The 461,373-nt window shown below is 49.7% G+C and carries 400 protein-coding genes, 2 tRNA genes and 13 pseudogenes (2 of these 415 only partly in view); 196 read left to right on the forward strand and 219 right to left on the reverse strand.

Translation table 11 applies throughout. The annotated features are described in order from the left end of the window. On the forward strand, nt 1–657 hold the 3' portion of the coding sequence (locus IPJ88_02035) for a hypothetical protein (protein ID QQR90547.1). The gene continues 624 nt to the left of window position 1, outside the view; 657 of the gene's 1,281 nt are visible here — the last part of the coding sequence; its start codon lies beyond the left edge, outside the window; it ends in the stop codon at nt 655–657. 103 nt (nt 658–760) lie between these two features. Here the strand turns inward: IPJ88_02035 and otsB are convergent, their stop codons facing one another. From otsB to IPJ88_02050, 3 genes and pseudogenes are all read right to left on the reverse strand, one after another. Further along, the gene (gene otsB / locus IPJ88_02040; protein ID QQR90548.1) at nt 761–1,522 is read right to left on the reverse strand and encodes a trehalose-phosphatase; all 762 of its coding nucleotides are present in this window, start codon (nt 1,520–1,522) and stop codon (nt 761–763) included. 74 nt (nt 1,523–1,596) lie between these two features. Further along, nucleotides 1,597–2,420, reverse strand: a pseudogene (locus IPJ88_02045) (3'(2'),5'-bisphosphate nucleotidase CysQ). Continuing rightward, entirely contained in the window at nt 2,398–2,916 is a 519-nt protein-coding gene (locus IPJ88_02050) for a Smr/MutS family protein (GenBank protein QQR90549.1), read from the reverse strand. Before IPJ88_02050 ends, IPJ88_02045 begins: the two are co-directional and overlap by 23 nt. A 95-nt stretch (nt 2,917–3,011) precedes the next feature. Between IPJ88_02050 and IPJ88_02055 the strand changes: the two genes are divergently transcribed. Further along, nucleotides 3,012–4,451, forward strand: a complete 1,440-nt coding sequence (locus IPJ88_02055; protein ID QQR90550.1) for an FAD-dependent oxidoreductase — start codon at nt 3,012–3,014, stop codon at nt 4,449–4,451. 20 nt (nt 4,452–4,471) lie between these two features. Then, a complete protein-coding gene (locus tag IPJ88_02060) occupies nt 4,472–4,615 on the forward strand; it encodes a hypothetical protein (GenBank protein QQR90551.1) in 144 nt (47 codons plus the stop codon). A gap of 332 nt (nt 4,616–4,947) precedes the next feature. On the opposite strand, the gene IPJ88_02065 is transcribed toward IPJ88_02060, so the two are convergent. The 4 genes from IPJ88_02065 to IPJ88_02080 all read right to left on the reverse strand — a co-directional run bounded on the left by IPJ88_02065 (nt 4,948) and on the right by IPJ88_02080 (nt 7,799). Further along, the gene (locus IPJ88_02065; protein QQR90552.1) at nt 4,948–5,241 is read right to left on the reverse strand and encodes an IS110 family transposase; all 294 of its coding nucleotides are present in this window, start codon (nt 5,239–5,241) and stop codon (nt 4,948–4,950) included. Between the two features lie 731 nt (nt 5,242–5,972). Further along, nucleotides 5,973–6,173 (reverse strand): hypothetical protein, encoded by a 201-nt coding sequence (locus IPJ88_02070; protein QQR90553.1) that lies wholly within the window; start codon nt 6,171–6,173, stop codon nt 5,973–5,975. 81 nt (nt 6,174–6,254) lie between these two features. Next, the gene (locus IPJ88_02075; GenBank protein ID QQR90554.1) at nt 6,255–7,004 is read right to left on the reverse strand and encodes an FG-GAP repeat protein; all 750 of its coding nucleotides are present in this window, start codon (nt 7,002–7,004) and stop codon (nt 6,255–6,257) included. A 6-nt stretch (nt 7,005–7,010) separates the two neighbouring features. Next, nucleotides 7,011–7,799, reverse strand: a complete 789-nt coding sequence (locus tag IPJ88_02080) for a hypothetical protein (protein ID QQR90555.1) — start codon at nt 7,797–7,799, stop codon at nt 7,011–7,013. A gap of 146 nt (nt 7,800–7,945) precedes the next feature. Here IPJ88_02080 and IPJ88_02085 point away from each other — a divergent pair, with 146 nt between their 5' ends. Continuing rightward, the gene (locus IPJ88_02085; protein ID QQR90556.1) at nt 7,946–8,269 is read left to right on the forward strand and encodes a hypothetical protein; all 324 of its coding nucleotides are present in this window, start codon (nt 7,946–7,948) and stop codon (nt 8,267–8,269) included. A gap of 187 nt (nt 8,270–8,456) precedes the next feature. Then, nucleotides 8,457–9,839 (forward strand): hypothetical protein, encoded by a 1,383-nt coding sequence (locus tag IPJ88_02090; GenBank protein QQR90557.1) that lies wholly within the window; start codon nt 8,457–8,459, stop codon nt 9,837–9,839. Nucleotides 9,840–10,342: 503 nt separating this feature from the next. Here IPJ88_02090 and IPJ88_02095 read toward each other — a convergent pair. Together IPJ88_02095 and IPJ88_02100 are read right to left on the reverse strand one after the other, a co-directional pair. After that, the gene (locus IPJ88_02095) at nt 10,343–10,756 is read right to left on the reverse strand and encodes a hypothetical protein (GenBank protein QQR90558.1); all 414 of its coding nucleotides are present in this window, start codon (nt 10,754–10,756) and stop codon (nt 10,343–10,345) included. Next, nucleotides 10,753–11,910 carry a hypothetical protein gene (locus tag IPJ88_02100; protein ID QQR90559.1) on the reverse strand — a complete coding sequence of 386 codons (1,158 nt, stop codon included), beginning with the start codon at nt 11,908–11,910 and terminating at the stop codon, nt 10,753–10,755. Before IPJ88_02100 ends, IPJ88_02095 begins: the two co-directional genes overlap by 4 nt. 810 nt (nt 11,911–12,720) lie before the next feature. Here IPJ88_02100 and IPJ88_02105 point away from each other — a divergent pair. The 7 genes from IPJ88_02105 to IPJ88_02135 all read left to right on the forward strand — a co-directional run bounded on the left by IPJ88_02105 (nt 12,721) and on the right by IPJ88_02135 (nt 17,557). Then, nucleotides 12,721–12,894: a transposase gene (locus IPJ88_02105; protein QQR90560.1), complete on the forward strand. Its 174-nt coding sequence runs from the start codon at nt 12,721–12,723 to the stop codon at nt 12,892–12,894. Beyond that, nucleotides 12,854–13,300, forward strand: a complete 447-nt coding sequence (locus IPJ88_02110) for a L,D-transpeptidase (GenBank protein ID QQR90561.1) — start codon at nt 12,854–12,856, stop codon at nt 13,298–13,300. The genes IPJ88_02105 and IPJ88_02110 overlap by 41 nt, the downstream gene beginning before the upstream one ends. A gap of 137 nt (nt 13,301–13,437) precedes the next feature. Next, complete coding sequence (locus IPJ88_02115; GenBank protein QQR90562.1) at nt 13,438–14,136, forward strand: hypothetical protein; 699 nt, start codon at nt 13,438–13,440, stop codon at nt 14,134–14,136. Next, on the forward strand, nt 14,025–15,251 hold the full coding sequence (locus tag IPJ88_02120) for a hypothetical protein (GenBank protein ID QQR90563.1): 1,227 nt from the start codon (nt 14,025–14,027) through the stop codon (nt 15,249–15,251). The genes IPJ88_02115 and IPJ88_02120 overlap by 112 nt, the downstream gene beginning before the upstream one ends. A 280-nt stretch (nt 15,252–15,531) precedes the next feature. Then, nucleotides 15,532–15,795 carry a hypothetical protein gene (locus tag IPJ88_02125; protein QQR90564.1) on the forward strand — a complete coding sequence of 88 codons (264 nt, stop codon included), beginning with the start codon at nt 15,532–15,534 and terminating at the stop codon, nt 15,793–15,795. A gap of 154 nt (nt 15,796–15,949) precedes the next feature. Continuing rightward, nucleotides 15,950–16,384 (forward strand): hypothetical protein, encoded by a 435-nt coding sequence (locus IPJ88_02130; GenBank protein ID QQR90565.1) that lies wholly within the window; start codon nt 15,950–15,952, stop codon nt 16,382–16,384. 993 nt (nt 16,385–17,377) lie between these two features. After that, complete coding sequence (locus IPJ88_02135; GenBank protein QQR90566.1) at nt 17,378–17,557, forward strand: hypothetical protein; 180 nt, start codon at nt 17,378–17,380, stop codon at nt 17,555–17,557. 126 nt (nt 17,558–17,683) lie between these two features. Here the strand turns inward: IPJ88_02135 and IPJ88_02140 are convergent, their stop codons facing one another. Beyond that, complete coding sequence (locus IPJ88_02140) at nt 17,684–18,235, reverse strand: LuxR family transcriptional regulator (GenBank protein QQR90567.1); 552 nt, start codon at nt 18,233–18,235, stop codon at nt 17,684–17,686. A gap of 122 nt (nt 18,236–18,357) precedes the next feature. Between IPJ88_02140 and IPJ88_02145 the strand changes: the two genes are divergently transcribed. After that, nucleotides 18,358–19,641, forward strand: a complete 1,284-nt coding sequence (locus IPJ88_02145) for a radical SAM protein (protein ID QQR90568.1) — start codon at nt 18,358–18,360, stop codon at nt 19,639–19,641. A 398-nt stretch (nt 19,642–20,039) separates the two neighbouring features. Here IPJ88_02145 and IPJ88_02150 read toward each other — a convergent pair whose 3' ends face one another. From IPJ88_02150 to IPJ88_02170, 5 genes and pseudogenes are all read right to left on the reverse strand, one after another. Further along, nucleotides 20,040–20,291, reverse strand: coding sequence for a hypothetical protein (locus tag IPJ88_02150; protein ID QQR90569.1), 252 nt, complete (start codon nt 20,289–20,291; stop codon nt 20,040–20,042). 9 nt (nt 20,292–20,300) lie between these two features. After that, nucleotides 20,301–20,588, reverse strand: coding sequence for a hypothetical protein (locus IPJ88_02155; protein ID QQR90570.1), 288 nt, complete (start codon nt 20,586–20,588; stop codon nt 20,301–20,303). 523 nt (nt 20,589–21,111) lie between these two features. Then, nucleotides 21,112–21,987: a hypothetical protein gene (locus IPJ88_02160; protein ID QQR90571.1), complete on the reverse strand. Its 876-nt coding sequence runs from the start codon at nt 21,985–21,987 to the stop codon at nt 21,112–21,114. 56 nt (nt 21,988–22,043) lie between these two features. Beyond that, entirely contained in the window at nt 22,044–24,290 is a 2,247-nt protein-coding gene (locus IPJ88_02165; protein QQR90572.1) for a hypothetical protein, read from the reverse strand. Between the two features lie 580 nt (nt 24,291–24,870). Further along, nucleotides 24,871–25,115, reverse strand: a pseudogene (locus tag IPJ88_02170) (IS481 family transposase). Nucleotides 25,116–25,181: 66 nt separating this feature from the next. Between IPJ88_02170 and IPJ88_02175 the strand changes: the two are divergent. From IPJ88_02175 to IPJ88_02195, 5 genes are all read left to right on the forward strand, one after another. Then, nucleotides 25,182–25,268, forward strand: a complete 87-nt coding sequence (locus IPJ88_02175) for a hypothetical protein (protein QQR91940.1) — start codon at nt 25,182–25,184, stop codon at nt 25,266–25,268. Between the two features lie 75 nt (nt 25,269–25,343). Continuing rightward, a complete protein-coding gene (locus IPJ88_02180) occupies nt 25,344–26,693 on the forward strand; it encodes a hypothetical protein (GenBank protein ID QQR90573.1) in 1,350 nt (449 codons plus the stop codon). Between the two features lie 38 nt (nt 26,694–26,731). Beyond that, the gene (locus tag IPJ88_02185; GenBank protein ID QQR90574.1) at nt 26,732–27,946 is read left to right on the forward strand and encodes a GNAT family N-acetyltransferase; all 1,215 of its coding nucleotides are present in this window, start codon (nt 26,732–26,734) and stop codon (nt 27,944–27,946) included. Nucleotides 27,947–27,997: 51 nt separating this feature from the next. Further along, nucleotides 27,998–29,329 (forward strand): MATE family efflux transporter, encoded by a 1,332-nt coding sequence (locus IPJ88_02190; GenBank protein ID QQR90575.1) that lies wholly within the window; start codon nt 27,998–28,000, stop codon nt 29,327–29,329. A 66-nt stretch (nt 29,330–29,395) separates the two neighbouring features. Continuing rightward, the gene (locus IPJ88_02195; GenBank protein QQR91941.1) at nt 29,396–29,776 is read left to right on the forward strand and encodes an FG-GAP repeat protein; all 381 of its coding nucleotides are present in this window, start codon (nt 29,396–29,398) and stop codon (nt 29,774–29,776) included. A 1-nt stretch (nt 29,777) separates the two neighbouring features. On the opposite strand, the gene IPJ88_02200 is transcribed toward IPJ88_02195, so the two are convergent. Further along, the gene (locus IPJ88_02200; protein QQR90576.1) at nt 29,778–31,682 is read right to left on the reverse strand and encodes a hypothetical protein; all 1,905 of its coding nucleotides are present in this window, start codon (nt 31,680–31,682) and stop codon (nt 29,778–29,780) included. A 261-nt stretch (nt 31,683–31,943) separates the two neighbouring features. On the opposite strand from IPJ88_02200, the gene cysE reads away from it, so the two are divergent. Then, nucleotides 31,944–32,765 carry a serine O-acetyltransferase gene (cysE, locus tag IPJ88_02205; protein ID QQR90577.1) on the forward strand — a complete coding sequence of 274 codons (822 nt, stop codon included), beginning with the start codon at nt 31,944–31,946 and terminating at the stop codon, nt 32,763–32,765. On the opposite strand, the gene IPJ88_02210 is transcribed toward cysE, so the two are convergent. Then, entirely contained in the window at nt 32,755–33,018 is a 264-nt protein-coding gene (locus IPJ88_02210) for a glutathione S-transferase N-terminal domain-containing protein (protein ID QQR90578.1), read from the reverse strand. The genes cysE and IPJ88_02210 overlap by 11 nt on opposite strands. Further along, the gene (locus tag IPJ88_02215; protein QQR90579.1) at nt 33,018–33,269 is read right to left on the reverse strand and encodes a hypothetical protein; all 252 of its coding nucleotides are present in this window, start codon (nt 33,267–33,269) and stop codon (nt 33,018–33,020) included. Before IPJ88_02215 ends, IPJ88_02210 begins: the two co-directional genes overlap by 1 nt. A 73-nt stretch (nt 33,270–33,342) precedes the next feature. Here IPJ88_02215 and IPJ88_02220 point away from each other — a divergent pair, with 73 nt between their 5' ends. From IPJ88_02220 to IPJ88_02245, 6 genes are all read left to right on the forward strand, one after another. After that, nucleotides 33,343–34,176: a transketolase gene (locus IPJ88_02220; GenBank protein QQR90580.1), complete on the forward strand. Its 834-nt coding sequence runs from the start codon at nt 33,343–33,345 to the stop codon at nt 34,174–34,176. Nucleotides 34,177–34,179: 3 nt separating this feature from the next. Then, entirely contained in the window at nt 34,180–35,121 is a 942-nt protein-coding gene (locus tag IPJ88_02225) for a transketolase family protein (protein ID QQR90581.1), read from the forward strand. 81 nt (nt 35,122–35,202) lie between these two features. Beyond that, nucleotides 35,203–37,011, forward strand: coding sequence for a Flp pilus assembly complex ATPase component TadA (gene tadA / locus IPJ88_02230; protein ID QQR90582.1), 1,809 nt, complete (start codon nt 35,203–35,205; stop codon nt 37,009–37,011). A gap of 3 nt (nt 37,012–37,014) precedes the next feature. Then, nucleotides 37,015–38,046, forward strand: coding sequence for a class 1 fructose-bisphosphatase (gene fbp, locus IPJ88_02235; GenBank protein ID QQR90583.1), 1,032 nt, complete (start codon nt 37,015–37,017; stop codon nt 38,044–38,046). A 35-nt stretch (nt 38,047–38,081) separates the two neighbouring features. Beyond that, nucleotides 38,082–38,555 (forward strand): EVE domain-containing protein, encoded by a 474-nt coding sequence (locus IPJ88_02240; GenBank protein ID QQR90584.1) that lies wholly within the window; start codon nt 38,082–38,084, stop codon nt 38,553–38,555. Between the two features lie 416 nt (nt 38,556–38,971). Beyond that, on the forward strand, nt 38,972–40,273 hold the full coding sequence (locus tag IPJ88_02245) for a hypothetical protein (GenBank protein QQR90585.1): 1,302 nt from the start codon (nt 38,972–38,974) through the stop codon (nt 40,271–40,273). A gap of 283 nt (nt 40,274–40,556) precedes the next feature. Here the strand turns inward: IPJ88_02245 and IPJ88_02250 are convergent, their stop codons facing one another. Beyond that, a complete protein-coding gene (locus IPJ88_02250) occupies nt 40,557–41,132 on the reverse strand; it encodes an AgmX/PglI C-terminal domain-containing protein (GenBank protein QQR90586.1) in 576 nt (191 codons plus the stop codon). A gap of 332 nt (nt 41,133–41,464) precedes the next feature. Between IPJ88_02250 and IPJ88_02255 the strand changes: the two genes are divergently transcribed. After that, nucleotides 41,465–43,111, forward strand: a complete 1,647-nt coding sequence (locus IPJ88_02255; GenBank protein ID QQR90587.1) for a peptidylprolyl isomerase — start codon at nt 41,465–41,467, stop codon at nt 43,109–43,111. Continuing rightward, complete coding sequence (locus IPJ88_02260; protein QQR90588.1) at nt 43,074–44,405, forward strand: insulinase family protein; 1,332 nt, start codon at nt 43,074–43,076, stop codon at nt 44,403–44,405. The genes IPJ88_02255 and IPJ88_02260 overlap by 38 nt, the downstream gene beginning before the upstream one ends. A 68-nt stretch (nt 44,406–44,473) precedes the next feature. Here IPJ88_02260 and IPJ88_02265 read toward each other — a convergent pair whose 3' ends face one another. Together IPJ88_02265 and IPJ88_02270 are read right to left on the reverse strand one after the other, a co-directional pair. Next, complete coding sequence (locus tag IPJ88_02265; protein ID QQR90589.1) at nt 44,474–45,223, reverse strand: hypothetical protein; 750 nt, start codon at nt 45,221–45,223, stop codon at nt 44,474–44,476. 128 nt (nt 45,224–45,351) lie between these two features. Continuing rightward, complete coding sequence (locus IPJ88_02270; protein QQR90590.1) at nt 45,352–45,606, reverse strand: hypothetical protein; 255 nt, start codon at nt 45,604–45,606, stop codon at nt 45,352–45,354. A gap of 162 nt (nt 45,607–45,768) precedes the next feature. Between IPJ88_02270 and IPJ88_02275 the strand changes: the two genes are divergently transcribed. After that, nucleotides 45,769–47,277: an FAD-dependent oxidoreductase gene (locus tag IPJ88_02275; GenBank protein QQR90591.1), complete on the forward strand. Its 1,509-nt coding sequence runs from the start codon at nt 45,769–45,771 to the stop codon at nt 47,275–47,277. Next, nucleotides 47,274–47,909 carry an isoprenylcysteine carboxylmethyltransferase family protein gene (locus tag IPJ88_02280; protein ID QQR90592.1) on the forward strand — a complete coding sequence of 212 codons (636 nt, stop codon included), beginning with the start codon at nt 47,274–47,276 and terminating at the stop codon, nt 47,907–47,909. Before IPJ88_02275 ends, IPJ88_02280 begins: the two co-directional genes overlap by 4 nt. Nucleotides 47,910–47,936: 27 nt before the next feature. On the opposite strand, the gene IPJ88_02285 is transcribed toward IPJ88_02280, so the two are convergent. Continuing rightward, a complete protein-coding gene (locus IPJ88_02285) occupies nt 47,937–49,610 on the reverse strand; it encodes a glycosyltransferase family 39 protein (GenBank protein ID QQR90593.1) in 1,674 nt (557 codons plus the stop codon). Next, nucleotides 49,610–50,461: a hypothetical protein gene (locus IPJ88_02290; protein ID QQR90594.1), complete on the reverse strand. Its 852-nt coding sequence runs from the start codon at nt 50,459–50,461 to the stop codon at nt 49,610–49,612. The genes IPJ88_02285 and IPJ88_02290 overlap by 1 nt, the downstream gene beginning before the upstream one ends. 89 nt (nt 50,462–50,550) lie before the next feature. On the opposite strand from IPJ88_02290, the gene IPJ88_02295 reads away from it, so the two are divergent. Continuing rightward, nucleotides 50,551–51,321, forward strand: coding sequence for a hypothetical protein (locus IPJ88_02295; GenBank protein QQR90595.1), 771 nt, complete (start codon nt 50,551–50,553; stop codon nt 51,319–51,321). On the opposite strand, the gene IPJ88_02300 is transcribed toward IPJ88_02295, so the two are convergent. From IPJ88_02300 to IPJ88_02310, 3 genes are read right to left on the reverse strand one after another with little or no spacing between them, the layout of a single operon-like run. Next, nucleotides 51,294–51,806 carry a hypothetical protein gene (locus IPJ88_02300; GenBank protein ID QQR90596.1) on the reverse strand — a complete coding sequence of 171 codons (513 nt, stop codon included), beginning with the start codon at nt 51,804–51,806 and terminating at the stop codon, nt 51,294–51,296. The genes IPJ88_02295 and IPJ88_02300 overlap by 28 nt on opposite strands. A 23-nt stretch (nt 51,807–51,829) precedes the next feature. Next, nucleotides 51,830–52,867 (reverse strand): hypothetical protein, encoded by a 1,038-nt coding sequence (locus tag IPJ88_02305; protein QQR90597.1) that lies wholly within the window; start codon nt 52,865–52,867, stop codon nt 51,830–51,832. Nucleotides 52,868–52,892: 25 nt separating this feature from the next. Further along, nucleotides 52,893–53,189, reverse strand: coding sequence for a PilZ domain-containing protein (locus tag IPJ88_02310; GenBank protein QQR90598.1), 297 nt, complete (start codon nt 53,187–53,189; stop codon nt 52,893–52,895). A 78-nt stretch (nt 53,190–53,267) separates the two neighbouring features. Here IPJ88_02310 and IPJ88_02315 point away from each other — a divergent pair, with 78 nt between their 5' ends. Both IPJ88_02315 and add read left to right on the forward strand, forming a co-directional pair. Beyond that, nucleotides 53,268–54,098, forward strand: coding sequence for a hypothetical protein (locus IPJ88_02315; GenBank protein ID QQR90599.1), 831 nt, complete (start codon nt 53,268–53,270; stop codon nt 54,096–54,098). Between the two features lie 98 nt (nt 54,099–54,196). Next, nucleotides 54,197–55,315 carry an adenosine deaminase gene (gene add, locus IPJ88_02320; protein ID QQR90600.1) on the forward strand — a complete coding sequence of 373 codons (1,119 nt, stop codon included), beginning with the start codon at nt 54,197–54,199 and terminating at the stop codon, nt 55,313–55,315. A gap of 6 nt (nt 55,316–55,321) precedes the next feature. Here add and IPJ88_02325 read toward each other — a convergent pair. The 3 genes and pseudogenes from IPJ88_02325 to gcvPB form a co-directional block, all read right to left on the reverse strand. Further along, nucleotides 55,322–56,201, reverse strand: a pseudogene (locus tag IPJ88_02325) (mechanosensitive ion channel family protein). Nucleotides 56,202–56,228: 27 nt separating this feature from the next. Then, nucleotides 56,229–56,603: a hypothetical protein gene (locus IPJ88_02330; protein ID QQR90601.1), complete on the reverse strand. Its 375-nt coding sequence runs from the start codon at nt 56,601–56,603 to the stop codon at nt 56,229–56,231. A 49-nt stretch (nt 56,604–56,652) separates the two neighbouring features. Continuing rightward, a complete protein-coding gene (gene gcvPB, locus IPJ88_02335) occupies nt 56,653–58,122 on the reverse strand; it encodes an aminomethyl-transferring glycine dehydrogenase subunit GcvPB (GenBank protein QQR90602.1) in 1,470 nt (489 codons plus the stop codon). Nucleotides 58,123–58,267: 145 nt separating this feature from the next. Here gcvPB and IPJ88_02340 point away from each other — a divergent pair, with 145 nt between their 5' ends. Next, the gene (locus tag IPJ88_02340; GenBank protein QQR90603.1) at nt 58,268–58,651 is read left to right on the forward strand and encodes a hypothetical protein; all 384 of its coding nucleotides are present in this window, start codon (nt 58,268–58,270) and stop codon (nt 58,649–58,651) included. 1 nt (nt 58,652) lies between these two features. Here IPJ88_02340 and IPJ88_02345 read toward each other — a convergent pair whose 3' ends face one another. Further along, nucleotides 58,653–59,564, reverse strand: coding sequence for an ArsA family ATPase (locus IPJ88_02345; protein ID QQR90604.1), 912 nt, complete (start codon nt 59,562–59,564; stop codon nt 58,653–58,655). A gap of 101 nt (nt 59,565–59,665) precedes the next feature. Here IPJ88_02345 and ccsA point away from each other — a divergent pair, with 101 nt between their 5' ends. The 5 genes from ccsA to IPJ88_02370 all read left to right on the forward strand — a co-directional run bounded on the left by ccsA (nt 59,666) and on the right by IPJ88_02370 (nt 63,653). Continuing rightward, nucleotides 59,666–60,310 carry a cytochrome c biogenesis protein CcsA gene (gene ccsA, locus IPJ88_02350; GenBank protein ID QQR90605.1) on the forward strand — a complete coding sequence of 215 codons (645 nt, stop codon included), beginning with the start codon at nt 59,666–59,668 and terminating at the stop codon, nt 60,308–60,310. Next, a complete protein-coding gene (locus IPJ88_02355) occupies nt 60,307–60,615 on the forward strand; it encodes a CcmD family protein (protein ID QQR90606.1) in 309 nt (102 codons plus the stop codon). Before ccsA ends, IPJ88_02355 begins: the two co-directional genes overlap by 4 nt. A gap of 146 nt (nt 60,616–60,761) precedes the next feature. Beyond that, nucleotides 60,762–61,910, forward strand: a complete 1,149-nt coding sequence (locus IPJ88_02360) for an acyl-CoA dehydrogenase family protein (GenBank protein QQR90607.1) — start codon at nt 60,762–60,764, stop codon at nt 61,908–61,910. A 22-nt stretch (nt 61,911–61,932) separates the two neighbouring features. Beyond that, nucleotides 61,933–62,970 (forward strand): hypothetical protein, encoded by a 1,038-nt coding sequence (locus IPJ88_02365; protein ID QQR90608.1) that lies wholly within the window; start codon nt 61,933–61,935, stop codon nt 62,968–62,970. A gap of 11 nt (nt 62,971–62,981) precedes the next feature. Next, nucleotides 62,982–63,653 (forward strand): HAMP domain-containing histidine kinase, encoded by a 672-nt coding sequence (locus tag IPJ88_02370; protein ID QQR90609.1) that lies wholly within the window; start codon nt 62,982–62,984, stop codon nt 63,651–63,653. 4 nt (nt 63,654–63,657) lie between these two features. Here IPJ88_02370 and IPJ88_02375 read toward each other — a convergent pair whose 3' ends face one another. From IPJ88_02375 to IPJ88_02410, 8 genes are all read right to left on the reverse strand, one after another. Beyond that, nucleotides 63,658–64,791, reverse strand: a complete 1,134-nt coding sequence (locus IPJ88_02375; protein ID QQR90610.1) for a hypothetical protein — start codon at nt 64,789–64,791, stop codon at nt 63,658–63,660. 1 nt (nt 64,792) lies between these two features. Next, complete coding sequence (locus tag IPJ88_02380) at nt 64,793–65,338, reverse strand: hypothetical protein (protein ID QQR90611.1); 546 nt, start codon at nt 65,336–65,338, stop codon at nt 64,793–64,795. A gap of 2 nt (nt 65,339–65,340) precedes the next feature. After that, on the reverse strand, nt 65,341–66,609 hold the full coding sequence (locus IPJ88_02385; GenBank protein QQR90612.1) for a FecR domain-containing protein: 1,269 nt from the start codon (nt 66,607–66,609) through the stop codon (nt 65,341–65,343). After that, the gene (locus tag IPJ88_02390) at nt 66,606–67,259 is read right to left on the reverse strand and encodes an RNA polymerase sigma factor (protein QQR90613.1); all 654 of its coding nucleotides are present in this window, start codon (nt 67,257–67,259) and stop codon (nt 66,606–66,608) included. The genes IPJ88_02385 and IPJ88_02390 overlap by 4 nt, the downstream gene beginning before the upstream one ends. Beyond that, complete coding sequence (locus tag IPJ88_02395) at nt 67,256–67,555, reverse strand: hypothetical protein (GenBank protein ID QQR90614.1); 300 nt, start codon at nt 67,553–67,555, stop codon at nt 67,256–67,258. Before IPJ88_02395 ends, IPJ88_02390 begins: the two co-directional genes overlap by 4 nt. An 87-nt stretch (nt 67,556–67,642) precedes the next feature. Further along, a complete protein-coding gene (locus IPJ88_02400) occupies nt 67,643–68,320 on the reverse strand; it encodes a hypothetical protein (protein QQR90615.1) in 678 nt (225 codons plus the stop codon). A 132-nt stretch (nt 68,321–68,452) separates the two neighbouring features. Beyond that, a complete protein-coding gene (locus IPJ88_02405; GenBank protein QQR90616.1) occupies nt 68,453–69,265 on the reverse strand; it encodes a hypothetical protein in 813 nt (270 codons plus the stop codon). Nucleotides 69,266–69,308: 43 nt separating this feature from the next. Beyond that, nucleotides 69,309–70,343: an Mrp/NBP35 family ATP-binding protein gene (locus IPJ88_02410; GenBank protein QQR91942.1), complete on the reverse strand. Its 1,035-nt coding sequence runs from the start codon at nt 70,341–70,343 to the stop codon at nt 69,309–69,311. 232 nt (nt 70,344–70,575) lie between these two features. Here IPJ88_02410 and IPJ88_02415 point away from each other — a divergent pair, with 232 nt between their 5' ends. Then, nucleotides 70,576–71,892, forward strand: a complete 1,317-nt coding sequence (locus IPJ88_02415) for a hypothetical protein (protein ID QQR90617.1) — start codon at nt 70,576–70,578, stop codon at nt 71,890–71,892. A gap of 14 nt (nt 71,893–71,906) precedes the next feature. On the opposite strand, the gene IPJ88_02420 is transcribed toward IPJ88_02415, so the two are convergent. Both IPJ88_02420 and IPJ88_02425 read right to left on the reverse strand, forming a co-directional pair. Next, nucleotides 71,907–72,596, reverse strand: a complete 690-nt coding sequence (locus IPJ88_02420) for a lytic transglycosylase domain-containing protein (protein QQR90618.1) — start codon at nt 72,594–72,596, stop codon at nt 71,907–71,909. 91 nt (nt 72,597–72,687) lie between these two features. Further along, complete coding sequence (locus IPJ88_02425) at nt 72,688–73,119, reverse strand: transcriptional repressor (GenBank protein ID QQR90619.1); 432 nt, start codon at nt 73,117–73,119, stop codon at nt 72,688–72,690. Nucleotides 73,120–73,239: 120 nt separating this feature from the next. Here IPJ88_02425 and IPJ88_02430 point away from each other — a divergent pair, with 120 nt between their 5' ends. The 3 genes from IPJ88_02430 to IPJ88_02440 are packed head-to-tail and all read left to right on the forward strand — an operon-like array spanning nt 73,240 to nt 76,606. Then, on the forward strand, nt 73,240–75,240 hold the full coding sequence (locus IPJ88_02430) for a TonB family protein (GenBank protein QQR90620.1): 2,001 nt from the start codon (nt 73,240–73,242) through the stop codon (nt 75,238–75,240). Then, nucleotides 75,216–75,872: a TonB-dependent receptor gene (locus IPJ88_02435; GenBank protein ID QQR92095.1), complete on the forward strand. Its 657-nt coding sequence runs from the start codon at nt 75,216–75,218 to the stop codon at nt 75,870–75,872. The genes IPJ88_02430 and IPJ88_02435 overlap by 25 nt, the downstream gene beginning before the upstream one ends. Further along, entirely contained in the window at nt 75,869–76,606 is a 738-nt protein-coding gene (locus IPJ88_02440) for a hypothetical protein (GenBank protein QQR90621.1), read from the forward strand. The genes IPJ88_02435 and IPJ88_02440 overlap by 4 nt, the downstream gene beginning before the upstream one ends. 143 nt (nt 76,607–76,749) lie before the next feature. On the opposite strand, the gene IPJ88_02445 is transcribed toward IPJ88_02440, so the two are convergent. The 5 genes from IPJ88_02445 to IPJ88_02465 form a co-directional block, all read right to left on the reverse strand. After that, entirely contained in the window at nt 76,750–77,784 is a 1,035-nt protein-coding gene (locus IPJ88_02445; protein ID QQR90622.1) for a hypothetical protein, read from the reverse strand. Nucleotides 77,785–77,909: 125 nt separating this feature from the next. Next, complete coding sequence (locus IPJ88_02450) at nt 77,910–78,467, reverse strand: FHA domain-containing protein (GenBank protein QQR90623.1); 558 nt, start codon at nt 78,465–78,467, stop codon at nt 77,910–77,912. A 70-nt stretch (nt 78,468–78,537) separates the two neighbouring features. Beyond that, nucleotides 78,538–80,892 carry a PBP1A family penicillin-binding protein gene (locus tag IPJ88_02455; protein QQR90624.1) on the reverse strand — a complete coding sequence of 785 codons (2,355 nt, stop codon included), beginning with the start codon at nt 80,890–80,892 and terminating at the stop codon, nt 78,538–78,540. Continuing rightward, nucleotides 80,873–81,598, reverse strand: a complete 726-nt coding sequence (locus IPJ88_02460; GenBank protein QQR90625.1) for an RNA methyltransferase — start codon at nt 81,596–81,598, stop codon at nt 80,873–80,875. Before IPJ88_02460 ends, IPJ88_02455 begins: the two co-directional genes overlap by 20 nt. Before the next feature lie 12 nt (nt 81,599–81,610). Beyond that, nucleotides 81,611–83,767 carry a bifunctional (p)ppGpp synthetase/guanosine-3',5'-bis(diphosphate) 3'-pyrophosphohydrolase gene (locus tag IPJ88_02465; GenBank protein QQR90626.1) on the reverse strand — a complete coding sequence of 719 codons (2,157 nt, stop codon included), beginning with the start codon at nt 83,765–83,767 and terminating at the stop codon, nt 81,611–81,613. Nucleotides 83,768–84,127: 360 nt separating this feature from the next. Between IPJ88_02465 and IPJ88_02470 the strand changes: the two genes are divergently transcribed. From IPJ88_02470 to IPJ88_02480, 3 genes and pseudogenes are all read left to right on the forward strand, one after another. Then, complete coding sequence (locus IPJ88_02470; GenBank protein ID QQR90627.1) at nt 84,128–84,682, forward strand: hypothetical protein; 555 nt, start codon at nt 84,128–84,130, stop codon at nt 84,680–84,682. A gap of 60 nt (nt 84,683–84,742) precedes the next feature. Beyond that, nucleotides 84,743–86,548, forward strand: coding sequence for a hypothetical protein (locus IPJ88_02475; protein ID QQR90628.1), 1,806 nt, complete (start codon nt 84,743–84,745; stop codon nt 86,546–86,548). 316 nt (nt 86,549–86,864) lie between these two features. Continuing rightward, nucleotides 86,865–87,128, forward strand: a pseudogene (locus IPJ88_02480) (IS110 family transposase). A gap of 151 nt (nt 87,129–87,279) precedes the next feature. Here IPJ88_02480 and IPJ88_02485 read toward each other — a convergent pair. The 3 genes from IPJ88_02485 to IPJ88_02495 form a co-directional block, all read right to left on the reverse strand. Continuing rightward, nucleotides 87,280–87,798, reverse strand: coding sequence for a hypothetical protein (locus IPJ88_02485; GenBank protein ID QQR90629.1), 519 nt, complete (start codon nt 87,796–87,798; stop codon nt 87,280–87,282). Nucleotides 87,799–88,126: 328 nt separating this feature from the next. Further along, nucleotides 88,127–89,026 carry a GGDEF domain-containing protein gene (locus IPJ88_02490; protein QQR90630.1) on the reverse strand — a complete coding sequence of 300 codons (900 nt, stop codon included), beginning with the start codon at nt 89,024–89,026 and terminating at the stop codon, nt 88,127–88,129. Nucleotides 89,027–89,117: 91 nt separating this feature from the next. Then, a complete protein-coding gene (locus IPJ88_02495; GenBank protein ID QQR90631.1) occupies nt 89,118–90,023 on the reverse strand; it encodes a LysR family transcriptional regulator in 906 nt (301 codons plus the stop codon). A gap of 109 nt (nt 90,024–90,132) precedes the next feature. Between IPJ88_02495 and IPJ88_02500 the strand changes: the two genes are divergently transcribed. Next, nucleotides 90,133–90,468, forward strand: coding sequence for a hypothetical protein (locus tag IPJ88_02500; protein ID QQR90632.1), 336 nt, complete (start codon nt 90,133–90,135; stop codon nt 90,466–90,468). A gap of 627 nt (nt 90,469–91,095) precedes the next feature. Here the strand turns inward: IPJ88_02500 and IPJ88_02505 are convergent. The 3 genes from IPJ88_02505 to IPJ88_02515 all read right to left on the reverse strand — a co-directional run bounded on the left by IPJ88_02505 (nt 91,096) and on the right by IPJ88_02515 (nt 92,802). After that, entirely contained in the window at nt 91,096–91,512 is a 417-nt protein-coding gene (locus tag IPJ88_02505) for a hypothetical protein (GenBank protein ID QQR90633.1), read from the reverse strand. Nucleotides 91,513–91,545: 33 nt separating this feature from the next. After that, complete coding sequence (locus IPJ88_02510) at nt 91,546–91,797, reverse strand: DUF4143 domain-containing protein (GenBank protein QQR90634.1); 252 nt, start codon at nt 91,795–91,797, stop codon at nt 91,546–91,548. 156 nt (nt 91,798–91,953) lie between these two features. Continuing rightward, on the reverse strand, nt 91,954–92,802 hold the full coding sequence (locus IPJ88_02515) for a tetratricopeptide repeat protein (GenBank protein QQR90635.1): 849 nt from the start codon (nt 92,800–92,802) through the stop codon (nt 91,954–91,956). A gap of 122 nt (nt 92,803–92,924) precedes the next feature. On the opposite strand from IPJ88_02515, the gene IPJ88_02520 reads away from it, so the two are divergent. Genes IPJ88_02520 through IPJ88_02540 form a run of 5 tightly spaced genes read left to right on the forward strand, consistent with a single transcriptional unit; the run spans nt 92,925 to nt 97,509 of the window. Then, a complete protein-coding gene (locus tag IPJ88_02520) occupies nt 92,925–93,152 on the forward strand; it encodes an ATP-binding cassette domain-containing protein (GenBank protein QQR90636.1) in 228 nt (75 codons plus the stop codon). A 5-nt stretch (nt 93,153–93,157) separates the two neighbouring features. Further along, nucleotides 93,158–93,871: an ABC transporter ATP-binding protein gene (locus IPJ88_02525; protein ID QQR90637.1), complete on the forward strand. Its 714-nt coding sequence runs from the start codon at nt 93,158–93,160 to the stop codon at nt 93,869–93,871. Further along, nucleotides 93,864–94,592 carry an ABC transporter permease subunit gene (locus tag IPJ88_02530; protein QQR90638.1) on the forward strand — a complete coding sequence of 243 codons (729 nt, stop codon included), beginning with the start codon at nt 93,864–93,866 and terminating at the stop codon, nt 94,590–94,592. Before IPJ88_02525 ends, IPJ88_02530 begins: the two co-directional genes overlap by 8 nt. Beyond that, nucleotides 94,592–96,466, forward strand: coding sequence for a Gldg family protein (locus IPJ88_02535; protein QQR90639.1), 1,875 nt, complete (start codon nt 94,592–94,594; stop codon nt 96,464–96,466). The genes IPJ88_02530 and IPJ88_02535 overlap by 1 nt, the downstream gene beginning before the upstream one ends. Next, nucleotides 96,463–97,509 (forward strand): DUF4340 domain-containing protein, encoded by a 1,047-nt coding sequence (locus IPJ88_02540; protein QQR90640.1) that lies wholly within the window; start codon nt 96,463–96,465, stop codon nt 97,507–97,509. The genes IPJ88_02535 and IPJ88_02540 overlap by 4 nt, the downstream gene beginning before the upstream one ends. 28 nt (nt 97,510–97,537) lie before the next feature. Here IPJ88_02540 and IPJ88_02545 read toward each other — a convergent pair whose 3' ends face one another. Continuing rightward, entirely contained in the window at nt 97,538–98,629 is a 1,092-nt protein-coding gene (locus tag IPJ88_02545; GenBank protein QQR90641.1) for a hypothetical protein, read from the reverse strand. A gap of 102 nt (nt 98,630–98,731) precedes the next feature. Between IPJ88_02545 and IPJ88_02550 the strand changes: the two genes are divergently transcribed. After that, a complete protein-coding gene (locus IPJ88_02550) occupies nt 98,732–99,601 on the forward strand; it encodes a hypothetical protein (protein QQR90642.1) in 870 nt (289 codons plus the stop codon). Next, nucleotides 99,592–100,929, forward strand: coding sequence for a hypothetical protein (locus tag IPJ88_02555; GenBank protein QQR90643.1), 1,338 nt, complete (start codon nt 99,592–99,594; stop codon nt 100,927–100,929). Before IPJ88_02550 ends, IPJ88_02555 begins: the two co-directional genes overlap by 10 nt. Before the next feature lie 32 nt (nt 100,930–100,961). Here IPJ88_02555 and IPJ88_02560 read toward each other — a convergent pair whose 3' ends face one another. Together IPJ88_02560 and IPJ88_02565 are read right to left on the reverse strand one after the other, a co-directional pair. Further along, a complete protein-coding gene (locus tag IPJ88_02560) occupies nt 100,962–101,741 on the reverse strand; it encodes a hypothetical protein (GenBank protein ID QQR90644.1) in 780 nt (259 codons plus the stop codon). Between the two features lie 75 nt (nt 101,742–101,816). Then, nucleotides 101,817–102,440, reverse strand: coding sequence for a hypothetical protein (locus IPJ88_02565; protein ID QQR90645.1), 624 nt, complete (start codon nt 102,438–102,440; stop codon nt 101,817–101,819). Between the two features lie 318 nt (nt 102,441–102,758). Between IPJ88_02565 and IPJ88_02570 the strand changes: the two genes are divergently transcribed. From IPJ88_02570 to IPJ88_02580, 3 genes are read left to right on the forward strand one after another with little or no spacing between them, the layout of a single operon-like run. Further along, nucleotides 102,759–103,649: a hypothetical protein gene (locus IPJ88_02570; GenBank protein QQR90646.1), complete on the forward strand. Its 891-nt coding sequence runs from the start codon at nt 102,759–102,761 to the stop codon at nt 103,647–103,649. A gap of 3 nt (nt 103,650–103,652) precedes the next feature. Next, entirely contained in the window at nt 103,653–104,450 is a 798-nt protein-coding gene (gene pssA, locus IPJ88_02575) for a CDP-diacylglycerol--serine O-phosphatidyltransferase (GenBank protein ID QQR90647.1), read from the forward strand. Continuing rightward, a complete protein-coding gene (locus tag IPJ88_02580) occupies nt 104,447–105,880 on the forward strand; it encodes an FAD-binding protein (protein QQR90648.1) in 1,434 nt (477 codons plus the stop codon). The genes pssA and IPJ88_02580 overlap by 4 nt, the downstream gene beginning before the upstream one ends. 16 nt (nt 105,881–105,896) lie before the next feature. Here the strand turns inward: IPJ88_02580 and IPJ88_02585 are convergent, their stop codons facing one another. The 3 genes from IPJ88_02585 to pdhA are packed head-to-tail and all read right to left on the reverse strand — an operon-like array spanning nt 105,897 to nt 109,066. Further along, on the reverse strand, nt 105,897–107,159 hold the full coding sequence (locus tag IPJ88_02585; GenBank protein QQR90649.1) for a pyruvate dehydrogenase complex dihydrolipoamide acetyltransferase: 1,263 nt from the start codon (nt 107,157–107,159) through the stop codon (nt 105,897–105,899). A 3-nt stretch (nt 107,160–107,162) separates the two neighbouring features. Beyond that, nucleotides 107,163–108,212: a pyruvate dehydrogenase complex E1 component subunit beta gene (locus IPJ88_02590; GenBank protein QQR91944.1), complete on the reverse strand. Its 1,050-nt coding sequence runs from the start codon at nt 108,210–108,212 to the stop codon at nt 107,163–107,165. Then, complete coding sequence (gene pdhA / locus IPJ88_02595) at nt 108,149–109,066, reverse strand: pyruvate dehydrogenase (acetyl-transferring) E1 component subunit alpha (protein ID QQR91943.1); 918 nt, start codon at nt 109,064–109,066, stop codon at nt 108,149–108,151. Before pdhA ends, IPJ88_02590 begins: the two co-directional genes overlap by 64 nt. Before the next feature lie 459 nt (nt 109,067–109,525). On the opposite strand from pdhA, the gene IPJ88_02600 reads away from it, so the two are divergent. Next, nucleotides 109,526–110,632 (forward strand): GGDEF domain-containing protein, encoded by a 1,107-nt coding sequence (locus IPJ88_02600; protein QQR90650.1) that lies wholly within the window; start codon nt 109,526–109,528, stop codon nt 110,630–110,632. A 392-nt stretch (nt 110,633–111,024) separates the two neighbouring features. On the opposite strand, the gene IPJ88_02605 is transcribed toward IPJ88_02600, so the two are convergent. Next, nucleotides 111,025–111,348: a hypothetical protein gene (locus IPJ88_02605; protein ID QQR90651.1), complete on the reverse strand. Its 324-nt coding sequence runs from the start codon at nt 111,346–111,348 to the stop codon at nt 111,025–111,027. 565 nt (nt 111,349–111,913) lie between these two features. Between IPJ88_02605 and IPJ88_02610 the strand changes: the two genes are divergently transcribed. From IPJ88_02610 to IPJ88_02620, 3 genes are all read left to right on the forward strand, one after another. After that, nucleotides 111,914–113,224, forward strand: a complete 1,311-nt coding sequence (locus tag IPJ88_02610) for a hypothetical protein (GenBank protein QQR90652.1) — start codon at nt 111,914–111,916, stop codon at nt 113,222–113,224. Nucleotides 113,225–113,385: 161 nt separating this feature from the next. After that, nucleotides 113,386–113,793: a DnaJ domain-containing protein gene (locus IPJ88_02615; protein QQR91945.1), complete on the forward strand. Its 408-nt coding sequence runs from the start codon at nt 113,386–113,388 to the stop codon at nt 113,791–113,793. Between the two features lie 362 nt (nt 113,794–114,155). After that, nucleotides 114,156–114,302: a hypothetical protein gene (locus IPJ88_02620; GenBank protein QQR90653.1), complete on the forward strand. Its 147-nt coding sequence runs from the start codon at nt 114,156–114,158 to the stop codon at nt 114,300–114,302. Between the two features lie 294 nt (nt 114,303–114,596). On the opposite strand, the gene IPJ88_02625 is transcribed toward IPJ88_02620, so the two are convergent. Further along, nucleotides 114,597–115,454, reverse strand: a complete 858-nt coding sequence (locus IPJ88_02625) for a hypothetical protein (protein ID QQR90654.1) — start codon at nt 115,452–115,454, stop codon at nt 114,597–114,599. Nucleotides 115,455–115,704: 250 nt separating this feature from the next. Between IPJ88_02625 and IPJ88_02630 the strand changes: the two genes are divergently transcribed. Then, entirely contained in the window at nt 115,705–117,696 is a 1,992-nt protein-coding gene (locus IPJ88_02630; GenBank protein ID QQR90655.1) for a trehalose-6-phosphate synthase, read from the forward strand. A 27-nt stretch (nt 117,697–117,723) separates the two neighbouring features. Here IPJ88_02630 and IPJ88_02635 read toward each other — a convergent pair whose 3' ends face one another. Together IPJ88_02635 and IPJ88_02640 are read right to left on the reverse strand one after the other, a co-directional pair. Then, complete coding sequence (locus tag IPJ88_02635; protein QQR90656.1) at nt 117,724–118,092, reverse strand: hypothetical protein; 369 nt, start codon at nt 118,090–118,092, stop codon at nt 117,724–117,726. Nucleotides 118,093–118,169: 77 nt separating this feature from the next. Next, on the reverse strand, nt 118,170–118,382 hold the full coding sequence (locus IPJ88_02640) for a hypothetical protein (protein ID QQR90657.1): 213 nt from the start codon (nt 118,380–118,382) through the stop codon (nt 118,170–118,172). Nucleotides 118,383–118,838: 456 nt separating this feature from the next. Here IPJ88_02640 and IPJ88_02645 point away from each other — a divergent pair, with 456 nt between their 5' ends. Next, on the forward strand, nt 118,839–119,078 hold the full coding sequence (locus tag IPJ88_02645) for a hypothetical protein (protein QQR90658.1): 240 nt from the start codon (nt 118,839–118,841) through the stop codon (nt 119,076–119,078). 127 nt (nt 119,079–119,205) lie between these two features. On the opposite strand, the gene IPJ88_02650 is transcribed toward IPJ88_02645, so the two are convergent. The 4 genes from IPJ88_02650 to IPJ88_02665 form a co-directional block, all read right to left on the reverse strand. Next, a complete protein-coding gene (locus IPJ88_02650; protein ID QQR90659.1) occupies nt 119,206–119,433 on the reverse strand; it encodes a hypothetical protein in 228 nt (75 codons plus the stop codon). 538 nt (nt 119,434–119,971) lie between these two features. Continuing rightward, entirely contained in the window at nt 119,972–121,372 is a 1,401-nt protein-coding gene (locus tag IPJ88_02655; protein QQR90660.1) for a hypothetical protein, read from the reverse strand. A 2-nt stretch (nt 121,373–121,374) separates the two neighbouring features. Beyond that, entirely contained in the window at nt 121,375–122,667 is a 1,293-nt protein-coding gene (locus IPJ88_02660) for an outer membrane protein transport protein (protein ID QQR90661.1), read from the reverse strand. Then, a complete protein-coding gene (locus IPJ88_02665; GenBank protein QQR90662.1) occupies nt 122,664–123,998 on the reverse strand; it encodes a hypothetical protein in 1,335 nt (444 codons plus the stop codon). Before IPJ88_02665 ends, IPJ88_02660 begins: the two co-directional genes overlap by 4 nt. A gap of 209 nt (nt 123,999–124,207) precedes the next feature. On the opposite strand from IPJ88_02665, the gene IPJ88_02670 reads away from it, so the two are divergent. Further along, complete coding sequence (locus IPJ88_02670) at nt 124,208–125,122, forward strand: hypothetical protein (protein QQR90663.1); 915 nt, start codon at nt 124,208–124,210, stop codon at nt 125,120–125,122. Nucleotides 125,123–125,342: 220 nt separating this feature from the next. Here the strand turns inward: IPJ88_02670 and IPJ88_02675 are convergent, their stop codons facing one another. From IPJ88_02675 to IPJ88_02700, 6 genes are all read right to left on the reverse strand, one after another. Further along, on the reverse strand, nt 125,343–125,561 hold the full coding sequence (locus IPJ88_02675; protein ID QQR90664.1) for a hypothetical protein: 219 nt from the start codon (nt 125,559–125,561) through the stop codon (nt 125,343–125,345). Then, nucleotides 125,548–126,045 carry a hypothetical protein gene (locus IPJ88_02680; protein ID QQR90665.1) on the reverse strand — a complete coding sequence of 166 codons (498 nt, stop codon included), beginning with the start codon at nt 126,043–126,045 and terminating at the stop codon, nt 125,548–125,550. The genes IPJ88_02675 and IPJ88_02680 overlap by 14 nt, the downstream gene beginning before the upstream one ends. A 269-nt stretch (nt 126,046–126,314) precedes the next feature. After that, complete coding sequence (locus IPJ88_02685) at nt 126,315–127,250, reverse strand: insulinase family protein (GenBank protein QQR90666.1); 936 nt, start codon at nt 127,248–127,250, stop codon at nt 126,315–126,317. Between the two features lie 82 nt (nt 127,251–127,332). Further along, entirely contained in the window at nt 127,333–127,674 is a 342-nt protein-coding gene (locus IPJ88_02690; protein ID QQR90667.1) for an insulinase family protein, read from the reverse strand. Between the two features lie 3 nt (nt 127,675–127,677). After that, nucleotides 127,678–129,033: an insulinase family protein gene (locus tag IPJ88_02695; protein QQR90668.1), complete on the reverse strand. Its 1,356-nt coding sequence runs from the start codon at nt 129,031–129,033 to the stop codon at nt 127,678–127,680. Between the two features lie 77 nt (nt 129,034–129,110). Next, nucleotides 129,111–130,172 carry a cellulase family glycosylhydrolase gene (locus tag IPJ88_02700; GenBank protein QQR90669.1) on the reverse strand — a complete coding sequence of 354 codons (1,062 nt, stop codon included), beginning with the start codon at nt 130,170–130,172 and terminating at the stop codon, nt 129,111–129,113. Between the two features lie 258 nt (nt 130,173–130,430). Here IPJ88_02700 and IPJ88_02705 point away from each other — a divergent pair. Next, nucleotides 130,431–131,350, forward strand: a pseudogene (locus IPJ88_02705) (GDP-mannose 4,6-dehydratase). Between the two features lie 12 nt (nt 131,351–131,362). Here IPJ88_02705 and IPJ88_02710 read toward each other — a convergent pair. From IPJ88_02710 to IPJ88_02740, 7 genes are all read right to left on the reverse strand, one after another. Further along, a complete protein-coding gene (locus tag IPJ88_02710) occupies nt 131,363–132,760 on the reverse strand; it encodes a hypothetical protein (protein QQR90670.1) in 1,398 nt (465 codons plus the stop codon). After that, nucleotides 132,757–133,950: an FIST C-terminal domain-containing protein gene (locus tag IPJ88_02715; protein QQR90671.1), complete on the reverse strand. Its 1,194-nt coding sequence runs from the start codon at nt 133,948–133,950 to the stop codon at nt 132,757–132,759. The genes IPJ88_02710 and IPJ88_02715 overlap by 4 nt, the downstream gene beginning before the upstream one ends. 427 nt (nt 133,951–134,377) lie before the next feature. Beyond that, a complete protein-coding gene (locus IPJ88_02720; GenBank protein QQR90672.1) occupies nt 134,378–134,725 on the reverse strand; it encodes a hypothetical protein in 348 nt (115 codons plus the stop codon). Nucleotides 134,726–134,792: 67 nt separating this feature from the next. After that, on the reverse strand, nt 134,793–134,993 hold the full coding sequence (locus IPJ88_02725) for a DUF2892 domain-containing protein (GenBank protein QQR90673.1): 201 nt from the start codon (nt 134,991–134,993) through the stop codon (nt 134,793–134,795). Between the two features lie 15 nt (nt 134,994–135,008). Beyond that, nucleotides 135,009–136,589 carry a hypothetical protein gene (locus IPJ88_02730; GenBank protein QQR90674.1) on the reverse strand — a complete coding sequence of 527 codons (1,581 nt, stop codon included), beginning with the start codon at nt 136,587–136,589 and terminating at the stop codon, nt 135,009–135,011. A gap of 32 nt (nt 136,590–136,621) precedes the next feature. Then, nucleotides 136,622–137,401 (reverse strand): outer membrane lipoprotein-sorting protein, encoded by a 780-nt coding sequence (locus tag IPJ88_02735; GenBank protein QQR91946.1) that lies wholly within the window; start codon nt 137,399–137,401, stop codon nt 136,622–136,624. Nucleotides 137,402–137,446: 45 nt separating this feature from the next. Continuing rightward, nucleotides 137,447–140,059, reverse strand: a complete 2,613-nt coding sequence (locus tag IPJ88_02740) for an MMPL family transporter (protein ID QQR90675.1) — start codon at nt 140,057–140,059, stop codon at nt 137,447–137,449. 152 nt (nt 140,060–140,211) lie between these two features. On the opposite strand from IPJ88_02740, the gene IPJ88_02745 reads away from it, so the two are divergent. The 4 genes from IPJ88_02745 to IPJ88_02760 all read left to right on the forward strand — a co-directional run bounded on the left by IPJ88_02745 (nt 140,212) and on the right by IPJ88_02760 (nt 144,406). Next, nucleotides 140,212–140,538: a helix-turn-helix transcriptional regulator gene (locus IPJ88_02745; GenBank protein ID QQR90676.1), complete on the forward strand. Its 327-nt coding sequence runs from the start codon at nt 140,212–140,214 to the stop codon at nt 140,536–140,538. Nucleotides 140,539–140,617: 79 nt separating this feature from the next. Further along, entirely contained in the window at nt 140,618–142,054 is a 1,437-nt protein-coding gene (locus tag IPJ88_02750) for a glutamate--tRNA ligase (protein ID QQR90677.1), read from the forward strand. A 591-nt stretch (nt 142,055–142,645) separates the two neighbouring features. Continuing rightward, nucleotides 142,646–142,882, forward strand: coding sequence for a CPBP family intramembrane metalloprotease (locus tag IPJ88_02755; GenBank protein QQR90678.1), 237 nt, complete (start codon nt 142,646–142,648; stop codon nt 142,880–142,882). Nucleotides 142,883–142,963: 81 nt separating this feature from the next. After that, nucleotides 142,964–144,406 (forward strand): glycosyltransferase family 2 protein, encoded by a 1,443-nt coding sequence (locus IPJ88_02760; GenBank protein ID QQR90679.1) that lies wholly within the window; start codon nt 142,964–142,966, stop codon nt 144,404–144,406. A 438-nt stretch (nt 144,407–144,844) separates the two neighbouring features. On the opposite strand, the gene IPJ88_02765 is transcribed toward IPJ88_02760, so the two are convergent. Next, entirely contained in the window at nt 144,845–146,506 is a 1,662-nt protein-coding gene (locus IPJ88_02765) for an amidase (protein QQR90680.1), read from the reverse strand. A 218-nt stretch (nt 146,507–146,724) separates the two neighbouring features. On the opposite strand from IPJ88_02765, the pseudogene IPJ88_02770 reads away from it, so the two are divergent. Next, nucleotides 146,725–147,460, forward strand: a pseudogene (locus IPJ88_02770) (YebC/PmpR family DNA-binding transcriptional regulator). Beyond that, entirely contained in the window at nt 147,460–147,960 is a 501-nt protein-coding gene (gene ruvC / locus IPJ88_02775) for a crossover junction endodeoxyribonuclease RuvC (protein QQR90681.1), read from the forward strand. Before IPJ88_02770 ends, ruvC begins: the two are co-directional and overlap by 1 nt. Here ruvC and IPJ88_02780 read toward each other — a convergent pair. The 10 genes from IPJ88_02780 to IPJ88_02825 form a co-directional block, all read right to left on the reverse strand. Then, nucleotides 147,957–148,799, reverse strand: a complete 843-nt coding sequence (locus tag IPJ88_02780) for a matrixin family metalloprotease (GenBank protein ID QQR90682.1) — start codon at nt 148,797–148,799, stop codon at nt 147,957–147,959. The two genes, ruvC and IPJ88_02780, sit on opposite strands and share 4 nt — an antisense overlap. A gap of 195 nt (nt 148,800–148,994) precedes the next feature. After that, complete coding sequence (locus tag IPJ88_02785; GenBank protein QQR90683.1) at nt 148,995–149,672, reverse strand: rhomboid family intramembrane serine protease; 678 nt, start codon at nt 149,670–149,672, stop codon at nt 148,995–148,997. Further along, on the reverse strand, nt 149,669–150,148 hold the full coding sequence (locus IPJ88_02790; GenBank protein ID QQR90684.1) for a S24/S26 family peptidase: 480 nt from the start codon (nt 150,146–150,148) through the stop codon (nt 149,669–149,671). The genes IPJ88_02785 and IPJ88_02790 overlap by 4 nt, the downstream gene beginning before the upstream one ends. A 5-nt stretch (nt 150,149–150,153) precedes the next feature. After that, complete coding sequence (locus IPJ88_02795; protein ID QQR90685.1) at nt 150,154–150,321, reverse strand: hypothetical protein; 168 nt, start codon at nt 150,319–150,321, stop codon at nt 150,154–150,156. Between the two features lie 9 nt (nt 150,322–150,330). Further along, nucleotides 150,331–152,844 (reverse strand): hypothetical protein, encoded by a 2,514-nt coding sequence (locus IPJ88_02800; GenBank protein ID QQR90686.1) that lies wholly within the window; start codon nt 152,842–152,844, stop codon nt 150,331–150,333. Between the two features lie 102 nt (nt 152,845–152,946). Further along, complete coding sequence (locus IPJ88_02805; GenBank protein ID QQR90687.1) at nt 152,947–154,146, reverse strand: radical SAM protein; 1,200 nt, start codon at nt 154,144–154,146, stop codon at nt 152,947–152,949. Between the two features lie 9 nt (nt 154,147–154,155). Further along, nucleotides 154,156–154,449: a PqqD family protein gene (locus IPJ88_02810; protein QQR90688.1), complete on the reverse strand. Its 294-nt coding sequence runs from the start codon at nt 154,447–154,449 to the stop codon at nt 154,156–154,158. Continuing rightward, a complete protein-coding gene (locus IPJ88_02815; protein QQR90689.1) occupies nt 154,450–155,295 on the reverse strand; it encodes a hypothetical protein in 846 nt (281 codons plus the stop codon). It abuts the gene before it with no gap. A gap of 8 nt (nt 155,296–155,303) precedes the next feature. Then, nucleotides 155,304–156,608: a cyclic nucleotide-binding domain-containing protein gene (locus tag IPJ88_02820; protein ID QQR90690.1), complete on the reverse strand. Its 1,305-nt coding sequence runs from the start codon at nt 156,606–156,608 to the stop codon at nt 155,304–155,306. A gap of 77 nt (nt 156,609–156,685) precedes the next feature. Further along, a complete protein-coding gene (locus tag IPJ88_02825; GenBank protein QQR90691.1) occupies nt 156,686–158,095 on the reverse strand; it encodes a DUF4215 domain-containing protein in 1,410 nt (469 codons plus the stop codon). A 111-nt stretch (nt 158,096–158,206) separates the two neighbouring features. Here IPJ88_02825 and IPJ88_02830 point away from each other — a divergent pair, with 111 nt between their 5' ends. Both IPJ88_02830 and IPJ88_02835 read left to right on the forward strand, forming a co-directional pair. Beyond that, nucleotides 158,207–159,307 (forward strand): DegT/DnrJ/EryC1/StrS family aminotransferase, encoded by a 1,101-nt coding sequence (locus tag IPJ88_02830; GenBank protein QQR90692.1) that lies wholly within the window; start codon nt 158,207–158,209, stop codon nt 159,305–159,307. Further along, nucleotides 159,307–160,086 (forward strand): ABC transporter ATP-binding protein, encoded by a 780-nt coding sequence (locus IPJ88_02835; protein ID QQR90693.1) that lies wholly within the window; start codon nt 159,307–159,309, stop codon nt 160,084–160,086. Before IPJ88_02830 ends, IPJ88_02835 begins: the two co-directional genes overlap by 1 nt. A 67-nt stretch (nt 160,087–160,153) precedes the next feature. Here the strand turns inward: IPJ88_02835 and IPJ88_02840 are convergent, their stop codons facing one another. Then, nucleotides 160,154–161,305: a hypothetical protein gene (locus IPJ88_02840; GenBank protein ID QQR90694.1), complete on the reverse strand. Its 1,152-nt coding sequence runs from the start codon at nt 161,303–161,305 to the stop codon at nt 160,154–160,156. 345 nt (nt 161,306–161,650) lie between these two features. Between IPJ88_02840 and IPJ88_02845 the strand changes: the two genes are divergently transcribed. Next, complete coding sequence (locus IPJ88_02845) at nt 161,651–163,513, forward strand: protein kinase (GenBank protein ID QQR90695.1); 1,863 nt, start codon at nt 161,651–161,653, stop codon at nt 163,511–163,513. A gap of 409 nt (nt 163,514–163,922) precedes the next feature. Here IPJ88_02845 and IPJ88_02850 read toward each other — a convergent pair whose 3' ends face one another. Then, nucleotides 163,923–164,933: a hypothetical protein gene (locus IPJ88_02850; GenBank protein QQR91947.1), complete on the reverse strand. Its 1,011-nt coding sequence runs from the start codon at nt 164,931–164,933 to the stop codon at nt 163,923–163,925. 326 nt (nt 164,934–165,259) lie between these two features. Further along, nucleotides 165,260–167,236, reverse strand: coding sequence for a vitamin B12-dependent ribonucleotide reductase (locus IPJ88_02855; protein QQR90696.1), 1,977 nt, complete (start codon nt 167,234–167,236; stop codon nt 165,260–165,262). Nucleotides 167,237–167,613: 377 nt separating this feature from the next. Here IPJ88_02855 and IPJ88_02860 point away from each other — a divergent pair, with 377 nt between their 5' ends. The 7 genes from IPJ88_02860 (at nt 167,614) to IPJ88_02890 (ending at nt 175,228) form a co-directional block, all read left to right on the forward strand. Beyond that, on the forward strand, nt 167,614–168,342 hold the full coding sequence (locus IPJ88_02860) for a hypothetical protein (protein QQR90697.1): 729 nt from the start codon (nt 167,614–167,616) through the stop codon (nt 168,340–168,342). A 139-nt stretch (nt 168,343–168,481) separates the two neighbouring features. Continuing rightward, nucleotides 168,482–171,496, forward strand: a complete 3,015-nt coding sequence (locus IPJ88_02865; GenBank protein ID QQR90698.1) for a hypothetical protein — start codon at nt 168,482–168,484, stop codon at nt 171,494–171,496. A gap of 220 nt (nt 171,497–171,716) precedes the next feature. Next, nucleotides 171,717–172,007: a hypothetical protein gene (locus IPJ88_02870; protein QQR90699.1), complete on the forward strand. Its 291-nt coding sequence runs from the start codon at nt 171,717–171,719 to the stop codon at nt 172,005–172,007. Between the two features lie 38 nt (nt 172,008–172,045). After that, on the forward strand, nt 172,046–172,870 hold the full coding sequence (locus IPJ88_02875) for a 1-acyl-sn-glycerol-3-phosphate acyltransferase (GenBank protein QQR90700.1): 825 nt from the start codon (nt 172,046–172,048) through the stop codon (nt 172,868–172,870). Next, the gene (locus IPJ88_02880; GenBank protein ID QQR90701.1) at nt 172,867–173,625 is read left to right on the forward strand and encodes a 1-acyl-sn-glycerol-3-phosphate acyltransferase; all 759 of its coding nucleotides are present in this window, start codon (nt 172,867–172,869) and stop codon (nt 173,623–173,625) included. The genes IPJ88_02875 and IPJ88_02880 overlap by 4 nt, the downstream gene beginning before the upstream one ends. A gap of 397 nt (nt 173,626–174,022) precedes the next feature. Then, nucleotides 174,023–174,096 (forward strand) — tRNA-Met (locus IPJ88_02885). Between the two features lie 55 nt (nt 174,097–174,151). Then, nucleotides 174,152–175,228, forward strand: coding sequence for a hypothetical protein (locus IPJ88_02890; GenBank protein QQR90702.1), 1,077 nt, complete (start codon nt 174,152–174,154; stop codon nt 175,226–175,228). Nucleotides 175,229–175,232: 4 nt separating this feature from the next. On the opposite strand, the gene IPJ88_02895 is transcribed toward IPJ88_02890, so the two are convergent. From IPJ88_02895 to IPJ88_02935, 9 genes are all read right to left on the reverse strand, one after another. Continuing rightward, complete coding sequence (locus IPJ88_02895) at nt 175,233–175,463, reverse strand: hypothetical protein (GenBank protein ID QQR90703.1); 231 nt, start codon at nt 175,461–175,463, stop codon at nt 175,233–175,235. Between the two features lie 305 nt (nt 175,464–175,768). Beyond that, on the reverse strand, nt 175,769–176,368 hold the full coding sequence (locus IPJ88_02900) for a hypothetical protein (GenBank protein QQR90704.1): 600 nt from the start codon (nt 176,366–176,368) through the stop codon (nt 175,769–175,771). Between the two features lie 390 nt (nt 176,369–176,758). Continuing rightward, nucleotides 176,759–178,276: a hypothetical protein gene (locus IPJ88_02905; GenBank protein QQR90705.1), complete on the reverse strand. Its 1,518-nt coding sequence runs from the start codon at nt 178,274–178,276 to the stop codon at nt 176,759–176,761. A gap of 17 nt (nt 178,277–178,293) precedes the next feature. After that, entirely contained in the window at nt 178,294–182,313 is a 4,020-nt protein-coding gene (locus IPJ88_02910; GenBank protein ID QQR90706.1) for an SBBP repeat-containing protein, read from the reverse strand. 123 nt (nt 182,314–182,436) lie between these two features. Beyond that, nucleotides 182,437–183,726: a PD40 domain-containing protein gene (locus tag IPJ88_02915; protein ID QQR90707.1), complete on the reverse strand. Its 1,290-nt coding sequence runs from the start codon at nt 183,724–183,726 to the stop codon at nt 182,437–182,439. A 173-nt stretch (nt 183,727–183,899) separates the two neighbouring features. Further along, nucleotides 183,900–184,682, reverse strand: coding sequence for a TonB C-terminal domain-containing protein (locus tag IPJ88_02920; GenBank protein ID QQR90708.1), 783 nt, complete (start codon nt 184,680–184,682; stop codon nt 183,900–183,902). A 41-nt stretch (nt 184,683–184,723) separates the two neighbouring features. Further along, nucleotides 184,724–185,422 carry a hypothetical protein gene (locus IPJ88_02925; GenBank protein ID QQR90709.1) on the reverse strand — a complete coding sequence of 233 codons (699 nt, stop codon included), beginning with the start codon at nt 185,420–185,422 and terminating at the stop codon, nt 184,724–184,726. Further along, nucleotides 185,373–185,681 (reverse strand): hypothetical protein, encoded by a 309-nt coding sequence (locus IPJ88_02930; protein QQR90710.1) that lies wholly within the window; start codon nt 185,679–185,681, stop codon nt 185,373–185,375. The genes IPJ88_02925 and IPJ88_02930 overlap by 50 nt, the downstream gene beginning before the upstream one ends. A 123-nt stretch (nt 185,682–185,804) precedes the next feature. Next, nucleotides 185,805–186,509: a DUF4386 family protein gene (locus IPJ88_02935; GenBank protein QQR90711.1), complete on the reverse strand. Its 705-nt coding sequence runs from the start codon at nt 186,507–186,509 to the stop codon at nt 185,805–185,807. Between the two features lie 104 nt (nt 186,510–186,613). On the opposite strand from IPJ88_02935, the gene IPJ88_02940 reads away from it, so the two are divergent. After that, the gene (locus tag IPJ88_02940) at nt 186,614–187,357 is read left to right on the forward strand and encodes a DUF1295 domain-containing protein (protein ID QQR91948.1); all 744 of its coding nucleotides are present in this window, start codon (nt 186,614–186,616) and stop codon (nt 187,355–187,357) included. Here the strand turns inward: IPJ88_02940 and IPJ88_02945 are convergent. The 6 genes and pseudogenes from IPJ88_02945 to IPJ88_02970 all read right to left on the reverse strand — a co-directional run bounded on the left by IPJ88_02945 (nt 187,272) and on the right by IPJ88_02970 (nt 193,048). Next, entirely contained in the window at nt 187,272–187,961 is a 690-nt protein-coding gene (locus IPJ88_02945; protein ID QQR90712.1) for a DUF2878 domain-containing protein, read from the reverse strand. The genes IPJ88_02940 and IPJ88_02945 overlap by 86 nt on opposite strands. Continuing rightward, nucleotides 187,954–188,984: pseudogene (locus tag IPJ88_02950) on the reverse strand (class I SAM-dependent methyltransferase). The gene IPJ88_02945 and the pseudogene IPJ88_02950 overlap by 8 nt, the downstream one beginning before the upstream one ends. Beyond that, nucleotides 188,981–189,739 carry a hypothetical protein gene (locus IPJ88_02955; GenBank protein QQR90713.1) on the reverse strand — a complete coding sequence of 253 codons (759 nt, stop codon included), beginning with the start codon at nt 189,737–189,739 and terminating at the stop codon, nt 188,981–188,983. Before IPJ88_02955 ends, IPJ88_02950 begins: the two are co-directional and overlap by 4 nt. Further along, nucleotides 189,736–191,004 carry a class I SAM-dependent methyltransferase gene (locus tag IPJ88_02960; GenBank protein QQR90714.1) on the reverse strand — a complete coding sequence of 423 codons (1,269 nt, stop codon included), beginning with the start codon at nt 191,002–191,004 and terminating at the stop codon, nt 189,736–189,738. Before IPJ88_02960 ends, IPJ88_02955 begins: the two co-directional genes overlap by 4 nt. Beyond that, complete coding sequence (locus tag IPJ88_02965) at nt 191,001–191,798, reverse strand: DUF1365 domain-containing protein (GenBank protein QQR90715.1); 798 nt, start codon at nt 191,796–191,798, stop codon at nt 191,001–191,003. Before IPJ88_02965 ends, IPJ88_02960 begins: the two co-directional genes overlap by 4 nt. Next, nucleotides 191,795–193,048, reverse strand: coding sequence for an FAD-dependent oxidoreductase (locus IPJ88_02970; GenBank protein ID QQR90716.1), 1,254 nt, complete (start codon nt 193,046–193,048; stop codon nt 191,795–191,797). Before IPJ88_02970 ends, IPJ88_02965 begins: the two co-directional genes overlap by 4 nt. Nucleotides 193,049–193,260: 212 nt before the next feature. Between IPJ88_02970 and IPJ88_02975 the strand changes: the two genes are divergently transcribed. Both IPJ88_02975 and IPJ88_02980 read left to right on the forward strand, forming a co-directional pair. After that, entirely contained in the window at nt 193,261–194,106 is an 846-nt protein-coding gene (locus tag IPJ88_02975; GenBank protein ID QQR90717.1) for a helix-turn-helix domain-containing protein, read from the forward strand. Nucleotides 194,107–194,403: 297 nt separating this feature from the next. Further along, nucleotides 194,404–195,858, forward strand: a complete 1,455-nt coding sequence (locus IPJ88_02980) for a hypothetical protein (protein ID QQR90718.1) — start codon at nt 194,404–194,406, stop codon at nt 195,856–195,858. Nucleotides 195,859–195,870: 12 nt separating this feature from the next. Here IPJ88_02980 and IPJ88_02985 read toward each other — a convergent pair whose 3' ends face one another. The 3 genes from IPJ88_02985 to IPJ88_02995 form a co-directional block, all read right to left on the reverse strand. Further along, entirely contained in the window at nt 195,871–196,290 is a 420-nt protein-coding gene (locus tag IPJ88_02985; GenBank protein QQR90719.1) for a biopolymer transporter ExbD, read from the reverse strand. Nucleotides 196,291–196,298: 8 nt separating this feature from the next. After that, entirely contained in the window at nt 196,299–197,021 is a 723-nt protein-coding gene (locus tag IPJ88_02990; GenBank protein ID QQR90720.1) for a MotA/TolQ/ExbB proton channel family protein, read from the reverse strand. Nucleotides 197,022–197,104: 83 nt separating this feature from the next. After that, the gene (locus IPJ88_02995) at nt 197,105–197,728 is read right to left on the reverse strand and encodes a TlpA family protein disulfide reductase (protein QQR90721.1); all 624 of its coding nucleotides are present in this window, start codon (nt 197,726–197,728) and stop codon (nt 197,105–197,107) included. Between IPJ88_02995 and IPJ88_03000 the strand changes: the two genes are divergently transcribed. Continuing rightward, complete coding sequence (locus tag IPJ88_03000; protein QQR90722.1) at nt 197,723–199,159, forward strand: PEGA domain-containing protein; 1,437 nt, start codon at nt 197,723–197,725, stop codon at nt 199,157–199,159. The genes IPJ88_02995 and IPJ88_03000 overlap by 6 nt on opposite strands. Before the next feature lie 59 nt (nt 199,160–199,218). Then, entirely contained in the window at nt 199,219–200,613 is a 1,395-nt protein-coding gene (locus IPJ88_03005) for an FG-GAP repeat protein (GenBank protein ID QQR91949.1), read from the forward strand. 326 nt (nt 200,614–200,939) lie between these two features. On the opposite strand, the gene IPJ88_03010 is transcribed toward IPJ88_03005, so the two are convergent. Continuing rightward, the gene (locus IPJ88_03010; protein QQR90723.1) at nt 200,940–201,860 is read right to left on the reverse strand and encodes a transposase; all 921 of its coding nucleotides are present in this window, start codon (nt 201,858–201,860) and stop codon (nt 200,940–200,942) included. Nucleotides 201,861–202,472: 612 nt separating this feature from the next. Between IPJ88_03010 and IPJ88_03015 the strand changes: the two genes are divergently transcribed. Next, on the forward strand, nt 202,473–203,885 hold the full coding sequence (locus tag IPJ88_03015) for a sigma-54-dependent Fis family transcriptional regulator (protein QQR90724.1): 1,413 nt from the start codon (nt 202,473–202,475) through the stop codon (nt 203,883–203,885). Nucleotides 203,886–203,896: 11 nt separating this feature from the next. Here IPJ88_03015 and IPJ88_03020 read toward each other — a convergent pair whose 3' ends face one another. Then, nucleotides 203,897–204,274, reverse strand: coding sequence for a sulfurtransferase (locus IPJ88_03020; GenBank protein ID QQR90725.1), 378 nt, complete (start codon nt 204,272–204,274; stop codon nt 203,897–203,899). A gap of 142 nt (nt 204,275–204,416) precedes the next feature. Here IPJ88_03020 and IPJ88_03025 point away from each other — a divergent pair, with 142 nt between their 5' ends. From IPJ88_03025 to IPJ88_03060, 8 genes are all read left to right on the forward strand, one after another. Further along, nucleotides 204,417–205,403, forward strand: coding sequence for a serine/threonine protein kinase (locus IPJ88_03025; GenBank protein ID QQR90726.1), 987 nt, complete (start codon nt 204,417–204,419; stop codon nt 205,401–205,403). A gap of 42 nt (nt 205,404–205,445) precedes the next feature. Beyond that, on the forward strand, nt 205,446–206,132 hold the full coding sequence (locus IPJ88_03030; GenBank protein QQR90727.1) for a Crp/Fnr family transcriptional regulator: 687 nt from the start codon (nt 205,446–205,448) through the stop codon (nt 206,130–206,132). Between the two features lie 226 nt (nt 206,133–206,358). After that, a complete protein-coding gene (locus IPJ88_03035) occupies nt 206,359–206,745 on the forward strand; it encodes a twin-arginine translocase TatA/TatE family subunit (protein QQR90728.1) in 387 nt (128 codons plus the stop codon). Then, the gene (gene tatC, locus IPJ88_03040) at nt 206,742–207,533 is read left to right on the forward strand and encodes a twin-arginine translocase subunit TatC (protein ID QQR90729.1); all 792 of its coding nucleotides are present in this window, start codon (nt 206,742–206,744) and stop codon (nt 207,531–207,533) included. Before IPJ88_03035 ends, tatC begins: the two co-directional genes overlap by 4 nt. 8 nt (nt 207,534–207,541) lie before the next feature. Next, nucleotides 207,542–208,489, forward strand: a complete 948-nt coding sequence (locus IPJ88_03045; protein QQR90730.1) for a MoxR family ATPase — start codon at nt 207,542–207,544, stop codon at nt 208,487–208,489. A gap of 99 nt (nt 208,490–208,588) precedes the next feature. Then, nucleotides 208,589–209,557 carry a DUF58 domain-containing protein gene (locus tag IPJ88_03050; protein QQR90731.1) on the forward strand — a complete coding sequence of 323 codons (969 nt, stop codon included), beginning with the start codon at nt 208,589–208,591 and terminating at the stop codon, nt 209,555–209,557. Next, nucleotides 209,554–211,695, forward strand: coding sequence for a DUF3488 domain-containing protein (locus IPJ88_03055; GenBank protein ID QQR90732.1), 2,142 nt, complete (start codon nt 209,554–209,556; stop codon nt 211,693–211,695). Before IPJ88_03050 ends, IPJ88_03055 begins: the two co-directional genes overlap by 4 nt. 8 nt (nt 211,696–211,703) lie before the next feature. Further along, on the forward strand, nt 211,704–214,853 hold the full coding sequence (locus IPJ88_03060; protein ID QQR90733.1) for a tetratricopeptide repeat protein: 3,150 nt from the start codon (nt 211,704–211,706) through the stop codon (nt 214,851–214,853). A gap of 24 nt (nt 214,854–214,877) precedes the next feature. Here the strand turns inward: IPJ88_03060 and IPJ88_03065 are convergent, their stop codons facing one another. Next, the gene (locus tag IPJ88_03065; protein QQR90734.1) at nt 214,878–216,215 is read right to left on the reverse strand and encodes a serine/threonine protein kinase; all 1,338 of its coding nucleotides are present in this window, start codon (nt 216,213–216,215) and stop codon (nt 214,878–214,880) included. Nucleotides 216,216–216,421: 206 nt separating this feature from the next. Between IPJ88_03065 and IPJ88_03070 the strand changes: the two genes are divergently transcribed. Genes IPJ88_03070 through IPJ88_03080 form a run of 3 tightly spaced genes read left to right on the forward strand, consistent with a single transcriptional unit; the run spans nt 216,422 to nt 219,388 of the window. Next, entirely contained in the window at nt 216,422–217,087 is a 666-nt protein-coding gene (locus IPJ88_03070) for a ribulose-phosphate 3-epimerase (protein ID QQR90735.1), read from the forward strand. 2 nt (nt 217,088–217,089) lie between these two features. After that, nucleotides 217,090–218,475 carry a sigma 54-interacting transcriptional regulator gene (locus tag IPJ88_03075; GenBank protein QQR90736.1) on the forward strand — a complete coding sequence of 462 codons (1,386 nt, stop codon included), beginning with the start codon at nt 217,090–217,092 and terminating at the stop codon, nt 218,473–218,475. Nucleotides 218,476–218,512: 37 nt separating this feature from the next. Further along, nucleotides 218,513–219,388, forward strand: a complete 876-nt coding sequence (locus tag IPJ88_03080; GenBank protein ID QQR90737.1) for a diaminopimelate epimerase — start codon at nt 218,513–218,515, stop codon at nt 219,386–219,388. Between the two features lie 68 nt (nt 219,389–219,456). Here IPJ88_03080 and IPJ88_03085 read toward each other — a convergent pair whose 3' ends face one another. The 5 genes from IPJ88_03085 to IPJ88_03105 form a co-directional block, all read right to left on the reverse strand. Continuing rightward, nucleotides 219,457–221,166: a hypothetical protein gene (locus tag IPJ88_03085; protein ID QQR90738.1), complete on the reverse strand. Its 1,710-nt coding sequence runs from the start codon at nt 221,164–221,166 to the stop codon at nt 219,457–219,459. A 170-nt stretch (nt 221,167–221,336) separates the two neighbouring features. Further along, nucleotides 221,337–222,917 carry a hypothetical protein gene (locus IPJ88_03090; protein QQR90739.1) on the reverse strand — a complete coding sequence of 527 codons (1,581 nt, stop codon included), beginning with the start codon at nt 222,915–222,917 and terminating at the stop codon, nt 221,337–221,339. An 18-nt stretch (nt 222,918–222,935) separates the two neighbouring features. Further along, the gene (gene ruvB / locus IPJ88_03095) at nt 222,936–223,970 is read right to left on the reverse strand and encodes a Holliday junction branch migration DNA helicase RuvB (protein QQR90740.1); all 1,035 of its coding nucleotides are present in this window, start codon (nt 223,968–223,970) and stop codon (nt 222,936–222,938) included. A 16-nt stretch (nt 223,971–223,986) separates the two neighbouring features. Further along, the gene (gene ruvA, locus IPJ88_03100) at nt 223,987–224,598 is read right to left on the reverse strand and encodes a Holliday junction branch migration protein RuvA (protein QQR90741.1); all 612 of its coding nucleotides are present in this window, start codon (nt 224,596–224,598) and stop codon (nt 223,987–223,989) included. A gap of 80 nt (nt 224,599–224,678) precedes the next feature. Beyond that, nucleotides 224,679–226,559, reverse strand: coding sequence for a DUF2723 domain-containing protein (locus IPJ88_03105; protein ID QQR90742.1), 1,881 nt, complete (start codon nt 226,557–226,559; stop codon nt 224,679–224,681). Between IPJ88_03105 and IPJ88_03110 the strand changes: the two are divergent. Beyond that, a pseudogene (locus tag IPJ88_03110) lies at nt 226,558–227,513 on the forward strand (ornithine cyclodeaminase family protein). The gene IPJ88_03105 and the pseudogene IPJ88_03110 sit on opposite strands and share 2 nt — an antisense overlap. On the opposite strand, the gene IPJ88_03115 reads toward IPJ88_03110, so the two are convergent. Beyond that, nucleotides 227,510–228,448, reverse strand: coding sequence for a TIGR01777 family protein (locus IPJ88_03115; GenBank protein ID QQR90743.1), 939 nt, complete (start codon nt 228,446–228,448; stop codon nt 227,510–227,512). The pseudogene IPJ88_03110 and the gene IPJ88_03115 overlap by 4 nt on opposite strands. After that, complete coding sequence (aspS, locus tag IPJ88_03120) at nt 228,445–230,295, reverse strand: aspartate--tRNA ligase (GenBank protein QQR90744.1); 1,851 nt, start codon at nt 230,293–230,295, stop codon at nt 228,445–228,447. Before aspS ends, IPJ88_03115 begins: the two co-directional genes overlap by 4 nt. A gap of 197 nt (nt 230,296–230,492) precedes the next feature. Between aspS and IPJ88_03125 the strand changes: the two genes are divergently transcribed. Beyond that, nucleotides 230,493–231,014, forward strand: coding sequence for a zinc finger Ran-binding domain-containing family 2 protein (locus tag IPJ88_03125; protein QQR90745.1), 522 nt, complete (start codon nt 230,493–230,495; stop codon nt 231,012–231,014). Between the two features lie 3 nt (nt 231,015–231,017). Here IPJ88_03125 and IPJ88_03130 read toward each other — a convergent pair whose 3' ends face one another. The 4 genes from IPJ88_03130 to rimO all read right to left on the reverse strand — a co-directional run bounded on the left by IPJ88_03130 (nt 231,018) and on the right by rimO (nt 236,153). Then, complete coding sequence (locus IPJ88_03130; GenBank protein QQR90746.1) at nt 231,018–232,001, reverse strand: hypothetical protein; 984 nt, start codon at nt 231,999–232,001, stop codon at nt 231,018–231,020. After that, complete coding sequence (locus tag IPJ88_03135) at nt 231,994–232,929, reverse strand: hypothetical protein (protein QQR90747.1); 936 nt, start codon at nt 232,927–232,929, stop codon at nt 231,994–231,996. The genes IPJ88_03130 and IPJ88_03135 overlap by 8 nt, the downstream gene beginning before the upstream one ends. 168 nt (nt 232,930–233,097) lie before the next feature. Continuing rightward, nucleotides 233,098–234,528: a hypothetical protein gene (locus IPJ88_03140; GenBank protein ID QQR90748.1), complete on the reverse strand. Its 1,431-nt coding sequence runs from the start codon at nt 234,526–234,528 to the stop codon at nt 233,098–233,100. 203 nt (nt 234,529–234,731) lie between these two features. Next, nucleotides 234,732–236,153 (reverse strand): 30S ribosomal protein S12 methylthiotransferase RimO, encoded by a 1,422-nt coding sequence (gene rimO, locus IPJ88_03145; protein QQR90749.1) that lies wholly within the window; start codon nt 236,151–236,153, stop codon nt 234,732–234,734. Nucleotides 236,154–236,429: 276 nt separating this feature from the next. On the opposite strand from rimO, the gene IPJ88_03150 reads away from it, so the two are divergent. After that, nucleotides 236,430–237,197, forward strand: a complete 768-nt coding sequence (locus IPJ88_03150; GenBank protein ID QQR91950.1) for a 3',5'-cyclic-nucleotide phosphodiesterase — start codon at nt 236,430–236,432, stop codon at nt 237,195–237,197. Nucleotides 237,198–237,244: 47 nt separating this feature from the next. Here the strand turns inward: IPJ88_03150 and IPJ88_03155 are convergent, their stop codons facing one another. The 4 genes from IPJ88_03155 to IPJ88_03170 all read right to left on the reverse strand — a co-directional run bounded on the left by IPJ88_03155 (nt 237,245) and on the right by IPJ88_03170 (nt 240,084). After that, on the reverse strand, nt 237,245–237,505 hold the full coding sequence (locus IPJ88_03155; protein ID QQR90750.1) for a hypothetical protein: 261 nt from the start codon (nt 237,503–237,505) through the stop codon (nt 237,245–237,247). 74 nt (nt 237,506–237,579) lie between these two features. After that, nucleotides 237,580–238,767 carry a YHYH protein gene (locus tag IPJ88_03160; GenBank protein QQR90751.1) on the reverse strand — a complete coding sequence of 396 codons (1,188 nt, stop codon included), beginning with the start codon at nt 238,765–238,767 and terminating at the stop codon, nt 237,580–237,582. Then, a complete protein-coding gene (locus IPJ88_03165) occupies nt 238,751–239,338 on the reverse strand; it encodes a hypothetical protein (protein ID QQR90752.1) in 588 nt (195 codons plus the stop codon). The genes IPJ88_03160 and IPJ88_03165 overlap by 17 nt, the downstream gene beginning before the upstream one ends. Nucleotides 239,339–239,388: 50 nt before the next feature. After that, complete coding sequence (locus tag IPJ88_03170; GenBank protein QQR90753.1) at nt 239,389–240,084, reverse strand: DNA alkylation repair protein; 696 nt, start codon at nt 240,082–240,084, stop codon at nt 239,389–239,391. 608 nt (nt 240,085–240,692) lie between these two features. Here IPJ88_03170 and IPJ88_03175 point away from each other — a divergent pair. The 6 genes from IPJ88_03175 (at nt 240,693) to IPJ88_03200 (ending at nt 249,714) form a co-directional block, all read left to right on the forward strand. Continuing rightward, the gene (locus tag IPJ88_03175; protein QQR90754.1) at nt 240,693–241,022 is read left to right on the forward strand and encodes a hypothetical protein; all 330 of its coding nucleotides are present in this window, start codon (nt 240,693–240,695) and stop codon (nt 241,020–241,022) included. Nucleotides 241,023–241,266: 244 nt separating this feature from the next. Continuing rightward, complete coding sequence (locus tag IPJ88_03180) at nt 241,267–243,300, forward strand: hypothetical protein (GenBank protein ID QQR90755.1); 2,034 nt, start codon at nt 241,267–241,269, stop codon at nt 243,298–243,300. Then, on the forward strand, nt 243,282–244,655 hold the full coding sequence (locus IPJ88_03185; GenBank protein QQR90756.1) for a hypothetical protein: 1,374 nt from the start codon (nt 243,282–243,284) through the stop codon (nt 244,653–244,655). Before IPJ88_03180 ends, IPJ88_03185 begins: the two co-directional genes overlap by 19 nt. A 108-nt stretch (nt 244,656–244,763) precedes the next feature. Further along, nucleotides 244,764–247,499 (forward strand): hypothetical protein, encoded by a 2,736-nt coding sequence (locus IPJ88_03190; GenBank protein QQR90757.1) that lies wholly within the window; start codon nt 244,764–244,766, stop codon nt 247,497–247,499. A 94-nt stretch (nt 247,500–247,593) separates the two neighbouring features. Further along, the gene (locus IPJ88_03195) at nt 247,594–248,313 is read left to right on the forward strand and encodes a glutathione S-transferase family protein (GenBank protein QQR90758.1); all 720 of its coding nucleotides are present in this window, start codon (nt 247,594–247,596) and stop codon (nt 248,311–248,313) included. Nucleotides 248,314–248,346: 33 nt separating this feature from the next. Then, complete coding sequence (locus tag IPJ88_03200) at nt 248,347–249,714, forward strand: alanine:cation symporter family protein (GenBank protein ID QQR90759.1); 1,368 nt, start codon at nt 248,347–248,349, stop codon at nt 249,712–249,714. On the opposite strand, the pseudogene IPJ88_03205 reads toward IPJ88_03200, so the two are convergent. From IPJ88_03205 to IPJ88_03220, 4 genes and pseudogenes are all read right to left on the reverse strand, one after another. Continuing rightward, nucleotides 249,647–252,848: pseudogene (locus IPJ88_03205) on the reverse strand (efflux RND transporter permease subunit). The gene IPJ88_03200 and the pseudogene IPJ88_03205 sit on opposite strands and share 68 nt — an antisense overlap. A gap of 16 nt (nt 252,849–252,864) precedes the next feature. After that, nucleotides 252,865–254,022 (reverse strand): efflux RND transporter periplasmic adaptor subunit, encoded by a 1,158-nt coding sequence (locus IPJ88_03210; protein QQR90760.1) that lies wholly within the window; start codon nt 254,020–254,022, stop codon nt 252,865–252,867. A gap of 186 nt (nt 254,023–254,208) precedes the next feature. Then, entirely contained in the window at nt 254,209–254,775 is a 567-nt protein-coding gene (locus IPJ88_03215; protein QQR91951.1) for an ATP-binding cassette domain-containing protein, read from the reverse strand. A 2-nt stretch (nt 254,776–254,777) separates the two neighbouring features. After that, complete coding sequence (locus IPJ88_03220; protein ID QQR90761.1) at nt 254,778–256,094, reverse strand: ABC-F family ATP-binding cassette domain-containing protein; 1,317 nt, start codon at nt 256,092–256,094, stop codon at nt 254,778–254,780. Nucleotides 256,095–256,558: 464 nt separating this feature from the next. Here IPJ88_03220 and IPJ88_03225 point away from each other — a divergent pair, with 464 nt between their 5' ends. From IPJ88_03225 to IPJ88_03235, 3 genes are all read left to right on the forward strand, one after another. After that, nucleotides 256,559–256,795 (forward strand): type II toxin-antitoxin system RelE/ParE family toxin, encoded by a 237-nt coding sequence (locus IPJ88_03225; protein QQR90762.1) that lies wholly within the window; start codon nt 256,559–256,561, stop codon nt 256,793–256,795. Nucleotides 256,796–257,020: 225 nt separating this feature from the next. Beyond that, nucleotides 257,021–257,791, forward strand: a complete 771-nt coding sequence (locus tag IPJ88_03230) for a hypothetical protein (GenBank protein ID QQR90763.1) — start codon at nt 257,021–257,023, stop codon at nt 257,789–257,791. Nucleotides 257,792–257,982: 191 nt separating this feature from the next. Next, nucleotides 257,983–259,434 carry a hypothetical protein gene (locus IPJ88_03235; GenBank protein QQR90764.1) on the forward strand — a complete coding sequence of 484 codons (1,452 nt, stop codon included), beginning with the start codon at nt 257,983–257,985 and terminating at the stop codon, nt 259,432–259,434. A gap of 437 nt (nt 259,435–259,871) precedes the next feature. On the opposite strand, the gene IPJ88_03240 is transcribed toward IPJ88_03235, so the two are convergent. Both IPJ88_03240 and IPJ88_03245 read right to left on the reverse strand, forming a co-directional pair. Beyond that, nucleotides 259,872–260,546 (reverse strand): transposase, encoded by a 675-nt coding sequence (locus IPJ88_03240; GenBank protein ID QQR90765.1) that lies wholly within the window; start codon nt 260,544–260,546, stop codon nt 259,872–259,874. Nucleotides 260,547–260,709: 163 nt separating this feature from the next. After that, nucleotides 260,710–260,967 carry a hypothetical protein gene (locus IPJ88_03245; protein QQR90766.1) on the reverse strand — a complete coding sequence of 86 codons (258 nt, stop codon included), beginning with the start codon at nt 260,965–260,967 and terminating at the stop codon, nt 260,710–260,712. A 178-nt stretch (nt 260,968–261,145) separates the two neighbouring features. Between IPJ88_03245 and IPJ88_03250 the strand changes: the two genes are divergently transcribed. From IPJ88_03250 to IPJ88_03280, 7 genes are all read left to right on the forward strand, one after another. Further along, on the forward strand, nt 261,146–262,318 hold the full coding sequence (locus tag IPJ88_03250) for a trypsin-like serine protease (GenBank protein ID QQR90767.1): 1,173 nt from the start codon (nt 261,146–261,148) through the stop codon (nt 262,316–262,318). A 108-nt stretch (nt 262,319–262,426) separates the two neighbouring features. Next, nucleotides 262,427–262,579, forward strand: coding sequence for a hypothetical protein (locus IPJ88_03255; protein QQR90768.1), 153 nt, complete (start codon nt 262,427–262,429; stop codon nt 262,577–262,579). A gap of 52 nt (nt 262,580–262,631) precedes the next feature. Next, complete coding sequence (locus IPJ88_03260) at nt 262,632–263,192, forward strand: transposase (GenBank protein ID QQR90769.1); 561 nt, start codon at nt 262,632–262,634, stop codon at nt 263,190–263,192. Nucleotides 263,193–263,401: 209 nt separating this feature from the next. Further along, nucleotides 263,402–264,247: a hypothetical protein gene (locus tag IPJ88_03265; GenBank protein ID QQR90770.1), complete on the forward strand. Its 846-nt coding sequence runs from the start codon at nt 263,402–263,404 to the stop codon at nt 264,245–264,247. Nucleotides 264,248–264,613: 366 nt separating this feature from the next. After that, the gene (locus tag IPJ88_03270) at nt 264,614–265,516 is read left to right on the forward strand and encodes a hypothetical protein (GenBank protein QQR90771.1); all 903 of its coding nucleotides are present in this window, start codon (nt 264,614–264,616) and stop codon (nt 265,514–265,516) included. A gap of 254 nt (nt 265,517–265,770) precedes the next feature. Beyond that, nucleotides 265,771–265,965, forward strand: a complete 195-nt coding sequence (locus tag IPJ88_03275; protein QQR90772.1) for a hypothetical protein — start codon at nt 265,771–265,773, stop codon at nt 265,963–265,965. 247 nt (nt 265,966–266,212) lie between these two features. Beyond that, the gene (locus tag IPJ88_03280; protein ID QQR90773.1) at nt 266,213–267,580 is read left to right on the forward strand and encodes a hypothetical protein; all 1,368 of its coding nucleotides are present in this window, start codon (nt 266,213–266,215) and stop codon (nt 267,578–267,580) included. Between the two features lie 565 nt (nt 267,581–268,145). Here the strand turns inward: IPJ88_03280 and IPJ88_03285 are convergent. After that, complete coding sequence (locus IPJ88_03285; protein ID QQR90774.1) at nt 268,146–268,874, reverse strand: DUF4397 domain-containing protein; 729 nt, start codon at nt 268,872–268,874, stop codon at nt 268,146–268,148. Between the two features lie 481 nt (nt 268,875–269,355). On the opposite strand from IPJ88_03285, the gene IPJ88_03290 reads away from it, so the two are divergent. Then, nucleotides 269,356–270,165 (forward strand): hypothetical protein, encoded by an 810-nt coding sequence (locus IPJ88_03290; protein ID QQR90775.1) that lies wholly within the window; start codon nt 269,356–269,358, stop codon nt 270,163–270,165. Between the two features lie 143 nt (nt 270,166–270,308). Here the strand turns inward: IPJ88_03290 and ychF are convergent, their stop codons facing one another. After that, nucleotides 270,309–271,412 (reverse strand): redox-regulated ATPase YchF, encoded by a 1,104-nt coding sequence (ychF, locus tag IPJ88_03295; GenBank protein ID QQR90776.1) that lies wholly within the window; start codon nt 271,410–271,412, stop codon nt 270,309–270,311. Between ychF and IPJ88_03300 the strand changes: the two genes are divergently transcribed. After that, nucleotides 271,393–273,831, forward strand: coding sequence for a TonB family protein (locus IPJ88_03300; protein ID QQR90777.1), 2,439 nt, complete (start codon nt 271,393–271,395; stop codon nt 273,829–273,831). The two genes, ychF and IPJ88_03300, sit on opposite strands and share 20 nt — an antisense overlap. Continuing rightward, nucleotides 273,831–274,913 carry a hypothetical protein gene (locus tag IPJ88_03305; protein QQR90778.1) on the forward strand — a complete coding sequence of 361 codons (1,083 nt, stop codon included), beginning with the start codon at nt 273,831–273,833 and terminating at the stop codon, nt 274,911–274,913. Before IPJ88_03300 ends, IPJ88_03305 begins: the two co-directional genes overlap by 1 nt. Nucleotides 274,914–275,187: 274 nt before the next feature. On the opposite strand, the gene IPJ88_03310 is transcribed toward IPJ88_03305, so the two are convergent. From IPJ88_03310 to IPJ88_03320, 3 genes are all read right to left on the reverse strand, one after another. Next, on the reverse strand, nt 275,188–278,637 hold the full coding sequence (locus IPJ88_03310; protein QQR90779.1) for an efflux RND transporter permease subunit: 3,450 nt from the start codon (nt 278,635–278,637) through the stop codon (nt 275,188–275,190). 46 nt (nt 278,638–278,683) lie between these two features. Continuing rightward, on the reverse strand, nt 278,684–279,817 hold the full coding sequence (locus IPJ88_03315; protein ID QQR90780.1) for an efflux RND transporter periplasmic adaptor subunit: 1,134 nt from the start codon (nt 279,815–279,817) through the stop codon (nt 278,684–278,686). Between the two features lie 204 nt (nt 279,818–280,021). Further along, nucleotides 280,022–280,369, reverse strand: a complete 348-nt coding sequence (locus IPJ88_03320) for a hypothetical protein (protein QQR90781.1) — start codon at nt 280,367–280,369, stop codon at nt 280,022–280,024. A gap of 580 nt (nt 280,370–280,949) precedes the next feature. Between IPJ88_03320 and IPJ88_03325 the strand changes: the two genes are divergently transcribed. Further along, the gene (locus IPJ88_03325; protein QQR90782.1) at nt 280,950–282,284 is read left to right on the forward strand and encodes a serine/threonine protein kinase; all 1,335 of its coding nucleotides are present in this window, start codon (nt 280,950–280,952) and stop codon (nt 282,282–282,284) included. A gap of 135 nt (nt 282,285–282,419) precedes the next feature. Then, complete coding sequence (locus IPJ88_03330; GenBank protein ID QQR91952.1) at nt 282,420–283,232, forward strand: hypothetical protein; 813 nt, start codon at nt 282,420–282,422, stop codon at nt 283,230–283,232. 7 nt (nt 283,233–283,239) lie between these two features. On the opposite strand, the gene IPJ88_03335 is transcribed toward IPJ88_03330, so the two are convergent. The 3 genes from IPJ88_03335 to xseA all read right to left on the reverse strand — a co-directional run bounded on the left by IPJ88_03335 (nt 283,240) and on the right by xseA (nt 287,819). Then, nucleotides 283,240–285,474, reverse strand: coding sequence for a VCBS repeat-containing protein (locus IPJ88_03335; GenBank protein QQR90783.1), 2,235 nt, complete (start codon nt 285,472–285,474; stop codon nt 283,240–283,242). Between the two features lie 121 nt (nt 285,475–285,595). Beyond that, nucleotides 285,596–286,453 (reverse strand): shikimate dehydrogenase, encoded by an 858-nt coding sequence (gene aroE, locus IPJ88_03340; protein QQR90784.1) that lies wholly within the window; start codon nt 286,451–286,453, stop codon nt 285,596–285,598. Then, the gene (xseA, locus tag IPJ88_03345) at nt 286,446–287,819 is read right to left on the reverse strand and encodes an exodeoxyribonuclease VII large subunit (protein ID QQR90785.1); all 1,374 of its coding nucleotides are present in this window, start codon (nt 287,817–287,819) and stop codon (nt 286,446–286,448) included. The genes aroE and xseA overlap by 8 nt, the downstream gene beginning before the upstream one ends. A gap of 85 nt (nt 287,820–287,904) precedes the next feature. Here xseA and folK point away from each other — a divergent pair, with 85 nt between their 5' ends. The 3 genes from folK (at nt 287,905) to IPJ88_03360 (ending at nt 290,373) form a co-directional block, all read left to right on the forward strand. Continuing rightward, nucleotides 287,905–288,438, forward strand: a complete 534-nt coding sequence (gene folK, locus IPJ88_03350) for a 2-amino-4-hydroxy-6-hydroxymethyldihydropteridine diphosphokinase (protein ID QQR90786.1) — start codon at nt 287,905–287,907, stop codon at nt 288,436–288,438. 100 nt (nt 288,439–288,538) lie between these two features. Continuing rightward, on the forward strand, nt 288,539–290,023 hold the full coding sequence (locus IPJ88_03355) for a TIGR02266 family protein (GenBank protein ID QQR90787.1): 1,485 nt from the start codon (nt 288,539–288,541) through the stop codon (nt 290,021–290,023). A gap of 35 nt (nt 290,024–290,058) precedes the next feature. Then, nucleotides 290,059–290,373: a hypothetical protein gene (locus IPJ88_03360; protein ID QQR90788.1), complete on the forward strand. Its 315-nt coding sequence runs from the start codon at nt 290,059–290,061 to the stop codon at nt 290,371–290,373. Between the two features lie 168 nt (nt 290,374–290,541). Here the strand turns inward: IPJ88_03360 and IPJ88_03365 are convergent, their stop codons facing one another. The 3 genes from IPJ88_03365 to IPJ88_03375 form a co-directional block, all read right to left on the reverse strand. Continuing rightward, nucleotides 290,542–291,786 carry a methionine adenosyltransferase gene (locus tag IPJ88_03365; protein QQR90789.1) on the reverse strand — a complete coding sequence of 415 codons (1,245 nt, stop codon included), beginning with the start codon at nt 291,784–291,786 and terminating at the stop codon, nt 290,542–290,544. A 151-nt stretch (nt 291,787–291,937) separates the two neighbouring features. Next, nucleotides 291,938–292,495 carry a hypothetical protein gene (locus tag IPJ88_03370; protein QQR90790.1) on the reverse strand — a complete coding sequence of 186 codons (558 nt, stop codon included), beginning with the start codon at nt 292,493–292,495 and terminating at the stop codon, nt 291,938–291,940. Between the two features lie 159 nt (nt 292,496–292,654). Next, nucleotides 292,655–294,175 (reverse strand): glycine hydroxymethyltransferase, encoded by a 1,521-nt coding sequence (locus IPJ88_03375; protein ID QQR90791.1) that lies wholly within the window; start codon nt 294,173–294,175, stop codon nt 292,655–292,657. Between the two features lie 135 nt (nt 294,176–294,310). Between IPJ88_03375 and IPJ88_03380 the strand changes: the two genes are divergently transcribed. Next, the gene (locus tag IPJ88_03380; GenBank protein ID QQR90792.1) at nt 294,311–295,081 is read left to right on the forward strand and encodes a formyl transferase; all 771 of its coding nucleotides are present in this window, start codon (nt 294,311–294,313) and stop codon (nt 295,079–295,081) included. On the opposite strand, the gene IPJ88_03385 is transcribed toward IPJ88_03380, so the two are convergent. Further along, complete coding sequence (locus tag IPJ88_03385) at nt 295,078–295,440, reverse strand: PilZ domain-containing protein (GenBank protein ID QQR90793.1); 363 nt, start codon at nt 295,438–295,440, stop codon at nt 295,078–295,080. The genes IPJ88_03380 and IPJ88_03385 overlap by 4 nt on opposite strands. A gap of 69 nt (nt 295,441–295,509) precedes the next feature. Here IPJ88_03385 and clpB point away from each other — a divergent pair, with 69 nt between their 5' ends. Next, on the forward strand, nt 295,510–298,131 hold the full coding sequence (clpB, locus tag IPJ88_03390; GenBank protein ID QQR90794.1) for an ATP-dependent chaperone ClpB: 2,622 nt from the start codon (nt 295,510–295,512) through the stop codon (nt 298,129–298,131). Nucleotides 298,132–298,216: 85 nt separating this feature from the next. On the opposite strand, the gene IPJ88_03395 is transcribed toward clpB, so the two are convergent. Next, the gene (locus IPJ88_03395) at nt 298,217–300,031 is read right to left on the reverse strand and encodes an OmpA family protein (protein QQR90795.1); all 1,815 of its coding nucleotides are present in this window, start codon (nt 300,029–300,031) and stop codon (nt 298,217–298,219) included. 335 nt (nt 300,032–300,366) lie between these two features. Here IPJ88_03395 and IPJ88_03400 point away from each other — a divergent pair, with 335 nt between their 5' ends. Both IPJ88_03400 and IPJ88_03405 read left to right on the forward strand, forming a co-directional pair. Beyond that, nucleotides 300,367–302,535 (forward strand): hypothetical protein, encoded by a 2,169-nt coding sequence (locus IPJ88_03400; protein ID QQR90796.1) that lies wholly within the window; start codon nt 300,367–300,369, stop codon nt 302,533–302,535. A gap of 70 nt (nt 302,536–302,605) precedes the next feature. Continuing rightward, a complete protein-coding gene (locus IPJ88_03405; protein QQR90797.1) occupies nt 302,606–305,032 on the forward strand; it encodes a VCBS repeat-containing protein in 2,427 nt (808 codons plus the stop codon). A gap of 20 nt (nt 305,033–305,052) precedes the next feature. Here IPJ88_03405 and IPJ88_03410 read toward each other — a convergent pair whose 3' ends face one another. Both IPJ88_03410 and IPJ88_03415 read right to left on the reverse strand, forming a co-directional pair. Continuing rightward, the gene (locus IPJ88_03410; protein QQR90798.1) at nt 305,053–306,990 is read right to left on the reverse strand and encodes a M48 family metallopeptidase; all 1,938 of its coding nucleotides are present in this window, start codon (nt 306,988–306,990) and stop codon (nt 305,053–305,055) included. Between the two features lie 15 nt (nt 306,991–307,005). After that, nucleotides 307,006–307,593: a LemA family protein gene (locus IPJ88_03415; protein QQR91953.1), complete on the reverse strand. Its 588-nt coding sequence runs from the start codon at nt 307,591–307,593 to the stop codon at nt 307,006–307,008. 226 nt (nt 307,594–307,819) lie between these two features. Between IPJ88_03415 and IPJ88_03420 the strand changes: the two genes are divergently transcribed. The 12 genes from IPJ88_03420 (at nt 307,820) to IPJ88_03475 (ending at nt 323,004) form a co-directional block, all read left to right on the forward strand. Beyond that, the gene (locus tag IPJ88_03420) at nt 307,820–309,121 is read left to right on the forward strand and encodes a hypothetical protein (protein ID QQR90799.1); all 1,302 of its coding nucleotides are present in this window, start codon (nt 307,820–307,822) and stop codon (nt 309,119–309,121) included. A gap of 298 nt (nt 309,122–309,419) precedes the next feature. Further along, nucleotides 309,420–310,325 (forward strand): hypothetical protein, encoded by a 906-nt coding sequence (locus IPJ88_03425; GenBank protein ID QQR90800.1) that lies wholly within the window; start codon nt 309,420–309,422, stop codon nt 310,323–310,325. A gap of 389 nt (nt 310,326–310,714) precedes the next feature. Then, on the forward strand, nt 310,715–311,620 hold the full coding sequence (locus IPJ88_03430) for a hypothetical protein (GenBank protein ID QQR91954.1): 906 nt from the start codon (nt 310,715–310,717) through the stop codon (nt 311,618–311,620). Nucleotides 311,621–312,241: 621 nt separating this feature from the next. After that, nucleotides 312,242–313,057: a hypothetical protein gene (locus IPJ88_03435; GenBank protein QQR90801.1), complete on the forward strand. Its 816-nt coding sequence runs from the start codon at nt 312,242–312,244 to the stop codon at nt 313,055–313,057. A gap of 210 nt (nt 313,058–313,267) precedes the next feature. Next, nucleotides 313,268–313,495: a 30S ribosomal protein S21 gene (gene rpsU / locus IPJ88_03440; GenBank protein QQR90802.1), complete on the forward strand. Its 228-nt coding sequence runs from the start codon at nt 313,268–313,270 to the stop codon at nt 313,493–313,495. A gap of 100 nt (nt 313,496–313,595) precedes the next feature. Further along, a complete protein-coding gene (locus IPJ88_03445; protein ID QQR90803.1) occupies nt 313,596–314,432 on the forward strand; it encodes a MaoC family dehydratase N-terminal domain-containing protein in 837 nt (278 codons plus the stop codon). 74 nt (nt 314,433–314,506) lie between these two features. Next, entirely contained in the window at nt 314,507–314,923 is a 417-nt protein-coding gene (locus tag IPJ88_03450) for a hypothetical protein (protein QQR90804.1), read from the forward strand. A gap of 70 nt (nt 314,924–314,993) precedes the next feature. Further along, the gene (locus IPJ88_03455) at nt 314,994–315,443 is read left to right on the forward strand and encodes a hypothetical protein (GenBank protein QQR90805.1); all 450 of its coding nucleotides are present in this window, start codon (nt 314,994–314,996) and stop codon (nt 315,441–315,443) included. A 180-nt stretch (nt 315,444–315,623) separates the two neighbouring features. Next, a complete protein-coding gene (locus IPJ88_03460; GenBank protein ID QQR90806.1) occupies nt 315,624–316,682 on the forward strand; it encodes an efflux RND transporter periplasmic adaptor subunit in 1,059 nt (352 codons plus the stop codon). Nucleotides 316,683–316,721: 39 nt separating this feature from the next. Further along, on the forward strand, nt 316,722–319,853 hold the full coding sequence (locus IPJ88_03465) for an efflux RND transporter permease subunit (protein QQR90807.1): 3,132 nt from the start codon (nt 316,722–316,724) through the stop codon (nt 319,851–319,853). Then, nucleotides 319,850–321,337, forward strand: a complete 1,488-nt coding sequence (locus tag IPJ88_03470; protein ID QQR90808.1) for a TolC family protein — start codon at nt 319,850–319,852, stop codon at nt 321,335–321,337. The genes IPJ88_03465 and IPJ88_03470 overlap by 4 nt, the downstream gene beginning before the upstream one ends. A 179-nt stretch (nt 321,338–321,516) precedes the next feature. Further along, nucleotides 321,517–323,004 carry a serine/threonine protein kinase gene (locus IPJ88_03475; GenBank protein QQR90809.1) on the forward strand — a complete coding sequence of 496 codons (1,488 nt, stop codon included), beginning with the start codon at nt 321,517–321,519 and terminating at the stop codon, nt 323,002–323,004. Nucleotides 323,005–323,025: 21 nt separating this feature from the next. On the opposite strand, the gene IPJ88_03480 is transcribed toward IPJ88_03475, so the two are convergent. After that, entirely contained in the window at nt 323,026–323,901 is an 876-nt protein-coding gene (locus tag IPJ88_03480) for a hypothetical protein (protein ID QQR90810.1), read from the reverse strand. Between the two features lie 87 nt (nt 323,902–323,988). Here IPJ88_03480 and IPJ88_03485 point away from each other — a divergent pair, with 87 nt between their 5' ends. Beyond that, nucleotides 323,989–325,821, forward strand: coding sequence for a DUF2079 domain-containing protein (locus IPJ88_03485; protein QQR90811.1), 1,833 nt, complete (start codon nt 323,989–323,991; stop codon nt 325,819–325,821). A gap of 49 nt (nt 325,822–325,870) precedes the next feature. On the opposite strand, the gene IPJ88_03490 is transcribed toward IPJ88_03485, so the two are convergent. The 7 genes from IPJ88_03490 to IPJ88_03520 all read right to left on the reverse strand — a co-directional run bounded on the left by IPJ88_03490 (nt 325,871) and on the right by IPJ88_03520 (nt 332,264). Further along, nucleotides 325,871–326,335, reverse strand: a complete 465-nt coding sequence (locus IPJ88_03490; GenBank protein ID QQR90812.1) for a hypothetical protein — start codon at nt 326,333–326,335, stop codon at nt 325,871–325,873. Further along, complete coding sequence (locus IPJ88_03495) at nt 326,224–326,832, reverse strand: alpha/beta fold hydrolase (GenBank protein ID QQR90813.1); 609 nt, start codon at nt 326,830–326,832, stop codon at nt 326,224–326,226. Before IPJ88_03495 ends, IPJ88_03490 begins: the two co-directional genes overlap by 112 nt. Nucleotides 326,833–326,878: 46 nt before the next feature. Continuing rightward, on the reverse strand, nt 326,879–327,646 hold the full coding sequence (locus IPJ88_03500) for a Fic family protein (protein QQR90814.1): 768 nt from the start codon (nt 327,644–327,646) through the stop codon (nt 326,879–326,881). 148 nt (nt 327,647–327,794) lie between these two features. Then, entirely contained in the window at nt 327,795–329,300 is a 1,506-nt protein-coding gene (locus IPJ88_03505) for a HAMP domain-containing protein (protein QQR90815.1), read from the reverse strand. Further along, nucleotides 329,297–329,947: a hypothetical protein gene (locus IPJ88_03510; protein QQR90816.1), complete on the reverse strand. Its 651-nt coding sequence runs from the start codon at nt 329,945–329,947 to the stop codon at nt 329,297–329,299. The genes IPJ88_03505 and IPJ88_03510 overlap by 4 nt, the downstream gene beginning before the upstream one ends. Beyond that, the gene (locus IPJ88_03515) at nt 329,944–331,488 is read right to left on the reverse strand and encodes a BamA/TamA family outer membrane protein (GenBank protein ID QQR90817.1); all 1,545 of its coding nucleotides are present in this window, start codon (nt 331,486–331,488) and stop codon (nt 329,944–329,946) included. Before IPJ88_03515 ends, IPJ88_03510 begins: the two co-directional genes overlap by 4 nt. A gap of 164 nt (nt 331,489–331,652) precedes the next feature. Next, on the reverse strand, nt 331,653–332,264 hold the full coding sequence (locus tag IPJ88_03520; protein QQR90818.1) for a dihydrofolate reductase family protein: 612 nt from the start codon (nt 332,262–332,264) through the stop codon (nt 331,653–331,655). Between the two features lie 777 nt (nt 332,265–333,041). Here IPJ88_03520 and IPJ88_03525 point away from each other — a divergent pair. Further along, entirely contained in the window at nt 333,042–333,164 is a 123-nt protein-coding gene (locus tag IPJ88_03525; protein ID QQR91955.1) for a hypothetical protein, read from the forward strand. Nucleotides 333,165–333,175: 11 nt separating this feature from the next. Here IPJ88_03525 and IPJ88_03530 read toward each other — a convergent pair whose 3' ends face one another. The 5 genes from IPJ88_03530 to IPJ88_03550 all read right to left on the reverse strand — a co-directional run bounded on the left by IPJ88_03530 (nt 333,176) and on the right by IPJ88_03550 (nt 338,109). Then, nucleotides 333,176–334,360, reverse strand: a complete 1,185-nt coding sequence (locus IPJ88_03530) for a hypothetical protein (GenBank protein ID QQR90819.1) — start codon at nt 334,358–334,360, stop codon at nt 333,176–333,178. 431 nt (nt 334,361–334,791) lie between these two features. Continuing rightward, nucleotides 334,792–335,001: a hypothetical protein gene (locus tag IPJ88_03535; protein ID QQR90820.1), complete on the reverse strand. Its 210-nt coding sequence runs from the start codon at nt 334,999–335,001 to the stop codon at nt 334,792–334,794. 289 nt (nt 335,002–335,290) lie between these two features. Next, nucleotides 335,291–336,655: a hypothetical protein gene (locus IPJ88_03540; protein QQR90821.1), complete on the reverse strand. Its 1,365-nt coding sequence runs from the start codon at nt 336,653–336,655 to the stop codon at nt 335,291–335,293. After that, the gene (locus tag IPJ88_03545; GenBank protein ID QQR90822.1) at nt 336,645–337,574 is read right to left on the reverse strand and encodes a hypothetical protein; all 930 of its coding nucleotides are present in this window, start codon (nt 337,572–337,574) and stop codon (nt 336,645–336,647) included. The genes IPJ88_03540 and IPJ88_03545 overlap by 11 nt, the downstream gene beginning before the upstream one ends. 109 nt (nt 337,575–337,683) lie before the next feature. Then, nucleotides 337,684–338,109 carry a hypothetical protein gene (locus IPJ88_03550; protein QQR90823.1) on the reverse strand — a complete coding sequence of 142 codons (426 nt, stop codon included), beginning with the start codon at nt 338,107–338,109 and terminating at the stop codon, nt 337,684–337,686. On the opposite strand from IPJ88_03550, the pseudogene IPJ88_03555 reads away from it, so the two are divergent. Then, nucleotides 338,095–338,873: pseudogene (locus tag IPJ88_03555) on the forward strand (diaminopropionate ammonia-lyase). The gene IPJ88_03550 and the pseudogene IPJ88_03555 overlap by 15 nt on opposite strands. 17 nt (nt 338,874–338,890) lie before the next feature. On the opposite strand, the gene IPJ88_03560 reads toward IPJ88_03555, so the two are convergent. After that, on the reverse strand, nt 338,891–339,742 hold the full coding sequence (locus IPJ88_03560; GenBank protein QQR90824.1) for a hypothetical protein: 852 nt from the start codon (nt 339,740–339,742) through the stop codon (nt 338,891–338,893). Nucleotides 339,743–340,117: 375 nt separating this feature from the next. Then, nucleotides 340,118–340,435 (reverse strand): hypothetical protein, encoded by a 318-nt coding sequence (locus IPJ88_03565; protein QQR90825.1) that lies wholly within the window; start codon nt 340,433–340,435, stop codon nt 340,118–340,120. Between the two features lie 277 nt (nt 340,436–340,712). On the opposite strand from IPJ88_03565, the gene IPJ88_03570 reads away from it, so the two are divergent. After that, on the forward strand, nt 340,713–342,401 hold the full coding sequence (locus IPJ88_03570; GenBank protein ID QQR90826.1) for a hypothetical protein: 1,689 nt from the start codon (nt 340,713–340,715) through the stop codon (nt 342,399–342,401). Between the two features lie 12 nt (nt 342,402–342,413). Here the strand turns inward: IPJ88_03570 and IPJ88_03575 are convergent, their stop codons facing one another. The 6 genes and pseudogenes from IPJ88_03575 to IPJ88_03600 all read right to left on the reverse strand — a co-directional run bounded on the left by IPJ88_03575 (nt 342,414) and on the right by IPJ88_03600 (nt 348,929). Beyond that, nucleotides 342,414–342,875 (reverse strand): hypothetical protein, encoded by a 462-nt coding sequence (locus IPJ88_03575; protein ID QQR90827.1) that lies wholly within the window; start codon nt 342,873–342,875, stop codon nt 342,414–342,416. 80 nt (nt 342,876–342,955) lie between these two features. Further along, nucleotides 342,956–343,912: a hypothetical protein gene (locus IPJ88_03580; GenBank protein QQR90828.1), complete on the reverse strand. Its 957-nt coding sequence runs from the start codon at nt 343,910–343,912 to the stop codon at nt 342,956–342,958. A gap of 328 nt (nt 343,913–344,240) precedes the next feature. Further along, complete coding sequence (locus IPJ88_03585) at nt 344,241–345,959, reverse strand: VWA domain-containing protein (protein QQR90829.1); 1,719 nt, start codon at nt 345,957–345,959, stop codon at nt 344,241–344,243. A gap of 4 nt (nt 345,960–345,963) precedes the next feature. Further along, a pseudogene (locus IPJ88_03590) lies at nt 345,964–346,742 on the reverse strand (CbbQ/NirQ/NorQ/GpvN family protein). Next, nucleotides 346,739–348,127 carry a cbb3-type cytochrome c oxidase subunit I gene (locus IPJ88_03595; GenBank protein ID QQR90830.1) on the reverse strand — a complete coding sequence of 463 codons (1,389 nt, stop codon included), beginning with the start codon at nt 348,125–348,127 and terminating at the stop codon, nt 346,739–346,741. Before IPJ88_03595 ends, IPJ88_03590 begins: the two are co-directional and overlap by 4 nt. Before the next feature lie 25 nt (nt 348,128–348,152). Further along, nucleotides 348,153–348,929 (reverse strand): c-type cytochrome, encoded by a 777-nt coding sequence (locus tag IPJ88_03600; GenBank protein ID QQR90831.1) that lies wholly within the window; start codon nt 348,927–348,929, stop codon nt 348,153–348,155. A gap of 125 nt (nt 348,930–349,054) precedes the next feature. Here IPJ88_03600 and IPJ88_03605 point away from each other — a divergent pair, with 125 nt between their 5' ends. Continuing rightward, nucleotides 349,055–349,792, forward strand: a complete 738-nt coding sequence (locus IPJ88_03605; GenBank protein ID QQR90832.1) for a Crp/Fnr family transcriptional regulator — start codon at nt 349,055–349,057, stop codon at nt 349,790–349,792. A 163-nt stretch (nt 349,793–349,955) separates the two neighbouring features. On the opposite strand, the gene IPJ88_03610 is transcribed toward IPJ88_03605, so the two are convergent. The 7 genes and pseudogenes from IPJ88_03610 to IPJ88_03640 form a co-directional block, all read right to left on the reverse strand. Continuing rightward, complete coding sequence (locus IPJ88_03610; GenBank protein ID QQR90833.1) at nt 349,956–351,221, reverse strand: Glu/Leu/Phe/Val dehydrogenase; 1,266 nt, start codon at nt 351,219–351,221, stop codon at nt 349,956–349,958. 204 nt (nt 351,222–351,425) lie between these two features. Further along, nucleotides 351,426–351,827 (reverse strand): hypothetical protein, encoded by a 402-nt coding sequence (locus IPJ88_03615; protein QQR90834.1) that lies wholly within the window; start codon nt 351,825–351,827, stop codon nt 351,426–351,428. After that, nucleotides 351,802–352,677 (reverse strand): hypothetical protein, encoded by an 876-nt coding sequence (locus tag IPJ88_03620; protein QQR90835.1) that lies wholly within the window; start codon nt 352,675–352,677, stop codon nt 351,802–351,804. The genes IPJ88_03615 and IPJ88_03620 overlap by 26 nt, the downstream gene beginning before the upstream one ends. A 73-nt stretch (nt 352,678–352,750) precedes the next feature. Then, entirely contained in the window at nt 352,751–353,551 is an 801-nt protein-coding gene (locus IPJ88_03625) for a phosphatidate cytidylyltransferase (protein ID QQR90836.1), read from the reverse strand. Continuing rightward, nucleotides 353,535–354,299: pseudogene (uppS, locus tag IPJ88_03630) on the reverse strand (di-trans,poly-cis-decaprenylcistransferase). Before uppS ends, IPJ88_03625 begins: the two are co-directional and overlap by 17 nt. Before the next feature lie 192 nt (nt 354,300–354,491). Beyond that, nucleotides 354,492–356,033 carry a hypothetical protein gene (locus tag IPJ88_03635; GenBank protein ID QQR90837.1) on the reverse strand — a complete coding sequence of 514 codons (1,542 nt, stop codon included), beginning with the start codon at nt 356,031–356,033 and terminating at the stop codon, nt 354,492–354,494. A 212-nt stretch (nt 356,034–356,245) separates the two neighbouring features. Beyond that, on the reverse strand, nt 356,246–357,229 hold the full coding sequence (locus IPJ88_03640) for a DnaJ domain-containing protein (GenBank protein ID QQR90838.1): 984 nt from the start codon (nt 357,227–357,229) through the stop codon (nt 356,246–356,248). A 291-nt stretch (nt 357,230–357,520) separates the two neighbouring features. Here IPJ88_03640 and bioF point away from each other — a divergent pair, with 291 nt between their 5' ends. From bioF to IPJ88_03690, 10 genes are all read left to right on the forward strand, one after another. After that, complete coding sequence (gene bioF, locus IPJ88_03645) at nt 357,521–358,675, forward strand: 8-amino-7-oxononanoate synthase (protein ID QQR90839.1); 1,155 nt, start codon at nt 357,521–357,523, stop codon at nt 358,673–358,675. Between the two features lie 36 nt (nt 358,676–358,711). Then, a complete protein-coding gene (locus tag IPJ88_03650; GenBank protein QQR90840.1) occupies nt 358,712–359,800 on the forward strand; it encodes a thrombospondin type 3 repeat-containing protein in 1,089 nt (362 codons plus the stop codon). A 37-nt stretch (nt 359,801–359,837) separates the two neighbouring features. Continuing rightward, nucleotides 359,838–360,533, forward strand: coding sequence for a dethiobiotin synthase (gene bioD, locus IPJ88_03655; protein QQR90841.1), 696 nt, complete (start codon nt 359,838–359,840; stop codon nt 360,531–360,533). Nucleotides 360,534–360,604: 71 nt separating this feature from the next. Next, nucleotides 360,605–360,677, forward strand: a tRNA-Ala gene (locus IPJ88_03660). A gap of 37 nt (nt 360,678–360,714) precedes the next feature. Further along, on the forward strand, nt 360,715–361,800 hold the full coding sequence (gene serC / locus IPJ88_03665; GenBank protein QQR90842.1) for a 3-phosphoserine/phosphohydroxythreonine transaminase: 1,086 nt from the start codon (nt 360,715–360,717) through the stop codon (nt 361,798–361,800). Nucleotides 361,801–361,927: 127 nt separating this feature from the next. Beyond that, nucleotides 361,928–362,464 (forward strand): response regulator, encoded by a 537-nt coding sequence (locus tag IPJ88_03670; protein QQR90843.1) that lies wholly within the window; start codon nt 361,928–361,930, stop codon nt 362,462–362,464. 380 nt (nt 362,465–362,844) lie between these two features. Further along, nucleotides 362,845–364,092: a polysaccharide biosynthesis C-terminal domain-containing protein gene (locus IPJ88_03675; protein QQR90844.1), complete on the forward strand. Its 1,248-nt coding sequence runs from the start codon at nt 362,845–362,847 to the stop codon at nt 364,090–364,092. Between the two features lie 337 nt (nt 364,093–364,429). After that, nucleotides 364,430–364,957 carry a class I SAM-dependent methyltransferase gene (locus tag IPJ88_03680; GenBank protein ID QQR90845.1) on the forward strand — a complete coding sequence of 176 codons (528 nt, stop codon included), beginning with the start codon at nt 364,430–364,432 and terminating at the stop codon, nt 364,955–364,957. Nucleotides 364,958–365,034: 77 nt separating this feature from the next. Beyond that, on the forward strand, nt 365,035–366,204 hold the full coding sequence (locus IPJ88_03685) for a glycosyltransferase (GenBank protein QQR90846.1): 1,170 nt from the start codon (nt 365,035–365,037) through the stop codon (nt 366,202–366,204). Between the two features lie 9 nt (nt 366,205–366,213). Beyond that, entirely contained in the window at nt 366,214–367,074 is an 861-nt protein-coding gene (locus IPJ88_03690) for an FkbM family methyltransferase (GenBank protein QQR90847.1), read from the forward strand. 21 nt (nt 367,075–367,095) lie between these two features. On the opposite strand, the gene IPJ88_03695 is transcribed toward IPJ88_03690, so the two are convergent. From IPJ88_03695 to IPJ88_03710, 4 genes are all read right to left on the reverse strand, one after another. Further along, nucleotides 367,096–367,962: a phytanoyl-CoA dioxygenase family protein gene (locus IPJ88_03695; protein ID QQR90848.1), complete on the reverse strand. Its 867-nt coding sequence runs from the start codon at nt 367,960–367,962 to the stop codon at nt 367,096–367,098. After that, nucleotides 367,959–369,365, reverse strand: a complete 1,407-nt coding sequence (locus IPJ88_03700; protein QQR90849.1) for a hypothetical protein — start codon at nt 369,363–369,365, stop codon at nt 367,959–367,961. Before IPJ88_03700 ends, IPJ88_03695 begins: the two co-directional genes overlap by 4 nt. Before the next feature lie 79 nt (nt 369,366–369,444). After that, entirely contained in the window at nt 369,445–370,620 is a 1,176-nt protein-coding gene (locus tag IPJ88_03705; protein QQR90850.1) for an N-acylneuraminate cytidylyltransferase, read from the reverse strand. Next, entirely contained in the window at nt 370,602–371,477 is an 876-nt protein-coding gene (locus tag IPJ88_03710; GenBank protein QQR90851.1) for an N-acetylneuraminate synthase family protein, read from the reverse strand. Before IPJ88_03710 ends, IPJ88_03705 begins: the two co-directional genes overlap by 19 nt. Nucleotides 371,478–371,604: 127 nt before the next feature. Here IPJ88_03710 and IPJ88_03715 point away from each other — a divergent pair, with 127 nt between their 5' ends. From IPJ88_03715 to IPJ88_03740, 6 genes and pseudogenes are all read left to right on the forward strand, one after another. Beyond that, nucleotides 371,605–372,507: a glycosyltransferase family 2 protein gene (locus tag IPJ88_03715; protein QQR90852.1), complete on the forward strand. Its 903-nt coding sequence runs from the start codon at nt 371,605–371,607 to the stop codon at nt 372,505–372,507. A 402-nt stretch (nt 372,508–372,909) separates the two neighbouring features. After that, complete coding sequence (locus IPJ88_03720; protein ID QQR90853.1) at nt 372,910–373,608, forward strand: hypothetical protein; 699 nt, start codon at nt 372,910–372,912, stop codon at nt 373,606–373,608. Nucleotides 373,609–373,786: 178 nt separating this feature from the next. Then, on the forward strand, nt 373,787–374,710 hold the full coding sequence (locus tag IPJ88_03725; GenBank protein QQR90854.1) for a hypothetical protein: 924 nt from the start codon (nt 373,787–373,789) through the stop codon (nt 374,708–374,710). A 24-nt stretch (nt 374,711–374,734) separates the two neighbouring features. Then, complete coding sequence (locus IPJ88_03730; GenBank protein ID QQR90855.1) at nt 374,735–375,541, forward strand: glycosyltransferase family 2 protein; 807 nt, start codon at nt 374,735–374,737, stop codon at nt 375,539–375,541. Further along, nucleotides 375,516–377,520 (forward strand): annotated as a pseudogene (gene uvrB / locus IPJ88_03735) (excinuclease ABC subunit UvrB). The gene IPJ88_03730 and the pseudogene uvrB overlap by 26 nt, the downstream one beginning before the upstream one ends. 1 nt (nt 377,521) lies before the next feature. Continuing rightward, nucleotides 377,522–378,463: an alpha/beta fold hydrolase gene (locus IPJ88_03740; protein QQR90856.1), complete on the forward strand. Its 942-nt coding sequence runs from the start codon at nt 377,522–377,524 to the stop codon at nt 378,461–378,463. Here the strand turns inward: IPJ88_03740 and IPJ88_03745 are convergent. The 3 genes from IPJ88_03745 to IPJ88_03755 all read right to left on the reverse strand — a co-directional run bounded on the left by IPJ88_03745 (nt 378,451) and on the right by IPJ88_03755 (nt 381,403). Continuing rightward, complete coding sequence (locus tag IPJ88_03745; protein ID QQR90857.1) at nt 378,451–379,293, reverse strand: methyltransferase domain-containing protein; 843 nt, start codon at nt 379,291–379,293, stop codon at nt 378,451–378,453. The genes IPJ88_03740 and IPJ88_03745 overlap by 13 nt on opposite strands. Then, nucleotides 379,290–380,141: a class I SAM-dependent methyltransferase gene (locus tag IPJ88_03750; GenBank protein QQR90858.1), complete on the reverse strand. Its 852-nt coding sequence runs from the start codon at nt 380,139–380,141 to the stop codon at nt 379,290–379,292. Before IPJ88_03750 ends, IPJ88_03745 begins: the two co-directional genes overlap by 4 nt. Before the next feature lie 332 nt (nt 380,142–380,473). Continuing rightward, nucleotides 380,474–381,403 (reverse strand): RluA family pseudouridine synthase, encoded by a 930-nt coding sequence (locus IPJ88_03755; GenBank protein QQR90859.1) that lies wholly within the window; start codon nt 381,401–381,403, stop codon nt 380,474–380,476. 61 nt (nt 381,404–381,464) lie between these two features. Between IPJ88_03755 and IPJ88_03760 the strand changes: the two genes are divergently transcribed. Continuing rightward, a complete protein-coding gene (locus tag IPJ88_03760) occupies nt 381,465–382,514 on the forward strand; it encodes a J domain-containing protein (protein QQR90860.1) in 1,050 nt (349 codons plus the stop codon). Here the strand turns inward: IPJ88_03760 and IPJ88_03765 are convergent. Continuing rightward, nucleotides 382,509–383,141 (reverse strand): hypothetical protein, encoded by a 633-nt coding sequence (locus tag IPJ88_03765; protein QQR90861.1) that lies wholly within the window; start codon nt 383,139–383,141, stop codon nt 382,509–382,511. The genes IPJ88_03760 and IPJ88_03765 overlap by 6 nt on opposite strands. Nucleotides 383,142–383,229: 88 nt before the next feature. On the opposite strand from IPJ88_03765, the gene IPJ88_03770 reads away from it, so the two are divergent. After that, nucleotides 383,230–384,528 (forward strand): FliI/YscN family ATPase, encoded by a 1,299-nt coding sequence (locus IPJ88_03770; GenBank protein QQR91956.1) that lies wholly within the window; start codon nt 383,230–383,232, stop codon nt 384,526–384,528. Here IPJ88_03770 and IPJ88_03775 read toward each other — a convergent pair. Further along, complete coding sequence (locus IPJ88_03775) at nt 384,525–385,817, reverse strand: matrixin family metalloprotease (protein QQR90862.1); 1,293 nt, start codon at nt 385,815–385,817, stop codon at nt 384,525–384,527. The genes IPJ88_03770 and IPJ88_03775 overlap by 4 nt on opposite strands. 196 nt (nt 385,818–386,013) lie before the next feature. Here IPJ88_03775 and IPJ88_03780 point away from each other — a divergent pair, with 196 nt between their 5' ends. Beyond that, nucleotides 386,014–386,592, forward strand: coding sequence for a Fic family protein (locus IPJ88_03780; protein ID QQR90863.1), 579 nt, complete (start codon nt 386,014–386,016; stop codon nt 386,590–386,592). A gap of 53 nt (nt 386,593–386,645) precedes the next feature. Next, nucleotides 386,646–387,248, forward strand: coding sequence for a Uma2 family endonuclease (locus IPJ88_03785; GenBank protein QQR90864.1), 603 nt, complete (start codon nt 386,646–386,648; stop codon nt 387,246–387,248). A gap of 46 nt (nt 387,249–387,294) precedes the next feature. On the opposite strand, the gene IPJ88_03790 is transcribed toward IPJ88_03785, so the two are convergent. After that, nucleotides 387,295–388,779 carry an alpha/beta fold hydrolase gene (locus IPJ88_03790; GenBank protein ID QQR90865.1) on the reverse strand — a complete coding sequence of 495 codons (1,485 nt, stop codon included), beginning with the start codon at nt 388,777–388,779 and terminating at the stop codon, nt 387,295–387,297. A 162-nt stretch (nt 388,780–388,941) separates the two neighbouring features. Here IPJ88_03790 and IPJ88_03795 point away from each other — a divergent pair, with 162 nt between their 5' ends. From IPJ88_03795 to IPJ88_03805, 3 genes are read left to right on the forward strand one after another with little or no spacing between them, the layout of a single operon-like run. Beyond that, nucleotides 388,942–390,693: a hypothetical protein gene (locus IPJ88_03795; protein ID QQR90866.1), complete on the forward strand. Its 1,752-nt coding sequence runs from the start codon at nt 388,942–388,944 to the stop codon at nt 390,691–390,693. 55 nt (nt 390,694–390,748) lie between these two features. Continuing rightward, the gene (locus IPJ88_03800; GenBank protein ID QQR90867.1) at nt 390,749–392,935 is read left to right on the forward strand and encodes a TonB-dependent receptor; all 2,187 of its coding nucleotides are present in this window, start codon (nt 390,749–390,751) and stop codon (nt 392,933–392,935) included. Nucleotides 392,936–392,976: 41 nt separating this feature from the next. Further along, on the forward strand, nt 392,977–394,092 hold the full coding sequence (locus IPJ88_03805; GenBank protein ID QQR90868.1) for a hypothetical protein: 1,116 nt from the start codon (nt 392,977–392,979) through the stop codon (nt 394,090–394,092). Between the two features lie 31 nt (nt 394,093–394,123). On the opposite strand, the gene IPJ88_03810 is transcribed toward IPJ88_03805, so the two are convergent. The 5 genes from IPJ88_03810 to aguB all read right to left on the reverse strand — a co-directional run bounded on the left by IPJ88_03810 (nt 394,124) and on the right by aguB (nt 400,428). After that, the gene (locus IPJ88_03810) at nt 394,124–395,341 is read right to left on the reverse strand and encodes a DTW domain-containing protein (protein ID QQR90869.1); all 1,218 of its coding nucleotides are present in this window, start codon (nt 395,339–395,341) and stop codon (nt 394,124–394,126) included. A gap of 67 nt (nt 395,342–395,408) precedes the next feature. Continuing rightward, nucleotides 395,409–396,491, reverse strand: coding sequence for a DNA replication/repair protein RecF (locus IPJ88_03815; GenBank protein ID QQR90870.1), 1,083 nt, complete (start codon nt 396,489–396,491; stop codon nt 395,409–395,411). 5 nt (nt 396,492–396,496) lie between these two features. Continuing rightward, nucleotides 396,497–397,615 carry a DNA polymerase III subunit beta gene (dnaN, locus tag IPJ88_03820; protein ID QQR90871.1) on the reverse strand — a complete coding sequence of 373 codons (1,119 nt, stop codon included), beginning with the start codon at nt 397,613–397,615 and terminating at the stop codon, nt 396,497–396,499. A gap of 228 nt (nt 397,616–397,843) precedes the next feature. Beyond that, the gene (dnaA, locus tag IPJ88_03825) at nt 397,844–399,199 is read right to left on the reverse strand and encodes a chromosomal replication initiator protein DnaA (GenBank protein ID QQR90872.1); all 1,356 of its coding nucleotides are present in this window, start codon (nt 399,197–399,199) and stop codon (nt 397,844–397,846) included. Between the two features lie 392 nt (nt 399,200–399,591). Then, a complete protein-coding gene (gene aguB / locus IPJ88_03830) occupies nt 399,592–400,428 on the reverse strand; it encodes an N-carbamoylputrescine amidase (GenBank protein ID QQR90873.1) in 837 nt (278 codons plus the stop codon). 251 nt (nt 400,429–400,679) lie between these two features. Between aguB and IPJ88_03835 the strand changes: the two genes are divergently transcribed. Both IPJ88_03835 and IPJ88_03840 read left to right on the forward strand, forming a co-directional pair. Further along, the gene (locus IPJ88_03835) at nt 400,680–401,555 is read left to right on the forward strand and encodes a cytochrome-c peroxidase (protein QQR91957.1); all 876 of its coding nucleotides are present in this window, start codon (nt 400,680–400,682) and stop codon (nt 401,553–401,555) included. Nucleotides 401,556–401,561: 6 nt separating this feature from the next. Further along, nucleotides 401,562–402,002 (forward strand): hypothetical protein, encoded by a 441-nt coding sequence (locus tag IPJ88_03840; protein QQR90874.1) that lies wholly within the window; start codon nt 401,562–401,564, stop codon nt 402,000–402,002. 6 nt (nt 402,003–402,008) lie between these two features. On the opposite strand, the gene IPJ88_03845 is transcribed toward IPJ88_03840, so the two are convergent. Next, a complete protein-coding gene (locus tag IPJ88_03845; protein QQR90875.1) occupies nt 402,009–403,076 on the reverse strand; it encodes an agmatine deiminase family protein in 1,068 nt (355 codons plus the stop codon). After that, entirely contained in the window at nt 403,067–404,155 is a 1,089-nt protein-coding gene (locus tag IPJ88_03850; protein ID QQR90876.1) for a hypothetical protein, read from the reverse strand. The genes IPJ88_03845 and IPJ88_03850 overlap by 10 nt, the downstream gene beginning before the upstream one ends. Before the next feature lie 208 nt (nt 404,156–404,363). Here IPJ88_03850 and IPJ88_03855 point away from each other — a divergent pair, with 208 nt between their 5' ends. Continuing rightward, nucleotides 404,364–404,639 carry a hypothetical protein gene (locus tag IPJ88_03855; protein ID QQR90877.1) on the forward strand — a complete coding sequence of 92 codons (276 nt, stop codon included), beginning with the start codon at nt 404,364–404,366 and terminating at the stop codon, nt 404,637–404,639. Nucleotides 404,640–404,933: 294 nt separating this feature from the next. After that, nucleotides 404,934–405,998: a phosphodiester glycosidase family protein gene (locus IPJ88_03860; GenBank protein ID QQR90878.1), complete on the forward strand. Its 1,065-nt coding sequence runs from the start codon at nt 404,934–404,936 to the stop codon at nt 405,996–405,998. On the opposite strand, the gene IPJ88_03865 is transcribed toward IPJ88_03860, so the two are convergent. Continuing rightward, complete coding sequence (locus tag IPJ88_03865) at nt 405,995–406,588, reverse strand: NUDIX domain-containing protein (GenBank protein QQR90879.1); 594 nt, start codon at nt 406,586–406,588, stop codon at nt 405,995–405,997. The genes IPJ88_03860 and IPJ88_03865 overlap by 4 nt on opposite strands. Nucleotides 406,589–406,759: 171 nt before the next feature. Here IPJ88_03865 and IPJ88_03870 point away from each other — a divergent pair, with 171 nt between their 5' ends. From IPJ88_03870 to IPJ88_03880, 3 genes are all read left to right on the forward strand, one after another. Next, on the forward strand, nt 406,760–407,890 hold the full coding sequence (locus IPJ88_03870; GenBank protein ID QQR90880.1) for a hypothetical protein: 1,131 nt from the start codon (nt 406,760–406,762) through the stop codon (nt 407,888–407,890). Nucleotides 407,891–408,362: 472 nt separating this feature from the next. Next, on the forward strand, nt 408,363–412,901 hold the full coding sequence (locus IPJ88_03875) for a DUF4215 domain-containing protein (GenBank protein QQR90881.1): 4,539 nt from the start codon (nt 408,363–408,365) through the stop codon (nt 412,899–412,901). Between the two features lie 425 nt (nt 412,902–413,326). Beyond that, nucleotides 413,327–414,352, forward strand: a complete 1,026-nt coding sequence (locus IPJ88_03880; GenBank protein ID QQR90882.1) for a hypothetical protein — start codon at nt 413,327–413,329, stop codon at nt 414,350–414,352. Between the two features lie 181 nt (nt 414,353–414,533). Here IPJ88_03880 and IPJ88_03885 read toward each other — a convergent pair whose 3' ends face one another. Beyond that, nucleotides 414,534–416,765, reverse strand: coding sequence for a polysaccharide biosynthesis tyrosine autokinase (locus tag IPJ88_03885; protein QQR90883.1), 2,232 nt, complete (start codon nt 416,763–416,765; stop codon nt 414,534–414,536). Nucleotides 416,766–416,993: 228 nt separating this feature from the next. On the opposite strand from IPJ88_03885, the gene IPJ88_03890 reads away from it, so the two are divergent. Next, complete coding sequence (locus IPJ88_03890) at nt 416,994–418,835, forward strand: sigma-54-dependent Fis family transcriptional regulator (protein QQR90884.1); 1,842 nt, start codon at nt 416,994–416,996, stop codon at nt 418,833–418,835. A gap of 346 nt (nt 418,836–419,181) precedes the next feature. Continuing rightward, nucleotides 419,182–419,820 (forward strand): hypothetical protein, encoded by a 639-nt coding sequence (locus IPJ88_03895; protein ID QQR90885.1) that lies wholly within the window; start codon nt 419,182–419,184, stop codon nt 419,818–419,820. A gap of 11 nt (nt 419,821–419,831) precedes the next feature. Here the strand turns inward: IPJ88_03895 and IPJ88_03900 are convergent, their stop codons facing one another. The 4 genes from IPJ88_03900 to IPJ88_03915 all read right to left on the reverse strand — a co-directional run bounded on the left by IPJ88_03900 (nt 419,832) and on the right by IPJ88_03915 (nt 422,240). Continuing rightward, nucleotides 419,832–420,575, reverse strand: a complete 744-nt coding sequence (locus tag IPJ88_03900) for a sigma-70 family RNA polymerase sigma factor (protein ID QQR90886.1) — start codon at nt 420,573–420,575, stop codon at nt 419,832–419,834. A gap of 206 nt (nt 420,576–420,781) precedes the next feature. Then, a complete protein-coding gene (locus IPJ88_03905; GenBank protein QQR90887.1) occupies nt 420,782–421,339 on the reverse strand; it encodes a sigma-54-dependent Fis family transcriptional regulator in 558 nt (185 codons plus the stop codon). A gap of 65 nt (nt 421,340–421,404) precedes the next feature. Continuing rightward, the gene (locus IPJ88_03910; protein QQR90888.1) at nt 421,405–421,737 is read right to left on the reverse strand and encodes a sigma-54 factor interaction domain-containing protein; all 333 of its coding nucleotides are present in this window, start codon (nt 421,735–421,737) and stop codon (nt 421,405–421,407) included. Nucleotides 421,738–421,751: 14 nt separating this feature from the next. Then, nucleotides 421,752–422,240 carry a response regulator gene (locus IPJ88_03915; protein QQR90889.1) on the reverse strand — a complete coding sequence of 163 codons (489 nt, stop codon included), beginning with the start codon at nt 422,238–422,240 and terminating at the stop codon, nt 421,752–421,754. A gap of 1,224 nt (nt 422,241–423,464) precedes the next feature. On the opposite strand from IPJ88_03915, the gene IPJ88_03920 reads away from it, so the two are divergent. Genes IPJ88_03920 through IPJ88_03940 form a run of 5 tightly spaced genes read left to right on the forward strand, consistent with a single transcriptional unit; the run spans nt 423,465 to nt 428,970 of the window. Then, entirely contained in the window at nt 423,465–424,880 is a 1,416-nt protein-coding gene (locus IPJ88_03920; protein QQR90890.1) for a tetrathionate reductase family octaheme c-type cytochrome, read from the forward strand. Then, a complete protein-coding gene (locus IPJ88_03925) occupies nt 424,880–425,590 on the forward strand; it encodes a cytochrome c3 family protein (protein ID QQR90891.1) in 711 nt (236 codons plus the stop codon). Before IPJ88_03920 ends, IPJ88_03925 begins: the two co-directional genes overlap by 1 nt. After that, nucleotides 425,541–427,115 carry a cytochrome b/b6 domain-containing protein gene (locus IPJ88_03930; GenBank protein QQR90892.1) on the forward strand — a complete coding sequence of 525 codons (1,575 nt, stop codon included), beginning with the start codon at nt 425,541–425,543 and terminating at the stop codon, nt 427,113–427,115. The genes IPJ88_03925 and IPJ88_03930 overlap by 50 nt, the downstream gene beginning before the upstream one ends. Then, entirely contained in the window at nt 427,105–427,623 is a 519-nt protein-coding gene (locus IPJ88_03935) for a YeeE/YedE family protein (protein QQR90893.1), read from the forward strand. Before IPJ88_03930 ends, IPJ88_03935 begins: the two co-directional genes overlap by 11 nt. Before the next feature lie 27 nt (nt 427,624–427,650). Beyond that, nucleotides 427,651–428,970 carry a YeeE/YedE family protein gene (locus tag IPJ88_03940; protein ID QQR90894.1) on the forward strand — a complete coding sequence of 440 codons (1,320 nt, stop codon included), beginning with the start codon at nt 427,651–427,653 and terminating at the stop codon, nt 428,968–428,970. A 22-nt stretch (nt 428,971–428,992) separates the two neighbouring features. On the opposite strand, the gene IPJ88_03945 is transcribed toward IPJ88_03940, so the two are convergent. Genes IPJ88_03945 through IPJ88_03955 form a run of 3 tightly spaced genes read right to left on the reverse strand, consistent with a single transcriptional unit; the run spans nt 428,993 to nt 431,104 of the window. Next, entirely contained in the window at nt 428,993–429,784 is a 792-nt protein-coding gene (locus IPJ88_03945) for an ABC transporter permease (GenBank protein QQR91958.1), read from the reverse strand. Beyond that, nucleotides 429,781–430,710, reverse strand: a complete 930-nt coding sequence (locus IPJ88_03950) for an ABC transporter permease (protein QQR91959.1) — start codon at nt 430,708–430,710, stop codon at nt 429,781–429,783. The genes IPJ88_03945 and IPJ88_03950 overlap by 4 nt, the downstream gene beginning before the upstream one ends. Nucleotide 430,711: 1 nt before the next feature. Beyond that, nucleotides 430,712–431,104, reverse strand: coding sequence for a hypothetical protein (locus tag IPJ88_03955; protein ID QQR90895.1), 393 nt, complete (start codon nt 431,102–431,104; stop codon nt 430,712–430,714). A 196-nt stretch (nt 431,105–431,300) separates the two neighbouring features. Between IPJ88_03955 and IPJ88_03960 the strand changes: the two genes are divergently transcribed. Next, on the forward strand, nt 431,301–432,074 hold the full coding sequence (locus IPJ88_03960) for a Stp1/IreP family PP2C-type Ser/Thr phosphatase (protein ID QQR90896.1): 774 nt from the start codon (nt 431,301–431,303) through the stop codon (nt 432,072–432,074). 21 nt (nt 432,075–432,095) lie between these two features. Here the strand turns inward: IPJ88_03960 and ggt are convergent, their stop codons facing one another. Then, the gene (gene ggt, locus IPJ88_03965) at nt 432,096–433,883 is read right to left on the reverse strand and encodes a gamma-glutamyltransferase (protein QQR90897.1); all 1,788 of its coding nucleotides are present in this window, start codon (nt 433,881–433,883) and stop codon (nt 432,096–432,098) included. Between the two features lie 223 nt (nt 433,884–434,106). Between ggt and gshB the strand changes: the two genes are divergently transcribed. Together gshB and IPJ88_03975 are read left to right on the forward strand one after the other, a co-directional pair. After that, the gene (gshB, locus tag IPJ88_03970; GenBank protein ID QQR90898.1) at nt 434,107–435,045 is read left to right on the forward strand and encodes a glutathione synthase; all 939 of its coding nucleotides are present in this window, start codon (nt 434,107–434,109) and stop codon (nt 435,043–435,045) included. Nucleotides 435,046–435,212: 167 nt separating this feature from the next. Beyond that, on the forward strand, nt 435,213–435,407 hold the full coding sequence (locus tag IPJ88_03975; GenBank protein ID QQR90899.1) for a hypothetical protein: 195 nt from the start codon (nt 435,213–435,215) through the stop codon (nt 435,405–435,407). A 219-nt stretch (nt 435,408–435,626) separates the two neighbouring features. Here IPJ88_03975 and IPJ88_03980 read toward each other — a convergent pair whose 3' ends face one another. From IPJ88_03980 to mvk, 4 genes are all read right to left on the reverse strand, one after another. Further along, on the reverse strand, nt 435,627–436,922 hold the full coding sequence (locus IPJ88_03980) for a hydroxymethylglutaryl-CoA reductase, degradative (protein ID QQR90900.1): 1,296 nt from the start codon (nt 436,920–436,922) through the stop codon (nt 435,627–435,629). Between the two features lie 16 nt (nt 436,923–436,938). Then, complete coding sequence (locus tag IPJ88_03985) at nt 436,939–437,922, reverse strand: hypothetical protein (GenBank protein ID QQR90901.1); 984 nt, start codon at nt 437,920–437,922, stop codon at nt 436,939–436,941. Beyond that, nucleotides 437,919–438,908, reverse strand: a complete 990-nt coding sequence (gene mvaD, locus IPJ88_03990; protein ID QQR90902.1) for a diphosphomevalonate decarboxylase — start codon at nt 438,906–438,908, stop codon at nt 437,919–437,921. Before mvaD ends, IPJ88_03985 begins: the two co-directional genes overlap by 4 nt. A gap of 67 nt (nt 438,909–438,975) precedes the next feature. Then, the gene (gene mvk, locus IPJ88_03995; protein ID QQR90903.1) at nt 438,976–439,902 is read right to left on the reverse strand and encodes a mevalonate kinase; all 927 of its coding nucleotides are present in this window, start codon (nt 439,900–439,902) and stop codon (nt 438,976–438,978) included. A gap of 115 nt (nt 439,903–440,017) precedes the next feature. On the opposite strand from mvk, the gene IPJ88_04000 reads away from it, so the two are divergent. Then, entirely contained in the window at nt 440,018–441,184 is a 1,167-nt protein-coding gene (locus IPJ88_04000) for a trypsin-like peptidase domain-containing protein (GenBank protein ID QQR90904.1), read from the forward strand. 51 nt (nt 441,185–441,235) lie between these two features. Then, nucleotides 441,236–441,655 (forward strand): acyl-CoA thioesterase, encoded by a 420-nt coding sequence (locus IPJ88_04005; GenBank protein ID QQR91960.1) that lies wholly within the window; start codon nt 441,236–441,238, stop codon nt 441,653–441,655. Between the two features lie 12 nt (nt 441,656–441,667). On the opposite strand, the gene IPJ88_04010 is transcribed toward IPJ88_04005, so the two are convergent. Both IPJ88_04010 and IPJ88_04015 read right to left on the reverse strand, forming a co-directional pair. Then, complete coding sequence (locus tag IPJ88_04010) at nt 441,668–442,492, reverse strand: hypothetical protein (protein QQR90905.1); 825 nt, start codon at nt 442,490–442,492, stop codon at nt 441,668–441,670. 294 nt (nt 442,493–442,786) lie between these two features. Further along, the gene (locus IPJ88_04015) at nt 442,787–443,854 is read right to left on the reverse strand and encodes a hypothetical protein (protein ID QQR90906.1); all 1,068 of its coding nucleotides are present in this window, start codon (nt 443,852–443,854) and stop codon (nt 442,787–442,789) included. A gap of 430 nt (nt 443,855–444,284) precedes the next feature. On the opposite strand from IPJ88_04015, the gene IPJ88_04020 reads away from it, so the two are divergent. Both IPJ88_04020 and IPJ88_04025 read left to right on the forward strand, forming a co-directional pair. Further along, nucleotides 444,285–446,096 (forward strand): DUF2339 domain-containing protein, encoded by a 1,812-nt coding sequence (locus IPJ88_04020; protein QQR90907.1) that lies wholly within the window; start codon nt 444,285–444,287, stop codon nt 446,094–446,096. Nucleotides 446,097–446,346: 250 nt separating this feature from the next. Next, on the forward strand, nt 446,347–447,075 hold the full coding sequence (locus tag IPJ88_04025) for a hypothetical protein (protein QQR90908.1): 729 nt from the start codon (nt 446,347–446,349) through the stop codon (nt 447,073–447,075). A 425-nt stretch (nt 447,076–447,500) separates the two neighbouring features. Here IPJ88_04025 and IPJ88_04030 read toward each other — a convergent pair whose 3' ends face one another. The 4 genes from IPJ88_04030 to IPJ88_04045 all read right to left on the reverse strand — a co-directional run bounded on the left by IPJ88_04030 (nt 447,501) and on the right by IPJ88_04045 (nt 450,276). Further along, nucleotides 447,501–448,358, reverse strand: coding sequence for a hypothetical protein (locus IPJ88_04030; protein ID QQR90909.1), 858 nt, complete (start codon nt 448,356–448,358; stop codon nt 447,501–447,503). After that, entirely contained in the window at nt 448,355–448,855 is a 501-nt protein-coding gene (locus IPJ88_04035; GenBank protein ID QQR90910.1) for a TerB family tellurite resistance protein, read from the reverse strand. Before IPJ88_04035 ends, IPJ88_04030 begins: the two co-directional genes overlap by 4 nt. Next, nucleotides 448,856–449,137: a hypothetical protein gene (locus tag IPJ88_04040; GenBank protein ID QQR90911.1), complete on the reverse strand. Its 282-nt coding sequence runs from the start codon at nt 449,135–449,137 to the stop codon at nt 448,856–448,858. 98 nt (nt 449,138–449,235) lie between these two features. After that, nucleotides 449,236–450,276, reverse strand: a complete 1,041-nt coding sequence (locus IPJ88_04045; protein QQR90912.1) for a polyprenyl synthetase family protein — start codon at nt 450,274–450,276, stop codon at nt 449,236–449,238. 40 nt (nt 450,277–450,316) lie between these two features. Here IPJ88_04045 and IPJ88_04050 point away from each other — a divergent pair, with 40 nt between their 5' ends. After that, on the forward strand, nt 450,317–451,369 hold the full coding sequence (locus IPJ88_04050; protein QQR90913.1) for a type 2 isopentenyl-diphosphate Delta-isomerase: 1,053 nt from the start codon (nt 450,317–450,319) through the stop codon (nt 451,367–451,369). 28 nt (nt 451,370–451,397) lie between these two features. Further along, a complete protein-coding gene (locus tag IPJ88_04055) occupies nt 451,398–451,880 on the forward strand; it encodes a hypothetical protein (GenBank protein ID QQR90914.1) in 483 nt (160 codons plus the stop codon). 18 nt (nt 451,881–451,898) lie between these two features. Here the strand turns inward: IPJ88_04055 and IPJ88_04060 are convergent, their stop codons facing one another. Together IPJ88_04060 and IPJ88_04065 are read right to left on the reverse strand one after the other, a co-directional pair. Continuing rightward, the gene (locus IPJ88_04060; GenBank protein ID QQR90915.1) at nt 451,899–452,936 is read right to left on the reverse strand and encodes a radical SAM protein; all 1,038 of its coding nucleotides are present in this window, start codon (nt 452,934–452,936) and stop codon (nt 451,899–451,901) included. Between the two features lie 193 nt (nt 452,937–453,129). Then, entirely contained in the window at nt 453,130–454,380 is a 1,251-nt protein-coding gene (locus IPJ88_04065; protein QQR90916.1) for an MFS transporter, read from the reverse strand. Nucleotides 454,381–454,485: 105 nt separating this feature from the next. Between IPJ88_04065 and IPJ88_04070 the strand changes: the two genes are divergently transcribed. Together IPJ88_04070 and pgmB are read left to right on the forward strand one after the other, a co-directional pair. Next, the gene (locus IPJ88_04070; protein QQR91961.1) at nt 454,486–456,891 is read left to right on the forward strand and encodes a glycoside hydrolase family 65 protein; all 2,406 of its coding nucleotides are present in this window, start codon (nt 454,486–454,488) and stop codon (nt 456,889–456,891) included. 2 nt (nt 456,892–456,893) lie between these two features. Beyond that, nucleotides 456,894–457,550 (forward strand): beta-phosphoglucomutase, encoded by a 657-nt coding sequence (gene pgmB, locus IPJ88_04075; protein ID QQR90917.1) that lies wholly within the window; start codon nt 456,894–456,896, stop codon nt 457,548–457,550. Between the two features lie 4 nt (nt 457,551–457,554). On the opposite strand, the gene IPJ88_04080 is transcribed toward pgmB, so the two are convergent. Together IPJ88_04080 and IPJ88_04085 are read right to left on the reverse strand one after the other, a co-directional pair. Beyond that, on the reverse strand, nt 457,555–458,142 hold the full coding sequence (locus tag IPJ88_04080; GenBank protein ID QQR90918.1) for a hypothetical protein: 588 nt from the start codon (nt 458,140–458,142) through the stop codon (nt 457,555–457,557). A gap of 41 nt (nt 458,143–458,183) precedes the next feature. After that, nucleotides 458,184–458,420, reverse strand: a complete 237-nt coding sequence (locus tag IPJ88_04085) for a hypothetical protein (GenBank protein QQR90919.1) — start codon at nt 458,418–458,420, stop codon at nt 458,184–458,186. Nucleotides 458,421–458,636: 216 nt separating this feature from the next. Between IPJ88_04085 and IPJ88_04090 the strand changes: the two genes are divergently transcribed. Then, the gene (locus tag IPJ88_04090) at nt 458,637–459,512 is read left to right on the forward strand and encodes a trypsin-like serine protease (GenBank protein ID QQR90920.1); all 876 of its coding nucleotides are present in this window, start codon (nt 458,637–458,639) and stop codon (nt 459,510–459,512) included. Nucleotides 459,513–459,583: 71 nt separating this feature from the next. Here IPJ88_04090 and IPJ88_04095 read toward each other — a convergent pair whose 3' ends face one another. Then, nucleotides 459,584–459,841: a hypothetical protein gene (locus IPJ88_04095; protein QQR90921.1), complete on the reverse strand. Its 258-nt coding sequence runs from the start codon at nt 459,839–459,841 to the stop codon at nt 459,584–459,586. A gap of 407 nt (nt 459,842–460,248) precedes the next feature. On the opposite strand from IPJ88_04095, the gene IPJ88_04100 reads away from it, so the two are divergent. Then, nucleotides 460,249–461,076, forward strand: coding sequence for a Fic family protein (locus tag IPJ88_04100; protein QQR90922.1), 828 nt, complete (start codon nt 460,249–460,251; stop codon nt 461,074–461,076). Continuing rightward, nucleotides 461,039–461,373 carry the 5' portion of a Fic family protein gene (locus IPJ88_04105; GenBank protein ID QQR90923.1) on the forward strand. Its footprint extends 217 nt past the window's final position, so only the first 335 of its 552 coding nucleotides appear in the window; its start codon is at nt 461,039–461,041; the stop codon falls past the right edge of the window. The genes IPJ88_04100 and IPJ88_04105 overlap by 38 nt, the downstream gene beginning before the upstream one ends.

The raw sequence follows: 461,373 nt of genomic DNA on the forward strand, positions 1-461,373 counted from the left end.
CCTGGCGCTGATTATGGAGGCTTCAGCCTCGGGACAATCGAAGAGAAGGTTATCGGCTACGATGCAGTCTATTCCTCACCCCTGATGTCGAACTACACGGATGCTAGTGTGCATGACCCTGACGGAAAAATGGATTTCATTGGTCTACCCATGTTCTCGTCGGTCAAAGACTGCGACGGAAAAGAAGTCTGGAAATTGCTGGGTGTGCTTTCCTACATCAACACTAAAAGCTATAATCCACTCAGATTTTCGAGAATCGACAATATTTGGGAATGGGTCGAGGCAAAACGCTTTTGTATTGAAAGTGGTCGTTGCGAAAGTTCGGCCTCGGCGCCGGATGCATTTACCTGCGGCGGTATCGCCGATGCATTAAACGCAGGTGAAATTTCCGATCAGAAACTGAGCTCCCAAGACGGGCGCTTGGCCTTCCTTGCCTACAACGAAAACGAAGGGCCCAGTGCGTGTCCACCTGTTTCCGCAGACGCGCCCCGTTTTTGCCTGCAAAGCAATCAGACGGATTGTGACCCAGATATACCGAGGGCTGAGTTGCACGAGATCGCTGCATTCACGCCCGATTGGGTCATGCTAGGTAACACCTCCGAGCCCAACGGGACCACTGGTTATTGCATGATTTATACCGGGAAGGAAAGCGACTAAAGGTGTGCCACCAAGCTAGCACTAGGCTATGCTGAATCGCCTTCGCTCATATCAACCAATGTTCCGATGGCAAATTTAGCTCGCTACGCCATCGGCCATGAAACTATTCAAGCAACGCTGTGATCAATTGATGCACTTCGGAAACGCTTTGAAGTATCGCATTTCCAGGGCCTTCTGATCGTTCATCGGAAGAAATAAATACCCCCAAGCCGTCAAGCTCCATGGCTTTCTCAAGTGCGGGAAAATCTGTGATGTCATCGCCAAGGTACACAACGCTTGTCGCTCCAAGCTTTTGAAAAATTGATTCAAGTCCGGCTGCTTTGTTGTGCTGCAAAGCGTCGGCCTCAAACATCATGCGCCCCTCACGCGGATGAAGCCCCAACTGCACTGCCTTATGCCTTGCTTTTTCCAGGATCAAGGCCGCTAACGCCGCATCATCGCGTGCAAGCTTTCGCACATGCACGCCACGCCCGGTGCGTTTTCGTTCCAGCTCAACACCGTCTCTTTTAAGCTCAAGCTGCGCCCAGTTTTCAAATGCTGTTAAACGCTGCGCATCATCTCTACTAAGTTGTTCTTCGTTGTGCTGCCCATCCGGCGCAAATAAAAGTCCGCCGTGTTCTACCGCCACCCAAAGTCCGCTGAAGTCCAGCATCCGCCGTAGCGCCTTTTCATCCCGACCTGTCACAATGGCCACGCAGTAGCCTTCCCGCCCCCCGAGCTTGCGCAACGATGCAAGCAGGTCCTCAGGCACTGTGGTCAAATTGGGATTTTCTGTAAGCTCGACAAGCGTGCCATCGACATCAAAAGCAATTAGTCTCTTCGGTGACAAGGCTTCAATCTTTTGTTTTAGTTCAAGAACCGACACGATGACTCTCTAACTCGATGCCTTTTTCGATTTCGAACCCCAACTCGAAAATCGATACTCCGCATCAACTTGCATTATAATAAGCCTCTTTCTTTAGAGACCCGTTTCACAGTCGGGAGCACGCTATCGAAGGCTGCGGCATTGCAGGCTAAGATACCTTTGTGATTTTTCAAATCCTTGCCACCGTAGATAAATGCATCGCCTGCAAGGTCCGTAAAACGTCCGCCGGCGGCGCGTAAGATGGCTTCAGGACCGCAGGCATCCCACACGCAGCTTTTATCTGAAACGTGGGCATAGAGGTCGGCTTTTTGCTCTGCAATCAAGCCTACTTTGAGGCCGACCGAACCACTCATGGCAATTTCGCTGATACCAAGATCAGCGCAAATGTCATCCACACTGCTGGAGCGATGCGAGCGTGATGAGACAAAGCGTAGCTTTGAAGCTTCAGCTACTTCGCTCACCTTGAGTTCTTTGCGTGCGCCCTGAGAATCACAAAAAGCACCTTCCCCCACAATGCCAGCAAAAAGTTTATCAAGCACGGGTTGATAGACCACTCCAACTTTGGCACTTCCTTCATTGCCAAACCGAGCATCACCGAAAACTCGCCATTCTTGGCAATGAACTCTTTGGTGCCATCCAAGGGATCGACATACCAGCATCGCCCTTTGCGCAAGGCATCGGAGTTATCTTTGCTTTCCTCAGCAACGACACCATCATCGGCAAAGGTCTTTCGCAAGGCATCGACCAAATAGGCGTTGGCTTTGGTATCCGCCACGGTCACCGGTGAACTTCCACTCTTAAACGAAACTGAAAAGTCCGTCTGGTAAATTTCCATGAGAATTGCACCGGCGTCGCGGGCAAACTCGATAGCTTTTTCAAGATCGTACTGATGGTTCATGAAACTTCCGTAATCTAATCGTTAATGCGCCACTTCCGCCCAGCGCGGGATGCGCGCTGCTCAATGCTAAGACATCAGGAGCCGCCGGACCGTGGCAGAAAAAACGAAACACCATCTCAGCCAGAACACCCACACCGTCTTCGCTGTGCAGCCCTTTACCATGAATCACCAGGAGCTGTCGGCGCCCCTGCGCTTTTTGTTGGCCATAAAAGCGCAGCAAAGCGGCTTCAGCTTCTGTCTGCGTCATACCATGCAAATCGAGCCTAGCCTCCGGCCGAAAACTCGAGGAACGCAGCGCCTTTAGTGACTTGGGATCAAAACCTGGTTGATATGCCAAAACTGTCTTGTTTTCATCTCTTTTAATGACAAAATTGGCGTAATTTACTGGATTTCCAGCCATTTTCTTTTGGGATGCTGGCGGGATTTTGCCTGCTCCTTTGCCAAGCGGCTCAACCTCTTTAAGAAAGTCTCTCCAGTCTTTTTTTCTGTCCGACATCTACGCGCAGCCTAGCTCAAAATGGTATAAAGTAAGAACAAGTCGGCCTAGGCCGATTTTCATTCCAAGGCTCTTTAACCAGAAAAGAGGCAAGCATGGCAAAAGTAACCGTTATCGGTGCAGGTTTTGCCGGACACACCGCAGCGCTGTATCTCGGGGATGCTCTGGGCGAATCGCACGAAGTCACCGTGATCAATCTGCACGAATACTTTTACTACATTCCCTCATGGGTATGGGTAGGTATCGGCCGCATGGGTGTAGATAAAACTCGCTTTTTACTTGCGCCAGTCTACAAGAAAAAAGGCATTCGATTTGTTCACGGCAAAGCCATCGCAGTGCATCCTGATAAAGACGATCAGTATGTGGTGGTTGAACAAAAAGCAGACGGAACCAAGGTAAAGGTTCACTACGACTATTTGTTAATCGCCACGGGCCCGAAACTTAACTACGACGGCACCAAAGGCCTGGGTCCAAAGCACGGATTTGTCCAATCGATTTGTACGGCGCCTCACGCCGAGGCCAGCCGGGATGTGTACCTTGAGCAAGTTGCGCGTATGCAGCGTGGTGAACGCGTCAAGATGGTGATTGGCACCGGACACCCTGGCGCCACCTGCCAAGGCGCTGCCTTTGAGTACATTAGCAACATTCACAAAGACCTTGTTCGGCGACACGTACGCGACAAAGCCGATCTGCATTGGCTCTCCAATGAACGTGCGGCAGGAGACTTTGGCGTACGTGGCGTTCAAACCCGCTACCGAGGACAGATGCTTTCAAGCAAAGAGTTTATTGAAGCTGCCTTTGCTGAATATGGCATTAGCTATGAAGTGCAACGTGGCGTGCACGAAGTAAACAAAGACACTTTGTTTTGGGAAAACTTCGAGGGCAAGTACGGTGAAAGCAAGTACGACTTTAGTATGCTTATTCCGCAGTTCAAAGGTGTTGAAATGGACTTTGTCGGCAGCGATCAGCAAGACGTCTCAACCAAAATAGTTAACCAAGCGGGCTTCGTGATTGTTGATGGCATCTATGGTCAGCCCTACGATGTGATGGCTAAGAATCCCAAGTCATGGCCCGGGCTTTATCAAAACCCCAATTATGAAAACATCTTTGCCGCAGGCATTGCTTTTGCACCGCCTGGGCCGATCTCTCAGCCGCATGTCACACCCAATGGCACAAGCATTTCCGCTGCACCGCCCCGTACTGGTATGGTCTCCGGCATCATTGGCCGCATCGTGGCCAAAAACATCATTGATTTAATCAAACACGGCAAAATGACACACAGCGAACGCATGACCGAAATGGCCGCCGCCTGCATTGCATCGATGGGTGACTCTTTGTGGGACGGGCAAGCCGCCACTATCACGGTGTATCCTGTCGTCCCGAACCACGAACGCTACAATAACCCATCGGGACGAGACATGTTTGTCACACACATGGAAATGGGCCTGGCGGGAGCGTGGATGAAGCGCATGATTCACAGCACCTTCATGTACAAACTACGGGCTTATCCTGGCTGGAAAGTAATTCCGGAATAGTTTTTAAAAAGGGGAACACCATGACGCAGCAACCGACACCTGCAAAGTTTACCATCACTGCCAAAGAGCGCTTTTGGATGAACAACAAACTCTACCAATTCTGGCGCTTCATTGTTTTGAACCTAAAAATCCTAAAAGCCGTCGACCGCGCCAAACGCTCTTAGTCGACTACCTTGCTTGGAGTATCCCAGCGACACCTCAAGCAACTCTTAAAGCGTTTTTAAATCTTCGCTAGGGTGAATTTCTCTAGTTCTACAGCTGTCTTTCGAGGAGAAGCTTATGTATCGACACTTCATTTTAGTCGCATCGTTTTTGATCGTCGGCTTGGCAGGTTGTGTTGATAATGAGGCCTGTTTGGCCCAACCACTGCTGCCAGCATCTGTGTTGTTAGGAAAGAGAAAAAAGTGAAGGATTCTAGGTGTTCTGCTCCCGACAGATGCCGTTCAGAATGAGCAGAAGTGTTCACATGCACGCAGTGAGCGCCACTTTGGCAGATTTATGTTTTTCCATGCAGCGGTGATGAAGCGCAGGCAACAGGCCCTTGCTTGCTTCTAACGGCAGCTAAAGCCGCCATGCAGCGCACACGCCTGACTTGGCTTCTGCCACCGCAGGTGCGTCGTTTCCTTTGCGCTTTGCCACCGTCTCTGTTGAAAGGCGCTGCGCCAACGAGCGCAGCTATTTGCCTTCGGCCAAGACTTCCAAGCTCCGGTAATAAACCTAGCAAGGTCATGGCCGTCACAGGTCCGATGCCGTGCACGGAAACCAGGCGCTCTACGCCCAGGTATTCCAAAAGGGGGTTTCTGGCCGAGCCTAGTCATAAGGCGTTGCTGTAAGGAACTGGCCCCGCGATTGCTGAAGCGGGGTGATGCGAGGTGCACCTGCCAAGCCGAGCTACCAACCACGGCGCCTGACTGAAACAGTGCTGTATCAGACAGTTGCGCGTTATTGGCGGGAGTTTTGTGAGCAGCTTGCACTGCATGACAAACACTTACCGGCGTTCGTGCACAAAGCGTTGACTAGGGTCCTTCGGACCCGTCGACAGGCTTGTAACGATGCAGCTACACGGGCTTGCGTCCGTTTCGTGTTGCAACGTTACAACCATGTTTGAGGCATTCTTGAAGTGCGGCTTGCTCGAATACGCCTACGCACGCTGCGTGTGCGAGGATTGCGGTGAGGTGCACAAGGTCGGTTGTTGACTTTTTGATAATGCACATTGCCAATATCGATTTCGTGAATGGCTGCAATGTCTGCTTGTTGTGCCACTATTAGCGAAGCTACCTTCTCTAAAACGGCTTCTGGATCGGTATAAAATAGTACAGGTTACCAATGCTACCCATGTTACCGCAGGTGCCTAAATTGTAAGTCAAGCCTTTCAGACGCTCTTGGCAGCCGGGCTCGACTGGAGACTCATATCCCCCTTTTCCTTTTCCGCACTTACAATCAGTCTTTAGTTTCGGCCAGCAACTCAAGGTCAAGTAGATCCTTGCTTCAACCTGAAGCCTTCTTTGTCGCAATAAAATCTTACTTGCTTAAAACGTCAATACTTGTCACGCCAAACGGGACTTGGAGACGGTGCTCATAACACGCCTCAAACGATGGACCAGGCACGTAAGTAAAGATATCTATTCGTACGGGCTCACGGCCCAAGGTTGCGATGCGGTCATGTTGGGTATTCGGTTTTGGATCGAGGCCTACGGTGTACTGCCAGTGCGTGGGCACCATTTAACAAGTACTCTACGTGATGTTCTATCCGTAATTGTAAGAAATCGTTGAAGTCGTGATGGAGCTTCGGGCCGATTGAATTCAGTTCAGATCCATCACGTATAAACTACCAACATCCTGGGCGGGGGAAGGATCGGTGAAGGGGGCGCCTATCAGAGCCACATCACTGAGCAGAAGAACTTCGAAACCGAACTGATCTGCTCCAGAGTTGCTGGCTTGGGTGTAAATAATGCCTTCTTGCCAAAGGTTGCCGTTGTACTGATACAGATAGGCCGCGCCACCCGTCCCTGATCCCGGCGCGCCCACTAAGAGGGTGTCCCCCCGCAGAGATAGACTAGATCCAAACCCATCGCCGGCGCCAGCGTCGCTAGCGGTGAAAGTTTGGGTTTCGGTCCAGCTGCTGCCATCGTACTCGAAGACATAGACGCGACCGGTTCGGCTTGGTGCATCGTAAGCTGATGCCCCGATAACGAGCCGAGTGCCGCTCAGCGTGATTGGCCAGCCATAGTTGTCGTGATCTTGCAAGAGCGATCCGGTCACGCGTTGCTGCTCGATCCAACTATTGCCAACCCGCTCGAAGAGGTAGACCGCTCCAGCTTCCGAGTTTGAGGGTTGACCATCTCGTTCGCGTTTCTCTGCGCCAATGGCCATCCAGGTTCCATCCATAGCTACGGATGAGCCAAAGGTATCACCTTGATTCGTTTCGGAGGCAACGATAGGACCAACGTAGTTCCAGGTTTCAGGAGCTGTGCGGTGGTAGATGTGAACGACTCCCGAGTAGTTTCCCCCGGTAGGGTTGCTGATGTGCTGCAGCGGCCATCCAGTCACCATCGATGGCTACTCCTGAGCCAAAAAGGCATAGTCGTACATGGGGTTGGGGTTGATGAGATTAGCGACTTCTTTCCAGCTTAAATCGGGCTGCTCTTCGTAAATTACTGCACGGCCGGTGTCGGTAAACCCATTATCATCCATAGCAGAAGCGCCCACGACGAGTGTGCCGTTTTCTAGGGCAACTGCGTTGCCAAACCCATCGTTTGGGGCGCTCGCACTGTATGTGATAGTGCGATCAAAATTGAAGGCGCCAGACTGATCGCGTCGATACACATACACTGCGCCACTGCCGGCGTAGGGCCAAGCTGCAGCTGGCGCACCAACAACGAGTGTATCGTTATCAAAAGCAAAATCATAGGCAAAGGTTTCAGAGCTATTCGCCACAGGACTCTGGAAAAAGGACAGGCTTTGAACTTGGCAGGCAGGGCAGGGTCCACCGCAATCCACACCGGCTTCGTTTTGGTTCTGCGCCCCATCTGAGCAGGTGGGGCTTGCGCAGAGCAAGGAAGGATTGCAATAGCCATTTAGGCAGTCGCTGTTTTGAACGCAAGCCGCGTCATCCGCACAGGCCGGACATTCACCGCCTCCGCAATCCACGTCAGTCTCAGAGAAGTTTTTGATCGTATCCTCGCAGGCAGGGTTCGAGTTGGCATCGGCCGGGGCATCGAGTTCACCACTGTCTGAGCTAGCGTCTGGACCACCGTCGACTTCAGTAATCAACGTCAAGTCGTAGCCGATCCGGCCGCAACCGGATACGAAAAAAAACGCTAGAGCAAGGACGAAACATCTCTTCATGCTTTTTAACTATAGCAGTAACGCTTACTTTCATCACGTACTTATCCGATTGTAGCCTTTGCGGCTATGCTACGAACAACAAAGTGGAGATCAAAGTGTGAGTCAGTGTGCGATAGCATTGGATGATACGATAATTTACTGGCTGAATGATGGAGGCTATCAACTTGCGATTTCATCCTTTGCAATACCTAGGCTTCAGGAAAGAAGCCGAGAAGCTCGCGCAAGAATGTTTGACCGCGATTAAAACACAAGTCGCTGGTCCTACCGCAGAAGGTGGAAGTTTGCCGAAAATGACCATCTCGATCGGCGTCGCCACATTGCGCAGTTGTTTGCGCGAAAAGCGGAAAAGCAAGAGCAATCAGCCCTCGCCGGCTTCACGACTGATCACTGTTGCCGATCGTGCACTGTACCGCGCCAAACACGGCGGTCGGGCCCGCGCCGCATGCGGCAGCAAACGCGATGATCGCTAAGGGCTCCAGAAGCTTGACGCAAAAGCCATGGGTTTCAGAGAGTTGCAAGTGTGTGTCGAATGAATATCGGTTCAACATCGAGTGCAATTCTTGTGGCTCGGGACTTTATCGTTTATATTCTTAGGATCGAGTCTGTGTTTGAAACCACCCTCATTTACTTTGCTCTACGTACGAAGGTGGAAGCTGAATGAAGATTCTTTTGATTTATTGCTGCGGCCTTGTTGCTTTGGTCGCGTGCGGATCGGGATCCATTGGCGCAACCCATGATAGTGGCACTTTCGATAGCGAACTACAGTTTGATGGCTCCGATCTTAGCGACAGTGGACTCGATGGCAGTAGCCCCCCGAATCCAGGACCTGGCGATCAGATGGCCGAGCCGACGATTCCGCCCGGCGATATTCCAGCTTGGATGGAACCTCATGGAATCAACGTCCATGATTTGGTGGGCAATGTACCTGAGGCCCATCTCGTCGATACGATAGTTTCGGCTTTTCCGGGTCTTGGTCGCTACATATCCGGCACACGAAACGGGAGCACCGTCACCATTCGCGTGCGCTACAGCTTGCGTGAAGACGCAAGCGGACAGTTCTCGCAGGGTTCCGCTCCGGGTCAATTGGCTGCGCTTGATCAATGGCCTACCGTTGTCCCGGCCTCGGAACTGCACTTGTACAATGGGACAACCGAGGTCACAGACAAAGTCATCCGATACCGCTGTCGTGCCGCGGGTCTAGTAAAACCCAGTGACAACGCAGCATCGTTGGATCGCTATCCGGTCACTCAAGTCAACACCAACTTGTTCAATGAAGCTGGCGCCCTTGTTTTGCCGGCCAACCGGGGCTGTACTTTTTTATTGAATGGCCTTTATCCAGAACTCATTGGCGAGTCCACTTTCAGATCAAACAATAAAATCCAAGTTAATGTTCTAGGCCAACAGAGTTTCACATTCAAATCTTACATTGGCGTGGGTAACGCTGGAAACCTAACCCCACTTCAAACACAGCTTAGCAACACCTACGCCAGTCGACATGACAAGTTTGATATTGCTCCACCCAACGGAACAGACGTTGTTTTACTTAAATTTCCGCCGGCACCGGTTGACGCATACGGTCCGATAGCGAACATCGCCCGACCAAGCTCAGGAAGCTATCGCTTTGCCAGCACAGCAGGCCCTGGTCTCTCAGTCGATCACATCACTTCGATTGCAATGAGCCCTAGCCTTCAATGGCAAGATGCAGACCAAAGTGGATCAACCACAGAGTTGGTGTTTCTACCTACACTTGGACCTGTAAACAAAATCTCAAGTCCAGAGTATTTTGTCCCTTTCGGTGTTAGCTATAATCCTTGCATGAGCTCGGGCGGCTGTTCCGCAGGGCTGCTCACTCAGATCTACAACGCCACAATGACCATGACGCTGTACTATTATTCCATCGAGCGCACAGGCGATAATCTGTACAAAATTCCTTTACGACAGGTTGGAGTCACCTACACAAGTGCTGCTCCTGGCACCGTCACCACGCACGGTCACGGCTACTTTGACTACCAAGGCAGGCTCGTTGATTTTGAGCCTTAGAAGCTCACCTACATATGACCACCCCCAAAAGCATATGAAGCACGGTTGCGTTATCTTTGCTGACGGGTTCAGGCAAGCTAAAATTGTGGATTGCATTCTATTCTTTCTCGGAGCCCCAGATCGTTCACTTACTTCCTCAGGAGGTTGAGGTTGCAGCAGCCAGCTTGCGTTGTGGTAAGATGACCCACCACTACCCAAGCCCAAACGTACTCCCTGGGCCAAACTGCTCGCCAGAGTCTTCTAAGTCGATGTTTCCGTTTGCCCATCCTGTGAAAATCAAAGAGTTTGCCTGAGCCGAACACGCCGCGGGCATACCCCGTGCTCCGCCAACCCTAGACCGGGTTTCAGCATCGTAGTTTTGAAATCAAGAGTTAGGGGTCACACGGCAGGCTTCTTTAACTAGTTTCTTCAACTTCACAGCAGACACAACTTTTCGGATACCCCAATGTTTTTTTCGAAAAGAGGTAGCATGTTGGGCGGCGGCAATTGGCCTGTGGGTCTGGCTATCCTGAGGCTGAGCATCGGTCTGCCAATACTGTTGCAATATTGCGAAGATGGATCAGATGCGTATCTGCTGAGCGCATCCATTCGGGAGGTGGTGGGCCTAACTTATCGAGACACTCTTGCATACCGATGGGATCATCGAGAAACTCTTTGTAGCAGTTCAAGCGCAGCACGCCGTCCGATCCGCCAGTTGCCGCTAAAAACTCAGATGCAATCGCTCCCAGAACCATCGCCAAAGAGCAGGCCAAGCCACCACCGGTGACGTGATCAAGCAACAAACCCATCAACGCATCTAAAAATGCCTTTAGGGCAGCGATTTCCTCGTCCATTCCCTCTGTGGCTTCAGGGAACATAGGGTTGGATTCTGCTTTCCTTTTTAAAAGATCCAGCAGCCGCGTCATGGCTTCATTCACAATAGTTCCCAGCCGTTCTGCAGCCAGAGTTGGGTCGAGCGGCAACGACTCCCATTGACCCGGCCAGGGCGGCGGCACTTCAATCCCGCCGTCAGCGCCGATGCGCACGCCGCCGATGGCCACTGGCTGAAACAAAAATACAAGGTTGCAACACCACCCACCGCGAGTCCTACAGCTAAAAGCACAAGCCCGGTGCCGCTTATGATTGGCCCGCCGCCTTTGCTGATTGGATCAATACTCGGAAATGCTGTGACAGTAAGTCCGGCGGCAGTCACAACCAGTCCCGCTTGCGCCACTGGATTTTTCGTGAGTTGCGCCACAGTCTGTGAGAGTTTCGATTCCGAAGTGCGGGCCACCAAAATGGGCGATCCTGAAACAAGCTTTTGGCCTTGAATGGCGAAATACCCCGAGTCAACGTAGCCTTGTTCCGGATCCTTGAAACGTTCATCCTCATCAAATACTTCCTGGCCAACATCGGCAAGCTGAACCTGACCATCAACAAACAGCATGCGGCCATAGTCCGTGTATTGCGCCGGAACATACTCTGGATCCGCGAGCGGATTAATCACGCTTTGCTCGGCATCGATGACTGGCCGGCAAAAAACATTACCCACAGGTTCGCCCAAGGTGATGCCTTGAGAGTGAAAAGTCAGAAAATCGTTGAAGGCCTTTGAGACGCTGCCATCTATGGTGCAATCAGCAGTGTTATCGACGAAGGCATCGCTTTGCGCCAAACGCCGACCTATCATGATGCGGCTCACTTGCTTGCTTTGCTGATTCATTACAAACTTGGCGCGTTTGGTGTATTGTACCACTTGTACTCCGTCGGTGTAGGCGCGGTACATGGGACCGCCCACATACTCACCGCAACTCTCAAGGCCACCAGTTGTGAGCATGGCCTCAGTAAAGTGTTGTTTGCTTTCGCTGTTGTACGGCTCAGCCAGTTTATCGAGCTGCGCTTCGTAGTTTAGTCCTGGCCCGACGTATTCCGGTGTGATCAGATAATATTGCCCTGAACCCGTGCTCGCTTTGTTATCGGAGCCAACATCGTCGCCACTCAGTGTGGTGCAGCCGAGACCAAGCACGGAGCTAAAGCACAAGAGCGTTGCCAAGAAACTACTTATACAAGAAACAAAGAACGAACTATTTAACATTACATATACTCCAAAAACTCACTTAGAGAACCTCTTGTCCTAAAAGACTTGCGAAAAACGTGCCACCTACATTGTTCCACACATGGATGCTTTGCGTTGTCAGAAGTCATTGTAAAATCGGCATTCTTTGCTTTCCACAACACAACTGACCTGCACGATCTTCGATAATACTGGTGTTAAGGCTCAATGCAGGTCACTTAAGGCCGCAGTTGATGAGTTTTTTCGGAATGCTAGATAGTTTTTCGTAGGATCCAGGATCATGTCCAAAAACTGAAATGATTAGAGTTTGTTACAGACCTAACCGCGATTTTTTGATTCATGTCTGAAAAGGCACTGTAGAGCCGAGTGTTGGTCTAGTAGCGTGGCGTCTAACTGGTGCCTAAGCTCCAGTCGGACTATGGGACTCGGAGCAATGGTCGCATTGAAGCGATTTTCCTTCTGCGACGAGCATTTATCGCGCTATGGGTCGTAAATTTTTGAATTCTTTTTCTTTTTCGGCACAGATCCTGGATCGACAACGACAACAAAGCTTCTGCTCTTGGGCTCGGCCCCGAGTTTGTCGAAATTAGTGCGATTCTGTAAGCAATTGCCACAGTTGCCGGAGGCGCAGCTTTGGCTGTAGAGCTCGCTGCAGGCACTAAAACTCGAGCTTCAACAGCTTGAAACTAACGCCAGCGACGTTGCTCCCCTAGCTTCCGCTTTTGCTTAGCTAGTTACCCAACCCAAGCTGATAGCGACCTTGGATGACTCGATTGAGGATTCAGCGAAACACCTCAACGATGAAGTGCTGCCCGAAGTACCGATTCGCCAATGGGTGATGACCTTGCCAAGCGCGCACTCGCTCTGTCCTCGGTGGATGAGGCGAAGACGGACTCACTGACTTTCGTGCAGCGCTTTGACAGCGCGTTGCGTCTGAATCCTCATCTGCATGTCTTGATACTTGATGGGGCGCGTATGTGGACGGGGCGTTTCCCCCAACCTTAAAGAACAAACCGTCGTAGCCTACGAGGGTGACAGGCCTGTCTTTGCAACCCTTGCCTCAACAGGGAAGGAAGAATTCGAAACGCCACCAGGTATCTTCCGCATGATTTCAAAGCACGTCAGCACCACGATGGATGATTTTGCATCGCAAGAACTCGCTTACAGCATCGAAGATGTCCCTTGGGTCATTTGCTACAGTGGCAGCTACGCATTGCACGGAGCCTTTTGGCACAACCGTTTCGGGCAAACGCGAAGTCACGGCTGTGTTCACCTCGCTCCGATTGACCCAAGTTGGCTTTTTCAGTGGTCCGAGCCCACGCTTCCGAACGCCTGGCATTCCCTCTTTGCCTCACGCGATCGTCCCGGTACATGGGTCTACGTCGATACGGGTGAAGAACCAAGCAACTAGAAGATCATGGATCTTCTGCTTATGTTCTCGGCGCGAGCTTATGGATCGCCCCAAGGCTCTCACTCATTTTTGACAACAAAGCAAAGATTTCGCATTGCGCTCATCATCTACAGCGCTAATTTAGAGGTAGACACACCATGCTTATATCTCGCTACTTCCTTGCTCTGGCCATGGCAATTCTGTCCTGCCTAGATGTTGCGCACGCGCAAGAAATGCCATCGACGGTCGGCAGCTCTTGGAACTGGCTCGGCCCAAACGCATGGAATACGTACGGGTGGGCCTTTGAAGATAACAACGCATGGGAAAACGAAATCAAACCAACGATTTCGGCCGCCTTAGCCGAACACCTCAGCAACATAAGTGTGCGCAACAGGCCGCAAAGGCGGCATGCGGTGCCGCAGCAGGTCTTCATTCCCGCCTGGGTAGTGTCCTCGGCGAGACTGTCAGCCATCGTGCATCGTTTTTTTGAGATCGCTCAAGAATTTGATGTGCCGCTTATTTTTAAAGTAACTGGGCTGGTTTGGTGGGATTACTCTGGCTGCCCCGCTTGCGGAACAACCTTTAGTTTCCAGAACGACATCGAATGGTGGGGTTGGGCGCAGGGAACCACTGCCGATCCACAGCACTACGTATGGGCCGAAAGCTCCACTCCCTCGCACCGATTTACCTGGCGTGCTTGGGGAAATGTTTTTGAGATTACGATCCCCCACCCTTATTTGACTCGGTGGTTTATCGTAACCGGGCGGAAACAAAACTTCGCGTACTCGCAAAAGCCATCGCTGAGGAACACCAAGCGCTTAGAAGCGAAGGCAAAGGTTATTTGTTTTGGGGTTTGACTCCCGATACAGAATCCGTGATTGGCCACAGTTTTCATTCGATCGATCCCTCGAGTACAATAGGCGTTTCCAATACCTACGGTACCAACACCTATCGACTTCGCCACTGCCCATCCGATGTATTGAACTGTTTGCCGGCGAAACCCTCCAATGTGTCTCGCCAAGCGTGGATCGAACAAAAGTCCAATGAATACTGGCGACCCAATGATTTTTTGAGCACCTTAATCCAAGCAAGCCAAGACTATGCCAGCTGGTTGGCTGAGATTGCTCGCTCCGAAGGCATCCCACGTGAAAAAATCTATTCCCAAGGGGTATTTTTCACGCCCTACATGCATTCCGGGGTAGTCAGCGATTCAGCAGTGGCCAGCATACCATTGAACAACTACTCCGTTCCAAGTTACTCAATCTACACATCCGACATGGACAATTCGTCCATCCTTGAACGTTTGTCACTCATCAAAGCCAGCTATCACGTTCAACGCTTTGCATTTATGGAATACTTTGACGATGGAGCGCCTTCGGAATGGAGCACTCATTTTCAAAACTTTGTAAATAACACAAGTATCCCTCATCTTAGTTATGTTAATGTTCAGAATCCACGCGATCAGCCGCAGCCCGATCGCGCCAATGCCGTGAACTTTATCGCTGGCATCGCCGAACAACGCACGGACTCGGTATGCGGAAATGGGGTCGTGGAAGCCAACGAACAATGCGATACGCTTCCCTCCAATTATTTGAATCCATACGAAGACCCTGTGTTACTCGACGGGGCCACTTGCGGTGAACTCGGTTTTGATACTGGAACACTCGGTTGCGCCAATTGCCTCTATGACACATCGCTGTGCGAACATTTGCCTGTTGATGAACCCGACCCACCACCACTGGCAGAAGATCCCGCAACGGAAGATCCAAACGAAAGCCCAAGTCCAAAACCAACCGTGGCGACGCCCCAACCACTCAATCGAAAGATAACCGGTTCTTGTACCGTGAACTCTTCCGCAACCGATCCCCCGCTCGTTGGGATTTTACATTTTCTTTTCTGGATTGTAGGTCCACTAGTTTGGCGACGCCGAACAAGGCCCCCAGTGACGAACTCCCAGTTAAAATCCGACTAAACAAGCCAGAAATCGCCCGCTCTACCCCTGCATCAAAGCTAACTCAGCTGCTGGGAAGCGAAAACTGGCCGTGTAGCTTTCAAGACCGCTTACGGTTGTATCCAGAAAAAAAGCAGACTAATTCGCGCTGCGTGACAGCGAATCTCCAAAAACAAGGTCCCGCTTGTAGCGGATGCGGAAAATCTGTTGATCCTTTGCGCACAGCACAGGTCATCGCTTTTGAAGAGGGTTTCGCTTTTTTTGTTCGAATCCATGCCGGGAGCAAATCAGCGAAGCCGCCATGCGTAGCCGTTTTGAAGCAATCCCTTCGACTCGCAGCTCGCGATCGTATGGCCGGGTGACTCCGACTGAGGCACACACTCTTCAGCCGACTGCCTTCACCGCAGACGCTCAACGCCCTCAGGTCGATGTGAGTATTTGCCCATCCTGTGGCTGCACCATGAAAATTACCGAGTTTGTCGATGCTCAGGATGCCGCGGGCATACTCCGTGCCCCACCGGCACCAAACTTCGCTCCACAGCTATCGTTGCCCTTTGTGAGCTGATGCCCTCAGCCGCGATCCACCGCAGCGCGCTCAGAAAGATGGGCGCTAGAAGTTTCTTCTGCTACGATAACGTATCCTCCAAAAACGTGGCGACCTCCGCCTTCAGCCACCGAATATCCCTGCGCTCAGCCTGGACTCATCACATTCGCCCGGCTTGAAGACCACGCCTCGCAAGACAATCCCTTTTTTCAATTTCCTATGCGTACCTCATGCAGCCGTTGCTTCGGCGCTACGTGTCTCGCATCTAGGAAGCAACAGCATTGGTGCGGCGGGCTCGCTCAATGCCAATGGAACCGCATGCTCGGGAGGCACGGACTCCTCAAGTTTCCCATTTAGCCTAAGTGCAACACAAGCTCAGTCGTTGCTTTTGTCCCTTGTAGCGATTCGTTATTATAGCTTTACGCCTGGATCGGGATTTGTCGAGTACGAAGCCGAACTCTATGCGCATCCAGAAGTGCCGAACTACAACGGCAATCCTGGGGGAATGGCCATCGCATCACGTCTGGCGGATTCCGTTGGTGCCCAGAGTGTGTTGGGCAGCTTCAATGCCGATGTGGATTTGGCCGTCATTGCGGTGGAACTAAAATAGTAAGCCAAGTTCGGATGACTGGTATGAAACAGCAATTTATTGCTAACATTTTCACATATGTGAAAAGAAAACCCGTTGCGTTGTGTATAACTGCTGAATGCTTAGAAATTGTGAGCTATAATGTCTTGATATGTGGCTTCGTTTTTTGTTTCACTTGATCTTTGGTGTCCTGCTTGCGCTATCGACAGGCTGTGGCGGCGACAATGCTAAGAGCGACGATGCTGGAGTGGATGCTAATGACTGCGCCTTATTCGGTATCTGTGGACAGCCAGACGGAGGTTCGACGCTGGATTGCGGCTTATTTGAGGATGTTGATTCCTGTGGCGCCCAAAGCGCGAGTTGTTTTTGGTGTGAATCGCGGAACAGCTGCCTGGCGAACAGCGCCTATACAAGCTGTGAGAACAATACGGAGTGCTCTGCTCTTTCATTGTCTAGTTGCTCGAGCAATGAATCTTGCTCTTACTGTGAACGTACGGATAGTTGTGCTCAGCAGGGAAGCCCTGGTTGCCTATGTGCGGATATCGACGACGAGACAGCGTGCAATGCCACCAGTCATTGCAGTTGGTGTTCAACCAGTCGCGGTAGCGTTAATTTTCAGGCATGTTTGCGCGAGGATTTACCTTGTCTCAAACCACGCCGCGTATTTGTCTCGACCCGAACTGCTCGAAGCGGAACGGGTACTTTTATGTATAACCCATTGCCGATAGCAGATGCGACCTGCCAAGCAGACGCTAACGATGCAAATCTCAACGGCAATTTTAAAGCCTTCTTGAGTACCACGGATTCTTTTGTCGGAGATCGGTTCTTCAAGTCCTATGTGCCCTATATGTTGGTGAATGGAACGGTGGTAGCTGACAATTGGAATCAATTTACGATGCTCTTTGTGGGCTTGTTGAACGGCAATATTCTATACGCCCCCATCGATCGGCATGCGACCGGAGGAACAAGTGTCAACTATCAGGTGATGACCGGTACCCCGTACGTAAATTTATCATGTCCAAACCCACCGATGCAAAAAACGCCACCTGCAAAGACTACACGACGAACGGCACGGATGGTCAGCTCATCTATGGATGGAGCAGCAAACGCGATCAGGAGTTCGCTCAAGCTTTTCAAACCACGGGCTTGTGTAGCGCGACCTATCATTTCTATTGCTTCGAGCAGTTCGATTAGTCGAGAACTTTGCATGTCTATCGACATGATCGCGCCAGTAGATTAATCTCGGGCGAATGCACTAGCTAGCATCGACGCTGATCATATTCATGCTCAAACGACACCAAATTCAAGCAATATGATATTTCACGATCGCATAACCTCTGCCGTTCCGATCGCTGCAGATGCGTCCTTGAGTTCTACTCCTGATGTTGCCAGTTTAGCAATGGCGGCAGCTCGCGTATGCACACCCAGTTTAGCACGAACGTGCTCGATATGAGTACGCACGGTGCTTGGACTGATGGCGAGCTGGGTTGCAATTTGTCGATTGGTAAGGCCTTGGGCCACAAGACGAATCACGCGTGTCTCGCACGGTGTGAGTGCGTTACGCACAGATGATTCCAAAACGGCAATCACGGCAACTTCATCTTCGATTCTCTCGCAAATAAGGCGAGCGTTGTAGCCATGGATGCTCACTTCTCGATCCAGAAACGCTGTGTTATTTTTGAATAATTTTGAGACGCATTGTGATGAACACACTTCAGATCGCAGAAGATCCGCACAGACTCGGCCTTGGCAGTTGCCCCACCTTAGGTGTGCAACGTGATTCGCGTTCACAATGACGCCATGCGGGTTGACGCGCAGAAGGGCAACGCTCCTTACAGAGTGTACTCGTTTAGGCGTGGTCGTGGCGTTCATTGTTGCTCACCTTCTATCACGATTGGCAATGGTGATGATGGGTATATAGGTCAAATGACCGATATACAAAACTAGCAAAAGGGTGAGTATTTCTTTGTTTTACCTTTCTATTCGGAGAGCCTATGCAGAGCCGTGAAATTCATCCCTCAGATTACTATCGACTCCCCTGGACTTTGAACGACAATGTTCTTTGCTGGCTCGAGCCGACCAAGCGCTGCAACCTATATTGCGAGGGTTGCTATTCGCGCAACGATCCGAAGAGCGATAAGTCACTTGAACGTGTTCGGCATGATCTCGATGTATTCACGCAAAACCGACGTGTAGATAGCATCTCTATCGCTGGCGGAGAGCCTATCGTCCATCCCCATATTGTCGAGCTTGTTCGCATGATTCACGATGACTATCATCTTAAGCCTGTCATCAACACCAACGGTCTTGCCCTTACACCGGAGCTGCTTCGCGAGCTTAAGAAGGCTGGTATCTACGGTTTTACCTTTCATATTGACTCAAGTCAGGGAAGGCCGGGTTGGAAAAACAAGAACGAGCTTGAGCTTTGCGATTTGCGCTTGCATTACGCGAAGATGGTTGCAGAGGCCGGGAATATTTGCGTGGCCTTTAATTCGACTGTTTTTCCGCATACCCTCGACTACGTCCCCGATCTTGTTGAATGGGCAGCCAAGCATGTCGACATCGTACACAACATGGTGTTCATTTTGTTTCGAACCTTACGTTCCAATGAGTTCGACTATTTTGCCAACGGGCAAAAAGTAAAGGCCCCGCAAGATGTGGTCTATTACGACCAAGAAAAGAATCCGAAGCCACTCAACGCTCGTGATATCGTAAGTAAAATTCGGGAGCGTTTTCCGGACTATGAACCTTGTGCCTATCTAGGGGGCACCAAAGATCCTGACAGTTTCAAATGGTTACTCGCTTCTCGGCTGAGTTCCAAGGAGCGCACTTATGGCTACGTTGGAAAGAAATACATTGAACTTGTTCAAAATGCGCATCATATGTTTGCCGGGCGCTATCTTGCCTACGTTCGTCCTTCGGCTTTGCGAAAAGGCCGAAGCATGATGTTTGCTTTTTCACCCTTTGATCGCGGCGTGCGCAAAGCAGCTCGCTCCTTCATGCGGCATGCCTTTCGTCATCCACTACGTGCAGCTTCTCCGGTACATTTTCAGTCCATTACCATCATTCAACCCATCGACATGCTTGCCAACGGTGAGGCCAATATGTGTGATGGCTGTCCCGATATGACCGTCCATAACGATGAGCTCGTTTGGTCCTGTCGTTTAGAAGAGCGCCTTCAATATGGCTGCTTTTTGCAAGCCGTTCCCAAGCTGGAGGAAAGTCCCTGCAAGCAAGAGGCTCTGAAGGTGCACGAGGTCCTTAGATGGCAACAGTGAGCGAAGCATACACGGACCAGAGAAAATCCCAGTTCACACTTGGAGTTGAGGTTGTTTCGTCTTTGGAGTTGGTTTGAAAAAAGAAAGAAGACGCGACCTAGACTCACCGCGGGCGCGAAAATCAAAGTGGGTGGACCTTCGACAAAGGCCCAGCGAAAGCCCAGTTCAGCGTTTCCCTGAAGATACCCGATGAGCCAACCTTCCGGAGCGGGCTCGTTGAGTGTAAGATTATGCGTGAGGCTAACTTCTCCCAGGCCAAGTTGCACATCCAGATTGGCGTAGGCGCGATTGATCCCACCACCCAAGTCTGTTCCAACTGCCAGCCCCGCTCCTCTGAAGCGACCATCGAAAAGAAATTCTTCAAGTACCAAGCCGTCGATATTGACTTGGTAGGGCTTTCAGTACGACATCAGGCCCACTCCAAAATAAAAAGGCAGCTGGGCACGACTCGGATTGTGAACCGCTGATGTCGAATCACTAGACTTATCATAGCGCACGCCCATGACGAGCATTTCGAATCCCGAGACGATTCTAAGCTTACTATCGGACAGTTCGCATTGCTCGAGATCACCCGATGCACCACGGTCCACCACGCACACCGGTCGCGACGGTCGTGTACTTGTATCAAACGCGCGCGGCTCGTAACGCACGATGGGCTCCTAGTGTTTGAAAATGGGAAAACCGATCATGCCAAGCAGCCATGCAGCTTGGGGGATGTACGAGCCCACTTGGGCAATGCTCGGCGCAGCTCCGGTTCTTGGCCCGGATAGACCATTGGATTCGTAGTAGCCTTTGTGAATGTTAAGAAAATCAAAGAGGCGCGCTTGTGCGCTGATGCGCCAGGTCAAGTAGTTAGCCATGCTGATTTGAACGCTGGAGTAACCCTGCGGAAGCCAGGCACGGTATCCAAGCCCAAGTGTAATATCAAGCCCGGAAATTTTTACCAAACCATCGCTTTGGTAAATCGCTTCGCACCGATGGCTGCGTTGTCTTTGCGCTTTTGAGCACAGGAGGCGGCGGCGCGGTGCTTGGCTTTTTCTTTTTGTCCACGGCTGAAGTTTGGGACTTGCGCGTCAGCTTTTGCTGTCTGGCTTTTTCGTTCGAGCGCTCAAATCCTTGTTCAACATGTTCGTGAACACGCTCTTTTAGAGTCTGGGCCTTGACAGTGTGATGACTAGCCACAAGAAAAACAGCGATAACAAAGCAACGCATGAGCGCAGGACCAAGGGGACTTGGATTGCTGGTGGATTCTAGGTGCTCTAGTCTCGGCAGATGGCGTTCAGAATGACGAGATGCTTACGCATGCACGCGGTGAGCGCCACTTTGGCAGATTTATGTTTTTCCATGCAGCGGTGATGAAGTGCTGCAACCGGACCTTGTTTGCTTCTGACGGCACATTGAGCCGCCGAAGCATGCACATCCGCTAAATGTCGTTGGCACCTGCACAAATTGCTCTAGGCTTCTTCGCTCTTACAGGCCCAATCGCCCTAAGAACATGCCGCGGTTTCCGGTCGACGTCACTGGGCCTGGGCCAAAATCCAGCGTGCTGTACAAATCTCCGCCTACATAAGCATGGGTTGTGCCAGCGGCCGCAATGCCTTCACTGTAATCCTGACTCACACCACCGGAGCCCACCGAGTAAAGGTGGTTGCCGTTGGTATCGAGCATCACCACAAAAACAGTAGAAGACGCTACATAGTTAGTCGGTCCGCCGCCGAAATCAACGGATCCATACATTTCTCCGGAAAAGATAATATCATCGTTTGCATTCGATGTTACCCGCCTGGCTTGCTCGTAGGTGCTAGGCGATGCGGAATACATATGCGCCCACCGGTAGGCCCCGGCGGAAGTGTAGCTGGCAACAAAAATCGGATCCGAAGCGGGGCCGGTTACCACACCTCCCCCGAAGTCCATGCTTGCGTTCCCCGCTTTTCCTCCTGCGATTGTAACATTGCCCGAGGAATCAATGGTTGTGCCGTAGGATCCAATCCCGGAGGGCGTGGCATAGTTATTTGCCCACTGGTAGTTGCCGGTTTGATCAAAACATACCAACAACAAATCCCATCCTGAAGGCGTGATAAGCCCGCCACCAAAATCGGTCGCAGCCTTGAGCGTTCCAGCGGCGCAATAAAGTGATCCGCGCGCTGCAATCGAGTTCCAGTTGACGTTGGTAGAGCCGAAAGAGTTGCCCCAACGGTAACTGCCGTTGGTATCGAGGCTGACTAGAATTTGCCCAGCGGCCAGGGCCCCTCCTCCGAAATCTGCGGTGGCACCTGTGGTGACCACCTTGAAGAAAATGTTACCTGCAGAGTCTTCTGCCAAATCATTGAAGGGTCCGATGCTCACACTGGCATTGCCATAACGTTTGGACCAACGATGTGTGCCATTGCTGTCGTAAGAGGCTACAAAGGCATCCCAAAAGTGCCTAAGGAAGTCAGTGTGCCTCCCCCAAAATCCACTGAGCCATCAAACATGCCGCCGATATAAATGTTTCCACTTGAATCGCTGACGATGCGTGAAACATCGACTTTGGCACCGGCCGCTCCTATTCCAAAGGACCACTGATGATTGCCGTTGCTGTCGTATTTTGCAACAACAGTGTCGGTGCTTCCCACAAGAGGGATTGGGGCACCGCCCATATCGGCCGAAGGCCCTTGGAAGGTGCCCGTCAGGTAAATAGTGGATGCATCCGGTGTCGAGATGCCTTTAAGTTTGGCGACCCAAGTACTTCCGATTGCACGGGTCCACGTTGAAGAGGCTGCCGCGGTGCACTGATTTGTGATGCAAAAACCACTCGCGCAGTCCGTTGCCGAATTGCACGATTGGCCCACTGCGCAAACAGCGCCGCATACACCGCCGCAATCGACATCTGTTTCGTCTTGGTTTTGCATGGCATCGCTGCAAGTCGCCGCGCTAGCTTGGCAAATATTGCCAGTGCACACGCCCGAAGTGCAATCACCACCCACAAGACAGGCAAGCCCATCCCCACAACCTCCGCAGATGCTGCCACCGCAATCGACATCTGTTTCGTCTTGGTTGGTAGCGCCATCAGCGCAAGTCGGTGCTTGGCAAACGTTACCAGTGCACACACCCGATGTGCAATCCCCTGCAACCGAGCAACTTTGCCCTGTGGCGCAGGCAGAGCATGTTGAACCACCGCAATCGACATCTGTTTCGTCTTGGTTGGTGATGCCATCACTGCAAGTCGGCGCTTGGCAGATATTGCCGGTGCACACGCCTGAGCTGCAATCGCCGGCCACCGCGCAGCCAGCGCCATCGAAACATGCGCCGCATGTGCTGCCCCCGCAATCGGTATCGGTCTCGTCTTGATTGATCACGCCATCGGCACAGGTTGGCACTTGGCAAACGTTGCCAGTGCACACACCCGATGTGCAATCCCCAGCAACCGAGCATGAGTCTCCATCGGCGCAGGCAGAGCATGTTGAACCACCGCAGTCGACATCTGTTTCGTCTTGGTTGGTGATGCCATCACTGCAAGTCGGTGCTTGGCAGATATTGCCAGTGCACACGCCTGAACTGCAATCCCCAGCAACCGAGCATGAGTCTCCATCGGCGCAGGCAGAGCATGTTGAACCACCGCAATCGACACCTGTTTCGTCTTGGTTGGTGATGCCATCACTGCAAGTCGGTGCTTGGCAGACATTGCCAGTGCACACGCCTGAACTGCAATCGCTGGGCACCGCGCAGCCAGCGCCACCGGCGCAGGCGGTGCATATCGATCCGCCGCAATCGGTGTCTGTTTCATCTTGGTTGGTGACGCCATCGAAGCAGGTTGGCACTTGGCAGATATTGCCGGTGCATACGCCTGAGCTGCAATCTCCTGCAACAGAACAGCCTGCACCATCCACGCAGGCAGTGCATGTCGAACCCCCACAATCGATATCGGTCTCATCGCCGCTAAGCAGGCCATCCGTGCAATTGCTCGCACCGCATAATCCGTTTGTACATAGGTTTGAGTTGCAGTCTCCAGCGCTAGAGCAACCTTGGCCCACTGCGCAACCACCACAACTCCCGCCACAGTCGATATCGGTCTCGTCACCATTGAGTTGACCATCGACGCAGGAAGGGTCAACGCAAGTCCTGTTGCTACAAAGTGCCGTCACACAATCAGAAGCGACATTGCAACCCTGACCTTGAGCGCAAGCCCCACAGCCGCTGCCTCCACAATCGACGTCACTTTCGGTAAAATTTTGGATACCATCACTGCAGTAGGTATCTACGTCCGTATCGTCCGGAACTCCATCGCCATCGCTATCGTTATCTAGGTAGTTTGGGATCCCATCGCCATCAAGATCACCATCTCCCTCGTCTGCATCGAGCAAACCGTCACCGTCGCTGTCGGTATCCAAGTAAGCCATATCACCATCTGCATCGACGTCGAATTCGCCCATGGCTGTTTCATCATCGACTTCACCGCGAGTGGGAATAGTGTCTCCATCGTCATCGTCATCGAAAATATTGAGCAGCCCATCGGCATCAGTATCACCTAGAATTTCCTCACTATCGACTATCCCGTCGTTGTCGCTGTCTAAACGGGAACCTTGTGGAGGCAGCGGATCAAAACCGAGTCGACCGCACCCACAAAGGCTAAAAAAGAGCATTAGCAAAATGAAAGATGTCTTAGACACGGTATTTTAGTATAACCATCATTTTACACCGATGCAACATGTGCCCCAATAGTATGGAAGCTCTTGTGGGATATTTCCAGACAATGGAATGCTTCATAGCTGCATGCCAAACCCATTTAAGCGCAATGCAGCCTCTGCCTAAACCTGCGTATCAAAGCAACGAGCGCCGGAGCTAGGTCATTTCAGACAGCGTCTTCAAATTATCAAATCACCATAAGATGCCTACCCCAACTTCCCACCAAAGGTCGCTGGCACCTTTTTGCCTTTTTTGGGGCTCTGCGCTTGGCAATCGGTGAAACCGAGTCAAGAGAAGTTGGCCTATGGCTTTTTTGAGCCCATGTGCACAAGCAAAACAGCCGCGTTCATCTTTAACTCCAAAAATGCGTTGGAACGGTTATTTCTAGTAGCCGAGACTTAATGGGACAGTCACCCTGATTGGAGAAGTCGTCTGTCAGATGATGTTATACGACCTTTTCGCCTACGTGTTTATCGCTCCAGCCTTGTTTGCAGTCAAGCAAAGTCTGCCAAGGCGTACGTCCACAGCACGTCTTGCTTTGATGGGTTGGTTCTTTGTTGTAAAGCTGTAGGTATCGACAAAGGTTTGCGACCGACGCCCTTCATCGTGCCGACATAAAAAGTATCTTGGGAGCCTAAAAATCCGGGGTATGCGGTGTCGATTTCACCATGGGCTTCGTCGTATTGTTTGCCTTGTTCCATCGCCGCGACTTGCGCTTCGGTAAGAACAATTCCCTCAGAGGCCACTTTCTTTTCCAAGGCATAAAGACGTTTTTTGAAAGTGTGAAGGTCATGGCGGAGCCACACGCTGCACCTGCTTCCAACTCTTTTTGAAGACCTTGATCTGTTTGGCCTCAAAAATCCGTAGCTCACGAAATTAGTCACGTTTTGGGACTCAACCATCATTCAAATCCCACTAACCTTATGTCACCATCGCTCAAAGCAACGGTGTTGCCGAAGTAGACCACTTCCAAGTTAGAGCGATTGCAAATAGTTATTTTTTTCCATCGTTCATGATGTAAAAGATGAGGAGTTCCCATGATTTCCATGCTACCTACGGATCTACGACACTTGTACGACAGCGTCGTGCAGGTGCGCCCTGCTTTGGGCGAACGTTTGAAGCAGTTCGGCGAGCTTCGGTTAAACGAGTACTGCGGTCAACTTGAGCATCAACAAAAGCCAAGTGAAGTGCTGAAGAATATTTTGTTGGAGCATGCTGCTCGTCTGCATAGTCCTGAGTTGGTAGAGTCTTTCAGATGGCAATTAGAGCGGAGCGCATCTCTATGTACTTCAGATCATTGTGGCACATTGTTTCAACCTCTGTGTTTTCAGTCCAATTTGGTCACTGCGTATGCGATGTATTGCAAGCAGCTCAAAGTTGTTCCGGTATTGGCGACAGGTAATATACCCATGAACAACAAAACCGAGCCCAGAGCCATATATTGGGGAAACGAAAAGAAAAACATTATGCCCTCCAAGTACAAAAGAAACCTTGTGTACGGTCATGCCGGGTTTAGCCGTCAGCATTACGAAAATTTGCCGTTAGCAGTTCAGGAAATTGTTCCTTTTTCGAAATTAGAAGGAATGATATTGTCGGATCAATTTTGCAAGCTCAATACTGAACTATGGAAAGCTTTTGGATCTTATATTTCTGGATTTCCAAATTTGGTTTATCTTCATCTAGAAGATGTAGTGATTGATCTTTTGGAGTACTCTTTTGCGCAGCGCGATGAATACTTTCACATTTGTTGTTCTGAAGAGCACAGGTCAATAACGTTAAAGGCCTTGGACGGCCTTGAATACTGTTGGTCAGGTGAAGCCAGAGGAAGTCAGTTGTTTTGGGCGAGAAGTGGCAAAGGGCGAGCCGTACGATTGAAAGTAGAGAGCAACAAGCTTGTAGGGCTAGATTCTGAATTCCCGATGCAAGCAGAAGCTCTATTGCAAGCGCTCCGTCGCTTTGATCTGGTACCTACAAATTTTCTTGCCTTAACCTTACTTATCAAGCATGGAGCCGTACTGCTTGCTGGAGTCAATCAGTGTGAGCGAATGCCGCCACTGTTGGAGCATTGGGTAACAGCTCTACAAACAATGGGCTTTACGGAATCTTCTAGGGTTTTCGAAAGGGCATTACCTACACAACTCGTCATGCCAATTATTGCTTTGTATGCTCAAGATTACTCGATTCACCAAGCTCTTGAAAGCATGATGTGTGAACCTCAGAAGACATTTAGACGTGTGCAAGATTCACTCAAAAAGCAAACACTCAGACAAAACCTGCTTAGCTTCATGTTTCCCTTTTGTTACCACGAAGAGGTTCCTACAGATCTTCAGCGCGAAGACGTTCTTAAGCTGGACACGCCTAGCGTTGCCAGGAAAATGGGTATTTAGAACACATCCATCATTTGTTTGCGTATTTGTTTATAGTGGTGGAATATACGCTTGCGCTGGGGGGGGGCACATTGGACGTTCTTTACAGTCATCGGGAAATTCAACCAGATTGGTGGAATGATCTACACATCACAGATTGCTACCATACCGAGCCATGGATTAAGCTTGGTGAGTCACGATTCGAGCAGGATAGTCGATACATTGCCGTCAAAGATGGCTCTGGAAGAATTCAAGCGTTAGCTCCATGTTGCCGAATAAGAGATCCTCAGATATGGCCCACGTACAATCTCTGGAAACTCTTTACAAAAGCTTCTTTCATCCAGTTTGAAGACCTACCAGGGATCGACCATGCGAAGTTTAGTACCAATGCTGAGTACATCGATGCGGCCGTTGGTGACAAGCTTTTTCCAAACTTGATCTGTACGGCCCCAGAAGGTTTTATGACGGGTCCCATGTATGCTTATGGACTTAGCCCAGAAACTATCAATACCGTAAACACATCGATTGTGGATGGACTAAAGCAGCTCGGTGAAGAACTGGAATGTGCAGCCTCGTCGCTTTTGTATGTAATGGAAGACAGTCCAATACGCTCTTACTTAGATCAAACTGATTGGATACCAATGCAAATGAACCCAATGGCGATTTTAGACATAAAGTGGAAGAGCTTTGATGAATATCTGTCCAGCCTTAGTAGGAAACGGCGCGAGTCAACACGACGTGAAATGAAAAAATTTAAAGAAAGCGGTATGATTGTCAAACAGGAACGCCTCGAAGATTTACCTATAGATCGAACAGCGGAACTTTTTCACAATGTGAATGCTAAGCACATGGGCTTTGACGCTGGGCCGGTTCAGCACGCTCGATACTATATTGAAGGGCTACTCGGTCTTGGGCTAACTCACACGGTTTATGCTGCTTACCAAAATGAAAATCTTGTAGCTTTTTCACTTTTCTTTCTCCAAGACAACACTCTCTTTGCCAGAGTTATGGGCATTGACTACGAGCGTGCCACTGACTACAGCTACTTTAATTTATTGTTCTATAGACCCATTATAGATGCCATTGAACAGGGTGTAGCATGCATCGATTTTGGGGGCATGCTCAAAGCCAAATTAATAAGGGGATGTAAACCACATCGCTCGTTCAGTTATTTTAAGTTCGGATCCGAAGTTTGCAAAGATGCACAAGCTATAAGAGCCATGCGAGAGAATGCTGACATAATCTCGCGCTATCACGATTTAGTGGTGTCCTAAGGGAGTGCATGCTTGAGGGTTCTATTGAATACGACAGAGTCTAGAAGCGACTTGAAAAAGCTAATTCGTTTGGCTGGACCTTTAGTTGTTACGCGCTCGACCTTGGCAGTTACCGGAATCGCAGACGCTGTGATGGTTTCCCCGCTGGGAGAGGAAGCAGTGACTTCTGTTACCGCAGGAGCAGTTGATCTGATCAATTTTGCCATGCTCCCATTGGGAATAGTTCATATGGTGCAGAGCTTTGCATCCCAATATGCGGGAAAAAAAGATATCGTCACCAGCCAGCGTTATGCGGTGTATGCAATTGGGATTGCGTTGCTAGCACAAGTGTTGGCACTAGCGATTCTCCCGTTACTGAAGCCCGCAGTTGCTTTGTCGGACTATACTCTCGAAGTCCAAAGTTTATTGGTCGATTATTTGTGGATACGTATGTTTGGTGTGGCAACGCTTGTTATTACCGAAGCTCTTGGCATGTGGTACGCGGGACAAGGCGACGCCAGAACTCAGATGGTCGTTCAGTTGATTATGACTTTTGCAAATATCTTCCTTAATTGGATTTTAATTACAGGCCATTGGGGTATCCCCGCGTTTGGGGTTCAGGGTGCTGCCATAGCTAGTGTTTTAGCAAGTGCTTTAGGTTCTGTTTTATTGGTGATGGTCTTCTTCCGAAAGAACATTAATAGAGGTTATTTGTCTCGGCGTGAGTTGAAGTCTGAAGAGTTTTATCGCTTGTTGCGATTTGGACTTCCCAATGGGCTTTTATCTTTTTTGGGCTATGGGTCTTGGACGTTTTTCATAAATGTTGCTGTTGCGCATTTGGGCACACAACTAGCAGCGGCTACATTGATTGTTTTGAATATCAACAATCTCTGTTTTTTACCGGCGTTTGGTTTGGGAGCAGCAGGAGCAATCATCGCTGGGCAGTATATCGGAGCAGGAATGCCCGAGCGTGCCCCACAAATTCTTCGCATGACTCTGTCCGTCACAATTCTCTGGGCAGTGTTGCTCGGTGCAACTTACTTCCTCGTACCTGAGTTTTATCTAAACTTATTTGCTATCGGAAAGGACGCGAATTTTAGCCTCGTCGATGTAGGCAGTAATATCTTGAAAATAAGTGCGGCCGTGTTGCTTTTTGACTCAACGGCGACCGTGCTAACTGCCTTTTTGCGTGCAGTCGGCGACACGCATTGGTTGTTTGCTGCGCAACTGGTCATCAACTGGCTGGTGTTCGTGCCTTTGGCCATCATTGGAGTGATGCTAATTGATGGTGGCTATATTGCTGCAATGGGTGCTTTTCTTTTTTGCATGTTCCTAAGTTCCGCAGCGTACTTGGTGCGCATCAGGAGCAATCGCTGGCGCTCGATTGACCTTTTGCACCACTAGGACCAAGGCAAGGGATCAACAGACACCAGGAAGGCCAGGAAGGCTGCCAGCGCGTTTTCCTAGGGTATTAAGTTTAGCGGTTTAGACCCGGGCAGACAGTTTGGACGGACACTAACCTTCATCCCCGATATCAACGGCGATGGCATCGAAGACTTAGCCCTTGCTGAACTGGGTCCAGGTGAAACAACCGGCCGCATCTACATTGTTTATGGAAGAAGATCATGGACGAGTGCTGAGTTTGATTTAGCGACACTCGACGGAAGCAATGGTTTTGCGATTGACGGCGTCTCGGCAGACGATCGACCCGGACGCTCCCTGAGTACCTGCGATCTTAACAAAGACGGCTATTCAGACATAATCTCTGGCGCGTTCTTTACCGATGTCGGTGAAAAAATCGATGTCGGTCGCGTATACGTCGTCTTTGGTTTCGCTAACGGTAGCGCATAATTTAGGGGCAAGCGCGGTTGCAGACGACGATGTTACCAGGGCAGCTTTGGGGCGATCCGCTTCCGCAGCTATCAATGGAACAAGAGCTTGCACCAGTGCAGTTGAGCAAACAGCTTGCGCTTCCCGTGCATCGAACGGTTTCGCAATCTCCGGCGGAGGTACAATCAATCTCGCAATCCGAAGTGCCAGAGCAGGTAACTTTGCATGTGTTAGCATTCGTGCAATCGATGTTGCATTGCGAATCGTCGCTACAGGTGGCATCGCATTCATCACTTGTATCGGTGCAATCAATGTCACAACTGGCGTTGCTGCTGCAAGCAGGTCTGCAGGTTGCCGCATCGGTGCAATCAATGCCGCAAGTCGAATCATCACCGCAACTTGGGTTGCAGTAATCAGAGACACCTGAACAATTGAAATCGCACAAGGCATCGTCGTTGCAATCTGCAAGGCATTTCTCAGAATCAGAACAGTCCACAGCGCATGTTGATGTATTATCGCATTGCATATCGCATGTGCCTGTGGTGTTTGAGCAACCAAGATCACAGCCACAGGAGTTTTCACAATTGAGCGCGCAGCCGCTGCCTCCGCAGTCCTGACTGCAGGAACCTGTCGTGCATGCGGTAGTACAAACACCGCAATCGCCTGGTGCCGTATTGACGTCTTCGCTGCCGTTGCAACATCCATCGCCGCTAAGAGAGCCGCAATCTTGAGGACAATCGCAGGTGGTTTCGCTGGCTCCACAGCATCCATCACCACACACCGTGCTGCTTGCAACATTCTCACACATGTCCGTTAAACCGTTGCAGCTATCCGTTGTGCATGCATTGGAATCGTTGCAGCTTTGTGCTGCTCCATTTTGACATGAACCGCTAGTGCAGGTTTCAGCACCGTTGCAAAACACGCCATCATCACACAAAGCATCTGTGCCTTCGTCTGTGTCGCCATCGCAATTGTCATCCACATTGTTACAGGTCTCAGTCTCTCCGGGATTAACATTGCTGTTGCCGTCATCGCAATCAATCAACGCAGAACTGATGCCTCCAGAGGGCTGCGTGCCGCAACTTGTATAGCCGTCACTGTCGCCATCAAAACCATTATCGAAAATGCCATCGCAGTCGTTATCAAGACCATCGCAGCTCTCAGTGACAGGGAGTTGACCCGAACAAGTCGACCAGCTTCCGTTCTGACAGCTTTGTGTTCCTGCCGTGCACTCGCCGACGTCGCTGCTGCAAGCTTGAGAATCACCGTCTGTGCATTCGCACTCTTCATCGGTCGTTCCATCGCAATCGTTATCAAGCCCATCGCACTGACTGCTATCTTCCGTTTCAGTGTAGCTTGCAGGATAACTGCAAACCCAGCCGTCTTTGCCTGAACAACTCGGTACGCTTCCATCGCAAACACCCATGCTTTTACACGATGTGCTTGGAGCAAGTCCATCATCGACCTCGCCATTGCAGTCATCATCAAAGCCATCGCATGACTGCTCGGTGGCTGTGCACGCACGGAACTCCACATCAGCTGTCGCATCAAGCTCGACGGCACCAGCCCAAAGACGAAGGGTGCTTGTTCCAGTCGTAGCCGAGGAGATATAAGCGATCGTGCTGCCTGTATCGTCTGTTGGATAGGCCGGACCAAAAATCGTATCGACATCGCCACGCGATGAAGTGACTTCGACTTCAACGCCAACCTGGGGAATGCCTTCTTTATTCGTGAGACGAACGCTTATTTTGCCTTTAGCCTGAGCATCCGCTGGCACGGGGCTATCCACGCTAAGCTCTACAACAAAATCGCTGGCACCATCTTGTTTCGATCCGCTACCACTACCGCAAGCACTTGGTAAACCAAGCAAGAGTAATATCATGCCAAGCAACGAGAGTTGCCATGCGTAGTGTCGGTATCCGTTCATGTGAGCCCCCGAATATTAGGACACCCGCGTTAAAATCGATCGCGATCAACACGACGACAAGCCCGCAACCCAAACATGCCCCTAACCTTAACTATACTGAATTGAAGGCAATTAGTCACGGAGTTGTCCAAAAACTACTACGAAAAAGGCTTACATTGTGCGCATCGCAACTTGCTTTGCGCGAAATGGAAGTGGGCATAGCAATCGACATTTATTCCTAGGGAAAAACTTGCTAAAGAGCATGGGAGTTTACCGTCGTTTATGACTTCCACACCCTCACTTACTCCGCCGTCCAATCCCTGTGAGCCTCCTTTAAAACGAGGTCCTCTAGGCCGGCTGCGCGCTACCTTCGCCTGCTATCTCGGAGATATTGATGCAGTGTTCAAGCACGATCCTGCTGCGCGTTCTCGGCTTGAGGTGATCTTTAGTTATCCAGGCTTGCACGCTCTTGCCTGCCATCGTTTTGCGCATTTTCTGTGGCACCATCGTTTTTACTTTTTGGCACGCTTTTTATCCCATCTGAATCGTTTCTTCACCGGCATTGAGATTCATCCTGGCGCTACCATTGGCCGCGGCGTGTTTATCGATCATGGCATGGGTGTGGTGATCGGTGAAACTGCCATCGTCGGTGATGAATGCATTTTGTATAAAGGCGTAGTCCTTGGTGGCACGCACACCGAACCCACTATTCGCCATCCTCAGCTTGGCAAACGCGTGGTTGTTGGATCAAATGCTTGTGTTTTAGGTGCCATTACTATTGGCGATGATGCGCGCATCGGCTCAGGTTCTGTGGTGATCCGACCCGTGCCGGCAGGTGCAACTGTCGTTGGCGTCCCAGGCCGAATTGTGCCCGCCAAGGGCGATAAGGCGTCACGCTTTGAGTCAACGCTCGATCATGCCAGTCTTCCCGATCCAGTTGCTGAAATGGTGCGTGCATTGCGTGATGAAAACGATCAGTTAAGGAAACGCATCGAAAACGTCGAAAACGCCGTTCAAATTTCCCCACCACCTGAAGAAGACTCGCCTCATCTCATCGATGGCGATTTAGCGACTACCGATCTGCCACCTAAAGTTAAAACTTAGCAAAGTTTTTTTCGAGATAGGCAACGATATCGCGTGATTCTGGCATCCAGGTCTCGCCTTGTTCGCTAAAGATGCGCAACACAGGAACGGTACTGCGGCCTCGCGCTGCAATGAGCTCGCGTCGCGACTCAGACTCGATCAAAATATCATGTAGCTCAACATCAACTTGCAACTGTTCAATGACGCTAAGCACCCGCTGACAATAAAAACAGCTTGGATAGTAGTAGAGCGTCAGTTTCGCGGGATAAACCATCAGGGTATCAAGATAGTTGCTGGGCCACAACGCGGCGCAGGCGGACTATTTCCCTGAGCGATCATGCCTGAAGTGCAAACGTATATCTTGTTGCCTTGCAGTACCCACATGCCGCCTGGTCCATCACGCAACGCTGCGGCGCCACCCTCATTTGCCCGAGCGCGCTGTCCAAGACTCTGGCTAGAAAAAAGCAAAGCCCCAGCAAGCACAAACACGGCTGAAATCGCTACAAAAACATCTCTCTTTGTCATATTTCTCCCCGTTTTTGGCAGGATATATCCTGTGTTCCTCGCTGACAATCCGTGCTACTAAGCCGCCACTATTATGAGCAGCATCGATCGATCAACACAAGTGGCAGAGCTTAGCAAGCTCTGCCGTGGTTTTAGGCGTGACATCCTCACCATGCTCACCAAAGCAGGCAGTGGCCATCCGGGTGGCTCGCTAAGCGCTATCGACTTGATCGCAACTTTGTACCAATGCGAGTTGCGACACGATCCGAAAAACGCAAACTGGCCCGATCGCGATCGTTTTGTGCTCTCCAAAGGCCATGGCGTACCCGCTCTTTATGCAGTGCTTGCACAGCATGGCTATTTTGATCGTGACCTGCTTCCAACCTTACGAACTTTGGGATCGCCTCTGCAAGGCCACCCGGTCGTGGGCACAGCGGCAGGCATTGAAGCCTGCACCGGATCGCTTGGACAAGGTTTGTCCGTCGCCCAGGGGATCGCACTTGGCGCACGCCTCGATAAAAAAGATTACCGCGTGTTTTGTTTGATGGGCGATGGCGAGATTCAAGAAGGCCAAGTCTGGGAAGCCGCCATGAGTGCAGCGAAGTATAAAATCGATAATCTTATCGGTATTTTGGACTACAATCGCGGCCAAATCGACGGACCCGTCTCGGAAGTGATGCCCATTGAACCTTTGGCCGATAAATGGTCAGCGTTTGGTTGGAAAACAAAAAGCATCGATGGGCACGACTACGCGCAGATCCTTGATGCCCTCGACTGGGCCAAAAAAGCTGAAGGAAGCCCTAAAATCATTTTGGCTAACACTATCAAAGGCAAAGGGGTTTCGTTTATGGAACACGAGATTGGCTGGCATGGTGTGACCCCGAGCGACGAACAACTGCAGCAAGCCCTTCAGGAGCTAAGCGAGTAAAACATGACGCAAGAACAAAAAGCAAAAGCCACCCGACAAGCTTTTGGCGAGACACTCGCAAGCCTTGGTGCTTCGCATCCTGATATCGTAGTCATGGATGCCGATTTATCGAAATCAACCAAGAGTGACATCTTCGCCAAACAATTTCCCGAACGCTTTTTTGAAATGGGCATCGCTGAGCAAAACATGCTTGGTGTGGCTGCGGGTTTGGCATCCACTGGCAAGCATGTCTTTTGTTGCTCTTTTGCCTGCTTCTTGGCGGGTCGTTTTGAAACAATTAAGATTTCTGTCGCCTATGCCAAAGCCAACGTCACCATGGTGGGCACCCACGCTGGCGTAGGCATCGGTCCAGACGGTTACTCGCAAATGGGTCTAGAAGACTTGGCCCTATTGCGCACGCTACCGGGTGTGCAGGTCTTTCAGCCCTGTGATGAGATTGAAACGCAAGCCATCATGATGCATTTGGCGAAGCACCAAGGCCCCGCTTACCTGCGTCTTACTCGGCAAAACCTGAGCCCAATGCATAGCAAAGATTATGTCTTCAAAGCAGGCGCGTTGGATGTGTTATCCGAGGGAAGCGATATCGCCATCTTTGCGACCGGAGGCACTGTGATGCATGCCCTGCAAGCATCGGAATTGCTCAAAAATGAGGGTATCAGCGCTGCGGTGATCAATGTGCCCTCCATCAAACCACTGAACGCCGGAGAAGTCCGGGCGTGGGCTAAACGCGTTTCGGTCATGCTCTCGGTTGAAGATCATATGGTCGCAGGAGGCATGGGAGGAAGCCTGGCAGAGGCCTTAGGACCCGAGCCTTCAGCCCCACTCATCATGCACGGCATTCACGATGTCTTTGGAGAAAGTGGCTCGCCTTCGGAACTTTATGCCAAATTTGAGCTAGATGCCGCCGGAATCGTGAAACATGCCAAACGAGCGCTTAAGCGCTAAGATTCCGCATCCGAACCAAACTTTCCATTCGCCTCAGGAATTGCTAAAACTCTGGGCGATGAGCACAGTCTCGAGACACACATGATTACCGTTATTTTGGCTGAAAAAGGCGGATCCGAACGCCAAATTGAATTCGACAAACCCGAAATAACCATTGGGCGCATCAAAGGAAACGATATTGTTCTTCCTAAGGGCAATGTGTCCAAGCGGCATTCGCGGATCGTGTTTAAAGACGGTCGCTTTATCGTCGTTGATTTAAAAAGCACCAATGGCACCTACGTTAATGGACGCAAGATCACATCACCGGTCGTGGTCAAAAACGACGATAAAGTCTACATCGGCGATTTTATCATTTCGCTAAAAGCAAACGAAGCTGAAAAAGTTCGCCCAAGCACACCTTCCATCCCAGTTCCAGATGACGAACACTCAAGCGCTGTCACTTCAAACAGTACAGCGGCCAAAGTGCTAAGCGATGCACCTGCTCCTGTAGAGCAAAGCCCTTATGCAAAGTCGGGACGTCCGACCGGATCGCTGCCCCCAGCGCTTCCTCCTAAGGCACCATCATCCGTCCCCCAAAACAAAAATGAAGACGAAGTTTTTGTTCCCAGACCCTCAACGGCTCCTCGTTCACCGGGTGGTCTCGAGCGCAAAGCAAGGCCCTCGGCGCTACCCTGGTCAAAAATCACGCTCGATCTCGACCATCAAAAAGCAAAAGATCTCAACTCAGCATTGCGTTTGCTGATGCGTCACATCTCACGCGTATTTGACGTTGAGAATCCAGATCCCGATGCGATTGGCAGCAATTCACGCAGGCATGCTGCAGAAAAGCACATCGAGAGCACGCTTCATGAGCTTCAAAACCAAGGCCTGATTGATACCGAAGTGGATGGACAGGCCCTCGCCAAAGCTGCCTATCAAGAAGCGGTTGGCCTCGGTCCGCTTGAAACGCTCATGGCAGACACGCAAATCCAAGAGATTTTGATCATGGGACCCAAAAAAGCCTTCGCGGATTTTGGAAAAGGTCTCAAAGAACTCGAATCGATTAACTTTTCCTCAAGCAATGCGGTGATCACCGCTGCCCATCGCTTGATGGGGCAAGCGGGTCTTTCCTGCAAAGTGAATTTGCCTATTCAACAAGGACGACTTGCCGACGGAAGCCAAGTCACCATTTGGCAGCGTGCTGTTGCGCCGCAAGGGCCCATGATTCGCATCAAACGTGCTCAAGAAGGCACGGTAGCCGCAAAAACACTGATTGAAGCAGGTGTTTTATCGGAAGAGATTCTTGAACTCATCGAAGAAGCCATGGCGCGTCGCGTTGGTATTTTAGTTAGTGGACCGCCCCACTCGGGCGTCTCAAAGCTGCTCAGTGCGCTTGCTAACTCGATTCCTCAAGAAGAATGGCTGCTAAGCATTGAAAGCGATGTTGGCTTAAGTTTGGCCCATCCGAAACACATTAGTTTAAATCGAGGCGATGCTGAGGGGCAAGCCGAGACAGCGACAATCTTAGCCCGCGCATCTCAGTTTCGCTACGAATGGCTCATTGTGGACGATATCATTGGCGCCGAGGCCTTTGACCTCATCGAACACATGGTTTCGGGGAGCGCTGGAACGCTGCTTGGTTTTCATGCCTCCGGAGTGCAAGATCCACTGCTAACACTTTGCACCATGGCCAAATTTCATGTTCGCGCTCCCGCGAACATGGCTAATCTCATTGCAGATGCCATCGGCCTAACCATTGAAATGGATGTCGATGAAGAAGGCAAACCTTTCGTGGTCACGGTGCGAGAGCCCACCGGCACGCGCGGCGAGAACATCAAAACCCAAGACCTTTTTGTTGTTGAAGAAGGCGAATTCGTGGCCACCGGAAAAGAAGCCAAGTTTTTAAGTTAATTTATGAATTCCTCTGGGAAATGGCACGCGTCAGCTCAACACCATCTTGGCTGGACGCTCGAACGACACATCCTCGAGCAACAACGACGCTTTCCGTCAGCCACCGGTGATTTCACCTCACTGTTTCAGCAAATCGCCTTGGCAGGAAAAATCATTGCAAGTCGGGTCAATCAAGCAGGACTTGCCGGTATCTTAGGCCTAACAGGCTCCACCAATATCCAAGGCGAAAAAGTGCAAAAGATGGATGTCTTTGCGCATCACACGATCATTCGCAATGTCGAAGCCAGTGGACGCACTTGCGTCCTTGCCAGTGAAGAAGCCGAAGATCCGATTGCAATTCCAGATGAATACCCCACCGGAAAATACGTCCTGCTTTTTGATCCGCTGGATGGCTCCTCCAATATTGATGTCAATGTTTCAATCGGCACGATCTTCTCGATTCATAAACGAATAAGCCAAGGCAAACACGGCACGCTCGAAGACTGCCTCCAAGTCGGCAGCAAACAAGTTGCAGCGGGCTATGTGATTTATGGATCCTCGACCATGTTTGTGTACACCACCGGCGAGGGTGTTCACGGATTTACTCTTGATCCCACAGTTGGCGAATTTTTTCTTTCACACGAAAACATTCGTATCCCCAAGCGTGGACAAGTCTATTCGGTCAACGAAGGAAAAAGCGCTTTGTGGGAAGCATCGACGCAACAATGGCTCGCTTCGTTAAAACAACCTGACAAAAACAAAGGCAGGCCTTACTCTGCACGCTACATCGGAACCTTGGTATCCGACTTTCACCGCACCTTGCTACGTGGCGGCATCTTTGCTTATCCCGGCGAACTCGAGAACCCTAAAGGCAAATTGCGCTTGCTCTATGAAGCGGCGCCAATGGCCATGTTGGCTGAAGCCGCTGGCGGCGCAGCATCCACCGGAACGCAGCGCATTTTAGATGTGATGCCATCCGCGCTGCACGCCCGAGTGCCGCTTTTCATCGGTAGCAAAGACGATGTGGCCGAAGCAGAAGCCTTCTTTAAAAGCTGAGTTTTAGATAGAAAAACCCATAAAGGAAAACGAGCATGAACTATTGGCTCATGAAAAGTGAACCCGATGTCTTTTCAATCGATGACCTCAAACGGGATGGCCGGTGCGTTTGGGAAGGCGTACGAAACTACCAAGCGCGCAACTACATGCGCGATGAAATGAAAAAGGGCGACCTCGTATTGTTCTATCACTCCAATGCCAAGCCTCCTGGCATTGCAGGCCTAGCCATAGTGGACAAAGAAGCCTATCCGGATCCTTTTCAGTTTGATCCGAAGAGCAAGTATTTCGATGATAAAGCCAGCAAAGAAAACCCTCGCTGGGTGTGCGTCAACCTTCGCTTCATCGAACGCTTCGAGCAAGAGTTAGCACTTGATGCGCTCAAGGCAGATCCAAAGCTTGATGGCATGCTCGTCATAAAAAAGGGCTCACGCCTATCCGTTCAACCCGTCGAGCCCAAGCACTTCAAACATGTTCTGAAAAAAGCCGGTGCACGAAGCAAAGCAAATTAGAGTTTCTAGTTTTATTCTGTTCTAGTCTTGCTGGACCGAGGCTGCGCTTTTCGATCTTCACGAATCGTCTGAAACAAGGCGGCCGTACCTCGGGTCAACCGTGAAAGCTGTTCTCAACTGGCATACCATACCCTTTGCCGGCTGAGCGTACTTTCGCCTCAATGCACCACTGCGCGTGGCGACCATCGGCGATGGTATTTTTCTGGCTCCGTTGCGGATAAACCTGCGAAAATTAACTTCACAGGGCTTCGAACTATACCGGCGAAACGAACCAACATAGGAGCTGTCCACTTACCCTCACATGCAGCCACGTTGTATTACAAAAGCGGTGGGGTTCTGAGTCCCTATACCAACTGACAGCCCCTGATTAGTATTGAGCTTTCTTCCGGCATGACTCTTGCATGTAAGCAAAAGTCATGAAGTTCCTAAATTTAATTTTTGGCTGCTTGTTATTAGGCCTGGTTCTTTTCAACTGCACGCTAACGCCTGAAGAGAACAGCTATCAGCAGGACTCCGACGCCATCAGTTATCGCTGGAACTGGTTACGCGATTTCAAGCTACAATCCATTAAAAGTGCGGCGCAACAAGTGGAACAACTTAATGGAGGAAGCCAACAGGCTCGCGATCTTTTGGAACTCCCATACGTCGATCCCGCTCGAAAGAACCATCCGGATGAAATCCGTTTGTACGTCGCCACGCTTGCTGGAAAATGGAATCCAGAGGTCGGCAATAGTCACAAGATAAGATTATACGCATGGCAAGATGAAAATGGTGTTCCCATGGGTGTGACTATTGGTAATGGGCAACACCGAGTCTTAGCTTTGATACACCAAGCTCGGATGCTCGGAGAGCCGGAACCCACGATCGACGATATTCCTTCAGACCTTGTGGAAATCATCTACAATGATAAGCAAAACAGAAACGCCACGCGCGAGAAATTCACCGGCATTGATTTTGAAGCATTGTACCGTGATCTTTTTCTCTCCCCGGAGGAAGCGCTGGCCTTTGAGCATGGAGCCATTGATCGTCAGTTCTTTCACAACGGTGAATGGTTCATTAAAACCGGAAATGGTGTTGAGCTTGTGCTTACTAACCACGGCTGGAAGGTAAACCTTGATTCAGTCGACGGCCCTGCAACGGATGCCACTATCAACGCTGCTTTTCTTGAAAAAACAGATGCATGGTTTGCGCATGGCAACATTGAGAACGACTGGGGTTACACTAGTCCCAATGGCAATTTCAATTTTCACTACGAGTGGACCAATCAAGACCAAGTATTTACCAGAACACCTTGTCCGCTTGGCGATCATGCACGGGCTGGCAAAGAGGATGAGGAATGTTACGATCTGCAACAAATCCAAGGAAAGGTCAGTCGCTTTGAAGTCATCAATCAAGGCGGAAGACTCGTTGAGATCTATAACTTCAATTGGCAGGAAAACCCGGAAGGAAATACCCTTTACGATTGTGGTTATTCCATCTCGCGCTATACAGCCGAAGCAGGAAACAATTTCTTTGTCTCAAGGGCATTGAGTTGTGAGCCTTCTTGGTGGGCCGCTGCAAAACGCGCTGCAACCTACGTCTTTGTCATTGCAACTACTTACTTTGTGGCCAAAGCCTATTTTGCAAAAGAAAGCATCGAAGAAGTTGCACTCGCAATTGTCGAAGAAGCCTTCGAGCGTGCAGTTTCAGGAGAGGCGTTACCAGTTCTTTTTCCTTAGCAGCGCAAAAGCCAGGCGCATAAAAGTAAAGTAATTGACCGGCCCAGAAACTCGAAGCGTAGTCCGCAACCTCGCTGTCACACCACCGACCCCAGGCTTCGAAAATCCATAAGATGCCGGCTGCCCGTCCTCTCAGCAAAAGTTGCTGGCGGCTTATTACCTTGAGAAGTCATGCGCTTCGCCGAAGGAACCAGCTTCGGGAGCAGACCTTCGCTGCGCAGCAACTTTTTGGGCGTCCACCACGATCTTAGCTCTGTGTGGATTTGCTTTGCTTGGCAGCCCGTTATTGTGTCTTGGGCGTCAGATCAAAGGGCTGAGCGATGAGCGCGCAGCTGCCACCTGTGGGCGGAGGAAACTTCCAACGATCGGCAGCATTTTTAACGCATGCCCGAAATGCATTGTCCCGAAGCGTTCCACTAATCTTGGTGCCGGTAACAGCACCAGATGCATTGATACGCAAGGTAAGTTCAGCCGTTCCTTGAAGCAAACTGTCGGTGCGAAGTTGTCGTTCGTAACAAGCCCGTACGATGCGGCCGTTTTCACGCATGAGCTGAGCAGCTTTGCTTCGGTCTACCGCCCCGGTGCAATCCCAAGTCTGAGCCACCCGGCGTACGGTTTTTTTCGGCGCCTCTTCTTCCTCCTCAGGCAACTCTTCCGGGATCTCAAGTTCCTGGTCTTGAGCAAGCGCCGTTGAGCGTGCTGGCTCTTCAGCTTGTGCCTTTATCGGAGGAGCCGCCTTTTCAGTCGATGCTTTTAGAAAAAACCAAGCACCTGCAGCGCCGCCAAGCAGAATAAGAGCAGCAATGATGTATTTAGTATTGCTGCCACCGGAAGTGGGTAGCATCGAATCGGGCGCCATGCTCATTATCTCCTTAACCTAAGACACTCTCTTGGAACACACTGATATTCAATAAGAAAGTTGGTGAGAACTGTGTGTCTGTGCGGCTCTGCAATAACATCTTAAAGCATGATTGCAAGTTCCTTTGGGACCGAAGCCAGACCAATGTGAAGCGAAACAGGACGCCGGGGCTAGTCCTAATTGCCACTTTTGGCATTAAAATGGCGATAAAATAGACAGTATTGGCAACTTTAACCTATAAATAATGACAAAACTGTCAATTTTCAAAGCTTGGCGAAAAGCAACATAGCGAAGTTGCGGGTTTAGCAAGGGTTGATTACAAACTGGGCACTATGCTTCAGCGATTTGCAGAACGTTTTCAAAACTTGGTGCTTGTAGCCTTAGTGCTCCTTATCAGCGCTGTCTTTATTCTTCAGTTTGGCGGACCACAGTCTGCGGGATGCAGTACCGACTCCACGCTCTTTGCTGCGAAGGTGCATGGCACTACTATCACGCAAGGCGATTTGCGCGCGGCGTATGTGCTTGCGGCTGAAACGCGGCTTTACGGTTTCCAAGCGGTCGATCCAAAAGGACTCAAGCAGCTCGTGCTTGACGGTCTTATTGAGCGATCGCTTATGGCCGAGGAAGCTCGCGACATGGGTTTTCGAGTGGCCGAAGACGACATCATGGAAGAGGTCGCGGAGAACTGCAGCATGTTGCTCAGCACAGCGAGCAGTGCCTCTCAGGGCTTCAAACAAAATGCCCTTCCTTTTTCATGCAAAGACAAAGACGGCAACTTTAGCGTTGAGAACGTTGTTAACTTTGTTCAGTATCGACTAAGGCGAAGTCTTAAAGAGTTTAGTGAGTGGCAAATTGAAGAGAAACTTGCAAAAGAATACGCTGATACCCTCACTGCCGGGATTACCGTGGGCGAGCAAGAAGTATGGGACGCCTACGCGCGCGAAAAAGAAAAGGTCACATTAAAGTACCTCCGTTTTTCACCAACCTATTATAAGAACCAACTGAAGCCCTCCGAAAAAGAGATAACCAGCTGGCAAGCTGCAAACAAAGATAAAGTCGATAAACGCTACGAAGAGCAAAAGCAGCGGTATACTAACCTTGAGCCTCAAGTCCGTGCACGACACATTCTTATCAAGGTTGCAGAAGATGCTGACCAAGCAAGCAAAGAAGCCGCTTTTGCCAAAGCTGAAGACTTAGCCAAAAAAGCAAAAACGGGGGCAGACTTTGCAAAGCTTGCTGAAGAGTTCAGCGATGATAAAGGCAGCGCAGTCAAAGGCGGCGATTTGGGCTATAACCCCAAGGGCCGCATGGTGCAAGAGTTTGATAAAGCACAGTTTGCCATGGAGCCCGGTCAAATTTCGGAAGTTGTTGAAAGCAAGTTTGGTTTTCATATCATCAAGGTCGAAGCCAAACGCCAAGGCGACGTTCCAATCGCTGAAGCCAAAGCCGAGATTGCTCACGAGCTTTACCTTGAAACAGAGAGTACAAAGCTCGCTCAAACGCAAGCCCAGGCCATATTGGATCGGCTAAAAAATGGTGAAAACATCGATGTTCTGGAAAAAGAGCTAAAAGAAAAAGCCGAAGCAAGCAAAACGCTCGATCCACTTGCGCCACAAGTGCGCGAAACACGAGCTTTTGACCGCAGCGATACACCCATCCCAGGACCGTTCAACAACCAGCCTCTAGTGGATAAAGCCTTTTCGATGGATACAAATCAGCCCCTACCCGATAAGCCGATGAAGCTTGGAAATGAGTGGCTCGTTTTCAGGGTGCAGGCTCACGATCATGCAGACGTTGCGGCATTCGATGATTCGGAAAAAGAGCGCCTTCGCTCGGCTCTTCTGCGCAATAAACAAAAAGATCTTTTAGCCACACACATCAAACACCTGCGCAAACAAGCAGAAGACAGCAAAGACGTACATATCAACCCGAAAGTACTCAGTGACGGAAGCGACGAGCAAAGCGAAGACGAAGGCTGATAAAAGTTTCTCTCTTTACGACGGGGTCAACCGCAAAACGCTTAAAAATGGTTTGCGTGTGATCACCGTTCCACTGGCTCATCTGCACACAAGCACTGTGTCTGCTTTTGTCCGGGTGGGATCCCGTGATGAAACGCATGAGAACAACGGAATCAGTCACTTTTTGGAGCACATGCTTTTTCGCGGCAATGATGTTTATGAATCAAGCTACGATCTAAACCTTGCCGTTGAAAGCATCGGTGGAGAGCTCTATGCTGCAACCCATGCTGACTTTACCCTCTACCAAATCAGCTTACCTCCAGAGAACATTGTGGAAGGAATACGCATTTTAGCGGAAACCTTACGCACACCCGCTCTGAGCGATACCGAGGCGGAACGCAAAATCATTCGTGAAGAGGTGCTTGAATCCCTCGATGAAAACTATGATTGCATCGATATCGATGATGTATCGCATGCTCACCTCTTTGAAGGTCACCCTCTTGGTTTTCCAATCATTGGCCGTCTGGAAAACATTGAGCGCTTTAGCGCAGCTGAGTTAAAACAGTATCACGCTACCTTCTATCAAGCCGCTAATATTGTGCTCTGTCTTACTGGAAAGCTCGATATGCCCGCGGTCATGAGCGCGGCGGAGCAGCATTTCGGAATCTTGCCGGCAGGCAGTTTACCTAAGCGGCAAGCTTTTATTGAAAAGCCGTCCAAGGCTCAACTTCATTACGTGCACCATGACGACAGTCAATCGGAGCTACGTTTGTCTTTTCGTTGTCCGGGCGAGAATGACGAGAACTTAATTGCCTTACAACTTTTGTGTCGAGTGCTTGACGATGGAATGAGCACGCGCTTGCATCGTCGTATTTGCGAAGAACAAGCGCTGGCTTACGATGTGTTTGCAAGCCTTGAGCTTTATGAAGAGTGTGGTGTCTTCGACGTCGGAATCTCCGTTGAACATCAAAAGATCCCACTTGCATTGCAGGCACTTTTCGATCTTATCCGTGACTTGCGTGACAATGGCGTGTTATCAGCCGAACTTGAAAAAGCACAGAAACGCTTTGTCTGGGATTTGCAAGCTAGCGTCGATGATGCCGAAGATACAGCCTACGTTTGGGGCATGCGTACGTTGCTGGGATGCGACCAAACATCCTTTGATTTTTTGGATCGCGTCAAAGCTGCTAGCATTGAGCAACTGGCAAAACTCTCAGAGAAAATATTTCGACCCGAACATCTGCACGTCACCTGTGTGGGATCCCTTAGCCCTGAGCTTGTCAGTCAAACAGAACAGCTTCTTGCTCAGTTTTAAAGGGCACTTCAAAAAAGGACTTGATGCGTGCCTTGCCTGTGGGTCAGTGTATAATAATCCTACTACAGCTACGGCTCTGATGTTGAGTAGTAACTTTGGCAAAGCTCATCAATTTTTGTTTTATTTGGGACGATTCCAAAATCGGCTAAAGGTGCCAGCACGTCTTCTTTTATGGCATTGATGGCCGTGCGGGCGTAGTTGCTGGATTCCATCCAACCAAGTTCGTGCACATCGTGAAGAAAAAATCCTTCGCTTGTTCTTCCGTCTTTGACCTTGCTTCGCAGGCGACGCCACAAATGACTCATGTTTTTGAGTGTATCTTCAACAACCCTTGCAAGACGTTCTCGCTCTTTGCCGTCGAGTTGCTCGCTTGCCCATTCTAAATAGTGCCAGCCAATCACACCGTGCGGAGCTTCATCGCTCACAATTTGCTTTAGCACAGCGCGAGTGAGCGGATGCTCTGAGCTTTTCATCGATCCGGCCAACATCGGGACGCTAAAAGTTTCGCCGACACAACAAATCCGAACGATAAGTTCGTTCGCGCGCATAAGGGGACTGGATTCACTATTTCGAGCCGGCGGGCTAAGTGCATCGAGATCCAAAACGTACGGAACGCCCCCTCCAAGCTCCATCGCGATGCGACTGGTCAGTTCAACGTGCAAACTCTCATCCACCACAAAATCGCTTGCCATGCCAATAAGATCAATCGGTGCACGCACTTCAAGCAGCGCGCGCTGTAAATCGGCAAAGGCTATCGCTGTACAGTATTCGTTGTGTGCGGCCTCCGTCCAAGCCAAACGCGCACGCTCCACCAACAAGGGTGGATAGTTGCTCGGCTTGAGCGTTCCCCAGGAAAATCGTCAATGCCGGGTCGAATCTTTCGAAAATGCCGCTCGGTTGCGCCACCCAGCCACGAGAGTTCAAAAGGAACTTTCATTGAGAACTCTTACTGCGTTCCGGCATCGTTATAGGTAGCAGCATCGTCGACTTGTGCGTCCTGATCTACTGATGCGTCATCGATGCTCGAATCAAGACCGGAATCATACAAAGGTACATTAGGATTGGACACTTGGTTGCAACCGTAACTCATCCCGCTCAAACTCATGGCCGTAATCACCAAAAGAGGCTTTGCTTTTCTATTTCTCTTTTTTTGATTTGAGCTGCGTTCTCTATTGTGATTTTTGTTTTTGCGATTAGTCATGTAGTCCTTTTAGTAGTGGGTCTACCAAAGCAAAGCAAATTTTATACCAAGACAAAAAGCTCAAGAGAATCACGACCGCTCATTCCCAAAGTATGACAACGGTGTCGGAGTTTCTATAAAAAATTAGTAGGTGCCACAGAAATCATATTAATATCCTAGCCTATGCGCATCCTCAGCAAGTTCACCACCCGATTAAGGAACCCTGCAATTGTTCTACTGCTTGTGTCATGTGCTTCGCAAAAGCCTCAAACATCAAAGTATGTTCTAAATGACATCCACTCCAAACTAAATCCCACGGCACATCGACACATTTACTACCCGGCTACCGTAGAGCAGGTCCAAAAAATCGTCCGTCGTGCCAAACGAATGCGACAAGCCATCAGTATCAGTGGTGGACAACACTCCATGGGTGGACAGCAGTTTGGCACAAACACGCTTCATCTAAGCACAACTCACTTCAATGATGTTTTGCAATTGAATAGCGACGAGGGTTGGGTGGAGGTCGAGTCGGGGATCCAGTGGCCGAAGCTTATTGACTGGCTAGTACAAAATCAGCGCGGCCAAGCCCACACATGGGGAATCCGACAGAAGCAGACCGGGGCCGATCGACTTAGCATCGGAGGGGCACTTTCTTCCAATATTCACGGTCGCGGCTTGCTCATGAAGCCCATCGTCGATGATGTTGAGTCTTTCACTTTAGTCGATGCCGAAGGGCGGATTCTCAATTGCAGCCGAAAAGAAAATACTGAACTGTTTAGGCTGGCAATTGGCGGTTATGGACTCTTTGGATTCATTGCAACAGTCAAACTGCGCCTCGCCCCTCGACAAAGGCTAGAGCGTAGGGTGGAGCTTGTTCAATTGAACGATTTTTATGCCAAGGTAAATCAAGCCCTTCAAGATGGATCAAGCTTTGGGGATCTGCAGTTTTCAATTGATCCGGAAGATCCGGATTTCTTGCAACGAGGGGTGTTCTCGACCTATCGACCACTGCTATCGGACGAGAAAGCCGATGACGAGCACCGCGAGCTCGAAGCGAAACATTGGAGGCAGCTTTACTACTGGGCACATACCAACAAAGCAAAGGCCTATGCCTATTACACCCAGTTCTACCTGCAAAGCACGGGTCAACGGTATTGGTCGGATCGGCATCAGTTAGGCATCTATTTGGATGACTATCACCAGGACCTTGATCGTAAACTTGGATCAAAGGTTTCTGGTAGCGAGATGATTTCTGAAGTGTATGTGCAAAGAGAAAAGCTTGCCAACTTCATGAAAACATTGGCAAATGATTTTCGCCGTATGCATACAAACGTTATCTATGGAACAATTCGCCTCATCAAAGCGGATGATGAGAGTTTTTTGGCATGGGCGAAGAAAGACTATGCCTGCATCGTCATCAATTTGCATGTGGACCATGATGCAAAGGGCATTGAAAAAGCCAAGAAAGAATTTCGCACACTAATTGAAAGAGCGCTGGAAGGTGGCGGCAGCTTTTTTCTGACCTACCACCGCTGGGCAAGTAAAAGCCAAATCTTGCGCGCATATCCGCAGTTTGTAGAGTTTCTTCGTCTCAAGCAAAAATACGATCCGGAGGAGCGTTTTCAAAGCGATTGGTATCGGCACTATAAGCACATGTTCTTAGATGAACTGAAGGAAGCTGCTTCCTTGTGACTCGAAAGCTGATCTACGCAATCTTGGTTGTCGTTTTTATATTGGGCATACCTAGTTGGATTCAGCCGAAGATTATTCTATCCGCAAAACTTTGGATCTTAATAGGCATCGCTATCGTTGGATCCCTTTTCCAACCTCGTTATGATGCCTTTGAACCCTCAAGAACCATTCATGACAGAGGGACAGCGCTTCAAATCATTTGGAGTATCTATGCAGTTCAGTTCCTAACCCTGCTTGAAGCAGCGCTTCGCTATCCAACAAGCATGAAATGGGGCGTCGTTTCGTGGATCTCGTTAGCCTTAATGCTCCTGGGTCTTTGCTTACGCAGCTGGTCATTCATCGTCTTGGGTAAGTACTTCACCTGGCATATTGATATTCAAACGGAGCAAACCATCGTCAACCAAGGCCCCTACCGCCTAATTCGACATCCCAGCTACACAGGGGCTTTTTTAACCTACTTTTTTAGCACAACATTTTTTCACTGTTGGTTTACGGCAATTGGGGCATTAGCTGTTCTAGGACTCGCGTTCACTCGGCGCATTATCCATGAAGAGAAGATATTGCGAATCTCTATATCCGGTTATTCGGAATACGCAAAAATCACCAAAGCGGTAATCCCGTTTTTGTTGTGAAACAAAATCAGCCAGGGCTAAAATAGTTCAAGGTTGTTTGTTTTTTTGAGACAATCGCTTTTGGTTTTTGTAGATGCTTATGATGGGGACGCCGTCGTATAGGAGCAGGTGATCGGGCTTGACGCTTTGGTTTAGGACCCAAGCTTGATACTCGACTTCGGCAAAATGTTGTTCATGGTGAATCAATAGGTAATCAGCACGGGTAAAATCCTGAGTCGCTCGGATGTTGGCAGGGACTTTTCCATCGCGGATGAGCATCTCCCATGCCCCGAAGGTTGTATCGCCTATCCAAACCGTGCCGCCATTTGGAAGTTTTTCTTTAAGATAACTAACAACACTACCGGTAGTAAATCCCCAGAACTGACGGTTCATGCCTTTGCTTGCTGCGCCCTGCACACCGCCAGCCAAGACTCCGTAATGCGAAAGAGCAAAGGGATGTGCATGTTTGGTTTCATAGGCACTTGGCGTAAGAAACAAACACAGCGCTAGTGCAGTCATGACACGCTGCATTAAGGCATTGCCCTTCAGATATGGCGCTAGAAGTTCCTTGCCCACGCCTAAGCAATGACTCAACGTTTTGGCGAAAAACATTGCAAAGAAAGGATAGGCTGTGAGCCAATGCTTTGTTCCACCGAAGACAGGAGAGGAAGGCAAGGCGATGACGATAAGCGGCGCCCATTGCATACCCAACATGAGAAGCTCCGAGCGACAAAGCTCGCATTTATCAGCATCAGGCTTAAACCATGCGAATGCGGCTTTCAGGCTACCTAAAACAGACGGGACCAGAAAAGTAAGCGGCAAGGTGTACGCGGTTAATATGAATGGCAAGGCAATCGGAAAGGGTGGAGAGAAAAGTGTTTTTCCAAAATAGGCGATATTGATGACGCCATGACTCTCGGCATGATGCGTATGAAAAAAGATGTATGAGCCAATACGATGCCAGGTATCGTGCCAAAGCCAAGGCCACAGTGCGATGGCAATCCACGGGGAAAGTAGCAACATCCCGCCGAGTGCCCACGGCAGACTGCTTTGATTGTCAAACTTGAACAGGCGCTCTTTGCCTCGTTGAGCGAGCCAATGGATTAAAAAGATGCCTGGTAAAACCCAACTATTGTGTTTGGTATCAAGACATAGACCAAAACTTAGGACCGTTAGCCAAATCCATTTTCTGTCGCTTAGCGAGCGCCAATAACAATAGGCCACCCAGGTCACCAAAAAGACAATGGGTGCATCAAAGGCATGCAAATGCGCATGGTAGAAAAACCGCGGAATAAGTGCCATACCGAGTGCAGAAAAAAGTCCCGCAGCCCGTCCATACAGAGAGGTGCTCCAAATAAACACCAACCACAATAGTAGACTTGAAAGAAGCATGGTGGGGAAACGAAACGCAAGCGAGTCCGAAGGAAACAGGTGAAAATGCTTTTGAGTTAGCCAAGTTAGCGCTGCTAGGCTTTTCATAAGCGAGGGGTGTTCATGATTGTACGCCCAGTGATGATCGATAGTGCTTTGCTCGAAGGCTTGGTGTGGATTGGTCGCTAGTAATTCAAACCAGTTTCCGTAGCTTTCGGATGCAAAAACATAAAAACTCTCGTCACGACACATAGCGAGATCGTCGGCAGTGTTCCACAGCAAACAGAGATAGAGGCTTGCTAACAATGCAGCCACTGCGTGATTCGTTTTCGAAGAAGACAGTTGAAGCACTACTTTTCCTCCGAAAATCCGGTCCAACAAAAGGTTCTGAGATGTGGCTCTTTGGCCGATACCGAAACCGTGACATCGGCAACGTTGCCTTTGAGGCGATGGGTATCGAGTAGGTAGCGTTTCCAACCCTCACCGTCGCGGTGAACAAAATCCGCCACCTTAACGCCAGCGATTTCGATGCTAAAGTCTAGCGGTGGTCCTGCATGGTCACGTTCATGCATGTAATAAAGTCCACCGTAAAAAACGAGTCTGTCGCTTAGCAGTACACTTGGGAAGGTGCTACGTATCGGTGTCGGACCGTCGGGGTGCTGCCAGATGCAGGCTCGCGCTTTTAGTTCAAGGTCTTCTATAACCGTTTGTCCAACCCAAAGCCAATGCTTCGCTCGACTGCACTGAAAACGCCTTTCAGGTCGCAGGGGCCCCGTATTCAAACCACCACCCAGACTGCCACCTCGCTCATTCCATCGGCAAGGACGAGTCCCTAAACTGACTTCGGCTTCGGAGATATGGCTAAAAAAATCATAGCGTGGCGCGATTGAGCGAAGAGGCCATTTTTTTAACGTTAACGAAGCAAAGTGTTTTTCGTAGCTGGGTGAATGCTTTGGTTCTAACTCATGATGACTTCCCGCAACACTAAGCACCCAAAGATTATTGTAAGCTTTGAGCTCACTGTAACCCGCATCGCTTAGGCTAAGAAGGTCTCCCAGTTTCCATCGCATCAACGGATCCGTCCACAAAGGAGTTGATACGATGAGGTCTCCGCGTCGAAATTGTTGATGCGCTACCGCAGCGGCTTTATCCCATTGCTCTTCGTTCACCTCACCACGGCCAAGCAAAAAAATCCTTGTCATCTCAAGGAAGGGAAGCAACGCAATTGCAATACATGTAAAAATATTAAAATAGCGTCGCAAGATTTTTATTATTCGTTTACTCTGCACGGGTGCCTGCTCAACAACAATCCCTGCCTTTTTACACGAAAACAGCGGAAACAGAGAAACTAATTTCCTATCCGAGCGTCATGGAGCAGGTGATCGAAAAAAACCTCAACAAACTCTTCGATCAGCCCGTATTTGTACACATTACAGACAACCGAAGATTGATGATTTCCTCGCAGCACCGCGGGGGGCATTTGCACGTGCGTCTGCACCATATGTTTCTTAATGCGGATGCAATCGTACTGCGGGCGCTTGGTACTTATCTTAGACGACGTACCCGAAAATCAGCCAGTATCATCGATGATTTTATTGCGTCTCATCGTCACCTCATTCGACAAAATGAACGCAATTGCGAGCTCCGTAGTACTGGTGCTGTTTATGATCTTAGCGCGATTTTTGATGAGCTAAACAGCGAGTGTTTCGAGAAAAAAGCATGTGCAGGTATTACTTGGGGGCAGTTTGCTCGCAGCAAGCCACGGTTGTGGCGCCAAGGTAGCATTCATTTGGGAAGCTATTGCGCAGAAGATAAGCTCATTCGCATTCATCCAGTACTCGATCAAAACTGGGTGCCTCGCTTTTACCTTCGCTACGTGGTCTTTCACGAAATGCTGCACCACATGATGCCCGCCAAGCATATAAATGGCAGGGCCATGCATCATTCACGTGATTTTCGCGAACGAGAGCGTGCCTTTACGGACTATAGCAAGGCACTGGCGTGGGAAGAGCGTCACATCTCAGCGCTGTTGGCTCACAGTGTCCGGCGCCGAAGAGCATAGAATCTGCGAAGAAAAATCAGGAACAACACAAAAAATAAAACAGCTTGTTCTGTCATGGCCATACTGCCTGCCTTAGTCCCTAAACTACATCCGCCTCCGCCAAACGTGTGCTCTGGAAAAGACTCATAGCTCAAACGAAACCATGCATTGCCATCAAGGCTATCTCTGTTCTCAACCGCTAGAAAAAGGGTTGTCCCATCGTGTAGTGCTGAGATTGCTTTTGAAGTCAACGTGACTTGCGTTTCAGCGATCGCGATGTCCCATGACGATACGACGGTGTTTTCAGAAGCATCGACTTGCACTGCTTGTCCATCTCGAAGATGCAAGACAAAACGTCCAGAACCTTCAAGGACAGAAAATTGAAAAGTAATGGCCGATGTGTAGGCCGGAACCTCGATTTTGTAGTGGATAGGAGCTAAACCCGCATTGAGGGTTGTCGGTATAATCTCGCCGCTAAACGCGACGGCCGATTGACCTGGTTGCAATACCTTAATTCGCTCACAATTGACTAAGCCACGTTCGGCAAATAACGATTCGGCGCTTGCACGCGCTTCGATGCCAAGGGTTGTTGTTTTTGTGGATCTTCAAGACCATCAAACATCGTCGCAACAAACGATGAAAAACTCGGCGTCGCTGAAAGATTAATAGCGCTCTCAAAAACCCATTGGTCCATCGCAGCAACATCTGCTGATTCTGACCTCAAAGACCAAAGCGCAGAAGCAAGGATTCGTCCATCGCGATGCCTTTGTCCGCTCAAGTCCTCGGGACAGCTAAGTCTTTGTGATATGTCGCGCAACGCGCCTTTTTCCGGCACACTTCCGATTCCTGCGAAGTGCTCACCAATCTGTGGATCATTACTGATCACCGCGGCAAAATAATCAGCAATCGCTTCACTCACCGCGCCAGCCTCATAGCTTGCACCCAACTCATCTTCACTATAACCAGGATTTTGATTGCGTTCGTCGACAATCGCATGCACGTATTCATGATATAGCAAATCACCATCGTAAGCAGTGCTACGAACCAGACCTTGCTGATCAACCGTTTTCGAAAGCACCACGTAGCCACAGCTAAATGAGCTGCAATCGTTGTATTGATAAAAGGCTAAAGAAGACACCGCTTTTTCTTCGACATCTGGATTGATAAAAGCGTTCAGCACTGGCGAGCCGCAATTGCAGCTCCATCGGCTTTGGTGTTGGTCATTAAAGTAATCAGCTGCACGTTGCAGATGAAAAAAAGCATTAACTTCGGCGAAAGCATCGCTTTCACTGGCTTCATCGGGTTCATAAAAAAAATCACCTTGGGCATCAGCAATGGCGTAGTGCACTGCGGTGCAGCTATCATTGGCCAGCACACAAGTACTGACTTCAATGCTGTTGCCACTAAGAATGAGCGCGTTTGTATCTAAACCATCGAGGGTAACTTCTGAAATCGCTGAGAATGCCTTGTCTGGATTTGGATCGTAAACCCAACCCTTGTTGTCTTGGCCTTGGGCTACCTGCAGAAAAGACAACAGGCTACACACGATAAAAGCAAAGCGAATCATACTGTTTGTGGCAGCGAGCTTTCGCCTAATCCATAAGTTGGTTGATTGCCCAAACATCAATCGCACGCAAACTCCCAAACTGCATGCCAGCCCCGCCATCACCATGCCAGCGTACCACCGCTTCAAGAAGCGACTCGTTTTCCAGCGCCGGAAATTTTACGCGAATTTTTACTAATTGACCAATTGCCGGGACAGGTTCCATCAACACAAACAAGCCACCAAGGCTCAAATTTAACGTTCTAGCGCCATATTCGTCACCGTCCACAAGCACCATGAGCGTGAGCTCTTTTTCGTATCTCTTATGTAGACGGCTGTTCTTCACGGCGACTCTTAGTGTACCATGGCCGAAATGCAAAAATCCACCAAGCTAGCATGTTTCGGATAGACTAAAGCTGCCTTGATGCCCGGACCGTCAAAAATAGGTGAAACACCACTTACCATCGCTTTTGTCGTCGTGGCCATTGCTTCGGCGATTAGCCTTATCGCGCTGCCACGTGAGACGGAGCCAAGTTACACCCCACTGCTTCGCCTGAAACAAAGCGACATCGACAAGACCCTTTCAGCCAGCGCAGAGCTTGCTCGCAAGACTCCCACGAGCAGCGAGAGCAAAGCATTGCAATCACTTTTCAAAGAACAAGGTCTCTCAGAGTCAGGACGTTTAACTCATCAAAATCTACGAGCGGTCGCTTCAAAGCGACGCAAGGTTTTTCGAAAGACCGTTGAAGCACTTATTGCAAAATCAGGAAACGACGCCTTAGCGGCGCTAAGAGCAAAGGCCTTGCAGCCTTTGGAACAGCTCATGGCAACAACTGAAAACTCCAAGCAACGTGATGCTTTGCTTGGATCTTTTCCCCTCATGTTGGAGCGCTATGGCCTGGTGCGCAACGCTAAAGTGATCGCTCCGTTTTTTGTCATCCGAACTTTGTACAAAGCACGCTGGAACTTTATTCACAGCTTGAAAGCCACAGACGGTTTCAACCGTGTTGAATCGCAAGCGTATCAAGGGTGGTTGGCCCTCCAAGCTCGGGATGCTCCGTTGGAATTGCGGCTTGGAGCAGCCGAAGCCTTCGATGCTTTGCATGGCCTCGATCGCGAAGAGGCACTAGGAGCGCTGCTTTTCAAGGCTGGACACTACGAGCGTGCAGCGCAACAATTCGAGCGAAGTTGGCAAGCGTCCCAGAGCATCCGCCTCCGAAATCACATGCTAGCAGCACGAGCGAAGAGCAATTAAGCGAAGCCTTTCTGGCCGTAGACTGCTTGAATCATTGAACAAATTTTCTTTTTGCCCTCAGAATTGCCAGGAGCAGTTCCTATGGTTAAAATACATAGATGTCACTACCTCTTTCCGTTTTCGAGCACTTACCCAAAACAGATTTACACGTTCATCTGGACGGTTCGTTAAGACTTTCCACCATTTTAGAACTCGCTGAGCAATACGGCATCAAACTGCCTTCCGATACGCCCGAAGGACTTGCCCTGGCCTTGCATTGCGGCGAGAACACCGGCTCTCTTGAGGAGTACCTCAAAGCTTTTGGAATCACTTTAAAAGTGATGCAAACGGAAGAGTCTCTTGCTCGGATTGCCTACGAGCTCGCTGAAGATGCTGCCAAAGAAAACGTGCGTTATATGGAAGTCCGTTACTCGCCCATGTTGCATACGCGCGAAGGTCTTCGCCTCACCGCAGTCGTTGAAGCCGTCATTGCGGGTCTTCAAGAAGCGTACCATGACCATGGCATCGAATCGAACGTGATTATTTGCGGCATTCGTAACATCTCACCGGAGTCTTCCCTTGAAATGGCGGAGCTCGCCGTGTCTTACAAAAACCGAGGCGTGGTTGCCTTTGATCTTGCGGGCGCCGAATACGATCACCCCGCCAAGCATCACAAAGACGCTTTTCAACTCATTCGCAACAACAACATTAACTGCACGATCCATGCTGGCGAGGCCTTTGGTCCTGAATCAATTTCGCAAGCGATTCATGTTTGTGGAGCTCACCGCATCGGTCATGGCTGTCGCCTACGTGAAGATGGTGATTTACTTCATTACGTCAACGATCACCGCGTCGCACTTGAATGCTGTCCTTCATCAAACGTGCAAACGGGAGCGGTCCGTGATTTAGCAACCCACCCATTGCGCCTGTATTACGACCTTGGCCTTCGCGTCACGATCAATACCGACAATCGCTTAATTACTGACACGACCGTCTCTAAAGAACTGTGGCTCTGTCATACGAAGATGGGTTTCAGCGTCGAAGAAATCAAGCATCTCGTGCTCAACGGCTTCAAAGCCGCATTTCTGCCATTTCACATCAAGCAACGCTATGTGCGAAAAATTAGCAGAGAGCTTGAGTTTTTCGACTCGGTCACAGGCGAATCAAAAATGCCGCCTGCTCAAGAGCTTGAAGAGCCCCGCATGACGCATAGCTCATCGGCGCCGGCAGAAAACTAAACACGCTCAAGGCAAGACCTCGTCGAGTCGCCTTCCGCCCTTGATGCCAAAATCCAAGGTGCGAATGGGAAAAGGAATCGTAATATCATGCGCATCAAAAGCTTTTTTAATAGCCATCACAGCTAACGAACGAGCTTCAAGAAAATTAGCTTGGCTAGAATGAAGATCAAGCCAAAAACGTAAGTCAAAATTAATTGAGCTTGAACCAAACTCTTTAAAATAGAACTCAACCTCTCGAGAACTATCGCGGTAAGCAATATCTTCGATAGCCTCAGTTGCAACTTGTTTTACTTTCTCAAGATCATCTCCGTAGGAAACGCCAACTTCAATATCCACACGGCGCTCGCCTGTTTGACTGTAATTTACAATCGCAGATTGAAGCACATCTTTGTTCGGCAAAATGACAAATTGACCCGTAAACAAACGAATGACCGTGGCCCTCAAAGTAACGCGCTGAACGATGCCATAATGCCCTTTGATATCAACCAGCGCACCCACAGCAAAAGGTTGACGCCACGCCATGATAAGTCCTGACATGAAATTCGCTGCGATATCCTGAAACGCAAAACCAAGTGCTAATCCAAGCACACCAACACCAGCCAACAAGGAGGTTACTGCTCGTTCCAAGCCCAAGATACTAAGAGCAACAAACAGGCCGGTAAGAATAACCGTAAGTCGAATAGTCGAACTTAATAAGGATATGAGTTGTTTGTTATCGGTAAACCTAAACACACCCCTGCAGAAAAACTTAGAGACCCACTTGGCGCTCAACACAAAAAGAAAAAACAACCAGCGCCAATGCTAAGTCAGGCAGCGTGGAAACACTGTACTCGAGCCATCCATGCACCTTGTTGAACACAAGCTCGGAGATTTTTTTAATTTCCAAAACTACCTCTCAAACCTTCGCTCGTCTCTAGGGCCGAATCTGCTCCGATCCTTGCTCAGCTGGATAGGCCCAGTGTTCTGGAGGTTGGTTTACGACAGAAGATTCGGGACTGGAGGGCTCTGCCCGTTCATCGTCCGGGATATCAATCGATTGACTTTCTACAACAGTAGCATCACTTTTCGGAGCAAACTCGCCGTGACCTTTATAGGACTGCTTTTTTGCTTCGGCTTCTAGAGGCATGCCAAACATTGTTTCGCTTTCTGCTCGCTCTATCTGGCGAGGGGTCGTAGGATCCGTCGCTTTTGAAGCTCCACAACCCACAAGCGTCAGACCAAAGAGTATGGCACCGCTACAGCCAGCATTCATTGAACTTTTTGCTTGCACGATGACTAAGTGCAACATGAAAGCGCCTAAGGTGCAAACCTCCTGATTTTACATAGCTTATTGCTTTTTAGTAACGCAAAACAGGGTTGCGGGCGGCTTGGGTTTCATCAAGACGCTTAAGGCGCGTGTTGTGAGGTGCGGTCTTTACAAGCTCTGGACTATTTTGTGCTTCATCACTAATGGCAAGCATCGCTTCCACAAATAGATCCAAACTTTGCTTGGATTCCGTTTCTGTGGGCTCAATCAACATGGCGCCTTTAACGACAAGCGGCCAATACACCGTAGGCGCATGAAAACCGTAATCCATGAGTCGTTTGGCAATATCCAAGGTGGTTACGCCCGTACTTTTCAAATGCCTATCACTTGCAATAAACTCATGCATGCAAAGGCGATCGTAAGCCAGATCCCAAGTGTCCTTCAACTTAGACCGAAGATAGTTGGCATTGAGCACCGCACCTTCGGTAGCCTCTGCTAAGCCTTTTGCGCCCATCTCACGAATGTACGTGTAGGCGCGAACCATCATACCAAAGTTTCCATAAAAAGAACGAATGCGGCCAATGCTTTGGGCTCGTTCATAATCCAAAGTAAAGCGCTCATCTTCTAGTTTTTTTACGACCGGAATTGGAGCGAAGTCATCGAGGTGTTGTTTATAGGCCACCGGACCACAACCAGGTCCACCGCCACCATGCGGTGTTGTAAAGGTCTTATGCAAATTGAATTGCATGATATCCACACCGAGATCTCCCGGTCTTGCTTTGCCCATCAAAGCATTGAGATTCGCCCCGTCCCCAAAAACAAGGGCGCCTTTGTCGTGCACGAGTTTTGCAATCTCAGGCAGTTGTTGTTCAAACAAGCCAACGGTATTGGGATTGGTGATCATGATGGCAGCTACATCATCGGTGACGTGCTTTTCTAGCTCATCGATATGAATAATACCTTCAGGTGCAGAAAACGCTTTTACGGCTAATCCGTTTAGGGCACAGGTTGCTGCGTTGGTGCCGTGTGCGGTTTCCGGAACCAAAACGGTTTTGGGACTGCGACCCTTGGCTTGGTGGTAGGCACGTATCATCATTAGTGCAGTAAGCTCACCTTGCGCACCTGCAGCAGGCTGCAAACTCACATGATCCATGCCGACGATTTCAGCAAGTGCACGCTCGAGCCGAAACATTAACTCAAGTGCACCCTGAATGTGATCTTCATTTTGATAGGGATGCAAATCTGCAAAACCAGAAAGCCGGGCTGCCCATTCGTTGACCTTTGGATTGTATTTCATGGTGCATGAACCAAGAGGAACCATGCCTGTATCGATTGAAAAATTCTGTTGGCTCAAACGAACAAAATGACGCACCACTTCAGGCTCAGACAGTTCGGGCAAAGAAGCTGAATCGTCTCTAAAAAAATCACCCAAGAATGTTTTGGCGTCGGCCGCATTGGGAATGGTTTCGGTTGGGGCCGAAACTCCGGTGCGGCCCGGGCTCCCTTGTTCAAAGACAAGGGGTTCATTAAAAGCAAAGTCTTGGGTCCCAGTTGCAGGCATGACTGGCACTCTTGCCAGAAAGCCTATCCCCTTTCAAGAGAGGCGTGGAAAATGCCTGCCCGGCCCCTGTGTCATCTTCAATAGTTGGCTAAAAAGCTGTTTTCGCGGCACTTGCCTATCTTGGCAGACAGAGTAAAATTAACGGGTGAAGAATGTATCTCTTTTTCTGGTCTTTTTAACGGGTTGCTTGCTGGAGGGAACCCCACCAGTTTCCTACGTCTACGAGTCCTGCCGCAGCGTCTATGATTGCGAACGCGCAGCCGATGATTGTGTCAGTCTCGCGCTAAGTGATGGTGCTTTTGGCCGTATGTGCAGCAACTACTGCAACCCAGAGGCGAGTGACCCTGATGCGGTCTGCCTCGACGGTGGCGTATGTTACGCTCTGGAAAGCGATATTCCTGCGATCTGTTATGCCCCTTGCACCGATCAAAACGGCTTACCCGACAATCGTTATTGCGATAGTGATTTTGAGTGCGTCGAGATCGTACTCCCTGATGACAGCGTCGACTACATTTGTCTTCCGTACTGATTCATAAATGCGACACCAGTTCATGGAGTTGGGCAGATTTTAAATTAGGGTTTTGGAAACGCGGCAACTTGATGAGAGGAGCGTCGATGGATTCATCGAGAAAAGCGATGATACGTTGCTGTTCCAGTTCGCGCAGCGTACGTCTCTTGCCTGCGCTGAGCAGCGCTTGCAGCGATTTAGATTCCGTTGAAAGCTTCATGAGCAATTCGTGCTCCGACTCATCGAAAATAGTATCGAGCACGCCGTTGACCACAAGAGCGTCTGTTTTGATACCGATATCGTCATCCAGTGCAGTTTTGAGTTCGACAGCTTCATTGGCCGGCATCTCTTCTGGCCATGTCACAAGCACTACCCCACTCTTGGTCGAATCTTGAAACATCGACCACGCGCGTTCGGCATCTTTGCGAAGCAAGCCAGCCGGTGCAACATCTAAGATAATCTTAGGAACCCGCAACATCTCCAAAAGATGCCCAGTGGCGGGCGCATCAAGAATGACAAGGTCATAGCGCATGCGCCCATCGGAGCGGCGCTCGGTCGCATGATAGAAAGCTTTGCCCAGCAACGACCACGCTTCAATGCCCGGAATCGCCCGAAGCAGACCCGTCACCATTCGGTTCTCGAAAATAGCACGCGATAAAACCGGAACCCTAAAGACCAAATCGCCGTATTCACGAAGCGAAAGAGATGGTGACATGTTAACAGCGTCAATATTGGGAAGAATTGGCGTAATTTCATGACCAATAGGCGCAATATCCAGCATATGACTGAGCCGTTCCTTGGCGCGGCACATGGCAACAAGGACTTTTTTCCCCTCTTGGGCAGCTTTGAGCGCCAGCGTCGCGCTAAGGGTACTACGCCCTACGCCGCCCTTGCCGGCTACGATGATAAATCGCTTTTTCAAAACATCGCTCATGGACACGTCTTATGTTACCTTCCGCAAGGTCTATGCAAAAAACAGCCTGCGGCAAGAAATCTTTGATTTGGCTATCGCTCTCGGTTGCTTGTTTACTCAGTATGCTAGCAACCTTATACGCTATTTTTATCATCGCTCCTACCGAAGCTCGTATGGGGATTGTGCAAAAGATTTTCTACATTCATGTGCCTTCAGCATATGCCATGTACCTTGGTTTTTTGCTTTGCGGCATCGGCAGCGCCTTGTACTTGATTAAAAAAGACGAGCGTTGGGACCGCATTGCCTTAGCAAGTGGTGAAGTCGGTTTGCTTTTCTGTGTGGTGGTTCTCATCACTGGGCCTTTATGGGCTCGAAAGGCATGGGGCGTTTATTGGACGTGGGATCCAAGGCTCACCACAACCTTACTTGCCGGTCTTGTTTTTGCTTCCTATTGGGTGCTGCGAAATTTATCGGCAGCGGGTGGCGAAGCTGAAAAAAAATTCGCGGCAGCCTTGGCCGTATTGGGTATCGTTGATCTTCCAGTCATCCACTACAGCGTTCAGCGTTGGAGAGGAACACATCCTGCGGTTATTTCCGGAAAAGGCGGGGGCCTTCATCCAGACATGGTCCCAGCACTATTGCTCGCTTTTCTTACTTTTACTCTGCTTGTCTCGCTACTGATCACTCTTCGAGCACATTTGGAAAAACTCGACCAACAAGCAGAAGCTTTGGAATATGCACTCCAAGAAAGGGCCTTAAAGCAATGAAACGTATCATCTTGCTTAGTGTGCTTGTCACCTCGTTCTACACAACCTCTTCGCTCTGCTATGCGCAAGACAACAACGGCACACAAACCGAACAAGAACAGAGCGTTGCGGACAGTCGCGCGGATAGTTTTCAGACGGTGAGTGGCCCCCAAAAAGACGAAGTCTCTGGCGGAGCTCTTATGCTCGGGGCCTATACCGTTTTATGGGTAGGACTTTTGCTTTACCTTTTAAAACTAGGAAAGCGCAGCAAAACCCTTGAAATACGGCTCGGGCAGTTAGAAAAAGAACTCAACAATAAAGCATAGGTAGGTGTCTCTTTTGCCTTCTTTCGCGCATATTCTCTACATACCAGGTATCCTTCTTCTTGGGATTGCCATTGGTTTTGTGACTGGAGCGCGAGCAGCTCGTGCAGAACTAGGCAAACAGCAACAAAAGCGCAGGGAGTAGAACCATGCTGAATTTTGAACTTAGCGATGAACAAAAAGCACTAGTTGAAACTGCCAAACGTTTTGTAAAGGATAAAATCATTCCTGTTGCCGCTAAATGCGACAGAGAAGCCAGTTTTCCCAAGGATGTCTACAAAGAAGCTTGGGAGCTTGGTTTTGTCTCCTCGACCGTTCCTGAGAACTACGGTGGAGCTGGCCTGGGATCGGTCGACAATGCGCTTTTGCAAGAAGAGCTTGCCTATGGCTGCTCGGGAATTCAAACCAGTTTTGCAGCAAACTGTCTTGCAGCAACACCCATCAAGCTTGCAGGAAATGAAGAGCAGAAAAAGAAGTATCTAGGCATGCTTACCGCCGAGCCTGCTTTTGCCAGCTATGCCACGACCGAGCCTGGAGCTGGAAGCGATGTGGCTGGTCTGCGCACCCTAGCGACTAAGCATGGTGACGATTGGGTCCTTAGCGGTGAAAAGTGTTTCATCACCAATGCGTCATGGGCTCAATGGTACATTATCTTTGCTACGGTTGATCCCAGTGCCGGCCATAAAGGCATTATGGCTTTCATTGTCGATCGTGATTTACAAGGCGTTTCCATCGGCAAAAAAGAAGACAAAATGGGGCAACGTGCCAGCGACACAGCAACGATTGTGCTTGAACAGGTGAAGGTTCCTAAGGCAAATGTTTTGGCTGAGGCTGGAGCTGGCTTTAAACTCGCCATGAAAACGTTCGATACCACCCGCCCAGATATCGGCGCTGCAGCATGCGGCATTATGCGGCGGGCCATGGAAGAGAGCCTACGCTATGCCTTAGAGCGCAAAAGTTTCGGCGTACCGATTGCGCAGCACCAAGCAGTGCAATTTCTGCTAGCGGAAATGGGTATTAAATACGAAGCAACCCGTTTGCTGGTCCATAAAGCCGCTTGGATGCTCGACCAAGGAAGTGGTAGCTCACAGGTCGCCTCCTATAGTAAAGCTTTTGGGGCAGACAGTGCAATGGAAGTTACCACCAACGCTGTACAAGTCTTTGGTGGCAACGGCTATATGCGCGACTATCCTGTTGAAAAACTAATGCGTGATGCGAAAATCTTACAGATTTATGAAGGCACATCCCAAATACAGCGCATGGTTATCGCTAAAAACCTCTTGGCTTCCGCGAGTTAAGTTGTTCTGGAAGTCGCAGAGAGTGTTTTTGTTTCTTTTGCTCGCCTCCTGCTATGAGCCGTGCTCAAATTCAGGCTCTAACGTATCCGGGCAAACACCAGAAACCACCCAAAACACTCAAGCACTCGCCAGCCCCGATAACAAAGGCGACGAGCACATCGACGCTCATTTTTCTTTTGAAGAAACGCTGCAATTTGTAGACACGGAATTAAGTCCACGTGATTTACTCAAGCAACTCGAAGCGCATGCTCATGACGTAAGTAGCTTCAAGCCTGTAGGAACATCGTCGATTGTATTCCGAGTTGAATTAGACAACGATCTTCGTGCTGCCTTTAAGCCTTCTACCGACACGCGTCGCTCTTCCTATCAACGTGAAGTGGCTGCTTATCGTCTTGCTGAGTATCTCGGCATGGCCAACGTACCTCCGGCGACTCTTGTTGCATACGATCGACAAACACTGTCAAAGAAACTTGATCCGGACTACCGCGATATTTGGAAAGATCTGGAAGATCAGCTCATCTGGAACGACAACGACCAGGTGAAGGGAGCCCTCATCTATTGGATTGATGAAATGCGACCCGCAGAGTTCGAGGAAGTTAGCGGCTCAACCGATTGGCAGCAATGGTTAAGCCTCAATGCAAACATTGATCCGGAGGTCCAGAGCCTAGCTCAGGATCTGGGATCCATGCTTGTGTTCGACTACCTGATTGGCAATTGGGATCGTTTTAGCGGAGGCAATTTCAAATTCAATCCTTCGCGCACGCGACTCTTGCTGCTTGACCACAACTCAGCCTTTGGCGTTCCCTTTAAAGACAAAGTGCATGATCGCGTTTTAAAGCGCCTAAAAATGACTCAAACCTTCTCAAAGACACAAATCGGCCTTCTCAAAGAGCTCGATCAAAAGAAACTAAGTGCACTAATGCAAATAGAGCACAACAAGAACTTGTTGCTCAGCGACTGGCAGCTACGAAAGGTTTTAGACCGACGCGCAACTATTCTCAGTTACGTGGATTCCCTTATCACTCTTCACGGAGAGAATAAGGTGTTTCGATTTCCCTAACTAGGATTAAGATGACCGACCGATCTCATGAACAGTTTATTAGCGCAATTGGCCAGTGGGCTCACGACATGAATAACTACGTGGCCGCGCTTGAAATGAATATTAGCTTTCTTCAAAGCGCAAAAGGACTCACGGATGATGAAAAGGAAGCCCTTGAAGACTGCGTTAAATCCTTGTCTGACGAAAAGCAAGCCATGCACAACCTCCGCTACATCCAACGTGAGCTGCTTAGCGAAGCTATCGAAGCTATGCACGAAGCTGACGTGTCTACTGTTTTGTCCGAACTAGTAAAAAAATCTCCAGTACCGATCACGCTCGATGTACCACCCGAAGCACTGCAGATAAAAAAAGCCACTGGGCTTCGACTGTTACTACCCATACTCTGGGAGAACACCCAAAAACATGCCCCTGACTCAGCGATAGACATCACCGTTCGCGTTGAGAATGACCATATCGTGCTGTATTACCACGATGATGGACCTGCTATGTCTGAGGATCTTGCTGAAACAGCTTTTGATCTAGAAAAGCAGAGAGAGTTGTCACGTCATCCAATGGGACGATACAGCCATTCCTTGGGCCTGTGTGCAGCCAAAGCCGTCGCGAATGCGATGGATGCAACGATTGAAATAGAGCAAAGTGGCGATGCACGATTTGTCGCTAAAATTCTATTTAAGATGCGTTAGATGGCTACCTTCCGTCTAAGGTCTGAACGCGTCCCATCGAGAAAACGCTCGGTATCGAGCCATTGTCGGAAGTATCCGTAATAGTATACGAAATTTTGGAGCCACCCGAAAAATAGACACGACCATTTGGGGCTACTACGTGCGTTACTGAATAAGTTGGCAACGAGATCTTTTCTGTACGAATTTTTTTAGCCGCAAGGTCTTTAGTGATGGGGGCTACAGCGATAATCGAAGCATACGAGTCAATCGTAACAATGGTATCACACAACGCAAAGAAATACGTCAAGCCTACTCCACTCGTTTCAGTCCGTGTGGTTTTTCCCGTAGCTTTCCAATCATCAAACATTGCATCGAAAGATCCTGTATAAATGATACCGTGATCATCCACGCTAACAAGGTATCTATCTAAGAACGCCGCGCGATGACTTTGAGCAGAAAGAGGAAGACTTAGTTGTTGCCATGAAAATGCGCCGGCGTATTCTGAAAAGCTTCCAATGAGGACCTCCTTTGAAACTGATCCAAACTCAGTTGTAGCAACGATAGTCGAGTCATAAACTTGAACTAGGTTAGATGAACCAACAGGAAAAGTGCCGTATTCCTGCCATGGATCAAGCGTTCCATCCATCTTTATTTTTGCACCATATACCTTTTCTGAATACGGCCACGCCACCTCGTCCGATAAAATTATACCGGCGATACTAAGGCCACCAAAGACAAAAATGTATCCATTAAGAACGACAGCAGAGTGCTGCTGCAAGGGCAGGGGTAAAGGACGAAGCGTTTCCCATTCGCCCAACACACCGTCATTGCCAATGGGCGCAGCATACACCTTGTCAGATAATATGCTTCGTGCGCTCTGATCGATATTGTCACCATCAGTATATTGTCTAAGCCCACCCAGTATGTATGCATGAGAATCACTTGCCACCATGGCATGATTCTCAAGCCCAACGGGCATGGGCGTCTCATCGCGTGGAATTGACAAACCTATCTGTGACGCTGACAGCTCCGCATAGGAAACACCGCATTGCCCCTCATTTAGCAAATCAGTTTCTTCAATTTCGTAGCATCCCCAAAAAAGCAAAAGGGAAAATAGTTTGGCAGCAAGTTGAATTGTTCTTTTTTTTCGTTTGAACATTTTAGAAATTTTGAAACTCCAATAAAAAAGCTTGTGTGAGATAGGATCTACTTGGCGAAAGACCGCCGATGATCTCTGCCACTAACCTAAGTGAAACTGAATCGCTTTGTATTAAAGACAGTATGCTCGCTCGGAGGTTGAGACCCATACCGCTACTCGCAGGTTGTCCACTATAAAAGTAGTCGTACATAAGAGCAGGTCCCCCGGCAATGAAAAACTTTTCAGAGAACCAATACTGCAATTGGAAGGCAAAGAAATGATTGCCTTGGCGAAACTTGCCCCCATCGACATATTCCTTCGTATTCTGAATAAAACTGTAGCGAAGCATGGCTGCGGTTTTTGGGTTAACAAAACCGCCCATAGCTATCGATATCGGACCCATCCCGATTTGACCTTGGATTGAATTATTTCGACGAAATAGTTCACTGATGCTCAGGCCCAACGAATACTCCGTAGTGACCCCTTTCTTTGAGGCACGTGCTGCCGGTGCCAAGAGAACTAAGTTAAGTAAGCAAGCTAGGATCACAACAGCAAATCGAAAAGACATAGCTACAATAGACCTTCAAGCCAAGCACGGCTTCCGCCCTTGGGAAAACGCAACATATAGATTTGAGCAAAGCGATGAGCCTCTTCGATGCGATGGGCTTTCCATAATACGCGGACGCGCAAAGCAAGAGCACGTTCTTCAACAGCCGAAGCCGGCGCATCAGCCCCCGTGAGATCAAGCACGCGCAAAGCTTCATCGTATTGACTTAGCTTCCAAAAATAGAGGCGTGCCGCGAGATAACCAAACTGTTGGCGCTCCGAGAGGCTCAAACCATCCTGCTCACAAGCTTTCTCATAGCTTTTGATTGCCTCGTGAAAGCGACTAAGACCCCGATACGCATCGCCTTGAAGGATCAACCATGCAGCTGACTCAAGCCCTGAATCGGTCGCATCTTGAGCCATCACAAGAAGTTCTTCGTAGCGTCCATCGAGCAGTAACTGCTTTGCACGTCGAAGAGCGTGACTAAGTCGTGTTGCTTTTGGAAGTTTGGTTACGATTTGCTCAGACTGCTTCGCTTGCTCTTGAGTTTCTGGCTCTACAGAGGAGGTCGTATCCTCTAACTTTTTCTTGCGCAACGAAGCTCGCTCTTGAGCTCGTGTACGCCTCAACACCGCCTTTCGAGCAATCTCAGCTAAAGGCACTTGTTTCGCTACGGTCCCCTTATCGCCCCTGCTGTCATAAAATTCATCTTGCATCAAAGCTAGGCGCTTTCCATGATGAAAAACCTGCACCTTGCCCTCAAACACATTGACAATGGATTGCGTTTTGGAGACCTGTACCGAAAACACAGTACCTTTTACTTCTGCGCGAAGATGCGGCGTTTGCACTACAAAACTTTCATGATCTTGCAGTGCTTTAACATCAAAAAGCACGTCTCCCTTTTTCACGGCAATGCTTCTATTCATGCCAAGCGAGTCAATATTGAAACGAGCTCCGGAAGACAAAGCCAGTTTGTCTCCCGAGGGAAGAGAAAACTGCGTTGTATCAATTGCGACGGGCTCTTGGGCGTTCTGGAAAACATAAAAAAGCAAACTAGCGCTTAGACATGACAAAAGCACAATGGCTGCAAGCGCAACGCGCGCAACATTAAATGACTTCTTTGTTTTGATGCGATAAAAACTATGCTTTTTTAGAAGCTGTCGATCGTGATGCTCAAGCGCTCGAGCAACAAGCTCAGAAGATTTTTCTTCGGAAATTTCCGGTACTTTTTCTTCTCCAAGAGCTCGCGCTAACTCATCGAGTCGAGTGTATTTTTCTTCTTCTCGTCTCATGATTTATCTCCCATAACAAAACCTTCAAGCACAGAATCACCTCGTATTAGTCTTAGAATCTCGCGGCGACTATGTTTTAGACGTGTGCGCATAGCTTCGGAACTAATGCCAACGACCTGTGCTGCTTCGTTTGGTTTCAACCCTTCCACTGCACACAAGATAAACGCGACGCGTCTTTTTTCAGGTAATCGCTCTATGCAGCGCTTAAGACGCGCAATTGCTTCTCTTTGAATATAACGTTGTTCTAGATCATTTTTTTCGTTAAAGATGCCTGATTCGGGAGGCAGCTCGGATGGAAACTCGCTTCGCTTTTTTTTCTTTCGGAAATAACGATAAGCAACACGCACTGCCACGGCATGAGCATAGGTTGTGATTTTGCTATCGCCCCTAAAATTTGCAAGCGCTGTACTTAACTCGATAAGTGCATCCTGCACTGCATCTTCCAGATCTGAAGCGTTCCCAATCAATCGATAAAGCCAACCTTGCAACTTTGGCAACAAGACACGTAATGCAAATTCAATTTCTGCGGGATCGCCTGTTTGCAACGCGGATACAGAAATCTCATCAACCGTTTGATCTCGAGTTTGAAGCACTTGTTTCACAGAACCCTCATCCCCAGACAGAGGAGAAACCAAACGTAACAAACTCATCGCAACACCATCCCAATTGCGAAATCGAGCGCGTTCAGCTTAGTCGTATCAAGTGATTGATCGTAAGACTTTGCTGAAAAACCTAGATCGGCACTGAGACCGAATGACTCAGCTATCCAAATAATCGATCGGTGAGCAAACAACGCGCCCACGACGAGAGTGTTTGTTTTCTGACTTAGAGTGGAAGGATCCGTGCTCGGGTAACTCCAGAAGGCTCCGCCAATCAAAGAGCCCAGTCTAAGAGAAGCTTCGTAGTAACGGCCGAGCGCGACTCGCAGATTTAACAGTAACGGCACATAGACCAAATTTCCTTCGCCACCGTCTTGAAAAAGTTCGGAAGTGTGCAGAGCATGCAGACCTGTATCAAAGGCCAGTGCAAAAAATCAGTAAAAAAAATCAAAGAAGGGCAACGATACGACCGCATCGATGCCCGCGCCAAACCAATCCTTTTTCCCCACAGCAAAAGCAGCCGACATACCAACAAAACTACTCGGCTCTTGATACGTCAGGGTGCTTGGAAGCGGGGATATATCTGTTTTGCGCTGCTCCGGCAGCTCCGTTGCAGGTTTTTCTTTATGTGTGAGAACTGTCGTCTTAACGATTTGAGGTCGACTGGAATCACCAAGTTCATCAAGTAAACTCACTACGGTGAGCGCAAAGATTCGCGCTTCAATCGTATCGAGATTATCGGACATTTGACTCTGCTGACCTGTGCTTTTCGATCGATCATAGACATACACCGAAGGTTTATCGCTTAACCCAAGCGCGTCGTGCTCAGCCACTATACCGACAAAGAAGGCTGCCTTTGCTTCAAACTGCTCGGATAGCTGCTTGATCTGTTGCAGCTCGAGCCCGGGTGGTGAATTCTGCACACGGACTTGCATGTTCCGTCCAGCAAGCTCAACACGCAATGCATCCAAGAAGACTTGGGTTCTTGTCCCATCCGAAAAAAACACCATCTCTTTGGCAGATGGTTCCGAAAGCTTTACTTTGTCCTGAGCTACAGCGAAGGAGGAGGAAAAACTTAGACAAAGCGTCATGATAATTTGAAATTTTCTCATGATTTTGTTGGTAAAAAGCTCTAGATAGGTGCAACTTGAAAGCTAGAACGTGACATAAATCGGTAGGGAAGCCATAAAAAAAATTCCTTGTGTCGTTGTGGGCGTTGAGTCCCGATTGCATTCGAGCAATACTTAGGGCAGCGCGGGTACAGCACTGAAACCATCGCCGCAACCGTTGAACTCCACCCAGCTTTTCACATAGGCATTTTCACACGCCACGCAGTCAGGGCTTTTGAGTAGACCCGCTTGGGCCTTGGCATAAGCCCAAGCCTCTTTGCAAGCCAGCGAGCCCCATTTGTTGCAGCTCCGCGAAGCAATACCAAGCTGATCAGTGACAGTTTGAAGCACAACGATGCAGTTACCTTTCGGGTCGAAATTACGCCACTCGCTGCTTGTCACCGACACATAAAGTTCACGAAGCGCTTTGGCTTTGTAAGGATTGAGATCGATAACTTCTGCTGATTCGTTGCGAGCCCCGGACGATGCACCATCACCGCTCATCAAGTCGTCCCACTCTTCATTTCGGTTTTGTATGAGAGCGGCAAGTTCCCTTGCGGTTTTGGCAGATTCTGCATCAAATTCAGAGGCGAACTCGGCAACTTCTTCGTTTTGTGCAAAACGATGCGATTCGTACACGCGAGCCAGTGCTTCTGCCGCCTGCGCTTGGGCATAGGAGAAAAACCCAGAGTCGCGAATCGCGTTGAGTAAAAGCACGACGAGAGCCACGCCCAATACGGCCAAGGCGATGACAGCGGCCGCTAACAAGGCAGGAGGAAAGGCTAAGCCAAGCACTAAAAAGGCCTCTGCGTCTTGATCATACAATCCTATCTCTTCCTCAGTAGAGATCGCTTCAGCCGCACAACCATAGGAAGCGGGGACAAGCACAATAAGGCAAAAAGCTAGAAGTAACGCAACAAAAGCAAAGCGAAATGTTTGAATTGGCATACTCATCGAGTGCCAAACCAGCAGTGCAACGTGACAAATTTATTTAGCGCATAATACGCAAACGGCGCGGGCCGTCGGTTGACGGTGCTTTTTGGCCCCCACCCATTTCAAAAAGATGGCGGGCAATACGAACGGTCAAATCCTGGGCCAACTTGCTATACGCTTTGGCAATGGCACTGTTTGGTTTTGCCGCGACAACTGGAACACCGCTATCATTGCATTGACCCACCTCCGGATCAATGGGCAGCTTGCTAAGCAAGTGCGCGCCTGCGAAGGCAGCGACTTTAGCGCCGCCGCCACTACCAAAGAGTGCATGACTCACACCTGCCGAATCAATGAAGTGGCTCATGTTCTCGATCACGCCAAGGATAGTAAGGTTGAGTTTCTTGCACATGGAAACGGCTTTATAGACATCTTGTAATGCAAGCTCTTGAGGCGTGGTCACAATCAAAGCGCCCGTTACTTTGGCATGTTGCGCGAGAGTCAGTGCAACGTCACCTGTACCCGGCGGCAAATCCAACACGAGATAGTCAAGCTCACCCCAATCCACGTCTTTGATAAACTGCATCAATGCGCCATGAAGCATCGGTCCGCGCCACACCACAGCTTGTGTGGGATCGTCCATCAAAAATCCGATGCTCATTAATTTCACACCGTGTTTTTCAAGCGGACGAATAAGTTTGCCATCTTCCGAAGTGGGGGCTTCATGCACACCAAAAAGCGTAGGCACCGACGGCCCGTAAATATCGGCATCAAGCAAGCCAACCTTGGCTCCGGCTTGGCCGAGTGCCACGGCAATATTTGCTGCACATGTGCTTTTGCCAACGCCACCTTTGCCGGACATCACAAGAACAATGTTGCGAACGTGGGGAACCGGATCTTCTGAAGCAAGCTGACGAATGGGTACTTTTAGATCCCAGTGGATGTTGAGCTTCGTGATACCAAAAGGGGCGAGCACTTGCTCAATACGAGTGCGTATCTCCTGCTGAATCTCAGGGCCTGGGCAGCTAAGTTGCACGCCCATGCTTGCTTCGTTATCAGTGAAGGTCGGAGAATCTACAAGGCCTAACTCGAGCATCGGTTTTTCGAACACCGGATCGGAGATAGTCCCTAAAGCGTCGAGCAATTCTTTTTCCTTTGGATGACTCATAGTGCTGCCGTAGGTAAGCTCTCGGAGCATCTTCGTCAAGCAGCCCCGAAGAGCGTAAAATTGCCAATTATGGCAATTAAGCAATCTAAAACATGCCAATTTTGGCATGTTTTCACGGTTTATGTAGACATTCCTGTCATGGACTTGCAAGATGCCGACCGTGAAAAAGCGTTTTGCAATTCCGCTTAGCATCTACCTCGCAGCGGCTTTTGTCTACTTGCTAAGTCTCGGCGGGCAAAGTCAAAGCCGCGGTTTTACTGAGCACTATGGCAATCATTATGTGCATCTTGCCGAAAGCTTTCTGCACGGACAATTGCACACCCTTGGCGATAAAGCTCCAAGTGGCAATGATTTTGCTGAGTACAAAGGTCATTGGTACGTCACCTTTCCACCTTTTCCCGCTGTTGTAATCTTGCCCGTGGTTGCGGTCTTCGGCCAGCACACACCCGATCGGATCTTCTGGGCCTTGATGGCCGCCTTGGCGCCGGCTTTGCTCTTTGTACTGTTGCGACGGCTTCGTGAGCAGGCTCGATCGGGACGCTCTCTCAAAGAAGACCTTGGCCTATGCGCGTTGTTTGCCTTCGGTACGGTGTTTTATTTTACAGCCGTGCAAGGCAGCGTCTGGTTTGCATCGCACATCGTAGCAAGCTCCTTGCTTATCTTGTACCTGCTGTGGGCTCTTGATGCCCGCAAACCAATGCTAGCTGGTCTTGCTTTGATTCTTGCATTTCTTTGCCGCCCTACGACCGCTTTGCTTGGCTTGTTCTTTGTGTTTGAAGTACTTCGAAGCAGCACAAAAGACACCGCTACCTTAGCTGATTGCGATCATGCTTCATGGCTGAGGCGGTTACGGCGTCACTTCGGGGTAATTGACTTCCGAGTAGTCCTAAATAAATTCGTTCTTTTTTCAATACCGGTTGCCGTTTTCTCTGTGCTGATCATGTGGATGAACTGGGCACGCTTTGATAACCCCTTCGAGTTCGGGCATTCCTATCTGCATATCCGATGGGTCGATCGCATTACCCGTTACGGTTTGTTTAGCTATCATTTTTTCCCTAAACACCTGGCAATCTTTGTCGCTTCTTTGCCGTGGATTCTTCCTGTTGCACCTTACTTTCAAATCAGTGGGCACGGTCTGGCTCTATGGTTTAGTACGCCCAATCTCTTGGCGCTTCTCTGGCCCAAGTGCATGAGCGGCACCATGGTCGCACTCTATCTTAGCAGCGCGCTCGTTGCCGTAATTAATCTTTGCTACCAGAACAGCGGCTGGCTGCAGTTTGGCCATCGCTTTGCCCTCGATTACATGCCAGTGCTGTTTTTGCTCTTAGCCTTGTCGGGGCGCCGCTTTGGCAAAGGCTTCATTGCACTTGCTGTCGTTTCGATCGCGATCAATACCTTTGGCGCGCTGACCTTTGAGCGCGCTTGGGAATTTTATCACATCGATCCCAGCCAAAGCATTATCTTCCAGCCCGACTGATGCAACGACTAAGTTCAGCGCAACGCTAGCTTTGTGCCTGAGTTTTGTCGTTGGTAGTTGTAGTAGTGAACGAGTACGCGATTGACGTAACGTCGTGTTTCCTCATACGGAGGAATACCACCGTACTTTAGCACCGCGTTTTCGCCCGCATTGTACGCAGCGATAGTTAGAACCATATCGCCATTAAACTGATTCGCCAGAATGCGTAAATAACGTGCACCGCCAAGAATGTTTTGGCGTGGCTTAAAAGGATCTCTCACACCCATGCGCGATGCGGTTCCCGGCATGAGTTGCATCAAACCCATGGCACCTGCATGCGAGACCACGTCAAAATGAAAGTTACTTTCTACGGTCATCACTGCGCGAATAAAGGATTCTGGAAGGCGATAGAACATCGCGGCTTCACTAATGTATTGATCGTAACGATGAAAACGCTCAGGAGAGTTTTCCTGCTTCGAGACACTCGGTCCACGATAGGGTCGAGCAGCTCTACTCTTGGAAGAACCTCCACCTTTTACAACGCGATCCCAGCTTCCTTTACCGCGAGGCTTAACGTTCGTGAAATGCACTACGCCATCACCATCGACGCGTTTAAAAATATCTGCTTGCGCTGTCGGCAATACAATGATTGCAACAGTAAACAAGCACACGCTTTGTTTGATTAACCGAGTCACGAGATTAAGTGTAACGAATCGCTTAGCCATTCGCCAAGATCGTTGATGTACGCAGTATACCACAATGTATGCTTAGTGCTATTTGCGTTGAATTGTCGCTGGCACTGCAGCTGCATGCTTGCTACTGGCAGGCATCGCAAAGGCCATGGAGCTGTATTTCGATTTGACCGCGTTGAATCGCTTTGCTGCTTTTGCGAGATCCCTTGAGCTGCATTTGCACCTCAGGTGTACATTCAACATGACCACAGGCATCACAAACAAAATGCGGATGCAGTTTTACTTGACCTTGCATGCTTTGCGAAGCCTCAAAATGCCAAGTCGAGCCAAGCGAAATACGCCTCAACAGGCCCGCCTCAGCCATGTCGACAAGATTGCGATACAGGGTTGCCCGATCCCACGGCTCATCAACAAAAGCGTCAACAACTTCGCTGTGTGTCAAAGGCCTTTCTGCACCACGAAGCAACTCAAGTACAGCCATGCGCGAACGCGTGCCGCGCAATCCTGCCATGCGAATATCCGCTGCCGTACTTTTGCTTTCTAACATCGCCATCAAAGAAAAACCCTAGTTCCGCTGGGAGGTCTAGCAGGACTAGGGTAGTTCAGCAAAGCGTTTATCGCAATTGAATTGCAATAGAGGCATGAGCAGTGTAAGCAACGGGCCTTGGTCAAGGCTATGGGAAAAGTCAGTCAAATCTTAATACTGTTGTGCGGCAGCCTCCTTGCAACCCAAGGCTTTGCGCAAGACGACGGACAAAGCGGTACGACTGGCGAAAAACAGGCGCCTCCTGCAGATGCTGAGCCAGCGCCGCTCCCTGAGCAAGATGACAAGCCAGTCGCGTCTGAGGGCGTGAGACCTCCGCGACTGCTCTTGGCACCAGCGCCAGTGTATCCCAAAGGTCGTATACGAGAGGGTCTGCATCCAACCGTGATGGTTGAGATCGTACTTGATGCAGAAGGCAAAGTTACAAACGCTAAGATTGAGCATTCCGCTGGTAAGGACTTTGATGAAGCTGCGTTTGAGGCCGTTCGTACCTGGAGTTTTGAGCCCGCTTATCGGGACGGGAAAGCCGTTTCGAGTCGATTGCATGTCGCCGTGCATTTTGAGTTACCCGCTTTTGACATCGCGACCAGCGAAGGACAGGTCAGTGCGATACCGCGTGTGGCCCACCCGCAAACACACGAAGTGCCATCGCCACACCAAGAGAAAAAAGAAGCCCGTACGAAAGACTTCAGTGCAACCGCACAAGTTGATCTTGAAGACCTGAGACACGAGGTGCGAGCAAGCTCCGATTATACCCTGGATCGCAAAGTGCTTGCAGCAAGCCCAAAGCGTGAAGGCGCGGACATTTTGCAGTCTGCTCCGGGAGTATTTGTCGCAAGACCCGAAGGAGATGCGGTTGCACATCGCATCATGTTACGCGGCTTTGATGCCGAGCATGGTCAAGATCTCGAACTCAAAGTGGGCGGCATCCCGATTAACCTTCCATCGCACATTCATGGCCAAGGTTATGCCGATCTTGGCTTTCTCATTCCAGAAGTGGTCGAGCGGATGCATGTGAGCGAAGGCGTCTATGATCCTAAGCAAGGCGATTTCGCAGTTGCTGGATCGGTTGAATTTGATCTTGGTGCACAGGAACGTGGGCTTGATTTAAAAACAAGCTACGGTTCATTCGATACGCTCAAACTGGTGGGGGTGTGGTCACCGCCCGAAGAGAACCGCGGCACCTTTGGTGCTTTTCGCTACAGGCAAAGCGATGGCTTTGGTCAAAACCGCGCGTCGCAAAGTGCCAGTAGCATTGTGCAAGGGAATTTTCGAAGTGGAGCCTGGCGTTATCGCGCAACCGGCATTGTTTACGGAGCACGCGCTGATCTCGCAGGTGTTTTACGAATGGATGATATCGATGCTGGCCGCGTCGGCTACTATGACGTGTATCCTTATCCAACCGCTCAAAAACAAAGCGCGCTTGCTGCTCGCATGCTTGGAGCGTTGCGTGCCGAGTACCGAGGGAAAGAAGGTCAGAATGCCGATCTCGGTTTATGGCTTAGCTACGATCATTTCAGACTTCAAGAAAACTTCACAGGTTTTGTGCAGCGCTCACAAACCCTTGAAGATGTATCAGGACGGGGCGACCTCATTGCTCAACGCAACCGCACAACATCAATCGGAAGTTATGCACGTTTCCTAAGTGCTCCATACACTTTGTCTTCCTGGGCCAAGTTGCGAACTGAACTTGGCATCTCCGGGCGCATGGATTCAATTAACCAAGGACAAGATCTCATTGACGCTTCCTTGCGCAACCAACGTTGGGATCGACGGATCGACGCAGATATTCTTGGCCTCGATCTGGGGTTTTGGGGCGACTTAGCATGGAAATTCACGAACAATTTGATCTGCGCACGGGCCTTCGAGCCAACGCGCTTTACTACGATATCAATGATCATCTCGGGAATTTCGCTCCGCTCACTCGGCCCGCTGACACCTATATTGTGGGCTTTCAGCGCAGCGCTTACGGCCTCGCCGCCGGCCCACGCACCAGTGCCGAATATCGCATGCTCTCGTGGCTTACTTTGCTTGGAAGCTACGGCGAAGGCTATCGCTCGCCTCAAGCAAGAACACTTGAGGATGGCCAGGACGCACCGTTTACAAAAGTGCGTTCAGGAGATCTCGGGATAAAGCTGCACTTTGATCCAGAACTTCAAATCGCACTGACCGCATTTTACACTTGGCTATCGAATGACATCGCTTTTGATGCACGCGAGGGACGCTTGGAGCGTATCGGTCAATCACGGCGCATGGGTTCGGTGCTTTATATTAAAACACAACCTTCGCGCTGGCTACTTGGAACCTTATCGGTGACTTACGTCGATGCAGAGCTGCTTGATCCGCCCCCTCCTACAGCAGACGATCCGCAGCCTCCTTTTGAAAAGGGACAAAACCTTCCTTATATTCCACCGCTTGTGGTGCGCACGGACTTAAGTGCAAGCCAGACACTGATCGATGATTTTTACGCCGCTGAGCTCAATGCTAAATTTGGTTTAGGATTTTCTTTTCTATCTTCACGTCCACTACCCTACGGTCGTTTCGCTGACCCAGTTGCACTCTTGGACAGCTCCGTTGTCTTGAGTTGGAAAAACTTGGGCTTGAGTTTTGAGATCTACAATTTGCTCGATAGCCAATATGCTGCTGCAGTCTACAACTTCAGTTCAAACTGGAATCCGAATGCACCACAGACGCGTCTGCCAGAGCAACACATCGCGGCTGGAGCGCCGCGTACCTTTATGAGCACTTTGCAGGTGAAGCTATGAGGACACTAACTCTAATTCTATTGCTTCAACTGACAGCTTGCATTGATACGGGTCAAGAGCAAATTAGCTTTCCATTTAGCGTTGCTGGAACCGAGCATAAAGACGGATTCGAGGGTCGCAATGGATGGATCATTACATTGCAGCGAGCTGACCTTGCTTTTGGTCCCCTTTATTTATGCGCCGGCACACGGGCTGGCGAGCTTTGCGAAAATGCTCGAGGACAATGGTTGCAGAGCGTTGTCGTCGATGCACTCAATGCAGAAGCTCAACCTGCAGGAACCATCGAAGCCTACAGCGGCACCGTCCGCTCCTGGATGTATGATCTTGGTTTTGCATCGCTGCTAACGCAAGAAGACAGTTTAGAGCTGCAAGCCGCCAAAGATCTTGGTGGCTCATCACTTCGCATCAGTGGCACTGCGGAACAGGGCGCAACGATCATCCCGTTTACGGGCAATCTCAGACTTGTACGACAGGAAGAAACGGAACAAGGCGTATCGCTGGTACGCTCGAGTAGCTCTGATGTGTTTGAAAACACATTGAGCCAATCAAGTGAGCTGCACATTGTATTTGATGCAAGCGCTTGGTTTGCTTCGCTAGACTTTGCAAACGTAGCGCAGTCCGCGGGATGCATTGATAGTCTATGCGAGGAACAAGACCTTGCGGAGCATGAGCAAGCCCTTCGCGCTTTAAGCAATGACATTGTAGCTGGACAGCGTCCTAGCTTTCAGTGGTGAGTATCGCTTTGCGCACCCAAAAGAAAGGCAGCTTTGGCCCTCACTCGGGCCAAAGCACACACTTCACAATCTTTTAGCCAAGGTTAAAACACAATAACTAACATAAAGTTTCTAACACTCGGCATCGTCAAGAAAATCAAAAGCTACTTTTTCTCAGCAGCATGCTTACAAAGGATTTCCTTGTTTTCAAGGGAGGTTGTTGAAACATAATACTCGCCGGAGAACTTACTTCCGTTAGCGTCCTCGGTGACACGAACTCTTTCAACTTTGCAAATGTCAGGGTCGTCTCCTTGAACAGCAATCTCGATATGCATCGACCGACTCAGTACAACACCAGTTGCTTCATTGCGCTCAGTGAGCCAACGGTCGCTTGTAATCACGCTAGCCAAAATTTTGCTTTGCTCATCGATATGCGTGCGATCGGTGTGCCTTTTGGCAGCCGCAAGAAAGGCTTTGCTTAGCTTTTTGTCGATTTTTCCTGCTTTGGGCATCCGTACAGACTCAAGTTTTTTTATTTTCGCAGCTTTTGCAATTCCAGCTACCGTCGCCTTGCCTTCCTCGTTGCAGTCGATTTGCAAAGAAAAGGCTCCCCAACGCGGCATCGAATACACCAACTGCAGCGACTGCCCACTTTTTGTTTCAGCCATTTTCTCGCAGCCCTTCAAAAGCGATGCACTCACTTCTGAAAGCACATCGACCTTTTCATCAGCTCTGTTTTTTACAACAAAATCTTCAGGGTACGAATCAGTCAACAGGGGAAAATCGGTTACTGATTTGTCCAAATCTGCTTCGAACTTGAATTGCTTCTCATCACTGAATGAAACTTGAGAAGAGACGGGGATATCCCACGCGAGAAGCACCCAAAGAGCTTCGCCTGGTGTTTGTTGATGCGCCCTAAAGCTCTGCGCATCACGCACGTAAACACGGCTGTAGATAGGGTCGCCCAACGCAAATTTTTTCGTAAATTTTGGGTTTTCGCTATCGTATGTTTCTTCGGTAATGGCTTCTTTCGCAAAGACAACAGCTACTACAGAATCATCATCGTCAATGTCTTCGGAGCCTGAACTGCTACCCGCCCCGCCGGATCCGTTGCCCTTGAATACGGAACAACCAATCGCCGAAGACAACATTAAAAGAGCAAGGACTTCTTGCTTTAGAAATCTCGATTTTTTGTACATGACACACTCCTCACACTAGAACGGCCCAAGACCTAACGCGGCACTTTAGCGCTATGGTTTGCTTAGTCATAGACCTGCGTAGTGTTTTCAACCAATTGGCCAGCCCCTTGGGATGATTGCTTTGACTAAGTTGCAAGCAACTTGATCGCGACACCGCCCAATATTGCGGCTAGTACAACCACCAAGGCCCAGGGAAGCCAGGATGGAGCCTTTGCAGTCGGCAATACGACCGGCTCCTGCATTATTTTTGGCTTTTGAAGTTTCGCTGTTGCATCGCGCATCGTTTGAATCTCTTGCGGCGAGAGATGAACAGTACGACTCGGAATCATGGGTGCCTGTTGAGCCAAACGGCTTTGATGCATGGCAAAGTTTGCCGCAGATTCATCGACGTTAAAATCGATCTTTATCGTAAACTTACCCACACCAATGCTGTCACCTTGATTGACCGGCGCTTGTTCAATTCGCTTTTCATTTAGAAAGGTGCCATTGGCCGATCCAAGATCTTGAACAAGAACGGAGGGTCCTTTCAAAAAAATGCGGCTGTGCTCCCAAGAGACGCTGCCATTATCAATAAAAATATCGGCATTTGGATCGCGCCCAATAGCAATGGCGTCGTGGCTAAAGGTAAACACCTTGAGCAACCGCCCTTTGAGATACAACTCCGCTTTGAGAGCCTGAGGCATGTCGCCCTATGGTAGGCAATGAAGAAGCACTTTGCCTAAATTTTTGCAAAACAAGACAAAACGGTCCATTTCACTGCGTATCAATCGTGTCGGCCTGCTGCTCCATCATGAAATCCGTCGGATCGGCGACACTTGGGTCCAAAGCCATTTCGCTTGGCACCGTACCTTCTAAAAAGACCTCATCAATGGCATCCGGCATACCTTCATAGGCAAGTTTCCCGCTCTCTGGATCGATTTTTGCCCACATCACCCCGGGGGGTACCACGAATTTCTCGTTGCTGTTTTGGCCTTCCGCGCTACGGATCACGTCAATCCATACCGGAAGGGCAGTTCTGCCGCCACTCTCTCCGCGGCCAAGCGGGCGATTGTTATCAAAACCAACCCACACGCCGGCCAGGGTGTTCGGTGTGTAGCCCACAAACCAAGCATCCCGCGCACGGTTACTTGTTCCTGTCTTACCGGCCGCTTCGGTGCCAAGACTTTGAGCAGCAGTCGCAGTTCCGATGCGTACGACGCTTGTTAACATGCTTGTCACGACGTACGCTTCCGCTGGGCTCAGAACTTGCACAGCCTCATCACGCCGAGGAAGCTCCACTCGCTCGCCATTCGAATCTAGAATGCGTCGGATAAACTTTGGTTTTTCGTACACCCCGCCTGAAGCAAAAGTAGCGTAAGCATTCACGAGCTCAATTGGAAAGACGGCACTGGCGCCCAATGCCAGGGGCAAGCTTTCCTCCAGCGGCGTTGAAATACCAAGTTGATGTCCAAACTCAGCAACGTGCTTTGGACCAAGCTCTTCGATCACTCGAATGGCCACAAGATTGATTGATTTAGCGAGAGCATAACGAAGGCGAACAGCACCTTGAAAGTTCCAAGTCTCGTAGTTCTTCGGCATGTACTTATCAAAGACTTCGGGCGCATCAAGAACGATGCTTGCTGGCGTGAAGCGTCTACTTTGTATAGCGTAAGCGTAAACGATGGGTTTAAACGCACTGCCCGGTTGTCGCAGCGCTTGGCTTGCGCGATCGAAACCGGAATCGTCCGAATAGTTTCCCACCATCGCCAGCACTTCACGAGTCGCGGGATTCATAACAATCGCTGCGCCTTGAGGACCTAGGTCGAGCTGAACCTGGACATTCTTAACCCCAATGATGTTGCTATCCTCTGCATCTGAAAGCACCCGAACGGGCAACGAGACGCCTTGCTTGGCAAACTTACTGGCAGAAAGCTGTTTTGGATTGTAACGATCCGCGCTGTCAATCCCAACGACAGCATCGTATTCACCAAGCTTGAGATGGAGTTGCTGTTTTTCATCATCGGCTTCAACAACCTGCGCCCAATAAGTCTTGCCAATTTTCAACTTACCAAGTGCTTTGTTTTTATCTTTACGCCCTTTGACACGAAATGGCGCCTGCGCTCCATGCCGATGATCAAAATCTCTAAGACCGGCACGCAGTGCGTTTCGGACTTTGATCTGTAGCGCGAGATCCAGGGTAGTGGTCACTCTGAAACCACCATCTTTGACCCTGTCTTCGCCAAAACTTTCATTGAGTTCGGCTCTAACTTGTCGAACAAGTTCAGGAGCACGATCCCCTTGCTTCGATGCATCGCTAAGTTTTACTTGAGTATCTCGGGCTTTTGCGATTTCCTCTTCGCTTAAATCAGACCAATAAACATCACGCTTTGCTTGCAGTTGATCCAACACAAAAGTTTGCCGATTTTTGGCAGCTTCAGGATTATCACGCGGCGAAAGGCGCACGGGAGCCTGCGGGATACCAGCAATAAGCGATGCTTCGGCAAGTGATATTTTCTCAACATCTTTACCAAAATAAAAACGGCTTGCTTCTTGAACACCATAGCGTCCATGACCAAAATAGATGGTATTCACATAGAGGTTCAGAATCTCATCTTTGCTCATTTCCTGCTCGAGACGCCGTGCAAGAATAAGCTCCCGAATTTTACGGCGAAAGGTACGCTCGTGACTTAGCAATAGGTTTTTTACAACCTGTTGCGTAATGGTACTGGCGCCTTGAACACGGCGTCCGCTAATTATATCGCGAAAGAGAGCACGTAAAATACCGGGGTAGTCCAAACCGCGATGGCGGTAAAAATCGGCATCTTCAGCAGCAAGCACCGAAAGCACCATCACGCGTGGAATCTTGCTTAGAGGAACCACAGTCCGGCGCTCATTGAAGAGTTCACCAATGAGTATTCCATTACGGTCGTAAACGTAGGTAATTTGTGGAGGCTGGTATTTGCGCAGCGTCTCAACCGTGGGCAAGTCTCGAGAGTAGTACCAAAACACCGAGGCTAAAACTGTCGCAGCTAAGGCTATCATGACAAAAGCTAAAACAAGTAAGCGACGCAAAGCTTTTGCAAGCCAGGATTCTTTGGGTGGTCTTTTTTTACTTCTGCGTTTTGCCATTCGTGTAGATCCCTCGACTGAGGGCTTCCTTAATGATTTCTTCGCCTCGGTCAACGGATGCTAACATGAAACGTGCTTTTAGATGTGCTTTGCTTTCTTCATCGAGATCGCCGGACCGCTCCGAAGTCACCGTATAAAGGCTCAACGCAGCAGCCACCGAAATATTCAAGCTCTCGACAAAACCGCGCATGCCAATCGCAAAACTGCCATCGGCCATTTGACGTAACTCATCGGAGACCCCTTGGTGCTCGTTACCAAATACCATGGCAACTTTTTTAATGTATTTCAGATCGTTAAGATCATAGCCATCATCACTATTCCCATCGGCTACAAGTACCTTAAAACCTTGCCGCTTCAGCCAGGACACACATTTTTTTGCATCACGATGGATCTGCAAATCAATCCAGCGCTGAGTGCCTTGCGCTACACGACTTGAAAGCTTGAAATCCTGTCCTCGCTCAACCAAGTGCAAGGCCTGAGTTCCAAACGCTTCGGCCGATCGCATCACAGCCGCCACATTATGAGGATCGAAAACGTCTTCGAGCACCGCAGTGACCGAGCCAATTCGATGATTGATGACTTGCTCAATACGCTGCATGCGCTCTTCGCTCAGCAAAGGGCGCAGTACGTGAATCACATCATCAGCTGACGCGGGAAGCAACTCCACGTCTCCTAACGAGACGGAATCGGGATGAAAACGATGCATAGCAAACTCAATCTACAGTCGATGCACGTCCTGTACACCGGATACTTTTAGAATGTTTCTGATCAACACACGCAGCTTGCTAACATCATCAATGCTAAACTGGAAGATATTGTCAGCTTGGCCACTTTTTGAGGTCGTAACGGTCGCGCCAATGATGTTGAGACCCGTATCGGTAAAAACATGGCTCACGTCTTTCAAAATACCGGGACGATCCGAGCAAATCACACGAATTCGCGCTGGCATCTCCGACTTCGATTGCCCCGACCAGGTGACGGCTACGCGCCGTTCAGGATCCAGAGTCATCGCCTTTTGGCATTCCCGCCGATGAACGGTGACACCTCGACCACGTGTAATCCAACCGATAACGGCATCGCCAGGAATCGGATTACAACAGCGCCCAAAACGAACTAGTACATCCTCGATACCTCCGATTTGTATACCGTCGTGATGTTCATGGCGCTTTGAGGGGTGATGCTCATGCTCTAAGTCGGCATGACCGCCCGCTTCGGACGATTCTTTTTCAGCACGTCGTTCTGGTTTGACCACATCGAGAACTTGCAAAGGAGCTAGCTTGCCATATCCCAGACGTGAAAATAGCTCTTCTGCTGTTCCAGTACGTAACTTCTCCGCAACTTTATTAATCTCGCCGCTTTTAACTAGTTTGCTGTACGAGAGACTTTCGCGCCGCATCGCACGCTCGAGAATTTCTTTGCCCAGCGAAATGCTTCGTTGATGTTGTTCATTCCGTAAGAAAGCCCGTATCCGAGATCGGGCACGTCCAGTCACAACAAAATCGAGCCAGTCTTTGGAAGGTCGTTGATGCTCGCTGCCGATGATTTCAATGGTGTCGCCATTGTGCAGCTGATGCCGCAACGGAACAATCGCATCATTAACCCGTGCGCCCGTGCAATGATGACCGATATCCGAATGGATCGCATAGGCGAAATCAAGAGGCGTTGCCCCTCTCGGAAAAACTTTAACATCACCCTTCGGGGTAAACACAAAAACTTCATCGTGAAACAGATCGACTTTAACGCTCTCAAGGAATTCTGCCGGATCGTGCACATCCTTCTGGAACTCCATGAGCTGGCGTAACCAGGTAAAACGCGCGGCGTCGCGTTCGTCCATGCCACTTTCGCCCTCTTTGTATTTCCAGTGTGCAGCAATGCCTCTTTCGGCGATTTGGTGCATCTCTCTTGTTCGGATTTGAACTTCGATTCGGCGATGGCCCGGACCAAGCACGGTGGTGTGCAGTGATTGGTACATGTTGGGTTTCGGCAAAGCGATATAGTCTTTAAAACGACCCGGCACCGGCGTCCATTGCGAATGCACTACGCCAAGTGCTGCATAGCAATCTGAAACCGTCTCCGTGATAACTCGAAACGCACCAAAATCATGAACTTGCTCGAAATCACAACCCGATTGCATCATTTTTCGGTAGATCGAATAGGGATATTTGATACGCCCTGTGACTTCCACAGAAAAGCCGCGTTCAATTAACATGCTCTCTAAACGACGGGTCACATCCTGAATAAACTTGTCGCGATCGCGGGCGAGCTTCTTGGACTTGCGCTGCAAATCGTTGAAGGTCTCAGGTTTTAGGTATTGGAAACATAAAGTCTCAAGCTCGTTTTTGAGCCACGCCATCCCCAAACGTCCGGCAAGAGGCGCGAAAATATCCAAGGTTTCTTGTGCAATGCGTTCCTGTGAATCCACCTTCATGTGCTCGAGCGTGCGCATGTTATCGAGGCGGTCTGCCAACTTAACCATCAGCACGCGAATATCGCGTGCCATCGCAACCAACATCTTACGAAAACTTTCCGCTTGCTGATCTTCTTTTGAACTAAAGTTAACGCGACCAAGCTTGGTTACGCCATCCACCAAAAAGGAAACCTCGGCACCAAAAAGTTTTTCGATATCGTCGTTCGTTGCGGCAGTGTCTTCAACAACGTCGTGCAAAAGCGCCGCACACACACTCGCCGTATCGAGTTTCATTTCTGCTATAATTCTAGCGACCTGGGATGGGTGGATAAAATACGGATCCCCCGACTTCCGACTCTGTCCGTCGTGCATCTGTGAGGCATAAACATAAGCCTTACTGATCAGATCAATATTAGCGCCAGGATGATAGGCAGATACTTTCCCAATAATTTCGCTGAGCGGGACCATCTAATTCAATTTAAGACTTCTTTTAAACAAGTGTAGCAGGGGCATAGCCGGATCAAAACCTTTGCCTAGCTAAGGGATTGAAAATATTGAGAGCGCTGCGATAAACCTTTTTATAAGCTGATGCTCTAACTTCTCATGAAAGAAAAAGCGACTTTATTTCGATCACCGACAAGCCGTTCAGTAGGAAACTTGCATTGGTGGACAATGAAAGGTTAACTAGGGTATAGAGACCGTACCATTGGGGACAATGTACCCCATTGTGAGGACTTGGAACCCTAGCGCATGACAATAAAATCAAATGATTTTGTCATCAGCTGGCCACTACACCGTGGTACATTTCTTGCATCTGTATGGAGTAGTATGAGACTTCCACGCAAAGTAAGTGTTGTTTCTAAGACTTTTATCGCTACGGGCTTTGCCCTTGCGAGCTTCTCTGGCGCAGGTTGCGCCGGAACTTCGCCGGCCTCGATTGTTCACAATCTTCACTCACCTGCTACGAGTAGCGTCGCTCCGCTTCATGCTCGTCAAGCAAGTCATACGCAAACCCTGATTAAACGCGGTGGTTTCGTTAACGGACAGACCGAGCACACCTACCCGCTCGTGCTGTCAGAACCAGGCTTTGTCCAACTTGCGCTGGATAACATCTCGGCTGGTCAGGATTATGACTTGTTTGTGCTTGCAGCCAACGGACGTGTTCTTTATAATTCACGCACGATGGACAATCGCGATGAGTTCATCGAAACCGGTTTTTTGCCCGCAGGCAGCTATCGTATTTCCATCTTGAACTACCGCGGGGATACCAGCTCTCGTGCTTACAAACTCTCGGTCGAGATCGTGCCTCAGCGTGATGCGGTAAGCAACGTCTACGTTTCCCGTGGTGTTAACAGCGCTGGCTCTTCGCCCACAGACATTTAGTTTCATCTAACAGCAAACTATCTTTGCCTGCAGATGCAGGGCGAACCATACTAAAGCGTGATGCTTCGTTCCCTGTTTGTAATTGTTGTTTTGGTTTTTCAAGGCACTGCTGTCTTCGCGCAAGATTTGCCACGAGACAATCTCCCCATGGCCGGTTTCTCTTGGGCAGCCCCAGGGCCCAATTGGGGCGATGGGCTCTTCGGTCAGTGGCATTTTGAAGACGAGACCGAGTGGCAATCCACGATAAAGCCAACCATCGTCGCGGACTTGCAAGCTATGCTTTCCGAATTAGGCATTCAAAGCGACGATGAGCGCCGTAACCTCAAACAGCTGCTGAGCATTCCGATTCTCATCATGCCACCGAATCGTATTTCCTGGGCCCTTCGCCGTTTCGCTGAAGTTTCGCAGGAGTTGGATATTCCTTTTATTTATAAAGTGGTCGGCTATGTGTGGTGGGACACCAGCGCTGAGTGCCCTCATTGCGGCAGCAGCTGCATGGCCAACGACGAGTATTGCATGTCCTACACCGAAGATATCGATTGGTGGGGCTGGTCCTCAGACTACGTGTGGTCGCACGACAATCCGGCTGAAGTATGCAGCGGTTGGGCTGCAACACTTGCTGCTGTGACTTGGCGAAACTGGGGAACGCCCTTTTGCATCGGAAATCCGCATCCACGTTTTGATTCGCCTCGTTTTAGAAAATGGGTCTCAATGAAGATGACGCTTGCGGCGCAAGAGCTGTCAGCCATTCACCATGACTTGCGCGCGCAAAGTAAAGCTTATTTGATGCCGGCAATTGTCACCGAAAACGAAGGCATGATTGGTCACAACTTTCACCCTGAGGCCAACGTGTACAATGCCTATGGTGTTAATACCTACCGTCTACGCAAATGCCCGAACGACGTGCTCGATTGCCTTCCAGAAAAACCAGCAAATCTCACGCGGGAACAATGGATCACGCAAAAATCTCAGGAATTCTATCGCCCCGACGATTATATCAATACGCTAATTGCTGCGAGTGGAGCATACCTCGATTGGGTCTCTCGCATTTTTGTAGAGGCAGGGATTCCGAGCGAACTTCTTATTTCACAATCCGTATTCGATTCGCCTTTTCGAACACAATATGGGACCGCTTACGTTAACGTCTCGGATTCAGCACTCAACGCCGTCTCAACTCCGGGCTACTCACTCTATTCTCCTACAAATCGCTTAATTTCCGTATTGCCTATCGCGCAATTCCTCTTTTCATCTCGAAAGGTCCGGCGTTATGCGCTTGTCGAATACCTGGACGAAGCAAATCAAAATTGGATGCAAAATCTTTCCCACTATGTTCGAAGCGATACCCCAACGATTTGGCAGCTAAATATCCAAAATTGGGACGGCCGGCCTGCTCAGCAGCACACATCAAGCATCAATTTTTATAATACCATTAAACCACAGTATAACGCTGCCGTTTGTGGCAACGGCGCATTTGAGTATGGTGAATCGTGCGAGCACTTGCCGGCAAATCTACGTAACCCTAATGACGCTGAGCTTTTGCTCAACGGCACTACTTGTGAACTGCTTGGTTTTGAGACTGGAACTCTCGGCTGTGATTCCAATTGTTCCTTCGACACAAGCGCATGTGTGGCCTTCAGCACAAAGAATGAAAATGAAGCTCCAATAAACCATGTGAAAGGAACACCTAGTTCGCTGTTGAGCGCAGCCACGGATGCTCAAGGGGGATGCGCCTGTTCTCTTAGTTCCAACTCACCCACAGCTAACTTTATCTACCTTGGTGTTTTTGGATTTTTGCTGTTTGCCCGTAAAAAACGCATGGGAAGATATCCAAAAAAAACGACCCAAGGAAAGTGCGACCTATTCTAGAGATTCGGCTCGTTTAGCTCCAGTATCTCATAGCAGACAGCCAAGTCAAAAATCGCAGCGCAGTAAAGGCTAACCGGCAAGGGGCAACGGAATCCGTGGCGGCGGCGCTTTTGTGCGGCAGCCTCGTGATTATCCACAAACTCGACAATTTTCATGGCGCTGCCACAGGAAGAGCAGACGGGAAGCGCGTTCCTTCGAGGCTTTTGGCTTCTAGCAACTGTGGTATTGCTGAGCAGCAAAATGCCCATGTTTGGCCACTCCAAAGCTCAGGAACCTGAAACTGCTTCCAGCGCATTTTATCTATGACTCTTGAGGACTTGCCCCCTACAACTGCGATAGCGGGCGGTTTCGAGGCAAACGGCACATCCGCTGTGGCCGGGCCCATGTACGGCGTGTTTTGTACATGGCCACGCTTGTCGCCGTGCGTTTCAACCCAACACTGCGCATCTTCTACGAACGACTCATCGCAGCAGGAAAGCCACCCAAAGTCGCCCTCACAGCAGCGTCCCGAAAACTGCTTTGCATCCTCAACGCCATGCTGCGCGATGACTGTTCTTTTCGGCCTATGCCTGCAAACTAACATCTTTCTTCAAGACGGTTGCTGACACCTTTCCCATCCCTCGTTTTTAGGGAAATATGGCTCATATCTTGAAATTTCTCTAAAAAGAAATCCCAGGAGTGCGACGGAATTCGCCTTTTTTATAGGACTTAAAATTCGCGGAAAGTGACCCCTAGACTGGATCAAGGTGCATGACTTCGACGCGGTCCGGCGGCGCCACACACGAATCAACACGGCCCGTGAATGAGATTCGCAACACTAAAAAGCTATGAAGGCGATCTGCCCAGACCGCCGATAAATGTGGCTGAAGGGAACGACAGCTCTCTGGTTGACCCTGCGGTGTTTCATTCACGATTTTGTGCTGCGCAAGTTTTTGCCCTTGTTCGTTGATCGCGATTTGTCGGGTCACGAGATCCAAATCCACGACAAGCTTCCCATCCCTGGCAACTTCATGACCGTCATGCCGTTGGATTTCTAGTGGCATAAGATTGCCGGTGATGTGAAGTTGATTGCTCACCAAACGGAGCCTGCGATGGACAGTGTCACGCAAAGCTTTTTTGTTACCACTCGCATGGAACTCTTCTTCGGAAAGAATGCCGTAATTCCTGACGGTCTCTCCATTGGGGCCCAGCACCAAGACATTGAAATCATGCGTGGGAGCGCCATCAAGAACCCCCTGTTTTGCAATCACAACTCCTTCATGACTAAGGTAGGGAAAGCCATTGACACATGTCGTGCATGGGGATTCGTCCACCAAAGATGCTGCACTCAAATTAAAGGGCTGAGGGGAGCTCTGTCGGGCTTGCCCTGCCTTGACTGTGGGCTTTAAAGGCTCTGAAAGGTGCGGTCTTGGCGTGGCGCACGCACACAGTACCAGAAGATAAAGTGAGTACAGCCCCTTGGTATGATCGGATAGTCGATGCCCTTGCCAGACAGAGCGATTATTCCTTTTTTTTGCTGCATGCATTCCCGGGCTGTTGGTGAACGGAGCGCAAAGTTCAATGTTGCTTTCCTTTGGTTCAAAGCGAGGTTGCATTGCAGGAAGCCTTTCCAATTTGAAGTTGCGTATAGCGTTCCGTTCGACTTTGCGAATAGGGCAACACGCGAGCTTTGGCTCGATACATTAACGCATCGGCGCGCTCTACCAATTCCTCAACTGGCGTTGCGTCTTGAGGGGCGCCGCCGCTCACGATACCAATCGCGCAACTTAGGCGATCGATAACCGGAACGGGCGTGTCCTGCAGACCTCGTTTCAAAATATTGAGCCCTTGGCTTGCCTCGGTATGCGACAGCAGAACTGCAAACTCATCCCCACCCAACCGAAAACAATGGTCGAGACCGCTACGAATCGAACGCCGAAGTCCGCCAGCGATCGCTTCAAGGACTTGATCACCAATCGTGTGTCCGTAGGCATCATTAATGAGCTTAAAATCATTAAGGTCGATGTAAGCCAGAGCAAACTGCATCCCCGTTTGGCGGGCCCTGCGTTTCATTGTCACCAAATGCTCAATAAAATCCATTCGGTTTCCAAGGCCGGTAAGAGGATCTTGTTTAGCGATCGCTCTAAATGTGTCGATCTTGCGATACAAACGATGAACTCCAAACAGGATTAACAAACCAATCACGATTTCCGTGGAAAACTCGGTGGGATGGTGCGGCCAGTGTCCTGTGTCGATGCGATCCGTGAGCACGGGCAAGAGCGCGAGCGCGTAACCACCCCGATCCGTAACCCTCGATAAACACTGCCGGAACCAGTCCCATGGTCCTGAGGCCGTACGCTCTTGCACCAAGGCCAAAAGCGAGTTGTGGTAACGACGCTCGGGCAGATTCAATGGATTGAGGCTAAGCTCGCGATCCACATCGACCGTACCTTTGGCTTGTGTCTCTAACGGCGGTCTTTGAAATTTTAGCAGGCTCATGTTCGGCAATTTACCAACACGGCTACAATTTCGAAAGTTCTATTTATCAACGCAATTATTAACTTTAATCAAATAATACACCAGATCACACTCAACGGATGGTGGTGCTTTGGCCCGAATGGTGTGCGATTAATAACGCGAGCGCTGGATGGACATTTTTCCTGGCGGTCGAAACGCAATAAAACTTTTCGACAACGCCCTGTGCACAGCCAATCTGTTCAGCACCGAAGCGGGATTTGGCGTCCTTTTTCACAATGGACGGGAAGGGGAATAAGCCATAGCCCTCTGCCCCCGCCGTTTTGAGCAAGGAATAATCGTCGAAATCTGCAACGACCCGTACACTGATTCGTTGGTTATCAAACCAGTTGTCCATTGCCCGTCTTAGCGCGTTTCCAGAGGTGGGCAACAAGAAGGGTGCTCCGTTGAGTGAATTGGGAAAGTTGCGCCGATAGCGCCGCGCAAGTTTGCTTGACCCCATGATGATCACGTCACTTTCACCAAGTGAATGGTTATGAAGCTTCAGGCCCGCTTGCGAATCCACGGTGGTGTCGGAGATAAAAAAATCGAGCTGCTGCCCAAGAAGGCGGTTTAGCAAGGCTTCTTGGTTTGCCTCATGAAAAGTCACCGTGCAGGAGGGAGTCATGTTTAATATAGGTTGCAAAAGCTTCCACGTTACAGTCTTAGGAAATACAGGGGTGATTCCTATATCCACATGCGCAGGCGCTCCGGCGGGTTGACCCATGAGAAACTTTTCGAGCTCGTCGCCGGTTCGAAAAATCGTATCTGCATACTTAAAGACGGCATGTCCCTTTTCTGTAAGCCGTAAACTTCTGCCTTGCCGCAACAAGAGCTCGTGACCATAGAGGGATTCCAGTTGGTTGATTTGCACGCTGATGGTGGGGGAGGAAACATGCAGCACCTTTGAAGCCCCCACGATGCTGCCCTCACGCGCAACAGTCCAAAAGTACTGAAGATGTTGATAGTTGAGTTGCCCCACAGTTTGATTTTACCTAATCGAAAGCTATAAAATTAGAAATACATTTCATTAGACTTTGCCTAACTTGATGATATGATGTTTTAGATAATATAACAAATGGGAGGTGCTGATGGAAGTGCGAATACTGACGAAGAGTGCCGAGAAAGCCGGCGAGCTCAGACACCTGGCTCGAGAACGCTTGATCCGACAACTGCGCCGTTTTCGCCACGATGTACGAGGCGTGACCATCCGGTTTGATGACGTCAATGGACCGCGAGGTGGAGTGGACAAGGTAGCGACAGCTCAAGTGCACAGCAGTGACGAGGCCCTCTCACACGTGAGCGTATCAGCAAGCAGCTACGAAGCGGCCTTGGTACGGCTTTCGCAAAAACTCAAAAGACTGGTCATGGCGTCACCAAAAATCGGCGACAAACGCTACAACACCCGCCGAGCAGCTCAAGAATAGAACGCGTCGTAACCTTTTTCTGTTTATATTCCGGGGACCCGAGATTTAACTTTGGATCAGGTCTCGGGACCTGGGATTTGGGGCCGTACAAGAAGTCTTTGGCGCCGAAAGACAAAGGTATAGGATAACATTAAGGGAAGGCAGTGCATTCGTGTCCAACCTTCGAGCACTCTAAATTGACTCAGATCCGGTAGTCACCCGGAAGGAGTAGTACAGTAGCGGATGATACAGTTCAGGCCTCGCCTTTTATGAATTGTCCGGATGAGTCGATGCCGATTGTGTTACGCGCAGCTGCCTCTGCAGAACATCCTGAGAATGTGCCAACGCCTGAGGGATCCCAACAAATTTGAATGTGAGGAACCATCAACACGTTATTGTGGAAATGAAATCTGCTCGTCGCAATGCAATTTGCAGTTTAGCCGCCGTATTATCGGTTTTCACTCTCTGAAATTTGTGGGGATAGCTCAGGCGTTGGCGGCAGTGTTGGACACGAGCCGGCTGACCAAGCTCACCGCGATGCCTGCCTTGCCGAAACTGTTTACAACGTCTCGTTCGTAGCCTGCAGTCGGCTCCAGCACAACTTGCAGCTGGGGTGCTGAAATCTCAGCTAACTAACGAATAAGCTTGCTAAGACCGACCTTGCTCCGTGAATACTGAAGCGATTGCTCGCCCAAAGGCAGATACCCATCGACCTTTGTCCTTGCCGACATCAAGCCCCACCCGACGCAGCTCTTGACTTTCTTTATTGCATCGCAGCATACGCTTTCTATGGGCAGCTCCGCCTTTGGTCCACGCTCTTCTCAGTTCAATCCCGTCGTGAAACCGCTCTAGACGAAGGTTTTTGACCAGTTGAATAGCAGGAACGGCCTGGCGTTTGTGAAAATAGCGAAGCGATGAATCTATCATTGAACTGGATAGCTTGGCTTCTAGCATCTGCTTGAGTTCCCCTCGTTCTACCAAGCATAAGTCGACTTCTGTGCCGTCCTTTGTACGCAAATAGTGAAGTGTGGCATCTCGACCTCTTTCATCGACAAGTCCGTGCACGTACCGCAGGAGACAGGTCGCAACAAAATTCTCTCAACGAGACCCTTCATCTCCCAACACCATTCCGGTGTCGAAAAAATAAATCTTAGATTCTTTTAGAAGAGAACGTGCAACGTTGCGTGAGTGCCGGGTTACTCGAAACACAATAAAAAGCGCTTCGAAAATCTCAATATAGCGCATGACTGTGCTTGGCGATATTCCTACATCGCATGCTATCGAACGAAACGATATGGGTGAACCTACCCGTTTGCGCAATAGCTCTAGGACCAGTGCCTTGGGGGACATGTTCTTCCCTAGATAGTCAAACGACCACAGGCACTTACAAGCCCGCCTGCGAAACCGTCAACAAAGATAACGGTTTCGCGATCGGGTTTGTAAGCTATTGATATTATTTCACTTATTTTCCTAAAGCATGTCCCCCGGGCTCCCCCTGGATGCGACTTATTCTAGAGATTTGGCTCGTTTTTCAGCTTCTTTTGCGGCATCGGGATCGGACTTACGAATAGCTTTGGCGAAACGTTGATAGGTACGTACCGCTTGCTCGTTTTGTTCGAGTTTCTCGTAACAGACAGCCAAATCAAAAATCGCGGCAGGTCGGTCAATACCAAGCGCGATGGCCTTGTCGTAGTGCGTAACTGCTTGTTCATAAAGCTTTGCGCTTCGCAAGGTGATGGCCAAATTGAGCTGCAAGTTTGCATCGTTTGGTTTTAGTTTCACGGCTTTTTCAAGCGCCACAACTGCCTCTTTGTATTTGCGTTGATTGCGCAGAGCTACACCAAGGTTATTGAGAAGTTCAACGTTGTTTGGAAAGCGCTTGCTTGCTTTGCGGTAGGTTGCAACGGCATCGTCGATGCGTCCGGATTGACGGTAGGCTGCGCCAAGATTCGAAGCATGCGTGACTTCTTCCGGATCAAGTCTAACAGCCTGCTCGAGCTTCTTCGCCGCTAGTTCGTATTCCTTGAGATGCAGCAAAGTTGCGCCAGCCATACCGTAGCCTTCTGCGCTTTTGGGCTCGAGTTCGATCACGCGTTCGTAGTCGCGCAAAGCCTGCTTATAATTGCCCTGGGTTCGAAAGACATGACCCCGGCTCAAGTGGGCGGCAGCAAATCCCTTCCGATTCGCGATGGCTTTATTAAAATCCTTGAGCGCCTCGTCCAGATCGCCCGATCGCTTATGCTCAAGACCTGCTCGATAGTGCCCCTCAGCTGCATCTGCGCTTGCGCTCTGAATGGGAACCACACTTAATAAGGCCAAAAAGGCTAGTAATTTTAGAGAACTTGCTGTCTGCATCGTGCACTCCTTGGAAACTCTGCGTTTGGACGCTACCTCAGGGCCGATCATTCAACAAATTTAGATATTTTTATGGTGTGAAATCTTGACACCACGGCCAGCTGAGTTAGCTATTTTCGACCATGATCAAGGTCGAACAGGTTAATAAGTACTATGGCTCCTTGTGGGCCGCTAAAAACCTAAATTTCTCCATCAAAGAAGGCGAATGTGTGGGCTTTTTAGGCCTAAACGGCGCAGGAAAGAGCACAACTCTGCGCATGCTGAGCTGTCTTAGCTTGCCCACATCGGGACGAATCTCAATCTGCGGATTTGATGTCGAGGACAGCCCCCATCTGGTCGTCGGTTCATAGGCTATTTGCCGGAAACTCCACCACTGTATCCAGAAATGACGGTCAAAGAGTTTATTGATTTTGCAGGCCGCTTACGTGGGATGGACCGCGAGCAACTCGCTAGTCGCGTGCCGGAGGTACTGCGCCTGTGTGGCATCGAGTCGGTCAAAAACCAGGTCATTGGCACCTTATCCCATGGCTACAAACAACGTGTGGGTATTGCTCAAGCCATCGTGCATGACCCAGCCCTGTTGATTCTTGATGAACCAATCAAAGGCCTTGATCCAGTTCAGATCGTTGAGATGCGTGAAATGATTCGCAGCTTACGCGGTAAGCATACCATTTTGCTTAGTTCCCATATCCTGACGGAAATCGAAAAGACCTGTGATCGAATTTTGATGATTCACAAAGGCGCTCTTGCTGGCGAAGGCACGGAGGAAGAGCTCGCTAAGCGCTTTACTTCGGAGTTCCGTATGGAGCTTGAAATTGAAGGTACGGCCGAAGCTGCTAAAAATGCAATTGCTACTTTGCCAAACGTAAAGCAAAGCGAGATTGAATCGATTGAAGATCGTTTGCGAATTCGAGTGACCATCCCACATCATGATCGCGCCTTACTGAGCAAAGCCCTTGTTAACGCTGGCCTTGGCCTGACTGGCATGCACACTCTTTCAAGTGGCCTTGAAACAGCATTTGTGCAAATGAGCCAACAAGAGCAAAGCAAGGAGAGTGAACATGCATAACGCCATCTTGATTGCCCGCAGAGAACTCGGCGCCTATTTACGAACTCCTTCCGGCTACATCATCGCTGCAGTTGTCTTGCTGCTTGACGGGCTTTTCTTTACGACCATGGCCGTCGGCGATTCCCCCAAACTGTCTTCCGAAGTGCTAGAAACTTTCTTCTTTTGGGCAGGCGGACTCACTGGCGCAGCCGCGGTATTTCTGTCCATGCGCCTGTTTGCCGAAGAACAAGCCAGCGGCACGCAAATCCTTTTATTCACTTCACCCGTCAAAGAATCTGAGATTGTCATGGGTAAGTTTCTATCTGCTTTACTTTTCCTCACCGTAATCACATTGCTTTCGCTATATTTGCCTGCCCTTATCTTCGTTAACGGTAAGATTTCCATTGGGCACATTGCAGCAGGCTACCTTGGCATGCTGCTGCTTGGAGCAGCTTGCTTAGCTTTAGGCACCTTGGGGTCGGCTATCGCATCCAATCAGCTCGTTGCTCTTTTGCTCGGTGGCGTGCTCGTTTTTGTTTTTTCGGTGCTCTGCTGGCACATCGCACGCGTCACCGACCCTCCCCTTTCATCGATGATGTCCTACATGGCCCTTTATGTTAAACACTTCCATCCCTTTCGAAGAGGACTGCTTCAGCTAAGCAGCGTAGTTATCTATCTTTCAGTGATCTACTTCAGTCTCCTTGCTTCGATTCGCATCTTGCAAAGCAAAAGGTGGCAGTAATGCAGCAACATTCTACAACGGGCATGCCGCGTTTCCTTTCAACTTCACTACTCTTTGCTGGACTCATAAGCTTATTTATCGCGGAGCGCATTCTTAGTGAGGGCGGCGTACGTACTTTCTTTTTAGGTCTTTGCGCTGTTCTTCTCGTAGGTGGCCTGGCCCAACGCATCTTGCAATGGCGCAGCGAAAAAGACGCCAAACAAAAAGTCGAAGCCTATTTGCTCTTTAGCTCAGCGGGAATCGTTCTTTCCTTGCTACTTTACTTTGCTCGAAGTGATGCGGGTATCGAACTCTTTGGGTTGACGGGCGATAGCGCTGCGCATTTCAAAGGCGCCGTGACTGCATTTTGGCCCGCAGTGCTGTGCGTTAGCTTAAGCACTCATCTGTTTATTGAATTTGTCTATAGTCGCATGCCGATTAGCGAGGCCGTTGAGCTTCGCCGCGTTCACGGAGCTGCCAAGACTGGACTTACCTTGTCTTTGTCGTTAGTTTTTCTGTTTTCAGTTAACTACGTCGCATCACAGCGCGAATTTAAACGTGACTTGTCCTATTTCAAAACATCAAAGCCCAGTGAAGGCACGCTCTCCATGGTCAAAAGGCTCTCTGGAGACCCTGTTCGTGTTGTGCTTTTCTATCCCAAGGTGAGCGATGTCCTTGGCCAAATGACGCCGTATTTTGAAAGCATTGATAAAGCTTCAAGCAAAATCAGCGTTGAAATAAAAGACCATGCCCTCGCTCCAGAACTGGTCAAACAGCATCGGATTCGCGGCAACGGCATCGTGCTTTTGCTTCAAGGCGACGGAAAAAACGCTAAAGCTCAAAGCTTTGAAATTGGCGATGACTTGGAACTTGCCCGAGGCAAACTAAAAAAGCTTGATGAGCATTTTCAACAAAACCTTACGAAGCTAACTAGGCCCCCGCGCTCCTTGCATCTGAGCGTAGGCCATCGTGAATACTCGAGCGCTGGGCAAGACGGGGATGCTCCTGGACAGCGCACTCAAAACCTACAAACACTGCTCGGACGGTTTAACATTTCAACCAAAGAGCTTGGTTTAGCGCAAGGTCTTGCCCAAGAAGTTCCAGCGGATACGCGGGCCATTGCTATTTTAGGTCCGCGCGAAGCCTTCTTACCCGAAGAAGCGCAAGCGCTCGGCCGTTATGTCCAACATGGTGGAAGAGTCCTGGTGAATGTCGATCCAGACTCAGAGACTGGCCTAGAACCTTTCTTCTCTTTGCTGGGCATCAAGGTCGAGCAAGGCATCCTAAACAGTAAAAAGCAGCATATGCGTCGAAGCTTCACGCCCGCGGATCACGAAATCGTTTTCACCAACAACTACTCTTCGCATCCAACCGTAACCACAGCGAGTGGACATTCCCGAGAAGCCGCTACGGTGTTTTTACGCGGCGGCGCCTTATCACGACTTGAAGAAAAAGCGGATGCGATAAGCTTGAAACCATCGGTGATTTTCCCCATGCGTTCGGGGATCGACAGTTTTCTTGATCTGAACGACGATCACGAACAAAACGGCAATGAAAGCTCCAAGAGCTACAACATGATGGCCGCGATCACTGTAAACCAGCCCAAAGGTGAAGAAGGTCGTGTAGTCGTCATCGCCGACGGCGATTTCGCTACCGACCAATTGATTCGTGTTCCTGGCAACACCCTTGTCTTGGTCGACTCTCTTCGCTGGCTGATCGGCGAAGAAGAAATCGCAGCCAGTCTGACTTCAGAAGAAGATATTCCCATCGAACATACTCGTGATGAAGATAAAATTTGGTTTTATGCCACAGCCTTTGGATTGCCTTTGCCCTTGTTGGCGCTGGGCATTTGGATGGCACGGCGGCGCCGCAGGCGATCGGAGGCTCGATCATGAAAAGCGTATTGGTTCATGCCACCTTGGCAGTTATCGCTCTACTATGGGCTTATCAAACCTGGACCCATGAAGAAGAGAGTGAAGGCCCAGTCAGCGAAGTTGAAATCGTTGATTGCGACGATAGCGACTTGCAAGAGGTCTCTTTTACGAGCGAAAACACTTTTGCCAAACTCGATGTACGCGGCAAAGGCGATAAGAAGTTCTTGTGGATCCAAAGCAAGAACAAAACAAAGAATGCTCCCAATCAAATGCAGAGTTTTGTGGGCAATGAAGCTGCCGATGAATTTGTGAACGACATCACACCACTGCGCGCTATTCGTTCCCTTGGTACACTAAGCAAAAAAGAGCTCAAAGAGCTTGGGCTCAAAAACAGCAAAGACAAACTCACGCTTAAATGCGACGGCAAAACACACACACTGATGATCGGCGGAAGCACTTTCGGATCGGCTGATCGCTATGCGAAGTTTCCAAAAAAGAATACCGTGTTTTTGCTCAAAGCCGACCTCATTCGCCATCTCGAATCGGCCCAGACTCGACTTATGCAGCGCAATATGCAGCGCTTTAAGTTTGCAGACGTGGATGAAATTGTCGTGAAAGTTGATAACAAAACGCGCACCTTGCTTCACCGCGACAGGCGAGAGCCTGCGAAGGCCCAATGGGTCGATAAGGCCAACCCGACACAGCGCAATGAATTGTATGGCAACTGGTTAAAGAAGGTTGAAGCATTGCGTGCCCAACGCTATCTCGCGCCTAAACAATCCCCAAACGATCTGCTTAAGGACAAACAAGTCAAAGCTGAGCCTGCCTTGATTCTTGAATTCATCGCAGAAGGCAAAAGCATCGGACACTTTGAAATGCTGCAAGCGACAGCGGAGGTAGAAAGTTTTTACGGGAAAAGCGATGCAACTCGTTCCTGGGTTGAGTTAATTACATCTTCCGCTAAGCAAGTGACGGCCGATGCAAGGCCAGTGGTGGGTTTGGAAGCCATGCCGAGCCAAAGCAGCATACAGTCCATCCCCCAAAACCCACACGCTCATCCTTAACCTGCAGACTAAAATCTTTTAACTCGCTTCAATCCGCTTGCTCTATGCAGTAGATTCGCGCTTGTCTAGAGCAGGGGCTATTTGTCAGCGTACAGCTCACCGTCCACGCTGAGCTCGTCGCCGTGGCTTCGCCAAGTACGGCACTTTCGCTACCTGTTGAGGTCCATCCGTTGCAACTGAGACTCGATGAAAAACTCTGCCCCGTGGCGTCGGTGCCTGTCCAAGCAGATACTTTTCCGTCACACGAGGCCGAGCTTACGGATAGACTGGTGTTATTGTTTTCATCGGTATCGATGGCAGAACGAAGCTTGCCACTGATCAACTCAGACCAGCCAATGGCTATTTTGGTGCCATCAACCAGCTGGTAAGTCATTTCGCTGGTATTGAAGCGGGATGCAACAGAGTTATTGGGTGCGCTGAGCCAGGCTTTGTAGGTTCCACTTAGCCCAGCGTTGCCGGCCAGAGTCTGGCATAAGCCATCGGCACCGCTCAGCCCACCCATGTTGCCAGTGTACGCAACACTCGAGATAAACACCTTGCGAGGTGATCCGCATGTAGTGCCAGCAGCGAAGCATGCATCGGAGGCACCACACCAGACACAATCGTTAGCGCCGGCTTCGCAGTCCAGCACACTGGTAGCCTTCTTACAGTTTTCGCCAGAAAGATCGCAACTCGCTCCGCTATCCACACAGATTTGAGCAGTGCTGCACCAATCGCAAGCGCCCGTACAAGCACTGTCACTCGTTGCTGAACTGCAAACACAGTTGGCAGCATCGATGTTGCCACACGCACTATCGCGACCACAAAACTGACATCCAGGAGCCGAATCACACGCGCCGCCAGTTAGCGCATCGCAGCTGGCGCAACTACTGCCCGCTCCACCGCAACTCAGTTCTGAGGGACACCAACTGCATTGAAAATCTTGATCGCAAGCCGCTTTGTCGAGATAAGCCGCACACTGCTCGTTCAGTCCCGCATCGCAGCCCCCAAACAAACAAGAAGGATCCGTATCATTGACGACGCCACTATCCTCCTCTGTTGAGGAGCCTTTGGCACAAGCATTCAACAAAATAACTAAGAAAAAGGCGACGCAAAGCCTCGGGACCTTCGAATGACTCATGTGCATCTTCATGCGTTATCCTAGCATAATCCATGACAGGAAAAACTCGCCACTTTGGTCGACAAATGCCCTAATCGTAGTACAATAGACAGACTAAGCTGAATGCATCTTATTCTTATTATTGTGGTTTTTCTATCCGGTTTTGTAAGCGGATGTGGTGACACCGTCGTCGACCCCCGCGGTGGCGATAGTGGTGTTGGCTCAAAAGACTCAGGCTCGTCGACCGATCTCGATGCCGGGCTCATCATTGGCGGAGGCTGCGACGGCTTAGGTGAGCGCTACCAAGCGTGTGGGCAGTTTGGTGAATGCGTTGACACCAGCACCGATAACAACAACTGCGGCGGTTGCGGCGTGGTTTGCGGCGCCCACGAGCGTTGCGATTTTGCTCAGTGTGAGTGCGATAGTCTCGCTGGATTTCAAGTGTGCGGCGAGAGCTGCACCTCGATTAATAGCGACAGCGCAAACTGCGGCGGCTGCGGCCTTGCTTGCAACGAAGGCGAGAATTGCCAGCAAGGGAGCTGCGCGGTGGTTAAGGCTGGAGAAACGTGTGAGACTGCCATTCCTATCACGTTTACGCCGGTCCCTCCCCTAAATGAAGAAATAGTTGAGTTTTCTCTTGATGGCTATGGAAGCGGAAGCTACGGCTGTTCGGAGGACAGTGAAGTCGTATTCAAGTGGGTCAATACGGACGAAAATACTGGCAACCTACAGCATATCTTTTCGGTTGACGAAGGCGTAGCCGTTGGCGTCTTTCGCTTCGATCCAGATGCGTGTCCCGGTCCCAACTTGAAGTGTGAACGAGAAATCGTGCCAACGGAGGCAAAACTATGCAATCTCTGCCAAGACACGACCTATTTGATCACGGTGGGGAAGAGATCAGATAGCGGAGCATTGCCGGAAAAACTAGTACTGAAAAAAAGGACGGCCATACTGCTTGCGCCTGGTTGCAACGGCCAAGGAGAATGCCCCTGATGTCGTATGGTCCATCAAAAGCTTGCCGTACTTTTGTCATGCTCCTTTTGTGCTTTGCGAGCAGTTGTGGTGGCTCTAAAGAGAGCGGAGATGGCGGAGTTGTCATCACACCCAACATTGACGGAGGCTGTCCCGACAACCACTTGCTCTGTGGTGAGTTTTGCGTGGAGTGCCCGACGCAGAGTGGCGCCAACGCATTTAGCTGCAGCGATGATGGTCGCTGCGTAATAACTGGCTGCTCCAACGGCTACGCGTTTTGCGACAATGCTTGCTGCGCTTTTTTGGAAAACAAGGAAAAAGCTGCGGATACCAATGGCTTGGATACCTGGCCAGCGCAAGCCTCAGTTGATTTGGTAGTTGATCCAGACGATGTGCCCCATGTGATCTTTACCAAGGAAAAAGGCGCTGCGTTGAGCCATGTGTATAAGCCCGCAGACTGGGATATTGTGACCGCAGTGGGCACAGACAGCTTGGTAAGCCACGTCGTAAGCAGAGCGGATAGCCAAGGCCGTATTCATGTGGCCTATTTGGCAGGCGGCGAGATAAAATACGCCTTGCGTGACAGCGATGGCAACTGGAACGGGCCCGAACTTGTAGCAACTAGCAATGGTGGCCCTGGCTTGGACTTTGCGGGTGACGATACACCACGCATTGCTTACTACGATCCTGCCAACGGCGGCGAAGGTCATAGTTTAAGATTTGCCAGCAACACAGGTGGTTCTTGGTCGAGTTCTAAAATTACCGAAGGACTGTTGAGTCAAGCAGGGGCTTTTGTCGCGATGCGTTGGCAACGTGGCGACAGTAAAGGCCACATCGTGTATTTTGATTACACTCGCGGCAATAAGCATCAAGGCGAACTCAAATACATTATGCGCAATGGCGATAGCTGGGAAGCGCCTGAAACGATTGTAAGTTGGGAAGATGGAGTAAGCGCTGCCGATATTTCTTTTGATTTGTTTCTCGATAGTGAAAAAAAGCTGCACTTGATTTACAGCGATGTGTTCGCCAAGCATGTGGGACACGTAATCAAAGCCGAAAACGATGCGAGCTGGAGTTACCTAGTTATCGCCGAAAATAGCCACATCGATCCTGAAGTACGGCCTTTCATTGTTGTCGATAACGCTGGCATAGCCTATGCGCTGTATCGCACACCGTACGCTACAGGAACAACACAGTTCGGTGTGCTCGACCTTGGTGGTGTCTGGGGCACACAACCGCTTGTTTCTTCAAGTACCGTTGCTGCTGCTGCCTTGGCTCTCGATCAAGCAGGCGCACCCCATGTCGCTTACATTGACATTAACACCGATAGCTTGCGCTACGCCTATTGAATGAGTTTTTTTACGAGCGCTAGAGGATGCTCTTAGTCGGCGCAGGAGAAGGCACGCAGGTATAGATAATCGAGCTGAAAATCGGTGGTACCGGTTGTCGCAACGGCTGCTCCTGCCTCTGCAATGATACGAAAATAGATTGTCTCCGGAGGCATGTTTTTCCAAAAATCGGGGAGCTCAACCAAAGGTCCTGTAAAAAAGTACCAATCGTAGGCCTCGTTGGCTCCGACCATCGTCACAGGAGTGGGCGAGAGTTGGGATATAAAATCAAGCTCCATGCTATTTTCGTCCGTATTGTCTTGTATCGCCGCACTAAGCTGGGTGCGCACTGTCACGTTGTGGCTACCGCTGGTGTCTTCTGTTTTGACGATGCGCCGGCCTTCAAAACGTAGCGCCACGGTGTTTTCAGGCAAGCTAATGCTTTGATAGAAGCCTGTAAGATACCCATCACCTGCGAGTCGCATATGTGCATAATAGCTACCGTCAAATGGTGCGCTGTAGTAAGGCATGCCGACGCTGGCCGACAGATCCGCGATAGCGCTGCCTGAAGCTGTGTTCTTTTCCCATACCGTCCAGTTAGCCGCTTCAGCTTCGAAGCCTGAGTTTGTCAGAAGATTGCTGGACAGTTCCGTGTAGTTGCTGCAACTTGTACTGGGCGTGTCGCTGTCAGACGATAGACTGCCATCGGAAAGAGGAAAATCCGGCGTATCAAAGAATATAACATCTGCTCCAGCATCGCTGGCTTTATCGGAACCTGAACAAGCCCAAAGCAGCACAAGAAGCAGCCTAGAAATAAATCCTCGGGTCTTCATAGTGTGTTGTACTCCTTCATAGTCATGGGTTACACGACGAGTCGCTTGGACATACTTCGCAAAGGTCTGTGCCTTCTACTCGACATGCATTTGCACAATAGTAATAGGCACAACGGTCGTCGCTTTCGCAAGCCTGGAAGTTATGGTTGTTGCAAAGGCTGCACACATCGTATGCGCTACCGATGCTCCCCGCGATAGCGCATTGATAAAACCGAGAATCTGTCGGACATTCATAGTAAGCACAAGCAAAGTCCGTCGCTTCGCCGTCACATTGTTCCTGCGTAAAGTAAGGATTGCAAAGACACATTTGTTGGTGAAAGGCGAGCAATTTTGATTTTCGTTAGTACATCCACCGCAGTTTATCGTTTCGGTCGCACTGGTTCCCGGAAGGCAAGCTCCGAAGATTTCACCACAACGACCTTCGCACTCATTGCCACTTTCGGGACACTCGCACTGGCCGCTTACACAAATCATGCTGCTATCTTCACAGGCACCGCACGAGATGTCTTTGCAGCCATCGAAAATCTTACCGCATACCGCGCCTTGCTCTTCACAAGTAGTCGTCGGATCACATGCTTTAATCGGAGGTCCCTGATCTTGTAAAATATCAGCGTCTCCGGTGTCTTCTGAGCCTGAGCCACCACAGGAGGCTCCCAAAGTTACTATCAAGGCAAGAAAAGTATTTCTAAAATTAAGCACGGTATCGACAGACTAGCACTATAACTATAGGACGCGATTCAAAGCCGGTCAAACGTCGATTGACCCTAAAGCCATGCGATTTGTGTGATAAAGGTAAGTGAATTCCTACTGTTACTTTCAGCTAGCGCACTCGGTATGGTCGACGAGAAACGCACTCACCGATACATCATCAGCTCCGGGACTGGCCTATCCGAAACAGCATGCAATCCAGCTCTCAAAACCCACACACTGATCCCTAGAAGATAAAACAGACTTAGCGTCCAGACAAAGTTGGCATGATCGTAGTAATTTCATGCCAATTTTGGCATCATCCGCCAGATGGTCACGCCAGATTTAGCCTACGGCACTCCACGCAAGCTACCTAAGCCTAAAAGTTTAGATGGTAGCGTTGTGGTGCTCGATATTGCCTTTGCCACCGAGGTAGGCGGCGCCAGCTTTAACAAAGTCACGCGTCCCTTCATTGAAGGACTCGGTGACCGCTTGCTGCTCTGGGTCGATCATCACGATCACGATTTACATGTTCAGTACGAAGAAAATCCGCGCTTTTTCCTGCGAAGTAAAGCTCAACACGGCGCTTGTCCTGAAATGATTACCGAGGAGCTCGTCGAGCAGTATGGTCAACCCGATACCATCTGTTGCCACGTTGATTTTGATGGTTTGTGCGCCGCCGCCAAATGGATTCGTGGAGGAAAAGAGCCTTACGCAGGAGCCGATCACGATGCATGGGCCATCGACACGCGTTTAGGCAAAGCAAGCGAGCAAGGGATGCTGCTCGATCGCGCACTTCGTGCTCATCCACGCGACAATTCTCTCAAAGACGTCATTGTGGATTATCTTGTTCATGGTGCTGAGGACAGGGTAAGTTTTCGAACGATCGAAGAGGCCGCAACCGACCTTGCTGCCATGGAAAAGCAATCGGAAGCTTTGGCTCAGCGCTACCAAATTAGCGGTGAGGTGGCTGTGGTCGACACAACGCAAAGCAACCTTCCTTACGACAAGACCTGGCTGCTTTTACTTGGACAGCAAAAAGCCGCTATTTCGATCGTCTACGATGCTCATACTGTCACAGCCGCTGCGCGTTTTGACAGTGGTATTAATCTGCTACGTTTACTAGGCTTATCCGGTGGTATGCCCACTCGAGTTAGCGTATCAAGGCAGCAGCTTCAAGATGTCCTTGATGCGCTGGATCCGTATCGCAAAAAAGTTTAAATCATGCGTTTTCAGCTTCGCAAAAGTCTTTTTCTCGTCCCAAACTTAATTACGCTTTCAAGCGTATTTTGCGGTTTCTACGCGTCAATCATCGTGGCCGAGGCAAACAACTCCGATGACTTTTATCGCTCAACTGTATTCATCGTGCTTGCGATGTTTCTTGATACCCTCGATGGACGCGTGGCAAGGCTCACACGGACACAAAGTAGCCTAGGTGTTCAGCTTGACTCGTTGGCCGATGTCATCTCCTTTGGACTGGCGCCTTCGTTACTTGTGTACCGATGGTCCCTTCACCAACTTGCAGGCCTCGGAGTGTTCGTAAGCTTTTGTTTTCTAGCTGCTGGTGTATTGCGCCTGGCTCGCTTTAACGTCCTAGCCGTTAGCCCAGTTGGTGCACCGAATAAACCCAAAGCCTACACCCTAGGGCTTCCCATACCTGCGGCAGCCGGGATCTTAGTTTCTCTGGTTGCTGCAAACCACGCACTGGATCTTCCCTTTCCCGGCTCACCCGTCTTCGTCATGGTGCTCGTCCTGGCTCTATCGTTTTTCATGGTAAGCACGCTGCGTTTTAGGTCTTTCAAAGATCTGAAACTGAACGCGCAGAGCGTTGCCCTCGTACTCTTTGCCATCATCCCAGGAATTTTGCTTGCCCTACGCTATCACATCAGTGTCACATTGATATGGCTCCTCGGGGCCTATATGGCACTGGGAGTAGGCGAGAGTTTTTTGCGCTTGCTTAGTCGTTTGCTTGACGCTAAATCCAAAAACAAAGAGTACAACGACCACCCGTCAACACCATGACTCTGTCTGCGCTAAATAAAAACATGGATGCCGCTCTTATTGAACTCGGCAAAAAATTAAAATCGGATCAGATCATCACTGATAGCGACGTACTTGAAAGCTATGCGATTGATACCAGCGAAGCGGAACCTCATCAACCCGATGCTGTCCTGCGAGCTCGCTCTGCTCAAGACATTGCTGAAACCTTACGTATCGCCAATCACTATCGCATCCCGGTCACTCCTCGTGCAGCTGGCACGGGACGTACCGGTGGCGCAGTGCCACTAGCCGGAGGCATCGTGCTCAGTGTCGAGCACATGCAGAAGATCAAGGAAATCGATAGAGATAACTTTATTTGCGTGGCGGAACCTGGTGTGATCACTGGAGAATTGCAACGTAGCGTTGAGAACGAAGCTCTTTTTTATCCGCCCGATCCAAACTCGCTTGATTCCTGCATGCTCGGTGGAAACATTGCAGAAAATGCCGGCGGCCCCCGCGCCTTCAAGTATGGCGTCACTCGCGACTACGTCCTTGGCATGCAAGTAGTCACCGCAGCAGGGGAAATACTTTCTTTAGGTAAACGCACTCTAAAAGGCGTGACCGGATATGATTTAACCGCCTTGCTCGTAGGCAGCGAGGGCACACTTGGCGTTATTACTGAAGCAACCTTCAAGCTTTTAGCCCTACCCGAAAAAATCGTAACACTGGCGGTGTTCTTCAAAGACAATAGCTCGGCTCTCGACTCAGTGACAGCCATGGGACGCGCTGGGATCATTTCACGCTGCTATGAATTTTTAGATCAAGAGACCTTGGACGTACTGCGTCCCAAAGCCGCGCTGGACATTCCCAAATCTGCCCAAGCCATGATCATTATGGAACTCGATGGCTCAGAGCAGCAAGTTGACCGCGATCTTGAAAAAAGCGCGGCAGTCTTAGAAACATGCGGTGCCATAGAGGTCCTTGTCGCGAAAAACAACCAAGAACGCAGTCGTTTGTGGGGTGCTCGGCGAGAAATGTCGCATGCCTTACGCGAGAGAGCTGCTTTTAAATTAGCAGAAGATGTTGTGGTTCCGCGAGATAAACTAAGAGACCTCGTTGATTACGGAAGAGAGCTCAGTGAACGATTTAAGATTCGTACCGCAAGCTACGGTCATGCGGGCGATGGTAATCTGCACATGAACTTTTTGTGGGATGATCCTGCGGAGCGACCGACAGTGGAAAAAGCCATTAAGGCCCTCTTTGAAAAAGTCGTTGCACTTCGTGGCACCCTTACCGGCGAGCACGGCGTCGGGATTCTCAAAGCTCCTTATCTAGGCCTCGAGCAAAGCGAAACGCTCATAGACTACCAAAAACGCATCAAAAAACTCTTTGACCCCAATGGTATTCTCAACCCAGGCAAGATCTTTCCCTCCGAAGCCAAAGCTTTCGGGCACAGCCACCTATTGTGCTAGCCACACTCAAGACACACTAAACAAAAAGCGCGAGTGGCTGCTCAAGGTAGTAACGTAAAGCAGCAAGGAACTCTGCCCCTACAGCGCCATCGACGACACGGTGATCGCAGGACAAAGTCATACGCATGCGTCGTCCAATAAGAAGTTGTCCATCGCGGGCAATCGGCTCTTGCCTTACGGCACCTACGGCCAAGATTGCACCCTCAGGCGGATTGATCACCGCTGAAAAACTTTCGATACCATACATGCCGAGGTTGGAAATCGAGAAGGTGCCATCTTGCATCTCTTCAGGCTTGAGCTTTTTGTCTTTAGCGCGCTTTGCAAGCTCGCGGACTTCATTCGCTATCACGGCGAGGGGCTTGGTGTCTGCCGAGCGAATGACTGGTGTGACTAGGCCATCGAGCACAGCTACGGCCACCGAGATGTCCACTCGATTGTGATAGTGAATGCTATCACCCATAAACGAAGCATTGGCCGCAGGGACTTTACGCAAGGCTTTAGCCGAGGCTTTGATAATGATGTCGTTGACCGAAACTTTTTGACCACGTTCTTCAAGCTCTGTGTTGATTTGTTGACGAGCTGCCCACAGCGCATCGGAATCAACGTCGATCGTCAGGTAAAAATGTGGGATTTCTTGTTTTGATTGCGTAAGCCTGCGGGCAATGGTCTTTCGCATTTGCGAAAGCGGGACCACTTTGGGTGGACCAGAAATGATTTGATAGCCAGCGCCTCCGGATACGCCTTGAAGATCGCGCTTGATAATGCGGCCACCAGGACCTGTGCCTGCTACACCATGTAGATTGATGCCTTGCTCATTGGCAAGCTTGCGCACCAGAGGAGATGCCTTAATGCGACCACTGGACGTCACCGAAGACGAAGGAGCCGCTGCCTGAGAGACAGAAGAAGTGCTTGGAGCTGAACTTTGATTCTGTGCTTCGCTTTTATCCGCCGCTTTACTCTGAGAACCGCTTGCTTCTGATGCAGCACCGCTTGAGGGTTGATGCTTCTTAGCTTCCTCAATTAACTTCGTAATGTCATCGCTTTTATCGCCAATGATAGCGACGGGTTCATCGGGACTGAGCACCGCGCCCTCGGGGGCAAGCTGCTTCAGCAGCACACCCTTATCAAAAGAGCGAAACTCCATGGTCGCTTTGTCGGTTTCAACTTCAGCAAGCAAGTCGTCGGTGTCAACGGCTTCGCCTTCTTGTTTGACCCAGCGCACTAAAGTGCCCTCGTCCATGGTGGGAGAAAGTTTTGGGAGTCCAATAATTTTTGCCATAGCTTATGCTTTGTACGTGACTTTGTGGGCTGCCTCGATGATGCGATCGACATCGGGAAGCACTAGGTTTTCAAGGTTGGTGGCGTAGGGCATGGGAAGATCCAAGGAAGCAACGCGCAACACTGGAGCATCCAAATCATCAAAGGCTTCACGCTGCACACGATCAACGATTTCTGCGCCTGGACCCGCATAGGGCCAGTGCTCGTGCACAACAATGCATCGGTTTGTTTTTCTCACGCTCTCGACAATGCTCTCATGGTCAAGAGGCCTCAAGGTGCGTGGGTCGATGACCTCGCACTCAATACCTTCTTCAGCAAGCTTATCCGCCGCCTGCATCACTTCGTAGTAAGGACGTCCCCAGGTCACGATTGTGAGGTCCGAGCCTTCGCGAGCAATGCGTGCTTTACCAAAAGGAATAAGCACCTCTTCTTCAGGAACTTCGCCTTTGACGCCGTACAGTGTTTCACCTTCGAGAAACACCACCGGGTTATTGTCGCGAATGGCGGTTTTCATCAGCCCCTTCGCATCCGCGGGAGTCGATGGTGCGCACACCCAAAGCCCTGGCACGTTGGCATAAAAGGGCTCACATGCATGGCTATGTTGCGAGGAAACCTGGCGTGCAGCACCGTTTGGACCACGAAACACAATGGGTACCTTGATAGCACCAGCACTCATTTGATAAATTTTCGCGGCGTTTTGCACAATTTGATCAAAGGCAACAAACGCAAAGTTCCAAGTCATGAACTCGATAATAGGTCTTAGGCCCGTCATGGCCGCGCCAACACCAATGCCAGCAAAGCCTGCTTCAGCAATCGGCGTATCAATGATGCGCGTATCACCAAACTTGTCCAGCATGCCTTCGGTGACTTTGTAAGCACCTTGGTAATGTCCTACTTCTTCCCCCATAAGGACGATGGAATCATCACGCTCCATTTCTTCGATCATGGCTTCGCGGAGGGCTTCTCTGTAACGTAAAGTTTTCATAGCGACTACGGGGCGTAAATACTGTTGTACATGGTTTCGGTTTTTGCTGGCTCGCTTTGCTCGGCGAATTGCACTGCGTCCATCACTTCGTCTTCAACGCTTTTTTCAAGCGCTTTGATTTCATTTTCCGCGACGCCAACTTTGAGCAAACGCTCGCGATACAAATGCACTGAATCGTGCTTCTTCCGTTCTTCAAGCTCTTCGCGGCTGCGATACTTGCCTGGATCGCTCATCGAATGACCGCGAAAACGATAGGTCATGATCTCGATCAAGGTGGGACCGCCGCCTTCACGCGCCCTGGCAGCAGCAGCAGCAATTCGTGTCTGAACTTCTTCAACATCGCCACCCTCAAAACGATCGTGAGCCATGCCGTAGCCAGCTGCTTTTGAGGTGATGGTATCGGACGGTGAGGTGCGATGAAAAGGCGTGCCCATCGCGTAGGTGTTGTTTTCACAAATCAGCACCAACGGGAGCTTCCAAAGCCCCGCAAGGCTCGCTCCTTCATGGAAACCACCGATGTTGGTCGCGCCTTCACCAAAGAAACAAACCGCCACGCGATCTTCTTTGCGGTATTTTGCTTTGAACGCTGCACCCGCGGCAACAGCAACATGGCCACCGACAACACCATAGCCACCAAGAAAATTATTCTCGACGTCGAAAAAGTGCATCGAACCACCAAGGCCACGACTGCAACCTGTGTCTTTGCCATAGAGTTCCGCCATCGCAGCACGAGCTGTCATTCCGCGAGCGATTGCTGTTCCATGATCACGATAGGTTTGAAAAACATAGTCGTCTTTATGCAAGGCCGCATCGGCTCCAACGGCAATGGCTTCTTGTCCGATGTACAGATGCAAGAAGCCACCTATTTTGCCTTGGGCATAAGCACGTGCAGCCTCTTCCTCAAAGCGACGAATGAGAAGCATCTTCCGATAAAGTTCGGCCTTTTCAGCGTGTTTTTTACTCAATTTGTCCTTCTTTTCGTCAAGGGACTGCCTCAGCTTGGCGAACCGAGTCAGCGAAGCTGATATTTTCCCGAGGAAGATGAAGTTTTTGCAACAAGAGCAAGTACTCTCGTGAAAAAACTGACGCTGTCATCGGGGAAATACCGCGAGCTGGCGACGGGAGCCAAGCTGAGGCAGTCCCTTCAAGAGCCGGGAGACTATCACCCCTGAATCAGCATGGCAAAGCGTACTTTGGCCAAATTATCATCTACTCAAGACCGCCTATTTGCAGGGGCATTTTACGAGGCCTTAACTTGGGACGCCATCGCCCATCACCGCCTTTCACTCCGAAGGGCCTATGGCACAGCAACCTACCTCTAACTCCCTGTTTTTACCCAGTTTCTGGCCTATCTCTCGGATCGCTTCTACTATTGGAGGTCTATGGCTTCTTATGCGTTGTCCGATGACAAGCTGCGTCCATTCTTACGTCGCAAGCGACGGAGCAACAGTGTGGTCACCCCGCCGCCGATGGGGGCTTTTTTGGCAGACACATTGGGCATGGCCACGCGCCTGGTTCCCAGCCATGGCGCGTTTCTATTAATGGATGATCCTAAACTGAGGCGCCGCACGGATGGCTCGCCTCTGAGCGTAGTCGCGGTCGTGGGCAATATTGCGCCCGATGTCCTTGGCAGCACACTGAGCCAAAAGCGGGGTATTGAGGGCGAAGTCTATAGAAAAGGCGTGATTATCGCGCGCTCCGATCATCAGACGATGAAAAAGCTTCGCGCTCAAATGGACGGCATCGCAGATATCAGCGGAAAATCACTCGTGGCTTACCCGGTACGTTTGGAAAGTGCGATTTGTGGTGTTCTCGTTCTGGTGCAACGCAAAAGTAAAAAAGCATTCTCCGAACGCGACATGCAACTCGTTGAGCTTTTTTCGGGTTATATTTCCCGAGCCATTCTCAACGCTGTTGATATTCTCAAACAAAACGAACTTGCTCTTTATGATCCTTTAACCGGCATTCTCAATGTCCGTAGCCTCGGTGCACGCTTGGAGATGGACATCAAAACCGCTCAAGCTACGAATGGTGATGTCGCCGTCTTATTTGCAGATTTGGATCGGCTGAAGCGACTCAACGACCGTATGGGACATCCTTACGGAAGCGAAGCCATTCGCCGAACGGCAAATGCACTGCAAGATACGCTCAGTGATCGCGGCACGGTTTTTCGCTTTGGTGGTGATGAGTTTGTAGCAATCTGTCCTGGCCTATCCATGAAACAAGCCGAGGGCGTCTCGCGTGAGCTGTTGGACGCCATCAAAACTCAAGTTGCAGGCCCCACCCCCGAAGGATCAAACCTTCCTAAAATGACAATTTCCATCGGCATTGCGACTTTACGCAGCTGTCTTAGAGAGACACGACACGATAAAGACCTCCAACCCTCTCCTGCATCACGGCTCATTACCGTTGCTGACCGCGCTCTGTATCGCGCCAAACGCGCCGGCCGCGCCCGCGCCTCTCGCGGCACTAAGCGTGATGATCGCTAACCACTCTTAGTGCTCTAAGGCAGGCCAGCACTTCTCAGATGCTGGCTGAATTTTTTACTGCCCCTCTTTGTCATTCGGAAGCCAGATAGGCACGGCCGTTACTGAAAGCAGCACCAGCACTAGGCGCTTTTTGCTCCTCAACTGGCGGCGGCCACCACCAAGCTATCACCTCGTAACCCTGTTGACCTGAGTGCTCAACAGAAAAAACTGGAACCTAAGTTTTGGGACACAGATGAATTCAAGAGGCTAGTGCAACACGACAGTGAAAGTACTGTGCCGGGGTCAACCAGTTCAGGGTCTCGCGAGGGCGGGTGTTGAACTCGCATGTAATGCGATTGAGTTGGGCTTGAAGTGGCATGTTTTGGCCAAAAAACATGCCAAATTTGGCGTTTTCAAGACAAGTTAACGACAAACTTGGCAAGTTCTGCCACTGAAAGAGGGGCTTTGATTTCGCGCCTATTTTTCTTTGCATCCGCCCTGAGAACAACTTTTTCACAGTGCAAACGAAAGCCCTTCTTGTGTGGCACCTCACGCGCACCATAAAGCGTATCATTGACTAGGGGATAGCTCATTGCGGCCATGTGGGCGCGGACCTGATGACGCTGGCCCCGATGAATGCGAATTTTGACTAGACTCGCTGCTCCAGCACGATGGACTTCATCGATCATGGTGCCACGAAGCGAATCGTTCTCGGCCGTTTCTCGACTTGCTGTCATTTTGCTCTTGTTTTTTGGAAAGCGTTTGGGATTGCCGCTCACGTAAAGGAAGGCATGGCATACCCGCCGGTTTGTTGATCGTAATCAGTTCGGAGTCTTCGTAGCGTACATCAAGCTTTAATATGGGATTCGCAACAGGCACAAAGTCGCGAGGCTCGGGCAAGGCCAACAGTTCAATGCGATCACCGTCGTTGAGTAGACAACTCTTTTTGGCAACTTGGCCATTGACTCAAACACATCCTGCCTGGATCAATTCTGTATATTGTATACGACTGCATCCAAGTGACTGAGCCATGAGCCAAAGATCAAGCCGTTCATGCCCCTGCCGCACTCTGCCTTGCCAAACACAGTGATCGTCCCACATTTGAACTCACTTTCGACGGCGAACCCCATAGCTGATTGTCACAAGCCTGAGCTCCGAGCAAGTTGGCGCTGGTGTCGGTGTACCCCATCTAAAAAGGTCCAGGACACCCGCTAGCAAGCCTAATCCCACGAGCACCAATATGATTTTACTTGGTAATTTTTGATCCCTTGTTGGTACAGAGATTGCAAACGCTATGCGGCTATGGTCAAGTTCTCCCTGCCCTTTATCTCCACGCTCTGCGCCCTTTCCTTGCTTCAACTTCCAGCCTGTACGGCCAGTCCGTCTCATGACGAAACCTCTAGTCTTTCAGGGGCCGCGCTCTATGATGTGAACGTCCATCAAATGGTCTGCATCGCAACGCGATGTGCGGACGCTGAAGATAAGGAGCTCTGCGAGCAACAGAGTGCTGAGGAGTGTCTTGGGTCGTATGCAGATATCACAACCCTATTGGGAACCTTTTCTTTTTCTTTCGACTTCTTTTCTGCGGCCGCCGCCGTTCTGACTTTGTTTGTATTCACGCTAGTGGGCAAAGATACTTTTGCTCGAGTGGCAAGCTCACTCACCGAATCGGTGCGCAATCAGATCAAGCACTTGCAGCACTACGAATCCTCTCAGCTCAGCTCAGCCGAGCAAATCATTGCCGCCGAACTCCTCGTGATGCACTACCAAGCGCAAAGCGCTTCGCTCGATGCTCGCTCGTTTGCAGGACATATGCTCGCTATCGATCGTGCGGTGCGGAGTATCGATTCGCAGCTAAACATTATCACTTATCTGAAAACGGTATGGGACGTTGCGGCTGAACTCATCGAGTGGCTACGCCATCACCGTGAGGGGTATCTACTGCAAGATGCTCAAAGCACGCACCATTGGAGTTCGATTCTGTTTGACATAGAACAGCGCTACGGCACAGCGATCGCGGAAGGCTTTGTGCTGGGTGAGCCTAAAGCGCTTTGGATCGTGTATATGGACGATGGTTCGTTTATGGATCTCGGCGATGAACCGGATGCCCTAGACGATCTTATCCAGGAGCTATTCGAAGCACTGCACGAGAGAGCTCGACTCGATTCAGCGCGCGAAGTTCTTGAAGAGTTGCTCGCAGACTACACCGAGTTGCAGCCAGACGAGAATCATCTCCAAAGCTCGATTGACATAATCGACAAAGCTTTGGGCGACATCGACGAAGAGACCGGGGCGATCATCGCTCAACTGGGGATGAACGCCGAGGTTGAAAATATCGAAGCCATAGCCGAAGCCATATTGGCTGCCCTGGAAAACTACCTGGCAGGCATGGAAGATGAGGACCTTCAAGATGAGCTTTTTCAGCAAGTTGCCAACCTTATACACCAAACAGGCTACCAGTTAGCAGAGCAAAGCCATAGCGTAGGGCAGGCTCTTGATGAGCCTGATCCGGAGCTCAGCGAAGAGGTTCAGTGGCATAACCTTATCGACAACATGATGCACGGCGCGGATATGCTCGGACGCCTCGTTCAAGCTCTGGATTTCATGCGCTAATCACCATTCCTTACACACTTTCATCCTGCTGCATTTTGCATATTTCATGCTAGAGTTTGCCGCGACGCGGACCCATCAAACGCGGATTACTATGAATGGCTGGAAGTGAAGCGCCAGGCTTCCTTTGATGAGATCAAACGGGCCTATCGCAAGCTGCCCGCCTGCATCAAGATCGCAATCCGGAGGACCCACAAAGCGCCGAGGCTTCTCGTTTGTGCGTCGAGGCTTATAAAGTGCTGTCGAATCCCGATAAGCGCAAACAGTACGACCGCTTAAGACATGCGGCTTTTGATCGCCATCAAATCCATCAAAGCGTCGATTTTACTGAAGTGATGGACAGTCTTCGCGACTTGTTTCAAAAGAAGCGGGAATCCTCTCTGCCCAAAGACATCGAGATGAACATAGAGCTTTCTTTGCCTGAAGCTGTTTTTGGTGTGAGTAAAAAGATCACTGTCGATCGACAAGTTCGTTGTTCCGGCTGTGCGGGTAGCGGCGCGGCCAAGGGCAGCAGTGCAGAACAAAGCATCGCTCTTGAAGACTCTGGCGAGAAGTTTGGCACAAGGGGTTGAGCTGGGTTCAACTGGCTCATCACCCCACAAATCGAGTTGAGGAGTTTTGTTTGCAGCATCAGGCACGGGTATGACTTCGCTACGGTCTTTGGCATGGGCTGCGAGCACGTTTATCTGTTGATGACCGATAGCGATCTTGCCTTGCGCACTGCCCGCGGCAAGATAAGGTAGCGCTGAATCATCGCTGGGCTGGACAAAATCATCGTCACCGAGATATGCCAACACTTTGCGGCTGACTTGCTCGGCCATCCTCAGGAGCTCCGAGTCACTGGGAGCAGGCAGTGGGAAAAACTCCCCGTCCACATATACGCAATCAAGCATCAAGACATGCAGATTCGGACGCCAATGACAATGCGCCAACGATGAGCAACTCGACGGAGGGTGCAAGACCGGTCATGATTACGCCTGCGCCGAAGATGAAGGCTGTGATCAAAATGACTTTCTTTCGACCCTATATGTCGGTGATGCGGCAGCTGCTCGTTGCGCCTAACACAGTACCGACAAGCTGACCCATTCGAGTTGTGCAGGGCTTAGTTTCCAGCCTTCTTCTAGGAAGTTCAGATCCCCAGAAATTACTCCCGTATCGAAACCAAAAAGCAATCCTCCTGTCGCAGCTATACTTGCGATGGCAATAATACAAAATCGATGTTGCGTATGCTCTGCGGTCTTGGGCCTAGAGCCCCTAATACGAAAAACATTCTTTTTGTGGTGGTCAAATCATATTTTTTGCAGCTTTTGCATAGCTTCAATCATGTCATAGACCATCCGATTGGCAAAATTGGTTTGTGAGAAATATAGACAGCTTAGAGTAAGCCAGCCTGTGTGCAGCCTTGTTGGTTGGCTGCAAGAGCCTCCGGCTTCGAGAGAGTCGTGATGTTGGCACAGACCCAACCGGGTAATGAAGTAATTGACTGGGGCGCTTCAGTAGTTGCCGGCTCGGGAGCTTCATTGTTGGCTGATGCAGCAGCCATTCGAGCAGCGGAATCGAGTATCAGCGCGCGAACGACTTCAGGACTGGCTGTTTCAGGAACTTGATTTTGCGTAAGGCTGCAACCGCAGGCCATGGTTTCGTCTTCTTGCGGGAGGGCATCTTGAATCTCGGCAAGTTCAGGTCCGGCGGCTTGAGTGGCCTCAGCGGCAGCAGCAGCAAGGGCATCTTCGCATTCAACGATTCCGCCCTTGCCGAGCGTTACGGCAAAACTAATCCCGTCAGATACATGGGTCACTAAGCAGACAACATCCCCAGTTTGTCGCCACTGTTCACCGAAGGTGCAACTTACGGTACCTCCCGCCATGCCTGTTTCAACTTCAAAGACGAGTTCGGTACCCTCACCATTTTGATGAAAGAGAGTTGCATCGAGAGATTGCGGCCTAAGGAGCGCGGATATGGCTTCGAAGGGTTTCCCTAGGAAGTAAGCTTTGCCCAGCTCAAGCACGTCATTAAACCACGCTCCAATCTGAATAGTGCCGTCAAGACCCAAGAATAAAGGGTTGGCCTCCCAGGCGACATGACAGGGGCTTTCAGCCGACTGCCCCGGGGCCGTATAAGCATTAGATGAGTCGTCCAACAATGGCTGAGCTTCTGAATCTGTTTGGGGTTGGCAAGCAAGAAGCATGGCCAACATGGGTAAGAGCAAAAACCGTATGTTCGGAGCCGTCATAATGAATGAGTGAACAAGCAAAAACTATGCCGCGCCACCTCTTGGGTTCCCTTAGGTTGGGCACCGATGATAGCTGCCTAGACTAATGTAAAACATCGTCTTTTTTTTCTTGCTATGTAACGGGTAGGTTGGGTGGTCATACCTGACGACAAGTCGGTGAGGTCTCAATTCCCAAGCCCTAGGGTATGTTGACCTGGGGTTTTGCTTTCTTGGCCTCATCACATAGCACGCTTTGGGCCAAAAATAGCAGATGAATCTCGGCACAAATATTGCAACGACGCCGGGACAGGAGACATATACCATGTTGCGGCTTAGACGTAGATTTTCACTGTTTTTAGGGCTTTCCCTTGGCTTGCTGTGGATTGGGGCTTGCCAGCCAGTCAAGCGCGTCGGAGACATCTCGGGCACGACGCTCGCTCAAGTGCAGCGCGACACCTCAGTTTCAGATGAGCAAATTAACGCCATCACGAGTTCACTGACTGCCAATCAGACCAAATCCATAATCATCGCGAGTGACGGGGCTCCCTATGGGATCAATGCTTCACATGACGGCTTTTATTCCACCAGCATCGGCTCAGGAGGCGTGGTGACTGGCCTGAAAAGCATGTTGAAATACGCGCCGGTGACTTGGGTGACCCGTGCCAAAGGTGGTTCTGAAGCCAATTTTCTCGATGGTCAAGGTCTGGTCGAAGTGTCAAAGACGGGTTTGACAAGCAGGAACACCGTTGTTGATCAGGGCTACCCTGATGACTTTCATCCGTTGAAGATTGCCTACGTCCATCCCACCGTTTCCGAAGTGGATGGCTATTATGAGAACATTGCCAATCCTTTTTTGTGGTTTGTGCAACATGGTATTCCACTTGCTGGTGTGCCTGAACAAGATAAGTGGGATAACGGGTACAAAGCCGTGAACCAGAAATTTGCGGATGCTGTGGCTGACCTTGCTCTTCGCGATGACACTGCAAACTATGTGATTCTGCACGATTACCAACTCTATTTACTGCCAGGGCTGCTTAAGCAAAAATTGCAAGCCACGGGCTGTGATTGCGTAAAAACCTTGCACTTCACGCATATTCCATGGCCGAAAGCTGATAGCTGGCTCTACCAAGCCAGTCGAAGTTTTCCCAATGGTAACAACTCAAGCAGTTGGTTCATTGAAATGTTTGAGTCGATGCTCGCCACTGATGTGCTAGGATTTCAAACCGTCGATGATGCCCTGAATTTTGTGGCCACAGTTAAAGCGTTTTTGGGCGCTGACAAAGTTGTGTCATCGCCAAATGCGGGACAAGGTATTCGGATATACTATAAAAACCATTTGACGCTTGTGGATGCCTATCCGATTTCGATTGATCCAGACTACATTATTGGTAAGTACAACGAGGCGCGTGCGCGAAAAGATCTGCCCGACAATCCCAACGACGAGGATCTCGCAACCTATAAACAAAAAATCGCTGCTATTGAATACTATCGCAGTACAGTAAATAAACTTATTTTACGGACTGAGCGTCTTGACCCCGCAAAAGGTGTTTATGCAGGCATGAAAGCTTATCAAGCGCTGTTGGAGAAAAAGAGAAACAACGGAACTTTGTATGCCGGAAATGAAACAGACGGTCAATATTCCGTGGGTATGATATCAATCCTAATTCCAACTCGTGAAAATATTCCTGAGTATGCAGCTTACAAAGACGCTGTAATCAATTTAGTCAATCAGATTAACCAAGAGTATGCAGAACATCCTGATTATACTGAAGGTGATGCAAAGTTTTACGATGTAGGTCAACCCTGGAGACCGATTCTCTATTACAACTACAATGACTGGCTCTATGCGCTTTATTTGATGGGATTATCTGATGTGCTTATGGCTACGAGTCGGGCTGATGGTATGAACCTGGTGGTTAAAGAAGCTGCTACGATTTCACAATACGCTGCGAATCCGGAGCATAATATAATGGGCCTCCCAACGACCTTACTTATATCCGATGGGTTAGGTGTGACCAGGGAGTTCTTAAATGCTGGTATGGAAAGCATCTATCCCGTGTCAGCTCCACCAGATTACAAAAACGATATACCAGGATTTGACCGCTGGGTTAATAAAACCGCTAACGATCTTGAGACAACACTAAGGTATAGTCACAATGAAAGCTACGCCGACGTACAAGATGCTGCGGTTTTCATACGCACCAACGATACAAAGAAATGGTTGTTTCGACAGCTGCAAGCTTTGCAGCAAGTAAGAAGGTAGGCCTTGCGATACCCTTGTCGTTGCCCTCTAATGAAATGCAATCGGCAGATAGATGGTTGAGGCCGCTGGTAGGGCTGTGAAATCGAGGATTTGAGGGTCTGTGCAGCGTTCGAAGTAGTCGCAAAACTGGGCGCGCAGGCGGACTGGACCGGGATCAAAAACAAACACCCATTCATTGCTTTCGATGCGCGAGTTCACAAGAGTACGGATCACTTCATCTCTGGTGTTGAATTCTTCAATAAGGATGTGGCCGAATGCACAGCTCTGCAAGTTGAGGTTAACTCGCACAGGGCTGGTGACCTGTTGGCTTTCGGTTGGCGAGATAAAGGCCAGCTGAGGAGCGGGGGTACTGAAGCCCTCGATGACGGGGGTGATGGGCGTCCCAAAGTGGCGCATATAAAGCAGTCGATCGGCGGTTTGCGGAGCGACTCCGCCGAGCGCACCTGCGGTAGCACAACATTGGATATGTGCGGCTATGCCTTTGGGATCGATTGACCCAACTGAAAGCCCTTTGGCAGCTCGAGTGTGTCGGTTTCGTTGTAGGCGCCCGCGCCGACTAGTATGACATCGAGACTCGGTATCGAAAATGGATCCTCGCCGGCATCGCCGTGGTCATCAACGGAAGTCGCCTCTTCATCCGCACAGGCGCTCAATGTAAGCAGGCAAAACAGCAGAGATTTAAGCATTTGTGTTGAGTCTATCGATAGCTATTCCTCGAACTCTTGGTGGCTTAGAGCTCACCGGGTTGATATCACTATCGACCTGTTCGGATTCGAGCTGCCTCCGAGTGGAAAAAAATCGCAAAAAAGATTTGGATACTTAGCAACGATTCATTGGTATGGTCGATGATCTTTGGTAGGAATGAAAAGACGATGTAGATCTGAGCACGGGAAACTATAAGAAGATCAACGTAGGATTTTGCCTCGTCTTTGTGGCTTTTACGACGAAGAGCCTATGCCCCGAGGGCTTTGAGACGGCGGATGGCAAGTCTAAGTTGATTAGCGTCGATCCCCCTGCCACGGCTCCAACGCTTAGTGTCCAAGCTTCCATAAAAACTTTGACCTTCAATTGGGAGGCTGTAAAAGGCGCCAGTAGCTATCAACTTTTTTGAAGATCGTGCGGGGACTGGTGAGTTTGCACAAGTGGGTGATGATCTTGGCGAAGAGGTCTTGCAGTGTGCAAGGGAAGTGTCCGTCCATACTTTTGACTGGAACCACGCGGCGTTTAAAGTTAAAGCGTGCAACGAAGGTGGCGGTACAGAGTCCGATGTGCTGAGCGTCAAACTTTGGACACTCACTGACAAAGCACCTGCTTTTGCGTGCTTTGATGGCCGACTCGCAACCGCGGCAGAGCAAATCGGCTTAGATGTCTTGAGGCCCTAGAGCCCACAAGAAATATCGACGGCTTGTTTATGCGCACCAGACTTGTCGGCAGGCAGGCTAGCACTATTGCGACACAGCCACACCCCATGAGAACTTTGTTATATCGGATGTTTTTACCCGGAAAGTTTTACGGTGAAACTTTGTAAACTTCCGGAAGAGATTTGCCGATCTCCGGCGGTTTTTCGCTTGCTTCCGTACTGGCAGCACCACTCGTTCTCAGGGTGTTGCCATCCGACTGGATCAAATTATAGACGACCGTGTTGCTATCGATACTGGCCTCACCTATGACGGCAAGGTCTGCGTCAAGAAAGTCCTTCGCTACACCGACGACCCAGTCTTCATAAGTCACAAGCATGGAATTATTAAAACTCTCAACCCGCGCATCACTCAGTGCAGTAAGCTCGTATTGTTGAATGAGTAAATGTGTTCCTGGGAATTACCTCAGTAGTGTCCTTACGGAGGAGCAAACATGTATTACTTATGGAGAGCCACATAGTAGCTTTGGTCCAGTGGGTTACTATCTTATTGGGGAAGTTTCAGCGGACCCGGAAGCCAGTGTAGCAGTCCGTTCACCTACGCAGTGCAAATTTGCTTGGGACCAAGATCGCGTGTCTTGGATCGATGATGGAAGTATTGGTCCTACCGACAATCTCTTTTTTGAACCACTTGATCGTAGTAGCGTTTCAAAAACATGGACCACCTCATTGTACGGTGCTGAGTACGTGGTCACAGGCCGAGATCCCGCCATCGAAGAAGGCGGCGTCTCTTTCGTTGCGCCGTGCCGCTATCTCGGTTCAAGGGCCGTGCGCCAACAAACGCAGCACTTTGCCTTTGTCCCAGACTGCCGAGCTCGGGCAATAGCTAAGCAAGGTCACGGACGAAGGCAAAGTGCTTCAGTTTTTAGCGACGCGGAAGATGGAGCCGTCGCTAAAGTACATAAGCCATTGCTTCTGAAAGTACACGACGCTGGGAGAAAGTTCCGGAAGTTCTTTTAGATTACCCCGTCTGGCCAGGACAGGATTGTATGCAAAAGGCGTAAACTGGATGCCCGTCACATCGTTTTGTAGTGACCATAAGGCTACGCCTATCGAATCGTTGTTTTGGGAAAAGGCATCGGGACCATCGCCTTGCCGCTCGCCACCTTGGGCGGAGAAAAACAAACGCACTTCATCGCGACCGAAGGCATTGCTGAAATGAACAGCGTAGGGATCTTGCATCGAGCTAAGCTCTCGCCAGAGTTGCCCCGTTTCTTGGCTTTGCCTTAAAAGCTCAATGGATAAAACTGGGTCCTCTATGCGAACAACACTTCCAGCGTTATCAAAGCGCGCCAGTCCTAAGTAGTGTTTATCTTCGCTGAGATAAAACAACCACGTTTCTTGATTCACCCTAAGAACTGCTGGAGAAAGAAGTCGGCTTCCTTGCCACGGCGTGTAGGGTTCCAGAACGATTTGTTCTTCTGAAAATAGCAGTCCATCGCTTGATTGGTTTTGAAACAGAGCATGCTCCCCCGCTTTGGCATAGTAAATTTCGACTTGCGAATCTGAAAAATTAAACGCTAATCCTGAATCCGAAGCAAAAACCTGTGAATCAAGACCTTCGGTCGCTTCAAGATCAAAACGGGTGGCATGCATGGCAATGCCTCGTACCAGCACTGTGTTTTGTTGCGCGTCACTTAATACGGCATAAAGCAGGAGCTGATCGTTTGCTTCTTTTACAGAAGCTTTTGAGAGCGTGCCAAAGCTACGCTGCAAATCGCAACGCTCGCTGGAAGAACAAATGCCTGGTCCGTGTCCACAGCCAAGCGCGACGCACTGACCCACCAAGCAAAGCTCACCGAAAGCGCAATCGCTTTCATCACCGCAACTTGGTATGCAAGCACCCTGTTCACACAAATGAGATGCAGGGCAGTCGCTTTCATCAAAGCAGCGCGGCGCACAACGGCTGGGCGAACCTACGCAAACACTGCCTTGGGCGCACTCCGATGAAAACTCACACAGTTCAAGTACGCAACGTCCACAAACACAGGCCTCACGACCGGAGCACTCTGTATCTTCAGTGCAGCTTTGTGCCCGTTGGCTTTGAAGCACGCACAAGCCAAGCGGAATGTCCGAACTTGTGACAGGTCCCTGAAGCGCAGCACCCTCTAGGCAAAGCTCGACGCGATCGCTTTCTTCGTAGGGGGCAATACCGCTACCAAGACTTGGGGCCTGTTGGCTGGCATCGGCTGAGATGCCACAATTGGCAATAAATACCATGAAACATGCCACTTGTGTCTGTTTTTTAACAAATTTCATGACTATTTTGTCAATTCGACTCTCATAAACAATGACCCCGAAAAGACGGTTCCACTTAGGCGATAATCGGATGCAAAGGCATAACGGGGATCTTTTATTGTCGTTCTTGGGACAAGGGGTTGGGCTTGCAAAGCCAGTCCGAAGGAAAAGCGCCGCTGCCACGCTTCAAACTCATAGGCTGCTCCGCCAGCGAACACATGCCGGGACGCGTCGGCAAAACTGCTGAGTCCACTTTGATCGGGAACAGGCGAGTGGATGTAAGCGTAGCCTAGGCGCAGATACACAAGCTCAGTGGGCGCAAGGTTGATGCGGTGCTCTAGAGCCAAGCGAGGAATGACAACATCGTTCCAATGGGGCGCTGGCAAATCAAGTGAAATCGCGTCGATGTCGATACCAAGCTGCACCAGTAAATCGACATTGCTGGCTACCTGCTTTATCTGGGACCACTGTTGCCAATCAAGTTGAGCATAGAGCCTCCACGTATCAAGCTCGAGCGATGCAGCAAGGTGCAGCGAGCGCGGCGAGTAAAAATCAATTCCGTTTGCACGAATAATGGTATCGCCTTCGATGTCGGTGCCGGGCACGCTCACAAAGCTTTGCGCATAGATTTGAGCATCGAGTTTCTGCGGCTCGCGGTAAGCTACGCCGAGGCTTAGGTAAGACTTAGCCTTCCAAAGCAGACCCATGTAAGGCGAAAAGCGCCATGGCACATCAACCTGTAAATGCGTTGTAGCTTCGGTGCGCCCAGGTAAAGTACTGACATTGAGATCGAGCCCGTCTCCTGCCACGCCGCCAAACACCGATACGCCCAAGCCCAGCGAAAGTTTGTCTTTGTAGGCCACTGCCGCACAAAACTCTGAAGCGACTCGTCTGAGACGATTGTCCCACAGCACGACTTGAAGTTCGGTAGGCGCAGTGAGCTCGATTTGCGCGATGCCTGCAGTCGGCAAATACATCACGCCGTTTAGTGCAATGCGCCACTGCTTGCCGAGTTCAATGGGAATATTCAAAGCAGCGGTCAGGGCTGTTGTCGATGCAAGACCAGCATCAAGATTGTTGAGGGTGAGCTCGGGTGCTGCCATCGAAACGCCAAGTCCCAAACTTGCTCGCTTGGCAAATGCCGCTGATGCAGGATTGTAGGCCGCAGCACTCAGCGCATCGTCGCTGCCGTACATCGCGCCTGCAAGAGCTGCGCCGCGATCGGCAAAGCCAATCGCCCCAACAGGATCAGCCCACGCTACAGAGCTCGTCCATCCCAGAGAGCAAACACAAAGTCGGACGACGAATTGCTTCATGGCTCAAACTCCACCGCCACACTCAATCCAATGCTCAAGGCAATCGCCTCGCCAACAATGTATGGGTAGCCCGGATTACTAAGCTGCATGCCCGAGACTGTTTCATCTTCATCCGCCAGCGCATTGGGATTAGCTCGAGCTTGATCAATGGAGGAAATCACTTTGTCCGAGCGAACGGAGCGCATGTAGCTTAGCGCAGCATGAGCGCTAAGTATTAGCGGATGGCCGAACAGTTTTTCAAAGCGAATGCTGCTACCAGTGGAAAGGCCAAGCTTGGGCGCATCAAGCAAGTTACTCCTGCCGGTCTGCTCGTTAAGCATGCTAGTCGTGAGCGAGAACCCAAAATGCTGCGTAAAAAGATCGTGTTGGCTGAGCGCATGATTAAGGCTCAACGATGCGCGAGTGAAGATAGCATCGTTGTATACTTTTTTAGGGATGCGAAGACCAAGATCGATAGAGGAAACTGTCGCGTCGACTTGAACAAAAGGGCTGTGTAGCACTGAGAAGAACTGATAACCTAAGTCAAACTCTGCCAAGATAAAGCGGTTTTGATAAGCCACTCCAAGCTCAAGGGTATGCGGCGAAGCTAACGCATATCCTTTCATGGCAATGTCGAGAGGAGTGCCGCCCACTAAGTTTTCGGTGACGATTTCGTAAGGCACGGAAAAGGCATGCCGGTAGACAAGAGCAAAACGCCAGTGTTTCAAAGGCACGACTCGTAAGCCAGCAATAAAACTCGTGTAGCTCTCAGCTTGCGCGGAAAGCGATGCTTCAGTCGCTCGGCTGCCTCCCATGGCTGTGCGCAAGCTACCTCGGAGCGATGAAAAGTAGTTCAAGGCAAGACCCAGTGAAAGCCAGCGCAATGGACGCAACGCGAGTGCAGGAAACAGACTGATCCGCTGGGAACGGTTTTCGTAGTAAGGAAAATGGGGATCTTCGATGCTGGGCGCGTCTATCGACAGCGCGCTCTTTAACGGACTTTGCAGCGCAAGACCCATGCTAAGCCAAGGCGTAATTGGCGCCGAAACAGCGAAGGCGCCGAGATCGGCCAAGTCGATCTCTGAGCTTTGCTCTGCGTAGGGACCTCCGTAACTTAGTTTCGAGGCAAGGTGTTGATAAGAGAGTTGCAATTGAAGCGTGCCTGAAAAAGCGAGCGCGGCAGGGTTGTAGTAGCTCGACTCCGGACCTGTTTCACTCGCTATGACCGCAGAACTTTTGGCAGCAGCAACCGAGCCAATCCCAGCGAACTCAAGCGGACTGGCAAAGACCGGCTCAGGAACAAAAACCAATAGCAGCCACAGGGATATCCCCTTTTCGACAGCCAGGCGCATTTTCCTTACAAAAATCAAAATGTGTTGTTCTGCAGAAGGCCGATAAAGAAACCGGTCGAAAATCGCGACCACAAGACAGCGGCGATGAAAGGACTGTCCCACAAAAGAGCTGCATTATACGAAGATCGCTCAGGTGTCAGGTGTTTTTAAAGCAAAAACAGAAGCTTGGTTTGACAGGAGCTTTGTTCAGGCGTAGGTGTCTGGGGGTTATGAAGCGTTTTTTCTATGGTTTAGGTCCAGGATTGTTGTTTTTTTTAGCTGCTTGTAGCGCCGCAAACAGTCCCAGCGATGAACCAACCGTCAACCAACAAGGACCCGAAACTGGATTATGCAGTAACGAAACCGGCGAGGTGGATATTCGCGGACAATGGGCAGTTCGCGCGGATTTGGATGTTGAAGGAACCCAACGCCAGGACGCTCTGATTTCCCTTTGCCCCGATAATCCCCAAGTAGCCGGCGCCACGGCTTGGATCAAACTTGATTTTCAAGAAGCACCCTCAGGCTCCACGGTAAATCACATCGCCACGATTTGCGCGCTTGATCTTTCAGTCATTACCGCGGGCATCGGTACTTGCCCAGCAGATCCTGCAGATTTTCTGGAAATCCGCATTGCCCTTGGTGGCGCATTGCAGACTTACCTTCCAACCGTACAGATCCCCGGCAAGAGCAGCATCGTGGCAAAGTCGCCAAATGGCAGCCTAAGCACCGATAAGTTTGAGTTCTTTGGTGGCACGCAAGGCAGCGACGATGACAGTGACGGCAAAGCCGGTGTCACCTTGGATTTCACGACCGGTGGCGATGACCCCGCAGTGGCTGGCGAAGTGTATGCTGAGTTTGAACTCTCCCCGCTGTTCCGCGGCCGTATCCACAACTCACGCTGCATCGAAGGTAGTACCCAAGTCGTGCTTGATTACTATGTCATCGATAGAGACATCGAGCTTGCTGGCACCAAACTCGACACCGAAGTCGCTCGACAAAACATTCCTACGCTGCGAGTCCTTAACTCCAGCACTTTCCGTGCCCTTCGCGCCAATGGAGAAGAAGACCACGACTTCGATGACGATAGCGATGGCAATATAAGCTGCGAAGAAATCCTGCAGCACTCATCGTTGTTTCAGCGCTAGAGGTGCTTTGCTTCGCTCCTAGTTCAGTAACAACCGTAACACGAACTTAACAAAGCCCCGCCTAGCACGATGTCTTCCTAACTATAGAACGATGGGAAGCCAGATGTATTGCGTAAGCACGGTGGTGTCCTTGCTTTCCACCGTATTAGGTCGAAGAGCCCCACCGAGATCGAGTGGCGTTGATCGAAACGACCCTCTTAGAATTGGCTGTTCGCCTTGTTCAGATCAGATCAAACTGGAGCGGAAAGGGTAATTCAAGCTTAGTTAACACTCCGTTGATGAGTTCATATTTGACACAATTGGCCTCATTGGTTGCCGGGTTCACGCTGCAAATACCGGCAGCATTGCCAACGGGGGTAAGACCCGTACCGCTAATTGTATAAACACCAAGTTCATAGATCGGACTACGATCATTGGGAACAATATTAAAAAACTGCATGTGCGGCTGGAGTAGACACCGAGGTTTGAGTAATGTGTGCCGTGGGAAATACAGGATAGTATTGAAAAGGCAAAAATGCTTCGACAGCTTCTGCGTCTAAATTAATCGTATCAGAATCACATGCCTCGGTAGGAGTCACTGTGACATCAAGTGAATACTCGCCTATAGGGCCAAGCGAGTTAAGTTCAAGGTCAAACTGTTGCTCAGTAGTTGGCGCTGTTGAACCATTGTATCCCGCAGCACAAAGAGTGTAGAGCTTCTGATGCATAAGCGATCCATTTGCATCGAGAATGTTCAAGCTGACTTGAGCATCGGCGCCTTGGCTTGCCCAAATATTATCTTGGCTCCATTTAACCCGAAACGATGGCCGAAAAACAGTGTTTTGATACAGAGAGAGCGTGTCACTAGGATTTAGAAACAGAACTTCATAGTAGGAAGCGCCTACGACTTGACCGCTTTGTTGAGACTGCAGCTCGTTTTCCATAGCGGCAGAACATCCAAATAACATTACGATAAGAAAACAAACTATTGCTGACAATACACTTTTTAGCTTCATAACTACCTCAGATTTAAGTGTTCTAACCTATTCAAACTAAGCCACACCGTAGCTCTTTTTTGTGGAGGATCAAGAAGATAGTTAGCATGTGCCAAGGCATCTCAGTTGGCACAGCTCATCTGACAAATATGTCATACGATGTTTTGTAACACATCGTTTGCGAAGTGTGACAAACAGATAACTACAGCAATTTTTGACTATAGTTCATCAAAAGAAAGGAGTTTGATTGAGTCAAAAAGTTTTAACTCTCGGAGTTGCTTTTCTATTTTATTCGCCGTAGCGACAATGACGAAACTTACATCATTATCCGAAAGGCGACGTTTCAAAGCAGTGTTTGCTTCTTTCAACGTGACAGCTTTAACTCGTTTGACATAGTTCTCGTAGTAGCGAGGCGGAAGCCCCATCACTTCTGCATCAACCAATTGGTCAACACGTTTTGCCGCCGTATCGATATCGAAGGCGTGACTGTTGATGAGATATTCTTTGGCAAAATCGAGTTCTTTTTTGCTGATACCACGCCGCACAAAATCTTGATAAAGCTCCCACTGAACTTTGATACAAGCAACCGCATCGTCCATGGCGGGGAAGGTCCACATCCACCATGCTTCGCGCTCTCGATCATGGCCCAAACGCGAGCTTGCACCATAGCTCCATCCGCGCTTTGAGCGAATTTCGTTCATGAGTCGTGCTGTAAAAGTTCCGCCAAACGCGGTGTTTGCCACATAAAGTGCGGTGTGGTCCCGGTCACGGTTGTGGCTCCCAAGCGTACCGATCACAATCTGGCTCTGAGTGCGTTCGGGTTTATCAATCACGAGCAGACTGCGACCCTTTTTTAGTTTAGGTGCTCGAACAGCTTTAAGTGCCGCCGAACCTTTTTTCAAGTTTGCAAACTCTTTATCCAACAAGCTCATCAGCTCTGAGCGAGTAATGTCTCCAGAGACGCCAAGAACCATATTGCTAGCCACCACGTGTTTCTTCACCAGCTGCTTGATATCTTTGAGCTGCACTCCGCTGATGCTTTTTTCATGGCCCAAAACGCTACGGCCATAAGTATGGGCTCCAAACAATGAAGAACGAAAGCCTTGAATTGCAAGACTTCGATCGTTGTCGCGGTTGTCGACTATCTCGGCCATTGTTTCGCTCTTGATTTGCTCTAAATCATCTCGTCGTAAAGCCGGACGCAAAAACATGCCGGCAAAAGCGTAAAGAAGCTCTCTAATTACGCCGAATCACCGTAGCGTGAAAGGATATAAAACTATGTGCGACTTGAATGGAAAGCTGTGCGCCAAGACTATCGATTGTTTCTTCGAACTCAAGCGCCGTCGTGTTTTTTGTTCCCATACGTAGCATGCGTGCAAAAAGACGCATGCTCCCTTCTTTGCTCTTGGAATCAAATAAAGCGCCGTTGCGAAACACCAGTTCGATATTGACCAAAGGCAGAGAACTATCTTCCTCGAGGAAAACTTGCATACCCTGCTTTGTCTTGAATTTCTTGATTTGCGCGGATGCTTTTTTACTGCTCGCGGTTTTCTCTTTGTATCGTTGATGTTTTTTCACAGCTTACTCTTTGGGAAGAACAGTAATGGTCGTACGGGAGGTTTTGTTAAAATATTTTTTACTAACGCGACGAAGATCAGCAACACTGATTCCGCGAACCTGCCCCATGCGTGAAAAGGCTTGTGTAAAATCACCAAGCACCGTTGCATAGAAACCTAAACCTTCTGCTCGGCCAGAATTGTTTTCCATGCCTTGAAGGAAAGATAGTTCAAAACGGTTCTTAGCTTTGTCAAGTTCTTCTGCTCTGATGGGGCCATGACAAAAACGTCTTATTTCTTTTTCGAAAAGAGCCAAGCCTTTTTTTGAACTTTTCCCTTCACGCATTGAAATCCAGATCTCGTACAAACCCGGGTCCTTAAAAGACCCCACAAAGGAGCTTACTTCCGAGGCTGCTTCCGCTTCCACAACCATTGAACGGTGTAGGCGCGAGCTACGCCCGCCAAACAGCATTTCATCGATGATACACAGTACGGTGTGATCGGGATCAGCCAGCGCAGGACTACGATAGCCAAGCTGCAGTTTCTCAGTGGGCGTAGGTAAACGCATGGTAAGCTTGCGTTCCGTGCGCTGTGTATTTTCTTTTACTGCTTTCTCTTTTGGAATTTTCGCGGAAGGGAGTTTGCCATAGTGTTTTTCGATGCAATGCAGAGCATCCTCCTCACTCACATCACCGGAAATTACTATTGTCGCGTTGTTTGGAGCATAGAAGGTCTTGTAAAACTCACGACAGTCTTGCAGCTTAAAATTAAGGATATCTTCCATCCAGCCAATCGTCGGCCAATGGTAAGGATGCTTTCTGAACGCAGTTGCATAGAGCTTCTCGTTGACCGCACCATGGATATCGTCTTCAACCCGATAACGTCTCTCGTTGGCAACCACTTCCTTTTCCGAATCAAGCTGTGGCTTTCTAAGCACGAGATTCACCATGCGCTCCGCTTCCATGGAAGCCACGAGCTCCAGTTTAGAAGAGGGAAGATTCTCGTAGTAAAAAGTCCAATCAAGCCAAGTTGCAGCATTGGTTTCACCGCCCGCGGACTCAAGTATGCGATCAAACTGTCCCGCAGGAAGATGTTTCGTTTCATTGAACATCAGATGTTCAAAAAGATGAGCTAAACCTGTCTTTCCTTTTTTCTCGTGGCGCGAACCCACTCGAAACCAAGTCTGGTAGCTCAGGACGGGCGCGGAATGATCACTCAGCAAAATAAGATCAAGCCCATTTTTTAATCGGTATTGCTTAACTTCTTTACTCTGGCCCAAGTCATGTCGACGAATAAGTCTAACTTGTGCTTTTCGTTTAGCCGAAGAAGAAATGAGTTTTTTGGTATGACTGATTTGTGTTTTTGAAAGAGCACGTGCCATGGAATGTTGGTCATCGTGGGCCTAGCCTAGCTCTACGTCAAGTCCCCTTAGCACTCTTAAGCACTTCGATTTGATCACTAGGGTTTTAAAATTGCCATGAGTTGTTGACCAAAACTTGTAGGGAGCAAATCCATACCAATACCGCAGCCATCTGAAGAGGTATCTTGAATTAGATTTGGCGCGCAGTTGTGGTGGAAGGTCCAAGCCAGATGCGAGATTTGCCGTTGCTCCGCATACGATACTACCGAGTTGATTTCTGAGCTTCCGTATTCTCCGATAATCACGGGAATGGTTTGTGCAGCATCACCAAAAAGCGAGTCGTAGAAACTATCGGTATCGGGCGGTGTTCCGCTATCAAAGTAAGGGTGGCTTTCGTAAACAATATTCTCTCCACCACTCGCTGTAATTGGATGATCCACGTAATAATCAAGGTATCTTGCCCAGGCCCGAGTTCCTTGTACCGAAACGATGTGTTTGTAAGGCGCGCCTGCAGCCTGTTCCGCGTCACGAATCGCCTGAACGGTGTCATTCATGGCTTGCCATACTTGGGCATCTTGCGCGCCGTCAAAATTGGACTGAGGTTCATTGACTAGTCCAAATAGAACATGCCGGTCGTGTGCAAAGCGTGTCGCAACCATCTCCCAGATTTGTTGCGTATCTTCAGTTGGCCAGCCAAGGGGAGTAAAGCTTGGATCAATCCACAATGTTACCAATACATATGCATTTTCTTTTTGGCCAATGTGATCCACGATTTGCTCAACTTGATCGAGCACTGAACTGTCATCAAGGATGCTTTTGAAATTGCTTTCGGCGCGATATCCTTCGGCGCCCGCATAGCTTTCGAGCGCAAGGCGCACAAAGTTAGCTCCCCAAACATCATAGAGCTCATCCAAGCGACGATTGACCTCGCCAACTTCGGGATCTTTCCATGTACAAGCATTGCAACTGCGCATGTCATGGATGTTCGCACCACGACCCATCCAAACATTATCGCCTAAATAGATATGGTTTCCTGATGTGTAGAGCCAGCCATCATTACTTGCGGAATCTCCACTGTTACCCGAAAGATCCGTGTTTGAACTTTCTCCCAAGCCATTCGAATTCGAGCCTGGGTTGCTGCCGTTCGTAGAATCGCCCACACTAGCAACCGTTCCCGTACAAGCGTAGATAGGCACAATACATCCCACTAGGAAACACTGCCTAAGCAAGCTGTATGTACGATGCGCATGACCCATGCCTATAGTGGCTTGCAAGAAATGGGCCGCTTTTATCGACTGAAATTATTCAAACTTTCTTGTATTTCTGGCGCATTTAAAACACTCCCAGAACAAGACTTGCGCCAAGAATCGCTTCGCGCTTCGAGACGAATCTGTTAGAAGAGCGGACAAGGAAAATTTATGCGAATTTTAGTGAGCGGTGGAGCTGGTTTTATTGGGTCTTGGGTTGTCGATGCTTTTATCGACGCGGGCCATGACGTTGCTGTACTGGATAGTCTTGTCACAGGCGATAAAGAAAACCTAAATCAACAAGCACGTTTTTTCCAAGGCGATATCTGCGATGAAACATTCGTCAAAAAGGTTTTCGAAGAGTTCCGTCCTGAAGTCGTTGACCATCATGCCGCACAAGTGAACGTGCGCAAGTCCGCACAAGACCCACGGTATGATGCAGAAGTAAATATTCTCGGAACACTCAATCTCTTGCAAGCTGCAAAGCAAACGGCCACAAAGCGCTTTGTTTTTGCATCGACGGGAGGCGCTATTTATGGTGAAGCAAGCGATATTCCCACGACTGAACAATGCGCTGCAAAGCCTGAATCGCCTTATGCCATTTCTAAACAGGCAGCGGAACTTTACTTGAAAAGCTCTGCTAAGTTAGCAGGTCTTGAAACGGTTGTACTGCGCTACGCCAACGTGTACGGGCCGCGTCAAATGCCAAAGGCGAAGCGGGTGTAGTTGCTGTGTTTTGCAATCTAGCGCTAAGAGATGAGCCCTGCATTATTTTTGGCGACGGGCAACAAACGAGAGATTACGTCTACGTAAAAGATGTAGCACAAGCTAACTTGCTTGCACTGAATGCAAGCCCTGACACCTATAATGTTGGGACAGGTATCGAAACCACAGTCAATGAGCTCGTGGATAAGCTCGCACTGGCCCTCGATAAAAGTATCCGCTCAGAGCACGTCAACGCACGCGGGGAAGAGCTTCTCCGAAGTGCACTTAGTGCCAGTAAAATAAAAAAGAATTTGGGCTGGAACAACGAGATTGATCTAAAAACAGGTCTAACCGAAACAAGCACTTGGTTTAAACAACGTTTATAGAAGTCTACGCTTTTACTTTTCTACCGTACTTTCTGCATGGTGCAGAGGAACCGTTAGTGTAAAGATCGCGCCTTGATTTGGACCATCACTTTGTGCACTTAGGGAGCCACCCAAACGTCGCGCAGCAATGGCCGCGTCATGCAAACCGAACCCTCCCTGACGATAATCCGGTGTAAAAAGTGCATCTAATTGTTGCTTTGTAAAACCCGGTCCGCTGTCTTCTACTATGAAGCAGATGCTATCGGGAACCGCGTGCACAACAGAAACCATGACTGTTCTAGCCCGTGTTGTAATGCGCTGCAAGGCTGAACTCGCGTTTGCAATTAGCTCGGATAAGATATCGCATAGAACAAATCCGGCACAATAAAAGGAAATTGCTTCAGGCGTTGTTATTTCTATGGCAATGTCATTTTTTAGCTTATCTTGCTTAGCTTTTGCAATAGCTTTTTCGATCAACTCATGACTATCGCATTTTGAAAAATGCTCAACGCTCTCGATGCGCGTATTTTGGTCATCGACATAGCGAGCAATGTTTTGCACTTGTTCATCCAAGTCTGACAAAGTTGCGTGAGCCACATCTAAGCGTCGATGCACAGCCCCAGAAAGCGCATTTAGATACGGCAGTACTAATTTACCACGTTGATCGTTTTGCAAATAATCGACAAGTTCCTTTGGTTCTTTAGTGGCAAGATCGGCAATGTCATCAATACGCGGCAATGGTAGGGTTTGAATGTTTTCTCTAAGTTGATCCAAAGACACTGAAATTGAATTCATCGCATTGCCTAAGTGATGAAGAACACGTATGGCCATTTCGGCCTTTCCCGCCGTGCGTGCCGTGTCGATAAGTTGTTGCTGAAGTTCCATCATTTTCTTTTGATCACTGGCTCGCTCCAAGGCTTGGCTCACCAGAAAACTCAAGCGCTTCGCTCTTCGCACATGACTTTGCCTAAAATGACCTTGCTGCGCAGAAGTCGCAAGCAGCATGCTGGTTGGTGGGCTGCCTTGCAACGGTACGTAAAGGGCGGACTTTACTTTAGGGAGCATCTCAGGAGACTGGTTATTCCATTCCAGTAGTTTGCTAACATCAAAAATTGCCAGAGGCTGAGCAGGTTTTAGACGCACTAACATATCGCGATGATGCCTCAGCTCTTTGGAGAAAATCGAGGACGTTGAAACAAGGGTTTCGACACCAAGACCCTCGGCTCTAACAATGCACGCTTCGTCAAAATCAAGTACCAATTTTAGTACACGCAAAAGCTCAGCAAACATTTGTTCCGGTTTGCTAGCCAACGTCAAGGTCGAAAGGCACATCGCGACACTTTCTGACTCAAGCCGTAGGGCTTGCTCTCGCTGCCGCGCAAGCTCCACGTCGAGAAGCGCTTCGCGAAGATGTTCGCTGCTGCCTTTCATTGGGTAAACACCAAAACAGAGATCATGAGATTGCCGTGTCGATTTCCACAGCCTGCAAAACATCCTTGTTCACCAAAAGTAAACGCACCCAAAAAAGGGGCCTCCTTAAGTTCGGTACAAATACTATCAACGACCTCGTCCATACGATCTCGAACGGTTAGCATGCATCCCGCGCAATAGATGACTAATGCTCCTGCAACCTGCTCGACGACAGCACCGTGGTTTTTCAAAGCAGCGCCGGCGACACGCCCGGCTCGTTCGGCAAGGCTATCTTTGGTGCCTCTCATCAGCACAAGCTCGTCACCAACGCTTATTTCTGAAAAGACACTAAGCACACCGTTGTTTAGCAAAGTATCAGGATGCGAGAGATGATAATTTTCAATACCGGCAATACTGCTTACCGCTCGTCCCAGTGGGTGCAGAGTCGTATGGGCAAGAATATTTCCTGGCACAGTTAGATGCTCTGTAAGTGCTCCTTCTGTCCATTCGTCATATACTTCTGCCGCTGCTCTTCCATCGATTTCAAAAATAGTACGACCCTCGGCTCGAGTCACCTTACCTTTACGATTGGTTGGAGTATATCCACTATGAAAAGCAAAAAGTAGTTCAGTGCTTGGAAATAACACTGAAACTACAACGGCCCGATCGTAACAGCGACCATTGCAAAAAAGTTTCCACTCTCCATTAACTGTATTGTCAGCGGCGCTTCCTCCAGTTACTGGAACATCTGGGCCTAAAATCTCAGCCAGACTATCGAGCACCATTTCTTCGTCCCCAGGCGTCGATGATACCCAAACCATCGCAGGAAGCATGCCTGGACGCTGCGCTTGCTGTAGCGCTTGCTCTAGCGCCTCGCGGGTTGCGCTCACGACATCAACATCAATGAAAGCTGCGCCACTACCATACGCGCCGTCGTGATCAAGCACTCCAAACAGTCCGACCGCTACACCATCCTCGCCGTGGAAACCTTGCTCTGTCATCACACCAAGACAGGAAGTGTTGCCATGTATTGCACTATTGGGAGCCAACTCTTTAAGCATGATGGAAAATGCTTGTGTATCTATGACAGAGGTGCAGTTTACGATAAGCAGTTGTGGAGCTTCCCCTAAATTATTATAAATCTGTTCATAGGCTTCGCGAGCTGCGTGAGCTGCTTCTGAGGCTGTCGAATATCCCGATGCTGTTTTCATTTTGACCTCCTTCCAATCTGATGAACTCAGCTCATTAGAAGTTCAGAACTGTGTTCTTAAAATGTACTTTGACGAAAAAACTCTTTAGATGTTCGTCTAAAATTCAGCATAGAAACATCTATCGCTCCGACCTCACGCAACGAATGCTAACCGCGACAAAAAAGCCCGCGAGAACAGAAACAGTTTGGAATCGTAGACACACGAGATCTCAATCCACTTTTTATGAATCCAGTATAGGCCTTGCACTCGACTCCGCAAGTTACTTGAAGAGCGAAACAACAAAGGCTTAGCGCTTCTACTCACAACGATTAGTGACTTGCCGTTACGTCAAAATTTTGGCGACAAGGTACCCGCTCGTAACCCGAAAGCCATCGGGATCTTCGTTGTATTCGTTTAGTATAGCAAGGTTTTGTTTTCGAATTTCACTCTATACATCGCCGGCTAAGTTACGAATCGCTCGCCAAACTGGATGATTCATCTCAAGGTCTGTAAACCAAGCCTGCGCAGAGGATTCTTCGAACACAATCTCCTCTTCGAGAATCTCAATCTCTGCGCTGTGAATGCCAAACAGGTCTTTCAACGACGAGCGATCACTCCAAGGGGACGACTTTTTCGGGCTTTTATTATAGTTTAAAAGTTCGCCCACTTCGTAAATAGCGCCTTTGGGTAGCCAGGGACTAAGCACCATGCGGTCACCAGGACGAAGCACCCGGAACATCTCCGCAACTGCTTGTTTCGGATTGGGCGCAAAGATAACTGAAAAATTAGCAAGCACCGCGCCAAACGATGCATCCCTTAGCTTATTGCATTTGCTATCTTGCTTTCAAAATGGTCGACCTTATTTAAAAGGCATTGCCGGGTTTGAGGCCGACCTTTTTGAGGATCATGGCGAGGGGGCAGAAACCAGTGAAGGAGGCTTGGAGCATGTTGAGGCCGACGAAGGCTGTAACAGCTAGCCATGCGATGTTGTGCAGGTACGCGAGACTAACGCTTGCGAGGATAAACACTCCGGCGATTCTAAATACCATTCGATCTACATTCATTGCTGTACTCCCTTTCTAAAACGAATAACGCATGTTCGCGTAGACGTTGCTGTTTTGTTCAAGTTGTCCAAAGAAAGTAAAATCATCGCGACCAAGCATGATATTAGCCCCGATCATCGTTGAAAGTTGATCGGTCCATTTGTAACTGATGCGTGGACGAATATAGGCGTCCATGTCGGAAGGCGAAAAGAATGTGAAGGCCGAGAGTTCAAGATTATCCTGCAAAAGGAAATAGGTGAGCCGTAGCGTGAGCAAATGCCTTAGTTCATCTTGCTCATAGGCAGACCACATTGAGTTTGCTTTGAGCTCGTCGTGCTTCAAGGTGTACTCAAGATAATACTGCACACCTGCTTGAAACTTAGTGAATAGCTCGTGTTCATAACCGGCAAGCGCCCGCACTTGCGAGTTTGGAATGGTGGGATCATCTCCACTGTTATCAGCATGGGAATGGTAAAAAGCGCCTTCAAGGTTAAACAGACCGCCCAACAAAGCTCCTCTTACACTGCTGCCATAGACTGCAAGCCTTGAGTACGTTTGGGCCATGGCGGCAAGGTCGAGCGACAAGGGCTGCTTCCAAAAACCTGCGTATCCATAGAGCGCAAACTCGTAGCCAGCAATAGTGCTAAAAATGCGGCCAAAAAACTCCCCATTTTCGAGTGTATGAGACGGCGTAATCGGATCCACGGGGACCGAGGGATCACCACTTCCAACAATGTTTCCTGCCATCGGGTTAAAGAAGCTGAAGCGCTCGCCAGTGATGAAGCGATCGCCGGCAAAGATAGGAAGCCAAACAAGATCCACATTGAGTGCACTAAAGTTCGTAGAAAGCCTCAGGGCATTGGCTGGTGCTTTTAGAAACTCGTCACGACGACCCGAGAAAAACGATTGAAAGTCTTTGGGGAAGAGATCGTTAAGAAAGACAAAATCGCCGGTGCCCCAAGTTAGAACTTGCCGACCCGCTCTCAGACTAAGCCAAGGCGTAAGCTGCGTGAAAAGCGACGCATCACGAACATCGATAAAGACATTGTTCGTGGTGGCATCTGCTACGATGTCGCCCCTAAAACGAGCTGAGGCAATGTCATGTGAGGCATCAAGAGATAGACGAAAACGCGCTTCGTTGCTCACTAGATCAGAAGGTGTCGAGCGATGCTTAACAACGCGAGCTGCAGTGAGTGACTCGACAAAGCCATGAAACTCAAAGGGAAGCTCCTCGATGCCTCCACCACTATCACCACTATTTTGCTGGCTATCACCCCAGTCTTCTTCAAACTCACCCCATTCACCTTCGCCTTGTTGTGCGTTGGCATCTGGTTGCGAGCCTGCTGTATCGCTTTCCTCATCGCTTTGTGCAGCCTCTGCGTTTTGCTCCGAAGAAACAGTTTCGTCTTCATTCTCTGTCGAATCTTTATCTTCGAGCAGCTCTTTGCTTTCCGATTCGTCACTTTGTGAAGGAGAAGGGGGCGATTCGTTTGTCTGCTGCGCCCAGCCCACCGACAGCGGCAGTGCCATCCACGCCACGCTACTGATCAGCACCAGCCCCAAACCATGGTCCAACAAGCTGTTCTTTTTAGGAATCCGATTGTTTTCAAATAGCATGACTATCCTTCTCCTTCACAACGATCGTTTGCTTATTTGAGCCAGTTGCTCGGTGGGTTTCGTAATGAAGCTTCGGTGTAGATGTTCTCGGGTATACCAAGATCATACTTGGTGTTCCGAATCTCGCTCATCGTGTACGCCCCACTCTCAAGGTCGGTGACTTTCAAGCGTGTGATAGTTGGATTGCCCTGAATATTTTTCGTCTGAGCTGTCTCAATGCGCCGGTAGACCTTGCCTTGCTTGTTGGTGTACTCAATTTTAGATGGCAAAAACGTACTCTTATCAACCCACAGTGTGTACTTTGCAAACTCAACACCTGTGCGATTCTTAGGAGTACTTTCAATGACGTAGTATTGATCGTTCGTTTCCTTGAGTTTATGCGTATCTTCGGTGTGATGGCGGCCTGAGATATCTTCATAGAAGAAATTGGAACCCACAAAACTGGTTCGTTTGTCACCAGCCGAAATGCGCTTCACAAGATCAAGACCCGGCATGTAAAGCCATCGGTCATCGTCCTTTTGAGGATGCTTCTTCACAAGAAAGGTTGTGTTGCGAACATCTGCTGGTTTTTCAAAGACCACTAAATAGAACTGATCGCCTCCGTCCTTTTTTTCTGAGCGAAGCACGGTAAACTGACGCAAGCGTGAACGTTGTTGCGCATCGACTATCTTCATGCGGATTTGTGCGCGGCCATCTTTGCCCGCGTAGTATTGAGCAAGGTTGGCACGCTCAACAATCGCAGCAGCGTCGCTAAGATCCTTTGCGAAGGCATTAGCTGTAAAGAGGCTAATCGCAGCGAGAATCACTAAAATAAAAAAAAGCTTTCATCGTTTTCATCTTTCTATTCCTTTCAGAGCTTATTTGGATGTTCCGAGCGAAACACCCGAAGGGCTTAAGTTCACGTTTGCTGCCTTGCTAGGGTTCTTGCCTAGCCATCGAGTCAAATGACTCATGATGGCAGGAAGTACGACGATAGTGACCACGCTCGAGACAGCCATGATTGCTGCCATCAAGACGCCAACGGTTTTGTAAGGAACCAGTGGCGCAGCAAGGAGTGGCAAAAAGCCAATCGCAATAACGATAGCATTTCGCGCTATCGCACGACCAGGTTCTTTGAACATCAAAGCCATCGTTTTTTTCCAATCTCCAAACTCACCATGAATATCTCGACTCCGCTCAAGAAAATGAATTGCAAAGTCGACAGACAAGCCAAGGGTGAGCGAAGAGAGCACCGCCACGGGCATGTCGTAATCTTTGCCTGCAAAGCCAATGAAGCCGTAGGTAAAGAGAATGGTGATGGTAAGCGGCACCATGCTAAGCAAACCGTAAATAAAGGAACGGAACAAAACGATCATCATGAGGAAGACCATCACGAACGATCCCATGAGGCTCTTGAGCATGCCGCCAACCATTTTATCTTGCCAGACAACATTGATGTACGTGAGACCTGCCCATTGTGCTTTGAGGCCATGTGGCGGAGGATTGGCCGCAAGGTAATCGTCCATCTGCTCTTTGACTTCAGCCATGTCTTGGTTATCGCCACTCTTGAGCTGAAACCAAACCGCACTATGTCGAAGCTCAGGATTGACCATATGCCAAAGGTCTTGAGGTCTGTGCGATGACTCATACTGCAATAAGGTTTGGGCTACCCCGTTTGACGTTTCAGGAATGCGGTAATCCGCGTCTTTGCCGCTTTTAAGTTCGCGGTAAACGGTTTTGACGACATCGGCAAGCGAAATGGTCTTGCCAACATGTGGCGACTTTTCAGCGGCTTTTTGCAGGCGCTCTAGATAGGCAAGGGTCTGCGGATCTTGGAATACTTTGGATTCGCTTTGAGACGTCTCAAGATTGTCTACAAGATCATACCAAAGCTCAGACGATGCACCGGCATCATCACTTGCGAGCGTTTCGACTTCTTCAATCAATGCTGCCGTGAAGGTGATGTCATGTTTCGACACTTTTGTTTTGGCGGCTGTCTTCGCATTTTCCCAAAGCTTTACGGCCTCGGTATTGGCTTTATCTTGCTTCACCAGCGCATCACCTTTTTTGAGGAGCGCATCGTTTTGCTCGTCGCTTTGCTCGAAGATAAGGAAAGCAGGATAGGTCCCAGAGAGATGCTCATTTAACACTGCATCCGCCACGCGTAAGCGGTGGCCATCTTGAAACCATCGAACTGGGTTATCGTTAATATTGACCTTCGTGATGCCGTAGGCGCTGATACCAACAACCGCGACAGCGGCAAGAATCACTAGCTTGGAATAACGTAAGCTCTGCCTGCCAACAGACTCGATGAATTTGCCAAGCAAGCCGCCTTCGCGACGCTTTTCACTGCTCGCGAGGAGTGCCTGCAAACTTTTGTCCGAGAGACTCACTACATAGGCTGGCACAAATACAATCGTAAGGATGAACGCCAACAAAATGCCGGACGCAACAAAGATACCAAATACGCGAACTGGAGGAATCGGTGTGAAGGCAAGAGAAAAGAAGCCAGCCGCTGAAGTAAGCGATGTATAGAGCATCGGGGCAAACAGGTGCCGCACGATTTCAGCAATCGTCGCCCGCCGGTCGCCACGTTTTGGATAAAGGTCAACAAACTCGGAAAGAATATGAACCGAGTCCACCACCGCAATAGGCATCAAGAAAATCGGAATCATCGAGCTCATGATGTGCACAGTGAAACCCATGCCAATCAAGGTACCCATGGTCATCAGCACCGTAGCGAAAGCAATGATCATGGGAGAAAGAATGAGGGGAATGGAACGGAAGAAAAACCACAGCAAAAGAAAGATGACAAGCGCGGCCAAGGGAGCGGAAACGCCCATTTGCGTAAACATCTCCACACCAAAAGTATCTTCCGCGACAGGCAGACCCGTAATGTGAAAGTCATCGCCAGGGTCAAAACCTGCAACGATTTTTTGAATCTCGGTGGAAATGCGATGACTTTGATCTTTGGCTTCAATAGGTACGTAGATGGCGACACTTTTGCCGTCTTCTGAGACGACCGTGCCTCGCAAGGATGGCAATCGAAGCGCAGCATCTCGGACAGCTAACGCTGCAGCCCGGTCTGTCGGAACTTCCCGCATGAGCCATTCGAAGCGAATCGTTCCAGGACCTTCTTGCTCGATATTGTCAACCGTCGAAAGGCCGACTACGTCTTCGGCAATGACACCATCAATCGTCTTGACGGCTTCATTAAGCTTGTGAATCTTTTTCAAAGATTTGGGATTGAATACTCCGTCAGGATCTTTGCTATTGACGACACCGACCACCAACATGTCGTGCAAAGCAAATTCCTTTTTCGCGTGATCGTGAAAAATTCGCGCTGGCTCTTCGGGGGAGAGCATGTTCTCCGGGTCCGTATCGATATGAATCTTAGGAATAAACGAAGCCAAACCAAGGGTGGCAACCACAACGAAGGTGAACACAATCCGTGGGCGGTTCAGGGCAAAATCAATCAAACGCTGTCTCATGTTTTCTTCTCCAACAGTCCTCGGAGCACGACTCCGAAGGGAATGAATTATTCAACGTTATATGAACGTATAGCTATATAGTTATATTGTCAAGTAGGCATGAATGTGTTATATTTAAAATTAGAGAAAGGCCGTTTTTGGCGGGTGGTGTTATGAAAAAACGCATGAATTCAGGTACTTTTGCTGCTGTAGCCCAACGTTTTCGCATTCTTGGGGTGCCTCTGCGCCTGCAGATTCTGCAGCAACTGTCGGACGGGGAACAAAGTGTCTCGGAGCTGGTTCAGGCCACCGGAAGCTCACAGCCCAATGTCTCCAAGCACCTGGCAACGCTACTTTCGCATGGCTTTGTAAAACGTGCCCAACGCGGAAACACGGCCTTTTATACGGTTACCGACAAAACGATCTTCGAGCTTTGCGACCTGGTGTGCGGAACCATCGAAAATAGCCTGGCCCGGCAAAAAGAGATGCTGGAGGGCTAGGGCATGACCGACAAGGAAGCGCTCGCGCTGCGCCAGCGCGCTTGACCAGGAGCCTACGCCTTGATAACGGCAGTTCACCATGCCTCAAACCGTTCGAGTTCGTTTTGCACCTTCACCCACTGGCTATCTTCACATTGGCGGCGTACGCACTGCCCTTTTTAGTTGGCTTTGGGCCAAGAAAAATGGCGGCAAGTTTATATTGCGTATTGAGGATACCGATCAAGAACGCAGCACTGAGCAAAGTGTTCAATGTATTTTGGATTCCATGCGCTGGCTTGGCCTTGACTGGGATGAAGGTCCAGAAGTTGGCGGGGAGCATGGCCCCTATTTTCAAACGCAGCGTTTGGATATCTACGCAACTTACGCTGAACGCCTGATTGCGCAAGGCAAAGCATACCGTTGCTACTGCACCAAGGAAGATCTGGCCGCTGCCCGAGAAGCACACGCTAAAAGCGGAACGCGCGCTGCCTTTAAGTATCCCGGGACCTGTCGCGATATAAAAGACGATGCCAGCAAAAAGCACGTCGTTCGCTTTATCGCACCCACCACGGGAAGCACCGGTTGGGTTGATCTGGTAAAGGGCCGCATTGATGTCCCGAACGATACACAACAAGATTTTGTGATTCTTCGCCCCGGTGGCATTCCTCTTTACAACTTTGGCTGTGTCGTGGACGACGCAGAGATGAAGATCACTCTCGTGACACGCGGGGACGATCACGTGATCAACACACCCATGCAGATCATGATGTACGAAGCAATGGGGCTCAAACCTCCGGCCTTTGCTCATCTGCCGATGATTTTGGCACCAAACGGCGAAAAGCTTTCCAAGCGCCATGCCGCGGTTGCTGCACTTGATTACCGAGATTCGGGCTATTTGGCAGATGGTGTCCTAAACTACCTTGCCCGTCTTGGTTGGTCACATGGCGATCAAGAAATTTTTACACGAGATGAGTTAATCGAGAAGTTTAATTGGGAGCATGTGGGAAGCACGGCTGGGCGCTACGATGCAAAGAAGTTTCTTTATGTACAGGCATCGCATTTGCGCATGCTCGACGATGCACAACTAGCCAACGAAGTCTTACCCTTTTTAAGTAAACGAGGAGTCACGAACCCAGACATGACGGTGCTAAAGCAAGCCGTCGCAACGGCAAAATCACGCGCGAGCACTTTGATTGAGCTTGCCGAGATGATCGACTTTTATCTACTCGATACGCCCGTGTTTGACGAAAAAGCAAAGAACAAATTTCTTGGGGCCGCAAGCATTGAAGCGCTTAGTGCACTGAAAGATGAACTATCAGGGCTCTGTGATTTTTCTGAGCAGGCACTGGAAGACCATGTTAAGGCTTGGCTTGAACCAAAAGGCTACGCTCTTAAAGATATCGCTCAACCTGCACGCGTCGCTCTTACCGGCCGCACGAAAAGCCCTGGGCTTTTTGAGATGATGGCTGTGCTTGGCAAAGACAAAACCATGCGCCGTATCGAAGAAGGCGTCATGATTGCTAAGAGCAATAGCTAAACATGATGTTTGCTTGGTTTGCTGAGCTTCTTCCTCAACATTTTTTTCTAGAGCCCTGGAAACAAATCGATAAAGAAGCCGCGCAGGAACGCAGGCAGCTAAAGACTTACGACTACCGACCTTTATGGGTGTTTTGCACGGCCGCTCTTTGCCTGAGCCTTATGGAATATTTCGGAGGCTCAACTGGCTTTGATAAGTTTATCGATTTTTTTTCGTTAAACATCGACCTAAGTCACCCCTATTTCGAACTGTTCACCTATCTTTGGTGGACTGGCTGGCGACTGTTCGGCTATTTGCTTGTGCCAGCTTTCGTCATCGTATTCATATTTAAAGAAGACATTCTCACTTACGGGCTCAAATCACCTCAAGCCTTTGGACACTTTCGTCTGTATGTTGCATGCCTTGCTATTGTGATCTGTTGCGTGCTCTTTGCCAGCACTCAAGACAGTTTCCTTCGTTACTACCCTTTTTATTCTCTGGCAGGACGCAGTTGGTTTGATTTTCTGACTTGGGAATTTATTTATCTTTTACAGTTTTTCTCGCTTGAATTTTTCTTCCGTGGTTTTTTTTTTAAAGGGCTGCAAAACTCAAATGGGATCGCATGCCATCTTTGCCATGGTAGTGCCCTATTGCATGATTCATTTTTCAAAACCTTTTCCGGAAGTGTGTGCAGCAATTATCGCTGGCATCGTATTAGGCACACTTGCTCTACGGACCAAATCCATAGGGTTAGGTTTTTTGCTCCATGCCGTGGTGGCTGTTGGGATGGATCTTGCTTCCCTTCGGGTGAGCGACTACCTGCCGGAGCATTTTTGGCCAATGATTTAGGATAGTTAGCTCATCGGCGTTACTTACACGACCCTACAAGAATTTACATTCTAATGACAAATCCAGAGCTATGCTGCGCCCATGCAAACAGCTGTTATATCCCTTTATCTCGTCGTCCTTTTTATTCTTGCTGTCTACGGCTCACACCGTGGCATGCTGCTTTACCTTTATTGGAAGCACAAAAAGTCTAAGCCCGTTGCTGCTGGGAAATTTGAGCAACTTCCCGTCGTAACCGTGCAGTTGCCTATGTTCAATGAGATGTATGTGGCAGAACGTTTGCTCGAAAGCATCACTCAACTCGACTACCCCAAAGAATGTTTAGAGATTCAGGTCCTCGACGATTCAACCGACGAGACAACACGCATCGCCCTTGAAAAAGTCGAAGAACTTAAGAGCCGCGGCTTTGACGCAAGCTATATTCACCGTACGGATCGCACCGGATACAAAGCAGGCGCTCTTGAAGAGGGGCTTAAAGTTTCTCGAGGCGACTATCTAATGGTGTTCGATGCTGATTTTGTTCCCACAAAAAGCATTATTAAGAACCTCATTCATTATTTCACCGACAAGAAAGTCGGCATGGTGCAGGCCCGTTGGGGACATCTGAACCGCGACTATTCAGTGCTTACCCGTGTACAGTCCATGATGCTTGATGGCCACTTTGTCATCGAGCACATCGCGCGCAATCGTTCAGGACGCTTTTTCAACTTCAATGGCACAGCAGGTATCTGGCGTAAACAAGCTATTATCGATGCCGGCGGCTGGGAGCACGACACACTAACTGAGGATATGGATCTTAGTTTCCGTGCTCAGTTACGTGGCTGGCGTTTTATCTACGTGCCTGAAGCCATTGCTCCAGCGGAGATTCCTTGTGAAATGAACAGTTTCAAAGGTCAGCAGTTTCGGTGGGCAAAGGGCTCCGCGCAGACCACAAAGAAGCTACTATTTACCGTGCTTCGCTCCAATATCCCTTTGCGTGTCAAAATTGAATGTGTCTTTCATCTGACCAACAACTTCGCCTATTTATTCTTGGTAGCGTTAGCTCTTTTGCAGTTGCCCAACATGCTTCTAAGGCGCAAACTCGATAATCCTGAATTGCTTTTGCTCGACGTGCCGCTCTTTGTCATGACCACAGGATCAATCGCTTTATTCTACCTAACCACCCATCGCGCGCTTTACCGAAACCTTTGGGAAGCTACAAAGCGTCTTCCCTTGATGATGGCGCTCGGCATTGGCCTTTCGCTAAACAATGCCCGAGCTGTACTTGAAGGGCTTTTTGGTGGAGAGTCGGAGTTTGTCCGAACACCCAAACACGGGGTGACTTCGAACCGCGACGCCTGGAGCCTTAAGAAGTACAAAGCTGGTAAGAATCTATACAGCTGGATTGAGCTCTTTTTTGGTCTTTATTTTGTTGCAACCATCGCAATAGCAGTCGTCACGGGTTCCTGGGTAAGCATTCCTTTCTTGCTCCTGTTCATGGTCGGCTTCCTCTACGTCGGCGCATTAAGTTTGCACCAAGCACGCTGATATATGCCTTTATCGCGCTAGGCTTGCAACGATGCACAGGGTTCCCATGCTCAAACAGTCCTCGCTTCGCTGCGGAACTGCGCGTGGAAACCCTGTGCATCGTTGCCACAAGACAGCAAAGTCAATCGATGTGCATTCAAGATAACGCTATGAGCTGAAACCCTATCATAGTGGTGAAGGGGCGTTTCGGATTAGAACACACGTCTCTCGAGTTAACTTCCTTTGGTATTCCAGTACAGCGACTAAATACCTCTGTCAGGGCGTACAAGAACAGCGTTGTCTCTCTAGTCTTGTCGCAAAGAGGAGGTAGGACTTTACGCGCAGTTCCGCAGCGAAGCGAGGACTGTTTGAGCATGAAGTCCTACCTCCTCTTTGCAAGCTCAGCACTGGAAAATAGTAATTTACCCCAGTTAACTTATAGCCGATTCGGCTTCTAACTTAGAAACAACGGGCGGGTTTTTCGGAGCGGGATATTCCTGTCCGTTCAAGCGCTGCCATAGCGCTTAGGACTGCACCTTCATCCCAAGCATCTGCCATCAGTTGCAAAGCAAAAGGTAAACCATCTGCATTGCGACCGATGGGAGCTGTGCCTGCCGGAAGACCTGTTATGTTAGCAAGAAAAGCATAGCGACATAGTGCATCAAGCGATTCCGGATCAAGCACGCCCTCTACCATTTCTTCAATGTTTGAAAATCGCGGAGCAAGACAAGCAGTGCTTGGAAGCGCAATGAGATCGACTTGATCGAATAGCTCCGAAGTCTGCTTGCGAAGAGTCGCGCGTAGTTGTTGGGCAGCGAGATACTCATCTGGACCGATCTCACTCACAAAAGCGCGCATAAGTCTGACGTCAGGGCCGTACTCTTCGTTAGCTTTGGTTTTTAGACGTCTAAACGACGCATAGGCCTCCGGGGCAAGGGTAAGATAGCCTATGGCCGAAGCATGATGAGCCAATGGCAGGCTAATCGAGACGATTTCAGCGCCTTCGTCTTCAAGTGCTTGCAGTGCAAGGTTAGCAGCGGAAACAATCGCAGGATCGGCCAGCGCCCAAAGCGTTTCGTCAACACCAATGCGGAACCCTTTGATACCTTGAGCCATGTCAGCTAAAAGCTCGTTGGCGCTGTATGCTGCGATGCCCCGAGATGCTGGATCGATACCGTCATCACCAGCTACCGCTTCCAAAAACAAGGCGAGCTCATAAGAACTAACTCCAATGGGTCCAAGATGATTCATGCTGCCATCAAAGCGATCACCCGTACGAGGTATGCGGCCAAAGGTAGGCTTGATTCCAAACACACCGTTTAACGCAGCTGGTATGCGAATCGATCCACCGCCATCGGCTCCAAGCGCCACCGGACAAAGGCCCAGCGCAACCGCTGTGGCTGAGCCCGTTGAACTCCCACCTGCCATGTGTTTTGAGTGATGCACATTGCTTGGCATCCTTCGTTGCGGATTCACGCCGAGTGGGGACATTCCAAACTCGGTCATCACCGTATGCCCAACGATCAGCGCACCTTGTGCTCGAAGGCGTTTTACGACGGTTGCATCTTCGGTCGCCGGTGTGGTTTCAATCCAATTCGTACCTAAACGCGTACGTAAGGAGCTCACATCGCTTTGCTCTTTGATGGCAATGGGAACACCATCGAAAGGACCTAAGGGCTGATTATTTCTCCAGCGCTCCGTTGAAGCTTTGGCCTCGGCAAGTACGCCCGCTTCATCAACACTCAAAAATGGATTTGCACTTGGTATTTCTCCATCAAGCGCATCAATTTCTTCAAATAACGCCTTAGCGACCTGTTCGGGGCTTCGAGCGTGCTTTGTGTAAAGGTCGTGAACAAAGGCTTGGGTTCGAGGCCATTCACTGGGGCTTGAAGGGGCGAAAGGTTCTCCCTTTCTTAGTGCACGCGCTTTATTTCGAGCTTTGGGCAGCACCGTTACTGGAAGCGCTTCTCGTGATTCCATAGGTAGTTTGTCGAGTTCCGCGATACCCAATTGCTGTCGCATCGCAAACGCTAAGGCCATTCGAGCTGGCTTGGCGCTTTGCGATCGAAGAAGCAAGTTAAGGGCACGCCCCGAAACCCTATGATTTAGAAGATTTTTCACAACTGCAACTTAACCAAGTATCTCGCCATTGTCATCTTCGCCAGCATTTGCCATTGATCCGAGTTTTGGATAAGAAAAGGCAATTAAAGTCTTTTTTGCACGGCAGACCTGCGTAAAACTATCTTTGAGCTTATTTACGAAGGTCTAACGCAAAAAAAGTCTAAAAACATGCTCAATTGGCTTTTCTTATCTAAAACTGAGGTTAATAATACAGCGCTATGAGTGGTCACAGTAAATGGTCAACGATTAAACATAAAAAAGGTGCAGCCGATGCCAAGCGGGGAAAGCTGTTCACCAAGCTTATCAAGGAAGTTACCATCGCGGCGCGCAGCGGCGGAGGAGATCCTGCTGGCAATCCGCGTTTGCGCCGCGCACTTGATGATGCAAGGGCCAACAACATGCCTCAAGACAACATCACGCGCGCCATCAAAAAAGGCACGGGTGAACTTGAAGGCGTACAATACGAAGAGCTTACTTACGAAGGCGTTGGCCCCAGCGGAACCTTGTTCGTCATACAAGCCGTGACAGACAACCGAAACCGGACCTTGCCAGAGCTACGAAAGATTTTTGATAAGCACAACGGTCAAATGGGAAGCGGCGGATCGGCTCTTTGGGCTTTCGATGAAAAAGGCATCATTGAGCTCGCGAAGGAGAGCATTGGTGAAGAAAAGCTTTTTGAAATAGCTGTTAGCGCTGGGGCAGAAGATTTACAGGCCATTGAAGACATCTGGTGCATCACTACACCACGCGAAGAAAATTGATACCGTGCGTGATGCCTTGGTCCAAGCAGGCCTCGAGCCCACTCGCGTTGCTCTTGAATTTATCCCCAAGACACCAAAAGTTGTCTCAGCATCCGATGGTGAGACTTTACTCAACCTTTATGAAGCTCTTGATGATCATGATGACGTGCAAAAAGTAAGTGCGGATTTCGAACTTGATGAAAGCAATGATTGATGCGTGTTCTTGGCATCGATCCGGGGACTCGTCAAACCGGATGGGGCATTATCGAAAAGCATCAGCGTGGTCTAAAAGGCATTGCTGCTGGAATCATAAAGGCGGAATCAAAGCTTAATTTAGAGAAACGTCTACAGATTATATTCCGCGGCGTCGGTGAAGTTATCGAAACACACAAGCCCGACCAGATTGCAATTGAAGACATGTTTTTTTCACATCGCTATGTGCAAGGTGCATTAAAGCTTGGGCACGCCAGAGGCGTTATTCTACTGGCTGCAGCGGAACACAATCTTGAAGTATCAGCCTACTCTCCCGCACTAGTCAAGCGAAGCATTGCGGGCAATGGACAAGCTCAAAAAGATCAAGTGGCGCGGATGGTTGAATCAATTCTAGGTCTGAAAAAACTACCTCATCCCGATGCTACGGATGCGCTAGCGATTGCACTAACACACCTAAGCAAGATCCAGCTATCTAGCCGCGAACGAAAAATAGTAGCCTAAAGCTTTTTTCGATTCGGGCGTAAAATCATAAAAGCGAACACGGCAAATAACCACACCACGGAGCTACGACTATCCTGGCCACCCTGAAGTAGCATACAGCCGCCATCGATTCCGGCGAGAATAAGGTCTCCACTACCTGGTGTAATCGAATCAATTGGATAGGTGGTGCAAACAGCGTTTACGTCATTTTTTTCATTGAGTTCATCAATCTCTTCGAAGCGAGACGGATACATGATCGAAGAGGTTTCGGTATCCATGTGACCAAAACCGAGTACATGGCCAAGTTCATGCGTCATCACGCCTTGCAGCTCTGCTACCGTTCGGTTGTTTTCTGTGTCGTATTCAGGAAAATCAATATCTTCAAGTGTCCATGAAAAATTGGCGGCGTTGATATCCATATCGGCATCAATAATACGACCCGTTGTCGCATTAAATATTGTCGTAGTGAGTGCCAAGACTTGTTGAGGGTTCGGGTTTTCACCGTTAGCACCATTACCGCTGTTGCTTGCCCAACGCTCATCCGTAGAAGATTGCGGCCATGACATGACATCTTGTTCATCAGTAGTGGTACGAAACACCATACGGTTAATACAATCTGCAGCGTTGGTGGGTATCCCAAAGCGATCGCCACATCGGCTATCCGGGAAAAAATCATCTGATAGATTAGTGGCAATATCACTTACTTTTGGAACGGGTCTTTGGAACTCAAAATTAGTACACCCCGGAGCTTCCCATTTTTGTTGCGACGTTGTGATTGCGTTTCGGAAACCTTCTTCATCAATGTTGGCAGGAGCGGCGCTATCGAATTGACTTCCATCCGTACGTTTCGCACTGCCCAATAGAGAGCTTTGCCATTAGACGTTGTACGCCGAGTAAAGGTAGGCGCCGAGTCAAACTGAGCTTGAGCGCTCGTGTTTATACCCACAATCGTAAAGGCTAAGAGAATTAAGCTGAGGGAGCGCATGCCTATATTTTGACACTACTTTAACAAGAAATCCATTCATTGAGATTTTAGGATTTCAGAGCTCTTTCAACTAAGGCCTACGCCGAGCGCGCTTTGCCTGACGAAAGAGTGGTGTGAGCATAAGGCCAGCCACAAAACCACCAATATGTGCGAAAAAAGCTACACCGCCCATGCTTGATCCAGCCTGAGCCAGAGCCGAATGTCCCCCAAGGAGCTGCAGCGCAAACCAAACGAAAATAAAGAAGAAAGCTGGGATCTCAATGAACTGAATGAAAATGAAAATCGGAACCACGGTGAAAATCCGCGCGCCAGGGAAAAGCGAAACATAAGCAGCCAGTACACCTGAAATCGCACCAGATGCTCCCACCATAGGAACTTTGCTCCCCGGTTCAATCGCAGTCTGAGCTACAACGGCCGCTAGACCACACAGTAGATAAAACCAGATAAAACGCTTTTTACCAGATCGATCTTCAACATTGTCGCCGAAAATATGCAAAAACCACATATTGCCGATCAAATGAAGCCAGCCACCATGCATAAACATGCTGGTGAAAGGACGCAGCAGACTTTCAAGATAGAATTCTTGGGTTAGAAAATAAGGAACCATCCCCCAGCGACGCACAACGAGTTCCATCCCATGGGGACCTAAACTCACCTGATAAATAAATACAGCGACGTTCGCTGCAATCAACGCCCAGGTCAGTAAGGGTTTGCTTCTGGTAGGGTTTCTGTCTTTAAGAGGTATCACGGACGCAAACTATGCGGCGAATACTCAGAGGTCAATGCACGCCGAAAGGGCTTAGTAACTCTGCACGCAAACCAAAAACTGTTTCGAATAACAGGCAAGACACGCAAAAATACTTTTCTGAAAACACCCGCTATCGCAGGCGGTATGTGCCGAAAGTGAAAGCGAAAAATCACCATACCCTGAACTTGGCCAATAATATCCGACTTCGCAATCCAGCCATCGTCCTGACGCCGGTTGTCTCCCTGCGTGCGCAGATAACTTGAAGTCACCTCTCTTACCCGATGAAGTACAACTTTTCCGTCTCTAAGGAAGAACACGAGATCACCGGGACAACATCGCTCTTCGCAACTGCTAATCCAAACTTTGGTCCCAGGCCATACAAGCGGAAGCATACTACTTCCACGAAGCCGTACGCTGAAACCACCTTTTTCCAGAAGTTCTTCCAAAAAATCAGGATGAACACAAAGCTGATGCATGAACCCTAACTGTTACCCTGCGGGAAAGTGCACTCTCCCGGCGCAAAAGGTGCGCATGGAATACAAAATGCTTCGAACTCAGCACTTTCCTCAATGCAAGGAGCTTCGTATGGCGCTTTTTTCTGATCGGAAGTTGTATCAAATAACTTATTGTTTCTATCGATTTTATCCATCGCCTCTTCCTAATAATAAATGTAAGCGTCGCCACTGTTAGTAATGACTACGTCACGAAACCCATCACCGTTGACGTCACCAGGAAAACCTGAACCGCCGCCACCTGCCCATGGAAAGATATATTCAGCCTGCGAACGTAAGAATGCTGTCGCGCTACCTGTTGTATAAAATACCGAATGAAAACCAACGCCTACGGGGGCTTCATCTGCACTAATTAAAACAAGGTCGCAGCTGCCATTAAAATCAAGATCACATAGCGGTCCGTGAACAGGATGCTGCCCCAAAGGCATCGCAAAACCATAATAGTCATCGGTAGCATTGGCTACGTTGTTGGTATATACGATTGTATTAGCACTCGAATATCCGCCGTTGCTTGCTAAATACACAACAACTTCCCCTTGGCCAGGCTCATCAACATCAGCCTCGAGCGCTTGGAATACGGCTAGATCATAGTCACCGTCATCATCGATATCGCCGACGTTGCGTACCAACGACGCATAGCCCGAGCTGTAACCGTTGGCATTGCCGATTCCAGGTCCTCCGCTATCAAAAGGTGTCCCGAGAGTGATCTGGGACAGTCCACCGCCTGCTGTGTAACTGCGTCCCAAGATCAAATGCAATTCACCATCTACGGTCTGATCTGTGCGATCGGTACCGGCTCCGCTCACAACAAAATCGTCGAATCCATCACTATCAATATCACTCACCGGACTAAGACCAAAACGGCCCAAGCGTACACCCGTAGCACCTTCGAGGAAAAAACCATTTGGAACGACATCGCCAAGTCCTGTATCAGGCAAGGTAATCGTAGTCCCCGACGTATAGGAAGCGGAACCCAAAAGAACAAACACTCTTCCGTTTCGGATCGTGGGGCCAGCGGAATCACCCAAACTTCCGATAATCAAGTCATGAAGCGGTTGACCGGCATTGTTATCGTTGTTGAAGTTGCCTACCGATGCCATGGTCACACCGAGGCCACCAAAAAAGTCTGTGCCTCGAATACACACATCCACTTCGCAGGTTGCATCGTTTCCGTCGGTTACACTGAGAACCGAGGGGAAAACCGCTTTGCCATAGATGATATATATCGAACCGGCATAACCAGGCGAATGGTTCTCAAAGGAATCGGAAAACGCAAAATCATTCATTCCATCGCCGTTGAAATCGCCGATGCCTACAGCTTGATCTGCCAAGGAACTCGTCGAACCGTAGGTAAACGCAGTCGTATAGGCTGATTGTGGATTGGACGGGAATCCAGTGTCGGAGCCAAGCACAAGATAGGCTACCGCAGTTCCGCTGACGATAAAGTCGTCAATCGTATCGCCGTTGACATCGCCAATCGCAGAAATAACGCGACCCATACCGCCGGTTGCAGGCAAACCCAATCCAAGTTCGGCCGCCCGGTTTTGTATATGAGCTGGACCCACTTGATTGAAAGCGTCCTTTACAAAAACACTATTGGCACCAATCGTCGCGCCAAAGGGCGTCAGACTTCCTCCGAAATCCTCGCCACGTACCGCACAATATTTTGCTGAACCAAAACGTTCAAAGCCCGCAATAACCTCTGTTTGAGAATCACCTGCAGGCTGTGGCACACTGCTGAGTTCTAACTCGCTACCGGCCGCAGCATCCCATGCAGCAGTGTCGTTGATTGGGCTCGATGCACAACGCAGCAGGTAGCGTTGGAGTAACGCAAGATCACCATCACCGCCTCCAGATACCGCGGTCCAGGTAACGGTAACTTCGCCTCCACGGCGCTGAGCCACCTCAGTGGGATCCGTGAAATAAAGAACAGCAGGGGTAGCAATAGCATCCGGTGGGGGGGTCGTATCGACGTTAACCGTAATACTGCTTTGCGCCGCCGGGTCTACTAGTTTGGCAGTCAAAACGATATCAAGCCCGTCAGCAACGCTCACACAGAAAATCGCTAGGCTTGTCGATATCTCGGCGGTGGCGGTGGCGGCATCGCTATCAGGGCTACCTCCTACCCACAACTGAACTTCATTACCATCTCCAGCATTGCTAGAAAGAATTACCTGAAGTTGCAGACCATCTTGTTGATCGTCACAATCACCATCCATATTGAAAAAGTCACCATCTTTAGGTGAAACAAAACTTAGTAGCGAATCTGCAATGGTTCCGTTGACGACAACAAAGCTTCGCACACTCGACTGAACGGTGCCGTCGACATTTCGAACACGGATGCTGTTCTGTCCTTCGGCAAAGGTAAAAGCTGGGAAACTTGCCGTACCATCTTCACCCACAGTGGCGGTAAGCCCGGTGTTGACAAATGAGACACCATTTTCAATTTCCAAATACAGCTCTGCATCTGGGAAAAAGCCCAAGGTGTTTACGCTTACCGCAAATTGGAAGCCGTCCAAGCCAGTATCCTGGTCAGCGGTACTATCGAGAACAGCGCCTTCTTGCGGTGAAACAATCTCAATCACACTCGAGACATGGCTATCGCTACACGCGCTAACTGAGAAAAGTAAGAAAAACAATGCAAAAACTTGCCGAGTCATGGTGCTATTCATTAAGATTCGTGCCCCCTATTTTAGCGTCAGGAACTATAGGCGGTTTTTCCCTACAGTGCAAAGGGCGAAATCAAGTCTTTAATATTGTTTTTATTGAGTTTTTCGGCCGATTTGAAGTAAAGGCTGTGCGGTGGGTTTGGCGGTAATCCAAGAATGGCGTGCTCGAAGCTGCTTGTCCTCGGACATGAGATGATCCTCAACACACTCGATAAGCTCGTTAGTCCGCTGTTTAAAGGGCCCTGTAACGGCTTCCGAAAGGACTTGCCCGTCTTTCACCAATCGAAACTTCTTGTTTTTAATCAATTGATATTCTGTAAGCGCCTTACGACAAGCTTCAAGATAAGGACCCAATGCATCACCGTTTTCAGCCAGTGCTGATGCATAACAACGCTTGCAATAGTGACGTAGATCGCAATCCCGGCAACCGTGAATATCCGCCCAACGCAGAGAGCGAATAAACTTTACTTCACTCCCCTCAGCATAGACATCCGACAATCGATCTTGCCTTGCATCACCTAGAGGTACCTGCAGTTGTGTGCAAGGCCGAATCTCTCCGTTCGCTTCAATATGCACGCTTTGCTGACACGCTCCACAGGGCGCGTGTGTGATCGGAATATGTCGATCCTGAGCAGCAGTGCCCCGTGCCTTGCGAAGTGCGATGATATCTTCATGGTCCAAGTCATGCTCCGAAGGAGCACGATCCCCATCTTCCCGTGCCGAGATCCCTTCACCCACCATATGCCTTGCACCCAACGACTCTACAAGCTCGACATACGATGCGTAGTCATGGACGTTTTCCTTCATGGCCGGTGTTTTGACCAAAGTCGAAACCTTTTCGGCCACTAAGTAACGAATCGCATCCACCGTTTTATTCCAAGAACCTTTTACACCTGTAATTGTATCGTGCTTTTGAGCATCGGGCGAATACAAACTGATCTGAACTTCATGCACCGCTAGCTTAGCAAACTGTTTCGCCATGGACTGATCCACTCGCAATCCGTTTGTAAAGATCGTTACACAAAACTGTTTTGCACGGGCGTAGGCAACAAGTTCTAAAAAATCCTTACGTAGCGTGACTTCGCCGCCTGATAGAGTTAAAAACAGCACGCCCAGCTCAGCTAACTGATCCATCAGCTGCTTCACTTCCAGAGTATCCATCTCGCCTTTTTGTCCGTGAATCTGATAGCAATGCACACACACTTCGTTGCATCGATCAGACAGCTCCAACATCGCCGAAAGCGGCGAGGAACGTCTGACTTGGCGTTGTACAATGTCTTTAGCGAGAGCCATGATAGAATACTATTTAGAGCTTTGAGTCCCCAGGTCCAAAGCCCCGAGCTTATGAAGTTCCGACACAAACGCCAAAACATCCGAACTAAGTTGCTCAATGGTGACATCATATTCTGGGGCAAGCAAGTCGATGATTTCACCGATGCTTCGGCCATCCGCCATCTGCCAGACCCTAGACCCTAAGGGGTTGAGTACGTGCACCTTTTTCTCATCGATGACCACAATCACACTCTTGCCATCGTATTGTCGTGCTGCTACGCGGAAAGACTGCTTGATCGTTGTTTGATTGTTTATGGTATCCACTTATTTTTCACTCGCTCTGTTTTCAAGAAGTGCACGGTGACTTCTTTCAAGCACTGTCTCTATTTCCGCAACTTCTGTCGTCTGAGTCAAGTCATCCAATGCCTCAAGCAACGAGCCTGCATTCTCTGTTGCTAATTCAGTCAATACGTTTTGTTGCAAAAGCATCGCCTGCCGAAGCCTTTGCATGTCGTGTATTTGACTCGTACTGCCCTGACGCACACCGTAGATTGCCCTTAAAGGAAGATGTATATTGCCGCAAAAAGGCTGCTGCAATGCCTCTTTTTCCCCACCCGGCAAAGCCCAAGCGACCCAAGCATGCTGGTCTCGAATGAGAGCAACACGGTCCACTACAAACCACGGCAATTCACTTAGATTGGCCGCGGTCGTTTTACCCGCACCGGAAGGCCCGACAAAAAGCACAGCCGTGCCTTGGCATTCAATGCCGGCAGCGTGAAAAATCAACGCATTTGATCGTCGTAAGATGGCAATTGCGATTGCAATCAGTCCATCAACAAATGCGGCGAGATTGCACTCGACTGTCATCTGCGCATCAAAGATCACCTCAGATTTCAAAGACATTGATACCTGTGCCCCACCCCAAACGCCTTGACCTTGACTACCTTGCCACTGCCATTGTGGGGCATCCGTGCGAAGGACAAAAATGCCATCTTGAAAACGCAGATGGACATAAACATCGCCCAATACTTCTTCTCCGCTTATCTCGCCCGTGCAATCTTTGAGCATGCTTTTTTCTAACAAAAACTGACTTTGGAACTTTTTGTCGAGGTGAAAACGCAAACCCGCGAAAGCAAAACTCCATAACTCTTTTTCGTCTGCAGTGCTCAACGGATGACCTAGATCACAATAGGGATGGTATGATCAACGACGAGATGATTCTCTGCATCTTCCAAAGCTGCATGTTCTTTTTCACGTGACATTGCAAGAGCTTGCAGTTGTTGAAGAAGCTGAGCGTTGGACTGCATGATTTTTTCAAAGCTTTTTTTGCTTAATTCAAAGGCCAGCGTTGCATGTTCTGCAACGACATCAGCGGTAATTTTTTTGCCTAAAACAAGGGCAATTTCTCCTATGACCTCGCCTGCTCCCAGGCGCGCCAGTTGCATGATCTCGCCATCCTTTGTCCGTCGAGTCACCTGCACCGCGCCGCTGGCAATGCAATAGAGGGCGTTTGGGTTTTCACCGGCCTTCAAGAGTGTTTGTCCCTGCTCGAAACGGACTGCTTTAAACTTGGATAGCACTTCACCTTGATCGCGCAACGCGTGCAAAATAGGATTAAACACCAACAGATCGGCAAGCATGCGCCGGTGGCAAAAACTTCCCAAAGCCTCGGCAAGCTTTGCTTGCTTTGATATCTGCCTTTCAACTTGCTCACGTTGCAGCACGAGCAGTGAACAGGGTGATTTGCTGCGCAAGGTGCTGTACCTTGGTGCATCACTAGTAAGGACTTCTTGTCCCACTACCGAAGCCGCAGCAAGTTCGCGACTCAATCGGCGAGCTTGATGGTCTGTGCGGTAGTGCTCGAGCTCGCCATGAAGCAGGCAATACCATTCACTGCCATATGCGCCCTCGCTGAAAACATACTCATCCGCCCCGTAGTGACGCAGATGAGCTGAACTTAACAGAGCAGTAAACGATTGTTCATCAATCTCCGAAAACAACGGCAACATCGGCACACTGTCTTTCGAAGCTGGAAGGTCTTGCATCAGGAAACTTTCCAATTGTTTCTCCGCTCGCCCAAACAACTGCTCTTCGTCAAGCTTGAGATCGCCATCAATGCTTTTACACGAAGTGGGCAAGGGCGGTGTCCACGATTTTCGATCAAGCTTGGCCGATGCCGAAGAAAAAACAGCGGCAAGTTTCGAGAACTGGGGCTCGGGCGCTGCACCAAACTGCACGGCATACTCTGCAGCAAGCACGGCCAAGGGAAAATCACCAGCGCTCTGGCAGAGTTCTTGGACCTTAAGCAAGGCTGGCATCGCAAGAGCGCTGCCCTTTTTTCTGCCAAGCACCAGCGCCATCGTTAATACACAAAGTGGATGCTGTTGTTCGGTGTCGGTTTCTGGCAATGCGAAGCGCAAAGCCTCGAAAGGCTTAGATAGCAGCCAGGCCCGATAAGCCCGATTCGCGGTTTCATAATTCATACGGTATCCAACGAGTGCACAGAATAGCGCCGAATATTGTAAAAACTCAACGAGGTACAGTTAGATGCTTTGCTGGCTTATGGGGCTTCGCCGACAATTCGGGCCGTGGTCGCCGAGAAAGTCACCGCGGCAGGCACACCATCGGCGATGGCGGGATTCAGGGCACAATCGCCATTGGGATCGCTGCCATCGCCTTTGACTTCGCTTCCATCACCATCAAAGCAACGCGTGATAATCGCCTGGCATTGCCCATCACCTCTATCAATCTCAAAGCGCTCAAGTCCATCACCATCAATATCAACGTAGGCACTAAAACTTGTATCTTCAGTCATCTCAACGTTAGCAAGGCCAATGCGGTCACCAGTTAGCGCTACAGCTCCTGCCACGAGAATATCGGCCAAGGAGTAGGGTTGCTCATCGCGGCTTGCGCCATTGTCGCAACGCGTATCATCGCGGCTAAGAAAATTGAGCAACACCGAATCTTTTTGATCAGCTAGGCTGCGAATGGGCAGTACACCACAAAGCAAACCGTCTTCGAGGCCATTGACTTCGTTCTGATCATTGCGTGTTGTGGTTAAGTTCAAAAATGCACGCTCAAAATCCAAGCGAATGCTAATCGAAAGAATCGGAATGGTGAGCGACAAAAACTCAGGACCGCCGGATAACGCTCCATCCACAATACTTGCGTTAATAGACGCCTCTGGTCTGAGAGCTTCGTCAAAGAAACCCTTGGGATAAAGAAAAGGTGCATTGCCATCAAGATTACCGTCTGCAGTATCAACCCCATCGATGCCATTGAACAAAGCTAGCGCGAGTTCGCTGTCATTCAGCGCGCTTGGATCATCGAGGCCTAAGGCATGGAGCACAAATAAAATTGAACTTCCCAAATAGCTTCCATCCGACTTTAAACCGCTGGTGTTAATTAACTGGAGGGGGTTATCGCCAAGTGCTCGCGCAAATGCGTTATCGATCACACCATCGCCCGAGTAATCACAGCCAATTTCAGCGCTCGCAATTTGCAATGTATTAATAATGAAGCTGTGTTCTTTTAGACAATCTTTGCCGCAGCCATCCCAAGGCGTGTTGTTATCATCCGTGCAACTAGCGTCGGCGGCGCCCTCGCTGCATACATCGCGCGACAAACAATCTTGCGCGCAGTAATCCTGCCCGTCGCACACTTCACCCGCAGCAAGATCGCGCAGACCGTTGCCGCAACTCTCCGTTCGAGAACAGTTTGCTATACAACCATCTCCGGAAAGAGTGTTGTGATCATCACAGGCTTCCTCCCCCTCTACTTCGCCATTGCCGCAATAGTCTTCATAAAGGCAAAGTGCGCTGCAACCATCACCATCAAGCGTGTTACCGTCATCGCAGGATTCGGTGGGTTCAAGTACAGAATTGCCACATTTTTGGCTAAACGAGCTGCTCGAACCACCGCAGGCCAGCAACAGGGGACATCCTACGAGAAAGAAAAAACGAAACTGCATGCGACTCCTTGATTCAAGAAGGCTACTGTAGTGGACAGATGCCCCTTCGGCCAGGCAAAATCGCGTAGTCTCGTTTTAATAGCTTGACGCATCGCGTCGGCAGAAAGCCCCATGAACGCAAAGACCACTATTCCTTTATGTAAACCGCTTCTCGAAGAAGAAGAATGCTCTGCTGCGCTTACGGTTCTTAAAAGCGGCATGCTCGTGCAAGGCGAGCAAGTGGCGCGCTTTGAAGCTAAGAGTGCTGAACTGCTAGAGCAGGCTCATATCGTCGCTTGCTCCAACGGCACCAGTGCTCTGTACCTCGCGCTAAAAGCGCTGGGCATAAAAAAGGGCGATGAAGTGTTGTGTCCTGCGCTCACCTGGCCAAGCCCTGCCAACGCGATCGCGCTTTGCGGAGCAACCGTTGTTCTGGTCGATGTCGACCGAAAAAGCTGGAACATGGATCCGGCAAAAGTTCCAGCAGCGCTCTCAGCGCATACCAAGGCTGCCATTGTCGTGGATCAATTCGGTATGCCAGCGGACTACGATGCTTTGGAAGATGCGCTCGGGGATATCCCACTCGTAGAGGATGCAGCGTGCAGCTTGGGCAGCTCCTACCGAAACAAAGCTTGTGGCAGCTTAGGCAGCATTGCAACGGTCAGCTTTCATCCACGTAAGATTGTAACCACCGCAGAAGGCGGGCTTTGTGCAACCAACCGCGGCGAGCTCGCCACACGAATGCGCACCCTGCGTAATCACGGGCAAAGCCGTCCTGGCGAATTTGAAATTTTTGCTCACAATTTTAGACTGACTGAAATGGCAGCGGCTATTGGATCGGCACAGTTGGACCGCCTCGGCTTCATCGTTGATAAGCGCCGAAGTCTTGCTCTGCGTTATAAAGAAAAATTGCCCAAGCTTACCTGGCAGCATGAAGATTCAGCAGCCAAAAGCAACTACCAAACCATGGGCTTTATCGTCGATGAATCAGATCATCCAAGCCCAGAAGCGATCATCAGCGCGCTGACTCAAAGCGGTATTCAAGCGGGAAAACTGAGCTACGATCTATCAGCCCTCTCTTCGCTCGAAGGTCATCGACGCATCCCGACAGCGATTAAAGAAGCAAGCCGCATCGCAGCGCAGGGCCTGGCCCTGCCTCTGTATCCGCAAATGACGACACCGGAGCAAGATCGCGTTATAAATGCACTCAATGATATTATAGGATTGAGCTGATGAGTGAAGAGCAGAACGAACACGTCCTGGACGTAAAAAATCTTTACAAAACATTTCACATTGGTTTTTTTCGCAAACGTGTTGAAGCCGTGCGCGGCATGAGTTTTGAAGTCAAACAAGGTGAAGTGCTTGGCTTGCTTGGACCCAATGGCGCAGGCAAAACCACCACCATCAAAAGCACCTTGCAGCTTATTGCTCCGAGCAGCGGTGAGATTCGCTTGTTTGGACAGGATGCCAGCAACGTCGCCCTGCGAAAACGTATCGGCTACTTGCCAGAAAACCCCTACGTCTATCAATATTTGCGGCCCATGGAGTTTTTGGATTTGTGCGGACGACTCTCTGGAATGAGCGGAAAAAAACGCACACAGCGCGCCGAAGAGCTCATTGAAAAAGTAGGCTTAACGCATGCCATGGATCGTTTTATTGGCAAGTTTTCTAAAGGCATGCTGCAGCGCATCGGTATCGCGCAAGCCCTTTTGCACGATCCTGAGTTTTTGATTTTGGATGAGCCGATGAGTGGTCTTGATCCCATTGGCCGCGCCGATGTGCGTGGCATAATTCAAGAACAGCACCAAGCCGGCAAAACCATTTTGTTCACCAGTCACATTCTTAGCGACGTCGAAGCGCTTTGCGAACGCGTCGTCATCATGAACCAAGGCAAGCTTGCCATTGAAGGCAAACTCAAGAATCTACTTGATTCCGAGCAACGCCACTCCCTTGAAGCCATCTTCGTCCGCGAGACCCGCAAAGATGACAAAATTGTCGTTAAAAATGCATAAAACATGCCAATTCTGTCATGTTTTACGCAAATTCATGCCATTTTAATTTCATCGTAGGCCGTGAGTGCTAGTCCCTAATCGGATACAGCGCATCGCAGGCACGAACGGCGTCGTGAAGCGCGATGTCAGGATAGCTGGACCTCCCTGCCTCGACGCGTTCCAAGTTCTTGAACAATGCCGCCAAGTAACATTGATAGAAATTCAAAGCGATGGTCATTTTATCGATGAGCTCTTGTAGTTCTTTTGCAAGCTCCGCTCCTATATTGTTAGCAAGATTTTCTAAGATTCGAATGTAGTCCCTGATGGCTGCAATCAATTTTTGAGCCCACACAATGGATGCTTGTGCTTCACATGCTTTATCTCCAGCACACTTGCGCCCCGCGCTTTTGTATTCCTGGGGCAAGCTGTTTAGTTTTTCGGTATGACCTTGAGAGGCTTTCTCCCAGGGTTTGCCATAGATGGCAGCAACCAGGATCGTTTGCGCTGCAAGAGCTATCAGTTGATTAAAGAGCTGCACTTTAACTTCCGCCGTAAATGCGATACGGGGCTCGGCATAGGGATCGCTCAGTTGCACTGCAATTATAGACTGCCGATACGCTTCAGCAGAAAGCATCTGATCAAACCAGAGCCCGAGCTCATCCAAGGATTCGGGCAAAGTTGCTTGGCTTGGGATAAGGCCTACAAGTTCTGCTAGACCAAGCCAAAATGTTTTCAAGCTCTCTTCATCGACACTGTTTGCAGTATACATCGCGCTGTTTGCATCAAGCATAGCGCTAAAAATCTCTGGAACTGCTTGGCTAGCAAGCTCAACAAAGTATTCATCACGGCTCACCACCAAACCTTGCTCGTAAGCCTGCTGGTAGCTGTATTCGATCCACGAACCATCGATCGTCGCACCACCTTGCCACCAATTGGCAAACTCTTCAGAAACGATGCCTTTTAGAGCGCTCAGCCTTGCTTGATTGTACTGCGCTGTTTCACCGGCGAGGTAGACCATGCCATAACCCGCGGCGATTACGGCTGCAAAGCCAAGCACTGTCATCCCACCTGCGATGATCGCTCCTGTTTCAACAATGGGCTCGATGATCAAGGCTGCCGCCATGGACTCATCATCGGAACTCTCCGTTGCGCTGCTTCCATTGTACGCGCTGCAGCTCGCAAGTGAGGCGATAAGTACCGTGACTAGCGCGCCGTTAATTGTCCTCGAAACAAATGTCATAGAAGCTTCCAAAGCAAAAGTTATGGATGCATGGAAGAGTGCAAGCGCTATGCCAAATCACATTCCATCGACCATGCTTAGAAACCGCTGTTTTCATTCGTGAATTGGCTTTTTGCGACTCACCTGCACTTAGCTTTACCGACCTATGGACTCAGGACCACAGACCCCGCCTATTTTTGAGACGTAAGAGAATTGCTTTGTGTTTCATTCGTAATTTCAAAAGCTTGAATGTGCCACCTTCAGTTTTGATGGGGACGCCACGGTGTTTCCTTCCGATGCACGAGCTAGCAAAGAGTTCTTCTTTTACGCGGCCGAATTTTTGTGCTAATTTGTGCGTTTCAAACCATGCAGCGCGCTTCGACACTTGGCCAGCGTTTAGGGCCCTATGAACTGATGCATAAGATCAGTGTCGGCGGCATGGCCGAAACCTTTTTGGCGCGCCGAAGGGGACCCGGCGGCTTTGAGCAGCAGGTTTGCATCAAACGTGTGTTGCCTGCCTTTGCTGAGGACAAAGAGTTTGCACGATTGTTCTTAGACGAAGCCAAACTTGCAGCGCAGCTTCGCCATACCAACATCGTGCAAGTCTATGATTTTGGTGTTGAAGACGACACTTATTACATGGCGCTCGAGCTCATTGAAGGCATGGACATGCGCCACTTGCTGCGCGTGCTTGGTGAGCAAGACCGCACGATGGCGCCAAAGCTTGTCGCTATTATCGCCACTGAAATCGCGAGCGCTCTGGAGTACGCACACCATCTTGAAATCAACGGCAAAGCTGCTGGCATTGTGCACCGAGATATTTCGCCATCAAACGTTCTACTAAGTTACACAGGCAGTATTAAGCTAGCTGATTTCGGCATTGCTAAAGCAACAACGCATGCGCATGTCACGCGTAGCGGCGTAGTCAAAGGCAAGGTGCCGTACATGGCCCCTGAACACGCGACCGGAGCCGAAATCGATGCGCGAAGTGATTTGTTTTCCTTGGGCGTTTTGCTCTACGAAGCGCTTGCGGGCTTCCGCCCTTACGATGGCCCCAACGATGTAGCCACGCTCACAAACCTTATCAACGGCAAATACAAGCCTCTCGCTGAAGCCGCCCCAGAAGCACCGAAGCACTTCGCGGATATCATCGAGAAACTACTCAATGCCGATCCGGACAAGCGCTATCAAAGCGCAGGAGAGCTGCTCGATGCACTGGTGCTATCTGCCCCGCCTTCAACGACGCGACGCGCCTTAGGCACTCTCGTCAAAGAAGCACGCTCGACACAACCTACCCCTGTTGAACTCGCCAAGACATCAACCAGCAGCGGCGTCATCTCACGTCCATCTGATGCGCTATCCGTGTCCGATGCTAGCGAGGAGAGCCAGGAATCATCGCCCAACGAACGCGAAACCAAAGGCAAAGGCAGTTGGGACTTAGCTACACGAACCAAGGAGGCTTCAGCCGATCCTTCTGGGCAGATTGTGCATCAAACGCCGAGTCCTGCTACGCCCGCTATCACACAACAAGAAGCTCTCGCTGAAACGGTTGCCGCTGAGGCCATCGAAACCCCCGCACCGCTTTCGACATCGATACCTTCAAAAACTTTTCTCTCCTCTGTCACCCTTCCTGAATTTGTTCAAAAACGCAAAGCTCCTTTTTCTGTACTAGCAATTGCTATTGTGGTCGCGGGCATCACGCTTGCGTTGTTGTGGCAAAAGAATACAGCCATGCCGGTTGAGAAGACCGAAGAGCAACAAGCTACTGTCGAGCAAACTACACCTCCGGCTCAAAGCAAAACAGCCGCTGCTCAAGCCGAAGAAGAAATTCTAAATGCTGCTCCCGATGAAGAGCTCAAGCCCCTAGAGACCCAAGGCGAAGAGGGCAGTAAAATGATGGCCGAAGCCGACAGCGAGTCAACACCCGAGCAAAGCATTATCGAGGAAGAAGAAGTCGACAAATCAAGTGGACGTCGGCACCAAGCACGCCAAGGCAGCGTTTCAGCGCGCATTACTCCCTGGGGAAATGTTTGGATCAACGATAAGTTTGCCGGCAAGAGTCCTATCCTTCGCGATCTTGATCCGGGAACCTACCGCATTGGCGGTGGTCACACTCGCCCTATTATGTTCAAGAATATAAAGATACGCTCAGGACGTGTGCAGAAAGTGCAAATGCACATTACCCGCGAACAAGTCCTCGAAGCCGAAGAAAAACGTAAAGGACGTTAGATTTAACTAACTGTTTGGACCGCTGCACAGCAGCGCTCCAAAGAGGGGATTCACGCGTCTCCCCTCCCGAGCGCGCTTTGCGCGTCGGCTCCCTCCCCTGCGGGCTCGCTTTGCTCGCGGGGGTGGCTGCTGGCTAATTTTGGAATTGCTTAGGTTGTTAGCTTTGACTGTTTGGACCGCTGCGTAGCAGCGCTCCAAAGAGTGGATTCACGCGAATCCCCTCCCGAGCGCGCTTTGCGCGTCGGCTCCCTCCCCTGCGGGGCTCGCTTTGCTCGCGGGGGTGTGGGGTTAGCGGGTTTTTAACGTAAACAGCGTTGCATAGCTTGGGAGACACAAGCGAGGAGGTAAGCCGAAGCCACGAAAAGCTCGGGAAAAGTCCCTACTGCGAAGAAACTACCTATTCAATTGTTTAGCTGCAGCCTACGCTGGCGCCGCAGTTCAGACACTTATAACATGAGCCGTTACGCACAGTGATGTGACCACAGCTATCGCACATGGGAGCATCACCCATCATTTCACCCAGCTGCTGATTCATCGCGTTCGTGCTGCCATGTCCTGGAATTTCACTAACCATGGCTGGCGGCGGCTCTGAGTTAACATTGCCCCCTGGCAGTTGCTTGTGCGTATTGAGATCGGTTGGGTTTTGGATCTCATCTTGCACTTCTTGCGGTGGCACATGCGCAAAGTCATAGCGCTTGAGGTACTCCACTCCAAGCACGCGGAACACATAGTCAATCATCGATGTAGCAAACTTAACATTCGGATGACCTTCAACAGGGCCCTGCGGCTCAAAGCGCGTAAAGGTGAACTGCTCCACAAAGGAGCTGAGCGGTACACCATGCTGCAATCCCATCGACACACTGATGGCAAAACAGTTCATAAGTGATCGGAACGCTGCACCCTCTTTGTGCATATCCACAAAGATCTCACCAAGCGAGCCGTCTCCGTATTCACCGGTACGCAAGAACACCTTATGTCCTCCAACCCGTGCCTCTTGAGTGAAACCTGTGCGCTTTTTAGGCAAACGATGCCGTGTGGACTGCGGAGGCCGTGCACCCTCAGCAGGTTTGGCTACAGCAGCTACTTTTTGCTCCGAGCTTGTCTCACTCTTTTCATGACTCTCATCATTGCTCGTGGAAAGGGGCTGAGACCATTTGCAACCATCGCGGTAAAGCGCAATGGCTTTAAGGCCAAGCTTCCAGCCCTCGAGGTAGATGTTTTCAACATCTTCCACGGTTGCTTCATTCGGAAGATTCACCGTTTTTGAAATCGCACCAGACAAGAATGGCTGAGCAGCTGCCATCATGCGCACGTGTGAAATCGGTGCCAAAAAGCGTTTGCCAGTTTTGCCACAACGATTGGCGCAATCAAACACAGGCAAATGCTCGTCACGTAAATATGGAGCGCCTTCAATGGTCATGCGGCCAATGACATGGTCGTTGAGCGCCCCGAGTTCTTTATCCGAGAGACCAAAGAATCTTGCCAAATTAAAGCCCGGCTTACTGATATCCGCTTTAGGCACACCGATTCGCTCGTAAGCCTCTTTGCCAATAACCCAAGGAGCTAGCGCCTGTGAGACATCAAACACACCCGGCAGCGCCACTTCAGCCTTGGCGATTTCTGCTTCGGTCAGACCTTTTTCAAGCAACAGCTTACGTGAAAGTTTCGGCGCGTTGGTAAAGGTATTGGTGCCCGAAACATAAGCAATGATTTCTGCGATCTGACCTTCAGTATAACCCAAACGCTTTAGCGCTTCAGGCACACTTTGGTTGACGATCTTGAAGTAGCCACCGCCCGCAAGTTTTTAAACTTAATCAGCGCAAAGTCTGGCTCGATACCTGTGGTATCGCAGTCCATAAGCAACCCGATGGTGCCCGTGGGGGCAAGCACCGTGGTTTGCGAGTTACGATATCCGTAAAGCTCACCAAGTGCATACGCTTGATCCCACGCTTCACGCGCCGCTTCCACCAAATAGTCTGGTGGATTCATGCTACCATCATGACATATGCCGGGGCTGTTTTCGCTGCCGATACGGTAAGCTGCGTCACGATGCTTTTGAATCACGCGCAACATGGGCTCACGGTTGTTGGCATAACCTGCAAAGGCTCCTTTGGATGCTGCAACTTCAGCAGATGTCTTATAAGCATGGCCGCAGAGTATTGAAGTTAGAGCGCTGCAAATCGCACGACCCTGATCGCTGTCATACGATACACCAAGCCGCATCAATAGGGTTCCGAGATTTGCATAACCCAAACCAAGTGGCCGATAATCATGGCTGTTTTGCGCGATGGGTTTGGTTGGATAGCTTGCGTAATCCACCAAGATTTCCTGCGCGACAATCAAGAGTCGAATGGTGTGACGGTAAGCGTCCACATCGATGCTGCCATCTTCTCTTAAGAGCTTGGTTAGGTTGATCGATGATAAGTTACACGCCGTATCATCCAAGAACATGTATTCCGAACATGGGTTGGAAGCATTAATGCGATCGGTATTGGAACAGGTATGCCAATCGTTGATGGTCGTGTCGTATTGAAGACCTGGATCGGCACAGTTCCAAGCACTCTCTGCTACTTTGGGCCACAAGTCTCGAGCTTTATAGGTAGCGTTTACACCGCCATCGGTGCGGTTACGCGTGTGCCAATCTTCATCATTTTGCAACGCTTTCATAAACTCATCGTTGACACGAATGGAGTTGTTGGAGTTTTGCCCTGAGATCGTATGGTAAGCTTCGCCGTTGAAATCTGAACTGTAGCCGGCATCAATCAGTGCCTTAGCTTTTTGTTCTTCTTTGGTTTTCCATTCAATGAAGTCAACGATTTCTGGATGGTCCATATCAAGACAGACCATCTTTGCTGCACGGCGCGTAGTCCCGCCCGATTTGGTTGCGCCTGCTGCTCGATCAAGCACTTCGAGAAAGCTCATTAAGCCAGATGAAGTACCACCACCAGAGAGTTTTTCTTGCCGGCCGCGCAAACGTGAAAAATTCGTGCCCGTGCCTGAGCCGTACTTGAACAAACGTGCTTCGGTTTTAACCAGCTCGTAGATGCCCATGAGATCGTCGGACACACTTTGAATAAAACAGGCTGAGCACTGAGGCTGCTCATAAGCGGTACGGGTCTCCACGATAGCGTCTTGCTCTGCGCTCCAAGCATAGTTGCCGCCACTGCCCTCAATGCCGTAGCGCTGAAACAATCCTGCGTTGAACCATACCGGTGAGTTGAACGCGGCGATCTGATGAACCAAAATATAGCTTAGCTCTGCTTCAAAGGCGTCGGCATCGTCGCTGCTCGCAAAATAGCCACCTTGTTTTTCACCCGATTCACGAATGCTGTGCGCCACACGATAGATGAGCTCCCCTACACTTCGCTCACCCTTTTTCGCATCACCATGAATACCCGCTTTGCGAAAGTACTTCGAAACAGCAATATCGGTTGCTAGCTGAGACCAACCTTCAGGAACTTGAACGTCCCGCATTTCAAACACGGTGCTACCGTCTTGCCCACTGATCACGCTATCGCGTTTGACGTATGTCACATCGTCCAGCGGGTTGCTGCCTGCTTTGGTAAAGCGGCGTGGCTGTTTTAGACCTTGAGCCGAGCTTTTTATCTCCGAATGCGACAAAATCGCACCGTCTGCTGAAGCAAGTGTGGATTTACCCTCTTTGCTTCCGTTCATGACACTACCGGCACCATTTACTTCACTTCCACGCGCATACAGAGCCAAGGGGACCTCCAAAATTTCAACAGTGTTTTCAGCTAGTTAGATTAAGAAAGCTAAAGTTGTTCACAATTTACCCACAAGGAGTGGGGATAGATTCAATAAGTAACCACTATATCTAGTGGGAAGCTCCCGGTGTACAGATCTGGTTTTAGGAGGTCAACACTTTGCTTAACTTGCTTGTATTTTTCTTTTAAATGTTTTTGATTACAATCACTTAGTCTCGAGTGCCCCAATGTGCCTACAGGTGTGCAAGTACTTACCTTGGATGACCCACGTATAAGCCAGTCTGCACAAAACATGCCCGTTTCCACCATACTTTTCAGTATACTACCTGTTGTGTATACTCTGCAAAAAAACCACAATATGATGATTTTTCTCTCATGAAAGCGGCTACTTGGCGAAATTGGTCGTTCTGGCTGCTAAGTTTTACAACTGGCCTGACAATTGCCACGATCGTTTCTGATAATATTGAGCTTTCTCCGATTTTAGCTTTCGGAATCGCATTTGTGGCCGTCGGAGTCTTCGTGTTGGGCATAGCATCAAGTGCACCTTACACAGGCCCTAAGCACGCAATAACGTTCGTTTTTCTGGCTATTTTTGGCTTATTTACTGCTCCGGTCCTGCAACATTACCTAAGCTCATTGCTACTCTGTGCACTGATAAATTTATCTCTTTGCGTCTGCGGCAGCGTCACTGGGGCGTTTATTGGTTACCGCATCCAATATACCTGGCACCTTTTTTGGGTAGCGATCGTCTCTTCAGTGGTCGATCTGTACAGTGTTTTTCACTCCAGCGGCCCGAGCGCCAGGCTCATCGAGCATCCCGAAGCGCTTTCGCTTTTAACCTTAGCCTGGCCCATGTGGGGAAGCAGCGATCTTGTTCCCATCTTGGGCGTAGGCGATCTGGTGTTTGCTGCGCTTTACCTTAGTGCAAGCCGGCGCCACGGTTTATCTCTCATGCGAAGCCTGATCGGCCTTGCTATTGGTTTATTCCTTACACTCATTTCGCTTTATTACTTTAGACGCGCCATTCCTGCCTTGCCGTTCTTGGGTCTGGGCATGCTCTTAGCGCACCCCACGCTGCTCACGAAAGCCTTCGCCCAAAAGTAACTTCTGTCCTCAGTTCATAGGGCCTAACAAAACGGCTCCAAGGTGTGTTTTGTAGGGAAGAAGTACAAAACCATAAGAGAATTTGGGGCGGCTAAACAACGCTACGCTGGCATGAGATTTGCTCATTTCAAAGCTAGAAATGAAGCAGGCACTCTCACTTTTCTCTACATCAAAGCCCATCGCTTGTGCGCTTGTGTTAGCCTATCTTGTCGGTCTTTGTGCGTGTCTGCCCTTTTCGCAAGATGACAGTGAAGGCGCTGCTTCCGCCTACAGCGAAGCGGAGTTAAATCTCGATTCATTTTCCTGCCCCGACGGACAGCTTCGGGACTCTGCATCCGGTCTATGTTTTGCTGCCTCGAGCGAAAGCACCGTCGTATACGAGAGCACCGATTTTCGACTCGAGACGGAGTCAGCCGACCTTGCTGTACCCCCCAGTGCTGGGGTGCCAAGTGCAAGTGAAATTAAAGTTTATACCGATTTGATCTCTTCGCTTTACGTCCAGCCCGCTGCGCTAAGACAACAACCTTTCAACGAAGCTTTTCAAGCACAACTCAACTCGCTGAGCAAAGGAAGCGAAGCTGAAACCGAGTTCTTCGCGGGATTGCTCAATGAGTACTACGGAATTTGGAAAGGCTTTCACCGACGCGCGGAACTTATTTCTAAGTTTGAACAAGTTGATCGCGATACCCTTGCTCAGTGCGCGCTTGATATGGGCCAAGGTTTGCCCACCGTAGATTGCGTGCAATCTTATCTTTCAGTTGCTCCGCTAATCAGTGATGCTAACCGTGAAACACCTCTTCAAGAACAAAGTGTCCTTGAAAGCTACGAGCATAGTTTGCAAAGCCTGTGGTACCTGATGCACGGCAGCCCCAGTCAAATCGCTATCGATCATGCTGAGGCCATCAAGTTTCAAGAAGTCGCGCCTTCTTTGCTGGCGCTCTTTGATGCACTCGGCAAACAACTTCTTCAGGCCCAACAGTATCATCGCTTGATCCACCTGGAAGCTTTTGTTGATACCGGTGACGGTATTAAGTGGGCGCCGGTGGGTCGCTGGGCCGAGAGCGCAGCACAAGCCATTGCCGATCACGTTGCCCAAGGTTTCGAGCAAACAGCCTATCAACTTTGGGAATTTCGTTATTTCATCGAAGCAGTTCGGTATGCAGTCGATCAAACGGTGACGCTCAACAGCGATCTACTCAAAAAGTCACAAGACTGGCCCTTAGAAGACGCTTGGCAACTTGCTATTGTGGCTGACAGCATCAACCTTTTGGAACGCTATACCGATTCAGAAAACTTTGCCACGCTTAGCAAAGTCCATCACCATTTACTCGCTGAATGGCAAAGCAAAAGCGATTTGCCGGAATTCATCTACGCGATTGGAGACAAACTCGGCATTGAACGCAGCATGGATGCCATGGTGATTCGCTCAGCATTGTTGTGTGCCGGGGTTTCACTGGCTGGAGCGTTGATCGCTGGGCCGATTGGCGCATTTTGGGCAGGCATGATCGCATGCTTACCCATCACCGCGTTTGATGTCTATCAATTGGTCGTTCTTAGCGAATTGGCAACCGCTTCAGTACTTCTTTCCAACTACGGCATCGAAGATACCGTAGCTCTTGTGCCTATCAGCTACCGCAACGAGCGCGTTCAGGCCGCGAATATCGCCAGCTTGGCCGTGCTCATTGATGCGGCGAGCATCGGACTCGATGTAGCCGAAATCCTTAGCAAAGCTGACGAAGTTGCCGAAGGCCTTGAACGAGCCTCCCGCATATATTCAGGAGCAAAAGCCCGTATGCAAGGACTCCTAAATATCGTCAATGATTTTCGTCACAGTGAACGGTTGGCTGACTTGATCTATCAACTTCAATTGGATCGACTACGACTAGGTGCACCTTTTATTTCCAGAGCGGGACGAGGCCTTAGTTCATCGCTAGCGCAAGACCTATGGCAACGAGCCATTAATACACCGTTTGGAGAAGGACTGATTGAGCTTGGCGTTGAAATTGAATCAATGCTCCCAGAACTCACGAATTATTTTAAACCTTCCCGGTATATCAGCGATCAGCAATGGTTGAGCCTCGGTCTCGTTGAGCGTGCAAAACAATTAGACGTTGCGCTTTACGGTGGCATTGAGCAAACCATTGATTGGGTTCCCCTTGCTCGCACCCCGGAGTTTCTCGATCCTGTCGTTCAAATCGAACGCTACAATAGCTCATCGTTTTGGGAAATTACCTTCAGCAAGGATTTCTTATCCAATACCTTGGATGCTCTGAGTGAAAAGTTTTCGAGGATAGCGGACATTGTCGAGGGATTGCACATTCACATCAGCTTTCCCTGGTCCAAGACAGCCGCCGAAACTGAGTCTGAAAATGTTGTTAAACTCTGGGTCTTGGCCAATGAAAAAGTAGCCATGAAAACCTTGGCTGAAAAACCACGATGGGCCGTCGCGAATGGACGACTGGGGATTCCCAATTTTGCTGATTTACAAAAAGCTGTAGCTCTCCTGAAAAAAATGTCGACCGAACCCATCGGTGAAGCCTTAGATTGGCTCTGCAAGTACAACTGGGTAGGCTTGCGCCATTCAGTCTACGAAGTTGCCGAGCGTATTGGTCTTGAAATCCGTGGAAGACTGATTAGCAACGAGGATAAAATGGATCTTGCTGCTCATCTCATGCAGTCCCTTGAATCGCCCCACGAGGCCATTGCTTTAGGCCCAGGGGCTCGAGGCATACGACTTGATGATGTTTCCTTGGCCTGGTTTGATCATGCCAATAACGTTGTTGACGATCCTGAAGTACTTCGTGTCATGCTCATCTACGAAGGTAAGGATATCTCGAGTTTACCAACCTACGTTCGTTTGCCGCTGACTCGATGGGAAGAACGTGGTTACTTACAGCCATTTACCAAAGTAATCACAGAGGCTCGTGAGACCTTCCTAGAGCGCATGAAAGACATTGCCACCACGACCCCTGAAAAACCTAGCGAAGCAGAGCTGCGGATCCTTCGACATAAGGTGACGGAAGCTATTTCCGAATGGTCTCAAAAACCCCGGCTTTGGGAGCACTACTATCTCCCTTGCTCCGAGCCCCTTGTGCTGCGTTACTCCAGCTCCAAAAAAACTTTGTCTTTTTATTTGTGTTTTAGAAATAGCTGATATATAAGCCGCCTCCCGATCGCGATTTTGCGCGGGAACAACACCTTGATCGACCCGAACTTGGCTCATTTTTAGAGGACCTTCGGGCATCTCAGCCTGCTCATGCACCCTGCGTGACGGGCTGAAGAAGATCTGCTGCTTCGCTAAGGCAAACAGGCAGCAATGCAACGCCATCTTTGGTGTTGTCTATGGATTTGTGCATCGTTTGGAAAGTAAAATTATGGAAAAATATAACTTAAAAAATCAATCTTTCGCTCAGCTCGTCTCTGTTTTTGTATCTTTAATGCTCTTAGCTTTTGCTAGCAGCGGTTGCGCTCAATACAGCGCGCGATCCCCGATAGCTCCGGTGCCCGGAGCGCTCGAGCTCTCTACAATACTGGACGGCCCACAATACGAACCGGAAGAGTCGTTCAGCTCGACTGCTTTTGATGAATCGACCGATCGTGCTCAGGGGCCTTATCATTGCGCTTACCTCGAGCAGAGCAAAACCTTGGAGTGTTCCGGCAGCTAGTGTTCCCAAGCGGGAAAAAAGACGTTATCGATTGAGGAATGAACTCGGCTACAAGCACGCCAAGTAAAGCTTTTGTGCCTCACGATTCCTGGATAACACGAGGGGTCTCAGTGCTATTGTGGAGCATTAATCTGGCTTGGATGATTCCAAGCATGCTTTTGCTTACCGCAATTTGGAAAGCAGTGCCTGTTAGACGAACAGAGTGGCTTACTCGCTTGCAATGCCGTGTGCAGATAGCGCTTACGGGCTGCAAGTGGCGCGCCATCGTGCATCCGGATGTCGATCCCAAAAGATCGTATTTGTTTTTGCAAAACCATACGAATCATTTTGACTATGCAGTCATGGCCAATGCCACGCCTCATCCTTTGCAAGGCGTCGAGCTTGAAAAGCATTTCAAGTATCCGGTGTATGGCTGGTTTATGAAAGCGCGTGGCACTATACCCATCAAACAAGGAAGCGCTACCGCAAACAAAGATCTCGGCGATCGCATGAAGCGAGAGCTTGAACGCGGCATGTCAATTTTGCTTTTCCCGGAGGGGACACGCACCCTTGATGGTCGATTGGGACCGCTGCGACGAGGTGCATTTCACATGGCCCTACAACTCGGCGTCCCCATCGTACCAGTGACTGTAACGGGCATGTATGAAACGATGCATAAAGGATCATTACTGATCCGGCCTGGCTACACGGTGACGGTACACGTCGATAAACCCATCGAGACAACAGCTTTAAACAAACGCGATGTTCCTGCCCTTATGGAGCAAGTCAGAACTGTGATGAGCAACCATATTGATGCTTACTGGCAAAAGCAAAGCGAGCAACAAGCTTTAGAGACTGCACAGTCGGGTGTGCAAAGCGGATGAGTACGATCATCACAATGGGACGGATTCTTTACCGCGTGCTTAGTTTTGCACTGATGACTCTGTGGCAACTTAGCTGCTTGCGTTTTCGTTTATTTTTCGCGCCGCTAAGCAAAGCTCGCAGCCATCGGAATCGAGCGCTCAAAGCTTGGGCCGAATCAACGCTGCGTATTTTTGCGTTTAGTCTTGAAATCATAGGCGAGCAACCGCCTCAAGATGGCCCGCGTTTGGTTCTAGCAAACCATCGCTCACCTTTTGATATTCCTGCTGTGCTTTTTGCGATTCAAACGCGCACCATGGGTCAAGCTGCTGTCAGTAAGTGGCCCCTCATTGGAAGTGCCGCTCGTGCTGGCGACACAATCTTTGTCGATCGCCAAGATAAAGAAAGCGGCAAGCAAGCCATCGCTGGAGCACGCCAAGCGCTGCTGGAAGAAGATGCCGTACTCATTTTCCCAGAAGGAACAACCTTCGAAGGCGATGAACTACGCCCTTTTAAACTTGGTGGTATATCTGCGGGACAAGACAGCAACGCGCTCATCATCCCGGTTGGCATTTGCTATGAAGAAGGCTTTGGCTACGATAAAGAATCCCTTGGGAGTTACCTAAAGCGCGTTGCAGGACAACGCCGCTGCAAGCTCACCGTCGCCATCGGCGCAGCCATCACACCCCAAGCCACCGTCGAGCAAACTGCCCAAGCAACGCACGAAGCGATCACCACCCTCATCCACCAAGCCCGCACCAGCCTAGAGCACCGCTAACCACCCACCCCGCGAGCAACGCGAGCCCGCTGGGGTGGGAGCCGACGCGCGGAGCGCGCTCGGGAGGGGAGACGCGTGTCTCCCCTCTTTGGAGCGCTGCTACGCAGCAGTACAAACAGTTAAAGCCAACAACTTAACCAATTCCAAAATCACCTAACTACCAACCCAAACAATAAACCCCACAAAGTGGGGTCTGTAGGCCCCAAACACACTTTTGCTTCGCTAAATTTCACAATAATTTCAATATGTAGTCTTTGGCCCGATGTTTGCAGCAATTGTGGGTATGGGCAAAAACCCCCAAGAAGCGATAGCGCATCCTAAACGATTGACAGATGATACCGAGGTTTTATACACCGCCGTTCAGCCATCGGGTTATAAGGGTAGCCCTCGGCTTATCGGCGATGTAGCTCAGATGGTTAGAGCGGGCGTTTCATACGCGCTAGGTCAGTGGTTCGATTCCACTCATCGCCACTCCTTCTTCTTTACTTTTTTCATCTCGAGCGCGCTGATGATGAGCGCATGTCTCATGCCAAGCGGACAAGGTTTTGAGGACCCAAGGGACAAAACCACATCGTCTTCAACCAACAAGAACGATCCATCGCAAGACGGCACAGACCTTGCTTTAGCAAACGGTCCCAACGGTCCTGACACTTGCTACCAAGACAACGGTAGTTTTGCCCTTGGTGCACAATATCTCGGTGGTCTAACGAATTCTACGCGTGCCTGCAGCGCTGGAATGAGCTGGATGAAACAACAATACAAGTTTCACTCTGGCTCAAAGCCTTCGGAGTTGCAAGGTTTCATCGACCATGCCCACAACGAGGGCTTCAAAATTCTCCTCAGCATTCCAGGTGAGTTTAGGCCCAGTAGCATTGATTACAACGGCTACGTTAACTTCATTGAAGGCGTCGCCGCACTTGGACCCGATGCCATCGAGATATGGAACGAGCCTAACTTGGATATGGAATGGCCTGCTGGAAAAATTAGCGCAAGCGACTACGTCAACAAGCTTCTTCAACCCTCGTATGATGCGATCAAGGCTGTCAATCAAGACATCATGGTCGTAAGTGCAGCGCCTGCACCCACCGGCTACTTCGGTGGAAATTGTTCAGCAGAGGGCTGCGACGATGAGCCCTACCTTCGCGAGATGGCCAACGCTGGCGCTGAAGCCTCTCTTGACTGCGTTGGCGCTCACTATAACGCCGGAGCAACAGCGCCTGACCAGAGCACAGGCCATCCTGCGGATGATGGTCAACATCATCACAGTTGGTATCTCAAGCCTTTGTTGGATCTTTATTCGAGCATTATAGCCAAGCCAATTTGTGTCACCGAATTCGGCTACCTTAGCGGCGAGGGCTACGGTTCGGTGCCTGGTGGCTTTTCTTGGGCTGCAAATATATCGCTCGAGCAGCACGCTTCCTGGCTTGCCCAAGCTACTAAAATCATGGCAACCGAATACAGTGACGTACGTCTAGGCATTGTGTGGAACATGGATTTCACGAGCTGGGGCGATGATCCCATGGGTGGCTACGCCATTATTCGTCCAGACGGTTCATGTCCAGCTTGCGAAACGCTAAAAAACACAATGGCTTCAATTCAATAACAGTTTAGACGTCCCCACCCGCATCACCGATAGGCGTGGTGCCACTGTCATCGCTCGTTCCAGAATCCGTCGTTGTATTGCCATCCGGGTTCGTGTTTGCGTCGCTGCTACCATCAAGGGAGGCGTCGCCATCGACTGAAGCATCTTGACCAATCTTGCTGCGGTCAAAATCCGCAATAAACTGGCAACTGCTACTAAGCAAAAACAGGGCAAAAAGAAGATTCAAACGAGCCATGCCCGGCACTGTAGTGCGGCTTTTAGGCTCTTGCAAGTACCAAGACTTAAGGAAACCAGCTCAAATGTGTTGGTCCGCCGCTTGATAGGCCATCTTCACAACTGAAGGCCTTGAGCGGAATACTCGCTCTTGTGTATGAATTGAGCCCTTGCGAAATGAACTGAGCGCCGTAATTATTTGCAAGCTTGTTTTGCAAATCAGCATTGTCAAAATCTGCAACGAACTCCATTCGATCTGCACCGTGTTTCGAAGCGCAATATCCAAACCGATATAAAAGCTGACAGAAGAACCCCTCTCCAAGGGAATTAAAATTCGGAATATCGTCCCAGGGTAGTTTTGAAATCTTGTCTAGACGTATTTTTGACGTAAGCTGCTTGTTCCGCCGTTGCTGGCATCCAAACGAAGCTGCCGGTAAGCGTACCTAGCTCAAGACCCACAAGCGCTGGATTGAGTGCAAGCACTGTCGAAGCACCCGTTTTTGCCAACTCAATAAAGTTATCAATTGACTCGCACCAATCGGGATCTCCAGGATCGGGAGGGGTTGAGACATTTCCGCTACCGAGAACATCAGCGAGTGCTTTCAACGCAGCTACGCGCGCAGCATAGTCCATCGCTTGAAACTCCGGATTGTGTTGAATACCAGGATAACGCGGAAGCAAATCAGTTGCGCCAATTGCCGCTGCCAAATGCTGTCCGATTTGCGCGCCGGCTTCTGCGCTTTGCCCCGATTCTAAGGCAAGATCACGGTAAAGCTCAGCAACAATGCTTCCTTTTTCTGCAAGGTTGGGCTCCGAATTAAGCGCATCGCCCGCGAGCTGTGTTCTGGCTTTGATCCAATCGAAATCTGGCGGATTGTCCCATAAAGTACGAACGATCCAATATAGTATCAGCGCTACAACAGCCACGCCCAAAACAAGTAAAGCCAGTGAGAGAATACTAAGATCATCAACAATCGCTATCTCATCATGGCCTGCTTCAATGGTTTACTCAGATGCCTCAACGCTGCAGCCCTGGACTTGCACAGCCACCAGCAACACGCTCAACAACAGGCACACGCTGTTGATTCCCATCCTATGAAATAGTTGTTTAATCCGTGTCGAACGCATAGTGGAATGTTACATGCAGATCTCGTGCCAAGTTGTGGTGTTTGCGGCATGAAAATTTCCCATGGTGGTTTTGTAAATACAGCCGTTTCTACACTGCGCGGCACACATTGCGCACATACGCACCGAGGTCTATTTGACCCATGTGAGCCGCTTCAGAAAAGCTAAGATGGGGCTAGCGGCATCAGTACTTCAACGCCGCTTTCGACCCAGAGCGCGCAGTCTTATGATGAAAGCGAGAATAATTAACCCGAGCCACTCGGAGTAGTTTGCTGCTCTTTGTAGGCTGCACGAGCAACCAGAATTTTCATGATAGCCAGGACCGCCCGCTCCTTTAGCGTTGTTGGTGGCGGCAGTGGCCGCTGATGTTGTCGTCGGATTTGACAGGGCTTCGCTAAAGCGTAATGGCATGGATGGATCACCAAATAGCATGAAAGTATTTCGGACATCCTGATTGCTCGCGGCTGCTTTAGCCATCTGAAAAGCTTCGCCGAGCGATTGGCTCTGAGCTGAGAAAATTTCATGCATGAAACTTTCATCGAGTAGCAATTGGTCTTTGGGATAGGTCATCGCCGAAGAAGCCACCACGGCAACGCTTCCGCCATCCTTGGCTTTGAGCAAACTCTCCGCAAGGCTCTCGGAATACACATCGTGAAACAACCCGTTGAAACACGTGACAGCTACCATTAATGGAAGCCCACCTGAGCTTTTTAGCGCTAAGGCTTTTTCGCCATCGAGCGCATGATACGACCACATGTTCACTGAGCCGTGTCCAGCATAGTGGACCAGATCGACATCACTTTGCAATGCATCGATGAGACCAGCAGCATCTTCGTCGGTGATATGAAGCGACTGAAGGTCGAGATCGTAACCTAAATTTGAAAAGAGCATATTGGACCAATTTTCAAAATCATAATCTGCGGCCTGCGCGCTCACCGAAAGAACCTTTGCTAAGGCTACTTCATTTTCAAATAGCAACGGTCGCTGTTTTAGTTTGGCAACCATGGTGGACGCTTCTTCGCTGCTTCGAGGAGTGAGCCGACCGATAGCGACATGCGCTCCATCCTGTGGGATAGAGTCAACAAACCAGTGATCGGATGCACTTTCCAGAAATGCCGTATCCACAAGTTGCGTTGGCACAAAATCAAACTCGCCTTGCCCCAAGAAATTGCGTGGATCCACACTTGCATCGCCAAAAAGCAAGACATGAATAAGATCGTTTTCGGTATGAACGCTAAGAAAATTAATGTAGCGCCGCAGTGCTTCAGGATCTGCTAGACCAAAGGAAAACTCATCATAAATATCCTGAACATTAATGACATTGACGGTATAGCCTTGCGAACGACGCAATATCGCAAGTTCCTCGGCCTGTTCCGTAAATGAGTTCGGAGCAATAATATTTAGTCCCGCCGAGCTTTGAGCGGACCAGGAAGATGGTTGATCCTGCTTCAGTGCCGGTTTGAGAATCTTACTTGCATCGACTGCATAAAAGACTCGTTTTTCGCCCTCTGGAACATGCATCATGGCATCGTAGCCACTGTCCGTGGATAGCAAAGAAGGAAGTATCTCTTTGGGTAACGATGGATTGCTAACATCCCATATCGCAAGGTCTTGACTCTCAAATCCCGATAGGCGAAGTGACTCGCCGCCCGCAGCAGAAAAACGCAAAGCGCCTTCATCAAGTACGTAATGATGAGCATAACCAAGCACAACCTTTGCCAGTGCGCTTATATCCGTAGGACCTGCTTTGGCCTCAAAACGAATTGATTGCTACCTTCGTTGAGCAAGGTCTGACTGAATTCCAAACGCGCGATTTCAAAACGTTGGTCGCGACAACGTACATTTCCAACGGCTACATTGTTGACGAGAACCTGGACGTTATGACTTCCCTTCGTAATGCCTTGTAGTTTTACCCATAAATAAGCTGGCTCGGCGGATACCGTGTCCAAATGCTTGACGATGAATTCCTGAGCGCCGGCTTCATTTTGCCGAATAACAGGTCCAACAAAGTTGGATGCACCACCGTTTTCAATCGATGCAAGGTATAGACTTCGATCGGCTCTCTCAAGCTCAAACACGAAGGAATCGACTGTGGACGGATCGATGCTTGTCGCATCGACATCCTGTACGCGCTCGGCAGCCTCATCGCCAACGACAAGCCAATAAACCTGCGTGTCGGTATGTGAGGTATCAACAGGGACACCATAAAACCTTAGTTTATCTTCCGAATCGAAACTACCATCTTCTGTTCCAAGCAGCTGCAGAGCAACTTGCTGGCCCTGCGCAAAAAGCGTCAACAAGACAGGATTGACACCTTGCGGAAGTCCTTTATCAAACAGTTCTTGTCCTGTGATTTCATACAAGCCTTCTGTCGGAACAAGAATCTTGATCGCATGGCTACTTGCAAGCAGCATCTGCAGCGCAAGCAAATCATCGTACTCATACCTCAGCGGAACAACAGAGAGCGGCAGCTTAGCTTCACCGTACACACTAGAAGCCGCAAGCGTATCGAGTTCGAAAGGTTGATCAACAAGCCCAGGCGCAGTCGCAGATTGAGCATTCGGCCCTTTACTTAGCTCGAAAGGACCATGCCAGTTGCTTTTGCCGCTAAACTCGACTTCCTCGAGATAGTAGCTGCTCGTTGCACTGCCTTGTGGATCGAGCCACTCGTATTGCTGCCCAGTCTGCCGAAAGGCAGCTCGGCTAAGCAATGAACTACCCGGAACGATCGTATCGTTTACACGTTTACGCTGAGAGCCGTCTTCCCGATAAAGATTAAAGCCCAAGGTGGAATGCTCGTAAGCTGTGGTCCATTGAATATGGTTTTGACCTTGGATTCGCGTAGCATCAAAGGTATCGAGCCGGATCTCGGTAGCCGCCGCCGGCTTAAGTGCGACTGCTCCAAGCGCCCAAGCTCGTGAACTTGAAAGGTTCCAATCCATCGTTACACTGCTGGCCCCAAAACCCGTGCTCGAAGCGCCTGAGACCTGGCTTGCAGCGCTGCCCCCAGTAGTAACATTGCTCCATTGCAGAGGACGTGAACTTACCACCGCAGGAGAGGTGCTACGTACGGTACCGAGTATATCGACAATCACTTCTCCTTCAGCGCTACTCACGCTCAAGGATGGCGAGGTACTTGTTCCGGTTTGGTCTGTGTAGGTACCAAAAGCTGCGTTTTGATCGACGTTGGCACACGACACCGCCCCCGCTGTCACTTTAACACTACCGCTTAGGTTCACGGTAATCGTAGCTGTGCCTACCGTAGGAGCAAGCACTTGAAACATTTCCACTCGTACCGACGTTCCATTCGAAGTTGCACCAAGCGGCTTGAGACTCGCTGCACCATAGAACACGCTGCTCACCGTTTCACTGCTGCCGTTGCGAAACGCGACGCCAACGAGAAGTACTCGGTCGTCACCTGAATTTACAGTGTGTGACCAACTAAGCGCGCTTGTGCTTCCATTAGTTGATGAGTTGCTGTCGCATACGATGCCCTCAGCTACGTTCTCTACCTTTGCTACAAAGAAATCGCCATTGGCGCTGTATGTGGTATCGAAACTTCCTGTCACGACCGGGAAGGTGGCCTCGGATGAACCTGTCAGACCTGTCACATAGGCATCACCTGCGCCATCGACGTCGATGCCGGAAATGTTGTCATCCGAACTTCCTCCGATGTAGCCCAGGTATTCGAGGCTAGTGTCCGAAACCCTAAGTTTCCCGAGGAACGCATCGTTGTTACCCAAATTGAAACTTAGATCAGGCCCAACAAGCACTGGAAAAGTGGATTCCGTGGACGCTGTGTAACCACCAAAATAGACATCGTTATTACTGTCAATCGCGAGACTTCCTAGTTTGTCATAGGAGCTTCCCCCAACGAAACCGTTAAAGATTAACGCAGAGCCCGCAGCGTTTAAACTGGCAAGAAACACGTCAGTGCTTCCGTTCGCTGTAAGGTCCGGGCCTCCTGAAACAGGGAAACTCGACTCAGTAGAATTGGTATCGCCCCCCACATAGACATTGCCGGAGCTGTCGACAGCAACGTCCACAGCAAAGTCATTTGAAGTTCCTCCGAGGAAGCTAGCATAACTAAGCGCTGATCCCGCAGCATTTACTTTTGCTACGAAGGCATCGCCTGATCCACCGTAGACGGTATCGTAGGCGCCTCCAGAGACGGGAAAGTCAGAAGAAGAGGTTTCTCCTACGACGTAGGCATTGCCGCTCGAATCCACCGCGATGCCCCCAGTGTTGCCGCCAGTGCTATTTTCATTGCTGCTCCCTCCCAAAAAACCTGAGTAGCTCAAAGCAGAGCCTGCTGCATTGAGTTTAACGACAAAGGCATCAAGCCCTCCGTTGGCTGTGGTATCAAAACTGCCGCCGGTCACCGGAAAAGGAGGTGACGAGAGTTCGGTGGAATCCGTGCGTCCTGTGACGTAGGCGTTTCCTGATCCGTCGACTGCAATGGCCGAAAAATTCCCGTCGGAGCCTGAACCACCAATAAAAGTACAATAGCTTAGGCTTGTCCCTGAACTATTTATTTTAGCGACAAACAAGTCGTTACCGCCATTAAAAGTCGTATCGTATGCGCCCCCGGTCACAGGAAAGCCACTGCCTGAGCCGGCGGCACCAACCACGTAGGCATTGCCGGAACTGTCCACGTCGATGCCGTAACCGATGTCTTGCCCGCTGCCGCCAATAAAACCCGCATAAACCAGCGACGTCCCATCAGCGCTTACTTTTGCAACATAGGCATCAACCCACCCGTTCATGGTGACGTCGGGACCGACCGTGGCAGCAATGGAGGATTCGTTGGACCAGGTTTCACCTGCTATGTACGCTGCACCCGAACTGTCTACTTTGAGGGTAGAATTAAATTCGTTGCCGGAGCCACCTAAATAACCACAGTAGCCTAGTACGATGGGATCAATGATGAGCTCGCGCGCCTTATCGTAGACGCCAAGCTCAAAACTCAACGTGGCTTGGTTTGCACGTGCAGAAAGCACATAGCTGCTTGGAATCTCTTGAACTGCTGTAGAACTTTGCTGATACACATACGGGGTATCTTCTCGAAGTTTTCTTAGGCCAGTGCCAAGTACCAATTCACCTTTGGATGTAAGGAAAGCTTCTTCAACGCCTTCGTATCGCACTTTAATCTGGGAAGGATCGGCACCGGGATGCACGATAAAACTGTATTTGATAAAGCCGCCCTTACCCCGATATACGAGATCAATCCCCGGCCATAGCTCGGCATAGATCAGTTCTTCGAATGGCGAAATGCCAGTGCGCCATTGCTCTTTTTTGCCTCGGAAAAAACTGAACACCGCATCGCTTTTTGCTTTGCCTTTTGGCGCCACCTTCTTCGCACCAACAAAGCTAGCCAAGATGCTCCAGCTTTTTGTTTCACCGGTGGCTTCATTGTTTTCCTTAAGGACATACCGTACGCCCTCGTCGGTAAAAAATACTTCCATGGCGTTACCGAGCACATGAAATTTATTTTTTTCCGCTTCCCCTTTACCTACCGGCAAAAAATAGATCGGTAGCTTGTTAAACGCTTCAGAAGTTTTATCGAGTGAAGTCGCTTTGTCGCTTTGACGTGAAGCTTGCCACGTTGGTTGCAATGCAAGCAAAACATGCGACTCCGCCGCACCTTCGCGACACCCTCCCAAGAAGGACGAAATTAAAACAACGAACAGCCAGTTGTCGATGCTCCAGCACCTCAACGAGCCGATCCTGCCCAAGCCCAAGCCCATTGCTTTAGTTTATCAGTATTCTTATGCAATGGCTGGATTAATTAAAACATAACGTTTTTTTGTAGGCCCCTAACTTCAAGTACCTACATTTTCTATATTCCGTTGTGCTGTTAGCCAGAATTCCTATCGTGACCAACGGACGGTTTCCGCCGCACCAGAAACGACTTTATTTTGATTGAGGCCTTCTGCGTTTGAAAGGAAAATACCGCCACGTGATGACGCAAAAGCCACCATTCGGCAGTCCGGCGAAAAGGCCGGATCTTTGTTCGACCCTTGTCCTTGCGTTAGCCTAAGGTACTCGCCGGTTTGCAGGTTAACCGTAAATATGTCCATCGAGCCGCCTCCGCGACCGGTAAAGGCAATGAGTGGTTTTTTCGGATCGGGACACCACGCGGGGGTTTGATTGTACTCGCCCCGATAGGTTACGCGCTTTACGCCGGAACCATCGCCGTTCATCGTAAACACTTGTGGTCCGCCATGCCGATCGGAAACAAAAGCGATTTTGCCACCTGGACCACAGCTTGGACTCACATCGATACCCCGATGCCGAGTAAGTTGTCGTAAATCATTGCCTTCAAGGTCTGAACTAAAGATCTCAGCATTTCCCGTACGCGTTGAAGTAAAGAACAAGCGATTACCACAAGCAGTGACGCCCATGTTCATGCCGGTGCCACTAAAAACAGCTTTTTCGTTTTTGCCGCTGCGGGTGATAAACATGCCGAACTTAGTGAGCACCGAGTACCAAATGCCGCCTGGTCCAAAGGAGGGCAGCATCGCTACACCTCGCCCCTTAGAGATTCGCCCTACGCTGTGGCCATCAAAATCGGAAACATAAACATCTTTACGACCAGGACCTTTGCGCATCGCGAAAGCAAGACGGGTGTCAAAATGACCAGGCTCACCAGTAAGAACTCGAAGTACTTCGTTGGCAAATTGATGCATCACACCGCGCAAGTGCGAGGCGTTCGTACGATAACTTTTACTTAAGGTCGGGCTGCTGCCTTTGGCTATTTCATAGAGGCGCATTTCAACATTGAGTGATGAGCCGCTTTGTTTGATGTCACCTTTGATAACGGATTGAGCACCAACGACACTCCAATCACTTTTGTTGATGTTAAGTCCCATGGCATTAGCGTTCTCTACAAAGGAGCGCGCATCGAGTACTTTGAATAAGGAAACCAGTTTAAAATCATTGCGCAACACTTCCGCGGCTTCAGGTCCAAGTTTTGAGCCCTGAAGATTGGGAACAGCAATTTGATAGAGTGAAGTCTCCGGAGAATCGATATCAATCACCACGCTGCGGCCAGGCAAATCCTGGGCCTTCTCACTTTGAGAGAAAACAGGGACACTGATAAAAATGGCAAGAAAGCAAAGCAAAATTGCCACAATTGGCATATTGTTAAGTTTTTTCATGACAGAATTGGCATACCTCCAAGGCTCCCCAAAAGCCCGCCTTTGACTCTACACCAAAGGTTAGCGTGGGGGAGTTTTTTGTCCAAACATGGTGCTTAGACGTCTACAGACGGTATTTATTCGTTCAACTAACACGGAGAGGCACCGCGACGCTTATAAAGCGTTATGAAAACCTAACCGGCATGCCGACCACTGAAACGCAAGCCGAGGGTCTTTCCTAGAAACTGATCGGCGACTTCGGATGGCGGTGCGGGTAAGGTAACTCGCTCAGATTTCAAACGCTCGATGTTGTCGAGCACGGATTGATCGAAAAGTGGATTGCCACTTGATTTACGTAAACTGAAATTACCAATACTTAGATCTTCATTGATTTGTAAATCGACTTCGGTTTTCAGAGAATTTCGTTCCGCATCGCTAATGACGGTTGGCACGGTCCATCCGCGCCTAAACAACGCATAGAGCTTGCCTGCGTACAGATCACCCACCTGAGCCATACTGCTACCATCTTCGACGCCATCCGGGCTGCCTTCTTTTTCACGCTGCTCAGCGATTTCAGCAAAAGTCTGCGCGCGATCACCAAGACGGGTTAGAAGGTCTTCGGTAGGATTAGGAGGCTTGTCCTTTTTTTCGTCCTGCTGCGTAGGCTCATCTGGGTTCATCTCTTTTGAGACGGCGATGGAATCCGGTGGCGCAGTTTGCAGCGCTGGCACTTTGCGATTGGGCAGCTGACTGGGATCAAGCTCTTTTCCAAGTTGCACAAGACGCGCCTCGATCACATGCCGCTCTTCAATCGGAGGAGCACTTTCTTTACCGAACACTTTTTGAATCATGCCCGCAAAAAGCAATGCAAGCACAAGGGAGCCGTGCACCACGGCACTAAGCACTGAGCCTGCTGTAACCATACTAACTTGCATGATGCGACGATAACGCAATTGCAAATGGGTGTCAGCTGCCATGGCGCCATCTGCGTCTTTCAAAAAAGCACACTCGGGGAAAACTAGCGTCCTGCGAAGGTGACAAATCCGATGGGTTCAGCGTCAACGGCTATTTCGTCCAAGTAAAATAACTGGCCTTCGGCAGGACCGATATCCATTGGCTCTAGCACGCCGAATTCAACGGTCACGTTTTGGGGACTATCGAGGGTTGGGCCCTTAAACGCGTCCAAACATAAACCGTCTTTCCACAAAGACAAGGTCTGCTCGCTTGCGTTGATTTGCAGTTCCAAGCCATTGTAGGTGTCCCCGCTCAGCGTTATGCCACGCGCCTGAGCCACAGCAGAGGTGCTTTTTTCACCTACGCTCAAAAAGACAACAGGTTCTAGAGTTCGACTGGGACCCACTCCGATGCGGGTATCACCGTATTTCAAATGGACGAGTGGATGGCTTCCACCGTAGCTGCTCAATCCAGCAAAATAGACAAAGAAGCGAAGGTTGATCGTGTTGGTCGGCGCATCGACATACAGCGGATTGGCATAGGTCGCCACAAGCTGAGCGTCACCGAATCCAGCTGACTTTCTCACATACACCGAGTGATCGGCTCTAAAACTGTAGTTCAGTCCGTCTTCAATGTTGATCTGCGTGGCCGTAGTGAGCTGCGGAAGCCCCCATAAGCTATCAACGTTGCTTTCTTCAAAGCCCGAACACATCTCAACTAGATTGTCGGGGAATTGAGCTGCGTTTTGATAAAAATTGTTCACAAAGATTATCGCCATGAGTCCCAGAAATTATGGGATAGCTATCTTCAGCGGTCAGACATGCTTGATAGGCCTGCTCGTCGTGAACCAAAGCAACGGGTTGCTCATTGACTTCAGCATCGGTCGTAAGCACAGCGTCGACGTTTGAGTCAACTGTACTGTCTACGCCCGCCTCAGCTTCGGATTCTGGAATGCAAAGGTCCCGAACTTCATCGCAAATATAGCCCGAAATGCAGGGACATGATTTCCCAACAAGATCCAAAGCGTTGCTCGAGCATCCTGTCGTACCATAGTACGAAAAAACAAGACAAGTCAGAACAAGGTATGTGTATTGCCTACAGCAAAACATAAAATAAGTGCACTAGTGAACATAACAGAAAAGCCATCAGACGCCAGCACTCTGATGGGACCGCTCAGCTTCGATCATTAGCCAGATACTCACTGCGCTTACCCAAAAAAGCCACAAGGGTCCCGCAACGATAAGAAAATTAGCGAAAAAAACTGAGTGAGCTTGCAGTACGATAGGTAGAGCTGAAAGGCCGGCGACAATCCCAAACGCGCCTAGCCAAAACTTGGAATGAGGTTGTTTAAATAGCGCGAAGCCGAAAAGAATCATGCCAGCTCCAAACAAGACATTGAACAATGCATCCATGCTTAGGGTAAAGCCCAACAAAGCAAATGCAATCGGCTCGCAGGAAGGAAGCTGACCCTCATAATTGGGCAGAACATGCCGCACCAACACAAAAGGCGTTAAAGTTCCAGCCGCATTCATTACGCCGGCCAATGAGACAAAGATGGCGGCAATCGCAGTAAGACCCGATCCTTTGTGACGAAGTCGATGATGCAAACCATAAGCAAAGGGCGCTAAGAGCAACACCCCCAAGGTAAACGCCCAGGCGCTCCAGCCCGTTTCCGATGGATGCGTCATGCTTTCCTTTAGCCATTCACGAAGGGCATTAACTTTGTAGGCATGAGGTAGCTCTGCAAGCAAAAACACGGCAAGGACGTTTAAGGCAACGGCAGCTATACCACTCGCCGAAGCGAGGTAGTAAGTGGCTCTTGGGTTATCTGCACTGTTTACCGTTTGCATGATTGATTTGCTCCTCTCAACTTGATCTTTGCTAACGAACTGTGTTGCTGTTTAGCTCGGTTGATATGCAAAATATTTTCATTGTTCTTTTAGCTGTTCTGCTCATGATGTTTTTGTGTTGGCTGCTTAGCTTAGTAAAGCGCGATGCCAGCGTGGTTGATATATTTTGGGGTCCCGGGTTTGTGCTTTCGGCATGGCTTTATTTTGTCTTGGGCGAAAACCACGGCATTCGAAATATGTTGATCTGCACGCTGGTGAGTGTATGGGGACTGCGATTGGCTTTGCATATTTTTCTGCGTGCACGCGGTAAAGGCGAGGACTATCGCTACGTCGAGATGCGTGAAAAAAGGGGAGAGGATTTTTGGTGGCAGAGCCTCTTCATCATTTTCTTTTTGCAGGGGATCTTGATGTGGATCATTGGTCTGCCGCTGTATACCGGACAGTGGGAAAGCTCTTACGACGGCTTGGCAGCCATCGACTGGGTCGCGTTGTGTATCTTCATCGTCGGCTTTTTGTTTGAAGCCATTGGTGACTATCAGCTCACTCGTTTCCGGGCCCAAAGCACGAATAATGGCAAAGTCATGAACACGGGGCTGTGGCGTTATACTCGTCATCCGAATTATTTTGGCGATGCCTTGCTTTGGTGGGGTTTGTACGCTTTTACGCTTGGTCCTGACGGCGGCTGGGTTGTTATCTTTTCCCCTATCCTTATGACATTTTTACTCATGCGCGTTTCTGGCGTAAGTTTGCTTGAAGGAAAACTCACTGAGACACGTCCTGACTATCGGAAGTATAAGCAATCCACGAATGCGTTTTTTCCTTGGTGGCCAAAGAAGCCTGCGCCATAGCCACTGATTGTGTGTCTAAAGAAAAGATGCCAAGACGTGGACTAAAAAACCGATAGGGAACGGGTGGATCGTTTGCAACCATGGCTTTGGCAAGCGCAATCAGACAAGGCATGACGAGCGCCCATACGCAGGCAATAACGAACAACGAATAGGGCAGACCTTGCGGAAAAGCGACAGCGTTGAGACGATACCCAGCAAAAAAGGAAAGTGGCCCGCCGATAAATCCCAGCAAAGCTGCAAGTGCGTAACGATCCCTTAGCCAAGCCAGCGAATGCGCAAGCGTCGTTGCAAAGCCTAGCCACAGCATTGAGATCCAAAGCGGTGCAAGCCAGCTTGGTCCCATGCTCGATGCAAAGGAAAGAACACCTAGTGAACGATGGATACTGTCGAGTACTGTTCCAAGCAACGCGACGGTAAACATTAGCTTCAGCTCTTTCATTGGCTGGACGGTCGCAAAGACATGCGTAGTGTGAGCAGCTAGAGCAACCATACATCCAAGCAAAGGGTGGCCCCATGCTGCGCCTAGTACACAGGCAAACCAGCCTACTTGATGTTGCAGCACGTTGAGAATCCGCGATGCAGGTAGGGCGATGGCGTCAAACACTTTTGAACCTGTAGTGACTTACAAACCACTCGCTGCCTTGGCGATGACCGAAAAGCTGTGCGCAAGCCATAAAAAACATGCGCCAACGCTGAAACCAGCGCGGTGCTTCAGCGCCGTAACAACCACGCAAAATCGCCATGACTTCATCGTGGTGTGTATCCATATTTTCCAGCCATGCATTGGCCGTGCGCTCATAGTGCTTGCCACTCCAACGCCAGCTTTGCTCAATGCTCAATGCTTCCGGAAAATGCGCAAAGAGATCTTCGCTTGGCATGATGCCTCCCGAAAAAAAGTAGCGACCCATCCAGTTGTCGGCACCCTCCATCTCAAAAGGATAAGGCGTGCTGCGATGACAGAAAACATGCACAAAGACACGCCCTTCAGGACGAAGCCATCCCGCGATGCGCTTAAATAGCAGATCGTAGTTGCGCATGTGCTCAAACATCTCAATCGAAACAATGCGATCAAAACGCTGATCGGTTGAAAAGTCGTTCATGTCTGCGGTCACTACGCTTAGGTTTTGTATCTTTCTTTCTCGCGCACGCTGCTCGATGAAGCTTCGCTGAAACGACAGATGGAAACAGCCGTGATGCGTGAGTACGGGTAGTGCTCGGCCATCCACAACGAACAGGATGCCCAGCCGCAGCAAAGTTCTCGAAGCTGCATGCCATCGTGTAAATCAGCATGAAGAGCGCTCCGCTTTAATGAGAGCGCTTCTGCCTCTTCCAAGCTTGATGTTGTTTCATCCCAAAAGCACGAGCTGTATTTGAGATGAGTTCCCAAAACTTTCTCAAAAAATGCCGCTGGAAGTTCGTAGTGCTGCTCATTGGCTTTATCAGTAAGCAAAGCGATGGGGCTCGCCTTTAACTCATCGACAAATGCTTGCAACTGCTCAGTCGGATCTTCACTTATTTCATGAATCCGTGCATCGCAAAGAAAGTCGATGCCTTTGCGAAGCAGCATATCGGGTATCCAACCCCGTTCACTAAGTTCGATGGCTGCTTGAATGGCTACATCTTTCATGACTCGCTCCTATGTATCAACTGGCTTGTTTGTCTTGTGAGTTGCTTCTTAGGATAGTGGTAGTGGATGCGAACTTCTTGGGCATCGCCCTCATCGTCGGTTAGATTAGACGGGCCTTTGTAATAGATAAGATGCCTCGTACTTCGGTCGTAGGTGAATGTTAGCGATCCAGCGAAAAGATTTAGAAGCCAGCTGTCAATCTCCATCCGAAAAGAAACAGTGTCGTCTTTTTTCTGCACTGGCTCGATGACAAATGCGTAGTGCTCAAGGCGATTAGGAATCAAGAACTGCAGATCAAACTCCTTGGATTGAGCGAGCTTATCAAGGTGCTCTCGCATGTATTGATGAAGCCCCTGGCCCGCTTTCATATCCTCAGTGATCTTGAAAGTTTTTTCTTGAATAGCCGCTCCGCGCTTTGCGCGGCTGTAGAGTGTCACGCGCGTTGCATCGCGGCGCACGCCTTCTTCAAGACCGCTTCGATGGTCTATAAATCGATATTCCGGCAGTGATGGTCCAAACGAATAGCTCGAATTTAGTTCTGCGATAAGCTTACCGTCTGGAGAATAGTATCGGGTCCGGCTTCGCTTGATCGCGTCGTTTTCAAAAACATGCAGATGTTTTTCTACATAGACAACTTGTTTATCCTCGTTGCGCGCAATACCAGTATAGCTCACGCGATTCTCTGCATGCGCGGAATTGATAAAGCATAGGGAAACAATCGCTAATGCGATCCATGGGTATTGGTTTTTTTTCATAATTTATTCCTATCTTCTTCGGTGGTGTAGGTCGCGTTGCGGAAAAGCAGCTGCTTAGCTGCGATGTAGTGCTCTTGAAAGCCGCCCTCGCAATAAGCGAAATAAAAGAGCCACATGCGCAAAAACGCTGGCGACAGACCGAGTTGCTCAGCTTTCGCATAGTTGCTCAACAAGCGCTCTTTCCACGCAGCAATGGTCTTGCTGTAGCTCGAAGTGATGTCACGTAGAGCAACAAGTTCTAAACGACTGCTGCGTGTGACGGCATTCAACAAAGCGGTAGTGGAGGGAATGCACGAGCCAGGGAAGATGTATTTTTTTATAAAGTCGACTTCATCTTTGGCACGCTCATATTCCTGATCGGCGATGGTGATGGCTTGAATTAGCGCAAGACCACCTGGCCTAAGCAACGATGCACATTTTGTAAAATAGCTCGTGTAGTATTGATGTCCCAGTGCTTCGACCATCTCAATCGATACGAGTTTGTCGAACTTGCCTTCAAGATCACGATAGTCTTTCAGCAGCACTGTGATCTTATCGCCTAGCCCGTGCTGCTCAATACATCGTTTGGCGTAGGTGTACTGCTCCTGAGAAATAGTGGTTGTTGTCACTCGGCAGCCATAGTTCTGAGCCGCGTAGATAGCAAAACCGCCCCATCCGGTACCGATTTCCACAATGTGGTCGCGCTCTGAGAGTTCCAACGACTGGCAAATCACCCTGAGCTTGTTGATCGAGGCTGTCTCAAGAGACGAATGCTCATCATCAAAAATCGCGCTGGAGTACATCATGCTTGGATCCAAGAAAAGCTCGAAAAAATCGTTTCCCAAATCGTAGTGAGCAGCGATGTGCTTCTTGCTTTGTTTTTTCGTGTTACGCCTTAGTGGTTGCAATAAGCTTTGAAACGCGTGCTGCACGCCTGCTGAACCAGCTTCAAAAGCATTCATCATGTGTGCATTTTGCACAAACACACGAATGACATCACTTAAGTTTTCGGTGTCCCATAATCCCCGCATATACGATTCGGCAGAGCCTATGGTGCCAGCCAGAGCAAGATCTCGGTAGGTACGCAGTGAGTGCACATGCACGGTTGCGTTTGGTCCTTTTTGACTACCGGAAAACACATGACGGCCGTCTTCGTCGATCAAGACAAGCGTGCCCTGCTCGAGCTGATCAAGCTTTGAGAAAATCCGCTGCCTGAACCAGCGATCAAGAAACGATTTCTTTCGCCAATCAAAAGTGCTTGAAAGAATCCTGCTTTGCTCTGTCATAACGAGGTCTCCTCAGAGGTGGCGGGCCGTTGGTGGTTGGGATGGGCGAAAAAGGGAAGCTTTTTTAGCTTGAGACGGAGCGCTTCGTAGTAGATGGCGACAATGACCTTGAGGGTCATCCATGGGAAACGGCACAGAACCGATGCCAGATTGCCTGAGCTTATCGCACTCCGTTGAAGCTTAAGTTTGGCAACAAAGCACAGCGACTGAGCTTCGTAGTTTTTCATGCACACGCTCAGAGCTTGGTCTGGTTCACTGAAAGCCCAGTCGTACTGCAGATGCATGGGCATAAAGGGCGAGACATGAAACTGCTTATCAAAACGAAAGCGCAGTGCATTTCGTTTGCCGCCCTGCGTGCCTGGCACAAGCACGTAGGCGTGACGTTCATTCCAAGGCGTGTTGGTGATCTCAGCAACAATGCATTGAACGGATGTGTCTTCGGCGTCAAACAAATAATAGAAGGTCACCGGATTGAAAACGAAACCAAAATACCGCAAGTGCGTGAGCATGCGGATTGGACCGTCATACCAATGTCCTGTTCGTTGTTGAACAAGATTTCGCACAGCGGTATCAAGCGACGGAGTGGATGGATCGAGATAATCCCGACGACAAAAGCGCGCCGGGGCCAGGCGCTTCGTCGACCAAAACCAGCGCTTGCTAAAAACATGATCGAGTTCGTTTAGGTCAAGGTAGACCATAAACATTGAATAAGTGAAGCGGTGCGGCTTGGGACTCAAGCGATGATGCTCGACTTCGCCTTCATAAATCGCACTGTGCAACATGCTATGTGTCATGCGCTCATCCTTTGCTGCAATGCATCCAGCACGACGCGCGCGCTGTTTACGCCATCTTCGTGAAAGCCGTAGCCCCAGTACGCGCCACAAAAATAGGTGTGATTAAGGCCGCAGAGATTCGGCTGCTCTTTTTGCAATGCAACGGCGGCTTCCGTGTAAACAGGATGCGCGTAGTTGAAACGAGCAAGAACTTTGGCTGGATCAATACTCTTGCTGTCGTTGAGAGTGACAAAGAAGTTTACGGGGGCATGAATCCCTTGCAGAAGATTCATCCAATACGTGACCACCGCAGGCTGTGTGTGTTGATTGAGCACGCGATAGTTCCACGCCGCCCACGCCCGACGCTCCAGCGGCAGCAGGCTTTCGTCAGTATGCAAAACAACCTCGTTGTTTTGATAACGGAACGCGCCTAGTATGGTTTGCTCCTGCTCGGATGGATCCTGCAGCATGGCCAAGGCTTGATAGCTGTGCGTTGCAATCACGACTTTGTCAAAACGCTCTTCGTCCTGCCCTTGGCTTTTGACAAAGATGGCGTCGCTCGTGCGACGAATGCGCTCGACTCTGGAGTGAAGCCGGATCCTGTCTTTGAAGGGCTTACTTAGCGCTGGCAAATAAGCCGATGAGCCACCTTTAATTACTTGCCACTGGGGCTGGTTAATTGCGTTCAGAAAACCATGGTTATGAAAGAACTCCGCAAAGAAGCGCGCCGGGAAAGACTCGAGCAGTTGATTGGGATCGGCCGACCAAATCGCAGAGCCCATCGGCACCACAAAGTTTTCGATGAAATTCTCCGAATAGTTTCCCTTATCGAGGAGCTCTTTGAGCGAACCAGACGGCGCGCTTGACTCCAAGCTTTGGCGAAGTGCGGCGCGAAAACGAACAATGTCAAACAGCAAACGATAAAGCAGTGGCCGCAGCAGATTCTTTCGCTGCGCAAAAAAGGTATTGAGGTTGCTAGCGCGATAGGCCAGAGCCTTTGCGTCGTTGCGCACAGAAAAACTCATGTTGCTGGGCTGCCGCTCGATGCCCAAGCGATCCATCAAGGCAACAAAGTTAGGATAGGTCTTATCGTTGAAGACGATGAATCCGGTATCGATAGCGTAGCGTTTCGCTTCATGCTCAACGCTCACTGTCGCGGTGTGGCCACCGGGCCTGTCCTCGGCCTCGAACACAACCAGGTCGTGCTCCGCCGCAAGGTGGTGAGCCACGTAAAGTCCTGAAATGCCTGTTCCGACGATAGCGATGCGCATGATTTTGTTCCAGAAACGTTCAAAACGTTCTATTTAGGTATACTGTCTAGATATTAGTTGGTCAAGCCTTTGACAGGTACTGTTTTATAAAGCATTGTTAATATTTGTAATTTATATATAATTTATTAATTCTTGGACATTCCCTCCAGATCGTGGGATTAATAATACATTCAAAACGTTCATAATCTGAATCTGGCGACCCTACCAAAACAATGAATTCTGGCTCCTCCTCGCGCTTTTTTTCGCCTTCACAAGTTGCCCAAGCACTGGGCGTTAGCGAATCGTCTTTGAAGCGCTGGTGTGATCAGGGACTGCTCGAGTATTTCAAGACGCCCGGAGGACATCGCAGACTTACGCTCCAGGCAGTCACCCGATATATTCGCCAAAGCAAGCTTCGTCTGGCTCGACCGGAGTTGCTTGATTTGCCCGCCGGACTTGCGATGGATTCAGGACTTGAAAGCTTGGCGGTGCAGCTGCAAGCGGCGCTTGAAGAAGGTGATTCGCGCAAAGTTCACGATCTTTTGCTTGGAGCGTACCTTCAAGGAAGGGGTATTGCTGAGCTTGCCGATGAGGTGATCGCTCCAAGTTTTCGGTCAATTGGCCGCTGTTGGGCTGAATCTAAACTCGAAGTATATCGTGAACGACGTGCCTGCGAAGTAACTCTTCGAGTGCTACACGAGCTTCTTGCGCTTCAACCCGATGCAGCCGAAGATGCTCCGTTAGCCATTGGCGCAAGTCCAGAAGGTGATGTGTATCAGCTTCCGACCACTTTGGTTGAGCTCGTCTTGCGGGATTTGGGATGGCGTGCGCAGTCCCTTGGCAGCGCGCATCCCGGCGCCACACTTGTTGCTGCTGCCCGCGACATGAAGCCCAAAATCTTTTGGCTAAGCGTGAGTTACGTGAGGGACGAGAGGCAGCTTGGAGAAACATGCAAAGCACTTGAAAGCACCATGAAAGAGCAAAACGGCGCTTTTGTACTTGGCGGCAATGCGCTCAGTGAAACCATGCGAAGCAGCTACGATTACACAGCCCACTGCGACAAACTCAAGCACCTTTGAAAGCCTCGCCCAACGGCTATGGCCCGTTGGGGACATGCTTTAGGCAAATTAGCATTATAATTTCAGATGATTAGCGACGGGACCGCGAAACCGTCAGGTCGAAAAAAGGTCCCGCGATCGGGCCCACAACATCTTACTTTTATTCGGGAAATTACGGTGGAGCATGTCCCCACCTAGGTCTACTGATCCCAGTGGATTTTTCTATGACATGGCTGTCATGCATGAAAATCATTCAGTTAACGTCCTGGCACTGTCCTTGCATTTGTATCGCTCTAAGTTCAAGGAAAGCTGTAAACAATGCGACATTTCACTACACAGATTTTAGCAACCCTACTCGTATCCATCATTGCGTGGAACTCCGTGGCCTGTAGTTCAGAACAGGGCGGCGATGATTACGATTCAAACGCCGGCGCAAGTAGCCTCTTCTCTGCACCCATGCCCGCAGCCGTAGTGAGTATCTGCCGGCCTCTTGTTGTCGCCACCTGCCATGAAAAGCAAGACACCCCAAACAATTGCGTTGATGAAAACGGCACTCCCAAGGATAACTTGGCGTATTCAAAATGCAGTGCTCTTACGGCACAACTACTCAATAAATTGAAGCTTGAGGATGGCGTCCTTTGGAGCATAGCTGCCAGTGAAGCTCTATCTCCGCTGTTGCTTACCATGGTTGGCGCCACCGCCGCTCCCAGCATAGCATCTTTAGCAGCAGAACTGAGCGCGGGCATTACAGCTTTTCTGACAGGCCTTGGCATAGCTACCGCATCGGTGGCACTTGGGCTAGTTGCTATATTATTGGTCGCCACCATCATTGCTATCGACATCCAGTATTACTCGATGTACGGCGTGTCCTGGCCGGCTGTCTTTGAGTATGCCGTGAATAACACAATGCCGCTGGCAGGTCTTGGTGGCCTTACGATGTTCAAACATCTGCTTGCTCCGATTACCTATGCTATCAAAAAAGTTGATCAAAGCGATCCTTCGGTTTCATCGCTTACAACATTTGTTACCACTGTCGGGGAGTACTCCGTTGAACAGGCCATCACAAAAGTTTCTGGTATAGGACAGGACTTGACGACCACTGGAGATGCCGTTGATGAGGCGGAGCGTTTAGTCAGACAACTCTTTGATCAAAACGATCCAGAGGGCGACCCCGATCCGGATAAGTTACAAAAACTGGGGGAATTTTTTATTCAACTCGGTACAACTCTCATTACGATTGCAGATCAAATACGCAGAAAGCAACTTGAGCAAACACGGGAGACCAACCCTTGTAGCGAGCGCATCGCCGCCTTTTATATGGAACCGCGCGGGATCAATCAGATCGCCGTTTGTGCGGAGAATCCCTCAGGACCCGACAACCCTGGCTCACTCTGGGTAAAGGATTTGAACCAGCCGAACCAGCCGGCTGTCGAAGGTCTCGCAAACACCCTAGGGTTCCAAACGTTGACGATGCCACTTGTCCAAGTGTTTCCTCATAAGACGAAACCCGATCGTGTTACGACAACACTAACGGTATACAATATAGGCTACGCGAATGTTTCTTTTGCAAACGAAGCAATGTCCATTGCTCCTAATACCGTCTTAGCACGACCCTTGGGTAAAGATTATGCGCACGATATAATTTACTTGAGCCGAGAAAACACTTCGCAACCGACAGATCTTCGTGTCGAACGATTCAACTTTTGGCCAAGCATAGATATCCGACCGGTAACTCTACAATTCAGTAATTTTTACACGGACACTGCCCAGTAATTGATTTTGCCCTTATTCCGTCTCGAGCGGGTCGGTGACTAGGCCTAGTTTTTCGATGCCGGCTTTGCGGACGATGGCTAGGATCTTGGCGACGAGACCGTAGGGGACCTTTTCATCGGCGAAAACATAAAGTTCTTTTTCACGCTTGAGACGCTCGTTATTGCTGAGGACTTCTTCAAGCCGATCAAAGGGAACTTCGGATTCACCGAGGTAGACTTTTTTATCAACGCTTACCGAGAGCAGAAGTTTTTCTTGATCAATATCCATACGCGGCGCATGGGCGTTGGGCAGATCTACCGAAACGCCTTTGGTCATCAGTGGCGCGCTCACCATGAAGATGATCAAGAGCACGAGCATTACGTCGACAAAAGGCGTGACGTTGATTTCGCTCATGGCCCTGCGGGAGCCGCCGGAATTGCTGGACATGCCCATCTATGGCCTCACGATGCTAAAAAGTGCCGACGCACGATGTTGAGAAAGTCACTTGAAAAACCGCCCATGTCGCCTTCAAACAATTGTATGCGCCTGAGGAAATAGTTGTAGGCCATGACGGCTGGAATGGCTGCTGCCAGACCAAGCGCGGTTGCAATCAACGCTTCGGCAATGTCGCCACCGACCACATCAAGGCTTGCGTTGCCTTGCGCGCGAATCGCGATGAAAGAGTTCATGATGCCCCAGACGGTGCCAAACAAACCAATGAAGGGTGCGGTTGAACCGGTCGTGGCAAGGAAAGAAAGCTGATTTTCGAGTTGCTGAAGTTCTTTGTTTTGAGCGCGGCTCATGGCCCGATCGATGTTATCAAGACCACCACCCACAGGAGGAATGCTCCCGGGCGGGATGCTGCCGCTCTTTGGACCCGAATCACCAGCGATGCGCGCAAGCTCAACGTAGCCCGCATGAAAGATCTTGGCGATCGGTGATAAGCGAAAGCTGCCAAGTTGGCCATAGATGCTTTCAAGGCGGGTGGCATCCCAGCTGCTGCGCTGTCCTCGACCCCAAAACACTTTTTGAAATTGACGGCTAAGGCGCCCTGCCGTGCCAAACTGCTTAAACTTTGCGCCGATAATAAACCAGCTAATCACCGACATGATCATCAATACCGACATGACAAATTTTACGACCAAGGAGGCTTCGGCCACCAATTGCCAAACATTCTGTTGCATAGGCATTTTGAAGCATGCTCCCTTCCCTTGTGTCAACGCGCAATGGGTGGAATTGATCGCTGCTGCGAAGCAAAAGCTTGTTCTTACAGAGCTTGGACCGCACGTAAAAGTTTCTTTTCGCTGACGGTGCCTACCCAAGAAGCTCGAATCTTGCCCTGCCGATCGATCACGTAAGTCGTAGGAATCGTCTCGACTTTGTAGCTTTCAAGCGAAGCTGCTGGAGCCATGGCAATGGGGTAAGTCATGCCCAGTGCCCTGCCGATTTTAACGACATTGCTCAGTGGCGCTTGATCGACTGTCACACCAATCATCGTCACGTTTTTACGCTTGAGTTTGAGATAGGCTCGTCCGAGCTCGGGTGCTTCTTTGCGACACGGGCCGCAGTAGGTGCCCCAAAAGTTTAAGATCACTGCTTGATGCTCGTGCTTGGCAAGATCAAAGACAGCACCGTTATCCAAGCGAAGCTTTAAAGGTGGAGCCGCTTGCCCTTCCGGAAGCACCGAAGGCCAGGCGCGATGAATCACAACCGCCAGAAAAACCGCAAAAAGTAGAAAGCTTGGCCATTGCTTGATCCAATTTTTCATTTTATCCGAAAAAATTGCCTTGGACACGGCGCTAAACTGCACCCGAGATGCCGGATAAGCAAGGCTTATTCGGCCAAAGCCTTGACGAACAGCATGCAAGAGCGCGAGAGTTGCCAAATGCATCGTTATTTCGGGTTGTCCGGCTCTAGCGTCGTGTTTTTATTGCTCTTAAACAGCTTGTTTGCCTCGAGCACCTTTGCTCAAGCATATCAAGACAAAGCTGCGCTTGAAAAAGCCAGACAGTTTATGGAGCAAGGCCAAGCTTTCTATGCTCAAAACGAATACGCCAAAGCCGCAGAGGCTTTTGATCAGGCTTACGAGGCCCAACCGTTTTCGGCTTTTCTTTACAACGCAGCCATCGCCCATGAGCGAAACAAAAACTACGCCAAAGCCGCCGATCTTTTTGAAAAATACCTTGATGGCGAGCCCAGTGCGGAAGATGCCGCAAAGGTAAAGCAGCGCATTGAATTGCTTCGGGCTGCTTCGGGCGAAGGAAAAAGCAATACGCAGAACGCTTCGCAACAAGCAGTCGATCAAGCAGTTGCCACGCGCTTTAAGTCGCTGATCTCTGTTCGCACTCGTCCAGAAGGCGCTAGCGTACGTATTCGCAACGCAAAACGTGTTATGGCTCGCGGTAAAACACCTTCAGCGCACACTCTTGAGCAAGGCGATTACGTGGTGGTCGTGGAACATCCGGACTACCGCACCGTTGAAATCCCCGTCAGCGTGCAGGCCGGTAAAGTCTATATCTTGATCGCAGAGATGAGCCAAGGTGAGTTTTTAGGCACGCTTAACGTGATCACCGAAGTGCCCGGCGCCCAAGTGTTTATTGATGATAAAAAAGCAGGAGCTGTTGGCAACACACCGTATTTGACCGTACTGCCCGCGGGTAAACACACCGTATGGTTAGAAAAGCCTGGCTTTCAGCCCTCCATGCACCAAGTCGAATTTGCAGCTGCTGAACAGAAAAAACTAAGCATTGCGATGAACCGGGTTGAGCACGGCCGCATCCAAGTGGAATCCAATATCTATGGTGCTGAGGTTTATGTGGACGATAAGCTCGTTGGCACCACGCCTTACAAAGGCGATGTTAGCGCTGGCGCCCACACGATTCGTCTTGAGGCCGATGATAAAAAAGACTGGGAAGGACAAGTCACTGTGTTGCGCGGTCAGATCACGCCCTTGCAAGTTTATCTTCACAACTCTGCAGGCCGAGCAAGTGCATGGACCATGGCAATTCTTGCAGCAGCCTTTGTTGGCACCGGTGTTGCCGCAGGCATGTGGGCCGGAAGCGTTGAAGACAGTCTTAAAGCCGATCAACGCGCAGGTGTGCTTACTTCCGAAGATTCACGTTACTTGAAAGGAAAAGTACTGGCCGTTGGCGCGGATGTGCTTTTTGGTTTTGGGGCAGTCTTTGCTGCATTTTCGATTTACAACTTTCTTCGCGATCCCTATCCCGACTCTGAAGCACGTATTTCAAAACCTAAGGATTGGGCACTCTTACCCTATGCATCCAGCAACGGTGGCGGCGCCACACTTCAGGGGAGTTTCTAATGAACCAACTAAAGCACATCTCCCTTGCACTACGTTCACTTGCTTTGCTCGTGTTGATCATGCCTCTTGGTGCTTGCGACCCAGGCGTTTTTGATAAGCTACAGGACAACACACCCATTGTTGATTTGCCAAGACCGGATGAGTTTCAATTCAATGCTTACGGCAGCCACCTTTATGCTTACCGAGGCGTATTTCAATCGCAAAGCGTCTCCCGATTGGCGATGAACTCAGGACAAGGCACCGGCATCCGTGTGAACAAAGCTTGGGATGGCACAGGATTTTCTCTGACTAAACAAGCTCTTGAGCTCTGTGCAGGCGCACTCGATTGCGATTCGAATCAAGGCACTTCGTTTGCTTATCTTCCACGTTGGCAAAACGATACCATGTGCTTTGCCGCCTTTGGACCTGAGCTGCCAGGCACACGAGCTGAAGCCAACATTCTCATTGAATGCGAAAGCAATCTCGTTGAGACCATGGTGATCACTGGACCTGCTGAGATTGGCTTTGGTCTTTCAGCGGCCAGTTTGCCTGAAACAGTTCATGATCTCGGCATGGCTCTTGCCGGTGCACCTTTTGCAAACAGTAACGATGGCCAGTTGTTAGTTATTCCGGATGCAGAGGCTGCTTTGCCAGTCACTGTCTTGCCTGCCGAAAGTTATGAAACGCTTGCTGGAAAACTTGGAAGCAGCGTCGCGGCGGCCGAGTTTGGCGATGGGCAAGCCATTGTTGCCGCCACACTGCCAGAGATCAATCGAATCATCGTGGGCGTGATGGACAAAAACGACAGTACGCTTTCGGTGCGCGCTTGCATCGATGGCAACATTGATTGGACTCCTCAAGAAGTTAAGCTGGCCAATATCAATGCCGAAAGTGGTTCAGGCACAGCTCAGACCGATCTCATTGTGCGCGTCGATAGCGATGGGAACGGCGTATCCGATCGGATTGAAGTGTACGATGGCAGTGGTCTGCCTGATGCAGAAGGCTGCAATCCTTGGTTAACAGAAACCACTCTTGTGGAATGTGCCGACGCTAAAAACGAAGACATCGTTTGTGCGAGCGCACGCTTTGCTGCTGCACTTGATACGGGCGATATCAACGGCGATGGTTTTGATGACCTTGTGGTGGGCGCTCCAGGAAGCATCATCGACGGACAGCTTGATGCAGGCAGCGTGATCGTGTTTCCCGCGATTGTCCGCGCTACAAACGGTAGCCTTGCGTTTGGCGAGGCCGTTACTGTCAGTCATCCTTCACCAGGTACAGGCGATCTATTGGGCAGCGCCGTTGCAGCACTGCCCTCAGGGAATGCTGATTACGCTCGCGCGGAAATTGTAGGCGGCGCACCAGGCGCAAATGGCGGAGTCGGACAAGTCTCGGTGTTTCTTTGCTCAGGCCTGCTTGCCGATCAATCTGGCTCCGCAGGCCTAGACGCCCGCTGCGCTCCCAAGGCTCCCTAGCACTAGTCACGATTTAGCGGTTGTGCACGTCTTCAAGAAACTAGAATGCTCTTACGTCGCCTGCCGAGGCTGGCTGGAGTTTCGTCATCGCCGATCTGGTTTATGTTGCCCTAAAGAGGCTAAAGTAAAGAGGTGCCAACGACCTTTGGTGGCAAGGCGGAGGAAAAAGTCTTTTGGCTTTTGAACGCTTGAAAACGACGGTCAAGTTTACTCGGCTCTGACCTTCGTTGCTTCGATGCAAGCCCTTGCGCAGGGTTGTTTTTCTTTTGAAGTGGGTTTTGAACGCAGCTATCCCTTGGACCAACCTTTTTGGGGAAGCCTGTCTCTTAGAAACAGAGTGTGGCGGTGATGGTTTCCCGACCATCGAAGCGCACAGGATAGCGTGTGGGCGGGAAACTTCCCGGAGGGAAAACGGCCTCTAGCCAATGGCCTTGAGCGACGCACTTCGCCCCTTCTCGGAAGCTTTGAACGAAGCGATGCCATACCTCATCAAACGCTGCTCGTAGCTTGGGCTCGGTGCTATGACAGCGGGGTTGCGAACTGCGCTTGGGGTTTTTAGGCCGGTCGCTGGCTTTGATGCGCTTGGCTTTTGCGCTGCTAAGCAAAGGTTTGCCTGATGCTTGGCGCTCTTGCTTCAAACGCAGCGCATCGCTTTTTAGCTCCTGCTCAAGCATCATGCGCCATGGCTCTGCCAGAGGCGCGGTGCGCAAAGAAATCCTCTTTTCAAAAGCCTTACTTTTTTTAGGGCATCCCGCCTGCCACCACCGGCTTCGGTTCATCCAGCAAAAGCTTCTGCTTTTGTTCTGGAAGGTTTCAGGGAAACTGCTCAGTCCGGCGTACTGCCCTGCTTGGCTTACCAAACTCGCTTTGACAGGATTGTTTAGGGTGTAGACCATGCGTTCGATAAAGGCGCCTTCATCGAGGATAGGTATGGCGCTGTAGCGACGCTGAAACATAGGGCCATTACGGCCAAGGTGGCGATTGATGTCTCGGGCTAGTATGCTTTGAAAACAGGCCATGAAATCGCTGAGGTTGCCCAGGGGCGCACGAAGCACGAAGTGAAAATGGTTGGCCATAAAGACGAAGGCGAAGAGCTGTATTTCGTAAGTGGCTACTGCTTTGGCGAGACATCTGCCAATGATTTCGTTGACCTTCTTGCTTGGTTTGAGGAAAAAACGCTGCTCAAAGGTGCGGTTGGTCACAAAATAGGCTTCTTCGGGCAAAAGACGACGTAGTGGGCGCGGCATGCTTGTTTATCGGCTGAACCACCCTTCGGTTTCCTCATTTTCATAAAAATGTGCTTGGCACCTTTGAAGGCACCTTTGAAGGTTTTTTCCGCCTTCCAGAGATCATGCAGGGATTCACGCCGCTACTTCTGTCCTATGCAGCCGTTTTCATTCCTTTTTTCGTGGGGATACCTCGCAGCTTGGCACCTTTGAAGGCGATCATCCCCCGCGGCTTTTCCACGTTTACCAAGGTGATGAGGCTGCAAAGATAGCCATCGATGACTTTGGCGCTCCGCGCTGGCCAAACGGCGCCGATTGGTCAGCAGATGCACTCTATCGCGAACTTCAAGAGCAGGCGGACAAAGCAACGGCTCAACAAGGCTAAGAGCCTTTCGTGTTTTAGAACTCCCGTTAAAATGACACGCAAAGCTTCCTTGCGGTCTGCGGCATTCTCTGTGTCTTGCGCTGTTGGTAGTCTTTAAAGATCAGGAGCAGAACCCGTCTTTGGGACCCACTCTGATTTTGTGCAATGGAATTATGCCAAACTTGTTTGGTCTAACCATTTTTTGCTGCAAAGACCCTTAATGTAGGGTGCATTCTGCGGCAAAGGGGCTTAGGCTTTTGGGTTAAGAGATGGAAGTAGCAAAACGTATATTACTTGCTGATGACGAAGTGAACTTGAGACGGGTTTTGTCTGCGCAATTGCAGCGCGACGGCTTTGAGGTCACGGTGGTAGATCACGGCCAAGCCGCCATCGATATGCTAAAAGCCCAACATGTGGACGTGGTGATTACTGATATGCGTATGCCTCACGTCGATGGCATGACCTTGCTTCGCCACGTTAATGAGCACTACCAAGGCATTCCGGTGATCATGATCACAGCACACGGCACCGTGGATACTGCGGTCGAAGCGCTCAAGCTTGGCGCTTTTGATTACATCACCAAGCCTTTTGAACGCGAAGAGTTCCGTCATGTTGTTGCTAAGGCATCACGCACCAGTGCGCTTTCCCAAGGTGATGCTGGGCGGGAAACCATGAGCACGACGCGTGAAACACTCATTGGCAGTTCGGCTGCCATGAACCAAGTTGCGCAGGTAATTGAACGTGTCTCAGATACACCGAGCACCGTACTCATCACGGGAGAAAGCGGCACGGGTAAAGAACTTATTGCGCGCATGCTGCATGAAACAGGCTCACGACGCGATAAACCTTTCATTGCAGTGCACTGCGCAGCCATTCCTTCTGAGTTGATTGAAAGCGAACTTTTTGGTTACGAAAAGGGCGCGTTCACTGGCGCTGTCACGAGCAAACCAGGACGTTTTGAGCTCGCGCATGGTGGCACCCTGTTTTTAGATGAAATCGGCGAAATCCCTTTGCCTATTCAGGTCAAACTGCTGCGTGTGCTTCAAGAAAGCGAATTTGAACGCGTAGGCGGAATTCGCACCATTAAAGTAGACGTGCGTCTTGTGGCTGCAACCAATCGAGATCTGCAAACTGAAATCAATGAAGGCCGTTTTCGTGAAGATTTGTACTATCGGCTCAACGTGGTGCAAACACGCCTTCCGCCTTTGCGTGAACGCAAAGAAGACATCCCTTTATTTGTTCAGCATTTTATCGCCAAGTTCAATGAACGTTTGGGCAAACAGGTTTCTGGGATTGCGCCTGAGGCCATGGCAGTGCTTCAAGATCATGGATGGCGAGGCAACATCCGTGAACTCGAAAACGTGATGGAACGTTGCGTGCTTTTTTGCGACGGCGACCTCATTCAGGTGGACGCTATCCCTCAAGAACTGAGCCAGAACATCAGCAGCTATCCACCGCGCAATTCGTCCTTTCCCAGCAGTCCGGGGGATCTCAGTTCTCCAAATCTCGGTCTAAAAGATGCGGTGCGTGAAGCTACACAGCGCATTGAACGCGATATTATCGTCCAAGCGCTCGAACAAACGGACTTCAACGTCACCCACGCCGCTAAGTTATTAAAAATCTCACGGAAGAGCCTACAAACTAAAATGAAAGAATTCGGTCTGCGCTCCGACCGTTCGTAAATCCTCGAAGATCACTTGTCGATGGGGAGCTCTTGGTCTTGCCACGCTCTGAAACCACCGGCCACGGACCAGACACGCTTGTAACCCATCAGGATCAGGTTTCGCGCTGAAAGGGCCGAGCGATAACCACCGCCGCAGTACAAAAGAATCTCGGCTTCTTTGTCGGGAACCTTTGCTTCGATATCGCGTTCGAGAATCCCGCGACCAAGATGCGTCGCATGTTTAGCATGCCCAGCGGCAAACTCACTTTCTTCGCGAACATCAATCAAAAAGATCTTTGTACCGAGCGCCTCGTCTTGGGCTTTACGCCATGCCTCTTGCACACTGCATTCGTTAATATCTTTCTTTGCCTCGGTGACTAAGGCTAAAAACCCTGGGGAATGATCCATAATTACAAGATTTTAGCTGAATCATCGCCGCGCCACAACCTGCTTTTTTTCTCGACGAGCCGGCTCATCTCGGGGTGCATCGAGCTGTCGTGTTTGCAGTTTTTTTGACCTACATTGTCTCCACATTGGATCGTAGCGTTACATGTCACACACACCGGACAATGAACGCTCAAATCTGCGAGGCACCGTCCTTGATGGACGCTATCATATGGGCTCCTGCATTGGCGTAGGCGGCACAGGCCTGGTGTTTGAGGCACAATGCGTTGAGACGGGTCATGAGTTCGCTGTAAAAATGCTGCAATCGCGTTTTGCGACCAATCCGGACCTTTGCCGACGTCTTCGTCGTGAAGCACAAGTTGCCCGAACAGTGGCCCACCCAAGTGTTGTTACCGTCCACGATCAGGGGCTACTCAGTGACGGCTCACCCTATGCTGTCATGGAGAAAGTATCTGGCGAGAGCCTTTCGCGCTTTTTTGATCGTTTTCAAGTCCTCGATCCCCAGCACATGGCTGCCATTGGCATTCGTATCGCCGCTATTCTTCACCGCGTGCATCGACTCGGCTACACCCACCGTGATCTGAAACCCGAGCATGTGCTTTTGGATCGCACCGCCGATGGAGGATTAAAAGTTCAACTGCTGGATTTTGGTGTTTGTGCTTCACTAACAATGTCACCGGAAGAGCGGCGTTTGGAGCAAGGTCGTGTTTACGGAACGCCTAACTTTGTCTCACCTGAGCAAGCGTCGGGTAATCCTTTTGTCGATGGAAGAGCGGATATCTTTTCGCTAGGCGTGGTACTCTTTCAGGGACTTACGGGTCGTCTTCCTTTCACTGGATCGCACGTACCAACCCTGCTTAGCCGCATCATGCTCAAAGATGCACCACGCGTCGAACTGATTGCCCAGCACATTGATCGCGACATGGACGCTATCGTTGCCCGCTCACTGGCACGGCGCCGCGAGGAACGCTTTCAGAATGCTCGCGCCATCGCGCGTGCCCTATCCTATCATGTGCCTAACCGGGCGCAGGTCGAGCAGGAAGTTGCCTCAAATCTTCAACTTGCCCGCGATTCTGAGCAATTCCGACCGACTTTTAGCGATCAAGAATCGCAAGCCATTGTAGCCGCCTAATGCTCTTTCGGTATTTAGGAACAGGGCTTAGACTCGGGCATCATGTCCGTAGCGCACTCCCATCATGCTTTGTGTGTCTTGCATTGTCCTTCCGCTCAGAAAAGCGTATTTGAATCGCTTTCGCACCAACATCAAGAACGGTGTTTGTTTCGTTACGAAAGCCTAGCGCCGCGAGATCAATTGCCGCCCGCTTGGTTTGAACGTTTTGCTTTCGGACTGGTCCATTCTGGAACTGTGATTCGTCAGCGTATTGATGCCAATGGCAACGCAACCTCGGTTGATATTGCCTGCGCAGGTGCTCTATTGCCACTTCATTGGCCTCTGTCACACACACAAGAAGATATCTCTTCCAGCGGTTACGCGGTAAGCCAGCTCAACGTATGTCTACTTCCCCTGGAATGGTTTGAAAAGCAAATAGACAGCAATCATCAAATCGAACACGATTTGCTTCGGCTGCAATCTGAAGCCATGGAACGCATGGAACGACTCGGTGACGCTCGCAATCGTGGAAGTGTTCAAGAAAAACTGGCAACATTGCTTTGTGCGCTTGCAGACACGCTTAAGCTCGAAACGCTTTTACCGGAAGGTTTACAACAAAAAGATCTGGCTGTGCTCCTAGGTGCTCGTCACGAAACGGTATGCCGTGTTCTAAAAGACTTTGAACAGCGCGGCGCTATCCTACGATCGAAAGATGGAATGCAAATCGACAGAGCTTTATTGATGAGCTAGTACTACCTTATCCCTCGATAGCGTATTTTCTGGGACTTCACATGATGCCGTCAGCGACGATGACTGCCAGCTCAGTAACGCAGCACACCTGAAAATCGCCAATAAGCGTCGGGTTTTCTTCTCAGCCAAAGCCCCTCGGTACGGCCCCTAACGCCGATTCCGATGTAAGTGATTGTAGTTACACCATTAGTGTCTCCTTTTTCTTATCTTTTGTTACACTTGGGACATGTTTGGTGTGAGTTCCGGCGAGCTAATCGTCATTGCTATCATTTTGCTCATTGCAGTAGGCCCTGATCGGATGCCTACTCTTATGAAGGCGGGCGGACGTGCCATTCGCGAGTTTAGAAAAGCAGCCACCGAACTTCGCAAAACAACTGGGATTGACGAGCTCTTAAGAGACGATGATTTTCGAGCACCAATGCGCCCACTAGCGCGTCGTCTTCCAACCACAGTTAAAGATAAACCGGTTCAAGAGCAACCTACACCAAAACCTTCTGCTCTGCGTTCACTGAACGCCGAGGAGCTTGAACAAGAAGAGCCCATCCAAGGCGTGGATGTTGCCTATCTTGAGGCCGCAACGGAAACGCCGGAGCAAAGGGAGCCTAAAGCGTGAGCAACGAAGCTTTGCCAAACACCCCCGAGAACGAAGTGGAGATGGGATTCTTCGAGCATCTTGGCGAACTGCGCACACGCATGATCCGAGCCTTGTGGGGATTTTTGCCTTGTTTTTCATTGGCATGGATATTTAGAGAACGACTTTTGGATCTACTCGTGCAACCGCTAGTCGTGCACTGGGCCGATCGCGGCTTGGGCGAGCCCCAACTGCATTTTGCAAACCCCGTTGACCCTTTTGTAAACTACGTAAAAATCGCGCTTGTCTTTGGATTGCTTTTGGCAAGCCCTTGGGTTTTTTGGCAGCTTTGGGGTTTTATTTCGCCAGGCATGTACCGGCATGAAAAAAAGATAGCGATTCCCTTTGCCTTTGCCTCTACCTTGTTCTTCGCTGGTGGCGCCCTGTTTGGCTACTTGGTTGTTTTCCCTGGGGTGTTCGACACCTTGCTTGCCTTTGCCGGCCCCTTGCCAAGCGGCACCGTAAAACTAACGCCCACTATTATGATAGGTGAGTATCTTAATTTTGCGACGCGTTTGTTGATTGCTTTTGGTGTGGTCTTCGAAGTACCTGTTGTGGTCACTACCATTTCGCTTGCGGGATTGGTGACTGCAAAACAGCTTCTGCAATTTGGTCGCTGGTGGATCGCTATCGCCGCCATCGTTTCCGCTGCGCTTACGCCACCCGATGTCGGCTCTCAACTCATCATGCTGGGACCCATGATTGTGCTTTACTTTTTATCGGTAGGCATTGCTTTCCTGATCGAAAAGAAACGAAAATCTAAAGGATAAAGGATACCATGCTTGCTCCCAACGCAACTCAGGTCGCTCAGCAAATCGTTGCCAATGTCAGTCGAGCGCTTCAGGGCAAAGAAGATCGTGTTGAACTTGCCGTCGTCGCTTTGCTCGCGCGAGGACACGTCCTTATTGAAGACGTTCCTGGTGTTGGAAAAACAACGCTTGCGCGCTCTTTGGCGCAATCGATTGCGGTATCGTATCGACGTGTTCAGTTCACTTCCGATATTCTCCCCGCCGATGTTTTAGGAGGCAACGTCTACAATCAATCCACTGGAAGCTTTACCTTTCGGCCGGGTCCTGTGTTTACGCATGTGTTATTGGCCGATGAAATCAACCGTACGCCTCCTAAGACCCAAAGCGCACTTTTAGAAGCCATGGCAGAGCGCCGTGTGTCCATCGACGGTGAAACACGCGTCCTTGAAGAGCCCTTTTTTGTGGTAGCGACCCAAAATCCGCGCGAGTTCTTTGGAACCTATCCGCTCCCGGAATCCGAACTTGATCGTTTCTTGGTGCGCATTGAACTTGGCTATCCTCCGCAAGATACCGAACGCGCGCTCATCGCAGCTCAACGCAATCCGGCAGCTCACGCGGATCTCCAAGCTGTCGTCGAACGCCAAGCCCTACTGATGGCACAAGATGCTGTGGATGACGTGAGCATGCAAGACAATGTGATTGATTACCTTCACGCAATCATACGGGCCACACGAAGCACCCCTTTACTCGAGCTTGGCGCATCAACACGCGGCGCGCTTGCGCTAAGCCGTGCGGTGCGTGCTTATGCGCTTATCAAAGGCCGAAACTATGTATTGCCCGACGACGTCAAGCGGCTTGCTCCTGCGGTTTTGCCGCACCGCATTCGTCTTGCAGGTTTCCAAGATAGCATGCCATCACGAAGCGACGCCATCGCCGTCATTGACGACTTGATGAGCCATATCCCTGTCCCTTTGTAACGCATGGTGAATTTGAAGAACAACTTGCGTCAACATCATCAAAGCGACGTGCATACCCCTCATCGTTCTTCAGTGGACAAGTCAATCAAAAGAGCAAAAGTGCCGCGTGGTTGGGCCGTACGCAAATGGCGCATGACACGCGAAGGTAAAGTCTTTGTGGCTATGGCGTGCATGGTTGGGCTTGCTGCCGTGAACACGGGAAATAACCTCGTGTATCTGGTGTTTGGTTTCATGCTCACGCTCATGTTGCTAAGCGGTGTTTTGAGCGAGCTTGTGTTACAAGGCATGGGCGCCAAACGTCTGCTCCCCACACACTGCTATGCAGAAAAGACATTGTTGGTTCAGGTTGAAGTCTTCAACAAGAAAAGGTGGCTGCATAGCTATTCCATTGAAGTTGAAGAACTCGGTGCTGTTTCACAGATTTATCTTCCCAAAATAGCCCCTCGCGGCGCGGAGCGCGCGGCCTACCAAGTCACCTTCTTGCATCGAGGGTACTGTCGCTTTGAAGGGTTCTGGCTGAAAACGCGATTCCCTTTCGGCTTGGTGGAAAAAAGCAAGTTCGTTCAAAACCAAGAAGACTACCTTATCTTTCCAAACCCGATTCCTCCGCGCTTTATTCCGGAGCGATCGTATGAACTTGGGGACACCCAAGAGCAACAACGTAAAGGCTCCGGCAACGAAGTTTTTGGCTTGCGTGAATATGTATCGGGCGATGAAGCCAATCGCATTCACTGGCGCAGGTCGGCATCGCTCGGACAACTGGTTGTTCGCGAGCGTCAGCAGAGCAAACAAAAGCAGCTTTTGTTTGTACTCGATCCGCTTGAGCCAGAGCACGATGCATCCGTATGGGCCGAGCAATTTGAACGTTCCGTCTCCGAAGCAACGGGGCTTGTCATGAGTGGAATCAGCCAAGGGCAAAGCGTGTGCCTAAGCATACGAGGAGATAAAAACTACTGGGCTAACCCAACAAGTGGCACAGAGGCCATCCTGACACTTTTGGCAACAATTGAAGCAAAGCAAGCCAGAGATGGCATTAAATTGCCAGAAAAACCGACAGGTCTGTCATGATGCAGGCAAACCCATCAGCCCTGCGTTTTCAAGACGCGCACAAGCTGGTCACCTTTATGATTGCAGGGCTTGGGCTGGTTGCGCTTGGCATCGGCGATATTCTTTCACCTTTGTTTAAAATTTTTCTGTTTGTTGCCTTTATCGCAAGTTGGTTTGTTCCCAGAACATGGATTCGTTCAACCCTCTATCAGAAAAGCTGGGTGGGCGGCCTGATCGCTTTGTTTGCTGTGCAAGTCTTACGCGGACTAAGCGGTCAGAGCTTGCTCATGGTCACCGTTGAGTTTTCCGCTTTGCTCCAAATCTCCCGTCTCTTCAATCGACGTGGTGCCAAAGAAGCACAGCAAGTGGCGGTCCTTGCTTTTTTGCATTTGATCGCTGCAACTGTTCTGACGACATCGATATCTTACGCCTTGGTCTTTGCAGGCTTTGTCTTTATTTCGCCATGGATGCTGTCTTTATCGCATCTGCGTGCCGAAGTAGAAGCGCATTATCCGGATGCTGAAAAACACGAAACGGACCTGCTTAGCAGCTTGGATCGTACGGGCGTAGTCTCTCCTCGTTTCTTAGTAGGCACCGCTGCCATGGCCTTGCCTATTTTGATTGCAACAGGACTTTTCTTCTTTGCTTTTCCTCGTGTTGGACTTGGGCTGTTTAGTTTTGGTTACGGGAAAAAACAACGCGTTGCAGGATTTGGCGGCGAGGTTGATCTGGGCGAATTTGGAGCTATTCGGAATGACCCAACCATTGTCGTTCGAGTATTTCCTGGACCGAAAGTACAAGGCATCCGTGCGGAATTACTTCGACTGCGCGGAACTTCATTTGACAACTACGATGGTCGGCGCTGGCGGCGCACCATTCAAAACACTGCCCGAGCACCGCACCGATCGGAGCTCTATCCCATCATAGGCTTTCCAGGCTCCGATGCGCTGTCATTGCGACTTGAAATCGAACCCATCGAAGAAAACGTGCTCTTCATTCCACAAAATACCGTAGCGCTCCGCATCGCTCCTCAAATTCGGCATGGCATTGAAATCTATCGACAAATTTTACGCGGCTCAGGTCTCGAGTTCCGATACCTCAATCGACAAGAGAACGTCGTGAGGTACGAGGCCTTGGTCTCACCGTTGCTCGATGTAGTAGATATCGAGTATTTAGAAGAAGCTGAACGCTGGAAATATCTACAGGTCCCAGAAGGTCATGAGCGTTTAGTCGCGTTTGCAAAAGAGCTGAATAAAACACACTCAAGCGCTCAAGAAAAAAGCAAGGCCATCAAAGAGTATCTCCAAGACTCTCGTAATTTTACTTACGTTGCCGGCGCTGAACAAGACCCCGGCGATAAGCCTTTGGAGTATTTTTTATTTGAAAGCCATCGTGGTCATTGCGAGTATTTCGCAGCGGCACTTGCGATCATGCTTCGCGCGGTCAACGTTCCCACTCGATACGTGACGGGTTTTCTTGGTGGCCGCCGCAACGATTACGGAAATTATATTGCAGTCCGGCAAGGTGATGCGCATAGCTGGGTTGAGGCCTATATCGATAACAAGGGATGGATCTTGCTCGACCCCACGCCCGCAGCCCGAGGCTCAGTCCAGGTTGAATCAGGTATGATGGCGCAATTTAGAGCCATGACGGATGCGCTGCGCGCACGTTGGGCCAATCACATTGTGGCGTATGACATGCGAAAACAGTTGCGGCTTTGGGATCAACTTCGCCAAGCGCTGCACAAGCTATCCAAAAAAGAGACCACGCAAGCTCCGCCCGGTGTGCAACCAAAGCAAGTAAAACACGGAACACCATCTTACGGCTGGCTGTGGCTCGTATTGCTTGTTGCGCTGATGAACACAGGGTTTGGATGGTTTCTGTGGAAAAGGCAATCGCGGAGCAAACAAAGCTCGCTCGGGCAGCAAAGAAGCGGCATTTTGTTCTACCAAAAAATCGATAAATGGCTCAAAGAGCAGGGAAATCCGCGCCCTGCCCACCGTACCCCAAGCGAACATGCCCTCTATCTTCAGAGCATTGGATTTGCGCGCGCAGAAACGGTATGTAAACTCACTGAACGTTACCTTCTGGCACGCTACGAGGGCCAGTCGCTGTCACTGCAGGAGCAAAAAGGACTTCTTCGAACTCTCGATCCTTAGTCTGTACCATGAGTAAATTTGCAACGCGCGCCAAACGCTTTTTTTCGGAGCGACAATACCCCGCGGTGGTACGCACTTGCCGAGAGGGGTTGCTTGAAAACTCGCGAGATGATGAGCTGCGTTTGCTGCTGGGCATGGCTCTTATTTATCTAAGCCGATTCCACGAAGCTCAAACAGAGATGAAGACTTTGATTGAGCACGGAACGCGAGATCACATAGTGTTTCGTGTACTCGGCGAAAGCCAGATCAATCTTGGACAAATTTCAGAAGGACTTCGTTCGCTGAAACTTGCCCTTAACCTCAAACCTGATGATTCCATCACAGAAGATTTACTGGATCACGGCAGAGAGAACTATCCGGACATCTGGCACAAAGTAGACGCGGAATCACTTACCATTGAGGATCGGCTAATCGACATACAGGCTTCCGAACGCACCCAAGTGGATCAAGCTCCGCAAAGCGCGGCTGCGGCCATGGCCAGTCCGCCCATCGTTCGCGAGACACGCCCTTACGCATCATCAAAGAACACGCAGCAGTTTTATGATGATGAAGATGCCCAAACTCTGGCCCGTGAAGCTCCTAGTGCAGAACTTCCAATGGCCAAAATTTCTTCGGATGAAGTAACCACGGCTAAAAATCCAGACGAGATGTTGACCATCGACAAACAACTGTCGAGCTCAGCGATCTCACCTCCGCCCCGAGCAAAAGGTTCGCTTGAAAACCCACACTGGCTGGAAGATGCGAAGGTGAGTTACCTTGTTCGAAGCAAGGATTTTTTCATTCGTCTTAAATCAAAGCTAAGCTTTTTGGCTGAATGGAAAAAGCGCGTTAAGGCTCCTTGGAACCGAACCATGGTGTTCACCTTTTCTGCAATCACGACCCTCTTGCTTTTGGCAAGCGTGGGCGCGTTTTTTGCCTTTCAAAGTTACGTGCAAAGACACTCCTTCGGGCAGGCTATGCAAATCGTGCAACGGGCAAGCGATAACGGCGACAAGCCGACCATTGAAGATGCCTTAAGTGCCTTGAATGCGCTCAACTCAGGAAGAAACGAAGTGCTGGCCATCAAGGCACGACTTTTCGCCACTTTACAACTCGAACACGGAGAAGATCAGCGTCATCAGATACAGGAGATGCTCGCAAGCCTTGGAAGCCGCGGTAAGGCCCTTGCCGACGCTCGCGTGGCGCTCTCTTACCTTTATCTTTCAAAAGGAGAAGTGATTGCTGCACGAAGCATTGTAGCCAATGCTTCAGCGCACGCTGAGCTTGAGCAAGCCGCTGAGGTCGCGCGCGCGCGCAGTCTCACTGCGCAAGCGGCCGGAGACACAACCCGCGCAGAGCTTGATGCCCGTGCAGCCGCTTTGAAGCGCAAAACATCTCCTCGACACGGGGCACTTGCAGCATGGCTTACGGCGCTTAACGGCGATAGCAGCGAAGCTTTAGCCAAACTGTCTGAAATTCCGGATGCACGACGCTCTCCAGAAGTTCGGGTAACACGTGCCAAAATTATCATGCGCTTCGGATCCAATCCACAAGCTGCCAGCAGCGAGGCCGATGAAGTATTGCAAGCTCTTTCTTCGATTGCCTCTCCCATGCAAAAGGCCTGGGCTCATTTAATAAAAGCAAAGCTAGCCTTAGACCAAGGACAAACACGCGTTGCCCTCAGGCACGCCACACAAGCTGCACGCCGTGGCCCCCAGTGGCAAGACGAGTTTGGCCTTAGCCTTGGGGAGGTTTTGGTTCGGGTTGGCGCCGTAGAACGAGCCAACGAAGTTCTCAAACACCTTCCTAATCTTGCAACCATGCCAGAGCGGCGAGCACAACTCCGTGTTGAGGTCGCGCTCAGTCTGGACGATCTTGAAAGAGCACAAGGCGCACTTTTAGCTGCTGGTCAAGGCATGAGAGCCAAAGTGCTGCGCGCTAAACTTTACGAGCTGCAACACGCTTATCCTGAAGCTATATCTCTATACGAACAGGCCATCAACGATAAGAACGAGGGCTCATGGGCTCTTTTGCAACTTGCGGCACTTGAAATGAAACGAGGTAGGGCTTCTCGCGCTATCAAATTGCTCCACGATGGCCTTAGTAAACAACCCGGTCAGCTTCAGATGCTAATGATGTTGGTTCAGGCTCAAATCGAGACTGGATCCCTTCGAGCTGCGGAAAAAAGCCTATCGGAGGGAATGAGTTTTTTCCCCGCCTCGCCTCAACTTCTTTCACTCAAAGCACTCGTTGCGTTAAGGAATGGGAAGATACACGAGGCTTTAGCCAATGCCAAAGCCGCCGTGGAAAGAGATCCCAACGATATTTCGCTCCAGATGCAATACGGCAAAATGGCACTTGCCATGGCCAAACTTCCGGAAGCACGCGCTGCGTTTTCGAAGGCTTTGGAGATCTCGGTCCACCACAACGAGGCTTGGCTCGGACTAGCACGCGTTGAAGCGACTTCCGGCAATTTTGATGCAGCATTGAATATTTTGCACAAAATAAAGGATAAAGCTGCTGACGACCCATCTTTTTTGGACGCTGAAGCTACTGTTTTGGTTCTGATCGGAGCAGGACATTCGGGTGCAGAGACACTATCGAGTTATCAAACCAAAAATGCTCATGTTTGGACATCGCTTGCTTTTCTTTGGCTTCAAAGTGAACAGTATGCGCAAGCCAATTCCGCTTTTACGCAGGCGATACGCATGGACCCAAATCAAGCTAATGCATGGGTGGGTTACGCAATGCTTTCTGTTGTTGAAGGCAAACTGGCTCAAGCTCGACGCTTTAGTGCAAGAGCTGAGCAATTGCTAAGGAACAAATCAGATGCTTCAGCCTTGGCGCGTGTATTGGCGGTACGTGCACGCCTTGCTTTCGAGCTGGGTGATTTTCGTAGCGCACAACAACTAAGCAACAAGGCTATCGAATACGATCCCAATTGCAGTTGGGCACATCTCGCACTCGCTCTTGTTGCTACCGAGCGCCACAGTGATAGCAAGGCATCTCTTGAATCAGCCGCAATGGCGACTGTGCCTCTGGCTGAGGTTTTCTCGATGTTGGCTCGAGAAGAAAATTCTCGTATGCGGCGTTGCGATCTAGCGCGACGCTATCTAAGTACTGCCCCAACCGGAGCCGACGCCGCCCAGATGCAAACCCTTGCTAAGAGCTGCTCTTGATAACCTGAGATTCGGAACACGGCACTAAGCGCCTAGCAGACCTAGCTTCCAAACAATCACGCCAATAGCAGCAAGCAAAACGACTACCATCACCGCGAGTACTCCCATATTTTTGCCTTTAGCGTCTGCTCGAGCACTGGGACGTTTTGATGGCGGCCTAGAAAGATTAACAGGCGCCGGTGGCGTGAACGCCTTACCGGTGGTGTTCGTCTCATCTTCAAGCAAGCCCGCCAGTCCTTCTACTTTTACGTCTCTCATGGGGAAGGGTGGCGCCGAAGATTTCCTCGAGGGATCGTCATCAAGAAGGTTTTCGCCCCAATCGCGTGTGTCGATGTGACCGCCACCGGCGGCGCCGGGTTTCAGGCTTCGTGAAGCCGCCTCAAACAACCTCGAGTCAAGTGGAATGGCTCCTGTATCGGAATTGCTTGGTTCAGCCACACCAATATCGGCAAGTGGATCAGAGAGATTATCTAGCGAAGTAAACTTTTGAAGCTCGTCTTGGATGAGGCGGTCAATTGCGCCTGCAGTAGGCACAGAAGGACGTGTTTGAGGGCTAAGCGATGTCGTATTGTTAACCAGATTTGCTATATCGTAAGACGTAACTTTTCGCTGATGACTAAACAAATAACCTGCTAGCGCATCACCCATGTCACGCGCACTTAAAAAACGCTCATCGGGATTGCGAGCCAACGAACGTTGAACGAGTTCATCTAAGGCAGAGTCAACTTCCGGGTTAAGCCTGCACAAGCTTGGCACCTGCGCCTGTTGTACAAGTTTGATGGTTTGGTAGTCGCTCTCTCCTACAAAAAGCCGTCGGCCCGCCAGCATTTCCCAAAGGATCACACCAAGCGCAAAGAGATCCGCTCGTGCATCCACTTCTTTACCGTAGGCTGCTTCAGGAGACAAATAACTAAACTTTCCCTTCACAACACCAGGGTCGGTTTTTTCAAGCTGTGTAGTGGCTTTGGCTAAACCAAAGTCGGTGAGTTTAATCTCGCCACGCCGAGTGATCATAATGTTTGGCGGAGAAACGTCACGATGAACAAGATGGACAGGGTTTCCGTCTTCATCAATGAGCTCATGCGCATAGCTAAGACCACGACAGGCTTCCATGCAAATATAAATTGCTTCATTGGTGGGAATGGGGCGGCGTTGTTTGCGGAGATCTTCAATGATACGCCGAAGGTTTGTACCTTCAACATACTCCATGACAATAAAGAAAGTCGAGTCTGCCGCACCGATGTCGAAGACGCTTACAATGTTTGCGTGATTGAGCCGGGCTCCAAGGCGAGCTTCATCGAGAAACATTTTGATGAATTTTTTGTTTTGAGCCAGATGAGGGAGCACACGTTTGATTGCCACAGGCTTTTAAAGCCCTGGACACTAATAGCCACGCCTCGGAATACTTCCGCCATGCCGCCCGCTTCGAGGCGCTCGAGGACCTTGTAACGCTGCTCGGCCATACCTTCCGCTATCCTTCCAAAACAAGTAGACTTGCCAGAAGATGATTGTTCATTGCTTCATTGGCATTTTCTGCCTCGGACTTCTACCATAAAAATATACACACCGTGTCTACATCGCAAAAAGCTGTCCATATTGCACCATCCATTCTTGCTGCTGACTTCTCGCGTTTAGGCGAGGAAGTGCAAGCTGTACAGGCCGCAGGGGCCGACCGCATTCATATCGACGTGATGGACGGCCGCTTTGTCCCTAACTTGACCATTGGTCCTGCCGTAGTGCGTGCTTTACGGGAAAAAACCACGCTTCCCTTAGATGTACACCTGATGATTGTGGAGCCCGAAAAGCTAATTGCTGCCTTTGCTGATGCTGGAGCTGATTGTATTACGGTGCATATCGAGGCCTGTAACCATGCACATCGCATCCTGCAATCCATCCATTCACTGAACACAAAAGCAGGAATTGCATTGAATCCTCATACCCCAATTTCAGGTCTACAGTACCTACTTCCCGAACTCGATCTCGTCCTTGCCATGAGTGTTAATCCCGGGTTTGGTGGTCAGAGCTACATTCCCCAAATGACCAAAAAAATCAGGGATATCCGAGAGATGCTTGATGTCAGCGGCTTTTGCATCGATCTTGAGGTCGATGGCGGTATAAAAGAGAGTAACGCTCAGGAAGTGCTTTCAGCCGGCGCAAATGTTCTCGTGGCAGGAAGCGCTATATTCGGTAAGACTAACTACCCTGAAGCGATTCAAGCCATCCGAGGAGCGTAGTATTGTATAAAGAGAGCACTGGCGAAACAAAGGTTAGCTCAGAAAAGCATCCGCACGACGACCCAAAAGCTCGCTCCCTGCCTAAAAGCATTCTTCGCTCGATCTCTACCTCCGGGACTGAAAAAGAGTTCTCAATTGATAAACCCAAGATGACTGTTGGGCGAAGCACTGTCTGTGACATCACCATTGATGATCCAACTTTGAGCTCGATTCATTTTGAACTAGAAACTCAAGAAAATCATGTTGTCTTACGTGACAAAAACTCGACCAACGGAACTTATGTTGGCGAACTTTGTGTACGCGAAGTGACTCTTTATCCTGGCGTAACTATCCAAGCTGGCGATAGCAGTTTTGTATTTGAGCCCACGAGTGAAGTCGTAAAGATTGGTCTTTCATCTGAGCACCATTTTGGAGAACTGGTAGGAAAAAGCGGCGTTATGCGCGAAATATTCGCGTATTTGAGTAAAGCGGCCTCAACGGATATTTCGATTCTTATTGAGGGAGAAACCGGGACCGGCAAAGAACTTGCTGCGCGTGGTGTTCACGACAAATCATCGCGTAAAGATGGACCCTTTGTGGTTCAGGATTGTAGCGCCATTGCCTCGAACCTAATCGAAAGCACACTATTCGGTCACACCAAAGGAGCTTTCACGGGTGCTATCCACGATCAAATGGGTTGTTTTGAGCTTGCCAATGGGGGGACCTTATTTTTAGATGAAATAGGCGAGCTGGATCTTAGTCTTCAACCCAAACTGCTTCGTGCTCTCGAGCGCGGTGAATTTCGTCGTGTGGGCGGCAGCGTGACTGTTTCCGTTGATCTCCGAGTCATTGCAGCGACCAATCGTGATCTACGTGCCTTGGTTGCAAACGGCCAGTTCCGAGAAGATCTCTATTTCCGTCTTGCTGGGGTGACAGTGACTATGCCGCCATTACGCACCCGCAAAAGTGATCTTCCCATGCTTGTTCAAAAACTTCTGCGCGATATTCAATCTCAACAACGAACCCAAAAGAAAAAGATTGAAATTAACGAAGATGCTCTCGTTCGCCGTCGCCAATACGATTGGCCAGGCAATGTTCGTGAATTAAAAAACACCTTAGCGAGAGGCATTTCAATGGCCAAAGGCGTTGTTTTAGAAGGCAACGACGTGACGCCTATTTTAAAACAAAGCATTCGCCCCTCTCCGATGGCTTTGGATATCGAGACCCTTTGCCAAGGTGAGCTCTCCTTTAAAATAGCTAAAAATCAACTCGTTGAAGCGTTTGAAGAGAGCTATGTGCAACATATGCTGGAGCTCCATGATGGAAACATCACAAAAGCTGCGAAAGCTTCTGGTCTAACGCGATATCATTTTCGAGAACTCGCCAAACGTTATTCTCTCAAAAAGTGACCATAAACATCTTTGCTTCTGGATCTTTTGAAGCGCTATGGCAAAGTACTTTAATCGCTTCAAATACAACGACAACGCTATGACTTTCGCTCAACATCATTTTTACAAATACCACGGTCTTGGAAACGATTTTATTCTTTTCGAGGGGTCTGAGCACTTTAGTCCCGAAGAAGTCATCGCGTTGTGTGACCGCCACCGTGGAATCGGTGCAGATGGCGTTTTGTTTATCACGCAGCGAAATTCACTTCCCTACATGCGGGTCATCAACTCCGATGGCTCCATTCCTGAAATGTGTGGAAACGGCATTCGCTGCGCGGCCTTTCACATTCGTCGCACTGAAACCATAGCCGATGCTGTTTTTCAAATCGATACCGATGCAGGCATTCACGAAGTTAAGGTAAAGATACAAAGTCCAACAGAAGCAGAAGTGCAAGTACAGATGCAGACGCCATCGTTTGAAGCCTCCGCTATCCTCTTGAGTCAGCCGAACAAATTAATCGATCAAGAGTTTTGCATCGAGCAAACTCCTCTGAAACTCACTGCTGTTTCGATGGGTAATCCTCACGCCGTTTGTTTTGATGATATTTCAAAAGAGCAGCGCATAAAGCTAGCCCCTCAAATTCAAAACCACGAACTATTTCCCAAAGGCGCAAACGTCGGCTTCGCCCAAGTGCTTGCGGCTCAGCATCTACGTTTGCATGTCTATGAGCGTGGAGCTGGCTGGACACAAGCCTGCGGGACAGGCGCGTGTGCGGCCGCGGCTGCGGCTGTCCAAACCAAACGCGCAGATGGAAACACTTCTATCCAAGTCGATCTACCTGGAGGATCACTCCATATTCAAACTGGCAAAGAAAACAGCCCGACCCTCATGCGGGGCCCGGCTGTCCTCGTGTTTGAAGGCTCAAGCTTGTAGTCCTTCCTTTGATACTGGCAAGCGCAAAAAGAATGTTACGGCTTCGCTGCTACAGCACAACGAAGCAACTATTCACAAAACTTGTCTTTCCAATCACAAAATATCGTGGCTAAATAATTAGGAGTGGTCGCTACCGAAGCCGTATAGTGTCTCAAAAAATATTGGTTTGTTTCATAGTGCTTGGCGCCGTTGATCCCGAGATTGGCATCCCCGTAGGTTATTCGCGTCATCCATTCATCAAATAGGGTGATAGCCTCTCCTCCCAGACTAATCTCGTCTGCAAAGTCTCTAAGAATTAGCCCAAGGTCTTCTAAAGCGGGCGACAGTACACTACAGAAAGCTTGGCCAAGCATGCATTTCGTTTCATTGTCTCGATTCTCTAGAGCAAAATCAAAAAGAATGGCACCGATCACATTCAACAACGCAAGGGCCGCATAGTACTCTTCGCTTACAGTATCGCATTCTTCACCAGACCCGTCTTCTACACATTCACGCAATCGTTGTTGAATGCCTGCGATTGCTTCGTGAAGCTTTCTTATAATTTCTTCAAGAATTTTGGCCAACTCTTCCGGATTGGCCAAACCGCCTTCAAGTTGCCCTCTCAGCCATTGTTCAAGGTCCTCGGGTGTGTGCACATTGGGCAAGCCGAGGTCGATGTTTACGACCCGTGAAGAAGACAGAATGGCTAAACCATCGCCCAAACTTTGATAAAATGACGTAGTCAGCGCTTCCAGTTCAGAAAGGGATGTACCGCTTTGCTGCAATGCTTGCGATTCCGTATATGCCCAGCTAAGAAAGTCCTCACTATCTTCAAATGCTAAAGTTGAGCCTTGATACAGATAAGTCTGGGCAGCAGCCGCAGTCTCAATCGTTTTCTGATCAGATGAAAACACCCTTGCGAAGTTAAAACTGAAGGATGGAGCACTGATCAAAGTTGATGAAAGAATCCCTCTTGAAACAAGATAGTTTTGGGCAGCTAACACCATACCAATCGCGACGAGCGCAACGAGAAGCAAGACTCCTATTGTTTCAAGTACACCAACGCCTTGGGCATGAGCCTTGCTGACGGAAAAAAGTTCAGAGAAAATGTGGGACAAAACAACGGGATTGTTAGCGTCTGCATGAATGGCAAGTCCCGTAGAGTTTTCGGGGAAAATATGCTCAGAGAGGGCAGTCCTCAACAAGGAAGCTATGCCAGAGGCTCCCGTCTCTCGGCCTATGAAAGCAATGATACCTTGCGATGCATTCTCTATGACGGGCTCTATCACAGAAGAAGGGTCACTAAGGATCGGCACAAGCATTTCGTCTTGCAACGCTTCATCGCATGCATCATCAAGAGTTAAACTCGCTACGGACTGGACATGCTCGGCAACGCATGCTTCGATAGAAGGAAAGGGTGTTGTAAATAACAATGCCACATTTCTTGCAAGGCGTTCGATAGGCTGATGCTCAGAGGCCATTGAATCGTCGGTGTTAAACAGTTGCTCAGACGCTTGTCGAATCAACGCTTTGGATGCAATTCCCTGAGGATTGCGGAGTTTCATCCCCGAGTACATCATCTCTAAAATCAAGGCATCTTTAAAAGATTCAGAGTCTACGCCACGAAGGGCAGCCAAGAAATCGGATACAGCAGCACCATCGGAGGCCCCAAGCTCTTCACCGCTTGGATTCGCCGAGCAAGCCATGAATCCAGGGCCCACAAAAGCAAGAAGGCACAAAAGCAATGTGGCAACTGATCGTCGCACAAAGGAAATCTGTGGCGTGTAATGTAAGTCCATGGTTAGCCTCGTACAAATACGAAGCAAGGATTGTGCCATAAAAACTTTTCACTAAGTTATTGTTTTCTAACGATATTAAGTCGCATCTTCGTTGCCTATTCATGTAGCGGTGTGTTATGACCCTAGCACTTGGGTACCCATGTCAACAGGATGCGACAAGCGCTCGTAGCTTATGCGTGTTGTAGGTACAGACGGAGGGTGCGGACGGCTTCTTGCTTGTTGAAAGGCGAATCTTTGAGATCGGCACGTTTGCATATGCTATCAAACAGACCTTCTAAATAGTCCCTGAATGCTTTGCATTCATCGACCGTTCGAGCAAGCCTGTGCTTATCAAGAAGATCACTTCGACTCAGCTCTTTTAAGCTGTCGAGAAAAGGATCCAAACCTTGATAGTCGTTCATGCGCATAAGCTGATAGCCGATGGAACGGAAATACTGCATGAACTCTTGCACAAAACCAAAGTGGCCAAAGCCTTCCCAAGCGTGCTCGCTCATCTGGACTTCCTCTGCTTTTGTAACAAAGGCACGTATGATTTGAATTAGCATCCAAACATCACGACGAAGACGTATACTGCCAATTCGTCGCAGTTCATCATCTTGGCTTAAATCAAGTGGCTCAAGCTCTGGTTGCAAATGGGAGCATACGGTACGAACAGCATGGTACATGAGCGAGCGAAGTTGCGCAGAGACCAGCATAAGCTTTGTGCTACGCTCTTGAAGATCCATCTCTTTCTGTAAAGAGGGTATCTCGTATTCAAAGATGCGCCCGATCTCGAGATCTAACATTCCAGAAAGGGCACCAAGCGCATCTCGCAATACCAAAAGAGTGCTTCCAATACGGGAGAGATCGTCATAAAATTCTTTTAGTTCCAGAGCCGGTAAACTAAGAAGTTCCCTTTCAAAACCCTCCGCCACTGCCAGCGCTGAACTGTTGCCCAAGAAGGTCGACAGCGCCCTTAAATCACTGCGAAGCACAGCAAGCACAACATAGCTTCGCTCGATTGCATCTGGATTGGAGGCATACAGCTCCAAATAACCAATGTAGCGAAGCGAGCGAAAGAGTGTGAGGAAAGTCAAAGCCACTACTTTATGAGCGGTCTCGGATTCCATTTCCTGTAAAAGATCCAAGATTCTTGGGTGTCGAATGCGATCAAACTCAGCTCGGAATTCCAAAGCAATCAGAGGATTGAAATAGATATTCCGGCCGATTTCACGAGTGATGGTCTGATGCACAGCATGAAACGCTTTGTGCGAAACCCTACCGGCGCGCAGCATGCCGTCCGTCATTTCTAGATAGCCTGAAAAAGCATGACGCAACAAAAACAGCGCTTCTTCTGGCGTATGTTGTTCAAGTTGCTCGTGAAGCAACTTGTTACGCGCGCCGTCATCGGGGATGACACTTTCCAGATAACGAAAAAAACTGAACGCTTTATCACGCTCACCTAAGAGTGTTCGAACGCTACCTACACATTGTCGCAGAACGTCGTGTACGATTGAAAGCTCATCATGATAGTCCTGGCTGACCGGAGCATATTGGGGCTCCGCGCCAGGATGGTTTCGACGATTGGCAAAACACACCATGCCCTTGAGCATCATTTCGAGTTCAAACAGAGCTTGCTCTTTTTGATCTAACTCAAGTTCAGCAAACCAAGTCTCACGAGCAATCGCATAATCGCGACGCAAACCGCGGGTATCGCGCAATAGATTTGCATAAACATCCCGCGTATGCGGAAATGCTTGACCCTTGCTCATAGACTAAGTGTAAGCGAATTAGAACAATCCTTCCTGTTGTCGAACAGGAATGGGTAAGCCAAGGTGTGTGTAGGCATGCTCCGTCACTACACGACCACGTGCCGTGCGTGCTAAAAAGCCTTGTTGAATTAAGTAGGGCTCGTAAACATCTTCCAGAGTGTCACGTGGCTCACTCAGTGCAGCAGCCAATGTTTCGATACCCACTGGGCCACCTTTGTAGTGTTCGATAATCACCTGCAAAAAGCGACGATCCATGCTTTCAAGGCCTGCATTATCAACATCTAAACGGCTAAGCGCATCTTTGGCCGTAGAAAGACTAATGCTTCCATCGCCGAGTACTTCTGCAAAGTCGCGCGCTCTGCGCAGTAAACGATTGGCTACTCGAGGCGTTCCTCGAGAACGTCTTGCTATTTCACCAGCTGCATTCTTTTCAATATGAACATCGAGCAGACGCGCACTGCGCGCAACAATGGTGCTAAGTGCATCCGCGGAATAGTATTCCATGCGCGCGACGTAGCCGAAACGCGAGAGCAAGGGACTGGTTAAAAGCCCGGTACGTGTTGTTGCGCCCACAAGGGTAAAGGGCGCAAGTCGCAGCTGAAGCGTGGTAGCGTAAGCACCATCACCTTGAACGACATCAATGCGAAAATCTTCCATGGCCGTATAAAGATTCTCTTCAATGACAGGTGAGAGCCGATGAATCTCGTCAATGAAAAGAACATCGCGTGTCTCGAGCTTGGTGAGCAAGGTGGCAAGCTGACCTTTATGCTCAATGGCTGGGCCCGAAGCGCTTACCATGTTGACTCCAAGCTCCGAGGATAAAATATGACTGAGCGTCGTTTTACCCAGGCCAGGAGGCCCGCAAAAAAGAATATGATCTAAAGGCTCAGCGCGTTTCTTCGCGGCTTGAACAAAAATCTTTAGGTTGTCACACAGCTTTTCTTGTCCGGTAAAATCAGCAAAGTGATCGGGCCGAAGCGTTAGATCATAGTCGTGATCTTCAAGCTGTGCTTCGGCGCTTATCGCGCGTATGGGTGTTTCAACTACAGTCATGTTTCAACCAAATAATCTATGCAAGGGTTGCTAAGGCCTCACGCAAAAGGGTTTCCATGGCTTTGCCGTCAGCCGAAGGTGCAATCGCGCTTACAGCTTGCACAGCCTGCGTTCGCTTATAGCCCATATGCATTAAAGCTTCAGCAAGTTGTCTTAGCGGGTCATCCTGTTTGCCATTTATGGTGTTGGATTGCGCTACAGATCCAGCACTAGGATTGAGCAAATGGATCAATTTGTCACGAAGTTCGAGCAACAAACGATCTACTGTTTTTTTCCCAACACCAGGAATGCCTTTGAAGGGCGCAGGGTCGGTGCGATGCACTGCTGCAGCCAGATCGGAGGATTGCATCTTTCCTAAAATGGCCATGGCCACTCGAGGACCCACGCCACTCACCGAGAGCAAAATCCGAAACGCCTCGCGATTCTCAGAGCTATCAAAACCGTAAAGTGTCAGCGCATCTTCACGAACATGTGTATGAATATAGAGGGTGGTTTTTTTGTTTTGATCAGGCAATCTGCCAAGTGCTCCAAGCGGAACAAAGACTTCATAGCCCACACCGTTGACATCGATCAGGCAACAACCATCATCGGCTCTCTCTTCGATGACACCGTTTAAACGTCCAATCACTCGCCGACTCTAACACATGAACATTTGTAGGGGTACAAAGTAAAATAACTTTATAAAGTCATATAGTTAATAACGAAATTTCAATTGGGAAGGAACGGCCTAATATCGAGATCTTTGCCTGGAGATTGTTTTTGTAGCGCTTTTTTCAAGTCGTTGAGTTGCTGCGCTAAGGGTTCAAGCTCTAGACCGGCATCCACGGAAGCTTCCGCCAATTCGGGTTCAACTGCTGCTGCGTAAAACAGAGCGTCCATGTAGTGGAACCACAACAGTTGCCTGCGCGTTTCTGTTTCCTGTTTGCCCGAAGCAATTTCCGCATCGAGTTGCCTAAAATAGTCTTGTTGACTGCGGGCTGCTATTTCGACATCCGTACTCGTGCTTCCGCCCGGCACAACGCGATAAAGCAATCCCCAGGGAGCGAGCTGCGGAACTAAGTCAGGTAGAACTCTGGGATCGAGTTCGACAAACACCGGATACTCTGCTGCTAAGCTTTCTAATAGTGACGGTGCGTAACGTTGCGCGGCAGCGTAGGTGTCTAAAAGCTCGGAAAGATAGGGTGCTTGAGCCGCAAGATCGTCGCTGAGTTGTGGATAGCTTAAAAAGGGACTCGGCAAAATCGTCACGTCCGGTCGAGTGTTCTGTTCGGCCTCAGCGCCCCAATACTGAAAAATAGTTTGAGGGGCATGCGCAACCACAACGGCACTGGGAGGCAGGTCACGGTAGCGCCCTTGCAGCAAAGTGTCGGTTGCAGCAAAGTCTTTTAAACTCGCATGCGCGACTTTCGTCCAACTTCCGTATGCGGTAAGCATAAGCAACAAGGCCCAAGCCACGGCATATTTTGTTCCACTCAAGTTGTAGCTGCGCTCTTGAGCTAAACGAAATAGCGTCGCCACAAAACAAAGGGCGAGCACAACGAGCGCAATATGCGCCAGCGCAAGATATCCCAAAGCATCGGGGTTCGAACGGACAAAACCAAGCCAAGCTCTTGCCATCACACACGTGCCTAAAAGCATGGCCCAAAGATAGGCGTAGCGACGCGCAGCCGGCACCCGGCACAGGACGTAAAGGCCCAGAAGCGCGAGAATTACCACTGCACCATTCAAGCTTTGCACCAACACCACAACGACATCGAAGAAGCGTTCCAGCAGTGGCTGAGGCACTCCGTCGCCGGTGTTTTTTTGAAAGGCTTTGGCCGTAATGACCCACCAAAAATTGGCTAGATTTGTCGGATTGCCCAATCGGGGCTCGCTCCCTGCCAGCGCGCGGAGCGGCAAATAGACGTAGATTGCAAGGCCCAGCAGGCCCGCTGCAATGCCGCGTCGAAGTAGCTTCGGCCCGAGCTGGATCCACGCCGAGTACAGGGTTGGAACAAGCGCAGGCAGCATGACCAACGCCAAGAAGTGATGGTTGCACAGCGCCAAACCCATCGCAAAAGCAAGCGATAATAGGGCCTTTGCATGCTTGCCCCCGTGAAATTCAATCGCTGTTGCGCGCTCTAAGATAAAACAGCTCAGAAAAGCTTGAAGCGCATAGACCTCAGGACGAAGTCCCTGAAAGGCCCAGCCAAAGGACATGACCGTCCACCAACTGGCGATCACACACAGCACCGTGCGTGGCAGTTGCGCGCGAAAGCCAAGCCACACAAGTTGCCGCTCAAATAGCAGGTATAAAAAGCAAGCACTTGCAGCAGCGAAAAAAGCCGACGCCCACGCGATACGCAGGGCAATCGGACCGAAGGGCAAGAAACGAAAGAGGTTGCCGCACAAGGCAGCCAGTGGATGCCCCGGAGGATGGGCGATCCCGAGTTTCCAACTTACCGCGACGAACTCGGCGCCATCGAGCCAGTAGCCATAAGCCGAGGCGTGCCAGAGAAATGCCACAAAGGGCAGCAGCCCAGAAAAGAGCATCGCTAGGAAGCGAAAGCTATGGCTTTTCATCTCAGGAATAGTACACTCCGCGCCCATGAGCACACTCTTACTAAATAAAAGCAATGTTCGCGCACTTTTGAGTATGAAAGACGCTTTTGACGCTGTCGAAAAAGCGTTTGAGGCCCATGGGCAAGGTCAAACCCAGATGCCTTGCAAGGTTTATTTGGAATTGCCTCAGTACCATGGTGATTTCCGAGCCATGCCTTCGTACATGGACGGCAACGCGGGAATCAAATGGATCAATGTTCACACGGACAACCCCGAGAAATACAAGTTGCCCGTGGTACTTGGAAGCTTTCTTTTGAGCGATCCAAAAAACGCTTTGCCTTTGGCTTTCATGGACGCCTCTTTGCTAACAGCTTTTCGAACAGGTGCCGCTGCCGGCGTAGCATCAAAGCACCTTGCCCATAAAGACGCCAAGAGCATTGGTTTTGTAGGTTGCGGCGTGCAAGCTCATTTTGCTCTGGAAGCGCATAAAATTTACTTTGAGAATCTTGAAATTCTGTGTGCCGATAAAAACGAAGCGGCTGCCAAGGCCTTTGCCGCTGAAGTCGGCGGAAAAGCGGTCTCCCTTGAGCAAGCTTCAGGTGCAGACATTATCGTTACCACCACACCAGCGCGAAGCTTTGTGGTCAAACGCGCTTGGTTAAAGACGGCGCGCACATCAACGCGATGGGAGCAGATGCTGCTGGAAAACAAGAGCTCGACCCTCAGATTCTCAACGATGGACGCGTCTTTGTCGATGACCTTGAACAAGGCAGCCACAGTGGCGAAATCAATGTGGCGCTTTCTCAAAAGCTGTTCAAAGTGGATCAAATTGCGGGCAACCTTGGCCAAGTCATCGCTGGCAAATCAGAAGGACGCAAAGGCAATGAAATCACGATCTTTGATTCCACCGGCCTTGGCGTACAAGACTTAGCTGTTGCAGCTATCGTTTACCAACGTGCCAAAGAAAAAGGCATCGGCCAAGAGTTTGATTTGCTAGCCTAGCCAAAAAACTTAGCTAACTCCGATTCGATATCGGGCTGCTCAAAGACAAAACCAGATTCTAAAAGTCGGGTTGGCAGTGCTTTGCAGCTTGCAAGAACGAGGGCATCGGCAGTTTCGCCAAGCAAAGCGCGTAGAGCAAAGGCTGGCGCAGGAAAGATGGCAGGTCGTCTAATTTTCCTCGCTGTTTGTTTTGCCAGATCTTTTTGTCGAACAGGTTGAGCGGCAGTGAGATTGTAGATCCCCTCGGACTGTTCGCGTTCTGCCAAAAACAAAAACGCACGTGCAAGATCGTCGGCGTCAATCCACGGATACCATTGCTTGCCTGAACCAAGTTTGCCGCCAACACCAAGCTTTATAGGCAAAAGCATTTTGTTCCAGGCTGGGGCATCTTCAGCAAGAACGATTCCGATGCGCCCTATCACCATGCGCAACGTTTCCCGGTGCGCCTCTTCGACATGGCGTGCTTGCGCCTCCCATTGTTTGCAAACATCTGCCAAAAACCAATCACTCGCTGCTGCACTTTGTTCCGTTACGGTGCGCTCACCTGTATCGCCATAGTAACCCACCGCAGAAGCCTGCAACCAAACACGAGGCGGATTTTTACACTGCTCAAAAGCAGAACCCAGCGCGTTTGTCGCATCAATACGGCTTTTCAATATCTTTTCTTTGGCATCCGCATCGAGTTTTCCATTGCCAATTGAAGCACCCGCAAGATTCGCCACAATACTGGCACCTTCGAGCGCTTCGACGATACTTTGTTGGACGGCACCATCATGAGGGTGCCATTCAAAGACCTCGACATCTTTTGACAGTCCTGGATCGAGGCGCCGTGAAAGTGCCCTCAAGCGGAAGCCCTGCTTACGCGCTTGAGCAATGAGATGCTTGCCCACCACGCCGCCTGCTCCGGCAACGGTAATTATTTTTTTTCCGCTCATTCTAAGGTTCGGATTTTTATCTCGGCTAGCTGCTCAGGACTCACATGATCAGGAGCACCCGTCATCAAATCACTTGCTTTCTGTGTCTTGGGAAACGCGATCACATCACGAAGAGATTCGGTCTCGGTAAGAAGCATCACCAAGCGGTCCATGCCCACGGCAATTCCACCGTGTGGCGGTGCTCCGTACCTCAAGGCTTTGAGCAAAAACCCAAACTTCGCTTCAGCCTCTTCGGCAGCAATACCAAGCGCTGAAAATACTTTGGACTGTATCTCTGGATCGTGCAGACGTATTGAACCACCAGCAATCTCAAAGCCATTTAAAACAAGGTCATAGCGAAAGCACTTTACCATGCCCGGATCGCTGCTAAGTTTCTCCACACTCTGTTCGTGCGGCTGAGTGAAGGGATGATGCGCAGCAACCCAGCGCTTGCCATCTTCGTCGTACTCAAAGAGAGGCGGATTGACCACCCACAGCAAGTTCCACTTGCCGTCTGAGCCAAACTCAGGAATCAAGCCAAGCTTTTTAGCTAAATGCACACGTAAATTCGCCATCACCGTGTGCACGGTAGCCGCTGGACCAAACTGAAACAGAATAAGATCGCCAGACTTGGCGTCCACTGCTTTGTTTACGGCCTCACGAAAAGCATCGGTTACGTTTTTGGCCAGTGGGCTTTGCACCCAGTTTCCATCGTCATCGACCTTTGCGCGAGCCAAGCCCTTTGCACCCATGGAAACCACATACTTTTCGAGTTTTTCGATGTCAGACCGCGAAAAATTGGCCGAAGCCGGAACTACCATGGCTTTGACGATTTCCCGAGGCAGCTCGATACGATACTCACCAGCCGCAAATTTCTTGGCGAGCGGCTCGAGCATTGGGATGCCCCCGCCTTGGTGCTCGACCACCAGGGAAGTCAAATCACTTTGCTCTAGCCCAAACCGCGTATCGGGTTTGTCATTTCCAAAACGACGCATCGATTCATCGAAATCAAGACGCGGAAAAGTCCCTGACGGATATTTTTCCTTCAGGTCAACACCGAGTACGTTAGCGAAAACCTTAAAGATCAGACCTTCAATGGCCGTAAAGAGATCTTCTTGATTGATAAAACTCATCTCAATATCGATTTGGGTAAACTCGGGCTGCCGGTCAAGACGCATATCTTCGTCACGAAAACATTTCACAATCTGAAAATAGCGATCGAAGCCGGCTACCATGAGCAACTGCTTAAAGAGCTGAGGACTTTCAGCCAGGGCATAGAACTTGCCGGTATGATGCCGTGATGGCACCAAAAAATTGCGTGCACCACCTGGGGTGTACTTAACCATAAACGGTGTTTCGACCTCCATAAAACCAAGGTCACTTAAATAGTTGCGCGTGCTATGAGCGATCTGATGCCGCGCGCGCAAGTTCCGTTGCAACACCGGGCGCCGTAAATCCAAAAAACGATATTCGAGGCGTTTTTCCTCGTTGGTATCGATGTTGTCTTCAATCAGAAATGGCGGCGTTTCGCTTTTGTTGAAGACTGTGATTTCCTCGGCAAGCACTTCGATGTCCCCAGTGGCGAGCTTCGGATTCTTCATCTCGCCCCGATCGCGGACCTTGCCTCGTAGACCCAGCACCCATTCACCGCGAGCGGCATCGGCTACCTTGAAGGCCTGCTCGCCGACCGATGGGTCAAAAACGACCTGCGTGACGCCTTCACGGTCACGTAAATCAATAAAAATACAGCCACCGTGGTCTCGCCGACCTGCAACCCAGCCAAAAAGGATAACCTCTTTATCTACGTCCTGGGCCCGCAGCGCACCGCAGCTGTGGCTTCGTTTGAGTTCATCGATAAAACGCGGCATTAGAGCTCGCTTCTAGGCCCGCACCAGCGTCCAGTCAAGAGAATTTGGGCAGCTTTTAGGGCCAAAGGACCTGACCGCACTACCAAAGTAATGACAGGAGGCACTGTTTTTTATAAGATTTGAAGCGTCATCCCTATAGGATGAAGGTATTTGCACCTCAGCAACGCGGAAAAGGCCTTCTAAGGAGAGAGCAACCCATGGCACAAGAAGAACCAATCACCTGTCCGATGTGCGGCTTCAGCAACGAAGCTGGCAGCCAGCGCTGTGTTTCCTGCGGCGCAAAACTCATGATGACCACGGCAGAGTACGCAAGCGATGAAGGCGAGCACCGTCGCTACCAACAAGATGGCTTCGATTGGCGATGGGTAGCCGGCTCAGCCATCGCCTTTTTGGTCGTGGAGATCCTGGTACTTGTTGTGTTGCCTATTTTGATCACACCGTTTGATCCGATGGGTATCACGGGATTGGTGGTTGCCGTTGGCATTTGGTTTGTAGGAGGCATCATTGTTGGTGTCGTTTCACCAGGAAAAACCTTTATGGAACCTGCGGTCGGCGCGTTGGTTGTGCTTGGACCCACGATCATCTATCAAATGCTGATCACGCCCGAAGGATTTGACTCATCACTGTTGGCGTATCTTGTCGTCGGCTTGCTTGGGGCGATGTGGACTTTGTTTGGCGCCTTCTTTGGCGAAAAGCTCCAGATCTCATCGGGAAGTTAGACTTTAGTCACAACCAATACGTGTATCCGAGACCATAATCTCATCGACGTAGAAAGTCTGCGGATAGCTGTCAGCTTGATCAAGTTGATTTATAAATCCCAACTGAATCGAAAAGTATTTCATATCAACACGGCCGCCAGTATCCCAAGAACCGATACAAACGTCGTCCATCCATACATCGACGCGTTCATCGGATGATGAAGCATGGATTTCCAGGCAACTCCATACCTCTATGGGAATGGCAAAGTCAGAATAGGCATCACGACTACTGCTTCCACCGTAAGTTCCAGTTAAGCTGAAGTAGCCTATTTTGTTGTTGGTGTTTGTGCGAATAGCAATATCGTTGTTGCCGGTTCCCCCACCTTGCCTCAGCATAAGCAAATCCGTAGCTGTATTCCATCCGCTTGGGAAATAGAAATACGCGCGGGCATAGATATCTGTCGTTCCATCACTGTAGAACGCATCGGAAGGTCCGTTTATTTCTGGATATCCGTAAACGGTGTCACGTGAGCTCGACACTGAGAACTTATTCGCATTTGTCCCACGATACACTTGGGAGGTTTCCACCTGCATAGACCCTCCGACAGCATTGCTAAGCCAAGTTGCATGGGTTTCCCCCCCGTCATCTACCGATCGGCAAAACGCTAGACTACGTGTGCCATCATCACACGCCGTCGCGTCAAAAGGCTTGGGATCAAGCATTGGAGCATCACCCTCGGAACACACTGCAGGGATCGGCACGGCGGCATCCTGTATCGATGTATCGGGGTTAGCATCTTGTTGTGCACCATCTGCGGTTATCGATGCGTCATTGAGATCACCAGGCAGCACACAAATGTTTCTGCTCTCGTCGCACACAAAACCTTCAACACATGGGCATGACCGAGCGCTCAAATCGATACTTCGAGCGCAGGCAACTGAAAAAACTACTATAACGAGAAGAAACAGCCAATTGGGCTTTGTCTCTATACTCTCAGAACTAATCACAACCTATCCTTGAATCAGCAACCATAACTTCATCAAAAACTATACTCTGAGGGTAACTTGCAGCTGGCTGTATCTGTTCTAGTATGCCGTATTGAAGATCGGTGCCTTGACTTATGCTTGCAGCATCGAAAGGAACATGTGCGATGCACTCATCGTTAATCCAAAGGTCTGCCGTATCCGTCACGCTTGATGCATGAATTTCAACGCATTGCCATGCGTCTAAAGTGAGACTGTGATCAAACAGTTCATCACCAGTAGCGTCAGGATTGACCCACTTTATTCCCAATTTTGCTGTTTGATCTAATGTTATTCGAAAGCCATTCAAACGAAAAAGTGTAGCACCCAAACTCCAATCTGAAGGCAGATTAACATAGAACCTAAAATACAGCTCATCGCTTCCGCTTGGGAACAAGTTACACGTACCTGTATGACTGAAAACGACACGGTAAGCTACTTGATCCGTTGAAACCGTGTACTGCTCTGAACCATCACCACGATATTTTGGATCGATGACCGTTGCGCTTGTTCCATTGCCTACGGTTATTGTCTGCCATTGGTTACAGGCAGCGTGCCCGCCACTATTGTCTCCTGAGAGACAAAATACGGTTTGAACATCCCAAGGCGCTTCGTCGCAATTTGTATTATCGATGGGCATTACCGTTGTGCCCATAACTGGATCATCAGAACACTGAGGACCTGGATCCACATATGCGTCTGGTGTGGCAGCATCGACAAGAGGAATAAAACTGTCCTGCGCCGCGTCGCGTACACCGGTATCTTCCAGGGCAACTACGCACGTATTGGTTCTCTCGTCACAGACATAGCCGGTAACACACGGACAGCTTTTTCCAATCAAAGTAAGGCTGCCCTTACTGCAGGAAAAAAGCAGAAAAAAAGCGAAAATCAAACTAATTTTCAGGCCACTCATAATCCTCACTTATATTAGGCCCATTAGCTCTTTGTTGCCAGTCAACGACACTAAACGAGTATGCTCAAGTAGGCACAGAACCACACCTTTGCTGCATACAAACGGTAAGCTTAAAGTAAAACCCACGGTTCATTGTTGAACCGTGGGTTTTATCACAGCATTACAAATCTAGTTACAGCTGCCTTCTTCATAGTATGAAAACAAAAAATCAGAGCCGGGATTTTCAGCGCCTACCATACACATATCGCTCGCTACGCTTAGCGAGTAGAGCTCAGAGCTGGTGTTATTTGTCTCCGTGGCATCTATCATACCAGCAAGGACCTTTATCTCTGGAATACCATTAAACTCGATGCAACCATTTTGCTTTGGCATGAGCAGCTCTGCTTTGGGAGGACCGCCAATCATGACTTCAAACAATTGATCTTGAAGCCAGTCTGGTGCATCCGAACCTGCTACTTCCGATAAGCTGATGGCAGCTGCCAAATCAAGCTTTGGCTCAAGAGTGAGCTTTAGGCCTTCATCCACCATCTCAAGACTGCCCGAGAACTTGCCCTCACTATCAGTATTCCACGCAACATCCACTACGGGATTCTCACCATAAACAGCCGTAGCACTCTGATTGCCAATCGACACGTCCGTGAAACGGATCTGCTCATCGATACCATCAATCTCGAGCACACCACTCAAACCAGACATATTTACGTTAATGGTTTTAAGTGAGGCGCAATCTTTTGTTGTAGGATCGCAGTAGTCGTTTTCCGGGACAATCAATTCAAAGTCAGCAAAACTTGCAGTTGTCCTAAAAATCTTATCCGGTTGGCTCATTTCCAAAACAAGAGCGGGAACCGCCTTAGCAAGACGAAACTCCGTGTCGGGAACATTGCGTCCTGGGGCTATCACTTCGATGTCAGAAAGAACATTAACGTTAATTGTGTAGACACCGTCCTCGATGCGGGCGACTGAGAATCCAATCTTGCCTTTGGCTTCTAGCGCAAGAGGCGGGTCACTATCGATCACATGAATAAACTCTTGCTCGGCTTTAGCAAGCACTGCAAGATCAATCTCGCCACTGATGTTGTTTTCATCGAGATCAATTTTAAGGACGCGATGTTCATTGGCACCTAAAAGCAACTCTACATGAAGCTTGCCTTCTTCTGGAGAACGAACGAGCCAGACCACGGGGTTTTGCTCAAGCTCGCTTGCGCAATCATTGTACGAGGGAGAAGGATTGGTGTACGCGCGGCAATGGATTTCAGGGCCAACGGTGTAGCGAACCTGACTGGAACTTGCTTGCTCGGCGTACTGAAGATCAAAGGCTTCTTCCTCAACGTCCATCGCACCCCAAGCTGACTCAGCTAGACGTGGCGTGTTTGTGATCGTACTTCCATCGCAATATCCACCATTGAGCACTTGAAATAGACTTTGCAAGAGCCCTTCGTTCGTCACGGCAAGTGCGTTCTTTAGGCCAGCGCCGTGCGCATCAAGCATGGTATTAACACTGTCAGTCGCCTCTTCAGCGCTGAGCGGACGTTCATCATCACTGCATGCTGCGATGCTCAGACTAAACGCCAAGCCCACCGAGAATATTTTTTTTGTCATTGCTACGCCTGTTTCCTTTCAAGTTAGTGATAAGCAAGCTGGCTCACTCTCAGCAAAATCCGTACCAACAGATTTTCCGAGAATAATGAGGCTGCAATTGGCAATGAGTGTCGCAAAGACGGCACAACTGTGACAAAAAAGACACAGGTGTGTGCACGCTTTGTAAAAATAAAAGCACAACGGCGTCCAGATGTTCACATCAGCTAAAGAATGGGCAAGTGCCTCGGTTTGGACCCGCCGTCGATAATATCCGCAAGCAAATCATAATCTGCAGCGTCCGTAACGTGGGCTTGTACGATATCGCCTGCCTTTGCAGTGCCATTGGCAAGATAAACCTTGCCGTCGATATCGGGAGCCTGGCCACGATGTCTTCCTTCCAAGAGAAGATCGCTTTCATCGCTCAGTCCTTCGACCATTACCTCAAGGGTTTTGCCGATATAGTCACGCAACTTGCGCTTGGAAATATCGTTTTGCAGCGCCATGAGTTCCGCTGCACGCCGCTTTGCAACTTCTCTTGGGACTTGCTCCTTTAAGACGGAGCTCGGCGTGCCATCTTCTTTGGAAAATAAAAACACGCCCACATGATCGAACTCGGCCCAGCTCACAAATTTTTTCAGCTCATCAAAGTCCGCATCGGTCTCGCCGGGATGGCCCACAATAAACGCCGAACGTAAACACGCATCCGGTATTTCTTGTTTAAGTCGCTCCACGACCCGATAAATACGCTGTCCACCGTGCCCTCGGCTCATCAAACGCAGCATTCGATTGCTGGCGTGTTGCAACGGCATATCAACATAAGGAAGCAACTTTTTACTCTGCCGAAAAAGCTCAATTAGCTGATCCGTCATTTTTTCGGGATACAGATAAAACAAACGCAGCCATGCAAGATCGTGAACCTCCTCCAACGCGACTATCAATTCTTCGAGCGAACTTTTACTTTGCAGGTCTCGGCCGTACGCAATGGTATCTTGACTCACGATGTTAATCTCACGGCTGCCCGAAGCTACCAGTCGGCTTACTTCTTGAACTACGTCAGCAACCGGACGTGAGCGTTGTTTGCCGCGAATACCGGGAATCGCGCAAAAACTACAATAACGATTGCAGCCTTCAGCTATCTTCACCCACACACTGTGTTGTTTAGACGATAGAGCGCGCGGATCATCGCTCCGATAGACGTAATCCATTGGGTTGCCCACAAGCATGCGAGGCGGTGTCGATGAAAGCACTGTCTTGAGTTTGAGCATGTCGCTCGAGCCAAGAAAATGGTCGACTTCGGGCAGCTGATTTGCGAGCTCTTCCGGATAACGCTGCGAAAGGCAGCCCGTAACGACAAGCTTTTGGCATTTGCCTTCTTCTTTGTAGCGCGCCATCTCAAGGATGGTATCGATCGATTCCTCTTTTGCAGCGTCGATAAAACCACAGGTGTTGACGACGATGACCTCAGCTTTTTTGGCATCGTTTTCATGAATAAAACCTGCACCTTGAGAGACGCCGAGCATCACCTCGGTATCGACACGGTTTTTCGGACAACCTAGGGAAATAAAATGCACACTTCGGATCGAGTCACTGCCTGTCAAAGGCTTTTCGGTGGACGAAGGTGTTGTAGAACGAACTCTGTTTGGCATAGGGAATTCCGCGGTATATAACACGGACACACACAATGCCATAAACACCGTTCTTTTAGCGAAACTCCCAATCTAAAAGACTGCTCTAAAATGGCTTCCGTCACTAAAATGACGACGTTTTTTCGCAAGAAGCTAGAAGCTCTGGTTTTGGCTCCTCGGAAGAATCTCCGCGCATTGGCTCGGTTCACCGTTGAGCGGCAGTCCCTTAAAACCAAAAAGAATACCGAGCTTTTGACCGTTGGGATTCGGGCTTGCTAAGCTAAGGCTCTAGTGACAATCGAACTCACAGTATTGGGCTGCCACGGTGGGGAAACAAAAGTGCACCGTACCTCCGCTTTTATGTTGAATAAGCGAGTTGTACTTGATGCCGGCGCTTTGACCAGCATGCTCACCTTAGAAGAGCAACAGAAGATTGCAGCGGTCTTAGTCAGTCACGCTCACATGGACCACGTGCGGGATCTTGCTACGCTTGCCGATAATCGTTTTCAGCAAGGGGGTCCATCTATTGTGGTTGCTGCTTCACAAGGAACGATTGATTCGCTGCGCACTCATTTTTTCAACGGCAAGCTTTGGCCTGATTTCACTAAAATTAATACAAAAGATGGTCCCACTGTTGTTTTTAAAGTCCTGGAGCCGGAAAAATCTCAAAAAATAGCTGGCTTCGATGTCAAAACGATTCCAGTTCACCACACGATTGAGACAACGGCCTTTGTCGTGGACGACGGTAACTCTTCTATTGTGTACAGCGGCGATACTGGTCCGACCGAACGGTTGTGGAAAGTAATTGAAAAACAAAAGAATCTAAAAGGGTTGCTTATGGAAGTGTCCTTTCCAAACGATCACCAAGGCATTGCAAAAGCTTCAGGTCATCATACGCCCATAACTTTGGCAGAAGAACTTAAAAAGCTGCATTCGCATCCCGATCTGCCTGTCATGCTTTTTCACATCAAACCGGTGTTCCAAGCCCAGGTCGAAAAAGAAATTGCAAAGTTCTCTCGCTCTTCTTTGGAAGTTCTTAAACTCGGCGACCATTTTAGCTTCTAAATACTCAACGCAAAGCTGTTGCTTTTATTCAATGCAGCTCTTTTGTCTTACTGCAAACAAACCATACCGGGCATGACACACGCGCCTTGAAGAGGATTACAGCACTGCATCGGTGGTGCACATGTCGTATCGCCACAGGGTACTGATGCGGCATCAATTCCAACATCGATAGCCGCATCGCTCACGTCCACGACATCAGAAGAAACGTCAACCGAGGCATCCTCGTTTGAACTCGTACTGCCGTCATCGCAACTAAGCACAAAAACCAACAGCCCAAGTACAATGATATTCAACCATTTAGATCGCATATACTGATCATTTAAAAGCTCAAAACACCTGAATAGCAAGCGTTTCAGCGAACAAAAACTTATTCACATGAACACTAGCAGTCCGCACTGCAATTCATTGGCGTTTCAGGGCCTGCACAGTATCCATCACCACAACACATGGAAGTTTGCCCTGGTGGGCAAGAAGGAAGCTGACCGGTGTTGTTTCCTCCCGGATCCGGCGCAAACGAATCGTCGGGACTCGCGTGATAACACCGTGGGATGTAGGGAAAGGTTTCAGTGAGGTAATAATGATAAGTAGTCATTTGCTCACCGTTAACACTGACTACACCCGTACGACCGTTGCACTCATCTAAATCACCTGAGTCCTCTGCATACTGCCAATCTTGAACAAAGGTGCCATCGTAGCTGCCACCGGGACCAGAACTTCCTGATGGACGCGTTCCGTTTTTGAGTGCATAGCTTGATTTAAGTTCGATAAGATTACTTTGCACATCATTCGCGTCTTCATAGCCCCACTTTGCAAACACCGGGTAGCCGTCGGCTGCCCACCCAACAAAAGTTAGCGCAGGACTGCTTGGCAACAGACCCGTTGGAATCCCGTGATAGTGATAGGAACCATCGGGTTGCACATGTGCGAAATTGCAATCCACTCCAAGTCCGTTTGGATGCATAGTCGTATCGCTGCCACCGTTGACTTGAAAATAGTCTGGCGCATCCGCATAACGCAGGGCTTCATAGCGCCAATCTGGGTTATCTCGCCACATCTCGGCTGTGCCGGGCTCAAAAACAACGCCGCTGATCGCTATCCCAAAAGTAAGTTCGGAATCTTCACCCTTCCCTGACGGAGAAACGGGCACTTCGAAATTATAACTTTGAGCTGCAATGGTGTTGGGATTGTCATTGTTTGGGAATTCACCAACATCATGGTTGGGAATACCGTTGGCGGTAATCAGGCGTTTATTTCCAGAAATGCTTTCAAGGTATTGATGCTGAGTTCCAATGGAACATCCAAGCGCTGCACTTGTAAGTTCACAAGCTAGGGGTTGGACGTTAAAGTTACTCGTATCCGAACTGCTTTGCGGTGTTGGCGTTGCGGTGCTTACCGTGCCAACATCATCGCAATCAACAACTGTTGTGTCTGAATCATCGTTCGCACTTGCATCGTTCAGACCGCCATCCGAGCCTGCGATAGGACTTTTCGAATCGCCACAAGCCGAAAAGCCAATCAGCCCTACGAGCATCGTAGCCATACCAAAACGTTGTTTAAGGTGTCGTCTCACGTTTTTCCCTCTGGTTATCAAAAAATACTCGCAATGCTTTGTGGCCCGCAAGTTGATGGTGCACCGGACCCTCAATTAAACGTCGCTCATGTCGGTTTCGTTCTTTGGAAAAACGAAATGCACTTAGCCGGTAAGTCTCGCCATCATCACCTTTGAGCGTGATCACAAGTGCCTTTGGCTCTCTTTTCCATAGATACCGCAAAGTCACTCGCAAATAACTCGCACCGCGTTCAGGATGGTTATGGACATGTGGCGTACTTAAATCAGAAAAGAGCAGTTTACCCAGCTGACCTTTTTCGTCTTTTAGTTCAAGTTTTTTGGTAAAATCCTTGAGCATGGCACGACGTGAAGCCTGTGTTTCTTGAGACTGAAAATAGCCGTCGTGATTGACATCAAACGATGCAAAACGCTTGGCCGTGGGTGTCATGACAAGATCCACTTGTTTTCCAGAAATCCGTAGATCAGCATGCTCTGGACTAAAACCATGCGCAAAAGCGATGCACAAAAAAAACTGAACAGCAATGACTACACCCACACAGCTCAAGCTTGCAAAGCGCATTGATCGTTGCATTCAAAAACCCTATTCGAAAACACGTCCATTGACCATGCCGGCAGCGCTTTTCATATGTTCAAGGCCTGTTTTTGTCTTGGGCTCAAATACTTTGATCCTTCGCGCAAGGTCAAGGAAGAAACAGTTTGCCGGTGACGCTTCAGAAAACCAAAACTTAGATCAGGATTTTTCTTGGACACTTCACGCAAGATCCAGCCAATCGCCTTGCGAATGAAAAACTCTTTTTCTTGCAGCATGGGCACTGCAAGTTCTTCAAAATAAGTAAAATCGCCCTCGCCACAACGTAGCTCAGATAAAAGACTTAGAAGCGCACTTCTTCGAATCCAAAAGTTATCGTGTCTAGCCCAAACTTTCATGCTGCGTCTTGCGCTTGCATAGCGCTGAACCATCACTGAGAGCACGCCTGTAGCAAGCCAGTCCACGAGCGCCCAGCCGGCACTTTGGATAAGCAAGCTTTTAATTCGACTAAGATCGCTTGCCAAAAGCCGATCTGAAAAGAGTTCAAGCAGTGCAACACAGAACGATCTGAGTTCATGATTGTCTTTGCGCCAAAGTACATCAACAAGCGCCCAGAGTTCGTCGTGTGAATAGTCCGGATGCGCCTTGTAAAACATCTTGGCTTGCTTGCGTACAAAGGGAACCCCCGTACCGTAAAACTCAAGCGCGCTTTTCAGATAACGCTTTTCATAAACAGCCCGCTCCTTACGCCCAGCCTTTCGAAATATCTCATCCAGCTCACTTGCCACATCTGTCACCTTTTTTGTTGCTTTAATGACAGAATTGTCAGGTTTTTTGGAATTATTTGCCATTTGTTTCATCGTGCTGCTGTTGTTTAAGATGAAAGGATCTTTGGTGAGACACCCCCTGCGGGTCTACCGTATCTAATTCTGTTCTAAACAAAAGTAGCACTGACCTCCGTCATCCCTGCTTGGGGACATGCTCTGATCTAAATAGTCAAACGATCACAAGCAATTACAAACCCGATCGCGAAACCGTCGATAAGTACAACGGTTCCGCGATCGGGTTTGTAAGCAATTGATATAATTCAATTTATTTTCCTAAAGCATGTCCCCAAGAAATTTGGTGTAGCAACACAAATGAATGCGAGTCGTGCCCGGACATTCCGCACTGTGCGCAAGGCGATCGAAACTATGAAAGCAAAGCCGCTTGTTCGGAAGCGGACTATTGCTACAAAGCAAGCGCCTGTAATCGCGAAGTATGGTGTGGACATTTTACGGAACAGCTAACTACATGCCTTGCGTTCCCTGCTTGCAGCGACGATCAAGTCGAAGCCAATTCACAGACAGGTTGTCCGGAAGATTCTGCTTGCACACCCGAGATTGTATGTGGTTCGGTGCTTTGGTGCGTATCACCCATCGCAACCGATGCACTCTGTGATTTTGCAGCATGTGAACTTAGCGGTGCTGTTTTCGAATCGGTGAACACATACGAGTGTGGCCTATGTCTTCTGGAACAAGATTGCTCGTGTCACTGGTCAATATCTTTCACTGAAAGCCGACTGCGTTGGAGCTATGGCGATGTTATGGAAGGGAAGGACTATAGCTGCATCGGCGGAAACATCAGCACAAACGATAACAGTTACTCGGGGTTTTATGACCCACGTTCGGGGATTTTAACTTGGGACGGTATCGAATACACGAGAACTGCGGATCCAACCCTATAAATTGGTCCTGATCGTGCATCGCATCGGCGAGTCGTAGGGTAGTTTTGAGCATCTATGGCTAAATCCGACTGCAGATAGCACCGTTATCCCGAATTTAATTCGCGAACTTGGCGTACTTCCGTGTCAAGAAAGCTGGAACCGAGCTTTTGTCGTACAACTTGCATAATACACAAACGGCTTGCATGAAACGAATAGGTCTATCATTGTTGCTGGAATACTTTCTTGTAGCCCCATAGGAAATTTTATGCGATTTTGGTGTCTTCTGATCGTGCTAGCCTTAATGCTCGGCGCGTGCAGCTCATCTTCTTCATCAAACAACGATGAATATGGTCCACCGCTCAACGATGGTAACGGTGCTGGTGTGGTGTGTGAAAGTGATTGCGCCATCCCTGAGTATTTGCCTAGCGTTGCTGCTTTGCAGGGTGTTTCGGTCAGGGTGCGTCGTGATACCGCAATTGTTAGCTTTGAAGGTGACGCTGCAGGGCGTGACTACCGCATTTACGTGCAGCCTGAACAAAGCGATGTGATGGTGGATTCAAACGGTGCTCTTAGTATTCAAAATGCGGTCTATCGCTGCGGAGGGGATCGTCCACTGCCCGAATTTGAAGGAGGGATTTCCGGAGAAGTTCATTTCTACGATCGTAGCGAAAATGAGAGCCTGCTTGGTTACGTTTATTTGTTTGAAGGTGATGGCCGCATGCCGGTTTATGCACTGGGCGATCCCAATGCACGTGCAGATACTGTGACCGGATCGTATTTTGATGCTGAACGATTGCGCTACTACACCACCGATAAAAATAAGCGCGATGAACTGATAGCTTTAGGGTGGCGTGATGATGGCATAGTTTTTTACGTTCCCAGCGCGAGCAGTGAACAGACCAGCACACTTTATCGCTATGAGAGCAACCGACAGGCTTACTCTCAAGATCGCCGTTTTGTTTTGCTCCTGGCGGAAGGTCCGGAGTATGAACAACGAAGTGGTGATGATGATGCCAAGCCAATCGAAACACTCTTTCCGATCTATAAAGAAGCGCAACCGGATACAGTGGCGCTTCATCGAGTGCTCTATGGAAATGCTGATATTCACGATGTCCTTGCTGCTGGAGAGGCGCGTTATCAGCGCATTTTGCATCAAGGTAACTCGCCTATTTGGGAGCTGCAGTGGCCCGGTCTCACTGAGCGCACCACCCTTATTGTTGAAGCGCTTGATGAGGGCTGCCCATTTCAAGCTTTCTTAGCACCGCAGGACCATGAGGCTGTTGATCACGTACTGCGCTATACAACGATCGCGACTTTGCAAACAGAGTCCAGCACCGGCGAAGCTTTTGTCAATGGCCAGTTCGATGCATCAAACCGTCCGCAGCCTATTGCGCGCGCTGCAGTGGTGGTTGAGCCTGCTCCAGATCCAGACATGGATTGGTTTGATGGCTTTGCTAACCCCATCACGCCCGATCAATTTGAATTGATCGATGAAGACTACAACAACGGCAACGAGCATTTGCGCTCTGAGCTTTACGATGTGGATTTTAATAACACACATAATCCCGTACGACTTTTTGGCACGATGCAAGGCGAGTTTTGGGTTGCCTTTGCGGATCGGGAAGGCGGTGTTAACGGCCGCTTTCGTTTTGCCCCCTTGCAAATGGCGATGGTAAGCGGTGATTCGTATTTGCACGTCAGCATGGAAGCCGATTTGGCCTCGACGGGCAGACGGTATCCGCAATTGATGGTATCAACGCTGCCACCTCCGATTCAGCGCGATCTTGAACAAGGAGAGACCGTCGTGCTGCAAACATTCGGCGATCGCACCGAGATTCAACTTCAATATTGTGACCATCGCACTTGGGACGTTAACAACCAGTGCCCCATGCTTTCTGTTTACGGCCGAGAACTAAGTGACTATGAAGATGATACCAGCCCCTGGGCGCCACAACATGCCCCGGCAGAGCTTGCGGCTTTTGATCGTCGTGGCAAGTTTGATTTGTTCTTATCAACGACGCATGCGTACGTATTTTTCGAAAACAAGCCTTATTCCTGTTCGGTATTGCCCGGCGATGGGCTGCCTGCGGGCGACGTTTCGGTCAATTTTGGTACCGTGCTTTATCACTCGGGCATTGACGAAGGTGTGGTCTATGGTCCACATGAATACCTAGGGCGTGTGGGTTTTGCGCAAACCAATCGTCACTTTGATAATCTTGGTTTCAAGAACCGAAGTGTGCTGCCTCAATGGAATGAGCACATTCCTTGCGTGGAAGGTTCATGGGAAGTTCGAAACTAACATGCTGTGCCTGGCTTTGCCTGGTAAGTACGCTCGCTTTTTGCGGAAGTAGTCCTCGAGAAATTGAGCTAAACGACGAAGAAAGCACCCAGCTTCAGCAGCTGTTTTACAGCGAAGACCTTGAAGCGCCTCCCGATATTAGCAATGCCTATGCCGATGATGCAGACGCAGCTTTGCTAGGCCAGCGTTTTTTCTTTGATCCTATCTTTTCGGGTCGCTTGCTTGATGCAGACAACGACGGAATCGACAGCGACGGGGATGGCCAAAGTGATTCACTCGGGTTGGTTGGTGAGACTGGCAAGGTGTCTTGTGCAGGGTGTCACCTTCCGGAAGCAGGCTTTTCGGACAGTCGCAGCCGAGGCAAACAGATTTCATTGGCCTCAAGCTGGGTGCTGCGAAGAACACCAAGTTTACTCGAGGTCGGACATCGCAAGCTGATGATGTGGGACGGCAGACGTGATTCTCTGCATAGCCAAGTCTTCAGCGTGATTGAATCCCCGAGAGAAATGAACAGCTCAAGGCTCTTTGTGGCCAAACAAATTTGGGAACACTACAAACCGGATTATGAAGCGGTTTTTGGACCGTTGCCACCGCTCGATGACACAGATCGCTTTGCGGCCTTGGATGCGGAACAAACAGGTTGCGACTTTTCCGTGGGTGAATTCATCAATTGCCATGGAATGCCTGGGGATGGTGCCGAGTTCGATGGCATGAGCGAAGCCGACCAAACAGCAGTAACAGAGGTTGTGATAAACTTTGGTAAAGCCATCAGCGCATACGAACGCAAACTTCGTTGTGGGCCGAGTCTCTTTGATGCATGGCTCAGTGGCGATAACTCAGCATTGAGTCTGTCTGCTCAGCGCGGCGCCAAAATCTTTGTTGGCACGGGTAAGTGCGTTGAGTGCCATTCTGGACCTCTTCTTAGCGACAATGCGTTTCACAATGTCGGTCTAGAGCCTCGACGGGTTGCCGTAGCTTTTGTTGATGCAGATGACCGAGGCGCCATCGTTGGACTTGAAACGCTGCTTAGCGATCCCCTTAATACTCTCGGCCAGTTCAGTGATGGCTATGATGAACGTTTGCCATCGGCGCTTGAGTCGAGCATGGAGGGTGCATTTCTCACCCCTCCGCTGAGATGCGTTAGTCTACGACCCTCGTTTATGCACACCGGCCATATCACCGAGCTGGAAGATGTCGTTTCGTTTTTCAGTCGTGGAGGGGATCCCGCTGGCTATCCAGGAGATAGCGAGATTGGCTACCTCGGCCTCGATACGCAGGAGCAACAGGACTTACTTGCTTTTTTGAAGGCCCTGGATGGTGCCGGTCCTTCGAGCTCACTGCTTAGCCAGCCATAGGAACTAAGCTCCTGATATCATCTAAAATCTTTGCTTTCTTCGCCTTGACACGACAGCCGAGAAGATCCAAACCGGCTATGTAAGTCACTGTAAGGAAGGTTCTTAATTATGAAATCCTATCTTTTTTCTATGGTTTCCGTCTTTCGAGTGTTTGGATGGCTGTTTGTTCTATCGCCCACCGTCGCTCAAGCTCAAAACTTGCTTGCTAATAGTGATTTCTCTCAGGACAATAGCGGATTTGTTTCGGATTACACCTACGCTCCGGGTACCTGTCCTTCGTCTAACCCAAGCGCTTGTCCAGGTTGGCCGGAAGGCACTTACACTGTTCAAAATGATCCGAATGCCTGGCATCCTTATTTTGATACCAATTTTTCAGATCATAGTCCAAGCGCTGACAACATGGCTATGTTTGTCAACGGCTCGGTGAATACAAACTGGGTCGTATGGCGACAGACTGTAAGCAATCTGACTCCCAACACAATTTACGATCTTTCGATTTGGGCTGTGTCCATTCATCCAGCCAATACCGCGCGGTTAATTTTGCGGGTTAATGGGGCCATTGTTGCTGGCGATTTGGTGCTCTCTTCCGAATTTGGCCAATGGGCGGAATTGGCTGGCGTCTGGAATAGCGGTAGCGCTAGTTCAGCGACGATTGAAGTGTGGAGTATTAACTCTCTTGCGGGTGGTAACGACTTTGCTCTGGATGATGCTTCGTTTTCTGCGCGCCCCATACCGCCTGAAGTCAGCATTGTTTACCCCGCCAACGGCGCCACACTGAGCTCCAATCAACTCAGCATTCGCGGCACCGTCGATCCGGTTCCGCCACAAAGCACACTTTCGGTGAACTTTGATCATCCGGAAATCTCCTGCGCGACGCTTGATGTCGAAAGCAACGGCATTTGGACCTGTATTCCAATTGGCAATTTTATCGACGGTGAAAATTATGCGGTAACTGCCGAAGTAAGCTCGGCTACTGGAACGAGCTCAAGCTCTGTTTCTTTCACTATCAACGACGGACCTTTTATAGAGATTCTAAATCCCAATCCGAGCAGCAAAATCAACGAAACAGATGTTGAAGTATCCGGCCGCGCTGAAATAGACAGCATCTTGGATGTTTACATCGACGGCACGGAGCTCTGTGTTGATCTTGCTATTACTGATGCTGATGAAGGCAAATGGAGCTGCCCAAGTCTTCAGAGCCTCGGAGATGGACTCCACACCATACGTGTCGTTGCAACCGACAGTTTTGGTTTTAGTAACGAAACATTTGCAGCCTTTACCGTTGATACGCAAACCTATGTAACTATTCTCAGCCCTAGCGATGGAAGTACCGTGGGATCTTTGCTGCCTGTGATTACGGGATCCTCAGAGCCCGGCGCAGCTCTAACGCTAAGCTTTAGCGATAGTTCCGTCGGTTGTGAGACCTTGCATGTTGATCCCAACGGCGATTGGTTTTGCACCCTAGGTACAGAGCTAAATGAGGGACAAAACTACGTTATTACCGCGCGGGCCATTGAAGATATTGGCCCCAATCCTGCCATCTTTGCTCAGGACCAAGTGACTTTTTCCGTCAACACCTTCGTGTTTGTGTCGATTGATTCGCCAAAGAACGGCACGGTAACCAACCAGCCCCAGTTTACGGTAAACGGCACGGCTGAGCAGGGTGCTTCTTTGCTGGTCACACTGAATTCCAACCTTGAAATCTGTAGCATTGCTTCGGTTGCTGCAAGCGGCAATTGGAGCTGTCCGCTGCCCGAAGCACTTGCTGATGGGAATTATCTTATCGAGGCGCACGCCACGGATAATGGACAAAAAGCTACGGCCACTTCGCTTGTTGTGGTGGATACCAAGTTCTCGCTAACTATCGATGAACCTTACGACGGTGATACGACTTATCTAAGAACACCGGTGATTCGTGGCCGCTCTGCTACGGATGTGGATCCAAGTAGCATGGTTCTAACCTTGAATCATGGAGCATCTTGCACCCTAAGCATCCAGAGCAATGGTGACTGGCAGTGCATTCCAACGACACCGCTTCTGGATGAAACCGTATACTCAATAAGTGTGAGTGCATCGGATCATGCTGGAAACACTGCTTCGATTCAAAGCGAGTTTACCGTACGCACGCATGCTTTTTTGACGATTGATGCACCAGCACTAGGAGCAGTGATTGATGATCCTAGCCCAAGTATCCGTGGTCGAGCAGATGCAGGATACATGCTGTCGCTAAGCTTTGTAGGTGGAAGCCTTATCTGTGAAACCGAAGTGGCCGCTGACGGAAACTGGAGCTGCCCAGTCACTTCGGCGCTATCCGACGGGGATTATGTCATCCGAGCAACTTCCACAGATCCAAGCAATGCAAACAACGTTGCTCGTAGAACAAGCTGGTTTACGGTCTTTACCTTGGATCCAAGTGTGGAGATTACAAGTCCAAGCGGTACAATCGATACGCTCGAGCCCGAAGTCGGCGGCTCAAGCAACACACCCGATGGAACCCTTGTCACCGTGAGCCTGGATGGACAGCGCGTCTGCCAGACTGTGGTGACGGACAGCGCGTGGAACTGTGGCTGGAACGGCGCTATCGTGCTTGAGTTTGGCAAGGACTATACCATCGAGGCAGTGCTTCAAGTAGGCACCAAGAGCGCAAGCGATTCAAAGAGCTTTACGACTCCGGCAAGTGAGCCGCAAGCAGGCAACGTGCTCGATGACCTTGGTGGTGCAGCTGGTGGAGGTTGTGCATGCACTGTTGCTACGGCAGATGATTCACCACTCGGCGCCGCAGCCCTGTACTTTGCCGCAATGGTGATTGGACTTATCCTGAACAGAAAACGAGCAAGACGCTAAACAAACCCTTGCTCGTAAAAAAACCGGCCCGGCTCATGCTCGGCCGGTTTTTTATTTTCTGATATATTCTAGGCAAACCAAAAAAAGGAAAACGATGACTTATCGACTTTATTACTGGCCGATGTTGCAGGGCCGGGGCGAATTTATTCGCCTTGCTCTTGAAGATGCATCCGCACCGTATATTGACGTTGCACGTCAAACGGAAAATGAAGGCGGCGGCATCTCTGCCATCAAAGAGATCTTGAATAGAAAGACTTCTTTTCCTCCCTTTGCGCCACCCGTTCTTGAAGATGCTAAGGTATTGATTTGGCAAACCGGACATATCCTTCAGTATCTGGCGCCAAAACTTGAACTTGTACCAGGCGGCGAGGCCAACTACAGAGTTGCTCAGCAACTGCAGCTCACGATCACTGATTTTGTCTCTGAGATTCACGACACACATCATGCCTTAGGACCAAGCATTGCTTATGAAGAGCAAAAGAAAGCTTGCAAAGAGCGAAGCGCATTGTTTTTGAAAGCCCGCATGCCGAAGTATTTAGGGTATTTTGAGCGGCTATTATCACACACTGAATCTGAGTATGTTTTTGGAAAGCAATGCAGCTATGTCGATCTCTCGCTCTTTCAAATCATCCAAGGCCTTGAGTACGCTTTTCCAAAAACTTTCGGGCACTTCAAAAACAAGATCCCTCACTTGATTGCCCTAGCCAACAGAGTTTCCAAGCGAGCAAACATAGCAAGCTATATTTATTCCGAACGCCGCATCCCCTTCAACCAACACGGCATCTTTCGTTATTATCCCGAACTCGATGTTTGATTCTGCCTGGCTTCCTGATATCAGCTAAGACAGGTGCTTGAAACTATTTCGATATTTTTGAGACAGGGGGTTGCTCTGGCTTGGGGCGCTCCGCTGCTTGTGCTTGTACTAGGCGGCGGGCTTTATCTCATGGTACTCAGTCGTGGTTTGCCCCTTCTTCACATGACTGAAGCGTGGCGTTTGTTGCTTCGCACAAGCGATAAAAGCGGAACGGGCCAACTAAGTCACTTCCAAGCGCTCAGCACAGCGCTCGCCTCTACCATTGGCCTAGGAAACATTGCGGGTGTTGCCATAGCAATAACCCAGGGAGGTCCAGGCGCTATTTTTTGGATGTGGATCAGCGCGACGCTTGGCATGATCATTAAATTTTTCTCTTGCAGTTTGGCAGTGATGTACCGAACAAAAGACAAGCATGGAGAGGTTCTCGGCGGACCAATGTATACGATCGAAATCGGGCTTGGTCACTCGTATCGATGGTTGGCTATATTCTTCTCTGCGTTCGGGTTAATGGGCTTGCTTGGCAGTTTCAACGCCAATCAAATGGCCACAGTGCTTTATGAAACAACTTCTGTTCCCAAGTGGAGCACAGGTATCTGCTTTGTGCTTATCACAGCAAGCGTCATCATCGGCGGCATCAAACGCATTGGTCGCGTTGCAAGTGTGCTCGTTCCCGCGATGTGCCTTTTATATCTTGGCTTGGCTCTTGCCGTGCTCTGCTTGCATATTGAAAAAGTTCCAAGCATCTTTGCCATGATCTTTCACGATGCCTTTTGTGGAAGCTCTGCCATCGGCGGGTTTTCAGGTGCTGGCGTAGCCTTTGTTATTCAAACGGGTGTTAAACGCGCTGCTTTTTCAAACGAGGCCGGCATAGGCACAGCGCCCATGGCTCATGCTCAAGCAAAAACGAATGATCCAATTTCAGAAGGTTTAGTGGCTATGATTGGTCCGTCCTTGGACACACTTTTTGTTTGCACCCTCACAGCGTTCGTTATTTTAAGCAGTGGAATCTGGACCGAAGGTCAAGGCGTCGAAGGGATCACACTTACTCTACGTGCTGTAGAAAACAGCCTAGGTTTATTCGGAGTGATCGTTTTGCTGATGGTCGCCAGTCTATTTTCGATCACGACGATGATCGGCACATCCTATTACGGGAAAAAATGCAGCGTCTATCTCTTTGGTGAAGCATCAACCCCCTATTACTATGCCTTTTATCTGGGCATGCTCATGGTCGGGGCCCTCTGGACTGTCGATAGCATCGTTAATCTCAACGACATTGCCTACGCACTCATGGTTTATCCGAACATGACCGCAACCCTTATCCTTGCTCCCCGGGTTATGAAAATTTTTCGTGAGCATCGCGCCAAAAATCTACGAACTCGAAGTCATCGAGACACTCTCTAAACTCAGGCAACGTTTTTACAAACTCTCCGGATGCCTTTTCTGGAAGGGGCACTTCAATGGCTTGTCCTTCGCCCTTATGATCTTTCGCAAACAGTACATAGACTGATGGCACGATGAAGAGAGTGAACAGGGTGCCGATGCTCATGCCGCCGACAAGAACAATACCAATGGAGTTACGCGCGGCCGCGCCTGCCCCAGTTACAAGGGTTAATGGGAAATGACCGGCCACGGTTGCAACGGTTGTCATTAATATAGGCCGAAGGCGCGTCATGGCCGCTTGATGGACCGCATCGATTTTCGATAGACCTTGTAGTTGCTGAGTATTCGCGAATTCCACAATGAGAATAGCGTTTTTAGCGATCAAACCCACCAGGGTGACTAGTCCCACCTGCGAGTAAATGTTTAGCGTTGTGGTCCAGCCTTCGGTAAGACCAAAAGATAGTCCTGGCGGGCCAGCGAATTTTAGAAAAGAAAATATGAGCGCGCCAAACATCGCCAACGGAACCGAACCTGCAAGGATCACAAAAGGGTCGCGAAAAGAATTAAACTGAGCCGCCAACACCAGAAAAATAAGCAAAATGGCCAGGCCCATGGCTGGAAGAAACTTTCCTGACTCTTGGCGGAGCTGTCGTGACTCACCCGTGTAATCAACACGATAGCTCGGCGGAAGAATTTCCTTGGCTGCGTTCTCAAGCATGGTGAGTCCGCCGTTGAGCGAACGAGGCGCCAAGCCAGAAAGCTTCACGGAGTTCAGCTGTTGAAAGCGATTAAGGGTGCGAGGCTCGATGCTCTTTTCCAAACTGGCAACCGCACCAAGAGGAATGAGCTCGCCACGAGGGCCACTGATGTAAATATCGGGGACTTGTTCGGTGTTAAGTCTACTTGCTCGTTCGATTTGTGGAATGACTTTGTAACTACGTCCATCCATATTAAAGCGATTGACGAAGTTTCCGCTGAGCATCGCTGAAAGGTCACTGCCTACTTGCTGCATGCTAAGGCCCATGGAAGCAACCTTGTCACGATCGATCACGATCTTTGCTTTTTTCTTGATCCATACGCACATCAATAATCGGCGGGAAGGCAAAAAGACCGCTCTTGAGCGCTTCTTCTGAAAGTTTTTCAACAAAGCGCAAAATTTCCTGATGATCGGCAGTTGAAGCAACCACAAGCTCAACAGGAAAAGTGCCTGCACTGGGCAAGGCTGGGGGCAGAAAAGCAGGCGCACGCAAGCCAGCGACCTGACTTAACTTGCCCGCTAACTCTGCTTGGATTGGAAAAATACTTCGCTCACGCTTGCTCCATGGCTGCACCAATACGCCACCAAAACCACCCGTAGGGAAGGTGATCTGAAAACTGTGCTCGTACTCGGGAATGCTTTCAAACTCATGTTGCATCTGTTCAGCAAAAGGCGTGAGCTGCTCCAAGGTAGCGTTCGGTGGCACATCAATCGCACTAAACACAACACCTTGATCTTCGTTTGGCGCAAGCTCCTGTGGAGAAAACATGTACAAAGGCACAATCAACAAGGCGAGCACGATCCAAATGCCGTAGATCATTTTTCTTCGCTGAAGCGATTGACCCAAAATACGCCCGTACAAATTCTTGAGCCGCTCAAAATCACGGTCAGCGCGAGTGGAAATCCAGCTCTTTTTATGATCGGCGCGCAAAAGCTTCGACGACATCATCGGCGATAAGGTGAGCGCCACAATGCCTGAAATAAAGACTGCTCCAGCAAGGGTAAAGGCAAACTCGCGAAACAGCGCACCCGTTAGCCCGGCTTGAAAGCCAATCGGGGTGTAGACCGCTGCAAGCGTAATGGTCATGGCAACGATCGGACCTACAAGCTCTCTTGCTCCAGAAAAGGATGCTTGCAGCGGGCTTTGCCCTTCACGCATGTTGCGCTCAACGTTTTCGACAACTACGATCGCATCATCGACCACCAGCCCCACCGCAAGAACAATGGCAAGCAGGGTCAAGAGGTTTACCGTAAAACCCATCACCTGCATCAAAAACACAGCACCGATGAGCGACACCGGAATTGCAACCAGTGGCACAAGCACGCTACGCAGCGAGCCCAGAAACAGAAAAATTACCACGATCACAATCAACACCGTTTCAATCAACGTGCGCACCACTTCATCGATTGCGTTGTTAATATAGGTGGTGGAATCGTAGGCGATGGAAGCAGTAAGCCCTTTGGGAAGCTCGTCACGGAGCTTGGAAATCTCCTCGCGCACGCTTTTGATTACATCAATCGAGTTGGCGTTGGGTAAAACCCACACACCCATAAACACAGCTTTCTTACCCGAAAAGCGCACTTCCGCATCGTAGTTATCGGCGCCAAGCACTACATTGGCTACTTCCTTGAGCCGCACTAGGGCACCGTCTTGTTCACGAATCACAAGCTCTTTGAATTCATCAAGCGAACTTAGATCTGTTGTGGCCGAAAGATTAATCCGAACCAAGTTGCCCTTGCTCGCTCCTACTGCAGACAAATAGTTGTTGGCTGCCAAGGCCCGGCGTACCTCGCTCGGACTCACTTTGAGTGCTGCCATTTTTGCAGGATCAAGCCAGGCTCGAATTGCAAACTGTCGTCCACCTAAAATATCGGCACGCTGCACACCGGAAAGAGCTGAAAGCCGCGGTTGCACGATGCGAGTCAAATACTCGGTGACTTGATTGTCCTCCAAAATGGGCGAATCAAAGCTAAGGTACATGGCTGCTGTCACCGAATCCGACGGCTCGATGTTGATTGCGGGCAGTTCAGCTTCGGGCGGCAAATCCGCACGCACCTGATTAACGCGTGAACTAATATCAGCAAGCGCATTGGCGGCGTTAAAGTTTAATTTAAGCCTAACGTTGATCGTGGATAAACCTTGAACACTCTCTGACTCGATGTAGTCAATGCCATCAGCTGCCGCAATCGCACGCTCCAGTGGCGTCGTAATAAAACCACGCACCAAATCGGCGTCTGCACCAATATAGGGCGTGCGTACCGTGATCGTAGCGCTTTGCAGTTTCGGGTATTGCCGCACATTAAGCGAGCGAATAGCTTGCAACCCGCCCACCATGATCAGCACATTGATCACAATTGCAAGCACAGGGCGACGGATAAAGATATCAGTGAATTTCATCGTGATTCAACCATCGCTAGGAATTGGAGGGAGTGGGATGGAGCTTGGCATCGAGTTTAACATCGTTGTTAACATTCACAGTGGCGCCGTTACGTAGTTTAAAAGCACCAAGCGAGACGACTTCTTCATCGCCTTCGAGTCCCTTTTCAATGGCCACAAAATCGCCTTGTGTTTCGCCCACACGAACGAATTGCTGCCGCGCGATTTTCTGAATCTTTCCGCTTTTTGATTTGCTCTCTTCGATCACAAATACAGAATCACCATAGGAAGCGTGCACCAATGCGGTCACCGGAACAGTTACGATTTTTCTTTCTTTAGGCATAAGCACCTTGACGGTGACAAACATACCGGGGCGCAAAAGACTGTCCGGATCATTGGCTGTGGCGCGTACTTTCACCGAGCGGGTGGCTTCATCGACCGCAGGATCAATTGCAACGATTGATCCATCCATAGCCGGTCTGTCATTACCATCAAGATGCAAGCGCACGGGCAAACCAACGTGAACTGTCCTTAGATGCTCTTGCGGTAAAGTAAAATCGACGTACTGGTTTTCACTTGATTGAAGCACAACAACTGGCGTTCCAGGATTGAGATACTGCCCAACGTTTACCAGGCGGATGCCTAACTGCCCGGAAAAGGGTGCACGAAGCACTTTGCGTGAGATTTGAGCCCGAAGCGCCGAAGCTTCGGCCAACGTTGTCTTTACCGTGGTTTCTTCCGAATCAAGCTCTGCTTCTGGAACCGCATCCTGGGCGGCAAGCACGCGTGCACGATCACGATTAGTCTCTGCTAAATCACCACGCGCCATCGCCGAATCAAGTTGCGCACGCTCAACACTGGTATCAAGTTCGAGCAAAACAGATCCTTGTTTGACTTTCTTACCGGATTCAAAATGAAGAGCTTTAACCACACCGGCGGCATCGTTACTCAAGGTCACGCCTTTGCCCGCCGCAACGGTCCCAATTGCAGAAATGCTTGCGTTCCACGTTTGTCGCTTGGCTTGGCTGCTGCCCACCACTTCTGGCGGTGGCCCAGCTTTTTCAGCTTCCTTGCCCGCTGCGATAAGCATGCTTATTTGAGAAAACTTAATGCCGATCAGGACGACAACAAGCGCAGCTACGGCGCCAATTGGAATAATATAAGGTCGAAGACGGGAAAAAAATGAGTTAGCCATAACGGGTCTCCGCTAGCCGCAGCACCGTAATTTTTCGGCCGCGTCTGCTCGGAAACCACAGGGCTTAACCCACATTGGCAATAAATCCAAGAGCAAGAGTGAAGCCTTTGCAAATTCCAGCATTGTCCTGGAATATGAAGGTTAAGTACCTTGAAAAATTGCCAACTTTAGCAGAAACAGTGGTGCCTACACTTGCTTTGCTTCTAGGTGCTCCCACCGTGCCAGCAAATTAGCGGCTTGTGCTTTAGCTTCCTCAAGCTCTTTGCTTTTTTGTGGGACCTGTTCTGCTCGTGTCGCGTAGAAATCAGGATCGGCTAGTTCTACTTCAAGTTCGGCCACTTTCTTTTCGGCTTGTTCTATTTTTTCAAACAGCGCATCAAGTTCGATGCGTTCAGCATAAGTAAGTGCTTTTTTGTTTTTGAAGTCATTTTCTACTTTTCTTTGAGGCGACTTGCCTGGTTTGTTAAGTCTTTCGCGCAAAGCGCGCTCTTCCTTATAGACCTGATAGTCGTTGTATCTTGATACTTGTTTGTCATCGTCAAACGCCAACAAGGAGGTACACACACGATCCAAGAAGTAACGATCGTGGGTCACGATCAATGCAGTCACGTTATTATCGACAAGTAAGGTTTCAAGCGCACCTAAGGTTGTTGTATCAAGATCGTTGGTTGGCTCATCCAATACCATCAGATTGATAGGCTGAAGCAATAGTTTTGCGAGTGCCAGCCGGGCCCGTTCTCCACCGGAAAGCATGCTCACACGCTTTTGAAGATCATCATGTTCAAACTGAAATCCTTTAGATACGAACGTACATCCGTGGCTTTGCCAAAGAACTGCACAACATCTTTTTCTCCTGAAATATTTTCGCGAAGGGTAAGGCTCTCGTCACAACTTTCTCTTGCCTGATCGAGGTATCCCACCTTCGTATTCGACCCTAGACTCACTTTGCCCGTTAAGGGTTTTTGTTCGCCTAAAATGGTTCGAAGCAAGGTGCTTTTGCCGCTGCCATTGGCTCCTACGATGCCCAAACGCTCGCCTTTCAACAACTCAAAGTTTAGACGCTCGGCAAGTATATTGCCGTCATAACCCACCGAAACATTGCGTAGCTTTAAAATGCTATGACCTTGCCGAGCAGTGTCTGCTTCAAATACCAGTTTAGCCTTGGACGCGCTGCTTTCTTGCTCCAACACTTGCTGCGCTCGACTAATCCTTGCTTTTTGTTTGGTGGCTCGAGCTTTTGGACCACGCCGAAGCCACTCCAATTCGCGTCTGAGAAAATTATCGCGATTGGCTTGCTTTCGATCATCGTGAGCCTCGCGTTCGGCTCTTGCTTCAAGATAGGCTTCCCAACCACCTTGATAAACATAAAGTTTGGCTGCTTCAATTTCAAAAGTGCGATCCACAACGCGACTGAGTACATAACGATCATGCGTGACCAACAACAGCGCGCCTGAAAAACTCTGAAGTAGATAATCCTCAAGCCATTCAATGGCTTGCATATCCAAATGATTCGTAGGCTCGTCCAGAATCGCCAGGTCCGGTTCAGACAAAAGCAGTTGCGCAAGCGCCACTCGACGCTGCTCTCCGCCACTAAGATCACGAACAAGCGAGTCAGGCTGCATAATCCCTAGATGACTTTGCATTGTTTCGATTAAATGAGAGCGACCCCATCCGCCGCAATGCTCGACTCGAGCGGCGGCTTCATTTTGCATAGCAAGCAACTCGTCGATGGATCCCTGGCCCTGTTCGATCTGTTTACTCAATGTTTCATGCTTGCTAATCGCCTCAGCCCACTCACCCATCCCAGCGCGCAGACAATCACGCACAGTGTTATCAGGATCGAGCGGACTGTCCTGCGACAGATACGCTACTTTGGCCTCTTGCCGAAAAACTAACTTGCCTTCATCGGGCGGCTCAAGGCCCGCCAGGATCCGCGCAAGCGTGCTTTTACCGCTACCGTTGTTGCCAACAAGCCCAACGCGCTGCCCACGATGAATCGAAAAAGAAACATCGTTTAAAATATCTTGGCTTGCAAAGCTTTTATAAAGCTTTTTGGCATCAACAACCGGCATAAGTCAAAGCGTAGTGCCATGCCCTGCTCATTCTTACAACTCATCTCGCCTAAACCGATAATCCCAGTGATTATCACCTGCGCACACCTGCACAAACGCAACTTTGCCCACCCCGACAATTTCTTTTTCGAAACCTTCTCGCTAGGTCACACCCTGGCCGCTTTTCTTCGTCGATTAAGTGGGGTCACTTTCCTTCCAATTTCATCCCTCGTTTTTAGGACTAATATGGCTCAATCTTGAAATTTCTCTAAAAAGAACTCCCAAGAGAGCGACGGAATTCGCCTTTTTTATGAGGCCTAAAATTGGTGGAAAGTGACCCCTAGACCATCAAAGCATTTCGAGCTTGGTTAACCGGGCGGTTAAGTTGGCTCTTTCAGAAGATCTTGAAGACCTAAGCGCTGTCGAGGAACGCTCCCACGAATCTTCTAGACCGTTTGAAAACTTCCTGAAAGAGCTACGACGCGATGGTGAGATATAACCTACGCATCAAGTGCTCCGCTGAAAAAGAATTTAAAGGCATTCCCAAATCATACCGGAAAGCTATTGTTTCAAATATCTTGAAACTCGCTACCAATCCAAAGCCTCATGATAGTGAGAAGCTTTCAGGGCGCGAAGCATATCGCGTCGTTTACACTATCGATGACGCGGTAGTGATCGTTGAAGTCATCAAGGTTGCCCACCGTAAGGATGTCTATCGATGACTTGAAGCCAAAGTATTGGCCCGCGTTTGTGCGCAAGGCTTGGCTACTCGCGTAACCGCGAAAAAAGTGCCGGGTGGATGTGAAAAACAACGAATTCGCTGATTTTCGCAGATCTTAAATAACCTTGGCACCTTTGCAGGAAAAAACAATCGTCTTGCACCGGAAAAAGTAGATGCTAAAGACTCAACAACCGCCGTGAAAAGCTTTTGCCTCGGAGCAGTAAAAATGAACCTATCTAATCTTAGCTGCGTCATGATTGCATGCATAGCCGGTTGTAGCGTTGCAAGCGAAGATACGCTCGAGTCAAACGTCAACGCCCAAGCTATCGACATAGTCGCAGAAGAATTTGTCCCACGTTTACTAATTCTAACCGGCAGCACCACTTGCCCTTTCTTTTCCAATCAATGCCGTTCATTGCAACAAGGTGCACTAACTAAACAACACGAAAAAACACTCTATTTATCGCTGTTCTATCAACGATGGTCCGATATTGAGGGAGCAAAGCAACCTGAGCCGGAGATCCGTTCAACCGATCTTGCTTCAGCTACAACAGTTAAAACATCCGACTACCCTTCAAGCATTGAATACAAACTCTATTTTGCTTGCGAGCAAGCAAGACAACTATTTCCGCCCACTGTTTCTGTCTTTTGTGATGATCCGGACAAGCCACGTACAACAGACTTTCACGCATTGCCCGGGTCGAACGATCAACTCGAGGCAGCCCAACTGACGATTTCAATGACCGCTTCTGATGCAGACACCATGACGATCACAACAGTCCTTTCAACACAGCATCTTTACTACGAACCAGAAGATCGCATCACAGGAGCCTTTGAACTTCGCAGTACAACCACAGTTAAGTCACCCAAAGCTCGCGGTTCCGATGCCTTGGGACTTTACCTCAACAAAGCAGAACAGGGACTAAAATCTCTAAACCACTTGAACTGCGATTTTTACCAGTTGGACACGCCCACCCATTTCGTGTGCCTACTCTAAAAATACTATATCAGCTGTAGCGGCGGCCTAACTGGGGACTACCGGGCAAAAGGCTTCAAGCAATGTCATAGTTCGACTGTCTTTGTTGAGAATGCACTAGTAATTACGTCATGGCATAAACTTTGCTCAACAGCTAAATCATGCGCTTAGCTTATCGAGCTTGTGAGGAAAGGTGGTTCACCAACATTGCAATGCAATGCCTGTCTTTACTTCTCATACCCGTCCTTCTTAGCAGCATGCTAAGTGCTTGTTCTGCAACGGCAGCGAACGATATTGATGCCGACCAAGCAAGTAGTGTGTTTGCAAGTCTACCAAGCCCGCGCGAGCTGTGTTCACAAGCGGCACTCGACCTCGGCTCAGACACTCAACAAAGCTGCATTGACACAGTCTCTCCTTTGTTTGCAAACATAGCTCTTCCTGCCGTGCCGCCTGAAACTCTCTCGCTAGGACCCTTGGCTCTTTTGGTGGTATTGGCTGTCTTTGCAGTCTTTGTAGTGAGCTATTATCAAGACAACGGTATCGGCTTTGAAGAAATTAACTATGCTGTTGCCGCTGCCATCCCACAATACGGTGTTCTTTATGGCAATCTTCAATTGCTAGCGATGCTTTTTGGCATGGATCCTTGGACGATGATTCAAATCCAAGCTCGGGCCATACAGTTTACGGTTCAGAACGCAGGCCAGCAAATCGCCTATTTCATTAATGGTCAAATCGATCGGGCCACCTCGGAAGCTGAAGAGTGGATCAACAATCAACCTGAATTTCCCTCCGGTTGGTGCGGCAGCAAGCTGTGCCGCGCAGGACTGATTGCGTTGGCGACGGCAGTGATGAGTACTATTTTTTCCGGCGCTGTTCAGCAAACAATCGAAGGCGACAGCATGGATCCACTGACGTCTTTGAACGCCGAACGCGACTGGGGTGTGTTTCACAAAGGCGAAGGACAGATTGTAGGCTGGCTCCAAAACCGACCGCAAGCCTACCAAGACTATTTGCAAACGTATAGCGATCCAAACGACAACTCGCCCTGCAAAGATCGCATGGCCATCGCGGCTGCCTATCTCGACAGTTTTTTCACGCTAGTCCCGGAACATTGGGCACAGGGGTTTGAGTTTCTAATTGTCTGCTCTACTGCAAACGATGATTTCGTCTATTTCTCTCCCTACGAAGTGTCGTTCAGGTTTCCCGAAATCTTCTTTCTACCAAACGATGACTCGGCACAAGTAAGCGAGTCCGAGTTGCGCATGCTGCTAGACAATGCTCCGGTGACCGTGCGTAGACGCGGGAAATTGTCGATCTGCAACGTGGGTGATGATGCTATCAATGTGAGTGCTTCGGCGAATCTCGTCCCTTCAGGGATGGATGCCTACGGCGGCTACGAGCTGCGTGCTGAGCCAACCTTGAAAGACATTGTGACGAGCCTTGAGACATATGAAGCGAAGTTTATGGAAGCGCCATACTTTACACCCGAGATGCCGCTCGAGCCGGCCATTGGCAATATTACAGAAGTACGCGGTCAATTAAATCTAAGTACCGATTCTGGGAAAAGTGGAATCGTCAGCGTACACTTCCCTGGAAAAGCTGAGTTAATTGCCACCATCCAATCCTACATTGACCTGCTGGGTCCAGACTGGCTACCACCCTAAGGGTTTACTCGCGGGTTTTGTAAGCCATGGTGTGTCGATTTTCGTGAGGCTAATCAACGCAAAGCTTAGGCCTTTATAGGGTTCGATGAGTTTACATAGTGCAGGGAACCGCGAAGATTCCGTTTATAATGTTTTTCGTTGGCTCGAGTAAAGATATTACGAGTTAAAGAGCGTGGAAATTTTGCAAGTGATGTCATTCCGCCTCGGTCGACGGCTAATGAATAGTAATATCACAACGAAATGCTTTGTTCGTGTATGATGCGACTGGATTAGAAAAATTAAACGTCGTTGCGACCGCAGTTCTTGCTTCATCGAATATGCATAAATGTGCATAGCAAAATCATGGAGAGTGTTATGAACATACGCCTTAGACAGTTAAAAACCCTTGTTGCCAACTTTTAAATCCGTAAATCCGCAAAAATCCGGGGACACGTGACTTATTTCTTAGGGCTACGCTTAGGCTTGCGTCCTGGCTTTTGTGGTTGCAGGCGGCGACCCAGCTGCCTCTCCCACTGCTCGATACGAGCCACAGGTGCTAAAGGTCGGCCCGTGCGTGTCGCACGACGAATATTTTCATTCCGTTGTAGATCGTGTTTGTCGGAGCGTAGAAGCTCGTTCCAATCGTTGACCATCGAGCACAATGGCTGCATGGTGATTGCCCTGTCCTCGCGTAGTCCAAGATGTGCAAGCGCGCTAGAATAAAGCCAGTCCTCTGGACGAGTGACAAGTCGGGCGCGGACCGGATTAAGTTCGATATAACGGGTAGCTGCGAGAAGGTAAGACTCGTCCATGGGTGTGGAGAAAAAGCGTCCTTGCCAAAGATAACCACGCCATCCTTCGCGAAAATTGATGTGCCTGGAGTAACGCGGATGGATTTCGCCAATGCAAGCTGCCAAGGCCCCTTCCTCGTGGGGTATGGCCACGTGATGGACGTGATTGGGCATCAGCGTATAAGCCCAGAACTCCACGCCGAGTTTCGGGCCCCATTCGGTCATCAAAGCGATATAATATCGATAGTCACTATCATCGAAAAAAGTCTGTTGTCTGCGATTGCCTCGCTGAGTGACATGATGAGGCCATCCAGGAATCACTACGCGCGCCATTCTTGCCATGCATGGCTATCGGCCAATAGCTCAATGAGTTGTCCGGAATAAGTCACGTGTCCCCGGATTTCCGATGCACCGCTGCACGTTGGAGGGGCTCGAGGGTGGAAATTTACTGCCTCCGTGCGCCCAAAGCACTGCCAAACCCGGCGCCATCTCACCCAAGTCCCACCTACACTGCGGTCGCTATGCTTTCAGTACACACCATGGTGGCGATGACCCCGTTCTGCGGCCAGCTGCGTCTCAATATCTTTGTTTCGGAATCCTTACGCTTTTCACGACGGTGCCGCGGCCTTGGAATACCGACGAAGTCGTAGCGCTTATCGGCATTCTCTGCCGGATCGTTGGGATCTGCTTGCTTGGCTTGGGCCCAAGCGCTTGCTGAGATAATGAGATACAGGAATGAAACAAGGGCGGATCCAACTTTCACCGATCTCGCTTTGCAGATTTTAAGCATGAGGGAAACTCAATTCTGACGCAGGCGTTTGGGACACATCATGTGCCGTTAACAGCGGCAATTGTAGCGCTGGGTATAGTGGTCTCCAGGTTGCTATGATTTTTCCCAATCAATTCATTCTTTGAAAAACAGCTGAGGGTTGGCATGAAAAATGCAGCTGATCCAAGGTATGACGCAATCAGGTAAAATCCGGGTCGTTAGCTTCCTATGCTTGTTATTTCTTGTTTTTTCCGGAGTGGGATGCTTTGGCTCTGAGCCCTCTCTTGAAGGCCAAGGAGGAGCGATTCGTGGGGGTATCAAAGGCGGACTGTCCAGTAGTGTAACCGTGATTTTGCCCGTGATCGAAAACGGGGAGGCTAAACCGAAAGTCTCAATGGGTACTGCCGTGGCACCACACCTTATTCTTCTTGCGGCGCATTCCTTAGTGGAGAAACCCAACTTTGATTTTGATCATAACGCTGAAGCAATCATCGTTCTGCCGAAGATCCCAAATATTCGAGACCATGCGGAGCAAATATATGTGCCAATGTCTCAGTTGACCTTCCATCGGCATCCGAGCTATCCGGATTCCAAACAAAACGATATCACACTACCCAATGTATCGGATGTTGGATTCATTCGACTCCCCGATAGCGTGCAACTTCCGAATGCACAGGCTCCACAGTTCGCCAGAGCAGCTTTAGCTTGCAACAGTCAGCTTAGCACGGATAGTACAACAGGCTGGCGTGAAGATTTGGGACGCAACGGATACACAGAAGATTTGTGGACGGCTGACGTAGAGGTTAATGTCATTCGGAACTGGTACTATTCTAGTTCCGGTGGTGCTCCCGGTGAAACAGGTGACTCAGGCGGGCCAATGTATACGACGTTTGCTGGGCAAGTCGTGCTCTATGGTGTGTACAGTGCGGGAAGCGATGACTATCTCGAGGAAGGCAACCCACAGTCGCCAACTTCCAGGAATCATTTTGCGCGTATTGATAATGTGTGGGAATGGTTGGAAGTCAGTCTATTTTGTCTAGAAAGTGGGGATTGTACTCCGGGGCAGCGGAGTGCTCGATTGGGAAGCGAAAATCTTCCTTATTGTGGTGATGTACTTCCGGCTTCTACAGGTTTGGACAGAACTGACCCTGATTTTTGGCAAGGGCGATTACGTTGTGTCAAAGGCTCTTTGGACGGTTACGATGCAAGCTGGATCAACTTGGGTGACACGCAAGAAACCCATTCAGGGCAGTGTGATGCCTGCGTAGTCCATACCGGTTGCCTTGATCAAAACAGTGGCGCTTGTCCACCACGGACGGATGACCCGATCGTGTTTTGCGAATGAAGCCAAGTAAGTTGTGCCATCTGTCATACATTACACGCCGTGGATTTTCACCGGAGCCTATTGCGAAGTGAAGGTGTAGCTCTTTCCACAGCTTTGTAGGATGACTCGGTGGTATGTTGTTCTGAGTGGGTTGCAGCGTTTGCAAGCGCAGTGCTGATTGCTGTAAGTGGGCGGGCGGAGTTCAGCGCCGGGGGCAAGTTCAAAACAGGTGGACGCATCGATGGAGTCGTTGCAGTCGATGCGCAATGGGATATCAAATAGCGTTTTCCATGCGCTTTCCTTCTTGGATTGCAATTCAGCCCTGGCCGCAAGCTTGACCACGGTCGTGTCGTGGTTTTGGATGCTGAGTTGCAAGTGGCCTGAGTTGTCGCGCTCGAGTTCGAGTACAACAGCTGGTTTGCTTTGTGGATCAGGGTTTTCGTCGGATTTTTCTGACTCGGCTCTTGAATTTGTGTTCTACAAACTCAAGCGCCACTGGGCCGATGCCGCCGAGGCGGTGGTGTTTGAGCCGCTCGACCTGATAGCCAAACTCTGTGCCTTGGTGCTGCCTCCACATTTTCATCTTCTGAGATATCACGGTGTCCTGGCAGCCCATGCCACACAGCGTAGTAAAGTCGTGCCAGGGCCGCAGGATGAAAGCAACAGGGCGCAACTTGCGTTGTGGAACGATGACCCTCAAGAGCCAAGGCCAAAGCGCACCCCTTGGAGCAAACTCCTTGCTCGAGTTTTCAACGTCGATGTGTCCGTTTGCCCATCTTGTGGCGGTCACATGAAAATCATCGAGTTCCTCGATGCTCAGAATGCCGCGGGCTTACCCCGTGCCCCACCAGCGAGCATCCGTGCCCCACAACTTCCCTTGCCCTTTGCCGGTTGACTGACTCCGCCGCAATGCACCGCTGCACGTTGGAGGGGCTCGAGGGTGGAAATTTACTGCCTCCGTGCGCCCAAAGCACTGCCAAACCCAGCGCCATCTCACCCAAGTCCCACCTACACTGCGGTCGCTATGCTTTCAGTACACACCATGGTGGCGATGACCCCGTTCTGCGGCCAGCTGCGTCTCAATATCTTTGTTTCGGAATCCTTATGCTTAGCGCTGCGGCGGCCTACATGGATCCCAAGCTAGGATGGGATTCCGATATTTTCGAAGTTGGTCAATCTACTGGTGAGGCCGCCCGCACTTTGGCCGAGATAGTTCAGCGCACCGACTTTATGAGAGTCTTGGGCGATAGTTATCAATTTCATCTGGTTTTTGACATCACGCAGACCGATTCGCAGCAACTTGATGCGATCATGAAACTATGGCTCCTCGGAAATGAAAAACTCGCTCTAAAAGGCCTTGTAGTTGATTCGGAGTGGATGTTCACGGCCTCCCCTCTTGCATTGCCCGACATCAAAAAAATCGAATTCGTTTATCAAGCACTTGTGAACATTGCCAGCGGAAACGGGCCCGCACGCGATCTTGATGACTTTGCAAAATTTCTTTGGATGGGTTTTCGCGATCGAATTTATGCGAGCTCTCAAACTACCCTCGACGGCTTGGTGGGGCTGGAAACTCGTGGCGCTCACGTGCCGCTAATCGATAAACTTGAGCTCAACGCAGGCATTGCCACGAGTATGGAGAACGTCGATGCACCGGCACGCCTTGGTTCAAATGCAAGACCTTATTTGCTGAGCGAGCTTTCGTGGAGAAACGATTTCAACTACGGCGCAGCGGATTCAGCGGTACATTACGATCATATTTTTTTCCTTTCCAAGGTCGAACCAAGTTTGCCGAGCGCTATGAAAAATAGCCAATATTACTATCTGCCATTTTTTGAATGGGAACGCCGCATCAACCACCAGGCTTCCGAAAACGCCATCATCGCCGCGCGAGAAGCCTACAGAGCTGGCCTCGATGAACTGATAGCCAGCCTTCCTCGGGGCGTATAGTGGACAGACTACGATCTAAGACTTGCAATGGCTCAGGGCGTCAAGGACCTCATTCACGAATGGGCGCAAAGCACTCAACTTTGGAAGAACTATTGATGAGAGTGCCGAAAGGTGTGCGAGCAACCGTGTTTGTGGGTAATGGAAGAAGCCACAAGCGGACGGCTCATGTGCAAATGACAACCTCCCATTATCGATTGCATATACGCTACAAGAGCGAGGGCTGTTCCTTATTGGGAACAGAGCATGTTCGCATTGTGCGCTGAATTGATAAGATATGCTCCATATTGCCATTATTGGAGGATGCCATTTTTGCTCCACGTGGCATGGGTTTTGCAGAGTTTGCAAATACCGGAAAGGTGTTGCCTGGTGATGTCTATCGATAAGCGTGTTTTTTTTGTTGCGCTTGGTGTTCTTTTTGGTGGGTGTGAGGGCGTGGTGCTCGAGCCCTCCGAAGGAGGCTCGCAAAGCAGCAACCTACCGCAAGCCACCGATAATGTAGGTAACGACTCCAATAACGAAGGAAGCGTCGATGATGGCAACATTGACGATGGCGCAAGCGACAGTCTCCTAAACTGTCAAAGCAACGGTTCGGGCGGATTGAAGGAGGACATTTTTGAGCAATCCTTTACCGCAAGTACCGGGCAAACAAGCAACTATCACCTTTACGCCGCGGCTCTGGACTGGAACGAGCCTATGGGTTTGGCGGTCATTTTGCACGGAGACGGTGGTGGTTTCTATACCAGTCCCCAGTCGGGTGCTAGCGGGATGGTTCCGATTCTTAATGAATACAATATGTTGAGCCTAATCGTTCGAACACCCGATTTCTCGACCAACACATGGTGGTTAAACGGAAGTGACAACGTTGAGTTTCTTAGTGAATTGATTGACCAGCGCGTTTTGGAACAGTACCCCATCAACACAGACAAGGTACTTATCATTGGTTATTCCGGTGGTGCCGAGTTCACAACCATCGACTATGTGCCCGGCGATGGAGAGCACTTTTGCGGAGGCGCTGCGCTCGTGTTGGGCTCTGGCTCGCCTCCGTCAGGAAACCCCGAGTTCAGCACGGATTTCAAAAATAGCTTTAAGTTTCATTTCTATGCTGGTCAAAACGATCAATACCTTTCTGACGCCCAGAAGGGAAGCGAGAAGTACACCAGTCTCGGTTTCACCGTAACCACAGAATGGCCAAGCGGAATCGGTCATGCCACCATCCCCTTTGCCAACGTTCTTGAAGAGCAGTTGGAAAAAGGCTTGCTCAACCACTAACTTTGGGGTCTCGACCTTTTCCCAAAGCCGTATGGCAATCTCCGTTTTCCATAGCGTGGTGAGGTGTCGATTCGGCGGTGGGCAACGTGCTCACTCACCTTCGTGCAAAGGTTCGACTTTGCGTTGCACCTTGATCTTCATCTGCAGGTGCTGAACCTCGATGAGGTGTATGTTGTTGTTGACGGGGATTTTTCTCGCTGCATGCGCCCAGTAAAACCAAGTTTGTAGGGATTGCCAACGAAGCCAGCCGTAAAGTGCTCGGCCATCTCGGTGAGGATGATTTCATCGAGCCCGACCACGATTTATTCATGCCGTGTTTGGCAGCGGCCAGTGCGCAGGGCAAGGACCGAAGTGATGTCGTGCCTGGACGAAGACTCTATTTCGCAAGCAACTGCTCCGGCTGTCAGGGCGATGTCGACTTATGGATGGCAACGCGCTGCTGCCAGTAGTTGCAGCGCAACGTTGCGAGTATCTTAAGTCATCAGCCTTGGGGCAAAACGCCCTCTGCTCAGCATGGGTACCTTCATATACATACCCTGATACTCACGCATCGCGCCCAAAAACATTGAGCAAATTCTCTTTTGCAGTTTCATCCACCCAGCAATTGAAACAACATTGCTCAGGCACACGTCTTGCATTCCGATCCAACATAGAAAGAAATTTTACATACATCTCGGTAAAGGACCTACGAGTATCATGACGTTCTTCGTTTCAAAATCAACCCGTATGTTTACGCGAACCCTTGCGTTTGTTTTGATACTTTCACTAAGCCAAAATTTGAGTAGCTGCGCTTCGCAAGACGATGTTGGCATCGAGGCTTCCGGGGATGCATCGATGACGGCCGTGTGGGGAGCACTGCAAGGCTTTTCCATTCCCGCATTGCCGGTTGCGGTGGGAGCAGGCTTAGCCGTAGCTGCATATCAAACCTATGAAACGGCCAAGGCATACGTGGAGCAGCAAGCATTGCTTCGAGAGCAAATCGTTTCTGTAACGCAGAATAACCTAAACCTGTTTCTTGCAGGACAGCTGCAAGCCAGCTGGATTCAGGCCAGCTTAGATGACATGCAGGCACAAGGTCTCATCATGAACAGTGACGATTTCATGACCAACTTTCGCTACGTTGCTCTTCCAGAGATCGCTAAGCGACTGAGCGATAACCGTAGCGTGGTGTGGCAGGGTCACATGCATCCCAATGGAACCACGCTTATCTTGCCTAGCGTAGCAGAGGTGCAGCAGTTTTTTACCGTAGCACTACGAATCACCGCATTGTTTTCTCGCGTTGATCTGGGCGTCACCTGGCCGCAATCTGAGACACGGGCTGACAAGGGGGCTCTGTCGGAGTGGCTTATATCGCGCATTGCTGAACTCGGTAACGCCAGCCTTGCGCAAAGCGGCGAAACGGCCGCCGCAGGGTTTGATGTGGCACTAAACAGACACATTGTAAACGGGGCTGAAGCATTTATGCTCACTTTGATATCGATCAAAACGCTAACGCTCAACAGCGATCAAACGCTAGGTGACTGGGATGGTGATTTAGAAAAGCTCAAAGCAATGACAGAGCGCATTAAAGAGCTCAAAGAACAACTTGCTAACGGCACACCGCTCGAAGAGGTGCTAGAAGAGTTTGTCAAACTACTCGAAGATCTCGTAATACTCATCAACAAGCTAATGTTAAGGTTGGTGTACGGAGATCTAAACGCGGAGGTGCTCACTGAAATCAAGAAGGTACTTTTAGAACTGCTCGATACGTTTCAAGCACTTAGTCAAGATTTAATAGATATCTTCAAGGAGGAACGGCATACCATGGCGCTTTACAGAGAACTTTGCCTTGCCGTGAATACGACCTACAAGTTTATTCGACAGTACTTGCAATGGCGATCAGATGCCAACCTCGAAATGCCAGATAAAAAACACTCGCTGTTCTTGCTTTTCCTTGAAATCCAAATGCGCGTTACTGAAATTCCTTATGTCCATCCTGGAGCGCTAACTCAGTGGTTGCAAATTGTCGATAGCCGCTGCTTTACGGAAGGTTACCTTAGTAGCGAAGAACATTCTCTCTGGTAGTGTGACGGGGCGTAGGAGAGGTATCATGAAGAGAAGCCCGCCGCTCCCAGAAACGGTAAGTGCGAGCGGGAGTTGGTTTAAACTATGAGCAAAAAGGTCAAAAAGGCTCTGAAATTCGAGGTCAACGAAGTTGGTGTCGTGGTGCCCGCAACCGTCTTGAGCAACGATGTTAGTCGCCACGCTCGAACACCTTTCCCTTTACAGTTTAGGTGTCCACTTTTTCCAGTCCAGTCCAGCAAGCCGTGAGACGTTTTAACCGACTCATTAAGGCAAGATGTGCTGCGCCAGAACACCCTGGCAGACTTTCCTTGACGGCAAAACAAATTGGAAGGCTAAACCTATTAAAAGTCGCGTAACATCATCTGACAGACAACTTTTCCAATCAGGATGACTGTCACACTAAGTCTCGCCTACTACAGTTTAGCACTCAAGCACTTACGAACTATTCCACGTGAAAAACGGCCGGAGCATGGGCTTTATGGCAACCGGCACAAAAATAACCCCGCACCTATCTTCGTTGCGGGGTTATTTGCTCACCGTGTTGTGTGGTTTTAAAGACAGAAGCTTAGTTCGCGTCAATGCGGGCTACAGTACTGTCCTGAAGCTGAGCAAGCAGGTACACGTCGGTGCCATCGTTGACCGCGAATACGTTGGCGATGCTACCCCCGGCAAGATCAGGCAACTCGAAGACGAGGTCCGGATTTGCATCATCATCAACGTCGATACCAAGGGTGTAGGCTCCAGCAGGCAAATCAAGATAGTCACCAGCGATTCCAAACCCCACGTTTTCATAAAGAGGTTCTGGATCACCCGTATCGGGGATATTCCAGATATCGACTTCGCCCACGCCCACAGCGGTATGGATGGCCCGCACGCTAATGTTGCCAGCGCTGCTGGTCGCAATATCATCCTTCAGAGCCAATGCCTGTAGGCTAGCGAGTTCATTGAAAGCCACTGCTGTATAAGCGCTGCCCGCCATCAAGGTGAGGCCATCCACAGCTAGCACTGAATCAGCCGCGGTGCTACCTGCCGCAGACACGTCAATGTCATAGCTTCCAGCGTTCAGGCTCAGGTATTCGGTCCCAGACCCGAAGGCAAGGTTACTGACCACCGGTGTAGCGTCCATATCGACAAACACGTCGACCGCGGGTGCATCAGCCGAAAGATGAATGACCCGCAGTTGTGCGGCTGAGGCCCCATTTTGATCGCTGTCCTCGTCATCACAAGCCGCCAGCAGGAGCACAGTCATTAATGACATCATTCCCATGCCAACCCAGTTCATTAAGTTATTCATTGCGTATCCTTTCTCATTGTGAACAGTTTATGTCCATATATTTTCTATACAAAACCAGAACAAACAGCTTTTTGCTAGGCCTTCTGCCAACGTTTATCGTCCAGCCGCACTGATGCCATGACCAAGCGTTTTGTCATTGCTTCGGATTTCGGCGCGCCGCGCCCCCAAAAGAGCCTGCTTTTGCGCAGCGCAACCTTTTTCCATCGCCTTCGCTCACTAGGCTTCACCCGCTGAGGCTCAAATTCATCCTTTGTAATACTAGGCTTAGGGGTCAACACACCTACACTGTGGACTTTATGCTCCAGCTGGGGACAGCTACTGGCAACTCAAGTTGCACTCTGCTTTGGGCGCTGAGTCGGAGGATTTACCCATAATATTTTGCTTTTTTCGGTTTTATCTCGAGATGAAAGCGCCAAGAGCATTGGTATGCTTCTTGCTTTACCGAAGCTGCTTTCTGACACAGATGAGGAGAAGCCTTCCAATGTTGATTTGCAAAAAACGAACTGCCCTATCTCTTGCCTTGGCGCTAAGTGCTGTTGGCTGCGCCCTTCAAAGCGAGGACTCCGCAGCTGGAGAGAGCGCATCATCAACCGCCTTGGCGCCTGATCTGTGTTACCTCAACTCGTACAGTGAGCCCAATGGTAACAGCTGGGAGTATTTTAGTTACTTTGGCCAGTTTGATGTTTTAACAAAAGATGGCTTTGCAGCGTTGCGCACCTGCCATTACGAGCATGGATCGATCGAGGCAAACAGCGCGCAGGCCGCTTCCTTTGTGGCCGATAACTGGGCTCCCTCAACTAAAAACGCATTACCGGGCGCGCAACAGCAAGCCTGCACCGGCGTCACGAACATCACGGATGATCAAGTGGGCTATCAAATTCCTTATCATGACTATCAGTACACGCACGACAGCACACAATGCGATGCCTATGTTCAAGTCAAGCTTTCCAACATTCCTGCTGGCTACGATCTCGACCTCTTTGTCGTCAAAGATGGAAAGATCGTGACCAATTCGTCAAGTCCAAACCAGTCGCAATCACTCACCGCCATCGACCAAAAGGATGGCGTAGAGGGGATGAACTGCTCAAACGCTGTTGACTACAAGAGACCTTCTGAGCTTTTTAGCAGCCTAGCCACTGACGAGACACAAAACCACGAACAGGTCGTGTTCGCAGCCACCGGACATGGCGCCAGATACACCATCCAAGTTCAGAACATGACGCGTGATCGCTTTCCAGAAGGTGCTCAATATACTGTTGAACTAAGCTGCATTCCAGCCGGCGCAATCTAAAATTGGGGTCACTTTCCCCCAATTTTAGGCCCTATAAAAAAGGCGAATTCCGTCGCACTTTTGGCAGTTCTTTTTAGAGAAGTTTCAAGATTGAGCCATGTTAGGCCTGAAAACTAGGGTTGAAATTGCGAGGAAAGTGACCCCTAGACGTTGAAGCGAAAGTGCATGACGTCGCCGTCGTTTACGGTGTAGTCTTTGCCTTCGGTGCTCATTTTGCCGGCGGCTTTGCAGGCTGCTTCGCCTTTGAGCTCGACCCAGTCTTGCCATTTGATAACTTCAGCGCGAATGAAGCCGCGTTCAAAGTCGGTGTGGATTTCACCGGCGGCGCCGGGTGCTTTACAGCCACGCAAAATGGTCCAAGCACGGACTTCTTGCTTGCCCGCTGTAAAATAGGTGATCAAGTTGAGCATTTCAAAGCCCGTGCGAATCACTTGATGAAGAGACGGCTCTTCGAGACCAACAGAAGCTAAAAAGTCGGCGCGTTCTTCAACAGGCAGTTGCATGATCTCGGCTTCGATGTTGGCGCAGATCACAACCGCTTTGGTGTTTTCTTCTTTGGCGCGCGCAAGGACTTTTTGAACATGTGCGTCGCTTGCGGCGTCAGCCAGTTGTGCTTCGCCAACATTGGCAACGTAGAACAAGGGCTTGCTGGTCAACAAGAACAGATCGTTAAGCAAGGCGATGTCTTCTTCATCGCTAAGCTCCAAGGACGAAGCGCGCTTGCCTTCATCGAGGATCGGCACCAAGCGCTCGCACAAAGCGAGCATTTTACGCTCGGGGATGCTGCCAGATTTGGCAAGTTTTTGTGCTTTTTCCAGACGTTTTTGGCATGTTTCAAGGTCTTTTAATGCCAATTCTGTCTGGATGGTATCAATGTCTGCTATCGGATCGATACGGCCATCGACATGCACCACGTTGGGATCGTCAAAGCAGCGCACCACATGGGCGATGGCGTTGGTTTCGCGGATGTTTGTTAAAAATGCATTGCCGCGGCCTTCGCCTTTGGATGCACCTTTAACAAGACCTGCGATGTCGACGAAATCCACGGTAGCCGGGACTTGTTTTTGTGGCTCGACTATGCGAACTAACTCGTCAAAACGTGGATCGGGTACGTTGACCACCGCTATATTGGGATCAATCGTGCAGAATGCATAATTTGCGGCCTCGGCCTGTTTAGAGGATAAGGCGTTGAATAAAGTCGATTTGCCTACGTTTGGTAAGCCAACAATGCCGATTGAAAGTCGCACGACAGGCCAGGTACCCCGCCTTGGTCAAGCTTGCAAGCCTTGGTGCTTGTTCCTTGCCAGCTTTGGCGTTTTTTTTCAGTTTTCACTGGCGGCTGCCGAAGCCCAAGAAGAAAAAGACGAGCAAAACTCAGAGCAGAGCAGCCCGCGGGTCGTGCCACCCAAACTCAAGCACTTTGAAGAGGCCAAGTATCCCGAGGGCTTCGATATCGCGGACAGCCCAAAAACGGTGCTGCTGTCGCTGGAGATCTCAGAGCTCGGCACCATTAACAAAGTCGAGGTGCTCGAATCAGCCGGGCCTGAGTTTGACGATGCCGCGGTCTACGCCGCCATGGGTTTTGTGTTTGAGCCGGCAAGGGTGAACGGCAAAGCTGTGCCGGTTCGCATCAAGTATCAGTATATTTTCGAGATCAAAGAAAAAGTTGTTAAAGAAAAAAAGCTCATTGTCGAAAGCAAGCCCGCGGCAGCAACTACAGCAGACGATGAGGACGAGGTCGATAGCTTTACGGCCACCGCGCAAGTCGATCAACCGCGCGAAGTGACCAAGCGCACCATTGAATCGGAAGTGTTGCTCAAAGTTCCTGGCACACGCGGTGATGCACTGCGTGCGGTTGAGCTTTTACCCGGCGTGGGTAGGCCACCTTTTAGTTTGGGCCAGTTGATTGTGCGTGGCGCAGCTCCCGGAGACAGTCAAACCCAACTTGAAAGCTTGCCGATTCCGCTTTTGTACCACTTTGGTGGTCTGACCAGCGTGATTCAACCCCGATTGCTCAAACAGATTGATTTTTATCCGGGCAACTTCAGCGCTCGTTTTGGTCGACGCACCGGTGGTATTTTGGATGTGACACTTCGCGATCCAAAAGATGATGCTCTTCATGGCATGGCCGATCTTAATATCATCGATGCTTCGGTGATGCTGGAAGGTCCCGTTGGTAAAAAGGGAAGTTTTGCCGCCGCCGCGCGCCGCAGCTATATTGATTTGGTCTTGGACGCTGTGGTGCCGGAAGGTGACGTAAGTATCGTTGCGGCTCCTGTGTACTGGGACTACCAAGGATTGTTCAACTACAAAGTAAGTAGGCGCGATCAACTGCGCCTGCTCGTTTACGGAAGCAACGATACCCTGCGCTTGCTTTTTCAAGACCCTTCTGAAGGCGATCCGCTGATTCAGGGTAACTTTGGCATCCAAACCTCCTTTCACAAACTGCAAGGAAGCTGGATTCATCAGTATTCACGACGCACACAACATCGCATCGATCTTTCCGCAGGTTTGGTCAACTTAGCTTTCAATGTTGGCAACGATATTTCTTTTAATCTTGATAGCGTAGAGATTTTAGGTCGTAGTGAATGGCAGACGACCGTAACCAAACGACTACGCATTATCAGCGGCCTTGATATTCGCCTGCAGCCCTCCGAGTTTGCCTATACTGGCGCGCAACCGACACAACAGGAAGGCGACCCGGGCAACACTGTGGGCGGAGGAGATCCAGTCAGCACTCAAGATCTCATCACAAGCAAGGGCAACCTCTTTATCTATGAGCCCGCCGCCTATTTGACCCTCGATTTGTTGCCGCTAGATGCACTGCAAGTGCTGCTCTCGTTGCGTCTGGATTATTTTGGCTGGCTTGATCGCTGGGTTTTCGATCCACGCAGTGTGGTTCGTTACAACCTTACGGACGATACGGTGATCAAAGCAGGAGTTGGTCTCTACAGCCAGCCCCCCCAACCGCAAGAAGGAGCAAGTCAACTGGGAAACCCCGGATTACTTGGCATTCGTTCGATGCACCTAAGCACAGGCGTGGAACAAAAGCTTGGCAAACAGTACGAAGTGGGCGCTGAGCTTTTTTACAAATACCTTTGGGATCGCGTCGTCGGTACGGTGGGAAGTTTGCCGCCCTATTTTACCAATGATGGAACAGGCCGCATTTATGGGTTAGAGCTTTCAGGCAAAGTTAACCCTGGCGGAAATTTTTTCGGTTTTCTTTCGTACACTTTGTCACGCAGCGAGCGGCGCGATCGGGGCGAGCAGTGGCGTTTGTTTGATTTCGATCAAACACATATTCTTACCGTTTCAGGCAGCTACAAGCTTGGCGAAGGCTGGGAGGCGGGCGCAACCTTTCGTCTCGTAACAGGCAATCCTTACACCCCGATTACCGCTGCCATTTACAACGCCAATGTCGATGTGTATCAGCCCATCTATGGGCGAACCAATACAAAACGCAATCCCATGTTTCATCGTCTGGATGTGCGTATCGAAAAGCAATGGCTCTTTCGTTACTGGAAACTTGCTGCCTATTTGGATGTGCAAAACGTCTACAATCGCATGAACCCCGAAGGCATTCTTTATAGTTTTGATTACAGTCAAACCGGCGTGGTGTCTGGTCTGCCTATTATCCCCAGCCTTGGCATGCGAGGTGAGTTTTAATGAAACGCACTTGCTTCACGATACTCCTGCTTTTGTTTTTGTTTGGATGCCAAGACAATTTTGATCCGCCTTGGCTGATCAATAAACCACGCATTTTAGGAACCTACGTTTCGATTGAAGGACGGCCCAATCAAAATTGGCCACGCCCCGGTGAATCGGTGCGTCTCGATTGGCTTGTCGCAGACACACAAGCTGACACGTCGTATCAATGGTTCATGCTTGCTTGCGTTGCCGCACCAACGCTTTCTGGAAGTGGATTGTGCGCAGATCTCCCTTTTGCTTTATCGCAAGATACGGGCAGCGCACCGTTTTTTGAGTTGGCCGTACCGGAGGTCCTACCCGCGGAGCTAGCTGCCGCACTTCCCAAGGTACTTGTTGCAGGTGTGATTTGCGCACGAGGAGACCTTTCACTGAAGGAAGGCTTTGATCTACAAACTGCACAAAACAACCCTGATGTGTTTGCGTTGCTAAACGAGGGAACGGAATGCAATGGTCAAAAAACTGAGCGCACTCTCGTTAGTTTTGATTTGCAGATCGATTTGCTGGATCAACCCAACACCCATCCAAGCTTTGATACTGTACCGGTCTCTATTTTTCTTTCGGCTTGGGATGAACCGCCACCCGAACTTGCAGATCAAGGACCTTGCAGCCCACCGCCAGCCAACGACGCTGCTTCGCTCACTGGTGGGATCCTTGATTCAGATGGCAACATCAAAGTTCTTTCAACTTTTCAAATCGAAGACTCGCGTTTACCTGTTATCTCTCGTGATGATCCTGGGCTTCCCTTTATTCTGTATTTTGCTCCAAGCAGCGCTGATACTTATGTCGTAGGCTCTGAGACAAGTGCGTTAGTCACGGATGTTGAGAATTTTTATCTCTCTAGTTTCACCACTTATGGATCGCTTGATAAGTTATTCTCCGTTGCCGCAGTGGACTATCCTCAGGTTCTTGTACAATGGACGCCACCGAAATCAACGGACGAGGGCATTCCTAAAGAGCCATTTTTGACAGCGTTTTACTTCGTGCTGCGCGATTTTCGAGGCGGCTTGGATATGCGCCGCCGTCTGATCTGTGTTCGATAGTTCCACTGCTTTAGGATGTCTTCCTTTTGCACTGAAGCCGGAAGCTACCAACGCCTTTTTAGAAAAGCCCAAACACAGCATGGTTTTGAAAAAGACTGAAAACGCCTTGTCGATAACTTCTGGAAGAAAAATCTTTGTCAGAGGCGGTTGATTTAGCGGATCGCGTGCGGTGAATCCTCGCGCTAAGGCCAGCCCTCTGAATGGACTGTTTTATTTTTTGTTGTCGGTGCCGGTTGTGCCAAGGAGGACAGTCCGGCTCGCAAAGTCTTTCTGCTCACTGCTCGTCCTCGGATGGTCCACGATCCGCCGAAGGCTCGGCAATGTCGAGCGGATTGTTCGCAGCAGGCGGAACGGTGGCGCGGGCTTGCTCCTCGCTGAGAGGCTTGCTGGTTTCGTCGCGCAGCAGTTTGCGGCCATCTGCCATTTTGGCGAACAGGTAATAGAGACCGGGAATCACGACCACGCCGATCACTGTGCCCAAAAGCATTCCGCCAACACCCGTCGTGCCGATGGTTCGGTTTGCAACCGAGCCGGCGCCATGGGCGAAGACCAGAGGAATGAGACCAGCCACAAAGGCGAAGGATGTCATTTGGATCGGTCGGAAGCGCAGTTTGCCGCCCTCGATGGCCGCATCCTTGAGTGATGCACCGTCCCGCCGACGCTGCACCGCAAACTCCACGATCAGGATCGCGTTTTTCCCAAGCAGGCCAACCAACATAATCAACCCCAGCTGGGCCCAGACGTCATTGGCCAATCCCATTGCCTGCAAAAGGAAGAAAGAGCCGAAGATCCCGATAGGCAACGACATGATCACGGCCAGTGGAATCAGGAAACTTTCGTACTGCGCGACCAACACCAGATAAACGAACACAACCACGATCAGGAAGATAAAGAAGGCCGCATTCCCCTTTTTCGACTCGTCCCAGGAGAGGCCTTCCCAACCAAGGTCGTAGCCGCGCGGCAGTATGCTTTCGGCTACTTCTCGCACCGCAGCAATGGCTTGACCACTCGAGTAGCCACGCGCTGGAACAAGCTGAATCGCGGCCGAGGGGTACAAGTTGAATCGGGTGATCTCATTGAGGCCCTGTTGCTTTTTGATGCTCATGAAGGAGGAGTAGGGGACCATTTCCCCAGCTTCGTTCTTGACGAACAAGTTGTTTAGGTCCTCAGGCATTCGTCGGAACTGCGGCCATGCCTGAACATAGACCTTATAGAACTGGTTGAAGCGCACGAAGCCTTGCTCGTAGGTGCTGCCAATGAGGATGTTGAGGTTCGTGAGGGCTTTCTCGATTGATACGCCCTTTTGCATGGCCACATCATTGTTGATGACCAGCTCGTATTGCGGGTAGTCCGAAGCGTAGAAGGTGAATAAACTGCTCACCTCTTTGCGCTTAGACAAGGCCGTCATGAACTCGTCGGTAATGTCTCCGAGTCGCTTATAGTCGGCGACGCTTGATTGAGTCTGATCCAGGACACGCAAGGAGACTCCGCCGGCCGCACCGAAACCAGGAATCGCAGGCGGCTCGAAGAACTCGAGCTTGACGTCGGTCATCTTTCGCGTTTTTTCCTCGAGCTCTTCGATGACCTGGCGCACCGTGTTTTTTCGCTCGGACCAGTCTTTGAGGTTGATGATGGCGGTTCCCGCGTTTGAACCGCGGCCTTCGGTAAGAACCTCGTACCCAGCCACCGAGGTAACGGAAGTGACGCCTTCGATCTTCTTTGCAATCTTCTCCAGCTCCTGAGACTTAGCGTTGGTGTATTCAAGCGTCGAGCCCGGGGGCGTCTGAAGAACGGCGTAGATGACGCCCTGATCTTCACCCGGAATGAAACCGCTTGGCAGTAGGGTGTTCGCACCAACGATGCCGAGGGCAAAGCCACCGATGATTAGGACGGTCAGCAGGCGGCGTGTGACGATTGGCTTGAGCACCTCCGCGTAAAAATTCGTGCCCTTGTCGATGCCACGACTGAACGGCACCTGCACAAAGGGCACGCCGAGCAGCAAGAAGCCGATCGGCCCCCACAGCAAGTAGGCCAGATACACGAGCCCCGCCAGCAGCGGCGCTCCCACCATGGCGTAAAGCGCAAGGGTTTTAGCATTCAACTCCCGAAGCTTGCGCCACGTCGTCTTCTTTTCTTCACGGCTATGCTCTGCAGGATTGTGAGGTTTGAGAATCATCGCACACAGGACCGGTGTGAGCGTCAAGGCCACCAGACCGGAGAGGATGATCGTCGAGGCCATCGTTACACCGAACTGACGGTAGAACACGCCAACAGGCCCAGGGACGAAAGTGACGGGAACAAACACTGCGGTCATCACCAGCGTGATAGCGACGATCGCACCACTGATTTCTCGCATGACCTCCATCGTTGCTTGATAAGGAGGAAGGTGCGTCTCAGCCATCTTGGCGTGCACCGCCTCGACCACCACGATTGCATCGTCGACAACAACCCCGATGGCCAACACCATGGCGAACAGCGTGATCAGGTTAATGGAAAAGCCCATCAAATTCAGGATGAAGAAACTGCCGATCAGCGACACCGGCACAGCCAGCGTTGGGATAAGCGTGGAGCGAACGTCGCCCAGGAACATGAAGACCACCAGCGATACCAAGATGAAGGCCTCAAGCAGGGTGTGGAGCACCTTTTCGATGGAAGCATCCACGAACCTGGAGACGTCGTAGGCGATCTCGTAGTCCATCCCGGGAGGAAAGGACTTCTTTAACTCTTCGAGCTTCGCCTTAACTTCCTTGATCACTTCAGCCGCGTTGGAACCCGGGGCTTGTTTCAGAACGATGGATGCCGCCGGATGACCGTCGACATCGGAATAAATATCAAAAAACTCCGAGCCAAGCTCGACGCCGGCGTGCTTCTGAGCACTGGAGCTCGCCCTTGCTTGCTGGCCTGCATCTTCCTTGGGGGGCACACAAATGTCTTTGAGCCGAAGGATTTCACCGTTCGGTTTGGCCTTCAAAATGATGTTGCCGTACTGCTCCGGTTCGTTGTAGCGCCCGATATAAGTCAGCACGTATTCTTTGGATTGCGAGGTCATACCGGTGGCCTGACCAAGGCGACCCGGCGAACCAATGATGCTCTGCTCTGCCACAGCCTCCATGACATCTTCAACAGAGATGTCATAGGCACGCATGCGCTCGGGATTTAGCCAAATGCGCATTGCGAAATTGCGATTGCCGAGATTCACTGGAATGCCCATGCCCTGAATGCGTTTGAGCACAGGCATGATGTACACGTTGGCGTAGTTGAAAAGGTCCTTTTGGTCGGTATGCGAATCTTTGCTGTAGATGTTCAGGTACATCAACATGCTCGGCACGACTTGGCTGACCAGGATGCCCTCGCGCACCACCAACGGAGGTAAGCGAGACAGCATGATGTTGACTCGATTTTGTACGTTCACGACGTTGATGTTCGGATCCGTGCCTGGCTCAAAGAAGACCCTGATCGTTGCTTCGCCGGCACTCGTGGCGTCTGAAACGATGTAACGCATGTTCTGCACACCGTTGATCGATTGCTCGAGCGGAATCAGGACCGAGTCGACTAAGACCTTGGCACTGGCGCCGGGATACGCAATGGAGACGTAGACCGTTGGCGGCGCCACGCTGGGGTATTGTGCGATCGGCAGTCCCGCTATTCCTAACCACCCCAGGAACATGACGATGATCGAGAGGACGAGTGCCAGAGCTGGGCGGTAGAGAATTTTGGTAAACATAGTCGCCTATCTAGAGAAGGAACGCGTAAAGCACCCGCTGCATCCGCTATTCCGCATGGAATTTCAGGTTCTTGAGGGCCTTGTCCGGGCTTAGGACCTTGTATTTCAAGTGCTCACCTTCGTGGACCTGCCGGACCCCTTCGAGGATGAATCTTTCGTTTTCCTTCAGGCCACTCTCGATGACGAAAATATCGTCCATTTCATGCGAGACGGTGATCACGCGCTGATGCGCGATTCCGTCCTTTCCGACGACGAAGACGTACTGCTTGTCGAGAATCTCGAATGTCGCCCGCTGGGGAATGACGAGTACGTTTTTCAACGTTTCGTTGATCAACAAAGTGCCGGTCTGACCATGACGCAACAGGTTATCTGGATTCGGGAAATCCGCTCGGAATTGGATGTTCCCCGTTTCGTTATCGAAGTTAGACTCGACGGTAACAGTGTCGCCGGCGCTTTGGTCAAAGATCTCGCCGTTCGCCAAACGGAGCTGGATGCTCGCACCCGATAGCTTGAGCAGCTCGGGGGAGTCCGGATCGATCGCTTTCGGACGGGATTTGTAGCGGAGGTAGTCGGCCTCAGGAACGTTGAAGTAGACCCACATCAAACTGTTGTCAGACACCGTCGTGAGTATGTCCCCTTCGTCCACTAGGCTCCCTTTCTGCTCGTACTGGCGATCGATGATGCCGTCGAAGGGGGCCACGACGTTGGTGAAGCCCAACTTGGCCGCCGCCAGTTGTACCTTAGCTTGGGCCCGGTCTCGTTCGGCCTGCGTCATGGCCAGTTCCTGATCCGAGACCACCTGTCGCTCGAAAAGTGTCCGTGTGTTCCGCAAGTTAATATCAGCGAGCTCGAGCTCAGCCTTGTCAGCATCCAGCCGCGCCTTGTAGACGACGGGGAGAATCTTGAACAGCAGCTGGCCTGCTTTCACCGACTGACCCTCTTTAACCGGGATCTGCTCAAGATACCCCCGCTCAAGAGCACGGACTTCGATGTGACTGTGCGAATGGATTTGGCAGACGTATCCCTGGCTCGTTCGGACGTCCTGTACCGCGGGACGGGTAAGCACGACCGGGTGATGCGCCTCCTCCTGGGGTTGGTCTTGCGCTCGAAGCGTCTCGCAAGAGACAAGTGCAAGCGAAACCCAGAGCGGAAGGATGGTTCGGAGCAATAGGCGTTTCATACAGACTTGTCGTCCGTGGGTTCTAGTCATAAGGTTTACGATTCTAATCATGGCTGGGTTCTTGTAAGCTTCCAAACACTGTTCGTTGTTGGTTTCTTCCATTCGATTCGGTAATGTGCCCTGCGCGCGAATTCCCGCGCAGGCTGCATGCCTTGTCGAGGCGTCTCGAGGCGCCACATAGCGATAATGGGGAGGCGCCGCGTATTAGGCGGCAGGTGGTCCCCTAACGGGAACCGTTGCAATCCGGCCACTCGCCCGATGGTCAGCGATGTACGATCGGCCTACGCGCTCAGACAAACAGCGATGCGCATGCAGATTGTCGAACGCAAGCGCGCCAACTGATCTGTTTCCGTCCCAATCCAATTCATCAGGATTTGACTCAGAATAACTGACATCGACCGGCGCGCTCGGCGCCAAACCGTCGATCGTTGGAGCATCGATTGACGCAGTGAAATCTCCCGCATGCAAGCCTTGCGGCAAAGCCATCGGAGCAGCTACCGCACACAAAGCCAGCACCAAAGCGCTCAAAAACGCTGCCAAAACTGGCCGCATGCGCCAAGCTTCTGCCCCGGCCACATATCCTCTTGCTAGAGATTCACACCACATAATCTTATCAGAAGTATGCCGCAATCCAGGTGGCGCGGCAAATTGTACCGCTTTTGACCTCCGCCAACGGTACGGCTCTTATCACTCATCACAGATCGCAGCTCCTAGCACCGTATCCCCCACAGCGCAATCCGCATTCAACCCTGTCTTGGAACCCTTGCACTTGGCGTGAACCGATAGCCATCCAGGAGAACTTATCCGATCGGAATGAAGATCGGAAAAAACCAAAAGGAGAATCGCGAGATCGGCCCTTGCCTTTGACCTGATAAATCTCCCAAACGCATCACCAAGCAAAGTGACACGCTTCTTTGGTTGCCATCTTCGGGTTGTATCCGAAACCCGGCTGCCCTCCGGCTTTTCCGCGCTAGGATAGATGCGTTAACCCATTTTAGTACGCTAAATTAGGACCTTCATGAAAAGGGTTTTTTGCGGGTTTTTGGTAAAAAAATGATATGCTGGCGCGGATGACTTCCTTTAAACGGACTGTTGTGACACTTACTCCCATGAGTCTACTAGCCTAGTTATTATGGTCGATCGTATTGGTAATTGCAGAATTCTGAGTGAGATCGGCAGTGGCGGCATGGCCACAGTCTACAAAGCCGTGCAAGAGCCACTGGGCCGGACCGTTGCCATCAAAGCATTAAAGCCTTCGATCGCAGTGGACAGTCAGTTTGCCAAGCGCTTTGAGCGTGAAGCGCATTTCATGGCCTCGTTGCAACATGAAAACATTTTGCATGTGCATGATTTCATTAAGGAACGCGGCACGATGTACATCATTATGGAGTACGTCGAAGGCATCGATCTTTATGATCTGCTTGAACGCACGCCACGTCTTCCGGTTGAAGTCGCTGCCATCATCGCTTTGCAAGTCGTGCGCGCTCTTGATTATGCGCATTTTCGCGGGATTATTCATCGCGACATCAAGCCTGCCAACGTGATCATTTCACACCGCGGCGAAGTCAAACTCATGGACTTTGGTATCGCTCGCGATGACACTTTGGCAGACCTTACCGAAACAGGTACTGGGTTAGGGACACCCAGTTACATGTCTCCAGAACAGATTCTTGGCGATAAGCTTGATTTTCGGAGTGATATTTTTTCTTTGGGCATTGTGCTCTATCAAATGGTGGTCGGACGCAAACCTTTTGTAGAAGACGATACGCGAACGGTCATGCAAAAGATCCGGCTGGATCGCTATACGAGCCCACGAAAAGTAAGCAACACTGTTCCCCGTGCTTTGGAGCGCATCTTGGCTCGCTGCATGGAAAAAATGCCGGCCAATCGTTATCCATCAACCCAATCGTTGATTGATGATCTGACTGAGTTTCTCGCAACACGCATTACCACCAATTACAATGCGCATATGGTGACTCATTTGCGAGATGTGGGCGCCATTTCTGAAGTTGAAGCAGAAGAAATCTTGGCAGCGGGAGCTCCACGAGGCCCTCGCAACACTCACAAAGATCGTGGACTTCTAAAACAAATGACTATCGTTCAAGGCGTTTTACTGATCGCATCCATCGCCAGTGGCGCTGTGATCCAAGTTGCCAACGACGGCTTTGACAGACAGCGTCGCTCACGCGTCAGCTCGATGATGAGTCAATCGCCAACCGGCTACTTGCAAATCGTTGTCGACCCTTGGGCCGAAGTGTTTGTTGATGGACAACGTCTTGCCATTACACCCATCGCAAAGCCCATTTCGATTGCCCCTGGAAAACACTATATTCAACTCAAGAACCCTTACTATATGGACGGGGAGCATGAAGTCGATATCAAGAAGGACGAAATTAAGCGTTTGGAAGTGAAACTAAAGCGAGCCACATCGAGCAGCAATACCGAGGATGAAGGCAGTGACAAATAGACAGGATGTCATAAAAAAATGGCCGGTATTTGGTTTGTTTTGCATGCTCATGCTCGCAAGCGTGTTTGCAAACAATGCAAGCGCTAACAACGGCATTTACGTGCACGTTGTCAAACCAGGGAAACGCTTGCCTCCATTGCTCAACGATTTTACGGCGATACCAGTTACGAGAAGATTTTGGTTGCCGCCAATGGTCTTAACTCCAACGGTGGCTCAGCCATCGTAGTTGGTCTTCAGCTCATTGTTCCGTACAGTTACTATCATCCCGTCGAGCACGGCGAAAGCTGGACAAGACTAGCAGAACGTTTTTATGGAGACGGCAAACGCGCCAACGTACTGATGGCAAGCAATTCGGGCAGCCCGGATAAACAACCGGAGGAAGGCTCGCAGCTTCTTATCCCCTTTGCCGTCCGACATATCGCCGATCAACGCGATGATTTGGCTAAAATTTCACTGCGCTACTACGGCTCCAAATCACAAGCTGCAAGCTTGCGCCGCTTTAACTCGATACCTCGTAACCGTCTGGCGCGGGGGCAAATCGTGCTCGTACCTTTGGCGGAGCTCACATTGTCCGATCAAGGCAAAAAGTACATTCAAGAACAGAGTGGCAGCGATCTTGCGGCTGGCGATCTTCGTGCACTGCAAGAAAAGCTCTCTGAGCGGCTTCCTAAACTTCGTGAGGATGTCAGAAGAGGCAAATACATTGCCGCTCTTGCACTCGGGCATGAAATGCTTGGATCCGGCGCACTCGCCGTATCGCAACGTATTGCGGTGTTAAAAGAGTTAGCCACTGTCTACGTAGCGCTGGATGAGCACGATATGGCAGTTAAGTTTTTTGCACGCGCGCTTCGTCTGCGACCTGACCTTGAGCTCGACACTGCGAAAACCTCGCCTAAAGTGATTTCGGCACTTGATAAGGCCCGCTCGACCTATCGAAAGAAGCGTTGATCCAGCGCTATGTTCCGTCGCGCAATTGCAATTTTCGCTTGCGGATAAGAAACGCTAGCGCGACGACAACGAAGAGCCAGCTTTCTTTTTGGCGGCTCTCTATCGAACACAGGGCCCCGCCGGAGACACCGCTAAAGCTGAGATAGTCCGGAACGCCATCACCGTCGGCATCACCTGACTCATCAGAATCAAGTATGCCATCGCCATCTGAATCCGTATCAAGCCAGTTTACTAGACCGTCTCCATCGACGTCAGTGCGGCCCCCATAGGCTGCAGCATCTGTAATCTCCTGAGAGGTTAAGATACCATCGTCATCGTCATCAACATCCAAATAGTTTGGTATTCCATCGCGGTCGCTGTCATCATCGTCGGGATTGCCGTTGCCATTCAGATCTTCTTCACTATCGAGAAGTCCATCACCATCGCTATCGCCCGTTCCCAAGGGTGGTGGATCCACGTTGGGGTCTGAAGACGACACAAGGTAATCCGGAACACCATCGCCGTCTGAATCAACGGCACTGGTGCAAGCGTTGCTATCTCCCGCTTCGCTGCGGTCGGAAACGCCGTCGCCGTCAGCATCTGTATCAAGCCAGTTTGCTAAACCATCACCGTCGATGTCGTCTGAGAGCCCCGCTGCAGCAGCATCTGCTTTTTCATCACCCGTTTTGATGGAGTCTCCGTCAGGATCCGAACTGATAACGTTGAGTTGTTGATACCCTGCGATGTCACTGGGATGAACAGGAATGCGAACTGTGTCTAATGCGCTATCCCCTTGCTGATAGCGGAACTTAATCTCAACGAGGTAGCTATGATCACCCCCACCAAGATGTGTTAGTCCAAAATGGACCCAAGGACTTGATTGACTGCCAGCGCCTTTGCCGCCATTTACTTCTTGAATGGGACCCACATAACTTGGATTGTTTGGGTTCGCATTATCAAGCAAGCGAATGGTTGCTCCGATATCATCTCGCAACACAAAACCATCGCTATTGGTCTGCTGACAAGCGTCTTCACTATCTGCCTGTACACGTACTATCAGATAGTCTTCGCTGATCGAAGAAGTGTTCTCAAGAAAAACAGCGGCAGGGTTTTGGTTGATAAGTAAATCGACGTCACCATCCTGATCGACGTCGGCGAAAGTTGCACCACTACCTAAACCGTTCGCAGTCACAGGCAGAGAAGAACTGCTCATTGCTCCCGAACCATCATTGATAAAAAGCTGATGAGCACCATTGTTGACCACGAGAAGATCGAGATCACCATCGCTATCAACATCACCACAATCAACGCCGCCGTACTGATAGCCGGTGGCTCCACTGGGCTGCGTTGAGACATTGAGTGTGCCCAAATTATCTTGGAAATAAATAAGTGAATCGCTTCCGTTCACCGCAAACAAGTCAAAACGTCCGTCTGCGTTGAAATCGCAAAAAATGTCGCCACCCGTATCGCCCTCTTGCGTGTAGTTCGCTACCGAAGCGAAGGTAGAAGGACTTGTTTGCGACCACAAATCCGCAATGGATGAAATATCTACTAGTATATCAACGAAGCCATTCGCGTCGTAATCGGTAACAGCAATAAAATGCCCATCGTTGCCACCACTGCCATGGAAAGGCGCGCTCGTTAGGTAGGAAAATGATGCATTGCCGTCGTTGAGCAGTAACTCGAAGGCATCATCGTTGTCGAAAAGCAAATCAAGATCGCCATCGCCATCGTAGTCAAGAACACCCATGCCTTCTGAATTAAAGGTAGCCGTCGTACCCGACGAAATTGTGAGATTTGGAGCTCTGCTAACACCACCAAAACTGTATGGCTCCGCATCAGCGGATCCGTTGTTCAAATAAACCTCAATTTGTTCAAACCAATTGCGTGCGATATCGACGAAGCCGTCATGATTAAAGTCAGCGGCAATGGCACTGCGCCATTTACCGAAAGCGTTGCCGTTGTTTCGCAGAAAACCATTGCTTCCATTGCTTATCTTGGGATTGGTCATATCTTCAAAAAGCGTGCTTATGGGGTTGAAGAAAAAAAGCCGGCTTTCGTTTTGTTGGTTTACCACCAAATCTAAAAAGCCGTCGTTATTGAAATCGGCCCAAACAACAGCATATCCCATGTCGTCGAAGTTACCGCTGCTATCATTCAATACCGAGAACGCTGTCTGCACAGCAGTGCTGTCAATAAACTGCGCGCGGGCGTTTACAGAAACAAAAAACAAGACAATTGCAGAGATTACAAATCGCTTCATGTTACTTCTCCATGGGAAGTCGTATTGATGCTCAATCCTCTAGCCTGCACACGATACACGCAAATCGACTAATCAACGACTCTTTTACATGTTTTTCAGAAATCAGCAGCCATGCGGTTGTCTAAACCCTAGTTTTCGTGAGCGCGACGCGCATTGACTCAAGAGGAGGATGAAACGTTGTCCATAGCTCGAAAGCAAGTGCACCTTGATGTAAGAGCATACCAGTGCCATCTAAACTGCGTAGTCCGCTTTGCTCTGCTGCAATGCAAAACAAGGTACTTTTATTCGCTGAGTAAATCAAATCCAGGGCAACAGCGTCTTTAGGAAGGCTCGCCAGTGGCAAACTTTGCACAAAAGCCTGTGCAGTTTGATCGCTTTTTAGCGTGGCGCTCGTTGCTTGTATCAGTAGGGTTGCAGTTCTAAAGCACTTGATAAGCTGTTCTTCTTCAAGTTCGATTGATGACAGATCAACTGATGATGCGGTTTCATTAAAGTCACGAACTAACGCATCCGCTTGCGCTTTGCGCCTTGCAGCAATCGTGATGCTTGAGCATCCTGCATTCATCAAACCGAAAACAGCTGCTCGCGCGGCACCTCCTGCGCCGATCACAATCACTCGAGCATCACTCAACGCAACCTGATCTTCTTGCAACGCTCGGATAAGCCCCGGTGCATCCGTATTGCACCCCTTAAGAACACCGTTGTCATTAATTATTGTGTTAACAGCGCCGATTTGCCGCGCTGCTTCGCTAAGCTCATCGAGTAAAGGCAGAGCAGCTTCTTTGTGCGGTACGGTAAGATTCACGCCGCGCATGCCGAGCATGCGCAAGGCATCAAATGCTTCCGCAAGCCTTTCGGAAGGCACCGAGTAGGGCAGATACAAAGCATCCATGCCAAGTTTTCTAAATGCCGCGTTGTGCATGGCAGGGGACTTCGAGTGCCCAACAGGATAGCCAAAAATGCCGTAAAAATCAGTCATCTTTTCGTTCGACCTTGGTGTGAAGGCTACCTTCGTGCAAACGCAACACCACTGCATCGTGAATCGAGACCTCTTTGGATCGGAGCAACGCTTTTCCTGTTTTCTCGTGAATCGCAACCGAATAGCCACGCGCCAGGACACCCAAAGGCGAAAGCATTCCAAGCTTAGCTTCCGTTGCGCGAAGCATTGAGCGATGATGATAGATGAGCTTTTCAGGCATGGCTTTGAGTTTGATCTGCAGCGCTTGAAAGGTCTGCCGATCCTGCGCCAAAACACGTCGCACATCATGTCTGAGCAATTGACGGTGGTTTGTTTCAAGCTCGGCGCGTTTGAGAGTAAGATAGCGAAGCGCATTCGCCATTAGCGCAGAATGCAATCGTTCAAAACGTGAAGCGATACCCTGAAGAGCCGAACGTGGATCGGAAACCCGCCGAAGTGCTCGCTCAAAAGCAAGGCGCTTACGTCCCAACACCATATCCATGGCCTGGCTAAGCGCTCGTCGGTGTGATTGCAAAAGGTCTCTGACTTGATTCTGATCGGGAACGACAAGTTCAGCCGCATTCGACGGAGTCGATGCGCGAAGATCGGCAACAAGATCACAAATACTCATATCGATTTCGTGTCCTACAGCGCTGACAATCGGCACCCGGCAAGCAGCCACTGCACGCGCAAGATTTTCGTCATTGAAGGCCGCGAGATCCTCAGCGCTTCCTCCACCGCGACCAATGATCACGACGTCAAGATCGGTGATGCGTTGCACGGCAATGAGCGCTTTGATGATACTTGCAGGCGCTTCTTTGCCTTGAACAAGGCACGGGCTTACCGTAATGCGCAAGGGAAAGCGGCTTGATGCCACACGGATGATGTCATGAACTGCGGCGCCTTCAGCGCTTGTCACCACTCCGATGTGTGTTGGAAAAGCTGGCAGGCTCCGCCGCTTGCTCTCATCAATAAGGCCTTCGCTCTCTAATTTTTTGCGAAGGCGCTCGAATTGAGCTTTGAGATCGCCGGCACCTTCGGGTACAAAGCGCCGTACGATCAGTTGAAATGAGCCACGGGGCTCATAGAGCGAAAGCATGCCTGTCAGACGCACCGCTGCGCCATCTTCGATGTCCAACTTGCATGTCTGAGCATCGGCCCTGAACATGACGCAACGAATTTGCGCCGAGCTTTCCATGTCATTGAGGGTGAAGTAAACGTGACCCGATCGGGCATGCATCACATCGGAGAGTTCACCTTGAACCTGAATGCTCGAGAAGCCGGTCTCCAAATGCAGGCGCACGATGCGATTGAGCTCGGCAACGGACAGCACTCGTTCATCTGGAGTGTCTTGTTTTTTATCGCCAAAAAGCGACAAGGTTGACATGTAGGCACTGTCGCACAACTTAGTGTTGGAGTGAATAAGTTCGGAGTTAACTGCGGTTAGATATACGATTTACCATACTCCTCTGATGACAGTCGGCTCTAGCTATGCGATGCACCTAGCCATGCGAGGTCGTCTTTTTATTGTGGGTTTGGGTTCCAATCTGGGCCAGCGCTACCAAAGTATTTTAGGTGCCGCAAAGCTGATAAACGGCCTAGCTGGCTGTCAGGTGCTTGAAATCTCACCTGTGTTGGAGTCCAAAGCGCTTGGCCCCAAACAGCCACCTTATTGTAACGCCGCACTGCGCTTAAGAAGCACGTTACCGGTATTTGAGCTGCTTAGAGCCCTGAATCTCGTGGAAAAGAGGCTAGGACGTCGGCGCTTTCAAAAATGGGGGCCTCGCACGATTGATCTGGATATTCTGTGGGCTGAAGGCCTAAATTTGCACTCTGAAAAGCTACAACTGCCCCATCCAGGCCTAATACACCGGCCCTTTGCGCTGATTCCCTTGCTCCAAGTGGCTCCCGAGCTCCACGAGCGTTTTGGCCCCCATGCCAGCCGACTTGGCCATGGCGTAAAAGCCAGTCAACCGCCTCGACAACGCAGGGCAGCTCCTCAGTGATAGCAAGATGATTGAGCTTTTCGTCTCATCCCAGTACCATAGAGTTTGAGTATGCTCCTTGCGATGTTGGAGCACAGAATTCTGACCTTTTGAGGAGTCGATGGCAGATACGCGCAAAGATAGACGTGCCCCAGTTTCCCTAAAAGTACGTTTTAAAAGCGCAACCGTTGATCAATTCATAGAGCAATACAGTATCGATATTTCTCGCGGTGGACTTTTCATTAAGTCAAAGAGTCCGATGCCAGTTGGCACACTGCTCAAGTTTGAATTTCAGCTCAAAGATGAGTCACGTTTGATCCAAGGTGTCGGGCGCGTGGTTTGGATGCGTATGCCTGAGCAAGCATCCGAACCGGACAAGCCTCCTGGAATGGGTGTTAAGTTCATAAAAATGGATCCGCAAAGCCGTGCCCTTGTCGAGCGCATTGTGGCTCCACGTGGTCAACAACCGGCTGCTTTTGAAACTGGCGCCACGCATGCACCACCACCAACAGGAGCTGGGCGCCAGAGCTTTGCAAAGGTAAAAGATCAAGCTCCGTTTTTCCCCAGCACTACACCTGAATCCGAACTACCACCACTTGAAGATCGTACGCAGGTGCGCCATGCGAGCCAGTTCTTAGCCTCTGCTGTAGCCGAAGCCGGAGGCGATCCAAAAACAGCCGCCGAAGCAGAACGACAAGCATGGGAAGCACGTCGGCGCAGCGAAGAACTCGAGCGTCAACGAGCCGTGGCCGCAGCTCTAACAAATACTTCTTCTTCAAGACCATCATCGCATCGAACTTCCGTTCCACCGAGCCCTGATCATGCTTTAAAATCCACTGGAACTGTAGCGTACGAAGATTACGGTGGTTTGTTTGGCGCTTCTCGTGAAGAATCCGGCGTATTTGAAGATGAGTCGACCGGCGTGTTTCAAGGATCTCCATCAAGTCCAGTCGTTGCGGTTGCACCCTCTAACCACAACAGGCTATCTTCAAGGGCCGCGCAACGCTCATCATCTTTTCCTCGAGATGAAAGTCCCGTCAAGCTTCCGATGCATTGGAAGCCTGTGGCGTTTGCGTTCGCTGTTATCGTGATCGCCGGCGTGGGGCTTTGGTGGTCTCAACACGATCAAGACAGCACTGCGGATGTCGATCCGGATTTTGCTCCCGAAGCAGAAACATCGGCCGCGTTTGGCGCTCCTAAAGAACAAATCCCCTCGGCTAACGAGACATCGGGGAAGAAAGAAGCGACAAAAAACAACACGGTACAGGGCCCAACTGTATCCGTTGCCTTACAGAGCAATCCAACAGGTGCTGTTATTCGGGTCGATGGTATCGAAAGAGGACTTACGCCGATAACGCTTGCATTACCCAAAGACAAAGAAGTCACTGTTTCTTTCAAGCTTCCAGCACATGCCACCGTGCTTCGTAAACTTACTTCTGCAAAAGAAGGCGAGACCGTCAAAGTAAAGCTTGCTCCTCTGCCTTTCTTCTTGGATGTGACCACGATTCCACGTGGGGCAACAATCTGGGCATTGGGTCGCCATAAAGCAACCCCAGCGAAATTGAATCTTGGTTTTGTTAGAAATAAGTTCCTAGTACGCGCTTAAAGCCTGGTTTTTTACCTGAAGAAAAAGTGCTGGAATTGGACGATTTTACCGAAGAAAACGGCAAAATGAAACACAGCCTTATTCTAGAAATGCATCCCCGCGGAGCAGCTCAGCCAACTGAGCCGGCAACAAAACCAAGTCCTCCTGCAAACACAACTGAGCAAAGCGATCAAAAGAAAGTTACTGAGACCCCAGCCCAACCACCCGTGGTGAAGCCGGAACCAGAAGCCTCAGCCGAGCAAAGCAAACCTGCTACTGAACCCGTTCCAGAGCAAAAGGAAACGGTGGCCGAACCTGCACCAACTCGTAAAGAAGAGGCCAAAGAGATCCCTTCCAATCCCTTTGAATAAGACGAGCGCTTTGATCGGAAAGGATTGATCCGCCTCGCTGTGGCTCACGCCTTCACTTTACGATCTCGGCTCAATACTTTTCAGTCAGAGCGCTCGAAAAATCTCAAACAAAAAGCCCAATACGAGTTCAACGTATTGGGCTTTTTTACTGCTCTAAATTTACTTCGCCTACATGCTTGCGCTGCTATGAACAGCTTTGCTGCCTTTGCCGTTTGCCTTGCCAGATGTTTTGCTGCCAGCTGCACCTTTTGGAAGCAACAACTTTGCAAGCTCATCAGCGCGATCCGTTTGCTCCCAGGTGAAGCCTTTTTCGTTGCGTCCAAAATGGCCGTACGCTGCGGTAGCGCGATAGATGGGTCGCAACAAATCAAGGGTGTCAATGATAGCCTTGGGGCGGAAATCAAAGATCTTGGATACGGTTTTTGCGATCTTTTCATCGTCGACAACACCGGTGCCAAAGGTTGAAACATAAACACCCACAGGCTTAGCCACACCAATGGCGTAGGCAACCTGCACTTCACAACGACGTGCAAGGCCTGCCGCCACAATGTTCTTAGCTACATAGCGAGCAAAATAAGCAGCACTGCGATCGACCTTCGAAGGATCTTTACCACTGAAAGCACCTCCGCCATGTCGACCCATGCCGCCGTAGGTATCAACAATGATCTTACGACCGGTAAGACCAGCATCACCATAAGGACCGCCCACGACAAAACGCCCCGTTGGATTGATCCAGTACTTTGTTTTGCTGTCAACCATGCTAGCTGGAAGCACTGGATTAATGACTTCCTCCATCACAGCTTCTTTGATCGTTTTGTGTTTGATGCCATCGGCATGCTGAGTTGAAATAACTACTGCATCAATTCGACTTGGCTTGCCTTGCTGATCGTATTCAACAGTCACTTGGCTTTTGCCATCGGGTCGCAAGAAATCAACCACGTTCTTTTTACGAACCGTTGCGAGCTTTTTCGCAAGCTTGTGAGCCAACATGATTGGCATTGGCATAAGCTCTTTGGTCTCATTGACAGCAAAGCCAAACATCAGGCCTTGGTCACCAGCGCCTTGATCTTTGTACATCCCTTCGCCTTCGCTCACACCTTGTGAAATATCTGGGGACTGTTTTTCAATCGCGTTGAGCACCGCACAGGTGTCTGCATCGAAACCCATCGATGAATCGGTATAGCCAATCTCACGAACAGTGCCTCGAACGATTTCGGCTAAGTCAATCCAAGCTTGTGTCGTCACCTCACCAGCTACGATGGCATAGCCGGTTTTGACCATGGTCTCCGCAGCTACGCGAGCATGTTTGTCTTGTTTAAGGATAGCGTCCAAGACGCTGTCTGAAATCGCATCACAAATTTTGTCTGGATGCCCTTCAGTTACGGATTCGGATGAAAATAGATAGCCTGCCATGTAAAAATTGCCCTTTCGCTGCAGAAAACTGCACGGGCTTTGTAGACCCCTTGTCCGCATGTGTCAAACCGCGAAGCTAGATTTAGATAGTTAACGAGAAAGGCTAATGGGCGTTTTCGCCTTCAAACGGTAGCTTTTATTCGATGACCGCTTACATGTCCTTTGGACATTCTAGAACTTGATAATCAGCTCGTTGATAGTTGATTTGTACAAGTTCGATATTGTTGTAAGTACCCTCGCTACCTTCTTCAAAATGATACACGCGCTTTGACGAACAAAAGGGCCAACCTGAATTATGCGTGCTCTTTTCCACGGTCCAGGGCTGTTGCATTGGATCAGCAAAATTGTCTGAAAACTCTGCACCATAGAGATCCCACAAGCTTGCAAGTATGCTCCAGGTATCTGTTTCGCCATCACCGACTCTGTCGTTGTCAAACGCATCTAGCAGCGCATCGATTTTGTCGCGAGGGGTCCCGCTAAGTTCAGGGTATGCCAACAGCACCGATGTTGCGCTACGTATATAGGCGGTCCGCGTATCGTTCCATAGCTCTTCACAGCTTGGATAATTGTCTTCTTGGCACAGATTCAAAAGAGCTTCATCGTCCGTATCAAGCTCCGTCGCTTTACTTTCAACGGCACAAGCCATCATCTGTAGGCCTAAAATCAACACAACCATCAGTTGGAGTCGTCGTCTATCTTTTCGCATCACCTTGCTCTGAGTAGCTTGCGCTGCAAAAACAGTACCAAAGAGCCCGTGCCTCACTTTTTCTGGAAAAGTGGCTTTTTCATGCGACCTTGTCCTACAGGTCGATACGATATTATGGAGACCGCTGTCTCCATCTCGAGTTAAAATATGGCCTTTGATCTGCTACGACAACAGCTTGGCTTCTTGGAGAATCTGCAGATCGAGTTCTGGATACGGGCGATGTAATTCCATCAGTTTAGCTACGCGTTCTTGTGCCTGCTTCTTTACACTCTCATCAAGCGTATACTTCGCCAGGCTCTTTTGGCCCTTGCGCTCGCCCTTGGCAACGATGACTGCTTTGGTATTTGAAAGAACGAGTTTTGTAATGCTCGCGATTTCTTTCATGTCATCGGCGGTCATACCGATCGTACTGACCGCTGCTGTTCCAAGCCTTAAACCACTCGTGTACCATGCGCCGTTTGGATCGTTTGGCAGCGAATTGCGATTGAGTGTCAACCTGCACTCACGCAGCGCTGTTTCGGCTTGACGGCCCGTTAGACCAAAGCCTTCGCTTACATTGACAAGCACAATGTGATTGTCAGTGCCTCCTGTAAGCACAGGGATGCCCTCGTCTTTTAGCGATACCGCCAGTGCTTGAGAGTTATCGACGATGCTTTGCGCATACGTTTTAAATTCCGGCTTGAGCGCTTCTCGAAAAGCGATGGCTTTGGAAGCCATGACATGCGGTAAGGGTCCACCGAGCACGGCAGGGCAGCCTTTATCGACCCATTCAGCAAATTCGTTTTTGCATAGCACCAAACCACCACGCGGTCCGCGCAATGTTTTATGCGTGGTCGATGTGACAACATGTGCGTGGGGCACAGGATCAAAATCACCGGTAAAGACTTTACCTGCAACGAGTCCGGCGAAATGAGCCATATCCACCATGAGCACCGCGCCGACGTCATCGGCAATCTGCCTCATCTTCGCGAAGTTGAGTTTACGCGGATACGCGCTGTAACCAGCCAATAACACGAGAGGCTTGACTTCCTTGGCTTGTTTAGCAAGAGCATCCATGTCAACCAAGCCCGTACTGGAGTCCACCCCGTAATGTGAGACCTGAAATAATCGGCTCGAAACATTGTGCCGATAGCCATGGGTAAGGTGTCCACCGGCATAGTAGTTGAGTGCAAGCAGTCGCTGGTTGTTAAACTGCGCGCGAAAATTCTGCCACTCTTTGTCACTAAGTTTATACAAATCACTTTGATTCAAAGTCTCGAGCAGCGGTGCTTGAACGCGCGCGGATAGAATCGCGAAAAAGGCCACCATGTTAGCATCCGCGCCCGAATGCGGCTGTACGTAGGCATGTTCTGCACCAAAAAGCTCGCAAGCAAGTTGGCAAGCCTCGCTTTCAACCGTGTCGACATTTTCACAACCTGCATAAAAGCGATGGCCCGCAAAACCTTCGGCGTACTTGTCTGTGAACAGGTTTGCACTTGCAAGCTGTGTTGCAAGTGAGCAGTAGTTCTCGCTGGCGATGAGCTTGAGATGACTACGTTGATCGGCAAGCTCCTGGGCAATAGCTTTACTAATACTCGGTGAAACGGTTGCGACTTGATCAAGGGCCGCATAAAATGAAGCCGCTCCGGCATGGGCTTTGGAAGCGTTTTGATCAAGGTACAATTGCAGGGCACTTTTATTCATAGCAAAGCAACCTACTCTTGAGATAAGCTCTGTCAAGACTAAGACTGACGCTATTTCGCCGAATACGGCCTAAAGCAGCTGGAATTAGACAAGGTGTGGAAGGAATCCCTTTGATCTAAGCCCGATGGGAGAGTTATGAGAATTTTACTGCTTGGTCATTATGAGATCGCAAGTAACCTGGGTCTCAGTTTGATTGCCGATGCTCTCAAAGCGCATGAACTGCGCATTATGCTTTCTGCGCAACCATCGCCCAAAGCGGACACACCTGCCGCTCTTGTTGAGCTCGCGCGCTACGAAAGCCAGCTATGTGAAGTGCTTGATGCAAAAGCTCGTCGGCAGGGGCCCTATGGCTTTCAAGCACTGGCCAAGCGCACAGGCCATCCGGTTGCGATATTGAAGAATCCTAACTCTGATCAGGGCCATGCAGCGATAAGTCGCTTCAAGCCGGATTTGATCGTATCTTGCCGCTATCGCCGCATTTTGAGAGATGAGGCTATCGCTCTTGCACGTTTTGGCGTGATCAATCTTCATTCGGGTTTGCTGCCTCAGTATCGTGGCGTGATGGCGACGTTTTGGGCCATGCTCGCTCAGGAAAAAGAAATCGGCGCAACCCTTCACTACATTGCTGATTCAAGCATCGATACCGGTGCGGTTATTGCGCAACGGTCTATCGCGCTGCAAGCAAATGCATCTTATTTGCACAATGTGCTGCGTCTTTATCCAGCGAGCCAACATCTTGTGGCTCAAGCTGTACAGCAGATAGAAGCTACCGGCAAAGCAACTTCTATGCCGCAGCAAGATGCTGGTAGTTACTTTTCAGCGCCTCAATCGAGCGATCTTGCTCGGTTCGAACAAAAAGGCCTCATCTTGTTCGATGGTGCCGAACTTGATGCCGTTATCAGCTAGCGTTTAACTTTGTCGGATTGCGCAGCAATTTGCAAAAGCGGTTCAAGTTCTGGGAAGGGTTCATCAAACTGAATGGCGCTCAAATGTGGCCAAGTACCCGTGGTGTCGTAAGGGTTTTCAAGGACTCGAATTGGCGATGCAGATACAGCCGCATCGTTGAAGTGCTCTGGCATCACCCTGAAACGCAAATGTAAGTTTTCGCCCACCACGAGCTTCTCGGAGCTGCCAATCATCATGCCGGTGGTGCTGATGTCGTAGCAAATACCAGCACATTTGTTGTCCCCAGTTTCACGGTAAAAATCCAAGTAAAACCAGAGGTTAAAGCGGCCTGAGAGGCGTCGTTCGCGGCGATCGGACATGATTAACTCTTAGATTGTACCGGCTCTGAGATCCCTTGCAAAGGCCTAAAGCATGGTTAGTTTGAAAGTATGCGAATGGACAGACTAACGAGCAAAACACGGGAAGCATTGCTTGCTGCGCAGCAGCTTGCCGTAGAAAAAGGGAATCCAGAACTTCAGAGTCAACATTTTCTACTCTCGCTACTTGAGCAAGAGCAGGGGGTTGCGAGCGCTATCCTGCAAAAAGCTGGCTTGGCACTAGAGCAACTTCGCTCCACACTCAAAGAGAGCATCGAGAAGTTGCCCAAAGTTCAAGGCGGTGCAGAGCCTGCCCTTTCGCGCGGCTTGCGTGACATTCTCACAGATACTTGGAAAGAAACCGAAGCGCTCAAAGATGAGTACTCTTCGGCAGAACATGTGCTTTTGGCCATGCAAAAAAGCAAAGGGGCGGTCGCAGATCTGTTTAAGTCCCACGGTTTAGATCGTCATCGTCTTTTAGAAGCGATCAAACAAGTGCGCGGATCGACGCAAGTGACGGATCCGGAGCCTGAAGGTAAATATCAAGCGCTTGAAAAGTACACACATGACTTAACTGCGGACGCTCAAAAGGGGAAAATTGATCCTGTCATCGGGCGTGATGAAGAAATCCGGCGCGTGATGCAAGTGCTATCGCGACGCACGAAAAACAACCCGGTACTTATCGGGGAGCCTGGGGTTGGAAAAACAGCTATTGTCGAAGGCATTGCCCAGCGCATCATGCAAGGGGATGTACCAGAGACTCTAAAAGGAAAGCGTTTGTTAGCCCTTGATCTTGGTGCCATGCTAGCTGGGGCTAAATACCGCGGTGAATTTGAAGACCGACTCAAGGCCGTACTCAAAGAAATCCAAGCTGCCGAAGGCAAGATTGTCGTATTTATTGATGAGCTTCATACGCTTGTCGGAGCCGGAGCTGCCGAGGGTGCGATGGATGCAAGCAATATGCTCAAACCCGCTTTGGCGCGTGGTGAGCTGCGCTGCATTGGGGCCACAACACTGGATGAATACCGCAAACATATCGAAAAAGATGCTGCTCTTGCACGTCGCTTTCAGCCGGTATTTGCAGGAGAGCCCAGCGTACAGGACACCATCGGTATTTTGCGCGGTCTCAAAGAGCGTTATGAAGTACATCACGGAATTCGCATCAACGATTCTGCGCTAGTGGCAGCGGCACTGCTTTCGGATCGCTACATCTCAGACAGATTTTTGCCAGATAAGGCTATCGATCTCGTCGATGAAGCGGCATCAAAGCTCAAGATGGAGATTGACTCTGTTCCCCACGAGATTGATGTGGTCGAACGTAAAATCATGCAGCTTGAAATCGAAAAACAAGCTCTAAAAAAAGAAAAAGATGAAATCAGCAAAAAGCGTTTAGCCGAACTCGATCACGAGCTTGTGACCTTGAATGACAAAAAGAAGCACATGCGCGGTCAATGGCTACGAGAAAAAGAACTCATCGACGGCATTCGTAAAAAGAAGGCAGAAGTTGAGACCTTGCGCATCGATCTCGAGCGTGCACAACGCACCGCTGATTTAGAGACTGCGGCGCGCATTCAATATGGTGAGATTCCTGCTGCTGAAAAAGCTGTCATCGAAGCGCAACTGAAGCTCGATGATGTTCAACAAGAAGGTAGCTTTCTTAAAGAAGAAGTGGGCGAGGAAGATATCGCACAGGTTGTTTCAAAATGGACCGGTGTCCCGGTAAACAAAATGCTTGAGGGCGAACGCGACAAACTCTTGAAAATGGAAGACCGCCTCAAGTTACGTGTCATTGGCCAGGAAGATGCAATTGTAGCCGTTTCCAATGCCGTGCGCCGCTCACGCGCTGGGCTTAGCGAGGAAAATAGACCGATGGGATCTTTTCTATTTCTTGGACCGACCGGTGTTGGAAAAACAGAACTGGCAAAAGCTTTGGCAGAGTTTTTGTTCGACGATGAACGTGCTGTGCTGCGTCTTGACATGAGTGAGTACATGGAAAAGCATGCGGTAGCACGTTTGATTGGTGCGCCGCCGGGATATGTTGGGTACGAAGAGGGCGGGCAGCTTACCGAGCCAATCCGCCGCAGACCCTATAGTGTCGTTCTTTTTGACGAGGTCGAAAAAGGACATCCTGATGTCTGGAACGTTCTGCTTCAAGTGCTCGATGATGGCCGCCTTACCGACGGTCAAGGGCGCACGGTAGATTTCAAAAACACACTCATCATCCTAACCTCAAACATTGGCTCTTCTCACATCATGAGTATCGACAATGACGATGAGATGCGTAAAGCAGTAATGAGCGATTTGCACATGGCTTTTCGTCCCGAGTTTCTAAATCGTATTGATGAAACAGTGATCTTCCATCGTTTGGATAGAGAACAACTTCGCTTTATCGTTGATATACAACTTGCCCGGTTTGAAAAGCGCCTTACAACGAAAGATTTGCATCTGCAGGTTACGACTGCGGCGAAAGATTACTTGGGGGAGATTGGTTACGATCCAAGTTTTGGCGCAAGACCGCTTAAGCGTGTGATTCAAAAGTATATCGAAAACCCCTTAGCCGCTGATTTGCTTGCTGGACGTTACCTGCCAGGAGATACCATCGTGGTCGACCGAGCACCGTCTGGCGAACTTGGATTCAGCAAACTCCACGCGCAAAGCACCCAGAGTGCCCAACAGAGCGCGCCAAGCAACTAAGAACCATCACAGAAACCCGACCTGACATAAAAAAGGCCGCGAAACATGATCGTTTCGCGGCCTTCTTCGCATCAACGCCTACTGCTTATTCTGCAACTGACTCCGCAGGCGCTTCTGTTGGAGCAGGAGCTGCATCTGGTTGAGCCTCTTCGCTTGGAGCGACGTCTTGAACAATATTGAATTCAACACGACGGTTTTGCGCAAGCTCGTCTTTTGTCTTCGCATCAGCAACGATGGGCTTATCAGGTCCGAAGCCCTTGGCTTCAAGACGCGATGCATCAACGTCTTTACCCGTGAGATATTTCACCACAGCCTCTGCACGACGTTGTGACAGATCCACGTTAAACTCACGCTTACCTACGGAATCCGAGTGGCCTTCAACACGCACCTTTTTGATTTCTGGGTGCCCGTTGAGGACTGACGCAATGTTGTTGAGCAATGCAAAGGAACGATTCTGAATCTTATCTTTGCCCGTCTGGAAGAAAACCTTATCAAGAATCTCCAAACGATCTCCGTGGATCACTACCTTTTGCTTTGCCTTGCAACCATGATTTTCAACAGTGCCTGGTTCATCCGGGCAGTTATCGATGCGGTCAACAACGCTATCTCCATCGCGATCGGCATCTGGACATCCACGGTTTTCAGCAGGTCCCGCTTCGTTCGGACAATCGTCACTACCATCAAGCAACTGGTCACCGTCGTTGTCAGGATCGGGAGCTCCATCTTCATCTTGGAAGCCGTCTTTATCCTCTGGATCGTTCGGTGCAGCGTCGTCGCTATCGCTTACGCCGTCGCCATCGTTATCAAGGTCAGGACAGCCGTCGTCGTCTTGGAAGCCGTCCATGTCTTCTGGCTCGTTTACGCAAGCATCTTGATCGTCCATCAAGCCATCGCCGTCGCTATCGACCGGTCCGGTCTCCATTGGCGCTTCTGTTTTAGCTTTAGCAGGCTGAGTCCAACCCACCATACCGACTAAACGAAAATCTGGATCGCCAATACCATCAAAGAAACCGAACCCGCCGGCAGCACCAACAGCGATACCACCTGCACTGCGGTATTTTAGACCGCCAAGCATTTCCATATGGCTCTCGATTTCGTCGTCAAAATCGCCGATCGATTTGTTACCAAACAATTCAACATGGGCGTCAAGGTGTTGGTCCTCATCAATAATGGGCACGGTGGCAGCCAGTGCATAAGTCAGCTCGTGATTGATGTGTCGAGCCATAACCACTTGATGCTCTCTAAAGAACACACCGAGGTTTGCGGTGAGCTTAACGGGCCCAGGACGCAACTCAAAGAGCAACTCAGGATGTGCAGTCAAAGAGTTTTCGCCTCTAAAATTCTGGTTGTCGTCAAACCAACTGGCGGTTGGCAAACCTACAGTGGCTTGCGCGGCGAGTGCCATAAGGTCTTTGGACTCACCAAAGATGCGATAACGCGCACCGAAAAAGGCATCGCCTATTCCGGAACCACCCGCTGCCGATCCCAAATAGGAACTGTCGCCGTCCATGCCAAAAATTACGGGAACTCCGGCAAAAAGAATCACACGGTCAATCAAACCAAGGGATAGTACAAAGTGTCCCGTGTATTGGTTATCAACGACGTCAAAGGTCTGTTTGCTGACACGTGAAATCGGCCGTTGAACGGTTAAAGGATCGTTCGCGTAGTCAAAATGAAATTGACCGCCAAAGCGTAAATGACCTTGGTCATCAGGTCGGTTAACAAAAAAGCCATCGTTGGTAGTTTTTGCTGCTTTATATCGGTTCAAGGTAATGTGTTGTGCCAAGGCAGAACCTAGACCCACAGACAAAAACGCTAGAGTATATATCCATAAAAGAATGTGTTTTCGCATACTTTGTCGCTCCAAATCGCGTTGCCGCGAAAAAACCTCAACTCCCATTCAACCTATGCCTTGGGAGGCTGAAGCCCACTTCAATAGCACTGCTATCCAAGTGGTATCTTTTTTCAATCCAGACCTACTGCCCCGGTGCCCTAACGGCGAGGAATCTCTATCATTTTCAACACATAGCTGTAAACGGTATTATTCGATCGAGGAAGCCGCGCATTGCGAATAACTATATGATAATACTACATAAATATGAAATATATGCTACTTTCCTTGATGGCAATCTCTTTCGAAGTCCGAAGTGGAGGGTGCAAATGGCTGCCGAATGCTTTGACTTGTTTAGTGGCTCAGACAGGCGCAAGGCTCTATAATTTATGATCTTGAACGCCATGCGCTACTTCGCTTTCTTTTTGTGCCTGCACTTGCTGGGTTCATGCTCAGCCTCTGATCCAACATCCGAACTCGTTATTGATCTAAAAACTGACTTGGTTCCCGGTACGGAGTTTGTCACGGTACGAACCGAGCTGAGCACCACTGACGGCAGCCTTCTAGTGACTGAGCAAGCAGTCAGTAGCGAAGATAATTTACTGAACGGAAAACGTATTGCGGAATTCCGCGATCTGGCATCGGGTGAGATCAAACTTGTTACGCTACTGATTGACAAAAAGGGCAACTCCGTTATCGAGCGCCCCTCAACGTTGAGCTTTGTAAGGACGCTCGGTCTCACCGTTGTAATTAGCCGAGACTGTTTGGGCGTGAGCTGTCCGGATGATGGAACGAACTCCGCGCTTACGGCATGTTTGGGCGGTATCTGTGTTGATCCGAAGTGCAATTCCAACGCGGTTGGATACTGCCCAGTAGCCGAATGCCACTCGAATGACGAGTGTCCAGCTGATTCTTCTTGCTCATCGGCAGTATGCATCGAAAATACTTGCTTGGTTTATAGCGACGATAGTCTCTGCAATCAAAACCAATGGTGCCACCCCGACAACGCCTGTATTGATTTCTGCAGCGACGGGCTCTTTGACTATGACGAAACAGACACCGATTGCGGTGGAAGCTGTAGCCCTTGCACAGATGGCGCGGGCTGCGCGAGCAATGACGACTGTATTTCAAAAACCTGCAAAGAAAATAAGTGTTTCGAGGCTCGTTGCGATGACAACATGCTCAACGGTGATGAGCTCGATGTCGATTGCGGTGGTAGCATTTGCGATCCGTGCCTTAATTACAGCTGGTCGAAGAGCTTCCCGCTTCAGTCAGGCTTGGCTAACTCGTACGATGTCTCGATAGATGCAAAGCAAAATACCTATGTGTCCGGAAGCTATGAGGGAAAAGTTAACTTTGGCGGACTTGATTTGGACGCGCAAGGAACATCCAATAAAGACCTATTTATTGCTAGTTTTGAAGGACAGGACGGTAGCCATCGCTGGTCAAGAGGTTATTTCACCGATAGCTTTTCTTTGGGAATTGTTTCGGTTTCTATCGGTAGTCAGAATAATCTAATTGTCATGGGTTACATCTTAGGAGGCTCTCTCGATTTTGGCGGTGGAGCGCTCATTCCCGATCAAGGGTACGGCCTGTTTGTTGCCAGCCTCAAAGCAACAGACGGCGGGCATCTCTGGTCTCGCACCATCGACAATGGCGATTTCGTTTCAGGCGTAGCTTTAGCGCACGGACAGAATGGTAGATTTTTTATTGCGGGAGCTTTCACTACTTCTGTGGATTTTGGAAATGGCCACATCCTCACCGCAGATTCGGATAAAGATGCTTTTTTGGCTGGATTCAATGACGCGGACGGATCATGTTTCTTCGCTAAGAAGTTTCAAGACTTTGGAAACCCGTTGACTCCAAAACACCTCGCCGCCGATAACTCTGGAAACGTCTACCTCTCGGGAACTTACTACACGAAGACAAACCTGGGAGGAAGTGATCTAATCACAAGTGATGACGATCCCGACCTATTCTTTGCATCATTTCTTCAATCCAATGGGACTCATAACTGGTCCTTTTCGCGGGGCTCTAACGGCGTGGATGAGGCGGTGGGACTTGCCGTTGATGACGACGGTCATCTCGTTGCTAGCGGCAACTACCGCGGAACGATCAATTTTGGAGGTGGTCCCCTAAGCTCCGCAGGCACGACGGATTCCAATATTTATCTCGCAAGTTTTTATACCAACAACGGATCACTTTATTGGGCCAAGAGTTTTGGCTCACAACTGAGTGACGACAGCTTATCCAGCCTCGCACTTGACGCTAACGGTCGTATCTTTGTCGCTGGGAACTTTAGCTACATCATTAACTTTGGCTTGGGAGATATGTTCACTGCTGGGATACAAGGAACAACTGATATTTTTCTTGCTAGCTTTCAGTTCAACGGAACGCCTCGCTTTGCAACGCGCTACGGCGGAACAAACAATGAAAACGGGCCGAGGATGGCGGTGGGACAAGACGGTTTGTTTTTCCTATGGGGAGTCACAGCTTCAACCTTTGCGATTGAAGGTGATTTCGTCGGAAGGGAATCCGGCAACGATATATACATCTCGGGTTTTGTTCCCTAAAAAACATAATAATTATAAACATTAGCGTTTCAATATTTGCGTATGTTTTAAACCATACTACAATACGGGAATGGGCAAATCTATAACTGTTTCTGCGCTACCCGCACTAATCGTCTCAGCATTCACGCTCGCTACCTCTTCGTGTTCATCACCATCACCACAAACTCTAAGCGTTCAACTTCGAACCGACATGGTAGCGGGAATCGAGTTTAGCTTGGTTCGTACGGAACTGTTTGAAGGGGCGCTCGGAGCAGAAGGCACAGCATACCGCGTGCTTGACGATCAAGTCCCAGCACAAGACGCCGACTTGATTTCGGGCCTCACGCTTGGCGCGTTTGAAAACGTGGAACCAGAAGTTGTCACCGTACGCGTCTCTCTTCTTGATGGCTCGGGAGAGTCGGTTGTTGCGCGTCCCGTTCAAATTAAAACCGCCGACCTTCAATCCGTCACCATCGTGATCACTCGCGATTGCCAAAATGTAACTTGCCCCGGCCCTGACGATCCGATTCTTCTCGCTTGTTTGTCAGGCGCATGTGTCGATCCCCGCTGCAGTCCCGAGACCCCGGAGTTATGTGGACAGCCGAGCTGTACCGAGGATTCGGATTGCGGCTCTGAAGCAAGCTGTGCGGTGGGTCAGTGTCTCGCAGGAAGCTGTCTCTTTGCTGCAGTTGCTTCAAGTTGCGATGATGGTCTTTGGTGTAACCCGGACAGCGGGTGCACGGCAATTGTAGCCGATCCACCTCGGCTGCTTTCACCGCTTAATGGCACTGCAACAGGAAGCTTGCATACGCCAAACTCCTTTGCTGGCGTCCATCCACTTCGACCCGTGTTTCGGTGGAGCGAAGTTAAAGGTGTTGATCACTATCAGTTCCAGCTTTCCGATGAATGCAGCGTTTCTGGTTTCACCGATTGCGCCTTTGCTAACCCAACCGTTGAGTTAGACCTGTCGGCGAACACGACGCAGTACACGCCCGATGCTAATTTAGAAGTATCAAACACCGCGCCTGTTGGTAGACGTTACTTTTGGCGAGTGCGCTCCTGTTTAGCAGACAGCTGTTCTGAATGGTCGATGATTCACTATCTTGATGTAGGCCGTATCGCATCGGACTACAACGGCGATGGCTACGCCGACCTTTTGGTAGGTGCCAGCCTTTTTGACTACCCACAGCTCGATGAAGGCAACGCCTTTGTCTACTACGGCACAAGCAGTGGTTTCGATGCCTATGTCACTACACCATCAAGCGCACAGAGACTTGATAACCCCGACACTTCGGGCGCTGGCCAGTTCGGAGCAGCGGTAGCCGCACTGGGAGACGTCAACGGCGATGGCTACGCCGATGCTGTTATCGGCGCGGAAAGCCAAAGCTACGCCAGCGGAGACTTAGCTGAGGGCAACGCTTTTTTGTACCTGGGTTCAGCCACCGGGCTTAGCTCGACACCTTCATTGCGCTTTACAAATCCCGATCCTATTGAGGAATCACGCTTTGGTGGGGCCGTAGCAGGCGCCGGTGATGTCAACGCGGATGGTTTTGCGGATATCTTAATCAGCGCTTCGGATTACACCAATGCCACTACAGCCACTGCCCAAAATGGCAAAGCTTACCTGTATCACGGCGCTCAAACGATTTCTATTTCTACGCCTTCTAGTACCCTGACTATCCCGGAATCGACAACTATCAGCCTCTTTGGTTTTAGCGTGGCGTCGGCAGGTGATATCAACGCCGATGGCTTTATCGATCTGATCATCGGTGCACCTCAAGAAGACCAGGGAGCAGGCGGCGAAGGCAACGCTTTTATTTTTATGGGGGGCAAAAACGGTATCACCAAGAGCTCGATGATACGTTTGGACAATCCTGACAATGAAGCCGACTCTGGATTTGGGCACTGTGTCCGCTACGCTGGCGACGTCAATAACGATGGTTTCAGCGATGTTGCAATTGGTATGCCTTATCAGATCGACAATTCCGTCACCGATCCTATAGGCCAAGTCATTTTCTACTATGGAGGCGCCAACGGAATTGCCACCACACCCGCTTTCCGTTTGCACGATCCTGACTCGCAATTTCTCGCTAGCTTCGGTGCAAGCTTTGCCCCATTGGGTGATAGCAACGGTGACGGCAATGTTGATTTTATCGTAGGCACCTATGAGTACGAAGATAACTACATCATTCAAGGCAAAGCACATATCTTCTCTGGAAACGCTACCGTGTATACTGATTCTCCATCACTTGTGATGGACAACCCGAGCCCCATGGACGATTCACAATTTGCTGTTTCCGTTGCAAATCTCGGGGATGTCAACGGCGATGGCTACGCTGATCTTGCCGTTGGCGCGATGGGACACAATAACGACGGAAGCAATCTAAGAGAAGGCAACGTCTTCATCTACTACGGCTCAGCGACTGGCTTTACGGCTACACCGTCGGTACAACTCGACAACCCCGACGATCAAGCCGATAGCTTTTTCGGTGTCTCCGTTGCTGCTTTGCCATTTTGATCCAGTGGCATCATTAGATTTTAGGACTGCACGCGCGGAACATTGAAAGCCGTGGCCGGTACCGGTATGCCAAGTGCTTGGTTTAAGGCGACGAAAAGCACGCGCTCCGCATCGTTCATTTTTCCATCGCTCATAAGTACCTGGTAGCTTGCATGATGGATCAAACGTGCAGTGTTTGGATCGGCAGCACTCAAGACATCCAAAGCAGCGCCAAGGGCACTTAAACTATGCTCCGATGGGGGAATAAAATGGAGTTGTGCACTTCGTTTCGCTTGGCTTTGTGACAGGTACGCAAGCCCGGCATCAAACGCGCTTTGCTGCGCGCCACGTTCACGCGACCCTGCATGAGCAAGCACGCTAAACACAACCGAGCATTCCTCTAGAAGTGCCGCAAAGGACAAACCTTTTCCTTTCTTGATACATGCGGAGGAGTACAAGTGTCTGCGCATGGTGTGTGCGAGCAACACCTCAAGTAAGTTAATCCTGCCATCAGAACGCACCAGCCAATCGACAGCTTGCAGCGCTCGGTGCTGTTGCTCTTTACTCAAATGCCGCAAACTTCCGCCGGCAAGTTCAATCAATGTTATTTTTTGCACCGCATCGAGCGAGCCAAAGCTAGGTAGCTGAGCAAGTTCCTCGTCGATCTGGGGGTGAAAATTCTGGCGTAAGTAGCTGTGTTGATTGCGGCCGAGCTCGTGTTCCGAGGAAAGCAGAAGAGAAAACAACAAAGCACAGGCCGAAAAAGGCTCGTGTGCCAAAGCAATCAATGCTGGCGGCAAGTTTCCGATCATGCGATCGGCTTGCTGATAATCTGGCGGACGCACAGATGCTGTGGCGAGTGCATCTTTCGGTTCGGGTAGTTCTTTTTGTAGCGATGCTTGGCTTACGCCAGCAAAACCAGCAGCATGCGCCATACCTTTTGTCTGTGGCATGCCTTGAGCTTTGGTATGCTCCACGGCACTTTTTTGAAGTAAGTTCTTATCGATGCGCTTGATTCGTTCTGCAATCGGAGGATGGGTTGATAGCCAGCCGCCTAGATTCAACCGCAAGCCATCCCCGAAATAAAAATGGCTGGCTTCGGCAGCACGGGCATGAGTCAATTTGGATTGCGTGGGTACAGTGGCTATTTTCTGAAGTGCTCCGGCAATGCCTTCTGGATTGCGCGTAAATTGGACAGCACTTGCATCCGCTAAAAACTCACGCTGTCTACTGACAGCTGCTTGAATCAAGCGCGCAAAAAAGTGACCGAGATAGCCGACGATAAAGAGCACTACACCCAAAAGAACCATGACAAGTTTAGCCGACCCGGCATCGCGACTGCGGGATCGCCCTCGGGAATAAAGACTGATGCGCAACAAAAAGCGCCCGGCTAAAGCAATCAACAAAATCCCAAACAACACACCCATCAGCTTGAGATTAATATTCATGTCGCCATTGAGAATATGACTGTATTCATGGGCAATCACACCCTGTAGCTCATCTCGACTCAGTTGCTCTAGCGTGCCACGCGTGACTGCAACCACTGCGTCGTTGGTCTCATACCCAGCGGCAAAAGCATTGATGGCAAGTTCTTTATCGAGCACATAGATCTTAGGCAGCGGCACGCCCGATGCAATTGACATTTCTTCAACCACATTGATCAAACGACGCTCGTGTTCATCGTCAGTCTGCGGACTCAGTAATCGGCCGCCAAGCATTTCGGCCACGCCTTGCCCGCCGATGCGCTTTAGAATCAGGGTACGCCCAAAGCTTGCGAGAAGCACAACGGCTAGAGTGCCGCCAAAGATCTTGAAAAAAGAGACTGGTCCAAGAAAGACAAAGACTTCACTCGTATAGCCTTGCAGAAGCGAGAACACGAGATAGAGCGAAGATGAAATCGCTAAGACCGCCAGGCCCATGAGCAGCAAAAGCAGCCGTGTTCGGCGATGTGCCTGGATTTGATGCTCAAAAAAGTCCACCGAAATCGTTCCGGATTAGAATTCCACTTTGGGCACTTGGCGCTCGGTTTCTTGCTCAATCGCTTCAAGCAACTCCGCTGGACCAAAACCAAACATGCCCGCAAAAAAGACCGCAGGAATCGTCTCACGCGCAGTGTTGTAGCTCATCACCGAGTCGTTAAAAGCTTGCCGTGCAAACGCCACTTTGTTTTCCGTCGAACGTAGCTCTTCGGAAAGCTCGGACATTTGTTTGTCCGCTTTCAAATCAGGATACGCCTCTTGAAGCGCAAGCAGTTTGCCAAGACTCTGGGTCAGAAAGTTTTCAGCGCCCGCAAGTGCTTGCATGCTGCCTTGTGCTCCTGGGTTTTTCTCGGCTTGTTCGGTAGCAACGACTGCTTGCGTTCTAGCCTGAATCACAGCCTCAAGAGTTCCACGCTCATGCTGCATGTAACCTTTAGCCGTATTGACTAGATTGGGAATCAGATCATGGCGCCGTTTGAGCTGAATGCCGATTTGCTTAAACTGGTTTTTATAGATGTTTCGTTTGGAAACAAGACCATTGTAGATGCCCACCAGCATCATCACACCAACGACAACAACTACCGCAATCACTATCAAAGCCACCATGGTTTTACCCTTTCCTTATCTCAACCGACCCCAATCTAGCGCGTTACTAAAGCTGAGCTCAATTCCTTACACTTTGTCTTAGAATTTCAAAAGGTTAAAAGCTCTGACTGGTGTCTACTGGCCACAAAAAGCAAACACAATAGCCGGCGATGAAGCACCGGGGATGCCCTTTTAGCGCATTATCAGCTTGCACCAATCCCCTAATTTCGTAGGACAAAGGCGCGTGCGGCGTTGTCTCGATCCATACTCACGCTTGCTTGGAACGCAACTTGCAAGAAGTTTAGGGACAAACGCCGCACTTGGGGGATCAATCGTGCAAAACTATTTTTTTCGTACTTCAACTTACCTGCTGCTTTGTGCAGGACTGTTAACGCAAGCTTGCAGCCTCGAGAACTCGACTGATGTCGCAGGCGATAACTCCGGGCAGCAACAAAGCGGCAGCTGGAATCTATCCGGCAATGCAGATCCCGGTCAGCCTTACAGTTTTGTGTTTGACGACATTCGTGCGGACAATGGCCAGAACTACGGTCGCACTTTTGTTTCCAATGCAGCAGTGGTTTTGGAACAACTGCCCAATGGGGATGTCCGTGTTTCACTCACCGGCACCCAACTTGGAAACGATGGTAAATATTATTTTCAAATGGAATTCGCCGATTGTTTGTTTGCCGTCGAATCACTAAGCGTGACTTTTCCTGCAAGTGAAAGCGTTGCAGAAAATTGCATAGCTACCAAAGAGACTCCTGTTGTTGCACGCGCTATCAACGGCACTAACCTTGATGGAGCTCCCTACACACTTTCGGTGACGGTCCAGCGCCGTGGTCAATGGTGCACTCAGGAGCACTCGGTCAAACCCCTTGACGGTACCGACTATTTTATCGAACTGCGTTTCTTCAACTACGCTCTGCCCAAACCCTTCCACCCGAATGAACCCGCTCGCCAAAGCATCATCCAGTTCAACCCTCACATCCAAGATCTTTGCCCTGCAACACCTGAACAAATCACGCCTACCAGCGGTACCGCGCCGCAAAACGTGCCCCCTGCATTGCAAGAACCATGTCCTGAAGGCTATGCAACACTTGAACAGAGCCAAACCCAGGCCAAAGCAGGGCCTCTCGCGGTTTTGAATGATAGCGAAGAGAGCGCAAGCAGCTGTGTTTCATTGCCGCACAACGAAGAGCGCTGCTTCCCTTTCTTCATTACTGATTCACAAGATTGGCAGTCACGAGGCGATCCCTTGGTCACTGCCACCGCGACGTACAGCGCAGTCCCCAACGACTTATTCATCGTTCGCACATACTTTGAATGCGACCCTTCTCACTGGTTTTTCCGCTCCTGTCCCGGCGACAGCGATGATCGCATCGAAACCCGAGGTGTCAAAGGCTGTGAAGATGCTGCCTTCACTTCCTCTGTGGAGACGCAAATGAAACTCAAGTCGTGTTACTGGGACAACGAAAGCGGCCCCTTCAGCGTCTGCATCACCGGCCCCGCCGGCCAATACACCCTAAAAGTCACCGCCGGCCACTAACATGTTCTTGGGGACGTTCTTGGGGACATGCTTTGGCCTAAATAATCAAATGATCACAAGCAATTACAAACCCGACCGCGGAACCGTCAATGAGAATAACGGTTCCGCGGTCGGGTTTGTAAAGAATTGATATTATTTTATTTATTTGCCTAAAGCATGTCCCCGGAGGGGTCCCCGGAGGGTCCCCGGAGGCCCGGAGGATGGGTTTATCAGTCCCAGTTGGACCCTAAGGGTCCTCTGCTTTTTCAGTGAGAAACGCTAAATTTCTGTCTGGCATGCGGCTTGCATTGGATCTGGCATGTTCTTACGCTCACCCATCCGAGTTTGTATTGCCGGCTTCATCGTCTCAGTCGTTCTTACCAACTTGAGCGCCTGCGCCGCTGAAAGCGAACTTTCCGATCAGGCGGTTCACGGCGGTTCGGATGCAATGATACGTCCGATTTACAACCCCTTATCGGATGTGAGCCGTTGTGATGCGGTGATTCAAGCACTGACGGATGGAACGATTGAAGACAACGAGCTTAGTGATTCGGAGATCGAGGTTCTTTTAAGCGAATCGTCAAGTGGACTGACTGTGGGACAAGAGCTTTGCGACACCATCGCATCGAGTGCCTCGACTTTGTTTTTTGCCACGGCGGTTCCTACGCCGATTGGTGGTGGTGCTCTGAGTGCTTTGAGAACTCTGGTGCTTGGCGCACTGGCCCTGACCGCGTTGAGCGTATCTGTCATCATCATCACTCGCGTGCTACAACACCTCGCCTTTAACTCGGACATCGAAGGAGCTGCTCAATCGGCACGCGCCGAATACAGTGCCGCCCTAAGTGAAGCGGTGGGCGCCTCCGCTATTACAGCAGAACAACAACGCCAGCTCGACCGGCTTTTGGGTGACGCCATTTTAAACTATTACAACACTAGCTCGGCAAGGGAACGGGCCCGCCGTGCCAAAGATCGACATTGCATCGCGCTTGCAATCGGATCAAACCGCATTGCCACGGTAACCTGGGGTATCGGAGCCAACGTGTGTGAAATCCCGGCTCGCTTTGGCTCGTCCGGGTACCAAGATACAGAATGCAGATCGGCACGCGCAATGGCTGCCGATCAGCTAGCCGAGCAAGACGCAACACTTGTCGCAGGCGCCCATTTCAACGGCTGCGCCACACCAAAAGAAGTCCGCTACTTCGACGCCCAAAGCTTCAACAACTAACGTTGCGCTTCTTGGGGACATGCTTTGGCCTAAATAACCAAATGATCACAAGCAATTACAAACCCGACCGCGAAACCGTTATCCTTATTGACGGTTTCGCGGTCGGGTTTGTAAACAATTGATATTATTTTATTTATTTGCCTAGAGCCTGTCCCCGGGGATATGGCGTGATGATGCGCTTGTTTATATCTCATGTCTCGCAACCGATGCTGGGTGTATGGCTCGGCCTACTGCTTGTTCTATACATTCAAAGCTGTGGCCAATCGAATGAATCAAGCCCCGTGTTTGACAGCTTTGATCCAAGCACGGGTCCAGAGGCCGGCAATCCCGAGGCTCCGTGCTCGGTACCCTCCGAAGCTCAGCCCGTTGACACTTCATCATCCGATACCGTGATTGGAGATGGAACACCTGAAAGCTGCACGGCCGATGCCTTTGTGAATGCCGTTGCTCAAGGCGGCGTGATGACTTTCGACTGTGGCCCAGACCCTTTAACGATCACGCTGGATCGCACTGCTAGAATCGTGAACAACACGGGTCCTGAAATCGTGATTGATGGAGGAGGCAAAGTTGCGCTAAGTGGCGGCGGAAAAGTGCGCATTTTGTACATGAACACCTGTGATCAAGATCAAGTATGGACCACCTCGCATTGTGACAACCAAGATCATCCACGGCTTACCGTTCAGAACCTCACCTTCGTAAACGGAAGCGCCAAAGGTCAAGATCCAGATGGTGGTGGCGCAATTTTCGTACGCGGCGGTCGTTTCAAAGTGATCAATTCGCGTTTTTTCAACAACGTCTGTGATGATACTGGTCCAGACGTGGGCGGCGCTGCCATTCGCACTTTGAGTCAATACGACAATCAACCAGTATACGTCGTTAACTCCACCTTTGGTGGGCAAAGCGATTTGGCTAACATCTGCTCAAACGGTGGCGGCCTGAGTAGTATTGGTGTCTCGCATACCGTGATCAACAGTGTCTTCAGTCACAATCAAGCCATCGGTAACGGTGCAAACCCCGCCCAAGACGGCACTCCAGGAGGCGGAAGCGGCGGCGCCATTTACAATGATGGCAACACCTTCACATTGAAGCTTTGTGGAACAGTTATTGAAAGCAACAGTGCCAACGAAGGCGGCGGCGCCATCTTTTTTGTCAGCAACGATCGAAGCGGCGAGCTCATCATCCAAGACTCAACGCTTCGCAACAACCCTAGCCAGGGCTTTGAAAGCAACGGCTACCCCGGCATCTTCGTCCTCGCAAAAGACGATCCGCAAATCACAAACACCACTCTCGAGTAAATCAATCGAGGGACAAGCCTGTGAGCTAAGGTATTGATTGATCTAGATCAATTTCCTCTGGATGTTGGAACATATGGCCCATGAACTGCTCCAACTTGTTTATGAAAATGCTCCAGTTCAAATAAAATTTCCAATGGTTTCGTCCTAGACGAAGGAGCGAATTGCGGCCTGCGTTTTGCAATGTCCAAAGAGCATGGGCAATGTATATCAAACGCATCAATCTCTTTTGTGCTGCTCGATGCTAGGAGGCATCTCAATCTTCCTCCTGTCTTGCACCGGACTCATCACAGAAGCTGACAATTCATCAAGTAGCAATACCGGGTCAAACATCAATGGCCTGGACGGAATAACCGAGACAATTCTTCAAACGACACAAACGACGGAACCACCGACAACAGCGGATCCGACACTAGTGGCGGCGACACGGGCGGCGGCGACACAGGCGGCGGCGACACAGGCGGCGGGGATCCTTCCAACAGCGATGGTTGGCTTTACACTTCAGGAAACCATATCTACCTCGGCGATCAAGTATGGGTAGGGCGCGGTGCGAACATCCACGATACGCGCAGCTGCAACGCTTGCACCTGGCAAGCTCCCAATGTCGGAGAGGTCAACCGCCGCATGGATGAACTCTATGACGTATGGGGCGCTAACTTTACTCGGCTCGATCTTGAGAGCTATACAAGCAACGACGGCTACAGGGTTGATAGCAACTATAAAGACATCGTGCATGACCCCGCTGTGCTTGATCAAGTGGAGCAAATCGTTGCCCATGTTGGACAAAAGCGAAATGCCTTTGTGATGGTCACCCTGTGGGTCGATCCAAGCTTTACGAGTCTAGGCTGGCCCACATCGACCACTTCACAGATTTGGGAAAAGATAACCACGCGTCTTGCGCAGTACAGTCATGTGCTTTTTGGTTTGGTCAATGAGCCACAATACAACTTTGATGGCGCGCAAGACTATCAAGTCTGGCAAGCCATGAACGATACCGTCCAGGCAATTCGCAACGCTGAGCAAGCGGCTGGCTCAACGCACAAGCATATCGTAGCGGTGCAAGGCACAGCAGGCTGGGCAAGATATCTCGAGTACTACATCAACCATCCTATTGCTGCGGGAGGGGGCGAGAACATTGTCTATGAAAGCCATCCCTATTTCTCCAACGGGACACCATCAAGCACAAACGATTATTACTACGAACTCTTTGGCCATGCCGCAGAAACTCTTCCCGTTATTGTCGGTGAGTACGGAAGTGCAGAAATAAACACACTCATTCCCTACGCCGAGCAACGAAAGATTTCACATCTCGCTTGGACCTTTCATCACAACTGTGCACCTAACCTACTGCAAAATACTTCTTCAGATGGCTGCGGGGTTGGCATGCAACTTCTCCCCACAGCCTACGGCCAACAACTCATGTCCTTCTTAAAACCCTAAGGGTCACTTTCCTATCAATTTCGACACTTATTTTTAGGTCTTTTCTCCTGCAGTTTTGGGAGTTCTTCGGAGTTTTCTCGAGATCTCTCAATTTTGACGCGATTTAGGCCTTTTAATTAGGGGTAAAATTGGGGGGAAAGTGACCCCGGTGACTTGCGGTTTGGGGGGGGGTGTGGCAGGCTCCGCGACCTGTAAAGGTGGTGATGAAGAATGGTGGAAGCACCCGAAGCTGTGGAGAGTAGACCGCTTGAGATTTCGGTTGGTGAGCGTGGTTTAGACCGTGCAATCAAGCATTTAAAGCGGAAAATGGCCACAGAAGGTATCTTGCGCGAGCTCAAGCGTCGGCGTCATTATATGAAGCCTTCGATTAAGAAGCGTAAAAAGTCTGCTGAAGCTGCACGCCGGCGCCGTAAGCGCGTCAGGCAGCTTGAAGTTTAATTCTTAGATTACAATACATGACAGAAATGGCATTAAAATAGCATTTTTAATGCCATTTCTGTCTATTTTTAAGCTAAAAACATGACAAAGGTGGCAAGTCATGGCGATTAATCCTGAAGCGCTTGGAAAGACAACTGAAGCTCTGAAGTACACTTACCGCTGGCAAGACGTAGTGCTCTACGCCCTTGGTATCGGCGCCAAAGTCGATGAGCTTGATTACTTGTACGAGGCACGCGGACCCAAAGTGCTGCCAAGCTTTATTGTAGTGCCAGCTTACCAAGCAGCGGGTGCCCTTTTCCAGGGTATTGGCGGTAACCTTGAAGGCGTGGTGCACGGAGCGCAAAGCATAACCATGCACAAAGCACTGCCTCCGTCAGGCACACTCACAACAACCGGAAAAGTGACTGGCCTGTATGATCTAAAACGCATGGCTCAGGCCTATTTCACCACGGAAACCGTCGATGAATCAGGTGAACTCGTGGCTGAAACTGAGTGGTCGATCATCTATCGCATGGATGGTGGTTTTGGCGGTGAAGCTCCGCCTAGACGTCCGCAGATCCGGCCACCTGAGCGCGAAGCCGACTTTGTGTTTAAAGAAGCCACTAGCAAAGAGCAAGCTTTGCTTTATCGTCTCAATGGCGATTACAATCCTTTGCATGCTGACCCAGAGCTTGGCGAAAAAGTTGGTTTTGGTGGACCGATTCTTCATGGTCTTTGCACTTATGGTCACGTAGCACGCGCTGTGATCAAAGAGGTATGCGCTGGCGATGCAAGCAAGCTCAAACAGTTCAGCGGTCAATTTCGCAAACCGGTCTGGCCAGGCGATACCTTGATCACCGAAGGCTGGAAGGAAGATGGCACGATCATCTTGCGTGTAAGTTGCGAAGAGCGTCCGGGTGAAGTCGTTTTTGGCAATGCTTTCGCGCTCTTGCACTAAGCCCTTCAGATTCTGCCACCCTGCGTTTGCGCGAAGCCAGGAGCAGCGGTAAATACTCTGTTGGAGGCTTAACGATGAAGATACTTAGAATTCTTATGGCGTGTTGGTTCTTGCTTGCGCTAAATGCATGCGACGATGAGACAACACCTGAAACCGACGCAAACGTCGATGATGGTGATTTGCTTAGCGACGTTGCAACAGATGCGCTTACTCCATCAGGAGACCTTACGGCATGCGGTCTCGCCACTTGCAGTGAAAACCAGTACTGCGTTCATCCAAAGATCGGCGAATGCTTACAGCAAATTGATGCACCTCAAGCACCGGTTCCTGGAAACGGGACTCCCTATTGCGCAACCCTTGAGGATTGCAGCACCTGCGGTTGCTTCAGCAGCGATCCATGTGCGCCAGACGGCGTTTGCTCAACTGTAACTGGTAAAGTTGTCACCTGCGGCTGCCCAAACTTTATCAACACTCAAAAAGCGTCCCGCTAGACTTGTCGAGAAAATCTTCTATTTGCGCGAAGACCTCGGTAGCAGTAAATAAAAGCTCGGAGGCTTACTTATGAAATTACTTAGAATTCTTTTTATTTGTACCTTTTTGCTTAGTGTCAATGCATGCGACGATGAAGCAAAATCAGGAAGTGATGCGAACGTCGACGATGACAGTGCTGTGCTGAGCGACGCTGCAAGCGATGGCGATAGTGCTGATGCAGCAAGTGATGTGAACTTGGCACCAGGGGATGCTGACATGCAAAGCGGTCCGCCATGTGGAACCGTCACCTGCAGCGCAGATCAATATTGCGTGCACCCGGTGGATCTATGCCCTACACCAGCCCTGCGGCCTGAGGCACCCCAAGCGCCTGTACCCGGCGGCACTCCCTATTGTGCTTCGCTTGAAAATTGCAGCACTTGCGGTTGTTTCACAACGGATCCCTGTGCGCCCAATGGCAATTGTTCCAGTGTCAGCGATAAGATTGTAACCTGCAGCTGTCCCGGCGGAAATCCTATCTAACTCAGCCACTAACAAAACAAAGCGTCGGTAGGCTCTATCGGCGCTTTGTTTTTTTAAGGCTCCTCACTTAAAGACTATTGCGCACATGGAATGATGTCGTGGACAAGATGGGCTTGCAGATCTTGATGAAATGATAAAGTCTGTGCCGCTCGGAGATTTTTGATGCGTTTAAAAGAGACTATGACAACTTTGCTACCTTGCATCATGCTCTCGGTAACGACCGCATGCTCATCCGGTGCAAAAAGCGATTCAGCTTCCCCTCCGCCTGCCCCTTTGGTCAGCACGGCTATTATTAAGGACACGAGCCTCGGTGTGGAGTGGACTTTCATGGGTGAGGTTGAATCGGAAGGGCGCGCGCAAATGTCGGCCGGCGCTGACGGCGAGCTTGTACGAATCCTTGTTGAAGAAGGCTCCGTGGTCAAAAAAGGACAGCTGCTAGCGCTCGTCGATCCATCGGTAGCAAGCGCGCAACTGCAAGCAAGTCAAGCTGCAGCCAAGCAAGCCGAAGTCGAAGAGTCACAAGCGCAAAGCGAAGCGGAACGTTTTTCTCAAGCAGGCTCAAAGCTCGTCACCGGACTAGAAATCGAGCGAGCACGCGCGCAAGCCGCTTCCAAAGAAGCCATGCGGCAAAACCTAAGCGCCCAGCAGCAACAAGTTCGCGCTCAACTTGCACGCCATCAGGTTCGTGCGCCTTTTGATGGTGTTGTTTCTCAACGCTACGCCGATCCCGGAGACTGGCTTATCCCCGGCACGCCCCTGCTTGAAGTAGTTTCAGAAAAAGCCCCGGATATTATAGTGCGCGCGGGATCGGAGATGCTTGACTATATTCACCGAGGAAGCAAAGCCACTTTAGCGCGTGGGGACAACAAAGTCTCTGCCACAGTGCAAGGGGTGGTTCGCGCACTCGATCCAGGAACCCGGACGGTTACTTTTCGATTGACACCGGATGAAACACAAAACTGGCTTCTGGCCGGCTCGACCTGTGACGTTGTTCTAAGCGCAGATATTTCAAGCGATGATGCCTTAGTTGTACCACGCGATGCGGTCGTACCTAGCGCCATCAACAATAGGGTGTTCAAAGTTGAGAACAAAAAAGCGATTGCACTGCCGGTTGAGATTATTCAACGCGGAACAGACGGTATCCTCGTCCGCGCAAAAGAGTTAAAGCTTGGCGATAAAGTGGTCACGCGTGGTAATGAGCGTTTGCGTCCTGGCCAAGAAATTCGCGAAGCAAACTAGCTGACGAGCGCTCGCACGCACTGAAAGATCTTGAAAAGCATGCTTAAGGAAGAAACAGGGTTACTCGCTGCTACCATTCGACGGCCGGTCACGGTTATCGTCGGCTGTATATTGGTCGTGCTCTTTGGCGCAGTGGCAATTTTTGATTTGCCGATTCAGCTCACTCCAGACATTGAGCGGCCCACCATTAATATCACTACCCGTTGGCGAGGTGCTACGCCGATCGAAGTTGAAGCTCAAATTCTCAACGAGCAAGAAGAAGTATTGCAAGGCATTTCGGGTTTGCGAAAAATGGACTCGGAAGCTGCACCCGATCAAGGCATGATCACTCTTGAGTTTGAGGTTGGGACTGACATCGACGAAGCCTTGGTACGCTCGTCAAATCGTTTATCCCAGGTCGGCAACTACCCAGACAGCGCCGATCAACCTGTCATCGAAACCGCAAACGTCGGCGGCGCTCCTTTGGCAGTCATTGCTGTGCGATCGCCCACGGGCGCTCCTGTTGCAGCCTATCGTACCTGGGTCGAGCAACGTATTTTACCTGAGATAGAGCGCATCCCTGGCGTGTCCAGTATTCGTTTTTTGGGTGGCCAAGATACACGTATTGACATTGACTTTGATGCGGCAGAGCTCGTGGCTCGTGGCATCACTCTGCAACAACTGATAAGCCGTGTGCGTAGCGAGCTTGCCGATACTTCGGGTGGTGACATCACACTCGGTAAACGTCGTCTACTAATTCGAACACTCGCTGCCCCCAACGATCCGCGTGAGCTTGAAGCGCTTATTCTAGGTGCCGGCAGCGACGGCACGCCCATTCGCTTGGGTGATGTAGCCAAAGTTCGCTACGGTTTGCGCAAAGCAACTTCGGTGGCTATGAATGATAACCGTCCTTCGTTGATTCTGCTCCTGTCCCGCGAGGCTGGCAGTAACGTGCTCGTGGTCTCCCGTGAGATTAGGCAAAAAGTAAAAGAACTCGCTGAAGGCGTGTTTGCCCGCGAAGGTTTGGAGTTTGAAGTTCTTAGCGATCAAACAGACTATATCGTGAGTGCTTTGGATCTTGTTCGGCAAAACCTGCTTTTGGGCGCACTGCTTGCGTCCATAGTACTACTTATCTTTTTACGAAGCTTCCGCGCCTCGTTGGTTGTCAGTATTGCCATTCCTGTGTGCGTCCTTGGAACAGCACTTGGCATGCAACTTGTGGGCCGAACAGTAAACATCGTGTCATTAGCGGGCATTACCTTTGCCGTCGGCATGGTACTTGATAACTCGATCGTGGCTCTGGAATCGATTTACTCGGAGCTCGGTGTCGTTAAAGTAGCTGCAAAAGCGGCACACAAAGGGGTAGGCCGTGTATGGGGGGCGATTTTAGCCTCGACTGCCACTACGACGGCCGTTTTTGTGCCGGTGATTGGCTGGCAGGGGGAAGTTGGTCAGCTGCTGCGCGATGTAGCCATTGCTATTAGTTTCGCCGTGATCATTTCACTTTTTGTTTCGGTGTGGGCGATTCCAAGTTTGGCGGCACAACTTTTGAAAAAGCCTGTTTCCGAAGATCGCTTTGCGGGCCTTGCACATTTTGGCGAACGCATGCGCGATGGAATTACCACGATCACCCAATGGTTGGTTGCAAAGTCGTGGCGAAGCATCTTTGTAGTAAGCTCCGCGATGCTGATCTCATCTGCAATCGCTTGGTTTATGTTGCCCCCTTTTGAATACCTTCCTGCAGGCAACCGCAATCTTGTGTTTGGCATCCTTGTTCCACCGCCCGGCGTCTCCTTGGAGGAACTGGATTCAGTGGGCAGACAAGTCCAAAGTGAGATCAAAAAGCACCAGCACAAATCGGTTGGAGGTTACCCATCCGTGGAACGCAGTTTTTTTGTCGGAACTCCCAACACAGCTTACTCAGGCGGGCTTGCCGAAGACCCCACGCGCGTCAAGGACATGTTGCCGCTATTTTCTAAAGTACATAGCAGTATTCCAGGCATGATCAGCTTCACGACCCAAGCTTCACTCTTTTCGCGTGGTGGCGACGGCAACCGTAGTATTGATATTGATATTCTCGGATCCGACTTGGGCGAACTAGGCCAGGTTGGTGGTATGTTGTTTGCAAGCTTGATGCAGAGCATGCCCGGAGCGCAAATGAGGCCGCTTCCGTCACTCGATTCTGGCACACCTGAACTTCATTGGTATCCAAGACGGGATCAAAGTGCTGGCCTGTCAATCGACGCCACTGAGCTTGGACGTATCGTCGATACCTATGCCGATGGAAGCATCGTCGGCGAACTCAGTGTTGCAGGAGAAAGCTTGTACGACGTGGTGGTGCGCGCGCGTAAACGCAATGGAGATCTTTACGAAACCAACAACGATCTGCTGGCAGCTCCCGTGATAGCAGACAACGGTGCCATCACTACCCTTGGGGCTGTGGCTGAGAGCAAAGAAGAACTCGGACCCACGGTTATCCGGCGCATCGAACGTCGAAGAGCTATCACGCTGCGTGTCTCGCCGCCAGATGATCTTGCTCTTGAAGATGCAATTAGACACATCAAAGAAAAAGCCATTGCGCCGATGGCGGCCAAACATCAGATTCCTGCCAATGTTGATTTGGAGCTGAGTGGCACAGCCAGCGATTTGGATATCGCACGTGATCGTTTTGCCATGATTTTGCTTTTGGCTTTGATTATCTGTTTCTTGCTCTTAGCCGCTTTGTTTGAAAACTTCTTGGCACCTGTGGTGATCTTGACCACCGTGCCATTGGCCGCAGCCGGTGGCGTGCTTGGTCTACGTTTTGTTGATGCCTTTTTAGCGCCCCAGCCTTTGGACTTGATGACCGCCATGGGCTTTCTGATCTTGATTGGTGTCGTGGTTAACAACGCCATCTTGGTTGTTGAAGAAGCCTTGTTTCTTCTACGAGAAGGCCACGACTTAACATCCTCGATCGTTCAAGGGGTTAAATCTCGCATTCGGCCCATTTTCATGACTACCTTCACTTCCTTAGCTGGACTTACGCCCATGGTATTGTTTCCTGGCTCTGGCTCCGAACTCTACCGAGGGGTGGGCGCCATTGTACTTGGAGGACTTGCTCTAAGCAGTGTACTTACACTGTTTATTGTCCCGGCCCTCTTTGTGCTGCTCTGGCGCACTAAAGCTCAGATCAGCGAAAAGGTTCTCGCATGAAAAAGCTTTCTCTTATTTCCGCGTGCCTAGGCATCTCGTTACTCAGCACTTCATGTTTGCCGCACGGGGTCGACGACAAAGCTGAAAGCCGAATCAAACTGGCTTCCAAGCGCTTTGATTCAACCAACCCCTCTAGCGCTAGCTCTTTGGAGCTCGAGCAAGACGATAAACACATCAAAAGCCTAAAGCCTTTCCGCAAATTTTGGCTGCGCTTTAATGATCCATCTCTCAGTGCATTGATCGAGCATGCCATGCAGCAGAATTTTGACTTGCGTGCTGGGCTTGCTCGTATTGAAAACGCACGTGGGCTAAGCACGCAAATTAATGCAGCGCGCTACCCTACCTTGTCGGCTGCGGGCACAGCAACATACGGCCGTAGCCTAAATCCCGCGATTGGTAGCGTTACGGTAATGAACGCAAACGGTTCTTTGCCCATACGTTATGAAGCGGACCTGTTTGCGCGATACAGAGCCACTGGAAATGCTGCAGAGTTTGAGGTGCAAGCAAGCATTCTCGATTGGCTCAGCATGCGCATCATGTTGGCTGCGGACATCACAGAGTCTTGGTACAACTACGTTCTAGCCCGTGACAGCGTCGAGCTTATTGAAGATCAAATCGAGGCCAACACAGAATATTTAGGTCTTCTTGAAGCGCGTGTGGACAAAGGCCTAGCACCTGAAGTCGATGTTAATCAGCAAAAGCAGCTGTTATGGGCTTCCAATAAGAACCGTGAGGCTGCTGTTCTTGAGCGCGACCTTGCACTACAACAACTGCAGTTGCTTGTCGTTACCTTCCCTAACAACAGTGCAAAAACATTTTTGACGCACGCTCAGCAAAAACTTCCTGTTGTCCCGGTCGAAGAACAAATCCAAATATCAGGCGCGCAGCTTCAGGATCGTCCAGATGTAAAAGCCGCACGCTTGCGCGTCACAGCAGCAGATTACAGTGTCGGTTCCCGGATTGCGGAATACTACCCTTCTTTGACCTTTAATATTGTACCCGGCTATTCATGGCTACGCGTCGAATCAGACTCCGGGAACCGTGAAATTCAGGGCTTTACCTTTAACGCCGGAGCTGAACTCAGTTTGCCAATCTTTGATGGCTTTTTGCGCAGTGGCCAAGTTAAACAAAACGAAGCTGTTTTGAGCGAGCGTATTGAAGAACTCAACCAAAAAACACTTGCCGCATTGATTGAGACAAGAAGCGCACTGCTCAGCGAGCAAGGCTATCGCCGGATTGTTGATGCCGCAGACAACGAGCTTTTAGCCGCCCAAGCTGTTTTGCGCGACGCGAAGAAGCGCTATGAGCTTGGTGTCACGGATTTCGTGCCGGTACTGCTCGCTTTGCAAAGTGATCAGAGTAAATCCCTGGAAGTCCTACGGGCCAAACGCCAGTTGATATCGGCCCGCATTGATTTATACCGTGCATTGGGTGGAGATATTGGCCCTAAAAAGCCTCAAGCCGCTTCGCTTTCATCAGAGTAGTCGATAGCGTCTCCTATGACGCAAGGTGCAACAACGCGTCGTAGTGGCGCTACGACGCCGAGGAGCAACGCGGTATTAGCCACTCTTGAGAAGCGAGAATCGAATCAATTGTATTGGAAAATGCTCGAGTCATGCACAGATAATTGATGCCGATAGCCTGCTTGCTGTAAATATAGTGGGTGACTTCTTCGGTGATCAATCCAGACCCCTATTGGGGACAATTGGTGCAAGAGCGCTATCGCGTGCTGCGCAAAATAGGCGAAGGCGGGATGGCAGCCGTTTATGAAGGTAAGCATGAACTGATTGGAAAACGCGTAGCGATCAAGTTCCTAAACCTCAGGAATATTCAAGATCCAAGTGCTGTGAAACGCTTTGAGCAAGAAGCTCGAGCAGCGAGCTTGATCAACCACGAGCATATCATCGACGTCAACGATCTAGGAACGCTAGCCGACGGAACCCCCTACATGGTGATGGAATACCTAGAAGGCGAAGACCTTTCCTCGCGTATTCAATCAGGACCATTGCCGATTAAGGACGCCGTGCATATTGCAATTCAGGTGTGTGATGCTTTGCAAGCCGCACACCGCCACGGCGTAATTCATCGTGATCTTAAGCCAGAAAACATTTTCCTCATCCAACACAGCGGTGATGAAAGCTTTGTCAAGGTGTTGGACTTCGGCATCTCGAAGCTACAAACACCTGGCAACAGACTCGAGCAAAATCTGACCCAAACGGGTGTTTTGATAGGCACACCTCGCTACATGGCTCCTGAACAAGCAAGTGGCGCGCAAGAAGTTGATCATCGGGCCGATATTTACTCGCTTGGTGTGATTCTATACAGCGCTCTTGCCGGCAGACCTCCTTTTGATGGGCCCACATTCACCTCACTCATGGTCAAAGTGATGACCGAAAACGCGCCACCTCTTTCAGGATTTCGGCAGGGCATTCCCCAAGAACTCGAACGGATTATTGCGCACGCCATGGAAAAGGATCCTAAACATCGCATTCAGTCGGCCGATGCGCTCAAGACGGTGCTTTTGCCCTTTGTGTCCAAGCCAGAAAATTTAGCGAAGCGATCAAGCCGACCGGCGGATACATCGCTGCAATTCGGGGACAACAGTCCCTTGGAGCCCGATCTTTTCTGGGATGCTACAAGCCACACTCTGGATAACGATCTGAGTAAAGGCCTCGAGGAAGATCGCTCGATGATGCAATCACAACGTGTGCCTGCTCTACGGCATCCGATGTTGAGCGCTAAACCTAAGGCGAAAGCAAAGCCATCGGTTTTGTATGTTGCAACTTTCGCCTTGTTGGTGACGGCCGCTACGGGCTGGCTTGTGTGCAATCGGAAGTTACTGATTGCTAAGCTGCCCATAAAACAGATCGAAACAGTAAAAACAGCTGTCCCAAAACCGATTGATAAAACCATACCTTCGTCTTTAGTGCGGGTGCAGATCGACGTGAGTCCAGAAAACGCCGAAGTACTTATCGACGGTGTTTTGCAAGACAGTCCAATGGATCTAAAGCGAGAAGCTTCTCTCGTTCCAGCCATGCTTGAGATTCGAAAAAAAGGATACCAAAGCATCAAACAACCGATGGTGTTTGATCAAGATTCCTTTTTTCATTTTGAGCTAAAACGAAACAGAAGAAAAATAGGGCTGCAATAGTTACGAAATGGCTTCTAATACTTAGTAAACAAAGTAACGGAAAGAGGTCATCACATAGGTGTCGTTTCCACCAGAGGCTTGTTGCCGCAATGAAAGTTCCATGCCAACCATTTTGCCAACATAACCAATACCACCGGTGACCGCATGCAGATCAAGACCTGCATCGTAGAAGTAGCCAATCCGGAGCGGCATCACTTCTTGGACAAACAGTTCAAGACCGCCACCGATTTGCATCTCGGCATTATCGTAAGTGCTCAGATCAAACAAGACATCCGTACCCACGGAAAATGCATCCATCACTTGAAAAGATGCTGCGCCACCTACCGTGACCGGCGCCAGTGCGGATTCAAGATCGATCAGGTTGTAACCAAGCGCAGCAATATGAAAACTGTCTGCTAAAGTGACTCGCAACGATGCATCCATGGTAAAGCCCTTGGCAAGTTCATCACTTTGCACCGCAGGATCCACTCCATCGTCGGTGAGAGTTAGATAGCGCGCAGCAATACCAATACCCACAGCGTTGGCAATAGGAATACCGAAGCCAAGTCGACCATCGAAACCAGAATAGCCGTCATCGCTGTTATCAAAAATGCCTTTAGCTGCAAGACCTGCTGCGAAATGTTCGTTGAGCATCGAATCAACCGCGGCAGCCATAAGACCAATCTGGCCCGTGTTCGGTACATAGTTAGCGCTGCCTTCCACATGGTACAAGCGAGCCAGGCTCAAACTTGCTGGGTTGTAGAGTAAGGCAGCTGTCGAGACCGCGGAGGCTCGCATGCCCGTTCCCAAGGCGACACCTCGTGCAGTTTCCATGGTTTCAGCACCCGCTTGTGCCGAAGCCGTCAATGGGCATAAAACACAGAAAGCAAATAGACCAAGTAAAGCACGCAATTTCATAGTACAAGTCCTCGCTAGCCCTCTTTTGCCAGAGGACTAGGATTGACTACCAAGTCTAGACGGATACTGGCAAGTTGTTTGAAGCCCATGCGTTTTTCTTCGACGAAAATCTCAGCAACCTGGATCATCTGCCTCGGTTTTTGCCTTGGCTGGGCTCTTTTGTTTGGAAGCCTGGCTTATTTGCGCTTGGAGACGGTCCACAACGAAACCTTCGATCTTGCGATGTACACCCGAATGGCCTGGGGCTATGGGCACGTGAATCTGTACGATCCTTTTGTGCATGCTTGGTTTTTGGGAGTGCATATCTCGCCAGTTTTGCTGCCTTTGGGTCTCCTTGGCTGGATGGTTCCGATGCCGTTTCTGCTGCTTGGAGTTCAAGCCTTGGTTATGGCACTTGCTGCATGGCCCTTGGCGGCTTTTGCACAGCGACGCCTTGGTTCCGTTGGTGTTGTGTTAGCGACGGCTATGTGGCTTTTGCATCCAAACTTAGGTCATGTTGCAAGCTTTGAGTTTCACCCGGGAAGTCTTGCCGTGCTTCCGATGGCCTGGGCAATCGATGCCTTTGATCGGCAAGACAGAAAAGCTTTTCTGTGGTCTTGCGTTGGTATCTTGTGTTGCCGTGAAGATTTTGCACTGATCACAATAATTTTTGGTTTGCTGGCGTGGCAGCGTGGAGGCGCATTAAAGAGCCTCGGAAAAAAACTCAGCATTCGCTCTGGGCTTTACTTTTTATTGTTCTCCCTTGTCTTGTTGCCCGTCTTTGGTCCGATACAAGGCTCGCTACACGCCCACTTTGGAAGCTGGGGTCAAAGCTTACCCCAAGTGGCTTTTTACTTAGTTAGCCATCCACTCGAGCTCATCCGCCACCTCCTTGCGCCCGAGCGCGCACTGTATGTGCCTAAATTGCTGTTAAGTGTGGGCTTGTTGTTTCCACTGCTGAGCCCCAAGTGGCTTTTGCTAACGCTGCCCACTATAGCCATCAACTTAATCTCGGTTTTTCCAAATACCACTTCACTTGATTCGCACTATCTTACGCCAGCATTGCCCTTTTTGGTGGCTGCCTCACTCGATGGACTTGGGGTGTCTCAACGGTTTTTAAACACACACCGTGCAAAAATTATCTTTGTTCCTGCCTTGATGATGGTGCTCTGCGTAAGTGTGGCCTTTGCGTACTACGAAGGTGAGTTTCCGTTTAGCAAACACTTCGATCGCGCGCAGTTCAGCGTGGATGAAAACACCATCCTTGCCAAAGAAATTATCGCTCGCATTGATAAAGAACGCGGCGTTCAAGCGCCGGATGCACTGCTAGCGCATGTAGCGGAGCGCGACCGCGTGCACCGTGGTCCTCCTCCTGATCTGTGGACGCACTACATCGTGCTCGACATTCGCTATCGGCAAAAATTCCCAAACGATGGAACGGTGCTTCGAACCGAACAAGATCCAATCGTTCGTGCATGGCTTGCCAATCCAGGCTACGGCATAAGCTATGCCAACAAAAACTACGTCCTTCTCGAAGCTGGCAAGAAGGCTCGCGGCAACAACATCGCAAAACGTTATCTCGAGTTGCAAGACCAGGCGCCTAAGACAGCGACACGCTTAAGCCGTTGCCTGTCTGTCATCAACGCAAAACTTGAAAACGATCATCTCAAAATCAATTTCAAAGCAACAGATGCCTGCGAAGCAGACCTCGCCGTGCGCATCGGCTGGCAATACAAACCACCACGAGTTGATCTGTTGTTCGACGGTTTACTTTCCCCGGCGCACCTGCGATCGGGCGACATCGTCACATCGATGCACCCCATTTCGCCTTACGAAAAAAAGATGATCCTCCGACACGGATTGCGCATCGGTCTTATCCGGCAAAGCGGCGCCCGCCCCGAACCCGACAACCCCGATGCTGTTGATGTGCCTTTTGAATGAGCGTGAAAGCTATTAACTTCTGCAATGAACTGATTCTGCGAATAAAAGATCACTGAGCTTTTTCTTGAATGGACACAAAATCAGCAAAACGTGATTCCAGAGCCGTGCCTTGCAGAAAAGGAAGATAGTCTGCTTTTTGTTCTAGGTGGTATTTGAAAAAACTCACAAGCGTTTGCAGTGCAAAAGCGTGAGTTCGTTCTGGCTCTTGCCCTTGCACACAAAAAGAACAACCAAGGCTCGATTGTTCACTGGCGCAAGGATCAGAAAACTCAGCATGGCCGGCGGATGGAATATCCCAAAGCAGTGTTGCAGACGGTGCTGCTTCAAAAAACGCTTTGTAGTTTTCATCGGCGGGCGCACAGGCCACACCGTTGACTTGTTCCACGCCTTTTGCGGCACCGATCAAGGCCAAGGGCACCTTAAGCGCTGGCATGAGTTCCGGGGTAACACTTGGAAAGTCTGCTTCGTCAAACTCGCCAAAAGGAGGAAGCGCATCAACTGGATCGATCGCCAAGATACCCCCAGGGTTGCGTCATCGATGGCAGCATGTAGCGCTTGCTTACCGCCTCGGGAGTGACCAGCAAGGCCAATCGGAATGCGATCATCCCAAAAGAAGCGAGCTGGGTCACTACGCAACGTAGCCAGCAAGGCCTTCAAGTCAGCTAGTAGCTCAAGATGCGTGCGCGCCGCGAGAAAGCCTTGATCAAAGGTTGGAATAATTACGGTAAAGCCGTGACTGGCTGCCCGTCGGCCATACTCAGCATAACTCTGTGCGTCGCTACCAAAGCCATGACAAAACACGAGAAGCGCTGCCTCTTGCAGCTGTTTTGCTCGAAACACCATGACACTCAGATGAGTTGAAGCAAGCTCGATCGTATCAAGTTCGATCTCCTCGCTTTGCTCGATGATGTCCCATGGACCGGGCAAGGCGGGATCGTAGACGCCATCAATTAAGGAACGCACTTCGTCGTCATCACAGCCGTAGCATAGAAAGAAACAAAGAACCGCCATCGCAGCTCGCCTTTGCAACCCGCCGATACCGCAACGCATGTTAGCCTTAGGCGTTTTGAATGCCGGGCTTGGCTTGTTCTTTGAAGAAGCGCTCGGCGCTTTGCAGGCTTGCATAAAGCGATTCACCAAGCAGACGCGCAAGGGCGCCATCGGAAGTTTTTAGAGCCTCGTAGTATCGTTGCCGATCCGTAGCGTGAATGATGCACGGCGGATAACCTGCACGCATCAAAATCAAGTTTGAAAATAAACGCGCTGCTTGACCGCTGTAAGTTGCATAGGGAAAAATATGCAAAAGTTGAAACTGTATTTTAGCAGCAAGTCGTAGCACATGCGTGTTGCGCTTGGTATCGGGTGCCGATAGCCACTGCAAGGCTTCGTTCATTTCATTTTCAATTTTTTCCGGCTGCGATATCTCGTGGAAATACAGACGATGCAAAGGCATGTCTTTACGGTATTTCGGCTCTCCTTTGCCTTCATCTTCACCAGGATCGAGCGCCGCGTGAATCTTGTGCAATAACTCCAAGTTCAAGGTAAGACGCTTTTTCTCAATCATGCTTTTGACAAAATCAACGGCATTTTTGTACTGGCGAATCTCATCGTAGACAGGGATCAAGGAGGTATCACTCACGACTTGGTCATGAATAGCAACTTGGAGCTCATGTGCGGTGTAAACACTGCCATCAAGCGCATTGTCATGGTAAATCCAGGACATGAGCAGCCGCTCATCGAAGTCTCTTACAACAGCTTCCGATGCGTCTTTTCTAAGCTTTTCAAGCTTCGCTATCGCCTTTTCTAACTGTGCTTTCGTAGGCACCGAAATTTCTCCCAAAATAGCCAGACTGTTGGCTCAAAGGGCTGCTAAAAACAGCTCCCGTCACCGTAACGCTAGCAGTTTGGGTCTATTTCGGTCAAGGATTAGGTCCTAAATTCCCCTAAAATAGGGCTCAAAGCTCGAAAGTGCCTCAAGCTTGATCCAGAGGCAGCTGTATCACGAAAGATGCTCCCCCAAACTCAGAGGGAACATATTCAACCCTACCATTGTGCTCAAGAATCACGGTCTTGACGATTGCAAGGCCCAGGCCTGTTCCATCATGTTTAGTCGTAAAATAGGGATCAAAAATACGTGCTTGATACTCCTCTGATACGCCCGGACCGTTATCCTTCACTTCCACAAAAGCCTTATTGTCCTTCTTCCAGCAACGCAGATCGACCTTGGGTTCAGCCACCCCCGAATGCTGCATGGCTTGTTTGGCATTGACGCATAGGTTGATAAGGCAGCGGCGCATCAACATGGGATCAAAACTGACACGAATCCGTGGCTCACGAACGCTAAGCTCGAGCCTTGTTGCTGGCAGATCAGGCATATCCGCATGTTCAAGCTCCCACTCATAGCGAAGGGATGCCACCGTCTCCTCGAGGAAGGCTCGAAATTCTCCCGGTTGCAAGTGCGCCTTGGGCAGCTTGGCAAACTCACTGAACTCAGTCACCAAATGACGCAGTGTCGATACTTCCTCTTTTACAATTTGACACGCTTGATCGAGTTTCTGATGGTACTCATCGTTCGTGCCAGGATACGCTCGGTGCACTTCTTGCACCGCCAATAAGATGGGCGTAAGTGGGTTTTTGATTTCATGCGCCAAGCGACGGGCTACGCCCTGCCAAGCACTGATACGCTGAAGATAATCAATACGCGCTCGCGAATCGCCCAGCTCTCTGACCATGTCATTAAAAGAACGGGTCAGATCCGCCACTTCATCTCGACCTGAAATAGGCACTTGCACTTGCATGTCGCCTGAAGCAACTTGCTTCGTCGCTGCAACCAATAGCCCTACTCGACGGGTTACTTTTCGCGCTGCCGGAATACCAAACACTAGCGCCAAGAAAATAACAAGCAACATGAGAATCAAATAGACAGCAAGGTAGCGATTGGATACGAAATAGGTTCCGCGCACTAAGACGTCGTAGTCCCGCGTAAATTCGCCGGCTTTACGAAAGTCATCAAACAAGTGTTGGGGAATCGCTACGGTGACCGCCAGCGCCCAACCATCCACACTGCTCTTTAGTGTTTTCTTTCGAACTTCATAGTTGACCCGACGGAAAGTACGTTGGACTTTAAGTCCGCTTTTGTGTGTAGCCGAAACGCTTAAGGTTTGTGGAAACGCCGCGAGCGCTTCGACCATAGCGTGTTCGATGGCTTCGGCATCCTCGGTCTGAAGCGCCGCTCGAACACGGCTGTCTTGCTCGACACACAGCAGAGCGTGCTCGGCGTAATCGCGAAGGGTCTCAAGATAGTCGCGGGAAAGATCAATATTGCTCTTAAGCTGCAAAAGCACGCGCTCGTTTAGGCCCAGCCGATAGTTTTCTCGCAGCACGCCTTGTCCTAAAACCAAAGCCGCTATCAACGGAGCGGCTGTCACGGCAACAATAATCACCACGATCTTTTTCTCGAAGCGATTGATCCGGATCATGGCGACGGCACCGTGATAAGTTGCGAGCGAAACCGCAAAACGCGATCGGCTTTGCCAATGCGCGGATTGACAAACAAACGCACAAACGAGCCAAAGAACGCATCATCTCCCAAGCCGCTCGTTCCCGAAGGCCGTACCAGCCAGCGCCTGATGCGCTCAAGAGCACGATCGGAAAGCGGGTTTAGTTCCACCGAAATCGCAAAATAGACAACGTCGCGATCGTCTCTACTCACCTCTTTCATCGTGGCGCCTTTTAACGCCAGACACACTGACGCCACATGCGTTGGATACTTAACAATGAAATGAGCGCTTTGACCCGGGACTTGTCTTTCGATGCGATAGACTTCGTCCCATAAATCGTAGACGATGCGGCAACTGCTGGCATACACAGCAATCGCCTTGTTGCTGTTTTTTTCATAACCAAAGGCTTGAAGCACCATGGTTTGAGGAAGCCCGCTGGTGAGCTTTTCTTTGACCGTAGGACTTAGGAAATCGGCTATCGAAACATAAAGTTTGGCATTTTGATTCTTCCAAACCACGCCTACTTTACGTTCCGTAAGCTGCACTTGTTGCGACTGAGCAGCGATGCTTTGCGCAAACAAAGACAAAGCGACAATAATGAACGACGATGCGAGGAGCTTCTTCACAATACCAAAAACCCCACCATGGTTGAAAAGGCAAACTGAAAGACACCGATGTCCGTATCCATGCGCAAGCCAAAATCAAAGGTTAAGTCAACTGGAATTCGCGAAAGTTCATTGTAGCCACTGAGACCAACCAACAAGTCACGACGTGAACTGATGTAGTACAAGCCCGTAGTGAAAAACAAATCGGTTGCCCGAATACCGGTCGGGTTTCGATACACAGGCCATGCGTATTGCACATCAACACGTCCGGCCAAGTCTTCGTTGCGCATCTCTTTGGCAGCAGTGCCCAAAATACTGGGCGGTCTGCGTCGATCAAAATTCAAACCAAGCATGCGCGAAGGCAATAAGTCATTTAGATCCGCAACGTAAAACTTTTGAAAGAAGGGGGCTCGACCAAAAATAGCCCCACCAAAAGCACCCAAGCGCAAGGTGTGTCCCCAAGGCAACTTAAACCAATAGCGCGCTTGGACTTGAAGCTTAAAATAATCATAGTCACTTGCTATGAAGCGTGAGGCATGATCGCTTTGAATTTTGAAATGCAAACCTTTGCTCGGCAGCACGGGATTGTCACGACGATCAAAAGTTAGCGCCAGCTCAACCATCGAAACCACCGACAAATCGGGATCGATGGCAAAATCAATCGGCGTAATATCATTGCCTCGTTTTTGTGAAGCAGCGTCTGGGATGGCTGTTACATCGACAAGTTCACCTTGCCAATCAACAGTTAGATACAAACGTGAGCTTAGCTCTTGTCCACTTCCAAACTTTAAACCAGCACGCTTGTAACGCACGACTGCGTTCTTTGCTAAAACCTCTTCCGGACAATCGGCGGGAGAGATACCAGCCGGGCAAGCAATGCTCACGCGGACATCATCGCCACCGAAAAACTCGCGCGCGTTGTTAAAGAAAATTGAGCCGCTCAAGGAAATCTCTTTGGCAACAACACGCGGCGCGAGCACTCCGAGCCTCACGCCTTGTTGCGCAGGCGAGAGCGCTGTAGCGCCCGAAAGCATCAAGCCTGTTCCAAAAAAATTTCGATCGGAAAGTGCTACGCCAAAAAAAGGTTCGATGTCCGCAGTGCGATCTGCAGTGCGGCGCACGCCCTCGGCAATACCGGCAGCCACTTGATCGATGCGCAAGGTGTTGCGTTCAGTCACCGTCACGAGCAATATGACATAACCACGTTTGCTTCCACGCTTCAGGCTCAACCGCACCGAGGAAAAGAAACCTGTTCCAAGCAAGCGATAGCGAATCGCTTCAAGCGAGTCGTCTTCAACGTCGACCACATCACCCCGCTCTAAGGTGATGTAATCAAGAATGACCGAACGCCGTGTCTTGTAATTGCCCTCAATTTTAACGCCTTGCAGCACATAACGTAGACGAGGTGAAGGGGCAGAAAATGCAGAATTGGCGGATAAATCTTCAGAAACTGCCATATTTGGCATGTTTTCGGTGTCTTTGTTGACAAAACTGTCATGTTCCTGCGCCCAAGCATGGCCCACCAAGCCCAAGCACACCAGCACAGCAAAACACCTTTTCATTGCCGACACATAGCAATGGAACCGCGCCCTGGCAATCGCCTGAAACAAGGGCTTAGGCTCGCAGGGATCTCAAGAAGTTTTTCCTCAAGAGCTTTCAGTATACATGAATGGAGTTCAAAGGTGAGCAGAGAAGGTCTTGGCGCAATGCCGCTCTCCACTGTCTTTCATTTTCTTAAAACAACATGCATCGCATCGCTAGAGCAAACTTTTTCGATCACTTGATATCCCAAACGCGCTAAATCGATTCCAGACAACACCTTTTCACCTGAACCAAGAAAAGTTGGACTGTAAGCAAAATGCAGCTCGTCCACTTTACCTGCTTTTAGATATTGTCGAAGCACGGAGACCCCGCCACCGATACGAACATCTTTGTCCTTGGCGGCTTCTTTCGCTTTGGCAAGCGCTGATTCAATACCCTCTTCAACAAAATAAAACGTCGTTCCACCTTTCATTTCAAGGGGCTCTCGCGGATGGTGGGTTAAAACGAAAACCGGCGTGTGGTACGGGGGATTATCGCCCCACCAACCTTTCCAGTCTTGGTTTGGCCACGGTCCTCTTAGCGGTCCGAACATGTTGCGACCCATAATGTAGGCCCCAACATTTTCAAACGATCGCTCGGCAAAGTCGTTGTCGACATCGGTGCTGCCGCCAGCATTGCCTATCATCGTCTGAAACACTTTTGTCTTGGCCAACCATGGATGCAATTCATGCCCGCGAACCCCAAGCGGATGTTCAAGATCTTGCTTCGGTCCAGCACCAAAACCATCCAATGACACCGAAAACGCCGCGACCTTTAACTCTGCTCATTGATGTCTCCTTTCAGACGGGTTCAGGATACAGCTTTTACTAGCTTCGATCTTCTAAACACTCCGAGAAAGCCACGCTTAAAGAACGGCGGAACGGTGTCAGCAACCGTCTTCACCCTCTCTTGGTAGAAATTCCGCCCCATACTGACTCGCTTCAGAGGTACCTGGCACCTCAAGTGGAACAACCAAAACACCGAAAAACGTAGCAGTTGAATTTATCCAGCGCATGGTGCAAAGCAAAGCAAATTCAATGCCAACAAGCCAGCTCATATCCTGCGCGAATTGTCTCAAGACGGGTGTGACCGGAGACAAGACATGGCCTTACAAGTAAACATGACCGAAGTGGCCACCAAAGGAGAAGCAATCGCTGGGACGCACGAAGAAACGAGCGTACATACAAGCGGTTAGATCGAAGTATGTGAAAAACCACCGTAGGCAAAAGTGTTTGCAGTCACCACAGACTGACCCTTTACGGGCTTGCATCATAAATCCGCGTTTCGATTGCTACGGTCAGCCGACCCTAACGCCGAGAAGGAAAGGTCCCCAGTCGTTCAGAAAACGACGGTTATCACAGCGCCAGAGCCTTTTGGCGATTTTGCTCCAAAATCGCTCGAAAACTCTTGGCTCACACTCTGGCCATCTGGCTTGCTCGATCTACCGGCTCAGATCCTCTCCAATTCGATTCCTTGCTCGCCAAGTAGAACTCGATCATCGCGTTAAGGGAAGGCAGCCACTGCCTTTTTAGGAATTCAAGGCGATCCGTGGGATACCCAATGGGATATGTTTCTGGCGCTACTCGGCGCCACCATCAGCTTGGCGGCTCTTAGCGCTTGGCACAATCAGCAGATCTTAAATATTCATATTAAGTGACGTTGACACTTCTAGTTTGGTTTTGATGTCTCTGCAGAAGACTTCAGAGCTATCCCGAGTTCTTTGCAAACTTCTGGTGTGCTAAGTCCTCCGTCTAATGGCGGACAGGGCACCAGCTCATCAAAGGAAGGAAACATAGGGACATCGTATTCGTCCTGCAACTCTCGGCCCATCTGCTCGATGCTTTGTCGGTTGCCCACCACATTGGCAAACAACATAGGCTCGAAAATCGTATCGTGTCCGTCGGAACTAAGCGTTGAAGGACTTTGGGATGCGACTCCCACGATTTGATCAAGCGCGTAGCGCATTCGGCCTGATGACAATAATGCTATGCCTTTGGAATGCTGTGAGACCAGCAAGGGCCCACCGGAATCGCCCCAGCAAATGATGAGAGTTTCTGGCGATAGTTCAATCTGCTCAGTGGGTTGCAGAGTATCGGCAAGCCAATCAAATACAGCTGCTCGTTTTTTTCCATACCCAGTGTTTACTGGCGTTATCCATCCGTCTCGAGACTCCAGACTGCAAGTCGAACCGCCATAGCCAATAAAATAAGAAAATCTTTCTGTGCTTACTCGAAAACCAGCGGCTGATTTAGTGCGACCTTCCGGATACTGTTCAGCAATATAAGGAACGGGCTGCCCATCAAAATGATCTGAAGAAAAACGATATGCTAAGCTTGCAGGGCTATAGTCCCACGGGTGGCGATCAAAAGGGTTCACCTCGTTACTGGATTCTTCTATCTTGTTATGCACCACAGGCACGTAGGCTTGCTGTAGCGTGCCATAAGGCGTGCGTACTTCAAAACGCATTAACATATGGACACCTTTTTCGGTGGGATAAACGTGCTCCTCAAACGCTTCGTCTTGAAACCCTGGTATGACCTCGCTCTGAAACTGATGTGCCGAGGCCAAGATAATATTGCTTGGCCAATCATCCAGTGTTCCATCTTCTTTATGCAATCGTATGAGTGTGGCTGTTCCGTATGTTAGAAATCCCTCCTCGGGACTCCACGACAACAACTTTCCAACAGCTGGGGCAATGTGATCCGCCGGATCGATGATGCCACGCTGAGCAAACATGATCGCATCGCCCTTTTGTGAAAAGTCAGACTCGAGCATGGCTGTGCAGCCGAGAGGCAATAAAGCAATCATCGGTAAGGCAAATGACCACACGTCACGTGGGATTAAACAAAACATTTCAAATAATGTAGCAATTTTTGTGCCAAGTGCAAGGAAACCATTCCTTGCCCTCGGTAACCAACACTTAGGTGCCACTTAAGTGCCAGCGAAATTTGTACTTCAATATTTTCAGCCAAATTTCAGCCCCTTTAAAAGAGGTTGGCACCTTTTCGGCTTTTCAATTTCAGCTCCTCACGCAAGCTTTCGATAAGCTTAAGCTCATCGGGCGGAAGCGTAACACTCGATTTAGTATTATTTTTCATACTTTTATAATACCAAATAACCCCAAGTATTTCCTATCAACAACGCCCGTTTTTACTTTCGATATTACTGATCTCGCTGAAAAAATACCCTGGCAGCAATTCCTGGCTGTCGGCAGCGACCTTGATGCGCGGTTTTGAGGCGATGCAGTATGGCTCTTGAACGACAAGCCGCATCTGGCCATACCCTTACTGATGGCCCAGGGCGATTTTTCCTTGCGCGCTCGCTGCTGCGAGATACGTCATAACCGAATCCTTTTCGGACTCGCCGAACTCATCCTCACCGAAGTGCACCAGAACCTTGCGAGTGACCTCCGTCGCAATCCTGAGCAGCTGCGTTTCGCTGGGCGCGGTCAGCGGAAAAAACTCTCCGTCGACATACACCCCATCAAGCATCACGACATGCAGGTGCGGGCACCAAGCCGGGTGTCTATAATGTTAGCACCGCGATTTAAACCACAGTCAATCAACTGGTTGACCGTCTCGGCCATGCGATGAATAAGAGGGTCGAATCCCGCCATGTGAAGGCAAGAAACGAAGAACTCCGCTTTAGCGCACTGGACGCAACTTAAATAAGCCGTGAACTGGGTTGGCGAGCCGGACCGATCTAACCACGCGCTTAGCAGAAACAACCCAGTGGTTTAAGTCCCTATCGTAGTTGTCAACTGACTTAGGCTCTATCGTGCAACTACAGCGGCATCGTACTGACCAGAGGATGATCGCCTTCAAAAGGACGGAGCTCACGCCAGGATGCCAAAGTATGCATTGAATAGACAATCGCTAACGCGTTGAATGCGGTATCCGATCCCGTTGGAAAGCCCAACAAAGACACATTGGGGTTTGAAAAATAAAGATAGCGACGGCAGGTCTTCTCTTGACAACCGTAGGCCATAATCGTGCTGAAACGCCCTGGCACACGCATGCCGTGCGCCATGGGTAACAACCCTTCGACATCTACATCTTCTTCATTATGGGCCATGCCAAAATTGTGACCTATCTCATGGGCTAGAGTGTAGTTTCCAAGACAGCTTACTGACGTCACACCCGCTGTTCGATAGCGCCCGTTTTCACCAGGCTCTGCCATGTACGCCCGACCACAATGTGTCTCGGTGATTTGACCATCAGAGTCGATCACTCTGTCGATGTCAGATACGATGACATGAAGCAAATCGGCTCCGTAGTGAGTGAGTATCTGCTGTGCGCGACTGCCGTCCCCAACTGTGTCGCCCAGCCAGCGAAAGGTATCTTGCACTGGAAACTCGGAGCCTTCGTCCGCGTGATGAAGAAAGCCCACATGAGTTAGCCGCACTGGGTTGTTGGGAAGCCAGGTAGCTCCCGGGAGACTATTGAAGACAGCTGTGTTAAAGTCATCTACCGCTTTGGCGATTTGTGTATGCAGCCACTCTTGCCCATAGCGCTGCATGACAGCAGGTGTATAAAGCACCATCAAGTCAACGGACTCCGCGGTCTCAGAGGGTATGACTGGCATCGTGACTATGGCCGGATTCTCGGGGACAGTCGCCGGGCTCTGAACATCACTTTGTTGCGGCCGAAGCAACAGATCATACAGGTCGAAACCATCATTCGGGTAGTGGAAAATTTGATCTCCTTTGATAGAAAATCTTCGGGTGATATTTCCGCTCTCCAAATAAACGTGAAAAGTATTATCCCGCAAGGCAATCACAAAATACCCGCCTATGTAGCGCACCGTTCCAACGCTTAGCGCTTCAATGTCGCCACGGATAATTTTAATACTTGTGTGAGTCGATGGCGCATTTGAAATCGTATCTTCGTAAGCTGATGCACGCGAAATTGTACCGACGAGTTCCATGGCTCCGCCTATGGCAAACGCTAACTTGATACGCTCACCTATCGCGGCCTTGAAGATGTCGCTCATCGAAGCTTCATCGACTTGCAAGTCAATACTGGATTCAAGGTCCGCATCAACAGCACAGTGAGCTAGACCAATCACTGCGGTGCCCAAAAAAATCCACGTCACCCGTTTTAAAAACAGCATCTCGAGCAAACTCCGAGTATGTTTTTTACAGACCATCGAGATGTGCTTGAAGGCGATACGGTAAACAGCCTTGCATAGCTTCTGTACTACTGAGTTCAATAAAGAATGTGCCTTGCTCAGACACAATCGGTGACGTTAGAGTACCTTTGCAATCCACAGTGACCTTGAGTTGACGCACCAGCGACTCTTCATCCACATCTGCTAAACACGAGCCATCGTCTTGTAACTCTCCGTTGGTACAATCAATCTCGGTGTGCACAGTGCGTTCCGCATAGGCCTCGGGATCGCAACTAAATCCCACTCGAAGATCAAAATCACCGATAGCACCCGGCGGAATATCGACACGCACATTGAGCGCACTAAGATACCACAGGTTTCGATTGTCGATACTAAGGGTATGCCGGACACTTTGCTCTGGGCCAAGCACGCCCATTTTTGTCGGTGGTTTTGTGTCGGGAAGGAGATCTCCGTAGTAGTTCCCAAGAGAAAGATCGTTATCGTTCAACGGTGGCTGAGCACAAATCCAATTGCTATTCGGCTGAGCCTGCCAATCAAAACAGAGTTCACTGCTGTCCGAGTCCTGAGCTATAACTTCCGCGCTGACTAAGTTTAGACCAATAAAATCAGGGATAAAGGAGTATCGCCAAGCAAGACTTTCATCAATTGTGGTCTCAATAATCCATACAGGGCTAGAATAATCGCCGAAGTTGCCGCTGAATTGCGAATAGAATCCATAAGTCTGGTGTCCCTGGAGTGGGAGCAAAAGCTGCGCAAGACCTGCGATCAGCGGTTCATAGTTGTCTTTGTTTTTTTCAATAACGATTAGATCTTCGATCTTGTTGGCAAACGATATCGCCTTCTTACATGTAGGGGATTGGGACATGACTGCTGAGGTCTGCTGGCTCATTTCGTCGCTTTGTTCCCCTGAACATCCGGCGATGATCATGAAAATCATACAGATATTTCTTGCGTGCTTACTCATTGATCCATCACAAAGCAAATTCTGTGCCTGAATCCGATGCTCGGCAGCCTTGGAAAAATTCATTTCAATTTCGCGATCAATCTTATGGGTCTAAAAACGAGATGAGTTGCTGTCCATACGAGGTCGGCACGAGCTGCATGCCCACTAAGCCTAGGGATTCCGTAGGAGGAATTTGAGGTTCGGAAGGTGGATTTGGCAAGCAAACGCCATGGAAAAAGGGTTGTGGCCCGCCGTAGCAAGTTGGCTTGGGGCCAAAGAGTAAGGATAGTTGTGGGGTTGATGCCGGCTGCCTCGGTGGCGAACGACTGCTCGGCGCTTTTCCGGCATCCACAAGCTCAACTATTTTCATCTTGCCGCCACAGGAGGGGCATAGGCCCACATCGGGTTCTAATGTGGGGGCCCGGTTTTGCGCTGGCTCATCATCCCACAAGTGCAGCTGCGCCGTAATGCCTTCGTCCTGCGGCCCAGGCACGACTTCGCAACGTTCTTTGGCATGGGCAGCAAGCACGCCGTGACACCTGAGACGATGAAAGCGAGGCGGCGGCACCAAAGTACACAATCGCGATATCAAATCAAGCAGCTCAAAAATAACGGCTTCAGTGCCATCGGCCCAACGACGTTTGAGCTTGTAGATGATTTTGCCGTCTCGGTAGCGTACGAAGGCTACACGCAGATTCCAAAAGATGTGATGCAGGGTTACACCATCATGGTGCAAGAGGCGCTTGATCAATTGCCTGAAGGCGTCATTCCCAGCCATGTCTTTGCGCAAGGTGGTGTGGGCGCCATGGCGGCTTCGGTGTGTGGCCATTTGTGGCAACGCTATGGTCATAAACGTCCGCGTTTTATCGTAGTCGAGCCCGATCAGGCCGATTGTCTGATTCAAAACGCCAAAGCTGGAAAGCCGACTGTGGTCCATGGTGAACTGAACACCCTCATGGCGGGTCTAGCGTGCGTCGAGATATCGACCTTGGCTTGGCAAATCTTGGAGACGGGTGCTGATGCATTTCTTTCCATACCGGATGAAGCCGCAGCGCAAGCCATGCGATTGCTTGCCCGGGGGTTAGACAATGATGTACCCATCGTTGCTGGAGAGTCAGCTGTTGCGGGCGTCGCTGCCTTGTGTTCGATCAAAGATGATGCTTCCTTTAAAAAGCACTCAAGCTTGATCAGGGGTCTCACGTCTTGTGTTTTGGCACCGAGGGCGATACGGATCCAGAGATCTATACGAGCATTGTCGGCAAAAGCGCTGAGGCCATTCGGAGGGCGAAGTAGGCTCACTTGGTCGAGTGCTATGGGAAGGCATCGGGGTCGTCTTGGCTAATTTGGATAAAGTCAGAGACCGTTTTCATAGCTTTCGCATTTTTGGCAAACCAGCCTTCGACGTACCTTTCAAAGAGGCGCAGGACGTCGATTTGTTCGCGTAGTATCTCAGCGTCAAGAGATTCAGCATCGCTTATCTGTTCGAGCTCATACTCCGTGCTGGCTCTGTTTCCTGCGTAGTGGGCATTCATTTGCGCTAGCCGACTATTATTTTGACCAAGAAGCGAGAGCGCAAGCTCTGCATCGTCGACATCTTCTAGTGTAGTCACAAGCCTGCTTTCTTTTCCGCCGTATTCATCAAAAAGCTGTTCGTCTAATCGCTGCTCGGACAAGTCTTCCAGTTCTCGTTGCTCTTCTTCGCTCAGTTGATCACCATGAGCGGCTCGGGTTAAAAGTTCCGTCATGCGCAATAACTGTTGAAATAATATACGCCTCTGAGCGTCTAAATCAGCGATTGTGTCTGAATAGTCTTCAAACCGGTAGATGCGTGGAGCAAGTTCCAGAGGATCCATGGGGAACTGTTCCAACAGAGGACGGATAACGTCACGAACAAAAATCTCAGCATTGGACCGAGATATATCGGGTGCCGCGCTGATGCTTTCCATTATATCTTGGATCGATACAGGTTCTGAAGCCGTGAATTTTTCTCGAAAAGAGTCGGCTTCATTAGCAAGCACAAAGCCCGTCTCAACAAAAAGATCGGTGGCTGCTTCGCGGCATGGTGTGACACTACCACAAACCAGTGTCGTGATGGCCAGTAAGCCTGGCCAGCCCAGTATCTCCAGTATGGCTGCAAGAATCGCTAGCAAAGTGGGGATCACGATAGCATCCCCACTTGCACCGTAACTCTCCGAAGCTTCCGGAGATGTACACGCGATGATAAAGATGCATCCCAGCCACAGATAAGACTGGCATCGAAATAATGTACTTTTGAATGAGGTTCGGATAAGGACTCTCCATTGGCCCGCAGTCCTATTGGTGGGGGCCTGTTGTTTTGATAAGCAGGTATTGTGCCAAAACCTTGTCCGGGGGGCATGTGCCCTATCCGCTCGTAATTATTCAATGAAATTTCGTGCTCTGGAGGTATGCGAGCCTGCGTTGGGGCATTAAGTCCCAATTTTTGCGATTGTGACTACCCTAGACAGGGGACATCCGACCCTTGCAGCGCAGCCCACATGGGTCAGGGAGCCGTAAAGTCACATCGGTAAGTGTGAGGTTGTGGGTTTGGGAGGTTTTGTTGTTTTTCGCTTGAATCCTTTGGCAGCAAGAGTGCCAAGTTCTGGAAAATCACTGAGCAGGCACGCTGCACTGCTCTGAGCAATCCCTTTGAAACTCTGAAGTAGGCTTGCTCTGCGGCCAAGCGTACTGTTTGCCTCAAGGAGGGTTGTGATTTCTGCCTCAAGCATCTGTGTCTGCTCTTTGAGATAAGCGATGCTTTGCTCAAGATGACGCTTTATCCATGGATGCCTGCCTTGCGATAGGCGCCGCTGCTCATCACCTCGCATCTGCGCCAACTGGTTTCGCCGTAAAACAAGGCCTCGCAGCAAGCTGACACACGGTTTTTCCAAAACCTGGGTCGCGACGGTCGCGAGGGAGGCTCCCACCTTTTTCTATAAAATCTTCAAGACACAAGGTCGTTTCATGTAGACAACGTAGGGCTAGTTCGCTTTGTGCACTTCCTGACATAACATTGGCATTGCATGGGGCAGACATAACACATTCCTATCGCACAGGCTTCTCATCCATGACCAACAAATATCAAGCTCCCAAATAAGCTGCTATATTATTATCATGATCCTAAAGCGCTTGGGCTTAGTTTTACTGTGCTACCTTTGTGGTTGCGGACGCCTGGGCTTTGAGGCCATGCCACCTTTCGAAGGAGCTTGCCGAAGCGATCAGGACTGCCCGGATGGGCGATGTGATCTCAGCCAAGACCCTCCGATATGTGTGACGCTAGATGGTTGTGGCAATGGGACGGTAGATACCGGCGAAGCATGTGACGATGGAAACCAGACCGATGGCGATGGTTGCGATTCAAGCTGTGCACTTGAAGCAAACCAAGTGTGCACAAACGATTCAGACTGCGCCTCGGGGCAATGCAACACAACAACAGGGCAATGTGTGGTTAGCCAGAGCTGCCAAGGCTGCGAGATCAACGGAACTTGTTTTGATACAAGCGAGGTAAATCCTACCAATGCCTGTCTCTTTTGTGATCCAAGCCTTGCATCAGACAGTTGGCAGAGTGCAAGCGCTGGTACAACTTGTTCTGGAGGCGGCACTTGCGATGGAAACGGCGTGTGCAATGCGCTATCCACTTCTTTTCTTGCCAATGGTTTTCTCGGCGACAACGACGTTCTTGGCAGCGCCATCGCCATATCTCAGGACTTAATGGTGGTTGGAGCACCAAGCCAAGATTTCTATCCCAACTCTGGCAAAGCATTCATCTACCAACAGCTCGCTAACGAGACCTGGTCCATGTTGGATGCGGATCCTCTTAGCGGTGGTATGCAATACCTGGTGGCAAGCGACAGCACGATTGGCAATCTCTTTGGTGGCAGTGTGTCAATTTCGGGCGACGATATTGCTGTAGGAGCTTATCGTGCAAGCACCTCGCAGGGACCAAACCGCGGCGCGGTCTATATGTTTGGAAGGGACGTCGATGGGGTCTGGTCCGAAACTGTCAAACTCGAAAGCCCTCGCGCCTCGACATCTCCCTATGACGATTTTGGGCGAAAAATTATTGTCGATGGCGATCGTTTATTTGTTGGGGAATCTTGGCCCATAGGCTATCTCCATTATTACGAACGCACAGCAGGCACCTGGACCTTCAAACAATCCTTGCAAGCTTCGAACGCTCAAAACAATGATCGTTTTGCTTTCGCTTTTGCAGTCGAAGGCAATACTCTCATCATTGGAGCGCCTGGCTTTTCCAATGGGAGCGATAGGGGGATTGTCTACCGTTACAGCTATGTCAATGGAAGCTGGGGCAGCGAACAAGAGCTTGATCGCGGCGATCAAGACGGTGATATCTTCGGCGTCGCAGTGGCCTTGGAAGGCGACCTTGCCGTCATTGGTGCCGCCGAAACCGACGACGGTTATACTTACGTTGGCCCAGGTTACGTACGGCTGTATCGCCTGGGAACTACCGCCACAGAATTGGCGACCCTAACCAAGCCCGATCAAAGCAACTTAGGAGAGGGCTTTGGCCTTAGTGTTGATATTCGCAATGGACTGATTCTTATTGGAAGCCCTTTTGATGAGACGACGGGCTATCAGCGCGCGGGTGCGGCCTTTTTGTTTCAGCCGCTAAGTTCGACGAGCTATGCACTAAGCCATGTTTTTGTCTCACCCAACACTGGCCCTGATGATCGCTTTGCTGAAACTTGTTCTTTCGCCACAGGTCAAAGCCTTTTTTGTGCCTGTCCCTATGAATTCATCACCGGACAAAACGAGGGTCGGGTCTATCGCTTTGACTACTGAGTAGTGCGTGGCTTAGAACTTTTTTCTTCGTGTAAGAAACAGACCCAGCGCTAATAGATACACCACAGGTTCATTGGCCGATTCACCCGAAGTGGCAATCATGCAACCCGTTACACCTCCGCCTCCTCGAAGCTCGACATTGCCCTGAGCACTATCATCCTGTGTGGGATCAGTGCCCTCTTGCACCTCTTGCTCATCCAGTGTGCCATCATTGTCCGTGTCGCTATTGTTTGGGTCAGATTCACAATAAGCTTCTTCACAGTCGCTCAAGCCATCCCCATCGCTATCGACCACAGCTTGACCATCCAATCGCATACGATCCATCATGGCTTCGCTCCATTGCCGGTTCTGGCCCTCGCCGGTCAGGCATACGAGATCACCATCCAAGTGACTGCCTTGGCGCGAGCTTCCCATGACCACACCAAGCTCGCTGTTGAGTTCAACTCCCAAGGATTCAAGCTCGCTAAGCTCCACCGCCCAATCGATGAAATAATCACCGTAAAAGGTGTCAGCAAGCGTCTTGAGGAAAGATGTTAGTTTGCAGGCGCCTCTCCTTAAGCGTTTGCGATAACTGCTGCGATTTTTGACCAGAGTTCTGCGAAATCGTTTTTGGAAAAGTTCGAGCCGCTGTGAAGCCAGCCGGGATAGTGCACGCCTCCTTCATCATCGTGAGGAAACTGCCCAACGACGTCAAGGTGATCAGCTACTGCAATGCCTCCAAAGCGTCCCCATAGTTGGCTTAAGGTGGGAACGACGCCGTCATTGGTTCCTCGGTCCAGTTCAAAAGGAAGAAGGTTGCGAATTTCTTCCAAGAGTTCATACGCATGATCTGGGTAAGGGTATTGGCGTTGTTCGCGACGTGCGAGTGAATAGCTTAAAGCAAACAGGCCTCGTGACATCATTTTGTAGGGATCCCAGCCCACGTAGGGTTTAGGAAAAGGCGCAGCTGTTGCGAAACTTACGTTATCAATGTCAGCGCGGTCGAGCACGGCAGCATTGAAAAGATCGATAGATTCCGGCGTGAGCTGCACTAATGCGCCTTGATCGACACCCACCGAACGTACGAAATCAAAGAAGCTATCGTCTGCATCCGGTTTGATGTCTTTGATCAGTCGCTCGACGATGCTGTCGAGCAAGGTGTGGGTGTGGCCAAGGATAAAATCATCCACGCGTGACCAAAGAGTGAGGGCCCGAGCTGCGCCATAAAGCGTGTAGCGACCGGGTTTGCTTGTGGCTAGGGCAGTCACCAGCATAAGCCAGTTGCGGCCATTGAGATTGGTCAGCGTATTCGCCAGGGGCGTGCCGTAGTGTGGTGTGCCAAGGGTGATGGCCGTTTTCGTTCGGGCTGCAATGCTGTCTTCTGCGCTTACTTGCCCGAGCTTTACCCCTGGGGTCAGAAGCAATCGCACATCGAGGCCGCCCGTGCTGTGTCCAACGAAATGCAGTGCATGCGAGTTGCTTCCGCTGTGGTGCTCGACGAATTCGAGAAGCGTAAGTGCACGACGTCTCACGGAGCTCGTCGGTTGTGTGGGTGCCTCAAATACGCGCGTCGATGCCTTGCTCTTCGAGCGCTCTAAGGAGCGTGGCAGACACTCCTTGAAAATAGCTAAGCGCCCCGAGTTGGGCGAAACCGAAAAAACCCGGTATCAAATACACATCAATCACACCCAAAGCATAACAGGATGCCTCGAAAGTTGGCAGCTTCCTCGCAGACGCGAGCTAGAGCGTTTCCCCGGAACCCTTGCTTGCCTTACAACATGAACACACTTTGGGCCGCCGGAAGGATGGCTTTTGTGCTTGTGCTTTGCGCTGCAAACATGGCGGTTTCGATGCACCTTGTTAGTATTGAAATCTTAATCGCGCAAACACTCGACACATGCTTGAGATAAGAGCACGTGGACTGGACACGATATCGTATTCATGACGCTCAAACATGCGCGGAAATTGTTCACGGGCTCGCTTTTCAATGGCAAAAGCATGCGTGTAAATACCGTGCTCTGCGCCACTTTGGATCGCTTTGCGCACATCTTGGATCCCGTATTCACCTTCATAACGATCGTAGTCACAGGGTCGACCATCGGTGAGCAGGAAAATCACGCGCCGCTCTGCGGGCCGCTGAAGGAGCAAGTTCTGCGCGTGTCGCAATGCCGGGCCAATTCGAGTGTATCCACAAGCATCGATGGCGCCAAGGCGCGCACGGGCAGTAGGCCAAGACTCCGCGAATTGTTTAATCAGCCAGAAATCACATTGACGCCGAGTTTGGGAGCTAAAGCCTGCCACACAGAAATCTGCCACGAGATCATCGAGTACTTCTCCCAAGCAAAAAAGGGTTTCGGTGATGGTGTCCAGCACGCGCGCATCGCTTAGCCAAGCGTCCGTCGAGTAGCTCTGATCCATGAGCACCATGGCAGCCACATCATGCACTTTGCGCTGCCGCTCCACGTAAAAACGGTCATCGACGGGGAATCCTGTGCGCAGATCAATTTGTGCCGTTACCACTGCATCGATATCGAGTTCAGGGCCCATGGGCTGGCGTTTTATCCGTTGAGTTTGTGTAGCAAGGGAGGCCATTTTTTTTCGGAGTTCGAAAATAGTTGTCTTATGTTTGCGCTTCATAGCTTCGGCCCATGCCGGATCACTTCCAAGAAACTGTGTTCGTTTCACGAAACACCAATTGGCTTTGTGGCGCTTTTTTTTGTAATCCCACTCTGGATAGGGAATACCTTCACCAACGGTATCGTCTTGCAGCTCCAGTTCAGGACCGTTCATCACAAGATCTGCTCGGTAGATAGAGTGCGGGCGCTCTTGGCTGCGAAGCAGCTGTTTCATGTTCAGGGTTTTTAGGGCTTCGGCGTGATCTTCAAGTTCATCTTCATCGTCGGTCTTGCGCGGCACACCCATGTACTCCTCAAGCGCTTCTACCTTCTCGAAAGTGTGGATTGGCATCTCCGCTTGCATTGGTTGCTCGTCTTGATGCACTTGCACCTCGGTATCGATCTGACCTTGCCCTTCGATTTCCGTGAGTTCGTGTTGAGCTTCTTCCGCAGAAGGGGGCGGCTTTTCTTTAATCGCTGATTCCGCCTCTGGTTGGCTTTGTTGCCTGAACTCACCAAGAATCTGCCAAAGCGACATGTCCCCAAGCTCTCTCTGCACTAGCGCAATCCACTCGCCCAAGGAAGAAAACTCTTCGCTCCAAGCCGCAACGCGTTCCTCCAAGGGTGCGCCACAAAAGCCCCTGTCGCTCGATCTTATCGCGAGGGCACCAAGTACCGTTTTTACTCGAAACAGCGCTTCGTTGGCTTGTTTTGTGCTTGCGACACTGAACTCCGGTGGTAAGAAAAGATGCGCTTCGTCGCAAAGGACCGCTTGCGGGGTTTCAATAATTAGTACGCTGCGGTTTGCTATCATGTGCGCAAGCAAAAACAATTGTTGGCGTTGCGGCGCTAGCGCGGCAGAGACCAACGCCCTTCGCCGGTCCTGAGGGCTTTGTACAACGCGCTTGTAGAGGGCTTTAAGGCCTAGGAAAAATTGCTCCTCCCACTCTAAAAGAGTTGCCATATCGTCAAAAACTGAGCTCGATGATGTGCCGAATCGCCTGGATAGCATCCGGATCGTCACTAAGCGGCTCAGCAATTGCGGCGCTTGCGGCAAAACGCGGCGGCAAACCTTGCTTAATCAACTTTGCGGCATCCACGAGCAAGCGACTCGAGACCGATTCGAGCAAAGAAAGTTCACTTAGCTTTCTAACCTTGTGAGCAACACCCACCAACTTGCGCGCAACAGCTTCATCGACGTTGGTTTCGCCCACGATAATTTCCACCTCGCGCTCCATGTCTGGATAGCCAAAACTCAGCCCAACAAAACGCTGTCTCGTCGAAGATTTCAATTCTCGCATGCTGCGTTGGTAGCTGGGATTGTAACTCACCACCAACATAAACTCGGGGGTGCATGCAATGTCTCGGCAGTGCGATCAAGAAATAGCTCGCGGCGGTAGTCGCTAAGTGAGTGAATCACCACAACCGTATCAGCGCGAGCTTCGGCGACCTCGTCCAGGTAAAGTACCGCGCCGTCTCGCACCGCTCGCGTAACAGGACCATCCGTCCAGCGTGTCTCACCGCCAATGAGAAGATGACGGCCAAGCAAATCAGTGGCGCTGGTATCTTCGTTGCAAGCAACGGTAACCAGGGGACGGCCGAGCTTGGCCGCCATGTACTCAACGAAGCGCGTTTTTCCGCACCCGGTTGGTCCCTTGATCAACAACGGCAATTTCGCATTCCATGCGTGGGTGAAAAGATCAACCTCGCGCCCAGTTTCAACATAGAAAATTGCGGGGCGTGTCATGACCCTTGAACAGAGAGTTGCTCTTTTTGAGACAACTGTTCAATCGCCCGGACATCGGAGTGCTCTGCTTCTGCGCTCGGTAAACCAAAGCGCCAGAAATTGTAGAGGAAAAGAGCAATGCCGATGGTAAACAATGAGGCTGCAAGCAGCAGGCCAACAAAGTGCATTTCGATTTCTGTTTGCACAACAAGAAAATCAAGGCCAAGGCGTCGCTCGAGATTAACTTGCGTGATCCCGGCGACTGCAAAGGCAGCTGTCATTGACACCATGCCGATGTTGCTCAACCAAAAGGCAAGACTTGAGGCCGTATTATCCCACAATTTACGGCCGGTAAAAATAGGTAGGGTATAGGAGATCATGGCCAGATTGATCATGGCGTAGGCGCCCCAAAACGCCATATGACCATGCATGGCAGTCACAAGCGTGCCGTGCGTATACATATTAACCTGCGGAAGTGTGTGCGCAAAACCTAAAAAGCCAGCGCCGACAAAGGACATAATCGCACTGCCGAGAGTCCAGTTTAGTGCAGCTTTGTTTGGATGGCGCCGGCCACCTTTTTTCGCCATCGAAAGCGCGTACAAGGCCATTCCTAAAAACGCGAGCGGTTCCAAAGCTGAAAAGATACCTCCGACCATCAGCCAGTAGCGCGGCGCACCAATGTAGTAATAATGATGACCGGTTCCGAGAATACCTGACAAAAAAGTGAAGCCCACAATGACATAGAGCCACTTCTCGACGATTTCTCGATCAACGCCTGTAAGCTTAATCAGAAGGTAGCACAGCATGGCGCCCATGATGAGTTCCCACACACCCTCAACCCACAAATGCACCACCCACCAACGATAAAAAGAATCGAGGGTTTGGTTATCAAAATGAATCATGCCCGGCAAATAGAGCAACGCCGATGCGAGCAGACCGAAATACAGAACGATGGATGTCGTGGTGTGGCGTTTTCCGTTCCAAATCGTTAGACCAATATTCGCCAAAAAGGCCAAGACATTGACCACTACCAGATAGTCCAAAGGTCGCGGAATTTCCAAGAACTTACGACCCTCCCACCAGTTGATGTGGTATCCGACCAAAGCAACGACACCAACCGCGAGAAAAGAAATCAGTTGAATCCATGCAAGCTTCGGCCACATGAGTTCACGGTCCGCTTCCTCAGGGATAATGAAATAGGCCGAGCCCATAAAGCCAAGGAGCATCCAAAACACGAGCAAATTCGTGTGCACAGCCCGTGCCGTATTAAATGGAATCCATTGGTGCAGGCCATCCATTCCGATTCGGGCAAAGCCCATAATGAAACCGTAGATAAGCTGAAGGAGCAGCAAAGCCATCGCTGCAGCGAAGAACCAATATGCAATCTTTTGGGATTTGTATTTCATAGTTTGCACCTACCGTCACACAGGATCATGGCTGGCCCGAAGCTGGTGGCTCAGCGGTTGCCGGATCCAAACTCATGAGATAATCGGCAATTTCGATCAGTTGCTTTTCGGAAATTGCGACGCCGAGCAGTTTGGGCATTTTCGTGCCGGGTTTAATTTTCTGCGGATCCGAAATCCATTCGATTAATTTCTCACGGGTATATCGCCGAAACACATCATCGAGCGGGGGAGCGCCAATTGCAGCGGCTGCCGCACCGCCTTGTCCCTGGATTTGATGGCAGCCAATACACGTGCCGGTGGTAAACACTTCCGGGACAGCTTTACGCAGAGGCACTGGTCCAGAAAAGGCTTCGGCCTGCGTTACGCTAACCGCCGGTACCGAATCACCCAAAGGAGGCTTGGCCGGAAAACCATTAAGATCCACATGGCCGCACCACTCAAGAAAGGCGATAATCTGATCGATCTGCTGCTCCGAAAAGTCATACTTAACCATCTTGCGCTGGTTGGGAAACATGGCTTCTGGGTCTTTGATGAAAATACGAATCCATTCTTTTCCGCGTCGCTCAACCACCTTGGTTAGCTCGGGAGCATAGTAAGCTCCTTCGCCGAAAAGAGTGTGACACCCCATACAGTTGTTATCTTCCCAGATTCGTTTGCCAGCCTTAACGTCGTCACTGATTGCGGCAGAGTTCGTTTGCTCTGGGACTTTCCGATGCAGGTCAATGGTCATCAGAATAAAGACGCCGCTGAACAGAGCGGTGCCGCCAAGAAAAAATAGTTTGGCTTGTTTTTTTGTTAGCATAGGTGACGCCGTCAAAAATCGGTTTCAGGTCAGGATCACTAAAGTTCGTAGCCCACAAATCGCGAAAAAACCTTGACCTGGATCAAGAAAATCCCCAATATGAATTTGATTTTCTGAGGAGGGTTATGCCGAGTGGCGTTGAAGGCAGCCCGATAAACCACGGCGCGAGTGTCCAAAAGATGCTGAGCAGCACTCGACTCTTTTCTGCTCTAGGAAAAGAAGAGATCGAAGCGCTAGCGGGTTGCACGTCGATCAAAAGTTTCGAACGTCGAGAATACCTTTTTTATGAAGGCGATCCGGCCGAAGGTTTTTTCATTATCGTTTCCGGTCGCATCCACGTGCATAGCCAACATCGTTCTGGGCGCCAAACGACGGTCCGCATCTTCGGTCCTGGAAGTTCCTTTGCCGAAGCAGTTCTTTCAGGCCTCGATCATTATCCAGTTTGCGCACAAGCTGAAACAGCTTGCCAGGTTTTACTCATCCGCAAAAATGATTTTCGTAGTCTCATTTCAAAAAGGCCTGAGATCGCTCTTCAACTGCTTGGATCGATGAGCCTTCATTTGCACTACCTGGTGCAGCAACTCGAAAACCTTCGAGAGCTAAGCGTAAGTGAGCGTCTTCGCGACTGGCTGCTGGCGCGTTGCAAAAAACCTTTGTCCGAAACCTCGCTTGCCATTGCATTGCCGGGAACCAAGACTTTGCTGGCCAACGAACTTCATATTGCTCCTGAAACGCTTTCCCGTACGCTCGGAGCTTTGCGCGATCAAAATTGGATCGCAACCGAAGGACGAACCATCACCATAAATAACCCAGCTCGATTCGCCCGCGCCGACCTGTCGGCAGAGAACGAATACCGCACTTAGCAATGTACTCCGTGGTTTAGTGCTCTAAACGATTCAATCGGTCATCCCGTATGTCCGAGCGTGTCGCACGTCAGTTTTCAAGCAAACACCATCCCGCAAAAACTTGTTAAAGCTCTCCATGAGAATCTTTTCGGGATCGCTGAGGACCTGAAACTTTTTTCGATCAGGGGAAGATCCCGCGCTCAGAGTAGGCTGTTTTAAGGGTACGCAAAGCCAGACCGTAGGCTGCAAGACGAGGACTGCAGTCTAACTCGCGGGCTGCGTGCGCCACGCGTTGGTAAGCGCGCTTCATAGCACGTTCGAGTCGCGCATCCACTTCTTCAAGATCCCAGGTTTCGCTGCGCTTGTTTTGCACCCACTCATAGTAACTCACAGTGACACCACCGCTGTTGGCGAGAATGTCAGGAATGATCTCGATCCCTTTGGCCATAAGCACTTTTTCGCCTTCAGGATTAACCGGTCCATTAGCACCTTCAGCGACAAGTTTGACATCAAGTAGCTCGGCTTCTTTTTCGCCCACTTGGTTTTCAAGCGCCGCTGGAATGAACAAATCTGCTTTCACCGAGAAGAACTCTTCACGGCTAATGCTCTGGCCATTGGGATAACCTTCAATGGATCCGTTGTGCTTAACGTAGTCGCCAAGTTTGTGTGGGTTAAAACCTTCTGGATTCACACGGTATCCCGAGTGATCCCCCACGGCCAACGTTGATACACCAAGCTTAGAAAGCAGCATGCCCGTATGAGAGCCCACATTACCAAAGCCCTGGATGATGGCTGTCTTTCCCTCGAGATCAAAATTGTTGTCTTTGGCCCATTCGGTAATGCAGTGCACCACGCCTTGAGCCGTGGCTTTTTCACGGCCATAGGAGCCGCCGGAGGTAAGCGATTTACCCGTCACTACGCGTTGCTGCGCTTGCTTCTGCGTATGCCCCACGGTGTTCATAAAGGTGTCCATCATCCACACCATAATCTGGGCGTTCGTTCCCATATCTGGAGCGGGGATGTCGTATTCAGGGCCGATGTTGTAGCCAAGTGCATGGGTGAAGCGACGTGTCATGCGCATCAACTCGTTTTGCGAAAGCTCACGTGGATTGGTTTTAATACCGCCCTTGGCGCCGCCAAACGGAATCTCCATCAATGCGCATTTCCAGGTCATCATCGAGGCAAGCGCTTTAAGATCATCGAGCGTTACTGATTCATGAAAACGCATGCCGCCTTTGTAGGGGCCGCGCAGGTTGTTATGCTGAACACGATAGCCTTTGAAAATCTTGGTCTCACCGTTGTCCATCAACACAGGAAAATGAACAATGACTTCGTTTTTGGGTTGCGCAAGGATGTGAGCCACATGCGGCGGAAGATTCACCAGCTCTGCGGCTTCTTCAAGATAGCCACGAACAACCTCAAAAAATTTATACTTCTCTTTACTCATAAGCACCAAGCTCCTTTGAAAACCGGCACCGAGCAAGGATAATAGCCCCTGCCAGCTTTGCTCCGCTAAGACCTTAAGCCTTGCATCGGCGCTATAGAACCGCAAGAAAACCGCGTCAACTACGCAGCGCGTTATTCTACTTTTAACTGGACTGCACAGCCTGGTCCTCGTTTTGTTGTACTAACCTCAGATAGCCCGAAGCTTCTACTCTGGCCAAGGCCACTTGGTGGCGAGGAAGTATGCGTCGGGGCTTAGGAAAGTACTTGGCGCCCCTGGAACGGCTGTTGGCACACGAATCGTCTGGGTTTCATTGTAATCCCAACCACCGAACAGGCCACGCTGTGTTGAAACATTATAGTAACGCAAGGCGAATTCCTCATCGTCCCGCGGTGGAACTTCGATAAAAAATGGCATAAACGGTCCTTTACGGAATCCAATTTCGGATGGTACCGAATTGAAATCCACCGGATAATCACCCACGTTCAGCACGCGTAAACGTGCTTCGCCGTATTCTGGTTCGTAATATGACAAGCCTTCGCGTATTCGTTTGCCGAAATTGATCATCTTTGGATGAGCAGGATTAGGATCGATCCACAACTGCATCACGCCGCTTGATGATAACTCGGCGCATACAAATAATTATACCATTTCCATTTGCTCTCACGGCGCCCTGGGGTGGCTGGCTTTTTGGAAAGTTGGCATCCATACTTTCACGTATCGATTCCTGCCACCAATCGAAGTGCGTTGCTTCCTTCCAGTAAGCAATACGTGCCTCACACCCGTTGGGCTCATCATCCGTAAAGAATGGGTCTTCAAAATACGACACCGTCATACGCACCACTAGTTCTAAGAGGAGGGATATGCCAATTCCAATAGCTCCCCTTACAAGCGGCGAGAGTTTCGATTTTTGTTCGACTTCGTCCTTCAGAGAAATTAGACTGGCTTGAAGACCTTCGAGAAGCTGCTCGGTCGAGCCAAAATTCCAAAATTGCGAATCTAGAGCTGCATAATAAGCGTTACTTAACGTTTGTTGCAGCAATTGCAGGTTGCTCGAAGCAACTGCCGTCATGGACGCCCACGCATCAATAATACCGGGCGGCGTCTGAAACTCAGGCAACTGCACACCAGCACGACCAAGGGCCAGCACGGCGTATGCCAAAATCGAAAGGATTATCGCAGCGCCGGCCGAATAGGGATCGGCAGCGGTAGTCGTGTTAAGGAGCAAAGGCCCCAAGAAGCCTTCGCAGGCCCCAGTATCGACTTCCGCGCTATCATCACAGCTGTCATCATCTGCACACACAGCCTCAGCTGCTTCTGTGCAGAGCGCTCCAGGTTTGACGACAAAACCTGTATCATTTTCAAGGTCACCGCTTGTGCTCGCGCTGCAGTTTGTTAACAACGAGGTCAGCAAAAACATGACCAAAACTGACATCCGGCTACTTCGTAGAAAGCTCATGACAATTCCTCATGGTATTGTCATGCAAAAGCCATGCCAGCTTAAAATACTGAACAAAATATAGAGCCTGTGTCTAATAAAATTGCATGTAGATCCAGGTCACAGCGGAAGTGAACAGTAATGCATCGATGCGATCGAGCATGCCGCCGTGACCGGGAATAAGGCTGCCGCTGTCTTTAATATTCACTGCGCGCTTGAGCATCGATTCGAAAAGATCTCCTGTTTGACCAAAGAGACCGGCAACCAGCGCAAGAAGGACCGCATCCAAGACGGGTAAAGGAAGCAGTCCGCCAAGCACGAAGATAAGTGCAGCAAGCACGCTGCCGAGCAATCCACCCACGGCGCCTTCGATCGTTTTGTTCGGCGAGATGGCAGGCGCAAGTTTGTGTTTACCAAAAGCGCTGCCCACAAAATATGCTGCTGTATCACCGGCAAAGGCAAAGGACATCGCAAGCAAGACCCACCAAGGGCCACGCTCAAGTTCATGAAGCCAGAGCACGGTACATAGACTAAGACCAATGTAGACAGGCGCAAGCATGAGCCAGCCCACGCGGATGAAGTTTTCACTTTGCTTGCCGACAAACAAAGCGGAACTTAAAGAAAGCAACAACATTGCAGCGAGCAATCCGACGCTGGCAGGACCAAGACTTGATAAGCGCAGCACCCAAAGCATCGAGGCAAGGCCAATCAACACGGTTGCATGCTGAATCATCAGCGTGCGTGCAAAGAGCATGCTGGCGTATTCTCGAAAACTAAAGGTTGCTGCAAGAAGTACGGTGAGCGCAAAAGCCCACGGCGGCGCATAGAACATCAGCCCGATTAGAGCGGGCAGCAACAGCGCTGCCGAAAGCACGCGCTTAAGCAGATTTGACATGGGCTCCTTGCGCTGGCTCTGCATCGCTATTGAATACCCGGCCGAAACGTCGTTCACGCTGCTGAAATGCGGCGATGGCGTCTGCCAAATCCTGCTCATCAAAGTCGGGCCAAAAACGATCCGTGAAGTAAAGCTCGGCATAAGCTGCGCCCCACAACAAAAAGTTACTAATGCGTTGCTCACCGCCAGTGCGTATCAGTAAATCAACAGCTCCAACATCCATCGACGGGAGCGCTTTGTTAAGTGTCTCAACATCGATGCTGGCAGCTGCGAGCTTTCCGGCAGCAACCTGCTCAGCTAAAGTTTTTGCAGCATCCGCAATCTCTTCACGGCCGCCATACGAGAGCGCGACCGAAAGCACCATGCCATCATTGTCTTTGGAAGTTTGCTCCAGTTCTTGCATCAGCGCTTGCAGTTACTCTGGTAAACGATTCAAACGACCGATGGCTCTAAAGCGAATCCCATTGTCGAGAATCTCAGCGCGCTCTTTGATGATAAACTCTTCAAGCAAAGCCATGAGCACTTCGATCTCTTCTGTTGGCCGCTGCCAGTTCTGTTCACTAAAGGCGTAGAGCGTTAGCGCCGAGACGCCTAGCTTGCGCGCAGCACGCACTGTGCGCCTAACTGCATCGCTGCCTGTGCGATGACCAAAGGTTCGTGGTTGTTCTTGCTGCTCTGCCCAACGCCCATTGCCATCCATGATAACGGCAATGTGAATGGGAAGCTTAGAAGCTTGGGGAGAACTCATGCCGGTTGACCTAACACGACACAACGGCTCCTACAATTGCCATGCCGCCTGGCTAGGAATACTGCTTTGGCGTTGTTCAATTTCTTGAGCAAAACCACCAAAAATGACCGCGCACACTCACGAAAGAAATGCTCGTCATGAAACTTTTACTAGTTGTTGCGCTGAGCACTAAGAGCTACGGAAATATTCCATCTATTTCACAAAATCCTCGAGAAGTCGGAGCATCTCCTCGACAGTACTTACGATGTATTTCGCAGAAGTAGTTGATCCATCTCGTAGCGCACCAGTGCCGACATGGATTGTGTAAGCTGTAATCTCAGGATGTTGAGCCTCAAGTTGGTGAGCCACTTCGAAAAGAGCTTCATCCATGGGCAGATCCCCAGCGGTTACAATGGCTGTGGGTTTGCTTAGATCGAATGGCTCGATCACTCGGCTGAGAACCTGGCCTTTGGTAACGTCGAGATCATCTTGTCCAGTAGCAGTTTTGTCGAGGGCGACCTCGCGCCGCTTTGCAGGGGCTATTGCGGTGACCTTGAGCGGGAGATGATGTTCATTGATGGTTGTTTCTGCGCGTTCAAGCCATTTGTCAGCCCAAAAACCAAGGTCTGATTCGAAAAGCATTTCTGCAGCAACGAAATGAAGGGCAATTGTGATGTATTTATCTTCGACGGCCACAGCCGGGTACGAGCGAGCCGTTTCGGGATCTTCCCAGGCAGGCGGCTCACCATTCACATACAGCTCCTGATCGAGCAGAGCTTGTTCAAAGATTGGAAGTACGTACTGATCACGTGCTTGTTTTATGCTTATCATCGTCTCTGTTGCATAGCGTGGATCAAGCGTCCATTGTCGCGACTTACCGCTTCGCGGAATCAAACTGGTAAGAAGTCCTTCTTCTGCATGTAGGCCAATGGACAACGAAGCAAACCAGTCATTTAGATTGTTTTTCCCTCGACCACTCACCACGTGTGTCTCGGTCGAGCGCTGTGCCAGTGCGGACAGTAGGTTAAGCAGTCGATCGCTTGGACCAGCGGTTTGCCAGACAGGATGCAGCGCTTTGAGCGTGTTGTCATAGTCGAGCAAAAAAATTATTTGCTTGTCCGCATCATCCGCGTAACGCTGCATGCTCGTTGTTAGAACGTGCATCGAGTCCTGATCGAGCTGAATATTCGAACACTCTTGCCACTGAAGCTTATCTTCGGCCTCATGCATCTCGCTTAGCACCTGGGCAGCAAGCGCAGAGTCATGAGTCCGCCCTTCAACGATGAGACGCAAGATGAGATCTTTGATGGTTCGAACAAAATCTTTAAAAGGCAGGACGGGTTCGACTCCAATTTCAGCGAGCTGGCAGGGATCCATTTGGTCTTGCAAATAGGTGCGGACCACACGTCTTAGTTGTGCAATGCAGTTGTCTCCATTTGCTACACGAAGCGTCGTTTCATGACCTGTAGAAATCGCATCGTTTGAGCGTCTAAAACTGAAGCTGATGCTAAACGGCTCATCGTGATTGAAGATATTAGCTAACGAGCGAATGGTCGTTTCGAGCGTTTCTCTCAGAGGGCGCCTAACGTTCCCACTAAGCAAATGCTCTTGTTGGTTTTCGAAAGCAAAAACGCAGCTCGCAGTCTGCTCGGTTTGTGCCCATCCAACGTTTTCAAACTCACCGCTTTCCGATGGCCTGCAACTTGTTGTGCCGAGCAGTACAACTACCAAAGTAAAGCTAGCTAAATATTTCATCCGGTATCCTTATCGACCTATTTGATCGCTCGATTTATTGCAAAAGTCGTGCCTAGGTGCACAGCCAAGTATCAGATGAAAAATTAGCGCCTCTAAAGGTACTCGCTACCCTCGTCAACGCAAAATTTGGCAACAACTTGCCTATTTTCATGCCATAATTGGCGTAAAATACCTTCAAAACATGCCAACCGTGGCATGTTCCATTTTTTGAGTTAAAGCTTAAGATTACTTCGGATATCAGGATCGTATAGCTCATGAAGTAGATCTTTAAGCGTTGTAAGCTGCTCCGCCGAAAGCTCTTTTTGTGGGACGCGAATTTCAACATGAGCAAGGAAGTCGCCTTTGTCTCCACCTGCTTTATGAATGCCTTTTCCGCGCAAGCGAAGTACGTGACCGCTTTGAGTCTGAGCGGGTATCTTGAGGGATACCGTTCCATGCGGCGTCGGTAAATCGACTTTGCAGCCTTCAAGCGCTTCGGTGAAAGTGACCGGAAGATCCATATGCAAGTCCAGACCTTCGCGGCGCAAAAGAGGATGAGCATGCACTTTGACTTCGACCACGAGATTACCAGCGGGACCACCACTACTGCTTTTTAGACCCTGCCCTCGCAAGCGAAGTTTAGCTTTGTCGGCAATACCAGCGGGAATTTTCACACTGAGCTCGCGTTTTTTTCCACTCTGAGGTTCAAGAAAATTCAAAGCCTTTTCGGTTCCCTTCACGGCATCCATAAAATCAATGCTAATGCTGGTTTCGATATCTTGACCGGGCATAGGCGCCGCTCGACGCTGGGCGCCGCGTGCCCCAGCAACCGTTTGGAAGATATCGCCAAAGCCACCGAAACCGCCCATGTTGGGCGCACGGCCCCCAAATAAATCTTCGAAGTTGCCACTCCAGTGCACCTGACGGCCACCTGAAGAGCCGCCCCCACCCCAGGACTGATACTGTCTGTACTGCTCTGGATTGAAGCCCTCCTTGAGCCCTACTTCGCCAAATTCGTCGTAGAGTTTGCGTTTTTTGTCGTTGGATAGGACTTCATAGGCCCGTGATACGGCCTTAAAGCGCTCCTCAGCGGCCTTATCCCCTGGATTTCGGTCCGGATGGAGTTCCCGGGCCAGCTTGCGATAGGCCTTTTTGATCTCAGCCTGATTGGCCCCTTTGCTGAGCCCAAGGGCAGCATAATAGTCAACGCTCTGCATACTCTATAGATAAGTCTCCGCTGGCTGAATTTCAATGAAGATAATCGGAAATAGCAATCGAGAGTGCGTCCGAAGCCGGATCGGTGACCGTTGCCGGTTCCGTTACCGGGTTCGTTTCCGTAACAGTCGCGGACACGGAAGCGGATACTGTTACTGTAACGGACCCAGTCACAGTCGCGGATTCGGTGTATCAAGCAATGTTTCACGTGAAACAAAGTCCCTTATCTAGCTCTAAACACTATTTATAGGGTCTTTGAGACATGCTAAAGGCTATTTCCATGGATTTAAAGCATGTCTCTCGATGATTTCCTTGAACATACCCTGCAAATTCTCGATCGAGCTAGTCTCCGTCGGAAACTGCGTACCCTTTCTGGACCACTTGCTCCAACTATCCTGGTTGATGGCAAAGAAGTGCTTTGTCTTTGCTCCAACAACTATTTGGGCCTGGCCTCGCACCCTAGGCTCTCACAGGCATTGAAGGAAGGCGTCGAGCTATACGGCGCCGGTTCCGGAGCGTCACGCTTGGTTTCCGGCAACTTTGAGCTCCACGACATGCTTGAGCATACCCTTGCAGATTTCGTAGGCCTGGAAAGTAGTTTGGTCTTCTCAAGCGGATTTGCAGCAAACTCGGGTATCATCTCCGCCATCTATTCTTCAAAAGATGTGATTTTTAGCGACGAATTGAATCACGCAAGTATCATTGATGGTTGCCGCTTGAGCGGTGCGAAAATTTACAAGTATCAACACAAAAACATAAATGATATCAATGGCTTACTTGAATCGCACCGCTCGGAAGGGAAGAAGGCTCTTATCGTAAGTGATGCCGTTTTCTCGATGGATGGCGATCTTGCACCGGTTTCTGAGCTGCATGAGCTGGCACGCCGCTACGATGCTGCACTTATGATTGACGAAGCACACGCGTTGGGGGTGATTGGACCCCAAGGCCGAGGGCTATGTAAAAAAGAAGGTATCAGACCTGAGATCTTGGTGGGGACTTTTGGCAAGAGCTTCGGCCTCAGCGGGGCATTTGTCGCCGGCGACAAAAAGCTCAAAGAGTTCCTGATAAACCGCGCAAGAAGCTTTATTTACTCCACGGCTATTCCGCAGTTTGCTGCGCATGCGCTTTTGCAAGCCACCGAGTTAGTTATGCAGGCTGATACATTGCGCGATGAGCTTAGCAAGCGCTGTGTGCAGCTGCGTGAAGGACTTTCTAAGCTTGGTTTGGACGTGAAAGCCGGAAGCACCCCGATTATTCCGATTTTGATTGGTAGCAGCGCTAAAACCATGGCTCTTTCCGAAGCGCTTCTCGAAAAAGGCGTGTTTGTGCAAGGGATAAGACCGCCCACTGTGCCGGCGGGTACGGCTCGCTTGCGCCTCGTGCCCATGGCGACCCATAGCGAGGCTGAAATCGAGCGCGCACTGAGTATATTTTCTCAGATACTTTGACGTGCGATGCGCGCCGATCTGAGCTAGCTTGCAGCCATGACCCAACGCATGCTTGCTGTTTGCAAACTTGAGTCACATACAGTTCGACGAACGACATGGCTCTTTCTTTTTACCCTTCTCGCATTCTCTTGCAGCGATAGCCAACCGTCTTCAGAATACAATGGCGATGACGATGCAGGTGTTGATGGAGCGACTGACACTCAAAGACTCGATGCCGGCATTACGCCCGACGATAGCGATGGCGATGGCGTAATCAACAGCCAAGACAATTGCCCAAGCGTCGCTAACACAAAGCAACGGGATCGTGATGACGATGGCATTGGTGATTTGTGTGATGATGATCTCGATGGCGATGGTTTAGATAACGCTATCGACGTTTGCGATGACACCGATTCGTATGGTGAGCCTGATTACGATGGCGATGGTTTAAGAGACGATTGTGATTCGTGTCCTTTGCAATTCAACATTGCTCAGAAAAACCGAGATGGCGATAATCTTGGAGATGCTTGCGAACTTGACAACGAAGCAACCTTGTCACGCGTTGCCTATTTTCTTTCCTTTGAAAACGGCAGCGGTGATTTAGAACTGACGCCTTCTGCGCGCTTTGATCAAGGCGACAGTGGGCTCGAGGTCGCAACGCCTTTTATTGCTTACGCTTGGAGGCAAGAGGACGAGGATTTCCCTGACGACTACATGATTGAAGCCCAGGTTGTGGTCCGCGCCCCTGAGTGGTTAGCCACTCGTTACGCGGTTGGGTTTATAGCGCGCCGTCAACTGCGCACCGATGACGACCGTAATGATTGGAACGGATATCGTATGTTTGTGGATCTCGGAGAACCGTCGCTCAGTGTCGAGTCGGTCGACGGAAACGGCTGCGGAAACCTTGGCCTATTGCTTTGTTCTTCGTTGCTCCAAAGCACCCCGCTTACCGCTACCTTTCCCATTCAAAGCATTGTAACACTGCGCGTGAGTGTCATTGGCTCAGAGCTTGTCCTTAGCTCCGGCGATCCAGCCGAGCATGGCGCAATTCGTGTCGTCGATGACCGTTATAGTTCGGGCGGCATCGGCCTGTATGTTGAAGGCTTAAGTGTCGAGCTCAAAGCGCTTGCAGTTTACGCACCATAAAGAAGTTGAGTTACCTTGCTGATAGAGGAGCATCCTTGTGCATGCACAATTTTTGATCAGCGGAGTTGGCACAGAGGTTGGCAAAACCTTTGTAGCGCGTGGCCTATCCTATGCATTGATGCAGCAAGGCTTAGGAATAAGCGCGATCAAACCCATCGAAACAGGGGTGGAGCACGGGCACGCAGCTGATGCCGAAGCGCTAGCAAAGGCTTGCGGGAAGCCGGAGCTGGCTACGATGTCTGGTTTTTACCGAACGCCGTCACCCGTTGCTCCTTTGGCTGCTGAAAAAATGAAAGAAGCTAAACCTCTTGTTCTTGAACCACTTGCTGAGCAATGCCGAAAGCTTGCGGCACGCGCCGAGATAGCGCTGTGTGAAGGAGCCGGAGGACTGCTGGTTCCGTTAAATCAGCACCAAGATTTTGCTGACTTTGCTGTGCTGCTTGGCTGGCCTGTGATTCTGGTCGCGAGTGATACTTTGGGAGTGCTGTCCTATGCACTAAGCAGTGTTGAAGCGGCCGAGCATCGTGGCCTAAAACTACTGGCCGTAGTGCTCAATGAATTCCAAAACGCGGATGCCTCCAGAGCCCACAACCAAAGCATTCTAAGCGATCGGATCGCTTGCCCGGTGGTGCGCTTTGAGAAAACGGAAGATAGCGATGAGGCCCTTGCCGAGCAATGCAAAAACTCAGGGTTATTGAAACTGTGTCTCGACCCAATGCATGGGTTGAAATAGCGACAAAGGGTGCAGCTACTTCGTTTGCAGTGAGGCGCAGGCAGTGTATAGTTCGCGCGATAGAGCCCGACGGGGTCGTAGCTCAGTTGGTAGAGCGCTGCGTTCGCAATGCAGAGGTCAGGGGTTCGATTCCCCTCAGCTCCACTCGTCTGCTGTACTGACAGAATAAAGGAAAAGCACCATGACAAAACGCGCCACTAATTTTAACGCCGGCCCCAGTGCCATTCCCTTGCCCGCTTTAGAATATGCTCAAAAAGAGTTCTTGGATTTCGAAGGCTCGGGCATGTCTGTTATGGAGCACAGTCATCGCGGCAAGCTCTATGAAGCAGCCCACAACGAAGCCATTGCGCTTTTGCGTGAACTAATGTCGATTCCTGAGAACTACGATGTGCTCTTTATGCAAGGCGGAGCGCGAGCTCAGTTTGCGCTCTTGCCCATGAACTTAATTAGCGAGGGCCAAAGCGCGGACTATGTGGTCACAGGTTCCTGGTCCGAGCAGGCGATTAAAGAAGCCAATCGCGTGGCCAAGGCGCGTGCTGCAGCAAGCAGTGAAGATAACGGTGTGTATCGTCGGATTCCCAAGCAAAGCGAACTCGATCTTGATGCTAGCGCACGTTACTTGCACATCACTTCAAACAACACCATCTTCGGCACACAGTTTCAAAGCTTTCCTGACGCAGGAACGACTCCTTTGATTGCCGATATGTCGAGCGACATCCTTAGTCGACCGATTGATGTCAGCAAGTTTGGCGTGATCTACGCTGGCGCTCAGAAAAACTTGGGCCCCTCGGGCGTCACCTTGGTGATCATACGCAAGGACCTTGTCGAAAACGGCCGCACCGACATCGCTCAAATCTTTCAATACGGCGCTCACGCAAAAGCCAACTCACTTTTGAATACACCACCTACCTTTGCGATTTATATGCTGCGCAATGTGTTGCGTTGGATCAAAGAGCTGGGTGGGGTGAAAGCCTTAGACAAACGCAATCGAGAAAAAGCAAAACTACTTTACGATACCATTGAAAAACACGACGGTTTCTATCGCAACACGATTGAAGCTGACTCACGTTCACTAATGAACGTTGTTTTCAACTTGCCAAACGAAGAGCTTGAGAAGAAATTTGTCGCGGAAGCCACCGAAGCAAACATGATTGGTCTAAAGGGACACCGTTCTGTGGGCGGTATTCGTGCATCAATCTACAACGCCGTAAGTATTGAAAACGTTCAGACTTTGTGCGCGTTTATGAACGCATTTGCCAAGCGCTAGAGATGCTTGGGGACTATGTTGAAGGTCTTTTTCTAAGAAATTGAGTTAATTTTCGATTCACCCCTCTAAAAATTACCGTTCCGGCCGTTAATAACTAATACTGTTAACCCAAACAAAGGATCGGTGGATGGAAAAATATCAACTTTTGGTTGTCGACGACAATGTTGCACTCCTCAACGCACTTGTACGTCTTTTGCGCAGCCCTGATTACATCATTCACCGTGCCTCAAGCGCATCACAAGGCTGGGAGATTCTTGCTAAGCAACATGGCGAAATCGATTTAGTTATCTCGGATAATCAGATGCCCGGCGAACGCGGTGTCGATTTTCTCAAATCTGTAAAGCATCACTATCCGGATACCTTGCGCATTATGGTCACCGGAAACTCCAGCGTTCGCGACGTTGAAATCTGCGTCAACGAATGCGAAGTCTATCGCTTCTTCACCAAACCGTGGGATCCCGATACCCTTCGTGAAACAGTGCGTGAAGGTTTAAGATTCAAATCCATTGCGGATGCAGAATACGGAAGAAAGCCTTCCATCAGAGCAACCGACCCTGTCCGTTCACTCGAAAAACACTACCCCGGCATCACCCAAGTCGACCGCGACAGCCAAGGCTACGTCGTCCTAAGCTCCCGCTTCCCCACACGGGTTCCGATAAAATAAAAGCAGAGATTTAGCACCTGTCTTAATTTCTATGGTCTGCCATTATCGAAATGCAGAAACGCCTCGAGTAGCCATGATACAACCTTCCGACTGGACTTTGCCCTAGCTCGCTCTGGATCAAGTTCGGATAGTTTTCATACGGCCGGGCTTGTGACACCGACTATCTCCACTAAATACGGACGGAAGCAAAGCTCTATTTGCATTGAAATGCATGTAATTTCGTAGCTCAGCTGCCAACACGACGACGGCTAGATTTCTTTGAAACATAATAGTATCTAGAGGCAACTTTTGGCTTTTTATGTGAATGGTTAGATCGACTACCTACCGCAGCCAGATCGAAAGCACGTCTTGTGTCCATGACCGATAGCAAAGAGAACAACATGAAACGAGGTCTTTTTGCTCAAGCGATTCAGTATGGCCTAGTAAAGATAGCATCCATGGCGGCGCCACTAATCTTGGCGCCAATCCTCACGCATTATCTCACTCCTTCTGATTACGGTGTTGTTGTTCTCTTTGATATTGCTTTTCAAGTCACAGGTCCACTTGTGGGCTTCGGCCTTCAATCCGCCATTCGTCGACGCTATTTTGATCTGAATCGCGCAGAGTTCTCACGTTACGTTCTTAGTACATTTCTAACCGTGACTTCGCTGCTTGCTGTTTTTACTATACTTGTTTCTATCGTCAATGCCTTCATTCCCTCCATCCATGGTGTCCCTTCGTATTGGGCGTACGTCTTAGTCCCTTGGATTGGTAGCCAATACGTCAATTCAGTCGCAACCTCATTTTATCAACTTGAACGACGTCCGTTAAGCCACGGCTTGCTTACAGGCGGAGTAACACTGCTAAACCTGTGTTTATCATTACTACTCGTTATTCAGTTTGATTTGCACTGGCAAGGTCGTATTGCCGGCCAAGTTCTGGCTTATGTTTTGTTTGCTTGTGCTAGCTTCTTCATTATCAATTCACGACTTGAACGTCCATTGCGTATTTCTATGGCTGACTCACGCGATGCTCTATCTTACGGCGCTCAATTAGTACCTTATTCGATTCTCGAACGAATCGTTGCTCTGACGGATCGCGCTGTGATTGTTGCTTATGTTGGATTGGCGGCTGCCGGTATATACGCACTTGGATCACAACTGGCTGCACTTTTGGTCGTTGCTTCAGATTCATTCTCACTTTCATGGCAACCCTGGTTGTTTGAACGCTTAAAGCGGAACCGGATCATCGATAGACAACAGGTAAAACGTGCATTACTGAGCGTCAGCTTGCTCGTTGTGCTTGGAGCAATAATTCTTATCTGGCTTGGACCACCAATATTTTCTCTGGTCATTGATAGCCGTTATAACGAAGCCTACACTGTGCTTCCTATTCTGGTTGTAGCACTTATGTTTCGAAGCATTTCCCGCATCTTAAGCGCGATCGTCATGTTTGAAGGAAGTATGCGACCTCTTAGCGGAGTCGCTGTGCTTGGCGCTATCGTTAACCTAACTGGCAATCTAATTTTGGTACCAAGGCATGGATGGAAAGGAGCAGCAACAGCTACTTGTATCGCCTTTGCAAGCACTTTGCTGATGACGTGCTTTGCGGTTTACCGAAGCTGGCAAAAACTCCCTCGACCCACCTAAGCTCATTCATTACAGGTATAAAGTTGCCCTCAGTTTCGTCTATATCCAAGACAAAGACCCGTTTTTCTTACTGCTGTACTAGCATCGATAAAAATGGCGAGGTTTTACCATCCAAACCTTTTCTCCTCCCTTGCATCACAAAGCGTGCCTTGCGAAATAGATACATCAAGTTTAGAACACTGGTCGCTATGGAAACAACACGGCTAGATAATGAACAAGCACTGTGGGATGCATACAATCTGTTACTGCTGGGCCCAGATATTGAACGAATTCGAAAAATGACTGTACGCTATGATCTCCTGCGCATGGTCCTTGATATCCCTGGAGATATCGTAGAATGCGGTGTCTTAAAGGCGCCGGCTTACTGTATTGGCTCAAATTGCTAAACATCTACGATACTGGATCAGCAAGACGCGCGGTAGGTTTTGATACTTTTGATAGCTTCGGACCAAGTTCCAACACTTCCGAAACCGCGGCCGTAAACGACTACGTTTCTGAGGCAAACTTTAAAGGGACAAGTCCAGAAGAAATTATGACCATGGTAAAAGCAGCAGGCATCCCAGATCATCGCTGCGAGCTCATCAAAGGCGATATCACAGAGACAGCCCAAAGCTACGTTGAAAAACATCCTGGCTTTCGCATAGCGTTACTGCACATGGATCTTGATTTAGCGGCGCCCACGCTCGCGGCATTGAAGGCTATGTGGCCCAGAATAGTGCGTGGCGGCATCGTTGTACTCGATGAGTACGCTATACCACGTTGGACTGAAAGCGACGCCGTTGATCAGTTTCTAGCGGATCATAAACTTGAGATAAAAACGATTCCCTATGCACGAACGCCGACTGCATATATTCGAAAGGCATAGCAGCTATTCGATGGTTTTGGCTCTGTGCTATCAACGCTTAGATACCAGGCATAAACTGTCGCTTAAGGACTAATACCTTGGCCATTATCATCAAAGAATCGACAAAAGATAGCAAAGGCATTTTGATATTCACTCACAAAGAACGTAAATGTCTTGGTGAGGACGTTGCTTTTATTGCGCCGCTTTTAAAGCGGCTTAAGGAACGCTACGTGATCGGAATGCATTGGGGCTGGTACGTCCCAAATGCACAACATCCACCTTATGTGGATTTTCATCTCGCTTTTGAAGATACCGTCCAATTTCATGGCGAGGTATCCCCACGACGTCTTAGATTTAATAGCAGTTCGTTTACGCCAAGCTATTTCAGCCGGCGGCCCGAAGTTCCGAAACAATGGGATATTATTTCAGTTACGCGTACCGCAAAGTTCAAGAACACAGATCAGCTATTTCATTGCCTGCGTCTTGTCTTCAATCAGCGACCGAACACCCGTGCTTTGGTTATCTGCGTTGGACCTCCAGGAAAACCTGCTACGCATCACAATGAATTGCCTGAACTTTATATGCGGCTTTTTAATCGAGAGGAACGTGAGCAATTCTCTTTCATTTATGTAAGAACTAAAGGACTGTTCCCCGTGAGTCGGCGAGACATCGCATACTTTTACAACAGCAGTCGTGTATTTACCCTTTTCAGTGACACCGAAGGCCAGAGTAAAGTCATCAAAGAAGCCATGCTTTGTGGGCTTCCCGTGGTAGCCAAAGCGCATCTCAAGGGCGGCGGGCAGCAATTTTTTAATTCTAAGAATTCTCGCACCTTTACGACAATTGAAGAAGGGGCAGACTGTTTTATCGACTTGCTCAACAACTACAAGCAAGTTGAAGTTGATACAGAAGGGCTGGCATCCGAAACAAGCGAAACCTATACCGTTCCTAAATTCGAGCGAGCCCTGCGTGAGCTTTTTGCTGAACTTGAATTGCCTTTTGAAGGAAAGCTCTACCTTGATAATCTCGGGCAACGCCTACCTTCACATGTTTCTAGCGATGTTCATGACAGTTTGCGCACGAGTCAAACAGCCGATGTAAAAAATCGCGCTTCGATGCTTAAATTTCTAAGGCATCTTGTCCAGAATCGGCCGATTGAACAAGTTCAACTCAATCGTGTTGAGCAAGGATTGATGCAAGCTCAATTATACAAAGAAAAGGTTGCTTACCTTGGGTCTGCAGTACTTAGACGATTGGCTCTAAAATAAGGAAAGGTTATGTCAACACCAATGTCCATGCCTCTTGCACAATTTGTCTCGTTAATCGTTCGTAAATCAAGTCCGAAACTGTTTTATATCTTACGCGAACGCCAAGTTCACCTGCAGTCTGCCAAGGCCAACACCAGTACACGTCTTGAAAAATGGGCACAAAAGCGACTAATGCGAATGCTCTGTGACAAACAGAAAACATCGCTCGATGTGGGGGCCCATATGGGCGATTACGCATTGGAAATTATGCCTTTTTCAGGTCGATTAGTGCTTTTTGAACCGATTGCTGAGCTCGCTGTAAAACTTCGAGATCTCGGCGCTGGAGCGCCATGTGCGTGTTCGGTAGAAGAGGTGGCGCTTTCAGACCATGACGGCAGCGCTATATTAAAATTACCCAAGGGCCACAAAGGTTCTTCGTCTCTTGAAAAAGAGAACACACACGTTGCAGACCTTGCTAGCCGCGTAGGTATCGAAGAGCGAAGCATTCAAACACGCCGACTCGATAGCTACAATTATAACGATATTGAATTTATAAAAATTGATGTTGAAGGTCATCAACTCTCGCTCATCGAAGGGGCTACTGAGACACTTGATCGGTGTAAGCCTCATTTGTTCATGGAGATCGATAATACCCATATCCCAAATGCTATCACTACCGTCTCTAGCAAACTAAACTTACTTGGCTATCGTGGATACTATCTTATTTCGAGTGTACTCTTTCCTATCGAAAATTTTAGGGAAGATCTATTCCATTCAGCTGAAAATTGGAAAACAGGCCGCTTGCGTATCAATGACTTTTTCTTTTTTCACAAAGACCGCCTTCAGGAAGTAAAAGACCGCTGCCTTTCATTCACCTTCAATGAAAGTTAAACATCTTAGAAACCTGAATCTCTAGGTGACAGATTCTAGAAATTGTTTCGTCAAACGTTTCCCAAAATGCTTATCTGTTTCAGGAGTCACCTGATCCTTGCGCATATAATAATTCGTAAGCGCATAGCGTGTCCCGGACCGAATCGGGGAGCCTCGATGAATAGCACCTGTATTGACTAGAACCAGGGTGCCGGCACGCGCAGTAAAGGTCATCAATCGCTCCGGTGATTGTTTTACAAGCCTTTGAACCTGCTCGTCAGTAAAGCGATGTTGATAGTGACCGAGTCGAGCGGTCCAAGTATCGGCTATCAGCTGTTTAAAACCGGCGGAATCTCGGATGAGCTGAAAAGGACCATTTTCGATAGTCACATCAGTTAGGAACAAAATAGCTTTTACCTGAGGAGGAAATGAGTCACGATGCCAGCCCTCGCCAGATCCCATATTGTTTGGCGTAAAATCCAACCGGGCTCCCAAGGTTGAAAAATTTACTGTCTTAGCCCCATTGATTACTTCAGCGACTGAAAGAAGTTTAGGATCATCGGCTAACCGACGACAAATCTTTGACGCTAGCTCAACACCAAAAAGTCTACAATCGGATCGGTTCACGGTTAACTCGGTGTATTCTGAAAAAAGACGCTCCAGCTCCGCGATAGCTTGTTTGCACTCATCAGCTGTAAAGTAATCCTCAATAACGTGAAAACCTTTGTTTTTTACCTGCTCCGCCCAATTTCCAACTTCCTCGGATATCGGATGCAAAGATTGTATGTGCAACTGAGAACGATAGGCCCTTGCTTGTGTCAGCATACGAATAAATAATCGCCGTACGGGTCCTGACTCCGGAGGAAAAGCATTTTTTAGTAACTTACCTAAAGAATAGATACCTATCATTGTGACCTAAGAGAAGTAATGAGCTGTGAATAATTTAGTTCTTTTTCACCAATACCAAAGAGCCAAGTTGCAAGATGTTCGAATGCATTTATGTCGGTGGGTCTTCGTACAATTGTTTCAATATCTTCGATACTCTTGGCCTCATAAACGTAGCCACGATTTATCAGATCTTGTATTTCATAATTTCGGAAATCGGACTCCAGAACAATACTTTTGCACTGGAACGCTAAGGCTTCAGCCGCCAAGGTAGAATACACCGAGACGGCAGCGCGAGACCGCCTTAATAGTGCATAACTATCATCCGTGTTTGACGCCACAGAAAGTCTATCCGAACGAAGCAAGCCCCAATATTTTTCAGCATCATTTTCTCTTGGGTGCGGTTTCAAAACCAGTTGCCAGTCCTTCAATGCATCGTTTTGAGACATATGCTGCAGCAACCTTCGAATTTGTTCGCGTACAGTTGAATCTGGCTGACTGAAAAACGCGATGGTGTTGCTTTTTTCTTGTTCGCTAAGACCCGCCACTGCGCGCTTAATCCACGGATGTCCACCCACAGACCACTTACCTTTCCACCAAGCATTTTGCCGCTCAAGATGTTCACCAAAATAACGACCAAACACTATCATGTGTTCAGGAACATAATCGTTCCTTGCTTCTTCTGAGAATACGTAGCCCGCGCTCGCATTATTAAAGAAACCATGTTGAAATTCGATTAACGGCACGCCTTTTCGTCTTAAAACACGCTGAAAGGCAACAAAAGCATCAAACCCACACACGACAAACGCCGCTTGGGGTTGATAGCGGTCCACCCAACGGCTGGCTACCGATTCCACGATCTTACCGTAGAGCGCCATTTGATAGGCCTGCCAATACGGTAAACCCGCTACTTCAGCTTCACTCGTAGAGCCGTTAAATCGAGCACGAATGCTGCCCACGACGCGACCCGCAAGAATAGACGTTAGATGCAAAAGATCAATTCGAACAACCTGTGGATTAGAAGAAACGCTCACACCATTTGTTGTTCGTTCAACAAAGCGAACTTTTTCACCAAGTTCCGAAAGCAAATCTCCTGCGAACATACACTGCGTTGATCCTGTGGCGGTTCTTCGGAGGTAGTTTGTTGTTGTCATAACCCAAACGTCACCATCTGAAAACGCATCACGATCAAAACTGAACTTCTGCCGAAGATCGTTAGCTATAATAGTTGTTACATTTGCTAAACGCATGGACAAGGGAGCTTCAGGGCCCGATGTCCGTACGATTTTTTTATCGTAAAGTTTCTGATGATAAGCTTTCATTCGCAAAAGTGGCCAGACTGGATAGCCCAAGAGCTTCAAGCCCCATAGCTGCTTATTCTTTTCGTCACTCTCTAATTTCGCTAATGCTTGCTCACGTTGATCCATTAAGTTTTTCCGTGCAACCTTCTGTGACTCGAAGACCTTCTTCAGAAATAACAATCAAGGCGACTTGTCACGATCGCTTTTAGCGAAATCTTAGAATTTGGTCCGCGAATTCACGCAGACAACCTTGTCCACCCCTTGTTGTGCAGTGATAATGAGCCACCGCTTTGGCTCCCGAGACCGCATCCGCAGGACACGCTGCAAGCCCAACTTGTTTCATGACTGCAATGTCATTAAGATCATCCCCAATGTAAGCAATCTCGTGAGGCGCAAGTTGCTTTTGTTTCATAAATTCACTGAGCACTTTAACTTTATCCTCAGCTCCTAGAAAAACTGGATCAAGCATAAGTTTTTTTGCTCGCGCCGCGACTGATGGCGAATTTTCCTGTGTAAGAATTCCCACGCCAAGACCCGCTTTTCTCAACAACTCACAAGCTTTTCCATCTTTGGTATTAAATTTTTTCAGAGCTTCTCCCTCCGGACCGTAAAACATACCGCCGTCCGTAAGTACGCCATCAACATCTGAAATAAGCCATTTGAGCTGCCCAACCCGTTGAGAAAAGTCACCGTTAACTTTCTTTGCCGTGCTCAGAAGGGACTCTGCAATTGCAAAGTCGTGATGCTCATCAATATCAACACTTCGCTCTCGAGGCATTTCCCACAAGGCTATTTTGCCCGAAAGTCGACAGCTGCTCTGAATTAAGGCCTTTTTAGTCGTAATGTAAAACGCGCCATTTTCGACAAGCTCACCATCCCAGTCTTGCCGACGAGGTCTATTTAGTGGGTCGTAGTTCGTTGCTTCACCACGGCCATCGACCATCTTCCAAAGAAACTGATGCTCACGAGTAACTGATAGCATCGAGTCAAAATCACTTTTTTTGAATTGATCCAGTGCTCCATCAAGGTCTGTCGCATCCAACAGAGGGCTCGTTGCTTGAATAAGCACTAAAATATCGAAATCAAATCGTTCCGCAAATTCGAGCATAACGGATTCTGTTGAAGCCGTATCGCTTGCATTCTCTGCTCGACGATCAATGACATTTAATTTAGGATTCTTGATTTCGTTGGCGACACTTCGAATGCTAGAGCTATCTGAGCAAAGATAGACACCACTGACTTCCTTCGCACAAAGCGCAGCCTCCATGGTCCAATGGATCAGAGGCTTCCCTGCCAACACCCGAATGTTCTTTCCGGGAATTCCACGTGATCCGCCACGAGCCGGAATCAAAGCCAGCGTGTTTAGTCGCTCTCGTTCCATTGTATTTGGTTTTTCTTTAACTTTTCGCGCTGAACTTTCTCAACTTCAAGAATCTCTTCGCGTTTAGGGCTAAGCGCAGTTTGAACACATTCAATATTTCGCACGAGCTTGCGTAAGCCGTCAGGCTCCAAGCTTGCTGCGTGATCCGTGCCTTTCATTGTGCGATCTAAGGTAAAGTGACGCTCAACGTATTGAGCACCCAAGGTGACCGCTGCAATATCAGCCGCAATACCTAAATGATGTCCTGAAAAACCAATCCCCTTCACAGTGGAACCAAAACGCTCAATAAGGCGTGGGATCTCTAAAAGGCCGAGGTCTTCAAAGGCCACAGGATAACCCGAGGTACAGTTATATAACACAACATCCTTCGCTCGCTTTCGCTTATCCAAGAAGGCAACAATAGTCTCTTCTTCAGCTTGAGTCGTCATACCAAGCGAAATATGTATTTCACCATCGTACTCGTCAGCGAGATAAGCCAGTAACTTTGAATTGAGATTACAAGCCGAGGGCACCTTAACCCATTGTGGCTTTAAGCTCGCGATTTCCTTTGCAGATGTCACGTCCCAAACGGAACAGGAATATTCTATGCCAGCCTGGGAACACCAGTCTGACAACTGCTTATGCTGATCAATGTCAAATTCAAGGAATTCGCGATGCTCACCGTATGTTTCACCGAATGAATTGTGCGGAACAGGATGAGGGCGACTATATTCTTCTTCGCTCAACAATTCTTTAGGGTGCCGCTTTTGAAATTTCACAGCATCTGCGTTGCAAAACGAAGCGGCGGTATCAATAAGCTTCTTAGCCGACGCCATGTTGCCTTGATGGTTACAACCAATTTCAGCGATAATTTTCATATTTCGCGCTAACCCTGCCCCAAGACCCTCCCGCGGTCAAGCGGAAGGAATGCAACGAAAAAGCTCTTTAACGACGCGTAGTTGGGTTTGCCTCGTGCGGGCGGATCCTGCTAAAGACCTGTTTGTCATGGAGCCTCCAAAAACCCAAGACTCCCCAGCACGCGCCAGCTTTGTTGTTGGCATTGTCATCGCCACAATGAAACGGCCGCGTATGGTCGAAGAATTGCTGTGTTCCATTGGACAATTACGCTTCACAACCGGCGCACCACAGCTTGAAATTGTTGTGGTAGACAATGACCCCGAGGCCTCCGCTAAGAAGGCATGCGAACAGATCCAATCGACTTTGCCCTGGCCTGTTCGTTATGTCGTGGAAGCACAACAGGGCATTCCCTTTGCGCGAAACCGCGGCGTAAAAGAAACGCACGAAGGTTGTGATTTTATTGTTTTTGTCGATGACGATGAACGCGTTGATAACGGGTGGCTTGAAGCGCTACTCGATACTCAGCGTCTCTATCATGCTGATGTAGTGGCCGGACCAGTTGAGTCGATTTTGCCTCAGAACGCCCCATCATGGGCAACCCGAGGAAAAATATACAGGCATCTTAGTTATGCGGAAGGAACACAACTAAGTTGGTGTGCCACCGGTAATGTACTTATGCGAAGCTCGATCTTCTCCGTAGTCAGCCCTTGGTTTGACGAGCGACTAAGCCTAACGGGTGGTTCAGATCGGCATTTTTTTCACGAGTTCATCAGGCAGGGTTTCGGATTGTTTGGACGAATAAAGCCATTGCAAGAGAGGAAGTTCCTGAAAGTCGCATTCAACTGCGCTGGGTGCTGCAACGTATGTACCGACAGGGAGCGTGCAATGGTTTTTGTGAAATTGACCTCAAGCGAAATACTATGGCGCGTGTTCGTATCTTTGCGACCGCAATGGTTTCCATATGTGCTGGCGTTGCACTGCTTCCTGTCGGCCTCATTACCGGGACTCACCGGCTTGTTCAATATTTACGCTACGTGGCATATGGCCTAGGATTATTGGCTGCATTACGAGGATCTTTGTTTCAGGAATACAAAACGATTCACGGAGACTAATAAATTAGCCTCTCAGCCTTGACACGCACAAGCGCACACGCCAAACATGAGCCCGTCCTACACTCGCGGTACATTTCAAAACCCTTCTAAAAAGACCGGGTGAACATCGCGACGGAAGATGGAGAAAATTGCGAACCTTTTTATTTATACTACTTGCCTTTCCGATTCCAGGTTTTGTCTTTGGGCGGACTTTCTTCCCCAAAGATTTTCGTTGGACTCCTGCAAGCTATGCCCTTTCGTGTTTTTGGTCGTTGGTAATCTTTTCCCATTTTCAATCATTGGATATCTGTTTAGTTTGCCCATTCAATTTCTATACAGCGCATTGCTCGCTATGCTTGCGATGAGCATCGTATGGATAATAAAAAAGAAATGGTATCAACTTAGTCTCAATCCGATTTCTCCTAGCACCGCGTTATGTCTAGCCGTTATTCTCACTGATCTGGTACTTAGCGCACGGATTGGTGCTCATTTCAGAGGCGATGCGGTCATGCATATTACTCGCATTCGCATGCTCCACGATACTGGTTTTACAAACCGCGAACCCTTTATCATTTTTTACGAAATGATAAGCACCTACCATACCAATATCTATCATGCTTTATTAGCAAGTATCACCAAGATGCTTTCTGGTAACTACTTAAGCACGTGGTACTGGTCGTTGCTATGGGCAAAAATATTAATTGTTGGAGCGTATTATTTTGCATCGTGGACGGTCTTTCGAAACAAAAAAATTGCCTGGCTGACCACTCTTTTTTCCCTTGTTTCGCTGGCACCAACCTATTTTCTCAACTATCCGAACCAAATTGGAAGACACGTATTTCTGACACTTACAATAGCTTTTTTTCTACAAATTTGGTTGCGTGAAAAAAGCTTCGCTGCGGTTTTTAAATTTGCCTGTTCGCTGCTTGTTCTCTGTCAGATACATGCTCTTTATGCAGTCTATGCGGCTCTATGCTTAGCCCCTCTCCTCGCTATCAAGCTTGCCTATCAGATCATCAAAAAAACCTGGTATGTATGTATCTTTCGCTGCGCTGGCTAGTTTTCTAGTACTCGCACCATTTCTGTACCTTTCCGTAAGCGCAAAACATGACCAGGGCTCGAACCCTGTAGCCGCCAAGCACTCACATACACAGAATAAGCAACAGGCTCAAACATCCGAAGTCTCACGGGAAAACAAATCGCGTACTCTAAAAGGGCATTATGCCGAACGATTCAGAGTGACTGAATCCGGCTTGGTTCAGATGAGAGCACCGAAGTATGAACGGAAAAACCTCTTTAAGAGCAATGGGTTCTGGATGTATTTTTCCTTTTTATGGGCCGTTCCTTTCATGTTTTTCTATCGACGACTACGTCTTTTGTGGTTCATCGGGACTATACCTTTTGCTATTTTGTATATCCCACCACTATGTACCCTCACGCTAAAACTTCTCGGGAATCATGTATTCGCTTTGTACCGTTTGAGTAATCTTGGTGGAATCGCATATTATCTCAACTTACCATTCCTCTTGTGGCATGCCTTTAGACGATTCTTTCCACGGGAAATTCTTGGAATTCTCATAGCCGTTGTACTTATCTTTAGCGCTATTACTCTTAGAGGTGGACTTTACGCTTCAGGCCTATATCGGTGGAATGACTATCTCAACAGACGAGGACGTGTTGGAGCAGCTATATTCGAGAATCAAAAAGAACATCGCGCATTTTTACAACAGAACTTAGCTATCGGAGCACATGTATTAACCGACCCTAGATTGCTTGTTGAAGTTCCCAGACTCTTCGAAGCACGAGTTATCATTGGCCGGTTTCATTCACCGGGTATTAGAAACAGAAAACAAAGAGAGAAAGACTATGGCTGCGCCACTAGTGAAAAATGCGATATTCATCGGCGCTATAGCATTTTAAAGAAATACAAAATAACGCATTATGTTGGCTTGGCTCGTACCAAAAAGGACATCCCCAATGAGTGGAGAAAAATGTTCAAGCCAAAATCTTTGATTCTAAGGAACGGTTGGTTCCTCGCAAAATTCACCGATAAAGCAGGTGATGATGCGATTGCATTCTTTGCCAAAAAACAGCAAAGAAAGATGGAGCAAACGAAGGCGAAAGCAAAAAAAGCAGTAATCCCTGACTCATCTTCGGACTAGACAGAATAGAGTACAAGTCCCGTTATGTCACTAGAGAATCTCCATATTGAATTTCTAACCAGTACCATGAATGGTGTCTGGCCCAAATTGTGCGATCAAGCAGTAGCAATGAATTGCGATGTGCTGATCATAAATCAACATCGAGATGAACAAGATCGTTTGGAACCGAAAGAGGGCATCCGCGTTTACAATTACCGCGAACGTGGTGTTGCCCGAAGTCGAAATCGTGCCCTAAGCCATGCGCGCGGAGATGTTTGTGTGTTTTGCGACAACGATGTCACCCTTGTGCCCGATATCGTTAACGTTTTACAGAAGGCATGCAGGGCAATGCCGGAGAGCGACATTCTAACTTTTCGCATTCGCACCCCTGAAGGTCGCTTGTACAGGAACTATCGCACTTCTTCTTTTTCTCATAACCTGCTCAGCATTGCTTCGGTAAGGGAAATGGAGATTGTTTTTCGCTTAGCTCCCATCAAACGCATTGGACTACGCTTCGATGAACGTTTTGGTCTTGGTTCGGCTTTTCCAACCGGCGAAGGAAATATATTTTTAGCAGATGCCCTAAAGAAAAACCTACGTATAGCATTTGTGCCTGAAGAACTGATCATCCATCCATGGATGAGTTCAGGGAAACGCTTTGAAAACAAAGAATTGATGATCGCCAAAGGAGCTCTTTTTCGCCGCATGTATGGACCTGCTGGCGCTATTCTCTCACGAGCGCTGACCTTAATTAAATATCCTTACTACAAAAAACATTACGGGCTAGCTCAAGCGCTACAACTTATTGGCGAAGGCGAGCGCTTGTATGTTCAATCAAAAAACCGTGACTAAGAATAACAAAAAGGTATTATTTTCCTTATCTGCGCCTTTTGAGCCTGCTGGAGATCAAGCCCAAGCCATCGCTGAGCTCTGTGCTGGCATTGAGCGGGATGAAAAGGTTCAGGTGCTTTTGGGCATCACTGGTAGCGGCAAGACTTTTACCGTTGCCAACGTGATCGAGCATGTGCAGAAACCGACTCTGATCATGGCGCCCAACAAAACATTGGCAGCGCAGCTCTACGCAGAGATGAAGGATCTTTTTCCCAACAACGCTGTTGAGTACTTTGTAAGCTACTACGATTACTACCAACCCGAAGCTTACGTTCCCAGCACAGACACCTTTATCGAAAAGGATGCGTTGATCAACGATCAGATTGATCGCATGCGCCATAGCGCAACACGATCCTTGCTCTCACGTAGCGATGTCATCATCGTCGCCAGCGTTTCGTGCATCTACGGCATTGGTGCCAAAGGTACCTATGTCGAAATGCTAGTTCCCGTTCAGAAAGGCCAGCAGATCGAGCGCGACGATTTGCTAAGACAATTGGTCGAAATTCAATACGAACGCAAAGATGATGATTTTCATCGTGGATGCTTTCGCGTCCGGGGCGATGTGGTCGAGATATTTCCAGCCTATGAAGACGATCTTGCTATTCGCATTGAGTTTTGGGGTGATGAATTGAACAGATTTCCGAATTGACCCAATCCGCGGAACTACAATTCAAGAACTTGAACGCTATGCTGTTTATCCGGGCTCTCATTATGTGATTCCGGAAGACGATTTGCGTTTTGCCTTGGATCACATTCGAGAAGAACTTCAAGAGCGTTTGGCTGTCTTGAAGCAAGAGGGCAAAGATGAAGAGTACAAACGCCTCGAGCAACGTACTCTTTATGATCTTGAAATGCTTGAGCAAATGGGCTTTTGCCATGGCATCGAAAACTACTCGCGGCACATGTCACGCCGTGAAGCTGGCGAAGCACCACCGACTTTGCTTGAATACTTTCCGGATGACTTTCTCTTGATTCTTGATGAATCCCATCAAACCGTCCCTCAAATAGGCGCAATGTACAAAGGGGATCGCGCTCGCAAACAAAACCTTGTCGACTATGGATTCAGATTACCCAGCGCACTTGATAACCGTCCCTTACGCTTTGATGAGTTTGAAAAGCACATCAAACACATGATTTGTGTAAGCGCCACCCCTGGAGATTGGGAGCTAAAACAAAGCCAGGGCGTATTTGTCGAACAAATTATCAGGCCCACAGGTCTTATGGACCCCACCATTGAAGTGCGTCCTATCGCTCAGCAGATTGATGACTTACTTGCTGAAATACGAAAACGTGTTGATCGGAGTGAACGCGTTCTGGTCACCACATTGACTAAACGCATGGCCGAGGATCTTACAGAATACTACACGGAGCTCGGTGTGCGCGTGCGCTATTTACACAGTGACATTGACACCTTGGAGCGCATCGAGATTTTGCGTGATTTGCGCAAAGGCGAGTTCGATGTACTTGTCGGCATCAACTTGTTGCGCGAAGGTTTGGATCTTCCTGAGGTTTCGCTTGTAGCCATTCTTGATGCTGACAAAGAAGGTTTTTTGCGCTCGCCTCGTTCGCTGATTCAAACGATTGGTCGAGCTGCACGCAACGAGCACGGACACGTCATCATGTATGCCGACAAGATCACCGCAGCCATGAAACAAGCCATGGATGAAACCAAGCGCAGACAAGACGTTCAACGAATCTACAACAAAAAGCACGGCATCACACCAACCACCGTAAAACGAGCCTTGCTTGATATTCGCTCTGGATCGGCTGCACGCGACTACATCGATATACCCATTCAAACGAACAATGATCCCAAAACCATCGAAGCTTCAGTTAGCGAACTGCGCGCCCAGATGCTACAAGCCGCAGAAGCCCTTGATTTTGAACGTGCCGCCGCCTTGCGCGACCGCATCAAACAACTACGCAACACCGCAAAATAACATGAACTTAGCTGGACACTATTGGACCATTGCTCCTCATCTAAAAGATAGATTTTTCACAAGCACAAACAATATTCATCACCTTCCGTGGTCGCAGCGTTTTACGGATCCCGCGATTGGCGAAATCACTTTGACAGGACAACTGAGTGATCAGTCGAACACGGATGATTTAGTTATCGTCATACACGGCCTGGGCGGATCGATTGACAGTGCTTACATGAAACGCTTTGTCCGTGCATGCGATGCACAAAACATGTCTTACTTGCTGCTCTCCGTACGCGGTTACGATCGCAAAGGTGACGATCTTTCGCATGCTGCACTTTGGCAGGACATTGCTTTCACTCTAAAGAGCCCTGCGCTTGGCAAGTTCAAACGCTTTCATTTGCTTGGCTACTCCATTGGCGGGCATCTTTGCTTGCATGCAGCTTTGCACATTGATGATCCGCGCTTGCATTCAGTCATCGCTATTTGCCCACCGCTCATATTGAAGCGTGCTCAATCTGCCATCGATCGCTCTACGGCCTGGCTGTATCGCCATCATGTGCTTAACGGTCTTAAAGAGGTCTACGAAAAACTGGATCAGCGAGGACGCGCACCCACACCTTATGCGCAAGTTAAAAAAGTCACGAGCATTTACGACTGGGACAAGCTTACCGTTGTTCCGCGTCACGGATTTTCCAGCGTGGAAGACTACTACGAACAAGCAAGCATTGCGCCTCGATTGGACGAGATTCGACTGCCTTGCTTGATTGTAAGTTCATCGCAAGATCCCATGCTTCCTGAATCCAACTATCCAAAGGATCTTAGCTTCTCCAAAAGCACAACTTACCTTCATTGTGCTTCTGGAGGCCACGTCGCATTTCCCGATTCACTAAATCTCGGTTTTGGCAATCGCCTTGGTCTGGAGAACCAAACCATTGCTTGGATCAATCAGCTCGCTTGACGGATAAAGCGGAAGATGCCCCAGGTAAGGTAGCCTTTTTTGCCGCCATCAATCCAATGCTTGAGTCCTTGCTTCATGCGTTCAATGTACGCGGGGCTTACTTTTGCCTGAAGCGCTGCTGAACGGGACTCGGTTTCACTCAGTACGCGTGAATAATGGTTGACGAGTTCGCTACTGAGCTCTTCGAAACCTTCTTCTTTGAGCCCATGTTTTTTGCAGGCCTCGCGGTAAAAAGCAGGTGATGCAAGACTTTGCAAATGAATGCGATCCAAAATGGGCTTCAGCACGCCTGCTGGGCAATCATCCGTTTGCATGGGATCGGTAAAGATAAACTGGCCATTGGGCCTGAGCACTCGCGCCACTTCGGTGATGACTTGCTCCCGATTTCCGCTGTGCAAGATGGCATCTTGCGACCAGACCACATCAAAAGCATCCGCCTCAAAAGGAATGTCTTCGAAACTGCCATCAATCACAGCGATTTGCTTCGCTAAACCTTGTTCACTGTTGAGCTTACGAGCACGCTCGTTTTCAACATCACTGAGATTGAGAGCAACCACTTTTGCGCCAAACGTTTTGGCAAGATATCTCGCCGCGCCGCCATAGCCCGAGCCCACATCTAAAATGCGCGGCTCGGAAGCCGTGGCTTTTATGTACGAAGCCATGCGCTCGACAGTACGGTGACTGGCTTTGGCGATGGCCTCTTTTTCATCGCGATAAAGTCCAATGTGAATGTCTTCTCCTCCCCATATCGAAGCGTAGAACTGATCGGCATCCTCGCTGTTGTAGTAAGTGCGCGCCGTTTCGGTGGCTAAGGTGGCTGTTTCGCTCATGCCCCTTCCCCTTCATCGGAATGATATTGTTTCTGCGCCACGTGAATGAAAAAATCAGGATCTTCCTCCCGATACGTTTCTTGAAAATCACCGAAGGTTTCCACTGTTTGAAAACCAACTTCTTTCATCAGGCGATGAACATAGTCTTTTCGCAGCGGGAGCATGTTGAGATGAAATTTTGAATTGTCAGGAAAGGCATATTCAAAACGGGCCAATCCGTCATCTACGTGCGTGGGCTTAACGGACACATTGTCGCCACAATAATAATAGGTATGACTAGAGGAGTAGCCATGATCCATAATGGCATCGTAGTTGCGTTGATCGAGAATCAAAACCCCATCATGACGCAGCGCTGCGTAAAACTCTGCCAGAGCTTTACGGCGATCGTTCTCGTTGAACAAATGGGTAAAGGAATTTCCCAAGCACACAACGGCATCGTATTTTCCGTGCACATCGCGGTTGAGCCAGCGCCAGTCGGCTTGGACGGTGCGCAGTACATGACCGCGTTTTTTTGCGTTCTCAAAAGCCTTAAATAACATCTGTGCACTGCCATCCGCACTGACAACTTCAAAGCCAGCTTCAATCAAGCGTATCGAATGAAAGCCGGTTCCTGCTGCAACATCAAGCACTTTGCGCACACCGCGTTGCTTTAGATGATCAATGAAAAAGGTCCCTTCGGTTTTTGCGCGACTGTCCCAATCAATCAGTCGATCCCATTTTTCGACAAAAGCATGTACGTATTCTTCGTGATAATGTTCGCTTTCACGGACATTGAGCGGTTCATCACCAAAGCTTTGACGTTTAGTGGTTGGTTTGTCTAATTGAGCTTGCTCTACGTTTTCCGACACCGAAAAACACCTCCAGATAAATTGTTGATCTTGCACCGCACGCGGCAACGCTTTTACAGCAATGCTTGCGAGAACGACCCAGCAACGCGAGCGATATCTTCATCGCTAATGCACGCAGGCCATCACAGAAATCATCACTGCTCGATTTTTTATAGGCGATCATTCGTAATTTTGCCACTTTCATTTGGCAAACAACTTGCATGCAAAATTTTTTTGCGCGTAACGCTTCCTCATAAGTGCGTTTTATTACAGGGTAAATAAGAAAAATGCACATGACTGAAGTGTCATTTTTTAAGCATTAAAAAGGACAGTTTTGTCATGTTTTAGGCGTTTTATTTGCCAAACTTGGCAATTCGCCAATTTGAAAGAGTCGCATGAATTTCAATCTTTTTTTCGCTCAGCGCGGATGAGAAAATTACTTTTTCACAATGCAAGCGATAACCCTTCATGCTTGGTTTTGCTTGAGCTCCGTAAAGCGGGTCGTTAACAAGTGGATGACCAATGGCAGCCATGTGTGCGCGGATCTGGTGCCGCTGTCCGCGATGAATGCGCAGCTTCACGAGACTGTTTTGCCCAAGAGACTGAACGTCATAAATGGATGTCGATCGTTTTTGATCTTTTGGTTCGAACTCGCCGCAGACCATCATCTTGCTTTTGTTTTTAGGATTGGTTTTTAACCTTAACGCGATCTGCTGAGGCGCTTTGACTTCACCTTCACAAAGCGCAAGATAATATTTTTCAATAGCGCCCTGTTTTTGCAGCTCTTTGAGTTTAGCAAGGCTTGCTTCGTTTCGCGCCACAAGCACAATACCCGAGGTGCCCACATCAAGTCGATTCAGCAGCCCTGCCTCGCGTTTGTTTTTCTTAAAGCAGCCGAGCTCCGAGAAACGTGCCATCAGTGCATTTGCAAGGGTTGTGTTCTGATCTTGACGCAAAGGAAAACAAGGCATGCCAGCTACTTTGTTCACAGCAAGAAGATCTTTATCTTCGTAGAGCAACTCGAGTTTTAACGCGGCGTTTGGCGCCGGCAAAAAGTCCCTTGGCTCAGGCAGAGCCTTGAGCTCAACCGTATCGCCCTGAGTAAGAACACAACTTTTCTTAGCGACTTTGCCATTGACCCAGACTTTACCGGCCTCAATCAGCTCTTTGTACTGCATCCTGCTGTATTCGGGTTTCTGAAGCACAAGCCAACGATCAAGCCGATTACCCTGCTCTGCTTCAGCGACTCGGCCGAGTCTGACTGTTTGCTCTTGCACACTCATCTTGTCCTCGAAAATAACCTTTTAGAAAGTACTTTGTATACATGCTATAAGCTGTCCCAAGGTGCTTCGATCAACTGTTGATTACTACGAATTATTAGGCATCGAGCGAGTCGCTACGCTTGAGGAGGTTAAACGCGCTTATCGCAAACAAGCGGCGCGCCTTCATCCTGACCGTAATCCAGACGATCCAGGGGCCGGGGAAGCTTTTCGTTTGTGCGTCGAGGCCTATAGGGTTTTATCCGATCCTGACAAGCGCAAACAATACGATCGACTTGGGCCCATAGCCTTTGATCGAAAGCAGATATCCCAAAGCATCGACTTCAATGAAGTGGTGGACAGTCTGCGTGATTTGTTCCGGCAAAAACGTGAATCGAGCTTGCCTAAGGACATCGAGATGGACGTTGAGATCTCGCTGCCCGAGGCCGCCTTTGGTGTCAGCAAAAACATTACCGTGGACAGGCAAACCCGCTGCAATTCGTGTTCTGGCACCGGCGCTGCCAAGGGTAGTAGCGCCGAGCCGTGCATCGCTTGTAAAAGCCGTGGCGTGATTAAGGGTGGTAAAGGATTCTTTGCCAAGGAGATCGACTGCCCACGCTGCGAGGGTAAAGGGCGCATCGTGGAGTCACCTTGTAAATCCTGTGCGGGCAAGGGCTTTCGTCCATCAAGCGAAGTGCTTACAGTGAGTTTTCCAGCTGGCATAGAGGATGGCAAAACGCGATCCATTCGCGGGGCCGGGGATCAAAGCCGCGCAGGCGATGGGGATCTTCACCTACGCGTACGCATTGCCAAGCACCCGCTTTTCAAGCGTAAAGGCGCTGATGTGCATTGCACTCTAGTTGTGAGTTTTTCTCAATGCACCCTTGGTGATGAACTCGACGTTCCCACTTTAGACGGCAAGGTCACGATGAAACTTCCAGCAGGAACACCTTCCGGTAAGGTGTTTCGTCTGCGCGGCAAAGGCTTTCCCGTACTAGGAGGCCTTGGTCGCGGCGATCAATACGTCACAGTAACCATCGATGTTCCTAAGAAGCTCACAAAGAAGCAAAAAGAATTAGTCAGACAACTGGCTATCGCTCTGCCTGAACCTAAGCTCAAAGAAAGCTTATCATAGCGCTGCCAGGGGATCTTCTTCCGAACTTTGATACAAGTTTGTTGCTGCTTTGCTGATGACACTGCTCAGCCATGTTGGATCCTTGGCTTTACAATAGCGCGGAAGGCCATGGATCTGTACGGCAACGTTCTGTGTTGCTTGCTTGCTCACAGCAATACGAAAAACTTGCTGACGCGTGCTGTCGTAGCTCAGCTCGAGCAGCATTTCATTTTGTGCGATGCTCAATTCGCAAACTCGCCGCACTTGCATTTTCTTCGGCACCGTAAACTCATGAACTATTTTTTTTAGAGAGCCTTGATCAAAAAGATATCGGCTTTTGCCGCGGTAGTGAACGAAGGAAATCTGATTGTGTTGATCATCGAAGCTAAGTGATTCCAAAGATTCTTTTTGACGGACCGCGAGATCTTCAATGCTTTTCGGATCGAAGGTTGTATCGGCCAGGATACTGTACTGCACGCGCAGACTCTCATTTAACTTGCGAAGGGTTTGTTCTGGCGTACTTTCGGAAAGTAGCTCACTCATGAACACCTCCACTAGCTGAGCATCTACTATGGCAGGCATGTCTTGAGCCATCACCGAGTGCACAACGAACAGACTCAACAAAAAGGTCACAGTGTTTTGCTTCATGTAGGTCTACCTCCTACCCCATCATACATGTCCTGGCATAAATTCAGAAAAAATGGTAGTTTTAGCAGGCTCGGCCTACACTAAAGGCATGGATCTTAGCCGATACCGTAAACGGATCTCCGAGAGCAGCGCTCTGTCCGTGGAGGGCCGGATTACAGCCAGCGCTGGACCTGCCCTTCGCGCGGTGATTCCCCATACACGTATCGGCGATGCAGTCGAGCTTCATCCATCTCAGGGTGAGCCCTTACTTTGCGAAGTAGTTGCCTTTGATGAAGACGGTGTGACTTTGCTTCCGCTTGGCCCAACCACGGGGGTAGCTCCAGGGGATTTGGTTCGAAGTGTGGGTCACTCTCTAAAAATTCAATGCAGCGATGCTTTGCTCGGCCGAGTGCTTGATGGCGTGGGGCAGAGCATGGACGCTAAAGGCGAGATCGATGGTAGCCCTTGGGATGTGATGCGCCCGCCGCCCGATCCACTTAAACGAAAGCGGGTCGATCAAGTACTCAGCACAGGCATTCGCGCAATCGATGGCTTGCTTTGTTTGGGATACGGCCAGCGCATGGGTGTGTTTGCCGGAAGTGGTGCCGGGAAAAGTTATCTGCTTGGACAAATCGCGCGCGGCGCCGATGCGGATGTTGTGGTGGTGTGCTTGGTGGGCGAACGCGGCCGTGAAGTGCGTGAGTTTTTAGAAGACTGCCTTGGCGATGAAGGCCAAAAGAAAAGCGTCGTCGTTTGTGCTACCAGCGATGCGCCCGCTTTGGTGCGTCTCAAAAGCGCCTATACTGCAACCGCGATTGCCGAGTGGTTTCGCGATCAAGGAAAACGGGTTTTGCTTTTGATGGACAGCGTGACCCGTTTTGCTCGTGCTGCACGCGAAGTCGGCCTTGCTGCAGGCGAGCCTCCCGCGCGCCGCGGTTATCCGCCAAGTGTGTTTGCTGCACTGCCATCGCTTATGGAACGCAGTGGTCAAGGCGAACAGGGATCGATCTCCGCTATCTACACCGTGCTCGTCGAAGGCGATGATTTTGATGAGCCCATTGCAGATGAGGTGCGCGGCATTCTTGATGGACACATCGTGCTCGATCGGCACATCGGCATGCGCGGACGTTTTCCTGCGATTGATCCATTGGCAAGTTTGTCCAGGGTCATGGACTCTTTAGTTGAAGAAAAGCACCGATTGGCCGCTGGACGCTTGCGTGAATTTATCTCGGTCTATGAAAGCAACCGCGACCTGGTTTCTTTGGGGGCGTACAAAGCTGGCAGTAATTTGCTGCTCGACGATGCTCTTTATCGCCTCAAACACATCGAAAATTTTTTGCGACAACGACCCGACGAGCATGCTTCGTTTGAGCAAACGGTAGAAGCGTTACTCGAACTTGTGCATTAAAAAAATCGATTGACTCGAACAAACTGGTCTAACCAGCTTTTTGTAGGATCACGTTCGGCATCTGGATAGGCGCAACGGTAGAGCATGTCCGGATCTTCTGGAAAGGAAATGATCCCGCCCTTATCAAGCCATTCTCCCTCATGGAGGCGACACGCCTCTGAGCATCGTGTGATGTCATCCGTATCCAGCCGACAGCGACTGCCAGAAGGGCATGGAGCGGCGCGCCATTTGGCTGTACCCAGAGCTTGCCCTGGGTAGGCGACTTCATCATCGGCTCCCGTGTTTTCTGGAGCCATACAGGAAAACCGAGTGAATGGATCATCCTCACGACAAATCACATCATGCCTTTCAACATCTCCGCAGTGATTGGCCGCGCCCGGGTAGCGCAATGCCGGAGATGGTTTGCTTAGCACTTTGTGCCACACTGCAGGCGCATCTTGCCACATCTCTGAATAGTCTGGGTTGCTCTTCTCTGCAGATGTATCCGGCACATAAAGGTTTTCATAGCAATTTGTTAGTGGATCGGAACCAGCCTGCGCTGCAGCGCGCCAGGTCACCTTTGAAAAGTCAAGGACACCGCCGTTTTCAAAGCTTTCATCTACCACTTCTTGCGCTAGCGTGGGGTGCATGATCGCCCGAGGATCAGCAACGTGGTTTAGCCCAAAAGCATGGCCAAGCTCATGGGCGGCAATGATTGCAAAATAAGGAACTAGGTTTCTAATGCTCACGTCCAAGAATTCGATACTCAGCATATTGTTGAAGGCGTGCCTAACAAATACCCAGGTCACGTCATTGGCATTAAAGTTTCCGCAGTCCATGGGGGCAACTCCGTCTATCTGCCATGTCCACGAAGTCGCTATTTCAGAAAAAGGCATATAGGTGTCAAACACGATCGTATGGTAGTTTCTTCCGTCCCGTGGCCTTTCAAGCACAAATTCAAGCTCGCCAGAATGCAGACCTTCAAAGATACGTTCAAGTTCTGCTTTGATTAAATAAGCGAACGCCGGCCCTGCAAAGCCGGACTCCACCACACCTTGCTCAACCAATGTGCCAGGCTTCGCTAACCAATCGAAGATCTCCAAGGCAAGCGATACATTGTCTGCCGCTAAATCGACTTCTCCATAGTTGTATTGACCCGGAGCAAAATCCAAAAAGACCGTATGAAGCACTTCCACTTTGCTTGCTTGATGTGCTTGCTCCTCGCTCGGAGTTGTACTTAACGCACACGCACTCGTAGCAACCATGCAGAGAAGAAAACTGTATAAATTAAAACCCTTGATTTCTTCCATTAAAAGATCCTTCGATATCAAAGAATGCAATTTCCGAGCCACCAGATTAGCACCGAAATCTTTAGGATTTTCAAACGAGCTAAAGCGATTTTAATCTCAGTGGGGTACGTGGTCTCCAAAAGGTGGCAAAACCAGAAGCCAACGCGCTTCCGGCACAGCTCGAAGCGCGCGCATATTCGTTTGCAGCAGCACATAGATGAACAGTTCGCAGCGGAAAATTTTAGCGAACCGGCTTCCATTGATTTTGTCCGTTCGCTTCATCGCGAATTCTATAGGGACGCGGCGCTTTGAAACGCTGTTTCACTTTGAGAATATTGGTCCTTCCAAACGGATCATCTGTACCGCGATTGCTCATCACCGATTTAACTACATTCACCCTTTCCCAGATGGCAATGGTCGCGTTAGCCGTTTGATGTCACATGCGATGTTTCTTTTGGCTGGCGTAGGCGCACATGGCCTTTGGTCCATTTCCCCGGGCCTTGCACGTGGACTGCAAGCACCAAGTGAATACAAAGCCAGGATGGCTCGCGCTGATGATCCACGAGAAGGAGAACTTGATGGACGCGGCAATCTGTCCCAGACCGCACTGCGAGAATTTGTGGTTTGGTTTTTGAACATTGCTCTTGATCAAGTTGTGTTCATGACTGAGCTTTTTGAGCTAGAAGGATTGGCTCAACGTCTAAGTGACTATGTGTCCAGGCAGACTCAATTGAGACCCGAAGCGTCTCGTTTGCTTCAACAAACCTTGCAACTTCCCTTTTGGCAGGGCCAATAAGTTCGCAAACCGGTCGTTTTTCTACGGGCTGGCCAAGGCAAAGGGGCTGCACTATGCTTAAATCTCTGTCTACTGCACCACCAAAAAATGCGACTTATGCGGACTTAGTCGCTTTGCCCGAGCATTTGGTGGGAGAAATCCTAAATGGCGAATTGATCGCTAGTCCGAGGCCAGCTGCTCCTCACGCAACAGCTACCTCAGTGTTGGGCATGGATATTGGCAGCCCCTTTCAACGCGGTCGTGGTGGCCCCGGTGGTTGGTGGATCATGTTTGAACCTGAGCTGCACTTTAACGATGATGTGTTGGTACCGGACCTAGCCGGCTGGCGTAAAGAGCGCATGCCTGAAGTTCCAAATCAAGCCTGGTTTGACTTGCCGCCGGATTGGATTTGCGAAGTCGTTTCGCCCTCAACCGCGCGCATTGATCGCATACGCAAGATGCCTATCTACGCTCGACCAAGTGTAAGCCACGCATGGCTCGTCGATCCCTTGCAACGCACCTTGGAGGTATTTCGTTTGCAGGAACAGAGATGGGTCGTCATCGGCAATTATGAAGGAAATGTTACGGTGCGCGCCGAGTCTTTTGATGTCATCGAACTTGAACTTGGTGCACTCTGGCTCCCTGAAGTGCCAGCACAACCGACGGATGAAAGGTAGTGCGTAAGCCAATTCTTGTTTTGTTATAGAATCGTTAGGACGTCATTTACGATTCGAGATAAGCAAGTGCTTCGCTTAATGTAGGGAAAAACGGCGGACTAAGTTCAGGTCCGCAATCGAGTTCTGTAGCGCTGCCATCACTACGTAAAAAGTCCAAAGCAAAATTCATGATGCAACCGTTACCTTGGCTAACGAGGCTGTGTCCAAAACGTTCAAAAATCAAATGAGTGGATACACCCAATGTGCTGCGTGTTTGTTCAGCCCAGCTTAGTGGCGTGCGTGGATCCATGGCGCCGCTTAACATAAGCACTGGCACATCATCGTTTTGTACCGCTTCAAACGCATTTTCGGGCGCAGGTGCTGTCGGCCAAATGCTGCATGCTGGAACAAATACGTCAGTGTACAAATCAGCATAGGCCGTAAAGGCATCGCGAAGCTCTTGAGCCTGAGCGTCAATTTCGTCTTGTCCGAGGCCTTGGTTTTCGGCGCAAGTTACGGCAAGCAGCAGTTCGGTTCCTGAGCTTTCATCAAGACTCACTTGAAACAAAGACATAACACGCGCAACGTCATCGCTCACTTGGCTCTCGCTAGCATCAAGGCTTGCCGCAACTTCTTTAATGAAGGCTGGGGCCATGGGAGGAAAAAAGGATAGCAAGCTCGAGACAACCGTCGATGCAAAAGCATTGGCATCAAGCTCCGATGCACGGCCATCGCTTAGCGTCACTTCGAGCGAATTCTGCTCTAGCGCAGCAAACACACGCTCAAATTCAACTTCCAGGCCTGGAAAGTTCTGAGCACAAGAGGCGTCGGCATCGCAAGTGGAAAAAAGTGCTTCAATTGACTCTTCATTGGCGAGCAGGTCTGTCTCAAAGGCGCGTATTTGTGGCGGGCTAACCGAATCAAGAACCATGGCGCTGATATGCCCAGGGTGGCGCCGCAGGTATTCAAGACCCAGTTTGGTGCCGTATGAAACACCTAAAACATCTAATTTATCGTATGCAAAGTGCTCACGTGCAACGTCTATGTCTTCTGCCATTTCCCAAGTGTTGTACGCCGAAAGCGGGACGCCTTTTTCACTGAGATCATCAAAACATGTTTGTAAATAATCAAGGAGCTCAGCCTGTGGATCTGCTGAACTTTGTGCACAACTAAACTTCGGTTGGTTGAAACCCACGCTTCGCTGATCGATCAAGAGTAAATCCTGGCCAAGGTTCTGCATAAATTCCCGAGAAATACTCTCCGTCTGAGAAACCCATGTCTGGCCCGGACCCCCTAAAATGTAGAGCATGGCTTGATCACTCGGCCCAGTTGGGTCCGAAAAAAAGCGCGCCACGTGTAAGGTCATCGAAGAACCGCTTACCTCATCTCGGTGGGCAAGTACGCTTAGATTCGTGCACTCTACCGTTTGCCCTTGCCGCTGCGATACATGTAAACGAAAGTGGCAACTCGTATTGCTATCGTCTTGGCACGCGACCAAAGCAAATAGAGCAAAGCAGCTCAGAGCCAAAAGGTGTTTTTTCGCTAAAGTCACTCAATCCTCTGTGGCATGTGAGGAGCAAATTTCCAACTTAATTCTTTGCGTGCATGGACGCAAAAGTCAGAGTATGCTTCGTTTTCCTGGAACTATTGAAAAACTGTTCCAATATGGATTTTGGAGGTTGCGCCGAAGCAGCCTCACCAAGGAGAAGTTAGCGTGAGCAGAGAAGGACAAGCACTTGATATTCGCGTCATTGGCCTGGGCCAGGCTGGTGGCAATTTGGCCGCAGAATTCCACCGTCGAGGGTATCCTGCCATTGCTTTTAACACCGCTCGAACTGACCTAATGGCCCTTTCGCCGGAATGGGGAACTCCCGGCCTTGAAGACTCCGCACGGGTTTATATTGGTATTGCCGGTTACGACGGCGCGGGCGCTGACCCTGACTACGGTCGCAGCTGCGTTAAGGAGCACGCCGAGCTTATTTTAGGGCGAACACGGGAACATGCTAAGGACGCTGATCTGCTTGTGATCACAGCCGGATTAGGTGGTGGAACCGGATCAGCGGTGCGTGAACTTGTGAATATCGTCGGAGAATTGTCGATCCCTGTCGTGTGTCTGGTTACTTTGCCCAGCGAAAGCGAAAGCGGCATTTCAAAGGTAAACGCTGTTCGTGCCATCAATGAACTGCTCGAAAGCGAACTCGATGGCTGGATCATTGTCGATAACGCCAGACTCGCATCCTTAAACCAAGAAGTCGTAGCGAGAAGTTATTTCTCCAAAATAAACGAGCAAATTATAGCCCCTTTTGATGACTTAAACCGTCTCAATGAACGCAGCACGATTCACGCCATTCGAGCTTTCGATGGAGAAGATTTTCGAAAAGTTCTACTTTCGGGCGGTATTCTCCACTACGATGTGCTCCAGCTGAAAAGTGAGAGCTTGGATCCAAATACGATTCTCAATCCATTGCTTGCCAGTCTTGAAGAAGGCAAGCTTATGCCTTCTGGTTTTGATCCGGCCAACATTTCCAGCTTGGCCGTGGTGATTGAAGCGTCCGAATCCACTCTTACCAAAACGCCTATGATGGTTTTTGATCAGCTCAACGACGAACTTAAACGCGCGACCGAAGGCGCGGCTGTTGATCTCGGCATCTATCAAACGACAGGCAACGACGATACAACGACCATTCGTTTGATTTCGGTCTCACGCGGACTTCCATCGCGCATCCAAGACGTAGTGAGCAGCGCACGCGATGAAGGTCGCGTACTAAGCGATAAAATGCACGAACGGCTGCCAAGTTTGGAGCTCGGCGATATTGCTGATCTTGATTTGTTTGGCAGAGGCACACGTAAGCGAAGCGCGAACCGCACACGACCAATGCCGGTCCAAAGAGAAGTTGAACTCAAACAAAGTCCTACGCGTCGCGAAGCCTTTTCCGTTGGCAGCCCTAACGCTAATTCTCCTTCGGGTGTGCCTGCAGCAAAAGCTAGCCCAAGTGTTCCACCATCGGCCAGCATACCACCTGCAAGCCCGACAGGATTCCCCGCAGCAGCACCAGCTTCTATCCGACCTCGACACTTTTCTACGCCCCCTCCGTTGCCAATGATGGATCAAAAAAAAAACGATAGCGCATTAGAAGCCAAAGAGACCAACGCTAAGTCTGAGGCAGACAAAGGGGCGAAAAAGAAAAAGGGCTCAAAAAAAAACTCTTCCGAAGAACTCCCAAGCGCTGAAGTCTACGATGAACTCGTCGAAGACTTCAGGAAAAACCAAAACGACAAAAAACGCACGGAAATTGCGGAACATTTAGAGAATGACTTTCGTTCGCCTCATGCGGTAGTTCGTTTTTACGCGATTGATGCGATGGCTAAAATTGATCGAAAGCTTTTTGAGAGCTCGCTTCTTGCCGCTACGGAAGACGAAAACACGGCTGTAAGAAAAATTGCTAAAGCTGCCTTGCAACGCTGACATCATTGATGGTTTTAAACTCGGTTTTTTTTACGAAAGACGTTAGAACCCCTTTGTGAGGATTGCGTCCGCTTCTCTTTGCTTGTCTTTGCTTTCAGTTGCTTCTGGATTCATCACACAAAAAAGCCAAGCGCAACAAACGCCGAACAAAAGCATCGAGTTTTCGGCCAAAGCTGAAATACAGCCACCGGACATGAGTCCAGATCAAATCAGTCGCGCTCAAAGCCGCGTGACTAAAGATCAAATCAACGAGCGCATTGCCCGTTCAGCGCCAGACGCACTTATCTATGAGCCGGGCGTTTATGTTCAGCAAACAGCACACGGTCAAGCAAGCCCTTTTGTTCGTGGTCTTACCGGACAGCAAGTGTTGCTTATGTTCGACGGGATTCGTCTCAATAACGGAACTTTCAGACAGGGGCCTAATCAATATTTCTTCACGGTAGACGCGTTGAGCATTGACCATATTGACGTCATCCGTGGAAGTGCTTCGACGCGTTACGGTTCCGATGCCCTTGGCGGCGCAATCTATGCAACGCCGATTGATCCGGTGTTAGACAAAAATAACACCAAGTTGAAGTGGCGTCCCAAGATTTTTACCCGCGCTGGAACTCAAGACAAAGAAGTCGGTGGTCGTTTCCAACTTGGTGCAAGCATCGGCCGAAAAACAGCTGCTGTCGCTGGCTTTGGCTATCGAGCCGCATCCCGGTTAGAATCTGGCGGTCAAGTCTATAATCCAGGGCATACCAAACCCTTAGTCCCACGCTTTGAAGATGATGGACGCACCCAACTCGGCACGGGATATCATGAAGGAACTTTCGATTTACGGGTTATTCACAAGCTAAGTCCATCCGTAAAAGTGGTTGGTGCGCTGTATGGGTTTAGACAGTTTGATACCCCGCGCACAGATCAATGCCCTCCTCCAGAAGCTCCTGATTCTGAATGTCTGTGGATTGATCAGCAATATAGAACATTAAGTTACGTAGCGATCAGGGCATCTGAACTTCTCTTCCTGCGCGATCTCGATCTGAGCGTTTCTTACCAGCGTTATGATGAACAACGTCGTCGCGAACGGCCTCGTTCTTACATTCGCCACCAATGGAAAGATGCGGTAGATACACTGGGCATTAATTTTCGTAGCGCGACAGAAGCTTTTGAGCTTTCGGAGTACATGTTTGCTAAGCTGCGTTTTGGTTTTCAGGGCTTGGTCGATCAAGTTAGCTCGAGTGCAAAAACACTCTTTACCGACCTCGAGCAAACAACTTATCAAAGCCGAGGCCTGTACATTGACGGTTCACGTTACTTTACCTTGGGTTTGTTTAGTGAACTTGAGGTCTACGCCACACGATGGCTGACCCTTTACACTGGAGCCCGTCTCTCAACGATCGGCGCACGAACACCTGAAGATACCCAAAGTGAAACAAAAGGCGTTAACAAGAACTATTCAGCCATTGTTGGTCGCTTTGGCCTTGATATACGCCTCCATGAAAACAGTTCACTGTTTTTTAACGTCGATCAAGGCTTCCGTGCACCGAACCTTGATGATCTCAGCGCGCGTACTCAAGTCGGACCAGGCTTTCAATACGAAAACCCTAAACTTGGCCCTGAATACAGTACAACTTTTGAGTTGGGCTTACGTAGTAAAACAGAGTTTATGCGAGCGGATACATGGCTTTTTGCAACCGTTCTTGAAGATGCCATCACACGAAGCGTGCAAGATGCAACGCTTTGTCCACCTGAAACGCCCGCATGCGCCTCTTCTCGGGCACGCTATCAACTTATTAATGCTCCTAAGGACTCACTTATTCTTGGTAGCGAAGGGGCTCTTAGCTTTTTCTTCCCCTACGATTTAACGCTGCGTGCTAGCGCATCCTATGCGTGGGGTCAGGGCCCTGATCTCATCAACCCCGAAAAAAAGGTACCTCTTTCGCGTGTCCCACCGCTCAATGGCACAGCTGAGGCACGTTGGTCACACCCTGACACTGGCTTTTATGCTACCAGCGTCGTGCGTTGGGCTTTAGCGCAGAGACGTCTAGCACCAAGTGATTTTAGCGACGCGCGTATTCCTTCCGGTGGCACGCCAGGATACGCAGTGTTCGACCTGCGTGCTGGCTGGTTGTTTAATGAAAAACTAGCTCTCCATTTGATCTTCGAAAACATTTTTGATGCCCCATATCGCACGCACGGCTCCTCTATAAACGGTCCTGCTCGTGGCATACGAGCCTTCTTTTCAGCAGCTTGGTAATTGTGTAAACATGTAAACGCAATTTTTTCGGAGAAAACTTAGTGCAACGCTTTCTATTTATTCTACTGTTTTTGTTTTTTATTGTTTCTGCATGTGATGACGACATCAAGACATTAGCCAATACGCCCGAATCGGAGTACATTGATAACGGTGTTCTTTGTGATCCGTTATTGAGTGATTTTTCTCCTGGTGCTGATGACAGTTGGCCAGCATGCGCATCGGCTGATACCGGCATCTATGAACGCTTTTCACAGAGCATCAGCACAATTGCACGAGTCGCCTCGTTTGAGACAATTGCTACTTTGCTGTTTGATCCAACAAAAGAACCCTCCAGTGACGACTTCACCGAAGCGCGGCTCGAGTATCAAATTGATGAAGGTTTGGATTCCCGTGTTACTCGCCGATATGATCCACATTTCATCGTGCCGCAAGATACCAATTGCGGTAGTGAGGGCACCCCAGAGCTCTACCCAGATTACTGCGTCGGCCCGTCTCATCTTCAACCCTTATTACTCGATGCACTAAACGCTGGCATTGCAGGGCAAGATCCGAGACAAAACGCCGCTAGAGTAGAAGCAGGATTGCTCTGGTTTCTCTACGTATCACCTTTCAAAGAAAGTCTTACCTGTACCGATAAAGCTGCCGACTGCGATTCTTCTTTTGCTTATTTCACAGGCGCTGAGAACTATTGTGCACCAGACGACACGAGTTGCACTTCTAGCAATCTTGATGAACGCTCTGATAATGCTCGTGGCTTTGCACGCTACGTACAAAGCCTGAATCAAGACACCTACAATCGAGCATGGAACGGTCTTTTGGCAGTGCATTGCTGGAGAGAAAACGACAACGTTGATGGGGTCGCAACCGATATCACGCGCCGGGATCTAGCGCGCACTCAATACGATCGCGCTTTGCTTCGTGGCGTTGTTGATGTTCTCAAACACCGTGTCGATCTCTTCTTGTCAGCAACGGGTAATGAAAAACTCTATTACTGGAGTTTCATCCAAACGCTTGGACCTGTTCTTTATCCAGCCGCACAAAACCGAAGCGAATTCAATTATCAGATTTTGAAAACAGAGCTAGACAAGACGTCGCCCGATACGGTTGATGTAGCTGCGCTCACTGATGCGCTCGATAACTTTATTGCTTGTCCTTAGAGATCGGATAAAACCTGTAGAGGCGAACATGCTACTCTCTAGGTCTCTCGAGACTTGGAGAGCTTTTTGATAGTAGATTTTCCAAAATGCAATGCATTTGGGCAAGGCGTCTTGACGCGCGACCAGTAACTTTGACATCGGCGCCACATGCCAGTTCTTGCTCCTCGATCCAGCTCTGCATCGATCCGGGGCGAGATCGGCATCGGTTTGCAGCGAGGCCCTTGAGCGAAAACAGAGGCCTAATCATATTCAGCACGCGTGCTGTCTGAAGGGTGCTTCGATTCCAGGAAACAAGCACGTCTTTTGGTCGCAAAAATTCATTCCAGCGTGCGCAAAGCTCTCTAAATGAAACGGCTTTGTTTGCATCCTCTGGCAGCCATTCTATCAAGCGTAAGAAATTCGCATCTGAATAGCTCTGCGAAGAATCAATTAAAACATCAAAGACGTCATCTGGTTCGCTAAACCGTACCGCACTCCATTGCAGAAGCCGGCTACTGATATCAGGGTTAGCATAACAGAGCTTTGTTAGCTCCGCGTAAACAAGCACAAGGTTTTGTGGGTGTCGCGAGATCTGAGGCGGAACGCCCTGGCAAACACGATAGCGTTTGCGCTTCTTACGCGGCGACGCTTGGCTCTTTGCTTTAGTTATACACGAAAGTTGTCGCTCGTTCATGCGTTTGAAACAAACTTTGAGCGCATCAAGTCCTTGCAGCTCGGGTTCAAGCAAAGCAAGAGCCAACGCTACCGACTCTAAACTCGAAAGACATTCCTCGCGTGGTTCCTTGCGAATGGCATAAGCGCTCGGCTCGCTCGGCTGAAGTCGAAAACGAGGCAGCGCATGCAACCAAGGACTATCGCGGTAGATACGGTGCGCCTGATGCCAAGTGCCATCAATCACCACCAACGCACTGGGCTGCTCGGCCGCGCTAAGGTCATGAAGCGATCGACTGCCAGGGCCTGGATAAAGAATCCCTATTCCTTGTTCATTGTTTTCGTGTTTCGGAAAAGCTGCTGGGCGCTGGAACAAACTATTTGGTACCTCACGCAACACATGTGTTTGTATATTCGCTAACGCAAGCTCCAAAATACGTACCGTACCAAAGGGATGCTTTCGTTCGCGGTAGTCTTGAAGCACATGAAGTTGGGTTTTGTTGTTGCAACTCGGGACCTCTGCACAAAGACACATGCTTTGTGGACGCCTGCAGCGATAGCAAAAAGGACGAGGCATGGTTGGACGGGATTCCTTCATATAAACATGCAATATTGCGCGAGTGTTCGCTTTTCTCAGAACGCGCGCTGAATAGTTTTGTCGATCATCATAACAGACTCAGGGTGCCGTTTGAGATGGCGTAGTCTTTTCGTTTTAGATCGAGTTGGATGAATTCCGGGTGAGTCGTTGTTAGAAAGGTTTGAGCATCCAAGTCCCTAACAAGATCAAAGAGACGCCGGTTGCGTTCTCGGTCAAGTTCGCTTGAAACATCATCGAGCAATAAAAAAGGTGTCTTATTTAGCCTTTTTTTAAGAAGTAAAAGCTCTGCTACTTTGAGCGCTAGCACCATTGCTCGTTGTTGCCCTTGGGAAGCGAAATTACGAGCAAGTTTGCCTTGCATGCGGAAAAGTACATCATCTGCATGAGGTCCCTTTCGTGTGTAACCAATGATTCGATCTTTTTCTAAATTACTTTGCAAGGCATCAAACAACTGACCCGGTGTGGGCGGCACTGAAGGCTCATAGCTAAGTTCCAGTTCAATACCTTCACCACTAATAGACGAAAAAGCGTTGCTCGTCTGTTCGCTTAGTTCGGTCATAAGAGTTTCACGTGTTCGACCGATAATACTACCAGCGTTGGCTAATATTTCATCGTAGGCTCGTATCGAGTTTTTGTTGAGTTCTTCATACTGCAGAAGTTTATTACGATTCCGTAATGCTTTTCGATAACTTGCGAGTGCCTCTCCATAAGATGGATCCATTTGTTCAAGGATACGGTCGAGGAAATTTCGTCGCGGCTCAGGGTTGCCCGTAGCTAAATCAACATCCGAAGGGTGAAACACCACCGCTGGGAAAAATGTCCTGTACTGAGCCTGGGATCGCGGACGTTTGTGATTGCGTTGAACTTTGAGCGCAGATGCTTTGCCCAACGAAATGTTTATTGTTTCTGGTAAATCTTCTGCCGCTATGGTGGCATGGATTGTCGCCACATGTGCTTGGTTTGAGACGATGGCATCAACTTTAGCTTTACGAAAACTTCTCAATGAACTGATAAAGTAAAGTGCTTCAAGTAAGTTGCTTTTACCGGCTCCGTTTTTTCCGGATATAATATTAAAGTGCTCTCCTGCTTCGAACTTAATTGTCTCCAGGTTTCGATAGTTACTTAGAGCAATCGTATTAATGCGATACAAAGGATTTAGATACGCATGGGCATAATCACGCCCACAAAATCAGTAGTATCGGCTGGACGAATGACACCCGGATCCAGCTCTCCGCCTAGTCCGAGTACTATATCATCATGCTTTAGCGATGAAAGCACATCCAGCATGTAACGAGCGTTGAAGCCCACGGTGAGAGGCTCTCCGGCAAAATCGACGGCTACTTCTTCGCTACCCTCACCAATGTCAGGATTCTCACTTGTGATGCGCACGATTCCTGAATCAAGTTGAAAGCGTACACCGCCACTCTTATCGTTGGCCACTAAGCTAATACGCTTGAGAGCCTCCATGAACGGCGTTCGTGCAAAGCCTACGTTGCGTTGAGGTGATTGAGGAATAACCTTCGCATAAGGCGGAAACTGCTCTTCAGTAAGCTTGACCGAAAGCATAAAACCATCTTTTTTGAAAAAAGCGTTACCACCGACTGAGGCGACTTCAACCGTGGTGCTTTCATCTTTGGCTGATTTACTGTCTTCGATTAAACGTTTGAGCTCTCCAACGCCCTTGCTTGGTATCAGCATCGAAAAGTTAAACTTGGAAGAAGAACCGCTAAACACCTGCTCTGCTTTCGATAAACGATGACCATCGGTTGTGACCATGCGAATCGTGTCTCCGTCTCCTTCGAATAAAGCGCCTGCCAAGTGAGGCCGGGTATCATCGTGCGACATAGAGTACTGCGTCAGGCCAATCATTTCTGAAAGAATAGCTGCATCGATTTCAAAAAACTTAGCTTTTCCTGGTTCGGGCAAACTTGGAAAATCATCGCCGTTGATGCCTGGTAGTTTGTATTTAACCTTGCCGCATTGAATTTCGGAGGTGTTGCCTTTGCTAACCTTCCAGTGGATTTCTGCGTCAGGAAGATTCTTGGCGATATCGAGAAGCGTTCTTGCCGATACGGCAATCGTTCCTTTTTTCTTTATCTCGGCGTTTAGATGCGCTTTGACACTGAGATAAAGATCGGTGGCTGAGATCTCTAAGTCTTTATCTGCGTTGATGAGAACATTCGAAAGAATCGGCATGGAGCTTTTCTTGTCAGAGACAGGACATGCTTTAGCTAAACCTTTGAGCAACTCAGTGCGATGTATTGTGAACTCCATAATTTTTATCCCAATGCTCTTCTATAGATCAGTTATCTTTAATTTAAAAACAAGACGTCGTCTTAGGGGCTGTGGATTGGGGATAAAGGAGTGAAAGTTTTTGATTTTATTATGTTTTATCATGTTTGATACCTACTCATAAGATCGGGAAAAACTCTGTATAAAACGATCTTCCAAACCTACCCCAAACTGTCCACATGCTTTTGCATGCTTTTATACCCAGTTTGCTCACAGCCCTAACTTACGTTCGATGTTCTCAACAGCGTCCCGCACCATGGCGTCAGTATCGACGTTTTTTGTGATTTTACGGACAGCACTCATCACGGTAGTGTGGTCTTTTCCGCCAAATCGCTCGCCAAGTTCAGGAAAGCTGGTTCCGAGGCGTTGACGGCACAGATACATGGCTATCATGCGGGGCAGGGCGATAGCGCGATGGCGTCGGTGGGATTTAAGTTCGGATAACTTGATGCCAAAATACTCGCACGCTGCTTTTTGAATGTCTTCGACCGTTGTGGCCTGTTCCGCCGAAGGAAGCAGTGAGCGTAACGATTCCTTTGCGAAGTCCAAATCAATGCTGCGGTGAAGCAAATCGGCTTTGACTGCCAAACGAAGGAGCGTGCCCTCAAGCTCGCGAACGTTGCTTTTCACGGATTGACCAATAAAGAGGGCAACATCATCGTTTAGAATAATGTTTTCCTGTTGGGCTTTGGTGCGCAAAATGGCAATGCGGGTATCGAGTTCTGGTGCTTGGATATCTGCCACAAGGCCCCACTGAAAGCGGCTGATCAAACGCTCCTGCATGCCGGATATCTGTTTTGGGGGCACATCACTTGTGACCACAATTTGCTTGTCTAGATGATATAAAGCATTGAAAGTGTGGAAGAATTCTTCCTGGGTTTGCTCTCGTCCTGCCAGAAACTGAATATCATCCATCAAGAGCAAGTCGCACTCGTTGCGATATCGGTTCCGAAAAGCATCCATTTCGCCGTTTTGAAGCGACCAGATAAACTCGTTGGTGAAGCACTCGGCTGATAGATACAACACGCGGGCGTTTTGTTTTGAGGACAAGAAACGGTGACCTACCGCGTTTACAAGGTGTGTTTTGCCTAAACCGACACCGCCGTAGATAAAAAGCGGGTTGCCACGTTTGCCGTTTCCACTTGCCGCCGACATGCTGGCTGCATAGCCCAGTTGGTTCGATGGGCCGACCACAAAGTTATCGAAGCTGTATTTGGGATTGAGACTGGAACGTTGACGTATATTTGGCGTTGGCGTTGCCCGTCTCGGGGGCGCCGGAGGTGGCGGTGCTGAGGGCTCGTGTTGTTTCAACGATGCTTCTTGCAAGCGATCATCGACGATCCATTCAATACTTAGGGCTTTGTTGGCGTTTTGCTTGATACTCTCAAGTAGGGTTGCCAGGTAGTGGCTGTCTATCCAATCAGCGTAGAACTTGTTCGGAATGGCAAGGACCAGCAAATCGTCTCGTTGATCTCTAAACTCAATCGGAGCAAACCACGTTTCGAAGTTTTCTTCCGATATACGGGCTTTTATGTCGTTTAGGGCAGATTCCCACAGTCTGTTCATACCCTAAAACCCCCATGAAAACGCATAGTTAACCCCCGTAATCCACAAGTTATACACAACTCGGATCAATGACTGCACGCTGCCTGGAACCTCAAAAATAGAGGCCGTCGCATCCTGAACCACCAAAGTTCCCAAACCCTTTGTTGGCCTAAAGCAAGATGTTGTTCGTCGAAGGCTGTGGAAGCTATCAGAGCAGGAAGCACTCGTCTACGATCGTTTGTGGGAAACTTTCTAAGTCGTTGCAAACACGTGAAAAAAAAATTGATCCTGAAAGCAATGAACACAAGGTTTGTGGATCACAAACGAGACCTGATTTATCAAGCTTGGGGGCAGGATCAGTTGCGATACATTTGTGATCGCTATGTTTTTTGTTTTCAAAGTCGTGTGAAAACTTATTCACAAAGTTTCCCATAGAGCTCAGGTCGTCGATCTCGGAAAAAACCAAAGGCATCACGTTCTTTTTGAACCTGAGCCAGGTCGAAGTCGGCTAAGGCAATGTTTTCTTCTACTTGATCTAGCTCAACTCGTTTTTCACCGCGAAAATCGCTGATGAAGGAACTGCCATAAAAAATCTGGCCCTCTTCGTTACCCACACGATTTGCAGCTGCAACCGGTATGACGTTGCAGACAGCATGTCCAAGCATTGCTTTTTGCCATGGATCTTTCGTATTGAGCTCCGGTTCGGCAGGCTCTGAGCCGATCGCTGTGGGATAAAGCAAAACTTCGGCGCCCATCAACGTCATGATGCGCGCTGCCTCTGGAAACCATTGATCCCAGCATATACCAACGCCGATCGCACCCACGCTTGTGTTCCATACACGAAAGCCAGTGTTTCCCGGTCGAAAGAAAAACTTTTCTTCGTAACCGGGACCGTCCGGTATATGGCTTTTGCGGTAATTTCCTAAGATCGCGCCATCCGAGTTTATCATGGCCATGCTGTTGAAATAGCTTTGCCCATCTTTTTCAAAAAAAGAGACTGGGAGAACAACGGACAACTGCTTAGCGAGTTTTGCGAAATGCTGCAGAGTCGAGCTTTTTTCAAAGTGCTCGGCCCAAGAAAAATAATCAGCAGATTCTTTTTGGGGGAAATAGGGCCCTAAAAACAACTCGGGTAAAAGCACGAGCTGTGCGCCGGCTTTGGTGGCCTGTTCAACAAAGCTTGAAGCCTTCTCGAGATTGGCTTTTTTCTCTGTTGTCATCGACATTTGTACAATCGCTAAGGTGGTCATGAAAACCCTTGCCTTCCTCCGAAAGCTGATCAATCCTCCGGTGCATGCACGCTAGCACCAAACTGGTAGTAAGTTTAACTTCTGCCGTTTTTGCGCTTTCCTGCCAAGGGAATGGTTGTCAGAAGTCGACCGAGTCCGATCAAGCTACAGCACTTGATCAAGCGGCTGTTGAATCTCAAGAGCAACCCTTGCAACAAGAGCAAGCAGCCTTCGAGCCGCTACAGCCCTTGCCAGAAAAAGTCGAAGTCAACATGGATAAAGTCCTGCTTGGACGTAGCCTTTATCACGACAAGCGGCTCAGTGGTGATGAGACGATTGCTTGTGTGAGTTGCCATAGCTTTGATCACGGTGGTTCTGAAGCCCTAAAGACTTCAACAGGTATTCGTAAACAAAAAGGCCCCATCAACGCCCCAACCGTGCTGAACTCGAGTTTAAACTTCCGGCAGTTTTGGGATGGACGCGCTGCCGATCTGAAAGAGCAAGCCTTAGGCCCCGTGACCAATCCTTTAGAAATGGGCGCGAAGTGGGAAGATGTGCTTCCTAAGCTTGCAAAAGATAAAGCCTACAAAGACGCCTTTGCCAAGCTTTACGATGGCAAAGTGAACAAGGAAAATGTTGTTGATGCCATTGCAGAGTACGAAAGCTCACTGATCACCCCATCAAGATTCGATAAGTTTTTGCGAGGCGATAAAGACGCGATTAGCCAAGCTGAAAAAGATGGCTACGTAAAGTTTAAAGAAACCGGCTGCATTAGCTGCCACATCGGACCGGGCGTAGGTGGCACGATGTACCAAAAAATGGGCCTCGTGAAAGACTACTTCAAAGCGCGCGGCGGCGAGCTTAGCGAAGCAGACATGGGTCGTTACAACGTGACCAAAAACGAAGCAGACAAGCACTTTTTCAAAGTCCCTTTGCTTCGCAACATCGAACTAACGCCACCCTATTTTCACGACGGTTCAGTCGCTACGTTGGAAGAAGCAGTCACCATTATGGCGCGTCATCAGCTAGGCAAAGAACTTAGCGAAAAAGACGTGGCATCCATTGTGACTTTCCTCAAGACCCTGACAGGCGAGCTTCCGGCCCATACAAAGCCAGATGCTGACGCTAGCGCCGCGCACAAGGGATAAAACATCGTGTTTTATCGGCTTTTACTAGCGCTCTGCTTTTGTGCTCTCTTGTCCTGTGATGATGATACTGCAGCTTCAAACGGTGATGCTGGAGCAGACACGATGCTTGAGGACGCAAGCCAGGATGATGGCGCCGTATCGGTAGTGCTTGAATCATGCACGCCGAGTGCTGCGATAAACTTCGATGCTCAGGAAGTTTATCTCGACACAAGCAACACCGAATGCATCGACAGCAGTTGTATTGTCTTTCACCTTGACGGCAACCCCGCAGAAAACTGCACACAAGATTGCGCCGATCCAATCGAAGTCTCGAAACGCATTTTTTGTGCACCGCGGTGTGACGATAGTAGCGATTGCGCAAATGGTTTGGAATGTTTAACCATTCTTCAAAATGCTAGCTCACCGAGTCTCAGTGTGCGTTACTGCATTCCTTCAAGTGTTATTTAAGTTAGCTTATTGCTGTTGACTGATGCAGTGAAAGCTTCCGCCACCGCTAAGCAGATCCATGGCAGGCAAGCTAAAGACTTGTCGGTCTGGAAAAAAATCTTGTAGAGCCATGCGTGCTATATCGTCGTTGTCTTTACCAAAAGCAGGAACGATGATGCTGCTATTGGCGATGTAAAAATTCATATAGCTTGCTGGAATGGCTTGGCCTTGAGCATCGAGCACTAGCCCGGGTGAGGGAATGCTCACAACCTCAAAAGCTTTTCCTTGAGCATCGGTAAACGATTTAAGCCGTGCTTTGATCGCGCCAAGCACCGAAGCGTTAGGGTCATCTTGCCCGGATGGGTCCATGCATAAAATCGTATTGGCATTGATAAAGCGCGCTAAGTTATCAATGTGTCCATCGGTGTGATCGCCAGCGAGGCCCTCATCGAGCCAAAGAATCTTACGAAAAGCTAAGGATTCTTTGAGTAAGCTTTCAACTTCCTTTTCGCTCATCCCCGCGTTGCGATTGGGATTCAATAAGCATTGACGGCTCGTAAGGCAGCAGTCTTCACCGTTGCTCTCGATTGAACCACCCTCAAGAACGAAGGGCACGGATATGGAATCAAGGCCGCTGAGTGATGAGATGTGTTGGGCAACAGCGGTATCTTGTCCGATGATGTACTTGCTGCCCCAACCATTAAAGGAAAAGCAGGCCGCGAGTTGTTTATTGGCATTGTTTCGGTGATCTAAAAACAACGCGCTTGTATCACGCAGCCAGATATCGCCAATCGGAAAAATCTCAAACTGAATGTTGTCTTTGAGGTGCTGCAGCGCGGCTTTGGCTTGCGTAAGCGAGCTTTCGTCGTGCACGAGCATGATGATCTTTTCGCCGCGCGCCTTGTGCGTACTCGGATCGCGATGGGTGATCGCTTCACAAAAGCGAATCAGTTCACGTTGGGCTCCGGCTAAGTATCTTCCCCACTCGTTTTCATTCCAAGGCCAGCCGAGCCAAACAGCTTTATGTTCTTCCCATTCAGCAGCGCGGCGATAGTCTCGAGCGATTTCACTAAAGAGCGTTGTGTCTATGGCCATGTGTAAATCTCTTGTCCAAATTTTTCTTCTAGTTCACTGACGTACTCTAAAATCGCCTTGCGACGAATCTCAAGGCCTTCAAGGTCATAGTCAGTAAGCACAGGTTTGAGTGGGTCTTGGTGAAGTCTTTTCTTGAAGGACTCTATATCGAATTTTTTTAAGGCATCAATTGTTTCTCTGCGAAAGCGCTGCACAGTATGGAGGCGGGTTTCCATAATACCGCCTTGATGTGCATAGCGCGGAAAGCCAGCCCCGTTGTCAAAGAAAAGCAATGGGCCGCCCTTGCCTAAGGTTCGCACGTTGGTATTGTCTCCGCCCCACCGATCAACGTTGCGAATCAGATAATCAAACACAATCAAGTCCGAGAGTTCTTTGGGACGTTCGCGAAAGTTTGGATCCTTTGCAATCTTGATATCGAGATCTTCAAAAGGATCTTGGCCGTCACGTTCTAACTCGATGGCTTCGCGATACACAGCAGGCCTGCGCATGGGTGAAACACGTTTCGGGGACCAAGGATCAATGCGTATCCAGCGCTCCCAACCAAAACCAAGTTCGAGCGGAGTGAGTTTTTCAGGAATCCACCATACAAAAGCGCCCTTGAGATAACCGTCTTCGCCAATCGTGAGCTCGTCAAGGCGCTCATCGCTTCCTGCAGCACGCTTCAGTAGGGACCAAGCGATTTGGCGACCGATCACCGGCGGGACCCGACCCAAACCAAGCTCTCGATCAAGATAATAAGCCGCCACTTCTGCATACCAGTGCGCCGCCGAAAAACTTTGCTCGGGCTTGAAGTAGCCTTCAGTGCCGTCTGCTAAGGTGATTTTAAAGGCGAGACTTCGACCCCCACGTCCGCGTTTGACTTCCTTAATAGCCCCGGAAGCCAAAGCCTCGCGCAAAGGAATTTCATCGACAGCGAAAAAGCTCGACTTGACAGGAGTGTCATTTTTTTCGGTGGTTTCATGACGTTTCTGTCTTGTTTTATGGTGTTTTTCTGCCAATTTTGGCTTATCGCGCTTGCAAGCCGCAGGCCCGATCACGAGCGAAAAAAGCACTAAAATCGAAGCAAAAGCCCTCTGCATAAGGCCCTTTTGCCCCGTAAACCCCCCCGCCGCAACCCTACCCGACAGGCTCCCCCAGACGGGGTCACTTTCCCCCATTTTTCAAGCCCTTTAAAAGGGCCTAAACTCACCCAGTTTGGAAAATTCCGGTCCATAAGAAGTTTCCAAACTGAGTGAGTTTAGGCCTGTTTTTGCGGGCCAAAATCGCTAGGAAAGTGACCCCAAAAATGTGAATTGTGCGGGCGTACCTTGCGGCGGAGCAGCTACAAACTCGACTTCAATCATCTGTACGGGTGATACGCGTGCTTTATACGGTGCGGACAAAGCTTGTTATGGCGATGGTGGATCGAATCTTGGTGACTGTGGCTGCGGTGCCGGTACGGATGCTTTTCAAAAAGATTGGATTTGCGAAGGCGGCTCGGATCCGTGTGTGATCAGTCCCGGTGCTGTGAATTCTTCTTTTTCGTGTATGGGAATCAACTCATGGCACTTTAGCCAGGCCTAGTCACAAAACCACGGCGATGTGCATGACACCCTGCAAGGCGAGTGTATCTATCGGAAAAACAACACTCCGGGTGTTTGCAAAGGCACAAACGATTGTACATAGCTAAGCGGGCTAAAAACCTCTAAAAAAGCACCGTGTATTGCTGGCTTTTGTTTAGGCTCAGGGCGTGGCAGCATGCGCGCCAGTCTATGCGTAGAATCAATCTTGCTTTTTTATACGCTTTTTGCCTTTGGAGTTACTGCTCTGTCGTACAGGCAGACGAGCGTGTATCGAACATAGTCGAAGAAGAATGGTTTGAGCCGAATCCAGGGCTGCGTTACTTGCGGCGCACAAACCGATCTGCCTGCGCACATTCACGTTCTATTTGTAAATCTTCGTTATCCGGGTGTGCGTGTTGTGACGACGCCCTATGATCAGCGTTGGCGCACCGTCAAAGAGTTTGCTGAAGAGAATCATCTCGCGGCAGCTACCAATGGCGGTTTTTGGGGCAAGATGATGCGTGCTTGGGGCGTGTCGGCCGGTTTTGGAAAGCGCTGGCCAGTTGGCGAAGACGATGATGAAATTGGTTTTTTTGCGATTTCCCCGGATGGCAAAGCCTTTACAAGTCGACCTTCCGAGGTGTTTTCTAAAGAAGAAGAGCCAGCGGTGAGCGAAGCTGTATCGGGCTGGCCGCAGTTAGTCCGCCACGGTAAAATCGATGAAGAAGCGCTCAAGGCTTGTGACTATTCGCGCTATCGGCACCCACGCACAGCGGTCGGCGTTGCCAAAGGTGGTGACGAAGTCATCTTGATAGTGGTTTCGGGTCGGCAGAGTCACAGCCGCGGCATTAATCTTTATGAGCTAGCCAGGCTTTTTATCGGCTTTGGTGCCGACTCAGCCATCAACCTTGATGGTGGTGGCTCAAGTACGATGTACGTGGCGGAGCAGGGTGGAGTGGTCAACTCGCCAAGTGGAGGGCGCTGGATTGCACGGCTTGGTTTTGGCGCTGAAAGCAAGACACGCAAAGTCTATAAAGTACGAACGGATGAAGCCGGAAAAGAAGAAGCCTTTGTACGTGGTGTTGAACGTGAAGTGATGAATCACATCGGCGTGATCGCACCGTCGAGCCAATCCGCGAACGAACCCCTTTCCAGTCTGGACGGCGGAATTAACGACAACCCATATCACAGCCAAATAAAAGAGAAGGGGCCAGAGCTTCATATCGAGACTCCACGTGAGCCACCACTTAGCTTTGGAAAATTCAGAGAATATCTCTTTCCGATTCTCTATGTCTGTATCGCTTGTGTGCCCTTTGTTTTACTGGGGGCGTTCGTGTGGTTGCGCAGGCGCCGTAAACGGAAATCCAAAGATAACCATTAACGCGATAGCCATGCTTCGATACGATGCAGCGCAATTTCGCTTTTTACGTCGCAAAGAACACCTTGGGCGAGTGCTTTTTTAGCTTCGGCGAATGTGACCCAACATATTTGCGCATGTTGCTCAACCGGCGATCCATCGCCTTCGGGATTGCCGATCGGGCAGCCTTCAACAAAGGCGTGAAGCCAGAAGACTTTCTCGGCGATAACACCAGGTGAAAGGTAAGAGGAGTTGCCCAACAACTCAAAGTCTTCTGCGGCAAGCCTAAGCCCGACCTCTTCTAGGCATTCCCGGGCGGCGCAATGGCGCAAACCGTCAAGGCCTCGCTCATCGGCCTCGATAAGGCCTGCTGGAATTTCCCATAAACTCGTGTGTGCATCGCTATCTTGCGGGTAGCAAAGTCGGGCATTCTTTCGCGTCAAGAGTGGCGGTCTAAGCGAAGAGCGTAGACACAAGGTAGGTTGTCCTTGTCGATTTTTACTGTGAAGGACGATGGCGACGGCATCCAAGTTCTCTCGCACTACAGAGTCATAGGTATAGGGCTCGCTCAACGTTCCATCCGCATAGTGATTTTGAAGATGCAAGCGTTTCAAGCTTAGGAACGCTTTGCCCCTGCTTGGTTCTGGAAGACTTTGAAGCCCTATAGTTTGAGGAAATTTCAGTTTAAAAGGTGGTGTTGGCATATATTTCTTTTTGTTATTCGATGGTTAGGCCGATTACATCGATCGATGTGCTTTTTTGTAAAGTTGCGCTAAAACAGGGCCATGAAGCAACATTGTTTTTGGGTCTCTTTTGCACTGGTTTTGTCGGTCGTGATGGTAGCAGGCATGGGTTGCTCCGATGAGGCGAGTGAAACAACACTTCCGCCGCTTACCGGCAAAGTGCAAGCCTTTAGCAACGCTTCAAAATCGTGGACTTACCCGGCACTTCAGATCCTAGTGCAGAACATGCAGAGCAATGAGCTTGAAGTGTACAGCGACGGTATGTGGCAAGCCGGAAATAGCACGCCTCTAAAAGTCACCCTTGGTGATAGTGTTGATTCCCGTGACGATCGTCTAGTTCGTACATGGACACTAAAGATTGATTGGGCTGAGCTTACGCCAAACAGCATCGAATTTAAATTCGAAGCCGGAAAAAGCGCATCAGATGCCCAGAGTGTGACTGTATCTACAAACCATGCACCGTCAGGACTGTGGTCGCTTTCGAACGCCAACAGCCAAACTACGCCTTGTCCTCAAGTGACCGTAACACCTGTGCAAGCACAGCTTACGGTGGATCTGACTGTTGAGACCGACGAAAGTGATGCCAGTGCATTCACAGCTAGTTTTTCGCCTAAAATCGTGATGGATGCTTTTCCTGTCCGTGGCGTTCTTGCTGAGGCATGTAAGCCAAGTAACCGTAAGGTGGTTCTTCGAATTAGTGATGTATCGTACATCTACAGTTCTTCAAATAGTAGTTCGCTTGATGGTGCAGATAGCTCGGATAGTGACGATGCCGATAGCACAGACACTAGCGATACCGCGAATACAACCGACGATGACAGTGCAACCGATAGCGGGGACAATAACGATTCAAATGCAGATCAAGGCACTGGCGCACCATCAGGCGATCCCTCGCCATGGAGCATTCCGCCATATCAGCCTTGGAACAATCCACACAAGCTTGCTCAAGCAAGCACGCTCAACAACGACAGTTGCACAGGGAAGCTTGGACAGTGGCGCGGCGCCTTCTTTGCAGGCGGCATTACGGCGCTGCCAGAGCCTTGTGACTTGAGCCAAGTTTGTCTGTTGGTGAATGGCCAGGAAAAATGGTTGAGTTACCGTGTTTGGCCTTACGACGCTGCTGCGTGTGGTCCAGCATGGTCCGTGGGTTGTGAACGTGACGTTGAACCGTAGTTCTGTTTTGTTCGATTGATTTTAGGCACTCGTCAAAAGCCAGATGGAGACCAGTGTCCAGCGCCATCGGCTTGTGGTGTTAAGTTGTTTCATCATGATCATACTCCTGATGAACATAGGTATAGCTAAAAGCGTGCCATATCTGACTTTGTTGAATTTGCTGTAGTTTTTTATAGGATAATGGTGCCGTTAGTACCCACACAGCCTGCCTCTTGTGTCATTTTGTACACAGCAGCTTTTTGTATCTGCTCAGCTACCTGCTTTCTTCCAGCGTTTCTTTAGGTTCTGGCCGCAAGGTCGTGATTTAGAGGATCGAGCGGTGATTTCACGCAAAGGGGGTAGTTGCCGAACGTACCTTTGGAGCTGTGCTCCTACAAAAAATTATAAAATTCAATTTCCAGAGCACTGTAAAGTTGCATTCTGAATGTAACAGTGGTAAGTTTAAAGTGGGTTTGGATATTGGGTTTTTATTATGGGTACATTTACAACATCGAGTTCGCAAGCAGTAAGTAAGTTAAGTTTTCGTTTTATTTTCAACACGCTTTTTTTGGGTATGAGCGTTTTGATGCTGTCAGCTGGTCTGCTTAATCCTGCACCAGCAGCTGCACAGTGCTCCGGAACAGCAACGTACAGTGCGTACGGTAGCAAAGAATATATGTACTGCACTGGTACAACGACTTGGAGTGCCGCCGATACGAACTGTCAATTAATTACCGGTTCGGACAGTAACCCTTGGCGCTTGGCGCGCATCGATGACTCCAGTGAAAACACCCACATCGACGGCATGATTGGCGGCACGACCTGGATTGGTGGAGATGACTCCAACGTTGAAGGCGAGTGGCGCTGGACGGACGATGTGCAGTTTTGGCAAGGCGGTAGCGGAGGAAGTTCTGTAGGCGGTTTGTATGAAAACTGGGCCAGTGGGGAGCCAAGCACCAGCAACTCGAATCGTGACTGCGCTTACATAAATACGGATTCACAATGGTATGCCAGAAGCTGTACCGGCAACCGACGTTTTGTGTGCGAAGGCGCTCCTGTTTGCGGCAACGGCGCAGTAGGCGCTACCGAAGAGTGTGATGACGGTAATACCACCGATGGTGATGGCTGTGATTCAAGCTGCAAAGCAGAGTTTGGCTTTACCTGCACAGGAGAGCCCTCTTCGTGCACAGGTGGCTGCGTCAATCAGATTACCTCGGGCTATGGTAGCTCGGAATATATCTACTGTCCCACCACTCAAAACTTTTCGGCAGCGCAAGCAGCATGCCAAGCCCTAGGCACAGGTTGGAACCTAGCGCTGGTTGACAACGTCAACGAAAACAGTCTTCTCTATAATCTCTACCTGCAAAATCCAACCAATTCGTCGGTATGGCTGGGCATGACCGACCAAGCAGGTGTTTTTAGTTCAACAGGCGAAGGCGACTGGCGTTTTCATGATGGTACGTTGGTGTTTAGTGCGAGCTATCAAAACTGGGGTAGTGGCGAGCCAAACGATAATGGCGGCCAAGACTGCGGTTCGTATTGGAATGGTACACCCTACCAGTGGGACGATATTGCATGCACCGCCAACCTTCCATCGTTGTGCGAAGGGCCGGCTAGCTGTGGTGATGGCATCCGTGCACCCAGCGTTGAAGAGTGCGATGACGGCAATACTGCCGATGGAGATGGTTGCTCGTCTACCTGCACGGTTGAAACGCCGCCGGTGTGTGGCGATAGTGTTATTGAGGGTGTTGAAGAGTGTGACGATGGCAATACCAGCAACTCCGATGGTTGTTCTTCAACCTGTACAATCGAATCGGGCTGGAGTTGTGTAGCAGAGCCCTCCGTATGCAGCTTCTTGTGTACAGGCGGAACTTGGCATTCCAACATTGCTGGCGGTGTCGTGGATACCGAGTATTTTTACTGTCCGGTAGCGGCAAACTGGGGAAATGCTCTTGGAGCCTGCGGATCACTTGGTGATGACTGGAGCTTAGTCACGATCAATAACAGCACCGAAAACACCTATGTCGATGGGCTAAGCGCAAGCGCTTTTTGGATTGGTTTTTTTGACACCAACACTGAAGGAACCTTTGTGTGGGCCAACGGAACGTCCAGCGAAATCGATTGGGCCAGTGGTCAGCCGGATAACGCGGGCAACTCCGATTGTGCACGCATGCAAAGTGGCGCAGTGGGAACCTGGACCGATGAAGTATGCACGAATACGGCTCAGTACTTATGCGAAGGTCCTCCACTGTGCGGCAATGGCGTCATTGGTTATCCTTCTGAGCAATGCGATGATGGTAACCAGACACCGGGAGACGGTTGCGATGCGAGCTGTGCAGTCGAAGCAGGTTATGAATGCACCGCGGCCAATCCAAGTGTGTGCTCTATTGCTACCCACGCGGTAGTGGACGCTATTGAGCTTGGCTGGCAAGACCGTCAGCTTTACTTGCAATGGCGTAGCATTTCGGAAGAAGGCAGCCTTGGCTACTGGCCCATGGTTTTAAACCAACGTAGCGGCGAGTGGGAGTTGCTTAGCGACGAACTCATCCCTTCATCACTGCTCGATATGACAAACACGATGTACCGTGTGAAGGTGCCGCAGGCTTTTGCTCGTTCCTCGCAGCACTTCCGTGTCTACGAGCTTGACATCACCGGCGCTCAGCTTCTGGTTGCAGAGAGTCAACTCAACGGAGCAAATGCACCCGAGGCCTGGAGCTTTAATGAGCAAGCACTTAGCAGGCCTGAGCACAGTCCAGCTCCGGCAGCTTTTGTCCATCAAGCACTAAGGAATAATGAAACGCCTCTTGCGGTGTTTGCAACGCTTGAGCGCGGCGGCATCTTTTCGTTGAATTTGTCCGACATCGCGGCATCCTTTGCACTACAAGACTCGGAGCTGCGTGCACGACTTGGCCAAGGCCAACTTTCGATCGCATCAGAGAGAGGTGAAGTATCTTGGCGCTTTGATGCTGAAACAAATGTTGTGCTTGGCTACGTGAAAGATACTCAAAGCATTTATAGCACCAAGACCATACTACGCTTGACGCTTGCAGATGGCCAAGAGCTGTCGGTACAAGAGACGCAGAGCGGCGCTAGCCAAGGTCTTATTCAGGGCCGGCAAACGATTGTGCTCGAGCAAAACAAGTTTGCTGCCACGGCCGTGTCGCCCGATCCAGAGACAGACTATTGGTTCTGGCAAGCCATGAGTGCAAACCTGAGTGGTTACAAAAGTTTTCAGACCAATGTTGTGCTGCCTCAGGCTCCACTTGGACAAGAAGTAGTGGTTGGTATTGATCTTTTCGGAGCGTGGGCGATTGATAGTGAACTTAGTCAAGATGTCGAGCTTTGGATCAATGGTGTCAAGAGCGGAACGCTAAGTCTTAGCAGGCTCGGGGCTCAGCACTATGACCTAGCCGTGCCATCGACACGCTTGAAGCGCGGGAGTAACCAGCTCCGTTTGGTTGCAAAGGCAAGCTCAACGCTCTCCGGCGGATTCTATCTTGATAAAATCAGTTTGCGGTATTCTTCTTTGCTTGATGCATTGGCTAGTTCCGCGGAGTTTGAAGCCGAGGACAGTGGTGTCTTTTCAGTTCAAATAGAGGGAGAGGGCGCTATCGCCATCGATCTAAGCGACGGTGTGTTGTTGCAGGTCGATGAACGGCCGATCTCCGATGAACTCAGCCAAATCACAGCCGAGTTTGTTGCAGGACACCGTTATGCACTAAGTAGTGTTGAAGGTCTGCTTGAATCAAGTAAGTGGGAATCTCTTTCAAAGAAAGTGATGAGCAATCTTGCAAAGGATGTTGATTACTTGATCCTGACAAACCGCAGTATGTATTCAGCCGCACAACGTTTAGCTGCCTACCGCAACGCGGACGGTTTACGTTCAGCTGTGGTGTTGGTCGAAGACGTCTATCTGGCTTATGGTTTTGCTTTGCCAAAACCGCAGGCCATTAAAGAGCTGCTTTCCTACCTGCAGCCCAAGTACGTGTTGCTCCTTGGTGATGGTAGCTACGACTACCGTTTCTTTGGCGGGCAAGGTCCGGGAGCCATTGCACCCAAAATGATACAGACTCGTTTTGGTTTGTACGCATCGGATGTGTGGTTTGCGGATATCACGGGCAACGACTTAGTGCCCGATCTTTCCATTGGTCGTCTGCCAGCAACCAATCTCGAAGCAGCCGAGCGCATGGTAGCGCGGATTATTGCATGGGAATCAACACGCAATGAAGCCTTTAGCTATGATGCGACCTTACTTACAGGTAGCAACAGAATCGGCGATTTTTCTAAGGACAGCGCTAAGCTCGAAGGTCTTGTGGGAGATTCACTCGCAACAAAGAGCATTGATGTCAACGCCCTTGGCCTAGAGGATGCTCGTGTCGATTTCTTCACTGCACTTAGCGAAGGAACTCTTTGGGTCAACTACTTCGGCCACGGAGGCATGGACCGTTTTGATGGCGTTGGTCTTCTACTAAGAGACGATGTGTCAACGCTTTCCAACAGCCGCTTGCCGATTGTAACGGCGATGACCTGCGCTGTGGGCCGTTACGAAAGTCCCAATGCGACTTCTTTGGCTGAAGCGCTTGTAAGCGCAGAGCAAGGCGGCGCGATTGCGGTATGGGCTCCTACAGGGCTTAGCATGTCCGCTTCCGCAACTGATTTGGCCATGAGCTTTGCAAACAGCTTCTGGTCTAGCAGCAGCGACGCACAACGTCTCGGCACGATATTCTCACAGCTCCATATTGGCGCACAGAGCGATGAACTAGCTAAAGAGATGTTGCCCCTGTACACCTTGTTTGGTGATCCAGCGCTAAACTTGCCTGTCAGGGAGTCACTAAGCATTGCTGGCGCAAGCGATACGACAGCCGAAGCTTCCAATGCGGATGCTTCAAGTCAAAATAGCGGGCAAGCTAAAGACTCTGGTCTGTTTGGGCTCTTGAGCCAAGGTTCATGTTCCGTGAGCTCCTCATCCTCGCAAGGATGGACTTGGCTATCGCTGATCGTGCTAGTCCTTTTCCGTCGCCGAAAGCGATAAGGCCTCGGTTCTCATTCCTAGGCATCCTCGTTGGTGAAAACACCATTTCAGACCGCTGGGGTCTCGGGGGATGCTGCCTCTGTATCCTTGAAAAGGGCCCAGACACAAAGTTGAAATCTTCTTTATGCTTCCTTCGTTTCAACGACATTGGGATCGTTCCGCTTGGGTCCTTGGGTCTGAGGCTCTGGGCTCAAGCGACCACACTCACGGAAAAACTGGCTCGCGATGGCGATCCAGAATCAGCTGGGCTTGGCCGGGTTTATCCATTTTCTCTATCCACACGGCTCTCATTGCAGCTGCCATTTGATTATTTAGTTGTACGGCAATGTCTTCCTATCGCTCCCGTTTTTTAGATAACTTTGGTGAGATCAGAGCCAAAGTAGTTGGCATAGAAACTGCATGGCAGAGATGCGGAGGCTATAGCAATGAGTTTGAAACATGCACTTACATTGTCAGTTATTGGGGTTTTGCTTTGCTCATGCGCGGTTCAAGGCGATGCAAATTTGCAAAGCGACAATGAAAATCAACTTGAGCCCTTTTACGAAGTGCTGCGCAGTACGGCAGGCAACCTAACACAGATTTGTGATCAAGTGATTAGACGCTGCGCTGGTTTTGAAGAAGGTAGCCGAAACCACGAAGTTGCTGTTCAGCAATGTAGGGATGAACTGGGTGTGGTTGGACAAATCGCTGAAGCGTTTAATATGTTTATCACCGGCTTGAAGGATACCGGGGCAAATTTCGAAATGTGTGGCGGTGCTTCGGTGTTCGCCTCTTCCTGGTCGCGGGCCGGTGATTCTTTTAGTTTTCAGTGTGGTGGCCCCTGCAATAGCAACCTGGTTCAAGCCTACATGCCGTCTTTAGAGCCTGAGCAACCCCAACCTAAAACTGTATCCGTAGGCACCGGCGAACTAAGCCCAGAAGATATTAAGGAACGAGTTAAAAATACCGGCGGTGATGACGGCGAGGAAGGAGGCTTTGATGATTTACCGGCTGTCGAAGAACTCGGCCAATTTGCGTCAGTACCCGAAGAGACTCTGAACATTGAAACCACAGAGCTCGATGTGGCAACAGCATGGCAACTGCTCAACAATGGAGAGCCTTTGGCCGTGCGCACCGTCGATGAAGAAGGAAACCCTGCTATTGTTGAATACACGGGCTGGCAGAAAACCGAAGTGATCTGGGCCTTGCTTGCGGATGGTGCAAAAGTTGTGAGTGTCGTTGGGGCGGTGGGAGGACTGGTAGCAGGCATTGCTCTCGTTGTTCTTGCTCCAGCGGTTAGCGCTGCCATTGCCGGCTTATCGTTAGGAGTCAAACTTACGGTTGGCGGGACAGCAGCAGTCGCATTGATATGGGCTTTGCTGTCCGGACAGGCTACCCCAGAAGAAAAAGCACAGATCTTTGATAGCGCAATGCAAATTGCCGGTGAACTCGACCTGGATAACTTTCTATAAAAGCCAAGAAAGCTGCCCCGGCGTTTTTGAGAGTGTCTTACGAAGCGCTCTTGGTATGTTCCAGGCGAAAGGCGCACGGGATCTGGTTCTGGTTTGGAGTAGTGTCCTCCGTCACTGTTCGTGAACCGCTATTGCACTATTGAGGATTGTCGCCGATTAACCGCTTGCTGGCCCATCATGTCTAAGCTGTCAGTGAGATACGGTCGTTGTCTTTTTGTTGGTATTGTTCGCGGTAGTAGCGGTAGTCGGTTTTTGTGTAGCGGTACCAGCGCTGTTTGAGATCAACACCGTTAATGATGCCAACAATGGAAGCACAATGCGCGTCTGAGAGTTGGCTTAGAGTCGCTTCCAGTGCATCTTTTGTCGTCTCGTGCGCACGCGTAACAACAACAGCACCGTCCGTTAGGTTACCAATAATAGCCGCATCGGCGACTGCTCCTAAGGGAGGACTGTCAAAGATAACGTAGTCGTATGATGTGCTGAGCTGCTCTTTGAGTGCTTTGAACCGTTTACTATGCAATAGTTCCGCCGGATTTGGGGGAATAGGACCGCTTGGCAAAACGAAGAGGTTTTCGATCGGTGTCGAGAGAACGACGTCTTCAACGTCTTTCTGATGACTTAGGACGGTTGTTGCGCCTTCGGTATTCTCTGCTCCAAAGATTCTATGGATACGTGGTTTTCTAAAGTCAGTGTCCACCACCAATACGCGATGGCCATTTTGAGCAAAAGAAATTGCCATGGTCAGTGACACCAAGGTCTTGCCTTCGCTTTGATCAGCGCTAGTTATGACCATGCTTCGAAGAGGTTGATCCGGAGACATGAAGGTCAAGTTCGTACGAACCGTGCGTGCGCATTCTGAAAAAGAAGACATGGGCTGGTTGAACATTGTCAGTTCTGCAAGTGCGGCTAGATCCTTGCCTGATTTGGCACGCAGGAGCTTTACGTTGCTGAATTCGTTCAGATGTTCAACAGCAGGCAAGATGCCCATGATGGTCAAACCAAGGCTCTGAGCGTCTTGTATGGTGTTGATGCGCCTATCGAAGCGTGACAGGACAAACGCAAGACAAAGTGCCAAGACAAAGCCAAACAGAGTGCCTTGAACCAAGTTATTTCGCACACTGGGTGATGTGGGTCGATAAGGCACAAGTGCCAAATCGACGATGCGTGCATGCGTCACTTTCAAAAGCCGAGTTAAGTTGGTTTCCGTGCTGCGCTCAAGCAAATGATTGTAAAGGCGCAGTTTGTTTTCGCGATCTCTTACCAAGCGTTGGTACTGAGCTTCATGCTCGTTTAGGTGAAGGCCCTCTTGGCTTTTTTCGCTCATGGCTTCTTGAATGCCAGCTTCAGTGCTCTGTGCTTGTTTTAGTTCAGCCTCGAGCCCTTGCAGAATGCTTTGAATCTCAGCACGCATTTCCATCGTAATGGATTGCAAACGGGCTTCGACGTCTTTGATAAGCGGATGGTTGCTGCTGTAACGCGTTGATAAGGCCTCCTTTTCGGCCTGTGTTGAGTGATATTGCTTACGCAAATGTTCGATAGACGCGCTGTCTTTGAAGAAGCTTGCGTGAATAGAAAAGGGGCGCTCAAGATCAAATTTCTTGAATTGCTGTAAACGAGCATTGAGTTGAATGCGTGAGGTCCGAGCCTCGGCAAGCGCGTTGTTGTATTGGTTTGTTGACGAAGAAATAAGCTGCTGACGGTCTTGCAGTGATACGGCCAAGATACCGTTGGATTTTTTAAACTCTTGAATAGTTGTTTCAGACTCATCAAGTTGGTGCTTTAAGTCATCAAGCTGATTTCCTAACCAGTTTAGCGCATCAACGGTGGTTTCAACACGATCATCTTTTGTCTTTTGAATATAAGCTTCGGCAACTGCGTTGGCTAGTCTGGCAGCCATTTCAGGGTTTGTGTCGGTAGCCGTGATGTATACAAGATGAGCTTCTTCATCGGGTTGAGCGATGCTTATCTTTTGCTGCAAAATTAGCGCGGCTCGTTGTACCGTTGATCCTTGCCAATGTTTTCGCTCTTCTTTGGAAATGCCCATGAACTCAGCGTTGTGGTGTAGGCCGAGGGTGGCTGCCGCATTCTCAGCGACAACCCGGCTGCCAATCACTTTGTTTTGCGTGTGAAAGAATTCTTTTGTCATCCAATACGAGTGCAACGAATCGGCAACGTCTTGAACTTCATCACCCAAAGGCCTCGGTGGATTAGGGTTGTACTCAATCGTGCAGCTTGTGGTGTAGATTTTAGGTTGACGGAAAGTCCACAAGGCTGTCGCGCCAAGCGAAGCAATGGTTAATCCAATAACCAGCCAACGGAAGCGGAGAAACGTCGCAATAAGTTCGCGAGGATTTAGTTCCTCGGAACTTGAAGTTACACCATCCGTAACTGGATCTTTATGTAGACCAGTCAAACCCATACCCATTAACTAGTATTTACCATTTTTTAATTAAATGAAAGTAAAAAGTTGCACTTTTAGTGTATATTAGTGTGGTAATTGTAGAGAAATAGGATCCTTCGTCGGACAACGAGCTTTTGCGATAGTTGCAGGAGAGTCTTGCGAACGAGCTTTGTTTACCGTGTGGCTTTTGCGGTGCAGATTCTTTGAAATGGAATGTACGCTGAGCCTATAAAGGTAGCCATGCCCAGAGCATTAGTAGAGAAGCCCAGTTCCTTTCAAGCCGTGGCCAATCCCCATGCACCATACCGTTATGTGAAGTTTCCAGTTCGCCTTCGATATAAAGGACACACAGCGGCTGGCATATGTAGGCGTTTTACTCCAGAGGCCTGTTTTGTAAGTTTCAAGGAAAGTGAACTTGCTCCCCAGCCGCTGCAAGCCGGCACGCAATGCACGCTTTGGATTGAACCCGCAGAGGAGAGTAGCCCTCGAATAGAACTCCGAGTCGAGCTTCGTTGGGTCTTGCGCAAAAGCAGTTCGGATGCCGCAGCGGAGCTCTTTTTGCAACTGCGGTGTTTGGAGCATGACAGCTTTGGCCTGAAGCAACTCAAGCAGCTGTATGACGACTTTCGCTTTACTATAATGGTAGTGGATGACGATCCAGCTACGCTGCGAGGCTACAAGCGTGTGCTAGGCAATCAATACAATGTCGTGACCTGTACGTCTGGAGAACAGGCATTGCATCAGATGCAACAGACGGAACCTGCCATATTGATTACGGACCAAAGCATGCCGATCATGACCGGCATCGAACTTTTAGATGAGTTTAGGCAGCGTTTTCCTGAAGCACATACGGTTCGCATCGTGCTATCTGCGCAAACGCGTTTTGATGATTTGGCTGATTTCGTCAATCGTTGTCACATTAGCCATTTTCTGCAAAAGCCGTTCAACGTCGAAACCTTAAGACAGATTGTCTCTAAAGGCACTGAGACCTATCTAAAGGCAATGGAGCAGGAGCGCGTCGCTCAAGAGCTCCAAGAATCCAATATTGTTCTCGCTCAAGAAAATAGTTATTTGAGAAACCGCCTTGTTTCAGGTCATACCTTTGACCGGATTATCGGCAAGAGCCGGGCTCTGCAGGCGATGCTTCAGCAACTCGAACAGGTTGTGCATTCCGAAGCCACGGTGCATCTACTGGGCGAAACGGGTACGGGTAAGGAGCTTGTGGCTCAGGCCTTGCATTATGGTGGCCCGCGCACCAATGCTCCTTTCGTGATCCAGAATTGTGCCGGTATCACAGATTCGCTCATGCAAAGCACTTTGTTTGGTTATAAGAAGGGCGCCTTTACTGGTGCAGATCAGGATCGGCCTGGCGTCTTTCAACAATCGCACGGCGGTACGCTTTTTTTAGATGAAGTCGCCGAACTAAGTCCCACAGCGCAAGGCGCGTTGTTGCGGGTCCTTCAAAACGGAGAGGCTGTTCCTGTGGGCAGTGAGCATCCCGTGCAAGTGAATGTTCGAATTATTTCAGCCACCCACAAAGATCTTCGCCACGAAGTAAAAAAGGGTCGTTTCAGGGAAGACTTGTATTTTAGGCTCATGGTGATCGCGCTTCGTTTGCCCAAACTTTCTGAACGACATGGTGATGTTCCTGTTTTGGCGCAACATTTTTTGCAGAAGAGCTGTTTGTTTTATGGAAAACAAATAAAAGGCTTTTCTCCCGAAGTGATGTCTGCGCTTGAACGCTACAGCTGGCCAGGCAATGTGCGTGAGCTAGCCAATGAAGTCGAACGATTGGTGGTGCTGACACCGCATGGGCACGAAATCTCCGTCAACTCACTTTCAGCCCAAATCGTGGGAAACTCTTCCGGTTCGTATTTAGCTATGTCCCCAGTACCGTCTGTTTCATCACCAGGACTCGTTGTTCCTAGCGGCCTTTCTTACGATCAGGCCATGCAGCACTTGTCTCGCAATCTCGTTAAGGGTGCACTTGATTCGTCTGGAGGCACCGTCAAAAAAGCCGCTGAGCTCTTGGATATGGAAAGTTCGCGTTTGGCCAAACTAAGGAAGCGTTTGGGGCTCTAGTTCTCTTATGATTGATCAAATTATCGCCTATGATTAGGGCGGTTTCCCGCACGGCTTCTGGAGCGGCTTGCCTCCTCGAAAAAGCTCCTCAAATACAAATGTATCATCGTCGCTTTTTCTGTGGGATCCTAAGTTAGATCCATATAGTGTTCGAGCAGGAAAAAATTCCTTTTCCCGATGAAAAGAGAGAAAAATTTCCTGATTAAGGAATTTTTTCCTTAGTGCTGTGCTGAGACGAAGACATTAAGTTATTGTTTTTATTTAGCATTCCTTCTTTTTGGCAGCTTGGCACGAGTATTGCTTCTATCGGAGCCTAAGATCTTCTTTTTCCCCGAAGTAACCACTCGTGCTCGATCTAAATACTCTCGTTATCCACCAAAAGACTTTTGAAATTGATGTTGAACGCTCTAGCATTCGCGGAGTCATTTCCGATGACCACGCACACCGGCTAAGTTGGTCCATCGACCTATTCTGTAAGCCGGAGCAGTTTCGGGGTGGACTTTGGGAGCCGCATGCCTATGCTCATAACGTTCCGTTGGCGCTGCCTCGGCAAATCGTTGGTGGCGCAACCCTCCTTTCGCAGGTTGATGATCCCTCTTTGGAAATTGGATTGCATGTCTCGCGTCGGTATCCTTCGGTAAACAATGAACTTATTATTCTTGCTCTAAATGGGGAGTATTTAGAACTCAATTGGGAAGCGACGGTGGACGTCAACTGGGATGAAATCTACAACTCTCGATTGTTGATGGCAGTGCATGCCCGAATTCCATGGGCCGGTATTCAAGTGGTGGTGGACCAAAATGCAGAGGACAAAAAAGCTTTTGCAGAAGGATGGCTTCAAAGGTATCTCGACCTTGATTTGTTCAAAGGGCCAAACATCCTGTCATCGATTACTGGTCAACAGGTCGCACTTTTTAAGCCTCGCGATTTAAAACTTGCTTGTCCTCCAGAGCAGGTGCTTTGTCCGCGAATCCCAGAGTTGTAAAGCCACTCACACTAGGCGGCATTCAACTGATGGTTTTCTAGTTTTGTGCGTAAACGAGAAAAGCTGTCGCTTAGGATCTGGCAGATACGGCTTTCGCTTACTCCAAGCATTTTGCCAATTTCAGCCTGCGTGCAACCGTCTTGATAGTAGAGTTTAAGAACGGTTTGCGAACGTTTTGATAGTTTTTCCGCAGCTTGAGCCACTTGATCCATAAGCTCGTCAGTGCTGACCTTGGTGTGGGGATCGTCCAGACCGCTATCAAGTTGGTCGGGATCCTTGCCTCCAGACCACATAAAGCGACGTGTTTGAGAAAATTGCTGGAGCATGGCGTAATAACTATCAATATCAACACCAAGTTCATTTGCGATCTCCGCTTCGTTCGCTGTCCGGCCAAGCTGGTTTTCTAGCTGCTGAATCGTTTTTGAGAAATCACTACAGCGCTTTCGTCCGTATCGAGTCATGCAGTCGAATTTTCTAAGCTCGTCTTGAATCGCTCCCCGAATGCGAATGGTGGCATAATCTTCGAAACGCCCTAGTGCTGGATCATGGCTATCAATGGCCTTGAGTAGCCCTTCTACGCCAGCGCTCGTAAGGTCGTCGGACTCAATACCGGCTGGCAAGCGCCTTTGAAAACTGCGGCAAAGGCGTTTGACGATCACCATGCCGGCGGCGATAAGCTCTTCTCTGGCGTGACCAGAGTCAGCGCTACATGAGAGGTGGTTTTGAATCGAATTGTGAAAAGTTGATACCTGCATATTTCAATACAGACGCAAGTATCGTGCCAGGCTGAATTAGCCAGGTATTACGGGATTTTTGGACAAATCAGACGTCAAAAATGTCAAGGTTTTGCCGCTTTAGGCTCTCCTTCGCCATATTTTTAACAGTCAGTTATCTTCCGGTGCTCAACACTATAGAACGGCCAAAAGAAAAAAGTCTTAATAATTTTAATTCGATTTCTTTATCAATTACTTGATTTTTTTTCAGTCGCCGCAATTTGCTTCGCTTCTTTTTTTGCGAGTTTGGCTTTGAGTATAGCCACAAGTGTCGTGCGATTGACATGAAGCAACTCGGCAGCGCGAGTTTTATTTCCACCTGTGCGACTCAGTGCTTGATCAATAAAGGTATCTTCAATTTGAGCTAGTACTTCGCAAAGGTCAATTCCTTCTACGGGAAGAATGTGATTTTCATCTTTTAGCAGTCCGGGTTGCTGAGTGATTCCAAGCAAACGTTCTGGTATGTCATCTGTGCTGAGTTGCCCTTTGGATCGCATGACCACCATGCGTTCAATTGTATTTTCAAGCTCTCGAACGTTGCCCGGCCATGCATAGCTTTGCAGGATCGCAAGAGCTTCGTCTGTTATTCCGGAAACATTGCGATTACGTTGGGTGTTTGATTTGTTGATAAAATGAGCGACCAGTTCGGGAATGTCCGCTTTGCGTTTACGTAGAGGGGGAAGGTCGATGGGAATAACGTTTAGGCGATAAAGTAAATCTTCTCGAAACAAACCGCGTTTTACCATGTCCTCTAAGTTTCGATTCGTAGCGGAGATGACGCGAACATCGACGTGATGGCTTTTGGTCTCTCCTACGGGAGTAATTCGCTGTCTTGCAGAACACGCAATAGTTTTGATTGCAATAGGATGGGGAGCTCGGCTATTTCATCGAGAAACAAGGTACCTGTGTCCGCGGCGGTAAAGCGGCCTGCTCGCGCATATAGCGCTCCCGTAAATGCTCCTCGCGCGTGACCAAAAAGCTCACTTTCAAGAAGTGCTTCTGGAATAGCCGCGCAATTGAGCGTTATAAAAGGCTTGTCTCGTCGAGCGCTTGCATCACGCAGCGCCCTAGCGATGAGCTCTTTGCCTGTCCCGCTCTCGCCCGTGATGAGCACGGAACAATCGGTGTCGGCAACGTGCTCCAAAATATCAAAGGTCTTTAGGAGGCTTGGATCGTTTCCAATAAACTGGTGCGCGTACTTTTTTTCCAGTTTCCCGATGTGTTGCCCCTCGTATCTGATGTAAGCGCCTTGGGATAGCTGGGTTTGACTTCCGCATTCGAGTGCGCGTTTGAAGAGCGCCAAATTGCTGTCACCAAATCATTTAGTTCGAAGGGCTTGATCAAAAAATCAATGGCGCCACGGCGCATAGCCATTAGGATTTCCTCGGTCGAGTTATGTCCTGTAATTACAACGACTGACGCATCAGGCTGATGTGTGCGTAAAGTATCCATGACATCAAACCCTGTGCCGTCGGCCAGGCCAATGTCGGTAATAACGAGATCCAATTTCTGCGCCTGGTTTTTTATGGTTTCGTTTGCAGCATCCAGACTATGAGCCTGCACAACATCTGCTTGCATTGTGTTAACCAAAAACCGGCGAATGGAGTTGTTTAGGCTTATGTCATCTTCAACGACGAGTAATTGCATCTTAAATCAGCCAGTAATTGAACATTGAACAACTCGCAATTGCGTATTCATCATACTTTTGCTTTTTGCTGTCCGTTTAGTTTCACTTTTAGAATTCGTTTTCAATAAAGGTGAACTGATAAAAGTGCGGAGCTAAGGAATTTGTGTAGCTATGTTGCCAACTTAAGTGGTCTGTCGTCAAGGTGAAAGTTGTCGTGCAGCGAAGCGCACAAAGCAATTTCCCTAAACAGTGTGTAGGGAGCACGCTGTTTTTGTTAAGGGGAGAGAAGCTAGCGCTTGGCTTTGGGGTGGCATGAATTTGTCGCCTTTAGCGATGGTGAAAAAAAATAAAAAATAAATCGGGTTCCCCTAAAGTTCTGCTTCGAGTAGTCGTTTATAAGTTGTGAGACCCGATAGATTATCGTTTTTTCGTTTTTCGGTTTTTAGCCCATACCCAAAACAGGCTGATTGTCCGTGTCCGAAAAAAACCCATATCCAAACCCACGGTAATCTATCGGGTTTACAACTATAACGAAGGTATTCTAGGATATCTTTGTTGTTTTATGTTAATTTGCATTGGCACGAGCCGGTGATTCCAAGTCACGTAAGATGTGCGTGCCGTGGTGCTCAGAAACCCATCACCAAGCTGCCCACGGCACCGTATTTGTGAGAAACACCCTTTTATCCAAACCCTAGACGGTTTCACTCTTACAATACAATTACAGCATATGGTAATTTATCGCAGTGTCAAGAGAATTTTACTGTGTGAATATATTTTTATCGTCTCTGTTTTCTCTAAGATTTCCAGCTCTCGTCCGCAAAATACCACTTTTGATAATTTCATTGTCCAAGGAGGTTGTTAGGCAAACGCCCAAGGTGGGTACTCCGTGATCGGTTTGTGTATGGCCTCCGACATCACTGCGTGCAAGCATCGTGTTTGTCTACCCCAACACCGGGGCTCATCGATAAGAATGTTGTTGCGTCTTGTTTGTGAGAAATCCCAATACGAATTTCTTAACGCATAACAGCCACGTGATTGTTAAATATAGGACTGTAACCGTCTTGTATGCTGTGCTTCGTCACTTGTAATTTCGTGGACAAAGATGTTTCGCGGATTTAGATTCCTTTCGCATCGACCAGCAGAGCTTTTATGTGTTTGTTGCATGCATGGTCTAATCGAAGCGTTGCGTCCGGCGGCTTTTTCGAAAAGATAAGCAGACGCAAGGCGCTATCATTGAAGGTCCGATGAAATTATTTGTTCAGATATGGGTCTTTTTCGTGGGTCTTATTGTTCTAGGGCTCATCGTTACTGTTGCATGGAAAAAGCATGCGACAGAAGATAGTTTCAACGCCTCATTCAAACGTAAAGACCGGGTTCATCTCGATCATAGTGCGTTCTTTGATAAGCCGTTTAAGTCGGGACATGATGTGACGCGTGCCTGTTTGAACTGCCACAATAAAGCAGCCAAAGAAGTCATGGCAACTGCACACTTTCGCTGGTTGAGTGATAAAGCTCAAAACAAACGCACTGGCAAATTCGAAGAGATTGGCAAGCGAAACCTTCTCAACAATTTTTGTATAGGCATTCGAGGAAACGAAGCAGGTTGCACAAAATGCCATGCAGGTTATGGATGGAAGGATGCCAGCTTTGATTTCTCGAAAGAGGAAAATGTCGATTGTTTGGTCTGCCACGATCGAAGCGGCGGGTATGTAAAAGGCATCGCTGGTTTGCCTGAAAAAGATGTCGATTTACTTGTCTCTGCGCAAAGCGTGGGATTTCCACTACGAGAAAATTGTGGAAGCTGTCATTCCTATGGTGGTGGAGGAAAAGGTGTCAAGCATGGTGACCTTGATCCTAGTCTTGATTATCCGGATCCGGCAGACGATGTGCACATGGGTCGCGCCGGCATGATTTGCATCGATTGTCACGGTGGGCATGGGCATCTCATTCGAGGCAAGGCTTTCTCGGTTAGCGTGGACCATGACAATGGAATTGGTTGTGTGGATTGCCATCAAGCGAAGCCACATCACGACAAGCGCTTGGATGAACACACCGATCGGGTTTCTTGCCAGGCTTGTCATATTCCAACCTATGCTAACAAATTACCTACGAAGACCTATTGGGATTGGTCAAAAGCTGGTGATGATAGTCGCGAAGAAGACGTGCATCATTATCTGAAGATTAAAGGAGAGTTTGAATACGGTGAAAGCCTTGTTCCAGAGTACTATTGGTTCGATCTAAGTGTCGATCGTTATCTCTTAGGTGATCCAATTGCAGAACATGGTCCAACCAACATTAACACGCCTAGAGGCACGCGAAAGCAACATGATGCTAAACTCTGGCCTTTCAGGGTGCACCGCGGCAAACAACCATACGATGCGAAATACAAATACATCATACCGCCGGTAACTTCTGGTGACGGGGGTTATTGGCATGAGTTTGATTGGGACAAAGCGCTTGCTCTCGGTGCCGATCGAGTCGGCCTAGAATACAGCGGGCAGTATGCTTTTGTAGACACGCAAATGTTTTGGCCATTGTCGCATTTGGTGGTTGGTGCGGACCGTGCACTTCAATGCAACGATTGCCATGGTGAGCGCGGGCGCTTGGACTGGCGGGCGCTCGGTTATGGTAACGATCCAATGCAGAGCGGGGCTCAGTAATGATCAAAACTTCCTTTTACATAGTTGTTCTTTTGGTTTTGTCTATTTCAGGCCGAACCTTGGCAAACCCGGAGTCTTCGATCGCCACGCCTAAAGGATTATTGCCGCCCGTGGAATCGGTTAAGAATGAAATGCATCCGCCTTTCATCTTGCGAGACACCGAAGGCAAAGCGATCCAAGCCCATCAAAAAGAAATCTCAGCAAATAAAAGTTGTGGAAACTGTCATGATGCGGATTTCATCAATGCAACAAGTACGCATGCCCCAGATAAAGTCGCTGTAGATTGCATCGGCTGTCATGTTGAAGGTGGTATGAGTGCGCTTCAGACTGCTCAGGTGGACAAGGAGGGCAAAGTTTCGGTTCTTGTTCGCTCTCCATCAAGTCAGACCTGTGGCAACTGTCATGGTGTAGCCAATACTGAAAAACAGACACTTGAGCTCGGAAATGGCTTGTTAGAAGCGCAGTGGCCAGGGCCTTACATTGCTTCACTTTTGCGTGGCGAGATTTTTTCTCCTCAACATATCTCGGATTCGTTTCTGAACTTGAAAGATAAGGAAAAACAGGATCGCCCGTGGGATGTGCATGCCGCGCGTTTGCTGCGTTGCACTTCGTGTCACTTCACTTCCAACAACCCACGCAAGATTGGCGTTTTAAAAAAGCATGAAAAAGCCTATCTTAGCAGCGATCCACGTGTGTTGGATACAGGCTAAGGAGCGCCATCTCAAGAGTCTTGCATGTCAAAGTTGCCACGTGCCCTTACTGAGTAGTCCGACTTTACAAGCAGTAGACTACTCGGTACTGACGCCGCAAGGTGGGCCCCGTATGCAATTTCGTCGGGTGCAGAGACTGAACCCATCTGCGCCAAGCAGTTGGTTTGTCGAAGGTTATCGACCTTTTCTTTTATGGGAAACGCGTCATGGTCAGAGTCGCTTCGCGCCGTATAATTTAGTTGCAGCTTGGAAGTGGGTCGATGGCAAAAGTGGTAAAGAAATTGCTCGCGATATTCTGGAGCGCGTTTGGCTTACGGCGCAAGGGAATTATCAACCCAGTTTAGTTGCGGTGTTCGACGCTAATCATGACGGGGCTTTGCAAGATCGAGAGCTTGTTGTTGACACGAAGCTAAAAGAGCAGTCGTTGCTTCGTCGGTTTGAAAGTCTAGGTATTGCACAAGCAAAAATAAAAGCAGATGTCGAGGCATACGCCGTAAGGCATGGTGTTACCACGGGGAAATGGGCCACGGCGTCTTGTGATAGTTGCCACGGCAAAAAATCTCGCTTTGCAGAAAGTATTGCGTTGGCAACCGGCCCCTTTTCTGGGGGCGTGATTCCAAAACCGAGCAAAGATGTGAATGCTCTTCTTGACGGCCGTCAGTTGGTTATGAACGGTATTGGTTTAGAAGTTGTTGGTGTCGGACATCATGCACAAGCCTACGTTCCGGGGCACGATACAAAAGATTGGAGCGAAAAGTATGGCTTCTTGCTTTTTGTGCTCGTAATGTTTGGGGTGATGGTGCATGCCGCCGCACGCGCGTGGATTTCGCACAAACGAAAGAAAGTGTTTCATGCGGTGTTGAGCACAAAACGTGTTTATATGTACGGTGCCTATGAACGGGTCTGGCACTGGACGATGGTGGTGAGTGTATTGTTTTTGCTGGTGACGGGCTTTCAGATTCACTATCCGCATAGCTTTAGAGTGTTTCGGTTTTCGACGGCGGTGTTTGTTCATAACTTCATGGCTGTTGTCATGATATTGAATGCCTTTTTGTCATTGTTCTTTCATTTAGCAAGCGGTGAGATCAAGCAATTCATACCTGAGCGATCCGGATTTATCCGTGGTATTGTGGCGCAACTAAGTTACTACGGAAAAGGCATGTTTATGGGAGCCAACCATCCGGTGACCAAAACACGCGAAAAGAAACTCAACCCATTACAGCGTGTTGCTTATGTTGGACTTCTCAATGTCTTGTTCCCTATACAGATTTTGTCCGGGGTTTGGCTATGGTTGGGAGGAGTCTACCCCGATCTGTTGTTGCGTGTTGGTGGCGTGCCCATGGTTGCGCCCCTTCACATTTTCAGCTTGGGCATTTGCAGCTTTCTTGGTGATGCATGTGTATCTAACAACTACCGGTCATACTCTGATGTCGAACCAGCGCGCGATGGTAAGTGGTTGGGAAGATGTGCCAGTCTCGGACGGCAAGGCGAGTTAGAACGAAGGAACAATAGCTATGAAGAGTGAAGCAAAACCGTATATCAATCCCTATGTGGGTGGAACGCTGCTTGGTGTGGTTCTGTTCTTAGCCTTCTTGTTGACGGGCAATGGCCTTGGCGCCTCGGGTGCGATCAACCGCGTGCAGCTTGCGGTTGTCGATGCAATAGCGCCTCATCATGTGGATAAGGTAGCTTATTTTGCTGAGACTGCAGGTGGCCATCGCAATCCTCTCTCGAACCCTTCTGTTCTGATGTTATTGGGAACGTTGTTGGGAGGTATGCTGTCGGGTTTTATCTTTAAGCGGTTTAAAGTTGAGTTGCGCAAGGGGCCTCATATTTCAAACGCTTTGCGTCTTGCTATGGCACTTAGTGGTGGAGTGATTATGGGCTATGGGGCGCGCCTCGCTCGAGGATGCACTTCCGGACAAGCGCTTAGCGGCGGAGCCGTTTTGTCGGTGGGCAGTTGGGCTTTCATGCTTGCGGTTTTTGCTGGTGGATATTTGTTAGCATATTTTGTGCGACGTCTATGGACCTGAATCTGAAAGAAGTGATGAGGAAATCCTATGGGACCCTATAATCTAACAGCCGATTGGGGCAGTTTGGTATCGATTTTGGTGCCGCTTTTGTTAGGCATTGGTTTCGGTGCGGCTTTGGAGATGTCCGGTTTCGGTGATTCTCGGAAACTTGCGGGGCAATTTTATTTGCGTGACATGACCGTTTTGAAAGTTATGTTTACAGCTATTATTGTAGCCGGAGTACTACTCGGCATTAGCTCCGCTGTTGGTCTGATCGATTTTTCACTAATCTTTGTTAACCCTACCTATCTGCTTCCCGGTGTGGTCGGTGGTCTGATAATGGGCGTGGGCTTTATTATCGGTGGCTTTTGTCCGGGTACTTCTCTTGTGGCTGCATCGACGCTCAAACTTGATGGTGTTGTCTTTGCTTTAGGTGTTGCCTTAGGGATCTTTGCCTTTGGAGAGACGGTTGGTCTTTTCAGTAATTTTTGGCATTCGAGCATGATGGGTCGCTTTACCTTACCAGAGCTTTTTAATGTCGACATGGGAGTGATGCTGGTGATCGTCGTTGCAGTTGCTCTGCTTGCCTTTATGGCTGCTGAAGTATCCGAGGCCTATTTTGGTCGTTGTGAGCCTTCAAATGAGCTTCGTTTTTTCCCACGTAGAAAGTTAGCCTACATCTTCGGTGGTAGTTTGCTTTTGATTGCACTGACGAGCGCCTATATCGGTGAGCCTGATGCGATCGAGCGCTGGGAGCGCGTGGCTGCGGTGCAAGGCAAGCGTTTGGAAAAACGCGAAGTGTACGTTCATCCGAAAGAAGTTGCCGAGCTTATGAACAACAATGCGGTGTATACGCGTGTGATTGATGTACGTGATGAAGCCGACTTTAATCTGTTCCATTTAAAGAATTCGAAGCGTTTGGATCTCTCACAACTTGAAGAAAAGCAAGTCGTCAAATCCGTTCAGAATAAAGCGGACAATACCGTCTATTTTGTTCTCTCCAACGGGGAGAAACTCGCCACAGAGGCCTGGAAGATTTTGATTGGACAGGGCATGCAAAATATCTACATTGTTGAGGGTGGTATGAATCGATGGCTTTCTATTTTTCCTTTACCGTCCTGCATTGCAGTCCCTGAAAAGCATAACGCATCGAGCGAGTCCTTAGCTTATCGTTTCTATCGTGCAGTGGGTGATAGTTTTACTACTGCGTATGTAGCGCCAAAAGGGAAAACCTTGCCCCAGGACTGCAAAATGCACGAATATGCGGCCATCTTAGCTGATGAGAAAAATACGAAGAGCGAAACCGAATTTGAGCACAAAGTAAAACTCCAAACAAAGAAATCTGCACCCAAGGGGTCTTGCGGATAGTAGTCTTAGTTAAAGCTGTGTGTTAGCTGTGTTGGCGTGTTGGATCGAGTCGATCTCGGAGCCAGTCGCCGAAGAGGTTGAAGCCTAGAACAGTAATGGCGATGGTGCTACCAGCATAAAGGGCGACGTGCGGAAAACGCAACAACACTGCACTGCCTTGGTCCAATAACGTTCCCCATGAACTTGTCGTGCCTGGTCCAAGGCCAAGAAAAGACAGTGTCGATTCAGCAACAATTGCGCTACCCATGCCTGTGGACGCTTGAATCAACATGGGAGCGGCGATGTTGGGCAGGATATGGCGAAGCAGGGTTCGTGGCGTGTTGTAGCCGAGAGCCTTGGCTGAACTTATGTAGTCTCGTTCTTTGATAGAGAGTGTTTCAGCTCGTGCGATGCGTGCATAAAGCACCCATCCTGTGGCAACCAATGCAAAGATCAGATGACTGAGTCCGGCATGCGCTACCAGGGCGACAATACCAATGTTCAACAAGATTGACGGGAAAGCTTGGACCATGTCAGCAAAGCCAGACACTATTTGATCGACGGTTTTTCCAAAGTACGCCGCTACCATGCCTAGTATTCCACCAATGAATGTACTTAGAAAAACGACGCAAAGAGATACGACGGCTGCAAGTCTTGCCCCATGAAGCAGTACGCTCAGGATATCAACTCCATTATCGGTCGTGCCCAAGAGGTGATTGGCGTTTGCTAAGATGTACTCATGATTAAGATTGATCGTATCGGGTGAGTAGGGCGCTATAGAGGGTCCTATCAACGCTAAGAAAAAGAACAACGAGACTATCACGAGTCCTATCATGTGAGCCTTACCCGCGGGTCTAAGCCCATGTAAAGCAAATCGATTGCAAGATTTACAAGGACGTAAAAAATCGCGACGATGAGAACGCAGCCTTGAATAACGGGAATATCGCGTGCAAAAAAAGCTTCGATGAAGAGCGAACCCAAACCGGGTCGCTCAAATATTTTCTCGGTAACCACTGTTCCAGAGAGTAGCGCGCCAAGTTGCGCAGCGCCGACCGTGGAGACGGGAAGCAAAGAATTGCGAAGGCAGTGTTTAAACAGAACCGTTGACGGCTTTAGTCCACGGGCTCGCGCTGCAAGGGTGTATTGTTGCGATAGACTTTCGAGCATGGCTGCGCGTGTTTGCCTGGTTAGAATCGCAGCAAGCGCGCTGCCAATTGTTATGGTTGGCAGAACAATGGCAGCCAAGGTGTTGGGGTCGTCCCCTGGCAAGGGAAGCCAGCGCAAATGCATGCCAAACAAAAGAATTAATAAGGGTCCAAGCCAGATGTTTGGGATAGCAAGGCCAGCAATTGCAAAGCCTGAAGCAATACTGTCCCAAAGCTTTCCGTGCTTGGCTGCGGCTAAGACGCCAAGCGGGATCGACAAAAGCCAGGCAAAGAGGAATGCGGCAAATGCTAAATATAAAGTTGATGGTAGTACCTCAAGAATTAGTTGACTGACGCTTGAGCTGCGTTTTCGAAATGAAAAGCCGAGGCTGCCGTTAGCGACGTCTTTTGTAAAACTCAGATATTGCTCGGCGACGGGCCTGTCGAGTTTGAGCGCCTCTCGCATGGCCTGTCTATCTTCTGGGGAAGCTTCGTCACCTAGAATGGCCTCGACTGGATCGCCCGGAATGAGGCGCACAAGCAAAAACACTAAAGTGACGACGCCGGCGACTGTCACAAGAGCTCGCAAGAAACGATGTATTAAATAGCTTGGCAATTTACTCAGCGGGAAGGTAGGCGCAAAAGCGACGATCGCTGCCTTCAAGCACAGTGGCGAAATTTTCTTCGCCAAGCTCCGAGTCTAGAACGCAACGAAAACCATCGTCTGTACGGCAGTCTCCGTTACTCCCACACGATGCCATACACCATGTGGTAGACAGGCGAGAGGGTTCGCTGCGAAATTTCACGCAAACGGCGCTGTCAGGACAGGTTTGTTCATCACATCCTGCGACTGTGCAATAGCCGCCGCTGCCTTGCACGCTACGGTCACACAAACGATCTCCGCTCACGGAGCAGTCGACTGATGAGCTGCAATTGTCACCGATTTCCGGGGTACAAGCGATGCACCCAAGCAAAAACAGGGCTACCATCCAGAGCTTAGCAAAAGGCATGCCGGGAGCATATGCCAAAGACCCATATCTTCAAGACCTCTTGCAGACAATCATCTGGCTGCCAGATTACTAATTTGATCGGACGATCATGCGCAATAGTGTTGACACCCATAGGCTAACGATGGGAAGCTTAATACTGGTTTTGCTTACGGTTTTTTCGCTCGCGCAAGGTGTTCCGGAGAGTCGATAGACATCGATGCAGGTTATAGCAGCAGGGCTGACTGACACCGGTCGTCAGCGAGAATACAACGAAGATAGTCTACTCCTGGTAGATGAACAGGGCTTGTATATCGTGGCTGACGGTATGGGAGGCCATCGCGCGGGCAATGTTGCCAGCAAAATGGCCACTGAAGCGGTCAAAACCTTTTTTGAAGAAATGAGTGCTGAGGAGTCTACGTGGCCCTTCAACTACGAGACACATCTTTCGGCTGAGGAGAACCGTCTCCTTACTAGTATTAAGCTTGCCAACAAACGCATTTTTGACACTTCGTGTTCCGATCGTGATCTTTACGGTATGGGAACCACAATCGTTGGTGCGCTTTTTTCGAAAAACCGCAGCAGGCTCTACGTTGCCCATGTTGGTGATAGCCGAGCTTATCGCATACGCAACAACGAAATTTTATTGATGACGCGAGATCATTCTCTGGTGAACGATTATCTGACCATCATGCCGCACTTAACCAAGGAGCAACAAGATGAGCTACCTAGGAACGTGATCACGCGTGCCTTAGGCATGCAAGAGAGCGTTTTGGTTGATATGCAGAGTGATACTCCGCAAGAAGGTGACTATTTTCTGCTGTGCACCGATGGCTTGAGCGGTATGTTAAGTGACGAGCAGATTTGCGACATTGTGCTCGCTGCGAAAGATCCAGAGGCTGCTGCCAAAGATCTGATTGATGGGGCCAACGATCGCGGAGGAGAAGACAACGTCACCGCTCTGGTTTTCGCTATCGAGCCGGACAAAAAATAGCAGAGTTTATCTTTGGTGTGACTATCTTCCTGCTGGGGCTCCACCTTTTCTTGGATCGCTAGCAGCTTCGATACGCGGGGATTCATCGCGAATGCGAATCATTTGAACCACGGCTGAATAGCTTAACTCGGAGAGTTCATGGCCGCGGGCTTTGAGTTCTTGCTTTGCAATAGGACTCAGCTTTTCATACTTGAGTGTGTCTGGATCGCCTTGATCATGTATGCGTGGGTGTTCCACAGCTTCACGCGGGGGCAAGTCTTGCACAAGTGCACGGTATGCGGATTGCGTCACCGCGGTGATGATGCGACTTCCGCCGCTTCCGCCGACACAAAGTACGGGCTCATCGCCTTCGAAAACGATCGTTGGTGTCATCGAGGAGATGGGACGTTTGTTTGGACCAGGAAGATTGGGGTGTCCGCCAGGCAAACCAAACGCATTTGGCATGTCTACACCGCTTGCAAAATCATCCATTTGATCGTTAAGCACAAGTCCTGCAGCAGTGATGCGTGCACCAAAAGGAAGGTTAACTGTGGTTGTCACAGACGCTACGTTTCCTTCCTTATCCACCACACAAAAATGAGACGTGCCTCCACCGGTGCGCTGCTTGCTACGTTTGGACTCAATGTTTTTCAATGGAAGGTCATAGCTTTCTTGAGGGCGAGCATGATTTGCATCGAAGAGCGAGGCACGTGCTTGCAATCGTTTAGGTGCTAACAGCTCTTGAACGGGTACCTTAACTTTGTCGGGATCACCAAAGTAGCGTACGCGATCGGCAAAAGGACCTTTAAATGCTTCGGAAAAAGCATGCAGTAGCCATGACTCCGAAGGCTTTGTCTCTTTGCTTTGCCATTGCTCAAGCAAGGCCATGCTTGCCAGCATTGTATAGCCTCCGGCGCTGGGAGGTGGGGCAGTGACCCAACGGTAACCAAAACGCTCGCCTTGCAATGGCTTGCGGTCTTTAATGGTGTAGCTCTCGAGATCTTTCAAAGTCATGACGCCACCGTTTTTTGTCACAGCTTCGACAATGGCTTTGCCAATCTCGCCTTGGTAATAAGCCTTGGGGCCTTGTTCTGCGTAAAGTTCAAGCGTTTTAGCAAGCTCCGGACGTTTGAGTTGCTCTCCAGCCTCGAACTTTTTCTTTCCTGAAAGGAGTGAAGCAAAACCTGGATCGCGAGCAAGGTCTTGTGGGAACCACTCAGAGTATTCAGCAATGCGTTCTGAAATCACGAAGCCGTCTTTGGCGAGACTGATCGCTGGTGCGGCGACTTCCTTTCGAGATAGGCTTCCAAAACGTGTAAGAATAGCCTCGATGCCAGCAGGCTCACCGGGCACACCAACGGCTAGACCGCCGTACTCCGAAGCGGAATTCATGCGCTCGGTTGAGACAGTTTTGCTCGTCTTTTGATACATGTCTTCGGTGGCCGCAGCGGGTGCGGTTTCGCGAAAGTCGATAAAGGTTACAGAGCGGTCTTTGGCGCGATAGTAGAGTGCAAAGCCCCCGCCGCCTAAACCACTCGAAGCAAAACTGGTGACTCCCAAGGCAAGCATGGTGGCTGCTGCGGCATCAGCTGCATTGCCTCCTTTGGCTAGAATGCTCGCGCCGGCCGCTGAAGCTTGAGGCTCATCCGCCGCAACAGCAAACTCTTCAAAATCACCAAAATGTTGGTACGATTTTTCTACCTGAGTTTGCGGCTGCTGGGGGGATTGTTTGGCGGTTGTCTTGCTTTGTGGCTGAGAGGCCGATCCACACGACAAAGAGATAGCCAAGGCCAAGTACAACCCTAGGCGTAAAAAAGCAGATGACGGCATGATTAAGTTCTCCTCAGGCAAGGAATGGGTAGTCCTTGTTGACCGGAAGCCTAGCCTAATGTCAGTGCCCTTGTGAATAGGCTTTGGCGGTGCAGATACAACATAGAGCGTCAAAAAAACTCGAGATATTGCCACGATTCCATCGACTTTTTCCTTGCATGTTGCACCGTTCCCTTGCGATCCTTGCCTAAACCCTATTCACAAGGACACAGGCCGTTAACCAATGGATATTGTGGTCATCATGGATCCTCCATCGACTGTCATTGTCGATGAAGACACAAGCTTTGCCCTCATGTATGAAGCACAAGAGCGCGGTCATCGTGTATACCACTGCTTGATTCATGAGTTGTTCTTAGAGGGCGACCGGCTTGGCGCGCATCTGCGATTGGCGACGCTGCATCGCGATCAAGCGAATCCAATGATTCTTGGCAAACAAGAACTGCGCTGGCTTGATGAGACCGATGTTGTGTTGATGCGCAAAGATCCGCCGTTCAATCCTGACTATTTATGGGCCACACTTTTATTGGAGCATCTGCGTGGCAAGACTTTGGTGATGAATGATCCGCGCGCGCTGCGTGATGCGAACGAAAAGATTTTCCCATCGCAGTTCTCACAGCTTATGCCGCGAACCTTGATTACCGCCGACAAGAAACAAATCCGAGAGTTTGTGGATCGCGTAGGCGGACAGGCTGTTATCAAACCGATTGACGGTGCCGGCGGAAGCGGAGTGTTGTTGCTGCGTGCGGGAGATATGAACTTTAATACGATTTTTGAAGTCTCCACACGCAATGGAAAACAAATGGCGGTGGTTCAGGAGTTTTTGCCAAAGGTGAGCGATGGCGACAAACGTATTTTACTGCTCGATGGAGAAGCGTTGGGCGCGATTTTACGCACGCCTCAAAAAGGTGATCTACGAAGCAACATTCATGTTGGCGGAAGTGTTTCGGGCGTTGCGCTTGATGCTCAAGATCAAAAGATCGTGGCCGAACTCAGAGAGCCCCTTAAACAAAACGGTCTGTATTTTGTAGGCATTGATGTGATAGCTGGCAAACTAACCGAAATCAACGTTACAAGTCCTACGGGTATTCAGCAAATGGCGCGGCTCAATCAAGAAAATTTGTCAGCTAGAGTCGTTGACTGGATCGAAGGGCATATTTACTAGATAATTGGCTCGCTGGGGACACCAATCCCCTATTGGCTATGCCACTATGCTAAATAACGCCGGAAATTATTCTGAAATTATCTGGCACGTCACCCGCATGATTGATGCTGAAGAATGTTTTTGGGTGTTTTAATCACATGCTAAGACGAAACGCCTACTGCCTCCTCTTGACGGCTTTTGGATGTGCCGCTCAAAGCAGTGATGGTATTGCCAGCGCAGAAGAAGCCATCATGTTGGCTAAAAATGGTGTGATTAGTCCCGCGTACCACAGTGCTCCAGCGGTAGGAGAGTTGCTAACGTGGAGGCTAGGACAACATATTTCCGGACGCGGTACCGCGACGCTTATTCGTGTACAGTTTTAAATCCGGTAGATGTTATCAATTATGAAGAGAGCTACCTAACAACCAAAGAGGTTTGCTTACAGCTACAAATGGAAATTTCTAGCTACTGCGAAAAAGTATTTAAGATACCTACGTTGAGTACGGCTATTTGCACATGGTATGAAGAGATTAAGCCATTGTTCTTCTTAGGCAATGTTCTTTGGTGATTGCTGTGCAGAACAACTGAGATGGCGATAAAAGCTATCCGCGTAGTGATGCGGTCTCTAGTTCTTGCTCACGCAATTCATTGAGAGCCTCGCGAGCCGCGTTGAGGGTCACGTTGCCTGCCGCGTGGATAGTGCCGGCAACCGCCTCGATTTCGCTATCGATGGCGCCAGCTGCGGCTGCGACACTTCGGGCGTGTAAGGCCATATGACCTTTTTGAATTCCAGTTGTCGCAAGGGCTTTAAGTGCAGCAAGGTTTGATGCCATGCCAACGCTTGCAGCTAGCATCGCGAGCTCTTGCGAGTCTTTAACCTGGCTAATGCGAAGCGCAAGCTTTGCGCCGGGGTGGATGCGGGTTGGTCCGCCCACTGTTCCCAGCGCAAGTGGTAGAGTCATTGCTGCACAAAGATTACCATGCGTGTCTTTGCTCCAAGTGCAAAGGGGCGCGTACTGACCGTTTCGTGCGGCATAAGCGTGAGCACCAGCTTCAACCGATCGCCAATCGTTGCCGGTGGCCATGATCACTGCATCGAGGCCATTCATAATGCCTTTGTTGTGTGTAGCGGCGCGGTACGGATCTTTTTCAGCAAACTTTGATGCATCAATAATCCCGTCACGCACTTGTTCTGCTGACCAATCTTCGTTCTTTAAAGCATGTGGCGGGATTTTACAGCTTACGTGCACGCAACGCCGATCTGCCAAGTTAGAAAGAATGCGCAGACCCACTCTGCCGCGACTAAGTTGCGCAAGTCGCGTGGCTAGTGCTTCAGCCACAGTGTTGACAAGGTTGGCGCCCATGGCGTTGCGGCAATCTACAATGATGTGGACTACGAGCATCCCATCGCCAAGGTCACGCACTTCAAGATCGGTGCATCCTCCTCCGCGGTTTACAAGGCCGGGAACGGCCTCGTTGCCTTGCCGGAGTAAAGCTGCCTTTTGGGCCTCGATTGCTTGGGTGGCTAAAAGCGGATTTGTGACTTCAAGCAACTGTACTTGAGCGATCATAAGTGGCTCGTCCGCGGACGCTTGAAAACCACCGCCAGCGCGTATGATCTTTGCGGCGTTGGATGATGCTGCAATGACAGAAGGTTCTTCGACGACCATCGGGGCCAAAAAATCCTTACCGTTGATATGAAAATTTAACCCGAGTGAGAAGGGCAAGGCATAGCGACCGATGACGTTTTCGGTCATGTTTTGGGCAGCTTGTGCGCTCAACCCATGGTCGAGTGCTTCGTCGAGAAGATAGCGATCGATGTCACTGCTTTGCGAAGTTAAGCTTCGGCGTTCATCCATGGAAAGTTTGTAGAATCCGGGTAATCGAGAGTTTGTCATAAGGTGTCCTACTAAGTTAGTTGCAGCGATCCTGTTCCAGGCGCGCGCCCGGCGCAGCTAAAGTGACGTCAAGTACGCTAAAGCCAGCGTTTGAGCAGGCTTTTTCAAATGATTGTTTGTCTTCGGGTGTTCTGAAAAACGCAAGACAGCAATCTCCGCCGCCTGCACCCGAAGCTTTGCAGGCTCCGTGGTGTGATTCTGCAAGCGAGACAATTGTGTTAATCGTCTCCGTTACAACGGCAAGTTGTGCCGCGCTGCCCAGTTGCGACATGGCCTTGTGATGCTCTGCATACGCAAGCAAACTTTCTTGAGCTTCGTTAGCTTCACTCGCTTGTATGAAAGTTTGAGCACAGTGTTTAATCTTGTTGATACAGGAATAGTAAAGATCAGGCTTATCTTGTTTCAATGCGTTGATTCCTGAAATAAAATCGCTTGTGCGCGCGCTTTGCTGGGTCCAAATGACGCTTGAGTGCAGCAATCCTGAAATTTGTGACGCTTGTGTGTTGATCGTCTCTGCGTCCTTTTTAAACCGCAGCACGCCACCAAATACCGAAGCGGCCACATCAGCGCCGCTGCCTTGAGCCGCTACAGCTCTATGGCCTTGGTACGCGAGATCAAAAACAGCCTCTTTGCTTTGGATTTGATTTAAGTCGTAGCCGTGTTCTGCAAAGACGGCACTCGTGGCTGCGGTTGCGGCTGCAGCAGAGGAGCCAAAACCAAGCTTTTGATGTCCAGAGTAAAAAGCAGAAGAGTCCATAGTAAGATGACCGGGTTCAGCACCCAGTTTTTCTCGAGCCAGGTCTCTACTTAGCATGGTTTCTGGGCCCAATTTTTCACTTTTTCCTGAAACGCTCCCTTCTGGGCCTGAACCGTTCCCAGCAAAGGGTGAATAGCTTGCGTAGAGTCTGCGGCTCACCGCGGCAACCAAAGCTTCGCCTCCTTCAAGGACACTGTATTCGCCGACAACCATGAGCTTTCCAGGAGCACTTACGCGAATCATGACTCTTCCAAAAACGATAAAGCGGGGCCCGGTCCGCAATGAAAAATAGTTTCCACTCCCGGAATCGCATGAAGGTGGTTTGCAACTGTTTCACTGTGCTGTGGCTCGCAAAGTATTTTAACATGCGGTCCAGCATCCATCGTGCACCATGCTGGGACCTGAGCCTGTTCCCTAAGTGCGCGAAGCGCATCAAGTACGGCGACGGTGGCTGGCTTCCAAAAAAGAACACGAGGAATTGAAGCCAACATGCATGCGTGCATAGCAAAAGTACTCTGTTCCATCGCTTCGCCAACTTGTTGAAGATCGTTTTTCAAGACGCCTTCGCGCACACGTTGATAGTATAGCGGAGCGTTTTCAATCCATGCACTGTAATACGGTGAGCTATGTTTACTGTGTTGCATAGCTTCGGTTGAGGAGAGGGCCTTGCGTTCGTATCCAAGACTTGCAACCAGCATGCATATCTTCCAAGGTTTTTGGTTTTGTAGAGGTTGCGCTGCGAGCTGGTAGTCGCCTGGGATGCCGACCGCAAGTTCTACAAAGGCTCCGTAGATGGAACGCGCAGCTGAAGCGCTGCTTTGTCTTGCCAGTGCACTAAGTGTTTCGAAATCACAAGGAAGGCCAGCAGCCTTGCTTGTTGCAGCGGCCAGTGCTGCAAAGCCAGATGCGCTGGAAGCCAAACCTGAAGCCGTTGGAAAGTTATTCTTACTTTTTATATGTGCAAAGCAAGGTTCTTTCATTTGAGTACGGACTCGATCGAGCAGATCTTGGATACGCGCTAGTTCACGGTCGCGAGCAGGCTCTCCATTGAGGAGGCAGCTATCCTGCGATAGCTTTGGATCAAAATGCACAGATGTTTCAGTCCAAAAGGCATCGAGTGTTAACGAGAGGCTAGGTACCGCTGGAAGATTTAGTTCTTTATCGGATTTTCCCCAATATTTTGCGAGAGCAATATTGGCGTGGGCTTTGGCTTTTGCGTAGCGAGGCATAGTGAGCGTTTGAGCTCGGCATACTGGATCGAAAACAACCGGCTGTCACGCCGAGTTGCTGGTAAAATCAGCCTCCAACAGATTCGATCACACAAAGCGCAGAGAGCTCCGAAAGTGCTTGTTTTACGGCATTTGCTTCGCCTTGAGCGCGGCAGAGTGCGAGCATGCAGCCTCCTCCGCCAGCGCCAGTCACCTTAGCGCCAAGCGCGCCTGCAGTTTTGGCGCGTTCACACATTTCATCCAGCTTAGGTGTGCATAGAAGCAAAGAACTTAAAAGAGCATGATTTAGCGACAGGTATGTTCCGACCTTTTCAAGGTCTCCTTGTTCTAGAGCACTCTTTGCGTTCAAAACAAGACTTTCAATTCCATCGATGACGACGCCAACACGACGGGGATCTTTTTCGTGCTGATGTTTCACTGAACTGACCATGTCTTTGGTCAGTGAACTTTGTCCACTGTGCGCAATGACAAGAAAAAAAGGAGATGTGGCTGATACCGTCTCAACATTTCTTTCAGGGGAAAAGTAAAGCAGACCGCCGTAAGTTGCTGCTGCGGTATCAACCCCAGACGGATTTCCGTGGAACACTTTTTCCCATTCGAGTGCACGTGCTTCTATGGCATGACTGTTTTCTTGGATACCAAGTTGCTTATTGATGGCTCGCACAAGGGCAACGCCTAAGGCAGCAGAGCAACCCAATCCAGCGCTTGGTTCGAGGTCTACCGTAACTGTGATGGCAACCGATGCCCTTGTTGGCCCATAGCTTTCGATAAGTTTGCAAAATGCTTCTGCAACTGAATGCTCACGACTGTCCTTGGTCGCGATTGATGTTCCATGCTCAATACGAAGCTGCCATGGCTGTATGTGCAGCGAGAAATTTGATGCATGGCTTGGCTCAGCGCGTACACCACGGCTAAGGCCACAGACCAGAGCCCCTTTGCCATAAACTACAGCGTGCTCACCAAGTAAAATAACTTTTCCAAAACCGTAAGCCATCTCGTTTGCTGCAGGCTGCCTTGATCAACGCCTTTGGGCAATAGAGTATGTTCTGCAGAAGCTATGGCAGGTGTTTTTTTTTCTGGGATGCGGTAAAAAGGGGTATTCTTTCGCCATGTCTATTGATCAAGACTATCGCACGGTAAAAAAGTTACTCGTAGTATCTGTGCTGTTGCTGCTATGCACCGTTGGACTTGTACTCGTGGGTGTTTGGACCGTGTTTGTTCAAGAGAGCCCCTCGCACTTGTTAGGCAGAGCTCCTAAAAAAGTTGTTCCCGCTGTGCTCGTTACCCCGCGTGGTGATTTAGCGATTTCTGAAAAAACTACGATTGAGATCTTTGAACGGGTGGCGCCGTCCGTGGTGTTCATAACCAAGCTAGCGGTAAGGCATGACCCTTTTAGAAGGAACTACACCACGATTCCCAAAGGCACAGGATCAGGCTTTATGTGGGATCGGGCTGGACACATCGTTACCAACTATCATGTGATTCAGGGCGGCAATGCTGCTCGCGTGACCCTTTCCGATCGAAGTGTGTGGGCAGCAGAGCTTGTGGGATACTACGATGACAAAGATCTTGCCGTCTTGCGCATCGATGCGCCTGTGGAGCAGCTGCATCCGCTTGCGATTGGAAGTTCCAATGATCTTGTAGTGGGTCAGCATGCTTTTGCGATTGGTAACCCTTTTGGTCTTGATCACACCCTTTCAACTGGAGTGGTGAGCGGTTTAGGCCGAGAGATTCCAGCCATCACTGGGCGTCCTATCCAAGGCGCTATTCAAACCGACGCCGCGATTAACCCTGGCAACTCGGGCGGACCTTTGCTTGATAGCGCTGGTCGTCTCATTGGCATCAATACTCAGATTTTTAGTCCGAGTGGTACTTCAGCAGGCGTTGGGTTTGCAGTACCCGTTGACACCGTCAAACGCATCGTGCCTCAGCTTATTGAGCACGGTCGCGTGATTCGTGCGGGCCTTGGTGTCAAAGTGGATGAGGGCGCCTGGTCCAAGCGCGCGGGCATCAAAGGAGCTTTGGTGCTTGATGTGATCCCAGGCTCGAGTGCTGAAAAGGTTGGAATCAAGCCTACGATGCTGGATCGATCGACTGGCCAGATTTTGTTAGGTGATCTCATCGTTAGCATTGATGATAAAGCGATCCATGAAGCCAACGATCTATTTCGAGTCTTGGATACCCACGAGGTCGGTCAAACTGTTTCGGTGGTTATTCTGCGCGGAGAAAAGCAAATCAAATTTTCCATTAAGCTAATGCCCATTGAAGAAAGATAGGCCCCGATGACGTCAACCCCAACCCGCACACCCGAAGCGACACGTGTTGAAATGACTCAGCTGGTCCTTCCAACTTTTGCAAACAACCTCGGAAATATTTTTGGTGGCCAAGTGCTAAGCTGGATTGACATGTGCGCTGCGATTTCGGCGTACCGTCATGCACGAAGTGCAGTGGTTACTGCTTCCATTGATGCGGTTGATTTTCTCTTGCCCATTAAGGTTGGTCATATAGTGATTTTAAAAAGCCAAATCAACGCGGTTTTTCGGACCAGCATGGAATGCGGCGTGGCCATTTGGAGTGAAGATCCAAACACGGGCGAGTACCTGAAAGCCATGAAAGCTTATACGACTTATGTAAGCCTTGATGTTGCGGGCAAACCGCAACCCGTACAGCCTTTGGTTTTAATGAGCGACGAAGATAAGCGTCGCGCGAGCGATGCACGGGCAAGACGTCAAAAACGCATCGGATAAGGTATTGAAAAGTTAATTAGCTTCGATTTTTATGTTGCGCGTGCTCGTCAATTGAAAATGTGTGTAAGCAAGCTTTGACGAGACAGTTTTTGTGGCTTGTTTGTGAACGGCAACCTCAAACTCTGAGGAGCCATTCCAGTCGAGCTCAAACAGGCCGTCGTCTGTTCGGTTGGCATAGGATTGCCTTCTACTCGTATCCAGGTTTTGAGCTTGAATAAGTACCGATGATACCCAAGGGTCACGAGCATCCCAGGAGACATTGACCATGCTTGTTGTCGGATCGACTTCGTATTGAAGTGCAAAGTCTTGAATCGGTGGAATAAAGAACCTTACTTCTTCTGAGTTCCACGTTGCAGTGAGCTCCCAATATGCTGGTGTCGCTACAGGGCTCGTGTTCGTGTCAAAAGTTGCGATATGGCGACCGGGGTAGCTTGTATTGTCAGAAAGCGTCGCGGCACGAGCTTGGCTATCACAGTAGACTGCAACAAAATGAACATTCAATCCTTCAGTAATCACTTGGCCATTTAAGTTGCGTGCGTGGAGGTCAACACCAATCATTGGGTCGGTATCTCCGTTGGAAAGATAGCCAGGCGTCGAGAATCGGTGATCGAAAATATAGACGTCATCAATGTAGAAACTCTCTGACGATTTATCTTGATTGATTTGGGTAGGAACCGTGCCTTCAAGTTTGTTTCCCGCACAATCTTCGGGAACGACTACTGTCTTTGTAACCACTGCCTGCTGTCCACCTTGCAGAGTCGCGTCATCTGCGGCGCATGCAGATAGGAGCACACATGTACCGATTGCGAGTTCAAGAGACGTCAACACACACTTCATAAAGTATCCTCCGTTACAAGAATGGCTAAAAATGCAACAATCATACCAATTTGTGACTCGAGCTTTGAGCAACAGCAAACGCTCCTTTTGCGAGCACATTTTGCAATATGTCTGGTGGCAAGGCAAAGACGGATGCGTAGAAGAGGCGACTTGATGTCCCAGAAGCGGGGTCAATGAGCCTCGCTTCAGTCCACGACACCCATGGCAAGGTTTCAAGTATGCACATGTGGGATTTAGAATAGCGACATGCGCCGATCGCATGCAGAACGTCCTCAATGCCACTGCTCATGACATTCAACATGTTTCTGGATTGCAGGACGCGCCAGGAGTGCAGCTGTTAATCGATGTGTTGCTACCGGTATGTTTTATTACTTGATAGCATATGCACTCGCATGCCGTATGTGGAGGCACGGTGTACTGCCGCTGTCGGTACGTGCAATAGCTTGAAGTTGTTAAAGCGATCACAGCAAGCAGCAGCACACCAAACACGATAATCCATGGACTCGGGGCGCTAAGCTCCGGATAGGGAGCATTAATTGGTATAAAGGAACCACCGAGTATGGTGGTTAACTCTTGTGCGCTTCGTTCGAGCGCAGCTCGGCTAACCCAGTTGAGTTCGATGCCTCGTTGAGTGAGCATTTCTTCAAGAGCAGGAAGGTAATCTGCCATAGGCATGTCAGGGCTAAAATATTGGACCTGCTCCAAAAGGCGATAGGCTTGGTCCGGAACGCGAAACCCCGCGACGCTTTGTTCAGGGCCGTAGTCGCATCGCAGCTGCTCCTCCAGGACGTCAAATTCCTCGCTCGATGAGCTTTCAAACATCCACCAACGCTTCTTGAGTTGCGTCCATAAATCCCCAACGGCTAAGCACCACTCGGCGGGAAGGTCTGCTGGAAGTTCTACAAAAATAGCGTTGCTATCGCGAAGGAAAAAACCAGTTTTGGATGAACCGAAGAGGGCAAAGCTTTCATCTGATGCCTCGAGAGTGTCAAGTTCGTACCACTGTCCATCGCGGTTTAGAGAAAAGTTTCTCGTTTCAAAAGGCGCGACAGCCGAAATCGGAGCTTGCATCAATTCGCGTACCACACTGTTGCTAAGCGATACACTTGGGAGATCTTCTCCTCGCATTAGAAACACTTCATGGATGTGACTACGATAGCCCGTACTCATTGCGAGTTCAGTCACGATGCTGCCATTGACAAGATACCAACCTTGATTCGTGCAGGGAATTTCTAAATCTTCCAAGGTGTCACATTGAGGGTCAGAAGGATTTGTGTGTGCAGCAAAGGCCTGGACGTCTACCTTCTTGCCTTCACTTATAGTGCCGATCAGGGAGGGGTGGGCCGTGAGCGAATTCGGCAAACTGTAGACCGGCGCATTGCTGCCACACAGTTGCAGGGCTGCATGACAAGAATAGTTTGCTGGTTTGGATCGGATTCATGATTGAGAAGCTTGAGGCTCCAGTGGAAACATTGGGTGAGGAGCACCCAAGGCCAGTCGTTAGCATATTGTTCCGCAAAAGCGGTTCTAGAAAAAAGTCAGTAATTTCAGTGGTATTGTAAATGGCTTTGCTGATTTTGTGTCCTACAGGGGCCGTTGGGCCCTAGGTGCTTATGTGAAAGTAGTGGCTGGCCAGTGACGGCTTCAAAGCTGATCGTAGCAGTTCGAAGGATGTTGTCTCGACATTGAGTGATCACCGATCAAAATATGTTTGTCTGGGCGCAATTGATCTCAGAAGCTGGAGTGCTCAGCAGTCTTGGTAATTGTTTGGAAAGTCAATACAGTGGGCTGCATGTCTGATCCGATGAACGCAGCCCAGGTTCAACAACAAATCGATGCACTTGAAAAGCGAATCCGTAAACTTGAGACGCAGCTTGGTATAGAGTCCGTTTCAAAATACGCAGCGCTGCATGAAGAGATTCAGCCTGCCCAGTCGCAAGTGCCAATTTCAACTCCAGAACCTTTCACACATGGCGGTATCGGTCCTTCCGAGAAGCATCAAAGCAAACTTAGCCTAACGACTCTGGCTTTTGCTGCACTTGGCAGCGTGCTGTTTTTGCTTGGAGCGAGTTTCTTTTTGCGTTGGGCGATTGAGCAGGGGCTGCTTTCGGCGCCGGTGCGTATTCTATTGGCGCTTGCAGCAGGTTTTGTGATGTTTGCTCTTTGCCTGCGATTGATTAAGAAGGAGCAGCAAAAACTAAGCGTTGCTTTTGCTGTGACGGGGCTCGGCGTAGTAGCTTATGCGCTTCATTACGGTGCGATTACGGTCTCTTTGATATCTTTGCCGATAGCCTTTGTAAGCTTTGTCGTATTCGTTGCGTTTACTGCTTATCTTGCGTGGCGTGCAAACTATGAGCTGCTATTAGCCTGGGCTCTCGTTGCGGCGTATATGGCGCCATTTTTGTTCAGTCAGGGGCAAAGCAAACCGGTGTTCACCACGGTTTATGCCGGCTCTGTCGTGTTGGCCATGACTATTTTTTCTCACGTCGTTCCGGCGAGTGCTAGCTGGTCCGGCAGTCGTATGTTGGCTATGCTTGGCAACGCATTTTGGCTCATAGCCGCGGCTTTTAGCGCGACACCGCACAATGCTCACGTCATATTGCTTTTGTTTTTGCTGAGCTACGGCATTTGGGCGCTCTTTTTGAGCTTGCCTCTATCAAAAGTAGTGCCAACTGCTTTTGCAGGTAGTTGGATTCTTGGAAACATGTTCTTTGTTACGGCGGTACGTGTTGTTTTCAAGGAACTCCACTGGCAAGATCATCGTCTAGCGTTGTGTTTTGTGTGCCTGTCGGGCTTGAGTTATGCGTGGAGCCCGTGGTTAGGCTCACGTTTCAAACGCCCCGCGCTTAGTTGGATTAGTTTTGCTATTGCTACAGCGTATCTCTATGCAGCGGTTGCACTTCTGCTTGATGGCGCTTGGGTAAGCTTGGCTTTTTCACTTCTTTCAGTAGCCATGGTTTTGGCAATGATTGGAACGGCTCCTCGGTTTGGAAGTTTCGATCCTTTAACGGGCCTTGCTACGGTTGCCACACTCTATCTACTGCTAAGCGTTTGGGCTTGGCTGGGATATAGTCGTGATGCGAGTTTGTTTGAGGCCATCGCTTCAGCATTTTTTGGCGACCGTTCATGGAGCCTTAGCCAGCAAGCCCTAAGTACGCCGTTGGCCGCTTTTGATGCTTTGTTTTTTTCGGGACTGCTACTGTCGTTCGGCTGCATTGCTCTTGCCAAAAAGTCCAAAGCAGTTGCGCCGCTTGCATTTGTGACTGCTGAGGGCGTGATCCATTTGTCCTTAGCGCTCTCATTTTATACTGCCATTTATTCTGCCTTTTCTCTAAGTGCGGCTGGCTATACGATTACTTTTTTTCTCGCGTTGTCTGGCACTTTGCAATGGCTGCTGAGCCTTAGAAGCAACGATCAAGCACGTTTAGGTTTTAGTCTATTCGGACACGGTCTTTTGTTTCTGTCAGCAGCAAAGCTGGTTCTGACAGATATGCAAGACGCTTCCCTTGGTGTGAGGGCCTTGATATCGCTTGTGCTTGGTGCTCTTTTATTGGGACTGGCCTGGATTAGCGTGAAGAACAAAACCAGCGAGGCGGCAGCATGAGAGAAAGGCTCTTTCTGTGTTTCATAGTAAGGTAATCAGCGCTTTTGATTATTCCTAAGCGACCGGACATAAACGACCCCGGACGGAATGATAGCTTAGGTACCTAAACCATAAGGTTGGAAAAACGTCACTTAGGAAGCAAAGCATTCTCTATTATTTCACATAGATATACGGGGGCGGATTGAAACTAATCTTAGCCGGCTTTGGTACGATGATTGCTTAGCCTACACCTTCAGGCAATGGAGGTTTTATGAAAAGAGTAATCCTTGAAGGGGTCGTGATGTTTGTGAGTTGCTTTAGCCTTGTCTCTTGCACAGCTGAGCTCGATGATGAATTGAGTGGGGGAGGAGATGCACAAACACTGCTTCCTATCCCCTTTACTGTAGATGAGCCAGTGCAGGTCTTTGCTCTCATCAGTCAAAACGGAAAAATCAATGGTGAAACTGGTGATAGCCCACAACTTACAGCCCCTAATGGTCAGCCCATTCGATTCCAGCTTGAACAGTCTGAGGAGGGGGTTTTTCTTAACCTCTTGAGTGCTTTGCAATTGAGTGGAGAAAGATTGGATACAACGTTTAGCACGCAACGGTTAGGGCCGTTTACTAAATCGACGAGTTGCACATTCGAAGCGAGTACCCCCATCTCGATCGACGATTTCTATTATTTAGCAGTTCGTATCTCTCCTGAGAATTGCAATAGTGAATGCAATTTTAACCTACTTGATACGAACACTATCAATATTTCATTTTTGATGTTGCGAAAAGAAGGGGAGCAGGATGTGCAGTACACCTCTGCTGGGTCACGGCTACCGCTGTTGGAGCGAGGTTGTCAGTATGCGGAGGCCGACTGGCAAGCGAGCGGTTGCATTGAACCTGGTACGGATCTAGGCGAGCTTGATGCGGGTGGGGAAGGTGAAGAAAAAACATTCTGCACTGTTTTTTCCGGTCCGGGTCAAGAACATTGTTTTGATTTTCGGTAAAGGATCTCGGTCCTGCACGTGGCCCGGAGGTCACTGCTACCTTCTCACCTCCGCCGAAGAATGGTGGTTTGACCGATGCCGATTTTGCTTTCTATCGCATGCAAGTCACCTTGGATGTAAGTTGTAAATCCACGCTCCTTTTAGATCCTACTTACACGTGCAGCGGCACTGTCGAAGATTCCAATGATTACGATCACAGTTGTGTGCACTGGCAGTCTGTTTATGGTGAGGTGACAACTCGATCTGCTGCCTACAGCTGTGGTTTGTGGCCCCCGGAAAATCTCGACGCGCGATTATGCGTTGGAGGTGGACCCGCCGGGAAATATACTGTTCAGCTAAAGGCAGATGTTTACTAGTCACGCTCGGCGTAACCGTTTTAACTCGAATAGCGCCCCGGCATAAGTATATGCCGGGGTTTGCTTTGTCTATCTAGGCAAAAGTCGTTTTAAAATTGCTCTTGCGAAGGTATCAGCAGCTTGCGGCGCAAGGTGAAAGAAAAGAGACGGTTCAATGAGCTCTACTTCCATGAGTTGGAATTCTTGCTTTCGCATGACACCATCGATGCGCGCATAAAGAGGAGTGCTAGCAAAAGAAGCAAGAATTTTTTCAGCCGACTGTCGTGACGTGCTAGGCGAAAAAGCTGCTGAGGCGATGCCGCCATATTCTTCTTGCACGCGAAAATCGTTCTGTTTTGGCTTTTTTAAAACACAGTGACTGAAGTGACCGTCGATGTAAATGAGCGACCACTCCCCGTCCCTTTGTATTTCATCGAGCATCGGTTGAAGGAGCCATGTTCCCGTAAGATTTTTGATGGCTTCAAGTTGGTTGCTATGGATGACCGTTGTCTGAAAAGCACCTGCTGACACCGCAGGCTTAAGAACAGCCGCCGACCAGTTTTGGTTTTCCAAAGCTGTTTGTATGGACGATGCAGTGGGATTTTCAAGCCATTCGGTTTCAATACACGCAATGCCCAGCTTCGAAAGGCTCCGCAGGTAGCGCTTGTTGGAGTTTGGTCGAACGAGACTTGGCTCGTTAAAGAGAGGTAGGGCTAGGGTCTCGATCGTCTCTAGCCATTGCATAAATTCGTCGTAGTGTAGGTAGTAATCCCAAGTCGATCGAAGAATCAACGCATCGTATTTTCCCCACTCTACCTTGGAATCGTTCCAAATCTCGGGAACAGCTTGCACGCCTAGCGCATCAAGCGCGCGAACGGCGAGCTGATCATCCGGCGTGAGTTCTGCGAGTTTATTGCAAGTCACAAAAGCAATAAGAGCTTTTGTCATGGCTTTAGAATGCTGAGCTTGTCGCGGTGCTTGCTTTGAATAGCGGTGTATTCATCTTGACTAAGACCAAGCTGCTCGGTGATACGTCTAAGGAGATTGGTTTCCGAAGTCTCAAGTTCGTTGTCACTGGCGGCCGTATCAATTAACACTTCTAAAACTTCCAAACGCTGTTCGCGATCAGTCAGCTCATAAAGAGCTCGAGCACAGTGATGTTGGGCAGTGTTTGCAATCTCTTTGAGCTGCTTACTAAGAGAATCAAGGGTTGCATCAATGGCCTGCTTCGAAAAAGCTCGGATACGGCCAAGCTCTTTGCGAAGGTGCGCCCTTTCTTCCTCGGAAAATTCGCCATCTGCGGCGGCTACGCAGGCTAGTAGCCCGGTTATTCCCGCGATAATTTGCACGAGCTCAGAAGGTAGTCCCTCGTTGTGTGATGCAATTAATTTAACAAGTTTTTGCCAAGCGCTGTTTTGTTGCTCGGCGGATGCACGAAATATCATCTAGAATCCTATATCAAATAAATCTAAAAGCTGAACGGTTAACAGTACAAATCCCGTGATCCCAAAGCTTTTCGCAAAGGTTGTGTAGCGTCTGCGTGTACTTTGCCAGACGACAATAAACACAAGCCATCCCAGTGCCACAATAATACCAGAGCCTTGAGGATATCCTTGTTCATTTCCGGTGACGGGCTCCGCTAAAGACAGCGCAAGAGCAGCGGTCCCCATAAAAACACCCACTGCTCCAGCAAGTCCAAGGATAATAGCTATAATGTGTCGATGCATAATATGTTCAACTTTCGATTAAAACACGGATTGCTGACAAGTTGATACCACTGAGATATCGCTTATTATAGGTTGTCTGTTTCTATAACTTATCTGCTTCAGTGTGCGCGTGCAATGAACTGCAAAGCGAGTTCTTTTAAGGTGTTTTTCCCGTCCTGCCTTAAGCCAGCTTGGTTCAAATGGCCAAGACTGTCGCTCTGCAAAGCTTCAATCTTATTTTCGACTATCTCAGCTACTCCCGTCTCTTTTAAATAGACGAGTAGGGCCTGAAGCAACTCGTCGGATAGCGCTGCATCTTGATGAAGCCTTTCAAAGAGTGCCTTTCCATCAGCGCTAAGCTTTGCTTCTGCAAGTTGCAGCACTGCCGTGCGTTTTTGACGGATGAGGTCGGTGCCAATGCCTTTGCCTGTGGTTTCGGAGTGACCGAAACAGCCAAGCAAGTCATCGCGCAGTTGGAACGCCATACCTAGTGGCTGTGCAAACTTTAGCAGTTGATCTTGGGTCTCTTTTTTTGCACCAGCAAGCAATGCGCCGAGCAGTACTGGCCCACTGCTTGTGTAACTTCCGGTTTTCAGTTGATAGATCAAGTCGATGTCATCGTGCGCAACAACGTCCAAGTACTGACCCAGGATGACTTGTTGTTGCATGTCCGAAAAAGCAGCAAGGACTGCAGCAGGCTCAGCGTGGTCTTTGCATGCCTGAAGCATCGCATCCCAAGCATAACTGCTGCACAAGTCTCCCGCTAAAATAGCAAGAGATGATGCTTGATGAGGGTCATGTCCCCGAGCTTCAAACATTGTGTGCACGCTTTTGTCGCCACGTCGCAATTCATCTTGATCCATCCAGTCATCGTGAATCAAAAAATAGCTTTGCAGCAGTTCCAGGGCAGCCCCCGCCTTGATGAGCGGCTCGATTTTGATTTTAGAGTCAACAGCAAGCGCTGTCGCATAAAGCAACAAAGGTCTGAGGCGTTTGCCGCCTCGCAATGTTAAGTCTTCAATAGCATCAATAAGTACTTTGTTCTTCAGGGCATAGGCTTGTCCGCTGGCATGCTTGTGCTCAAAAAAGTGCTTCAGCCAGCTATCGATTTGCTGGCGCACTTCGTCTTGCCAGTCTGAGGACAGTGTCGGATGCTCCATAGCATGCTACATACCTCATCAAGGAGAGGCTCAAAAGCCCATGGCCAGCGGAATTGAATCACGGAAAAAGGACCATCTTGATTTATGCAGCGATGATGCTGTGTCTTTTCGTAGACGCAGTACACTGCTCGATCAGGTCAGGTTAGTCCATCAAAGTCTGCCCGATCTCCATCTTGATGAAATCGACTTGAGCGTGCAAATGTTTGGCAAACAGTTGAAGGCTCCTTTGCTCATCGCTGCTATGACCGGTGGCACTGAAAAAGCAGCGGCCATCAACCGCGACCTTGCCAAGATCGCCGAAAACTATGGCTATGCTTTTGGTCTCGGTTCCCAGCGCGCTATGCATACGCAGCCTGAGCAAACATGGACCTATGAAGTCAGGAAGTGGGCACCAAGTACATTGATCTTTGGCAATGTCGGAGTGGTTCAAGCGCGTGACATGTCAGTGAGTGAACTAAACACGATGGTGCGTTTGGTGGGCGCCGATGCACTTTGCGCGCACATGAATCCGGCCATGGAGCTGATTCAAGGTGGCGGAGATCGTGATTTTCGTGGTGGTACAGACACTTTCAAACGACTTGCACGTGAACTCAGTGTTCCAGTCATCGCCAAAGAAACGGGTTGCGGCATCAGCAAGGAAACCGCCGATAAACTTTCGCGGGCGGGCGTGTTGCATGTGGATGTCTCCGGTGCTGGCGGCACATCCTGGGTAGGCGTTGAGACTTTGCGTGCCCAAGGCGAAAACAAAAAACTCGGTGAAGTGCTTTGGGATTGGGGTATCCCGACGGCAGTGTCGGTGCACTGGGCATCTTCCATGGGCCTTAGTACGATTGCCACCGGAGGCATTCGTCATGGCCTTGATGTAGCGGCGGCGCTTGCGATGGGCGCACACATGGCAGGCATCGCGCGTCCCGTTTTGCAAGCGTATCAGCAAGGTGGCATCGATGCCGTGGAGCAGTTTTTAGAGCAAGTACAAATGCAATTGCGTGCTACGATGCTCTTGTGTGGGGCTCGCACGATTGCAGAACTTCAGAGCGCACCCAAAGTGATTCTAGGAGAGCTACGTGATTGGATTGGACACAAAACTGAGTAACACAAATTGGCATGAAATTCCTACAAACATGCCAATTTTGGCATGTTTCATCGCTATTCTTGCCAGTTTTGGCATGTCCTGCAAAGCCGATCCAGATGCTCTAACGTGGAAACTCAAGGTCGATGACGCGCTTCTTGCGCGCGCTGCCAGCATCAACGCACGTATTTTAGCGGGCGGTTGTGATGGGGAGCAAAGCCTGTATTCCGAGTACGCTGCCGTTGGAACACGTTTTAGTGTGCGACCGCCGATTTTGCCTAGGGGCCGTTACGGTTTTTACGCCCAACTGATTAGCATGGATTGCTTTAGCATTGCTGAAGGCTGCACCGAAGCCAATTTACCCTCCGATGGCACCGTTGAAGTAACTCTCTTGGAGCGCGAGCCTTTTGAACTGTGCAACGAAGCGATTTGCAATCAAGGTGTGTGTCTTAGTTCTCCGCCTAAAGACGCAGGCTCTGGCGCACTCGATGACGCAAGCACGAGTTCAGCGATGGATTCAGGTGGCGACATTTGAGTTTAGTATCGTGCTAGCTTATTTGTTGCTTCTGAGCTGTATGAGCTCGCTACCTTTGCGGGGTGCAGCATGTTGAGGAGCTGTCCATTGATCAAAAGTCGAGGCCTGGTGCACGCAAGCAATGGTGCAGTACGGAGCACATTTTTTCTCGGTGATGTGTTCCCGCGCTAGATTTTCTTTTCCATACTGCTCAAGAGCAATAGCGGGATAGCCACGTTGCTGCGAGCAATAGTGAACCTTGCCGTCTTCACAAATGTAGAGATAGCGTGAGCCAGCACGGCACCGCCATTTGTTTGGGCGACCTTCGGCAAGATTCACTTGGAACTTCTTGTTAAAGCGAGCAAGTTTGAAACGATTGAGTCTTTGGAATTGATCAAAGATTGCTTTTTCGGATGGGCTAAGTGCTTCAAGATGACCGTTTCCATCGTGAATCACTCCCATGGTTGCGCTGAAGCCCAGCTCGTGCGCGCGTTTAGCAATGCTTAGTGCATCCTCAGGGCGCTCAACGCCTGCACCGACTACCGAGTTGATATTGATCTCAAAGCGCGCCAACTCAGCGAGATAAAGCAACTTGCGGTCAAGCACCTTTAGGCTCTTCCTTGAAATGGCATCGGGATTGACGTTATCAATGCTTATCTGCAAGCGGTCGAGGCCCGCACGGTTGAGTTTTTCGATGTTCTCTTCGATGAGCAGGTAGCCGTTGGTGATTAGGGTGGCGACCATGCCATGCTCCTTAATTCTCGCGATGATGCAATCCAGATCGGGATGCAATAAAGGCTCCCCACCGCTGATCGTTACCACTGCGACACCGAGTTTGGCTAAACGATCGATGCGCTCGAGCATGATTTCGGTGGGTACTGGATCAGAGAAATTGTCGTACTCGTTGCAGTATGTACATGCGAGGTTGCAGCGTCGGATGGGAACGATGTGCACTAAAAGCGGACGATGTCGAAAAGGAATCGTACTCGCGATCTTAGTGATTTCTGCCAATTTGCGCCCTAAAGATCGACGTCTTGGTTTTTTTGTCGGCCTGTGTTTTGCCAGAGGATAAGTCATGCCGCTCCCGCCTGGCCTGAATCGTTTGCAATACCTTCAATGCAAGTCATAAATCTCCCCTACGAGTTTGTTACTCGAGGGGAATGCAGTTTCTGTGCCAAACAAAAGTGAGACTTTTTTATGAAAGGATCGTATTGAGCTGTGCCTTTTAGTCACACTCGTAGCAAAAGATTCACATTTGGCGTTGCGCTACTTAAATTTGTGAACTTGTAATTAGCTTATCTGTTTCGCGTTTGAAGAAGAAAAGCGCGATCATGATGATTACCATGGGAATCAAGGACAGATAGAAAGCTGTTTGTCCGCCGAGCCATTCAAAGGCTGTACCGATAATGCGTGAGCCGATGGTGCCACCCAGTGCGGAAAAGATCACAATCAAACCTGTCATGGGCGAGTGCTGATGTTTAGGTAATGCGCTTAGCATCACGGAGTTGATGGCGGGATAGATGGGCGCCATGAATAGACCAATGACAGGAAAGATGAAGGCGGCAATGGGCGCATTGCGCCAGGTTAAGTGCTCGACGGGCTCGATGTTGTGAGTAAGCGGCATGCTAACTAACACAAGTCCTGCCATGGCAAGCAAGCAAACCATGACAACCGGATACCAACTCACCCGACTCATGACTGCGCCCGCGCTCAACCGACCAATGGCTAAACAAGCGGCGAAAATACTCGTTGCTTGCACACTGATGTCCGAAGGCAGCTTTAGAATCTCATTGTTAAAAGTGGGCAGCCAGGTGCCAATACCTTGCTCGATGAGCACGTAGAGAAAAGCCGAGATGACAAAGACATAAACCATAGGACGGGCCATGAGTTTGATCATGATGCTAAAGTCGTCTTTAAAACTTGCACCCTCGCTTTTGGCTTGTGATTCATCGTAGGGCGTTGCCAGGAGAGTAAGAATATTAATCAAGCAGATGCCTGCCATGAGCCAGTAGACATTAAGCCAACTCTGCGAATGGGGATCGGTGGAATCGATGAAGAAACTAAAAAGCCAGTAGCCTACGAGCACGCCGACCATGAAAATGCCTTCAATCGTGTTCATGAAGCTAGCGTGTTCTTTGGAATTGTTGGTGATGAGGCCTACGGTTGAATAGACCGACACTTTGACCAAGGCGAATGAGACGCCAACGCAAAGAAAAAGAACCTTGGTTGTGAAAAAAGAAGGCAGCAGAGGCATGCTGAGGGTGGCCACAGTTACGATGGCTAAGCCGCCTATCATGGCATTGCGAAATCCAAACCGTGCCAGGAACGACGCTACCAAAAAAGAGACAAAAGCTATCGGTAAATCTTTGTAGGCCTCAAGGACGCTGGCTGCCGGTTTGGAGACGCCATAATTGCTAATTATCTGAAGGATGACCGTCCCGACGCTGTTGAGGAGTATAGCGAAGACAAAATACGTCAAAAACAGGGAAAACTTTATGCGCCAAGCTTTGGATTCTTTCATCGAAATGACTCCATTTTGGGGTAGGGGAGTGGGATCAAGAAGAGTGGGCTGGCATGCCATGTATCATACTTCGCCATGGTTGCATTCGTTTCTTAGCGCAGTATGATGCGCATCTTCTCAAAACCCTTTCACGGGGAGTTTGCTGTGAGTCATAGCAGTTCAGATACCAAACACGAAGCTCTTTTTCCTATCGATCCTTGGGCGATACAGCAAAAAGAACTTAGTCTAAAACATGCCACCTTGGCCGAGACCGTTTTTGCTCAGGCCAATGGCTATATGGGTAGTCGAGGCACTTTCGAAGAAGGGATGGAGGGCAACCCGACCTCGACCGAGGGTACTTACCTGAACGGTGTTTTTTTTCGAGAAAAATACAGCTACCCGGAGATTGCCTACGCATTTGCCACGCATAACAACAAGATGATCCAAGTGCCCAATGGCAAGCTCATTGAGCTGAGCGTCGATGGTGAGCGTTTTGTGCCCGGCAAAAGTCAGCTGAGCAGCTTTCATCGTAGTCTTGATTTCCGGGACGGCGTCCTCGAGCGGAAGTTGCGGTGGAAAACAGAGTCAGGCAAGGAGCTGGAGCTTGCTTCACGTCGCTTGGTATCGCTTGAAAACCAGCATTTGTTGGCCTTGCAATACACGGTGACCGCGCTTGATTTTGATGGGAAAATAGAACTCAAAAGTGGTCTTGACGCCTCGTATGGTGTGGGTGATCTCGATCCCAGCGACCCGCGCGTGGGCCAGCTTTCGATTCGCGAGAGCCTTGAGCAATGCGATCAGGCTCTTGGCGAGAACAGCTTGGCTTTTTCGCACCGCGTCAAAGATGGTGATGTCGTTATTCGTAGCGCCTGCCGGCAGAGTCTGTCGGGCGCTGATGTGCAAACGCTTCCATCCAGCGAGGAGTCCAGCAAAATTAGCAATTGCTACGTGATTAATTTGAAGAAGGGTCAGTCCGTCACCCTCACCAAGTACTTGGCCTATCATCATGGCAAAGTGGGCTCTGAGTCCCAACTAAGCAAAGAGGCTGAGCAAAGTTTAGCGAAAGCTATTGAGCTCGGTTTTGATCACTATGTCGATGCCCAAAAAGAAAAACTGAAGTCTTTTTGGGATAGTGCAGAGGTGAATATAGACGGCGATCCGGCTCTTGCACAAGGCATGCATTTTAACCTGTTTCACATTTACCAATCGGTTGGCAAAGACGGTAGAAGCAATATCGCAGCGAAAGGTCTTACCGGGCCCGGCTACGATGGTCATTATTTCTGGGATACTGAAATCTATGTGATCCCATTTTTGGTCTACAGCTATCCAGAGATAGCCAGAAAGCTTCTTGAGTTTCGTTATTCAATTTTAGATAAAGCTCGCGAGCGGGCCCGGCAAATGTCCCATGACAAGGGCGCGTTGTTTGCTTGGCGCACCATTGGTGGTGAAGAGTGCTCAGCCTATTTCCCCGCAGGCACTGCGCAATACCATATCAACGCGGCAGTAGCGTACGCCACGCGACAGTACCTTGATGCTACCCAAGATTGGGATTTTATCAAGCAATGCGGTGCAGAGATGCTGTGGGAAACAGCGCGCATTTGGATGGGCATCGGCCATTTCAATCCACGTAAAGACGGTAAGTTTTGCATCTGCGAAGTCACTGGTCCGGATGAATACTCGGCGATGGTAGATAACAATTTTTACACCAACGCCATGGCTCGACAGCATTTGCGCACGGCCTGCGAAGTTGCGGACTATTTAAAGGCAAACGATCAAGACCGCTACAATGCCATAAAGGAGCAAATTGGCCTGGATGAATCCGAACTTGAGAGTTGGAAAAAAGCAGCCGATCGGATGTATCTGCCTTACGATGATAAGCTTGGCATCAATCCACAGGATGATACCTTTTTAGACAAGCCCAAGTGGGACCTTGCCAACACGCCTGATGAAAAACGTCCTTTACTCATTCATTTTCATCCGTTGGTTATTTATCGCCACCAAGTCCTCAAGCAAACCGACGTGGTGTTAGCGATGGTTTTGTTGGGTGAACAATTTGAAGAAGAACTCAAGCGCCGTAATTTTGAGTACTACGATCCGTTGACAACACATGACTCAACGCTTTCGACTTCAATGAATAGCGTGGCCTGCTCCGAGCTTGGTTTGTATGACAAGGCTTATAGCTATTTTACGGACACCGCTCGTATGGATCTCGATAATCGACATGGCAACACGGATTACGGTTTGCATGCAGCATGCATGGCGGGATCTTGGATGACAGTGGTCATGGGTTTTGGCGGCATGCGCATACGCGGCGAGAGGCCTGCTTTCGATCCTTACTTGCCGAAGCAATGGAAAGGCTATTCTTTTTCGGTATGCTATCGCGGTGGCCGCGTCAAAGTCGAAGTCGGTGCAGAGCAAGTACGCTACACGCTCCAGCAAGGCAGCGAAATGAGCATCACGCATCACGGAAAAGCAATTAACATCAAGGCGAATCAGCCTACTACCGAACCACTTCTCGCCAAACAACGGTAAGCATGAGTATCAAAGCTTTTATCTTCGACCTCGATGGGGTCATTACGGACACCGCAGTTTATCATTTTATGGCTTGGAAAAAGCTAGCCGACGAGTTGGGTATTGCGTTTGATGAAAAAGACAACGAGCGGCTAAAAGGCGTGAGCCGTATTCGATCTTTGGAAATCATTCTGGAAAAATCCGACAAGCAATACAGCGCAGCTGAGATAGATACACTGGCTGATATAAAGAACGAAGACTACAAAGCACTCATCCGCACCATCACGCCCAAAGATATTTTGCCCGGTGTAAAGCAAGCTTTTGCTTGGCTCAAGTCGCATGAGATTAAAATAGGCCTGGCTTCGGCAAGTAAAAATGCCGCCGTGGTTGTTGAAGCACTGGGTATGACAAAAGACTTTGATTACATTGCTGACGCAGCAAAGATCAAAAACAGCAAACCCGCTCCAGATGTTTTTCTGGATGTGGCCACGGCTCTAAAATTTTCACCCGGTCAATGCGTAGGCATTGAAGATGCCGCGGCCGGCATCGAAGCTATCAAAACAGCAGGCATGTTTGCTGTTGGAATTGGTGATGCAAAAATTCTCAACCAAGCTGATCTGATCTTTAGCGCGATGAGCCACTTTGATCCCGAAACAGTGCTAAAAAACGCGCGCTCGTAGGCAGCTAGGTACTTTCTTCGGGAAGCGGTAAAAAACCTCTTCGACCGAGGATGCTAAGAACCAAGCCCCAACCAACACAACAAAAGCTCACAATCCAAAACTCCACGATGAAATTGCGCTGGCTTTCAATCGTGGTTGCCAAGAGAGCTGAAATAAAAGCAATGGGAAGCGAAACGATAATAAACCCGCGCGCACCTTTTTGTGCGCGAACCGCGGCCTCCACAAGCTTCTCTTTGCTTGGCATAATTTCGTGCGGTGAGCTTGGCTTCTTGCGGTGCAACAGCCAGTTGAAAACAACACGCCACAAGCTTTTGGCAATGAGATCAAACGCTAAAGCCTTGAGGTATGTGACCCACAAGGCATACCCAACAAACATGATGATAAAGAATGGGATATAAAGAGCCTCTTGCGCTTTGCTTGAAATCCCACCAAGCAAACTGCCGCACAGCTTGGCCGCGGCAAAGTTCCCCACAAAAGCCAATAGAAGCAACCCGCCCTGAACCCAATGTCCACGCGGTGGATAAAGAATGCCATAAGGCGTTTGCATCCTCATCGGAGTTCGTTTGAAACGACCTTGCTCTTCATCTCCCATCAATCGAGAATTTAGAACCTTTAGGTAGACAGTTTCAACGGTTACTCGGAGGCTTTTGGATCTTCAGCAGGGGCTTCGGCAGTTGCCTCAGCTGCAGCTTCCTCAACCTTGGGCTCTTCCTTTTTCTTGGCAGGTGCAGCCTTAACAAGACCAGCTTTTACCAAAATCTCGACTTTAGGATCACCCGTTATCCAAGTGGCTTTGCCTTCTTTGATGGCGTAGCGTCCCGAGCGTTTCTTGTAGATGGTGTACTTTTCTTCTTTTTTAATAACTTCCATAACCTATTCCCGTTTGACTGAGTCCAGCGTCTATAACTCAACTCTAGCCCTGTATACAACTGCCCTTTTTGAAGATGACCGTTTATCAACAAAGCTTACCAGAGCGAAAGGCTTGATGATGAGGATTGTGTTTTTATCCCTCGGATGGGGCTTTAAGACCCAACTCACAACGAGTCGTGTACTGAAACCACATGTTTTTTCTGCAAAACGATTGGCATGTTTTGTGCACTAAAAAAGGGAATGAATCCACTTTGTCATCGTTTTACGATCATCGCGATCACGGGTTGCATGGTTGCCTGTTCGGTGGCGCTTGACGGTGAACCGATCGATACAGACACATCGAAGATTCGTTGGGGTGATAGTTCGAGTTTACATAGAGCATGCTATTTGCACAGTTATCCAGGTGGGGGTGAGTTGGACGCCTGTTCTTGTGTCGTGATATCGCCAACACAAATACTAACAGCTGGCCATTGTCTCAACGAAGGAGACCCTATTCGAGTGGGTTTTTACAACGAACGCGATTTGATATCCGTTGTATTTCAAAAAGAGTTCCACCGACTTAAGAATGTTGTCTATGGAGATGGTCTCGCCGTTGCTACGCTCGATGAAGAGTTTCATCGCGATTTTCAATCGGAAGTAATTTCAGAGCTTAAACAACTTTGGGAAGATAACCCGATGGTTCTTGCTGCCGCTCCGCCAGGGGACGATGGATTGCATCCCGAAAACGAGATGTTGTGGGCCGTAGGTCGAATGAATGGTGACGGAACCAATGTTCCTGACGATCTTGCTGAATTTGGATTCGGTGATTTTGGTCGTTATCAGACACAAACCTTTGTGGACGAGATCACGTCTTACATCCTCAAGAACAACTCTATTGATGTGACCGATAAGGGTGACTCGGGAGGACCTTTGGTGCAGTTTGCCATGCATCCAGACATGCCCACCACGTTGTACGGAATTCTCACGAGAGGAAATGGTGATTGCACAGGAGAAAGTTTCCCCAAAGAACCCTGTGGCTGGAACGAATGGATACGAGTCGACCAGCAATCCGATGGCGGGCTATGGCTACAAGAAAACGGTTTTTTTCAATAGAGACCGGCTAACTACTCTCAGGATTGATTGCGTTAATGTTTGTTCTACGATTCCTCTAACAAAGAAGTTATCTAATTGTTCGGGCACTCGCGAAAGACAGCAGTGAGCTCAAGATTATCCAAGCCGACAAATAGACTCCCTGTAGCGTCGTAGCTCAAAAATCCAAGGTGGAAAAATGGGGCACGACTCAACAAGGGGCTATCGATATTTTCTTCGCCAATTGAAATTTCAAACGGCTCCCAACCTTGGGTAAGATCTGTAATGCTAAGGCTGTGAAGCAGTTCACTCGTGGCATTGCAACCCTTTTCGATGTCGCAGAGATAAATCATCTAGCGATGAGATGTTTCCGGTGGATTCATTGGATTCAACAATCCATGCGCCTTTCAAGGTGATCTCTTTCCAGGGGACATGCTTCAGGAAAATAAGTAAAATAATATCAATGGTTTACAAACCCGACCGCGAAACCGTTATCTTTGTCGACGGTTTCGCGGTCGGGTTTGTAATTGCCTGTGATCGTTTGACTATTTAGGTCAAAGCATGTCCCCAAGAAAATACATTAGCAGCAGTTCCAGGCAGTTTCAGAGTCGCGTGAAAGCATAACTACTAATTTCTACTAAAATTAGTAGTTGATTAGTTGTAAATAGCAGCCTTTTGTACTAACTACTAATTTTAGTAATAATTAGTAATTAATTGGTTTTTGTTTTCCCTGAGGAAATTTAGGGCTGCAATGGCGAGCATGAAGATACCGCAAAGGCCTCCTAGGCTTCAGGACTTGTTTGAGCATCTGTCAAAACGACGCGAGCCCAGAGAGTTTGCCAATTGGGTCAAATCGATTGGAAGCTGCGTAACCACAACACAAGGCGAGCGCTACCTTCACTGGGATAAACTGAGATATCGACAGCCGCCGCCTGAGACTACATTAGACGAGTGGTGGTTTGCGTTGAAATTCAATCGCATGGCAAATCAACGTGAGATCCCGTTGATAGACAGCGCTCAGCGAAAATTTTCCTTCACGACCATCAACGCAATTGAAGAAGCTCAGTTTGAGATTACGAAGAGCGCTGCCGGGCGGATCAGAGTGCCCGAGCTCCTTGAGCAAGGTGATAGGGATTACTACGTGATGAAATCGCTTTTCACCGAAGCGATCACCTCAAGTCAACTCGAAGGCGCTGCCGTCACACGCGATATTGCGCAGGAGATGTTGCGCACCGAAAGGGCCCCAAAAGACAAACATGAGCAGATGATTCTCAACAACTATCTCACGATGCTACGCATCTTAGAGCTCAAAGATCAACCGCTGAGCAAAGAAGTGGTATTCGAGATTCATCGTCTTGTTACAGAAAAAACACTGGACAACGAAGGTGCAGCCGGACGTTTTCGAAAAGCAACTGAACATATCCAGGTCAAAGATGATTACGATAAAGTCTACCATCTGCCGCCACCTGCCTCGGAACTCGAAACACGCATGCAGGCCATGTGTGACTTCGCCAACAAAAAAGACACCCGATGCTTTTATCCATCCGGTGTTGCGGGCTATTATAATCCATTTTTGGCTTGCCTATGATCATCCTTTTGTGGATGGTAATGGACGCACGGCACGTGCGCTTTTTTATTGGTCGATGCTGAGATCTGAATACTGGTTGTTTGAGTACATCTCAATTTCCAACATGATTCTCGAAGCTCCGAAAAAATACTATCGCGCCTTTCTGTACACCGAAACCGACGATAACGACCTTACGTATTTTCTGCTGTATCATCTGGAGATCATCCAAAAAGCAATCAAAGCGCTTTATGCTTACATTGCTAGAAAATCTGAGGAGCGCAGAGACGTATGGAATAAGCTGGAACATGAACAAGACCT

This window comes from Myxococcales bacterium (assembly GCA_016699535.1).
Classification (GTDB): domain Bacteria; phylum Myxococcota_A; class Polyangia; order Polyangiales.

What these genes read in the sequence shown, in the direction of transcription:
- IPJ88_02050 (QQR90549.1), bottom strand. Translation starts at nt 2,916, where the DNA reads ATGTCGGACAGAAAAAAAGACTGGAGAGACTTTCTTAAAGAGGTTGAG.
- IPJ88_02055 (QQR90550.1), top strand. Translation starts at nt 3,012, where the DNA reads ATGGCAAAAGTAACCGTTATCGGTGCAGGTTTTGCCGGACACACCGCA.
- IPJ88_02060 (QQR90551.1), top strand. Translation starts at nt 4,472, where the DNA reads ATGACGCAGCAACCGACACCTGCAAAGTTTACCATCACTGCCAAAGAG.
- IPJ88_02070 (QQR90553.1), bottom strand. Translation starts at nt 6,173, where the DNA reads ATGGTGCCCACGCACTGGCAGTACACCGTAGGCCTCGATCCAAAACCG.
- IPJ88_02075 (QQR90554.1), bottom strand. Translation starts at nt 7,004, where the DNA reads ATGGTGACTGGATGGCCGCTGCAGCACATCAGCAACCCTACCGGGGGA.
- IPJ88_02080 (QQR90555.1), bottom strand. Translation starts at nt 7,799, where the DNA reads ATGAAGAGATGTTTCGTCCTTGCTCTAGCGTTTTTTTTCGTATCCGGT.
- IPJ88_02085 (QQR90556.1), top strand. Translation starts at nt 7,946, where the DNA reads ATGATGGAGGCTATCAACTTGCGATTTCATCCTTTGCAATACCTAGGC.
- IPJ88_02090 (QQR90557.1), top strand. Translation starts at nt 8,457, where the DNA reads ATGAAGATTCTTTTGATTTATTGCTGCGGCCTTGTTGCTTTGGTCGCG.
- IPJ88_02100 (QQR90559.1), bottom strand. Translation starts at nt 11,910, where the DNA reads ATGTTAAATAGTTCGTTCTTTGTTTCTTGTATAAGTAGTTTCTTGGCA.
- IPJ88_02105 (QQR90560.1), top strand. Translation starts at nt 12,721, where the DNA reads ATGGGTGATGACCTTGCCAAGCGCGCACTCGCTCTGTCCTCGGTGGAT.
- IPJ88_02110 (QQR90561.1), top strand. Translation starts at nt 12,854, where the DNA reads ATGGGGCGCGTATGTGGACGGGGCGTTTCCCCCAACCTTAAAGAACAA.
- IPJ88_02115 (QQR90562.1), top strand. Translation starts at nt 13,438, where the DNA reads ATGCTTATATCTCGCTACTTCCTTGCTCTGGCCATGGCAATTCTGTCC.
- IPJ88_02125 (QQR90564.1), top strand. Translation starts at nt 15,532, where the DNA reads ATGCGTAGCCGTTTTGAAGCAATCCCTTCGACTCGCAGCTCGCGATCG.
- IPJ88_02135 (QQR90566.1), top strand. Translation starts at nt 17,378, where the DNA reads ATGTCCAAACCCACCGATGCAAAAAACGCCACCTGCAAAGACTACACG.
- IPJ88_02140 (QQR90567.1), bottom strand. Translation starts at nt 18,235, where the DNA reads ATGAACGCCACGACCACGCCTAAACGAGTACACTCTGTAAGGAGCGTT.
- IPJ88_02145 (QQR90568.1), top strand. Translation starts at nt 18,358, where the DNA reads ATGCAGAGCCGTGAAATTCATCCCTCAGATTACTATCGACTCCCCTGG.
- IPJ88_02180 (QQR90573.1), top strand. Translation starts at nt 25,344, where the DNA reads ATGATTTCCATGCTACCTACGGATCTACGACACTTGTACGACAGCGTC.
- IPJ88_02200 (QQR90576.1), bottom strand. Translation starts at nt 31,682, where the DNA reads ATGAACGGATACCGACACTACGCATGGCAACTCTCGTTGCTTGGCATG.
- cysE (QQR90577.1), top strand. Translation starts at nt 31,944, where the DNA reads ATGACTTCCACACCCTCACTTACTCCGCCGTCCAATCCCTGTGAGCCT.
- IPJ88_02210 (QQR90578.1), bottom strand. Translation starts at nt 33,018, where the DNA reads ATGGTTTATCCCGCGAAACTGACGCTCTACTACTATCCAAGCTGTTTT.
- IPJ88_02215 (QQR90579.1), bottom strand. Translation starts at nt 33,269, where the DNA reads ATGACAAAGAGAGATGTTTTTGTAGCGATTTCAGCCGTGTTTGTGCTT.
- IPJ88_02220 (QQR90580.1), top strand. Translation starts at nt 33,343, where the DNA reads ATGAGCAGCATCGATCGATCAACACAAGTGGCAGAGCTTAGCAAGCTC.
- IPJ88_02225 (QQR90581.1), top strand. Translation starts at nt 34,180, where the DNA reads ATGACGCAAGAACAAAAAGCAAAAGCCACCCGACAAGCTTTTGGCGAG.
- tadA (QQR90582.1), top strand. Translation starts at nt 35,203, where the DNA reads ATGATTACCGTTATTTTGGCTGAAAAAGGCGGATCCGAACGCCAAATT.
- fbp (QQR90583.1), top strand. Translation starts at nt 37,015, where the DNA reads ATGAATTCCTCTGGGAAATGGCACGCGTCAGCTCAACACCATCTTGGC.
- IPJ88_02240 (QQR90584.1), top strand. Translation starts at nt 38,082, where the DNA reads ATGAACTATTGGCTCATGAAAAGTGAACCCGATGTCTTTTCAATCGAT.
- IPJ88_02245 (QQR90585.1), top strand. Translation starts at nt 38,972, where the DNA reads ATGAAGTTCCTAAATTTAATTTTTGGCTGCTTGTTATTAGGCCTGGTT.
- IPJ88_02250 (QQR90586.1), bottom strand. Translation starts at nt 41,132, where the DNA reads ATGGCGCCCGATTCGATGCTACCCACTTCCGGTGGCAGCAATACTAAA.
- IPJ88_02255 (QQR90587.1), top strand. Translation starts at nt 41,465, where the DNA reads ATGCTTCAGCGATTTGCAGAACGTTTTCAAAACTTGGTGCTTGTAGCC.
- IPJ88_02270 (QQR90590.1), bottom strand. Translation starts at nt 45,606, where the DNA reads ATGACTAATCGCAAAAACAAAAATCACAATAGAGAACGCAGCTCAAAT.
- IPJ88_02275 (QQR90591.1), top strand. Translation starts at nt 45,769, where the DNA reads ATGCGCATCCTCAGCAAGTTCACCACCCGATTAAGGAACCCTGCAATT.
- IPJ88_02290 (QQR90594.1), bottom strand. Translation starts at nt 50,461, where the DNA reads ATGACAAGGATTTTTTTGCTTGGCCGTGGTGAGGTGAACGAAGAGCAA.
- IPJ88_02305 (QQR90597.1), bottom strand. Translation starts at nt 52,867, where the DNA reads ATGATTCGCTTTGCTTTTATCGTGTGTAGCCTGTTGTCTTTTCTGCAG.
- IPJ88_02315 (QQR90599.1), top strand. Translation starts at nt 53,268, where the DNA reads ATGCCCGGACCGTCAAAAATAGGTGAAACACCACTTACCATCGCTTTT.
- add (QQR90600.1), top strand. Translation starts at nt 54,197, where the DNA reads ATGTCACTACCTCTTTCCGTTTTCGAGCACTTACCCAAAACAGATTTA.
- IPJ88_02330 (QQR90601.1), bottom strand. Translation starts at nt 56,603, where the DNA reads ATGTTGCACTTAGTCATCGTGCAAGCAAAAAGTTCAATGAATGCTGGC.
- gcvPB (QQR90602.1), bottom strand. Translation starts at nt 58,122, where the DNA reads ATGCCTGCAACTGGGACCCAAGACTTTGCTTTTAATGAACCCCTTGTC.
- IPJ88_02345 (QQR90604.1), bottom strand. Translation starts at nt 59,564, where the DNA reads ATGAGCGATGTTTTGAAAAAGCGATTTATCATCGTAGCCGGCAAGGGC.
- ccsA (QQR90605.1), top strand. Translation starts at nt 59,666, where the DNA reads ATGCTAGCAACCTTATACGCTATTTTTATCATCGCTCCTACCGAAGCT.
- IPJ88_02355 (QQR90606.1), top strand. Translation starts at nt 60,307, where the DNA reads ATGAAACGTATCATCTTGCTTAGTGTGCTTGTCACCTCGTTCTACACA.
- IPJ88_02360 (QQR90607.1), top strand. Translation starts at nt 60,762, where the DNA reads ATGCTGAATTTTGAACTTAGCGATGAACAAAAAGCACTAGTTGAAACT.
- IPJ88_02370 (QQR90609.1), top strand. Translation starts at nt 62,982, where the DNA reads ATGACCGACCGATCTCATGAACAGTTTATTAGCGCAATTGGCCAGTGG.
- IPJ88_02375 (QQR90610.1), bottom strand. Translation starts at nt 64,791, where the DNA reads ATGTTCAAACGAAAAAAAAGAACAATTCAACTTGCTGCCAAACTATTT.
- IPJ88_02380 (QQR90611.1), bottom strand. Translation starts at nt 65,338, where the DNA reads ATGTCTTTTCGATTTGCTGTTGTGATCCTAGCTTGCTTACTTAACTTA.
- IPJ88_02385 (QQR90612.1), bottom strand. Translation starts at nt 66,609, where the DNA reads ATGAGACGAGAAGAAGAAAAATACACTCGACTCGATGAGTTAGCGCGA.
- IPJ88_02390 (QQR90613.1), bottom strand. Translation starts at nt 67,259, where the DNA reads ATGAGTTTGTTACGTTTGGTTTCTCCTCTGTCTGGGGATGAGGGTTCT.
- IPJ88_02400 (QQR90615.1), bottom strand. Translation starts at nt 68,320, where the DNA reads ATGAGAAAATTTCAAATTATCATGACGCTTTGTCTAAGTTTTTCCTCC.
- IPJ88_02405 (QQR90616.1), bottom strand. Translation starts at nt 69,265, where the DNA reads ATGCCAATTCAAACATTTCGCTTTGCTTTTGTTGCGTTACTTCTAGCT.
- IPJ88_02410 (QQR91942.1), bottom strand. Translation starts at nt 70,343, where the DNA reads ATGCTCGAGTTAGGCCTTGTAGATTCTCCGACCTTCACTGATAACGAA.
- IPJ88_02420 (QQR90618.1), bottom strand. Translation starts at nt 72,596, where the DNA reads ATGGCTAAGCGATTCGTTACACTTAATCTCGTGACTCGGTTAATCAAA.
- IPJ88_02430 (QQR90620.1), top strand. Translation starts at nt 73,240, where the DNA reads ATGGGAAAAGTCAGTCAAATCTTAATACTGTTGTGCGGCAGCCTCCTT.
- IPJ88_02440 (QQR90621.1), top strand. Translation starts at nt 75,869, where the DNA reads ATGAGGACACTAACTCTAATTCTATTGCTTCAACTGACAGCTTGCATT.
- IPJ88_02445 (QQR90622.1), bottom strand. Translation starts at nt 77,784, where the DNA reads ATGTACAAAAAATCGAGATTTCTAAAGCAAGAAGTCCTTGCTCTTTTA.
- IPJ88_02450 (QQR90623.1), bottom strand. Translation starts at nt 78,467, where the DNA reads ATGCCTCAGGCTCTCAAAGCGGAGTTGTATCTCAAAGGGCGGTTGCTC.
- IPJ88_02455 (QQR90624.1), bottom strand. Translation starts at nt 80,892, where the DNA reads ATGGCAAAACGCAGAAGTAAAAAAAGACCACCCAAAGAATCCTGGCTT.
- IPJ88_02460 (QQR90625.1), bottom strand. Translation starts at nt 81,598, where the DNA reads ATGCATCGTTTTCATCCCGATTCCGTCTCGTTAGGAGACGTGGAGTTG.
- IPJ88_02465 (QQR90626.1), bottom strand. Translation starts at nt 83,767, where the DNA reads ATGGTCCCGCTCAGCGAAATTATTGGGAAAGTATCTGCCTATCATCCT.
- IPJ88_02470 (QQR90627.1), top strand. Translation starts at nt 84,128, where the DNA reads ATGAGACTTCCACGCAAAGTAAGTGTTGTTTCTAAGACTTTTATCGCT.
- IPJ88_02475 (QQR90628.1), top strand. Translation starts at nt 84,743, where the DNA reads ATGCTTCGTTCCCTGTTTGTAATTGTTGTTTTGGTTTTTCAAGGCACT.
- IPJ88_02490 (QQR90630.1), bottom strand. Translation starts at nt 89,026, where the DNA reads ATGAGCCTGCTAAAATTTCAAAGACCGCCGTTAGAGACACAAGCCAAA.
- IPJ88_02500 (QQR90632.1), top strand. Translation starts at nt 90,133, where the DNA reads ATGGAAGTGCGAATACTGACGAAGAGTGCCGAGAAAGCCGGCGAGCTC.
- IPJ88_02510 (QQR90634.1), bottom strand. Translation starts at nt 91,797, where the DNA reads ATGTCCCCCAAGGCACTGGTCCTAGAGCTATTGCGCAAACGGGTAGGT.
- IPJ88_02515 (QQR90635.1), bottom strand. Translation starts at nt 92,802, where the DNA reads ATGCAGACAGCAAGTTCTCTAAAATTACTAGCCTTTTTGGCCTTATTA.
- IPJ88_02520 (QQR90636.1), top strand. Translation starts at nt 92,925, where the DNA reads ATGATCAAGGTCGAACAGGTTAATAAGTACTATGGCTCCTTGTGGGCC.
- IPJ88_02530 (QQR90638.1), top strand. Translation starts at nt 93,864, where the DNA reads ATGCATAACGCCATCTTGATTGCCCGCAGAGAACTCGGCGCCTATTTA.
- IPJ88_02535 (QQR90639.1), top strand. Translation starts at nt 94,592, where the DNA reads ATGCAGCAACATTCTACAACGGGCATGCCGCGTTTCCTTTCAACTTCA.
- IPJ88_02540 (QQR90640.1), top strand. Translation starts at nt 96,463, where the DNA reads ATGAAAAGCGTATTGGTTCATGCCACCTTGGCAGTTATCGCTCTACTA.
- IPJ88_02545 (QQR90641.1), bottom strand. Translation starts at nt 98,629, where the DNA reads ATGAGTCATTCGAAGGTCCCGAGGCTTTGCGTCGCCTTTTTCTTAGTT.
- IPJ88_02550 (QQR90642.1), top strand. Translation starts at nt 98,732, where the DNA reads ATGCATCTTATTCTTATTATTGTGGTTTTTCTATCCGGTTTTGTAAGC.
- IPJ88_02555 (QQR90643.1), top strand. Translation starts at nt 99,592, where the DNA reads ATGCCCCTGATGTCGTATGGTCCATCAAAAGCTTGCCGTACTTTTGTC.
- IPJ88_02560 (QQR90644.1), bottom strand. Translation starts at nt 101,741, where the DNA reads ATGAAGACCCGAGGATTTATTTCTAGGCTGCTTCTTGTGCTGCTTTGG.
- IPJ88_02570 (QQR90646.1), top strand. Translation starts at nt 102,759, where the DNA reads ATGGTCACGCCAGATTTAGCCTACGGCACTCCACGCAAGCTACCTAAG.
- pssA (QQR90647.1), top strand. Translation starts at nt 103,653, where the DNA reads ATGCGTTTTCAGCTTCGCAAAAGTCTTTTTCTCGTCCCAAACTTAATT.
- IPJ88_02580 (QQR90648.1), top strand. Translation starts at nt 104,447, where the DNA reads ATGACTCTGTCTGCGCTAAATAAAAACATGGATGCCGCTCTTATTGAA.
- IPJ88_02585 (QQR90649.1), bottom strand. Translation starts at nt 107,159, where the DNA reads ATGGCAAAAATTATTGGACTCCCAAAACTTTCTCCCACCATGGACGAG.
- pdhA (QQR91943.1), bottom strand. Translation starts at nt 109,066, where the DNA reads ATGCTTCTCATTCGTCGCTTTGAGGAAGAGGCTGCACGTGCTTATGCC.
- IPJ88_02600 (QQR90650.1), top strand. Translation starts at nt 109,526, where the DNA reads ATGGCTTCTTATGCGTTGTCCGATGACAAGCTGCGTCCATTCTTACGT.
- IPJ88_02605 (QQR90651.1), bottom strand. Translation starts at nt 111,348, where the DNA reads ATGACAGCAAGTCGAGAAACGGCCGAGAACGATTCGCTTCGTGGCACC.
- IPJ88_02610 (QQR90652.1), top strand. Translation starts at nt 111,914, where the DNA reads ATGGTCAAGTTCTCCCTGCCCTTTATCTCCACGCTCTGCGCCCTTTCC.
- IPJ88_02620 (QQR90653.1), top strand. Translation starts at nt 114,156, where the DNA reads ATGAGCAACTCGACGGAGGGTGCAAGACCGGTCATGATTACGCCTGCG.
- IPJ88_02625 (QQR90654.1), bottom strand. Translation starts at nt 115,454, where the DNA reads ATGACGGCTCCGAACATACGGTTTTTGCTCTTACCCATGTTGGCCATG.
- IPJ88_02630 (QQR90655.1), top strand. Translation starts at nt 115,705, where the DNA reads ATGAATCTCGGCACAAATATTGCAACGACGCCGGGACAGGAGACATAT.
- IPJ88_02635 (QQR90656.1), bottom strand. Translation starts at nt 118,092, where the DNA reads ATGCGCCACTTTGGGACGCCCATCACCCCCGTCATCGAGGGCTTCAGT.
- IPJ88_02640 (QQR90657.1), bottom strand. Translation starts at nt 118,382, where the DNA reads ATGCTTAAATCTCTGCTGTTTTGCCTGCTTACATTGAGCGCCTGTGCG.
- IPJ88_02650 (QQR90659.1), bottom strand. Translation starts at nt 119,433, where the DNA reads ATGCTTGTGACTTATGAAGACTGGGTCGTCGGTGTAGCGAAGGACTTT.
- IPJ88_02655 (QQR90660.1), bottom strand. Translation starts at nt 121,372, where the DNA reads ATGAAATTTGTTAAAAAACAGACACAAGTGGCATGTTTCATGGTATTT.
- IPJ88_02660 (QQR90661.1), bottom strand. Translation starts at nt 122,667, where the DNA reads ATGAAGCAATTCGTCGTCCGACTTTGTGTTTGCTCTCTGGGATGGACG.
- IPJ88_02665 (QQR90662.1), bottom strand. Translation starts at nt 123,998, where the DNA reads ATGCGCCTGGCTGTCGAAAAGGGGATATCCCTGTGGCTGCTATTGGTT.
- IPJ88_02670 (QQR90663.1), top strand. Translation starts at nt 124,208, where the DNA reads ATGAAGCGTTTTTTCTATGGTTTAGGTCCAGGATTGTTGTTTTTTTTA.
- IPJ88_02675 (QQR90664.1), bottom strand. Translation starts at nt 125,561, where the DNA reads ATGCAGTTTTTTAATATTGTTCCCAATGATCGTAGTCCGATCTATGAA.
- IPJ88_02680 (QQR90665.1), bottom strand. Translation starts at nt 126,045, where the DNA reads ATGGAAAACGAGCTGCAGTCTCAACAAAGCGGTCAAGTCGTAGGCGCT.
- IPJ88_02685 (QQR90666.1), bottom strand. Translation starts at nt 127,250, where the DNA reads ATGGCCGAGATAGTCGACAACCGCGACAACGATCGAAGTCTTGCAATT.
- IPJ88_02695 (QQR90668.1), bottom strand. Translation starts at nt 129,033, where the DNA reads ATGGCACGTGCTCTTTCAAAAACACAAATCAGTCATACCAAAAAACTC.
- IPJ88_02710 (QQR90670.1), bottom strand. Translation starts at nt 132,760, where the DNA reads ATGAAAGGCAGCAGCGAACATCTTCGCGAAGCGCTTCTCGACGTGGAG.
- IPJ88_02715 (QQR90671.1), bottom strand. Translation starts at nt 133,950, where the DNA reads ATGAAAACAGCATCGGGATATTCGACAGCCTCAGAAGCAGCTCACGCA.
- IPJ88_02725 (QQR90673.1), bottom strand. Translation starts at nt 134,993, where the DNA reads ATGAATGTAGATCGAATGGTATTTAGAATCGCCGGAGTGTTTATCCTC.
- IPJ88_02730 (QQR90674.1), bottom strand. Translation starts at nt 136,589, where the DNA reads ATGCTATTTGAAAACAATCGGATTCCTAAAAAGAACAGCTTGTTGGAC.
- IPJ88_02740 (QQR90675.1), bottom strand. Translation starts at nt 140,059, where the DNA reads ATGAGACAGCGTTTGATTGATTTTGCCCTGAACCGCCCACGGATTGTG.
- IPJ88_02745 (QQR90676.1), top strand. Translation starts at nt 140,212, where the DNA reads ATGAAAAAACGCATGAATTCAGGTACTTTTGCTGCTGTAGCCCAACGT.
- IPJ88_02750 (QQR90677.1), top strand. Translation starts at nt 140,618, where the DNA reads ATGCCTCAAACCGTTCGAGTTCGTTTTGCACCTTCACCCACTGGCTAT.
- IPJ88_02755 (QQR90678.1), top strand. Translation starts at nt 142,646, where the DNA reads ATGGGATCGCATGCCATCTTTGCCATGGTAGTGCCCTATTGCATGATT.
- IPJ88_02760 (QQR90679.1), top strand. Translation starts at nt 142,964, where the DNA reads ATGCAAACAGCTGTTATATCCCTTTATCTCGTCGTCCTTTTTATTCTT.
- ruvC (QQR90681.1), top strand. Translation starts at nt 147,460, where the DNA reads ATGCGTGTTCTTGGCATCGATCCGGGGACTCGTCAAACCGGATGGGGC.
- IPJ88_02790 (QQR90684.1), bottom strand. Translation starts at nt 150,148, where the DNA reads ATGCATCAGCTTTGTGTTCATCCTGATTTTTTGGAAGAACTTCTGGAA.
- IPJ88_02795 (QQR90685.1), bottom strand. Translation starts at nt 150,321, where the DNA reads ATGGATAAAATCGATAGAAACAATAAGTTATTTGATACAACTTCCGAT.
- IPJ88_02800 (QQR90686.1), bottom strand. Translation starts at nt 152,844, where the DNA reads ATGACTCGGCAAGTTTTTGCATTGTTTTTCTTACTTTTCTCAGTTAGC.
- IPJ88_02805 (QQR90687.1), bottom strand. Translation starts at nt 154,146, where the DNA reads ATGGCTCTCGCTAAAGACATTGTACAACGCCAAGTCAGACGTTCCTCG.
- IPJ88_02820 (QQR90690.1), bottom strand. Translation starts at nt 156,608, where the DNA reads ATGAATTATGAAACCGCGAATCGGGCTTATCGGGCCTGGCTGCTATCT.
- IPJ88_02825 (QQR90691.1), bottom strand. Translation starts at nt 158,095, where the DNA reads ATGCAGTTTCGTTTTTTCTTTCTCGTAGGATGTCCCCTGTTGCTGGCC.
- IPJ88_02830 (QQR90692.1), top strand. Translation starts at nt 158,207, where the DNA reads ATGAACGCAAAGACCACTATTCCTTTATGTAAACCGCTTCTCGAAGAA.
- IPJ88_02835 (QQR90693.1), top strand. Translation starts at nt 159,307, where the DNA reads ATGAGTGAAGAGCAGAACGAACACGTCCTGGACGTAAAAAATCTTTAC.
- IPJ88_02840 (QQR90694.1), bottom strand. Translation starts at nt 161,305, where the DNA reads ATGACATTTGTTTCGAGGACAATTAACGGCGCGCTAGTCACGGTACTT.
- IPJ88_02845 (QQR90695.1), top strand. Translation starts at nt 161,651, where the DNA reads ATGCAGCGCGCTTCGACACTTGGCCAGCGTTTAGGGCCCTATGAACTG.
- IPJ88_02850 (QQR91947.1), bottom strand. Translation starts at nt 164,933, where the DNA reads ATGACCATTGAAGGCGCTCCATATTTACGTGACGAGCATTTGCCTGTG.
- IPJ88_02860 (QQR90697.1), top strand. Translation starts at nt 167,614, where the DNA reads ATGAAAGCGGCTACTTGGCGAAATTGGTCGTTCTGGCTGCTAAGTTTT.
- IPJ88_02865 (QQR90698.1), top strand. Translation starts at nt 168,482, where the DNA reads ATGAAGCAGGCACTCTCACTTTTCTCTACATCAAAGCCCATCGCTTGT.
- IPJ88_02870 (QQR90699.1), top strand. Translation starts at nt 171,717, where the DNA reads ATGGAAAAATATAACTTAAAAAATCAATCTTTCGCTCAGCTCGTCTCT.
- IPJ88_02875 (QQR90700.1), top strand. Translation starts at nt 172,046, where the DNA reads ATGAACTCGGCTACAAGCACGCCAAGTAAAGCTTTTGTGCCTCACGAT.
- IPJ88_02880 (QQR90701.1), top strand. Translation starts at nt 172,867, where the DNA reads ATGAGTACGATCATCACAATGGGACGGATTCTTTACCGCGTGCTTAGT.
- IPJ88_02890 (QQR90702.1), top strand. Translation starts at nt 174,152, where the DNA reads ATGCCAAGCGGACAAGGTTTTGAGGACCCAAGGGACAAAACCACATCG.
- IPJ88_02895 (QQR90703.1), bottom strand. Translation starts at nt 175,463, where the DNA reads ATGGCTCGTTTGAATCTTCTTTTTGCCCTGTTTTTGCTTAGTAGCAGT.
- IPJ88_02910 (QQR90706.1), bottom strand. Translation starts at nt 182,313, where the DNA reads ATGGGCTTGGGCTTGGGCAGGATCGGCTCGTTGAGGTGCTGGAGCATC.
- IPJ88_02915 (QQR90707.1), bottom strand. Translation starts at nt 183,726, where the DNA reads ATGAAAAAACTTAACAATATGCCAATTGTGGCAATTTTGCTTTGCTTT.
- IPJ88_02920 (QQR90708.1), bottom strand. Translation starts at nt 184,682, where the DNA reads ATGGCAGCTGACACCCATTTGCAATTGCGTTATCGTCGCATCATGCAA.
- IPJ88_02935 (QQR90711.1), bottom strand. Translation starts at nt 186,509, where the DNA reads ATGCAAACGGTAAACAGTGCAGATAACCCAAGAGCCACTTACTACCTC.
- IPJ88_02940 (QQR91948.1), top strand. Translation starts at nt 186,614, where the DNA reads ATGATGTTTTTGTGTTGGCTGCTTAGCTTAGTAAAGCGCGATGCCAGC.
- IPJ88_02955 (QQR90713.1), bottom strand. Translation starts at nt 189,739, where the DNA reads ATGAAAAAAAACCAATACCCATGGATCGCATTAGCGATTGTTTCCCTA.
- IPJ88_02960 (QQR90714.1), bottom strand. Translation starts at nt 191,004, where the DNA reads ATGACAGAGCAAAGCAGGATTCTTTCAAGCACTTTTGATTGGCGAAAG.
- IPJ88_02965 (QQR90715.1), bottom strand. Translation starts at nt 191,798, where the DNA reads ATGACACATAGCATGTTGCACAGTGCGATTTATGAAGGCGAAGTCGAG.
- IPJ88_02970 (QQR90716.1), bottom strand. Translation starts at nt 193,048, where the DNA reads ATGCGCATCGCTATCGTCGGAACAGGCATTTCAGGACTTTACGTGGCT.
- IPJ88_02975 (QQR90717.1), top strand. Translation starts at nt 193,261, where the DNA reads ATGAATTCTGGCTCCTCCTCGCGCTTTTTTTCGCCTTCACAAGTTGCC.
- IPJ88_02980 (QQR90718.1), top strand. Translation starts at nt 194,404, where the DNA reads ATGCGACATTTCACTACACAGATTTTAGCAACCCTACTCGTATCCATC.
- IPJ88_02985 (QQR90719.1), bottom strand. Translation starts at nt 196,290, where the DNA reads ATGGGCATGTCCAGCAATTCCGGCGGCTCCCGCAGGGCCATGAGCGAA.
- IPJ88_02990 (QQR90720.1), bottom strand. Translation starts at nt 197,021, where the DNA reads ATGCAACAGAATGTTTGGCAATTGGTGGCCGAAGCCTCCTTGGTCGTA.
- IPJ88_03000 (QQR90722.1), top strand. Translation starts at nt 197,723, where the DNA reads ATGCATCGTTATTTCGGGTTGTCCGGCTCTAGCGTCGTGTTTTTATTG.
- IPJ88_02995 (QQR90721.1), bottom strand. Translation starts at nt 197,728, where the DNA reads ATGCATTTGGCAACTCTCGCGCTCTTGCATGCTGTTCGTCAAGGCTTT.
- IPJ88_03005 (QQR91949.1), top strand. Translation starts at nt 199,219, where the DNA reads ATGCCTCTTGGTGCTTGCGACCCAGGCGTTTTTGATAAGCTACAGGAC.
- IPJ88_03010 (QQR90723.1), bottom strand. Translation starts at nt 201,860, where the DNA reads ATGCCGCGCCCACTACGTCGTCTTTTGCCCGAAGAAGCCTATTTTGTG.
- IPJ88_03015 (QQR90724.1), top strand. Translation starts at nt 202,473, where the DNA reads ATGGAAGTAGCAAAACGTATATTACTTGCTGATGACGAAGTGAACTTG.
- IPJ88_03020 (QQR90725.1), bottom strand. Translation starts at nt 204,274, where the DNA reads ATGGATCATTCCCCAGGGTTTTTAGCCTTAGTCACCGAGGCAAAGAAA.
- IPJ88_03025 (QQR90726.1), top strand. Translation starts at nt 204,417, where the DNA reads ATGTCACACACACCGGACAATGAACGCTCAAATCTGCGAGGCACCGTC.
- IPJ88_03030 (QQR90727.1), top strand. Translation starts at nt 205,446, where the DNA reads ATGTCCGTAGCGCACTCCCATCATGCTTTGTGTGTCTTGCATTGTCCT.
- IPJ88_03035 (QQR90728.1), top strand. Translation starts at nt 206,359, where the DNA reads ATGTTTGGTGTGAGTTCCGGCGAGCTAATCGTCATTGCTATCATTTTG.
- IPJ88_03045 (QQR90730.1), top strand. Translation starts at nt 207,542, where the DNA reads ATGCTTGCTCCCAACGCAACTCAGGTCGCTCAGCAAATCGTTGCCAAT.
- IPJ88_03055 (QQR90732.1), top strand. Translation starts at nt 209,554, where the DNA reads ATGATGCAGGCAAACCCATCAGCCCTGCGTTTTCAAGACGCGCACAAG.
- IPJ88_03060 (QQR90733.1), top strand. Translation starts at nt 211,704, where the DNA reads ATGAGTAAATTTGCAACGCGCGCCAAACGCTTTTTTTCGGAGCGACAA.
- IPJ88_03080 (QQR90737.1), top strand. Translation starts at nt 218,513, where the DNA reads ATGGCAAAGTACTTTAATCGCTTCAAATACAACGACAACGCTATGACT.
- IPJ88_03085 (QQR90738.1), bottom strand. Translation starts at nt 221,166, where the DNA reads ATGGACTTACATTACACGCCACAGATTTCCTTTGTGCGACGATCAGTT.
- IPJ88_03090 (QQR90739.1), bottom strand. Translation starts at nt 222,917, where the DNA reads ATGAGCAAGGGTCAAGCATTTCCGCATACGCGGGATGTTTATGCAAAT.
- ruvB (QQR90740.1), bottom strand. Translation starts at nt 223,970, where the DNA reads ATGACTGTAGTTGAAACACCCATACGCGCGATAAGCGCCGAAGCACAG.
- IPJ88_03105 (QQR90742.1), bottom strand. Translation starts at nt 226,559, where the DNA reads ATGGGCGCGGAGTGTACTATTCCTGAGATGAAAAGCCATAGCTTTCGC.
- IPJ88_03115 (QQR90743.1), bottom strand. Translation starts at nt 228,448, where the DNA reads ATGAGCGGAAAAAAAATAATTACCGTTGCCGGAGCAGGCGGCGTGGTG.
- aspS (QQR90744.1), bottom strand. Translation starts at nt 230,295, where the DNA reads ATGCCGCGTTTTATCGATGAACTCAAACGAAGCCACAGCTGCGGTGCG.
- IPJ88_03125 (QQR90745.1), top strand. Translation starts at nt 230,493, where the DNA reads ATGGCACAAGAAGAACCAATCACCTGTCCGATGTGCGGCTTCAGCAAC.
- IPJ88_03135 (QQR90747.1), bottom strand. Translation starts at nt 232,929, where the DNA reads ATGAGTGGCCTGAAAATTAGTTTGATTTTCGCTTTTTTTCTGCTTTTT.
- IPJ88_03140 (QQR90748.1), bottom strand. Translation starts at nt 234,528, where the DNA reads ATGACAAAAAAAATATTCTCGGTGGGCTTGGCGTTTAGTCTGAGCATC.
- rimO (QQR90749.1), bottom strand. Translation starts at nt 236,153, where the DNA reads ATGCCAAACAGAGTTCGTTCTACAACACCTTCGTCCACCGAAAAGCCT.
- IPJ88_03155 (QQR90750.1), bottom strand. Translation starts at nt 237,505, where the DNA reads ATGCGATCTAAATGGTTGAATATCATTGTACTTGGGCTGTTGGTTTTT.
- IPJ88_03165 (QQR90752.1), bottom strand. Translation starts at nt 239,338, where the DNA reads ATGCAACGATCAATGCGCTTTGCAAGCTTGAGCTGTGTGGGTGTAGTC.
- IPJ88_03180 (QQR90755.1), top strand. Translation starts at nt 241,267, where the DNA reads ATGCGATTTTGGTGTCTTCTGATCGTGCTAGCCTTAATGCTCGGCGCG.
- IPJ88_03185 (QQR90756.1), top strand. Translation starts at nt 243,282, where the DNA reads ATGGGAAGTTCGAAACTAACATGCTGTGCCTGGCTTTGCCTGGTAAGT.
- IPJ88_03190 (QQR90757.1), top strand. Translation starts at nt 244,764, where the DNA reads ATGAAATCCTATCTTTTTTCTATGGTTTCCGTCTTTCGAGTGTTTGGA.
- IPJ88_03195 (QQR90758.1), top strand. Translation starts at nt 247,594, where the DNA reads ATGACTTATCGACTTTATTACTGGCCGATGTTGCAGGGCCGGGGCGAA.
- IPJ88_03210 (QQR90760.1), bottom strand. Translation starts at nt 254,022, where the DNA reads ATGGCTAACTCATTTTTTTCCCGTCTTCGACCTTATATTATTCCAATT.
- IPJ88_03215 (QQR91951.1), bottom strand. Translation starts at nt 254,775, where the DNA reads ATGCTTTCCGGTGGAGAACGGGCCCGGCTGGCACTCGCAAAACTATTG.
- IPJ88_03220 (QQR90761.1), bottom strand. Translation starts at nt 256,094, where the DNA reads ATGCCGGTTGTTGATGCCAAAAAGCTTTATAAAAGCTTTGCAAGCCAA.
- IPJ88_03225 (QQR90762.1), top strand. Translation starts at nt 256,559, where the DNA reads ATGGTGAGATATAACCTACGCATCAAGTGCTCCGCTGAAAAAGAATTT.
- IPJ88_03230 (QQR90763.1), top strand. Translation starts at nt 257,021, where the DNA reads ATGAACCTATCTAATCTTAGCTGCGTCATGATTGCATGCATAGCCGGT.
- IPJ88_03235 (QQR90764.1), top strand. Translation starts at nt 257,983, where the DNA reads ATGCAATGCCTGTCTTTACTTCTCATACCCGTCCTTCTTAGCAGCATG.
- IPJ88_03240 (QQR90765.1), bottom strand. Translation starts at nt 260,546, where the DNA reads ATGGCAAGAATGGCGCGCGTAGTGATTCCTGGATGGCCTCATCATGTC.
- IPJ88_03250 (QQR90767.1), top strand. Translation starts at nt 261,146, where the DNA reads ATGCAGCTGATCCAAGGTATGACGCAATCAGGTAAAATCCGGGTCGTT.
- IPJ88_03265 (QQR90770.1), top strand. Translation starts at nt 263,402, where the DNA reads ATGCTTAGCGCTGCGGCGGCCTACATGGATCCCAAGCTAGGATGGGAT.
- IPJ88_03280 (QQR90773.1), top strand. Translation starts at nt 266,213, where the DNA reads ATGACGTTCTTCGTTTCAAAATCAACCCGTATGTTTACGCGAACCCTT.
- IPJ88_03285 (QQR90774.1), bottom strand. Translation starts at nt 268,874, where the DNA reads ATGAATAACTTAATGAACTGGGTTGGCATGGGAATGATGTCATTAATG.
- IPJ88_03290 (QQR90775.1), top strand. Translation starts at nt 269,356, where the DNA reads ATGTTGATTTGCAAAAAACGAACTGCCCTATCTCTTGCCTTGGCGCTA.
- IPJ88_03300 (QQR90777.1), top strand. Translation starts at nt 271,393, where the DNA reads ATGCCGATTGAAAGTCGCACGACAGGCCAGGTACCCCGCCTTGGTCAA.
- IPJ88_03305 (QQR90778.1), top strand. Translation starts at nt 273,831, where the DNA reads ATGAAACGCACTTGCTTCACGATACTCCTGCTTTTGTTTTTGTTTGGA.
- IPJ88_03310 (QQR90779.1), bottom strand. Translation starts at nt 278,637, where the DNA reads ATGTTTACCAAAATTCTCTACCGCCCAGCTCTGGCACTCGTCCTCTCG.
- IPJ88_03315 (QQR90780.1), bottom strand. Translation starts at nt 279,817, where the DNA reads ATGAAACGCCTATTGCTCCGAACCATCCTTCCGCTCTGGGTTTCGCTT.
- IPJ88_03320 (QQR90781.1), bottom strand. Translation starts at nt 280,369, where the DNA reads ATGCGGCCAGTTTTGGCAGCGTTTTTGAGCGCTTTGGTGCTGGCTTTG.
- IPJ88_03325 (QQR90782.1), top strand. Translation starts at nt 280,950, where the DNA reads ATGGTCGATCGTATTGGTAATTGCAGAATTCTGAGTGAGATCGGCAGT.
- IPJ88_03335 (QQR90783.1), bottom strand. Translation starts at nt 285,474, where the DNA reads ATGAAGCGATTTGTAATCTCTGCAATTGTCTTGTTTTTTGTTTCTGTA.
- aroE (QQR90784.1), bottom strand. Translation starts at nt 286,453, where the DNA reads ATGACTGATTTTTACGGCATTTTTGGCTATCCTGTTGGGCACTCGAAG.
- xseA (QQR90785.1), bottom strand. Translation starts at nt 287,819, where the DNA reads ATGTCAACCTTGTCGCTTTTTGGCGATAAAAAACAAGACACTCCAGAT.
- folK (QQR90786.1), top strand. Translation starts at nt 287,905, where the DNA reads ATGACAGTCGGCTCTAGCTATGCGATGCACCTAGCCATGCGAGGTCGT.
- IPJ88_03355 (QQR90787.1), top strand. Translation starts at nt 288,539, where the DNA reads ATGGCAGATACGCGCAAAGATAGACGTGCCCCAGTTTCCCTAAAAGTA.
- IPJ88_03365 (QQR90789.1), bottom strand. Translation starts at nt 291,786, where the DNA reads ATGGCAGGCTATCTATTTTCATCCGAATCCGTAACTGAAGGGCATCCA.
- IPJ88_03375 (QQR90791.1), bottom strand. Translation starts at nt 294,175, where the DNA reads ATGAATAAAAGTGCCCTGCAATTGTACCTTGATCAAAACGCTTCCAAA.
- IPJ88_03380 (QQR90792.1), top strand. Translation starts at nt 294,311, where the DNA reads ATGAGAATTTTACTGCTTGGTCATTATGAGATCGCAAGTAACCTGGGT.
- IPJ88_03385 (QQR90793.1), bottom strand. Translation starts at nt 295,440, where the DNA reads ATGTCCGATCGCCGCGAACGACGCCTCTCAGGCCGCTTTAACCTCTGG.
- clpB (QQR90794.1), top strand. Translation starts at nt 295,510, where the DNA reads ATGCGAATGGACAGACTAACGAGCAAAACACGGGAAGCATTGCTTGCT.
- IPJ88_03395 (QQR90795.1), bottom strand. Translation starts at nt 300,031, where the DNA reads ATGGGAGTTGAGGTTTTTTCGCGGCAACGCGATTTGGAGCGACAAAGT.
- IPJ88_03400 (QQR90796.1), top strand. Translation starts at nt 300,367, where the DNA reads ATGCGCTACTTCGCTTTCTTTTTGTGCCTGCACTTGCTGGGTTCATGC.
- IPJ88_03405 (QQR90797.1), top strand. Translation starts at nt 302,606, where the DNA reads ATGGGCAAATCTATAACTGTTTCTGCGCTACCCGCACTAATCGTCTCA.
- IPJ88_03425 (QQR90800.1), top strand. Translation starts at nt 309,420, where the DNA reads ATGTTCTTACGCTCACCCATCCGAGTTTGTATTGCCGGCTTCATCGTC.
- IPJ88_03435 (QQR90801.1), top strand. Translation starts at nt 312,242, where the DNA reads ATGGATGAACTCTATGACGTATGGGGCGCTAACTTTACTCGGCTCGAT.
- rpsU (QQR90802.1), top strand. Translation starts at nt 313,268, where the DNA reads ATGGTGGAAGCACCCGAAGCTGTGGAGAGTAGACCGCTTGAGATTTCG.
- IPJ88_03445 (QQR90803.1), top strand. Translation starts at nt 313,596, where the DNA reads ATGGCGATTAATCCTGAAGCGCTTGGAAAGACAACTGAAGCTCTGAAG.
- IPJ88_03450 (QQR90804.1), top strand. Translation starts at nt 314,507, where the DNA reads ATGAAGATACTTAGAATTCTTATGGCGTGTTGGTTCTTGCTTGCGCTA.
- IPJ88_03455 (QQR90805.1), top strand. Translation starts at nt 314,994, where the DNA reads ATGAAATTACTTAGAATTCTTTTTATTTGTACCTTTTTGCTTAGTGTC.
- IPJ88_03460 (QQR90806.1), top strand. Translation starts at nt 315,624, where the DNA reads ATGACAACTTTGCTACCTTGCATCATGCTCTCGGTAACGACCGCATGC.
- IPJ88_03465 (QQR90807.1), top strand. Translation starts at nt 316,722, where the DNA reads ATGCTTAAGGAAGAAACAGGGTTACTCGCTGCTACCATTCGACGGCCG.
- IPJ88_03470 (QQR90808.1), top strand. Translation starts at nt 319,850, where the DNA reads ATGAAAAAGCTTTCTCTTATTTCCGCGTGCCTAGGCATCTCGTTACTC.
- IPJ88_03480 (QQR90810.1), bottom strand. Translation starts at nt 323,901, where the DNA reads ATGAAATTGCGTGCTTTACTTGGTCTATTTGCTTTCTGTGTTTTATGC.
- IPJ88_03485 (QQR90811.1), top strand. Translation starts at nt 323,989, where the DNA reads ATGCGTTTTTCTTCGACGAAAATCTCAGCAACCTGGATCATCTGCCTC.
- IPJ88_03495 (QQR90813.1), bottom strand. Translation starts at nt 326,832, where the DNA reads ATGGCGGTTCTTTGTTTCTTTCTATGCTACGGCTGTGATGACGACGAA.
- IPJ88_03505 (QQR90815.1), bottom strand. Translation starts at nt 329,300, where the DNA reads ATGATCCGGATCAATCGCTTCGAGAAAAAGATCGTGGTGATTATTGTT.
- IPJ88_03515 (QQR90817.1), bottom strand. Translation starts at nt 331,488, where the DNA reads ATGAAAAGGTGTTTTGCTGTGCTGGTGTGCTTGGGCTTGGTGGGCCAT.
- IPJ88_03530 (QQR90819.1), bottom strand. Translation starts at nt 334,360, where the DNA reads ATGTTTTGTTTAATCCCACGTGACGTGTGGTCATTTGCCTTACCGATG.
- IPJ88_03540 (QQR90821.1), bottom strand. Translation starts at nt 336,655, where the DNA reads ATGGTCTGTAAAAAACATACTCGGAGTTTGCTCGAGATGCTGTTTTTA.
- IPJ88_03545 (QQR90822.1), bottom strand. Translation starts at nt 337,574, where the DNA reads ATGATTTTCATGATCATCGCCGGATGTTCAGGGGAACAAAGCGACGAA.
- IPJ88_03570 (QQR90826.1), top strand. Translation starts at nt 340,713, where the DNA reads ATGATCCTAAAGCGCTTGGGCTTAGTTTTACTGTGCTACCTTTGTGGT.
- IPJ88_03585 (QQR90829.1), bottom strand. Translation starts at nt 345,959, where the DNA reads ATGGCAACTCTTTTAGAGTGGGAGGAGCAATTTTTCCTAGGCCTTAAA.
- IPJ88_03595 (QQR90830.1), bottom strand. Translation starts at nt 348,127, where the DNA reads ATGAAATACAAATCCCAAAAGATTGCATATTGGTTCTTCGCTGCAGCG.
- IPJ88_03600 (QQR90831.1), bottom strand. Translation starts at nt 348,929, where the DNA reads ATGCTAACAAAAAAACAAGCCAAACTATTTTTTCTTGGCGGCACCGCT.
- IPJ88_03605 (QQR90832.1), top strand. Translation starts at nt 349,055, where the DNA reads ATGCCGAGTGGCGTTGAAGGCAGCCCGATAAACCACGGCGCGAGTGTC.
- IPJ88_03610 (QQR90833.1), bottom strand. Translation starts at nt 351,221, where the DNA reads ATGAGTAAAGAGAAGTATAAATTTTTTGAGGTTGTTCGTGGCTATCTT.
- IPJ88_03620 (QQR90835.1), bottom strand. Translation starts at nt 352,677, where the DNA reads ATGAGCTTTCTACGAAGTAGCCGGATGTCAGTTTTGGTCATGTTTTTG.
- IPJ88_03625 (QQR90836.1), bottom strand. Translation starts at nt 353,551, where the DNA reads ATGTCAAATCTGCTTAAGCGCGTGCTTTCGGCAGCGCTGTTGCTGCCC.
- IPJ88_03635 (QQR90837.1), bottom strand. Translation starts at nt 356,033, where the DNA reads ATGAAATATTTAGCTAGCTTTACTTTGGTAGTTGTACTGCTCGGCACA.
- IPJ88_03640 (QQR90838.1), bottom strand. Translation starts at nt 357,229, where the DNA reads ATGCAGAGCGTTGACTATTATGCTGCCCTTGGGCTCAGCAAAGGGGCC.
- bioF (QQR90839.1), top strand. Translation starts at nt 357,521, where the DNA reads ATGTCTCTCGATGATTTCCTTGAACATACCCTGCAAATTCTCGATCGA.
- IPJ88_03650 (QQR90840.1), top strand. Translation starts at nt 358,712, where the DNA reads ATGACCCAACGCATGCTTGCTGTTTGCAAACTTGAGTCACATACAGTT.
- serC (QQR90842.1), top strand. Translation starts at nt 360,715, where the DNA reads ATGACAAAACGCGCCACTAATTTTAACGCCGGCCCCAGTGCCATTCCC.
- IPJ88_03670 (QQR90843.1), top strand. Translation starts at nt 361,928, where the DNA reads ATGGAAAAATATCAACTTTTGGTTGTCGACGACAATGTTGCACTCCTC.
- IPJ88_03675 (QQR90844.1), top strand. Translation starts at nt 362,845, where the DNA reads ATGAAACGAGGTCTTTTTGCTCAAGCGATTCAGTATGGCCTAGTAAAG.
- IPJ88_03680 (QQR90845.1), top strand. Translation starts at nt 364,430, where the DNA reads ATGCGGTGTCTTAAAGGCGCCGGCTTACTGTATTGGCTCAAATTGCTA.
- IPJ88_03690 (QQR90847.1), top strand. Translation starts at nt 366,214, where the DNA reads ATGTCAACACCAATGTCCATGCCTCTTGCACAATTTGTCTCGTTAATC.
- IPJ88_03695 (QQR90848.1), bottom strand. Translation starts at nt 367,962, where the DNA reads ATGATAGGTATCTATTCTTTAGGTAAGTTACTAAAAAATGCTTTTCCT.
- IPJ88_03700 (QQR90849.1), bottom strand. Translation starts at nt 369,365, where the DNA reads ATGGATCAACGTGAGCAAGCATTAGCGAAATTAGAGAGTGACGAAAAG.
- IPJ88_03705 (QQR90850.1), bottom strand. Translation starts at nt 370,620, where the DNA reads ATGGAACGAGAGCGACTAAACACGCTGGCTTTGATTCCGGCTCGTGGC.
- IPJ88_03710 (QQR90851.1), bottom strand. Translation starts at nt 371,477, where the DNA reads ATGAAAATTATCGCTGAAATTGGTTGTAACCATCAAGGCAACATGGCG.
- IPJ88_03715 (QQR90852.1), top strand. Translation starts at nt 371,605, where the DNA reads ATGGAGCCTCCAAAAACCCAAGACTCCCCAGCACGCGCCAGCTTTGTT.
- IPJ88_03720 (QQR90853.1), top strand. Translation starts at nt 372,910, where the DNA reads ATGAGCATCGTATGGATAATAAAAAAGAAATGGTATCAACTTAGTCTC.
- IPJ88_03730 (QQR90855.1), top strand. Translation starts at nt 374,735, where the DNA reads ATGTCACTAGAGAATCTCCATATTGAATTTCTAACCAGTACCATGAAT.
- IPJ88_03740 (QQR90856.1), top strand. Translation starts at nt 377,522, where the DNA reads ATGAACTTAGCTGGACACTATTGGACCATTGCTCCTCATCTAAAAGAT.
- IPJ88_03745 (QQR90857.1), bottom strand. Translation starts at nt 379,293, where the DNA reads ATGAGCGAAACAGCCACCTTAGCCACCGAAACGGCGCGCACTTACTAC.
- IPJ88_03755 (QQR90859.1), bottom strand. Translation starts at nt 381,403, where the DNA reads ATGAGTGTGCAAGAGCAAACAGTCAGACTCGGCCGAGTCGCTGAAGCA.
- IPJ88_03765 (QQR90861.1), bottom strand. Translation starts at nt 383,141, where the DNA reads ATGAAGCAAAACACTGTGACCTTTTTGTTGAGTCTGTTCGTTGTGCAC.
- IPJ88_03770 (QQR91956.1), top strand. Translation starts at nt 383,230, where the DNA reads ATGGATCTTAGCCGATACCGTAAACGGATCTCCGAGAGCAGCGCTCTG.
- IPJ88_03775 (QQR90862.1), bottom strand. Translation starts at nt 385,817, where the DNA reads ATGGAAGAAATCAAGGGTTTTAATTTATACAGTTTTCTTCTCTGCATG.
- IPJ88_03780 (QQR90863.1), top strand. Translation starts at nt 386,014, where the DNA reads ATGAACAGTTCGCAGCGGAAAATTTTAGCGAACCGGCTTCCATTGATT.
- IPJ88_03785 (QQR90864.1), top strand. Translation starts at nt 386,646, where the DNA reads ATGCTTAAATCTCTGTCTACTGCACCACCAAAAAATGCGACTTATGCG.
- IPJ88_03810 (QQR90869.1), bottom strand. Translation starts at nt 395,341, where the DNA reads ATGAAGGAATCCCGTCCAACCATGCCTCGTCCTTTTTGCTATCGCTGC.
- dnaN (QQR90871.1), bottom strand. Translation starts at nt 397,615, where the DNA reads ATGGAGTTCACAATACATCGCACTGAGTTGCTCAAAGGTTTAGCTAAA.
- dnaA (QQR90872.1), bottom strand. Translation starts at nt 399,199, where the DNA reads ATGAACAGACTGTGGGAATCTGCCCTAAACGACATAAAAGCCCGTATA.
- aguB (QQR90873.1), bottom strand. Translation starts at nt 400,428, where the DNA reads ATGACCACCTTAGCGATTGTACAAATGTCGATGACAACAGAGAAAAAA.
- IPJ88_03835 (QQR91957.1), top strand. Translation starts at nt 400,680, where the DNA reads ATGGATAAAGTCCTGCTTGGACGTAGCCTTTATCACGACAAGCGGCTC.
- IPJ88_03845 (QQR90875.1), bottom strand. Translation starts at nt 403,076, where the DNA reads ATGGCCATAGACACAACGCTCTTTAGTGAAATCGCTCGAGACTATCGC.
- IPJ88_03850 (QQR90876.1), bottom strand. Translation starts at nt 404,155, where the DNA reads ATGCAGAGGGCTTTTGCTTCGATTTTAGTGCTTTTTTCGCTCGTGATC.
- IPJ88_03870 (QQR90880.1), top strand. Translation starts at nt 406,760, where the DNA reads ATGAAGCAACATTGTTTTTGGGTCTCTTTTGCACTGGTTTTGTCGGTC.
- IPJ88_03875 (QQR90881.1), top strand. Translation starts at nt 408,363, where the DNA reads ATGGGTACATTTACAACATCGAGTTCGCAAGCAGTAAGTAAGTTAAGT.
- IPJ88_03880 (QQR90882.1), top strand. Translation starts at nt 413,327, where the DNA reads ATGAGTTTGAAACATGCACTTACATTGTCAGTTATTGGGGTTTTGCTT.
- IPJ88_03890 (QQR90884.1), top strand. Translation starts at nt 416,994, where the DNA reads ATGCCCAGAGCATTAGTAGAGAAGCCCAGTTCCTTTCAAGCCGTGGCC.
- IPJ88_03900 (QQR90886.1), bottom strand. Translation starts at nt 420,575, where the DNA reads ATGCAGGTATCAACTTTTCACAATTCGATTCAAAACCACCTCTCATGT.
- IPJ88_03905 (QQR90887.1), bottom strand. Translation starts at nt 421,339, where the DNA reads ATGGTAAAACGCGGTTTGTTTCGAGAAGATTTACTTTATCGCCTAAAC.
- IPJ88_03915 (QQR90889.1), bottom strand. Translation starts at nt 422,240, where the DNA reads ATGCAATTACTCGTCGTTGAAGATGACATAAGCCTAAACAACTCCATT.
- IPJ88_03920 (QQR90890.1), top strand. Translation starts at nt 423,465, where the DNA reads ATGAAATTATTTGTTCAGATATGGGTCTTTTTCGTGGGTCTTATTGTT.
- IPJ88_03925 (QQR90891.1), top strand. Translation starts at nt 424,880, where the DNA reads ATGATCAAAACTTCCTTTTACATAGTTGTTCTTTTGGTTTTGTCTATT.
- IPJ88_03930 (QQR90892.1), top strand. Translation starts at nt 425,541, where the DNA reads ATGAAAAAGCCTATCTTAGCAGCGATCCACGTGTGTTGGATACAGGCT.
- IPJ88_03935 (QQR90893.1), top strand. Translation starts at nt 427,105, where the DNA reads ATGAAGAGTGAAGCAAAACCGTATATCAATCCCTATGTGGGTGGAACG.
- IPJ88_03940 (QQR90894.1), top strand. Translation starts at nt 427,651, where the DNA reads ATGGGACCCTATAATCTAACAGCCGATTGGGGCAGTTTGGTATCGATT.
- IPJ88_03945 (QQR91958.1), bottom strand. Translation starts at nt 429,784, where the DNA reads ATGATAGGACTCGTGATAGTCTCGTTGTTCTTTTTCTTAGCGTTGATA.
- IPJ88_03955 (QQR90895.1), bottom strand. Translation starts at nt 431,104, where the DNA reads ATGCCTTTTGCTAAGCTCTGGATGGTAGCCCTGTTTTTGCTTGGGTGC.
- IPJ88_03960 (QQR90896.1), top strand. Translation starts at nt 431,301, where the DNA reads ATGCAGGTTATAGCAGCAGGGCTGACTGACACCGGTCGTCAGCGAGAA.
- ggt (QQR90897.1), bottom strand. Translation starts at nt 433,883, where the DNA reads ATGCCGTCATCTGCTTTTTTACGCCTAGGGTTGTACTTGGCCTTGGCT.
- gshB (QQR90898.1), top strand. Translation starts at nt 434,107, where the DNA reads ATGGATATTGTGGTCATCATGGATCCTCCATCGACTGTCATTGTCGAT.
- IPJ88_03980 (QQR90900.1), bottom strand. Translation starts at nt 436,922, where the DNA reads ATGACAAACTCTCGATTACCCGGATTCTACAAACTTTCCATGGATGAA.
- IPJ88_03985 (QQR90901.1), bottom strand. Translation starts at nt 437,922, where the DNA reads ATGATTCGCGTAAGTGCTCCTGGAAAGCTCATGGTTGTCGGCGAATAC.
- mvaD (QQR90902.1), bottom strand. Translation starts at nt 438,908, where the DNA reads ATGCCTCGCTACGCAAAAGCCAAAGCCCACGCCAATATTGCTCTCGCA.
- mvk (QQR90903.1), bottom strand. Translation starts at nt 439,902, where the DNA reads ATGGCTTACGGTTTTGGAAAAGTTATTTTACTTGGTGAGCACGCTGTA.
- IPJ88_04000 (QQR90904.1), top strand. Translation starts at nt 440,018, where the DNA reads ATGTCTATTGATCAAGACTATCGCACGGTAAAAAAGTTACTCGTAGTA.
- IPJ88_04005 (QQR91960.1), top strand. Translation starts at nt 441,236, where the DNA reads ATGACTCAGCTGGTCCTTCCAACTTTTGCAAACAACCTCGGAAATATT.
- IPJ88_04010 (QQR90905.1), bottom strand. Translation starts at nt 442,492, where the DNA reads ATGAAGTGTGTGTTGACGTCTCTTGAACTCGCAATCGGTACATGTGTG.
- IPJ88_04020 (QQR90907.1), top strand. Translation starts at nt 444,285, where the DNA reads ATGTCTGATCCGATGAACGCAGCCCAGGTTCAACAACAAATCGATGCA.
- IPJ88_04025 (QQR90908.1), top strand. Translation starts at nt 446,347, where the DNA reads ATGAAAAGAGTAATCCTTGAAGGGGTCGTGATGTTTGTGAGTTGCTTT.
- IPJ88_04030 (QQR90909.1), bottom strand. Translation starts at nt 448,358, where the DNA reads ATGACAAAAGCTCTTATTGCTTTTGTGACTTGCAATAAACTCGCAGAA.
- IPJ88_04035 (QQR90910.1), bottom strand. Translation starts at nt 448,855, where the DNA reads ATGATATTTCGTGCATCCGCCGAGCAACAAAACAGCGCTTGGCAAAAA.
- IPJ88_04040 (QQR90911.1), bottom strand. Translation starts at nt 449,137, where the DNA reads ATGCATCGACACATTATAGCTATTATCCTTGGACTTGCTGGAGCAGTG.
- IPJ88_04045 (QQR90912.1), bottom strand. Translation starts at nt 450,276, where the DNA reads ATGGAGCATCCGACACTGTCCTCAGACTGGCAAGACGAAGTGCGCCAG.
- IPJ88_04050 (QQR90913.1), top strand. Translation starts at nt 450,317, where the DNA reads ATGGCCAGCGGAATTGAATCACGGAAAAAGGACCATCTTGATTTATGC.
- IPJ88_04055 (QQR90914.1), top strand. Translation starts at nt 451,398, where the DNA reads ATGCCAATTTTGGCATGTTTCATCGCTATTCTTGCCAGTTTTGGCATG.
- IPJ88_04060 (QQR90915.1), bottom strand. Translation starts at nt 452,936, where the DNA reads ATGACTTATCCTCTGGCAAAACACAGGCCGACAAAAAAACCAAGACGT.
- IPJ88_04065 (QQR90916.1), bottom strand. Translation starts at nt 454,380, where the DNA reads ATGAAAGAATCCAAAGCTTGGCGCATAAAGTTTTCCCTGTTTTTGACG.
- IPJ88_04070 (QQR91961.1), top strand. Translation starts at nt 454,486, where the DNA reads ATGCGCATCTTCTCAAAACCCTTTCACGGGGAGTTTGCTGTGAGTCAT.
- pgmB (QQR90917.1), top strand. Translation starts at nt 456,894, where the DNA reads ATGAGTATCAAAGCTTTTATCTTCGACCTCGATGGGGTCATTACGGAC.
- IPJ88_04080 (QQR90918.1), bottom strand. Translation starts at nt 458,142, where the DNA reads ATGGGAGATGAAGAGCAAGGTCGTTTCAAACGAACTCCGATGAGGATG.
- IPJ88_04085 (QQR90919.1), bottom strand. Translation starts at nt 458,420, where the DNA reads ATGGAAGTTATTAAAAAAGAAGAAAAGTACACCATCTACAAGAAACGC.
- IPJ88_04090 (QQR90920.1), top strand. Translation starts at nt 458,637, where the DNA reads ATGTTTTGTGCACTAAAAAAGGGAATGAATCCACTTTGTCATCGTTTT.
- IPJ88_04095 (QQR90921.1), bottom strand. Translation starts at nt 459,841, where the DNA reads ATGATTTATCTCTGCGACATCGAAAAGGGTTGCAATGCCACGAGTGAA.
- IPJ88_04100 (QQR90922.1), top strand. Translation starts at nt 460,249, where the DNA reads ATGAAGATACCGCAAAGGCCTCCTAGGCTTCAGGACTTGTTTGAGCAT.